This is a genomic window from Prochlorococcus marinus str. MIT 1214, from assembly GCF_027359355.1.
Lineage (GTDB): Bacteria > Cyanobacteriota > Cyanobacteriia > PCC-6307 > Cyanobiaceae > Prochlorococcus_B > Prochlorococcus_B marinus_F.
On record NZ_CP114777.1, the window covers coordinates 1,073,541 to 1,534,913 of the forward strand.

Consider the following 461,373-nt stretch of genomic DNA (forward strand, 5'->3'; position numbering starts at 1 on the left):
ATCATTATGTTTAGATCTAACAAAAGGAGATATGAGCCTTACTACAGCTCCGATTGAACCTAAAAAAATTAATTTATTATTGTTATTCCAATGATCTTTTAAAAACTCAATTGGTGAGGATTCAACTAAACCTTCAATTTTTTTTTCTAAAAAAAGAGTTGAACCATTAGATATAAAGATTTGATCTACATGATTGCTTGCTTGCAATCTCTCAAGCAAAGGCAAAGCGCTTAAAGAAAATCCAAATGCAATCCTTTTGGGAGTTTTTATTAATGTTTTTTCCAGAACGAGAAATAAAATAAATTGTTTATTTATCTACACAAGTTAGCCTCTAAAAGAAAGCTTTAGTAAAAATCAAAAATCAAAAACCGTGAAATAGTCTTTAAATAAATTTCTTGAAATCAATAAAAAGCTGTTATCAAGAAATCCAATAGTATTTTTACCTAGCCATTATAGGCTAATTCAACTTTTCAAAGGCAAGAAAGCATTATCTAAGTGATGTGTTCACGAATTAATGTCTATAAAAAGTAAAGCCTCTAGACCTAAATAACTTTTTTCCCTTTGCTCTACTAAACGCAAAGATTTACTAATTAAGAAAAACCATGGATTCAATGACCACTTAAGAATAAAAGTGTAGAACATTTGTTACATGCTTCCGTAGTAACTGACTGTCTACTTTATGCTTATGACATAACCCTTATATAGGTTTTCAAGTAACTTCAAAGGTAGGTCTTGAATTCCTAAAATCTTTCAACAAGTAATCCCACCTCATAAGTAGAATTACTTATTGAAGATTTCACCCTAGTCTTTCCAGATTAGGCCCCCCAAACCTCGATCACATTCCTGAAGGAATCACTCGATGACCATTAGCCCACCAGAAAGAGAACAAAAAAAAGAACCAGTTCTCGATAAACCTATCGAAACTGATGCAATCCCTGTAGATTTTTCCAAGCTTGATAAGCCTGGTTTTTGGTCAAAATCCCTTGCTAAAGGGCCAAAGACTACTACATGGATATGGAATCTTCATGCTGACGCGCATGATTTTGATACCCATGTTGGAGATCTCCAAGAAACCAGTAGAAAAGTATTTTCTGCTCACTTTGGACATCTAGCAGTCATCTTTATTTGGATGAGTGCAGCTTTTTTCCATGGAGCTCGCTTTTCTAATTATTCTGGCTGGCTCTCTGATCCAACTCATGTCAAGCCAGGAGCACAAGTGGTTTGGCCAATAGTTGGTCAAGAGATGCTTAATGCAGATTTAGGCGGTAATTATCACGGCATTCAGATCACTTCTGGAATTTTTCAGATGTGGAGAGGCTGGGGTATTACTAATGAAACCGAGCTCATGGCTTTAGCTATTGGTGCTCTTCTCATGGCAGCAATAATGCTGCATGGTGGTATTTATCACTATCACAAAGCCGCTCCCAAGCTTGATTGGTTCAGGAATCTTGAGTCAATGCTCAATCACCACATAGCTGGTCTAGTGGGATTGGGTTCTATTGCTTGGGCTGGACATTGCATTCACATAGGCGCACCAACTGCGGCTTTGATGGACGCAATTGATGCTGGAAAGCCTCTAATTATTGATGGCATTCCAATTGCTTCAGTTGCGGACATGCCTCTGCCCCATGAGCTTTGTAATCCTGCTATTGCTAGTCAAATATTCCCTGGCCTCGCTGGAAGAACAGTTGAAAATTTCTTTACGACTAATTGGTGGGCGTTTAGTGATTTCTTAACTTTCAAAGGTGGTCTAAATCCAGTTACTGGTAGCTTATGGATGACAGATATTTCTCATCATCATTTAGCTTTTGGAGTACTAGCTGTATTTGGTGGTCATCTTTATAGAACAATGTTTGGCATTGGCCATAATCTCAAAGAAATACTAGATAATCATGCAGGAGATCCAATTCTTTTCCCTGCTCCCAATGGTCATAAGGGAATTTATGAGTTTTTAGCTAATAGTTGGCATGCTCAGCTTGGTTTAAACCTTGCAATGATTGGCTCCTTGAGCATCATTATTTCCCATCACATGTATGCGATGCCACCATATCCATACTTGTCTATTGATTACCCAACTGTTCTAGGTCTATTTACACATCATATGTGGATAGGTGGATTATTCATTGTTGGTGCAGCAGCTCATGCTGGTATCGCAATGATTAGAGACTATGACCCAGCTGTTCATATTGATAATGTTCTAGACAGAATCTTGAAAGCACGAGATGCATTAATTAGTCATTTAAATTGGGCTTGCATGTTCTTAGGTTTCCATAGTTTTGGTCTTTATATTCATAACGATGTAATGCGTGCGTTAGGAAGACCTGCAGATATGTTCAGTGATACAGGGATCCAACTTCAACCTGTTTTTGCTCAATGGATTCAAAATATTCATCATTCAGCTGCTGGCTCTACAACTCTTGCTGGTGCAAATGTAAACCTTCAAAGTGGCTTAGTTAGCGAAGTCTTTAATGGTTCTGTAAGTCAAGTTGGGGGGAAAATTGGAATCGCGCCTATACCTTTAGGAACTGCTGATTTCATGATTCACCATATCCATGCTTTTACTATCCACGTAACCCTTCTAATCCTCCTAAAGGGAGTTTTATTCGCAAGGAGTTCCAGACTAATTCCTGATAAGGCGAACCTTGGCTTTAGATTCCCTTGTGATGGACCAGGAAGAGGAGGTACATGCCAAGTTTCATCTTGGGATCATGTTTTCCTTGGCTTGTTCTGGATGTATAACGGCTTATCAGTAGTTATCTTCCACTTCTCATGGAAAATGCAAAGTGATGTATGGGGACTTACAGGAGGAAACTTTGCTCAAAGCTCCATAACTATCAATGGATGGCTTAGAGATTTCCTCTGGGCTCAGTCATCGCAAGTCCTTACAAGTTATGGCCAACCCATAAGTATGTACGGTTTGATGTTCTTAGGAGCACATTTCGTTTGGGCATTTAGTCTTATGTTCCTATTCAGTGGCCGTGGTTACTGGCAAGAATTATTTGAGTCAATTATTTGGGCTCACAATAAACTTAAGTTGGCACCAACTATTCAACCAAGAGCTCTATCTATCACTCAAGGTCGTGCAGTAGGAGCAGCTCATTTCCTTCTAGGAGGAATTGCTACCACTTGGGCCTTCTTCCACGCTCGCTTAATCGGTCTCGGCTGACCCTCTCTGATCTTTTATAAAATGGCAACTAAATTTCCATCTTTTAGTCAGGGTCTTGCTCAAGACCCTACAACCAGAAGAATCTGGTACGGCATAGCTACCGCTCATGATTTCGAAAGTCATGACGGTATGACAGAGGAACAGTTATATCAAAAACTCTTCTCTACTCATTTTGGTCACTTAGCCATCATTGGTCTTTGGGTGGCAGGAAATCTTTTCCACATTGCTTGGCAAGGAAACTTTGAGCAATGGGTTCTAGATCCAACTCATACTCGTCCAATTGCTCATGCAATTTGGGATCCTCATTTTGGACAAGGTCTTACTGATGCTCTGACTCAGGCAGGAGCAACTTCTCCAGTCAATATTGCTTACTCAGGCTTATATCACTGGTGGTACACAATTGGCATGAGAACTAATGAGCAGCTTTTCCAGGGTGCAATCTTTATAAACATCCTTGTCTGCTGGTTATTGTTTGCTGGATGGCTTCATCTTCAGCCTAAATACAGACCTTCATTAGCATGGTTTAAAAATGCAGAATCTCAGTTAAACCATCACTTAGCTGTTCTTTTTGGATTCAGCAGTATTGCTTGGACTGGTCACTTAATTCATGTAGCTATCCCTGAATCAAGAGGAATACATGTTGGCTGGGATAACTGGTTAACTGTTATGCCTCATCCAGAAGGTCTAACTCCATTTTTCTCAGGGAATTGGGGAGCTTATGCTCAAAACCCTGATTCACTTGATGCGGTTTTTGGAACTACTCAAGGAGCTGGTACAGCGATATTTACATTCTTAGGTGGACTTCACCCTCAAAGTGAATCACTTTGGCTAACAGATATTGCTCACCATCATTTGGCTATAGGAGTGGTATTTATAATTGCAGGCCATATGTATAGGACTAACTTTGGTATTGGCCATAGCCTTAAAGAAATTGTTGAAGCCCACAATACAAGTCACCCAAAAGATCCACATAAGGGTTATTTCGGTATAAAGCACAATGGACTATTCGAGACAGTCAACAATTCACTCCATTTTCAACTTGGACTTGCACTCGCTTCTTTAGGTGTAGCTTGTAGTTTGGTCGCCCAGCATATGGGTGCTCTTCCTTCATACGCATTTATAGCAAGGGATTACACAACTCAGTCAGCTCTATATACCCATCATCAATACATAGCAATGTTCTTGATGGTTGGTGCGTTCTCTCACGGAGCAATTTTCTTTGTCAGAGATTATGATCCAGAGCTTAATAAAGACAATGTTCTAGCAAGAATCCTTAGTACCAAAGAAGCTTTAATTAGCCACTTAAGTTGGGTAACAATGCTTCTAGGCTTCCATACTCTTGGAATTTATGTTCACAACGATGTAGTTGTAGCCTTTGGTACTCCTGAAAAGCAGATTCTTATAGAACCAGTATTTGCACAGTTCGCACAGGCTGCTAGTGGAAAAATGATGTATGGATTTAATGCTTTGCTAGCAAATGCATCAAGTTCTGCATCTATAGCTGCTAATTCCATGCCAGGTAATCACTACTGGATGGACATGATTAATAGACCAGATGCTCTAACCAATTTCTTACCTATTGGACCTGCAGATTTCTTAGTTCACCATGCGATTGCACTAGGACTACATACAACTGCTTTGATTCTTATAAAGGGTGCTCTTGATGCTAGAGGAACAAAACTAATTCCAGATAAAAAGGATTTAGGATTTGCTTTCCCATGTGATGGACCAGGTCGTGGAGGTACTTGTGATAGTTCTTCTTGGGACGCTACTTATTTAGCGATGTTCTGGGCCTTAAATACTATTGCTTGGATTACCTTCTATTGGCATTGGAAACATCTAGCAATTTGGATGGGTAATACCGCTCAATTCAATGAATCTGGTACCTATTTAATGGGTTGGTTTAGAGATTATCTATGGCTAAATAGTTCTCAGCTAATCAATGGATATAACCCATTTGGTGTAAATGCTTTATCTCCATGGGCTTGGATGTTCTTATTTGGTCATCTCATTTGGGCGACTGGATTTATGTTCCTCATCTCTTGGAGAGGGTATTGGCAAGAACTTATCGAAACTCTTGTTTGGGCTCATCAAAGAACACCAATAGCTAATTTAGTTGGTTGGAGAGATAAGCCTGTTGCATTATCCATTGTCCAAGCACGATTAGTTGGTTTAACCCATTTCACAGTTGGAAACTTTGTAACCTTTGGTGCATTTGTTATCGCATCTACTTCGGGTAAGTTCGGATAAATCTTTAACTAGCTTCCAGTCAAAAGAACACTGTCTTTACAAGCAGTGTTCTTTTTTTATGGGTACTAAGATTTATGAGATTGTGTATTGATATTTATAAGCAAAATAGATCCATTTAATATCAAGAAATTAGGAGTAGAAAGCAAAATAAATGAATCTCAGTTCACGCTTTTGCAAAAGATGAGCCAATTGAAGTAAATATTTTAGAGAATTAAAAAGCCCCTAAGATAAGGGGCTTTTTAAAATAAGTTCTTCTAGAAAAGTTTTAAGCTCCAAGTAAATGATATTCCTTAATCAAAGGTAAAACAGTATCTAGATGCAAAGTACCAATTAACAACCAAGCAAACACAACACCTCCTGTGCCTCCTAACCAAAAACCATTTGTAAAATCACTCCATCCTGCTCTTGTAAATAAATCAGAAGGAGGATTTGCTACTGTTGCATCAGGAGGTTGGACATTAGGCGACTTACCAGCAGCGTTGTAAAGAATAAAAAGAGCAGTCAATATTTGAATAGCTCCCACTCCGCCAAGCAAGCCTGCCGTTAAGGCAAAATCCGTATTCCTAAGAGGCCCTGTCATAGAAAAAGGACCAAACAGTAAATAACCAAAAATTGCTCCTGTTTCTAGACCTCTGAAGTTTGGCGATAAGCCCTCTCTATAGACAGGAAGATTATTTATAACCATCTTGGTAAACCAACCACTATTCACTGGGGTTTGAAGATTGCCAACAGTTGGGTCTGAGACTGTTTTTACAGCCCACCTTTGCATAAGTGTTTCTTGAGATTTAGTCATGAGCTAAAAGAATTGGTAGAAAATTAAATTTTTGAAATTACTCAGTAGCGGTTATGTACCTACCAATTAAAACAATGAAAACGGCTGGACCCATTATTCCAACTAATGGAATCAGAATAGCGGGAAGCAAACTTGAAGCTAGTTCACTAGTCATTACTTATTTCAATAAATCCACCTTTATTTTATAGAATTATGATCTAATCAAACCAAATACAACCCATTGATGACATAAAAGTTCAATCCGTATATCTTCTTTAAAGATGCACTCCTAAACAAATTTTCTCATCATGAATCAAGTTTTTGCTGGTGGTTTAGCTCTAATTATTGCTTTAATCCTTTGGAGTTCAAAAAAACAATCCAAGGCATCAGTTTTTTTCAAATCTCAAAAGGATTCCTTTGCAAAGGCTGAGGTATCATCATCAGAATTGATAATCGATAAGAGTTTACAAAATCAAAAATCCAAAAAACTGAATAACAAAAACTCCAAGTCTTTTTCACAGACAAATTCACTTAATTCAATAGAAACTAAGAAAAGATTAACTAAATTAATCTCTAGCAACCCTACTGATCGTCTATTAGCTATTAAAATCGCCAGTCAATGGGAGAATAATAAAGCAGTACCTTTTTTAAGAAGAGGGTTGAAGGATTCTGACAGTAGAGTTGTTATTGCTTCTGCTGCTGGAATTGCATCTTACAAAGGTAAATTTTTTGATTTACATAAAAAACCTCAAGCTTCTCGTCCCCCTCGAAATGTATCTCTAATGCGATAGATAGGTCTATTTTGACTTTCATGATAAGTGCGGATTTGCAACTCTCCAAGCAATCCAAATCCAAATAGTTGAACTCCCGTCACTGCAAGAAGTAAAGCAAAAATAAGTAAAGGTCTATTACCTATATCTTCTCCTAAAAGTTTGATTGTTAATAGATAAAAGCTTGTTATGAAGCTCCCAATAATTGCGAGAATTCCACCAAAACCAAAAACATACATAGGTCTCGTTAAAAATCTATTCATAAACCAAACAGTCAACAAGTCCATCAAGACTCTAAAAGTTCTATCTATTCCATACTTACTAGATCCAAATTGACGGGCTCTATGATTTACTTTAACTTCAGTAATTCTTGCTCCTTCAATATTTGCAAGAACAGGTAAGAATCTATGCAATTCTCCATATAATCTCATATCTGTCAATACTTCTTTCCTATAAGCCTTTAAAGAACACCCATAATCATTCAGTCGTACACCAGTAACCTTCCCAATTAATCGGTTAGCAATTCTTGATGGAAGCTTTCTACTTATCGCAGCATCTTGCCGTCGATATCTCCACCCACTTACAAGATCAAATCCATCCCTAATCTTATTAACTAATAACGGAATATCTGCAGGATCATTTTGCAAATCACCATCAAGTGTGACAACTATCTCTCCAGAGGAAATATCAAATCCTGCTGCCATTGCAGCGGTCTGTCCATAGTTTTTTCGAAGAAGAACTCCAACTAATTCTGGTATCTCAAAGCTTAGTTTTCTAATTACCTCTGCGCTGTTATCTGATGAACCATCATTAACTAAAACTACTTCAAAAGTTTCCTTCATTGGCTGTAAAACCTCTAATAACTGCTTTACCAAAAAAGGAAGACTTTCTTCTTCGTTATAGATAGGTACAACTATTGATAGTGCAACATTAGAATTCATTCAAAACTCCTAATAAGGGTCAATTAATCTTCTTTAGAGTTTTTCACTCTGATAACAAGAGATCACTCGTCCAGCAGATCTAAATTTAGATCTGTAAAAAGAAGAAATTTTTCCAAGGTTCGGTTGAAATAAACCATCAATCTCTATTCCATTATGCCCATCAGTTACCCCAGAACTATGGATATAAAAACCATTCTCAATATGCAATCCAACGTGGGTACATTTTTCTGACGATCCAAAGAAAAGTAAATCGCCAGGTTTTAATTCTTCGCCTAAGGCTTCTATATCCAATGCAATATTTTTACAGAATCTTTCCTGCTGATAAGCATCTCTTGGTATCCAAATGCCTGAACTTGCAAAAGCAGATTGAACCAAACCAGAGCAATCAAAATTTGGACCTACAGTTCCACCCCACAAATATTCATTACTCATTTTTCTCGCAGCCCTAGTCCAAGATAATATCTCCGGAATCCTAGAAATAATTTTCTCTTCAGTAAAAAATTTAGGTTCCCATGATTCTATTTTTGAAGCTTGATGAATTAATTCAGAAAATCTAAACCAACAAATATAGCCATCTTCCAAAAGACGCACTTTAACTCTATGGATAATTTGCTTGTTTTTTAAATTGGATTTTAAACAATCAATCAATTGAAAAGTCCTACCAATACTTGCTTGCGTAACTAATTCATCACTATTTTCACTTTTAAATCCATCAATATTTGTTCGCAGTTTCCATAAACTTCCCAAAACAAATGAAGTATTATTTAGCAAAACCTCTAAGGTCATATTGAATTCTTCTCGAGCGCTATGGCGTTCTACCGACAAGACCCTGAGATGGCATATTGCCTGAAAGGTCTCCTCGACAGGTTTGAAAAAGAAGGTCGTCCAAACCTTCAACAGAATATTGCAATAACATGCATACGTTATGACAATCAGAGTCCATCGGCATCTAGTGGATATGGAACAGGGTGGAATTCAAACAGAAATTTTTATCCTGCAAGCGTAGTAAAAATAGTTTATGCATTGGCGACTCAGGTATGGCTAAAGCAAGACTTAATTGTTGACTCAAAAGAACTTAGAAGAGCTTTATATGAAATGATCGCAAACTCCAATAATGACGCCACAAGTTATATTTTAGATCTTTTAACAGGCACAACAAGTGGTCCATCTCTTAATGAGTCAAACTATCAAGCATGGAAAACCCAAAGGCAATTAATTAACCACTGGCTAAATGATCTGAAATGGCCTGAAATAAAAAATTGGAACTGCAGTCAAAAGACTTGGAATGAAGGCCCTTTTGGAAGGGAGAAGGATTTTTATGGAAAAAAAAATGAGAATCGAAACAGGATGACAACCGATGGGAGTGCCAGAATCTTTGAATCATTAATGACTCTTGAAATACTCCCAAAAGTCACAAGCGAACGTTTAATAAAAGTTTTTCAACGCTCACTCGATCCAGTTGCTCGCAAGCAAAATATAGAGAATCAAGTAGATGGTTTTTTGGGAGCAGGCCTTCCTTTGGCTTCTAAACTTTGGAGCAAAGCTGGTCTAATGAGTGAAGTTCGCCATGATGTCGCATGGTGGGAATCGCCTAATAAGAATCCTATGCTTGCAGTAGTTTTTACAACTGGCAAAGAATTAGTCAAAGATCAATTTTTACTTCCTGCGATTAGCAGTGAGTTGAACAAATTAGCTATTTAGCAATCAGTAAAATTCCAGCAAATAAAATAGATCCCAAAAGAAATCCAACAGCCAAAAGGACGGCTATTATTGGTGTATTTAAGTAAACAGATATAGTTGCGAGTTGATTACCCTTTGCTTCAGACACCTTTAAAACTCGTAAAAATCACTTTGATTAAAGCATCTAACTACGCCAAAAAACAAAAAAAGTTTCACTGATAAAACAATTTTTAAAAATCCAAAGAATTATTTATTGTTATCAAAAAAATAATTCAAATAAAATTTGATTTTGGTTGCTTATTTCCTAAATTTTTAATATCTTTTTTAGATTGACTTTCTTTTTTTAAACTTTCTTGTTTGTCAATATTTTGATTGATTATTTTCTGATCTGCTTTTATTAAATCATCATCTAATAAATTTGTTTTATCTAAGTCTTTTATCTCAAGATTCTGTTGTATTTTTGAATCCGTAGTACTTAGATCCTGCAATTTGATTATATTTACAGGTTTATTTTCATTAACTTTTACAATATCGTTAATTCCGAAGTTATGAAATAAATTAAAATCAAATCCACCTTTTGAAATAGATAATGAGGTAAATACAAGAATTGAAGATAAAATAATAATAAGAAAAATACTAGATAATAAAGTATTTATTGGAGACCAAAATAATGTTACTTTAGCAGCTTCATTCGTTTGTTTAAATGTATCAGCAGAGGGACTTAAATCTAAGAAAATATCTTGATTAATCCAACCTTTATTAGCTTTCCTATAGGGAGACTCACTTTTAGTGAAGTCAACAACCTCCTTGATTCTTTCTTTAAGCACAGCTTAGATTTATCTAAAACTACAAGAACGGAAACATAGCAGAAAGACAGAATAAAAAAGTTGCTTTCGCATAGATATTCGTGAAATTGAATTACCCAGCAATAAATACCATCGCAGAAACAAGAATAGCCGAAGCCAAAATCCCTATAGAAGCTATTGAAACGATCTTCCCAGTGTTTAAGGAGACTGATACCGTTAACAATTCAGTTTTCGAGTCTCGTTTCTGTTGTGAATCAATTTGAGTTCGAGAATTAACTTTCTTGCTGGCTAGAGCTTTCTTATCCGCTAAAGCTTTCTTCTCTGCTAAAGCTTTCTTATCCGCAGCAGCTTTCTTATCCGCTAAGGCTTTCTTATCCGCAGCAGCTTTCTTATCCGCAGCAGCTTTCTTATCCGCAGCAGCTTTCTTATCCGCAGCAGCTTTCTTATCCGCAGCAGCTTTCTTATCCGCAGCAGCTTTCTTATCCGCAGCAGCTTTCTTATCCGCTAAGGCTTTCTTCTCTGCTAAGGCTTTCTTCTCTGCTAAGGCTTTCTTCTCTGCTAAGGCTTTCTTCTCTGCTAAGGCTTTCTTATCCGCAGCAGCTTTCTTATCCGCTAAGGCTTTCTTATCCGCCAAGGCTTTCTTATCCGCAGCAGCTTTCTTATCCGCTAAGGCTTTCTTCTCTGCTAAGGCTTTCTTATCCGCAGCAGCTTTCTTATCCGCTAAGGCTTTCTTATCCGCCAAGGCTTTCTTATCCGCAGCAGCTTTCTTATCCGCTAAGGCTTTCTTATCCGCCAAGGCTTTCTTATCCGCAGCAGCTTTTTTAGCCGCAGCAGCTTTCTTCTCTGCTAAGGCTTTCTTATCTGCAGCAGCTTTTTTAGCCGCAGCAGCTTTCTTCTCTGCTAAGGCTTTCTTATCTGCAGCAGCTTTTTTAGCCGCAGCAGCTTTCTTCTCTGCTAAGGCTTTCTTATCTGCTTGAGCTGTTTTCGCTTGCACTTGAAATCCAAAAATTTGCCTTATTCAAGCACCCAGATCACGATGATTTTAAAAATCTTGGCTAGTTGAAATGAAGTAATAACATAGATTTTCTTTCCCTTGTAATATAAAGCTCTTGTGAAATTAATGATAAGGTTTTGCGATCCAGATCCATTCCTCCTTAAAAATCCTTAGTCTTGGTTGATATCAAAAAGATAGAGGCAACAAAATTGAATCTCTCAAGCTATTTGCGTTCTAGCAACACTTCCTCTAAGGAGAGCAGGGTTTCAATAATTGATTTCTAAACCTATAAAATAATTATTCTTATGATCCTTTAAAAAAGTAAGCTTATAACTCTTTTCTGAACTTATATAAACTCGCCAAAACCTAATCAAAAGGTAAGATCTTTAATTCATAAAAAAAAGAATGGAGGAGAAGTGATTGTGACGGCTAAAGCAATTAAATCCCCCTCTATAGAAAAATATTAATTAAGTGAAAGTATTATCTAAGGCTCATCAAAGAGAATAAAGACAAAAACTAAATAAAAAAGATAAAAGTTTTGGCAAAACAATTCTTTTTATAAGCAAGACTTGTTAAATCAAATACAAAGCTGATATATTTTAATCAATATATCAGCTTTGTTAATTTGGAAACGAATATAAACACAGCTAGATCCCTTTTTAAAGAAAATAAGTATCAAGAGACAATTAATACTTGTAATCAAATACTAATTACTGATAAGAATTCAATTGAAGCTATCAAATTAATCGCAAAGTCATTTGTATCAATAAAAAGAATAGAAGATGCTCGTTTGTATTTAAATAAAGCCCTAGATATAAAACCTAATGATTATGAAGTAATTAAAGAACTAGGCAATACATATCAAGCTGAAGGCGATATTAATAATGCTAAAAACTATTATAAAAAGGCTATAAGTATTAATAGTTCATATGCTCCAGCATTGACAAATCTTGGAGGCATTGAGCTGAATGCAGGTAATAAAAAAGAAGCATTATCTTTATTAATCAAAGCTACAGAATCAGATCCTAAATTAGCTCCTGCTTGGGTGAACCTTGCTAATGGATATCTTCAACTACAAAGAATGCAAGAGTCAAAAATTGCTTGCTGCAAATCAATAGAGATCAATCCAAATCTCTTCAACTCTCATTTCTTTCTTGCGAACATACTGATTTGGGAGAAAAAACTTTTAGAAGCTGAGTTATCGCTATGCAAAGCCATTGAACTCAAACCCGATTTCTTCGAAGCTCATCTAAACCTTGGTGCAATTTTAAAAGATCTAGGAAAGCTAAAAGAAGCTGAATTATCGACCCGTAAAGCTATTCAATTGAATCCTAATAATGCCCAAGCATATTCCAATCTTGGAGGCATATTAAAAGATCTTGGCAATCTAGATGAAGCTGAATTATCGACCCGTAAAGCTATTCAATTAAGTCCTTGTAATGCCCAGTCATATTCAAATCTAGGAGACATATTAAAAGATCTTGGTAATCTAAATGAAGCCGAATTATCGACCCGTAAAGCTATTCAATTGAATCCTAGTTATACCGAAGCTTATTATAATCTTGGAGGCATATTAGGAGAACTTGGAAAACTAAAAGAGGCTGAATTATTGACTCGCAAAGCTATTGAAATGAATCCTAATTATGCCGAAGCTTATTATAATCTTGGAGGTATATTAGTCGAACTTGGAAATAAAAAAGAGGCATCTATATTATACCGAAAATCAATCGAACTCAAACCTAATTTTGCTGATGCTTATAATAATCTAGCAACCATATTAATAGATATTGGTGATTTAGAGGAAGTTGCTATACTATACCGTAAATCAATTAAACTTAAACCTAATTCCGCTTCATCGCATAGAGGTTTAAGTATCTATTTCTATCTAATCGGAAATCATGATTTAGCTTTAACTAGTATCTTAAAGGCCTATTCAATTGAACCAAAAGATTTAAGCAATAAAGTGTTATTAAATATCTTCAAAGGTCAAAGCATAATCAAAGAAAAAAGCCTAAATCAGAATTATAATGAAAGCGATCTAGAAGAAAAAGATTTAGATTTAAATCCATTAATTCTAAATCGACCAGTAGAAAAAGAACTTATAGATACTTTATACAATATCAAGGCTCAAGATCAGGCACTAAAACAAGCACCAACCTATGGGAATGCTATAGGTTCAAACTATGAATTGTTTGATAGAGATGAATCAATGATAAAAAATATCAAAGACGACTTAACAAGTATTGCAATGAATTCTGTTAGATCTGATATTTTAATAGAGGCTTCTTTCTTTACAATATTTCGTTCAGGAGGTGGATTGATAAGTCATACTCATCTTAACAAACTGGATAGGTTGAATGGTTTAAATCTAGCAAGTAAAAAATTTTCTCTAGTGTATTATTTATCCGTAGGTGATCAAAAATGTGAAGAACCTGGAATTCTAAAACTTGAAGAACCTAATCAAGATATTCTTCCTACTAATGGTTTGATAATTATCTTTCCCGCAGGAAGAAAACACTCTGTTTTTTATAAAGGTAAAAAAGATAGGATCATTATTGGTGTAAATTTTTATAAAATATAAAACATAATGAAAGATAAATCTCAGTTTTATAGATCGCTTTCTCTAACTTAACTTTCAACTAGCGAAACAAGTGTGAGTTAAAATGAAACACATTGAACTACTCAATCATTTATTTGATTAGGTTTTAACAATTTAGAACTTTTTTCTTCTCACTACTAAAATCAATAAATCTATCTATTAGATTAACGTTCCAGAAGATAAACCAAACTTATAGAACTAGGGAAGATTTGAAGAAAAATATCCCATTATCTACAGACAAATATATCAATTATGGTTTTAATAAACTAAATAATGAGCTGATACTAGATTTTTCCGACCCGATTGTTTTATACATACTCAATAGCCAATCCAGCAAGTGAAATTATTTTCCTTACACAGGAGTGAAAGTCAATGGATTGGCAGTAAGGATTGATTCTTTTCTCCAGTGATATAAACTCTCACGACCTGAATAAGAATATAGTGGGATTAATTTAGTGATGCAACAAAAGAAACTGCCGCGGAGGGGGATGAGCTAATTAACCCAAAATCACCTATACCCGCCTCACAAGAAGCCACAACAAGCAGGTACATATTAATCAAGAGAATTGGCTCCCTTCTTTAAAGTAATTGTATATTAGGGACGCAGGTGAATAGATAAGCATCTCAACTCATTAAAACTTTAAAGAGTCGCAATAGAAGTGCTTGAACAAACCTTTGAATATCGCTTAAAAGACATAAGCAAGTTGGATAACGTCAATCAAGTGATTTATTCATTCAGAAATAGTTCTATTTATCAAGCAAGCAATCTTTCATCGAACTCTATAAATTAAATTAAAATAATCTTAGGAAGAGTCATAACAAAGGTATATTGAAAATACTCTTATTCAAGTTATACATTCTTAAAGATAATGGTATCAAATAATAAAGAGCAAGGGAAAAAGAAAATCCCTGAAGCCCAAACATTTCCTGTTCCATATACTTTAGATAAAAAAAAAGAAAATATTGGTATAAATACTAATAATCTTTCTACTCCTTCTAAGCCTTCTAAGCCTTCTAAGCCTTCTAAGCCTTCTAAAGAAGAATTAATTAATCAAGCATTTAAGTTTCATAGTCAAGGAAACTTTTCGGAAGCAGTCAAACTTTATCAATATTTAATCAATCAAGGTATTAATGATCAAAGAGTTTTTTCTAATTATGGAATCATATTAAAAAATCTAGGCAAATTAAAAGAAGCAGAATTATCCTTTCGCCATGCAATTAAAATTAACCCTGATTTTGCAGAGGCTCATTATAATCTCGGAAACATATTGAGAAATTCAGGGAAACTAAAAGAAGCAGCAAAATCCATTCTTACAGCGATTAAAATTAAACCTTCTTCGAATTCATACTTTGCTTATGCAAGTTGTCTTTATGAACTGAAAGAGTTGAATTCTTGCATCGAAAGTCTTTATAAATCTAAAGAATTAGTAAAGCAAAAGTCGGATTCACAAATAATAAAAGCGTCAATTATCGTAGCTGAATCAGCAAAAAGCTTATCATTTAATTCCACTAATAAAATAAAAGAAAAAAAGCTTTTCGACAAAAGATTTGATAGGTTAATAATAAATAGAACAGTAGAAGATGAACTTGTATCTTACCTGTATACAATGAAAACAAAAGGACTTGATGACAGCGGAGATAGTAGATATGGACCAGGTTTATGCACGGATTTTAAATTATTTGAGGACACCTCTCCTGTTATATCAAAGTTATCAAATGATTTGGAAGAGATTTGTAAAAAAGCGCTAGGAGTAAATAACATATTTTCTTGTGATTCATTTTTCAATCTTTTTGTCTCAGGCTCAGGGCAGCCACCACATTGGCACCTGAGTCAAGCAGATGAAAACTTTAATTTAGCTTCTAAAAAATATAGTCTCGTCTATTATCTAGATATCGGTGATCAAGATTGTGAAGAACCAGGCATCTTAAAATTACATGACCCTGACGAAGAAATCTTACCTAAAAAAGGCATGATTATTATAATAGGTGCTCAAAGATATCACTCAGTTTCATATCATGGAAACAAAAAAAGACTAATGGTAGGGGTTAATTTTTATGGCTTATAAAAAAACTTAATTTATGAATATTTAAAGAAAAGCTAAGAACTGTTTACCAGAAGATAAAGAAAAAATAACTACAAAACTGACAAAAATTTTAAGAGCATCATACCAAAACTATCAGAGAGATGTATCAGCTTAGCTTTCTAAAAGCGAATCAATAATTAGCTTAAAGAAGAGAAAAATTAATTGAGATCAAAAGGAATATCCATAAATGTTTCACGCATAAATGCTGACATACCTCAACTAATTGAGGAGTATTCAGAGATGAATTAGCCAAATTGACAACTATAAATCCCCTATGCAGTAAAAGGCTAAGCACCACACAAAAATAAAATATGATTCATCAAGACAAACTTTTTAAAATTTAGAAGTTTTTACCAAAACCCAAAATAGAGAGGAATAACTGAGATCTTGCATCCTCATAGAGATTTTTCTTCCCTCGACTAATACCCTTACATAAGGCACGTTTGCTATGGCATACTTACGGATAAACTTATATAGAAATTTATATCTGATATGGACAATAATTGGGATATTTTACTTTCTGAATTTCGTAGACTTGGTGGAATAGCAGATAATATATGTCAAAAGGAAGGGGAATATGGGAGAGGTATCTTTTCTGTTAATCCAATTCTGAGAGCGAGAATTTTTACTCCATCAAAATTACTGATCAAAAAAGATGATATTTATTTAGAAGATAATAAATTAAGAATTAAAAAAGATAAGGACTATAATCAAGAAATTAGAAATTTTTTTAATTTTTACCAAGATAACTTTTCATGGGGTTCCGGCGGAAAAGAAACAACAGAATTGTTTGAGAAAGGATTAAGTTTATTTAACTCAAATTTAAAAACATTAATTAAAAAATATACTTTAATTAATTTAGAAGAAAGGCACAAAGGCATATGGGATAATGTTATTAAAAATCAATTCTTGAATGCTAGAGCAGTTAATTTTAAAAATAGTTTAGTTATAGCTCCTATCTGGGACCTTGTAAATCATAAAGTAAGATCAATGCCTTTTATTATTACTGAAGAAGGAATAAGTACTCCAAATTATCCTGCAACAAATAGTGAGATAAGATATTCATATAATAATATTAGTCCTATAAAACGTTTTTTTTCTTATGGTTTTTTTTCTGAAGAAAGCATAGTATTTTCAATCCCATTTTCAATTAATATTGAGAATATTGGTATTCATATTTCATGTAAAGGAATGGGTCTTAGTAATGATTCTATGAAAATAGAAAGATCTGGTGATAACATTATTTTAGAGGGTTTACCTATCGCTGATGTTAATCATCCGAGATTGCCATATAATTATTTTGATGAGATTATTAGGAGAATCGATCATATGAATATTCCACAAGATTTTTTATTGAAAATATTCGAATTAAATATTTCAATAAGAAATCAAATTATATATGAATCTCAGTTAATAAACAACGAAGTCTCAAAGGAACTGACTAAAGTTATGAATTATGAAATCAATCTAATCTCATCTCATAATTAAAACTATATGAACCGGAAATTGACCATGACCTTAAAGACATAATTTTTTCTGAACATAATCTTGCTTCTTGTAATTTGCCAAGATCCCTCAATATATTTCCAAGACTGATATGAGTATCTACGTAATCAGGTTTAATTTTAATTGCTTTGCGAGTAGATAGTTCTGCTTCTTGTAAGTTACCAAGAGCTTTCAATATTTTTCCTAGATTATAATATCCCTCTGCGAAATCAGGTTTAAGTTCAATTGCTTTACGGTATAACAATTCTGCTTCTTTTGATTTTCCAATATCATTCAATATGATTCCCAGATTGGAATACGCCTTTGCGTAATTAGGATTGAGTTCAATTGCTTTACGTTGTGATAATTCTGCTTCTTGTAAGTTGCCAAGAGTTTTCAAGATATTTCCCAGATTGTAATGCGCAATCGCGATATCAGGTTTGAGTTCAATTGCTTTGCGAGTAGATAATTCTGCTTCTTTTAATTTGCCAAGATCATTCAAGATGTTCCCCAGATTGCAATGCGCAATCGCGAAATCAGGTTTAAGTTCAATTGCTTTGCGAGTCAACAATTCTGCTTCTTTTAATTTGCCAAAGCTTTTTAATATGCCTCCATAATTAGAAAAAACTCTGTAATCACTAAACCCTTGATCAATAAAATATTGATACTGTTTGGCTGCTTCTGAAATGTTTCCTTGAGAATGAAACCTAAATGCTTGATTAATTATTTGTTCTTTAGAAGGTTTAGAAGGAGTATTTGTAGTAATAGTGATGTTTTCTTTGCTTTCTCCTAAAGAAAATGGAACTGAGAATGTTTTTACTTCAGTCACTTTCTTTTTTCCTTGCTCTTTATCACTAGATCCCATTATCTTCTACGAACTTATGATTTTATTAATTCTACTACTCATTATATTGCCATTTAATATCAGTATCGGCATTTAGAAAACTAGAACTGATTCATTACTTGAATCGTATTTGGATGTTTCTCTTCAGATCTTGCCAAATTTTTTCTATTTGTTTATTATCTTCTGTTAATGAGTTTTTAGAGTGAGGATTAAAAGTAAGTCTGTCTTTAAAATCACTTCAATATAAGGCATAGTAAATTTCATCTAAATTTTTAGCTATTACTTTAGATATTTTAATTATTGAAAAGTTAGGACATTCTCTGTAAGTCCTATTTATTCTCCATGAATATTTGTTTGTTAGGTAACATAACACAAATATGATTACATTTATATGGAACTTTCCCCAACAACATTACCAACAACACACAGTGAATTAGTATGAACCCACCTGATTCCAATTGAACCACTCTATTCAGTCATATCAGTGGTTATGGGGGATTATGAACCTTTCTGAATCCGTCTGAATCCAATGAAAAACGTAGAGGGAGTCCGTTAGTGGCGAACCATAAATAACGGCAGCGGAAGGAAATTAACTAAGCACCTGAGAAATAACTATATTCCCCCGCACGCAGAAAAATATTAATTAGCAATCAAATTTGATAAGTCAGGATAATGCGAACTATCTTTAACTTCAGGTAAATCTATTCTAATGTTCTGATCTTTTCTGATAGCCAGTATATTAACAGAATGTACCTTATCAAATAAATTATTTTCATTTTTAAAGAAGTTATTTTTATTGTAAAGAGGAATAATATGCCAGAATATTCTATAGTCTAAAGACCATATTAATTCAATTAATTCTTTTGATTTCTCAATGTAATTCGCATCATTCTCTACGTACAAAAAGGGTTTTGTTCTCTTTATTAAGTCAAAACCACCTTTAAGAACATTCACTTCCATTCCTTCAGCGTCTGTTTTTAAAAGTTTTAATCTTTGCAAATTTGCAAACCTATTATCTAAAGTATCAACCTTTGCTTGATGAACATTTGAAGACTTTTCTTTAGTAAGACTAATTCCTGCAAAATTAGATTCCTCAGTAAAATCAAAATTAGGATAATAAAAATCCTCGCCCTTTTTATCCGATAAAGCAGAGTTAAAGCAAAAACAATTCGTTATTGAGTTGATAGAGATATTTGCACAAAGATTTTGAAAAACTACATTTTGGGGTTCAAATGCAAATACTACTCCTTCATTAACAGTTTTTGCTAAAGCAAGTGTATGACTTCCAATATTTGATCCAACTTCAATTACGACATCACTAGAGGTCAAAATCTGTTTACATAAATCTATTTCTCCTTGCGACCATTCCCCATATTCTTTGATACTTTTACCGATATACATATCATTTTTGTTATAAACCATCCAACCATATCTCATTTTGATTAGATCGTTGAAACCTCCAAGATTTATAAATTCTTTTTTAGAAATATCCATAAATCCTTAAAAGTATTCCTTAACAACTTCTGAATACTACAAGCAACAACAACTCCTTATTTTAATTTAATATTTTTAGAAATAAATTGCATATAAATCAAAACGATATTACCTAATTCCAGAAAATTTTCCCAACAACACACGAGTGAATTAGTCTCAATCCACCTTAATCCAATTGAACTACTCTATTCATTCATATCCAGTAGTTTTAGAGGATTATGAACTCTTCTGGATCCTTCTGGATCTAATAAAGAACGGAGAGGGAGAAACTTTGAGGGACACCAAGAGAAATGTGGTGAAGTAGCATGACGCAAGTTGTTGAAATTATGGTGCTAATTCACCCAACACAACTAAAATGTTATTTAAGGAGCACAATTACTGTCTAAAATATACTTTCAAAATGAAAAGGGGGACTCAAGTTCGCTGAAGCAGCAGGGTCCCTTTCTTAATGCCGTAAAACAGGTATTTTCTCTCATGTTTCAATAATTTTGTTTGATTAGAACTGGGTTGGAGTTCTAGCACTTGTCTTCCCGTAGGTCAGGGAAGTGGTTAGTTTAAGGGAATCGGATTGTTCACACGGATAAACAAGTGCTGAACTTAAAGGGGACGACCAAAATCTCGTCCCCTTCTTTAATGGAAGAAATTAAGGTTTCCAATACTCATCCCATTCATCCTGAAGTTCTGTCTGCGATAAAGAGTTGTAGAAACCTCTCCACTTCTTTTCTGAATTTGCGTCAGTTGCACTCAATGAAAGCATTAGATCTATTGCTTCCTCTTGCGTGAAGGATTTTCCCTTGTCTGATTTAAATATCACTTACGAAGCAATCTCTTCCCAAGGATCACGTGAAGATAATTCCTTAAATGGTATCAATTTAAAATCACCTCTTCTGATACCACGACAGATTAATCCATTTGGATGTTCCCTCTTAAATATTTCAACTGCATCTTGTTTTCGTTCTGATGGAATAGTGACTTTATAAATCACCTCACCTGAATCACGAATCTTGTAAACAAAGTTCCAATCATATTCTTTGATATCCATTTGCAATTAACTACTTACTCATTATTGTTTTAACTCACTTTGGTCTGATGAACCATTACATAAGTGCTGAACTTAAAGGGGGCGACCAAAATCTCGCCCCCTTGTTTAATGCAAAACAATTATCTTGACCAACTTGCATATATTAGTAGATTTGTACTATTCTAGTCCCTATCACCAAAAGCAAGGGAACCACGAAGTGAGCATCGTGTTTTTTGTCTCTTCTTTTAAATATCACCATCAGACATCAGTTATATGAATCAACCAATCAGAGAAGCATTGCCAACACCAACAGGATGGTTAGTTGCACCAACGAGAGAATTTTGTTTGTTCTTTATTCGTGATCCGAAGTCGGTCATGGTTGCCCCAACTGTTTACACACAACTGTGGTATTGCCTTGAAGATGGCACTCCAACCAAATTGAAAAACACAAGAAGACTTGATTACGAATGTGCTGTAGAAACTTGGCATGAACTCTTATCTCAAGATTGGGAGTTAGTGGAGCATCAGCTCAATGCCTGTGTTGAAGCTGCTTAATCAAGCACTGATATCACCCAACATTTCACAAAAAAATGAACCTTATGCAACAGCATGGGTGCATCTAAATCAATCAATTTCGTTATATCTAGTCCTCTTAAGGGGTTTGGGTATCTATGGAGCATCCTGAACCAAATTAAGAACGGAGAGGGAGGTATTCGTAGTAGGCGAACATGGCAAGCGGTGGCAACCGATGGCAGAACTTTTTTGAAGAAGCCAAATCTCCTCACAACACTCCTCACAACAAACTTTTTAACACCGTGGCAATCGCTGGCAATCAGTGGCAATCAGTGGCAGAACTTTTCTAGTGGTATCAGTAGATCTCAGCGGTTTTGGCAGTTATTGGCAACACCTGAATACAAAAGAAAACGGAGAGGGAGTCCGTTAGTGGCGAACCATAAAGAACGGCAGCGGAAGGGAATGAACTAATAAAGGGAGAAATACCTTTATTTACCCCCACATTTCCCCCCACGCAGGAAAAAGATTAATTAAGAGCCATTAATTGAGTAGTAGAATTACTAAAACCATAAGTTGGTAGAGGATTTTGGTATCAATTGATAAAGATCAAGGAAAAAAGAAATTGACTGAAGTAAAAACATTCTCAGTTCCATTTGCTCTAGAAGAAATCAAAGAAAATATCACTATTAATACTCATGCTACTTCTAAATCTTCTAAAGAAAAAATAATAAATAAAGCAATTCAGTTTCATCTAAAAGGAAATATTAAAGAAGCAACAAAATATTATCAGTATTGTATAAATCAAGGTTTTAATGATCACAGAGTTTTTTCTAATTATGGAAGCATCTTGAAAGATCTTGGACACTTAAAAGAAGCAGAAACATCAACTCGCAAAGCTATTGAACTTAAACCTGATTACGCAGACGCATATTCCAATCTAGGAATCATATTAAAAAATCTTGGCAACTTACAAGAAGCAGAAATATCAACTCGCAAAGCTATTGAACTTAAACCTGATTACGCAGACGCATATTCTAATCTAGGAATCATATTAAAAAATCTTGGCAACTTACAAGAAGCAGAAATATCAACTAGCAAAGCTATTGAACTTAAACCTGACTTCGCAATAGCATATACCAATCTGGGAAACATATTTTTAGATCTTGGACAATTACAAGAATCAGAAAAGTCCTATCGCAAAGCAATTGAACTTAAACCTGATTACGCAGATGCATATTCCAATCTTTCCTATTTAGAGCTTTTAAAAAGTGATTACAAGTTTGGGCTAGAAAATTATGAGTTTAGATTTAAAAAAGAAAAACCTTCGTCACTTCACGGCAATTCAAACCTGAAACGAATTACGAATAAAACATTACAAAAAGGAGAGAAAATCTTAGTCGTTAGTGAACAAGGCTTAGGCGATACTTTTCAATATATGAGATACATTCCATATCTAAGAAATAAAGGTTTTGAGATTTCTTTTTGTACTCTAGAAAAACTACATTCATTAATCCAAGTATCAAATATTGAATCAAATCCATTAAGTCCACAGGAGATTAATAGTGTGACTACAGGTCAATGGATCCCACTTTTATCATTGCCTAGAATTCTAAAAGTAAGTCCAAAGAATCCAATAGTTACTAAACCATATATTCATTCAAAAAAAGAATTAAATAAGAAATGGAAAACAATATTCGCTCAAGAGAAAAGACCAATTATTGGTATTAATTGGCAAGGAGCTCCAGATACAGAAAAGACTTATCAAGGAAGATCAATTCCCTTAGAAACTTTTTCAATAATCTCTGATAAGCATGAGATAAGACTGCTTTCTTTACAAAAAGGGTTCGGTTCAGAACAATTAGATAATTGTTCATTTAAAAATAATTTTGTTAATTGCCAACCACAAATCGATTCCACTTGGGATTTTCTTGAAAATGCTGCCATCATTGAAAATTGTGATTTGATTATTACTTGTGATACTTCAGTTGCTCATTTAGCTGGAGGAATGGGAAAAAAAGTTTGGTTGCTATTAAGAGATATACCCTTTTGGACTTGGGGACTGGAAGGCTCAAGTACATTCTGGTATCCGTCCATGAGGTTATTCCGACAAAAAGAACGACATAATTGGCAAGAGGTTATGGAGAGAGTATCAAGCGCTATTACAGAGGAGTTCAACCCTTCAAAATCTTCCCCCCACGCAGCACCCGAAAAAGAAAGATATACCTGAGATCTCCCTTCCCTTCAGTAATTTCCATTCCCCCCACACAGAACTCGGAATCTGTGGCACACTACGAACAGGTGCGAACTCTTTATTCTTCTAATCCCTTACTGCTACTGAGTTATTTCTGTTTTCTGAACTTATACGAACACGCCCGAATCAATTAAGAACGGAGAGGGAGGTATTCGTAGTAGGCGAACATGGCAAGCGGTGGCAACCGATGGCAGAACTTTTTTGAAGAATCCAAATCTCCTCACAACACTCCTCACAACAAACTTTTCAAAAATTCAAGGCTCAAATGAAATTTTTTAGTACTAGAAGAACTAGATGGTGTAGTCTGAGATTTATTGAAATTGAAAATCTGAAGTGAGCATGATAAGTAGGGAAGTAGGTCTATTAGAAATAATTCGTTTAGTTCAATTAATCAATAATAAAACAACGGCAAAAACAATTTCCGAGGTCACGGGAATCCAAGAAAATATACTAGATAATTATTATCGAGTACTAAAGCAAGACTCCTACAAAACGTTTGAACCGAATAAGTTAGATTTAATTATGGATACTTTGGCTATTTCTAGGAAGTTAAACATTGTACAAATTGGAGCCAATGATGGGAAAAGTGTCGATCCTGTATATAAACAAAATCTAAGACATGGTAAAAAGCTTTTATTAATTGAGCCTCAAAAGCATTACCGAGAAGCATTATTAAAAAACTATTCTACTTTCAAAGGTGAATTACATATCGAGCATGTGGCGATAGGGAACCAGGGTGAAAATCTAGAATTTCATATTTTAAAGCAAGATTATTGGGAAGAGTATGAGAAAAAGGTTGGGAAACCACCGAATGGAGTGTTTTCTTTGATCAAGAGTCAAGTAGCTCAAAGAGTGGCATCTAGATTAGGTATCAATTATTCAGATATCGATAAATATATGACGACACTAAAAGTTGATATCGTACCTCTACAAAAACTCTTAAAAAAATATAATTTTGAAGAAATTGACGTACTTCAAATTGATGCTGAAGGATATGATTTTCAAATCATTAATTCACTTGAAGATATTAAACCTAAAATCATTCACTTTGAATCTTTCAACTTAACTCCAGAGGAGTGGATAGGTTTTACAAGTTTTTGTGAAGAAAAAGGTTATGGCTTTATTCAAGGGATTCAAGATACTCTGGCTATATATGGCTCAAATACAAAACATCAAATATACAAATTAGGCGAGGAAAATAAATTTAGATTTCCAATGAAAATTAAAAAAAATATTTAAAGCATAAAAAACCTTCCTCACAACAAAATCTCTCAGATCTATTTGTACAACTGGAATCTCTCCTCACAACAACTTTTAATCCCCTCACAACACTCCTCACAACAAACTTTTCAAAACTGTGGCAATCGCTGGCAATCAGTGGCAGAACTTTTTCTAGTGTTATCAGTAGATCTCAGCGATTTTGGCAGTTATTGGCAACACCTGAATACAAAAGAAAACGGAGAGGGAGGGATTCGAACCCTCGACAGAAGTTACCTCCTGTAACTCCTTAGCAGGGAGCCGCTTTCAACCACTCAGCCACCTCTCCATTGAAAGTACCTTATCAAGTCAAAGCTCAAAAGCATGGAATTGTGATCCTCTACAAATTTTAAGTGACAACTCTAGGAAGTCGATTTCTGAAACTGCAAAGAACTTCCCATGGAATAGATCCAGAGAACTCACACCAATTCTGAGGTGAAATGCACACTTCACCATCAGTTCCAAGAAGCGTTAACACTTGACCTGTTCTAATATCTGGTTTATCTGTTATGTCAAAAACCATTTGATCCATAGCAATTGCACCTACTTGAGGCACTAAAACACCATCTATTGAGGCTGATATTTTCCCAGAAAGATTTCGACTTACACCGTCTGCATAGCCAATAGCAACTACTGCAAGCTTGCTTTTTCTTTGAGTTTTAAAAAAATGTCCGTACCCAACTCCTGTCCCTTTTGCAACCTCCCTAACCAAAGTAACTCGAGCCTTAACTTTCAAAGCTGGATGAAATTTTAAATCAGAATCAAAATCATTAACAGGAAAATAACCATACAAGCTCAGTCCTACTCGAACCATATCAAAATGAAGACGACTATCTGAAAGTGTTCCCGCAGAATTGGCTAGGTGTCTGCATAAAAGCTTATTTCTTGCCCCCAAATCCTTTAAAACTTTTTCAAATCTTGTTAATTGAATCTGTGTAAAACCAAGTTGAGCATTATTTTCAAGATCTTCATCAGCAATTGCCAAATGACTATATATGCCTTTTAAGGATATATTTTTTAAAAAATCAATTCTAGAAATCAATTCTTTTACCTCATTGCAATTGCAGCCAAGTCTCGTCATACCAGTGTCAACTTTTAAGTGAATAATATATTTTTTATTCTTATTTTCGGCTATGTTATTGCAAATTATCGCCTCACGAATTCCACTAATCGTAGGGATAAGATCCCAGAAGAAGGCAGAGTAAAGCTCTTCTGCATTAATTAGATTCCCAAGAATTAATATCTGACACTTCAAGCCCGAATTTCTTAATTGTATTCCCTCTTCTAAAGTTGCTACTCCAAGGCTATCAGCGCCTCCAATCAAAGCAGCCTTTGCAACAGTCTCTGCACCATGTCCATATCCATCAGCTTTTACAACTGCCATTAGCAAACAATTTTCGCCAATAAAATTTTTCAAGACTCTTGCATTATTTTCAATAGCTTTCGGATCGACCTCAACCCATGCACGACTACGCGGATCGGGGTTCATCACATTTTCGGTTGTCCCAACAAAAGTGAAAGATCTTTCACTTCTCTTAATCTTTGACATACGCTGCTGGCAATGAATGTAATAAGGAAAACTGCATTAAGGCTGTAATAGCACTAGCATGCCGCTTAAATAGCTAACTTGCATGGGTCAAGTTCTTGTTTTGAATGCGTCCTATGAGCCATTGAACATCACTTCATGGCGTCGTGCGACTGTTTTAATGCTCAAAGGCAAGGCTGAAAGTCTTGAAGAGGATCCTGCTCACAATATTAGACAAGATGTCAAAGCTCCTACTGTGATTCGATTAAGACAATTCATTAGAGTTCCATATCGTGATATACCCCTTTCAAGAAAAAACATATTTCAAAGAGATAATAATTGTTGTCAATATTGTGGTCAAAAAAATAAAAAACTTTCAATTGATCATGTTTTACCCAGGAGTAGAGGTGGGGCCGATAATTGGGAGAATGTGATTACTGCATGCCTTCAATGCAACGTAATGAAAGGGAATAGAACTCCCGAAGAAGCAAAGATGCCATTAAAAACAAAGCCTTATAAGCCCTTAAATAACATGAGTTTTGAAACAACAAAACAAATTCATTCTGGTCGTCATAAAGAATGGAGTAAATATGTAATTGGGTGGGTAGCTTAAGTTTCTTTTAATCTTCAGATTGATTACTAATTTCTTCCATTTGTCTTTTTTGTTCTTCGGCAATACATGCACCAATAACATCTTCCAATTGACCTGCCAGAACTTGTTCAAGGGGAAAATTAATTCCTAATCTATGATCAGTGGTTCGATTGTCTTTGTAGTTATAAGTCCGTATCTTTTCACTTCTATCACCTGTACCAACCTGAGATAATCTCGCGGATCTCTCCTTAGCATTAGCTTCTGCTATTTCTAATTCTAATAATTTAGCTCTTAAAATCTCCATTGCTCTTTCTCTATTTTGTAATTGAGAACGTTCCTGCGTACAAAAAACTCTTATACCTGAGGGCTTATGAAATAAATCAATCGCTGTTTCTACTTTGTTTACATTTTGCCCACCAGCACCGCCCGATCTTGCCGTACTAATTTCTAAGTCAGTAGGTTCTATTTTTACTTCAACTGGATCTGCTTCTGGCATTACAGCAACAGTTGCAGTAGAAGTATGCACTCGTCCTTGAGATTCAGTTGAAGGAACTCTTTGAACTCTATGAACACCTGCTTCAAATTTTAATTGGCTATAAACAGAGTCTCCTTTGACTGAGATAATCATTTCACGAAAACCACCCATATCAGCTTCTGTTGAACTTATGGGTTGTACGTTCCAACCTAGTTTTTGCCCATACCTCTCATACATTCTGGCTAAATCACCAGCCCATAAACAAGCTTCATTTCCTCCTGCACCAGCTCTTATTTCAAGCATCACACTTCTTTCATCTCTTGGATCTTTGGGTAAAAGAGCCAAAGTTAGCCTTTGAATTAGTTCATTTTTTGAAATTTCTAGATTTTGAAGTTCTTCTCTAGCCAAAAGTTCCATCTCTTTATCATCTCTACTTTCTTTGACTAAACCTTTAGCTTCTAGACACTCTTTTTCAATTAATTGGAGTTTGCCATAATCATTAACCAATGGCTCTAAACGAGATCTTTCTCGAGCAATTTTCTCTAACTGTTTAGGATCTGAGGCAACATCTGGATCAGCTAGTTGCAACTCTAAGTTTTGAAAACTACTTTTAGCTGTTTCTAATCGTTTTATTAGGGTTGAAGAATCCATTCTTTTTATTCCCTAAAAATCTAGATCAACAGCTATCAACTTTCTTTTTTTTCATTTATTGATTTATCTTTTTCATCGCTTGAGTCAGATGATGCCATCCCATATTTCCTCATAAATCTATCCACTCTTCCTTCGGTATCTAAAATCTTCTGAGTACCTGTAAAGAAAGGATGATTTCCACTCCAAACATCAACCTGAATTTCAGGCTGAGTAGAACCTGTTGTCATTACTACTTCTCCATTGCAAATAACTTTTGCTTCTGGATACCAAGTTGGATGTATATCTGATTTAGGCATGATAAAAAAATGGAAAGATTTGAAGGGAAAAATACAATTATCTCTTTGAGAATTGTGGAGCTTTACGAGCCTTTTTGAGACCATATTTGCGCCTCTCTTTTGCTCTAGGATCGCGACTAAGGTGACCCTCAACTTTTAGAGGCTTACGATTATCAAGAGATAGCTCACATAAAGCTCTAGCAGCTCCTTGCTTTATGGCATCAGACTGCCCTGTCAAACCACCACCATATACATTGACTAGAACATCATATGATTCACTCAATCCTAAAGTTTTTAAAGGAGCTCTAACAGCAGATATATAAGCAGGATTAAAATTCAGATAATGATCACCAGGGCGACCATTAATAATTAATTCTCCTTTACCAGGGGTTAATCTTACTCTTGCTACTGATGTTTTTCGTCTACCAGTTCCCCAGTAAACTACTTTGTTTGTGGAACTAGTCATTGCGAAACAGATGCAGAATTTAAATTTAAAACTCTAGGTTCTTGAGCTGAATGAGGATGCTCAGAACCTTTATAAACTTTGAGTTTAGTAAATAATTGCCTGCCTAACCTTGTGTGAGGCAACATTCCTTTAATTGCCTTTTCAACGATTCTCTCTGGAATTCTAGATTGAAGAGCCTTAAAAGTTTCAACTTTCATTCCGCCAGGACGACCAGAATGTCTACGATACAGTTTTTGATCAGATTTTTTTCCGGTTACTTTGATCTTTTCCGCATTTACGACAATGACAAAATCACCAGTATCTAGGTGAGGAGTGAAATTTGGCTTTGTCTTACCTCTAAGAACACTAGCAACTTCAGTCGCTAATCGACCGAGTGTCTGATTCTCTGCATCCACCAGAAACCACTGGCGATCTATAGAATCCTGAGATGGAACGGCAGTCTTGTTCATTTTTCCTGAACACCCATAACACTGAATAAGCATTATCGTGATAATGCTGTTTAAGGAAGTTATCAAGTCAAAAAATTGATCTGATTCTTCAGAGAAATGATTCTACACTTCGATGGCTGAAAACTGGTCTTTTTGTTCGCATAAAATTTAAATTACTGATTTAACTAAATTCCCAATTTTTGATTTGTTAAAATTTTATATTTTTTGCATCTTTTGAAGACTCAAATATTGGAAGAGAAAAACCAGGAAAAGTGTCAAAACTTTTCTCTTTTGTGAAGATTTTTTCCTCATAACCAACTCTTATCAAACAAAGGCCATGAGGAGGAGCAGCCTCTTTAACCTCAGAGCGCAAACCCTGTCTCCATCTATTTCTAAATTCTTCCAAAGACAGTCGTTTTTCTCCAACAGCAACTAATTGGCCCATCAAAAGCCTCACCATTCCATACAAAAAGCCACTAGCCTGTATTTCAACTTTGACTATATCCCCATGACGACAAATAGAAACATCCTGAACTGTAGTGAATGAATTACTCCTATTACTTCCAGCTTTTTGAAAAGCTGAAAAATCATGCAAGCCTAATAAATCATTCAGAGCATCCCTCATTACATTGACATCTAATCTAAATCTATATTTATGCCAACTTATATTTTGCAGAAAAATATTTGGATAGGAACCATTAAAAATTGAATATCTATATCTTCTATATTTCGCCGAATAGCATGCATGCCAATTGCTGCTAACCTTTACTGCTTCAAGAACTTTAATTGATTCTGGAAGCCTTCCATTCAGCGCTGATGCCCATTTGTGAACAGGAATTGGGGCTGAGCAATCAAAATGTGCAACTTGTCCAGACGCATGAACTCCTGCATCAGTTCTACCTGCCGCTATGACCTTGACTGGTCTAATGGGATCAAGTTCTGCAATTTTTTCTTCTAAAGTGCCTTGAACAGTTTTTGAATCTTTTTGATTTTGCCAACCTCTAAAATCTGAACCGTCGTACTGAATAACAATTGCTGTTCTATTAGTCAAATTTAAAAATAAAATTTTTTATAAAAATAGAAAATATTGATTGTCGTTTGTGCAGCATTGATAGCCTATACAAGCTCAACGATGGCCATTTCTGAATTATCACCACGTCTTGGAGTAGTTCTCACGATCCTTGTATAGCCCCCTTGACGATCTCCATAACGCTCTTGGGCCTTTTCAAAAAGCGCATGAACCAACTGCTTATCGTATACATATCCGATAGCTCTTCTTCTTGAAGAGAGGCTACCATCTTTAGCCAAAGTAATCATTCGCTCCGTCTCATCTCTCACAGCTTTTGCTCTTGCTTTGGTAGTTGTAACTCTACCTTCACGAATTAATTGAGTGGTTAATCCTCTTAAAAGTGCCTTCCTTTGATCAGCAGGGCGACTCAATTGTGGGATTCGACGTTGATGACGCATTGGATTAGCTTTGAAATGTAGTAGTAAGAAAACTGAAAATCATGCAGAAGTTCTACTTTGAGGAATAGAAATTCCAATTCTCTCTAGAGCTTCAATAACTTCATCCGCTGATTTAGAACCGAAGTTCTTAATTTCCAACAAATCCTCATAACTAAAACCCATCAAGTCTGAAACAGAGTTCACTTGGGCACGTTTTAGGCAGTTATAAGCTCTTACGGATAAGTTTAACTCCTCGAGGGGGATTTGAGCCTCTGCTGCAGGCTCTGGCTCTTCAGGGATCTCTTCTACCATTGAAACAGTGGCAAGAGGCTGAAAAAGTTCGATTAATTGATTTGCAGCTTCCGCCAATGCATCGTCTGGAGTAGTGGATCCATCAGTGACCAACTCCATTTTCAATCTTTCTCTGGTAGATCCCCCCTCAGCGACTGCAGTTTCATCAATCGTAAAATTAACTCTGTTTATAGGCATAAACACAGCATCTATTTGCAGCAAATCAATTGCGCTTGTCTCTTCGTTTCGTCTATCGACTGGTCGATAGCCAACACCTCTTTCTACATGTAGCTCTAGTTCTAAGTTGTGACCCTCCTGAACTGTTGCGATTGGCCGATCACCATCAACGACTTGAACTTGAGAAGAGAACTGAATATCCTTCGCTTTTACTTCAGCTGGACCAGTAACAACAATTCTTCCTATCTCAAGATCCTGACTATGACTGTCAACTGAAATCTGTTTGCAATTTAGAAGAATGTCTAAAACGTCCTCTCTTACACCAGGGATTGTTGCATATTCATGATTAACACCTGCGATCCTAACAGCAGTAACTGCGCTGCCCTCGAGCCCGCCCATTAATACTCTGCGTAAAGAATTACCCAAAGTTGTTGCTTGACCTCTTTCAAGAGGTCCAATCAGGAAAACGCCTGTTTGGGAACGATCACTAGCAACTTGATGGTCGATCCTGTCAATCTGGTATTGCAACACGGTCTAATGCGATGTGGAAAAAAGAAAATTTCACTTAAGTGAATAGATTTTAAACGCGTCTGCGTTTAGGCCTCCTACAACCGTTATGAGGGAGAGGAGTTACATCTCTGATCAAAGTAATTTCAAGACCAGCTACTTGCAACGCCCTTATTGCGGTTTCACGACCTGACCCTGGTCCTCTTACAAGAACTTCTATTTGACGCATTCCTTGTTCAAGAGCACGTCGGGCAGCTACTTCAGCAGCGGTTTGAGCCGCGAAAGGAGTACCTTTTCGAGCTCCTTTGAATCCACTTGCTCCTGCAGATGACCAGGAAATAACTTCACCAGAAGTATCAGTGATTGAAACAATGGTGTTATTGAAGGTACTTTGAATATGCACAACTCCATTAGGAACGTTGCGCTTTGACTTCTTAGAACCGGATTTCTTTGAGGTTGTAGCCATTAGGCTGTGCCTTATTTAAAAAAAGATTTAGTAAATTACCAAATGGTAAGAGGAGTCTTAAGAAATTATTTCTTTCTTCCTGCAACGGTTTTTCTCGCTCCTCTTCGAGTACGAGCGTTGGTTCTGGTTCGTTGTCCACGAACAGGAAGACTCATTCTATGCCTTCTTCCACGAACACATCCGATATCCTGAAGACGTTTCAGAGCCATTCCTTCCTGACGTCTCAAGTCTCCTTCAAGAGTGAATTCTTCAGTAACAGCTCTGAGCTTCTGAACATCACTGTCAACTAAATCCTTTACACGAATATCAGGGTTAACGCCCGATTTTTCGAGGATTATCTGGGCTCTGGTTAAGCCAATGCCATAGATGTATGTAAGGGCAACTTCTACCCGCTTTTCGCGAGGTATATCGATGCCTGAGATCCGTGCCACTTAGGGATAAAATCGAAGAGGATAATGAAATCATCATAATTTAATGATGACCTTGTTGTAAGAAGTCAACAAAAGGAAATTAATCCTTCAAGACTTCTTAATAAAGTCGGGGGATTAGCCCTGACGCTGTTTATTTCGAGGCCTTTTCTTGTTGATCACATAGATCCGGCCTCTGCGCCTAACGATCTGATCGTCAGGACTAATTTTTTTGACTGAAGATCTAACCTTCATTTGGCAAGACTCTCCTATTTCCAAACTATAACTTTACTACATCGTCAGCCTAAAGCTTTCTCAATACATGAAAACACAACATCTATGTCAGCGTTACCTTCTATCTCCTCCAGTATTCCTTGCTTCGCATACAAATCAATCAGGGGGGCTGTTTTTTCTCTATAAATTTTGAGTCTATTAATTATTACTTGTTCATTATCATCCTGTCTTCCTCTTTCTAAAAGCCTTTTAATTAAATAATCATCGGCAATTTTTATTAAGATAACCCCTTCTAATGGTTGATTAATTTTTTCTAAAAGACTTTTTAGAGAATTAGCTTGATTAACATTTCTAGGGAACCCATCAAGTAACCACCCTTCATTAATATTTATCAATCTTCCTTCAACAATTGAAAGAACTAATTCATCACTTACTAATTCTCCTTTATTCATTACTTCCGCAGCTTTAAGACCTAGAGAAGATCCAGAAGAGACCTCATCTCTGAGTAAATCCCCAGTCGAAAGATGATCTAATCGGTACTTTCTACAAAAAAGATTTGCTTGCGTCCCTTTACCAGCTCCAGGGGGGCCAAGGAATAGTAATTTCTTTTTCATTTAAATAAAAAACATTCTAAAGATATTATTGACGCACCAATCCTTCATATCTTTGAGAAATGACATAAGTCTGTATCTGCTTAGATGTATCAATTGCGACTCCTACCAAGATTAACAATGAAGTCGCACCAAGACCTTGGAAAGTTTGAACATTAGTTGCTCTCTCTACTGCAGCAGGAACGATGGCAACTGAACCAAGAAATAAACCACCAAGTAAAGTGAGGCGGTTTTGAACTCCTGAAAGGTAATTGGAAGTTGAACCTCCAGGCCTTACGCCAGGAATTGCAACACCACCCTTTTTTAAATTTGAGGCAATATCTATGGGATTAATTGTTAAAGAAGCATAAAAATAAGCAAACCCCAAAATCAATGCAAAAAAGGTAATTGCATATGGCCATGGGTTTGATGAACCTGGATTAAGTGAACTCGCAGCCTTTATGAGTAATGGGTTTTGAGTGAAATTTGCAATTGTTATAGGGAGGAAAATTAATGCAGAAGCAAAGATTATTGGCATAACACCACCAGCATTTAACTTGAGAGGTAAATAACTTTGCCTACTTGGCAAAAGGGCTGTACCGCCCATTTGGCTTTTTGCACTTACTATGGGAATTCTCCTAGCACCTTCTTGAACAAAAATAATACCCACAATAGTAATTAAAAAAACCATCAAAAGAATGATTATTCCCAGGACATCAGCTCTATCTCCTGTTTGGGCTTTTTCAATAGTAGAACTAAGTGCCTTAGGCAAAGTCGCAACAATATTCAAAAAAATAACTAAAGAAGCACCTTGGCCTATCCCTTTTTCAGTAATAATCTCACTAAGCCACATAACTATCATCGATCCAGTAACTAACGCAAGTGATGTTTGAATAACAAATTCAGTTTCGCCAAGACCTTCGACCGCATACTGTCTAAGAATTAAAGCAAAAACTGTGCTTTGAACCAATCCCCATCCCAAAGCTACGTATCTAGTGATTTGAGCAATCTTTCTTCTCCCTGCCTCTCCTTCGTTTTTCTGTAGATCTTCTAATTGCGGTAAAGAGGCAGTAAGCAATTGAATAATGATTGACGCATTAATAAATGGAAGAATACCTAGCGCAAAAACACCTAAAGTTGATATTCCGCCACCTGTAAAAATATCAAGAAATCCAATCAATTGGCCACCTTGATCAATAAAGGTTTTAAAAGCTTCTCTATCTATTCCAGGCATAGGAATATAAATTCCTAATCTCACAATTAGCAATAGGCTTAAGGTCGTAAAGACTCTTCCCCTAAGCTCCTCATTGCTAAACAATTGGGTGATTACTTCACCTGCGCTTGGGTTTCGACCACGACTTATTAACATTTAATAAGGATAATTTATTGGAGGCTAGTGTATAAAATCAAATTTTTGAGATGTGGAAATTAGTTATACATTTCACATGTGCCCCCGGCGGCTTCAATTTTCTTTTTAGCAGATGTTGTGAACGCAGAAGCTTGAACAGTCAATTTTATTTCCAACTTACCATTACCAAGAATTTTTAGAGGATTTTTTGGTTTAGTCAAAATCCCCTCCTTAACCAATAAATCGAGGTTAACAACAGTCCCATCTTTTAATGCATTCAATCTGGAAACATTGAGGACAGTAAAATTTTTCTGATTAACTATTGGGAAATGCTTTAATTTTGGAACTCGCCTGTACAATGGCATCTGACCACCCTCAAAACCTGGGCGAGTAGGTCTACCTGATCGAGATTTTTGCCCCCTCATCCCAAAACCGCAACTAGCTCCTTGGCCAGCAGCAATACCTCGACCTTTACGCATTTTTTTACGTCTAGATCCTTTATTTGATTGAAGAGATTCTAATTTAATAGTCATGATTTTTAAGAATAAATCTGCTCAAGTGAGATACCACGCTCTTTTGCTGTGGCTTTATGAGTTCTTAGCTCACTTAAAGCAACCATTGCAGCACGAGCATTGTTCAAAGGGGTCTTACTACCTAATCGCTTAGCAAGGACATTTTTAATTCCGGCCAATTCTAAAACAGTACGGATTGAACCGCCTGCAATTACGCCTGTTCCAGGTGCTGCCGGACGAATTAAAACACTGGCTGCTCCATCTCTTCCGTTAGAGAGAGTTGGGATCGAACTATTTCGAGTTAAAGGAACACGAACAAGATGTTTTTTGCCATCGGCAACTCCTTTACGAACTGCACCAATTACATCTCCAGCTTTTCCTACACCAACGCCAACTTGACCCTTTTCATTGCCAACTACCACTATTGCCCTAAAGCTCATTTTCTTTCCACCTTTGACTGTTTTGGAAACCCTTCGAATTTGGACAACTCGTTCTTGCCATTCAGAGTCTCTTTCTTGACCTCTTCTTTCTCTTCTCCCTCCACGTTTTTCGCCACGGTTACGACGGTTTTCCTGCCTACCATCTGCAGCAGGAGGTGTGTCTGATGATCCAGAAGTTTTTTTATTGGGAGACTGGTTTTTAGAGTCTGTCATTATTAAAGCAGTGATTAAAAATTCAAGCCTGCCACTCTGGCAGCTTCGGCTAGAGCTTTAACCCTGCCATGATAGATGTTCCCACCTCTGTCAAAGATAACTTGTTTGATGCCTTTTGATAAAGCTTTTTTTGCAACAAGCTCTCCTACTGCTGTTGAAGCATCGCAACTTCCAGCATTAACTTTTAAAGAAGCTTTCAAGTCTTTATCAAGGGTGGATGCAGCACATAAAGTGTTTTGAGCATCATCATCTATAATTTGAGCATAGATGTGGTTATTAGATCGAAAGACAGCTAGTCTTGGTCGAGCTTCTGTTCCGCTTAAGTTTCTCCTCAAGCGTTTATGCCGTTTTTGGGTCTGTTGTTTTCTAGAAAGTTTTGACATGGCTAAAAAATTTTAAAAGACGAATAAGCAAAATTAAGCTTTGCCAGACTTACCAGCTTTTCTAATTATCTGTTCTCCCTCGTACTTGATCCCTTTACCTTTATAAGGTTCTGGGGGCCTTATTGCTCTTATTTTGGCAGCTTCATTGCCAACTAATTCTTTATCAGGTCCAGTTACAATCACATTTGTATTATTTTCAACTTTAAAAGTTATACCTTCTGGAGGAACAACCTCGACTGGATGACTATAACCTGCACTAACAACAAGAGTTTTACCTTTTACTTGGGCTCTTGATCCAACACCAACAATCTCAAGTTTTTTCATAAAACCACTACTTACTCCTTCGACCATATTGGCAACAAGAGATCTACACAGCCCATGCATTTCTCTGGATTGTCGCTTTTCATCGATTGGTTTAACAACAATGGTGTTGTCATTTTTACTTAGGCTTACTCCATCAGGAAGAGTCCGTTGCAGTTCCCCTTTGGGACCTTTTACAGTGATAGAAAGTCCTTCAAGTTTTACATCTACCTTATCGGGAAGGGAGATTGGTTTTTTGCCAGTACGAGACATAATAAATACTTAATCAATCAACAGACGTAGCAGAGGACTTCTCCTCCAACACCTTGTTTGCGGGCATCACGATCACTCATAACTCCCTTAGAGGTGGAAATTATCGCAACCCCAAGGCCTCCTAAAACTTTTGGTAATCCTCGAGTATTTTTATAAATTCTCAATCCTGGTTTACTTACTCGCTGCATTGAACGAATAATGGGTGAGCGATGCTTACCAGTGTATTTCAATCCAAGAATGAGCTGCTTTCGAAAGCCTTCTCCTTCTTCATTGATTTCTGCAATAAATCCCTCACTCTGAAGAACCTTAGCGATACTAAGAGACATTCTTGAAGCAGGGACTTTGGTTTTTTCATGACGTTTTTCACTTGCATTTCTTATGCGAGTGAGCATGTCTGAAATTGGATCGTGGTTGGCCATAGTATTTAGCTAATCAAACTCATTTTTTACGGAAGGGCATTCCCAATTCACTCAGAAGAGCCTTGCCTTGTTCATCAGAGGAAGCACTGGTCACGATTGTGATATCCATGCCTCGAATAGCGTCGACTTTGTCAAAAGTAATCTCAGGGAAGATAAGTTGCTCTTTGACTCCAATGGTGTAATTTCCTCGGCCATCAAAGCTTTTTGGACTGACACCACGAAAATCTCTGATTCTCGGAAGTGCCAAGTTAATGAACCTTTCCAAGAATGCGTACATGCGATCACCTCGAAGTGTGACTACGCAACCTATAGGCATTCCCTGTCTGATCTTAAAAGTAGCGATTGCTTTCTTAGCCCTTGTCACAAGGGCTTTTTGCCCAGAAATTGTTGCCATTTCAGCTAGAGAAGCTTCTAAAGCTTTTGAATTTGATGCAGCTTCACCAAGTCCTCTATTTAAGGTAACTTTCTGCACCTTAGGGACTTGATGAACATTTTTAAGACCAAGATCTTTTAAAAGCTTTGGTCTAATTGTCTCTCGATAGCGGGTTTTAAGTGACATGGCTGAGGGAAAAGTTAATTCTGGTCTTGGTCAGAATTCAATTGGGGAAAGAAAGTCTGCTTTAATTGAGACAAAGGAATAGTGAATTAATCAATTAATTCCCCAGTCTTTTTTAATCGTCGTTTCTTTGATCCGTCTTTATCTACAAAAATTTCAACCTTACTAGCAACTTTCTCTTTAGTTGAGTAGATCATCACATTTGAGGCATGCAAGGAAAATTCTTTGGTCTCTATTCGACCAGTTTCTCCTTCCTGAGAGGGTTTTACATGCTTTGTTCTTTGGTTAATTCCTTGGACTAAAACTCTATTTTCATAAGGAAGAGTTTTAAGGACTTCACCGGTTTTACCCTTGTCCTTTCCAGAAATAATCTGAACTGTGTCTCCTTTACGGATCTTCATTTTGATTCGATCAGCAGGAGCTTTGGATTTGTTAATTGCTGGCATGACTAAATAACCTCCGGAGCTAAAGAAACAATTTTAGTGAAATTGCGCTCTCTTAATTCTCGTGCGACGGGACCAAACACCCTAGTGCCTCTTGGGTTTTGATCATCATTAATAAGAACAGCAGCGTTGTCATCAAAGCGAATTGAATTTCCAGTCTCTCTACGCATTGTTGCTCTAGTTCGAACAACAACCGCTTTAACAACATCTGATTTTTTGACTCCCATATTTGGCATCGCATCTTTAACTGAAGCAACAATCACATCGCCTACATGGGCATACCGACGATTGGAGCCCAAGACCCTAATACATTGCAAACGCTTTGCACCACTGTTATCTGCAACGGTTAAGAATGTTTCTTGCTGAATCATTTTGCAGCCTCCTTAGATTTCATACCCTTAACGAGAACATCTGTAACCGTCCATCGTTTGTGAGCGCTCATTGGAGGAGACTCTTTAATCCGAACTCTGTCTCCCACTTTGCAATGGTTTTCTGCATCATGGGCTTTATATCTAGTCGTACGACTAATAATTTTTTGGTAAATTGGATGTGGAAATCTATTTTCCACAGCCACAACTACTGTTTTTTGCATTTTGTCACTGACAACAGTGCCGACCATTTCCTTAAGTGCCATAACTAAAAAATCAAGATGATGTGTTGGAGCGGCTTCGCTCGTTAGAAACCGTTAAAAGTTGAGCCAATTCGGTTCGTGCTTCTTTGAAACGGTGAGTTTTCGCTAGCTGTCTAGTGGCTTGCTTAAAACGAAGATCAAAAAGCTCTTTACGAAGATTTTCGATCTTTTCTGATATCTCGGAATCAGAGAGACTCCTTACATCGTTCGTAGTTGTTTTGCTCATGATGCTGACTCCGAATCATCTGCTGTAACTGGCGTTTTCGCAGGTTTATAATTTCCCTTATTGAGATCTTCCTCTAGGGAAATAAATTTTGTTTTTACTGGAAGCTTGTATTGAGCAAGACGCATTGCCTCTTTTGCAATTTCCTCTGTAATTTCATCGCCACCCATTTCAAACAAGATTCGACCAGGCTTGACTACTGCAACCCAAAATTCTGGGTTACCTTTACCAGAGCCCATTCTTGTTTCAGCAGGCCTCATCGTTACTGGCTTGTCGGGGAAAATCCGAATCCAAATCTGTCCCCCCCTTTTTACATAACGAGTCATAGCTCTTCGACTTGCCTCAATTTGCCTTGAGGTAACCCATCCACAGTCTTGAGCTTGCAATGCAAACTGACCAAAAGAGATTTTGTTACCTCTAGTAGCAACACCGCGCATACGGCCTCTTTGTTGTTTACGAAATTTGGTTCTTTTTGGACTAAGCATGATTAAAACTCCTTATTTACCTTCATTGGAACGATCCTCGAATTGTTGAGGTCTTCGATTTCCCCTACTGCGTCGAGGTGAAGAACCAACAGGTAAGGGCTGTTCTTCTTTTGGAAGAACTTCGCCCTTGAAAACCCATACTTTGATTCCTAAAACGCCATAGGTTGTACTAGCTACTTTGGTCGCGTAATCAATTTCTGCTCTCAAAGTGTGGAGAGGAACCCTCCCTTCACGTGTCCATTCTGAACGTGCGATTTCAGCGCCATTCAACCTTCCACCAACTTGTATTTTCAGACCTAGAACACCAGCTCTTTGCGCTCTTTGAACAGCCATTCGAATTGTTCGTCTAAACGCAACACGCTTTTCAAGTTGCTGAGCAATATATTCTGCAAGAAGATAGGCATCTGCATCAACTTTTTCTACTTCAACTACATTTATTCGTACTTGTCTATTTCTATCACCGATTGTTTTTTGAATACCAGATCTGAGTTCTTCAATGCCACTTCCTTGCCTACCAACAATTACTCCTGGTCTAGCAGTTTTTAATTCAACCTCAAGCTGATCTGCTTTTCGAGCAATTAATACATCACTTATGCCGGCTGCTCCATATTTTTTCTTGATGAAAGTACGTATCCGATCATCTTCTTGAAGTAATAAAGGATAAGTTTTAGTAGGTGCGTACCATTTAGAACGATGCTCTTGGGTGATACCAAGTCTAATTCCAGTGGGGTGAATTTTATGTCCCATCAGTCTGAGTCCTCTGAATTTGTTTGTTGATTAGCCGAAACAGCAATGCTGATGTGGCATGTCTGCTTTTTAATAGCAAATGCTCTGCCTTGAGCCCTAGGCCTATAGCGTTTCATTGGTGGCCCCATGTCAGCCGTAGCAGCAGTAATAACCAAAGAAGAAGGATCAAGTCCAAGGTTGTTTTCTGCATTAGCAACTGCTGAGCGCAAAACCTTCGTTATTGGCTCAGTTGATCGATAAGGCATAAACTCAAGCATGATTAATGCATCCCTGTAAGTTCTTCCTCTTATTTGATCAAGAACACGTCGTACTTTTGAAGCAGATCCGCGAATGTAGCGCCCATGTGCCTGGGCTACCGATTTAGTTGATGAAGTAGTCATGTGATTAGCGCGCTCCTTTTTTGTCTCTGATATGACCTTTGTAGGTTCGAGTTGGAGCAAACTCACCTAACTTATGTCCAACCATTTGCTCAGTGATGAAGACAGGTATATGGCTCTTTCCATTGTGAACAGCAATTGTATGGCCAATCATCATTGGCAAAATTGTTGAGGCTCTGGACCATGTTTTGATGACAGTTTTATCGTCATTAGAGTTTTGCTTCTCAATTTTGCGAAGCAAACTGTCTGAAATAAATGGCCCTTTTTTTAGTGAACGTCCCATAACGGTTTAAAAGAATTGGTAAAGAAAGATAGAAATCATGAATCGCGACCTCCTCTACTACGTTTAGATACCTTGCGTCGTTTTCGAAGGACATACTTATTACTGGGCTTATTCTTCTTCCTAGTTTTCAAACCAAGAGCAGCTTTACCCCAAGGGGTAACAGGGCCAGCGCGTCCAACTGGGGCCTTCCCCTCTCCTCCTCCATGAGGGTGATCACAGGGATTCATTACACTTCCTCTAACTTGAGGTCTTCTGCCAAGCCATCTTCTTCTTCCAGCTTTTCCAAGACTGGTATTTCTAATTTCAGAATTACCAACCTCTCCAAGTGTGGCGTAGCATTCTTTTCTAACTAATCGAACCTCAGTTGAAGGTAATTTCAATGCAACATAATCTCCTTCTTTAGCCATGACTTGGGCACTAGCTCCAGCCGTACGAACCATCTGTCCGCCTCGTCCTGGATACAATTCAACACAATGAACGCTCGAACCTAAAGGCATTGAAGAAAGTGGTAAAGCATTACCAGTTTCAATGGGTGCATCAGGGCCTGAAATAACTTCTTGCCCAACAGTTATGTCCGCAGGTGCAAGTATGTATCTCTTTTCACCATCCGAATAAAAAAGTAAAGCAAGTCTTGCATTCCGATGTGGGTCGTAATGTATTGCCGCAACTTTGGCGGAAACACCGTGCTTATTTCGACGAAAATCAACAATCCTATATAACCTTTTGTGCCCTCCACCTCTATGACGGCAAGTGATTACTCCTCTGTTATTCCGCCCTTTCTTTCGATGTTTAGATACGACAAGTGAGCGCTCAGGTTTATTGGATGTAACTTCACTAAAATCAGTGACTACTCTTGTACGAGTACCAGGTGTGTAAGGTTTGAAACTTCTTATTGCCATTGTTTTAAGCCTCCTCTGATTCTGGGAACAACTGGATGGAATTGCCTTCAGCTAGTCGAACAACAGCTTTCTTCACTTGAGGTCTCTTTCCAGAAAACCTACCAACTCTCCTGCTTTTTCTTGGAGGATTCATAGTACTAATACCGAGTACCTTGACATCAAACATTTTTTCTACGGCAGCTTTTATGTCAGGCTTAGCTGCTCTTGGATCGACCTCAAAAGTGTACTGATTTAAATCCAAAGCTTTTGTAGCCTTCTCAGTTATCAAAGGACGCTTAATCACATCAGTAAGTCGTTTATCAAAAAATTTAGTCATTACTGTAGACCTCCTTAATGGTTGATAATGCGTCTTCGCCTATTACCAAAGAATTGGCATTGAGAAGATCAAACACATTTAATTGATCAGCAGAGATAAGCTTTGTTTTTTCTAAGTTTCTAATTGAGCGCTTTATAATTTCTGATGGCTTATTGAGAATAATCAGAATTTTCCCATCAGAATCGATTCCCAGTCGCTTGAGTAGAGCAACAATTTCGCTTGTTTTAGGAACTTCTAGCTTTGAACCGAAGTCTTTAATTATTTTTGCATCTGAAATCCTACTCATTAAAGCAGTACGAAGAGCTAGCCTTCGTTCTTTCCTATTCATTTCCAAGCTATATTTGCGAGGTTTGGGGCCAAATATAATTCCACCTCCTGGGCGAAGAGGAGTTCTAATTGAACCTTGCCTTGCTCTACCAGTACCTTTTTGCTTATAGGGTTTCCTCCCGCCTCCTCGAACCTCAGACCTAGTCAGAGTGCTTGCAGTTCCTTGTCGGCTATGAGCCTGTTGGCGCAAAACAGCACGATGTAATAAATCTGCTGCTGTAGATTCCTTGGCAGTTTTCAAATCAATTGATGATTCTCCAGCCTCTTTGCCTTGCCAATCAAGAACAGTACAGTTAGCCATCATTTACCTCCTTGCTGGGTAGAGACGCCAACTCTTTTGGCAGGTCTAATGTTTAAAAGAGATCCGGGCTTCCCTGGAACAGATCCTTTTACTACCAATAAATTGTGATTTGTATCTATCTTTAGAATTTCAAGGCCTCTTGTAGTGACTTTTTTACCGCCCATACGACCAGCCATCCTTTTCCCTGGATAAACACGACCAGGAGTTGTTCCAGCCCCTGTCGAACCAGGCAATCGATGATTCTTTGAACCGTGACTCATAGGTCCTCGGCTAAAGCCATGTCGCTTTTGATAACCTGCGAATCCTCTACCCATAGTGTCGCCACTAACATCAACTTTTTGACCTTTTTCGAAATCATCGACAGTGATTGCCGCTCCAAGTTTAAATTCACCAGAATTTTCTACTCGGTACTCTCGAAGATGACGCAAAAGGTCATTTCCTGATTTAGCAAGATGACCTTTTGAAGGCTTGTTAATAAGTTTTTCACGAATTAATTGAAAGCCTATCTGAACAGAGGCATAACCATCCGTATCAGAGGATTTCAATTGAGTGATTCGACAGGGACCCGCTTCGATCAAAGTGACTGGAACGGCTCTGCCTTGATCATCGAAGAGTTGGGACATCCCCAACTTCTTACCTAAGATTCCTAAAGACATGAGTTAAATAAACGCCAGCTAAAAGGTCAATCTATAAATAGAGAGACTTGGAATCTGAATTAAATCGCCTATCTAGCCAAAAAAGTTGAAGTTAATTGAAGTTCAATTTATTTGGGAAAATGCTAGCGACAATCAGCTGGCTGAGACTTTTTCAAACTTTTCAAAAAGTTCAAACAGTATCTCGACAAAAGAAAATAAATTCTTCTGCACTGGCCAAAAAGACCAAACGCATACGCCTAGTCTGCTCAAGCGTCTAGAGGCCCGGCTAGCGGGCGGGCATAGAAAAGCTTTAGCAACTTAAAAGATTACACTATTAACACCCATTTTGTGTGATGCTTCACTTGAATAAGATAAAGAATTTGATTTAAGGATGCCTTTATTACTCTCTGGTCAGAAATTTCGCACTGATCTTGAATCATTCGGCTGCCTTGCCATCCTTAGTCCATTAGAAGGTGGAGCAGAAACTCGTTTACTTCGAAGACTTAGAGCTAGCGGCTATCAAACACAGATAACTTCCGCTAGAGGATTAGGAGATCCAGTTATCTTTCTTACCCAATTACATGGAATCAGACCACCGCATTTGGGACATCAAAATGTTGGAAGGAATGGGGCCTTAGGTGAAGTTCAACAAGTTATTCCTCAATTAAATGAATTGTTAGTCGAAGATAGAACCTTGGTTTTATGGTTATTAGAGGGGCAAGTCTTGTCCAAGTCAGAGCTGTTAGCAATAAATAATCTCTGTCAAAAGGAACCTCGAATCAAAATTGTTATTGAGATGGGAGGAGCTCGAAGTATTAAATGGCAACCATTAAACGAATTCATAAATAGAAATTAGACAGTCATCAAGGTGATTACTCACAATTCGATTTGCAATTCTGAAGCTCTCAAAAAAGGTAACTGGGTAAAATTAATTTGTGGCGCAAGTAATCAAGACTTATCTTCCATAACTGATCTTTGCTCAATTTATGGAGCTGCAGGGGTTCATTGCATTGACCTTGCTGCCGACGAAGCTGTCATACATGCAGCTCGCAATGCTATTGATTGGGTTTTCCAAACTTATGGAAAAAAACCTTGGCTGATGATCAGCTTAAGTGATGGAAAAGATGCGCATTTTCGCAAAGCTTGGTTTGATCCAGACCTATGTCCTTCGAATTGCTCAAGACCCTGTCAAAGCATTTGTCCAGCTCACGCGATTGAAAACGAAGGTGGTATAAAGGCAAATAAATGCTATGGATGTGGCCGATGTATTGATACATGCCCACTAGGAATCATTCAAGAAAAGGATCGAAGATTAACTCTGAAAGATTTTGCTCCATTGTTAACAAGTATCAGACCAGATGCAGTAGAAATTCATACTGCTCCAGGAAGAGGCCAAGAATTTGAAAAAACAATCAAGGAAATTTTTAAAGTCGATCTACATCTACAACGATTATCTGTAAGCTGCGGTTTACAAGGGCATGGAATAAACCATGAAAAATTAGCAGAAGAACTTTGGCTGCGACATAAATTCCTGAGAATTCATAATCAAAAACCTCTGTGGCAAATTGATGGGCGTCGAATGAGTGGAGATCTCGGAGCAGGTGCGGCCAAAATCGCAGTAAAACTCTGGGAAAGAATACGCCCAATAGCCCCACCAGGTCCCTTACAACTTGCTGGAGGGACTAATGAATCGACCATTAAGTACCTTTCAGAGATCAAAGGGCCTGAAGGAGTTGCTTTTGGAGGGAGAGCAAGGAGAATAATCCAACCATGGCTAGAAGAGGCTCAACGAAAAAGAATTAGTCTTAGAGAGTGGCCTGAAGGCTGGGAGGCAGCTCTTGCAGAGGCAAAACAACTGATAAATCCTTGGCTGGAAAGAAAATCTTTATAATGGGACTTCCCTTACCTAAATCAACCATTCGAACGCCTACGTTGAGCTCTATTAATGAAGAAATCTTCCGATTACCTAAAAAAAACTGGATAAAGACATGACAGGATTGAATCAAATATGCAATTATCTAATAGAAGAATCCAAATCTATGATTCTCAACTGCAAACATAGATCTGGAACAATGGGCCGTCGCCAAGTGGTAAGGCATCGGGTTTTGGTCTCGACATTCCTAGGTTCGAATCCTAGCGGCCCAGTTTTAAACAATTAGTGATAGAGAAGCCTCTACTTGTTTTTGATTTTGATGGTGTCATCGTTGACGGCATTAAGGAGTATTGGTCAAGTTCTTGTCAAACTTGTGTAAATATACTTTCTGCCAAAGAAAAAGAAATTATTTCTTTTCCTACTGAGATTCCCAAAACTTTTAAGGCCATGAGGCCATGGGTTAATCATGGTTGGGAAATGGTTATTTTGGCTGCTGAATGTTCCAATAAAACTAGTCAATTAAACTTAAAAGGTTTACAAAATTTCTCAAAAAATTATCAAATAGAACGCTCTTTAGCTCTTGAAAAATGGGGTTGGACACCTGTTCAATTACAAGAAGCTTTAAATCAAACGAGAAGAGAAGCAATATCAAATCATTTCAGTCAGTGGTTAAATCTTCATCAGCCTTTTTCTTTAGTCACTCAACGCCTCAAGACACTTGAGAAGGAAGGCATTGAATTTGCTGTTTTAACAACAAAAAGTATTGAGTTTACAAAAAAACTTTTGAACTGTTTCGATCTTCAGCCAAAGCTTGTTTTCGGTCACGAATCAGGAAGTAAAGTCGATGTCTTGAGCCAACTCTTACAGACAAGAATAATTCAAGGGTTTATTGAAGATCGAAGAACTACCTTAGAAAAAGTCTTGGAAGATCCAAAGCTGAAATCTATCCCTTGTTACCTAGCAAGCTGGGGATACTTAAAACCTCAGGATAAAAATAATCTTCCTTCCAGTATTAAATTATTAAATTCAGATACTTTACGAGAACCTATTTCAAAGTGGTCTTGACTTAATAGCGTACGTCTGTACTATCGGTTTAATCGCTATTCGTTGAGGAACTGAGTATTTCATCATCAATCTCAACGTCTGTTGTTATCCATCTGAATCAACGTTATTTGTCATGTCAAACGAAGGTAAGTCACTCCAATCAACTGAACCGAAGAGAATAGACGCAAAATCTGGAGAAAAAGAAAAAGCATTGAGCTTAGTGGTTGGGCAAATAGAACGCAATTTCGGAAAGGGTTCGATCATGCGTCTTGGGGACGCGTCAAAGATGCGGGTAGAAACAATATCTACGGGTGCTTTAACTCTTGATTTAGCTCTTGGTGGCGGCTATCCCAAAGGACGTGTAATTGAAGTTTATGGTCCCGAAAGCTCTGGGAAAACAACGCTGACATTACATGCGATAGCTGAGATTCAACGTAACGGCGGAGTTGCTGCATTTGTAGATGCAGAACATGCTCTTGACCCAGTCTATGCAGCTTCTCTTGGTGTTGACGTAGAGAATCTTCTCGTATCTCAACCTGATACAGGCGAGATGGCATTGGAAATCGTGGACCAACTTATTAGATCTGCTGCAGTCGATCTAGTTGTTGTTGATTCAGTCGCTGCACTTACGCCCCGTTCAGAGATAGAAGGAGAAATGGGTGATCATTCAGTAGGCGCTCAAGCTCGTCTAATGAGTCAAGCAATGAGAAAAATTACTGGAAATATTGGCAAGTCTGGTTGCACAGTGATTTTCTTAAATCAATTACGTCTAAAAATTGGTATTACATATGGGAATCCAGAAACAACCACTGGTGGAAATGCTCTTAAATTTTATGCGTCTGTAAGGTTAGATATTCGTCGTATTCAAACGTTAAAGAGAGGAACTGAAGAATATGGAATTCGCGCAAAAGTGAAAGTCGCAAAAAACAAAGTTGCACCTCCATTCCGAATAGCCGAATTTGATATTCTTTTTGGAAAAGGAATTAGTACTCTCGGTTGTCTTCTTGATTTGGCAGATGAGACTAATGTCGTTACTCGTAAAGGAGCTTGGTATAGCTATGAAGGTGACAATATTGGGCAAGGGAGAGACAATACCATTACCTGGCTTGAACAAAATCCTGAATCAAAAGAAATAATTGAAAAGTTAGTTAAAGAAAAATTAACTGAAGGCTCAGAAGTAAGTGCTAATTCAATGAGACCATTAGCGGCAGCCGCTCGACAGGCTTCATCACGACCAAACCTAAGCAAAGTTTCAGCGAACGGTTAAAGAAAAAAACATAATTATCTTTATCTGATATCAGCAGGAATCCACCACCCTGCAGCAGGTCCAACGAAGCGAACAATGATCCAAAGAATAACTAAAGCAGCAATACCTATCCATCCTGCACGTATACTTAATTGTATAAATTGATCTCGTTGCGCTTGTGTAACAGGAAACCAAGAGACAATACGAGGTGACTCATTCCTAGAGTTTTTCTTACCACGAGGTTTTAATCCTTGCTCAGATCTTCGGCGTGCTTCTCCCATTATCAAAAAACAATATTTTTTAATCTAAGAGATTGATTTTAATAAGGCAATAAACGCTCTAAAGCGACCCACGGCTCAAGCGCTTCGAATATTAGTTTTCCCCAACTTCTATAGTGCATACGGCCGTCAAGTATGGCGACTCGAACATCTTTCCCCCTAATGATTGCAATCGATTTAAGAAGGGTAGTAAGGGTTTCTGGGAAAAGGAATTCTCGAAACCAGTCACGACCTTGATGCTTAAGCATTTCAACTTTGGCTGCAATCCAAGGTGATTCTAAAGTAGGCAATGGAATCACTGGGAAAATCAACTGGTCTGGAGTTGGCAAATTGTACTGATTAATAATCCACCAATCACAGCTACAACAAATAATCCCATTCGTCTCAATATTAGTAGTTTCATGAACGACTCTCAATCCAAATTCTCCAGCCAATTCACTAGTTATCTGAAGTCGTAGTTGTAAATCATCTACCAAAATAATAGTTGAATGAGAACGACCAAGAATTAATCTTTGACACTGTCTTATAATATGACGATAAAAATGAGATGTATTTGGCAAAGGTTGTCTTTTAGGAACAAATAACGGAGTAGGTTCTTGATCAAATTTATTTCCTAAATTCACCTTGACATTGAAAGTTAATTTTTTCCTATTTAAATCTAAAAAGAAAGAATCGCTTTGAGCTGAGTTAGCCAGCATCAAAAAAGTATTTTTTGATAGGAGAACTGAGAGAGTTTGCGAAGGAAGCAAAGGTTGAATATGCCAATCCCAACTAAGTTTTCGATTGTCTAGTTTCGCCCATGTTACCCATTCGTTGTTGACGACATTAAGCACTCTTCCCCAAGGCATTGCTGAAGGCAAGTCATCTTTGAGAATTGCTTTTAACGCTAAAAGCTCACTATAATCAACTCTTTTGACAGCATCAGCACTTACTGAATGACTAAAAAGACTCCGACTTAGACGCTCATGAACTGCAATAATTGAAGCTTCAAAACGTGGGTGAGAAGCAATTAAATCCTCCCAATCTTTTGGAGTAACTTGAATAGACATAGATTCTCTAATCTCACTAAGAATAAACTCAGATTCAGGAAAAATTAATTGGCGATTTTTCAATAAATCTTTGTCATGTGCGCAAATAAGATCTTGATATGTTAGAACCCAAATTTTTTTATCTGAAGGAATTAATTCAATTCCTTCTACATAATCAAAACCTAATCGACTAGATCTTAACTTTGGTAATTCCACTTCAAACAAAAGTCGATATTGTCTCTCTGAAAGAATCAGCACAATATTATTGTTATGCAAGCAAAGTGGAATCAAAAGGCCAGGCCACCAAAAATCTTTACTGTCACTTGATAATTGAATATAAGTATTATCTTTACGACTTAAGCTTCTAGAGATCAATCTTGTTAGGGTCAAATTATGAGGCCATAGAGCAAGATTGTTTTGATAGTATTTTTTTAAATGTTTATGTGAATTCACCTCAAGCATAAGTAAGACCTTTTATCTATAAATTCTTTTAATCATGTTGCCCTATCAATAAATATATAGAACAATACTATTTATGGAGCTTAAAACAAAACCCTCTAAAAGTATTGGAATTGTCGGATTAGGTCTAATTGGAGGATCCTTAGGCTTAGATCTCCAAAAGCTTGGATATACAGTTTATGGGATTGCTCATCGAGAAAAAACTGCACAAAAAGCCAAAGAAAGAAAACTAGCCCAAATTGTTAGTACTGATCCAAGTGTATTAAAAAATTGTTCTCTTATTTATATTGCTTTACCACTTCAGCAGCTCCTAAATCCTTCTTCCTCTTTAATAAATGCCATTCCTAGGAATGCTGTTGTTACTGATGTTGGATCTGTAAAAGTCCCCATTTTAAATACTTGGAACAACCTACATCCACGTTTTGTAGCAAGTCATCCAATGACAGGAACAGAAGAATCTGGTGTTAACGCAGGTCAACATGATTTATTTAAAAATAAGCCATGGGTCGTTACGCCAAATAAAGAAACTGATCAAAAAGCTCTCGAAATAGTTCACAAAATTTCTTTGTCACTTGGGAGTAAATGGATAAGCGCTGAAGCTCAAATGCATGATGAAGCTGTTGGATTGATTTCACATTTACCAGTTCTAATTAGCGCGGCATTGCTGAATACTCTCAGAAGAGATGTAAAGCCTTCCTTATATTCATTTGCAAAAAGTATTGCATCCAGTGGGTTCGCTGACACATCCAGGGTCGGAGGTGGCAACCCAGAGCTAGGAGTCTCTATGGCAAAATTTAACAAGAAAAATTTAGCGAGACATATTGCATCTTATAGACATTCTCTAGGTCTATTTGAAAAATATTTACTTGAAGAGAACTGGAGTGAACTCGAAAAAATACTAGTTAATACACAGGAAGAAAGACAGAATTTCGTTTAAAAACCTACTAACAAAAGGTAGGGATATTCAAATGTCTACCTTTAGATTCCATTAGTTGTCTGACAACCATCATGGCTGATTGGCTTACGCCAGCTGTACCTTCGCCTGGATAAATTGAATCTCCACAAAGCCATAAACCTTTGAGAGGGGTTCTACTGGACAAGCCAAAAGGGCCAAATTGATCTGGATGTTGACCAAGCCCTCCTACTATTCCACCAGGACGTCCTGTCCACCTTTCAAAGCTTCTTGGGGTTGAAAGTTCTTGATGATCCCAACTCGTCTCTAGCAAATCAAACTTTTTATTTAAAATAGTTCCAATCTGTTTTTCTATAATATTTTTTTTCCTGGCATAGGATTGACTATCTAGATTAGACCATTGATCAATATCAACAAATACACTTACAATTAAAGTAGCCATTCCAGCTGGTGCACGCTGATCATCTTCCATACTTATAGAAATAAATAAAGATCCAAAATTCTCATCGAACATTTGAATATGTCCTGGACAATTAACTGGCAAGTCAGAACGATGGAGAGCTCCATAAAATACAAGGGCACCACTGGGTTTGGGTAATTTTTTTATACTTTCACGGTATGTTTTGGATAAACCTCCATCAATAGGAATTAAATCTAAAAGAGATTGAGGAGGCAAACTAAAAACAATATCTGATGCTTTCATCTGTATCAAATTCTTTCTTCTATCAATTAGGGTGACATCAAAAATATTTGATTTTTTTTTACTTAAAATTTCTGTCACTCTATGCCCGATCAAAAGGCTTCCACCATCTCTCAAAAAACTCTCTTTCAACAAATCGCTAAGAATTTGCATGGATCCATGAAGATGCCATAAGCCTCTCGGGGATTGGGCCATTTGAAGAACAGTTGCACCGTATAAAGCTGCAGTTCTACTTGCTGGCTCTTGAGAGTAAAGTTTTAATTGAAGGTCTAGAAAACTACGTAGACGTCTATCTTTATAACAACCAGTTATTTGAAGCAAGTCTGAAATAGTCAATTTGCTCAAAAAACCTGTTAAAAGATTTGAAGGACGTATGGCTCTAATTAATTGACTTAAGTCCCAAAAATTTCTTACCGGAAGTATTGGATCTCTTTCGACAAATTCCCAGTTACTTTCGTGAATTTTTGAACATAATGACCAGAAGATCTCACTCCCAGGAAACTGTTCTTGTCTTTCTTTCTTCCATCGCAATGGATCATACCAAAGATTGATTGGCTTACTCCCATCACCCAGATCAACTGAACATCCAGGATCTAAAATTTTTGCATCAGGTAACGGAATATCTAAATAATTAAATAAACGATGATGAATTCCTCCACTCTCAAGGCCTGCAACTTGGGTAGCGCCTACATCAAAGGTATAAGAACCTCTTTTAAAAGTTCCTGCACATCCACCTAGTTGACTATGTGCTTCGACCAAAGTTACCTGATAACCCTCTTTAGCTAGCAGAGCAGCACCTGTTAAGCCAGCTATCCCTCCCCCAACAACAATGATAGATTCTTCAGACATAAAAAATTATCAAGAGAGAATAAAGTGAATGAAGGAATTAATCCAAAAGGCTCTTACAAGTTCAAATAAAGTAAACAACAACTCATTAATAGAAAAAATAATTCCTGTAGGCGGAGGTTGTATCCATAAAGCTTGGTGCATTCATTTCCAAAATGGCAAGAGAGTTTTTGCCAAATCAAATCACATTGACAATATTAATATGTTTAAGTTCGAACGTGAGTGTCTTTCAGTTCTAAAAAGATTTTCCAATAAATCGTATATCTGCGTTCCTAAAACAATTGATCTCATAAGTTATCAAAATATATCTATACTTTTTTTAGAATGGATTGATCTCAAACAAACCCAACAAAATCTCCTTGGGAAGGGCTTAGCACTACTGCATAAATCTTCGAGTGAATGGAGCCAAAAAAATTTCGGATGGGAAGAAGAAGGTTTTATAGGTTCTAGCACCCAAATAAGAGGGTGGGAGGATAACTGGGGCGAATTCTTTGTAAATTATCGTCTTCGACCACAACTTATAAAAGCAAAAGAATGGGGGGTTAAAGTTCATGATTATGAAGATGTTTTAATATATTTACGCTCATATCTAAATGATCATCAGCCAAGAGTCTCAATAGTTCATGGTGATCTATGGTTAGGTAATTGTGGAAGTACTAAGAATGGTTTAGGAAGTCTTTATGACCCTGCTAGTTATTGGGCTGACAGAGAAGTTGATATCTCAATGACTAAACTATTTGGTGGTTTTAATAGAGAATTTTATAAAGGGTACGAAGAGGTTTGGCCACTAGATAAATTTTCACAAGATAGAACTGATATTTATAATCTATACCATTTGCTTAATCACGCAAATATGTTTGGTGGATCCTATAAGGAAAATTCACTGAAAATACTAAAAAACCTGAGATCTCGTATGTAACGAAACCTCAGATTTGATGTTCTCTCTATTATTAATTTATCCTAAGTACTCTTTTTTAAGATTTTGAACTTTGTCAAATACAGCTGTTCTTTTTTCACTTGTTGTTAAGTTCTGCCAGCTCCATTGGCCTAAAACAACAATTCCAAGAAGTTCCAGTAAACCAGGAAGAATTGGGAAAAAATTAACTGTATCAATAACAACCTTGATTAAAACTTGGGCTAAAACAACAACGGCAATGATGCCTGCCGCCTTGCCATACTTACCCATCTGAGTCCAATCAATTTTGCTCAAAGATTCATTAACTTTTCCCATTACATCACTGTAACGTTCTGAAAAATTAACACCTTCTGTTTTCCCTGCCTTTGATTCATCTTTAGAATCAGGATTTACATCAGACATGAACACAAGCTACTAAGCAAATATGGACTGAGCGTATCGAATTAATTTAATAAATGCCATAGTTTGAATAGAGATAAGTCCGAACCAAAATAGAGAGGATGCCGAATCAAATCATTTTTTTTCATGAAAATTCCAAAATTTATTGAATTCCATAACGAAACGAATTGTGTTCTCTCCAGATTTTTAAAGGCTGCAGAGCCAGAGGAAGGCTGCTGTATGTTAATTGGGAAAAAAAATAGCTCATCCAAAGATCACAAAAGAAATATTTGGGAGGTAACTCACATCTGGAATTGTCGAAATATTTGGGGAGAACAAGAATCGAGATTAATTGATCACAATATAAGAGTATTTTCTAATCAAAAAAATATGCAATTGTCCAAAAAAAATCGCTTCGAAATAGATGCTAAAGATCAAATTGCATCTTACAAATGGGCAAGAGAGAATGATCTAGAAGTTTTATGTTGTGCTCATTCTCATCCTTCAGGTGAAAACAAACCCTCAGAAATGGATTTATTTTTACACCAATCTCCTGGTCTTATGGTTATTTCAAATAAGGATGGCGATTTACAAGCATGGTGGATTAAAAATAAATTAAACTTTCATAGAGTGAAAATTGAATTTTTTTCTTTAACGTGAATTAATCATAAAAGGTTTGATTGATGGAGAGAAGCCAGAATAAATCAAGTTTAAATTCCGAGGAAATTACCAGGTATGCAAGACACATAAGTCTTCCTGAAATAGGTATTAAAGGCCAAGAAAAATTGAAGAAAAGTTCTGTTGCGTGCATTGGGACAGGAGGACTTGGATCTCCACTTTTAATTTATCTTGCAGCCGCCGGAATTGGACGTATCGGAATAGTTGATTTTGATGTGGTTGAAGACTCAAATTTACAAAGGCAAATCATTCATACAACAAATTCAATAGGTCTATTAAAAACAGATTCTGCTAAACAACACATACTCAAGATCAATCCTTCTTGTCGAGTTGATTTATTCAATCAAAAGCTAACAAGTAGTAATGCTTTGGAAATACTTAAAGCTTATGATGTGATATGTGATTGTTCAGATAATTTCCCAACGCGCTACCTAATTAATGATGCTTGTATGATACTTAATAAGCCTAATATATATGGTTCAATTGCAAGGTTTGAAGGTCAGGTAAGTGTATTTAACTTGAAGGAAAATAGTCCTAACTATCGAGATCTGCTTCCTACACCCCCTCCACAAGAACTAATTCCATCATGCTCTGAAGCTGGTGTCATGGGAATTCTTCCTGGAATTATAGGTACAATTCAAGCAGCAGAAGCCATAAAAATAATAACAAATATTGGTTTTCCACTAAACGGAAGGCTCCTCATATTTAATGCATTAAATATGAGCTTTAAAGAGCTAACGTTAAAATCAAGACCAGAGAATAGTAATATCAATAAACTAATAGATTATAATAGCTTCTGTTCCGAGGTTAAAGTTAAAAATGAGGTCGATTTAGATATAAAAAGTATTTCAGTTAAGGAATTAAAAGTGCTCCTTAATCAAGCATCAAAAGAAACATTATTGATAGATGTTCGCAACCAGATTGAGCATAATGAATGTTCAATTTCAGGCTCAAAGCTTATTCCCCTTAGTACTATTGAAAGTGGGGAATCCATTCATGAAATTAAAATTCTTGCCGCACACAAAAATCTTTATGTATTTTGTAAAAGTGGAAAAAGATCATTGCGTGCATTAAAGCATTTAAAAAAACGTGGAATTAAAGGTATAAATATTGAAGGAGGTATTGAAGCTTGGAATCAAGAAAATATTAAATAGAGCTAATAATCAACTCCTCTCTTTAAATCAACTCCTTTTTCTGCATAGTGCTTATGACACACCATCTCAGAATGAACACTTGCCAAATCAAAATATATAGGTTGGTTTTTACATCTTCCTGTAATAATCACTTCGGTCTCTGATGGTTTGCGTAGCAAGGTTTGAACAATAGGCTCAACCGGTAGGAGTTCTAAATCAACGGTTGGATTTAACTCATCCAAAATCACAGTCTTATAAAGACCACTTGAAATCGCTGCCCTTGCAATTTCCCATGCTCTTTCAGCTTCTACATAATCAATGGGCTTTTGCTGGCCCCTCCAAACAATCGCATCTCTACCAGATCTAAGATGATCGACTAAATGCGGATAACTTTCTCGAAGAGCCGCAATAGCGGCATCCTCTGTGTAACCACTACCTCCCTTAAGCCATTGTAAAATCAATACACGATGACTTTTATCCTGACTTATTCCTCTACCAATAGCTTGTAAAGCTTTACCCAAAGCACTGGTTGATTTACCTTTCCCTTCACCGGTATATATTTCAATCCCACCAACATTATTCTCAAAAAGAATTTCATCGTTATTAATCTCAGGACGTCTGTGTGCTCTCATCTCAGAATGAAGTTCCGCAACTTTAATCAGAGGATTTGGTGCAGCTCTTCCAGTGACGATAATTTCCATACCGTTAGGTCTTGCAGTAAGAGTTTGAACAACTTCTTCAACAGGCAATAATCCCAAATCCAGAACAGGATTCAATTCGTCCAAAACAACAACTGAATATAAAGCACTAGCAATTGCCCCCTTTGCTATGTCCCAACCTCTTTGAGCTTCCTGATAATCAAATTTAGTAGATTGATCGGAGCTAAAAAATTCACCCCTGCCAGTCCTAACTTGATCAATCAAGTGAGGGAAACCTTGCTGCAACGCATCTATTGCGGCATCTTCGTCATACGAGCGACCAGGTCCTTTCAAGAATCTAAGAAGCAATACTCTTGTTTGTCTTTTCTCACATATACCTAGTCCTATAGTCCTCAGAACCACCCCCAAAGCGGCCTGGCTCTTACCTTTACCCTCTCCGTCATAAACATGTAATTGTCCGTGACTACGTTCCTGGCTTTCCGATGCTGTCGTAATTCCTATACCGTTTGATACCACGATCGAAAATTCTGCCTCTTACGCATCCAACTTAACTTCTTCTACATTAGACGTCATAGAATATGCAAAATACATACACAGATGAAAGAGAGTAGGAGTCTCAATCTAATCAAATTAATGATTTTTTAAAAAAGTGTTTTTTAGTCAACTGGAATCTTTAACTGACTCAGAACTAAAGCAATTAACATTGTTAAGGGAGTTTATTGCAGACATCAATCATGCATGTGTTGCTTTCTCTGGAGGCGTTGATAGTTCTTTAGTAGCAACAATAGCCCAAGAACAACTAGGTTCAAAAGCCTTTGCCGTGACTGGAGTCTCTCCTTCCTTAGCTCCATATTTACTGAAGCAAGCGCGTCTTCAAGCAGATTGGATTGGTATTCATCATGAAGAATGCCATACGAATGAAATCAACGAACCAAATTACTTTAAAAATCCTGAAAATAGATGTTTTGCATGCAAACAAGAATTACATAAACATTTAAATCAAATTTCAAAGAAATTCCATAATGCTCAAGTACTGGATGGAGTGAATTATGATGATCTTCACGACTTTCGACCAGGCATTAAGGCATCTACTCAGGCTGGAGTGGTATCACCTCTTGCTGAACTAGAAATAGGTAAAGAATCAATTCGTTCAATCTCCAAATCATTAGGGTTACCCTGGTGGGATAAACCTGCCCAACCATGTTTAGCATCTCGTATTCCTTTTGGAGAGGAAATAAATTCAACAAGGCTTGAGCAGATTGCATTAGCAGAGGAATGGATAATTAATCATGGTTTTTCAAAAGTACGTGTAAGAAGTCAAGGACTATCTGCCAGAATCGAATTACCCGCAAATGAAATAGATCATTTTCTTAAAAGTGTTGAAAGAAATAAATTAATTAAATATTTTTTATATCTAGGTTTCCATTCTATAAGCCTGGATCTTGAGGGTTTCATTAGTGGAAAACTCACAAGAGACATTAAGACTACTTCAAAAATAAACTCTGATTTCAAAAAGATTTTTGATTAATTTTTCACTTTTCGTGTTGATCTTGGTTCACGCTGCAAAGCTTGGATTTCTGAAGGGATCTCTCTTACGATATTTTTAAAAGAAAAATGCTTAGCCAAAAAATCTTTAAAAAGTAACTTGCAAGCTTTTTCAGGCATCGTATGGTCACCGCAAGTAAAAACATCAATTGCTGCATAGCCAATCTCAGGCCATGTGTGTATTGAGATATGAGATTCAGCCAATAAAGCCAGTCCAGTAACTCCCTGAGGTTTAAAGCTATGTGTTACCAAATTGATGAGTGTTGCACCAGCAATTTTTGCCGATGATGTGATAGTTGTCCTTATAAAAGCTTCATCATTAAGCTTCGCATGATCACATTGATAAAGCTCAAGTATGCAGTGCCTTCCTATATTCTCACTAGAGTTTGTATTTATGGTTTCTATATCTTTTGACTTGCAAGAGTCACCCCATCCAGGATTTGGATGCAATTCGGGGAAAAAAGGTTCCATATTATCCAAAAATCATTTCCACAATAACCGACCAATAGTTTCAACTAAAAGAATCTAACTGCATTAATTGTGAGTTTCGAACCCATTCACCTTCAAAAGATTCCACATGTGTTGCACTAATTAAACACTGATGTTTTTGACCGACAGCCTCTAAAAGCAATAATTGTCGTTTGGGATCTAGCTCAGCCAACACATCATCTAAAAGCAAAATTGGATAATTTCCATACAGCGTTTTAATTAATTCTAATTCGGCTAATTTTAAAGCCAACACAATAGTCCTCTGCTGACCAGCAGAACCAAAACGTCTAGCATCTACCTCATTTACTAAAAACTGTACATCATCACGATGAGGACCTACTCGACAATGACCCGTTATCTCTTCCTCAGACCTCACTTCTAAAAGTTGACTTTCAATACTCTCCCTCCAAATCCTTTCACTCTCTTCACCCTCAAGTTTACTCCCTGGCAAATATGTAATATCCAATTTCTCATGACTATTGCTTAGATATTGTTGCCAATTTGAAGCTATAGGAAGTAGACGATCTAAAACACGCCTACGTCTTCGATGAATTCTTGTACTCACCAAAGCCATTTGCATATCAAACGAATCTAATAGAATATTCTGATTCCTACTCGACTCAATACTTAAATTACGCCAAAGCTGACTTCTTTGCCTAAGCAATCTAGAAAACCTTCCTATCAAATCAGAATAAATAGGCTCAAGTTGCTGGACAATTCTATCCAGCCAATTTCTTCTAAGAGAAGGTTCTCCTCTGATTAATTCTAGATCAAGAGCACTAAAGCCTACGCTTCTCATCGGTCCAATTAAATCAATTTGACGAGTTAAAAGCTTTTCATTTTTGTAGGCTTTTCTACCACCTTTTCTATTTAATTCCAAAGAAAGTTGTTGATCATCTTCAATCATCGCAGATAAACAAGCCTGATCTTGGTCCCAAAAAATCAAATCCTGATTCCGATTCGATCGATGAGAACGTAAAGTAGACAAGAGTTCTACAGATTCAAGAAGATTAGATTTACCAACTCCATTTTGACCTATGACTATCAAACGATTTTCAGTTAACTCAAACTGAAAACTTCGATAATTTCGAAAATTATTAAGTTCTAACTGATGAAGTTGAATGTTTCTTTATGGAATTTGTATGTAAGCTAATTTTAATAAGGTCTCAGATATTTGACCTTTTTTAATAAGACCCCTTCATTGGGCATGTAGCTCAGTTGGATAGAGCATCAGATTCCGGTTCTGAGAGTCGGGGGTTCGAGTCCCTCCATGCTCGTAAATTTGATTTTTCAAAGTCTAAATCCCATTGTTTTGATACCATTTGGATCTAATAAAAATCCATTAGCTTTCAATGGATTCAGTGAAATTAATGGAGCAGCAACAGAAATGCTACAGCCTGGTAACTCCCTTCTAATTATTTCAATTGCCTTAAAAACTACAATAGACATATATTTTTCTTGTTGATAGCCCGGCTCTGCAACTAAATCCCACAAATTGGCATTTAAACCTTTATCACTGGTGACACGAACAAAGCCTACAAGATCTTTAGAGGTCTTTTGAAGGAGAGTCAAATAAAAATCACTATTTTTCAAAGCTAATTCTAATTTTCTGGGTTGATGAGTATCTTGATTACATCTTGACAAAAGCCTATTTATTTTACGTACAGAAATGTCTTCACTCCGAAGAAGAACAAACCCTTCAGGAATCTGAGGACATTTATTTGCTGAATTTAATCCAAGCATGTCATCCTGTGTTTCTCATTCCTGCAGCAATACCATTGATGGTCAACAATGCACCACGCAATAATTCACTACGGCTATATGTACGTGAACTTTGAGTTGAGTCAATATTCATATCTTCACTAATTGGTGGTTGACGATTCTGATCTCTTAATCGTTTAAGAAGAGCAACTTGCAAAAATCCTAAAGGAACAATAGTCCTATTTCGTAGATTGACAGATAATTGCAAAGCAGGGTCTGCACTTAATAGTTTTGACTTGTCAGTGATTTCTAAAATTAATTTTTTAGTCAAGTTATATTCTCTTGAGATAATGTCGAAAATTCCCGCGAAAGCGTCCCGATTATCATTGCCACCTAAACTAACCATATAATGGTGAGCAACATCTAAATCAACTTTTGAAAGTGTCATCTCAACTTTAGAAATCAACATTCTAAAAAATGGCCATCTCTGATTTAACATTCGCAACATCTCCATTTGGTCGGGGTCTGCCTTTAATTCAGTAGCTAAAGCAGTACCAACCCCAAACCAACTGGGCAAGAGGAAACGACTTTGAGTCCAACCAAAGACCCATGGGATAGCACGAAGACTTGATAGGTCTTTTGCACCACTCTTTCTTCGAGCAGGACGACTAGAAATTTGTAACTTACTGATTTCTTCGATTGGAGTAACTACTTGAAAAAATTGAACCAAATCTGGATTGTCATGTACTAAAGCTCGGTAATGCGCCCTTGAACGAGCTGCAAGTCTGGTCATTAATTCATTCCAACTTGGCGTAGCATCCAATTTATTGGTAACTAAACTATTTTGGATAACAGCTGTGGTTACAGTTTCTAGATTATATAGAGCTAATTCTGGAAGACTATATTTTGAAGCAAGGACCTCTCCTTGCTCTGTTATCTTTATACGTCCCTGAAGTGTACCACTGGGTTGAGCCAAAATAGCTTGATAAGCTGGTCCACCGCCTCTCCCTACGGACCCTCCTCTACCATGGAAAATACGTAATGAAATTCCTTGTCTACTAGCCAAGTCTTGGAGTGCTATTTGGGCCTTATGAATTTCCCAATTACTTGAGAGAAAACCCGAATCCTTATTGCTATCAGAATATCCAAGCATTAGTTCCTGAAGAGGTTGTTTTTTCTCTCCTACTCTTGGAAGTAATTCGCGATAAACATCTGTCTGGAGTAATGACTCCATTACAGAAGGAGCATGTTGTAAGTCCTCAACCGTTTCAAATAATGGAACAACGAGAAAATCAGCAGCTCCTAAAGTTGGATCAATTAAACCTGACTCTTTGGCTAAAAGAAGAACTTCTAATAAGTCTGATGCTGTATGACTCATTGAAATTACATACGAGCGACATATCCGAGTACCAAATTCTTTCTGAAGCCTATGAAGCATATGAAAAACTGCGATAGTTTCTTGAGTACTTTTAGACCACTCAAAAGCAGGAGGAATCAGTGGTCTTCGAGTTTTTAATTCTTTCATCAACCATTTAACTCGACTTTCTTCGTTCATCACTCCATATGACTCTGGCAGATCTAGATAGCGAGTGAGCTCATCCAATGCATCACTATGCCGTGTGCTTTCTTGCCTAATGTCCAGACTAGCCAAAGAGAAACCAAAGATATGGACTTGATTTAACAAAGTATCTAGAGGTTCACATGTAAGATCTGTACTAACTAGACTATTTCTAATAAGTTCTAATTCATTCTTTAGTTCATCTACAGATCTATAGTGGAGAAATTCATCAAAACTATTATTAGTAGATATCAAAGATTTTCCTTCAGGCGAAGATTGCCACCCAGCATCTGCCAACTGCTTATTACGTAATTGAGTAAGCCGTAGTCTCTCTAATGTATAGCTAAGTTTTAATCGATAAGGTTCTAATCGATATCTAGCGGCCCTTTCCTCATAGACTTCAGGGAAACGAACTCTGTCCATTTCTAATGACTCTAGCAAAGGAGAACTTACTTGACTCCATTGCATAGATATGCTCAGTTGGTCTCTTAACTCTTGAACCGAGGCAATATACCTATCCAACATTAATTGTCTTTGATAACAAGCAGTTCTCCATGTAATTTCAGGAGTAACAGACGGATTCCCATCCCGATCTGAACCTACCCAAGAACCAAATGTACAAAAAGCTTCATTAGGAACCTCTACGTCTGGATAACTTGAAGCAAGTGCCGTGGTCAGTCTCCTTCTCAATTGAGGCATGGCATCAAACAAAACCTGCTGAAAATAATGAAGCGCATAGTCAACTTCATCCAAAACAGTCGGTTTAAATTGATGAAGCTCATCAGTTCTCCACCAAAGTCTTATCTCCTCCTCTAATTGCAATCTAAATATTTCCTTCTCCGCTTCAGAAATTACGCTATTAGATTGAAGTTGCTGCAAAAGAGTGGCCACCCTGCGTTGCTTGTGGCGCACAGTATGTCTAACGATTTCAGTTGGATGAGCTGTAAAAACAAGACGAATATCCATTTCCCTCATCAAAGCATCAAGCTGAGCTGGAGGGACATTCAAACGACGTAATCGCTCAAACAATTGAGTAAAAGTTGCTGGAGCTGTCTGACTCGCTAAAGCTGGAGCAAATGGGTCTATTTCATAGTTACTATTCTCTAACTTCCCTTTTTCTATACTGTCTAAATAACTATCTTCTTCTATACGTTGCTCAAGAATGTTGACCAACTGAAAGTAAAGAGAGAAAGCCCTAGCAGCAGATATCGCCTCAGCTAGATCCATTTCTGTAATCAATTGGACTATTGCCTGTGAGGAATGATCTTGATTTGACTTGATAGGGTCACTTAATTGTTTTAAAAGCAATAATCTCTGTGTTTGCTCAGGAGGACATTCACTTCTGAGAACTGTTTTCCATAGATCCTCAACCAGTTCAAGCCTTTGTTGCAATAAATATCCAGGATCTTGATCCTCAACACATACTGTCGAGGGATTAGAGATTTTTTCGTTAGAAGGATTTTTCAACATAAACTTATTATGAGGCAGTTCTACCGACTTAGTCACTTATGGGTTGAATTTATTTGAATGAAATTGTTCTCCTCTCGTTCCATTTCAGCAATACCATGCTGCAGTAAAGACTGAATTGATTCTCCCTTGCAATAAGAATTAAGCCATATCATTGATTGATTTCCATTTGTCAAAACAGATTCAATAGGTTTAAGTAACTTACACATATCAAGCTCCTTAGCCAAAGGAGTTACATCTAAAAGAATTTCCTTTATCCAATCCCGACAGTTGATTTGCTTCCCATTTTTCCAATGATATAAATTTGCATCAAGACTAGATTTAGCTGCAATCAAATCATTTTTATCAGCCAAAATAGCCAATTCTTCTTTTGTTTTAGAGCTTGCCTCAATTGGATCAAATTTTTTCATATTATTTTTGAGATTAATAATTCTTAGCTCAACTAACGCAGTAATAGCTAAAAGCAAATCAACGTCAGTAACTAAATCACAGATCCTGAGCTCTAATCGATTTAAAATATGGGGCCTCTCCGGACCATTTGGCCTTACTGATGTCCACAGATGTCTTTCATTTTGCATATTGCCATGACTTAGTTGCTCTTCCACCCATTCCACATAGTGTGAGTGATCTACAAAAATAGGGACATTGGAGGGTGTCTTAGGGAATTGTACCCATCTTTGAGAATGTGCACCCGTTGCATGTCCGTCTAAGAAAGGAGAACTCGCACTTAACGCAAGAAATAATGATGCCTCACATCGAACCAAGCGAAGGGCCGAAAAAAGTAAGGATAAATTTTCAATACCTAAATTGATGTGAATGCTTGCTGTTACAACGTTCGTCCCATAATTTTTTTCGATAAATGAGTGATAAGAATTTGCTGAATCTGACCTTTCAAAAATTTTTGTATTGCCAAGACTAAGTGTGCTTCCTGGCAGAATTGTAAGTTGTTGGGAATCAAGCCATTTCCTAAGTTTTTGTCTTGGTAGTAAGAGTGCATGTTTTAAAACAGCATATCTTTGATCTGGGACAGTTATGTATTCCAGATTTCTTTGATCCGGTTCTTTAACAAAATCTGATAGATCCTCAGTAATAGCAGATGCAACACCTACATTTTTACCAGCATATGTACCAGTAAAAAGTTCCACTTCAAACCCCTTTAACAGCATAAAGTTGGTCATAAATCCTGGGGTTCTAAGCAAGCTAAAGCAGTAAACATTCCTTTCGCTTTATTTAAAGTTTCTTGATATTCATTAGAAGAAATCGAATCTGCAACAACCCCTGCCCCCGCTTGTACTTGAACAGTAAAATCGTTTTTATTTGTCTTGCGAACAACCATTGTTCTTATAGTAATAGCTGTATTCAATGCTCCATTTAAATCCATAGATCCATAAACTCCTGAATAAGGACCTCTACGTTGTTTTTCTAATTGATTGATTAATTGCATTGCTCTTATCTTTGGGGCTCCACTAACTGTCCCAGCAGGGAAAGAAGCAATTAACAAGTCCCAAACATCCTTTCCTTTTTTTAAAATTCCCTCAACCTCACTGACTATGTGCATTACATGCGAATATTTTTCAATAACCATTAATTCTTTTACAAAAACACTCCCTGGGGAACAAACTCGCCCTAAATCATTTCGACCTAGATCTACTAACATGACATGCTCAGCTCTTTCTTTGGGATCTTTTAAAAGATCTGTCTCTAGCGCTACATCTTCCAAATCATTTTTACCTCTAGGACGTGTACCTGCAATTGGCCTCAAACTTGTTTGAATTCCCTTTTCTGTTTGTTGGGCCTTGACCATTACCTCTGGACTAGAACCAATAAGTTGCCAGTCTCCAAAGTCAAAAAATGCCATAAATGGAGAGGGATTTACCATCCTCAGGCTGCGATACAATTCAAAAGGTTTTCGCATTACAGTCGACTCCAATTTTTGACTTAGAACTAGCTGAAAAATATCACCTTGTTTAATAAATTCTTTGGCTACTTCAACACCATTTTCAAATTCACTTTTTGATATATTCATAGTCATATCAAGTGATCTATTCGCTTTCTCATTCCACTTTAAAGACTTTATAGGCTTTAAAGGAGAGTCCATTAAATCTTGAAGTTCATTGATTTGTTCACGCGCAATTTCATAAGCTTTATGAGAAGAAACTCCATCACTTAGATTTCCATATGCAACAGCTGTTATGAGACGTTTGACTTGATCAAAAATAAGAATTTTATCCATAAACATCCAAATACCATCAGGCAAGTCTTGATCAGATAATTCATAGGTAGGTACTGAGGGTTCAATCCATTGAATTAATTCGTATCCCCACATTCCAAAAAGTTGTCCAAGTTGTGGCAAACCAGACAAAGAAACAGATTTATAAGGCTCAAGCATTTGCCTCAGAATTTCAATTGGATTTCCATGAAACTTTTCTTGTTTTCCATTCCTCCAGCATCTTGTCAATTCATCACCCCTTACTATCACCTGCCACAGAGGATCTGATGCAACCACACTCCATCTACCTATAGTTTCCCCACCCTCTACTGATTCAAGCAATACACCAGGAGGACCAATATCACCAACTTTCAGCCAGGTTGTAAGAGGAGTTTCTAAATCTGCCGGCCAACTTTTTGCCAAGGGGATATAGGTGGCCCCCTTGGAGGCTGACAAAAGAAATTCTTCCTTATCTAAGCTAAGCATGACTGCATAATGGCAGCCCAATATATAGATTTAAAGGGGGCAAAAGTTTAAATTGAATAACTTATGCATCGTACGTTTTCTTACCGCTAAATTTCAAACTTGCAGGATTAGGATTTTCTCCAATGCGTCTATTGTTATAGCCTTCTTTTAAGCGGCCCTCATTAGGCTTCTCAGAGAAAACCCCATCTTTAGGGAAAAGTAATTCTCTATCTCCTCCAGGATAAATTCTATAAATTTTACTTGTTTCAATTCTTGGCTTAAATCCTCTCAGTTGAGTATTCAAAGCAAAACACTGTTCTTTCCTAGCAAAGTACATAAGATTATCACCCTCATGCATTACTGCAGCTCCTCCAGTTGGAAGTTCAAAAACCTCTGAAGTTTTGCTTGTCCATGTAATTGCATATTTTTCTTCGGTTTCAGCAGAGTTTAATAATCCTCCAGTGCTACCAATGTGCTTTGGAAGTGTTCCAGGTAATACTTCGGTCATGCTTTTAATTAAAACAACTTATTCTTTATATTTTTAAATTAGCACTTTATTTTGTGCCTTTTGACTCATTTCACGTCAACTTCACACGCGTCAACATTAACCTTAAAGATCAAATTCTTTTTATTCAGAAATAGGAAAAAATATCGTAATTCCACTATCCCGCCTATTAGTAAGACGGCCACCAAGACTTTTTAAAAGCCTTTGAGTAGCAGCCTGACTCAGCTGCAAATTGCCTGTAGATGGATTCCAACTCAGTACTGGTCCAATTTCTTCATTGGAAACACTCTCTGACCCTCCAGAATGAGTAGAAGTAGAAAGCTGAGTTAAGATTTGAAGCTTTAGTCTTTGCCCTGCTGCCCTTAATTTTAAAGTTAACTCCCCACCCGCTTGCAACCCACGACTATTCCTGTCAATAAGACCGGTCAACATTAATTCAAGTCCTTCTGAATCACTCAAAACTTTTGGTAAATCAGGTGTGATATCAAGAATAAGTTTCAACCCTTTTCGCTCTAATTGATTCCGCCACACAGGGGAAAGCATTGTTATCATTTTGCCTAAATCAGTTAAAGCTAAATTTGTTTGCTCAGGCTTACTTCTCTCAAGCTCAACAGCATTAAAAATCAAACCAAAACGATCAATTTGTTCGGTACATTCAATATCTATTTGCTTCAAACGGGTTTCAACCACTTTGGGCAAATCTTTCTTTCTTAGAAGAGATCTTATTAGTGTTCTTATTGTCGCCAATGGGGTTCTAATTTCATGTGTTAAAGCCTCTAGCAAAGAAATTTCAGTATTTTTTGAACTTGAATTGTGATCATTAATTAAACTATCTGGCAAAGTTTGAATATTTAAACTGGGAGCGATATCTGCTAGTCGTTGAGAAAGTAGAGGCCAAAAAACTTTAGATAAATCATCATTTGTTTTCAGCTGTCCCATCTCTTCAAGTGCGTTTCGGAGATTATTTGCTTGTTCAACATTTTCTGTATTCAATCTATTGTCCAGTAATGTCAAAAGATCACTCAAAGTTTCAGGATCACTGCGCATTAATAATTTTCTCTCCTGAGATTTACCATCTAGAGCTAACGCAATTTGAATTTCAGGAGTAATGACTACTAGCAATGGATCATTTCCATCTTCCTCCAAAAGAGTCAGGCGCTCATAGCCTGACGAATCATTGTGTAAATCCTGCGAAACTGATTGGCTAGGAGGCAACATACCCATAGAAGGATTTGTAAGGCTTAACAAATCCTTTGGCGCCCACACCCATCCTTGAAATTGCCTAAGTAATTTAGGTTCGTATAATGCAGGTAAAGGTGAAGACAACCATAAACCTCTTGTAAGGTTCATTGGTAGCAAGATATCTGATTGAAGAGTGTCAAGAGCTGCCCACCACATTCTCCTAACTGCAGACTCACTGCATGTTGCGTTAGGGACACCCTGAGCCATCCTTTCTTGTAAATCTTTAATAGTTACTAGAGGAGTGGTCACAAATTCCTCCAAACCTCATACAAACCTTTAAATCCATTTGAATGATTAGATTTTAAAGGGTGAAAAAGCATAGAAAGTGAAGTTTCAACTAGTGAAGGTGCCTTAGCTGACTATCTTTAAATAGATAGATCGAGAATTTGTCAGTCAATCAATTTAATAGTCAAAAGTCTCTTTGGACAAATTAAGCTTATGGAAGCTATTTCGTCTATGAGTAAGGATTAGTAAGGGGAATCAAAGTCTTATGAATCCTAATTTGTTGATATTAACCAATTGAATTAAACTAATGTTTAATATGAAAGTGAGGATTCCTTCCTTTACATAGATACAAAAACTTCACCTCAAGATGGTAATGAAGAATTAATGATACCTAGTCTCTAAATTTTACTCTGACTCCATTAATGCGTTTACAAATACATATAAGCAAAAGTATCTAATCAAAGATTTTTTCTAATTGACTGGCCTCGTCTAGAGACAGATAAACAAAAGCCGAGACTTATAAAATTAACAAGTAATGCAGTTCTGCCATAGCTCATAAAAGGTAATGGAATCCCAGTTACAGGGCCAAGGCCAATAGTCATAAATATATTCACCATAATTTGAAAGATAAACATTGATGCTATTCCAATAACAATCAAAGATTCAAAATCAGTACGCGCCTCAATAGCTATCTTTATTAATCGAAAAATTAGAATAAAAAATAAAAATAAGACTAACAAAGCTCCTAAAAAACCTACCTCTTCTCCCAGAGCGCTAAAAATAAAATCAGTGTGTTGCTCTGGGATGAATTTTAATTTAGTTAATTGGCCTTGCATCAGACCAGATCCAAACAACCCTCCAGATCCAATTCCTATTTTGCTTTGAAGCATATGATATCCACCACCTAATGGATCTTTACTAGGATTAAGAAAAAGAATTAGTCGATCTTTTTGATAATCTCTTAAAACTGTTTCCCAAAACCAAGGAGCAATCTTTGCTATTAGCAAATGGGAAAAAATAACAAATAATGTTAATATTTTGTTTCGGTTTGGCAGAGACTTATAAGACAAAAAACCAATTATTGGAATCCATATAACAAGTCCTAATTGATATGTATTTGACAATAATCCTGTAACCAAACTAGCCAAAACAATAAATGCCCATTCATATGGCATACCTGACCAATACAGCATTCCAAGAAGTATGGCTCCAAAAACAAGAGATGTTCCAAGGTCAGGTTGTATGAAAACCAAAATCCAAGGGAAAAAAGAAACTAATAAAGGTTTAATTAACTGAGATAAATCAGAAAACCTATTTCGATCTAAAATAGAAGCCAAGACAAGTATTAAGGTTAATTTTGTAAATTCCGATGGCTGAATATTCAATCCAGCAAAGCTCAACCATCTTTGTGCACCAAGAGCAGAAGTGCCACTAAAACTTACATACAAAAGTATTAAAATAGTAAAAAAATAAATTAGTTTAATATATTTCCTTAAATCTTGCAAAGGAAGTTGAGCTAAAAAATAAACAATTAATGTCCCTACATAAGCTACGATTAAATGTTGATACCAATCTGTTATTCCAAGATTTCTTTGAGTACTTGCTATTAAGAAACATGATAAATGTACTAAAATAAGAGGTACAATCCAAATTATAAAATCTATATCTTTCCAAATTTTTTTATTTCTAACTATTTTAAAAGTAGATAGTTGATTGCGGCCAAAACCCATCATTAATTGAAATCACTGTTTAACAGATAATGCATTGCATAAAGTTCCAGCAAGTTCTAAAAATACTTTCGCAGTGATTGAATCTCGAGATGTATGGACCACTGGCAGATCCTTTCCTGTACCCGAATAAGTATCTGACTCTATTGGTATCTGAGAGAGTAAAGGAACATGATTTTCTTTGGCTAATTGATTACCACCACCTGAACCAAAAATCTCATATGATTTTTCTGGCTGGTCTGGAGGGATAAAATATGTCATATTTTCGATTACTCCGAGTACAGGAATATTCATTTGTTTAAACATTGCCAACCCCCTTCTTGAGTCTTGAAGAGATACATTTTGTGGAGTTGTGACTATTATCACACCTGCCATTGGAACTGCCTGGGCTAAAGAGATCTGAGCATCTCCGGTCCCAGGAGGCAGATCTACTATTAAAAAATCACGTTCCCCCCATGAAGCTTGATATAAAAATTGTCTAATGATTCCATTAAGCATTGGTCCACGCCAAATTACTGGCTGGTTTTGATCAATTAATAATCCCATTGAAACCATTCCAATTCCACATGTCTCAATAGGAATAATCTTTTGCTCTGCACCAGAGCCACTTACTTCAGGAGTTATTTCGCTAACACCAAGCATATAAGGGATATTTGGTCCATAGACATCAGCATCAAGCAACCCAACCTTGAAACCCTTTTGACTAAGGGCGCAAGCCAAATTCACAGCGACAGTACTTTTACCTACGCCGCCTTTACCGCTACTTATGGCGATAACATGTTTCACTTTTGGTATTGGAGTTAATCCCTGAGATTGTCCACCATGTCCGGCTTGACCAATAGGAGACTCCTCAGATGGTGAAGCATTACCTATTTCAATTTGTACTTCTTCTATATCTTCCAAGAACTTGATGCTTTCTCTAATATCATTTGCTATTTGACTTCTTTGAGGTATCGCAAAATTAGGGAGAGTTAATCTCACAACAATTTTCGGAGGCTTTACTGAGACTATTTCCAGCCATCCAAGTTCAACAATAGAACGTTCACTCCCGACATCTTTGACTGAATTAAACGCTTGTAAAACCTTCTCGTTGGTTTTCATTCTTAATTTCTATTAGTTCAAATGATAGTAAAAAAATCGACCCATATTCCACCTCATTCTCCAATGATATTGCCTTTAGTAATAAGTAAAAACTATTCGCAATACAAACTTTTCCAATATTGGTGTGAAATTTGCATCATTTGAAAGTATTTTTTTAAGGACAGCAAAATACAATTAATTTTGTCCTCCTCACAAGATCAAGCCAACGTGCCGGCAAAAAACTCAAGAGATCGAGCCAAAAAGCTTGTTTTAGAGCTTCAAGATGAAATTTGTTCTGGACTGGAGACTATCGATGGAGAAGGTAAATTCTTAGAAGAATCTTGGGAGAGACCAGAGGGTGGTGGTGGACGCTCAAGGGTCTTGAAAAATGGAAAAATCTTTGAACAGGGAGGGGTGAATTTTTCTGAAGTACATGGAAATGAACTTCCACCCTCAATCATTAGCCAAAGACCAGAAGCAAAAGGTCACTCTTGGTTTGCGACAGGAACCTCAATGGTTCTACACCCCAAAAGTCCATTTATACCAACTGTTCATCTTAATTACAGATATTTCGAAGCTGGTCCTGTGTGGTGGTTTGGGGGAGGAGCTGATTTAACCCCTTTCTATCCATATTTATCTGACACGCGTCACTTTCACTCATGCCATAAAGCTGCATGTGACACAATTCACAAAGATCTTCATAAAGTTTTCAAACCTTGGTGTGACGAATATTTCTTTCTAAAACATCGCAATGAGACACGAGGAGTTGGAGGTATTTTTTATGACTATCAAGATGGATCCGGATTGCTTTATAAAGGACAAAATGCCAATGGCAAGGCCTCTAAGATCTCAAAAGAGCTTGGGAACTATTCTTTGAATTGGGAAAATCTTTTTTCACTTGCCAAAGCATGCGGGCAGGCATTTCTGCCCTCGTATGAGCCAATAATAAACAAGCGAAAAAATCAAAGCTTCTCAACAAAAGAGAGAGACTTTCAACTTTATAGACGAGGTAGATATGCTGAGTTCAATTTAGTGTGGGACAGAGGCACCATTTTTGGATTGCAAACAAATGGAAGGACGGAGTCAATATTGATGTCATTACCACCCTTAGCAAGATGGGAATATGGATATAAGCCTGAAGAAAATTCACGTGAAGCGCTATTAACAGATTTATTTACTAAGCCGCAAGATTGGTTTACAGATAAATCTCTTGAAGAGAGGTGTTTAACTCATCAAGCACTGGATTAGATACTGCGCTTCTAGATTATTCCATTTAAAAAAGCCTCAACTATTTCATTTGCAAGCAGCTTTATTGTTTTTTGCCTAGTTTTTAAATTTCTAAGATTTTTTTCTAGTAAACCCTCTAATTTACCAATTTCAAGAATCCTTATTTGCCTTCTTGGAGCACCTAAACCTCCTCTAAATAAAACAGGAAACCGTCCAAATGTTCTTGCGATTGACTCGTCTATTTTATTTGGAGTCTCAGAAAAAGGAGGAATCAAGCCTGAGCCAACTCCATACATACCATATGCATCAAAATGAATCTCAAGCGCATACCCACCACGCTTCGCGAATCTCCTCCCTACTGACCAATTCGTTCTTGGATCATTAGCATCATCAATATTTCTTATCCCTGGGTCATAAGATCTAATATTTAAACCTTTTTTTTTGCCAAGTTTAACAATTGTTTCTTGTAATTTTAAATTCCAAAAAAGTTCATCACTAATTTCAGGATGCATTGGATCCAAACCAAACTTATCAACGGCTTCGCCAGGTGTTCCTGCACCGGCCAGTCCCTGAGAATCTGCATGACCAGCTAATATTAAAATAGGGATATTTTTATCTACATCTTTCCTTCCAACCCACGTGGCAGGAAGATTTGATTCTTCTCCAATAATTAGTTCAAAATCTTCAGTAAAATCAAAACTCTTATCATAAAAAAGTTGCGAAAAAGCATAAAAAATAATTACAAAAACTATTAATTTTATACAATTGAATATTTTTATTACCACAAATACTAATTAAATAGGGGAAGAAAGTAGAGAGTTTTCACTACTAAGCTCCAGACTTTCAGATAATTCGAACTGAATTGCTATCAGCTCATCACGATGAGCTTTGATTCGTAAAATAGTAATATCAGATAGATCTGAACTTAATAACTTAACTTCTAATGATTCTTCTCGTTTGGATTTAACACGATAGATAAATCCGGCTAAAGGTGCACCAATTGCAGCCAATAGTAAAGGCCACCAACTCAAAGCGGGATAAAGCTGAATCAGAACAAGACCCAAACAGGCTGCTCCCAATCCTCCAAGACAAGATAAAAAAATCACCAAAAACGTACTAGAAGCAACATTACCAGTAAAGATCAACAACTTCTCTTCAACATTGCCTCCATTTTTTTTCCAACCACGTTCTTCTAACCAAAAACTAAAGCCTTTCAAAACCTCCAAAGGAGGCAAAGGAGACTGAACATCTACAACTGTTGTGCGATCCTTACTTGCAGCGCGCAGAAAAAACCCCAAACCTATCGCTAACAGGATAGTGAGAAATAAAGTTGAGGAGAATGCAGATTGCATCTCAAAAATACGATCCCTTTTATTTTAATTGCTCTGGAAAACATAGCTACAAAAGTGAGTTAAAAAAATTAAAAGATATCAGAAAGATAAAATCGTTGAATTTACTGAATATTTTTCATCATTTGAAGTATTAGAATTCAATCATACAGAAATTACTAATGAATTAAATTTCCATTCAATTGATTATGCCAAAAAAACTTGATGAACCGTCGACTTTCAGAATCTTTGATAAAGACATAGATAAGGAAACTGAAATTGCTTTTAGCTCATCTAGAGCTTTAGCAGTTGATACTGAAGCCATGGGATTAATTCATGGTAGAGATAGGCTATGTTTAATACAAATATGTGATGAAGTTGATAATGTTATTTGTATTCGTATAGAACCAAATCAACATTCAGCACCACGCTTAAAATCTATTCTTGAAAAAGAAACAATTGAAAAAGTCTTTCATTTTGCAAGATTTGATGTCGCAGCCTTAGCAAGTAATTTAAATATTGAAGTTAATCCAATTTTTTGTACAAAGATTGCAAGTAAAATAGGTAGAACTTACAGTCCAAGGCATGGATTGAAAGAAGTAGTGATGGAAACTGTTGGAGTTGAATTAGATAAACAAGCTCAAAGCAGTGACTGGGGAAGAGTTGGTGATTTAACTCAAAAACAACTTATCTATGCCGCAAATGATGTTAGATATTTACTAGCAGCAAAACACAAACTTGAAGAGATGTTGAAACGTGAAGAGAGATGGAAATTAGCTAAAAAATGTTTTCAATGTGTACCAATTTTGTCCGAGCTTGATAGAAGAAGATTTACAAATATTTTTGATCATTAATTTCTTCAACTTAAAGACAAATTAATCCTCAAGCATAAAATTCTCCTCTTCTTTTAGAGCCTTCAATAATTGATCAAAAGAGGCAGAGGCAGATACACCTTGTTTTTTATCCTCATTACAAGTTTGATCTAAGAATTTTTGCGCAATTTTTTTTCTTGTTTGCAAATCTTTTTTTCCTTCTTTAGCTGCTGCCACCTCTACTTTTCTTCGAGCGGCAGCAATACTAATACTTAAAGTAGATGCCAATTGAGCACAAATTTTAAGATAATGATGATCTTCAATTAGTGGCATATGGAGAAGTTTGAATAAAAAATCTTTCTAAAAATCTTTTATTAGATTACACCGAACTAGGAACCTTGGGACAAGTGAGTCGAAATACTGAGAGCTATAGCTTGGCTCCCTCCTGCGGGTCCCATTCGCTTGGCTCCTCTTAAACCAATAGAGTATCTATCTAGATCTGAATTTAATAAAAACTCGGCTTGTTTTGCGAGTACTTGATAACCTTTAGAAATAGCAACTGCACCTCCTAACAAACGACTTTGACGCTTAGCGAAATTGAAATTGAATTGAGGCCCTCTCCCAGGCAAAGATACACATGGGACACCTGAACCAACTAATTGTTCTGTAGCTGTACCAGCATTGGCTACACCTACTTCTGCCCAATTAGCCCAAGAAGAAAATTGATTAAAGCCAATTAATATAATTAATGAGTTTTTTTTCCATATTTGCGAAATCCCTATTTCGTCTATTGACTCATCAGTAGATTTAAAGCCTAAATCAATCAATATCAATTCTATTTGTTTACTCATTGAAGAAGAACTTAAAGGCACAAAGACTGCCATGGAAGATGAAATTTGAATACGCTGAATTGCAATTAAAAGTTTTTTAAAGTTCTGATACGCCTCAGGTACGCGACTTCCACATAACAAAATCAAACGTCGAAATTTTTCAAAATCCTTAGGGCATTCTGTTTTAGACATACCATCCATCATTGGATTTCCAGGTGAGATTGCTTTTACTCCGTGTTTCCTTAAACCTCTTGCGGTAAGTTTGTCCCTTAATGCAACCATTCTGCAACGACTAGATCGCATCAACCAATATTCCCATGGATCCCACTCAGTTCCTTTCAATCGATGGTAACAATCACTCAAAGACGATCTTGGTCCACTCGTCCATGTGTAATCACTTTTAGGCGTGCCAATAAAAAAATAATCTGCACCACTAGCCCATGCAAACAGAAGAGGTAATAAATCTCCAACTGCAACGATAATCCTTCCTTCTTTGGCTGATCTATGAATCAAAGTCCATTGTCTCCAGAGACTTCCTAATAATCCAGCTTTTAAATCTAAAACCAAGCCACTAAAACTTTGATTACTAAATCCACCGCTTGGCAAAAATGTTGAAGGGCCAATCTTGGCAAGCCGGCCGTCTTTTACAAGCGATGAGAATGCTTTCCCATCTCCAACCATCGGTAGAACTTCATTATATATACCTGGATTAATTTCATGGAGAGCTTCGATCACCCTGCACGCAATCGTGTCTTCTCCATGTCCATTACAAAGAAACAAAAGATTTTGTTCGGTTTGACTGATACGATTTGAATTGGAAATGAAAATTTCATTTTCGGCGGCATGGCCAAGTGGTAAGGCAGAGGATTGCAAATCCTTTATCCCCAGTTCGAATCTGGGTGCCGCCTTTATTAGTTTACGCTTAATTTTCTTGAGAACCCTTCCCAGCACTATGCTCCATGTGTAGCGGGTAGCAAGTTTCAATAGGTTCTAGAGGAAGTGGATAGGAAGGGGAATTTAATTATTAATTCGCCCAAACTATTATTATTTCTATCTTCCCAGATTTCACCTTCCCTCGCTATTAATCAAAAAAAATCCTGACTCACTAGGCAAAAGAGTCAGGACAGAAAAGAAGAATTTAGATTTTAATTTCCTCAGAAGTGTTGCCTACTTACTATTTATTTTTTCCATATCTGCAACAATTTCCTTCATTGTTTTTTCTGCCATCCGATCTTCAACATAAGTTAATCCATTCTCTAAACCTTCATTACAATTGCATAGAAGAATTCACATAGAAACATTATTCATAGATTAATATTAACCATATTGACAAATAAGAACAGTGTCTGAACAAATTGAATTCAGTTCTTTTTATAGATTATTAAATTCAATTAAGGAAGGTGAATCTGAACAAATATCTTTACTCGATGAAAAAATTAATGAATTCAAAAATGGTAATAAATCGAAAAGTTTTCTTGATGAATTAGGATCTCTTTATCTCTCTATAGGAATTACAGAATTATATAATTTCACGAATACAAAAGATCTCCAGGCAATTGGAAATATCGATAAAGAAGGATGGGAAACTTTATCTTCTTCAAATCAACAAGAATTACCTGTATACCTAGCAAATAAAATGATTGAGTACATTAAGGAAAATAAAAAAGTAAAGGAAATGTCCAATAAATGGAATATTAAAGAAGGAGAAATCAGAAAACATATAACTAAAATGGCAAGGTATATAACTGAAGGAATTATTGATGTAATTGAATAATCTCAGAAATAGAAAAATCCTTTTTATTAATAATCATTATCTGCGACACAAATACCTAGACATCTTATTCCATTGCTAGAAGTTCTTCCACAATGATTACATAGAATTTTTTCTTGCTGATCTTTAGTTTCATTGTCTTTTTGATTTTCTTCATTATTGTGTTTTTTCTCAAAAGAAGAATCTTGATAACTATTTAATTTATTCATGTAAGATAATGATATAAGTTTTCTTTAGTTGAAATAACATAAATGAAATCATGACTAAGAGGAAAATTGGAATTGGTTTTGGAACTTGGGCCTGGGGAAATAAACTTGTATGGGGCTACAAACCTGAAACAGATGATATTTTACTTAAAAAAACTTTTTTTGATGCAATAGATAGTGGATTAGATCTTGTGGACAGTGCAGATTCATATGGCACTGGTAGCTTATTTGGGCGAAGCGAAAAACTGATTGGCGATTTCCTGGACGAGTTACCCAAGAGAAAGCTAAAAAAAATCACTATTGCTACAAAGCTCGCACCCTTTCCATGGAGAATTGGTCGCAATGGTCTACATAAAGCTTTTCAAGAAAGCAATCAGCGACTAAAAGCAAATATGACAAGAGTACAACTTCATTGGAGTACTTATCGGTATGCACCTTGGCAAGAAGAGCAGTTACTCAATGGCCTAGGAGATTTATACGAAAAAGGTTTAATTAAAGAAATTGGGCTCTCTAATACTGGTCCAAAAAGACTAAGTTTTTTATATAAAAAGATGAAAGAAAGAGGAATTAAAATTAATAGTATACAAATGCAACTTTCGTTATTAACCAAACCATCTTTAGAGGATGAAAATATCAAAAATATATGTGATGAGAATGAAATTGAATATTTAGCTTATAGTCCATTAGGGTTGGGAATCCTCACAATTCCACCAAATACATCTCCCAAGCCTAAAACCTTCTTACGACAAAAGTTATTCCAAAGAATACTTCCAAAAACCATAGAATTGAGAACATTAATATCTAATATTGCTAAAAAGTACTCAGCCTCCCAGGCACAAGTTGCCTTGAATTGGGTAAGGTCTCATGGAGCTAAACCAATAGTCGGAATTCGTAATCCATTTCAAGCTAAAGATGCAAGTTCTGCACTGAAATGGTCTTTAACCAAAAGAGAAAAAGAAAGTCTGGATTTTTACAGGAATAAATGTCTAGCAAATATGCCTCAAAACCCTTTCACAAGTCCCTAATAAAAATTTAAGTATCTGGGCTGACAATAACCTTCATTGAATCTGAGGAAGTAGGAAGACTAATCACTTTTGCTGGTGGAATAGGTTGTGCATTTGCGCTTTTTTCAATAATTTCTTTTTCAGGTTCTTTCTCATCTTTAGAACAAGCTTCTAATGCTTCTCTCAACAAAGAGTCAAAGGTCGCCCCTGGCAATCTATGCCTGGCGACCTCAAGGAATGTGAGTGGTAAAGACTCAGATGCCGCATCTTTTAATGCAGGATTATTTTTTCTATGATCTTGTTCATCCTGAATGGCTCGAATAAATCTAAGAGTGACTTCATGCTTAGTCGATGCTTTAATCAAAGTATCATTATCTCTTTGCCCATTTGTTGCTTCTTGCTCTAGGTCATTAATTCTGCTCTCTAAACTTGTAAGCACTTCATCAGCTTCTTTCCCAATATGGGAAAGTTGTCCATCAGACAAGTTTGGTAAATCAGCTACATAAACCTTGCCATGATCTCTAAGGGTTAAAAAAGTTGGTCTTGGTCCACCATTTTGTCGCATACCCGAATCTGATTGACCACCTAAAGGCCTTTTAGGAGGAGTTGGACCTGCAGAACTTCTCCTGCGCGTTAGACGCTGTTGATTTTCAAAAGGCATAGAGCTAATTAAGATCTAACTTCGCATCACCCGAACTAATATCCGGCTTGCGTTTTTTTACATCTTACTGTTTTTTTTCCATTATAGAAAATCTTTTTTAACCTTAATTTAATTTATTCAAAAAAATGTAAGAAGAATTTTATAAAACTATGCTTATAACCTCACCTAGGTATTCCTAAAATATCGATATGATTTGAATTATTCTGACTTTCAACAACTTGTCCTATATTCCAAGCTTCAAAATCATTTTTAATACATATTTCTAAAGCAGAATTTACTGAATTTTTTGGAACAATTAGACAAAAACCTATCCCCATATTAAAAGTATTCCAAAGATCAATTTCAGGGATATCACCTGCATTTTGTAACCACTTAAAGATTTCAGATATTTCCCAACTAGCCTTATCTATACATGGTAACAATCCAGAGGGGAAAATTCTTGGAAGATTTTCTGGCAAACCTCCACCTGTTATGTGCGTCATTCCATGAATTGGTAAATTTTCTCTCAACAGTTTGTCGACAAGTTGAACATAAATTGCGGTTGGTTCTAGCAAAGAGTTAATCAAATTCCTTTGATTTTTCCCATAAAGAGTATTTTCGTCCACATTCGCCATTGATAGGACTTTACGAATAAGACTAAAACCATTGCTATGAACACCGTTACTTTTGATCCCAATAATCTGATCATCAACATTAATTTGCGTGCCGTCTATCAAGTGATCATTTTCAACGATCCCAACACAAAAACCCGCTAGGTCATATCTTCCATTCGGATAAAAACCTGGCATTTCAGCAGTTTCACCTCCCAAGAGAGAACAATCCGATTGACCACAGCCTGCTGCAATTCCCTCTATCACTTTGGCTAAAGCATCAGGAGTCAAAGTTCCGCTTGCTATGTAATCAAGAAAAAATAAAGGTCTAGCCCCATTAGTTATTACATCATTGACGCACATTGCAACCAGGTCGATTCCCACTCCAAAATGACAAGCATATTGCTGAGCTAATTCTAATTTCGTACCAACACCATCCGTCCCAGATACCAAGACTGGACTTTCATAGCCTTTTGGAATTCTTATACATCCTCCAAAACCTCCTAACCCTCCGATGACCTCACTTTTATGAGTTTTTTCAACACATGATTTAATTCTCTCCACGAAGGCTCTTCCAGCAGTAACATCAACTCCCGCAGTTTTGTAGTCCATCAGTAAAAAGCTTTCTTATTCAAAAGATATGAACCCTAATATGAAATCCATATGGGATCAGTATGCAATCAACTTATTTCATTTCAATCATAAGTTGATCAAATTCATTTATTTACCAACATAGTGGTACAAAAAATCTTCCAAACTAATGCTGAATTAAAAGATTGGCTTAGTGAACAAAATTCAGCAATAATTTTTATCCCTACGATGGGAGGACTCCACCCTGGCCATCAATATTTAATTGAGAAAGCAAAAGAAAGAAAAACCAAAACAAACCAAATTATTATTGTAAGTATTTTTGTAAATCCATTGCAATTTGGAAAGGATGAAGACTTCAAAAAATATCCGAGAAATATAAGCAAAGATGCTGAATTAGCTTTTAATGCTGGTGCAGATGCAATTTGGGCTCCAGATTATTTTGAAGTTTTTCCTGAGGGAGAAAATTCACATTTTAAAATTCAAGTTCCGCAAACATTGCACAATCAATTATGCGGTGCACAGAGACCAGGGCATTTTGATGGAGTAGCAACAGTTATTATTCGTCTCATCAGAATTATCAGGCCAAAGAAATTAATCTTAGGAGAAAAAGATTGGCAACAATTGATTATTATTAGAAACCTGTTTCAAGCACTATCCATACCTGTAAAAATTGAATCCTATTCCACACAAAGAGACAAAAGTGGATTTGCTTATAGTTCAAGGAATTCCTATCTGAGCGATTCTGAAAGATTAAACGCTCAATCATTACCTAGTGCACTTAAAGAAGCAAAAACAGAATTTGATAAAAAGAAAGTAATCAATCTCACAAAAATAGCTTCTATACTTAAAGAAAACAATTTAAAAATTGAATATCTAAAAGTCGTAGATCCATTTTCATTAAAAGAAACAGAAAATATAAATAAACTATGCCTTTTGGCAGCAGCAGTAAAATGTGGTTCTACGAGGCTAATTGATCACACTTTTCTTATGCAACGACAACCAATAATTGCGATTGATGGTCCAGCTGGAGCTGGAAAAAGCACAGTAACCAAAGCATTTGCCAAAAAACTTGGTTTTATTTATTTAGATACCGGTGCAATGTATCGAGCGGTGACTTGGTTAATAATAAGCAATTCGATTGATCCAAGTGATCAATCGGAAATCAAAAATATCTTGAAAGATTCAAAATTAGAATTTAAAAACTCAGGCTTTGTAGAGCAAAAAATATTCATAAATAATATTGACGTAACAGAGAAGATAAGATCACCACAAGTGACATCAATGGTTTCTGAAATTGCAAAACAACAATATGTAAGAGATTTACTCACAAAACAACAACAGTTCATTGGAGATGATGGAGGTTTAGTTGCAGAAGGAAGAGATATTGGCACAGCTGTCTTTCCAGATGCAGATGTAAAAATTTTTCTTACTGCTTCTCCCACAGAAAGAGCAAAAAGAAGAGCTCTTGACTTAAAGAAAAGAGGTTATGAATTCTCCAGCATTAAAGATCTTGAACAAGACATTAAAGAAAGAGATAAAAAAGATAGTGAAAGAAAAATAGCTCCTTTAAAAAAAGCTCAAGATGCTATAGAACTAGTAACAGATGGAATGAATATTGAAGATGTATTAGAAGAACTGATTGATATTTTCAGATCAAAGATTCCAGAAGAAGTCTGGCCAACTCCTAATCCATTAGATAATCTATGAATCCATTCATAGCATCATCAAGTAAATCTATAACCTTATCAAAGCCATTTTGACCACCATAATAAGGATCAGGGACTTCTTCTAATTGAGTATTGTTTGAGTAACTTAGAATAAGTTTGATTTTAGAGTTTACAGGATTCTTATGATCTTTAATTAATGATTTAACAGCATCAAGATTATCATTATCCATAACCAAGATATGATCAAATTCATATAAATCACTTTCTTCGATTTTTCTCGATCTACTGGTCAGTTCTATACCTCTTGATAATGCTGTTTCTCTCATACGTGGATCCGCTAGATTCCCAACATGCCAACCACCAGTTCCTGCAGAATCAACTACAAAAAATTTTTCTAAATCTCTCTCTTTAATTTTTTGCTTAAAGACACCTTCGGCCGCAGGAGAACGGCAAATGTTTCCTAAACAAACAAAAAGAATTTTTTTTACCATAATCTTCAAATCTCAACTTTATTGTAGGTCAAAAAGAATATTATTTATATAACTTTCAGTCCATTCATTCCCAAAGAAGCCTCGTAACATTCCTCTTGCAGGATCTTTTTCAGCTCGATATCTCATATATTTTTTCTGACCATTTAGAACCTTTGAAGATCTTTCTATTGATATCCTTTTTGAATTAACAATTAAATCCAAAAAAAAAGTCAAATAATCATCAAAAGCTGGTTTAATTATCTGACTAATTAATTGATCACCCTCTGTACCTTTAGGAATTCTAGACCAAAGAAAACCTGGAGAAAAATATTGTTTAGCCTCCAATGGGATATTTCCTCCTGAGGGAAGTTTAGATTGCCAATGAGCGTGTATAGATTTTAACTTTCCTAAAAAATATTGAGTATGAACCATATCATCTTTTAATGCAGGTTGAAGATCTAAAGCAATAAGATGTCCATTTGGAAGTGTTACAAAATCAGCTCCAAAAAAAGGTAAATCATAATTATTGAAAGGTGAAATTACCAAATTCATAACCGACGTAATTTCACCGGCTTGCAGGCAAGCGCATCTAGCCTGTCGTATTTTTTCCGTCTTTAGACCCCACGTTTCCAAAATCACTTTTTTAGGATTAGAACTTGAACCAAAGAAAGATTCTTTAAAAAGAAAATTATTCTCTATCGGATACGGTTTAGGTTGAAACATAGAAAACTTCTTTATAGTTTTATCTAAGAAATAAGACCAACGCCAATTACTCATTGAAATAGGGTCAAGACTATTATTTCGATTACTTTGCATTTAAAACTACAATGAAGAATTAATATTTATAAGCTTAAAGGAAATAAAAACTCATTCATATATTTCTCTGACCATTCTTTACCAAAAAAGCCAGAAAATAAACCATGAGCAGGATCTTTTTCAGCGCTATATTTATTATAATCTATATGCAATAAGCTAATTTCTTGAGATTTAATATAATTTCCATTAACTTTAGATAAATCAAGATTTACCCAATAACATTTAAGAAAAGATCTAAAAACTTTTGGTAAAATATTTTCCGCTTCAAAATTACCACCTTTACAAAATAGAGTCCATGGAGAGAAGTACTTGTTTGGATCATATATATTACTTTTCATATCAGAATTAAACTCATGAAAAGATTCTTTTAGGCTTTTTAAGCCATCAAAGTATCTATCAATATATTCTTTATCTTGCACAAGAGGCTGAAAATCAAGAATAGCAACTAACTTTTCTTTTTTCTCAAACCACAAAAGATCAATACCCATAATTGGCATATCGTTGTCGTCATGAGGGTAAGCAACTGAATTTAATACTTGAAGATGTTCTCCTGCGTCCAATCTAGTCACTCTCCATCTTCGAAATCCAGGAACATCCCATAACCAACTATTCAGTTTATAACCGCCTTTTTTAGAAACGCGTTCACAAAATTCATCCCGAACAATCAACTTTTTACCACCATGTTCAAGAATATTTTTTGTTAACTCACTTAAAAGATCTTCAAACATAAACAGTCATCTCCTTAGAAGATTTAATGATTTTGTCTCCATTAAAGTGATTTAATCAGTTAAAAAGAATAAAGAAAAAGCGTTTATACTATTCTAATAGATAATGAATATAAATAAAGGAATAGTCTTGAGAAAATATGATTTTCATTACTCGGTACTACCTTTGCGCTCTTTATTTGCAAAAAATCTAAATAAAACTTTTCCTATAGCAGCGATTAAATTTCCTTCCAATTCATTAAAAATATCCATATTATATTTAAAAGATCTATTTGCTTCTTCAATAATTGAATCTGCCATCTTTTGATCTATAGGAAGATTATCTAAAGTATTTCGATACTTGATTTTAAATTCTTTTTCATCTCTAATTTCCTCAAAAATATAAAAGCTAAGTCCCTCATCACCAGCAAGATTCATAGCTTTTTTAGTGATGGTTTTCAAAAGCTGTCCCCCAGACAAGTCACCTATATATCTGCTGTAATGATGCCCAATTAAAAGTTCAGGATTCTCTTTAGCAATTTCTCTAATTCTTGCTTCATATTCGACAGCTGGCTTAGAGGGCTTTGCTAATTCAGACCACTTACTACCAAAGTAGAAGGACAGATCTTGTTCCAATTTTTCCTTACGAAAAAGCTCTTTAAATCCAATTGGAGAAATTATCGGATGAGAGTTTGCACAAAGTTTTTCTATCTCTTCCTCCATCGCAGAGTAAACAAGATATAAATCAGCTAATAAATTTCTATAGGAGGACTTATCAACTACTCCCTTGAGAAAACAACTTATAAAACCTGTATTTTCAGCCATCGTATGAGACTTTTTGGTCCCTTCACGAAGTTGCCTAGCCAAGGCTACTGCCATGAGTTCAAAATCATTTAATCAAAACCTACCACTTAGACATAAGCTCAACATTAGATCTATTAATCAGTGAATAAAAATTATGGAAAATTTTGAAAAGCTCATTGCTCCATCAGCAGGCCAAAAAATTACTTTTGTTGATGGAAACCCAGTAGTCCCAAACCATCCAATTATTCCATTTATCAGAGGTGATGGAACAGGAATAGATATTTGGCCCGCTACACAATTAGTAATCGATAAAGCTATTGAAAAAGCTTATGGAAACAATCGATCCATTGAATGGTTCAAAATCTATGCAGGTGATGAAGCTTGCGACTTATATGGAACTTATCAATACTTACCAAACGACACTCTTGAGGCGATAAGAACTTACGGGTTAGCTATAAAAGGACCTTTAACCACACCTGTAGGGGGAGGGATTAGATCTTTAAACGTATCTCTAAGACAGATTTTTGATTTATATTCATGCGTTAGACCTTGCAAATATTACGAAGGGACTCCAAGCCCTCATAAAAAGCCGCAAGATTTAGATGTAATTGTTTATCGAGAAAATACCGAAGATATTTATATGGGCATTGAATGGGAATCTGATGATCCCGAATGCATCAAATTGATTGATCAACTCAATAATGAAATAATTCCAGCCAGCCAAAAACTAAAAAACAGGAAAATTCCTAACGGAGCAGGAATAGGAATTAAACCGGTTAGCAAAAGTGGAAGTCAAAGACATATAAGACGTGCTATTCAACATGCACTCAAGCTTAAGGGGAGCAAAAGACATGTGACCTTAGTTCATAAGGGAAACATCATGAAATTTACTGAAGGGGCCTTCAGAGATTGGGGATACGAATTAGCAACCACAGAATTCAGGAATGAATGCATAACAGAGAGAGAAAGCTGGATTTTAGAAAACTTAGAAAAAAATCCTCGCATCTCCTATGAAGAGAATGCTGAATTGATTGATCCAGGTTTTTCATCATTAACAAAAGAGAAAAAGAAAGCTATTTGTGATGAAGTTCGTTCAGTCCTATCAAATATTGGAAGTAGTCATGGCAATGGTAAATGGAAGGATATGGTGATGGTTGATGACCGCATAGCAGATAGTATTTTTCAACAAATTCAAACTCGTCCTCAAGAGTATTCCATACTTGCCACTCTCAATCTAAATGGTGATTACATATCAGATGCGGCAGCAGCGATTGTTGGTGGACTAGGGATGGCACCAGGAGCCAATATTGGAGATACGGCGGCTATTTTCGAAGCCACCCATGGAACAGCTCCAAAACATGCAGGCTTGGACAGAATCAATCCAGGTTCAGTAATACTTAGTGGAGTAATGATGCTGGAATATTTAGGTTGGAATGAGGCAGCAAAATTAATTACAAATGGATTGAGCAAGTCTATTTCAGATAAAAAAGTTACTTATGATCTGGCACGATTAATGGAACCACGCGTGGAGCCTCTTAGTTGTAGTGATTTTGCTAAATCAATTGTTGAAAGATTTTAATTAAAAATTGTTTAGAGTCTTTCGACAATTAAGAATCTAACTCCATTAATCTAAAGGATTCTAGAAGTGTTTTCTCATTGCCTAGATTACCGGGAAAAGTAACTACTGGTAAATCATATTTATCAGAATTACTTTTTACTATTGACAATCCTGGTAATATTTGCCCTTTTAAATCTACTTGATTAAAATTCAACCCTTTTTGAAGCAAGATTTGTGTTGTAATACCTCCTTTACTAATAATGTATCCCAACTTGTTAGTTATTTTTCTTACTAGAATTGCCATAAATTCTGCAAGTTCAAGTCCAAAATTCATTCTTTTATAGTCAGAGGAAAACTTCATTTCTTCTCGAGTAGTATATAAAACAGGTACTTTTTTTATATCCAAAATATCATTTATTTTCGATAATAGAATATCCTCTAACTCTAAGATTGCCTGTTGACAGTCTTCTAAAGCAAAAATATCAACTAATTTGCTGACTGGTATTTCTAAACCTTCACAGGAATTATCTTTCAATAAAACCTCTAATTGATCTGTCGCTAATTTCATATGAGAACCAACAATTATCAAACCTGGCTTATATTCAAACTCATTATTTTTTGATCTTAAAGCTACTAAATCTGCAGTATCTTTAGGGTTAGGTGTTAAACCAGATAAAGAGTTGATAAAGCTTGCTGCTGATCTGAAAAGAAATCTTTTTTCTTTAGAAACTGTTTTAATCGCCCTAGCTAGTATTTCTAAATGATGAGGAAATTTAGAATCCACAACTACTGAAATATTATTTTCTAATTTAGACAAAAAGCTTAAAAGAGATTTAAAACCATCTTCATTATTAAAAGCCATATCTAATAATTTAATATCAACGTGCAAGATATTCTTAACCTTTATCTTTCCAAAACTTTTTTCTTCAATCCATTTAGCTAAATCACTTGTAGAAAATCCAAAAATATTATCACGACCAAAATCAGTAGTATGGACAGGTATCCCATTTAGGTAATGAATACCGTTTTCAGTTGTTCTTCCACCTTCCAAAAAAGCTGGAATGTGAAATGTTGCATGAAATGGTCCTAATTCTTCCGCAAGAATTGCTGGTTCCAAAACACCATGACCACGTAATGTTGAATCACCTCTACTAATAAAAAAATAATCATCTTTGGAATATCCTTTTCTTAAAAAAAAATTCTTAATAGCTGAACATATTTCTCTTGTTTTCTTAACAGCCAAAACAGAAGATAAGGATCTTGTGTTCGCAAGTATAAATATCAAAGGCGAAGATTTTGTAAATGCTTGCTCTAGAGTTTGTTCATCCCAATTTAATAGTAATGGACATCCATAAACAGTTTGAGATCCAGTTGGATCATCATCAAAAATAATTATTTTCATAAAAAATTAATCTGTTGTCTAATCGAATCTCTCCCAACTTTCAGGAACTTGAATGTAAGATTTATTTAAATCGGCAACAGATCCACATCCCAATAGTTTCATAGTTCTCACTATATCTGTTTGAAGAATTTCTATAGCTCTGGCAACGCCTTTCCCTCCTGCAGCAGCAAGTCCATACGCATAGGCCCTACCTATCAAAACTCCTTTCGCGCCAAGACATAATGCTTTAACGACATCACTACCTCTTCGAATACCTCCATCTAGCAAAACATCTATTTTCCCATCAACAGCAGCTAAAATTTCAGGCAAAACTCGTATGGTGGGAGCAACGCTATCAAGTTGCCTAGCTCCATGATTAGAAATAACGATCGCATCAACACCTAGCTCTGCCGCTTTTTTTGCGTCATCACCAATATGTATACCCTTAACAATAATTTTTCCACCCCACGCCTCGCGTATCCATTGAAGATCCTCCCAAGTAACAACTGATTGTTCTAAAGCAGGACCAATTGCCGTGTATCCCATAGGGCCATCATCAAGTTGAACATTTGGAAAACTCATTAAGCCTCCATCACTTAACCATTGAGTCAACCAGCATGGTTTAACTAATATTTGAGGAATATAAGGAAGCATCTCAAAAGGATTCCTCGATAAAAGTTGTTGGGTTCCTGATCGCATATCCCTTTCCCTTAAGCCAGAGACTGGTGTATCAATAGTTACAACTATTGCGGAGAATCCTGCTTCTTTAGCTCTAGCAATCGTTTTCAACGCGACTTCTTTACCACCTAGTAAATAAAGCTGATACCAAGCTGGGCCTTTTGTAGCAGCCTTAACATCTTCTAATAAACAACCTGAAAGAGTCGACAAAGTATATCCAGTTCCAGCTTTTCCTGCTTCTCTAGCTGCAACCACTTCGCCTTGGGGATAGAACATTCTACTACTACCTACTGGTCCCAACAAAAAAGGGAGTTCAAATTTCTGATCTAAAACAGATATTCTAAGATCACACGATGGAACAGAAACTGCACATCTAGGTCTAAATAAAATTTCATTATATGCGTTGCAATTTTGTGAAAGTGTTTGTTCTCTATCCGCACCACTATCTATATAGTTAAAAACCATTGCAGGTAGACGATTTTTAGCTCTAGACCTGAGGTCATCAATATTAAGTACGCCTGGAGAGGAAACATCTGCTCCTAACATTATTCATCAAAAATTTATGAATGTTGAATCTATAATATATTGATCATAGATGCAAAAACCAAAAAAATATTGAAATATTTGTCATACAAAAAATCTATAAATTTGATTTAATTAGTTACAAACTTTACTTCTATAAAACATAAATAACTAAAAAGAATCATACTTAAAAGTGGTAAATAATTCTATATATTCCTCGGATTTAATTTCAAGTTTTCTATCTCCAGTCACCAGTGAATTCCTTGGGCTTGTCCAAGGCTCAAGACAAACCATTCGCCTCGGAGGATCAGTCCATATTACTGTTGTATCCATTGGCTCTTGATGAATTAATTCAATTACGTTCCTAGATAAATAATCAAAAAGTTTAACCGAGCAAGAAGGATAAGAAAGGAAATCAACTCCTTTATCTAAAATTCTAATCTGGTCAGAAGCATGAGTAACTTTCATATTAGTTTGATCAATACATTTTTCAGGTAACCCGTCTATCTTTATTTTTTGTAAATTTGAAATCTGAAAATATGGATGAAGGCCAAAACTAAAAGGCATAGACTCATGCCCCTGATTATAAATTTTAACAGATATTTGAAGACTTTTTTCCTTCAAGCAAACATCCATCAAAAGGGTGAAGAAAAAAGGAAAATAAGAACGTGTTTGATTTGTATCACTAAGTTTTAGCCTTATTCCTAATGTATCTTTTAATAAACTAATTGACCAAGGTAAATCCCTTGCAAAACCATGCTGTTTTAAAAAATACTTCTTACCAGATATCAAATAGCCTTCAGGTAAATCACCGCATATAGGGAAAAGGATCGGTATTCCTCCTCTAACACTTTTATCTTTATCTAGAAAACGCTCTAAATCGAAGTACAAAAGTTCTTTCCCTTCGCTTAGCCATTCAGTGATCAATCCTCCTCTTTCAGGGACAATTCTAATTAATGAATCGAATTCAGGATTTGAATATTCCCAGTGAGGATATGGGTTTGTCTTTTTCTCAAAACTGACAGCCATCGATTAAAGCTGATTAATCCATTCTAAAAGAGCAGAATTAACCTGATCGGGAACTTCATCATGTGGACAATGGCCAGCATCCAAAATAACTTCTTTTGTATTTTCAGGTGTGTGTTTTTTGTAAGTAGCCCTTTTACCAGGTGCATTCATCCAAGGATCTCTATTACCCCAGAGCAATAGCAATGGTGACTTTAACTGAGCGAACAACTCATCGAGTGGTCTTCCCTGAGGTCCTGCAGGATCAAAAACACTTTTGAAGACGTTAAAAGCACCAGAATCCAAAGATGGTTTTCGGATCGCTTCTACTAGTTCATCATCAACATTTGATGAATCAATATAAACTTGGTTTAAAGTACGTTTAATTGTTGAGGGCTGTCTAAGGTTTTCAAAAATTATTCTTTGCAATAAAGCATTTTTGAGAAAGATACCAGCAACAGTCTTTCTAGCTGTAGCCCAAAAGCCTTTCGTTGGTTTCTTATCTTCGCTAAAATAACCAGCAGCATTTAATAAAACCACGCCCGCCGCCTCAGAACCTAAAGCAGCTCCACTAGCAAGCGCGGCATATCCCCCCAGTGAGTTGCCTACAAGTATTGTTGGTCTCCCAATATTTTCTTTAACGTAAGCGACTATTTGATCTTTCCAAAGTGGGCCTCCATAAGCAAGACCACGAGGTTTAGAGCTTTTACCAAATCCAAGAAGATCTAAGGCGTGAACTTCATACTCCTTTCCAAGTACTGGTAAGTTGTGCCTCCAATGCGTAGTAGAGGCACCAAAGCCATGGATTAATAGAATTGCTGGCCCTTTTTCTTCATCGGTCTGGCTGTTATGAGCTTCAGGAATAATGCTCAAACTATGCACAGAATGACCTAAGAATTTCCAATCAGAAAGATTTTTTTCTACAACTGAGGAAACCATTTAAGAATAATCTGACATTTCTAGATCCTAGTAAATCATTGATATAAAGAGATTAGTGATTTTATTTCTTTTTTTCGAAATTTCCTCACCTTTTTGGAAAGAGTTTTCGATAATTTCTAAACTAATCCCACTGGATCAGCTGCGATCTCATCAGGAATAGAATTACCTCCTGAAGGGGGTTTATCTTTCAAAACGACTCTTAGCAAAACAGGCGCTAAAAATGTTGTTCCAATAACCATTAATAATATTGCAGCTTCAAGGGAAGGGGTAAGCAAACCAGCACTTGTTCCCAATCCTAAAAAAATCAATCCGACCTCACCACGAGGCATCATTCCCAAGCCAACTACTAATCGATTTGTTGGTTTATCAATTACAAAGCACCAACCAGCAGCAATTTTCCCAACAATTGCGACAATGAATAAGAAACCAGCAACAATAAGAGCAGAGCGACTTTGTGGATCAAGAGGATTGATTACAGAAAGATCCATACCTGCTCCAACAAGCACAAAGAAAATAGTTGCGAATAGCGATACCAATGGCAAAACAGATTGTTGAATTGCGTGATTATTTTTTGAACTACTTAGTATCAATCCAGCAGCAAACGCACCCAAAGCAGCTTCTAAACCAATAGCAGTAGCGACAAAACAGCTTAAGACTAAAATCACGAAAGAAGCTACAACCACAGCTCCTGGAGCTTTAAGTCTCTCAAGCAACCAATCAAAAGCTGGGGCAGCTGTACGACTCAAAGCAATTGCAGCAAATACAAAAACAGTTGCAGCTAATACTAATTTAACAATGGGAGCAATCTGCAATGATCCTCCAGTAGCAAGAGCTACTACAACTGCAAGAATCACAATTCCGAGTATGTCATCTAATACTGCTGCGCCAATAACAATTTGGCCCTCACGAGTTTTTAAATAACCAAGTTCACCAAAAACACTTGCAGTAATACCGATACTCGTCGCGGTCATTGATGCACCAGCAAATATCGCAGGAATAATATCTACTTGAAAAATAAACATTAATCCAAAAGTTCCAAAAGCAAAAGGCAAAATCACACCTGCCATTGCAACAGTAAAAGCTTGCGCTCCAACTGCTACAAGTTCCTCTAATTCACTTTCCAGACCAGTTAGAAATAACAACGCATATAGCCCTAAAGTTGCTACTGCTTGTAATGATGGAAAAGTTTCAAAATAAATATCCGGGACTGCTTCTTTTGGTACTGAAGCAAGTGTGCTAATAAGAGAAACAAAACCTTGATTTAATTCAGCATGAGCACTTGGGGGCAATAGAAGATGTAAGCCTGAGGCACCAATTAAAACTCCTGCAAGAAGTTCACCTACGATAGTTGGCAAACTTAATCGAACTAAGATTTCTGCTAAAGTCCTAGCCGCAACAAAGATCATTAAAAAATTAATGACCCCTATAAGTGTTTCAGCGACCTCAACATCATGTGTATTTAGGGCTGAGACTAAAGGAGTTAATACCATCAGGTTTTCTAAAAAAGCCTTTTCTTTAAGACATAAATTACCTAATCACAGGGCACATTTGGCATAAGTATCAAAGGTGACTTAATTAATAAGGTGTGGATCTGAAGTTACTAACTGATTCCTAAAGTTTTATTGGCTAGCGTCCAGAAACATTTGATGCCTTTATGAGCAGCTCCCAGTCACTAGACCTGCGTCTGCCTACCCCAGGATGCTATGCAGATCCTGTTCGTGCTGGCATGGATGCTGATGCAGTCTTCGATGGAATGACTGAGCATCTCTTTTTTACACTTGGCAAACTTGCTACATCGGCAAGTTTGAGAGATCTCTATATGGCTTTAAGCTTTGCTGTTAGGGACAGATTAATGAGTAGATATTTAACAAGCCAAGAGACAATCAGAGCAAGACCTCAAAAAACAGTTGCATATCTTTCAGCTGAATTCCTAATAGGGCCTCAACTAAATAATAATTTACTAAATCTAGGCATAAAAAAAGAGGCAGAAAAAGCTCTAAAAAGGTTTGGAATTGAATCTCTTAATGAAATATTGGAAGTAGAGGAAGAGCCTGGGCTTGGGAATGGAGGATTAGGAAGACTTGCAGCTTGCTATATGGAATCACTTGCAAGTCTTCAGGTCCCTGCAGTGGGATACGGAATAAGGTACGAATTTGGTATTTTCAACCAATTAATAAGAGATGGTTGGCAAGTAGAAGTTACTGATAAATGGCTCAAAGGTGGCTGGCCCTGGGAATTACCCCAACCAGATGAAGCATGCTTAGTCGGTTTTGGAGGCCAAACTGAGAGCTATACGGACGACCATGGAAATTATCGCTCTAGATGGATTCCTAGCGAACATGCGATAGGTGTTCCACATGATGTCCCTGTTCTTGGTTATCGAGTAAATAGTTGTGATCGTTTGAGATTATGGAGAGCTGATGCAACCGAAAGTTTTGATTTTTACGCTTTCAATATTGGCGATTACTACGGCGCTGTTGAAGAGAAAGTAGCATCAGAAACTCTTTCAAAAGTTCTATACCCCAATGATGGAACTGATGAGGGAAGAAGATTACGTTTAAAGCAACAACATTTTTTTGTAAGTTGTTCTTTGCAGGACATGCTTCGAAGTTTAGAAAAGCGATCAATAGCTATTGAGGAATTCCCAAATCACTGGACAGTTCAACTGAATGACACGCATCCAGCTATAGCAGTAGCTGAATTAATGAGACTTTTAATTGATCAACATAGGTTGGAGTGGGACAAAGCCTGGGAAATCACAAATAGATCTGTTGCTTACACAAACCATACTTTGCTCCCCGAAGCTCTAGAGAAATGGGACCTAAGCCTTTTTAGAAACTTATTACCCAGGCATTTAGAACTTATATACGAAATAAATAGGCGATTCTTACAACAAGTAAGACTTAAGTATCCAGGAAATGACTCGATTCTAAGGAAACTCTCAATTGTTGATGAAGATGGTGGAAAAGCTATTCGCATGGCACATTTAGCAACAATTGGAGCACATCATGTTAACGGAGTAGCTGCGCTACATTCAGATTTAATTAAGAGACAATTACTACCTGAATTTGCAGAACTTTGGCCTGAAAAATTCACTAACGTCACCAATGGTGTAACTCCACGCAGATGGGTAGCTTTAGCAAACCCAGAACTTTCTAAACTTCTTGACAAAGAGATCGGTCCAAATTGGATTACTAATATGGAGTTATTACTAAAGTTAGAGAAAAAAGAAAATGACTCTAATTTTTTAGATCTTTTTGCTTCAGCAAAGCTATCTGGGAAAAGGAAACTCGCTGGTTATATACATAGACAAACTGGGGTTCTTGTCGATCCCTCAAGTTTATTTGATGTTCAAGTTAAAAGAATTCATCAGTATAAGAGACAGCATTTAAATGCTTTGCAAGTAATTGCGCAATATCTAAGAATTAAAAATGGAATAACCAAAAATATTGCACCTCGTACGATCATTTTTGGAGGTAAAGCGGCTCCTGGTTATTTCATGGCAAAGTTAATGATTAGATTTATCAACGGAATAGCAGATGTAGTTAATGCAGATCCTGATATGGATGGATTACTAAGAGTAGTTTTTCTTCCTGATTACAATGTAAAACTTGGTGAGCAAGTTTATCCAGCTACTGATCTCTCTGAGCAAATTTCAACTGCTGGCAAAGAAGCTTCAGGGACTGGAAACATGAAATTCGCCATGAATGGTGCTTTAACAATTGGTACTCTTGATGGCGCTAATGTAGAAATCAGAGAAAGAGTAGGCGCAGAAAATTTCTTTTTGTTTGGAAAGACAGAGTCAGAAATTATGGAACTAAGAGATGAAGGATATAGTCCAAATAGCTTTATTGCAGAATCAAATGAACTACAAGAAACTCTTAAACTAATAGAAGTTGGGCATTTTAGTAACGGTGATAGTGAGCTATTTAAGCCGATAATAGACATTTTGACAGGGAATGATCCTTTCTTTGTTATGGCAGATTTTGATGATTACCTTCGTGCACAAGATGAAGTTAGTAAAGCCTGGAAAAAGAGTAAAAAATGGAACCGAATGGCCTTGCTAAATACAGCAAGATCAGGTTTTTTCTCATCAGACAGATCAATTAGAGAATATTGTCAATCTATATGGAAAGTGAAACCATTACCTGTAGAAATAAGTTGTGAAAAATAACTATCTACTTATCAGGCAAGTCAGGAGTCTGATGTAATAATCTGTTCAATCTTAATCTATCAACATTTAATGGATCTGGAGCAAGTTCTCCTGCGATCTCTTTAAATTTATCCTCAATTTCATCAGAAACTTTGACATCAAAAATTCTTTCCATCAAAGCCTCCATAGAATATAGATGAGCATTAATATTCTCAAGTTCTGAGATTACTTGCGAAATGGTTTTTTCTTTTTTATCAGCAGTACCAGTTTGACAATTCTTGTCAGCTTGATTTGACGAATTTAAATGCAGCTTTTTTTGAAGATCTTCTAAAACTCTTCCACATAAAGTTCTAAAAGATTGAAGTGCAGCCCAATTTATCTCTTGTTGTTGACGCAAAGTAGGAAACTCTCTAATCAAACGATCATGTTCCCTATAAAATTTCAAACAATCTGGACATTGGCATGGTTCTTCAGGCACCTTCATCAAGGCAGCTTATAAAGCATCATCGCATTTCTTAGGCCGACATAGGAGGCTCATTGTTAAATAATTCATCGCTGCCGTCATTGTTATCTAAATCAGTGCTTTCAGGTAGAGGTATTTCTATGCTGGTAACCACTTGAATGACATCACGTAATCTCATTGAGTCAGCGAACCATCCCATAGCTTGTTCTGTATCACCTTTTCCTTCCGCATCATTAGCTTGATCTTCATGTGCTTCTGCTAAAAGTGTTAACCAACATAAACATCTAGCTTGAACAATTGATAAATCTAAATCACTCGGTTGAGAATTAGATATATGCTCACTCTCTTGTTGAACAAGTAATCGTAAGCGAAGATCGTGAAGCTGGGCCATTTTGACTGATTCACTGTTTCAACGCTAGCGAGAGAGTAAGAATTGTGCACACCCACCACATATAGGACTACATATTTTTATTTTTAATTCGTTTTTCGAACGGGGCTGGCGGGACTCGAACCCACGACCTACGGTTTAGGAAACCGTCGCTCTATCCAACTGAGCTACAGCCCCCTGAAATTAATTATGCCTTGAGGCATGATGGAGTTGAAAGCAGGGGAGGTGATCGCAATTGAACTTCGGCCAAAGCTGAAGAATTCCATTGAGGAAAGTCCGGGCTCCTATTTGGCCAGGCTTGCTGGGTAACTCCCAGTGCGGGTGACCGTGAGGATAGTGCCACAGAAACACACCGCCTAATGCTTAATGGGGAAATCCCCACAAGCACGGCAAGGGTGCAAAGGTGCGGTAAGAGCGCACCAGCAGCATCGAGAGGTGCTGGCTAGGTAAACCCCGGCCAGGAGCAAGGCGAGGGGCGCTGGATGGCCATAGACCTTGCCCCCAAGTAGAGCCGCTTGAGGCTATCGGCAACGTTAGTCCCAGATAGATGATTACCCATTCACTTTCTAAAGAAAGAAGAATGAACAGAACCCGGCTTATGACCTGCTTTCACTTTATTCACTCTAATTCAAGAAATTAAAGTCAAAATCTTACTTTTTTATCAATTCAATCATATGCTTTAAATAATTATGAACATCTCAAATCAAAGAATAGAAGAAATAATTAATTTTATTAGAGGTCTAAATTTAGATCAAAAATATCAAAAAGAATTTACTAGTAAAAAGTTAAAAAATATTTTGTATATTAATGAATCACTAACTCATAGTTCAGCAAATAGTGAAATTAATTATGAAAAACTTGAATTTCTTGGGGATGCAGTTCTAAGATTAATTGCATCAGATTTCATAAAAAAAGTATACCCCTATATGCAAGTTGGAGAAAGATCTGAACTTCGTTCACATCTTGTAAGTGATCAATGGCTAGAAGAAGTTGGCAACAAAATAGAGATAAAAAGTGTATTAGTAATTGGCAAAAAAGCTCTTGGAGATAAATCAGCAAATTCAACTATTTTGGCAGAGGCAACTGAAGCATTAATAGGAGCCTTATATGAGTGTCTCACTACTTTAGAGCCGATAAAAAATTGGCTTAATCCATTCTGGGTTGAAACAAGTCAAGAAGTTCTATCTGATCCTCATAAAAAAAATTATAAATCAGCACTTCAGGAATTAACTCAAAGTGTAGGATTTTCAATTCCCGAATACAAAACAATTGAAATCCACAAAAAGCATAACAATCCATCAAGATTTTTATGTAATGTTTATGTCACAAATCGATCAATAGCTGAAGGTCGAGGGAAATCAATTAAAGAAGCAGAAAAAGATGCAGCAAAAAAGGCATTAAAGTTTTTTGAGAATAATGTTATTAATCTGTAATTAATTTCTTTGGGAAGGTTATTAATTAGCTTTTCACGAGATCTTTTAAAGGCAGTGTTAATAATTTATCCCAATTACCACCCTCAAAAAGAACTGCCGCTTTATCACCACTGATTCTTTGCACAAACCCTTCATAACCATTGAAAATTGACTCTTGGTTATTAACAGTTACTGTAGTCCCAGGGAGAATAGGATCTTTTGAATTACTCATAATTAAACATATTCAAATAAAATGTTAAAAAAATTCTACTCATAAAAATGATCGAAAAAGATAAGTGGATGTTAATTGGGGAAATTGTTGCTCCGCAGGGTTTAAGAGGAGATATTCGAATTAAACCTAGCAGCGACTTTCCTGAAAGGTTTACAAAACCAGGAAAACGATGGATTCAAAAAACTAATGAATTACCCACTGAAATTAAATTAAAAAAAGGAACCCTTGTTCCAGGCAAATCAATCTATGTGCTTTCTATAGAAGGAGTATCGAATAGAAGTTCTGCAGAGGAAATTATTGGATGGAAATTAGTCATCCCTGTTGATAGCAGACCAACTTTGAATAAAGATGAGTATCATTACTTTGATTTAATTGGTTTAGAGGCAAGAAAAGGCCCCCAAATGACTTTAATTGGTTATGTAACTGACTTAATCAAAGGAGGGAACGACCTTCTAGAGATAGAGTTAGTTGAAGGTAAAAAAGTTTTAGTACCTTTTGTTAAAGAAATTGTCCCAGAAATAGAGATCAGAGAAAAATGGCTTCTAATCAACCCCCCCCCTGGCTTATTGGAACTCTAAAAATCATTCAGATTTTTAATCCTAACCTCAAAAATGGCTTACAAAGCTCTTCATGGAAATAACTGACAACCAAATAATTCCTGTAATTCTTAGTGGTGGATCAGGTACCAGACTTTGGCCACTATCTAGAGAAAGTTATCCCAAGCAATTTCTGGCACTAGATTCACGAACAAAGAAAACTCTTTTGCAGAAAACATATGAAAGACTTGTAGGCTTAAAGGGACTTGAAAACCCAATATTGATATGTAATGAAGATCATAGATTTATAGTTGCAGAGCAATTTAGAGAGATAAATACCAAACCTCAAGCAATTATCTTAGAGCCAGTCGGGCGTAACACTGCTCCAGCAGTAGCAGTTGCTGCTCTTCAAGCAATTTCTTTAGGCGAAGATCCTTTGCTATTAATTTTGGCAGCTGATCATTTGATAGAAAATATCGCGGAGTTTCAAAGAGTTATTCACTCTGCAAAAACTTATGCTAGTAATGGAAGACTGGTGACTTTTGGCATTGTTCCGACATCCGCAGAGACTGGTTATGGTTATATCGAAGCAAAAGAATCGCCTACTCAAGAAGATCAAATAACTGGTTTAGAAATAAACAAATTCATAGAAAAGCCTAATAAAGAAATAGCTGAGAAACTAATCAGAGATTCTCGCTACACTTGGAATAGTGGTATGTTCCTTTTTAAAGCGAGTTCAATAATCAATGAATTAGAAAAATTTGCTCCAGAAATAATTAATTATTGCAAAATTGCTATTGAAGAAGATGCAAAAGATTTAGATTTTCTTCGATTAGAAGCAGAGTCTTTCAAGAAATGTCCTAAAATTTCGTTAGATATTGCAGTAATGGAAAAAACAAAACTAGGTACCATCCTACCTTTAAATGCAGGATGGAGTGATGTAGGAAGTTGGAAATCTTTATGGGATATTAGCAAAAAAACCACTGATGGAAATTATATCAACGGGAGAGTAATAGCCGAAAAAAGTAAAAACTGTTATTTTAAAAGTGAACAACGCCTAATAGTAGGGATAGGGATAGAAAATCTAATAATTGTAGATACAAATGATGCTCTATTAGTAGCACATAGAGATCAATCTCAAAGCATCGGAAATATAGTCAAAAGCTTAAGTTCATCAGCCTTCCCAGAAGGTAAAATGCATAGAAAAATATATAGGCCTTGGGGGAATTACACCACGATAGTTGAGGGAAATAGATGGCTAGTGAAGCTCATAGAAGTAAAACCAAATGCCTCTCTTTCTTTACAAATGCATCACCATAGAGCTGAACATTGGGTTGTAGTCAATGGAACAGCATTGATAGAAAAAAATGGAGAAAAACAACTTCTAAGTGAAAATGAAAGTACATTTATTCCTCTTGGTTGCAAACATAGGTTGAGCAATCCCGGCAAAATGAAACTTGAGCTTATTGAAGTGCAAAGCGGAACGTATTTAGATGAAGAAGATATTATTCGTTTTGAAGATTCTTATGGCAGAATAAAAAATCTTAATTAATAAAAGCTATCGTTTATTAATTACAAACACTCGAAATTAATTAAATAAAATCATTGAGAGTATTAAAATTATTCTACAGTTACACTTTTTGCTAAATTACGAGGCTGATCAACATCTAAACCTTTATGAGCTGCTATGTGATAACTAAATAACTGTAAAGGGACAACAGTCAGTAGAGGACTAACCCATTCACTAACTTTTGGAATAGTAAATAATTCATCAAACATTTCCGATTCCGGTCCAGATGTAGATACACCAATCAAACGGGCATCTCTAGCTTTAGCCTCTTGCGAGTTACTAAGAACCTTTTCATAAACGATTCCAGGAACTGCTAGAGATACCACTGGAACATGTTGATCTAACAGTGCTATTGGTCCGTGTTTTAGTTCTCCAGCTGGATAGCCTTGAGCATGGATGTAGCTTATTTCCTTCAGTTTAAGAGCACCTTCAAGAGCAATTGGATAATTTATTCCTCTTCCTAAAAAAATTACGTCCTTTGTTTCAACAAACAAATGTGCTATTTCCTGAGAGAGAGAATCATGTTTTTTTATAAGATCTGTTAATTGCTTAGGAATTAATCTCAAATCACGAGAGAGATCTAAAATTTCTTGCGTGGTTCTTTTTTGTCTCTGAGAAGCAAAAAAAAGTGTCAAACCATAAAAAGACAGCATTTGTCCAAGAAAAGTTTTGGTTGCTGCAACACCTATTTCAATACCTGATCCAATATCAATAACATTTTCTAATTCACGACCTAGTGAACTATCAATTCTATTGGTAATTCCCAATTGATGAAAAGAAAAACTTGCATTATTTGTCGAATCTCTTCTCTCCTTTTCCATCCGTAATGCAGCTAAGGTGTCTGCGGTTTCGCCCGACTGACTTACTCCTATTGTCAAAGTATTAGGAGAGAGTGGAGGAGGCGCATATCGAAATTCACTCGCAAAATATACCTTTGTTGGAACTCCTGCAAACTGTTCCAACAAATAAGCACCAACCATACCGGCATGTCTACTAGTACCGCAGGCAAGTATTTGTATTTGTTCTATCTTCTCCAGGACCGATTTCGAGATCGGCAAAGACAAGGAATTGCCCGAGAGCAAATCCATTGGCAAAAATCTATCTACCCATAATTGTGCTGTCTCTGGCTGCTCATAAATTTCTTTAAGCATAAAATGACGGAAATTTCTTTTATCCACAAAAAGTTCCGTACCTTTTAAAAGCGATGGTGCTCTGTGTTGCCTAATGCCCTCATCATCATAAAGTTCAATCCCTAATGGAGTTAAAAGTGCGATCTCATGATCTCGTAAAGGTAAAAATGTGCGTGTAAATCCCACTAATGCAGGGGTATCACTTGCACAAAAAAACTCACCTTCACCAAAACCAAGAACTAATGGTGCTTGTCCCCTAGCCACTACTAGAGCATTGGGTGCCTTAGACCAAATCACTGCTATGGAATAAGTCCCCTCTAGTAAAGTCAAAACCTTTTGAACCGCTTTTAATAATGTTTGCTCATTTTGGGAAAGTCCATTTTCCAAAGACTGTTTTATCTCTAGACCAATTAAATGTGGAATTACCTCAGTGTCAGTTTCCGAAGTCAATTGAATTCCTTTAAGTTCCAACCTTTTAGAAAGCTCTCTATAGTTTTCGATAATCCCATTTTGCACAACTGCAATTTGCCCTGAAGAATCAAGATGAGGATGGGCATTTCTTTCATTAGGTTTACCATGAGTAGCCCATCTGGTATGAGCAATACCTACATGTCCTTTGGCAGGCTTTTTTCTAATTAAATTTGAGAGATTAATTAGTTTTCCTTCTGATTTCGTGACATTTAATTGTGCCTTTTGATCGTTATTTAAATTGTCAATTGTTGCTATCCCAGCAGAGTCATAGCCGCGATATTCCAGTTTTCTTAATCCATCAACAAGTAAAGAAGAAACTTCTCTTGAACCAATAACAGCAAATATGCCACACATATATTTAAATTAACGTCACAAATTATTTATATAAAATAAACCTTATTTCAGAAAAATACTATTTTCTTAGTAAGCCAAACCCATACTTCTAGTTGTTTCATCACCTAAATACACCCTGATACTTAGGAAATCAGTTGGGCAAGCAGTTTCACACCGCTTACATCCAACACAATCTTCAGTTCTTGGAGATGAAGCTATCTGAGAAGCTTTGCATCCATCCCATGGGACCATTTCAAGAACATCTAGTGGACAAGCCCTTACGCATTGGGTGCAGCCAATACAGGTGTCATAGATTTTGACGGCGTGTGACAAATTACCAACCCATATTTCCTTGATGTATAAAACTATACCTACGTTTCGCTACATAAAAAAAAATAGTTGCAATGCCGTCACTTTTGTTAACTCGACACTCTAACCCGTAGTATTGGAAGTCAGGTCTAAGAAGGTTATGTCCCAGGAAGCAATCCTTGAAAAAGTTCGTTCTATTGTCGCAGAACAACTAAGCGTTGAAGCCGGTGAGGTAAAACCGGATTCAAATTTCCAAAACGATCTCGGAGCTGACTCTCTCGACACTGTCGAATTAGTTATGGCTCTTGAAGAGGCATTTGACATAGAGATCCCTGACGAGGCTGCTGAAGGCATAGCCACTGTCGGGGATGCAGTCAAATACATCGAAGAAAAACAGTCTTGAGGTTCAAATGATGGAGAAACTCCATCGAGTTGTTATTACAGGTCTTGGCGCCATTACTCCTATTGGCAACGACCTCGAAAGTTACCTCCAAGGGCTGCAATCCGGACAAAATGGGGTAGATCAAATAACACTCTTCGATGCCTCATCACATGCATGCAGATTTGCAGCAGAGGTGAAAAGTTTTGATCCGACTGGCAAATTAGAGCCAAAAGAATCCAAAAGATGGGATCGTTTTTCAAAATTTGGAGTCATTGCAGCAAAAGAAGCCTTGAATCATTCAGGGCTAATAATTGACGACTCAAATTCTGGAAGAATTGGTGTAATTATTGGTTCTGGAGTTGGCGGATTGCTGACTATGGAAACCCAAGCTCATGTTTTAGATAACAAGGGAGCTAGTCGAGTTAGTCCGTTTACTGTTCCCATGATGATTCCCAACATGGCTACAGGGCTCGCGGCTATTGCACTTGGCGCTAAAGGTCCAAGTTCAGCAGTTTCAACTGCTTGCGCCGCTGGATCAAATGCTATCGGTGATGCATTCAGACTGCTCCAATTAGGCAAAGCAGACGCAATGGTTTGTGGTGGAGCAGAAGCCAGTATCACTCCCTTAGGGGTAGCAGGATTTGCTAGTGCAAAGGCATTATCTTTCAGAAATGATGATCCATCTACAGCAAGTAGACCTTTTGATTCTCAACGAGATGGATTTGTAATTGGAGAGGGGGCAGGAGTACTCATTTTAGAAACTCTTGATCATGCACTAAAAAGAGACGCAACAATCCATGCAGAGATCATTGGTTATGGAACTACTTGTGATGCGCATCACATTACCTCTCCAACTCCAGGTGGAGTGGGAGGTGCAGAAGCTATGAAACTTGCATTAATTGATGGACAAATTAATCCAGAAGAAGTCGATTACATTAATGCTCACGGAACTAGCACTCCAGCTAATGACAGCAATGAAACATCTGCTATAAAAACTGCTTTAGGACATTATGCATATAAGGTCCCTACAAGCTCAACCAAATCTATGACTGGGCATTTACTAGGAGGTTCCGGTGGAATCGAGGCTGTTGCTTGTGCTCTGGCAATAAAACATGAAATAATTCCGCCAACAATTAATTATTCCAATCCAGACCCAAATTGTGATCTTGATTATGTCCCCAACAAAGCAAGAGAAAAGAAATTAGGTGTCGTATTATCTAACTCATTCGGGTTTGGCGGTCACAATGTCTGTCTGGCTTTTCGACAAATGATCTAAATCAATTTCATTTTCGCTTTCCACTTAAATTTCTTATCCCCCACTCACTAATCCAAAATGGTTGCCTTGACTACTTCCCTAGACACACTTTGCATCAATAGCATCAGGATGCTCGCTGTTGATGCAATTAATAAATCCAAAAGTGGTCACCCAGGTTTGCCTATGGGTTGCGCACCTATGGGTTATGCATTGTGGGACAAACACTTACGACACAATCCCAAAAATCCAAAATGGTTTAATCGAGACAGATTTGTTCTCTCAGCAGGACATGGCTGCATGCTTTTGTATGCTCTTCTGCATTTGACTGGCTATGACTCTGTCACCATTGAAGATATAAAAGAATTTAGGCAGTGGGGGGCTAAAACTCCAGGACATCCAGAAACCTTCGAAACACCTGGAGTTGAAGTAACCGCAGGACCTTTGGGAGCAGGAATTTCAAATGCAGTTGGATTAGCCATTGCGGAAGCTCACCTTGCTGCAAAATTCAACAAGCCTGATTCAACAGTTGTAGACCATTACACCTATGTGATCATGGGGGATGGATGTAATCAAGAGGGTATTTCTTCAGAAGCCTGTTCCCTAGCTGGGCATTTAAAACTCGGAAAATTAATAGCTCTCTATGACGATAATCACATAACTATTGATGGAAGAACAGATGTCTCATTTACTGAGGATGTCTTAAAAAGATATGAAGCATATGGATGGCATGTCCAAGAAATTCCGGAGGGAAATACAGATGTTGAAGGCATATCTCAAGCAATCGAAAAGGCAAAATCCGTCACAGATAAGCCATCCATTATCAAAGTAACAACAACTATCGGTTACGGTTCACCTAATAAAAGTGATACTGCTGGTATTCATGGTGCTCCGTTGGGCGAAGAAGAGGCAGAACTCACTAGAAAACAATTAGGTTGGTCATATAAACCTTTCGAGGTTCCCCAAGATGCTTACGATCAATATCGTCAAGCCATTCAAAAAGGAGGACAACTAGAAGAAGAGTGGAATCAAACTCTAGCCACATACAAAAACAAGTATCCTACAGAAGCTTCTCAATTTGAGCGCATGTTGAGAGGCGAACTCCCCGAAGGCTGGGATAGAGATTTACCTACCTATACACCCGATGATAAAGGGGTCGCTACTAGAAAACATTCTCAAATATGTCTAGGTGCTCTTGGCCCAAACATTCCTGAACTAATAGGAGGTTCTGCCGATTTAACTCATTCAAATTACACAGATATAAAAGGTGAAACTGGTTCTTTTCAATATGACAGTCCTGAAAAACGTTATTTACATTTCGGTGTCAGAGAACATGCTATGGCAGCCATATTGAATGGTATTGCTTATCACGATAGTGGTTTAATTCCTTATGGTGGAACCTTCTTAGTCTTCGCAGACTATATGAGAGGATCGATGCGTCTCTCCGCTCTTAGTGAGCTTGGTGTTATTTATGTTTTAACCCATGATTCCATAGGTGTTGGTGAAGATGGCCCAACACATCAACCCATTGAAACCATTCCATCATTGAGAGCAATGCCAAATATGATGGTTTTCCGTCCAGGTGATGGCAATGAAACCAGTGGTGCTTATAAAGTTGCAATTAAAAATCGTAAGAGACCAAGTTCCTTATGTCTAAGTAGACAGGGTATGGCCAATCAACAAAATTCATCCGTAGACAAAGTTGCTTTAGGTGGATACGTACTGGAAGAGTGCGATGGCACACCAGAGCTAATACTTATTGGAACCGGAACTGAGCTTGATTTATGTGTTCAAGCAGCGAAAAAGCTAACTCAAGAAGGTAGAAAAGTGCGTGTGGTTTCTATGCCATGCGTTGAACTTTTTGAAGAACAAAGCGAGAGTTATAAAGAAGAAATTTTGCCTTCAAATATCAGAAAACGCATAGTAGTTGAAGCGGCAGAGAGCTTCGGATGGCATAAATATATTGGTCTTGATGGTGACAGCGTGACTATGAATAGCTTTGGAGCATCTGCTCCAGGTGGATTATGTATGGAAAAATTTGGATTTACAGTTGAAAACGTACTAGAAAAATCAAGGAATCTTCTCAAAAAATAAACACATTATTTAATCACGAATAGTTAATCCAAAAAAACAGTTAAACAAAGAACTAATTTTCTTTGTTTAACTTTACTGGAGTTAATTCAGATGCACCTTTTAATTTTATTTGATCGTTTAATTTATCAAGATCTTCATCTGTGATTTTTGTATTCATTGGACAATGATTAGGACCACACATAGAACAGAACTCTGCTTTTTTGAAAATTTCTTCAGGTAAAGTTTCGTCATGATATTGCTTAGCTTTCTCTGGATCCAAGGACAATTCAAACTGTTTATTCCAGTCAAATTCTTTCCGAGCCTTGCTTAATTCATCATCACGATCACGAGCTCCTGCTCTATGCCTTGCAACATCTGCAGCATGAGCAGCAATTTTATAAGCAATCAAACCTTCTCTGACATCCTCAGGATTTGGCAACCCAAGATGTTCCTTAGGTGTCACATAACAAAGCATCGCGGTACCATACCAACCTGCCATAGCGGCTCCAATTGCACTTGAAATGTGGTCATAACCAGGAGATATATCTGTTACCAATGGTCCTAAAACATAGAAAGGAGCTTCTGAACACTCCTCCATTTGCTTCCTAACATTAAATTCAATTTGATCCATAGGTACATGACCAGGCCCTTCAACCATGACTTGAACATCATGTTTCCAAGCACGTCTTGTCAATTCTCCCAGAGTTTTTAACTCAGCAAGTTGAGCTTCATCTGATGCATCATGCAGACATCCCGGCCTGAGTGAATCACCCAAAGAAAAAGTGCAGTCATAGCGTTTAAATATTTCGCAAATATCATCAAAACGAGTAAACAAAGGATTTTGCTTGTAGTGATAGAGCATCCATTGAGCAAGAATTCCTCCGCCACGACTAACTATTCCAGTTATACGACCTTTAACCTTGGGTAAATGCTCAATCAATAAGCCTGCATGAATAGTTTGATAATCAACTCCTTGCTGACAATGCTTTTCTATGATGTGTAAAAAATCATCCTCAGTTAGCCTTGAAATAGAACCGTGAACACTTTCTAAAGCTTGATAAACAGGAACTGTACCAATCGGGATAGGTGAGGCATTAATAATTGCAGTTCGCACCTCATCTAAATTAACCCCTCCAGTAGAGAGATCCATAAGAGTATCTGCGCCATATTTTACTGCCAGTTCAAGCTTCTTTAATTCTTCACTAATATCGCTTGCATTAGGCGAAGCGCCAATATTTGCATTGACTTTACATTTTGAGGCAATACCTATTGCCATCGGCTCTAAGTTCGTATGGTTAATATTGGCTGGAATAACCATTCGACCTCGCGCAACCTCTTCCATAACTAGAGACTCAGGAAGATTCTCACGCTTTGCCACAAAACTCATTTCTTCAGTAATTTCGCCTTTGCGAGCAAAATGCATCTGAGAAACATTTGTTTTACTGTTCCTGGAAGCCACCCATGAATTCCGCATGAACTAAAAAGCTATTGAATAAAAAAGGAGCAATATACATAAAGATCACAAGATGTCACTTTCCTTACACTGGTTCAAACCAGATCAAGTTCAGAGGGTGTGATCTCAGCCATAAAGCAAAGCTGTATGGCACCCCTAGTGATAAATACAAATTAGCTCGAAATCAGTAACTAAACACTAAAGTTTTTATGGAAAAAATTTTTGAAATTACAAATTTTGATCATTCATATCTTTTTTTATCTCTAGAAACAACATTCTTCGTCGCCTAAATCTTCTAACCGCTCCAGTCACAACCAATCCACTTCCAACAACTAAAGCAGGTATGGCTTGGATTTTATCTCTGCCCTCTCTATGTAAAAAGCCTGTAATTGCTAATAAAATAAGCAAAGGTGCTGAAAGTGAGATTAATGGATTACCCAATCTTTTCATAAAATTAAGCAGCTAGATGTCTTGAGGAGTTTTCGATGCCATGACTAAAGCGTGAGACAAAATGTTAATTCCTAATTCCAGGCTTCTTTCATCCAAAGAGAAATGACCACTGTGCAATGGAGCACAACCTTGATCTCCAGCGACTCCTAATCGAAACATCGTCCCTGGTACATCTTGCAAGAAGAAAGCAAAATCTTCAGCACCTAATGATGGATTTTCTAAATAGACAATATTTTTTTCATCCATAAAATTCTTCGCACAGGTAGATAACAAACTCGTCAACTCGGGATCGTTATAAACTGGAGGCGCAATCGACTTGAAATTTATATTAACCTTAGCTCCGTAGTTAGAGGCTATATTTTTCACTATTTTCTCAATCCACACAGGTAATTTTTCATAAAGGTTGCTATCAAGACATCTCACTGTGCCTAGAAGCTTCACCCTCTCAGCAATTACATTAAAGGCATTTCCTCCTGAAATTTTCCCAAAACTAATAACTACCGGTTTAAGAGCATCTAATCGTCTACTAATAGCCTCTTGAAGTCCACTAATAACTTTCGCAGAAATCCAAATTGCATCTACGCCTTCATGGGGTCTAGCGCCATGCCCTCCATTACCAATAATATTTATTTCCAATTCAGCAGCGGCGGCCGTAAAAGTACCACTTCTTATTCCAATCTTACCAACTGACAAATCTGGATAAACATGTACACCAAAGAGAGCTTTGACTCCCTCAAGAACGTTCTCAGCTCTCATCCAATTTGCACCTTGAGCAATCTCCTCAGCAGGTTGAAAAATTATTCGGATTCGAGAATTTGTAAATTTGTTTTTTGCTAATACTTTAGCCACCCCCAAACCGATACAAGTATGTAGATCATGACCACAAGCATGCATCAGGCCTTGAATTGAAGAAGAATAATCTAAGCCTGTTCTCTCCTCGATTGGCAAAGCATCCATATCAACTCGTAAGCCAACAACAGGTCCGTTTTTGTTACCCATTTCAGCCACCACTCCCGTTTTTCCAACTGCTTCTATAACTTCCCAACCTGATTTTCTAAGTTCCCCGGCAACAAGAGCAGCTGTTTGATATTCCTGACCGCTTAGCTCTGGGTGAGCATGGAGATGACGTCGTAATTGAATCAACTCAGGCAGTATGTCCTTGGTTAAAACGTCAATTGGTTTTTCTAAATCTTTCATCTATCATCCATCGCAAGAAATGCAACCAAATCATTTGTAGGTCTTGGAGGCCAACGGCGAATATCCAACAACCAATCCTTCTCACGATATCGAATATCTAATCCAGCAACCGCAGCCCAATTACTTTCAGCTTCACCTGATAAACCTCTCTTCCATAGAAGAGCACTTAATACTGCTCTCGCATCTGCAAATAAAGGATATTTACGGATTAATATTCTGATTTTCTTTTCAGCGAGTTCAAGATCACCCAATTGATAAATCGCAAGCGCCTCACTCGAGCTAGCCATAGCTATATAGTTATTTGATGAAGCAGCTTGACTAAACAATTTTTTCGCTTCATTCCAATTATCCATGGAGCCCATAACATTACCCAAGTTATATAAAGCTGAAACATCTTTAGGATTTGTCTTTAAAACATATTTATAATCTTTACTAGCATCCTCCCAACGCTGCAAAGCTTCTTCAGCAATTCCTCTATTCAGATAAGGGTCTAAATCTTCAGGTGAAATTTCAATAGCTTTAGTTTGATCTTTTATGGCTCCTATAGGATCACCAAGTGCGAGACGAATATTACCTCTATTACTTAACGCAGCCGCATCATTTGGGTTCTCATTTAAGTAAGAACTCCAATCTTTTTCAGCTCGAATGAAATCTCCTTCTTTACTTTCTTGAAGAGCTTTCTCGAATAAAACTTTAGGAAGCACCTTGGCTTGGGTCGAAAATGGCACAAAAACAAAAATAATAGAAAGTAAAAGTAGAACTTTTACAACTCTTCCAAAAATCATGTAACTATATTATTTGCGGAAGTTAGCAAATAATGGTTTTTAGCTGCTGCAGTAACAACCCTTCCCCTAGAAGTCCTCTGTAAAAAACCAATTTGCATTAGATAAGGCTCAACTACAGTTTCAATAGTGGTTGAATCCTCTCCAAGTGCAGCAGCCAAAGTATCAAGTCCTACTGGGCCCCCTTGATATTGATTAACTAACAAGTCTAAATAACTTCTATCTGTTGCATCTAACCCTCTTTGATCCACACGATGTAGATCAAGTGCATCGTTAACAACTTCAACATCAATTATTTTTGAAGAAGAATGCACTTCTGCATAATCTCTAACTCTTCGTATGAGCCTATTTGCAATCCGGGGAGTACCTCTACTTCTTTTAGCTAATTGGTGTGATGCTTCCTCTGAAATTAATAAATTAATCAGTTTCGCAGATCTTTTAATTATATTTTCAAGATCCAAATAATTGTAAAAATCTAGTCGCTGAGTGATGCCAAAACGATCTCGCATAGGTGAGCTTAATGCTGCTGGTTTTGTCGTAGCACCTACTAAGGTAAAAGGGGGGATTTCGATTGATCGCATTCTCGAAGAAGTACCCTTACCTACAGTCAAATCCAACCTTCTATCTTCCATCGCTGGATACAAAAGTTCCTGTGATATGCGATTTAGTCTGTGAATCTCATCAACAAAAATCAATTCACGTGGCTGCATGTTGATCAATAATCCAACAATATCTCTTGGTCGTTCAAGAGCAGGAGCGCTTGTAACTCTCGCTTTAACCCCCAATTCCTCAGCAATAACAAGAGCCATAGTAGTTTTTCCCAATCCTGGCGGCCCATAAAGCATTAAATGATCAAGTGCTTCGCCTCTTTTTAATGATGCTTTAACTGAAATCTCAAGAACTTTCTTTAATTCAGATTGACCTACAAAATCATTAAAAGATTTAGGCCTGAGTGAATCTTGTTGAGATAATTTAAGCTCCTCCTTTAAAAGACTAGGACCAACAAATCTTTCCTCTCCTTTATCATTAGGAAGAGAAGAATGATTACTAATTGAAGACACAATTGCCATGACCAAAGGGTAGTGGCATCTCATCAAAAATGGAGGTAAATAGAAGAATGAGCAAAAAAGGAAAGAAAAAATCCAAAAAAAATTCCTCAGTTGATGGAAATCGTCGCTTAGCAGAAAATCGACAAGCAAGATATGAATATGAAATCCTAGAAACTCTTGAAACTGGCTTGGAGCTTCTTGGAACTGAAGTTAAATCAATTAGAGCTGGGAAAGTAAACTTAAAAGATGGATTTTGCCTAATTAAAAAAGATCAGATCCAACTTCATAATGTTCATATATCACCGCATAATCATGCCGGTAAATTTTTCAATCACGAACCTCTGAGAATCAAAAAACTTCTTGCGCATCGAAAAGAAATCGAGAAATTAAAAATAAATTTAGAGAGAAAAGGTTTAGCAATTATACCTTTAAGTCTTTACCTCAAAGGCTCATGGATCAAGTTAAAAATAGGAGTCGGTAAAGGAAGAAAACTTCATGACAAAAGAGATCAAGAGAAGATTAATGACTCCAAAAGAGATGTAGCTAATGCTCTAAAACGTTTTTAAAAAGAAAAAATTTATTACTTTTTACTAGAATTTTTATAAAAAATCAAACTTTAATTATCCTTTCTCATGTGACATCCAAACTGACATTTTCAGGTGGCGGTGTTGGATCAGGATCAGCAATGAGCATATGCTGTAAAACGATTTCAGGACGCTCGCTATCTCTCCATCTAATGCGATAAGCAGGCATTTTTGTGCCCCTGCTTGTCGTTTGCTCAACAGGTTCCATAACCCAACCGCGTCTTGAACGCCCCTGGGGGTTCCTTTTCACAACAGCATCTGCATGCTTGAAACGGAAACCAACTCTCTCGCCACTCATCTGAACAAAATACTTACTCGCCTATTATCCACTCTGATGGGTCACTTTCCAGTTTGTTTTAAATTTGATTCTGGTCGTAAAAGTGGAAAAGCTATGACATCTCTTATTGAAGGACTATCTGTTAAAAGCATTACAAACCTATCAATACCTATTCCTAGGCCTCCTGTTGGAGGCATTCCGACTTCAAGAGCATTGATAAAATCCTCATCCAAACTTTGAGCCTCAAGATCACCTGCTTCTTTTTTCGCTTGCTGTAAAAGTAAACGTTCTCTTTGATCAATAGGGTCAATTAATTCACTAAAAGCATTAGCAGTTTCTCTACCAACAATAAAAAGTTCAAATCTTTCAACTAAACCTTTCTTAGTTCTGTGTTTTCTAGCCAATGGAGAAATCTCAATTGGATAATCCATCACAAATGTAGGTTGAACCAATTTGGGCTCTACTGCTTGTTCAAACGCTTCATTTAATAGTCTTCCAACACTATCAGCCTTATCGGGCACTTGAAGCCCCTCTCGACGCATTTCAGCTCTAGCATCATCAGAATTATCTCCAAACAATTCAAAATCAATTCCGGTGAATTCCTTAACTAATTCATGCATCGTGGCCCTTCTCCAAGGAGGTTGCAAATCTATTTCTTGCTCTTGATAATTAATTTTGGTTGATCCACAAATCTTTTCGCAAACTGAAGAAAGTAATTGTTCTGTTAAATCCATCATGTCGAAATAATCAGCAAAGGCCTCATAAATTTCAACAGAAGTAAATTCAGGATTATGCCTAGTGCTAATCCCTTCATTTCTAAAAATTCTTCCAAGTTCATAGACCCTTTGAAATCCACCCACCACAAGTCTTTTAAGATGCAATTCTGTTGCAATCCTCAAATACAAAGGCAAATCGAGAGTGTTGTGATGAGTTATGAAAGGCCTTGCATCCGCTCCTCCAGCTTCTGATTGTAAAACTGGAGTCTCGATTTCAAGAAAGTCTTTTTCATCTAACCATCGTCGAATTGAACTAACTAATAAAGCCCTAGTTCGAAAAGTTTTTCTTGACTGAGGATTGACAATTAAATCTAAATATCTTTGTCTATAGCGCTTTTCGACATCGGCAAGTCCATGCCATTTATCTGGTAAGGGATGTAAAGATTTTGAGAGCATTGACCATTCAAAAACCCTTATAGAAAGTTCACCTCTATCAGTTCTCCTTAATATTCCACTGACTCCTATCCAATCTCCAGTGTCAACGAGAGAGGTAATGTTCTCAAAATTATTCTTTGAGTTCTCGCTATTTTCATTTTGATTTAAGGTCGCCTTTTCCAAAAAAAGTTGAACTGTGCCAGTTTCATCGGCAAGAGTAAAAAAAGCAAGTTTGCCCATCACTCTTCTAGAAGTTACTCGCCCTGCGATGGATACTTCGTCTTTTTTTTCTTGACCATTCGGTAAGTCTGCATATTTGTTCTGCAAAACATTGGCAGAATCAGTAGGTCGAAAATTCAAAGCATATGGACCTTGTCCAAGGCTTTTTAGTGCTTTTGCCTTCGCGAGGCGAGTATCTCTTAATTCAGACAAAGCATTTCATACATACGACAGGAATAAACGAGATCAAATGAAAAACCTATCAATTTTGTTCTATTAATCTTTAACTGGCAATAGCAGTAGGAAATTCTCCCATTCTCTGAGAGGCGTATCCAATACCTCTTACAGTTAAAATCAACTCCGGATTCCTTGGATCTGGTTCCAGCTTTCCTCGTAAACGAGCTACGTAGACATCCACAACCCTTAAATCAGCTGCTCTTCTAGGAGGATAACCCCAAAGCTGTTCCAAAATTTCTGCTCTAGGAACAACTCGGCCAGGCTCACGAAATAATAATTCCAGCAAACTAAATTCTGTGTATGTAAGGCCTATTCTTTCTCCTCCTCTACTGACTTGCCTTCTATTAGTATCTACGACAAGATCACCAAGCTTCATTACTCCTTGACCTGATGGGACCTCTCTGGGCTCATCCACAGTAGGAGCAGGTCCAACTCTTCTCAAAATCGTCGCAATCCTTGCTTCTAATTCCTTTGGACTGAATGGTTTAGCCAGATAATCATCAGCGCCTAAATCCAAACCTGCAACTCTTTCAGAAATCGCTTCAAGAGCAGTTAAGAATATTATTGGTACACAAGACTCGGCTCTTATTCTTCGACACACTGCAAACCCATCCATCTTAGGGAGCATGACATCCAATACCACTAAATCTGGTGCTTCTTTATGAAAAACCTCGAGTGCTTGTTCTCCGTCCTGAGCAGATAAAACTTGGTATCCAGCAAGATTAAGCCTTGTAACCAAGACTTTTAGTACTGCTGGTTCATCATCTACAACCAAAATGCAGGTCATGAGATTAGCTGTTGCCTTGGTGACAGGACCATCGAAATTTTATGTCGAAAAGGCCTCTTATTATATGAAGATATCATCTTCAAGTCAGTTATTCAAAGCTCTTTGACTAATTTAAAAGACAAAGTACCTACTAATAAAATAAATATTGATTCTATTTCTCAAACTTAAAAAAATTTTTCATTAGTTTTGTTTATAAGTAAGAAGAAGCCATGAGGAGAAAAATGGAGAAACTAATCCAGTAATTATAACCTCAGAAATTAATACATAAATCGACCAAGAATGAAACCAGTTATTTCTTAAAACGCTATATAAGATGATTTTTTGAACCCAAATAGAAAAGCCTATAAAAGCAGTTCCAAAGATAGACATTAAACCAATATTTAAAAATAATTCGATTTTTTTATTATGCAATCCATATTTACTCCAAACTAAAGATAAAATACATAAAGATGGAATATAAGAAACATCACTAATTGTAAAAGAATCGATAAAAATTCCTAATAGAATTGATGCTAAAACAGACTTCCAAGGAGGATTCTTAATTGAAAACGGCAACAGTAAAACAACAGGCCAGCATGGAGTTATTCCATTTATTTTAAGCCAACCAGGCGATATAACTATACAAGCTTGCAAACAGATTATAGTAAAAAATAGTAATATTTTCTTATTATTTTTGGCCATTATTTTTCAAGATTTGAACCCAATCTATGGCCTCAGGTGATGCAGTTAATTGAACGATTGCGTATGGAGCAGGTAAAGCTTTTTCATTAACAAACTGAACAATTCCAATTGTTAAATTTGGAGGTAATAAAGTACTTGCTGGTGACGTAGTAACTGCATCTCCAACTTTAGCCAAACTATTTTTATTTAAAAAAATTAGTTTTGGTCTATTTGTACCCATCCCAGTCAAAATCCCATGCCGCTTAATTCGATCAATCCAAGCTCCAACCTGATGACCAGGGTCAGTCAATAATCTAACTCTTGCAGTAAGCGGAGTTGTGCTGTCAACTAGGCCAATTAAGCCACCTGGTCCAATTACTGTCTGTCCTTGCAAAACGCCATCTTTTGCTCCCTTATTAATTTCTAACTGTTGCCACCAATTTCTTGAAGAACGAGATATGACAGCAGCTGAAATTCTTTGACCAGCATTAAACTCTTTCAAAGATAGAGCTCTTCTCAAACGAGTATTATCGTCCTCAAGTAATTTTAATCTAATATTTCTTTCAATATTTTCTCCTTCCTTAATCCATTCTCGTTGAGCGGGGCCAGGGAGTATGGGTTTTAACAAAATAGAGTAAAAATCTAAATATCCTGCTCCTTTTGTCCAACGTATCCCAAATAATAATGCTCCCAAGAAAAATATTATCCAAAACTTACTTTTCAAAAGCAAATAAAACCCTATTTTCCCTCGGGCTTTAATCATTTTTCAATCTCTAATTACATTTCTAGCAAAATCAGGTGTATCTAGAACTCTGCGCATTGATTTAAAATCATCTAAAACCAAACCACATCCATTTACGACGCAGAGTAATGGATCTTCAGCTACGTGTGTAAAAATTCCTGTTTCATGACTCAACAGATCACTAATTCCTCTAACTAATGCCCCCCCACCTGCGAGCATTATCCCCCTATCAACAATATCTGCAGCTAGTTCGGGTGGAGTTCTCTCTAGAGTTCTTTTTACAGCATCAACTATCTTATTCAGTGGCTCTGACATTGCTTCACGTAAATCGCCAGCTTTCAAATTAATTGAACGAGGCAAACCTGAAAGCAAATGCAATCCTCTTACATCTATTGATTGCAAATCAAATTCATTAGAGGGAAATGCTGATCCAATTTTAATTTTTATCTCCTCAGCCGTTCTTTCCCCAACTACTAAGTTATGTACTTTTTTCAAATAAGTCGCAATGGAATCATTAATTTCATCTCCCGCAACCCTTACAGATTCGCTTAAAACTGTACCGCCAAGGCTTAAAACAGCTACTTCAGTAGTCCCCCCGCCAATATCAACGATCATGGTTCCGATAGGCTCTGTAACCGGCAAAGAAGCTCCAATTGCAGCAGCTACAGGTTCGTCAATCAAATGCACCTCTCTTGCTCCCGCAAGGCCAGCTTCACGAACTGCTCGTCTTTCGACACCAGTCACGCCACTAGGAATACCAACAACTAGTCGAGGTGCAATAATTCCACGGCCCTCATTACATTTTTGAATAAAAGTCTTAAGCATTTGCTCAGCCGCATCAAAATCCGCGATTACACCATCCCTAAGCGGCCTAACGGCACGAATATTTCCTGGTGTTCGACCTAACATTAACTTCGCATCATCGCCTACGGCGAGAGGAACTCCCTCTTCTAAATCCATTGCTACAACTGAAGGTTCTTGCAATACAATTCCCTTACCAGAAACATAAATCAAGGTATTTGCTGTACCTAAATCAATCCCGATATCTCGGGAAAATTTGAAACGGTTAAAAAACACGGATTTCAATCATTTGAGACATCATAAAGAGAGTTGAACTAAGATAAATATATTAGTTAGTAACCATTAAACAGAGGAGTTAATGATGGCAATAAATTCAGTCACTCTTGTTGGCAGAGCAGGCAGAGATCCTGAAGTTAGATATTTTGAATCTGGAACTGTAGTAGCAAATCTAACAATGGCTGTAAATAGAAGGAATCGGAACGACGAGCCAGATTGGTTCAATTTAGAAATTTGGGGCAAACAAGCCCAAGTTGCAGCTGATTATGTAAAAAAAGGCTCTTTGATAGGTATAACTGGTAGCTTCAAAATGGATAGTTGGAAGGATCGTAATACTGGAGAGGATAGGAATAAGCCAGTTGTTAGAGTTGATCGACTTGAATTATTAGGGTCCAAACGAGATTCAGAAAATAGTAATTTTCAAAACAACAATTTCAATCAACAGCCAAGTAATGACGAAATACCATTTTAATAATATCTCTTTTAATTGATAATTAGTTTACGAAGAGTTTTATAAATTAAAATTATTAAAGCACCAGAAAAAATTAAAATAAGTATTGTCTTAAAGATACTAGAGAAAGGATTCATCCATATTTCAATTTTTGCATAATTATCGCCCAAATAAAACCCGGTAATTGTCAAAAACAAGGTCCAAATCAGGCTTCCAGCAGTTGTCCAAATCAGAAAGGGAGTAATGGGCATCAACTCTACACCTGCTGGCACTGAAATCAAAGTGCGAATTCCCGGTACTAATCTCCCCCAAAAGACTAAAGACACCCCGTAAGTGTTGAACCATTTACGACTTCGAGCAAGTTCCTTAGGATTAATTCCAATCCAACGTCCATTCTTCTCAAGCCATTGCTCAAGTCTTTCTTCATTAACTAATCTTCCTATTCCATACCAAGGCAAAGCCCCGACAACAGTTCCTATTAAACCTGCTAAAACAACTGGTAAAAAATCTAATTGACCTTGAGAAACATAAAAGCCACCAAGGGGCATAATCAACTCCGAGGGAATTGGCGGAATTAGATTTTCCAAAAACATTGCCAGCAAGATCGCCCCATAACCAATCCATTGGTTAGTCTCAACTGCATTGCCTATTAATACTGGTAAAGAAGATATAAATTCAGATATTTCCATTTATTTTGAATTATCTAAATAAATTAATAACGATATTGATCAGCCTTATAAGGACCTTCAATTGGAACATTAATATATTCAGCTTGTTCTTCAGTTAACTTAGTTAACTTTGCTCCTATTTTATCTAAATGAAGAATAGCCACCATTTCATCTAAATGTTTTGGCAAAACATAAACTTTATTCAAATATTTAACGCCATATTTGAATAATTCAATTTGAGCTAATACTTGATTGGTAAAAGAATTACTCATAACAAAACTTGGATGACCAGTCGCACATCCAAGATTGACTAATCTTCCTTCTGCTAAAAGAATTATTTTGTTACCGCTTGGCAATGTTATGTGATCAACTTGAGGCTTAATATTTTCCCATTCATAGGCCTTTAAAGAAGAAACCTCTATTTCATTATCAAAATGGCCGATATTACAAACTATCGATTCGTTCTTCATCCTGATCAAATGCTCATGACGAATAACTTGGAAATTTCCAGTTGCTGTAACAAAAATATCTACCTCTTCAACCACTTCATCTAGTCTCACAACTCTAAAACCCTCCATTGCGGCTTGAAGTGCACATATTGGATCTATCTCAGAGATCATGACTGTCGCACCTAACCCCCTTAAAGACTGAGCCGAACCTTTCCCCACATCTCCATACCCCATAACCAGGGCAACCTTACCAGCCACCATTACATCTGTAGCTCTTTTAATTCCATCCACCAAGGATTCACGACAACCATAAAGATTGTCAAACTTACTTTTAGTCACAGAATCATTTACGTTAATAGCTGGAAATACAAGTTCTCCACTTTTTTCCATTTGGTAAAGACGAGCCACACCTGTCGTAGTTTCCTCAGTCACTCCTTTTATAAAAGATTTCGCTTTTGAATAAAAATTTGGATCTTGAGAAAGTTTTTTCTTAATAGAAGCAAATAATGCAATTTCCTCTTCATTTGAAGGGTCATTAAGAACAGAAATATCTTCTTCCGCTTTGCTCCCCAAAATAATCAATCCAGTAGCATCACCACCATCATCAAGAATCATATTTGCAGATTCACCATCGCTCCATTCAAAAATTTTGTGTGTATATTCCCAGTATTCATCTAAAGTTTCACCCTTTTTAGCAAATACTGGGACACCTGAACTTGCGATGGCTGCAGCAGCATGATCTTGTGTGGAAAAAATATTACATGATGCCCATCTAACTTTTGCGCCAAGTTCAACGAGAGTCTCAATTAGAACTCCTGTTTGGATAGTCATATGGAGACTACCTGCGATGAAAGCACCATTTAATGGTTTTTGGGATCCATATTTTTTTCTCAGTGCCATTAAACCGGGCATTTCTGTTTCAGCGATCAAAAGTTCTTTTCTCCCGAATTCAGCTTCGGTTATATCATTAACTACATAATCAGTATTCTTCTCAATACTGTTGAGATTTGACTTGGTTGCTGCGAACATAAATTGAACTCTCGATAGAAGATTGTGAAAAAAGATACTGAAAAACAATTCAAGGTTTTTAATTCATTGGCTCAGCAAACTAATAATTTTTGCTGGACTCTAGACAAACCTGAATCAACGATGTCATTAGGTTCAACATTAACAAAAAAATTCCCTGATCTAAGAATTCTCCTTTTAAATGGACCTCTTGGAGCAGGAAAAACAACATTAGTTAAAGGAATTGCAAAAAGTCTAAAAATTCAAGAGCCCATTACTTCGCCCACTTTCCCTTTATCCCAACATTATCCTTTGGGATACCCGCCATTGATACATCTTGATCTTTATAGAATTGAAGAAAAAAATGCAGCAAACGAATTTTTTTTACAAGAGGAAGAAGAATCCAAAGCCATGAGTGCATTGATGGTCGTTGAATGGCCTGAGAGGTTATCTCTCCCAATGCCTGATGCCTGGAGAGGAAAATTAGAATATTCCTCAGACAATCAATCCCGCTTTTTTCAGCTAATTCCTCCTTTAGATTAAGACAATAAATTATCAATATCTTTCAGATAAGGTTGTGCCTCTATAGCTCCTACTCCTTTGCAAACATGTGAACCACAAGCAATTCCAAATTGAATAATATCTTCAGCAATTTGTTGACTTATTTGATCAAGCTCAAAAGATCTCAGTTTAAAAATTAATCCTGCTGTGAATGCATCGCCAGCTCCAGTCGTATCCACGACAGAGGAGGGAGAAATAGCAAATGATTTGCCAATGTGATTATTTAATCGCCATAAAATGGGATTTGATCCATCAGTAACTACAACTGATGGTCTTTGAGGAAGGGATGCAGAAATTGCTGTTGGATCAAAGGTGTTAAAAAACCATTGGGCCTCTTCTTTTGCGAGTTTTATTAATGAAACGTTTTTTAAAATTGAAAATATTTGATTTTTTTCTTTCAAAGAAGGTTCTAAGACTGTTGAAACCTTTTTTCTCCAAAAAGTTGGCCGCCAATTCAGGTCCATTGCAATCTTTATTCCTTCATGCAAAGCATTTTCGATACACCACAAAAAAGCTTTAGATGATATTACTGAAGCCAAAGGAATTGTTCCCAAAACTAACCATTGCGCATTTTCTACAACCAAAGGCCAGTCTCGAATAATTTGTTCCAGCGATATGGCTTGATCGGCAAATCCCAAGCCTTTATCTCCCTCAAAACCTTCAAAAAATCTTTCTCCATCATTATCTCTACGAACCAATACAACTCTTGTAGGACGAAGAGTATCTTGCTGTAATCCAGAGGTATTAATTCCTCTCTGAATTAAGAGATTCGTAAAATTTTTTCCAAAAGCATCATTCCCTAAAGAACCAATAAAAGAAACATTTGCTCCTAAACGACTTAAGGCACAAGCAACATTAGCTGGCGCGCCACCAAAACAATCAGTTACTGGCAAATCACAAGATGGGTCTCCCCCTGGAGGGCCAAGTCGATCTATCAAAGCTTCTCCAATCGCAATTACACTTCCAGCATGCATGTCTAATAAATGATAAATAAAGTTATTATTATTGATTTACAGATTTTTATTTCCAATACAAAGATGTTTATATAATTCAGAAATAATTTTAGTGTTAGCAGCAGGGAAAGGGAAATCAAAAAGTTTTTTTGGTGAGACCCAAAGTAATTTTTGACTAGTTAAAGGTTTAGGCTCGCCTGAAATCCATTTGCAAATATGAACAGTAAAATAAAGCTTCTTGTGGGTATAAGCGTGTTCAAAAGATACAAGCTTTTCTCCAACTTTGACCACGATTCCAAGCTCCTCTTTTAATTCTCGCTCAATTGTTTTTTCAATAGATTCGTTGGAGTTTTTTTTGCCTCCTGGAAATTCCCACATTCCACCCATACTTGAGCTTTCCAAGCGCTGATCTATAAGCAATTCACCGTTTTTATTAAAAACAAGCCCAATGCCAATTTCTTCAAGAGGCTTTATTTTAATCATTTCTTTTTTAGGAAAATCATCAGGATCGTACTGTGTATAAGCAACACAAAATTTTTGTAGTGGACAAGAGGAACAACTTGGTTTTTTAGGAGTACATATATTTGCCCCTAAGTCCATTAAAGCCTGGTTAAAATCTCTAGGATTTGTCTTGGAAATCAAGAAAGAGCTCAGTTCCCATAATTGTTTTTCATCTTTAATAGATTTTATTTTATTAGCAAGCAACCTAGAAAAAATTCTTTTTACATTTCCATCTAATATTGGTGTAGGCAGGTCAAAGGCAGATGAGATGATACTCCCTGCAGTACTTCTACCGATCCCAGGAAGAGACATCCACTGATCTAGTCCATTTGGCCAAGAATATGGATCTTGATCTTTATATTTGCCAACAAACTCAATTAATATTTTAGAGGATTGATGTATCCGATTCGCGCGTGAATAATACCCAAGACCTTGCCATATCTTTAGAATATTCTCTAAATCAGCCTCTACCAAATAGGTCAAAGTTGGAAAAATCTGCATCCATTTTTCCCAATAAGGAATAACGACCCCCAACTGAGTCTGCTGAAGCATGACCTCTGCAATCCAAATTTCATAAGGAGATATACTTTCGCCTGATTGAGGTATAGAACCATCTTTCTTTAATTTCCAGGGTATCCAATATCTACCATTTGCCCTAAACCATTTCAGAAGTGAATTTTGGATATCTTGAGGAGAATCAATAATACCCATTAAAATAAATCAAAATTTTAACAAATATTTGTTAATACTATCATTATTTTGAAAATTCTATCCACTCAAATTAATACTTTTTGAATAATTAATGCATCGAAAAGTATGAATAAAAAAGTTATCCACTTTACTAAAGATATGCCTTTAAGTAAAAATAATTTATATTCTTCTCTAAATTGATGAGGCAATACTGGAATTGGAAAAATTATCGAATTGCATGGCAAGTATATGAAACAGCTAATAAGTCTGAAATCGCAATTGTCTTAATTCATGGCTTTGGAGCATGTAAAGATCATTGGAGATTCAATCAAAAACATATTAGCTCAATTGCTCCATGCTATGCATTAGACTTAATAGGATTTGGAGAGAGTAGTCAACCCAATTCACAGCTTTTATATGAAAAGAAAACCTCTGAAAATTTCAATTATTGTTTTGATAATTGGAGTCAGCAAGTTTATGACTTCTGTAATGAGATAGTCAAAAAACCTGTCTTATTAATAGGAAATTCGATTGGGGGTGTTATTGCATTAAATACATCAAAAAAATTATCTAAAAAATGTAGAAGTGTAGTTTTGATTGATTGCGCTCAGAGAACAATGGATGATAAGCGCCTAGCTGAGCAATCATTATTAATGCGATTCCTTAGACCAGTAATTAAAACTTTGGTAAGACAACGAATTTTAAGTTCCAACATTTTCAAAAATGCAGCAAATCCTTCTTTTATTGAAAAAATTTTAAAAATAGCTTATCCAAGTGGAAGTAATATTGACGAAGAGTTAATAGCAATGCTTTTTCAACCAACCCAAGGTAAAGGTGCATCAGAAGCTTTTAGAGGATTTATTAATTTATTTGATGATTATCTCGCGCCAGAGTTACTTGAAAAATTGAATAATCCAGTTCATTTAATCTGGGGTGAGAAAGATCCTTGGGAACCTTTAAAAGAAGCTCAAAATTGGTTTGAAACTTTTGAATGTATAAAAAGTTTGGATATTATTCCTGAGGCAGGACATTGTCCCCACGATGAAATGCCTGAAAAAGTTAATCCTATTCTTAAAAGGATAATTCAAGAAGCCATATAAGCTTCAACTGATTCACCAGCTTTTCGTAAACCTCTCAAACCATCTCTTTCTAAATTTCTTACTCTATCCCTACTAATACCCAAAACCCTACCAATACCAGTAAGACTCATAGGATCATCGCCATCCATGCCGTATCTCATTCTTAAAACACGGTTTTGTAATTCAGGTAATTGTTCAAGTAGCGTTTCCAAATCACCTTTCATACAATCACTTTCAATTTGCTCAGAGGGCATATCAATTTCGTTAGACAATAAATCCAATAAAATAGTATCTTCACCATCACCTATTTTGGTTTCTAAGCTAACTGGCTGTCCAGCTCTACTCATCAAATCTTTAACGTCATTTTCAGGTAGTTCAACATATTCAGAAAGTTCCTTAATGGTTGGAGTTCTAGAAAGTTCTTGGCTTAACTCTCGTTGACCTTTTTTGAGCTTATTTAGCATTTCAGTTATATGTATCGGAAGTCTTATCGATCTGCTTTTCTCAGCAATTGCACGTGTAATCCCTTGACGTATCCACCAGTATGCATAAGTTGAAAACTTGTACCCACGAGTCGGATCGAATTTTTCTACCCCCCTTACCAATCCAATAGTTCCCTCTTGAATCAAATCTAAAAGTTCCATATTCCGCTTTGTATATTTCTTAGCAACACTCACTACCAATCTAAGATTTGCTGCAACCATCCTCTCTTTAGCTCTTCTACCACTTTTAAGCTTCTTTTTTAATTGAATATTAGAAATTCCAGCTTTCTCAGCAAATAAATTGATTGATGGCTTTTCACCTAAATCACTCTCAAGTTCTAACTCCAGATTTTCAAGAACCATTAGATCTTGAACCTGTCTGCCTAAAGTTATTTCCTGCTCGTGCGATAGTAAAGGTACTCTTCCAATATCCCTTAAGTAGGAACGAACTAAGTCAATATCCGCTAAAGACTTTGCAGGAGAAGCAGATAGATTTTTAGCCTGGATCGCCTCAGCTGCCGGTGTCATAAGATTTGTTGAGTTTTGTAAAGCTTACTACTAAGAATTGTAAAGATCAATTAAGAAGGGCTCGGCTTACCCTACTTTGAGTAAAAACACTCATTCGGCTTCTACGCCAACCTTCCTAAAAGCCAAGAGGCAGTTTTCAAGTAAATCAAAACCCCTGCTACATCTGTAGCAGTAGTGATAAATGGAGCAGACATTAACGCGGGATCTAAGCCCATACGATCAAAAAGGAGAGGCAAAGATGCACCTGCAGTGGCAGCAAGAGTTGTAATAGCAATCAAACTTATTCCTACAGCTGTTGCGACCAAGGGCCCTTGCCCTTGCCACCAAGCAAAAGGGACAACAAATAGAGACATTAAAACTCCTAGCAAAGCTCCTGCTACAGCTTCTTTTCCGATAGCCTTAACAAAACCAAGTCGTTGAATTCGTTGCGTACTCAAACCTCGAATTACAACAGTTGAGCTTTGAGCACCAACATTGCCTCCCGCCCCAATTAATAGAGGAATGAAAGCAGCCAATAAAACTACTTGCTTTAACACCTCATCATTCATAGCAATAACCTGCGTTGTCAATCCATTAGCTAAAACCAAAACGGCAAGCCAGACGATACGTCGCCTAGCTACAACAAATAAATTGCTCTGGAAATAATCATCTTCATCCCCAGCCTGAACAGCACCAGCCGCATATATATCTCTAGTTGCCTCTTGCTCAATAACATCGATGACATCATCAACGGTGACAATACCAACTAGTCTTTTTTCGAGATCGACAACAGGTAAAGCTAAAAAGTCATATCTTTGAATTGCTCTTGCAACCTCTTCTTGATCAGTATCAGTTCTGACATTCACAACCTCTCTTGTCATAACTTCCCCAATCAGTGACTCAGGGTCAGCAACCACAAGGTCCCTTAAAGATAAAATTCCAGTTAAATGTCTCTCTTTATCAGTTACATATAGGCTGTAAATTGTTTCTGAAAAAGTAGCTCTTTGTCTTACTAGTTTCAACGCTTGTGAGACACTCAGAAATTCTTTGAGATCTATAAATTCAGTGGTCATTAATCTGCCAGCCGTTTCAGATTCATAACCCAAAAGTTGCGCAGTTACTCGTCTTTCTTCAGGACTAAGTTCTGCGAGTAAACGCCTTACAACTTTTGCAGGCAACTCATCAAAAAGACGAACACGATCATCAGGTGACATCTCCTCAACCAAATCCAATACTTCATTAGATCTCAAGCGATCTAAAAGGTTTTGTTGAACTGAAGGATCTAAATATTCATAAACCTCAATAGCTTCGTTTTTATTTAATAGTCTAAAAGCCAATGCTTGCAGAATCATTGGCAATGTCCCAATAGCCTGAGCTATGTCCACAGGCTGAACAGGACTTATAAGTGATTTCACACCATCGTAATTGCCGGCAGAAAGCATTGCCTCTAATTGCATTGCAACTGCTTCAGCGACATAGCTACCGTTCGCCAAAGAATTAGTCTCAGCTGATGCCCCTAATTGTTCATTCATATTTAGAGCAGCAAGCCTCTATTATTTTATGGGTAACTTCCATTATTTTTAACTTCGATATCCATGTCCGTAAATATCAGCAAAGTTGAGGTCTTCTCTTTCGAAAATGAAAAAATAACTTTTGATCATTTCAAAGGGAATGTTTTATTGATTGTTAATGTCGCTAGCAAGTGCGGGTTTACCAAGCAATATAAAGGCCTTCAGAATCTTCAAAACAAGTACGAATCAAAAGGTTTTAAAGTTTTAGGTTTTCCATGTAATGACTTTGGCAACCAAGAACCTGGACAATTAGAAGAAATCAAAAAATTCTGCTCAATCTCTTATGGAGCAAACTTCCAACTTTTCCAAAAAGTTCATGCCAAAGGTAAGACAACTGAACCATTTACAACCTTGAATAAAGTCAGTCCAGCCGGAGACGTTGAGTGGAATTTTGAAAAGTTTCTGATTAATAGAAATGGAGAAGCAATAGCAAGGTTTAAAAGTTCAGTAGAACCAGAAAGCATAGAAATTACAAAAGCAATTGAAAACTTACTTGATTAAGAATTTATCTTCCTAGCTAATAAATCACCTAAACCAACAGCACAGCATCCAATTATTACAATGGATATTGAATGTAAAATAAAAAGTTTATACAAACCTTGCCTTATTAAGTCAAATAAATATAAAGACCATCCACTGAATGTAGTAAGTGATCCGCAAAATCCTACTCCAAAAAGCAATTGATATTTTCTAGAAATAAGCGAACCGTTTATTAAGCCTAATAAAAAACAACCAATAATATTTACGATAAAAATTTCATCAATTTGCCATCTCAAGATAGCCGCAGGTATCGCTCCTATTGAAATGAAAAAAAAACTATTGTTTTTCATCATATTATCCATTATTTATGACCTAAAAAAAAGCCAAGCGCTAAAGCAATTGTTCCTAAAGAAACAGAAATAAAAAATAGTCTAAATGCACTCACAAATTTAAACTTTATCAAAATTTTATATAAATCATAAACAAATGTAGAGAAAGTACTTAAGCTTCCTAATAAACCAATTGAAAAAAATAATAGTAATTGATAAGAAAAATCATAATAGCTAATCCGCGGTAGCACAGAAAGGAAAATACCAAGAAAAAAAGAAGCTAAAGTATTAATTAGTAATATACGAAAATCATTAATTAGATCTATTTTATTTAATTTTTCATAAATTATAAATCTAATATTAGCGCCTAATATTGCCCCACAAGAAATTAAAAAAATATCTTGCAATTGATCAAACATTACTAAGATTTACCCACCCTTTTTTATAAAAGAACTGATAGTGATCCTGTCTAAGAACATTAACTAGTAACCAAATCCCCTTATCATTGCTCTCCCACACTTTAATAACATTTATAGGAGTTCCTGCTTTTACTCTAGCTAAAACAGATGAATGATTAGATGCTGAAGAAAGCAAGTTAAGTTCTTTTAATGCAATTATAGGCGAATTAATATTATTCTCTCTATGCTGAATATTTGATTGTTGCGCACCTCCAGCTGGCAATGTGGTTGGAACTATCAATGCAATGCCTAAAAGCCATGTCCAAACTATAAAAGTGCTAATTAAATTCATCAAATATCTAAAGTAGCTAAATCCAGCTCAACACTATGAGTTTCAATAAATTCTCTTCTTGGTGCAACTTTATCTCCCATTAAAATTGTAAATATCCGATCTGCTTCCAAAGCATCTTCTATCTCAACCCTTTTCATCATTCTTGTTGAAGGGTCCATAGTAGTTTCCCATAGTTGTTTGGGCATCATTTCACCTAATCCTTTAAATCTTTGAATTGTATAATTAGCCTTTTCTCCAAAGTTAGATAGAGTTTTTTGCAAATCTGATTCGTTATAACAATAAGTATGATTCTTTCCTCTTTCTACCTTGTATAAAGGAGGACAAGCAATATAAATATATCCACCTTCGACAAGAGCCTTTTGATATCTGTAAAAGAAAGTCAAAAGCAGAGTTCTAATATGGGCTCCATCAACATCAGCATCAGTCATTATTACTACTCTATGATATCTGAGATTCTTAACTTCAAAATCTTCTCCTTTTATCCCTAAACCTAGAGCAGTGATTAAAGATTGAATCTCTGTATTTTTGTATATCTTAGCATCATCAGTTTTTTCAATATTTAAGATTTTTCCTCTCAAAGGTAAAATTGCTTGAAATTTTCTATCTCTTCCTTGCTTAGCTGAACCGCCTGCAGAATCACCCTCAACAATATAAATTTCTGATTCTGAGGGATCTCTAGAACTGCAATCAGCCAATTTACCTGGCAATGTAGAACTTTCTAATACACTTTTTCTACGAACAAGTTCTCTAGCTCTTCTTGCTGCCTCAGCAGCATTAAAAGCTTGAATTGCTTTCTCTAAGATCAAGTCAATTACACCCGGATTAAATTCTAAATATTGACTAAGAGACTCACCAACCAAGCTATCGACAATTCCACGTACTTCAGTATTACCTAATTTAGTTTTTGTTTGACCTTCAAATTCTGGGTCAGGAACTTTTACAGAAAGAACAGCTGTTAATCCCTCTCGAATATTTTCTCCAGCCAAGTTCGAATCTCCATCTTTTCTTTTGCCTCTTTTCTTTGCAAAAGAATTTAAAGTTCTAGTTAATACTGTTTTTAGTCCTTCAATATGAGTTCCTCCATCAATAGTTCGAATATTATTAGCAAATCCTAGAATGCTATCCGAATAAGCATCAACGCACCACTGCATTGCTGCTTCAACTTGAACCCCATCTTTCTCAGAATTAACATAAATAATTTCTGGGTGTAAGGAATCTTTTTCTTTAGTCATATATTCCACATATTCCTTAATACCTCCCTCATAAAAATAAACTTCTTCATGAGGCTGCTTATTAAAATCTAATGACTTCTTTCTTTCGTCACGAAATACGATACGCACTCCACCATTCAAATAGGCTAATTCTCTAAGTCTCGAAGATAAGATTCCATATTCAAAGGATGTTCCATCAGTAAAAATTTGATCATCAGGTTTAAAACAAACCGTAGTGCCGGTAATGTTTTGATCTGATTTTGGCAGATTCTCAGATTGTAAACTTCCTATTGATGAGCCTCTTTCAAACCTCTGAAAATGCACTTTCTTCTGCCTTCGAACTGTCACTTCCACCCATTCACTTAAAGCATTCACAACGGAAATACCAACGCCATGCAAACCTCCAGAAACCTTATAACCGCCGCTTCCAAACTTTCCACCTGCATGCAAAACAGTTAGAACTGTCTCAAGAGCACTTTTGCCAGTACGAGGATGAATATCAGTTGGAATTCCTCGGCCATTATCTGAGATAGATGCTGATCCATCCTCACAAAGTGAAATTGTGATTTGGTCGCAATGCCCAGCAAGAGCCTCATCTACTGCATTGTCAACGACTTCATATACAAGATGATGAAGTCCTTTAGACCCAGTTGAGCCTATATACATTCCAGGCCGCTTTCTTACAGGTTCAAGACCTTCCAATACTTGGATCTGTTCAGCACCATAAGCCGCTTGGACTTTTGAATCTTTACTCATTCGGATAACAGCAAACAGGCAAGGTTGTCTTTAATACGAGCATTAGCCGAAACCTCAATTTACATTGGTATTAAGGAAAGTTTTAGGAAAAATTTCAAAATCAAATCAAAAAAATCTAATTTCATGCAATTACTGCTACTAAACCCCCTCAAAGAACATCATGCAACCCAATAATAAGCCTCTTGTAATAGCCATTATGGGCCCAACGGCTAGTGGAAAAACTGAGCTTGCAATTGATATTGCAGAAAAAATCAATTCAAATATTCATAATGTTGATTCTCGCCAAATCTACATTGATATGGATATTGGGACTGCAAAGCCAACAGCAGCACAACAAAAACAAGTAAAACATTTTCTCATTGATCTTTGTTTACCATCTGAACCAATCAATCTTCATGATTTTCAATCAATAGCCAGATTGTCTATTGAGAGTGAATTAAAAAAGAGAAAGTTAACTGTACTTGTAGGCGGTAGTGGCTTATATCTTCAAGCGTTGATTGGTGGACTGAATCCTCCTGCAGTACCACCTCAAAAATTCTTAAGAAATCAACTTTACAAAATTGACAAAAACGAAAGACATAATTTACTGAAATGTTGCGATCCTTTATCTGCAGAGAGAATACATCCAGAAGACTCAATCAGAACAATTCGAGCTTTAGAAGTTTTTTATGCCACAGGAAAAATGTTTTCTAAACAAAAAAGCTTGAAAACTAACCCTTGGAAAGTTTTAGAACTTGGATTGAATCCAGACAATTTACTCAACAGAATTCAACGAAGGACTGAAAAAATGTATAAAAATGGACTAATGGAGGAAACTGAGGATTTGATTATTAAATACGGAAATGATTTACAGTTGCTTAAAACCATTGGATATGACGAAGCAAGGTCTATTATTAATGGAAAGATAAACTATGAGGAGGCCCTAGAAATAACAATCAAACGAACATGTCAATTAGCCAAAAGACAAAAAACTTGGTTTAGGAATAAGCATAATTCTAAATGGTTAAATGAAAAGAATGAATTATCCGAAGCTTTAACTTCTATCTATGAGTTTTTCTAGGTTGATAAGTTCATATATGCTTAGAATTAGTCAAAAGGTACTTTCCACCTCAATTTAGTTACTGAATGCCACCACGTCCCCGTTTTGATCGCCGCGCTCCAGAAAGGGAGTTGCCAAACATTAATGAAAGAATCAGCTATTCTGATTTGAGAGTAGTTGACTCGGATGGCACACAACTTGGTGTCATTAGTCGAGAGGAAGCATTAGAAGTAGCGCAAGACAGGGATCTAGATCTTGTATTAGTAAGTGAGAAGGCTACACCTCCAGTATGCCGAATCATGAATTACGGGAAATTTAAGTTTGAGCAAGAAAAAAAAGCAAAAGAAGCGAAGAAAAAATCACATCAGACAGAAGTTAAAGAAGTGAAAATGAGGTACAAAATCGATCAACATGATTACCAAGTTCGTATTAGTCAAGCCACCCGATTCTTAAAAGCTGGAGATAAAGTCAAATGTACAGTTATTTTTAGAGGTCGAGAAATTCAACATACTGCTTTAGCTGAAACTCTTTTAAAACGAATGGCTAAAGATCTTGAAGAGAAAGCAGAAGTTCAACAATCTGCAAAGAGAGAGGGAAGAAATATGATTATGTTTTTAACTCCCCGTAAAACCCCTTTATTAAAAAAAGAAACAGAGACAACTGAACCCCCAAAAGCCTTGAGAACAATAAATTAAATTAAACAAACTTATTGCTGGACAAACAAAAAATTGTCACTAGTCATACTATTTATTAATGTAGCCACATTCATACCTGGCATATAAGCAAGTGAGATTCCATATACAACAGGAAAGTGAAATCCCTGCATCCAGTCAATTGTATAACCAAATTTGTTTTGCTATTGCAGCAAGGCATTACCCTCCAGGGCACAGATTGCCAAGTACTAGACAACTTGCGATGCAAACAGGTTTACACCGAAATACAATAAGCAAAGTATATAGACAACTAGAAACAGATGGAGTCGTTGACGCTATTGCTGGATCAGGTATTTATGTTCGTGACCAACAAAAACAAAAAGAGGTAAGGAGTAGCCCTCATTCTGTTCGTAAGAAAGGAATCAAAGATGTGGACCATGAGGTAAGAAAAAGTATTGATGAACTTTTAAATGCGGGATGTACCTTGCAACAAACGAGAGAACTATTTACTAAAGAAATTGATTGGAGGCTGAGATGTGGCGCCCGCCTACTTGTTAGTACACCTAGGGAAGATATAGGGGCATCACTACTTATCGCGGAAGAACTGGCTCCCCATTTAGATGTGCCAGTTGAGGTTGTCCCAATGGAAGAACTAGAAAATGTTTTAGAAAGTTCAAGCAAAGGAACAGTAGTAACAAGTAGATATTTCTTGCAACCCTTAGAGGAATTAGCCAAACGTCATCAAGTAAGGGCTGTAGCTGTAGATTTGAGCGACTTCCAAAAAGAACTAACCATTTTAAAAAAGCTACGTTCTGGCAGTTGTGTAGGAATAGTGAGCATTAGCCCAGGGATACTCAGAGCGGCAGAGGTTATCTTGCACAGCATGCGCGGCAATGAAATACTTTTGATGACTGCTAATCCTGACGTAGGAAGCAGGCTGATTGCTTTATTGAGAGCTGCTAGTCACGTGATTTGTGACAGTCCAAGCTTACCTGTTATTGAACATGCCCTGAGGCAAAATAGATCTCAATTAATGAGAATGCCACAAATTCATTGTGCACAAAAGTACCTTAGTGACTCTACAATTGAAGAATTAAGCAAAGAGATTGGCCTTCTCGAGTAAACATTGCATCTTGAATCAATGTTTCGATCACTAAGATCTGATTTTGCAATAATCAAAGAAAGAGATCCAGCCGCGAAGGGATTTTGGGAAATACTCTTTTGCTACCCTGGCTTTCAAGCCTTATCAATGCATAGAATTAGCCACAGGCTATGGAACTATAAACTTCCTCTGCTCCCTAGGCTAATTAGTCACATCACTAGATTTTTGACAGGTGTTGAAATACATCCAGGTGCACGGATTGGTAAAGGTGTATTTATAGATCATGGAATGGGTGTAGTCATTGGAGAAACAAGTGAAATAGGAGATAGATGCTTGCTATATCAGGGGGTAACTTTAGGTGGAACTGGAAAAGAAAGCGGAAAAAGACACCCCACTCTTGAAGCAAATGTAGTTGTGGGTGCAGGAGCAAAAGTCCTTGGAGGAATTTACGTAGGAACTAATACAAGGATTGGGGCAGGATCAGTTGTAGTTAAAGATGTAGATGCAAATAGCACGGTAGTAGGAATTCCTGGACGAATAGTCCATCAAAGTGGGGTAAAAATTAATCCTCTAGCTCATTCTGCACTCCCAGATACAGAAGCCAATGTTCTTCGAAATCTTATGGAAAGAATTGATCAATTAGAAAATGATATTTTAGGCTTACAAGACCTCTTAAGTAATATTAAAACTAATAGAAAAACCAAAGATATTGTTATTGGCGAATCACAAAATTTACGAGATAAAGAAATAATAGAGTTTATTGGTGATGACTTAAGTGATTAAATAAGTTAACTTAAATCCTAAAATAAGTATTATTTACAATAGAAAAGGTAATCTCTTACTCTCTATATTAAGCAACCTTATTGTAAGACAAACTCCAATACAATTTAACAACATAATTAAGATTGAATTCTCATAATTTATAGAACCACTTATTAAACTAATTCTTACAGGATCTAAAATCTGATATATAAAATTGATATGTGTAATCCAGCCTAGCGATCCTAAGCTTTCTTTCCGATATAATATTGGAGAAGTCAAAAAAACCAACTGAAGAGCTATTGGGACTAATTGAGCAATATCATTAAAACGAACACTAACTAGGCATATGAGCACAGGAAACCAATATATAAATATAAATAGATTCAAAAATGGTAACCATGAGTAGATTAAGAAATTACTTATTATTGAAAATTTAAAAAAGAGAAAAACAATAAATACTAATACAAATGACTGAATAAAAGTTTGTAATTGAAAAGACCACTCTTCTAAAGTATAAAAAATAGGTTTAAGATTTAAATTCTTGATATTTGAGGAATTATGTGAAAAAAGATAAGGTGAATTAGAAATTGAAGAACTAATTGTATTCCAAATCACCAAACCAAAGCCTAAATATATAAAATATGATTTGAAGTCATCCACTGAAAAAACTGTGCCATAGACAACCCCTAGAGTTCCTATGGACAAAAGATTTGATAACCCCAGCCAAAAACTACCAAGTGTCGTTCTAGCAAATCTTGCTCTTGACCTCGAGGTAGCTGTATACCACCATGCTTTTCTAGTTTTAAAAGCAAATTTAAAATTATCCAATAACATTTTTACGATAATAATCATGGGTATGATAATAATTGAGGGCGGCATCTAAAGGACCATCAAATGCAATTGATCCGTGACTAAAAACAATACCTCTGTTACAAAATTGTTTTAAAAGTTCTTCAGAATGGCTAGCTAAAAACAAAGTCGCAGCTGATTCCATAAATTGCTTCATTCTCTCTTCAGCCCTATCACAAAAGTCTGCATCACCAGTACCAAAGCCTTCATCAATTGCCAAACAATCATGAGGACTTGAAGTAAGAATTGAAAAAATTAATCTTGCCGACATACCCTCACTGTAGGTTTTTATTGGTAGAGAGATATATGAGCCAAGTCCTGAAAAATCTATTATTTCATTTAAAAAACATTCAAAGCCATCGAGGCAATGATTTTGAAGTAAATAATGTGCTTTACAAGCATCGATTCCTGAGAGTTCTGAACTAGTCAAAAAAGTCTTTTGAAGCATAGGATAAACATCTACTAAAATTTTTATATCTCCACTAGTAGGCGTATAAATACCAGAAATCAATCTTAAAAAACTACTTTTACCAGAGCCATTATGACCAATCAGGCCAACACGCTCTCCCTTCATAATAGTTAAACTAATATTTTTTAGAGCAATAACATTAGTTTTATTTTTAGACTGATCCAAAGTCCCACCAGTAATATTAATAACTTGTTTCGCAACTTTCTTTGTTAAAGATCTATTCTCTAAATAATAGATTGGAATAGAAAGAGAAATATCTTGAATTTCTATAGCTGGCTTAGTCAGTATCTTGATACCAGAATCAAATAATGAATTAATAAAGTCATTTATATGCTCATTTGAGACTTTTTTAGTTATATTCGTTAGAAAAATAGTTACTCTATTAAATATTTCTCCTGAGATCCAGGGAGATATTGAATCAGGCTTATAGAGATTAACAAGAGTAATGCTCTTACTAATTTCTTTAGTAAATAGCTCTGAAGCAAAAATTCTATTATTCAAAATACTGATATCTTGTTTTTCTTGCTCAAGATTCACAGAATAAAATTTATCTTTTGAATAAAGTAAATTATGTACAATATCAGATATTTTATAATCTTTACTATTAATCATTTTCTTCCAATAATTTAAACCATCAAAATCAGCTTTTCTACCAAAAAGATTTAAATATAACTTATTAATTTTAAAATCAAAAGTTTTCTCATGAGCTATATATTTTATATATTCATCTTGCTTAGAAAGTTCATTAGATATTTCCCTTAAGCTTATTGATTGATTAGATTGAGAAAGCCAATAATTAATTCCAGATGGATCTCCAGGTCTTCCAAAATATGCTAAATATAATTTTTGCAAATCATTAGAATCAAAATTTATCATATGACTAAATTAGATCTCTTAAATTATGCTTCTACTTTCTTTTGCGCTGGCTGAAACATAAACATAGAGTAAATTACATTTCTTCTCATATTTATCATCATATCTAAAAACATATCATATCCTTCATTTTTATATTCGATTAGAGGATCTTTTTGCCCATAGCCTCTTAATCCCACAGATTCTCGAAGTGAGTCCATTGATTGCAAATGCTCTCTCCAAAGAGTATCAAGTTGCTGAAGGATAAAAAACCTTTCAGCTTGTCGCATAATTCCTGGATGCGTCTGTTCTACTTGAGCTTCTTTCAGATCGTAAGCATTTCTTAACTGCTCTTTTAAAAAATCTTTTAATTCATTTTTATTTAATCCCAATAAATCCTCACTTTTTAAATCAGCTAATAAATATATAAATTCTTTCACTTTAGATACTAAATTCGTCAGGTCCCACTCTTCGGGTGGCAAGTCTTCATTAACATATGCTTCAACAATTTCTTCCATAGTTCTTTGACCATATCCAATAACTTGAAGTTTCAACTCTCTACCGTCTAGAACTCTTCTTCTCTCTGAATAAACAGCTTTTCTTTGATTATTCATTACTTCGTCATATTCAAATATTTGTTTTCTAATATCATAATAATACGTTTCTACTTTTTTTTGAGCTCCTTCTAAAGAACGAGTAAGCATTCCTGACTCAATAGGCATATCTTCTTCAACCCTAAAAGCATTCATAAGACCTGCGACTCTATCCCCTCCAAAAATACGCAGTAAATTATCTTCTAAAGATAAAAAGAAACGAGTACTTCCTAGATCACCTTGTCTACCAGCTCTACCTCTTAACTGATTGTCAACTCTCCTTGATTCATGTCTCTCAGTACCAATAACATGCAAGCCTCCTGCTTCTCGAACAGTTTTTTCTTCTTGACTAATTACTAATTCATATTCATTTTTAATGGTGTTAATTACTGATCTCAAAGATGCAATGTTTTGATCTTCAGTGGGTGCTTTTTCAGCAGCTGTTGAAATCAAATCATCTAATTCAATTGAGCTAATAGCTCGATCTCCGAATTCCTTAACAAGATTTGAAGCCAATAAAGCCAGTTCGCTATCAGCTTCTTCAGTTAAAGAAGCTGGGAAAATATTTCTTAATAGTTGTTTTTGTTTATTATCAATATTCTTAGTCTTCTTCTCTCCAGATTTAAATCCAGATGCATCTGATTGCGCATTTCTTTGTAATGGCAATGGAGGAGAATGGCCATCTTCAGGCTTAACTAATCGAGGATGAAGAATCTCTTTAACTTTTAATCTAGCCATATAATCACTATTACCTCCAAGAATAATATCCGTACCTCTTCCAGCCATATTCGTAGCAATTGTGACTGCTCCCAATCTGCCTGCTTGAGCAACTATTTCTGCTTCTCTTTCAACATTCTCAGGTTTTGCATTTAACAAATTATGAGGTACTTCCTCCTCAGATAATAACGAACTTAATAATTCACTCTTTTCAACACTAGTTGTTCCTACTAAAACTGGCCGACCTTCTCTATGAATTAATGCTGTTTCTTTAGCGACAGCCCTCCATTTTGCTTGCTCTGTTTTAAAGACTTGATCAACCCAATCTTGTCTAGAGATTTTTCTATTTGTTGGGATAGCAGTTGTTTCAAGCTTATATGTTTTTTCAAATTCAACTTCTTCAGTTTTTGCGGTCCCAGTCATTCCAGATAAACGCGGGTATAACAAGAAAAAATTTTGATAAGTTATGGAAGCTAAAGTTTGAGTCTCAGATTGAATATCAAGATCTTCTTTAGCCTCTATTGCTTGATGTTGGCCATCACTCCAGCGTCTACCAGGCATTACTCTGCCTGTAAATTCATCTACAATTACCGCCTCTTTATTACGAATAATATAATTAACATCTTTAATAAAAAGCTCTTTTGCTTTCAGTGCATTAGTAATAAAATGAGCCCATGGATCTTTTGGATCAAATAAATCATTGACATTTAATAGTTTCTCAGTTTTAGCAAATCCTTCGTCAGTCAAGATACAACTTCTTTGTTTTTCATCTACTTCATAATCTCCTTCAGGGTCAATACCATCTTTCCCTGTTTCCGCTGCTCTAATTAAATCTTCTACAACTTTTGCAGCTCGACGATATTTCTCTTGTGGCCTATCAACTTGTCCTGAAATAATCAAAGGTGTTCTTGCTTCATCAATCAAAATTGAATCAACTTCATCAATCACACAAAAATTAAAATTTCTTTGAACGACTTCTGATATATCTGCAGCCATATTATCCCTTAAATAATCAAAACCAAGTTCAGAATTAGTAGCATAGGTAATATCACATGAATAATTTTTTTTCCTTTGAATAGGATTCATATCTTGTTGAATCAATCCAACACTTAATCCAAGGAAACGATGAACCTGCCCCATCCACTCAGCGTCTCTTCGCGCTAAGTAATCATTAACTGTGACGATATGAACCCCTTCAGAAGTCAATGCATTCAAATAACTAGGTAATGTTGAGACAAGAGTTTTACCTTCGCCTGTCTTCATCTCTGCAATCTGACCTTCATGTAAAACCATACCCCCAACTAATTGCACATCAAAATGACGCATATTTAATACTCTTTTTGATGCTTCACGTACAACCGCAAATGCCTCTGGCAATAATTCATCCAACAAATTACGCTGGTCTTTTTTTGATGAAACTTTATCTAGCTTTTCGCGAAATTCATATGTCTTCCTTTTTAGATCGTGGTCAGACAAAGAAATCAAATCTTGCTCTAAAAGATTTATATCAGTTATTAATGGTGTAAATCTTTTAAGCTTCCTAGCATTAGGGTCTCCCAATAGGTTTTTAAGCATTCAAAGTTTTACTAAACTCATCTAATATAGCTTAACAGTTCAATAATCACTGATTTTTGATTTGCAATAAGCATAATCATATAAAAAGTTTATTTTAGAAATCAAAAATCTTTATTTAAAGGATAGAAATAAACAAAATTAAAAAGATTTTAGATAGGATAAAGATCATCAAGTAAACGCATCACCACAGAGGCTTATTATATACAATCATAAATCAAATAAAGTCCAAAAGGTTATTTGATTACATCAATAACTTAGATAGAAGCTGTCAGTGAAGTAAACTTAACGACAAAATACAGCTGACATGAGCAAACAGAAAATCGCTCTGATAACAGGAATTAATGGGCAGGATGGAAGTTATCTCACCGAGTTACTGCTAGATAAAGGATATATTGTTCATGGACTAATTAGAAGATCTAGTGTTGGCAATAGATCGCGAATTAATCATTTGATAGAGAAAGAAGAAAATAAAAATGAACTAATTCTTCATGATGGTGATCTTACTGATAGTAGCAATATAGTAAGAATAATTAAAGAAATATCTCCTGACGAAATATATAATTTAGGTGCGCAAAGTCATGTAGCTGTAAGTTTTAACTCACCAGAATATACTGCACAAACAGATGCACTTGGACCTTTAAGAATCCTAGAAGCTATTAGGATTCTGGGATTACAAAAGAGAACAAAGGTTTATCAAGCCAGTACTTCAGAATTGTATGGATTAGTTCAAGAAATTCCTCAAACCGAGCAAACACCCTTTTATCCAAGAAGTCCTTACGGTGTAGCTAAATTATATGCATATTGGATTACTGTAAATTACAGGGAATCTTATGATATTTTTGCATGTAATGGTATTTTATTTAATCATGAGTCTCCAAGAAGAGGTGAAACCTTTGTCACTAGAAAAATAACAAAAGCGCTAACAAGAATACATTTATCACTTCAAAAATATCTATATATAGGTAATCTTGATTCCAAAAGAGATTGGGGTCATGCCAGGGATTACGTTGAAATGCAATGGTTAATGTTACAACAAGAAAAACCTGATGACTATGTAATAGCTACTGGCCAAGAAGCATCTGTTAGAGACTTTATAGAATTATCAGCAAAACAATTAAATTGGGGTGGAATACAATGGGAAGGAATCGGCTTAGATGAAATTGGAAGAAGAAAAGATAATGGTGAAGTTGTAATAAGAGTGAACCCCAAGTTCTTTAGGCCATCAGAAGTGGATCAACTTCTGGGCGATCCATCCAAAGCATATTCAAAGTTAGGATGGCAACCTAAAGTATCATTAAAGGATTTAATATTGGAAATGATAGAGAGTGATCTAAAAACAGGCCAGATTGAAAAGAAGAACTTAGAACAATCCTTGAAAATTTTATCGTGAGACAAATAAGTAATATGTATTTTGAGGCCATAAAAAAATGGCACTAACATTTAGTGGAATCGTAAATCCTGAACTAATCAGTCATACCCAAAATACCATTGGAAATAATGAGACTCTCACTTTCTATATTGACAAATCACGAGGCTGGTCATCTCTTGACATGTTCAGTCAATCTATTAATGGTTCTATAACTTCTAATAAAGTCAATATTTTTAATATTGGTCATGATCTACCAGAACAGGAGTTTATACAAAATGTCTTCAATAAATTAGACCCAATAATAGATATCGACTTCCAAGAGATGTCACATAACAACGGGTCTATGTTAGATATCTACCATGTTAATTACTCTTCACAGTTTACTCAAAATACTGTTGGTCAAGCAATCTCTCAACAATCAGAAGCAGGATACTGGTGGGAGATCACATGGAGAAAGAATCCAAGCTCCGAAGAAAGAAATAGCAACTCGAAATACAACACAATTATTCACGAAATCGGACACTCTCTTGGATTAGGCCACCCATTCAATGACCCCTTCAACGAATTGTGGAGTTCTGAAGATACTGTAATGTCCTACAACAAAGGTCCCAATGGATGGGATACGTGGTTCTCAAATCATGACTTGAATGCATTAATAAGTATTTGGGGACGAGAAAATGACTTTGGATATATAAACTACGAAAAAAATAGCAATGAATATAAATACAAAAAGACAACGAATAATACTTACTCCATCAAAACAGAAATTGGTCTAGAAAATATAACAAATATTGATACACTAAATTTTAAAGATAAATCTCTCAATGTAAAAAAAGATATAATAGGTGTATTTAATCTAATCAGCGAAAAAGATAATATAACTGGCAAAATATATAGATTATATAATGCAGCTTTTGGGAGATTTCCTGATAAAGAAGGTTTAGAATACTGGATAGAAACAAATTCTAAAAATCAAGATACATTCCGTGATACAGCAAATTCTTTTATCAATTCAATAGAATTCCTCAATTTATATGGGCATCAATCAAGCGATTCTGAATATATTACTAATCTATATAATAATATTTTAAATAGATCACCAGATAATGCTGGCTTTAATTATTGGCAAAGTCAGATAGCTAACGGGTATGAAGATAGAAGTGAATTACTAATGGGATTTTCAGAATCATTAGAAAATAAATCAATATTTTCTAATGAGACAAACATTTTTTAATCTATTCATAAAAATAAAAAAATTTAAAAATACATTGAAAAACCGCTATTCTTTAGTGTATAGTAAATTCCTATTGCAAAAAAAAAATGCCAACTATCACAATTGACGGTAAAGATTACGATCTAGAAGACTTGAGCGATAATGCAAAACAACAAGTAGCAAATTTACAATTTGTAAAAAATGAAATTCAGAGGCTTGAAGCTCAAATAGGTGTTTTCAAAACCGCCTCATCACTTTATTCTAATGCACTTAATAATGAAATGAATCAATAAATAAATATTAATAGGAAAAAATTTGCAACCAAATTCAATTGAGTGCATCATATGGAATCTTTAGATTGTCTAACGCGTGATTGTATAAATTTGCTCAAAAAAAATAAATTACTTAAAACATTAATTAAAATAGAATTAACAAAAAATGTACTTCAGGACGTAGCAATTGAAAAAGAAAAAGAAGATAAAGTCATAAATAATTTCAAGACAAATTACGGTATTGAGAAAGATGAAGGATATCAAGCCTGGCTTAAAGATAATGATTTCAGTGACCAAGAGTTCAGAAATCTCGCCCTATATGAAATGAGACATAAAAAGTACTGTAAAGAAAATTTTGACAACAAAGTTGGTGCGAGATTTCTTGAAAGAAAAAATGACTTAGATATAATAGTTTATAGCCTAATAAGAACAAGAGACTTCAATAAAGCCAAGGAAATCTATTTACGGATCTTAGAAAAGGAAGCAGATCTTGGAGATCTAGCAAGCCAATTCTCAGAGGGTCTTGAAAGTAAAACACGCGGTATAGTAGGGCCTACACAAATAGGAGCATCTCATCCAAAGTTAGCTCAAGTTTTAAGACAAAGTAAGCCTGGAGAAATTCAACCTCCATTTGAGGTTGATGGATCATATCTTCTTGTAAGGGTAGAATCTTTTGAACCCTCGAAGCTTGATGATTTTATGCGTGAAAAAATGCGCGAGGAATTATTTAACGTTTGGATAAATGATAAAGTGAATCACATAAATGAAAAGCTACTTAAAACAAATACCTCAACTAATCTAAACGAAAATTGATATGGAAAACAACATTAAAATCAACTTGAGGTCAATAGAGGCATTTCAAAATTTTGACAATTCAAGCATCAAAGAAATAGAAGAAAAAGGTGAAGTAATTAACTATCCAATTGGTTGTACTATCTGCCCACCCGATATTATTCCAAATACAATATCAATTATACTTAGTGGAGAAGCAAGACTTTTATATAAAGGGAAAACTGCCGAGCATTCTATTTCAAGATTAACCTCTGGCACTTTTATAGGTCTTCCATCTCTATTAATAGTTAAGGGTTGCGATTATGTTGCTGCAAGTTCTTCGGTTCTGGTTCTGACCATTTCTGATAGTTTAATTCTCTCTTTATATAATAAAGAAGAAAGTTTTCGAAATTGGTGCAATGAAAAAATATATATTTGTGAAGCTTATAGAATCGCAAATGATTTATATCAAAGAAATGCAAAAATCGAATTTAGTCTGAAAGATTCAGTTGAATTAATTCGCAAAAATCTAAATTTAAAAATAATTAATGACAATACTGTTTTGAATAAAAAAGAAAACAAAGTGTATATAGTAGGAAGCGCAAATATAATTGATAAGGCAATAGGAGATCTAATTTTAGTTGACGAAGTCATTAAAACTCGAGGGCCACTACCGGCTAGGATTTTTGAATTACCTCTCTCAATTTATAATAAATTCAATCAAAATTTAGAAAATAAAATAGATATTAAAAATAAAGAAAACTCAGATGTTGAGACAACGCTACCTATCAAAAATCCTGAAAATATGATCAGTCAAAGCAATGTAGATTTTGGACAATATACTGCAAATAAAGAATTCAAATTAATCAAAGCTAATGGGTTAGTGGGAGAGGCAATAGCTTGTTTGCAAATGTTAGCAGCTGAGTTAAATCTTCCATATAGATCTGATGCAATCGAAAAAATACTAAGAGATACAATTAAAAGGGGGAAAAAACCAAATATTCAACTACTAGGAAATATTACTGCAACTATGGGATTACATTCTTCTACTGCTAAAGTAAATCCAAAAGTTGCGAATAGAATTCCTAGATTATCATTGATATCATGGAAAGATAGCTTTGCATTAGTTAAAGATAGTAATGCAGAATTTTTGGAAATAGTTTCTCCCAATGAAGGAATAATTAGACTTCATCCTAATAATTTTAATGAGAATTTTGATAAAGGTTTTATAGAATTACTTTTAGTAGAGAAGAATGAGCAAACACCAGAAGAAAAGTTTGGAATAAAATGGCTTCTTCCCGTCATTAATAAGTACAGAGGGATCCTTCTCCAGGTTTTATTAGCTTCTTTTGTTGTTCAACTATTTGGATTGGCTAACCCTCTAATGATTCAGGTAATTATAGATAAAGTTATCAGTCAAAGAAGCTTAGATACCTTACAGATTTTAGGCATTGCATTGGTATTTGTTACTGTATTAGGTGGCGTGATTAGTAGTCTAAGAACATTTCTTTTTGCCGAGACTACCAATCGAATTGATACTAGACTTGGTGCAGAAGTAATTGATCATCTACTGCGTTTACCATTAAATTACTTTGATGCCAGACCAGTAGGTGAATTAGGGAGCAGAGTTGCTGAACTTGAGAAAATCAGAAATTTTCTAACAGGTCAAGCTCTTACAACACTATTAGACGCAGCATTTTCATTGATATACATTATTGTAATGGTAATTTATAGCTGGTTATTAACATTAATTGCTTTAGGTGTTGTCCCAATTCAGATAATACTTACCGCAATAGGCACACCATTAATTCGAAGACAAATCAGACAAGTAGCAGAAGAAAATGCAAAGACACAAAGTCATTTAATAGAAGTTATCACCGGAATTCAAACAGTTAAAGCACAAAATGTAGAAAAAGTTAGCAGGTGGAAATGGCAAGAGAGATATAGTGAATATATATCTAAATCATTTCAAAAAACAATTACGGGAACAGCTCTTGGGGAAACAAGCCAAGTTTTACAACAATTATCTCAACTTCTTGTTCTATGGATAGGTGCATCACTTGTACTAAATGGGCAATTAACTTTAGGACAATTAATAGCATTTAGAATCATATCTGGATATGTTACTCAACCATTATTAAGACTAAGTACTATTTGGCAAAATATACAAGAACTACGAGTTTCTTTTGAGCGTCTTGCTGACATTATCGATACCCCTGAAGAAACAACAGAATCTGATAGAGCAAAAATTCCATTACCTAGTCTCGAAGGATCTATTCAATTTGAGGATATTTCTTTTCGTTTTAAACCAGGTAAACCTAATGTATTAAAAAATATAAATTTAGAAATTAAGCCAGGACAATTTGTTGGAATAGTCGGACAAAGTGGTAGTGGAAAGAGCACATTAATGAAGTTATTACCTAGACTATATAAACCAAATACAGGAAGAATAAAGATAGATAGTTACGATATCGATAAGGTTGAACTCTATTCTTTACGTAGACAAATTGGAATAGTTCCACAAGAACCTTTATTATTTGCTGGAACAGTTAGTGACAACATTGCACTCACAGATCCCGAAGCTGCAAGTGATGAGATAGTTAACGTAGCTAAGATTGCTGATGCTCACGATTTCGTAATGGATCTTTCAGATGGATATAGCACTAATATTGGCGAAAGAGGCGCTGGTTTATCAGGAGGTCAAAAACAAAGAATTGCTATTGCCAGAACTTTATTAAGTAATCCAAAACTTTTAATAATGGATGAAGCAACTAGTGCTCTAGATTATGAAACAGAGAGAAAGGTTTGCGAAGGTTTGAGGAAGTCATGCAAAAACTCAACTGTTTTTTTCATTACTCATAGGTTAAGCACAGTACGTAATGCTGATTTAATTGTTATGCTTCACGAAGGTTCGATTACAGAAATGGGAACTCATAATGAATTGATGGCTCTAAAAGGTAGATACTTTGCTCTTTATCTTCAACAAGAATCTGCCTAAAATCATGAATAAAACTAAACTGAAATTAAAAGATCTCAAAGATAAGTTCCGGGAAAATATTGCTTCTAAAAGACAAGATTTTTCAGATTTATTTGAGAAAGTAAAAATAAGTCTAGAAGAGAAAAAAAATAAATTTAATCTTACAAAAGATATACCTAAACTCTCAGGTTTAAATGAAAGTATTCAAGAGAAACTTTATAATATTTTTGAAAGTCTTCCGAACCAAGTTGTATTAAGACAATCTCGATTTTGGTCAAGAGCTATTACATGGACATTAATAGGAGGAACAGCTTTTTCAATCAGTTGGCTAATGATTGCTAAAACAGACGAAGTTGTAATCGCATTAGGCAAATTAGAGCCAAAAATGGGAGTAGTAGATGTACAAATGCCACTTGAAGGAATAGTAAGTGAGATATTAATTAAAGAAGGTGATAGGGTTAAAAAAGGTCAAGTATTAATTCGTTTAGATACTAAAATAACAAAAGCTAGAAACTATGCTCTTACTAAAAATCTTGAATTAAACGAGCTAGTAATTAAAAAGCTTAGTTATCTAGTTAAAGAGGGTGCTGTGTCTGAATTACAATATTTACAAAAAAAAGCTGAAACTGAGGGGCTTAGAAGCGAACTAAACGCAAACAAAGTAACTCTTTCCTATCAAGAAATAGTTTCACCAATAGATGGAACAGTTTTCGAATTAGAGCCAAAAGGTCCAGGTTTTGTAGTACGAGCTAGCCAGCCAGTAGTAAAAATAGTTCCTGTAGATAATTTAATCGCAAAAATAGAAATTGATAGTAGGACCATTGGTTTTGTAAGACCAGGAAGTCAAGTAGAAGTAAGTATCGACTCTTTTCCAGCAAGTGACTTTGGAGTACTAACTGGTACCTTAACTAGCATAGGATCAGATGCCTTAGAACCATCACCACAGCTAGGTAAAGGCTTTAGATTTCCCGCAAAAATAACCCTTGATAATCAATATTTAGAATTAACATCTGGCAAAAGACTACCTCTTAAAGCTGGAATGAGTCTCAATGCAAATATAAAACTCAGAAAAGTTACTTACATTCAACTTTTACTAAATAATTTCACAGACAAAGCTAAATCATTACAATCTATATAAATTTATCAAAATGAAAAAGATCTTTTCAAGTAAAAGTCCAGGCAAGCTCCTGCATATTATACATTACTTTAATGATATTAATGAAAGGACAAATGTAGCTCCTGAAGATCAATACATTCAACTAGCTACAATGAGGATGGATTCAGGTAAAACTTTCGCACCCCATAAACATATATGGCGAGATCAGTGTAATCAAAAAACTATTGCACAAGAGTCATGGGTGGTCATCCAAGGTTCTGTATGTGTACATTTTTATGACATAGATGATACTCATCTATGCGATGAAATAATAGAAAGAGGAGACTGCTCTATCACTTTTGAAGGTGGCCATAATTATACAATAATTTCTGATAATACGGTCGTATATGAATACAAAACAGGGCCATATTATGGCGAAAAGAAAGATAAAGTCTCAATAAATGATCATAGAAAATAATCTAATTAATCGATTTAATTGCAAATCAAAGTCAATTAAATAGCATGATAAAACTTCATCTAGGTTGTGGAAAAAGATATCTTGAAGGTTATCTGCATGTGGATCAATCCAAGTATAAGCATATTGATTATGTTAAGCCTATTTATCCATTACCTTTTATAGAAAATGAATGTGTTGAAGAAATTTACTGTTCACATGCATTAGAGTATTTTGATTTTAATCAAGCTATTCTAGTTTTAAAAGAATGGAAAAGATGTTTAGCAGATAAAGGAAAACTTAGATTATCAGTTCCTGACTTTGATCAATTACTGAAGGTATATAATTCGAAATCATATGATATAGATGCAATTATTGGTCCCTTATTTGGGCGATGGAAAGGGGATAAGGGAGAATTTATTTATCATAAGACTGTATATACTAGAAAAAAAATTGAAGAAATACTTATTCTTTCTGGTTTTAAATCAATTGAAACTTGGGACCCTTTAGATTTTTTTGGGATTAACAAAGAAAGTTTTGATGATTACTCAAAAGCTTATTACCCACATTTAGATTTTATTAATGGAATTCCTCTCAGTTTAAATATTTTAGCTGCAAAATAAATAATCATTTTTTTTGTACTTATAACTTATATTGCTTCATTATTAACTGATCTATAGTGTTAAAAATCATTTTGAGACTATTTGCTTAGAGTCTGCAAAATCATTAAAATTTATATTTATTAAAACATGCAAGCATATATCTGTTAGATTCTGATTTAAATTATTGATAGATGAATAGCTAATAGTTTTTATGTTTAAAGTAGTTGAAGATTTTGAAAAAGCTATTGCAGATTTTTATAATGCACCTTATGCAATTGCAACAGACTCATGTACTCATAGTATTGAACTATGTCTAAGATTAAAACAAGTAAAGAATATTACTATTCCAAATAGAACATATTTATCAATTGCGTTTCTACCAGCAAAGCTAAATTTAAAATGGTCTTGGGATAATGCTGAGTGGTTGAATTATTATTACCTGGGTAATACAAATATTATAGATGCAGCTGTTTATTGGAAAAAAGGAGGATATATAGAAAACACATTCATGTGTTTAAGTTTTCAGTTCCAAAAACATTTAAGTCTAGGAAGAGGAGGAATGATCTTGTGTGATAACCCAGAAAGCCACAGATCCCTTAAAAAAATGTCATACGACGGTAGGTCGCCAGGGATACCCTGGCGAGAGCAAAAGATAGACACAATTGGATATCATTACTATATGACACCTGAAACTGCTAGTCTTGGTCTTAACAAGTTGAACGAAGCAAAACAAAAACATCCAAGACAATGGGCATGGGAAGAATGGCCAGACCTTTCTAAACTAGAGGTATTTAATTGAAAAAAGCATTAATTACTGGAATAAGTGGACAAGATGGTAGTTATCTATCAGAACATTTATTGGATATTGGCTATGAGGTTTTTGGAATAATTCGTCGACAATCAGTTGCTGAGAATCAAACTTATAGAATAGAAAAAATAAATGAGAAGATCTCTACTGTATATGGAGATATCATGGATGAGCAATCACTATTTAAAATTTTATCCGAAATTAGACCTGATGAGATATATAATTTAGCCGCTATGAGCCATGTAAAAGTTAGTTTTGAAGTACCAAATTACACGATAAAATGTAATGGCTTAGGAGTACTAAATATACTAGAAGCATATAAAGAAATCTGTCCAGAAGCCAAGTTTTACCAGGCAAGCTCATCAGAAATGTTTGGAAATTCTATTGATCCTGATAATTATCAAAGATTAACCACAAGCATGAATCCAACCAGCCCCTATGGATGTGCTAAAGTATTAGCTTATAATTTAGTAAATCATTATAGAAATGCATATAAACTACATGCATGTAATGGAATATTATTTAATCATGAATCACCTAGAAGAGGTATTAATTTTGTAACCAATAAAGTGATAAAAGGAGCCGTTCAAATTAAAAAGGGTCTAAAAAACAAGTTGGTTTTAGGCAACTTAGACTCAAGTAGAGACTGGGGTCATTCTTACGATTATGTACGAGCAATGCATTTAATACTTAATAATGACACCCCAAGAAACTGGATAGTATCAACAGGAGAAAACAGAACCGTAAGAGAATTGTGCGATTATGTTTTTAATTACCTAAATCTAAATTACCAGGATTACATAATTCAGGATAAAAAATATATGAGGCCTGAAGAATTAAAATATTTAAGAGGAGACTCGCATGAAATTCGTCAGAAACTGGGCTGGAAGCCGAAATATTCATTTGAATCAATGATTAATGAAATGATCGAAGCGTGGATAGAGAGATTAGATAATAAATAATTTATATATTTTACCGCATCCTTATAAAAATTACAGTTTAGATAATAATTCAAAATAGACTTGCTCTAAATTTCTAGTTGCTTCATATGAATTGAATAAAACATTATTTTTTCTTTCATGTTGTAATAAATTTTTGATCTCTTCTAGTCTTCTTGGATTCTTAGCCAAATTAATAACTATATCTTCATATTCCTCTACTGACTTTGCAATTAGTTCGGAAAGTCCTAATTCAAATAAAAAGCTAGAGGAAATTCTTGCCAAAAAAGTTTTACCTAATAATGAGACCACAGGTAAACCTGCCCACAATGATTCGAGAGCTGTTGAAGCAGCAGTAAAATTAAATGTATCCAAAAAGATATCCGCACATAAATGCCTAGATAAATGATCAATATCATGTTCAACCCTATTTGCAAAAACTAATTTATCTAAGCCCAAACCTTTTTCTCTAAAAAAGTATTTTATATTTTCGTTAGCAGTAGTGTTACTACTACTAATCCAAAGGATAGCGTGAGGTATTTGTTTTAAAATCCTAGACCATGAGTCAATAACTAAAGGAGTAATTTTAAAGCTATTATGAAAAGCTGCAAGAACGAATGCATCAGAAGTCAAACCAAATTCTTCTCTCTTAAATTTATTTGATGGAACTACTTTTGTATCATCAAAACATATGTATGAATGTTTTTTATATATGACTTTCTCGGAATAATACTGAGCAAAATTATGAGGAAGGGTAAACTTATCAGCTATGATATAGTCCATTTCTGTCGATCCTGTAGAAGCCTCATAGCCAAGGTAACTTACCTGAAGGGGTGCAACACGATATGAAAAAATAGGCATCCTATTATTCTTTGTATAACCCATTAGATCGATAGCTATATCTAACTGATCATTCCTTACTAAATCTACTGCTTCAATATCTGTTAAGTATTTAATATTCCTATAGTAAGAACATGAATTTTTTAATCTTTCGGTATAATTGTCCTCTATATTAGATAGAGAATATACATAAATACAAAACTTAGACTTATCATGTAATTCAAATACACGAGCTAATAACTTCATAACAGGATGATTATGAAAATCGGCTGAAAAATATCCAATATGAATCTTATTTTTTTTAACATATTTCATTTTTTTTGAATAGCGTATAAATTTCTTATCAAACAAATTCAAAACTCTTAAAAGATAACTACTTGGATCATCTTCTAAGTGAGCGATATGAAAAGGATAGATATAATCATTTGTTTTTCCCAAGTTAGGGACGTAGGAAATATACTTTCTTATAGTTTTAAAATCGCAAATATATGACGAAGAATAGATTAAAGATGCTATTGTTTTCTGATTCTCTGGATTGAGTTTTAATGCATTTTTAAAATAATTAGTTGCTAAAAAATAATTACCTTTCTCAAAATAAAGCTCTCCTAAATTATGGTAAGCTAATGCATAATTTGGATTAATCTCTATTGATTTTAAAAATAACTTTTCAGCCGCATCAAACTTAGATGCTTCTCTAAATAAAGAACCTAAATTATTATTAGCTTCGAGATGATTAGGATTTATTTTTATTGCTTTAGCAATAGATAACTCTGCCTCCTTTACTTTCCCTAAATCTCTAAGTATATTTCCTAGATTAAAGTGTGAGTCTGCAATATCAGGATTTAATTCAATCGATTGATAAATTAATAATTCTGCTTCTTCCAGCTTTCCTTGATCTTTTAATATATTAGCTAAATTTGCATAAGCTTCAGGACTATTAGGAAACAAACGAATCGACTGCTCAAAAAGCTCAATTGCTCTATCTGTTTCCCCCTTTTGTCGATAAATCGCACCATAGTTTGAAAGGACTCGTGAATCGAGATAACCCTGATCTAGAAAGTATTGATAATATTTTGCAGCTTCTAAAATATTACCCTTTGCATGAAATTGAAATGCTTTTTTTATGATTTCTAATTGATTAGAACCTTGAGAAAAGTTAGATATTTTTTCTTTTGAATTAAATCTTTGTTGATTTTTCTTTCCTTCATTCTTAAAACCTTTCATTTTTTCGCTTAACAAGCATCTAGCCATTCAAATTATACGCTATCGATAGTTGAATACTTTATTGATATAAATTACTTTGATGTACCTGATTATTTTCAATTTATAATTGAATTTGAAGCAAGAATGAATCTTAAAAAATAAAATGAATTAATACTATCCTAATCTAAGGTTGATATAAGTATTTTTGAAATAGTAATGACAGGCATTCTGGGGACAAGTGCGTATTATCGCACATATAAAGATTATTATTTTGGCCATCATTCCTAGATGTTAATGAATAAACATCCAAGAAATAAGACCCTCTAATTAAAACTTCTTTTTTAAGAAATGAATTATATTTTTTGATTATATCGATTCTTATGATATCTAATTCATCAAGTAGTTCTTTCTTTATTAGTGGTGCAGGAACACCAAAATAATATCTTTTTGAGTAATTTTTAGATAATAATATTTCCATATAATCAAGGTAACCTTTAATCGTTCTCTCACATACTCCCGAAAAATCTTTACCCTTTGTGATTGAGTAATGAAGTATGCCTTCCTCTTTTCTACAATCTATTTCTCCAAAGGAAATAAATATTTGATCACTATAAGTATTTTGATTAATCTGTTGATTTAATGAATCTTTCCATAGATTATTTTTATTATTAGCAAAATGCCATGCTTTTGCACCAGTTATTAATATAGGTTGAATATATTTACTTTCTGATTCCAAATTTAATGATTTATATGCAAAACTTAAGCAATGACTCTCTCCAATGTGGGGTATCTTTTTGTTTGATAAACTTTGACTTGGATTATTCAGTTTAGAGCATAATCTAGAAATAAAATGAGCGAAATTAGAAGTATGATTTCTATTAATCTTATTTTTGATTAAATTGAGACCTCCTTGCTTTATTAGTTGATGACATCTATTAACATGAGTTCTAGATTGGGAAATTTTGCCCTTCAATAAATAAGCAATAGAAATCTGTATTTCAGCAATTGACCTATCTCCTATATTCATTAATTTCATAGCAAGTGTTGATTTAGATAAATGAATCAATTCATCCAGCTTGCCCAAATCAGTTAATATGGTTGCCAAATTCAAATGAGCATCAACAAAGTTGGGATTAATATTAATCGCCTTACGCATTGCTATGTAAGCATCATTTAATTTGCCAAGATCTCGATAAATAGAGCCAAGTCCGGAATATGCTTCAGCAAAATTGGGATTTAGTTCAATCGCTTTATTAGTTAAAATCTCGGCGTCTTCAAATTTAGCGAGATCTCTTAAAATTGTTCCTAAATTAAAATGAGCCATTGCATAATTTGGCTGCAATTCAATTGCTTTTCGAGTTGATAGGACTGCTTCATCCAATTGCCCAAGCTCTTTTAGAATTGATCCCAGATTGGAATGAGCAATTGCATTATTAGGACTTAACGTAATTGATTTGCGCGTCAAACTCTCTGCTTCATCCAATTGCCCAATCTCTCTCAACATATTACCTAAATTCATGTGAGTTATCGCATCGTCTGGTTTCAACTCAATTGCTTTACGCATACAAGTTTCTGCTTCCTGTAAATAACCAAGATCTTTCAAAACATTTCCTAAATTTGAATGAGCTTCATACAAAAATGGATTTAGTTCAATAGCCTGACAATATAGGGTTTTTGCTTCTTCTAATTTCCCATATTCTTTTAGAATGCCTCCCAAATGCACAAAAGCTAGATCATAGTCCGGCTTGATCTGGATTGCATTTCTAATCAACTCTTCAGCTTCTTGTAATTTACCAAGACCCTTTAATATGATTGCATAATTGGAAAAAACCCTATGATCCTTAAACCCGTTATTTATAAAATATTTATAGTATTTAGAAGCTTCTGAAATATTACCTTCAGAATGAAACTTAAACGCTTGATTTAATATTTGATCTTGAGATATCTCAGTATTAGCTTTAATCGAAATATTCTCCTTCGTATTTTCTAAATTAAATGGCACTGAAAATATTTTAACCTCAGCCAATTTCTTATTTTCTATATCATTTTGGTCAGTTTCCTCCAACTTATATCACAAATAAATAATGATATTGTACTACTAATTCTAATGCTTGTTAACAACTTATGAAATCGTTTTTTAAATTTAAAAAGAGATGAAAAATCAGATCTTTAAATTATTTAGGCTGAGAAATAGACTAGTGAAAGAAAAATACTAAAACATATAAAGGTGAGATAAGATTTAAGCAATCTCAAATCCAAAAATAAATCGTGAAAAAAACAAAAAAGTTTATTACACGTTTCCAAGAATAGTTCAGGAAAATTACTTTTAATAGGGGGGGCAGGATCAAATGTATGTCATGGATAGTAACTATTGAGAATGAATAATACTTCTATGCGAAAAGAAATTTACAATAAAGTTAGAGTTCAACAAAACGAATAAATATCAAGTTTCTCAAAATAGGCTTTTATCAAAGAGATGTATCTAAACCAGATAAATAGTCTGCATTATTAAGCGTATTGCATGCATCAAAATACTTCTCTATAGAATTATGTTTAATTCAAAGAAGAGGGTAAAACATATCTAAAATTAAACTTAATTATAATAAGCAAAATATTTTATTACTAGAAAGATTAAAAAATATTTGAACTAATTGAATACCAAATAGATAACTAAAGACTATTTATAAGTGGAAATAGAGTCTTAGCACAGCTGATGAAATATTAGATTTGATATTATATTGATTGAACTTTTCAATAAAAATATACATTATTTGGAAGACTAAAAACATAAAACTTCAGAGAATAGATTTGCCTAGCAAAACCTTAGTCAATAGATCATAAAAAGACTTTTTAAAAAAGTACTCAAAAAAGAAATACGTCAATATTAAAAAACAAAAAAAAGCACCCCATAAATGGGGTGCTTTTCAAAAAGATTAGAATCTGAAAACTATGTCACAACAATAGTGTTAGATCCAGCTGTTGTAGAAACTTTGGAGATACCAGTGAGTCCTTCAAGTGTAATTACATCAGCAGTTATGTCAGCTGTAGTTGCATCAGTACCGTTAGCAGAGTCCATGATGAGGTAAGTGTTACCACCTGCTTCAATAGCTCCTACTTCAGCAGAGTTGTTGGCATCTAAGAGTTCAAAGATGTCAGCAACTTCGGAAACAGCATCGATTTTTGCAATCGCATTACCAGCAAGAGTAATGAAACCATCACTTACACTTGCAGTAAGTGTGTCTGATCCTAGTCCACCGCTAATTGCGCCTGACACATCAACACCAGATGCGGCAGCGATATTAGTCGTAGATGGGATGTCGAATACATCAGCCACGCCAGCAGCACCAGTTTGGTAATCAGTCATCTTCTCTGAAGATTCACCTGAATCAGACAACGTGATGTCGATATGATCAGAACCGGAACCACCAGTAATGATGTCAGCACCAGTACCCGGATCGAGGGTGTCATTACCAGCTCCACCACTAATTGTGTCAACTCCAGTACCACCGCTCAGTACGTCATTACCAGCTCCACCAGTAATTGTGACGTTTCCGTCTCCGGCTGTAGCAGTAATAATTCCTAGGAAGTCAGATCCATCGATCACTGCATTAGTACCTTTAACAGTTCCCAGATTGATGTTGTTATGTAGGGCGGCAGTGCTTGTACGTGGGTCTAATTCACTTGTAAGAACAATCTTTCCGTTAGCTGCAACAGTGATGTCTACTCCAGCAGTACCAGCAGTACCAGTACCAGTAACTGAACCAGCAGAACCTTCAGTGAAGGACACAGTGTCCACAGTTCCTCCAGCAGCAGTAGTTCCAACAACCACTAAGTTAAGAGTATCGATGTTTTCTGCGTTAACAGCATCTCCACCTAATCCAGCAGTCTTTGTAGTTGCAGCATCTTCACCCTGTCCACCGGTGAGGTCTGCATTACCAACAAGTCTGACTGTCGCAATATTATTACCAGTGTCTACAGCTGGATCGATGTCTAACGCATCTCCACCAGAAGTAGCAGTTGAGTTTGAAGTACCTGTTGCACCAGCATTTCCAGCTTCTTCACCAATGATTGCGCCTGTTATTTCCAAGATGTCTTCGTTGTTCATTGTCGCATCTATTGCATCAACACCAGCGTTTTTAGCTGTTCCGAAGTCAGCTACATTGACAGCTGTAGAGTTTAAAGGACTAGAGATAATAACGTGATCAACAGAAGTGAACGTATTGAAATTCACAGTCATATGATCATTTGCCTTACTTAGCTTGAGAATCTCAGCATTCTTGAAATAAGCGAAAGTGGTTTTATCAGTTGCATTAATTGTTACTTCATCTCTTGAATCAACAATGTCAGCTGTACCAGCTCCTAAATCAATGCTGTCAGCAGAAGTGATTTCCGCCCATTGAAGTGCACTAACTGTGTCATTACCAGCACCAGTGTCAATAGTCACAACACCTTGGTCAATGTTGACTACGTCATCACCACCATTGGTAGTCACAGATATAGTTGCTCCTGTAGTAACCGCATCTATATCAATTGTATCTTTTCCTCCAGCACCAGTTGCAGTAAAGGTGTTGTTAGCAGATGTTAGGGCTTTAGCTGTAAATGAAGTTGAACCAGTATTAGTGATATTGACAACTGCATCTGCCTTGAACTCAGGGCCAGCTGTAATTGTCAACGCTTCACCACTACCAGCCAAGTTCAAGGTAGCTACGTCAGTGGCTGTTTGAACAATGTCAGCAATTGTGGTGGTATTAGTTGTTGTTGAGCCAACAGTAATTGTGATGGTCTCTGCGTCTTCTGGAGTAAGTGTTCCTACGAATTTTTCAGCAGTAACAGAAAGTGTTTCAATCCCAGGAACTGTAACGTCTGTAAGATTGTCTTTTAAGGTAATGGATGTGCTGTCTGCAGTACCAGTTACTGAGTCATAAGTAAGAGTGGCTTTAGTAAATGTGTATGTAGACATATTGGTATCCAAAGTAACTGCGTCAGTTGTTTGAATACCTTGAACTACAAGGGTTGTACCGTCTGCTACTACATCAGTACCTGTAAGAGTGAATGAAGTTACAAGCTTGTCACCACTATCAAGATCGATAGTTAAAGTCTTAGCGTTAACACCAAGAACTTCAATTGCTACCTCTTCTGTATTAGTAATTTTAGGTGCAATTGTTGTCGTGCTCGCTGTGATTCTTGCATCAATTTTGTCAGTACCAGCCCCACCATCAATAACGTCTGCTGAAGTCAGCATTCCAGTAGTTAAACCGTAAATAACATCGTTACCAGCACCAGTTGTTAAAGCAGCAGTGGCACTTGTTGTATTAACTACATCAGCACCTGTAGTAAGAGTGATTGACTTTCCAGCAACAGCAGCTGTAGGAACACCATTTGCTGTGATTGTTGCAACGCTTGCAGCAACTCCTGCAGCTGTATGAGCAGTTGTTCCGTCAATACCTGAAAGATAGCTGATTGCTTCAGTAATATTTACACCCTTAACAAAGGTTGTACCTGTTGATTCCGCTTGATAAGCAAGGATCGCAGCTGTTGATTCTTTTACCTTTGCTGTGTAAGCAACAGCGGCATTTGTTCTATTAGTTAAAGCAGTCTTATCGGCAGAACTACCAGAATTGTTTTGAGCAGCCCAGATTAAATGCGTAGCAATTTCAGCTACTTTCAAATTGCCAAGATTGATTTGCTGAGTCCAGTAAGTTAATCCGGTTACATCTGCTTCTCTGTCAAAAAGATTTTTATAAATCTGATTAACTTGTGATTCAGTACTAAGGCTGCCATATGCATCTTTGAATTCTGCTTGTGCATACATATCAGCCGCAAATTTAGACGTGGTGATCCCTTTTTCTGTCCAGTAATCCAGACCTGTGGGATCAGCAGCACGTCCAAAATATGCGACGTATAATTCTTGAAGTTGAGTGCTAGTCGCGTTGGCCATTTTGTTAAGGGTTGCGGAAGAAAATAAGTGTTTAAGTTAGGGATCTCCGCAGCTAAAATGCGGATATCTGTGTTTGGTCCGGCACTATAGCTCAGACGAAACAGAATCAGTAGAAATATAAGGCCAATTCCCCAATGCGTACAGTAACCAGCACCAATAAACCTGAAATCCAAACATTTTATTAACAAGAAAATTGATACTTGAATAAAAAATAATTACATGAAAAACAAATCAATGGATCCCAAGCTCCCAAAAGCCGATTCGGTTCAAAACTACTGCTAGGAAAGGGATGTCAATTAATCTATAGGGTGGGAATTTATCCAATTTTTATCATCCATCAGAAAAATTTCAATGATTTTCACCAATAGGAAAAAAGTTCATCGATGTATCAAAAGATCCAGAATTAAAAGTGCACACCAAATACGAATAACTGCAAATACTTTCAAATAACTACAAAAAAACAGGTCCCAAAAACAAAGAAAAAATGTGATCAGACAAGTTTATTGTGACAAAAGTTACTTTGGTTTTTCATGAACCTGCTAAAAATAAGAGGTATAAATCCATGAAAAAAGGTTGTATATTTAGAGCCAATCAAAGAAAATGATCTAATTGCGAGGAAGTTTCTTGACTTCAAAAACAGCTCTGGTTTTTGGATGGAACGGACAAGATGGTTCTTTGATATCAAAATCGCTTCTAAAGAAAAACTACAAAGTAATCGGCTTCTCAAGAAACAATTTAGATGATACAAATAATTGCGTTTCGAGAGATATTTCAAAAGATATTCAAATAGAAAAAGGAGATTTAAAAAATTACGAAATCATTAGTAAATTAATTGAAAGTAACCAACCGGAAGAAATTTATAATTTAGCCGCGCAATCATCGGTCGGAAAGTCCTTTACAAATCCAATCACTTCAATAGAGGGGATAACAAATGGAACATTAAATATTTTAGAAGTTGCAAGGCAACTTAATTACGATGGTAGAATATTCTTTGCTGGTAGTAGCGAAATATATGGGGAGACTAGAAGAGGGGCGGATATTAATTACAAACAAAACCCATGCAGTCCTTATGGCATAGCAAAACAGACAAGTTTTAATTTAGTAAAATTATACAGAGAGCTATATGACATAAATTGCGTAACAGGTATCTTATTTAACCATGAATCTCCTCTGAGAAATAAAAATTTCGTAACTCATAAAATCATTTCAGAAGCCATTCAATGTTCAAGAAATAAATCTCATAATTTTAAGATAGGAAATCTAAACATATCGAGAGATTGGGGTTGGGCTGAAGAATACGTTGAAGCAATGCAACTGATTAACAGAGCTGAAAAACCTAAAGACCATATAATATGTACTGGAATATTAACTAAACTTGAATTATTTATAGAAACAGTTTTTCTCAAGCTTGATTTAAATTGGAAAGAGCATATCTTATCCGATCCTAGTTTATTTAGGAAAAAAGATATTATCCAAAGCTATGGAAATCCTAGTGATTTAGAAAAAGATCTCAGATGGAAAGCAAAAGTACATATAAATGAAATAATTGAAAAACTAATTGAAGATAAAATTAATAAATTATAGTTTGTCTATATATTTATTTCAAGAGACTTAATCATTGAATATAACCTTCTAGCTAATAAAGAGAATTTTCTATTTGAGATCTTTTTAAGTCTTTCATTTTCCAAGATAGATCTTTTTTTATTGAAAGACTTTTTCTCAATGACATACTTAATAATTCCTTCAGCAATATCTTCAGGATTAAAGCCTTGACAGACATCAACCAAATCTAATACGTCATTGAATATTGAAGATGGAGTTACTAAAACTGGTCGATTAGAGGCAAGACCGTGCCGAACAGAAGCACTAGAAGATTCTTGTGATTCTTGATATGGAAAAACGACCGATTGATATTTTGAAAGAATATTTAAAGTTTCGATATCACTCATGAATTTATTATTTATGAAAATATACTTAGCCAAGTTTAATTCATTTACCAATGAAACCAATTCTTCATAGACATAAAGATAATCCTCACTATAAATAGCTGAATAAATATCAAGATATATATTTATATTTTTTTTTCTCAATATATTAATAGCTAAAATAAGTTGTTTGAAACCTTTATTTGGTAAACAAAAACCATAAGAAGCAATTCTTATTTTGTTTTTCAATCTAAATGATCTTTTCAAAGGACTAGAATTATTTTGATTAGGCGAGAAATCTAAAATTCCATGAGGAAATAAGCTTACATTGTCTATCAAGCCTTGACCTTTTAATCTATTTAAGTCATCAATAGTATGGACTAAAATCCTATCACACTTTTTTAAACTATTAATTAACTTAGATACTTTTTTAGATTCATTATTTACGGGAGCAATCGTAGAATGCATTATTATGATTGTATTAATTCGGGCTTGAGATAATAAATTTATAAGATTATGAAATCTATCAAAATCAAAGAAGCTAAAATTAAATTGAATAATTATCGAAGTAATATTTAATGATTTAATGTTATCTATGAGAAGACTGAAGTCATCAACTTTAGAATCTATATTCCAGCTAGGTATTATCTCATAATCATTCTTTATATTGTTATTTGAGGATTCACTAAGAGGGGTAAAAAGAAAAATTTTACCAGGAAGAAATTCAAGTAAATGTTTCGTATAGGATGCGATACCACATCTGCTATTAAATGTAGAAATAAAACCTAACCTAATTGAAGGATCAATCTTAGTAATGAATTGATCTTCAACAAATTGCTTATTCTTAAGAGCCACATTATTCCAAGTCATTTTTTCAACGGCAGACCTTGCTGCTATTGTTTTTTTTCTAACCTCCTCTTTGGGAAGTATATAGACCTCCTTTATTAACTCGCCTAAATGTAAACAAGAAGGTTCAGCCCAGCAAGAAAAGTCTAATCTGAAATGTGATTTAGATTGTACAAATTGATAATCAACCAACCAACTATTTTTACTATTACAAAAATCCAATTGTCCTCCCCAATTTGTAGTAATTACTGGAACTCCTATTAACATTGCCTCCGCTATTGGCAATCCAAATCCTTCGCCTCTACTTGGAGCAACTAAAAGATCTGATTGTTTGTATAAAGACTTAATTTGACTATCATTCAAATCATCCTTAATTAAAATTACATCGGGGAAATTAGAATAGGTTTGTCTAGCTTGTTCCAATATCGAATCAATCTTATTATGTGGATTATCAAAAGTCTTTACAATCAAAGAAACATCGTCACTATCACTAAATGAATTAGCATAAGCTTTTATTAAAATATCTACACCTTTCCTTGGAAAGCAAGATGAAATATGTAAAATTTTAAATTTCTTAGCTTTAACTTTGAAATCTATTGTTGATTTAATATTCTTAAAATGATCTAATCCCAATCCAGATACTTTAATTGGTAATTGCACGCCATTATCAATAAGTATTTTTTTTACTTGCTCCGACATAACAGTCATACCCTGAAGATTAGCATTGAAATCGTTAACCCATTGAGACGGGAACTCCGACTCTTCCCAACCATAAGAATGCAATAAATTAATTACTCCTTTTGCATCATTAACTCTGGGAGGATATAGATTGCGGCTACAAATAAAAATACTGTTTTTACTTTCTATGGACTTCTGATATAGTTTATTAATCATTTGATTCTTCTCTAAAAAATCTTGATCAGGTTGATAGTCTCCTAGACCTTCCGTACAAAATAGTTCAACATTTTGGCCTAGATTTTCCATAGCTAAAGCAAAATTTTTATTTAGAATTGCTAGACTATATGAAGAATCAAATGGACCTTCTATCTTCCAGGTAAATTGATCAGTAATTTTGGATCTTCTTAGAAGTTCAATTTTCTTTGACTGATTATTAATTATTGAAATAGCTGAAGCTAATGACTTCAAATATCGAATTTGAAGCTTATTCCTATGTTTTACTAGTGGACTTTCTCCCAGATTTTCTAATAATATATGATATTGATTCTTTATTAAATAATTAAAATTAGATTTATTTTTATCTGATAAACTTGATTTACTATCAATTACTTGTTTCAGTGATTTTATTGTCTTTATAGAGGTTTTTTTCCATGAATAGTTTTTCCTTCTTTCTTTAGAATTGGAACAAATAGATTGATAAAATATATTATCTGTGAGGCTTTTTTGAATTAAATATGATATCTCTTTCACATTGTAAGGATCAAAAAGAAATCTCTGATCTCCAAGAAGCTCAGGCAAGCTAGTTAGATTAGAAGCAATAACAGGCGCACCACAATGCATTGCCTCTAATACTGGTAATCCAAACCCCTCATGCAATGAAGGGAAAATCAGCAAATAGCAAGTACGATATAAATTAGCGAGTTCAATGTCAGTTATGAAGCCAAGAAAAACAACATATTCTGGGGGCAAACCAAAATTAATCATCCACTCTTGAATTAAAGATTTTTCCTCATCTGTATAAGGTCCAGTCAATACTAATTTATGTTTAAAGATCAGTTGTACAGGAAGTGAGGCATAAGCTTCAATTAATCGAGATAAGTTCTTTCTGGGATCAGTAGCCCCACAATATAATAAAAATTTTCCTAAATATGCTGTATCAACATTTAAATTAGAAACTACTGGCGTGAATTTATTGTCATTGCAGGCCGCAGAAATATTAAATATCAAATCAGATTTTATGTCCAAATATTGATTAGCTTCTCTTAGAGAAGATTGAGAAATAGCAAGCAAGCCATCTAAGTTTGACAATTCTTCAATTTTTTTCAAATAAAACAGTTTGAATTCCTGATCATTATTTAAATACTGATCACTATGAATTAAAGGTATTAAATCATATATAATTGATACAATGGGTGGTAATTGAAAAGACTTGTCATGACTTACTAAAGTATTATTTCTAAATCCATCGAAAAAACTTGTAATTAAAATAATGTCAGCATTAATTAAAGATAATGCATAACTTCTTAACTGAGTTGATAACCAAAAACTTGAATATTTCCCAGAATAAGATTCGTTAAGGTCTCCAACTGTTGGACATTGAAAGTAAGTTAAATTATAGTTTTTATTATTTAATTCATCAATAAAATCATTTCTCAAATCAAATAAATTAGAATTAGTAAATAAGATATATTCATTCTTAGGATAATATTTGATTAGTGCTTTTGTAATTTCTAAACAATATCTACCTATACCTCTTTTACGATTTCCATCAATTTGTAATCCCTGTAAATCAATGACAATTTTCATAACTTAATATCTTTATTTAAATCCACAAAAATTTTCTTAGCTTCTTCCGAAGTATTAAAATAAGAGTCTAAGTTTCTTTCATGATTTACAACTAAGTCATAATCTTCCTTTAACTTTTTGCTTTTTCTTACAAGTTTATATTGACAAATTCGGTAGCCAAAGTTATCAATCTTTTTCTCCAGATATCTAAGAAGAAAAAAAATAGATTGAATTTTATATAATTTTTTTATGGTAACTATATATAGTTCTGTATTAATAGAAAAATTATATAAACTTTTATAGATTTTTTTTGATCTGACCATCAACCTCCACATTTTTCTTTTTAATTTTATTATTTTCTTAACAAACTTAATTAAAAAGTTCGTATGATATATTCTTCGTAGGAATAGTATTTGCCTTTCTAACTCTATAATCCTTCTTCGCAATGTAAAAATGGCTTCATCATATTGTGCATATCGATTCATGGTTAAATTGTCAAAATCTATTGCTGCTTCGAGTGTTGTTTGAGCTAATCTCATATCTCTTTGTATCAGGTTAACATCATCGAAAATAGAGTTATTTCTCAAATTAGACTTTGTCGCTATTAATACGAGATCTTGAGCAACTCCATTGAGTATCTTGGTCAATTTATCAGAATCAGAATATTGCAATGGTCCGCCATTAATAAAATAATATTTTTGTTGAGTAAAGCCAGCTCTTTTGACCATAAAAGCTAATAAATCAGGATGTATTGGAGTTATATGAGTAGGATCAATATGAAAAGATTTAGTCGAGACTAGAAGGTTATCAATACTAGGAGTCTCTAGAAGAAGCAAACCATCAGGCTTCAAAATTCGTTTAGCTTTAACAAGAATTTCTTTAATTTTTTCATGCTCCATATGCTCAATAACATGAAAAGCGCTAACTATAGAAAAACTTTCTGCAGAAAATTCATCTAATAGCGATAAAGCATCTCCCTCTTTAATAATTAGATTGAAATCCTTGGATTCCTTAACCATCTCACTGTCTAACTCAATACCAATAGACTGAAAACCCCTAGCATTACATTTCTGAATCCATTCACCTCTACCAGAGCCTATATCTAACAGAGAAGGATCATTATCTATATTTAAAACATAATCTATTAAGCCATCATAATTTGAAAGAATTTTAATTATTTGGCTTCTACTCCCACGAAATGTATTCTCAAATTCTTTATAAAAATCTGAATCCATAATACTTAATTAATTCAGTTTTAAAGTTTAAAATTCATAATAGTTGCTACTCTCTACAATAATTTTATACAACTTGATTATTACTCATAGTACTCCTAAAAGGAGAGCAATTAGGGAAATTCCTAATTGAATGAAGAAGACTTTGAACCCATTGTACTATTATTGAAATACAAAAAATGAATCATACTAAAACTAACATTAAAAAAATTTGAATCCTTAAATACTTTTGATGAAAGGACTTTCACTAGTCAAACATGCTCCCACAGCTCCTGGTCTGCGTCTATTAGGAATGGGAGCTAGGTTTCAACCAACAAATGGCCTCGTAAAACTTCAATCGTTTCTCAATGAAAACACTTTTTGGGCTAGGGGAAGAAATAAAAAACAAATTTGCACAATGCTCTATCAAAGCACAGTAGTTGTAAGCCTTTGGAATCAGACTAAATTAATTGGATTTGGACGGGCAACTAGTGATCTTGTTTTTAGAGCTGTACTGTGGGATATAGTTATTGCATCAGATCATCAAGGTCTTGGTATGGGGAAATTAATATTAGAAGCAATTTTAACAAATAAAAAGATTAAATCTGTTGAAAAGATTTACTTGATGACAACTAATAGTGCTGAATTTTACAAGCAATTAGGATTCACTAGCAACCATAATCAATCTTTGCTAATACTAAATCAAAATGAATTATGATCATTAATTAATTTAGTAATCTCTAAAGTAATAAATCTACAATAGTTTTATCGAAACCATCCTTTAAAAATTTAAAACAAGATTGAAACTTGGAAATACGGAACTTAATTTCTTCTTCCATGCACAAATCTAAAGTATTTAATAGATTAAATTCATAAATCCATTTATCAATATTAGAAAGGTCCAGTAGCTGGAAACTCTGATTTGCGTCAACAAGATCTGCGATCTCTTTGTGAGAGGGAATATCACTAGCAATAACTCTCAAACCAAGAGCGGCAGCATCCAAAACTGGAATTCCAAAGCCCTCAACACATGATGGTGAAACAAAAGCGTAAGCATTTAAAAATAACCACGCCTTTTCATTTTCATCTACATAATCTAATAATTTAATACTGGCATCTCCTTCACACATTTTCTTAATATCGTCACCATATTGATCATCATGAAGCTTGCCAGCTATACATAAATCAAAATCCTGACTAGCAAGCTCACTATTTTTAAATATATTTATTAAAAAATGAAGATTCTTCCGTGGAACAACTGAAGAATTGAACAAAATAAATTTATTTTTAAGACCTCTTAAATTCTTAACTTTACTAGCTAAATTTAACTTGTCTATATTTAATGATGGCAGTGGATATATTATATTTTGATAATCAAAAGAATGGGATTTTTCTAGTAGTAAGCATACTTTATCTCTAGAGGTTTTGGAAATAAAGCAACTTTTAGTCCGCATAGCATCTTTCAATCGATTATAAAAGTCGAATGGATGATCAGGATGTTTTGAAAAAGAAAGTGGTATAAAATCCATAATAATCTGTAGGATACTAGAATTTTTTTTTGTATTCCTTATCACATCAATACTTAATGGACAAGATGTAATCAATAAATCTATTTTTGACTTTCTTAAGTCAATACTTGGAGACTTAGGTAAAAGTCTTTTACTTCTTAAAGTGCATAGATGATAAATATCTCTAATAGATAAGAAACCTGATATTTTTGAAAGATAGCTTACTCTTTCTTGTCCAAAATAAGGACTATTCTCATAGTTATATAAGTTTATTAATCGTCCTGAAAATTTACCTCTACAGATATAAAATCTTAATACAGAAAATAACAACTTGATCGTCTGACGAGATCCGCTTTTTAACTTTATACACTTATTTACAAATTTCGTAATTAAATCTTCTTCAAAATCAGATTCTCTCTTTATTTTATTCATTCGATTTTTAGGATCACAAAATTGATCCAGAATATCTGCACAGTCAACTTCTCTTACTGACTGTGCACTCATGGAAGATTTCATTAATGGGTTCAATCGTTGACCATAAAATCCAGTTATTAAATAAACTTCTGCTCCAAGATCAGATAAAGAACTTATTAAAGCTTTGGATAAATATGCAATTCCTCGATGCTCTGCCTGTTCAAGATCAATAGCGGTAAATGCTACTCGCAAATGGGAGAGCGGCTTTTCTTTGGAATTAATCGAATCAGCCAATTCAATACCCATGAACAATTTTTTTGATTATTGTATTTGCTATTAGTAATTTATCATTAATTAATAGGAATTCTAAACTTAAATAGACTGGGAAATATGAAAAATAAACTATATGTAGATACAAAAAATAGAAGAAGCAAATAAACACTATATATTTGCAACATTAAAGGTTAATAAACTTCATCTATTCATAATAAATGATTTAATCACACTTTTCGTCACTAAATAAATTTAATATGATACAAATAAGCATTTCTTACATTTGGCTCTTAATAATCTTTCGTATCAATAAAAATAATTTTGTTATACAAAAAAGCGGATGAAGAGATTCGAACTCTCGACATTCTCCTTGGCAAGGAGATGCTCTACCACTGAGCTACATCCGCAAGGGAGTTATTTTCCTTAACTCTAAGCATGCCTCAACATAGGGGCTATGGTCAATTGATTTTTTTAATTGACAAAATTATTCAACTTATAGCCTTCATCAGAGATCCCATCTCTAACGCTTGAAGAGCGTAACTCCAACCTAAATTATTTTTTATCCCAGCCCTCTCAAGCGCCTGTTGCATAGTATCAGTAGTGAGAACCCCAAAAATGATTGGAACTCCTGTTTCCCTTGAAACATTAGCAATTCCTTTACTAGCTTCTGAAACCACGACATCAAAGTGAGGAGTATCTCCTCTGATAACAGCTCCAAGAGTTATAACCACATCATATTTACCTTTCCGAGCTAAAGCTTGTGAAACCAGCGGCAGTTCGAAAGAACCTGGAACCCAAGCAATATCCAATTGAGGACTTGTCTGTGAAGTATCAATTCCATGTCTTGATAAACAATCCAAACAACCACTTAAAATTTTATTAGTAATCAAATCATTAAACCTTGCTATGACAATAGCAATTCTTAAATTTGATGCACCTGTAAAAGTACCTTCGATGGTGGTCATTTTAAGAGGCTAAATAATACTTATAACACTAACCCCTAACAGGCAATTTAATCCATCAATCACATAGATAATCCCAATTTATTCTATTAAATCAAAGGCTAAATCAATTTATACACTCATTTGATGAGTGATGTATTCACCTACTAATGCTTGAAGTAGAACCAAATGGAACCAAACACCTGCAAGAATCTCAATCTTTTTAATGTTTGGGTTTCTATTGTCTTCTGGATTAGTTTGGGTCATATAAAAGACCGGAACACCAATTACCAAAAGAAGTGAAGAGAATAAAAGTGCGTTCGCGACGATAGAATTAATAGCCAGCATAGTTGAAGCTGCAGAAAAATTTCTGAATATTCAATAATTGTCCCATGTCAGTGTTTTTTTAACGTATTCATCTTCATATTTGTAGCGAGGCTTCACATGCAAAAACAATTTATTCTTCTAATATGCATTGATTAAGGAATGAGCAAGTCAATGGCTGCCAGCCAAAACCCTATACAAGGCAGTCTATTTGGAGAAAAAAAGCTGGTTGAAACCAATGAAGTTCAACAAACCAATACTTCAAACACCTCTAACGAAAATCTTTCAAATCAACAATTGAAAGATGATGCCGCACTGAGACCTCGTATAAAAAAAACTTCTAAAAATGCAAATCCAAATATTGATCAAGAGGAGTTTTCAAGTTCAAAAATTGAAGGACCAAAATGGTCTCATCATAATTTGCCAAATATTGATGATCTCACTCCTGCATTAAGGCACTATGTAGAACTAAAGATAGACAATCCCGACAGAGTTTTACTTTACAGGCTTGGAGATTTCTTCGAATGTTTCTTTGAAGATGCAATCACACTTTCAAAACTTCTAGAAATCACTCTCACGAGTAAAGAGGGTGGGAAAAAAATTGGGAAAGTCCCAATGGCTGGAATCCCTCACCACGCATCTGATCGTTATTGCTCAGAACTCATTAAAAAAGGTTTATCAATTGCTATATGTGATCAACTTGAAGCTGCTCCAGCAAAAGGCAATAAATTAATAAAAAGAGGCATCACTAAATTAATAACCCCTGGAACCATTCTAGAAGAAGGGATGTTAAGAGCCAAACAAAATAATTGGTTAGTTTCTGTTCTAATAGAATCAAAATCTAACCCAGAAATAATCAACTGGGCTTTAGCAAAGATAGATGTTAGTACTGGTGAATTTATTGTACAAGAAGGGAAAGAGATTAACAATTTACGTCAAGAATTAATAAAATTAAAAGCTGCTGAAGTTATCTCAGAAAAAACATCAATTTCGAATAAAAGTTGGCATGAAGGATTAATAGATATAACAGAATTTAATCAAACATTATTTTCCACATTAGAAGCTGAGACAACTATTAAAAATCATTATTGTTTAAATAGTATTCATGGATTAGGTATACATCCAGATTCTCTATCAATTAGAACAGTTGGAGGATTAATTGCATATTTAAATAAAACTCACCCAAATTTAGATAATGACTTAAAAAATGAAATAAAAACAAATGTATGTATTGATTTTCCTCAATTGAAAAATAGTAAAATAGGGCTAATTATAGATAATCAAACACGAAAAAATTTAGAACTTACTACAACACAAAAAAATGGAAAATTTCATGGATCATTACTTTGGGCAATTGATAAAACATTAACTGCTATGGGGGGGCGATGTATTAGAAGTTGGTTAGAAGAACCCTTAACAGATGTTTATGCTATTCAAAATAGACAAAAAATAATTAATTTACTAGTCAAATCATCGACATTAAGAAGAAAAATTAGAGCAGTTCTAAGATCTATGGGTGATTTAGAACGTTTATCAGGCAGAGCAGGCGCTCAACAAGCGGGAGCACGAGATCTAATTGCTATTGCAGAGGGAATTAATCGTTTACCTATCCTGCAAAAATTTCTGCATGATCCAATATTTAAAGAATCAAAGTATTTCGACTCTCTACTAAATTTAGATAAAGAATTAACAGAAATTGCTTCAAAGATTACTAATGAAATTATAGATAATCCACCTCTAAGTCTATCAGAAGGTGGCATAATTTATGATGGTATAAATCCTATACTTGATGGGCTGCGGAATCAACTAGATGATCATAATTCATGGCTAGCCTCTCAAGAGTTACAGGAGAGAAAGAACAGTAATATAAATAATTTAAAACTTCAATATCATCGATCTTTCGGATACTTTTTAGCGGTCAGCAAAGCAAAGTCTATCAATGTTCCAAATCACTGGATAAGAAGACAAACCTTAACTAACGAAGAGCGTTTTGTTACACCTGGGTTAAAAGAAAGAGAAGGAAAAATATTTCAAGTGAGAGCAAGAATATCTCAAGTTGAATATGAAATTTTTTGTAAGCTTCGAACCATGACTGGAAATAGATCAAATATTATTAGAAAAGCAGCAAAGGCAATTTCTTACTTAGATGTTTTATCTGGACTAGCCGAACTAGCAGCAACTAATAACTATATTCAACCAAATATAATTATTAGTGATAATCCAGAAAAATCAAGAAAAATATCTATCATAGGCGGGCGCCATCCTGTGGTTGAGCAAATTCTAAATGATAAAGTTTTCGTTCCAAACGATATTGATCTTGGTTCTAAGACTGATCTCATAATTCTTTCAGGGCCGAATGCAAGTGGAAAAAGTTGTTACTTAAGACAAATAGGTATTTTGCAAATTATGACTCAAATGGGTAGCTGGATCCCTGCCAAAGCAGCAGATATTGGGATCGCTGATCAAATTTTTACTCGTGTTGGAGCAGTAGATGATTTAGCTTCAGGACAATCAACCTTTATGGTTGAAATGATTGAAACAGCTTTCATACTTAATAAAGCGACCGATAAATCATTAGTTTTATTAGATGAGATTGGACGAGGAACATCTACTTTTGATGGTTTATCTATTGCCTGGTCAGTTAGCGAATTTTTAGCAAAAAAAATAAAGAGTCGTTCAATATTTGCAACTCATTATCATGAATTGAATCAGATTTCTGAATATATTGATAATGTAGAAAATTATCAAGTTATTGTCCAATATAAAAATAATTCACTTTCTTTCCTTCACAAAGTTAAAAGAGGAGGGACAAATAAAAGTTATGGAATTGAAGCTGCTCGCCTTGCGGGAGTGCCTAAAGAAGTGGTTAATAATGCAAAGAATATTTTAAATAATCTTGAGAAAAATAGCTCCAATAATATTAAAATTATCCAACCAATGAAAAACTGAAAATAAAATTATTCTTGAACTTTAATTTTCAGCGGCTCTCAATAAGGCATTGGTAGTAGCTGCTGCTAAAGATGCTCCTCCTTTAGAACCCTCCAAGACAATATATGGACAATCACTATTCAATAATCGACTTTTACTCTCAGAAACACCTATAAATCCTACGGGCATTCCAACAATTAAACTTGGTCTTGTATGACCAGATTCAACAAGATCTAATAAAGAAATTAAAGCTGTTGGAGAACTGCCAATAACAACCAACGGAGCATTTAATAAGTTCTCCTTCTGCTCAAAATCCAACCAAATATTTCTCATGCCGATGGCACTTTTAGTAGTCAAAGTTGACTCAAGAGTAATAGGAGCCATGCCTAAAATGCATTGAATATCTGAATTTAAAGTCCTTTTAGCCATGGGAGATATTGCAGCCTCAGCCATATAAGTATCAGTCAAAATCTTTGCGCCATTCTGCAACGCATTAATAGCATCCTCACAAGCACTATGACTAAACCTAAGACATGACTGCAAGCTGAAATCACCACTTGAATGAATAATCCGTTCTAAAATTGATTGCTGAACCTGGTCAAGCCCTGTAAAACCAAGATTAGATCTAATATAATTAACACTTTCTAGAAAAATTGGATGCTCAGGTATTTTCACTGTTAAATTTACTGGTTAATTTAAGATCAGAATCTTTTTCATAACATATCTCTCATCAATGCCAATACATTTAATATGGGGAGATGATTATGAAGCCTGTAACAGGGAAATAGAAGAAATAATTAAAACAGTTATTGATCCATCATGGAAAAGTTTTAATTACAGTCAAATCGATGGAAATGATCCAAAACAAAATCTTAGAGCACTTGAAGAAGTTCAAAGTGCTCCTTTCGGAAGCGGAGGAAGAGTTGTACTAGTTAGAAGAAGCCCGTTTTGTAATGGGTGCTCTATTGAGCTCGCTACTAAACTGGAACAAACAATTAAATTAATTCCTGATAAAACACATCTAATTTTAAATAATTCAAATAAACCAGATAAAAGACTAAAAACTACTAAATTAATTGAAAAAAACATATTATCAAATACCTTTTCAGAGGAAAAAAATTTTAATCTTCCACTGCCTTGGGATATCAATGGACAACGAAAATTAGTTAAAAATATATCACATAGATTAAATCTAAAAATTAACTATGAAACAATTGATTTAATAGTAGAAAGTATAGGAAACGATAGCTCATTAATTAATACTGAACTTCAAAAACTCACATTATTATCAGAGGCAGTTAATAAAAAATCAAATATTAATGAACCACAAGAAATCTCCAAAGAATTAGTCCAAAAATTAATTCAAAATAATTCCACAAATGCACTTGAAATTGCCAGTTTACTGCTTAACGGTGAAAGAATTATAGCTCTAAATAAAATTCAATCCTTACTTAAAAATGGAGAACCAGCTTTAAGGTTAATTACAACATTGACCGGTCAATCAAGAGGATGGATTTGGGTACATCTCTTAGATTCCCATGGAAATCAAGACGTCAAAGAAATGGCCAAACTTGCTGGGATTGCCAATCCAAAACGTATTTTTATAATCCGAAAACAAATTCAAGGTAAATCTTTGCAAACATTACTTGAATTGATGAAAAAGCTTTTACTTATTGAAGCCTCAATAAAATCAGGAACCTATCCAATCGATTCTTTTAAAGATAATCTGCTAACAGAAAGTAAAATTATGACTAATAACTGAAATAATCAATAAGTTAACAAGAATTTAATGGCCCTGCTGGTTCAAAAATTTGGCGGCACCTCTCTAGGAAGCATTGAGCGAATAAAAGCTGTCGCACAAAGGATCCAATCTATTAAAGAGCAAGGAAATGATCTAGTTGTTGTTGTGTCGGCCATGGGACATGCAACTGATCAATTAACACAGCTGGCTTCAGAAATAACTGTTGATCCTCCTCATAGAGAGATGGATATGCTTTTATCAACTGGAGAACAGGTTTCAATATCATTATTAACAATGGCCCTGAAAGAATTGGGGACACAAGCAATCTCATTAACTGGAACCCAAGCTGGAATTATTACAGAATCAGCTCATGGAAGAGCTCGAATACTAGAGATAAGAACAGAAAGAATAAAAAATCTTTTAGATCAAGGCAAAACATTAGTCATTGCTGGATTCCAAGGAACCAGTCTTGGCATAGGAGGTATTGATGAAATCACAACACTAGGAAGAGGAGGATCAGATACTTCTGCAGTAGCTTTAGCAGCATCTCTGGAAGCTGAAAAATGTGAAATTTATACCGATGTTCCTGGCGTATTAACAACTGATCCAAGAATTGTTAAAAATGCACAATTAATGGAAAGTATTAGTTGTGATGAGATGTTAGAACTGGCAAGTCTTGGAGCTGCTGTTTTGCATCCTCGCGCAGTAGAAATAGCAAGGAATTTCGGCGTAACCCTTGTAGTCAAGTCAAGTTGGGACAATCTTGAGGGAACGACTCTAACTAGTAAAAAGAATCATATTTTTTCAAAATGTGGGATAGAACATCGTAGTCCTGTTGACGGATTAGAACTTGTTGAGAATCAAGCAGTGGTAGCTCTATCTAATATTCCAGATCGTCCAGGAATTGCTGCTGATCTTTTTGAATCTTTATCGGAAGGCGGAGTAAATGTTGATCTTATTATTCAAGCGACACACCAATTAGACTCTAATGATATTACTTTTACTATCGCAGAACATGAATTAATTAAGGCACAAGCTCAATGCAAAAAATTCATTACTACTGTTGGCGGTGAAATATCTTCTCAAAAAAATCTGACGAAACTGAGTATTTATGGGGCTGGGATAATGGGGAGACCTGGAATAGCATCATCTCTGTTCCAAACTCTATCTGATGCTGGTATTAATATACGACTTATAGCCACTAGTGAAGTTAAGGTAAGTTGTGTTATTGATGCAGCATTAGGGAAAAAAGCACTTCGTAGCGTCGGAGAGGTTTTCAAACTTGTTGAGAAACAAATGACTCTTAATCCTATGATTGAAAATAACAACGAACCAGAAGTAAGAGGCATAGCTTTAGATAAGGATCAAATCCAAATCAGCGTGAAAAATGTTCCAGACAAGCCAGGGATTGCCTGTACGTTGTGTTCAACATTAGCTGAGAAAAATATCAGCCTAGATACAATAGTTCAATCAGAAAGGAATAATAAGAATCACACTAAAGATATTAGTTTCACATTAAAAAAAAGTGATAAAAAACACGCTAAATATGCTTTAGAGGAATTGCTATCCAATTGGAAGGGCTCAAAACTTGAAGAAGGAGAATCAATAGTTCGAATTAGCGCAGTAGGCTCTGGAATGCCTTTCACAAAAGGAACCGCTGGTAAAATGTTTAGAGCACTGGCAAATCAAAAAATAAATATCGAAATGATAGCTACGAGTGAAATCAGAACGACTTGTATTATCTCAGAGAAATATGGTGAACAAGCATTAAAGGAAATTCATTCTTGCTTTAAATTAGGAAAGAATGAAAGCTAAAAATATATTATTTACCCACTAATCTATGCCGTAATTTCTTTATTCGATCTCTCAAAAGTGCAGCCTTTTCAAAATCTAGATCTTTAGCTGTCATTTTCATTTTAGATTCCAATTTTTCGATTAATTCAGGTAAAGAATCCAAGGATATAGCACTATCAGAATCTTTTGAGCTATGCTCGATAAGTTTATCTGCAATATCGACAAAATCAGCAGGGTTTCCGTCTTGATTTATTCTTCTTGAGAGCTCTAAAAAAGAAAGAATTGAATTGTTCGCTTTCTTCCCTGCAGCTTTAGGAGTTATACCGTTCTCAATATTATAAATATTTTGTATTTCACGGCGTCTTTCTGTCTCACTTATTGCCTTTGCCATAGAGTCGGTCATTTTATCTGCATAAAGCAAAGCTAAACCTTCAACGTGCCTCGCTGCACGACCGATTGTTTGTATTAACGATCTTTGTGCTCTTAAAAATCCTTCTTTATCTGCATCAAGAATTACTACAAGAGAGACCTCAGGTAAATCTAAACCTTCTCTCAGAAGATTAACTCCAACTAATACATCATATTCTCCCAATCGTAAATCTTGAATAATTTCAATTCTCTCGATCGAATGAATCTCTGAATGTAAATAGCGGACTCTTATTTTATTTTCAGATAAATAATCAGTAAGATCTTCAGCCATTCTTTTCGTAAGAGTTGTCACAAGTATTCTTTGACTTTTCGATGCTCTTTTCCTGATTTCAAAAAGTAAATCTTCAACTTGTCCATGTGTTGGACGTACTTCCACTAAAGGATCTAAAATACCAGTAGGCCTAATAACTTGCTCAACTATATTTCCTGTACTTTGAGACAGTTCCCAGTCGCCAGGTGTTGCACTAATAAAAACAGTTTGTTTTGCCTTATTCCAAAATTCTATATCCTTTAAAGGACGATTATCTGCTGCACTAGGTAATCTAAAACCATGATCAATTAACACTTTTTTTCTAGCTTGATCACCATTATACATAGCCCTTAATTGAGGGCAAGTAACATGACTTTCATCAATAAATAATAACCAATCTTTCGGGAAATAATCAATAAGGCATTCTGGCGCAGAGCCAGGTTCTCTTCCAGATAGATGACGAGCATAATTTTCGACTCCATTACAGTATCCAACTTCTTTTAACATTTCTAAATCATAAATTGTTCTTTGTTCTAATCTCTGAGCCTCGAGTAATTTACCCTCTTGATTAAGAAATTCTAATCTATCGTTTAATTCTTTTTTTATTGCCAGAATTGCCAATTCTAGTCGATCTTTTGGCGTTACAAAATGTTTTGCTGGGTAGATATTAATTGAGTCAAGTTTATTTAATATTTCACCTGTAGTAGGATCCACATAAGTAATACTCTCAACTTCATCCCCGAACAATTCTAATCTAACAAGTCTATCATCATATGCTGGTCCGATTTCTAACACATCTCCTCTAACTCTGAACCTACCTCTGCTGATTTCAATATCATTACGTGTGTATTGATTTGACACTAATGATCTAAGGCAGGCTCTTAAATCAATATTCTGACCAACTTGAAACTTAACAGAAGCCTTTAAATATTCACTTGGAATTCCCAAACCATATATACAACTAATTGAAGCAACAACTATGACATCATCTCGTTCAAATAAAGATCTAGTTGCAGAATGACGTAACATATCAATTTCTTCATTAATTGATGATGTCTTTGCTATATAAGTATCACTAATTGGAACATAAGCCTCTGGCTGATAATAATCATAATAAGATATAAAATATTCAACAGCATTCTCAGGGAAAAATTCCCTTAGTTCATTACATAGCTGAGCTGCAAGTGTTTTGTTATGAGCTAAAACTAACGCTGGCCTCCCAGTTTGAGCTATCAAATTAGCTATAGTAAAAGTTTTTCCTGTTCCAGTTGCACCTAATAAAGTTTGAAACTTTTTACCACTATTTACACCTCCAACGAGTCCTTTAATAGCCGCAGGTTGATCACCTTTTGGTAGATAAGGAGCTTGAAGGTTATATTCAGGCATATTGATTAAATGCTCAAGAAAGAGAAATTTATTAATTCCATATTCTGCAAATTGTGATCAATAACTATAAATTAGCCTATTAAATTGATTTATTAACCGTGGAAACAAGTTGAAAGGAATCTAGAGCATGACGAAGACCTTTGACAGTAGCAATCATAGCTAATTCAGTATTCAATTTATTCACAGCCGAGCCAATACCAACACCATTAGCCCCGATTGATATAGCCATTGGGACAGTAACTTCGGAGAGTCCAGAAGCACAAATCACAGGCACATTACAATGATTCTCTTTTAAAGCAGCGGCAATAACAAAAGTTCCAGCCAAAGTAGGTGAAGCTTTTTCTATTAAACCCAAGGTTCCAGGACTAATAGGGGAAGAGCTAGTCCCTCCTTCTGTCTGAATTAAGTCGACCCCTTTATCAATAAGATCTAACGCTAATTGTGCTTGACTATCTAAAGGCAAAGTATGGGGAACGGTTACAGACAAAACAACTTCAGGTAAAAGGCTTCTAGATTCAATAGCTAAAGAGAGCACCTCATCAGCTGAGAAAACGCGACCATCTGGATAAAAAGAATCAAAATTCCCAATCTCAATAATTGATGCTCCTGCTTTAACAGCTTGAGGAAAAAGTTTTGGTTCCACCGAACTTACACAGACAGGAATATTCGAAGCCTCCAAAGCTAGCTCTACTAATTTTGGTTCACAAGCAATGTCCAATAAATCGGCACCCCCCACCCCTGCAGCTTTTGAAATTCGAAATACTGATTCTGGATTAAAATTATTCAAACCAGAAATTACTTTCAGTAACGATTTATTTTGAATACTCTTTTGAAGTGAACCTGGCAATGCTTGCAAACGTGTCATAAAAACATCAACTATTAATCTGATTGTGACACTGACTCAGCAAAAGAACTAAAAAAATGCGAATAGAGCTCTGAAACCAAAGCAAATGTCACAATCTACTAAAAATGACATGTCTTGGAGCAAATGGCATCTGCGTTTGCACAAAAGGCTTAAACAACATAAATCTCTACTTCCCAGTAACTCCACGCTTCTTTTAGCTATATCTGGCGGGCAAGATTCGATGGCTCTTCTAAAATTAATTATCGATTTAAAAAGGCTATATAAATGGCAAGTTGAAATCTGGCATGGAGATCATCAATGGCATACTAAATCTGAGAAAATAGAAAAAGAATTAAAACTTTGGTGTCTTAATAAGCAAATCTCATTTCACTCAAATAAAGCAAATCAAAGAGAAGTTTATAATGAAGAGAAAGCAAGAGACTGGAGATATAAAAACTTAATATTGAGGGCTAATTTACTATCATCAAAAAATATATGTTTTCCATGTACAAGAATATTAACTGGTCATACTGCTACTGATCGCGCAGAAACAATTATTATGAACTTAGCCAGGGGAACTGATCTGATTGGACTTAGTACACTGAAAGAACAAAGACCTTTAAAGAATAATTTAGAATTAGCCAGACCCTTACTAATTTTTAATAGAAGCGAAACTCTCGAAATTTGCAAAGAATTTAATTTGCCAATATGGATTGATCCTTCAAATGAAAATCATAATTTGACAAGAAATAAAATTAGAAAAGAAATTTTACCAATTTTAAATTCAATCTATAAAGGCGCAGACTCAAGAATAGCCTCTTTAGCGAATAGACTTGAAAGTTATAGCGAAGACCAACAATTATTTGCAAAAATAGCAATAGAGTTTTGCCAAGGAAAACAAATCAATTCTCTATCCAGAAAAAAACTAATCGAATTAAAAGACTCTATTAGAAAAACAATACTTTCTAATTGGTTGAAAATGTTAGGAGTAAAAAAAGTTACAACTTTACAAATCGAAGAAATAAATAGAAAAATATCTAAAAAAAATCCACCTGGAACCATCCACCTTCATGGTGACTACCTAATCAGATGGGATAAAGAAACTATTTTTATCTCAAACAAGACTACTTAGAAGAAACTATGCAGTATTTCAACTAATGGCTGATCTGCGTCGTCTTGTTCTTCCGGATGGCATTTCCTCAGAATTAGAACCGCTGTCTGTTTTTTGTTCTAGTTGTGAACTTGGCTCGTTATTTTTTACAGAAGAATTAGATGCCTTAGGCGTTTTATCAGCAGTTTTCTTAACCACTTGTCGAGAGTCTGGCTGTTGATCAAGTTGAGGTTTATAAGCACGAGTCCCACCAGGAGCAGGTTGAACAAGGCAAAGAATTAATGGCTCAGCTTGAACCTCCCTTCTTAATCTACGAGATAATCCTGATTCAACCTCTCTTTGCAAACCAATCCAATCAACTTCAACTGACTTTCCTCCTGTCTTAAGAACAAGCTGTTTCCATCGATTCTCTAAGACCCAATTGATTTCTCTTTCAGTCCAATTAACCATTGTTTTAGCATCAACATTAGTTATGACACCCCGAAGATTCACCCTCGGTGGTGCAACCATTACACCATCAGTGCTAATTGGGGTCAGCACAGTAATAACTCCATCATCAGCAAGTTGCTGACGTTCTTTTAGGACTCGAGTATCCACAACCCCTGTTCTAGAAGAATCCAGTAATTCTACTCCTGATTTAACTGGAGACCCTTGAACAAGAGAATCAGGCCTTAATTCAGCAACATCCCCATTTTCCATCACACATACATTTTCGGGATGCACCCCCATTGATACTGCAGTTTTCCCATGAAGTACTTGCATTCTGTACTCCCCATGGACAGGGATGAAGTATTTAGGTCTAATTAATCCAAGCATCCATTTTTGATCTTCTTGGCATCCATGACCTGAGACATGAATACCCTTGTCTTTGCCATAAATAACTTTCGCACCCAATTTTATTAATTTATCAATCGTATGCATTACTGAGATAGTATTGCCAGGAATAGGACTAGCAGAAAAAATTACAGTATCACTAGTCTTCAACTGAACATGTTGATGCTCACCCCTAGCGATACGACTCAAAGCAGCCATTGACTCTCCTTGGCTGCCTGTCATCAATAAAAAAGTCTCTCTATCAGGCAAATCTCTAATCTGTTTAATGGGGAAAAACAAATCATCAGGAAAACGCATATATCCAAGTTCTCTTGCTTTACCAACGACATTCAGCATCGAACGACCAAGCAAGCCTACTTTTCTACCGTTTTTCATTGCTAACTCTAAAAGCATTGCTACGCGATGAGTTGAACTAGCAAAAGTAGTAACCATAACTCTGCCCTCAGCAGTAGCTATATATCTGTCTAAATTTGGGAAAACAGAATATTCAGAGGGTGTGAACCCTGTAACTTCAGAGTTGGTTGAATCAGATAGAAGACAAAGAACACCTTTATCTCCATAATGTGCCATTCTGGCCAAATCAGCAGGCTGCCCATCAGGAGGAGTATGATCGAATTTAAAATCACCAGTGAAAAACACTACTCCCACTGGTGTAGTAACTGCGAAGGAATAACTATCAGAAATTGAATGTGTATTTCTTACGAATTCAACTGAAAAATGTTGTCCAACTTTAATAACTTCTCGAGGACCACATACTTGTATCGTTGTCCGATCAGCAACCCCTGCTTCCTCCATTTTCCCCCTAAGCATCGACATAGCAAGGGGAGGACCATAAACAATTGGAATATTGAATTTCTTTAAATGATGAGAAATCCCACCAATATGATCTTCATGTCCATGAGTTACTACTAAACCTCTTATTCGACTTTGATTTTCACGCAAATAAGTAGTGTCTGGCATGACAACATTTACACCATGCATCCCATCAGTGGGGAACGCCAAACCAGCATCAAGAATCATTATGTCGTCACCATATTCAAATACACAAGTATTTTTTCCGATTTCTCCGAGGCCGCCTAAGGGAATAATCCTCAAACAGGGGGCTTGAGATTGAATATTTTTTGAAACTTGAGAATTCATTGAACTTGATGTCATGGAAAAATGTATGTAAAAAACTTGGTTGTTACTTAAATGAAAGTTAAATCCACTCGGAAACGAGGGAATGAATCAAATCAATCTCAAAGAAGAGAGTATCTTCAAGAGTTCTTCTTTCATTTTGCTGTTTAAAGAGACTAAAGGACTTCGAGGAGGTCCAACAGACCAACCAATTAATTGAAGTGCCGCTTTAACAGGAATAGGATTTGTGGTTGCAAAAAGTGATTTAAAAAGAGGTTGTAGTTTCTCGTGCAAATAAAGTGCCTCAGCGTATTTACCTTCTAAAAAACTCTCTATAATTTTCTTCATATTTGGGCCAACCAAGTGACTTGCAACACTTACAACACCTACTGCCCCTACTGAAAGCATTGGTAAAACCAAAGCATCATCACCGCTATAAATAGCCAAATCTGATCCACAATAGTTTCTTAATTCAGTCACTTCCTCTGTTGTTCCACTTGCAGCTTTAAAACTGACTACATTGCTGCAATCCATAAGCTTACTTACAATGATAGGTGATATCGAACAGCCTGTCCGCCCTGGGATGTTGTAGAGCATCAAAGGTAACTGTGGAGCCGCATTAGCGATAGCACGAAAATGAACTTCTAATCCTTCTTGCGGTGGTTTGTTGTAATAAGGAACAACCACTAATGCCCCGTCAGCGCCTGCATTAGCTGCTTCCTTTGTCGCTTCAATTGCCTCAGAGGTCGAATTACTCCCTGTTCCAGCCAAAACTTTAGCTCTAGAGCCTAAAGAGTTTCTTACTGTTTCCAGCATCTTTTGCTGTTCTTGCCAAGTTAAAGTCGGAGATTCTCCTGTAGTTCCACATACAACGATTCCATCTGAACCTTGATCTACTAGATAATTTGCCAAATCAGCAGCCAGACCAAAATCTACTTTCCCGTTTTTATCAAAGGGAGTCACCATTGCCGTTAGTAATCTTCCAAAAGGTGCTGGTGATAATAAAGCTGACTTAGTCATGATTGTTTCGGCAAAAGAAGTTCAGCAATTTGCACAGCATTCAGTGCCGCACCTTTGCGAATTTGATCTCCACATAACCATAGTTCCAAAGCATTGGGATTACTAATGTCCTGCCTTATTCGACCTACAGATACGGGGTCTCTACCAGTTACATCTTGTGGCATAGGAAAACGATTGTTTTCCACATCCTCAAGTATCTCCACTCCTGGTGAGGATTCCAAAATTTCATATGCTTCTTTGACTGGGAATGGCTTTGTAAATTCAATATTTACTGCTTCAGAATGGGCCCTAAAAACAGGAACTCTGACACATGTTGCGGTCAAAGAAAGTTCTGGATCTCCTAGAATCTTTCGGGTTTCATTAACCATTTTCATTTCTTCCTCGCAATAATTATTCGATTGCAAAGGTGAATTATGCAAAAAAAGATTAAATGCCAAGGAGTAAGGAAGAACTTTACTGTTTGGAGTTTTTCCCTCTAAAACTTCTTTGCTTAATTTTTCTAATTCTTCCATTGCCATGGCACCTGCACCACTGGCGGATTGATAGGTTGAGACAACTATCCTTTTAATAGGAATATGTCTGGTCAATGGAGATAGAACCAACGCTAATAAAATAGTCGTGCAATTAGGATTAGAAATTAAACCTTTGTGTTTACTTGCATCGGCAGGATTGACTTCAGGAACAACCAAAGGAACATTCTCGTCCATTCGAAATGCACTTGAGTTATCAATCATTAAAGCTCCAGAATTATGAATTGAATCTTTCCACTTCCGAGATATTGAACTACCAGCTGAAGCTAAAATTAAATCTACATTTTTAAAGCTGTCTTTAGTTGTCTCTTCAACTTTCAACTCATTTCCACAAAAAGTCTGAATCTCCCCTGCGGATCGATGAGAGGCTAGTAAAACTAATTTTTTAATAGGAAAAGATCTCTCTTCAAGTAAAGCCAATAATTCCTTACCTACAGCTCCACTCGATCCTAGAATCGCAACTGTAAGAGGTCTATTTGGGAGAAGAGAATGTGGGTTCAAACTTGATGAAGAAAATTAAAAGGTTTAACAAAAAATTTTTTCTTATTGGAAAAATCAACAAATAACAAATTTTTCGATGCTTTTTAGGCCACAATAGCTTTGGAAGTGAATTAACGCTTTCTTACGCTAACCAAATTTGAGAATTCCGTTTCAATGAGTGCTGCCAAATTAAAAGTAAAAACCAGTTCGAAACCTAATAGCAGAATTGCTGTAGAGGTAGAGGTGCCCGCAGATCGATGTAAAAATAGTTATGACGAAGCTTTAAGCAAACTCAGCAGATCTATCTCAATCCCAGGTTTTCGCAAAGGCAAAGTCCCAAAAGCAGTAGTAGTGCAGCAACTTGGAGTCAAAAGGATACAAGCCTCTGCATTAGAATCACTGTTGCAAAAAGTTTGGACACAAACATTAGATCAGGAAGGAATTGAACCCTTGTGTGAGCCAGAACTCGAGGATGGCTTTGAAACTATTTTGGAGAATTTCAACCCTGAAAAATCTCTTAAATTAAAACTTGAAACTGATATTGCCCCAATCCCAACTTTAAAAAAATCTTCAGGTCTAACTGCTGAAGTAGAGAATTTAAGCTTTGACCCCAAGAAAGTAGATGAACTTATTGAGCAATCCCGAACTCAATTAGCAACTAAGGTCCCTGTTACTAATCGTGCCGCAAAAAAAGGAGATATTGCCCTATTAAGCTTTAAAGGAAATTTCTCAGATGATGGAAGCGAAATTGAAGGAGGAAGCGCGGATTCAATAGAAATAGAACTTGAAGAAGGCCGAATGATACCTGGATTCATTGAGGGTGTGATTGGAATGAACATTAGTGATAAAAAAACATTAAATTGTGAATTTCCCAAGGATTATCATCAAGAAGATGCAAAAGGGAGAAAAGCTGAATTCAAAGTCAGTCTTGAAGATTTAAAAATCAAAGAATTACCTGAACTAAATGACGAATTTGCCAAGCAAGCAAGTGATAAAGAAAATATGACTGACTTACGAGCGGATCTGGAGAAGAGGCTTAAAGAAGATACTGATAGAAAACAAGCAAAAAATCGCCAAGACTCCCTTCTTGCCGCTTTGGTCAATGAGCTGGAAGTTGAACTTCCAAAAAGTCTTATTGACCAAGAAGTTCGAATCATTGTTGAACAAACAGCTCAAAATTTTGCTCAGCAAGGCATTGATGTGAAATCAATGTTTACTCCAGAGCTTGTGAAATCGCTAATGGAGTCTTCAAAAGGAGAAGCAGAGAAAAAGCTTCGTCAAAAACTTGCTTTAAATGCTTTGGCCAAGTCGGAAAAAATTGAGGTTTCACAAAAAGAAATTAATTCAAAACTCAAAGAAGTAGAAGCTGATATAAAACTTTCAAACGAAAAAAATATCGATGAAAATCGTCTCAAAGAAGTTATTACTGATGAATTATTGCAAGATAAATTATTTGTTTGGCTGGAAGAAAATAATACGGTTGTAGAAAAAGCCCCGAAAAAAACTAAGGATCAAAGCAAGGAGAAAAGTTCTAAAAAGACAACAACAACAACAAAAACAGAAAAGAAAAGTTCTAAAACACCCAAATCCTAGTTTCTACACATAGATTAGAATTATTAGCTATCTAAAGTTCAAGTTGATTGAAGCAAGACAAAATCACCCCATTAATAGTTTATGGAATAACTCCTATCTATCTTCAGGGCCAGGAGTTTTGCCAACTGTAATCGAACAATCAGGTCAGGGTGATCGGGCATTTGATATTTACTCCCGATTACTTCGTGAAAGAATCATCTTTCTAGGAACCGATGTAAATGATCAAGTTGCTGATGCATTAGTGGCACAAATGCTTTTTTTAGAAGCTGATGATCCAGAAAAAGATATTCAATTGTACATTAACTCTCCTGGAGGATCTGTAACTGCGGGGCTAGCTATCTATGACACCATGCAGCAAGTTAGTCCTGATGTCATAACAATTTGCTTCGGGCTTGCTGCAAGCATGGGAGCTTTTCTTCTGTCTGGGGGAACAAAAGGTAAACGACTTGCATTGCCCAATTCAAGAATTATGATTCATCAACCTCTTGGTGGAGCTCAAGGTCAAGCTGTGGAAATTGAAATTCAAGCAAAAGAAATTCTTTATTTAAAAGAGACTCTTAATTCACTTTTAGCTGAGCATACTGGGCAAGATATTGAAAAGATTTCAGAAGACACTGATCGAGACCACTTTCTTTCTCCCCAAGAAGCGGTTGAATATGGCCTGATCGACAAAGTGGTTTCCAATCTCAACTCCATATGAATCATTAAGGAAAGCTGACAAGGCATCAATCCTCAATGATCCTATTAACTGAGACTGAATAAAATTAATGCTCGGTCTATCTACCCTGTTTTCTATAGAGCTCGATGGCAAAATTTGAGGCCCATCTTAAATGCTCCTTTTGTGGCAAGGCCCAAGATCAGGTGAGGAAACTCATTGCTGGTCCAGGAGTTTACATATGCGATGAATGTATCGACTTATGCAACGAAATTTTAGATGAAGAACTCATTGATAATCCAACTCATCAAAGAAGTGGACAAGAACAAACTCGTAAAGCTAAACCTGCCACAACAACAGCTAAACCTGCCCCCACTTTGGCTTCCATACCAAAGCCCATTGAAATTAAAAAGTTTTTAGATGATCAGGTCGTGGGGCAAGAACCAGCAAAAAAAATCTTGTCTGTAGCTGTCTACAACCACTACAAGAGACTTGCATGGAAAGGGGACGGTGCTGGCGAAACTGATTTAACAGCCACAAAATTACAAAAATCTAATATTTTATTAATTGGCCCTACTGGATGCGGAAAGACATTACTTGCCCAAACATTAGCTGAAATGCTAGACGTTCCATTTGCTGTCGCAGATGCAACAACTCTTACTGAAGCAGGATATGTTGGGGAGGATGTAGAAAACATTCTCTTACGTCTCCTACAAAAAGCAGATATGGATGTGGCTTTAGCACAAAGAGGAATTATTTACATAGATGAAATAGACAAAATTGCTAGAAAAAGTGAAAACCCATCCATTACTAGAGATGTTTCGGGAGAAGGCGTTCAGCAAGCTCTTCTAAAGATGCTCGAGGGTACTGTTGCAAACGTGCCTCCTCAAGGAGGGAGGAAACATCCTTATGGTGATTCTATTCAAATTGATACAAGCCAAATACTCTTTATATGTGGTGGAGCATTCGTTGGCTTAGACGATGTAGTTCAAAGAAGACTTGGTAAAAATTCAATTGGTTTCATACCAAATGAAACTAGGGTAAGAACCAAATCCAATCGAGATCGTGTTGGTGCAGATTTAATTAATGATCTTGAGCCTGACGATTTGGTGAAATACGGGTTAATTCCCGAATTTATTGGAAGAATGCCTGTAAGTGCAATCTTAGAACCATTGAATGCTAAAGCACTTCAATCTATTCTTACAGAACCAAGAGATGCCTTAGTAAAGCAATTTAGAACCTTATTGAGTATGGATAATGTAGAGCTTTCATTTGATGAAGATGCTGTTGAAGCAATTGCGCAAGAAGCTTTTAAAAGAAAAACTGGAGCTAGAGCTTTGCGAGGAATTGTTGAAGAAATCATGCTAGATCTAATGTATAACCTTCCATCTCAAACTAAGATTAAAAATTTCAACGTAACAAAAAAAATGGTTGATGAAATTACTGGTGGCAAAGTGGTTCCACTCTTATCTAATGAAAAAAGGATCGTTAAGGAATCTGCTTAGATAGAATCAACTTTTTGAATACCTTTCTCAAATTTAATTGTAAAATTTTCAAAAATTAAATTAGTCAAATATTTGATGAATGATTTTCAATTTTGAATATGATCAAATAGATCAAGATTAAATTTATAGATATTTTAATTAAAAATGATAAAAACTTATGAGCCATTACATCATAAATATCGTCCAACCAACTTTGACGAGCTTGTTGGACAAGATCCAATTACATCTACATTAAAACAAGCATTAATCAGTGATCGAATTGCACCTGCATATATATTTACTGGGCCTCGAGGAACAGGTAAAACATCAAGTGCAAGAATTTTTGCAAAATCTTTAAATTGCTTAAAAAGTGAAAAATCTACAACCATGCCTTGCAATAAATGTGAATTATGTAAGGGGATTAGCTCTGGTAATGCATTAGATGTAATTGAAATTGATGCCGCTTCTAATACAGGTGTTGAGAATATTCGTGAATTAATTGAAAGGTCTAGATTTGCACCAGCAAAAGCTCGCTGGAAAGTTTATGTCATCGATGAATGCCATATGCTTTCAACTGCAGCCTTTAATGCACTTCTAAAAACCCTAGAAGAACCTCCCGCGCAAGTCGTTTTTATCCTTGCGACAACAGATCCGCAACGCGTTTTGCCTACAATTCTTAGTAGATGTATGCGCTTTGATTTCAGAAGAATCGCTTTAACTGATTTAGAAAAGCATTTAATGAGTATTGCTAAAAAAGAGGAAATTTCAATCAACGAAGAGGCAATATCATTAATTGCAAAGCATTCTCAAGGAGGGTTAAGAGATGCTGAAAGTTTACTTGATCAAGTAAGTTTACTTCCTCCCCCTATAACTCAATTAAATATCATTAATTTGATCGGGGCTGTACCAGAAGAAGAATTGATAATATTAGCTAAATCTTTACTAAATAAAGATCCTAATTCTATTCTAAATATTTGTAATAATCTAATTAATAAGGGAAAAGAGCCAATTGCAATATTACATGGAATAGCATCTATATTAAGAGACTTAGTTGTCACAAAAATTACCGACCAGCCAACAAATTTATGTAATATTTCGCAAGAGAATAGTAAAAGTTTAAAAGACTTAGCAACTTCGATCAATCTTGATCAAATACTCAGTCTACAAGCTCAATTAAAAGGATCAGAAAACCATATAAGACACAGTAATCAACCAAAATTATGGTTAGAAATTAATTTGCTTGGAATGCTTTCAAATAGCAATTCCAAAGAAATTAACAGAATAAATAAGTCCTTTTTAAAAACAAAGATATCAGATGATTCTCAGCCAAAAAATTCAAATAATTTATTAAAAAATATAGATTCTAATACCAACATAAAACAAATCAAAAGAACAATTGCTGAAGAAGAGTCTCAAACAAGTCAAAATTTGAATCTTGATGATATATGGAAACAAGTCATAGCAATGTTAGAGCTTCCTTCAACAAAAATGCTACTTTCACAACAAGCTAAGTTAATAAGTTTGAACTCTGACTCTGCTGAAATAGCAATTTCAGAAAAATGGATAAATATGATTCAAAGTCGAAAAAATCTTATTGAAGATGCTTTTTATAAAGCGAGAAGATCATCAACTAAAGTTATTTTAATACAACACAAAGAAAACTTATCCAATCACAAAAAAGATGAAACTCCCACTCAAAAAATAAAACAAAAACATGAATTTAAAACTGATAATGAGCTAGAAAAAAATCATATCAAAGAAAGGAAAGTAGAACAAATAATCAATAAAGATACAAACTCTATTGATCAAAAAGCTAAGCAATTTGCAGACTTCTTTAATGGAGAAATTGTCGATCTTGAATAAGTAGATTAACTTAATCATGAGCCAACATGATCAGTTTTTTCCCATATTAAAGTCTTACGAAATAATGACATTTTCAAAACTATAAAGGGAATAACAATAAACCAATGAGCAAGATAAATTGTTGCTCCAAATATATTAATAAAATTAGGAGATGGTACTCTTGGACCTTCACTATTTTGAGAACATCCTTTCCAAAAAGCTAAACTAGAAATACCGAATGCAACTATAGATATTGGCCAATATAATGGCATCTCAACTAAAATAAGTGATACAATAAAATCTATAAATGATACAACTGGTAAAACATATTGCAACAAGAAAAAACAAGATAAATCTATTTTCTTAAAGTTTGATAAGCGTTTTGAAATCAATAAGGGCCAGTAATCAAAAAACCTTTGTAAACCACCCTCAGCCCACCTTTTTCTTTGTCGAAATAAAGCTGGTAATGATTCAACTGCTTCCTCTTGAATAGGTGGATCCCACATTATTACTATTGGCGATCGGGTTAATAAAAACCGGAAACTTAAATCTAAATCATCCGTGATAGTTTGTTCATTAAAGCCTCCACAAGATTCAAGAACTTTTCTATTAATTAATTGTCCATTACCTCTTAACTCCGAAACACCACCACAAGCAAGTCTACCCCTTTGAATAACAGCATCCATTGCCATCTCCATTGCTTGAAATGAAGCAATTGGACTCAACTCACAATTCACAACTGATTTTCTTAGCTGCACAGCAGACCATCCCCCATGCAAAGCAAGAGCTATTGCTCTAAGTAATACATTGCTCTGTAGTTGTGCGTCCGCGTCAAGAATAAATAACCATTCTCCATCAGTTTTATTCAATACAGAATTCAGAGCTCCTGATTTACCACCACCACTCATCAATGGTCGACTTAAAATATTGATTCTTGAGAAACTTATACGTAATTTGTGTAATAAATCAGATGTTCGATCTTGACTTCCATCATCAATTATCCATAGAGAAAGTTTCTCCTCTGGATATTCAATTGATAAAAGTCTTGAAACCAGTCTCTCTATTACATTTTCTTCATCACGTGCTGCCACCAAAACATCAATTTTAGGAAGGGTATCAACAAATTTTTCATCCTTGATTAGATACTCTTTTGGTAATTGATAATTCTCCCTACGATCTTGTAAAACAACAATTAAACCATACCCACCCAGTAAGACAGCCAAAGTAATTGAAAGCAATAAATTCTTGCTAGGGTCCATTAAATGAGGAAAAATTCCTGCCAAAGCGCAGAAAATCAAAAACACTATTGATTTAATGCGTCGGTTTTCTCCACTGATTTTGGCTAAAGCCATGGAGTAATCCTTTTATCAACAAGTGACTCTAAGAGGCTTTCATCACTAAGGCAAAAATCCATATTTAGTTTTCGGATAATAATGAGAAAGAATTTGCTTTGTAGTCCATCCATTTTTTGCTAACTCTATAGCCCCAGCCTGAGACATTCCTGCACCATGGCCAAAACCTCCACCAGAAAAAAGCCATTTACCTTCTTTAATTTCTTTAACAACAAATAATGTGCTTGGTAATTGTCTAAGAACACGTCGAATGTCATCAAGTTTAAGCAAAATTCCTGGGCCAGTCTTTCCGTCAATTTGCAATAAAGTGACTCTCCCACTACTTCCTCTACGTACAACCTCAATTTTATTTGGATAAAAAGAACGACTAACCTTTTGAGCTCGATTGAGCTGTTGAAATATCTGAGAGGACTCTATTGTTCTTTCCCATCTAAAGAGAGGATGATCAGAACCAAAAGCATCAGACTTAGAAAATAAAAAAGATTTCAAATATTTTTCATTTGATAGAGGTAATTTAACGCTACTGGTCCAATTTTTTGGGCCATCCAAGCGCATTTGCAAATAAGGAACTTTATTGATTGACCATGCTTCATCAACCGAGGCCATTACTCCACCATTTGTCGCGTGATAAACAGTGTTTATTGGCTTTTTATTCCAAGTAAGAATTTTTCCAGCAGTTTTTTTTATAGCTGTTTTAATTGTTTGATTGGCATTAGAGGGATCCTTGTAAACCTGACATTGGGTATCTCTGCAAAGGTTGTATCCATCAACTTTAAATCTATGGCTATTAGCCAAAGCCCATGTTCTAGCGAGCACCGCCTGGGCTGCAAGTGCTGCTGCAGGTGAATTGGCGCCAATTTCGTAAGGAACTACTCCTGTTAAATACCTTTCAATCGGAACATGCTCAACTAAAGTCCAACTACCATATGCATCTGCCTGGATAGAAAATGGACCCATGTATATTCCCTTCTCCCAGCGCAATCCATCGGGGGCATGCAAAGAAATAGGACCTGTGAGGGCAATCTTTCGATCATTTACATTCAAATAAGGTAAAACAGTCTTTGCAACTTGTATTTTTTGGTAAGTTGACTTGATGGATGGAGGAATGGGGATATCTCCTGCCACCCAAACCTCCCAATCAAACGGATGAGCAATAGTTGATTCAATACCTTTTTCTTTTAAATCATTTGCCAATCTTTCAGCAGACTCGAAACTTGCGAAGGGACCAATTTTATGACGAATAAATACTTTTGGATCTAATAATTGTTGTGCTCGCCAACCAATATTAATTTCTTTAGCCCTTCTAATAACTCCATCAGCATCTTTCAAAATCAAGTTTCTACCATTACTTACAAGCTTTAAAGATGGCGAATTTTGATCATTAATGATTTCCTTACCTAGATATGGCTCTATCCCAACAAGCAGAACATTTTTTTCCGTACTTATTAAAGGCGTTTCAGGAGGAGCTTCATGAGTTTTAAAAAACTTAACTTTGCGAGGATTCGCATTACTTACTTGATTTGAATAATGCACACCAATCAAGAGAAAGAAACCCAAAACAAAAAAACTCTTTTGAGCCTGTAAATAACTTTTAATCACAACAAAAATCTCATTCCAGCAAGAATTTAATAATTTTGGGTTGGCTTAAGTGAGCTCAAGGACGTATTCTTATAGACTAACTATGCTTTTTCAATGCCAAAGCTCAAGACCCGCAAAGCTGCTGCAAAGCGGTTCAAAGCAACAGGCACTGGCAAGTTCATGAGACGTCGTGCATTTCACAATCACTTACTCGACCATAAGAGCCCTAAATTAAAAAGGCACCTTAAAACAAAAGCAGTCGTAGACGAACGTGATGCAGAAAACGTAAGCCTTATGCTTCCCTATGCTTAAGACTGCTTAAGAACGTTTATTAGTTCAATTTCTTGATTTCTGATTATTAATTATGGCACGCGTTAAAAGAGGAAATGTTGCTAGAAAACGTAGAAACAAAATCCTTCGTCTAGCCAGAGGATTTAGAGGAGGGAATGGAACTCTTTTCCGAACTGCAAATCAAAGAGTAATGAAAGCTCTTTGTAACGCCTACAGAGACAGAAGAAGAAGAAAACGTGATTTCAGAAGACTTTGGATTGCAAGAATTAATGCAGCAGCAAGATTAAATGGATTAAGCTATAGCAAGTTTATCGGTGGGTTAAAAAAAGCAGATGTAAGAATCAACAGAAAAATGCTGGCTCAATTAGCAGTTACAGATCCTAAAACATTCACAAATATTGCAGTTAATTCAAAAAATTAAATATGCTTTAATAGTGTTTGTCTTATTGAAAGTTATGAATGAATGATTAATTAAAATAAAAGAATAAAGAAGAAATTCGAAAAATTTAAAATATTCTAATAATAAATAATTACTATATAATCAGGAAATTAGTAATTGAGTTTTAGGCAATGATAGTTAATCTTCCTCAAAGTTATTTAATAGGCCTCTGTTTGCTTTTAGTAATTATTGCTATTTTAGTTGGAAAACAACTATATCAAGTAAGAAAAGATGAAATGAAGCTAATAAAATTAGAGAAAGAAGATACAAATACAAAAGAAGATTCAGCTAAAATGTATGAATTAGCGTCTGTTCAATTAAAGAAAAGATTATATCCTCAAGCTACTTCAACTTTAAAACAAGCGTTAAAGAAACTTGATGGCGAACCAGAAGAAGCTAAAGCACTTATAGAAAATGCACTAGGTTTTGCACTGGCTGCTCAAAATGATTTCAAATCAGCGGTGATTCATTACAAAAAAGCATTAACCGCAAAATCTGAATATCCAGTCGCACTTAATAACCTTGGTTTTGCTTATCAACGTTTGCTCAAAGAAGATGAAGCTTATAAAAATTATCAAGAGGTTTTAAAGCTAGATCCTAATAACAAAACAGCGATCTCTCAAATTAAAAGACTTGACCGTATAATTGGAAAAGACAAAGATCAATTATTTAATAAAAAAGGCTTCTAAATCATTCTTAATTCATCATATTTTGACTTATGCAAAAAACAAATCAATTTCTCAAAATAGGCAATAAAGAGTTCAAAAGTAGGCTTCTTGTTGGAACTGGTAAATACTCATCCCTAGAAGTGATGCAAAAAAGTCTATTAAATACAAAATGTGAAATAGTTACTGTCGCTGTTAGAAGAGTTCAAGGACTAGAACACGGACATAAAGGATTAATGGAATCAATAGACTGGAAAAGTATATGGATGCTCCCAAACACTGCAGGATGCTCAAATGCGGAAGAAGCTATTCGAATAGCAAGACTTGGAAGAGAATTAGCAAAGTTAGCAGGTCAAGAGAATAATAATTTTGTCAAATTAGAGGTTATTCCTGACACAAAATATTTATTGCCCGACCCAATTGGAACTTTAAAAGCAGCCGAGCAATTAGTTAAAGAAGGATTTACTGTTCTTCCATATATAAATTCTGATCCATTAATTGCAAAACAACTTGAAGAAATTGGATGTGCAACTGTTATGCCTCTTGGTTCCCCCATCGGATCTGCTCAAGGAATAAGAAATGCTGCAAACATTGCAATGATTATCGAAGAAGCTCGAATCCCAATAATTATTGATGCAGGTATTGGAGTTCCAAGTGAAGCAGCTCAAGCATTGGAAATGGGTGCTGATGGGGTTTTAATCAATAGTGCAATTGCTTTAGCTAAAAACCCGATTCTTATGGCTCAAGCCTTTTCTAAAGCGACTGAGGCTGGCAGGGATGCTTATCTATCTGGAAGACTCCAAGAGAACCCACTTGCCCATCCGAGCTCTCCAGTAGATGGAGTTATTTCAAACAATTAGAGTAATTCGTTAAAAATTAGTAACGTTATAAGCTAAGAAACAAAAAAACATGGCAGTCACTAGAGAAAGTCAAGGCAGGCTTAACGTTTTTGCAGATGAACCAAAAATTGAAATTCTTACAAAAGAAAGCAGTGGCAACAAAGGTTCTTGGCTTTTTACCCTTGCTGGAGTTATCCTTGTAATTGGGCTTATCGCATATTCTTTAACAATCAAGTGAAACCCTTGTAGTAGCTTGAATAATATGAGCATTTGCTCTGTCTTTTGGAGTTTAGAGTGAAAGTTTTCGTTCTTGGTGGTGACGGCTTCTGCGGATGGCCTTGTGCAGTAAATCTTGCTGACAAGGGTCATGATGTATTCATCGTGGATAATCTTAGTCGTCGAAAAATCGATATAGACCTTGAAGTTGAATCCTTAACGCCAATCACAAGTATTGGTGAAAGGATTCAAGCTTGGTCTGAGATAGGTGGAAAACCTATTCAATTTATTCATTTAGATCTTGCATCTGAATATCAAAAGCTTTTAGATCTTTTGATCGAGGAAAAGCCTGATTCAATAATTCATTTTGCTGAACAGCGTGCTGCTCCATATTCCATGAAAAGCAGCGCAACCAAAAGATATACAGTGGATAACAATGTGAATGGTACCCATAATTTACTCGCTGCAATTGTTGAATCTCAATTAGATATTCACATTGTTCATCTTGGGACAATGGGGGTTTATGGCTATGGTTCCCATAGAGGCGCAACCATTCCTGAGGGTTACTTAAAGGTTGAAGTACCACAACCAGATGGCAGTCGTTTTGAAGAAGAAATCCTTCATCCAGCTAGTCCTGGGAGCGTTTATCACATGACAAAAACGCTCGATCAATTGCTCTTTCTTTACTACAACAAAAATGACCTGATCAGAATCACTGATCTTCATCAAGGAATTGTATGGGGAACAAATACTGATGTCACAAGCCGTGATCCACGACTCACTAATCGATTTGACTATGACGGTGATTACGGAACAGTATTAAATCGATTTTTAATGCAAGCTGCCATTGGATATCCATTAACAGTCCACGGCACTGGTGGACAAACCAGAGCATTTATTCATATACAAGATTCAGTAAAATGTGTTCAGCTGGCACTGGAAAATCCTCCGGAAAAAGGTGAGAGGGTGAAAATTTTCAACCAAATGACGGAAAGTCACCAAGTCGGGGAATTAGCTAAAAAAGTAGCCTCTCTCACTGGAGCAAAAATTAATTATCTTCCAAACCCAAGAAACGAAGCGGTCGAAAACGATTTAATAGTTGATAATCGATGTTTTATTGAGCTTGGATTAGATCCCACAACTCTGGATAATGGACTTTTAGCAGAAGTTGTTGATGTCGCGAAAAAATTCTCCAATCGATGCGATCTAAAACGAATACCTTGTGTATCTGCATGGACATCAACCCAAGCAAAGGCAATAAATAAATCCTAAACCTAACTAGTACAAAATCTTGAAAAGACTCGTTCAGTGAAAATAGCTTTTTTTACAGAAACTTTCCTCCCTAAGGTTGATGGGATAGTCACGCGTTTAACAAAAACAATTCAAAATTTAGTTCAATCAGGTGATGAGGTTACCGTTTTTTGTCCAGAAGGCTGTCCATCAAAATATATGGGTGCAAAAGTTGTAGGGGTCCCCGCGATGCCATTACCCTTATATCCAGAACTGAAATTAGGGCTTCCTGGCCCAGGTGTTTCAGATGAATTAGAAAACTTTAAACCTGACCTCATTCATGTTGTTAACCCTGCTGTACTTGGATTGGGTGGTATTTGGCTAGCTAAAACAAACAATGTTCCACTAGTAGCTAGTTACCATACTCATTTACCTAAGTATTTAGAGCACTATGGCATGGGTATGTTAGAACCGCTTTTATGGGAATTGTTAAAAGCTGCGCATAATCAGGCAACTCTAAATCTATGTACTTCAACTGCGATGGTGAAAGAACTATCGGAAAAAGGAATTCAAAATACTGCGTTATGGCAAAGAGGAGTTGATACAGATATTTTCAGGCCAGAACTAAGAGATGAACAAATGAGAAGACGTCTTTTAGGAAACTTTAGCGATGAAGGATCTCTATTGATATACGTAGGAAGACTCTCAGCTGAAAAACAAATTGAGAGAATTAAACCTGTACTTGAAGCACTACCAAGCACTCGACTAGCCCTTGTTGGAGATGGTCCATATAGACAACAATTAGAAAAAATTTTCCAGGGAACCTCTACTACCTTTGTGGGATATCTAAGTGGGAATGAATTAGCAAGTGCTTATGCCTCTGGTGATGCTTTCTTATTTCCCTCAAGTACAGAAACCCTTGGGTTAGTGCTTTTAGAAGCAATGGCAGCTGGATGCCCAGTCGTAGGAGCAAATAAAGGTGGAATCCCAGATATCATTTCAGATGGAGAAAATGGATGTTTATACAATCCTGATGCAGATGATGATGGGGCTTTAAGTTTGATAGAGGCTACAAAAAAATTATTGGGCAACGAAATAGAACGCACTGAGATGAGACAGGCAGCTCGTTCAGAAGCTGAGAGATGGGGTTGGGCAGGAGCTACTAAACAATTGAGAAGTTATTACAATGACGTTTTAGACAAAAAACAATCAAATATCGCTGCTTAGTTTTTACGCTGCATGAGGTGGTGGCGTTGGGGAATCAAATGATTGCAGAGGTAATACCAAAGTTGCCCATGTAGAAAGTTTTGCAGGCCTTTGTTTCTTAGGCTGTCGAACACCAAATGGAACTCGAACAACATTAGTTCCAGCAACTTGCAAAAGTTCTCCTTTATTTAAAACAGATTCAAAGCAATTAGAAAAAGAAGGCAAGGAAACATCATCCTTTTTTGTCATTTGATCTGGAAAATCAAAAGATGTTTTTTTGGTCATTTGGTCCCCATAAAATTTAAAGCTGCGGCAAAAATTACTAGAAAAAATTGCAAAACAGCCGAAAATAACCAATAAATTGGTTTTCGCTTGAAATTTAACTAATAAAACAACTTTTAACCAGTCTTCAAATAGAATTAGTATCTTCTAAATCTTGAACTGAAGGACAACTACATATCAAATTCCTGTCTCCATAAGCATTATTAATACGTGAAACTGATGGCCAAAATTTATATTTTTCCTGACTGTTCAAAGGGAAAGCGGCTTCTTTACGAGAATAAGGTCTATCCCAATCATCGGATGTAACTGTGTTTAAAGTATGTGGAGATTGTTTTAAAGGATTATTAGTAGGATCACTCTTTCCTAATTTGATTTGTTCAATTTCTTCTCTTATTCCAATCATCGCCTCACAAAAACGATCTAATTCAGACAAACTTTCACTTTCTGTTGGTTCAACCATCAAAGTGCCAGCGACAGGCCAACTGATTGTTGGAGCATGAAAACCATAATCCATCAATCTCTTAGCAACATCCTCAACTTCTATACCTAACTGACTCTTTAAAGGTCTTAAATCTAATATGCATTCATGAGCTACCAAGCCATTGGGATCTTTAAATAAAACTGGATAATAAGGATCAAGTCGTTTTGCTAAATAATTAGCAGAGAGGATAGCAATTGAACTTGCTTTGCGTAATCCATCTTTACCCATCATACGTATGTACATCCAACTAATAGGCAATATTCCAGCGCTGCCAAATGGAGCTGCTGAAACTGCTGAAATAGCCTTTTCTCCTCCACACTTAACAACTGAATGCCCAGGAAGATAAGGAGCTAAATGGCCTGCAACAGCTATGGGACCTACGCCTGGGCCTCCTCCTCCATGAGGGATAGAAAAGGTTTTATGAAGATTTAAATGGCAGACATCTATGCCATAAGATCCTGGCCTGCAAATACCTACTTGAGCATTCAGATTTGCACCATCCAAATAAACCTGACCGCCCTCTTGATGAATGACTTGGCACATTTCACGAATCTTTGGCTCAAATACTCCATGAGTTGAGGGATAGGTAACCATCAATGCAGCCAAATTCTTTGAATAAATCTTTGCTTTATTTCTTAGGTCTTCCAAATCAACATTGCCGTATTCATCACATTTCACCGAGACAACTTTAAAACCAGACATGACCGCGCTAGCTGGATTTGTACCATGGGCGCTTGTTGGAATCAAGCAAATATCTCTATGCTCCTCACCACGAGACTGATGCCATGAACGTATTACAAGCAAACCAGCAAATTCTCCTTGGGAACCTGCATTTGGCTGAAGAGAAACTCCCTGAAAGCCAGTTAAAGTAGACAGCCATCTTTCAAGGTCATTAATTATTTCCTGGAAACCAGCTAATTGAGTGGGAGGAGCAAAAGGATGAATAGAAGAAAACTCGCTCCATTCAATTGGTAAAAGTTCAGCAGCTGCATTCAATTTCATAGTGCAACTCCCCAACGGAATCATTCCTTGCACGAGAGAAAAATCTTTCGATGCTAAAAAGTGAATGTATCTCATTAAATCAGTCTCACTTTGATATTGATTAAATACCAATTGTTCAAGCCAAGGTTTTTCGCGAAGTGGGATATCTTTTAGTGAATCATTTTCATTAATAATCTTAGGAATATCATGTACATTTTTTCCTTTAATTTTTGCAAGTATTGTATACAATTTATAAATTTCTTGATCACAAGTTAATTCATCGAAAGTTACACCAAAACCATTTGCATTCTCAACATCTGATCCAATAGGCAGAACTCTAAGATTATATCCTTCTTCAGAAGCTGACTGAATAACTTTTGATGCTTCTGGACAATATATGTCAATACTATCAAACCCTGAATATTTATCTGAAGGATATTCAAGATTACTTAAAATATATTCAAAATCTGACCTATATTTAAGGATCTTGTTTGCAATTTTCTTAAGACCACTTGGACCATGATGAACTGCATAAAAAGAAGAAAGAATAGCCAATAAAACTTGGGCTGTGCAAATGTTACTTGTTGCTTTATCCCTTCGAATATGTTGCTCTCTTGTTTGCAGGGCAAGTCTCAAAGCTTGATTGCCCTCTACGTCAACTGATTGGCCGACAATCCTACCTGGTATTTGTCTTTTATATATTTCTTTAGTTGCAAAAAAAGCTGCATGTGGTCCACCACATGCAATAGGTACTCCAAATCTTTGCGCACTTCCAACAACAATATCAGCGCCAAATTCACCCATAGGTTTAATCAAAACTTGAGCCAAAGGATCAATTGAGATGGTTACAATTGCATCAAATTTATGAACTTTCTTAATTACTGAGGTTGGGTCCCAAATACGACCATTTTTTCCAGGTAACTGAATAAGTATTCCGAAGACATTATTATCAATTTCAAAATTATTATTATCAAAGAACTCCAGTACAATTCCCAGTGGTTCACATCGAGTTTTTAAGACGTCAAATGTTTGAGGCAAAATCTCTTGATCTACTAAAAATTTATTAGCATTTTTATTTTTTCTAACAGCTAAACTCAAACTTATTGCCTCAGCTGCCGCAGTTGCTTCATCAAGTAAAGATGCATTTGCTATAGGCAAGCCTGTTAATTCACTTATTAAAGTCTGAAAATTAAATAAAGCTTCTAATCTCCCTTGAGATATTTCTGCTTGATAAGGAGTATAAGCTGTGTACCAATTGGGATTTTCTAGAACATTTCTTTGTACAACTGGAGGTATGAGTGTCGAATGATAACCCAGACCAATCAACGATCGATTTTCAATATTTTTCTTGGAAATAATTTTGATTTCTTTCAACGCTTCATTTTGATCACACCCACATGAAAGAGAAACACCATTTATTTCTGAATCAAAGATTTCATCAGGAATTACAGAAGATATGAAATCTTCCATATTTTCAAAACCAAGATTTTGAAGCATAAAAGCTTCGTCTTCGTTGGTTGGACCTAAATGGCGAGACTTAAAAGTGAAATCCTTTAATTCTGCTTTTGACATGAGCTTGTTCTCAAGCACAAGCAAGTAAAGTTATTGGAGGGAAGGCCACTGTAGAGAAAAATTTCCTGATTTGTTGTAAGAAAAAATTATTAAGTAAAATTCTACGGAGCAATTTTCTTTGAATAAGTTTCAGAATCCATAAGCTCTTGTAATTGATCAGGGTGATCAGGACGAATTATTAATAGCCATCCTTCGCCATGAGGATCATTTTGAAGTTCCTCAGGGCTTGCTAACACAGAATTGTTTCTATGGATAATGTCTCCACTAACTGGAGCATACATATCTTCTACAGCCTTTACTGATTCCACTGAGCCAAAGCTCTCTCCTTTAACTATTGAAGTCCCTTCATCTGGTAAATCAACAAAAACGATATCTCCTAACTGATCTACCGCAAATTCACTGATGCCAATTCGAACTAATTCATCATCAGCAAAAGCATATTCATGACTGTCAGCAAAACGAAAATGATCTGGGAAGGAAAAAGCCATTGCGTCAAAACTAAAAACGCTTAATCATTCTGGGGCAATTTGATGAATCCTGCCTGAAATAAATTGGATAATGCATGAATCAAAGCAATTTTGACATGAGAGCGATGGGATCCTCCTTGAATAAATAGATCAAATGGAGGTTTCATAGGCGCATCAGCAGAAAATTCACTCGTACTACCATCTACAAAAGTTCCTCCAGCCATGACTAAGTTATTTTCATAACCTGGCATTGGAGCCGGTATTGGATCAAGAAAAGATCCAATAGGTGATTTTTCCTGAAAAGACCTACAAATAATTTGTAAAATTTCTGGATTGCCTATTCTTACTACTTGGATCAAATCAGTTCTCATAGAACCTGGTGTTGGCAAAACTTGAAAACCCAATTCGCTAAACGTACTTGAAACAATCTCAGCACCTATAAGGGCCTCTGCAACCATTTGAGGCGCAAGAAAAAGTCCTTGTAAAATAGTTCTATTTAAATCAAAATTAATACCACCCTCAGATCCAATACCTGGAGCAGTTAAGCGGCAACATGCTTTATCAACTAAATCAGCTCTCCCCGCAATATATCCACCAGTAGGAACTATAGTTCCCCCTAAATTTTTTATTAAAGAACCTGCAATTAAATCTGCCCCAACTGTCGTCGGTTCCTTAGTTTCGACAAATTCTCCATAGCAATTATCAACAAAACAAATACACTTCGGTTGAATTTTATGACATAAATAACAAATCTCTTTAATAACCTCAATACTCAAAGATGGACGCCATGTATAGCCACAACTTCGTTGTATAAAAATTAATTTTCTAGGAATATGTAAAGCTTTTTCTAAAGCTACAAAATCTATATTTCCATCATTTTTTAAAGATATCTCTTCATAGTTAATTCCAAATTCAATCAAGGATCCTTGACCATTCCCCCTCAATCCAATAACTTCTTCAAGTGATTCGTAGGGCCGTCCAGTAACAGATAACAAATCATCTCCTGGTCTTAAGACACCAAACAAAGATGAGGTAATGGCATGCGTGCCGCTAACAAACTGAAGCCTTACCGCTGCTTTTTCAGCTTCTAAAACATCTGCAAAAATTTTATCAATTATGTCTCTCCCTAAATCTCCATGTCCATATCCTGTTGCCGATGCAAAATGTTGAACGTTTAGATGAGAGTCAGAAAAAGCTTTTAATACTTTTTCTAATTTAAGTGTGATACTGTCAGTCTTTTCTTGTATAGATAAGTATAATTTTTTTTCTATATTATTAACAAAATTTTTAGCGGATTTTTTTAACATATGATTTTCAATTAAGCATCAAGAAGTTTTATACAATTAATCTGAAAAAATAATTTCTAATTTTTCTTGATCTTTAAGTAATAAGCCTCTTTGCCGAAGATTCTCCAAAAAGTCATCTGCACCTTGCAAATTATTGGTATTTAACAATTTATTAGTTGCATGTAAATCTAGCAATTCACCATCAAGTTCCTCCGCTGTGTAATCTTTTAAACCCGCCATAACTGCTTCAAATCTGTCTCTTCGCTGCTTTTTACTTACTGGATAAGCTGCCATTACTTGTTCTCTACACATTCTCCATGACCTTCCTTTACATAAATAGTCAGACAACGCAGCACTTAGTACAGGGGCCTCAGCTTCCTCAATAAACCAATCAAAGGAGGAAGGTAAAGATGCTAAACCAACAAAAATCTCAAAAAAGTCACCTGCAGACAGGGGATTATTGTCATTGCCTTGAACAGCGATAGCTGATTCTTGAAGCGATCTATGCAACTCAGGATGAACACTCAATATTTGACTTTCTATATTTTCTAACCCTCGAGAAAGTACTTGATTTACCTTCCCTAAAGCAAAAAATACTTCAGGGCTTGGCGATACAAGTTTTCCATTTCGTAGATTTGAGATTTGAGAGCTATGTACCCTTCCCAGATCCAAGCATTCGGCCAAAGCAGGAAGAACTTTATGAGACCAGCCATTGCGCTCATGCCATACATGCACTAGATGAGCCATCGCCCTTCTACCTGCAGTCAATTGATCCCGAAAACTAGAGGTCACAAATCACATTCAAGATTGGTAGATAGACCTGATTAGGATCCTTATCATATATTATATACACCAAGTAGACGGATCACTAATGGTTTCAAGTTTAATCGAGGCTTCGGCTCCATTAAAAAAACCAGTTGCTGCCGATAAAGCTATGGCTGCATCGAAGAAACTCCAAGGGCATGTACCAAGACGTATTCATAATCAAAGGGCTAGAAAAAGATGGGGAACAGTCATATTCATGTTCACAATTCATGCTTTAACTATATTTACTTTGCAGGCTAAATTTTGGAGTTGGCTAGCTTTTGCTGGATTTATTTTTTTGTATTGGGTGACTGCTTGTTTGGGAGTAACCACTGGATATCATCGTCTTCTTTCTCATCGTTCTTTTCAAGTTCCAAAATGGCTTGAAAGATTTTTTGCAACTTGTGGAGCTTTGAGTTGCCAACATGGACCAATTGATTGGGTTGGTCTTCATAGACATCACCATACTTTTTCCGATACTGAAGCTGATCATCATGACAGCAACAAGGGATTTTGGTGGAGTCATATGGGATGGATGTTTGAGAATGTACCTGCCATGAAAGCCGTTCCAAGACTTTCTGGAGATTTAATCAAAGATCCTTACTATCGCTTCTTAAATAAAAATTTTTTACTTTTGCAACTGCCATTAGGCGCGACGCTTTATTTAATTGGCCAATCAGCTGGCGTTGGAGGATGGGCAATGGTCCTTTGGGGAATTCCACTAAGACTGGTTTTTGTTTATCACATAACTTGGCTAGTTAATTCAGCAACTCATTGTTGGGGTTCAATTGCATATGAGAGTGGAGATAATTCCAAAAATAATAAATGGGTGGCAGCGCTTACATTTGGAGAAGGTTGGCACAACAATCATCATGCTTTTCCTAATTCAGCTAAGCATGGCCTTCAACGAAATCAAATAGACCTAACTTGGCAACATATACGTTTCTTGAAATCAATTGGTTTAGCCAAAAAAATTAGACTCCCTGTCGCGTCGTAATATTACTAATAACAAATAAATAGCATTAATTCATTTTCAATCCATGGCTAAGAGAGTTCAAGTTGTTCTAAACGAAGACATAAAAAGTCTTGGCAATGATGGTGACCTTGTTGAGGTTGCTCCTGGCTTTGCAAGAAACTTTTTATTACCTAACAAAAAAGCATTACCAGTTACTCCAACTGTTTTAAAGCAAGTTGAGCACAGAAGAGCAAAACAAGCAGAAAAAGAAGCTGCTAAAAAACAAGAAGCTATTGATTTCCAAACAGCTCTTACAACAATTGGAAGATTTACTGTCAAAAAACAAGTAGGAGAAGATGGAGTTTTATTTGGAACAGTGACAAATGGAGATGTAGCAGAAGTTGTAAAAGAAGCCACCAAAAAAGATATAGACCGTAGAGATATATCTGTCCCTGAGATACATGGTGTTGGGAAATATAAAGTGCAAATCAAGCTTCATAACGAAGTAAATGCTGAGATAAACCTTGAAGTTACAAGTTACTAATAGTTGCATCTTTGCCTGAACAAGCCAAAGTAGGTGTCCTTGTCCAAAAAGCAATAAATGATAAGCACCCCCTCTTCAAATAACGGGGATTTTTCAAAACAAGGTATAGATTTCGGAGCTTTTAATAACTCCAGGATTGAAAAGCCTCGTTTTGAAGCTCAACCTGACCAAATACCACCACAAAATTTGGAAGCAGAAGAATCTGTTCTTGGTGGAATTTTATTGGATCCTGATGCGATAGGAAGAATAGCTGATTTGCTACAAGTTGAAGCTTTTTACACATCTGCTCATCGAGAAATATATAGAACAGCATTAATGCTTCATAGCCAAGGCAAGCCTACAGATTTAACAGCAATGAGCGCTTGGCTTGCCGATACAAATTCTTTAGAAAAAGTGGGAGGCAACAACCGATTAGTTGAACTGGTTGAGAGGGTGACATCTACAGCCTCAATCGAACAAGTTGCTAAATTAATCAGCGACAAATTTTTGCGCAGACAATTAATTAAATCTGGAAATGATGTAATCAAATTAGGCTTTGATCAAAGCCTTCCAATGGAAGAAGCCATTGATCAAGCTGAACAAAAGATCTTTGCTATTAGCCAAGAGCAACCATCCAAAGGTTTAACACCTACTGCCGAAATTCTTACAAGTACTTTCAATGAAATAGAAAGTAGATCACTTGGTACATCCGTAGCAGGCATACCTGTTAATTTTTACGATCTGGATGCAATGACACAAGGACTACAGAGGAGCGATCTAATAATTGTCGCAGGAAGACCAGCAATGGGAAAAACTTCAATTGTTCTTAATTTGGCTAAAAACGTAGCTCAACTTCATGACCTACCTGTTTGTGTCTTTAGTCTTGAGATGAGTAAAGAGCAACTAACTTACAGACTGCTATCAAGCGAGGTAGGCATTGAAAGCAGTCGATTAAGAACGGGACGTTTGCAACAAGATGAATGGCCATTACTTGGTCAAGGTATTAATACACTTGGTCAATTACCAATCTTCATTGACGACAAACCAAATTCAAGTGTTCTTGAGATGAGGTCCTTATGTCGTCGCCTAATTGCTGAACAAGGTAAAGAGCTGGGACTAATTGTGATTGATTATCTACAACTAATGGAAGGTACTTCACCCGATAATCGAGTTCAAGAAATCTCAAGGATTACTAGAGGTCTGAAGGGTATGGCAAGAGAACTGAAAGTCCCTGTAATCGCTTTATCTCAATTAAGTAGAGGAGTTGAATCAAGAACCAATAAAAGGCCAATGCTTAGCGATCTGCGTGAATCTGGCTCAATAGAACAGGATGCGGACTTAGTTCTAATGATTTACAGGGATGAGTATTACAATCCAGAAACAACTGATAGAGGAATTACAGAAGTTATCGTGACAAAGCACCGAAACGGACCTGTTGGAACAGTTAAATTACTTTTTGAACCCCAATTCACTAGATTTAGAAATCTTGCTGCTTAATTCTTCGAACATTAAATTCCTAAATGCTTAATTGATGATTACCAAACAATCTTCAAATGAAAGTTTTGACGTAATTGTTGTAGGAGGTGGTCATGCAGGCTGCGAAGCTGCGCTGACTTCTGCAAGATTAGGATTGAATACAGCTTTATTTACGCTCAATTTAGATCGAATCGCATGGCAACCATGTAATCCCGCAGTAGGAGGACCAGCTAAAAGTCAATTAGTTCATGAAGTTGATGCGCTAGGAGGGGTCATTGGAAAATTAGCCGATTTAACAGCTCTTCAAAAAAGAGTCCTTAATGCAAGCAGAGGACCAGCAGTTAGAGCATTAAGGGCACAAACAGATAAGCGGTTATATGCTCATGAAATGCTGAAAATCCTTCAAAATACGCCAAATTTAAAAATTAGAGAGGCAATGGTTACTGGGCTAGAAATTGAACATTATCCCAATCAGATTAAAAAAAACACAAAAGGAATTCAAGAAAAAATCGGAGTTATAAAGGGAATTAAAACCTATTTTGGAAGCGTTTTTCATGCGAAAGCAGTTGTAATAACAACAGGAACCTTTTTAGGAGGCAGAATTTGGATTGGCAATCAATCCATGAGTGCAGGTAGAGCAGGAGAGCAAGCATCTGAAGGGTTAACTGAAGAATTACAAAAGTTAGGTTTTACTACTGATCGTTTAAAAACAGGAACCCCTGCTCGCGTAGATAGACGAACTATTGATCTTGACTCACTAGACGAGCAATTAAGCGATGCCTCAGATAAATTCTTTTCTTTTGATCCTCTTTCGTGGAAAAGTGGAGAACAAATGAGTTGTCATATCACGCGAACAACAAAAGAAACTCACCAACTTATTAAAAACAATCTTCATTTAACTCCTATTTATGGAGGTTTTATTGATAGTAAAGGTCCAAGATATTGCCCATCAATTGAAGATAAAATTGTACGTTTTGCTGACAAAGATTCACACCAGATTTTCTTGGAGCCCGAAGGTAGAGATACTCCAGAAATGTATGTACAAGGTTTTTCAACTGGACTTCCCGAAAACTTACAATTAGAACTTTTAAGGACTCTTCCAGGCTTGCAAAAATGCGTAATGCTTCGACCTGCTTATGCAGTTGAATATGACTACATACCAGCCACACAATTAGAAGCAACACTAGAAACAAAAAGAATAAGTGGTTTATTTAGTGCAGGTCAACTCAATGGAACAACAGGATATGAAGAAGCAGCTGCACAAGGTTTAGTAGCAGGTTTAAATGCTGCAAGATTAGTAAATAATAAAGAAGGAATTATTTTTGAGAGAGAGAGTAGTTATATAGGAACTATGATTGATGATTTAGTTACAAAAGATTTAAAAGAGCCATATAGAGTATTAACTAGTAGAAGTGAATATCGATTAATTTTAAGGGGTGATAATGCAGATAGGCGTTTAACTCCAATCGGTTACAAATTAGGATTAATTGATGAAAGAAGGTGGAAAATTTATAATACTAAGCAACAATTAATTGATCAAGAAAAAAAAAGATTAGAAAAAATGCGTATTAAAGAAACTGATATATGTGCAAAAGAAATATATTCCTCAACTGGAACATCTATTAAAGGTTCAATAACACTAGCAAATTTCCTTAGAAGAACAAATATTCACTATAAAGACCTAATAAATTATAAATTAGCAAATAACAGTATTCCTTTAGATGTGGCAGAAGGAGTTGAAATAGATATTAAATATACCGGTTATTTAGAAAGACAAAAAGCTCAAATAAATCAATTAAAGCAGCAAAGTAAAAAGTTATTACCAAAAAATTTAAATTACAATGATATAGAAACACTATCTAAAGAAGCGAGAGAAAAATTAACAATTTCTCAGCCAAAAAGTCTTGGACATGCTGCTCAACTTCCCGGTGTAAGCAAAGCAGACCTCACTGCACTTCTTGTTTGGTTAAAAATAGAGAAAATGAAAAAAGCTGAAAGAAAAGATCCACTACAAATAACAAGCTGATAACAGTGAATTCACATCAATCTCAATTACCTTCACCTGAAGTGATTTGGAAAGCCTCGAAAGAAAATGTTCTCTCAGGGAAAGGAAATCATAAACTCTCTGGAGCATGGCAATTAATGCTATTGGGTGATGGCAGCCCAACAAGACATCTCAAGCTTTTAACAGGGCATGAGGTTGCCATAAAAGTCATATCCATGGACATGGAAAATAATAATCAAAATGGAGTTCCAGAGGAAGTCAATGAACTAGAGCCACCTTTGCTACGAAGACAAGTTTGGCTTACATGTGGAAACTTAACCCTGGCATGGGCAGAAAGCTGGTGGAATTATCAAGAATCAGAAAAACATCTGCAAAATAAGGATCAACCAATCTGGAAAAGCTTGACCCAAGGACGCTCCGAGCTTTTTAGAGAAGTTGATGGCTTGGGATTAGTTAATGCCAAGTGGCTGAAAGAAGAATTTCAAGAAGATGGACCTTTTTGGAGTAGGCATTATCGATTTTTTCGCCAACAAAAAGAATTAACTGTAATCAGAGAAGTTTTCAGCCCAAAGTTAGAAAAATGGTTAGGACCAATACCAAGAAAGGCTTTTTAACAAGAACTAGTATTTTCTTCGACTAGATCTTGGTATGTTTTTTCGTCTTTGAGGAGTTCGCTCATTTTGAAAAGAATCGTTTAACTCGGGTTCATTTTGCTTAGGTTCACTATCTTTTCTTTCCCACTTATTTAATTTAAAAGATTGATCATCTGGCCATTCATCCAGTTCGCCTGAATTGCTTCTCCTTCCTTGAATCTGAGGTGGTAAGGCTTTAGGAGCCCTCAAGGAAATAGCAGTTAAGGGTCTTTTTGTATTGCTTATGCTTTCTCGAAGCGGTTCATCTCCTAAATCTTCATTATCCAACCAATCATCATCTTCTTCAAAAAACCAATCAATTTTCTCTTCCATCCAACGACCAACTTTTTCGAAACTTGCTGAAGTCTCTTTATCTTGCCACCCTCCCCTTCTTTGGCCAGGGCGATTACCTGCAACGCCATCTACAACCTGTTTTCCAGTTTGTATCCATTTATCCATTCTGCGATCAAGGGGTACTCGGGATCGCTGACGAATTTGATTGCGATTGTTATATGAGCTCATCTTTTAAATTTAACGCTTTCAAACCAACAAGTGAAATACCTTAAAGATGAAATTATTCAAAAATTCAAATAACAGTCAATTAAAGAAAAAAATTATTTATGTACTGCTAGAAAAAGGTTGAAATACAAGTACACATTTTTGATCCCAACGACCTCCAAAATAATTATTACAACAACTACGACAAGCGGCGCCTTTCACAATACGTCGATAACTAAAACTTCTTTTACATGAAGGGCAAGTTGCCACCCATTTTGGGATTCTTTTTGATGTGGGGAACGAATGACGAACTGTTACTTGGAAATCTATTTGAGCGGAATTTATCTCTGCCATACGTTTATGAAAATTAGGCCCATGTGCCTCTTCAACTTTTAGGACAAGATCAATCCAGGCATGAATCATTTCATGGCACAAGGTACTCTTCAATGCTTTTTGGGGAAGATACTCTAATACTGGTCTAGACAAAATTATTTCACTAGCTTTAACTCCGAAAAAATTCGTTTTACTTCTATATAACCCAGCCGTAGTGCGCATGCGACCATCACTCCAACGAACAGAGACTTTGGGAACTCCTTTCTCGAGAAGAGAATTCTGAAAATATTGTCTGTTTAATTCAAGGAATAATGGTAAAACAGGTATTAAAGACATTGATGCAGAGAACTCATTAGCTTTATTATTCCGATAACATTCTGTCTGACTATCAATAACAAACAAGCTAATCTCATAGCTAATAAGTCAGACTCTCTAATCAAAAGGAATTACAAACATGGATAGCGCTTTAATCAAAGCAATTGGTTTAAAAGCTCTCTTAGTAGGAGTTGGCGCACTTCTACTTTTTTGGACTTTTAATGCAATCAAACTTGTAATTAGCGCAAGAGGTATTAATCCTCTTGTGAAAAAGTTTTTTGATCAAATAGCTGCCGGACGAATTGATGGTGCCTATAGACTGACTACAAAAGCATATAAACAACATGTAAACAGGCAAGACTTCATCAAATTTTTGGGCGCTTTACAATTGAATCGATATAGAAACTTGAAGTCAGGTCGTCCAAGAATAGAAGACAATCAAATAATGCTCACACTAAGCTTGAAATCAGAAGATAAAAAAAATGAAATGCCACTGGACTTCACTTTCATTAAAATCAACGAAAATTGGCAAATAGATCGTATTGCGAAAGCAAATACATAATGAAACCAAATGTGAGAAGTGATTTCAAACTTGAATCAACATTTTGAACGTGCAAAAGAGCTTAGAGCTTTACTCAACAAAGCAAATTACTCCTACTATGTATTAGATGCACCAGAGATAGATGATTCTGTTTATGATCAATTATATAGAGAATTAATTGAAATTGAAAATAGCTACCCATCTTTAATTACTAATGATAGTCCTTCCCAACGATTAGGAGGCATCCCTTCTAAAGGATTCAAAAATGTTGATCATAATATTCCTCTTCTAAGCCTAGATAATGCTTTTAATGTAAATGAATTAAAAGCATGGTACGCAAAGATCAGAAAATTAATAAGTTCAGACAATAAAAATATCAAGGAAATTGATAATCCAGAACTAATATGTGAATTAAAAATTGATGGAAATGCTATTTCGCTAAGATATGAAAATGGGATTTTAACTAGAGCCGCTACTCGTGGGGATGGAAAAACTGGAGAAGATATAACTAATAACATCAGAACAATTTCTACAATTCCTTTACGTTTATTATTAAAAAATCCACCCTCTTGGATTGAAATCAGAGGAGAAGCTTTCATGCCCAATAATATATTTAACAAACTCAATATTGAGAGAAAAAATACTGATCAACCACTCTTTGCAAATCCTAGAAACTCATGTGCAGGAACATTAAGACAATTAGATTCCAAAATAGTTGCATCTAGAAAACTTGATTTCTTCGCATATAGTATTTTTTTACCAGAAGATTGGGAGCCAGATGATAGCAATTTGAAAAAGCCAAATTCTCAATCTGAATCACTTGAGTTTTTAAAAAGTATTGGCTTTAAAGTTAATACTACATATGAAACAAAAAAAAACTTAAATGAAGCAAATGACTATTACAAGTATTGGGAAATTGGAAAAGATTCCTTAGCCTATGCAACGGATGGAATAGTAGTAAAAATAGATAAATTTGATATACAAAACATCTTAGGGTCTACAAATAAAGCTCCAAGATGGGCCATAGCTGTCAAATATCCAGCAGAAGAGAAAGCTACTAAGTTAAGAAAAATAATTTTCCAAGTAGGTCGCTCGGGTGCTGTAACACCTGTAGCAGAGTTTGAATCGATAGAGCTTGCAGGAACATCTGTGAATCGTGCAACTCTTCATAATGCAAAAAGACTTGCCTCTTTAGATCTTCATTATGAAGACACCATAATTGTTCGAAAAGCTGGGGAAATTATTCCTGAAGTTATTAGAGTTATAAAAGAATTTAGGATAGTTGATTCAAAATTAGTAAAATTTCCTCAAAACTGCCCAGCATGTGATTCAAAGTTAATTCAAGAAGAAAACGAGGCAATAACGAAATGTATTAATTCTGGATGCCCAGCAAAATTAAAAGGTCTTTTACGTCATTGGGTCAGTAAAGGATCAATGAACATAGAAGGATTGGGTGGAAAGATTATTAATCAATTAGTAAATGAAGGATATGTAAAGTCAATCGCAGATTTATACAAACTTGAAATTGATTCTCTTTTAGAACTTGAAAGATTTGGTGAAAAATCTGCAAACAATTTGCTAATAGAGATTAATGAGTCTAAAAACAAAAATTGGCACAAACAGCTCTACGGTTTAGGGATACCTCACATCGGAGAAGCGAATGCTAAATCTCTTACAAAAAACTTTCATAGTATCGAAGAACTTAATACTATTGCGAAGGAGGCACCTGAAAATATATCTAATATTTATGGATTCGGAAATGAGATAAAAGATGCAATAATTACATGGTTTGATGATTCTAATAATCAAACCTTAATTAAAGAATTAAAAGCAATTGGATTTTCGCTAAAAGAGAGCTTAGATTCAAACTACAATTCAAACCAATCAAATGTTTTTCATGGGAAGGTTTTTGTCTTAACAGGAACTTTAGATTCGCTTACAAGAGATGAAGCAAAAGAATTGATAGAAAGTGCTGGAGGAAAAGTCAGCTCTTCAATTAGTAAAAAAACTGATTTCTTATTATCAGGAGAAAAAGCGGGGAGTAAATTAAAAAAGGCACAAGAGCTGGGAGTAAAAATAATTAACGAAAATGAATTTAGGCTATTATTGTAAAAATAAATAGAATTTAAAAATGAATAAGAATCCAATCTTTTCTTTAATCAAAACAGAGTGCGGACGCGCAAAATATGAAGTGCTTGCTTCCAAAAAAGGTATATTTGATCGCATTAGACTTTATTGGTTTATCTTATTTGCAGCGATTGAAGATTGGAATTTAAAAGCTGATGATTAATCTAGTGATTGAGAATCCTTATTTAGTTTTCTTGTTGAACGTAAAACTAAAATAATAACTAAAATAGTCGACAAAATACTAATTAAGCTCCAAATAAGTGAACTAGTATCAGATCTTCCTGATAGTACTTCAGCAAAATTTGAAACTTTGAGTGCTAAAGAACCTAAGCTGCAATATAAAATTGTGCCAGGCAATATACCAATCATGCCAAGAGTAAAATCACGAACTTTTACCTCACTCAAGCCATATGTAAAATTAAGTAAGCCAAATGGAAAAAGAGGAGAAAGTCTTGTAAGCAAAATGACTTTTAGACCCTCGCGTTGAACAGCTTTCTCCATTATTTGAACTTTTGGAAAATTTGAGACCTTTTTTTGAGCCCATTCTTTTAAAAAAGTTCGCCCTAAATAAAAAGTTAAATGAGCTCCAATAAAAGCACCTACAAAAACAACCGAACTTCCAAGCCAGGTGCCATAAAGAAAGCCAGACAACATGGAAAGCCATGAGCCTGGCAACAAAAAAGACACCCAAAAAACATACACCAAAGCAAAAACCAAAATTCCAAAAGGGCTACTTAAAAAAGGAATGAAATTATTAACCAGAGTTTCTAAGTTATAAGACATAGATAGTTTAGTGAGTTCAATCCAATCCCATTAGACGCTCTTTGACTAGGCGGACTTGGGCCTCTGACTCCATTAAGTTTGCTCTGCATTCCTCGACAACCTCTTTGGGAGCTTTATCAACAAAATTCTTATTTGCCAGACGTCCAGAGAGACTTTCTATTTCCTTTTCTGCTTTATTTAAATCTTTTTCAAGCCTTGATCGTAAAGAAGCTATATCTATCAATCCTTCAATAGGAAGAACCACCTCGAGCTCTCCACTTACGCCTGCTAAAGCTTTCATAGAAGGTAATGATTTTGCTTGCTCTGGAGATAATATTTGGACTTCCTTAGCTTTAGTCAAAACAGCAATATCATTAATTGATGTTTTGAGAGTGTTTTGCAAAACTTCCTTACCAGAGACCAACATGACAGGAACTTTTTGAGAGGGTTTCAACCCAGCAACTGCTCGTAAATTGCGAATTAATCTGATAGAGGCAAATAAATCAGAGAAAGAACTCTCTAAATCAATATTCAAGTCTTGTTCATTGAATTTTGGCCAAGGCTGCAAAGCTAGAAATTGATCTTCAGTTAAACCTGTTAATCCATGCCAAAGCTCCTCTGTCAAATGAGGCATTAGAGGATGAAGCATAATCAAAAGATCACTTAAAACTTTGTATAAGATGCTTTTCGCTATTTTTTGATCTAATAATTCATCGGGAGAAAGATTGGCTGCACTATTCAATCGTCGTTTAATTAGTTCTAAATACCAATCACAAAAATCATTCCAAGCAAATTCATATAATCCCTTAGCTGCCTCTCCTAAAGCATAATTTTCATATCTATTAGCGGTCTCACTATTGACTCGAGCAAGTCTTGATAAAATCCACTTATCTGATAATTGCAACTTCGATAAATCATATTTGTCCAAACTTTCATAATCTTGATCCTCAAGATTGATAAGAGCAAATCTAGTTGCGTTCCAAAGCTTGTTAGCAAAATTTCTTGAGGCCTCAACAGTTGCTGATGTTTGGGTTTTACGATCAAAGTCAAGACGTATATCTTGGCCCGCACCGGCAACTTCACGAACCAGAGCAAACCTCAAAGCATCAGTTCCATATCTTTCTATTAGTAATAAAGGATCAATACCATTTCCTGCACTTTTACTCATCTTTCTATTTTGCTCATCTCTAACAAGCCCATGAATATAGACGTCAGAAAATGGCATCTTCTCCGTAAATACTCCAGCCATCATTGTCATTCTTGCTACCCAAAAGAAAATAATGTCAAAGCCAGTTACGAGGGTATTTGTGGGATACCAACGTTGAAAATCAGGATGAGTTTCATCAGGCCAACCTAAAGTGGAAAAAGGCCATAATCCGCTAGAGAACCATGTATCTAGAACATCTTCATCTTGCTCAATTTTGACTGAATCTCCATATTGTTCTCGTGCTAATTTCTTAGCTTCAACTTCTGTTCTAGCGACAATATACGGTGTTTCATTAACAACCCTATTATCTGTTTGACTAATCACAAACCAAGCCGGAATGCGATGTCCCCACCATAATTGTCTACTAATACACCAATCTCTAATATCAGTTAACCAATCTCGATAAACTTTTGACCATCTATTAGGAATAAATTTAGGTTGTCCTTTCTCAAAAAATTCAGAACAACTATTTGCTAAAGGATCCATTTTGACAAACCACTGAGTTGACAGCAATGGCTCGACTGGTACTTTACCTCTGTCAGAGAAAGGCACACTATGTTTATAAGCTTCTATTTTAGTTAACAGACCAATCTCCTTTAAAGAATCAATAACAGCTTCACGAGCTTCAAAACGATCCAAGCCTTCAAATTGACCTGCATTGTGATTCATTGTTCCTTTTTTAGTCATGACTGTTATTTGAGGTAAGTCATGTCTCTGACCTATCTCAAAATCATTTGGATCATGAGCTGGAGTAACTTTGACACATCCAGTTCCAAAATCTTTATCTACATGAGGGTCTCCAATAATTGGAATAGTTCTGCCAACTAGAGGCAAAGTAAGTTTCTCCCCTATGAGATCTTTATACCTTTCATCTGATGGGTTCACAGCAACTGCTACATCGCCAAGCATCGTCTCAGGACGTGTAGTCGCTACTTCTAAGTAACTAATTTGTTTGACGCTTGATCCAGATGATGAGACTAACGGATATCGAAAATGCCATAAATGTCCATCTACTTCTTTCATTTCAACTTCTAAATCACTCACAGCCGAACCAGAGGCAGGGCACCAATTCACTAAATATTCTCCTCGATATATCAATCCCTTTTCATATAAACGAACAAAAGCCTCGGAAACAGCTTTACTCAGCCCCTCATCCAATGTAAATCTCTCTCTACTCCAGTCTACGGAATATCCCAAACGTTTTAATTGATCAACAATTCTTCCACCACTTTTTTCTTTCCATTCCCAAGCTTTTTCCAAAAAAGAAGCTCTACCAAGATCACGACGATTTTTGCCTTCTTCCTTGAGTTGTCGCTCGAGAATAGTTTGAACCGCAATTGAAGCATGGTCTGTCCCTGGAAGACAAAGAACATTATTTCCTTTTAATCTCTTATACCTGACAACTGTATCTATTAAGGCAGTATTAAAAGCATGCCCCATATGCAGACTACCTGTGACATTTGGAGGAGGAATAACTACGGAGAATGGGTCTCCAGGGGCTGCTGGATCAGGTTTAAAAACTCCTTTTTCTTCCCAAGCTTTCTGCCAGCGATTTTCAGTCCCAACTGGATCATATGTTTTAGGAAGCCCTGAGGCTTCAGATAATTTTGTAGTTTTTGCCCGCTCTATCACAGAAAAAAAATGTGTTTAATTTAATTTACTCATTCCAGAGAAAAGTTTTACATCATTCTTGCTTTTCCTAAATTCAAATGTCACTTTTCACGTTCCAAGGAATCGAAACTATTGAGTCATGCCTTTCCCATGCAGCCGAAGATAAAGAAACCTTGTTACTTAAACCGATCGTTTGTAAGGCTTGAACTACATCGTTATCAAGAATTCTCTGATTTCCATCCATTGGCATTATCAAAACTTGCGCTTCTGCAGGATCAGCCATCACATGTAATGACAAATCTTCTAAAGCTCTTTCAAAAAATATTTTTCTCATTCGACTTGTTAAAGGAGAACCCATGGCTTTCGCAAACAATTCCAGGCTTTCTTTATCTCCAGAGAGCCCACAATTTAAACTTAACCAGATTAAAAATTTAACCCAGCTATCAACGCTCCACAGTGGCTGAAAGCTATCTCGCTTACTATAAATTAATTCCATCAATGCGAATTCAAATGCTTTTGCTTGAATAGAAGAGCGAGATATTTGTTCCATAGAAGACATTTTCTCCAACTACAGCCAAACTAGTGTTTATTGTTCATTATCTGTTTATTTGTCATGGATCTGAACGACCCTGAACTTGAGTTCTCCGATCTTGTCTACGCATATCAAAGCTGGATAATTGCTGTAATCAACGATGAAAAATTAAATAGTAAGGAAAAGTTGCTTACAGAAGAAATATCGGATGATGCCTTAAATGCTATGAGATTCTTACCGGGTGAAGTAACTAGCGCAATTGAGACAAGTTTAGCTCGCGTCTATGAAGTTGATTCTGATGAACTCTCTTCGATCTTGTTTCCAGAAGAATAGTATCAATGCTCTAATTGTTTTAAGAAATTATTGTGCTTTTGAAAGTTTTCTAAAGCCTGATCCACATGGAGAAGCTTCTGCCCCTTTTGGCGTGCTAATCAAAAATCCACCTCCACTTAGATCACCAAAATAATTCAGCTTTAGACCTTGAAAAAATAGGACTTGATCTTGGCGAGCATACAAAGTAATCCCATCAGCTCTAGCGAGGGGAACACCATCATTTTTCCCTGGCCTAATTCTTATAAATTTCCATCCTTCTCCACACTTATCATCCATTAGATCAATATGCATAACTCCTGGTGTTCCAGTAAAAGCAGCTTGCCTATTTAACTCTGCTACTGCTGTTGCTGAAATTTTTAATCCAGGACCATTTTGCATAAATAAAGAATAATCTAGATGGGCGATCCAGGGTTCGAACCAGGGACATCCTGCTTGTAAGGCAGGCGCTCTACCGCTGAGCTAATCGCCCATACAATTTTTAGTCCTTTGACTAATTCATTTACTTTATACCTCAAGCTGCTCTGTTGTTGAGAATTAATCATAATTAGATCAACGATTCATAAAAAATCGTTTCTGAGCTTAGTCACAGTCCTCTCAAGACAATTAGCAATGACAAAAACAAACCAAATAAATACAGAAGATAAAATGAATAAACTCCTTGAAGTAGTTTCAGACCTCAGAGATCCAATCAATGGCTGTCCTTGGGATCTAAATCAAACACATCTATCCTTGGTCCCATATGTTTTAGAGGAAGCCTATGAAGTTACTCACGCAATACGAGAAGACAATCCTGATGAATTAAAAGAAGAGCTTGGAGATCTCTTACTACAAATAATTTTGCATGCTCAAATAGCAAAAGAAAAAAACTTATTTGATATGGCAGACATCATTGACATAATCACTAAAAAAATGATTCGAAGGCATCCGCATGTATTTCAAAATAAAGCAAAAGTTAGTATCAAAGAAGTAGAAAAATCATGGGAACAAATAAAGACTAATGAAAAACCATTAAATAATTCAAAAACCCCAATCAGTGACCGATTGAAATTGAAAATAAGACCACAACCTTCTACTAAAGCAGCACTGATTATCTCCAAAAGAGCCTCAAAAAGCGGATTCGAATGGGAAACAATTGATCAAATCTGGGATAAATTATATGAAGAATTAGAAGAATTAAAAGATGCATTAAAAAAAGAAGATACTTCCGAAGCTGAAGCTGAAATAGGAGACGTATTATTCACATTGATAAATATTGCAAGATGGAATAAAATATGTATAGAAGAGGGATTAGCAAAAACTAATAAAAAATTCTTAGAGCGATTAAGGTACATAGAAGAAAATATAGAGGGCGAATTACATTCGAAATCAAAAAAGAAATTAGAGAAATACTGGAAATTAGCAAAGATTAATCTCAATAATTAATATTATAATTATGAAAAATAAACTAAAAACAACCTTAGAATGGCTTGACGAATATCATCAAGGAGTTAGGTATGGATTAAAGGGAAAATTAATACTAGAAGAGTCTAGTCCTTTCCAGAAAATTACCATCTATGAAAGCAAAAGATATGGCAAGGCACTATTACTTGATGATTGCTGGATGACAGCAGAAAAGTCTGAAAAGTGGTATCATGAATGTCTTATTCATCCTGCATTATGTTCTTCTAATCAAATAGATAATATTTTAATTATTGGAGGAGGCGATGGGGGAAGTGCAAAAGAATGTTTAAAATATAAAGCGGTTAAGTATATCGATTTAGTTGAAATCGATATAAGAGTTATTGAATTAAGTCAAAAGTATTTACCTACTATTGGAGGAAATGCATGGTCTGATTCAAGATTAAATTTACAAATCAAGAATGGAATTGATTGGGTAAAACATATAAAAGAGAATTCATATGATGTAATTATTATTGATGGCGCAGATCCTGTTGGACCGGCCACAGGGTTATTCAGCAATTCGTTTCTCAAAGATTGCCAACGAATACTTAAACCAGGAGGGGTTTTAGCAACACAAAGTGAATCGCCAGAATCTTTTCAGGAAATTCATATAAATATTGTCAAAGTTCTTCGTGAAATTTTTGACTACGCAGATCCAATGTATGGATCTGTATCCATATACCCAAGCGGTTTATGGAGCTGGACATTTGCATCTATGGAAAAGCCAAAATATATGTATCCAAAAAAAAGTCGCGTAGAAGAGATCTCCAAAAATTGTCAGATTTGGAGCGAACGATGGCAACAAGGTGCATTTAACACTATTCCTGCATTCATCGAAAGGGAGCTCGCAAAAAAATGACCAAATCCAACCTCAAAGATCTATCACTATTTAATAACGATGGTGCAATATTTATGGGTGCGAAAAGAGGCATCGATCAATGCAGAGTTTCGCTATTAGGTGTTCCTTATGATGGAACTTGTTGCTTTAGACCTGGTGCAAGATTTGGTCCTTCTGCTGTTAGGGAAGATAGTTATGGAATTGAAACATATTGTCCACAATTAAATTTAGATTTAGAAGATATAAACTTTGCTGATGTTGGTTCATTAGATGTTCCCCTTGGAGATGCAAAGTTAACACTCTCTTGTATAAAAGATGCTACAGATATTTTACTTAAAAATAATTTAAAACCTCTTATTATTGGTGGAGAGCATTCAATAACAAGTGGGGTGATTCAATCAATAATTACTAATTATCCTGAATTAATTATGCTTCAATTAGATGCTCATGCAGACCTTAGAGATGAATGGTTAGGTAGTAAATTTAGTCATGCATGTACTATGAGCAGATGTTTAGAAATACTACCGAGCAAAAAAATTTTTCAAATAGGAATAAGAAGTGGAACAAAATCAGAATTTCTTGAAATGAATAAAACTAAAAGATTAATTCATCATACTTTGGGAGAGAATGCAAAATCTTTAGAAGAGGCTCTAAAAAGTTTTAAAGGAACACCAATCTATTTAACTTTTGATTTAGATTGGTTTGATCCATCTATAATGCCTGGAACAGGCACTCCCGAGCCAGGAGGCTATTTCTGGGGAGATTTTGCAGCAATAATAGATGTGATTAAATCTCATAACTTAATTGGTGCTGATGTAGTCGAATTATCTCCCAAATTAGATAACACTGGTATCAGTAGCATCCTTGCTGCAAAAGTTATTCGTTCATTAATTATGTTATTGGACAAATCATCCTAAAAAAGTTTGCATTTCAATTCTCATTCAACTAATACCTTTCCAAAATCGAGTTGTTGATGAACAAATTTTTCAGAAATCTTTGGGAAATTAGGTTCTTTTTTTATCCAATGACCACAAGAAACAAATGAAGATATCTCAGAATGTATTTTTATCTTTCTAAGTTTGCACCATGAAAATGAATCACAATGACTTAAAACACACTGATTACAGCTCCTACAAGATCTTTTTGCAGTCATTAAGTCTTAACCCAAGACTCATAGAGTAGTAAAACTTTCCGGATCGAGCCACAAAGCATTAAATTTAGTTTTAGAAATTCTTATAGGTTCACGGTATCACTTGTGAATTTCTTTTACCGTTCAAGAAAAAATGAAATTACTGCAAACTCCTCTTTATCAAGAATGCAAAAGATTAGGCGGTAAAATGGTCCCTTTTGCAAATTGGGAAATGCCTGTTAGTTTTTCTGGGTTAATAGAAGAACACAATGCAGTAAGAAAAAATGTCGGGATGTTCGACATATCCCACATGGGTGTAGTCCAATTAAAAGGTAAAAATATAAAAAGCGCATTACAAAATTTAGTTCCCTCAGACGTGTTTCGAATAGGACCTGGTGAAGCGTGTTATACAGTTTTTTTAAAAGAAAATGGAGGAATTCAAGACGATCTAATCATTTATGATCAAGGATTTTTAGATACAAAAGAAGAAAGTATAGTTCTAGTCATTAATGCCGCAAGAAAAAAGTCTGACATTGAATGGTTGAGTTCAAATCTTTCTAAAAAGGAAATTACGATATCCGAATTCATGCCAGAGGGTGCATTAATTGCCATCCAAGGTCCAAAATCAATCCATACGTTTGAGAAAATTCTTCAAGAGCCTTTATCTGATTTACCACGTTTTGGTCACAGAACTATTACTTCAAATCCCAATCTAATCAACTCACAAGAATCAATTTTCATAGCACGAACTGGTTATACAGGAGAGGAAGGTTTCGAATTTTTATCATCTCCAGAAACTGCGAAGTCCATCTGGAAGAATCTTATTGCGTCGGGAGTTACCCCATGCGGGCTTGGAGCTAGAGATACTCTGCGATTAGAGGCTTCTATGCATTTATATGGCAACGATATCAACCTAGATACAACTCCCTTTGAAGCTGGCTTGGGTTGGTTAGTTCATTTAGAAATGCCTAATGATTTTATAGGTAGGAAAGCTCTCGAGAAACAAGCCGAAGTTGGAACGCGAAAAAAACTTGTTGGTATTCAAGTCCAGGATAAAGGAATTGCAAGACAAGGATATCCAGTTCTATACAACAGCGAAACTGTTGGAATGGTCACTAGCGGAACTTGGTCTCCAACATTGAAAAAACCTATAGCTCTTGCTTATGTGCCAAGCGAAATTGCAACAGTAAATACTCAATTAGCAGTAGAAATTAGAGGGAAAAAACATCCTGCAATCATCGTAAAAAGACCTTTCTATCGAAAAGGTTTTTGAGCAAGTAGAAACTGTGTTGTGCATAAAAGCCGGTCTTTGTGGGAAACTCATTATTCATGATGATTGAGAGTTTCATGCGCAATAAAACTTGTGGAGAATTACGAGCTTCCGCAATTAGCGCAAACGTTCAACTATGTGGTTGGGTTGATCGCAGAAGGGATCATGGCGGGGTGATTTTTATTGATCTAAGAGACCGTTCTGGAACAATTCAAATCACAGTTGATCCAGATCAAGGTCAGGACCTTTTTAGAATCGCTGAAAGTCTAAGAAATGAGACTGTTCTTCAGATCAATGGATTAGTAAGAGCGAGACCTGACGAAGCTATTAATACAAAAATCCCAACGGGTGAAGTAGAAGTCTTAGCTAAAAATATAAAAATTCTCAATTCTGTCACGAGTACACTTCCTTTCTCAGTGTCAATTCATGATGAGGAGAGTGTTAAAGAAGAAATCAGGCTAAGGCATAGATATTTAGATCTTAGAAGAGAGAGAATGAATAATAATCTTCGATTGAGACATAGCACTGTCAAAGCAGCTAGAAGTTTTCTTGAAAACGAAGGATTTATAGAAGTTGAAACACCAATTTTGACTCGCTCAACTCCTGAAGGAGCCAGAGATTACTTAGTCCCCTCACGTGTATGTGGTGGTGAGTTTTTTGCTTTACCGCAATCCCCACAATTATTCAAACAATTGTTGATGGTTGGTGGAGTTGAACGTTATTACCAAGTCGCTCGTTGCTTTCGTGATGAAGATTTACGCGCAGACAGGCAACCAGAATTTACTCAATTAGATATTGAAATGAGTTTTATGGAGGAAAAAGAGATCATTGAATTAAATGAAAGATTAATTGTAAATATTTGGAAAAAAATTAAAGGGATTGATCTCCAAACTCCTTTTCCAAGAATGACTTGGCAAGAAGCTATGGATCGTTTTGGAACTGACAGACCTGATACTCGATATGGAATGGAACTTGTCAACACAAGTGATTTATTTTCCAAAAGTGGATTTAAAGTTTTTTCAAATGCTATTTCTTCTGGTGGATGCGTTAAATGCATCACCATTGAGGATGGAAATAATTTAATTAGTAATGTAAGAATAAAACCCGGTGGAGATATTTTTAGCGAAGCCCAAAAGGCTGGCGCTGGTGGACTAGCATTTATAAGAGTTAGAGATGATAAAGAAGTCGATACAATTGGAGCCATAAAAGATAATTTAACTACCTCGCAAATAAAAGAACTACTTTTAAAAACCCAAGCTAAACCTGGTGATTTAATCCTTTTTGGTGCAGGGCCCACAAACATTGTTAATAGAACCTTAGATAGAGTTCGTCAATTTATTGCGAAAGATCTAAAGATAATCTCAGACAAAGAATTAAAAACTCAATGGAATTTTCTTTGGGTCACGGATTTTCCTATGTTTGAATTCAATTCTGATGAAAATCGTCTTGAAGCAATTCATCATCCTTTCTGCGCTCCTAAGCCTGAAGATATTGGTGAATCAGAAAGCTTATGGAAAGACAAATTACCCAATTCAAATGCTCAAGCGTATGATCTAGTTCTTAATGGATTAGAAATTGGTGGAGGATCTTTAAGAATTCACAACTCAGAACTTCAAAAAACCGTACTAGAAGTAATTGGTCTATCTAAAAATGAAGCAGAAGAGCAATTTGGTTTTTTAATTGATGCGCTCTCAATGGGTGCTCCTCCACATGGTGGGATTGCATTTGGACTGGACAGAATAGTTATGCTCTTATCCAATGAAGATTCAATTAGAGATACTATTGCTTTTCCAAAAACACAACAAGCTCGTTGTTCCATGGCTAAAGCCCCTGCAAACGTGGAAAACAAGCAATTAGAAGACCTCCATATAGCTTCTACTTGGATAGATCCTGAGAGTATTGATAGAAATTAACTGTAAAAACATTATCCTAAAGAGAAAATATGTAAATTTCTTGGTGTTTACCTAGATCAAGGTAGCTTAAAGAATGATTGAAAAGTAAATGGCAAAATTTGTTTTCGTCACTGGTGGTGTAGTTTCAAGCATTGGCAAAGGAATTGTTGCCGCGAGTCTTGGCAGACTACTTAAATCAAAAGGGTACAGTGTTTCGATTTTAAAGCTTGACCCATATCTAAATGTTGATCCTGGGACGATGAGCCCTTTTCAACATGGAGAGGTTTTTGTAACTGAAGACGGGGCTGAAACTGATTTAGACCTTGGGCATTATGAGCGCTTTACAGATACTGCAATGTCACGACTTAACAGTGTCACGACAGGTTCCATTTATCAAGCTGTTATTAATAAAGAAAGAAGAGGTGACTATGACGGAAGAACAGTTCAAGTTATCCCCCACATCACCCGTGAAATTCGCGAAAGAATTAAACGTGTTGCAGACAATAGTGGTGCAGATGTAGTGATATCAGAAATTGGAGGGACAGTTGGAGATATTGAATCTCTACCTTTTCTTGAAGCAATAAGAGAATTTAAAGGTGATGTAAAGAGAAACGATGTTGTTTATGTTCACGTCACATTATTGCCTTACATCGGTACATCTGGTGAAATTAAAACCAAGCCAACACAGCACTCAGTAAAAGAATTACGTTCTATCGGGATTCAGCCAGATATTTTAGTTTGTCGCAGTGATAGGCCAATTAATGATGATTTAAAAAATAAAATAGGGGGTTTTTGTGGAGTTAACTCTGATGCGGTCATAGCATCCCTTGATGCTGACAGTATTTACTCAGTACCTTTAGCACTCAAAGATGAAGGACTTTGCAAGGAGGTATTAGATTGCTTGGATCTAAATGATCATGAAAGTGATTTAAAAGATTGGGAAAGATTAGTCCATAAATTGCGCAATCCAGGCCCTTCTGTAAAAGTTGCATTAGTTGGCAAATATGTACAATTAAATGATGCCTACTTATCAGTAGTCGAAGCATTACGTCATGCGTGCATTTCCCAAGATGCATCGTTAGATCTTCATTGGATAAATGCGGAGAACATAGAATCAGAGGGAGCAGAAAAACTACTTCAAGGAATGGATGCAATTGTCGTTCCAGGAGGTTTTGGTAATCGTGGCGTAAATGGGAAAATAGCAGCTATCAGATGGGCAAGGGAGCAAAGGGTTCCTTTCCTTGGACTTTGCTTAGGTATGCAATGTGCTGTCATTGAATGGGCTCGCAATTTAGCTGGTTTAGTAGATGCATCTAGTGCCGAACTAGATCCAAATTCAAAACACCCTGTAATTCACTTGCTGCCAGAACAACAAGACGTAGTTGATCTAGGAGGAACCATGAGATTAGGAGTATATCCTTGTAGACTTCAAACCAACACAACCGGGCAAAGTTTATACAACGAAGAAGTTGTTTACGAAAGGCATAGACATCGTTATGAGTTCAATAATTCATATAGGACTCTCCTAATGGAATCTGGTTATGTAATTAGTGGTACTTCACCTGATGGTCGATTGGTAGAGCTAATAGAATTAAAAAATCATCCATTTTTTATTGCATGTCAATATCATCCAGAATTTCTCTCTAGGCCAGGGAAACCACACCCTTTATTTAGTGGCTTGATTCAAGCTGCACAATCACGCGTCCCATCCTCACCAAGTGAAGCATTGAATCCACAATCAAACATTATAGAAAAAAAATCTCTAGAACAGCAATAAATGGAAGCATCTCTACCAGTAGTGGAATGTTTTCATTCTCTACAAGGAGAAGGAGAACATGCTGGCAGAAGCGCTTACTTCATCAGATTAGCTAGTTGTAAAGTTGGATGTCCTTGGTGTGATACGAAAAAATCATGGAATTCCGAACTTCATCCACAACAAACTTTGATAGATTTATCAATTAGCACAGCCAAAGCGCAAAAAGAAGGTGCAGCTTTTGTTGTAATCACTGGAGGTGAGCCATTGCATCATAATTTAAATCATCTATGCAGAGAAATTAGAAAATCTACACTCAATCTAGAGAAAAAATCTATTCCAATTCATCTCGAAACGAGTGGCGTAGATGCACTAAGTGGCAACCCAGATTGGATAACATTATCTCCTAAACGGCATTCTCCTCCACGCCTTGATAATCTGTTATCTTGCCAAGAATTAAAAGTTGTCATACAGAACGCTGAAGATTTACTTTTTGCTAAAAAAATGGCTGATTTAATAAAAAACAATGGAAAGATTAAACCTCAATTATTTTTGCAAGCAGGATGGGAAAATGAAGAAGGGCAAACACTCGCAATCAAGTATGTAAAAAACAATCCTGAGTGGAGATTAAGTATGCAAACTCACAAATGGCTAGGTGTACTCTAACCATCTAGATAAATGAGATTTTGCTTCATTAGATTTAAAAAAAATAATGATTGAACAGACAACAATTGCATTACTTTCCGGAGGAATTGATTCGGCTACAGCTGCTTGTATAGCTATGGAAGCTGGGCAAAAAGTGATTGGATTATCCTTTGATTATGGCCAACGACATCTCAAGGAGTTACAAGCAGCCGCAGATTTAGCAAAAGATTTAAATCTTGATGATCACATAACAATCAAGATTGATTTATCTTCTTGGGGTGGGTCCTCCTTGACCGACACGTCACAAATAATTCCCACTAAAGGTATACAAAAAAATACTATTCCTAACACTTACGTTCCAGGTAGAAATACTATCTTTGTTGCTATTGGGTTAAGTCTTGCAGAAGCTCGTGGAGCCAATCGAATAGCATTAGGCATCAATGCAATGGATTATTCTGGATATCCAGACTGTAGACCGGATTATTTAGAGGCATATCAAGAATTAGCCAACTTATCCAGCAGAGTAGGACGCGAGGGGAAAGGTATAAAACTCTGGGCTCCACTACTAGATTGGGAAAAAACAAAAATCTTTAAAGAGGCATTACGCTTAAAAATTCCTATAGAAAAAACATGGAGTTGCTATCAAGGTGAAAGTAAACCGTGTGGTAGATGTGATAGTTGTCGTATTAGAGATAAAGCATTAAAAGAAATAGGTCGAGAAGATCTATGTAGCCAAAATATCTAGTGAATAACATTACGCGACTACTATGTCAGTGGAAATCACCTGAGCTAGTAGCTTATAAATTGATTGAAGAATGGGGAGAGGCAGGATTTATATGGCTTGATGGCGATGGGAGTGATTTAGGGCGATGGGTCACCTTAGGAATTAATCCTCTGGAACAGTTTTGTTCTAGAGAATTAGAAATTTCAAAAAAGGACTCTAATCCTTTTAAAATTTTACGCGAATTACCGCCAGGGCACTGGACTGGTTGGTTGAGTTATGAAGCTGCATCTTGGACAGAGCCACAAAATCCATGGCAAACAAGTTCTATGGCAACTTTATGGATAGCCTCTCATGACCCTATATTAAAATTTGATCTTCAAAATAAAGAGCTATGGCTAGAAGGCAAAGATGAAAAGCGAATCTCAATTATGGAAAATTTTCTAAAAAATACTTTTCATCAAAAACTTTCCAAACCAGACAATGAAGCAGCAAAACAAGCAGAACGCAAACATAGTATTCCCCTAGAATCTTGGGACTGGAGGTTAACAAGTCAAGAATATTCTGAAAGAGTTGATGAAATCAAAGAATGGATTGCGAACGGTGATATTTTTCAGGCTAATCTAACTACCTCATGCCAAGCCCCATTGCCAGAATCCATGCGACCAATAGATGTATATTCAAAACTTAAAAAATGCTCCCCTGCTCCATTTGCTGGAGTAATTATCGGCGATCAGATGGCAAACGGAGAAGCTATTATATCAACTTCACCAGAAAGATTTTTAAAAGCTTTCCCCACTGGAGAGGTCGAAACAAGACCAATCAAGGGAACTAGACCCAGAGATAGAGATCCAGAAAAAGATGCTGATTGGGCAGCAGAGCTTATTTGTAGTCCAAAAGATCATGCTGAGAATGTAATGATTGTAGATCTACTAAGAAATGATCTTGGAAGAGTATGCCAGCCTGGTTCAATCAAAGTCCCTCATCTACTAGTTTTAGAAAGCTATTCACAAGTTCATCATCTCACTTCAGTAGTTAAAGGTAGACTCAATACAAATAAAACTTGGGTTGACTTGCTTGAAGCATGCTGGCCAGGAGGTTCAGTAACAGGAGCACCGAAGCTTAGAGCATGTAAAAGATTGTATGAACTTGAACCAACAGCGAGAGGTCCATATTGTGGATCAATATTAAATATAAATTGGGATGGGGTCCTTGATAGCAATATTTTAATCCGATCTTTAATGATTAAAGAATCCTCTATCAGTGCTCATGCTGGATGTGGAATTGTTGCAGATTCAGATAGTCAAAAGGAAGCTGAGGAAATGAATTGGAAATTGATGCCACTTTTAAACGCATTAACATGACTGAAAATAAGAACGAAAAATTAGGCTGGATTAATGGTCACTGGGGAGTCTTCAAAGATTTAAAAGTGCCAATTAATGATCGAGGTCTCAACTTTGCAGATGGAATCTTTGAAACGATTTTCATTTTGAATGGCGTTCCGCAGCTTCTTAATGAGCATTTAAATAGATGGGAAGAAAGTGCAAGTATTTTAGAAATGAATCCCCCGCCATCAAAAGAATGGTTGATTGCACTCATTGAAGATGGTATTAACCGATCGCAATTAAATAATGTCAATGGAGTAATGCGTATTAATTGGACTAGAGGAGCATCAAAACAACGTGGAATTGATATCAGCAAGACAAGCCATCATAGTTTTTGGTTGGAGATAGATTCTTATCAACCAAATTTTGAATCTATATCTACAATAATTAGTCAAACTGAAAGAAGAAATTCTTTTAGCCGATTGAGTTTTTGTAAAACATTTTCCTATAACCAAGGGATTCAAGCGCGCATAGAAGCAAAGAATGCAGGCTGTAATGATGCAATATTATTAAATAGTCAAGGTGAAATATGCTGCGCCACTACAGCAAATATATTAGTAAAAAGAGAAAATAATTGGTTGACTCCACCATCTAATAGTGGTTGTCTACCTGGCATAATGCGTCAACGAGGAATTGATTTGAATATAATACAAGAAGCTCTCATTGAAGCGACACCAAAAGATAATGATGAATGGTTTTTAATTAATAGTTTAAGTTGTCGTCCAATTCAAAAAATAAACAAAAAAGAATTAAAAATATCAACTAACCCCAAAGAATTTTGGCTGAGTTTATTAAAAATCTAAAAATAATATCTGACAGACTATCTATATAGGAATTGGAAATGTCACTTCAGCTGGCTTTGGAGAGCAAGCTTCTACTTGAAAATCCACAACTGAACCTATTACAACAATCGCAGGAGACCTTAAATTTTCTTCTTGAACTCGGTCGAAAAGCTGTACCAAAGGGCTCTTAATATAACGTTGACCAATTACAGTCCCCTGCTCAATAACTGCCGCAGAAGTCTCAGGATGCATACCACCAGCAATCAACTCTGCTGAGATAAATTTTAAATTATGAACACCCATATATATAACGATTCCATCACTGGATTTCGCTAAAGACCGCCAATTTACAGCTGGGCGTTTTTTATCAATCTCCTCATGTCCAGTCACAAAAGTGACTGACGATCCAGCAAGTCTATGAGTAATAGGTATCCCAACATAAGCAGGAGCAGCTATACCTGATGTAACCCCAGGTACTACTTGTACTGGAACCCCTTTTTTATGCAGATAAGAAGCTTCTTCCGCACCTCTACCAAACAAAAATGGATCACCACCTTTTAATCTAACAATACAAGAATAACTCTTTGCTAAATCAAACAAAATATCATTCGTTTTCCTCTGAGGAACCGAATGATGACCACGCCTCTTACCTACTGAATGAAGTTGACAATTTGAAGAAACTAATTCAAGTAGCTCTACAGGAACTAAAGAGTCGTATACCAGCGCATCACATTTACTAATTAGTTTTTGCGCTTTAACTGTTAATAAATCGGGATCTCCAGGACCTGCTCCGACAAGATAAACAGTGCCAAACTGATGTGTATTCATGGCAAGTTACCCAAAATATTAACAAGACCACGATGAATAATATCAATCTCAAGCAAAGATTTAAGCTGCTCTCCTTGACTATCAATTTCTACATTTTTGTTGGGAGTCAAAAGATAGGGAATAGGGAGATAATTCTTCTTCTTTTTAAAAGTATCTTGATTCCATCTAGACCATGAATAAAGAGGAATATTTAGGAATTTTTCTAAGGACTTAAGAAAAACACTTGAAGTAACTGAAGAGACAGGGTGATGAATCAATGCAGGTTTAACAAAAGGACTCTGACTAGTTATCAGATCATCTATTAATGATAGCCATGGTATAAAAGAACCTAGGAAAGGAAACAATTTTATATTTTGTCCATCTTCTTGCAAACGTTTAAATATTGTTGGTACATCAATACAAACATGACTTCCAGGTAACAAAAAAAGAGGAACTAAAAACACTGACCTATTACCGATGTCAATTTGTTCTGGATTGTCATCAGTTAAAGCCTCTATTGAAACAGAGCGATTTTTCAGCCTTTTTAATTGGTCAACCAAAAAAAGAAGAGATGGATGTATCTCACCACCTCGAGAACCATGAACTAATAAATGTAAATGGTGAGGAGGCTCACAATTAATTCTATTTGGTAACAAAGACAACTTTTGATGAGCATCTGAAGATGTATTAGTACTTTCAACTAATTTATTAAAATTGAGATGATGAGAAATTCTAGATACTCGGGAACAAATAATTTCAGACGAGGAGAGGGGGTTAATCGAAGGAAGACTCAATACAGAGGAAGAAAAAGATTCAAAAGTACTTTTCATAGAGATCTCTTTGCTATGAAAGAAGTTTGGGAAATGCTCAAAAGTGGAGCGATTAGAAGCCTCGGAGAAATTGGACGCCAATACTAAATGAGAAATTTTGAAACTAATTAATCAATTTAATGGGTAGATTTGGTGTATTGAATGATACCAAAATAAATAAAAAATTTGGTAAAAACGGATACATCTGGAATTCAGATTTTAAAGGTTAATTATAAATGTAAACTCTCAATACAAATGGTTCAATACTATCTCGAAGGCAAAAAACTAAATAAAGTTGAAAAAAATAAAGCTGCTAAGGATGGACTAGAAATAGGAAAGGATATAGACAAATTTGCTGAAATGGGATGGGAGCAAATGGATAAAACTGATTTAGAATTAAGATTGAAATGGTATGGGATGTTTTGGAGACCAAAAACACCTGGAAAGTTTATGTTAAGGCTAAGAATACCTAATGGAATAATTAATACAGAACAATTAAAGGTAATTGCATCAATTGTTGCGAGATATGGAGAGAATGGAAGTTGTGATATAACAACTAGGCAAAATATACAACTTAGAGGTGTTTTGATTAGTGATTTGCCTGAGATATTAAATAGGTTAAAAAAAGTAAACATATCGACAACTCAATCTGGATTTGATAATCCAAGAAATGTTACTGGAAATCCCATCGCTGGAGTTGATCCAAAAGAAATTATAGACACAAGAAAATATACATCACAAATGCAAGATTATTTAACTAATGAAGGTAAAGGAAACTCAGAATTTTCAAATCTTCCAAGGAAATGGAACACAGCTATAGCAGGTTCTAAAGATAATTTTCTTTTACATAATGATTTGATTTTTCATCCAGTTAAAATTAATGGAGTTTTAGGTTTCAGTGTATGGATTGGAGGTGTACTTTCATCAGTAATGAATGAATATGCAGTTCCGTTGAATGCATGGGTTGAAGAAGAAAAAATTTATGAATTAACATCAATTATTTTATCCCTCTGGAGAGATAATGGGGAACGTAATATAAGACCTAAAGGTAGGTTTAGATTTTATTTAGATAAAATTGGTGTTGAAAAATTTAGAGATCTTATCGAAAAACAATATGGAGCATTAAAAGAAGATCCAGGTTCAATATTTTCAGAAAAACCAAGGTCATTTTTTGGAATTCATTCTCAAAAACAAGAAGGTAAATATTTTGCAGGAATTCATGTGCCAGTAGGCCGTCTTTTGGCTGAAGATTTACAAGATATAGCAAATATATGTGAGAATTTTGGTGATAAAGAAATAAGACTTACCGAAGACCAAAATATTATTATTACTGGTATAGATACAAATCTAATTGAAGAATTTAAGAAGCAATCTATCTTACAAAAATTTCCATTAAAACCAGAAAATATTGCCGCAGGTACTGTTTCTTGTACTGGAAATACCTATTGTGGTTTCGCTCTGACAAATACAAAAGATCAAGCTTTAAAAATCTCGCATGAATTAGACAAAGAATTAGATTTGAAAGACGAATTAAAGATTCATTGGACCGGGTGTCCTAATAGTTGTGGTCAAGCCTACATGGGAGGCATTGGTTTAACGGGTAAAAAAGCTAAAGACAAAGAAGGAAAAACTGTTGAAGCTTATGATATAAGCATTGGTGGATCACAAGGTCCTAATTATAAATTAGGAGAATTAATAAAAAAATCTGTCCCTCAAGATGAATTAAAAGATGTACTAAAAGATTTACTTATTTCAAATTTTGAGGCAAAAGAAAAAAAATTTTTAAGTAAAAAATCTGGTTCATTCTCTCGATTTATGAATTGGTTGAGTCCTCTTGGCAAAGATAAACCGCTGATTAATCGAGCCAATGGCAGCCCCGACATCTTTTCCAAATTTATGAATCGAATTAGTAATTAATTCGATTTTATAAAAAATTATTTTTCTTACTTTTTAAATTTATGACTCAAAGTACTTCTCAAATGAGCTACGTCTTGCCTAAAGATTCTATTTCTCGCTTCATGAATTGGTTTAACAACCTTGGTAAAGATAAACCGCTGATTAATCGAGCCAATGGCAGCCCCGACATCTTTTCCAAATTTATGAATCGAATTAGTAATTAATTCGATTTTATAAAAAATTATTTTTCTTACTTTTTAAATTTATGACTCAAAGTACTTCTCAAATGAGCTACGTCTTGCCTAAAGATTCTATTTCTCGCTTCATGAATTGGTTTAACAACCTTGGTAAAGATAAACCGCTGATTAATCGAGCCAATGGTAGCTCCGACATCTTTTCCAAATTTATGAATCGAATTAGTAATTAATTCGATTTTATAAAAAATTATTTTTCTTACTTTTTAAATTTATGACTTCAAGTGCTTCTCAAATGGACTACGTCCTACCAAATGAATTGGTAGATGGAATGATTGCTGCAGGTGGCAAGAAATCATCTGTAAGCGTAAAAAACTTGCTAATAAGAGGCTTCTATTCAGGAGCAATTTTAGGTTTAGCGACATGTCTTGCAATTACTATAGGTATTCAATCTGGGATGCCTTGGTTAGGTTCTTTTATATTTCCTTTTGGTTTTGCAAGTATCGTTCTTTTCGGTATGGAGCTTGTTACTGGTAATTTTGCGTTACTACCAATGGCCGTATGGGCTGGAAAGAGTTCTTGGTCTGCAACTGTAAGGAATTGGCTATGGGTTTGGATCGGTAATTTTCTAGGTACAGCATTTGTTGCTGTTCTACTATCCATCAGCTTGTCCAGTGCTGGAAATGTTGATCCTTTAGCTGCTGCTGAAGGTGGAAAAGGATGGGCAGTTGTAGCAGCAAAAATCATAGCTATACATAAAGCAAACACAGTTGTGAAATATGAGGCACTTGGAAGTACTGGTTTTTTCCTCGCATTTTTACGTGGGGTAATTGCAAACTGGCTAGTTTGTTTAGGTGTAACAATGGCACTTGTAAGTAAAAGTGTTCCAGGAAAGATACTTGCTTGCTGGCTCCCTATAACTGCATTCCAAACAATGGGAATGGAGCACATAGTAGTTAATATGTTTTTGCATACAACTGGCCCTCTACTAGGATCAGGTATTCCTTTTACAAAAGTAATTTTTTGGAATTTCTTACCAGTGACGATTGGAAATATTGTTGGAGGAATGGTATTTATTGGAATGCTTTTCTATAGCACCCACAAAACTCCTATCTCTAATGTTTTACCAGACGTAAAAGATGAAAAATTAGAACGAGAGCTCGAAGCACAACTTGGTGCAAGATAAAAAAATTAAATTTTAAACTAAATTAAGAAAGCCTAGAAAGTTGTATTCTAGGCTTTTTTAAAATGTCTACTATTTAATAGTTATTAATAGGGTTTTAAAAGATTTTCAATTGATCTCAAAACAAATCAAATAGTTGACTTGATTGATAAACAAATAGTAATTTATAAAATTAATCTGATTAATTATTTTCTAATCCACTAAATTTAAATTCTATGATTATTGAAGAAAGCAATATATGGGATACGCTTAATAACGCAAAAAAAACTAAGCCAAGCGCTGAGTGGCTTCGGAATGCATACAATCCGAATATCAACTACGAGCTTAGGCAAGAAATCGCAAATCGCCTAGGACAATTTTCAAAAGTAGGATGGATAAAAATAAAAGATCTAATTAATACATATGGCAATAAAGATGAACTAATTCTTGCCGCAGGACTTACCTATCAAGAGGATGCCAAAGAATGGCTCTTAAAACATCTTTATGATGATGACACTATGAACATCAAAATCGTAGAAGCTTTAGCTTGCTGGGGAGGAACATTACCGATTGAGCTTATCAAAACAATATTAGAAGATAAACGTGAACACATGAAAATAGCTGGTCTAGAATTACTAAAGTTTAAAGCTCATTTACTTTCTGATTCTCATTTACTTGATATAGCAAAGTCACCTTTAAATGATTTCAGAGAAAAGATAGTGATCAAAACACTGACCATCATTCAAAGACGTGAAAGCCTAGATATCTGTATAGCTATCAGCGATGTAATACAAAAAGGATCGGATAAGTCTGCATACTACGGCTTAATGGCTCTTGGTTCAATCGGAACTGAAATTAGTAAAAATATCTTATTAGATTTGGTCAAAAATTTAAAGAATGCTCAACGCAAAGAACTTGCAAAAAAACAACTTAACTTTGAAATATAAGCTCTCATGATAAACAAATACGAAGAATTTAAAACCTATTTAAAAAAAATAGGTAGTGGTGAGTTCACAGGAAAAAGTCTTACTCGCGAAGAAACTAAATCAGCTATTAAGCTGATGCTTAAAGAAGAAGCAAGCGCAGCACAAATTGGTGGCTTCATGATTGCGCATAGAATTAGACGTCCTATCCCTGAAGAATTAGCCGGGATGATTGATGCATATATAGAACTTGGACCAAAGATTCAATCACCCAGTAATCAACATCAACCTATGTTTTTTGGGATGCCTTTTGATGGTCGAAAAAAAACAGCACCAATTTACCCTCTAACAACTTTACTATTACTAACTCAGAAACAGCCTGTTATTTTGCATGGTGGTTCTCGTATGCCCGTGAAATATGGCGTTACCCATAACGAACTCTTTCAAGCCTTAGGAATAAATTTAACTGGTCTATCCATAGAAGAACTACAAAGTTTTTTCAACCACAACGACCTAGCTTTAATACATCAGCCAGATCATTTTCCGCTAGCTGAAAATTTAATTCCTTATAGAGATCAAATAGGTAAGCGACCACCTCTAGCAAGTATGGAATTAATCTGGACTTGCCATCAAGGAAATCATCTACATATCAGTGGCTATGTTCATTCTCCTACTGAAGAGAGACATTGGAAGACCTTAGAGCTTATGGGAGAACAAAATGTGATTACTGTCAAAGGACTTGAAGGTGGAATAGATCTTTCAATAAGTCGTTCATCAACAATTGGACAGTACAAAAATCAGCATGGAACAAGAAAAGTGTTTCATCCCAAAGACTATGCATGTTCAGGAAAAGATATTGAATGGAACGACATCGAAGAATGGCAGAGATTTGCTTTACAAGCTCTTCATGGCGAGGGTCCTTTGACTAAAGCACTAGAGTGGAATGCTGGTATTTACTTTTTTTATGCAGGTATAAGCTCTGATATTAAAGAAGGAATTAATAAAGCTAAAGAAATAATCAATTCAGGGTTTGCTTTCAAGCAATTAGAAAAATTAATTCATTGGAGTAATGAAAATATTGATTAATAAAAGCTTTTTAAAAATAAATTTAATACAAAGTTTTTTCCATTAAATAACGAGAAAAATGCACACCACCTATTTGGATATCTTCAGGAGCAATAATTGTCCATCCATGCCGTAAAAGCAATTGATAACTACATAAACTTGCCTCTGTCTTTAAAATAATAGGTTTATCTTTGAGAGTATCTTCCTCAATTTGCTCTAATAGAGCCGTAGCATGCCCCTGTCGTGATGAACGCCCTCGGCAATAAAGCAATGCCAAGCGATTATGGGGATATTTCAACGCAAATGCTTCAATCGTTTTATTCACACAACTCACCCAGCCCACGCCTTGCTTCAGAGGTTTATCTAAAATCCCAGGAAGATAAGCCAAAGCTGACCACGCTTCGATCTGTTCTTGGCTATATAAGGATTTATCGCAAGTTCGAATAGCATCTTCATAGACTTCTCTGAGAGCCATTTCATCAGAACTCTCACAAGGTCGCAAATATCGATTTAGACTATTTTTACTAAATGAAGCCAAGTTCTCTGACAGTATGAGAAGGTGAATAAATTATGAGCTATTTGCATTGAGAAGGCTAAAAATTCCCACCCTTTTAGGAGCTTTCATAACACTTCTAGATGATCGATTAGGCGAAACCATTGTTTTGCCTTTATTACCTTTTTTATTAGAACAATTCACGACAAGCGCGACGACTCTTGGTTTTTTAACTGGAACATATGCAATATCTCAGTTTGCTGCAGCCCCACTAATAGGAGCTATGAGCGATCGTTTTGGTCGTAAGCCAATCATGATCACATGTGTATCAGGTTCAGTAATAGGAATATGTCTATTTGCATTAACTGTAAGTCTGAATTGGGAAAATTATTTACCTTTATGGGCCTCAACTTTACCTTTATTTTTACTATTCTTAGCTAGAATAATTGATGGTATAAGTGGTGGTACCGCAGCTACTGCTACTACTATACTTGCAGATATATCAACTCCCGAAAATCGCGCAAAAACCTTTGGATTAATTGGAGTAGCATTTGGTTTAGGATTTATTCTTGGGCCAGGATTAGGAACAGCTCTTGCTAAATTTAGTGTTACTTTACCGGTATGGGTTGCAAGCGGATTTGCCATATTTAATCTTATTTTTGTAATTTGGTTTCTACCGGAAACACTGCCCAAAAACAAAAGAAATTTACTACCAAGAAAAAGAGATTTGAATCCAATTAGTCAGCTACTAATTGTATTTAAAAACTCCTTAGCTAGAAGACTTTGCTTATCATTTTTTGTTTTCTTTATGGCATTTAATGGCTTTACAGCTGTTTTAGTCCTTTATTTAAAAGAAAAATTTGGATGGAGTCCTGAATTATGTAGTGCTGCTTTTATTGTCGTTGGAGTTATTGCGATGATTGTTCAAGGAGGCCTAATTGGTCCTCTTGTAAAAAGATTTGGGGAGTCGAGATTAACTTTTGCTGGTATTGGCTTTGTCATGACAGGATGCATTCTTTTAACGCTCGCAAATATAGACACGTCAATTCCACTTGTATTTTCTGGCGTCGCAATACTTGCAATGGGAACTGGACTAGTAACTCCTAGCTTAAGAGCACTAATTTCAAGAAGATTAAGTTCTATAGGTCAAGGAGCAGTATTAGGAAATCTGCAGGGTTTACAAAGTCTGGGAACTTTTCTTGGAGCAATAGCAGCGGGACGCTCATATGATCTTTTTGGTCCAAGAAGTCCATTCTTAGGCACAATATTGCTTCTACTATTTGTTATGTTTTTAATTTCAGGGAAAAGTCTCACCAAACAAAAAGTAATCTCCTAGACTGATAGATGATAAAGATATTAAACTAACAATTAGAAATTGAATAAATTGATTATAGATATGACAAGTCCAAAAATCAATAATGAAACTTATATTAATCGTGAACTCAGTTGGATAGATTTTAACAAACGTGTTTTAGAACTTGCTATAGAAGAAGAAACGCCATTACTAGAAAAAATTAAATTCAGTTCAATCTTTAGCAATAATTTAGACGAATTTTTTATGGTTAGAGTTGCTTCTTTAAAATCACAAGTAGAAGGTGGAATCTTAAAAAGAAGCCAAGATGGCAAATCACCTGAAGAACAACTTATTGAAATTCGAAATTATTTAGATCCTATTTTAAAGACACAGCAATATAAAACATTACAATATATAGAAGAAGACTTTAAAAAAGAGAATATATTTATTCTTAAATATAAAGAATTAAATGAAAGACAAAAGGTTTGGATAGATAATTATTTTACAACTGCAATTTTCCCGATACTAACCCCCTTAGCAGTTGACCCTTCTCATCCATTCCCGTTTATAAGTAATCTTAGTTTAAATTTAGCTGCAATTATCGTCGATCGTGAATCAGATAAAGAACAATTTACGCGCATAAAAATTCCTGGGGAGAGTATTTCCAGATTTATAAGTATTCCAGTTGAACTACATGGTAATGAATCAGCAAAATACACGGGAATTGCGATTGAGCAAATCATTGCAAATAATCTATCCATGCTTTTCCCTGGAATGAGTGTTCAAGAATATTCGTTCTTTCGCGTTACAAGAGATGCTGATCTAGAGCTTCGAGACATTGAGGCTGATGATTTAATGAGCGCACTAGAAGAAGGTTTACGTAAGCGGCGCAAAGGAGGTGAGGTAGTTAGGCTTGAAGTCTCTACAAATACGCCAAAAGTAATTCTTGATCTGTTACAAGAAGGGATGAATATTGATAGAGAAAACTTATATCAAATTGATGGTTTACTAGCATTAGATGAATTAATAGAATTAACAACTTTCAATCTTCCGAAATTAAAGTTTAAAGAGCATCAAGGCATTACTCATAATTCACTCAAAAATAGTCAATTGCGAGAACAAGAAGATTTAGATACTAGAAATAAAAGCAATTTTAAAAGTATATTCTCCATTATTCGCCGTCATGATTTACTAGTCCATCACCCATACAATCTTTTCTCGACCTCAGTCGAAGAGTTTATTAATCAAGCTGCGGAAGATAAGCAAGTCATGGGCATCAAAATGACCTTGTATAGAATTTCCAGGGACTCTTTAATTATTGATGCATTAATAAGAGCTGCTGAGAAAGGAAAACAAGTAATGGCTCTCGTTGAACTAAAAGCAAGATTTGATGAAGATAATAATATCCAATGGGCAAAACAATTAGAGCAAGCTGGGGTTCATGTTGTTTATGGAGTAATTGGACTAAAAACTCATACAAAAATTGCTTTGATCATAAGAAAAGAAAAAAATAGATTAAGAACATACTTTCATATTGGGACTGGTAATTATAATTCAAAAACATCTAAAACATATACTGATTTTGGCTTGTTATCTTGTCAGCCTGAGCTTGGTCAAGATCTTATTGAACTATTTAATTATCTAACTGGATTTGCCAAACAACAATCCTACAGAAAATTATTAGTTGCACCGGTTACTCTTAGAAGTGGAATAGAAAAGCTAATCAAAAGAGAAATCCATTATGCAAAAAATGGCTTGCCGGCCAGAATAATAGCCAAAATGAATTCGCTAGTAGATCCAGAAATTATCAAACTGCTTTATATAGCATCACAGGAGGGAGTAAAAATTGAACTTATAATTAGAGGAATGTGCTGCCTATATCCTCAGAAAAAAGACTTAAGCGAAAATATAAAAGTAACAAGCATTATTGGTAGGTTTTTAGAACATTCAAGAATCTTTTGGTTTAATAACAATGGTGATGCAGAAGTATTTATTGGTAGTGCAGATTGGATGAGGCGTAATTTAGATCGAAGAGTGGAAGCAGTTGCACCCATTGAAGACAATAAAATTAAAAAAGAAATTAAACATTTATTAGATTCTTATTTAGAAGCAAATAAAGACTCTTGGAACATGCAAAGTGATGGTAGCTACATCAAAAATCCAATTTTGAATGATAAGAAAAAATATATTCAAGAAAAAATTATTAAGCTATATAAAAAAGAAGAGAATTAAAAGTTTTCAAAGCTTTTTTCAAAACATTTAATCTGTTTTTTTGATGCGCTTTATACCTAATTAGGCAAAAATCTATAAATTTTTCGTTTCAATTAGTCAACTTCTCCTGATAAGTGCTAACTTCTTAATAAATCTAATTTCAAGAGGCCAGGGTGATGGGGATCCCGCTGGAATCTGCCAAGGAAATTTCTGATGTTTCATCAGAGAAGTCTAATTTGGCAAGCACAAGTCAAAAACTATCTGCATCAACTGTAAGTAGTCAAAAATCTCGAAGTTCAAAAAGACAAAGTAATCGTCTCGCTACTGATGCGATAGGTTTCTATCTCACAAGTATTGGAAGAGTGCCACTTCTGACTCCTGCAGAAGAAATTGAACTTGCTCATCATGTTCAACAAATGAAAGATTTGTTGAACCTTCCCCTTGAAGAGCGCTCTACCCGTCAGAAACACAAAATAAAAATGGGTAAGCGAGCAAGAGATCGCATGATGGCTGCAAATCTGAGGCTTGTTGTAAGTGTTGCAAAAAAATATCAAAACCAAGGTCTCGAATTACTCGATTTAGTTCAAGAGGGTGCAATTGGATTAGAAAGAGCTGTTGATAAATTTGATCCTGCAATGGGTTATAAATTTTCAACCTATGCCTACTGGTGGATAAGACAAGGGATGACTCGTGCCATTGATAACAGTGCTAGAACTATTCGACTGCCAATACATATCAGCGAAAAACTTTCAAAAATGCGCCGCATATCGCGTGAATTATCTCATCGATTTGGTAGGCAACCAAATCGACTAGAATTAGCAAATGCAATGGGAATTGAACCTCAAGATCTAGAAGATTTAGTGTCGCAAAGCGCTCCCTGTGCGTCTCTTGATGCTCATGCAAGAGGCGAAGAAGATCGTAGTACTCTTGGAGAACTAATTCCAGACCCAAATTCTGATGAACCCATGGAAGGGATGGATAGAAGTATTCAAAAAGAACACCTTGGCGGATGGTTATCTCAATTAAATGAGAGAGAGCAAAAAATCATGAGACTTCGCTTTGGCCTCGATGGAGAAGAACCACTTACTCTTGCTGAAATTGGAAGACAAATAAATGTTTCGAGAGAGCGTGTAAGACAACTTGAGGCAAAAGCAATTTTAAAATTGAGAGTAATGACTACTCATCAAAATGCTGCTTAAACATTGCCTATTCAAATAGCTATTTTTGTTATTGCGTTATGGATAACTATAATTTTATTAATTGCATTTTTATGTAAAAGATATTTTCCTAAAAAAGAAGAGTTAAGTCGAAAAATTATTCATATTGGAACAGGGCCTGTCATTCTTTTAGCATGGTTATTTGATATACCAAAAAATATAGCTTTCTTAACTGCATTATTGATAACCCTAGCCTTAGGTGTTAATTATCAATATCGCTTATTACCTGCTATTGAGGATATCGAGAGAAAAAGTTTTGGAACAATTGCATATGGTATCAGCATCACACTTTTACTTTTATTTTTCTGGCCTCGCTATGCATCATCTATTTCCATAGGAGTACTATCAATGGCTTTTGGTGATGGATTGGCAGGTTTAATTGGAAGGTCTATTACCTCTCCTAAATGGTCAATACTGGGTCAAACAAAATCGATTATTGGAACATTAACAATGGGTTCAGTAGTAGCTATAACGACTTCAATTATCTCTTCAACTAATCATTTAGGAATACAACCTCTAGAAATTATAGTCATCTCGCTAATAGCAACTTTTTTAGAACAAATAAGTCCTTGGGGTATTGATAATTTAACTGTTCCTATTGGAGTAACTTGTATAGGGATATGGTTAGTAGGAATATAACAAACGAACTCAATCTATTGGACTGATTCAGCAAGTTCTTCTAATAAAACTTCAGTTGTAGAGAAGTTTATACATGCATCCGTAACACTTTGCCCATAGGTCAGTTTTGACAAGTCTGCATTTAATTTCTGATTACCCTCAACAAGATGACTTTCAATCATTACGCCCATTATGTTCTTTGATCCACCTTTTAACTGTGATGCAACATCCCGTAAAACTTCTGATTGTCTACGAAAATCCTTATTTGAATTGCCATGACTACAATCAACCATGACTTTTCCAGGCATCTTAGATTGTGCCAATTCATCTGCAATTAAATTAATTGCATCAAAATGATAATTAGTTCCATTCTTACCACCTCTTAAAACAAGATGACCATCTGGATTGCCTGTAGTACTAACTATCGAAGCGTGACCATCGTTATTAATTCCTAAAAAATGATGAGGTTTTGAAGCCGCTTGCATTGCATTAATCGCTATCGTTGCAGTCCCATCCGTACCATTCTTATAACCAACCGGCATTGATAATCCAGAAGCCATTTCACGATGAGTCTGACTCTCTGTCGTTCTTGCTCCAATAGCAGTCCAACTAATTAAATCAGCAATATATTGAGGAACAACTGGATCAAGTAATTCAGTTGCAGCAGGCATTCCTTTTTTAGCTAAATCAAGTAATAGACCTCTTGCCTTTCTTAAGCCTGTATTAATATCGTAAGAATTATCAAGATGAGGGTCATTAATAAGTCCTTTCCAACCAACAGTTGTGCGAGGTTTCTCAAAATAAACACGCATAACAATTTCTAAATTCTGACTATATTTCTCCCTCAATGGGGCTAAGCGATTTGCATATTCAATAGCAGCATCAACATCATGAACCGAGCATGGTCCAACAATCACCAACATTCTTGGATCAATACCATGAAGAATTGATTGAATCTTTTTGCGAGTATTAGAGACCACTCCAGAGGCTGCCTTATCTAAAGGCAAATCTCTATGAAGTAATGCTGGTGACATTAATGGACGAGTCTCGACAACATGAAGGTCTGAGGTGCTATCCACCATTGAAAAATATGATGAGGTGGACATTTAAAGCGTGATCATAGATATAAGATTAGAGAAGTATCAGTCATAGGGGGGTAATAAGTTGCATTATCTGAATGTTTATTCAAAAAACATGCGGTTGTAAACAATGAAAACAAAAGACTCTCACTCAAATACATTCTCTATTGAGATTTAACAATGCTAAAAAATTACTTATCACATGTTGCAGATCGAGAAGCGCTTGGGATCCCTCCGCTTCCTTTAGATGCAAAACAAACTAAAGATTTAACTGAATTTTTAGAAAAACCAGATAAAGAATTCGATCAAAACTTCTTAGTTGATCTTCTTGTGAATCGAATTCCTCCTGGGGTTGATCAAGCCTCCTATGTCAAAGCAACTTGGCTGAGCTCAATTGCTCAAGAAGAATCAAAAAGTCCATTAGTAAGCCCTTTAAAAGCAACTGAGCTTTTGGGTACAATGATTGGCGGATATAATGTAGCAGCATTAATTGAAATACTAAAATCTAATAATAAGGAATTAGCAGCTTCAGCCTGCGATGGATTAAGTAATACTCTTTTAGTTTATGATGCGCTAAATGATATTTTAGAATTAGCAAAAACTAATATTTATGCAGAAAAAGTTATAAATAGCTGGTCCAATGGAGAATGGTTCACCAATAAACGACCTTTAGCTGAGGAAATAACAGTAACAGTATTTAAAGTTGAAGGAGAAACAAATACAGACGATCTCTCTCCAGCAACTCATGCCACAACAAGACCAGATATTCCTTTACATGCTCTAGCAATGCTAGAGACACGAGATCAAAATGGTTTAAGAACTATTGAAAAATTAAAAGAGAAAGGACATGCGATTGCATATGTTGGCGATGTAGTTGGAACAGGAAGCTCTCGAAAATCAGCAATAAACTCTGTCCTTTGGCATACAGGACAAGACATACCATACATACCAAATAAACGAGGAGGTGGCGTTATAATAGGAGGCAAAATTGCTCCTATTTTCTTTAATACTGCAGAAGATTCAGGTGCACTTCCAATTGAATGCGATGTAAGCAATCTCAAAACAGGAGATGTTATCACTATTTTCCCTTACAAAGGAGAAGTTAGAAGAAGTACACATGAAACAAACAATGGAGAACTTCTATCAAAATTTGACTTAAAACCACAAACTATTACTGATGAAGTAAGAGCAGGTGGGCGAATTCCTTTAATGATTGGAAGAGCTTTGACAGACAAAGTTAGAACAAAATTAAAACTTCCTCCCTCTACTCTTTTTATTCGTCCTGGTCAGCCACCTGCATCAAAATATGGGTTTACACAAGCTCAAAAAATTGTTGGAAAAGCTTGCGGTTTAGAAGGCGTGCTCCCTGGCGCAAGTTGTGAGCCAATAATGACAACGGTTGGTAGTCAAGATACTACTGGTCCAATGACTAGAGATGAAATGAAAGAATTAGCCTGTTTAGGATTTTCTGCTGATTTAGTTATGCAGAGTTTCTGTCACACGGCAGCATATCCCAAGCCCGTTGATATCAAAACTCAAAAAGAACTCCCTGATTTTTTTGCTGAAAGAGGAGGAGTAGCATTAAAACCTGGTGATGGCATTATTCACAGTTGGCTAAATAGGATGCTTTTACCAGACACTGTCGGGACAGGTGGTGATAGTCATACTCGCTTCCCATTGGGCATCTCATTTCCTGGAGGTTCGGGAGTTGTGGCATTTGCTGCAGCCATTGGTTCCATGCCTTTAGATATGCCGGAGTCAGTTCTCGTAAGGTTTAAAGGGTCTTTACAAGCTGGTGTAACCTTAAGAGATGTAGTTAATGCCATTCCGTGGATGGCCATACAACAAGGTCTGCTGACTGTCGCGAAAGAGAACAAAGTTAATGTGTTTAATGGAAAAATACTAGAAATTGAAGGTCTACCAGACCTAAAATTAGAGCAAGCCTTTGAGTTGACTGATGCAAGCGCAGAAAGATCTTGTGCAGGATGTACTATTCAACTCTCTAAATCAACAATCAGTGAGTATTTAAAAAGCAATATTGTTTTACTTAAAAATATGATTGCTAGGGGATATAAAGACGCAAGAACAATAAGTAGAAGAATTAAAGAAATGGAAGATTGGCTAAAAAAACCAGATTTACTATCAGCCGACTCCAATTCTCAATACTCAGAAATCATCGAAATAGACTTGAATGAACTCAAAGAACCTGTTTTAGCTTGCCCTAATGATCCTGATAACGTCAAACTATTAAACGAAATCGCAGGCACTCCGATTCAAGAAGTTTTTATAGGTTCATGTATGACTAATATTGGTCATTATCGAGCCGCCGCAAAAATTCTTGAAGGAGAAGGGAAGATAGCAGCAAGATTATGGGTATGTCCGCCAACACGAATGGACGAGGAAATTTTGAAAAAAGAAGGGTACTACGAGATCTTTGAAAAAGCTGGTAGCCGCATGGAAATGCCTGGTTGTTCTCTGTGCATGGGCAATCAAGCTCGTGTAGAAGATAACTCAACTGTTTTCTCAACCAGTACAAGAAATTTCAACAACAGATTAGGGAAAGGTGCTCAGGTGTTCTTAGGAAGTGCAGAACTGGCTGCTGTTTGCGCTTTGTTGGGTCATATACCTACAACTGATGAATATCTTAGAATCGCTTCGAAAAAAGTTTCCCCTTTAACTGACGAAATATACAGATACTTAAACTTTGATGAAATACCAAACTTTATTGAAGATGGACGTGTAATAACAAAAGAAGAAGAGGCCTCTATTTTACAAATCTAAATTAAGTTAAATGATCAACAGTCAAAGTCGAAATCCCATTAAAAAAAAATCAAGTCAAAGCATAAAAAAACTTCTTCAAAGGAAATGGCTCAATGTAATTCTTGCTCTCATACTTACAGGTCTAGGAGCAGCATTAACGGGAATATTATTTAAAACTGGAATTCATGCATTAGAAGATTATCGATCAAATCTTCTTGCATATATGCCTAGATGGATAGTTTTACCCATTTTAGGAGCATTAGGAGGATTGATTTCTGGATTGCTCATTCAAAACTTTGCTCCCGCAGCAAAAGGAGCAGGCGTCAGTCACATCATTGCATTTCTTCGCCATAAGCCAGTCCCTATGGGATTAAGAGTTGGAATCGTCAAACTATTTGCTGGAATAATTGCTATTGGAAGTGGATTTCCACTAGGTCCCGAAGGCCCAGCAGTACAAATGGGAGGATCTGTTGCCTGGAAAATGGCAAAATGGCTAAAAGCCCCTATTTCATTTCGCAGAGTTATTGTTGCAGCAGGAGGAGGTGCGGGAATTGCAGCAATTTTCAGTGCACCTATTGGAGGCTTTATATATGCAATTGAAGAACTTCTAAATTCAGCCAGACCAGTAGTCCTCTTACTAGTAGTAGTAACAACATTCTGGGCAGATAGTTGCGCTGATATTTTGCAAGCGATTGGACTTGATCAAAAAGCTGGTGGATTTATTAATAATTTAGGCTTTCAATTAGAAAGAGCATATACACCAGTAATCGAATTCTTTCCGATAGATTTTTTATACTTAATCGTTTTAGGAATCTTACTTGGATTCTTAGCAGAAATGTATTGCAAATATGTTTTAAAGATGCAAGTCCTAGGAAATAAATGGTTTAAAAATAAAACTATTCAGAGAATGAGTTTGTCAGGATTATTACTCGGCTCAATGTATTCAATAATCCCCGAAAGTTTCCATAATATCGAGGGATTACAAAAGATTATTGTTAATGAAAATAGTAGTTTTACGCTCGCAATAAGTATATTTTTAATTTTATTTTTTGCTTCTGGTTTAGCAGCCGCATCGGGAGCTCCAGGTGGCTTATTTTATCCAATGCTCACCCTTGGAGGAGCGATAGGATTAGCCAGCGGTATAGGAGTAGAAACATTGACGGGCCATGTTCCCACAACTTATATTTTTGCAGGAATGGGTGGATTTGTTGCTGGATGCTCAAGAACCCCATTAACAGCAATGTTTTTAGCATTCGCATTAACTAAAAATCTGTTAATACTTAAGCCACTCTTGATTACATGTATAGCTAGCTTTTTAACTGCCAGAATATTTAATGAACATTCAATTTATGAAAGACAAATTACGATTGAAGAAGGAGAATTAATATAAAACTTTTTCAAATTTTCAATGAACTATCATAGCTTTTAGCATTATAGATCATGCATCTAAGACCTATCAATAATATCCAACCTAAGATATTTATTCTGCTGTCAAATAGTGGAATATCTGTCGCATAAAAACAAATAAGAATTAAAGTAGAAGTCCACCAAGCTCGATCAACCACTATATTTTTTTGAAGATTTAAATTATTAAATATTCTATAAAAAGAAGACATAAATAATAAGCTAAATACAAATATATTTATCAACAAAGAAACTATCAGGCCATGACTAATTGCTAATTCCAAAGGCAAATTATGAGAGTGGCCATGTGATAAGCCTGTCCTTAAAGGATAAAGAATTGAAAAAGCTGCTGCTCCCCAACCCAACCATGGTTTTTCAAAAATTAAATTAAGTCCTATTTTCCATTGACCAATACGTGTTGCTTCAAAAGGTCTAGTATCAACGAATTGCATATCATTAAGTCTCATCCAAATAGATTCAGGAACAAAACTCCTTGCAAATTGTTGAATTCCAAAATCAAAAACTGGTAAAACAGCAATAATCACCGGAAACAGACAAATAAGCATTAAAGGTATTAACCAACTCCATGATGCTGAACCAAAAACTAATGGTAAACCTAAAAAAATTGCACCCCATGCGTTTCGAGAGTCAGTCAAAATCATTGCTGAAACAAAAGCAATTAAAAGAGCAAAGGGAAGAAGTCGGTTTCTTCCAAGAATAAAAGGATGCAGAACTGAAGCCAAACAGAATGGCCATACGCCGGATAACCACGCTGCAGCGATATTCGCGTAATCGAACAAACCAGACAATCTACCTAAAGGCTCTCCTCCTGGAGAAATAAACCAAATTATCAAACCATCAAAAATCTGCCAAGGCCCCTCCCATCCAAGCCATAACTGACCGAAGCCTGTTATTAGAACAGGGAAACTTCCTAACACAAGCCAAGAAGCACATTTTTTTCTTCTTTCAGGAGTTAACAAATATGGTTGCAAGCCCCAAAAACACCAGAAGAATGGCAACCAATTAAAAAGACCAAGCCAAGCTAACCAACCAATATGAGAACGAATACAACCAATTATCATCAAACAAGTTATAAACACTAGCGGATAATTCCAATATTCCCTCAAGTAGAGTTCCCTTCTTTTAAAGCTTCCGTCGATAAGAGCTACAAGCAACAATAAATAAGAAATTAACGCACTGGACGGCAAACAAAATACGCCTAATTGAAAACACCTCCAGCCAATATTGTCTGAAAAATTATTTTTTAAATTTAGTAAATAAGCATTATGAATCATGTAAATACTGCTGTTCTTCCCCTATACACAATAACTTGTCTTCTTAAATGCAATCTTAAAGCTCTTGCTAAAGCGACTCTCTCCAAATCTCTTCCCTTTCTTATTAAATCTGATACTTCATCACGATGACTCACATTAGATATAGTCTGTTCAATTATGGGTCCAGCATCAAGATCCTTAGTTACATAATGCGCTGTTGCTCCAATTAATTTTACACCTCTTTCCCAAGCCTGATGATATGGTTGAGCACCTTTAAAAGCAGGAAGAAAAGAATGATGAATATTTATAAAATGAGGAAAATTCTCTAAAAATGAACTACTTAAAATTTGCATATATTTAGCCAACACTCCTAAATCAATTTTATACTCATTTAACAAATCTAAAATTTTACTTTCGGAATCTGCTTTATGATTTTTATCTACTTCAATAAGCTTAAAAGGAATAGAAAAACTTGAACAAATAGCCTCTAAATCTGAATGATTAGAGATAACTAAAGGGACATTCATACATAATTCACCTGCCTTAACTCTCCATAAAAGATCAACTAAACAATGACTCTGCTTGCTAACAAAGATGGCAACATTAGGAAAATCATCAGAAAAGCTCAAGACGGCTTTTCCATTCAATCTCTGCTCAAGTAAAATTACTTCAGATTTTATTTCATGTTTGTCGAGCAGAAATCCATCTAAATCCCACTCAATTCGGCTGAGAAACAATTTTGCATCTGCATCTGTATGGTGATCAGCATGTCTAATATTGCCATTTTTACTTGCTATCCAACTTGCCAAATCACTTACAAGTCCTGGCTTATCCGGACAAATGAACTGCAAGATTACTGTTTTGAGGCTCACTAGAGCTATATGTTTAAACTATTCTCTTTTTTAGACCACTCATTGAAAATTAACAAGCAAATTTCATAACATCTGTGGAAATGAATAATCAAAAAGCAGAAAAAAAGCAAACCGAAATCTCAATTGTTGGTAGTGGTATAGCAGGAATTGCAACTGCCTTTCACCTAGGGAAAAAAGGTTATAAAGTAAATTTAATTGACCCAACAGTAAACTCAGAAATAAATAATTTAAATCCAAACAATGGAACACAAGCTAGTTTGGGTGTTCTAATGGGAAATGTCTACAAAAGATCAAAAGGTAGAGCTTTTTTGCTAAGAAATAGAAGTATGAAATTATGGAAGGAATGGCTTACTCAAATAAACTATTATGAGTCAGATTTTAGATTTGAAAAACCATTAATTAAATTAGCAAGTTCTGAAAAAGAATATCAATATATGATTGAATTAATTAGTAATAAAAAAAGATATGGAATTGAGATTTTAGCAAAAAATTCTTTAAATTTTTGGAATTCTATATTTGAAACAAAATTAATAGGAGGATTAATATCGTATGAAGATGGGCGATTCAATCCAATACAATTAATAAAAGCATTAATGCAAAGTCTTGATCAAATAAAGATCAATAAAATCGAAAGTAATGTTTTTAAAATAAGCAAAAATAGTAATATATACAGCAAAAAGTGGCATATCGATTTAGAAAATAACCTATCTATTAATCAAGACTATATTGTGATTTGTTCTGCTTTAAATACTCAAAAATTAATAGAACCATTAGGCCATGAATTACTTTTAGAGCCAATATTAGGACAAGTTGTTGAATTAGAATTAGAGAATAAAACTACGAATTGGAAAGAATGGCCTGGAATATTAAATTATCAATCTATAAACTTTATACACCATCGTCCTAATCACATGCTCATAGGGGCAACTATCGAAAGAGGTACTAAACCAAGTCTCTTAGATAAACAAAAAATGTTAAATATGAACAACAATGTTCCAAAGTGGATAAAAAATGCAAAAATCTGCCATGAATGGAATGGAATAAGAGCTAAGCCTCAAAACGAACCTGCTCCGTTATTAAAAGAATTAGAACCTGGTTTATTAATTAATACAGGTCACTACAGAAATGGTATTATGCTAGCTCCTGCGTGCGCTGAGTGGATTGGAATGAAAATAGAGGAACAATATAAATATTGATTATTAAAATCTATTTACTTGGTTTCAGTAAAATCAGCATCAATTACATCATCTCCATCAACTTTACTACTATCAGCACTGGAGTCCTCAGCAGCTTGAGAAGCAGCATTTGCTTGTTGATATACAGAAGCTCCCAAAGAATACAATTCTTGTTGAAGCTCCTCAACTAAAGTCTTCATGCTTTCATAATCATCTTTTTCGGTAGCCTCTTTCAACTTTACACGTTTCTCTTCTACTTTCTCTTTGGCTGCTTCATCAACTTTATCTCCAAGCTCACCTATTTGTTTTTCAGCCTGATAAACAAGTGTTTCAGCTTGATTCTTAATATCAATTTTTTCACGCTTTTCTTTATCAGCAGAAGCATTCATTTCTGCGTCTTTAACCATTTTATCAACTTCGTTATCCGACAAGGTGGATGCTCCAGTAATAGAGATACTTTGCTCTTTACCACTACCTTTGTCTTTCGCATTAACACTGAGAATTCCATTAGCGTCAATATCAAAAGTTACTTCAATTTGAGGCACACCCCGAGGAGCAGGAGGAATTCCATCTAAACGAAAGGTTCCAAGACTTTTGTTATCAGAAGCCATTTCACGTTCACCTTGTAAGACGTGAATTTCTACATTCGTTTGACCATCAACTGCGGTTGAATAAGTTTCAGCTTTTTTAGTGGGAACAGTAGTATTTCTTGAAATCATTTTGGTCATAACCCCACCCAAAGTCTCCACTCCAAGAGATAATGGAGTGACATCAAGTAGCAAAATATCTTTAACTTCTCCAGCAAGAACTCCACCTTGAATAGCGGCTCCAACCGCTACTACTTCATCTGGATTAACTGTTTGATTTGGATCTTTAGTAGTTACTCTTTTTACTAACTCTTTAACCGCTGGCATTCGGGTAGAGCCTCCAACCATAACAATTTCATCTATTTCTCCAGTAGATAATTTTGCATCTTTCAAAGCTTGCTCTACAGGGACCCTGCAGCGATCGATAAGATTTGAAGCTAGTTCCTCGAACTTACCTCTTGTGAGGGTCAAATCAAGATGCTTAGGACCTTCGGGAGTGGCGGTGATAAATGGAAGATTGATTTCACTTTGAGTAGCATTTGATAATTCAATCTTGGCTTTTTCAGCTGCTTCAGTTAAACGTTGCAATGCTTGTTTGTCTTGGCGTAGATCAATACCTTCATTACTCTTGAATGTTGAAGCCAAATGGTCAACTATAACTCTGTCAAAATCGTCTCCACCTAAATGAGTATCGCCAGATGTAGAGAGTACTTCGAATACTCCATCGCCTACTTCTAATACAGATACGTCGAAAGTACCTCCACCCAAATCAAAGACTAATATTCTTTCATTGCTTTTTTTATCCAATCCATAGGCTAAAGCAGCAGCAGTAGGCTCATTGATAATCCTGAGAACTTCCAAACCTGCAATCTTTCCTGCATCTTTTGTTGCTTGTCTCTGAGAATCATTGAAGTAAGCAGGAACTGTAATTACTGCTTGAGTAACTGTTTCACCTAAATATTTACCTGCATCATCAGAAAGTTTTCTTAAAACTTGAGCACTTACTTCTTCAGGAGAAAACTGCTTATCAAGTATTGGGCATTTTAGTTTGACATTGGAGCCCGCTTTTTCAATTCCGTAGCTAACTTCTTTTGATTCATCATTTACTTCATCAACTCTACGTCCAACAAATCTTTTAGAAGAATAAAAAGTATTTTCTGGATTCATCACAGCTTGACGCTTAGCAATTTGTCCAACCAATTGATCTTGGTTCTTTGTATAAGCAACAACAGATGGAGTTGTTCTAAATCCTTCAGCATTTGCTATTACTGTAGGCTTACCGCCTTCCATAACAGCAACACAACTATTTGTAGTTCCTAGATCGATTCCAACAACCTTCCCCATGGGTGAGTAGCTCCTTTAATTTCTTTCTTTAAGTATCATCCTCGTCAGTGAAACCTATTTGAGGCGAGGCGTGGTTCCCGAACAGCCTCTAAGCAATTTTGAATCAACATCATCAAAAATGAGTACTATCACTGGAAAAACTAGTCTGGTAGGACTACTTGGACAACCAGTAAATCATTCCCTTTCCCCAATTATGCACAATGCCGCATATGAAGAAATGGGACTTGACTGGTGTTATGTCGCAATGCCTTGCGAAAGTAAAAATCTAGAGAAAGTCACAAAAGCATTAAGATATTTAGATTGCAAAGGATTGAATATAACTATTCCTCATAAGCAAGAAGTGTTAAAATCTTGTCATAAATTAACTGAAATTGCGAATAATATCCAAGCCGTTAATACACTTATTCCTGAAAAAAATCATCAATGGATAGGAGCAAATACTGATTTAGAGGGATTCTTAACGCCATTAAAAAGACATAATTTAAAAGATAAAAATGTGATTGTTTTAGGTTGTGGAGGCAGCGCTAGAGCAGTAGTAATGGGATTAAATAGTTTAAATGTTAAAAAAGTAATAATCATTGGCAGGAATGAAAATTCTTTAGGTATTTTTGTAAAAAATATGAGTAATTTATTCTCAAAGAGCAACATATCCATTGAAGGGATCAATATTAAAGAATTAAATATTTCACCATATATTGAAGCAGCCGATTTGATTATCAATACGACTCCAATAGGAATGAATAACAAAAACACAAAAGAGGGAAATATTCCCCTTGGACGTGAAATATGGGACTGTCTCTCTAGCAAAACTATTTTATATGATTTAATTTACACTCCAAGACCAACAAACTGGTTAAAACTTGGACAACAAAAGAATTGTTTTATAATTGATGGTTTAGATATGCTTGTCGAACAAGGCGCCTTTTCAATTAGACTTTGGAGTGGATTTAACGAAGTGCCTGTTAAGATAATGAAATCATCTGCAGAAAAACATTTAATGGTTTAATCTAAGAAAAATAGAATCGATTATGCCTTCAATAGGAGCGAAAATATTGGCAGTTTTACTATATATGATTCCATGGTCTGACTCTCTAATCTTTGCTAATCATTTATTTATACAATATCCATTTCTACAAATCATTCAATTACCTGCGATTCCTATAATCTTAATTGAAAGATCAATACCTTTTGGAAGTTTATTATTATTTTTAGCGATCTTTATTGGATTAGTAAGAAATAATAAAGTATCTTACTTTTTGCGTTTTAATGCACTTCAATCATTGTTAATCAATATTGGAATAATAATAATAAGTTTTATTTTTCAAATTATATTTGGTTCTTTTACAAACACATTAATTATAAGAACTTTCTCTAGTACTTTATCAATAAGTCTGTTTTCGGTACTCTTTTATTGTGTTTGGTCTTGCACACAAGGAAATGAACCTGATTTGCCCGGAATAAGCCAAGCAACAAAAATGCAATTGTGAAAGTTACCACTTCAGTATAAGATTGTAATTCCGTCGCTCTTAATGAGCCATAAAGTCCTAGTCGGAAATCTCATCCATGTCTGAAAAACCTTATTACGAAACCATGTACATTCTTCGTCCGGACATACCGGAAGAAGAAGTTGACAGCCATCTAAAAAAATATAGTGAAATTCTTGAAAAATCAGGAACTGAAGTATTAGATAGTCAAATGAGAGGTAAGAGAAGACTTGCCTATCCAATTGCAAAGCATAAAGAGGGAATATATGTGCAATTAAGTCACAAAGGCAATGGACAGCAAGTTGCAACCCTAGAGAGAGCAATGAGGTTAAGTGAGGACGTTATTCGTTACCTCACTGTTAAACAAGATGGTCCTTTACCAACTCCAAAATCCACTTCTAAAGATGATGAACCTGAGAAATCTGAAACAGAAAAAGACGAAATAAAACCTACTGAGGAGAAAACTGAATCACCCGCAAAAGACGAAAATACAAAAGACACAGAAGGATAAAATAAAAGCTAAATAAAATTCAAAAAATTATTAATTTTACTTGTTTACCCAAGACCAGATTCTACTGGGCAATCCCCATACATAAATAAATCCTTCGGCTGATTTGTGGTTAAACTTATCTTCACTTCCATAAGTAGACATATCTGAAATGTACAAACTATTTTCATTTGACTGACGACCAATAACATCCGCATTACCCTTAAAAAGCCTAATCTTTACTGTTCCATTTACCTGCTTCTGAGAAAAATTAATAAATCCATCCAAAGCTTCTTTCAAAGGGCTAAACCAGAAACCTTTATAAACTAAGTCAGCCCATTGTCGTTCCAATCTAGATTTAGTATCTAATAAATCAGCTGGCAAAGTTAAACTCTCCATTTCTTGATGAGCTTTAATTAATAAAAGCAATCCTGGTGTTTCATAAATTTCTCGACTTTTAATTCCTACTACTCTGTCTTCAATAATATCCAACCGTCCAAAACCATGCTTTCCTGCAAGGCTATTAGCCTTTTTCATAAGTGAGACTGGATCCAATACTTCTCCATCAATTGCAACTGGATACCCATTTTCAAAAACAATATCCAAAATTTCAGGCTCATTGGGTGATTCAGCAATAGAAGAAGTGATACCAAAAACCTCTTCTGAAGGCATCTCAAATGGATCTTCAAGAGGACCGGCTTCAATACTTCTCCCTAAAAGATTCAAATCAATCGAATAAGGATTTTTTTTACTTACAGGAGGAACAATTCCATATTTTTCTCCATAGGCAATCGTTTCTTCACGACTCATACCCCATTCCCGTGCCGGAGTAAGCAATTGCAAATCAGGAGCTAAAGCTCCAATTGTTACATCAAAACGAACTTGATCATTACCTTTACCTGTACACCCGTGAGCAACTCCATCAGCATTTAATTCCCTAGCAATTTCAACAAGTTTTTTTGCTATTAATGGTCTAGCTAATGCCGTTGAAAGTGGATATCTACCTTGATACAAAGCATTAGCCCTAATTGCTGGAAAAGCAAAATCTTCAATAAAAGGCTTAACTAAATTGCCAATTAGTGATTGTGAGGCTCCTGCCGATATAGCCTTTTTTTTGATTTCATCAAGCTCATCACCTTGACCAAGATCTGCTGCAAAAGCAATTACATGATCTACCCCATACTCCTTCTTCAAGTAAGGAATACAAACACTAGTATCTACCCCTCCTGAATAAGCCAAAACAACTTTTTTAGCCTTTCCCATATGGTTATCTCCTTTAAGGAAATTTAATTCTCTATATTAAATATAGAGAACTATTGGCAATATTTCTTACTGAGATAATCAATGCTGATTCAAATATTTTCAAAGTCTAAAAACTGAAGAGCTGATTAGAAATCATTCCCATGGCTGCTTAATAGATTGTCCTGATTTGCTTTCAACCAAGAATCCAGTGAACCATACCAAAACAAAAGCCAACGAAGTTAGCCCAAAGAAAATAAGTACATAAATTAACCAAGTATTAATATTATGACCAAAAATCAATAAATTTTGAACATCATTATTAGTAGTGAAAAGAAAATAAAGATGTAAAAAATTAAAAGTCACTTTTAAATCAAAAGTTAAATTGAAGGATTAACGAAAAAAGACCTCTTAATCAAAAAATAAATTAAAAGGAAAAGAGAAGGGCCAAAAACCAAAGACCAAACTAAAAGATGGTTAATATAAAAGGATTGAGGGTGAGCAATACCGGCTATACGAAAAAAAATGCTGAACAAGAAAGCAATGCCCCAAGTACAAGTAATCAATATCAGCTTTGAAGTCAGCATAAAGATTAGAAAATTAATCCATAATGCATTATGTTAATTCATGGATCATAATCTTGATATGGGAGAACTAGAAAAAATCAATTTATCTAATTTAGACGGTATCAATCCCGCACTTACTCGCTATAGCAGACAAGAACCTGCTCCTGTCCTCCCACTTAGAGAAGAGCCTGATTTACTATCTTGGTTAGAAACGAGCGGAAGATTAGTTGCTGATCAAGATTCAAATGATCAAGAAATAAGTACCGTTGAAGAGGAGGAACTCTCAGCTTTAATGGGAGAAAAAGAAGACTATAAAGCGGAAGAAGAAGAAACAACAGATGATGAATGGGAAGAGTAACTTAAAAGCTTAAGTTTTGAAAAAATTTAAAAATCTTTTAGATATAAATAAAATATCATTTTACAAAAGTGTTAATAATCAAATATTTATTTTATTTGGATTAATAACTTTTGCATGTGTCTTTGCTGATTTTTCTTTTAAAAATAGCAATTTAACCATTCCTTTTATTATTACAACTCTTATATCTTCGACTATTACTTTTAAAGGTATCTCTAAATTAAAAAAGATAGAAATTAAACAAATAATTAGAAGAGAAGGACCAAAAAATCATTTTCTTAAGCAAGGAACTCCAACTATGGGTGGTATTTTCTTTATTCCTATTGGAATAATAATAAGCAATATAATTTATTTTAATAAAGCCAATTATCACATAGTTTTAACTTTAAGTTTTCTTAGTATATTTTTTATGTTTATTGGCTTTATAGATGATTATCTAAGTTTAAAAAAACAATTAAATACTGGTTTAAAATCTAATCAAAAAATAATTTTACAATTTTTTATTAGTCTTATTTTCATTATTATTTGTGCATCAAATAATTTAATACCAAACAATATTCTAATAGCAAATAAAATTGTTTATATTGGAAATCTAATTTATCCTTTGGGCATATTTGTACTATTAGCTGAAAGTAATTCAACTAACTTAACAGATGGTTTAGATGGTTTATTAAGTGGTTGTAGTGTACTAATTTTTACAGGTCTCGCTATTACTATTTTAATAGAAAATCCAAGTAATAATTTGACACTAGCTCCTCTCTGTATAGTAATGGCTGGAGCTTGTATGGGATTCCTTTTTCTAAATAAATATCCTGCAAAATTATTTATGGGGGATTCAGGTTCTCTAGCTATGGGAGCCTCCTTGGGTGGAATCGCTTTACTATCAAATAATCTTTGGTCTCTTTTAATTATGGGAGGAGTACTAGTTGCAGAGTCTATCTCAGTCATCATTCAAGTAAGTATTTTTAAAATTTCTAAGCGACTACAAGGGAAAGGTCATAAATTATTTTTAATGAGTCCATTGCATCACCATTTTGAACTTAAAGGTAACAATGAAGTTCTCATTGTCAGTAGCTTTTGGTTGGTTACATTATTGTTAGTCATAATAAATCTAATATTTTTCATTCAAAATTAGATCTTCAAGTTCAACTAATGACTTATTTTACTTGGAAAGAAGAAGGATTAACTAACGATTGTGAAACTCTAGATTCTATGGCTGCTCGATTTGAAGAATCTGCAAGACTCATGAGAAAAATGTCAGCTGAAGGTTTTAAAGTAGAAAAAAGAAATAAACGTCAAATAATCACTCATATAGATTCAAAGATTTTTAATGATTGGGGCTTTGTTAGCGAAGAATCACCATATCAACAACTTACATTGATACTTGAAGAAGAATCACAATAAAATTGCAAATTAATGACTTTTGAAAAATCGAAAATGTTTTAAACCATCTATTACACCATCTTTAGAATCAGAAAAGAAGACTCTTTGTTGAGAGCTCAATCCATCTAACGATGAATCATGCTCAAAAGGAACAATATTAGTCGTTAATCCTCTTATTAACTCAGCATCACCTTGTTGACTTGCCACGACAATAACTTGATCTAAAGATAAACCCCAACGTAAAGTCAAAAATCTAATCGCTTCTGCTCTTGATGCTCGCAAAGGAACAACATCTAAGTACCAATGACATTTCAGATGTGGAGAAGCAACCAGTCCTGACTGCCTAAGTCTTTTTCGTACTAAAGGTAAAATTGCTTCACTAGGTTCTTTTAATAAATAACTAACCTTAAAAGGAGCTTGATTTTCAGTTGATTGAAGCTCTAAATAATCTTTTAAATCAAACAAAACCTTCTCTACGCCTTTCCGATCCCAATCAACAGTTATTGAATCTTGCCAAAAAATATCTGATTTGTTTTCATCAGCATAATAAATTTCAGTACCTGCTTGACATATCCAAACTGCGGGTTTGGGTAATTGTGTTTCTGTATATCGATAGCGAGCAGCATTAATTGATCTTCCAGTTAAAATTCCCAATTTAATGTTGTTTTTCAATGAATAATCTTTTAAATCCCATTTCAATTTTTTTAAGACTTTATCTTGCTCAAGATAATTATCTAAATCAAGAAATAAAAGTTTTTGACCGCTAGGACTTGTTTGATTAATATTTCCCAATGACCAATGTCGAGGTGCAAGAAATTTCAAACGCTTCTGCATCAATGCAATGTAATTACAAACATGTGCATCCCAACTGAAATGCCTGCTTACTGCTTCCACTCCGTTATTACTCCAAGTTTTCCATAAAGAAGTGTTGGAACCAGCAGTCTCTAAACCATCTCGAAAAGCCTCTAAGTCAGTTACATCTACGAGAAGACCATTTTCACATCGAGACAAAATATCCCTTGGGCCACCGTCGTCTGTAGTCACCATTGGCAACCCACACGCGGCAGCTTCCAACAGTGTCAGGCCAAAAGGCTCAGTTAAGGCAGGGTTAACAAATAATCCGTTTTTATTCGCAGCCCAACGATAAATTGAAGGAATTTGCTCTCTTCTATGTTGTTTTGGATAAGCAACTTTTCCATATAAATTATATTTATCAACTAATTCAAAAACTTGCTGAAATACTTCTCTTTGCTGTTTCTCAAGCTGACGTGAATCCTCTCGACATCCCAAGATTAAAATAAGATTATGTCTTTGCTGCAAAATTGAAGAACGTCCATAAGTCTCAATCAACGCAGGAATATTTTTTCTCCTGACTGCTCTAGATATAGCCAGCAGAGGAGGAAGATTTAAGTCTCTCAAAAAAGGTTTAAACAGTTTATTTAATTCTTTTTCTTCATCAATTGAATCAGAATCTATTGGATGAAAACGATTTAAATCAACGCCTGGGGGAATTATTTCTACATTTTCTAAGCTATATCGCCCATAACGCGCGTACTGTTCAACAGATTCCTGCTTAGTACTTGTTATGAGTAAATTTGAATGTGCTAAAGCCAATTCTTCTGCATCAATTCTTTTACTAATCGAATATGTCTGCTCTATTTGATCATGATCTATGCCAGCAGCCAACAATCTTCTAAGTTTTTCCCGACCCAATGAATGGCCCGTAAAAACCAATGGCAAACCTAATCTTCTGCTTACCAATGCTCCAACATAACCAGCATCGGCATAATGAGCATGAATCCAATCTGGCAAACTATTTTTTTTCTGTAATCTGTCAACTATTTGATCCGCTAAGTCATCTAGATACGGCCACAACAATTCCTTCCTGATATAACGCTTAGGTCCAAAAGGTAATCGAATAATTTCAGCACAATTTGATATCTTTTCTACAGGGATTGAATAATCAGTCGATACCCTCCTATCAATAATTAATCTGGTAATAAGTTCAACTTTTTCAACTTCTGGTCTTGACGCAAGTCCTTTAACTAGTTCTAAAACGTATAAAGTTTGTCCACCTGTATCTGAATCTCTACCCAATTCAAGATCATGTGAGCGGATTAAACCATGCAAATTTAAATGTAGAAGTTTTAATCCCAAGTGGAATACTTATTCAAGATGTTGGATAAATAATTGATTTTATGAGTACTAAATCTAAAGAAAGAATAATATTTTTTTTAGGGGAGGAATGAATTTTTAATCTTAAGTCTATAACTAGGTTTTTTGGTCATTTTTAAATCAAAATCCAGATAAATAAATCATCAAGGTTAAGTAATATGTACAAAAATTCAAAAATATTCAAACTTTTTTGGGAGGATGATTTTCCAAAACTTTTTTTAAATAATTTCCCGTATGACTCTTGGAGTCTCGCGCAACTTCTTCAGGAGTTCCCATAGCAATAATCTCTCCTCCTCGGTTCCCGCCTTCAGGCCCCATATCAATAATCCAATCTGAACATCTAATAACATCCAAATTATGCTCAATAACAATAATTGAGTTTCCCTTATCTACCAATCTCTGGATTACATCCATTAATTTATGAACATCATAAAAACTTAAACCAGTGGTAGGTTCATCAATTAAATAAAGAGTTTTACCAGTAGCTCTTCTAGATAACTCAGTAGCGAGTTTGACTCTTTGAGCTTCTCCTCCAGATAAAGTTGGAGCCGGCTGGCCAAGCTTAATATATCCAAGACCAACATCTAAAAGTGTTCTTAATCGATCTGCAGCTTGAGGTATTGCAGAAAAAACATCAACTGCTTGTTCAACAGTCATTTCTAATACATCAGAAATCGAATAATTCTTATATTTGACTTGTAATGTTTCTCGGTTAAAGCGAGCTCCTTTACATACATCACATTGAACATAAACATCAGGAAGAAAATTCATTTCAATTACATTTACACCTTGACCACGACAAGCTTCACATCTTCCACCTTTAACATTAAAACTAAATTGACCTGCTTGATATCCTCTCGCTTTTGCTTCGACAGAAGTTGCAAAAAGTTGGCGTATAGGATCAAATGCACCGGTATAAGTAGCCGTATTAGATCTTGGTGTTCTACCAATTGGAGATTGATCTATAACAATAACCTTATCAATAGATTTAATACCTTTCAGTTCTTTTAAACCTTTTGGAAAAGGAACTTTTAAACCTAAAGAGTGGTTTAAAGCAGGATGGAGTAATTCATTAATTAAAGTACTTTTACCACTACCACTTACTCCAGTAACAGCAACCAACCTACCTAATGGAAAATCTACAGAAACATTTTTTAGATTATTTTTATTACAATCAATCAAACGTAATTTTCTTTGTACCGAATCTCTTCTGGTAGCAGGCGTAGGAATAGATGAACGCCCACTAAGATAAGCACCAGTCAATGATTCTTTTGCATTCAGCAAACTATCTAAAGATCCTTCAGCAATAATTTCGCCGCCATGAACACCAGCACCAGGTCCAATATCAACCAAATGATCAGCTGCTCTTATTGTATCTTCGTCATGTTCAACAACAACCAACGTATTACCTAGATCACGTAATTTTTTTAAAGTAGATAATAATCGATCATTATCTCTTTGATGTAGTCCAATACTAGGCTCATCTAACACATAAAGAACTCCTGTTAAACCTGCACCTATTTGGGTAGCAAGTCGTATTCGTTGCGCTTCCCCACCAGACAACGTCATTGCTGGCCTATCTAAAGTTAAGTAATCAAGTCCAACATCTAAGAGAAATTGAAGACGTAGTCGAATTTCTTTTAAAACTAATTCCCCAATTTTGGTTTGTTTGTTAGAAAGTAATTGCTTTGAGTTTTTAGTTGTCTCTAGACCCATTAAGGCCTCAACATTCTCAAGTGTGGTAGACACACTAGATGAAGTAAGATCAGTTATTGCAAAAGGCCCAAGTTTTACAGCAAGCGCTTCAGGACGTAATCTCTTGCCATGACAGGTTGCACAAGGAACTAATTCAAGATATTTTTCTAGCTTTTGACGAACAGCTTCACCATTCGCATCCTGCAACTGTCTTTCTAAAATAGGTAAAATACCTTCAAAAGGTCTTTTAAAGCCAGAATCTTGTTTATATCTACTATCTACTTTTATTAAAATAGGTTCTTTACTGCCATTTAACAAAATATTTTTTTGTGCTTCTTTTAAATCTTTCCAAGGAGTTTTTATCTCAAAGCCAAATGCCTCACCAACTGAAAATAATAATGAAAAATAATATGAATTATCCTTATCACTCCATGGTGCAACAGCAGCATAAACTGGTAGTGATGGATCAGGTATAACTCTCTCACAGGTGAATTTTTTCAAATGACCAAGGCCATGACAATCAGGACATGCTCCATATGGACTATTAAATGAAAACAACCTTGGTGATAATTCCTCAATCACTGCCCCATGAACAGGACAAGCAAAGTTCTCAGAAAATAATCTTTCCCTATCAATACCTTTCGGAAGTTCTTCATTTTTTTTAGGTACTACTTCAACAATTGCTAAGCCATCTCCCCTTTTTAAAGTAGTACTTAATGAATCAGTTAATCTTTCTTCAATACCCTCTCTCGCAATCAATCTATCAACCACTACCTCAATAGAATGAACTTGATTTTTATCTAATTCAATATTATCTGCCAATTCTCTAACGTCTTTGTTAATTCTGACTCGAGCAAATCCTTCTGCAGCCAATCCAGAAAGTAATTTTGAATGTGTTCCTTTTTTACCTCTAACAACAGGTGCAAGTAGTTGATATCGTGTCCCTTCTGGAAGAGTTTTTATTTGATCAACCATCTCATCAATACTTTGAGGCTTAATGGGCCTCGCACACTCTGGACAATGAGGTTCTCCCGCTCTTCCAAAAAGCAAACGAAAATAATCTTGTATTTCGGTGACGGTTCCAACTGTTGAACGAGGATTATGACTTGTTGATTTTTGATCAATAGAAATTGCTGGAGATAAACCCTCAATTGAATCAACATCAGGTTTATCAACTTGACCTAAAAATTGTCTTGCGTATGCGGACAAACTCTCAACATATCGCCTTTGACCTTCAGCAAAAATAGTATCAAACGCTAAAGAACTTTTACCACTGCCACTGACACCTGTAAAAACCACCAATTTATTTCTTGGAATAGATAAATCAACATTTTTTAAATTATGTTGCCTTGCACCACGAATAGTTATGAGTTCTTCACTGGAAGAACCAAGATTTAATGTCTTTTTTTTAGGATTAGATTTTTGAATTCCCATTAGGGGAAAAACATTAATAGCTAATTGTATAAAAAAATATGCTCATCATGCAGCTTTGTGTTCCAGCAAGCTCGCCGCATAGGCATTGGCATCTACAATTTGACCCCCAGCCAATAGAGCCAATTCTCTTTGCCTATCTGCGGTTTCCTTTAAATTAGTGACAGAGGACTTGGTACAACCTTCGAAAATAGTCTTTTTTAAAGCAAAATGATTATCAGCAAATGCTGCAATTAAAGGTTGATGAGTTACACAAAAAACTTGTCGATGCTTTGACAATTCACTAAGCAACTTAGCCACATAACTACTAACTGATCCACTAACACCTGAATCAATTTCATCAAAAATTAATAAATTAGTTTGATCAAATGAAGCAAAGATTGACTTTATTGCAAGAAGAACCCTAGATTTCTCACCTCCTGAAGCTGATTCTCCAAGAGGGGCTAAGGGAAGACCTGGATTTGCTGAAAACATAAAGGTAACTTTATCAATCCCGTTACTTGTTGGTTCACATTCTTCAAAAACAACTTTAAAGCGAATATTAGGAATACCTAATTTTTTCAAACTATTGATCAATTCATGTTCAAATTTTAATGCAATAGTTTTTCTTATCACTGATAAATTTATATTAGACTTGTCTCTAATCATTCTTTTTTTATATTCGAATGAAGAAAGTTGATTGATATTATTAGAATCATCTTGAGAAGATAAACAATTAATTAATTCATTTTTATAGATAATCAGATCTGCTATATTTCTTCGATATTTTGTTTGATAAAATTTGAGAGTAGATAATCTAACTTGTAAATCATTTAAAAAAGATGGATCAATATCTAATGTTTTTTCATAATCATTTATCTGATAAATTAAATCATTGAGATTGTTAGTTATTCTATAAAAGTTATCAAAAATCGGTTCTAGAGTAGAATCAATTTGAGACAATGTTTTTAATTCATTAATGCAAAAATTAGTATGATCTATAATTGATGGATATTCATCTAAGCTTTCATTTAAACGAATTAATAAAGATTTAACTCCTTCTTTTAATCTTAAAATATTTGATAAACGATTCTGATCAGTTTCTAGCTTAGCTTCCTCCTCTGGATCTTCTAAATCTAATTTATCTAAATCATTGTATATATACTGCATTTCCTCAAACTCTTTTTTTGAATCAGAGATTTTATCTCTTACCTGCTCAAGCCTTAGATTAGAATCATGCCAGATTTTCCAATCTTGCTTTACTTGAGTAATAGATTCTTCAATTTTTTTTAAACCTAAAGAATCTAATAAACTTAATTGATAACATGAGTTGTTCAAAATGTAAGTATCACCTTGTAAAGTAAAATCAAACAAAAGTGATCTTAATTCTGATATTTGATTTTTATTAACTAATACACCATTAATTCTAAATCTAGATTTATATTTATGATCTTTCAGCCGCCATTCCCTGGTCACAATTAATTCTTCATCAACATCAAATTCTTGATTGATTAACCAATCTTTTGTCTTCTGCAATACAGAAAAAACACCTTCAATTGATGAAAAAACAGATCCTTTAGGTACCAATCGATTATCTAGAGAAGTTTTTTTATTCGCCAATAGAGCATTCAATGTATCAATAAATATTGATTTACCTGAACCAGTTTGCCCTGTAAAAACGGTAAAACCCTTATCAAAGTCTATCTCTAAGTTCCCAAATAAAGCTATATTTTGAAAACGAAGGCTAGTTAGCATAACTCTAAGGAATCAAAAAGACGCAAATTAGGCGTAAAATGAACTAGAAGGGATGTAAGAACATCGCCATACCAAAATGGCCGAAGAACTCAGCGATTTTATTGAAGCCTCAGGTCTACTTGAGTATGACCCGGTGGCTATTGACTCAATCTACAAAAAAAATCCAATTCGTCTACTTCGCAGGCTTTGGCAGACACTATTACCCATTGGATTGTTTTTACTTGGCGTTGGATGGGAAAAGTTAATTGGTTCCTTAGAAAAAAACGAGAGAAAAACTTTTAGAGCCAAAGAATTTACCCAACTGCTTGTTGATTTAGGACCAGCATTTATAAAAGCAGGACAAGCACTATCTACCAGACCAGATATTGTTCCTCCAACAGTTTTAGAAGAACTAGCACAGCTTCAAGATCAACTACCAGGTTTTGAAAGTAAACTGGCTATGGCATGCATTGAACAAGATTTAGAAGACAAAATAGAAAACATTTTTCAAGAAATAGATAGGGAACCAATTTCGGCAGCATCTTTAGGACAAGTACATAAAGCAACACTCAAAAATGGAGAAAAAGTTGCTGTTAAGATTCAAAGACCAGGCTTAAGAGAACAAATAACTTTAGATCTATACATAGTGAGAAATATAGCTATATGGTTTAAGAATAATATTGGGATTATTAGAAGTGATTTAGTGGCTTTAATAGATGAACTGGGCAAAAGAATATTTGAGGAAATGGATTACATTAATGAAGCTAAAAATGCAGAAAAATTTAAGAAGCTTCATAGCGCCAATAAAAAAATTGCAGTCCCAAAAATTTATAGAGAGGCTACAAGTAGAAGAGTGCTAACAATGGAATGGATAGATGGCACAAAATTAACAAACATAGACGCTGTCAAAAATTTAGGAATTAATCCAAATGAGATGGTAAAAATAGGTGTAAGTTGCAGTCTTCAGCAATTAATTGAACATGGTTTTTTTCACGCTGATCCGCATCCAGGAAACATCTTAGCTATGGATGATGGTCGTTTATGTTATTTAGACTTTGGTATGATGAGTGATATTACACAACAATCTAGAATTGGATTAATTAGAGCTGTTGTTCACCTTGTAAATAAAAGATTTGATAAGCTTTCGTATGATTTTGTTCAACTAGGCTTTCTCTCTGAAGAAGTTGATTTAACACCCATTGCGCCAGCTTTTGAAAGCGTTTTTAGTACTGCTTTAGAGATAGGAGTCAATAAAATGGATTTCAAGGCTGTAACAGATGATATGTCTAGTATAATGTATAAATTTCCTTTTAAATTACCACCTTATTATGCACTAATAATTAGATCTTTGATTACTTTAGAAGGAATAGCACTTAGTGTTGATCCAGATTTCAAAATATTAGGAGCAGCATATCCTTATTTTGCAAGAAGACTCATGGAAGATGAAAACCCAGAACTGAGAAATAGTTTAAAAGAGATGCTTTTTGATGAAAACAATCTAAAGTTAGAAAGATTAGATGATCTTTTAAAAAGTGCTACTAAAGAAAAACAATTAGATAGTGAAAAAATTGTAGACCAAACGATTAATTTTTTGTTTTCTAAAAAAGGTCTTATTCTTAGAAACGAATTAGTAAATATTTTAGCTTCAAAAATTGATTCTATTGGATGGAAAACAGTAATAAAATTGAATGATAAACTTCCATCAAAAATACGTTCAAAGACAATAGAAAAATCTTCAAAGATTAATACAAAAAAAGTTATTAATCTATCTTCAATTAGTAAATTATTTAACAAATCAAAAATAAAGCCTGGATTCAAAAGAAAAATAATATTAAAAAAATTACCAAAAATTTTAATAACCAAAGATACTTACAAAATGGGTTATGGGTTAATGAAAAAAACTTCTGAAAAAGGATTAATCAGATTAGTTAAAGTTGCAGCCGGTGTAGAACAATAAATGAATTTAAATTACTCAAATATAATATTGTTACTAGTTTTATTTTTTTATCCAAGTGCAAAAAGTGCGGAAAAGCTTTTTCTATACAAAGGAACTTTTAGTAGGTCAATAAATATAGAGGAGTTGAGTAAATTTAATACAACAAAAGAAATCAGTCAAAAGTTAGAAAATTTAATGAAAATTACAAACCTAAATGATAAAGATCTTCATAATTTTTTATCTTATAAAATAAAAATTCCATTAAAAACAAGTAGTAAATTAATGAATAGTAAAATAGGTGAAGTATTTTTAAGCAGATTATCTAAAATTATTTATACGAACAAAATATCAAATAAAAAAACAAGTACAAAAGCTATAAGATCTGCAATTATATTAAGCTCTTATAAAAATAATGAGAGAATGAATCTTATAGATTTTTTCAAAGAATATCCAAATAAAAATATTGCTATAGATCTAAACGCATTGAACAAAGCACTTGAAAAAGTAGAATCATTAAAAGAGTTAATCGATTTCTACTCCAATTCTCCTTTTCAAAAGCTAAAAGATGGAAGCTCTAGCACTTAGATTGTTAAAGATTATTTATTGAATAAGTGGCAATTACTAAAAAGCTAAAGCAACTATTCTCTTCTAGCCCAAAAAAAAATAATTGGGATGGGCTTATAGAAGCTTACAAACCATGGCTACCAGTATCAAATAAAACTCCCATCATCACTTTAAAAGAAGGTGCAACTCCTCTAATAGAAGTCAAGTCAATAGCTAATCGCATAGGAAAAGGAGTAAAAGTATATGTGAAATATGACGGTCTTAATCCAACAGGGTCATTTAAAGATAGAGGAATGACAATGGCGATCAGTAAAGCAAAAGAAGAAGGTTGCGAAGCTGTAATTTGCGCAAGTACAGGTAATACATCAGCATCTGCAGCTGCTTACGCCAGTAAAGGAGGAATGAAGTCTTTCGTTATCATTCCAGACGGATACGTAGCTCAAGGAAAATTAGCTCAAGCGTTAGTTTATGGAGCAGAAGTATTAGCTATTAAAGGAAATTTTGATAAAGCATTAGATATTGTTAGAGAGTTATCGGAAAAATATCCAATAACACTAGTTAATTCTTTAAATCCTTATAGATTACAAGGTCAAAAAACAGCAGCTTTTGAAATAATAGAAAATCTTGGAAATGCTCCTGATTGGCTATGTATTCCAATGGGCAATGCAGGTAATATAAGTGCCTACTGGATGGGATTTCAAGAATATTTTCATGCAAATAAATCGAAAAAACTTCCTCGAATGATGGGGTTTCAAGCAAGGGGTTCTGCTCCCTTAGTTGAAGGTCAGCGAATAAAGAATCCAGAAACTATTGCCACTGCGATTAGAATTGGAAATCCTGTTAATAAAGAAAAAGCGCTCATAGCAAGAGAATCTAGCAATGGTAAATTCTCATCAGTTACAGACTCAGAAATAATAGATGCATATAAAATTCTTGGAAAAGAAGAAGGAATCTTTTGCGAACCTGCTAGCGCAGCTTCCGTAGCAGGTTTATTAAAGATTAAAACTGATGTTCCAAAAAATTCAATTATTGTTTGTGTTTTAACTGGGAACGGCCTAAAAGACCCTGATTGCGCAATTAATAACAATGATTCAATTTTTCATACAGGTGTAGAAGCGGAAATCAATTCAATAGCAAAAAAGATGGGGTTTTGAAAACATTTAAATATCCAACTAAAAAACTGTCTGTTAATTTCGATGATATCTAATTAGTTATATTGTGGAAAAAGCATGAAAAACCATTAGTTTCTATTTTTTATTTTTCCACAGATAGCCTAAAGAGTGGATAAGTATCTTTTTATCCACCAAAAAAAGCTTTTATCCACAGTTAAATAATCGAAGATCACTGTTGGTGTCAAAGATTTTTTAAAAAACCACAAAAACCACAAAGCCTACTACTGCTATTTATTTTCATATAAAGAAAGTAAAAGAATAATAGGAATGATAAATTTTGTTTTTTTTAACGGTATTGCTTTTTTGAAATAGCTATGAAATTCTTATATCAGTAGATATTTTTTGAAATAACGGAATGAAGTTAAATTGCTCACAAACTGAATTGAATACTGCTCTTCAGTTAGTAAGTAGAGCCGTTTCCAATCGACCGACACACCCTGTCCTAGCAAATGTATTATTGGCAGCTGATGAAGTTACAGGAAAGCTTCGCTTAACTGGCTTTGATTTAAGTTTAGGAATACAAACTTCAATATCAGCTTTCATAGAAAAAAGTGGGGCTATTACTTTACCTGCTAAGTTATTTGGTGAAATTATTTCTAAATTATCTAATGATTCTCCATTAGTTTTAACATCTGATGAAAATAGTCAACAAGTCGAATTAACAAGTAAAAGTGGTACATATCAGGTAAGAGGTATGCTTGCAGATGATTTTCCTGATTTACCTTTGGTGGAAAATGGAACATCACTTAAACTAAATCCTTTATTATTATCTAATGCAATTAAATCTACTTTATTTGCAAGTAGTACTGATGATGCTAAGCAATTACTTACAGGTATTAATCTTACTTTTGATGGGTATGGTATTGAATCAGCAGCTACAGATGGTCATCGATTAGCAGTTTTAAACTTAAATAATATTGTATATGAATCAAAAGATATAAATAATACTTTAGATGTTGATAAATTTTCTATTACATTACCTTCTAAATCTTTAAGAGAGGTTGAAAAGTTTTTAAGTACTTGTGATATTAGTCAACCAATTAATTTTTTTATTGACAAAGGGCAAGTAGTTTTTATATCTGTTGATGAAATTATAACTATTCGGACTTTAGAGGGTTCTTATCCAAATTATTCTCAATTATTACCAGAAACTTTTTCTAATGTATTAGAGTTTGATAGAAAAGAATTTATTGCCTCCTTAGAAAGAGTTGCTGTTTTAGCTGATCAACACAATAATGTTATCAAATTAACTACTGACAGCGATGCTAAATTAATTAAAATAAGTACTGATGCTCAAGATATAGGAACTTGTTTTGAGTCTTTACCTGTGTCTTTTAAAGGTGAATCATTTCAAATAGCATTTAATGTTAGATATTTATTAGATGGACTTAAAGTTATAGATTCAAATCTTATTAAGTTAAGTTGTAATGCACCCACAACACCTGCTGTTTTTTCACCTGTTAATAGTGATGTTAATTTTATTTACTTAGTAATGCCTATACAAATTAGAAATTAATTTTGGCTATTCCTACTAAGTTACTATTAAGTGATTTATTAAAACATAATGTTCGGTGTGATAAAGGAATCGATCATGGTCCAGTAGTTAACCCATGGATGCATCCTCCTGTACATCGCATATTGGGATTAATAAGCCGTCCCTCTAATATGAGATTAGAAAGACATGTTTGGAGGTTAGATCAAGTAAAAGGATTAAATCAGCAAGAAGTATTTTTAAAAGGAGCTTATTCAATTTCTGATGATCAAACTTTAGAACGTTTTCCTACTTTAATAAATGCTAATGTTTTTAATAGAAGTGGTCAAAAATTAGGATTAATAGCTGATTGTTTTTTTGAACTTAAAAATGGAAAAATACAATATTATTTAGTTAGTCGAACAAATCCTCTGATACCAGGAACAAGTAGATGGCGTTTATCTATATCTCAAATTATCGATAAACAACCTGGTTCTATCTCATGCGATATTGATACATTTGAAGATTTACCAATACAGAAAGCAAGTATAAAAGAAGAATTTCTTAGTAAGAGTAGAAAATGGAAAACTCAATTTCAAGATTTGACTTATAACGCTTCTGATAGACTGGAGGGATGGATTGATGATCAAATTAGTGAGAATACTAAAGAATCTATTAAAGATTCTTATAAAACTCAGAATGATCAGGATTCATATGACGACTGGATAGATAATTTAGATATAGATAGTTTAGAAGAATTTAATACAATGAATAAACGACAAAGAAATAAAGATTTACCTAATGAGAGAGATCTTGATCCTTGGATTTAATTAATGACATTTTTAGAGAAAAATGATTTTCAAGAATTAATCAATTCATCAAATTTTTTTGTTGAATACGATGTCTTTTCGTCTCTAATTCAAGAGGGGTTAAAAGAATCTGATTATGTGGAAATCTGTAGAAGACTTAAGCGACCACCTAACAGAAACGAATTAGGCATGTTTGGTGTTATGTGGTCTGAACATTGTTGTTATCGGAATTCCCGTCCTTTATTAAAAAACTTTCCTACAACTGGTCCTCGAATCCTTGTAGGTCCTGGAGAAAATGCAGGAGTTGTAGATATTGGTTGTGGCCAAAAATTAGTTTTTAAAATTGAGAGTCATAATCATCCATCTGCTGTAGAGCCCTTCCAAGGTGCAGCAACAGGTGTAGGTGGAATTTTGAGGGATATTTTTACTATGGGAGCAAGACCAATAGCATTATTAAATGCTTTAAGATTTGGCCTTTTAGAAGATGAAAAAAATATTAGTTTACTAGAAGGTGTAGTAGCAGGAATTGCTCATTATGGGAATTGTGTAGGTGTTCCAACTATTGGAGGAGAAGTAGGATTTGATAGTAGTTATTCAGGTAATCCTTTAGTTAATGCAATGGCATTGGGATTGATGGAAACAGATGAAATAGTTTGTTCAGGGGCTAGTGGTATAGATTTTCCAGTTCTTTATGTAGGAAATACAACTGGTAGAGATGGAATGGGTGGAGCAAGTTTTGCTAGTTCCGAACTTTCGAAAACTTCTATAGATGATCGACCTGCTGTCCAAGTTGGTGATCCTTTTCTTGAAAAGGGATTAATAGAAGCTTGTTTAGAGGCATTTAAAACAGGATATGTAATTGCTGCTCAGGATATGGGAGCTGCAGGACTTACTTGTAGTTGTTCTGAAATGGCTTCAAAAGGTGATGTAGGAATTGAATTGAACCTAGATCTTGTTCCAGCACGAGAAAAGGGAATGACTGCCTATGAATTCTTGTTATCTGAATCTCAAGAACGAATGTTATTTGTTGTTAAACCTGGCTCGGAAGAAGAACTGAGAAAATTATTTATGAGATGGGGATTATATGTTGAAGTCGTCGGAAAAGTTTTAAAAGAAAAGGTTGTAAAAGTCTTACATAAAGGACAAATTGTAGCAAATTTACCAGCATCTGCACTTGCTGATGATACACCTGTAGAGGAACATTTATTAATCAATTCAACTCCTGAATATTTAAAAGATCATTGGAAATGGACTGAAGATGTATTACCTAAAAATTTAAAAGATGGAATTATTAAAATAAATAATAATTTATTTATTAGTTGGAATAATATTCTTATAAACTTATTAAGTACTCCATCAATAGCATCAAAAAATTGGATATATAAACAATACGATTATCAAGTTCAATCTAATACAGTTGTTGCTCCTGGAGAAGCTGATGCAGCCGTTATAAGAATTAGACCTCAAAATGATTTTAAAACTAAATCAAATCAAAATAGAGGAATAGCATCCGTTGTAGATTGTAATGATAGGTGGGTGTATTTAGATCCTAAACGTGGAAGTATTGCTGCTGTTGCAGAAGCAGCTAGAAATTTAAGTTGTGTAGGAGCTGAACCTATCGCGATTACTAATAATTTAAATTTTTCTTCCCCTGAAAAACCTGTGGGATTTTGGCAATTATCAATGTCTTGCGAAGGCATAACTAATGCATGTAAAGAATTAAACACACCTGTTACTGGAGGCAATGTCTCTTTATATAATGATACAAAACAATCAAATAATACTGTTATTCCAATACATCCAACGCCTGTAATTGGTATGGTTGGATTGATAGAAGATATTAATAAAGTTTGTAAAAAATCTTGGATTAAAGAAGGTGATCAAATATTGATGTTAGGATTACCTTTAGAAATTAATAACAATCAAGATAATAGAATTTCATTATCTGCTTCATCTTTTTTAGAGTATATACATGGTTTGAAAACAGGAAGGCCGCCAGAAATAGATTTAAATTTAGAGAAACAAGTTCATTTATTCTTAAGAAATATAATTAAAAAATGTATGATTAATTCAGCTCATGATTTAGGTGATGGAGGATTAGCAGTAGCTTTAGCTGAATGTTGTATTTCTTCTGGGCTAGGAGCAAATATTGTTATCCCTTCAAGCGAAGCAAGGTTAGATCGTCTCCTTTTTGCTGAAGGAGGAGGAAGAGTTTTAATTAGTTGTTCAGTTGATCAAAGCTTAGAATTAAAAAAATATTATGAAAAGATTTCATTAGAACAAACTAATAGTTTTTCAATATGTAATTTAGGGACTGTAAATAATCAAAACAAATTATTAGTTTATCAAGATAATAATTTGATTATAGATGTTGATATTCCTAGCTTGGAAGATGCATATAAAAATACTATATCTAAAAAAATAACTAAATAATATCTTTATGAATTATAATTTTCAAATTAAGCGTATTTTACTTAACCAAGGAATATAATTATGTGTGGAATTGTAGGTGTTGTTTCAACAGATCAATGTAATCAACAAATATACGATAGTTTATTGCTGCTACAGCATAGAGGTCAAGACTCTACTGGAATAGCAACAATGGATCGAAGTGTTTTTCATATCAATAAATCTAAAGGTCAAGTAAGAGAAGCTTATAGAACTAGAGATATGAGAGGTTTGATTGGAAAGGTTGGATTAGGACATGTTCGATATGCTACTAAAGGGGCTGCTCATCGAGAAGAGGAGGCGCAACCCTTTTATGTAAACGCACCTTATGGGATAATTCTTGTTCATAATGGCAATCTAACTAATACAAGAGAGTTAGAAAAAGAACTTTTTAAAGTAGATAGAAGGCATACAAATACGTCCAGCGATACTGAAATGCTATTAAATGTTTTAGCAACAGAGCTAAACAGTGCAATAAAAGATAAAGATATAGATCCAGATGATCTTTTTACAGCTGTACATAGGCTTCATGCAAGAGTAGAGGGTTCATATGCTTCTATTGCTCTAATTGCAGGTCATGGTCTTTTAGCTTTTAGAGATCCTTTTGGGATACGACCTTTAGTAATTGGTAAAAGACTAAAACAAAATAACAAACCAGAATGGGTGATCGCTAGTGAATCATTAGTAATTGAAAATAATGATTATCAAATTGTCAGAGATGTTAAACCAGGAGAGGCGATTTTTATTACCTCTGAGGGCGAGTTTTTTTCTAAACAATGTTCAAACCATCCTCAATTATTTCCTTGTTCATTTGAATATGTTTATCTAGCGAGACCTGACTCAATAATGAATGGTATTTCTGTTTATGAGTCAAGATTAAGAATGGGAGATTTGTTAGCAGAAACTATCAAAAAACAAATTTCACTTGGTGATGTTGATGTAGTAATGCCAATACCTGACTCCTCTAGACCTGCTGCAATGCAAGTAGCAAGACAGCTAGGAATTGAATATAGGGAGGGCTTTTTTAAGAATCGTTATGTTGGTAGAACATTTATAATGCCTGGTCAATCCTTAAGAAAACGATCTGTTCGGCAGAAGTTAAATGCAATGAGTACTGAATTTAAAAATAAAAATGTTTTGATAGTTGATGACTCTGTTGTTAGAGGAACAACATCTCAACAAATAGTTCAAATGGCAAGAAGTGCAGGTGCTAATAAAGTTACTTTTACATCTGCTGCCCCACCAATTAGATATCCACATGTTTATGGAATTAATATGCCAAGTAGAAATGAATTGATTGCTTATAACAGAGATATCAATCAAATAGAAGATAATTTATTGATTGATAAAATGATTTATCAAGAAGTAGACGATCTTACTAAAGCTATCATTAATGATTCTCATATTAAAGAATTAGATTTATCTTGTTTTACAGGAAAATATGTTACGGGAACTGTTACTGATGAATATTTAAATTGGGTTGAAAAAACCTCTTTATCTTAAGCTCTCTCTGGTATTATCATCGAAAAAGTAGATTTTATAAATTCATTATCATCTAAATCTAAATTTAATTTTTTTTCTTTTTTGTATAAACTATTATCAATTTGATTTTTATCTAATTTTTCATATCTATCTTTATTAGTTTTAATATAAACGTATTTATTATTTATAAAACAAGCAATTACTCTATCATTAATTTTTTTATTATCTTTAAAATTGATTCCCATTGTTCCCAACGCTCCTTTCTGAGATGTTTTTATATCTTTGGAATTATGTTTTATGAAAGATCCTTTATTAGTTATTAAAATCAGGTCTTTAATTTGTTGTTCTTGAATATTTATAGCTTCAATTATATTTTCGCCTGGGAATAGTTTAATTATATTTGTTCCTTGAGCTAATTTGCCCATACATGGGAAAAATTTTTCAGTTATTTTTGTTTTGATAATTCTGCCAATATCACTTATTAAATATATATAGCTATTTTCTTTACAAAGAAGACAAGATTTAAGTTTAATATTATCTTTTAATTTTAAAACTGTTGTTGATCTATTAGAAATATCGGTAATTTCACTAAATGAAACTCTTTTAAATTTTCCATCACTACTAATTAATCCTAAACTTATATATTTTTTTTCTGGTAATGGAATAAGATTGATTATTTCATCATTTTCTAAACCTGCTGGTAAAAACTGTTCTAAAGGACCAGGTTTTTGTCCGGCGAATTCCCATTTAAGTAATCCTATTTTACCTAATTGACTTACAGCTAAGATCTTTGGTTCATTTTTAATAGGCCATATTAGCTTTGAAGGTAAAATATCCTTTCTTTCATGATTACTTTCTTTTAATTTTAATTTTTTTATTGTTATTGATGGTATTATTTTTATTTCATTATTTGATTGAACAATAATTTCAGAGTCTTTTGGTAACTCTTTTATAGCATTTATTCTTTGAAGTTCTTTATTTGGTCTTTGATTTGCAAGTCGTTCTGCAATAAGTGCATCTCCACCTTCTATTAACTTTGTTTTTCGAGTACCTCCAAATCTTTTTTTAAGTTCTTTTAATTCCTTAATCATGACTTTTAATAATTTTTCTCTATCGTTAATAATTGATTCAAGATCATCTCTTTTATTTTTTAAATCTTGTATTTCTCTTTTTAATGAATTTTTTTCAAGACTTGTAATTTTTTTTAAAGGCATTCCTAAGATTCCATCAGCTTGTCTTTCATTTATATTTAATTTATTAATTAAATTATTTTTAGCTTCAGCTGTATCTTTTGATTGTTCAATTAAATCTATTATTTCTCTAAGATTATTTATAGCTTGGATTAGAGCTTCAACTATTTCTTGTCTATTTTTAATATTTTTCAATAGATAATTACTTCTTAGTAAAATAGTATTTTCTCGAAATTCAATGAAATTTTCTAATAATTTTCGCAATGTAAGTTGTACGGGTTGACCATCAACTAATGCAAGTAAAATAGCACCGAAATTATTTTGCAGAGACGTTTTTTGATATAAAAAATCTAGAATTTTTTTTGGATCTGAATCTCTTTTTATTTCTACAAGAATTCTCATTCCATCCCTATCACTTTCATCTCTAATATCAGCTATTCCATTAATTTTTCCATTATTTACTAAGTCAGCTAATTTTTCTATCCAATTAGCTTTGTTTAGTTGATATGGCAATTCGGTAATAATAATTCCACTTCTTTTATGCTTACCTTTGCCTGGGTTAATTTCCTCAATATGAGCTATTCCTCTCATCGTGATACTTCCTCTTCCTTTTGTGTAAGTTTCTTTTATTCCATTACTTATTAGTATTTCTCCGCCTGTTGGAAAGTCGGGTCCAGGGATGAGTTCTAATAATTTTTCTTCGCTTAAGGAGGGTTTTTTTATAATTGATATTAGAGCTTCCACTACTTCGTTCAAATTATGAGGAGGAATACTAGTTGCCATTCCAACAGCTATTCCAGCACTTCCATTTAAAAGAAGGAAAGGTAGTTGAGCTGGCAAAACATCTGGCTCTTGCTGAGAGCCGTCAAAATTTGGGGAAAAATCAACAGTTTCTTGATCTATTTCACTTAAAATTGCATCGTTAGATATTGGTGCTAATCGAGTTTCTGTATATCTCATTGCAGCTGGTGGATCGTCATCAATTGATCCAAAGTTTCCATGGCCATCAAGAATTGGATATCTTGAACTAAAAATTTGTACTTGTCTTACAAGCGCATCGTAAACAGCTTGATCTCCATGTGGATGATATTTACCAAGAACATCTCCCACAACACGAGCACATTTTCTGTAAGGTCTATCTGGCGTGAGCCCTAATTCGTGCATTGCAAAAAGAATTCTTCTTTGAACTGGCTTCAATCCATCTCTAGCGTCTGGCAATGCTCTTCCAACGATTACGCTCATTGCGTATTCGAGATAAGAACGCTGCATTTCTTGGTGCAACGATATAGGTTTCAGGCGTTCCTTGGCCATCTCTGAGTTTGTAAGAGGCCTAAATTTCTTTATTTAGGCTACTAACTAATCTGTTAAAAACCAGTTTTTTGTTAAACATTAATTTATTGACTTTTTTCTTTGGCTGTTTTAACTACTTTTTTCATTTCTTGCATTTGAAACAAAAGTTGTGCAGATTTTTGTAATTTCTTACCCCATAATTGCTGAGTTTGATATTCTTGTGAAACATATTTAGGATTAAATTCTAAAGCTTTTTTTGCTAAGATAAATGATTCATAAGATTTATTATCTGAGGCAAATAATGCTACTGCTAAAGCTAACATTGGCTCAGCATCATTGCTAATCTTTAATGCTGACTTAAATTTTAATATAGCTTCTTTTAAATCATTCAATTCATATAAAACAAGACCTTCATTATTAATTGATTGCCAAAAATTGGAATTAATTCTTGAGGATCTTTTAAACGCAATTAGGGCTGATTTATAATTATTTAACATTATTTCAGTATTACCTAATTGAAAATAACCTCTTTCATTTTTTTCATTAATTAATAAGCCTTTTTTTATAGCAAATTTAGCTTTTTGTGGTTCATTCAAGTCCATATATATAGAACCTTTTCTAAAATATATACTCTGTTCTTTTGGGTTTATTTGTATAGCTTTACTTAATGATGATATCGCTTGATACTTTTTATTTACTCTAAATTGAGCTTCTGCAAGACTTGTCCAAAGGTCATTTTCCTTAGGATTTAATTTAACTGCTAGTTTTAATAGTTTAATTGCTTCATGGTTTTGTCCAAATTGGATTAGTTGTATAGCTGTTTTCCCAATTTTTATGGATGTAGATTCTAATTCTTGTGTATTCGGCTCGTTAATTTTGGGAAAAAACGCATTTGAAGAACTAGTCGAAACACAAATTTCAAATAGAACTAAACACATTAGAAATTGATTAATTTTTGGAAAGTATTGTTTTTTCATTTTTATTGATTATCTGATATTGAATTTATATTTCTGCGCCACATCCATGGTTTAATTCGTTTTAATGCTGATTTGTTTAAATTCTCTTTCCATTTTGAATCACTCCAAGATAATGCATCTTTTTTATTTATGTTTAATATCCATTCAGATGGTTGAAGATCCGGTTCAGATGTGTTTGGGATGTTTTTTTGATTCCATGGACATACTTCTTGACATATATCACAACCAGCAATCCAGTTACCCATTTTATTGATTATATTTTCTGGTAATTCTCTGTCTCTGTTTTCTAACGTGTGATACGCCAAACATTTATTTGCGTTCACAACAAATGGTTCTTCTATTGCTTGCGTTGGGCATGCAACTATACATTGTTCACATTCACCACATATTGGTTTTGAGGGTTCGTCAGCCTCCAATTTCTCAGTAGATAAAAGATGACCTATAAACATCCATGACCCAATTTTAGAGTTAATTATATTGCTATGTTTTCCTATCCATCCAATTCCAGCTTCTTCGGCCCAAGCTTTATCTAAAAATGGGCTTGTATCGATACATATTTTCCATTTAGAGGTAGGTCTTTCCCTTTCTAAAAATAGTGCAATTCTTTTTAATTTTTTTGCGATTATCTTATGATAATCCTTTCCCCAACCATATCGTGCAATTGATATGTCTTTAGGAGCTCTGTCGGTATCTACGTAGTAATTAAGTCCAACAGCAAGAATACTTTGTACACCTTCGAGCATGTTTTCAATATTTTTTCTTTTTGGGTTTTTCATCCATTCCATTTTTCCTTGATGTCCAGCTTGAAGCCATCTTTCTAAAGCAGCGGTTCGAAGACTGATTCTTGAAGATCCTGGAACTTTTGCAATCCCTACTGCGTCAAAGCCTTCTTTAAAAGCTTCTTCTTTAATTTTTTTTGTGAGAGTAATCGATTCCTTTAAGTTCACAAGCAGCTTTTCATGAAAAATTTTTTCCTTTACTTAAAAGGTTCAATAGTCAATTCCATCTTTATTTGGCCCTTCAAAGTCTTTCTATTAATGTTTTATTACTATTAATAGCTTAAATTATTTAAATAAAGCACTGATTTTGGTTAGATTGTATATATATACATTTTTCGGACTCTCTTTATTTGGTGCAGTCCTCTCCAAAGGAAGACCTGACTCTTGGCTCAAGGCTTCAGCAGGATCTTAAAAATGACCTTATAGCTGGTCTGTTGGTGGTTATTCCACTAGCTACCACTATTTGGTTGTCTACAATTGTCAGCCGCTTTGTTCTGGCAATATTAACTTCGATACCAAAACAATTAAATCCTTTTATTACTCTTAATCCACTATTGCAAGATCTTATTAATCTTGCGCTTGGTTTAACCGTTCCACTCCTAGGTATTTTATTGATAGGTCTTATGGCCAGAAACTTTGTAGGGAGATGGTTGCTTGAGTTTGGGGAAGGAACACTTTCTCGTATACCGCTTGCGGGATCTGTTTATAAAACTCTTAAACAACTTTTAGAAACTTTCCTCAGAGATAACTCAACAAGATTTCGTAGAGTTGTGCTAGTTGAATATCCTCGTGAAGGTTTATTCAGTGTAGGTTTTGTTACTGGTATTGTTGGACCATCTCTGCAAACTGAACCAGATAAACCTCTATTAAGTGTTTTTATACCTACAGCACCAAATCCTACAACAGGTTGGTATACCTTAGTACCAGAGGGCTCTGTTAAGGATTTAGATATATCTGTTGAAGATGCATTTAGAACAATTATTTCTGCTGGAATCGTAAATCCTGATGATAGAAATAATTCTACAAATACTTCTTTTTCTAGTTTATTTTCTCAGTTAAGAGCTTCATCCTCGTAGAGTATTTTTGTGTCATAGTTATGCAATTAAAATCAGTTTCCAGAGAATTAGCTCTTTTACTTTTAGGACAAATTAATAAAAAAGATATTAATAAAATTAATTTCGAAAGTTTACTCAGTAAAGCGATTGAATCTTTAACCCAACATTGGAGAGAACAATTAGATTGTTGCGCTTCAAAATTAGAAAAAGCAAATCAGGAATTATTGGATAGCGAATTGCAAGAAGATGCTGGATATTTGAAAAAATCACGCAATTACTTAAGAACTTGTTTGATTGATTCAGAAAATATTCTTAACAGTTTATCTGAAAGTATTGAATTGCCAAGATTATTAGCATTAGTTGACCAAAAGCAAATACGTGATTTAGCTCTGCAACGTGTTAATTTAGTCATTGAAAAGCAAGATGAGATCGATAATAAATTGGATAACGTTATGGAGGGTTGGCGATTAAATAGATTACCTAGAATTGATAGAGATATTTTGAGATTGGCATTGGTTGATTTACTCGACTTTAATACTCCTACTGCTGTTACTTGTAATGAAGCAGTAAATTTGGCTAATCGTTATAGCGATGAGCAAGGACGCAGAATGATTAATGGAGTTTTACGAAAACTTCAAAACTCTACCTTAAAATTCAATTAGAAATGAAAGACGATTTTTCTCAGGATCAAAATAATTCTGCTTATACGAATCAAAGTGATACTTATTTATCTGATGATGATTCTTTAGATTGGGCGAAACAAGCTTATTTGCAACTTAAGCAAAAGCAAAAAGATGAGAAAGATTTACGTAAAAAAGAAATTAAAGAAAACGAAATATTGAATGATAAAAATGAAGATTCTATATTAAGCATTTCAGTTGACAATAAATTACAAACTATTCATGAATCAAACGAAGACGATGAACCTCAACTTGGTAATTTTGATGATACTTTTACATGGTCAGCTGAGATTTTAGCTGCACAAGGTAAAAAAATTGATCAATTTTCATTAGACGAAATTGACTGGCTCAGTAGGTTAAAACAAGGATTAGAAAAAACTCGTAAAGGTTTTGTTACTGATTTATTAGATAAATTAGGTGATGATCCACTTACGCCTGATGTTCTTGATGACTTAGAAACACTATTGCTGAGAGCAGATGCAGGAGTTTCTGCTACTGATCAAATTTTAAATTCATTAAGAACAAAGTTAAATGAGGAAGTTGTCGATGCTTCTGAGGGTCTGCGTTTTTTAAAAGAACAATTAGTCAACATTCTTGAAAAGCCAATAAAAGATAGTGGTGTTAAGCTACTTTCCCCAAAAAAAGGCTCTTTAAATATTTGGATGCTAGTAGGTGTTAATGGAGTTGGTAAGACAACGACTCTTGGGAAATTGGCTAGTGTTGCAAAAAGAAGTGGTTTTTCTGCAATCATTGCCGCTGCAGATACTTTTAGAGCTGCAGCTGTTCAACAAGTGAAGGTTTGGGGCAAGAGAACAGGGGTTGAAGTTATTGCTAACGAATCTAAGAATGCCGATCCAGCATCAGTAGTGTTTGATGCTATCGGTGCAAGTAAATCAAAAAATATAGATTTGTTGTTGGTTGATACTGCAGGAAGATTACAAACGAAAAATAATTTAATGGAAGAACTAAAAAAAATTAGAAAAATAATTGATAAACTTGCTCCTTCAGCAAACGTTGAATCGTTATTAGTTCTTGATTCTAGTCAAGGACAAAATGGTCTTAGGCAGGCTCTGGCTTTTGCTGATTCAGCTGAATTAACAGGAGTAATACTTACAAAACTTGATGGGTCTTCTAGAGGAGGTGTTGCTATGGCTGTTGCATCAGAAGCAAAACTTCCTGTTAGATTTATTGGGGCTGGGGAGCAAATTAGAGATTTAAGACCTTTTAACAGTTTTGAATTTATTGAGGCCCTATTAACTACTCGATGATTTTTTAGAAATTTTTTGTATATTTTGCTAAATTTTAATTGCTTGAATTGTGGAGATTAGTGAAAGAAAATTCTCCAATTTCCGAAGAGCAATATTTACATCCAAATAACTCTTTATCAAGTGCCGCTTCTAAGTCTCTAACAGATTTGATAAATAGTCTTTCTCAAGAGCAAATAGTTAATCAAGATTTATTGCTTTCATTAAGTTTTGCTTTGCGAAGTTTTACTAATGTACAGCGTTTCCTGGAACTTATTCCGCTTCTTGTCACTCAATTAGTTGGTGTGAAAGGATCATTGTTAATTCCTTTTCAAGATAATGGAAGTCTTTGGTGTGAACAATTGCAAATTCTTCCTGTTAATGAAGATCAGGAATTATTTAGAAAATTATTTCTTTTAGAGGAGGGTAAGAAAACGGGTTTTGGGATGCAGGAAAGGAATATTGCGATGTTAGATCGTATCGTTCAACGACATTTTGACTCAGCCAATGTAATTGCTACATCAATAGTTTCTCGAGGAAGACAGCGAGGTCGTTTGTATGCATTTGACAAAAAGGAAATTGTTTTTGGAAGTAATGTTCATCGAAAACATATTCAGATAGTTGCTGATCTCACTGGAATAGCTATAGAAAATGATGCCATGTTTCAAGTTATTCGGAATCATGAAAAAGTTGATAGGCAAATTAGTATTGGCGCTGAAATTCAATCACAATTATTACCTGATGAATGCCCAATAATTGAAGGAGTTGAATTAGCGGCTCGCTGTAGGCCCGCTTTTCAAGTAGGCGGTGATTATTACGATTTTATGCCGACTCGTCCAGACTTGACAGAAACCGCAAAAGCCAGTGGTCGTTGGGCCTTTGTTATTGGTGATGTTATGGGTAAAGGTGTTCCTGCTGGGTTGTTGATGACTATGTTGCGCGGAATGCTTAGAGCGGAGGTTCTAACTGGATTAGCTCCTGATTCTATTTTGCATGATTTGAATCAATTAGCTCTTGAAGATTTGACTCAATCACACCGCTTTGTAACTTTGTTTTATTCAGACTATGATGCGAGATCAAGAAAATTACGTTTTGCTAATGCAGCACATAATCCTCCTTTGCTTTGGCGCGCTCAGTCAAAATCAATCAATAGATTAGACTCACCTGGTTTATTGATAGGGCTTCAACCAGAAGCAGTGTATGGATGTGGAGAGATAGTTCTTGAACCTGGCGATGTTCTTCTTTACTACACCGACGGAGTTACTGAGGCACCTGGTATTTCAGGAGAACGTTTTGACGAAAATCGTTTAATAACTTTCTTGGATAAATTTTCTAAGGAAGGTTTAGGAGCTCAACAAATATTAAATAAACTTTTTGAGAGACTAGATGGTTTCGTTTCTGTCAATGAGCATCATCTTGAAGATGATGCTTCAATGGTAGTTTTAAAAGTGAGTGAAGAATCAACACTTCCTGAATTAACTTAGTAAAACTCCTGACAATTCATAAGACTCCTGCTTTATTTGTATTAGTAATGTGGAAAAAGCATTGAGCAAAACTTGGAGCGATAGGTTTGATAAAGGACTTAATCCTTTTATAGAAAAATTTAATGCTTCAATTGAGTTTGATATTTGTTTGTTAGAGGAAGATTTGGATGGATCAATTGCCCATGCACGTATGTTAGGAATTCAAGGGATTATTACTAAGGAAGAGGCTATTAAATTAGAAAATGGTCTCGAACAGATTAGGAAAGAGTCCTCTGATGGGTTGTTTAAGCCTTCTATTTCGGACGAAGACGTGCATTTTGCAGTAGAAAAAAAATTAATAGATTTAATAGGTCCCCTAGGTAAAAAACTTCATACCGGTCGAAGTCGTAATGATCAAGTTGGTACAGATCTGAGATTATGGCTAAGAAAGCGTATTGATGAAATTGATTTGGATTTGGAACGTTTACAGCGATCTCTTTTTTTATTGGCAGAGCAAAATCTTCATACGCTTATTCCTGGTTATACTCATTTACAAAGAGCACAACCTTTATCTTTAGCGCATCATTTATTGGCATATGTTGAGATGGCGCAAAGAGATAGAAATAGATTAAAAGATGTGAGAAAACGAGTTAATATTTCTCCTTTAGGAGCAGCTGCTTTAGCTGGAACTTCTATTGCGATAAATAGAAAGATTACTTCTTCAGAATTAGGCTTTCAAGATTTTTACTCTAATAGTTTAGATGCTGTAAGTGATAGGGATTTTGTCGTAGAATTTTTAGGAGCCTCAGCCCTAATTATGGCTCATTTAAGTAGATTATCCGAGGAAGTAATTTTATGGGCGTCTGAAGAATTTGCATTTATTCAGTTAACAGATCGATGTGCTACTGGAAGTAGCCTTATGCCTCAAAAAAAGAATCCTGATGTTCCAGAACTAGTTCGAGGTAAATCAGGGAGAGTATATGGACATTTACAAGCTATGTTAACGATGATCAAAGGGTTACCTTTGGCTTACAATAAGGATTTTCAAGAAGATAAAGAAGCAATCTTTGATAGTGTTAAAACAGTTAAGAATTCGTTAATTGCGACATCAATATTGTTTGAAGAAGGTTTGATTTTTAGAAAAGAAAAACTCAACCAAGCTGTTTCTTCTGATTTTTCAAATGCGACTGATGTTGCAGATTATTTAGTAGCCAAGGAGATACCATTTCGAGAGGCTTATCAATTAGTTGGGCTCATAGTTAAGACTTCTTTGCAAGAAGGGATTTTACTAAAAGATATTCCTTTGAAGAGATGGAAAACATTTCATGAATTTTTTGAAAAAGATATTTTTGAAAAGCTTTTGCCTTCAAGTGTTGTTGGGTCCCGCTTGAGTGCCGGTGGTACTGGATTTGCGAGAATTGAAGAACAGCTTATTTTGTGGCGAGAAAAATTATTTAAGTAAAAAAATTGTTTTCAATCGATTTGAGGGCTTTCGGTATTAAAGTAGTCAAAGATAACTCTTTTTAGAGTTATTAATTTTGGCTTTTCATAGCCTATTAGTTACATTTTATTTTCAGTCCAATTTTCAAGTGAGTATTTTTGTCGGCAACTTACCCTTCCGCGCTGAGCAGGAAGATGTCATTGAATTGTTTTCTCCCTTTGGGGAGGTGGCAAATTGTTCTTTACCTTTAGAACGAGATACAGGACGCAAAAGAGGTTTTGCTTTTGTTGAGATGGCTGATGAAGCAGTTGAAGCTTCTGCAATTGAATCTCTACAAGGTGCTGAGCTTATGGGTCGTCCTTTAAGAATCAACAAAGCTGAACCTAGAGGGAGTGCTCCCAGGAGGGGCGGCGGCGGCGGTTATGGCGGCGGCGGTCAAGGCGGCGGCTATGGCGGTGGCGGCTATGGCGGTGGCGGTTATGGCGGCGGCGGTCAAGGCGGTGGTTATGGCGGCGGCGGTTATGGCGGCGGCGGTCAAGGCGGTGGCTATGGCGGCGGCGGTCAAGGCGGTGGCTATGGCGGCGGCGGTCAAGGCGGTGGCTATGGCGGCGGCGGTCAAGGCGGCGGCTATGGCGGCGGCGGTTATGGCGGTGGCGGTCAAGGCGGTGGCTATGGCGGTGGCTATGGCGGCGGCGGTTATGGCGGTGGCGGTCAAGCTGATCAATCAGCTCAAGATAGACCTTCTGGAGCTAAAGGCTGGGAAGATCGTAGTCATGGCAACGCTTCTCAAGATGAAAATGGCTTTGACCAAGGTCGTAGTAGAAGAAGAAGAGGTGCTTCGCCTGAAGGGGGAGACGATTCTACTGCAGATTATGGTGGCGCAGAATCTTAAAGATTCTGTAGCTTGTTCTTAGTGCCCAGCATCTTCAAGTTGTTGGGCAATTTTTTTTAAAATTGAAATATCAGCGTCCTTCGTTTGAGATTTTTTACTTAACTCTTGCCTTAGAATTTTTGCATTAGGTATATTTTCAATCATATTTATGATGTGTTTGGAAATTTGCCAAAGACGTCCTTCATTTTTTAAATGTTTTTCAGCAAAAGGAATAACTTTTCTAATAATTTCTGATCTAGATAAATTTTCTTGTTGTTGTCCGTAAATCATTGAGTCTATTTGTCTCCAAGCGAATGGATGTGAGTATGCAGCTCTACCAACCATTGCTCCATCAAATACTTTCAGAGCGTTAATACAATCATCGATTGTATTAATTCCGCCGTTAAGTTCAATTATTAATTCAGGTCTATTATTTTTTAATTTTTCTACTCTTTCATATTGAAGAGGTGGAATTGTTCTATTTTCTTTTGGATTTAATCCATTTAGCCAAGCTTTTCTTGCATGAATTATGAATCTGTCTGCTCCTGCAATTGAACAACTATCAACAAATTGCATGAGGTAATTATCACTGTCGAGATAATCAATACCAAGTCTGTGTTTGACGGTTATTGGGATATTGCATGATTTTTTCATTTTCTCTAAGCAGTTGGCCACTGTCTTTGGTTCTCCCATAAGACAAGCTCCAAAATTGCCAGATTTTACTTTTGGACTTGGGCATCCAATATTTAAATTAATTTCGTCATATCCCCAATCTTCAGCCATTTGAGCCGCTTCACCTAAAAGATTTGGATTATCCCCTCCAAGTTGTATTGAAATTGGATGTTCAATCTCATCAAAATCTAATAATTTATTCCTGTTTTTGCTGTAATGAAGTGCTTGGGCCACAATCATTTCTGTATATAGAAGTGATTTTTTTGTGATGTGCCGCATGAGTACACGAAAATGCCTATCTGTGCAATCCATCATTGGAGCAATACTTAACCTGTAGTTAGCTATTTCATTTGTTTTTAAAGAATTGGAAATCATTTTTTATGAATTAATTTTTTTCAACTTTTTGGGAGGAAATTTTATTAAGATTTATCGAATCGAGAAATTTCTTTGAAACGTAGATTTTTTATGATTGGACTTTTGAATACACTTTTTGGTTTTACTATCAAACCAAAAAGCGCTTTTGCTGCATCTAAACCTATGGAAAACTATAAAACTTTAACCGATAAAGAATGGGAAAATCGTTTACCCAAAGACGCTTTTTACGTTTTACGTAAGGAGGGAACAGAGAGACCGTTTTCTAGTCCTTTAAATGATGAAAAAAGGAAAGGAGTTTTTTGTTGTGCAGGATGCGGGCTTGCTTTGTTTTCCTCAAAAACAAAGTTTGATAGTGGAACCGGCTGGCCAAGTTTTTTTGATCATTTACCGGATGCAATAGAGACAAAAACAGACTTCAAATTAATTGTCCCTAGAACTGAATATCATTGTCGAAGATGTGGTGGGCATCAAGGGCATGTTTTTAATGATGGTCCAAGGCCAACTGGTAAACGATATTGCAATAATGGTGTCGCTCTTGCGTTTGAAGTTGATTCGTAAATGATTTTCTTTTCTATTTAATAGGTGTGGGCTTCCGTAGCTTGTATAAAAAACCCTTTGCAATCAACATGGTCAAATAGCTGATCGAATTATATGAATTCAGACGTTTCCTCCTCCGAACATGAATTATCTCAAGATGGTGCATCACCAGATGATCCCAATGAAAATTCTGTAAGTTCGAATACAAGTAATGAATCACTTAATCAAGTTGAACTTTCTAATAATCCCGACGAAGAGTCTGAATTGAACAATGATTTAGTAGATACTGCAAACGAACAACCTTCAACTAGCTCTGATTCAAATATTAAAGGTCCAGATACTGAAGCAAGACTACAGCAATTAGAAAAAGAGCATGAAACTTTAAATAGTCAATATATGAGAATAGCTGCTGACTTTGACAACTTCCGAAAGCGTCAGACGCGTGATCAAGATGATTTAAAAATACAACTTACATGCACTACGCTTAGTGAAATACTTCCTGTTGTCGATAATTTTGAAAGAGCAAGACAGCAATTAAACCCTGAGGGCGAAGAAGCTCAAGCATTACATCGAAGTTACCAAGGACTTTACAAGCAATTAGTTGAAGTTCTTAAGCACCTAGGTGTTGCTCCAATGCGTGTCGTTGATCAGGCTTTTGATCCTTCTTTGCATGAAGCTGTTATGAGAGAGCCCAGTGATGACAAGCCTGAGGACATTGTGATTGAAGAATTACAAAGGGGCTATCACTTGAATGGTCGTGTTTTACGGCATGCTTTAGTCAAAGTTTCTATGGGACCAGGACCGAAAGCAGCTAATGAAGAAATTCCTGATCAGAGTGCTGCTAATCAAGAACAAAGTCCATCTTCAGAAGTCTTAACTAAAGATGAGAATTAACTACATGATGATCGAAACGGAATTGAATTTGTTTAAATGAACTAATGGCTGATTTTTACGATCTATTGGGTGTCAGCAGAGATGCTGATGCTGACACTTTAAAAAGAGCTTATAGACAGCAAGCTCGGAAATATCACCCTGACGTGAATAAGGAAGCAGGTGCAGAGGATAAGTTCAAAGAAATAGGTAAAGCATATGAAGTTTTAAGCGATTCTCAAAAGCGAGCACGTTACGACCAATTTGGAGAAGCTGGAATAGGTGGGGCTGCTGGTATGCCGGATATGGGAGATATGGGCGGTTTTGCAGATTTGTTTGAGACCTTTTTTAATGGCTTTGGTGGTGCTAGTTCACCTGGAGGTTCTCGTCCTCAAAGACGTGGACCGCAACAGGGAGACGATTTACGTTACGACCTAACGATTGATTTTGATAAAGCTATTTTTGGAGAAGAAAAAGAGATCACGGTTCCTCATTTAGAAACTTGTGATGTTTGCAGAGGGACTGGGGCTAAGAAAGGCACTGGTCCTGTTACTTGTCAAACATGTAGTGGTGCCGGTCAAGTAAGAAGAGCTACTCGTACACCTTTTGGAAGTTTTACCCAAGTGGCTGAATGTCCAACTTGTGGTGGTACTGGACAAGTGATTAAAGATCCTTGTAATACTTGTGGAGGGAAAGGGGTTAAACAAGTAAGAAAAAAATTAAAAATTAATATTCCTGCTGGAGTTGATAGTGGAACACGATTAAGAGTTTCAGGAGAGGGTAATGCTGGATTAAAGGGCGGTCCATCTGGAGATTTATATGTCTTCCTAAAAGTAAAAAATCATCCTACTTTAAAGAGAGATGGATTGAAAATTTTATCTGAGGTTAATATTAGTTACCTTCAGGCAATTTTAGGAGATACTATTGAAATAGATACTGTAGATGGCATTACTAAGTTACAAATTCCAGCAGGAACGCAACCTAACTCTATTTTGAATTTAGAAAGTAAAGGAGTGCCAAAACTAGGCAATCCTGTAGCTAGAGGTAACCATCAAGTTTCAGTAAAGATTAAATTACCTACAAAATTATCAGATTCTGAAAGAAATTTATTGGAAAAGTTAGCTGGACATTACTCTGCACGTGGACCTCAATATCATTACCATAAAAGTGGCTTATTTAGTAAGCTATTTGGCAAATAATAGTGGAGAAAAATATCTTTATTGATCATTATTTAGATTTGTGTGGCCTTGATTGTCCAGTCAATTTTGTTAAATGCTGCTTAGCTTTGGAAAATTTATCTACAAAAGATACTTTAAAAGTAGATATAGATATAGGCGAAGCTGAAACTAGTGTTATTGATGGTTTACAAGAGAAGGGATATAAAGTAAAAATATTGAATAAAGACTCTAACAAAGTAACTTTGATAATATCGAGTGAATAAAAATAAACCTAATAAATTAAAAGGTATTGTTGTTGCACTGAAAGCAAATTTTTTAGTCGTAGAGATTAACTATAAAGATTTTAAATATGATTCATTGGATCAATTATATGAAAAAATTAGACTTTTATGCACACGAAGAAGTAAGTTAGACTATCGAGGTTTATTTATAGATGTAGGAGATATTGTTTGCGTTGAGTCTATAGATTATAAAAATAAACGTGCCGTGATTTGTGAGGTGGAGCAGCGAACAAGTTTTTTAAAACGCCCAGCGGTGGCTAACGTTACATTAGTTTCTATTTGCATCTCAGTTGATGAGCCTTTATTTGATATGGAGCAAACAAGCCGTTTTTTATTAACAGCTGAATGTGCAAATATAAAGCCTTTGATAATTTTAACCAAAATAGATTTAATTACAAAGAATGATTTGATTTTATATATAAATAAATTTAAATCTTGGGGATATGATTGTATACCAGTATCTATACATAATTCTCAGGGTATTGATTTATTAATAGAACGATTTCGAAAAACCAAATTAACTGTACTTGCTGGTCCTTCTGGAGTAGGAAAGACAAGTTTAATTAATTATTTAATACCAACCGTTTCACTACCTACTTCATCTGTTTCCAAAAAATTAAAGAGAGGTACACACACGACCAGGCATGTGGAACTTTTTGCTATTGGACATGGATCACTTCTTGCTGATACACCAGGGTTTAATCGTCCAGAAATAATATGCGAGCCATCTGACTTCGCTTCTTTGTTCCCAGAGTTTCGAATTCAATTAACTAAGTCAAAATGCAAGTTTCGTAATTGTTTACATAGAGATGAGCCTGGTTGTGTAATTGATAAAGATCTTGAAAGATATTCTTTTTATCGTGAGAACCTTGAGGAAATGATTAATTCTCCTCTCCCATACCAGGCAGATTAAGCTTGAATCCACCGGTTAAATCCTCCATGCGTTCTTTCATCGTCGAAGCTGAAATTTCGTGAGCAGATTTCATCGCATCAAGTATGGCTTCTTCGATTAATACTTTTTCTTCAGAGAGAAGAGATGGGTCAATTTCTACTCGTAAAGGCTTTTGATTTCCGGACATCCATATTTTTGCCCGATTATCATTATTTGCCCCCTCTATTTCCATAACCTCGAGCTCTTCTTGTAGTTTTTGAGCATTCTGTTGAATTTGTTGTGCTTTTTTAAAAGCTTCAGTTAGTTGCCCAAAGTTTGGTAGTCCGAATCCAGCCATGAGAATTTCCTATTGTTATTGATCTTAGGGTGTAATTTTAGAAGCCACATTGCTTGACTTCTGTTTCTAACAAGATTCCATAAGAATTAAAAACTTTTTTTTGGATAAATTTAATTAACTCTTTTACGTCATAAGATGAGGCTTTGTTTGAGTTAATTATAAAATTAGAATGTATTTTTGATATTTCAGCTCCACCAATACGAAATCCTTTTAAACCAAGTTCTTCAATTAATTGTGCAGCTTTCAAAGGTTCAGGATTACGAAAAACACTACCGCAGGTTTGGGCTTCATAGGGTTGAGTTTTTAATCTATGGTTTAGGTTTGCATTGGTGACCTGTCGGATTTTTTCTGCATGACCTGATACCAACTTTAGTCGAGCAGATACGACAATTAAATTTTGATTTTGAAGAAGACTGTATCGGTATCCAAAATTGAGATCTTTTCTCTTGATAATTTTGTATTCACCTTTTAATGATAGCGTTGTAATACTTTCGAGATAGTCAGATATGCAATGTTCTTGTGCTCCCGCATTCATAACTACTGCGCCACCAATGGTTCCTGGGATTCCTACAGCCCATTCGAGCCCGTGAAGTCCATTTGCTGCTGCTTTTCTGGCTAACGTTGGAAGCATCTCACCGCTAAGTACCTCAATAATTCCAAGACTTTTATCAATTTCAATTCCTTTCAAATTACGCATACATAGGCTTAAACCTTTAATTCCTTTGTCATTGATTAAAAGATTTGATCCAGCACCAATAATATTGCAGGGAATTTTTTTCTTATTTGTCCAATTAATTAAAGATTTAATTTCTTCAATATTTTTCGGTTGAGCAATCCATTCTGCAGGACCACCTATTCTCCAAGTAGTAAAATTTGATAATGAAATATTTTTTTCTAATTGAATTGAATTCATTGATTAAGCGGCTAAATTATTTCTGATCGATTTATTATTGATTAATTCTAAAAATAGACTTGCACATATTATATTAATATCTCCTGCGCCCATAACTATAATCAAATCTTTTTCAATTGTATGTTCTTTTATTAGCTTTATTAAATTTTGATTATTATTTGGAGTATATATTTCTAGATTAGGTTTTAATTTTTTTAACTCATTTCCAATAGTCTTATTATTTATTCCTTTAATTTTATTTTCTCCAGCAGAGTAAATTGGAGTTATGAATACTAAATCAGATTTACTTAGACTTTGTGCAAATTCTTTTTTAAATTTTTTAGTTCTACTATACCGATGTGGTTGAAATATCGTAACTAATCTTTTAGGTGTTATGAATGAAAGATTATGTTTTGTCTGAATCATAGAAGAGGCAATGGAAATTGTAGCATCAATTTCACTAGGATGATGAGCATAATCTTCAATTATTAATCTGCTTTTCCATAAGCCTTTATATTCAAATCTTCTTGAAGGAAGCTGTAAATTGTTAATTCCTTTTTTTATATCTTTAAACAGAATTCCTGCTACTCTACATGCAGCTATAGCAGCTACTGTATTACTTAAATTGTGTATTCCAGGAACAGGTATTTTTATTATGTCAATAAATTTTTCTTGCTCATAATATTCTGCGATGATTTCACATCCATTAGATTCCTTTGGAATCAGTGCAAAATCTATATTATTAATTGTATAAATCGAAAACCACTTAGAATTTTGTATATTATGTTTAAGATTGATACAGTCAAAATTGGTAATCAAGTATTCACAATTTTTCGCAAATTGTTTCATGGTTGTAATTAAATTTTCTAGATTTAGATAATGATCAACATGTTCAAGTTCTAAATTAGTTATTACTCCAATATTAGGATTAAATTTTACTAGTGATCCATCTGATTCGTCTGCTTCAGCGATTAAAAAATTACTATCACTAACATTATAGTTTCTTTGGTAGAGAGGAACAATTCCTCCAATGATAGCAGTTGGATTTATATTTGCATGCGAAAATAATGTTGTAATGTAAGTACTTGTTGTTGTTTTACCATGAGATCCTGAGATTATTATTGACCTCTTTTGATTAATTAAAAAGGCCAATATTTCAGAACGATGATTAATTGTTAAATTGTATTTTTTCGCTTTACATAATTCTAAATTATCTTCGCCTATTGCTGAACTTATAACAACTAATATATTTTTTCCATGAACTTTAAAAATTTCGGTAATGTTCGATTCTTCTTGAGCTTGAAAGATATGGATTTTATTTGCGGCTAATTCTTTTAAAGTCAAGCTTTTTTTTTGGTCAGAGCCAGATATGGAATATCCATTTTTAGCGAGAATCATTGCGAGAGCAGACATACCAATACCTCCGATTCCAATAAAGTGAATATGAGGTGGTAACTCTTGTGTCTTCTTCAATTTCTCTTCAGTGTCGAGTGAAAGATAACTCTTCATCTATCTAAAGGCACATTTTTTAAAGAATTAGAGAGTTTTTATACTTTTTATGTCCTTAACGCTTCAATTATTTTTCAAAATGCACAGAAAATGATCATCGTTCTGTATGATCAGCGGCCAGTAGCTTGTGCGGTTTTACCGTTTTTGAAATGACTTTGCGTGTAGCGATTAATGGATTCGGAAGAATTGGACGCAATTTTATGCGTTGTTGGCTCAGTAGGGGTGCAAATACAAATATTGAGGTGGTCGGTATTAACGTCACCTCTGACCCAAAAACTTGTGCCCATTTGCTCAAATATGACTCTATTCTAGGAGCTATAAACGATGCTGAAATTTCACATACTGACGATACATTTGAGATTAATGGCAAAACCATAAAATGTTATTCAGATAGAAACCCATTAAATCTTCCTTGGAAAGAGTGGGGAATTGATTTAGTAATTGAATCAACAGGTGTCTTTAATACAGATGTTGGTGCTAGTAAGCATTTACAAGTTGGAGCTAAGAAGGTCATCCTTACTGCACCTGGTAAGGGAGATGGGGTAGGTACTTATGTCGTTGGTGTTAATGCTGATACTTACTCTCATGAAGATTTTGATATTCTCAGTAATGCAAGTTGTACCACCAATTGTTTAGCTCCGATAGTAAAAGTTTTAGATCAAAAGTTAGGGATTAATAAAGGTCTAATGACCACTATTCATAGTTATACGGGAGATCAAAGAATCCTAGATAATGCTCATCGTGATTTAAGACGTGCAAGAGCAGCCGCAATGAATTTGGTCCCTACTTCAACTGGAGCGGCAAAAGCTGTTGCTCTTGTTTATCCAGAAATGAAAGGGAAACTCACTGGTATTGCGATGCGAGTCCCTACTCCAAATGTTTCTGCAGTTGATTTAGTCTTTGAATCCAGCCGGAACACTAGTGCTGAAGAAGTAAATTCATTATTGAAAACTGCTTCACAGGGAGAAATGAAAGGAATCATCAAATATGGTGACTTGCCTCTCGTTTCTACTGATTATGCAGGCACTAATGAATCAACCATTGTTGATGAAGCTTTAACAATGTGTATAGATAACAATATGGTGAAAGTTTTAGCTTGGTATGACAATGAGTGGGGTTATAGCCAAAGGGTAGTTGACTTGGCTGAAATTGTTGCCCAAAAATGGAAATAAGACTGAAACTCTACAATTTAAAAATGTTGAAATAGATGTGATTTCCCAATATTAATTGGTTCTAAGTTCTCCCAGAAAATATTGGGTTTACCTTCTTGTATAAACCCAATAATTTGGGCAGATTTCAATTTTTTTGCTAAAGCTTCTGCCCATTCTCTTGGAAGACTAAGTATTAACTCATAGTCCTCTCCTCCATTTAAGATCCATTCATCCCAAATCGAATCTTCTGGCCAGTCTGGGTCTTTTAGAATTGAAGTTTTGGATAAAACCGCTTGGCAATTACTGCTTTGGCAAATTCCTCTAATTGATTCAATAAGCCCATCGCTGCTATCAGTTCCTGCGGCTCTCCAAGTCGTTGAAGTGGGCTTACACTCTATTAATGCTTTGAGAGCCTTAATAGCTGGATATGGACGTTTATGTGCGCTGATAGCTTTATTAGCAAGCTCTTGACTTATTAGGACTTCACTTGGTAGTTGCTCGGAGGTTAAAAGCGCTAAACCTAATCTACTTAAGCCATGGAATCCGGAGCTAACAATATAATCTCCTGGCAAAGCATTTCCTCTATGTAGTCTAGGCGGTTTCTTTTCTCCAATTGCAGTAATTGAAATCATTTTTGTTTCTCCACACGAGCAATCACCGCCAATTATTTCTCCTCCAAATTCTTGCATTGCTTCCCACATTCCTTCATATAGGTTTTCTACCCATTCCAAATATGTGTTTGGTGGTAAAACCAATCCAACAGTAAAAGAAATTATATTTTCTGAGCCGCTGCAAATCAGATCAGAAATATTTGTGGTAATACATTTCCATCCAATATCTTTAGCATTAGATATTTTCTCAGAAAAATGAATGTTTTCTACAAGTAAATCAGTATTAATCAATAAGTTTTTATTACTAGCATTTATTTCTGCCAGATCATCATCTATTTGTCCACATCGCATAAATCTTTTTAAACGATTCAGTAACTCTATTTCACCTAAATCTTTAATTGTAGTTTTCACTTTATTTGAAAATTAAGCTTTGACTTTAAGATTTTCTGAACCATTTAATACTTTAATTGAGATAATTTTATCATCTACTCCAAGTTTATTTAATATTTCAGAGCCTTCAATTACATAGCCAAAAGCTGCATTTCTTCCATCAATAAGATTACGTCCAGCTGGATTTAATTCAGCTTCATATAAGAAGAAGAAAAACTGAGATGAACCATCATTTAAATCTGTATCAGAGTGAGCCCAGCCAAGTGTGCCTAAAGTAGCAAATGGAAGGACAGGGGTTTCAGTGTAAAGACCAACTTCCTCAAAAGTTTCGCCATAAAGTGTATCTTCGAAATTAGGGGTCCTTATTTCTAATGGAACTTTTCGCAACTCATTTTTGTCAGGATCTATATAGCCAATCGCTTCTCCTTTAGGATCTCCAGTTTGAAGAATAAAAAATTCTTCAGCTCTATTAATTGGTAAACCATCGTAAAAACCTTTTAATGAAAGATCTATAAATGCACCAGCTGTTAAAGGAGCATTATAACCATCGATAATTGCGCTCATATTTCCTTTTGATGTTTTTATTTCTACATTTGCTCTCCCTAAGAGTCTAGGTAAATTGTCATATTCACTAGGGATTGCATATGGAAAATCATTAGTGATTAAAAGAGATTCTAGATCATCAATTGTTTTTAAACTTTGACGTCTGACATCAAGAAATGAGACTTTATTTTTTTCGTTTGCTATTTGCCTTAATTCATCAAGCTCTTCATTTAAATTTGAGAGCAAATTAACTGCTTTTTCTTTATTTTCATCTGGCATTGAATCAAGAATTTGATTTTTTCTATTACTTACTAAAAATTGACTTCTTGAGGTGGCTTTGCTGATAGCTGACCATCTACTTCCTCGAAGATCATCGCTCGTATCTTCAAGTTTGTTTTGTAATTCACGTAATTCTTTTTGGTCAATCGGTAAAGAATTTCTTAATATTGCATAAGGATCTTTTAGTCGATTACCATTTGGAAGGCTTGCAGCAGCAGGGTCAATCCATGGAGAACTCAAAGAAAATAGGATTGTTATCAGGGCAAGAATGCAAATCTTTTTTGCCATGTTAATTCTATGTTTTGCATGACTTTGGCACAGACTTATGATCGATTGGTATCTTTTGTGTGAATGATTTCAAGTAACGACTTTCGCACTGGCACTACTATCGAGTTAGACGGTGCAGTTTGGCGTGTTATTGAATTTCTACATGTCAAGCCTGGTAAGGGTTCTGCGTTTGTCAGGACTAAATTAAAAGCTGTTGTGAGCGGTAGTGTTGTCGAAAAGACTTTTAGAGCTGGGGAAATGGTTCCTCAAGCTCTTTTGGAGAAATCAAAGTTGCAACATACTTACATGGACGGAGATGATTTTGTATTTATGGATATGACTTCTTATGAAGAAACACGCCTAACTGCTGAACAAATTGGAGAAAGTCGGAAATATCTAAAAGAAGGGATGGAGGTTAATGTAGTGTCCTGGAATGAAAAACCACTTGAAGTTGAATTGCCCAATTCAGTTGTTTTAGAAATAAAAGAAACTGATCCTGGGGTTAAAGGTGACACTGCTTCAGGAGGTACAAAGCCAGCAATCTTGGAAACAGGAGCTCAAGTTATGGTTCCATTATTTATTTCAATTGGTGAGAAAATTCGGGTAGATACTCGAAATGACACTTATCTAGGACGAGAAACACAATGACAATGAATCTTGATCACGAAGAGCTTCATCGCTTGTTGGCAAGTCTATCTGAGAGCGATATTCAAGAGTTTCGACTTGAGGGAGAAGACTTTTATTTGGAAGTTAAACGTAATCTTGGGACTTCTTCAGATTCAATAACTTCTCAAAAGAAATCGACATCCGAAGAGATTGATCCACCACATCAACGCAAAATTGAGGCTTCACCAGTTCCAAGCACACCTCCTCCTTCAGTTCCAGGATCACGCTCTGATTTGGTTGAAGTTACTGCTCCCATGGTTGGGACCTTTTATCGGGCACCAGGGCCAGAAGAGCCTCCTTTCGTGGACATCGGATCGAGGATCAGTGTTGGGCAAGCAGTTTGTATTCTTGAGGCAATGAAATTAATGAATGAATTGGAGTCAGAGGTGAGTGGAGAAGTAATTGAAATTCTTGTTGAAAATGGAACTCCAGTTGAGTTTGGTCAAGTATTAATGAGATTAAAACCTTTATAGATTTTTAATTTATCGAGAAAGAAGCCAGGCATTATTAATTGCAGCAATCATGCTTTTTTCTCTGGCCTTGAACTTACCTGCAATATCTAGAGCAGTACCATGATCAGGAGATGTTCTTACAAATGGTAGTCCAAGAGTTGTATTTATAGCTTCGTCAAAGGCTATTAATTTGACTGGTATTAGACCTTGATCATGATATAAAGCAAGAATTCCGTCAGGCGCATTATTGGAAGTTGAGAGAGCATTCCATGCATTTGCTGATGAAATCCAGCAAGTGTCTGGAGGTATAGGTCCGCTTATTTTTACTTCTGGATTATCTAATTTCCATTCATTTAAAATGGGAATCATTAAGTTTTGTTCTTCTATGCCAATCTTTCCTTCTTCTCCCGCATGTGGATTTAAGCCTGCTATGTGAATTAATGGTTTTTCTTTGAACTGACGACAAAAATTCAATAAAGTATCTAATTTAAATCTAATTAATTCTTTTGTTAAATTATTTTTGATTTCATTAAGAGGTATATGCGTTGTCGCTAGTAAAGTATTAAATCTCCATCCATTATTTGGTGATATTGCTGTAAAAAGCATTGATGTTTTTTTATTAGTTAACTTTCCTAATAATTCAGTTTGACCTGCAAATTCATGCCCAGCTTTATGCCATGCTATTTTTGAAATAGGTGCTGTGACTAAAGCTTTTGCTTTTCCTTGTAAAAGTATATTTGTAGCATTTAAAAGCCATTTAAAGCTTGCTGCGCCAGTATACTTATCAACTTTTCCTGGTATTATTTCTTTTTCTAGAGGTATATCAATAATATCAAGCTTGTTTGGGTTAGGGATATTATATATTCCATGTTTAATTAGCTTTAAATAAGTTGTATAAATATTATTTTTGCATCCTACAAGTAAAGGCTTTATTTTCTCATTTAAGCATTTAGAGGCAAGAGCTTTTAATATTATTTCGGTCCCTATCCCTGCAGGGTCTCCCAATGCAATAATAAGAGTATTTTCGTTGTCTTTCGATGTAGGAAATGTTTTCATGTTGTAATTTTGATCTGTTTTAGCGTGAGTAATGCTTCGTTGTTTTGAATTGGAATAAGTTTTTGATTATATTGGATTTTATTTGGTTATATTTTAGTTATGTATTAAATTTGGATGAGTTTTTAAAAGAACATTGATTAAAGATTATTCATTTATTTTTAATTTTGAGAAACAATTTTTTAAGCCAGATTTAAAATCTGGGTAAATTAGAGAATAACCGAGTTTTTTACATAATAAATTGTTATCAACTTTTCGATTTTCTTGCCAAAAAGATAGTGCCATTGGACTCATTGTTTTTTTTGCAATTTCAAAAGGTACTTTTGATGGTAGAGATATTTTGGCTAATTTAGCTGCGTAATCAATCACTTCAAGATTATTGCTTGGTAAGTTATCAGCTACATTGACTACAGATGGATTGTTTCCTTGAGAATAGAGATTAATCAAAAATAAAACAGCTCCAGCAATATCATCCACATGAATTCTTGAAAATACTTGACCAGGCTTGTCGATCATTTTCGCTGTTCCTTTCAACAGGCTTTCATATGCAGATCTTCCAGGTCCATAGATACCTGGAATTCTAAGTATTTGAATAGGAAGCTGTGTTGCTAGCCATTGTTTTTCACAGGAAAATCTACGGATACTTCTTTCTTGTTGAGGATTAGGAGAAGTATTTTCATTTACCCATTCTCCTTGAGTGTCTCCATACACTCCAGTAGTAGATAAGTAACCCACCCACTTTAAATTTTTTGAATTTAGTAATTGACTCTTAAGTCTAAGTAGTACAGGATCTTCTCCACTTAATAATGGAGGTATACAACTTAGGACATGCGTTGCCCCCTCGAGAATTTCATCAGACAGCTCTTGATCAACATTAAATGTGAAATCAGCCCCCTTACTTTTTTCTTTTCTTCTACTGCACAAAACGTTTGCACCTAAATATCTTCCTGCACTTGCGACTCTTTGACCGCTATATCCACCTCCAAATATGATTAATTTCGATTTAGGCTCTAAAGGATCCAATTGCTTGACAATATCTTCAATCATTAGTACAAATGTATTATGTTGATTATTTAGGAATGATTGCTTCTTGTTTAAAGCCTAGTCTGAATTCCAGCATAGGTGTTGTCAGAATAAGGAACGATAAAAGATTACCTTCTCAAAAGAAAAATCAAAATTTGATCAAGCCTTTGATTGCTGCAATTTGTTTTCTCTTTTGTATTGTAGTTGTTCCTGAGAAGCCCATGAATCTAGCTTCCATATGTGAAAAATATAATTCTTCAGATGCCTGTCAAGTCTGGTAGAAATCTAAGCTGCTTGCCAAGAATAATCTTCATTCAATTGATCTTTTGATTTTTCATGTTGCTTAGGTTGAGCCCATTTTAGAAGTCTCAAAGCTAAGCGTATATCTCCTTCCGTCCAAGCTCTTATTGCCATAGAACGTCTTGGGTCATAAAAACGTTGTTTTCTGTACCATTCAAATGCATTGCTATCTGTTTTCTTTCCATTGCATGAAAGACAGGCAGGTACACAATTTTCAGTAATGCTTAAACCACCTTGACTTCGTGGCAAAACATGATCAATTGATTCTGAAAGCTTCCCACAATATATACATTTTTTTCCTGTGAAATCATGTAATGATTTTCGCCATCTTCGATTGCGCAGCTTTGGGCAGAGATCTTCTAAGAAAACCGCATCCCTATTGTGCATAAGTAAAAATTATCTAGTAGAATTTTCCCTCGACAAAGAAATAAGTCAATGTATCGAAAATATCATTTTTCTATTTTGTAAGATATTTTTTATTTTTGATTGATTAAATTTATTTATATCTTTTTATATCAACATAAGCTTTATCAATAGTTATAAGGATCTAAATATTTTCCTTTTGGACTTTTTTCTGGGTTCTGGATAGATGATTTTGTTTCATCTTTTAATTGCTGATCATCATCTATTTCTATTGAGATTGAGCCACCGGAATACATATCGCCTAAATAGCTAATGCAATCTTCATATTTTATTGGATCTAGAACTACTTCTTCAACAATTAGTGAGGCGGCTTGCTTAGGTGAAGTTTTGAATAGTCCTTGTTTTTTATTTTTTATAAATTGATACGCTGCTTGCCAGCTTGGCTCATGAGTATTACCTCCATTCCTCATAAAGCAATATATGTCTGCCCCGTTAGTGACTGCTGCATTAGTTTTGACGCCTAAAGTAGTACTGCATACTAAACAAATTATTGAAATAGGTAAGAAGTTTCGACTTATCCCAATTGGCATAATTTTTAAGAGAATTATCGATTTTAAAATATCTATTATTTTTTACTCTGTCTAGTTTTAGTTCGAATTAGTAATTCTTTGTTTTTATCTATTTTAATTATTTATGATTTAACCAAATATCGTATTTGAAAATCGATGAATTAAAATTTTACTGACGATTTCCCTTAGCCTTTATTCTACGAATTAACTAACTATCTTTTGATATAATGAATTGATAAAATCGTTTGTACTATTTAATTCTAATAATGAATACGATACAAGTTAAGAAACAGGCATTTTTAAAAGAAGCTGGCTATTTTTTTAAGAATGCATCAGTATATGCTGATGAAGGCGATTTACAATCTTGCGCTGGTTTAATTTTGAAAGCACTTGACAAAGAAAGAATGGCAAGTGTAGTTGGGCCTCAAGTGCTTCATTTGATTAAAACTAGATGATTATTCATAAATTTATTTAAGTTTATAAATATTAGTTTGTTTTTACAGACTTTTACATATAAGAATCGTAAAAGATGAATAATTAAAATAATTATTTTAATTGATTTAAGACTGAAATAGTTTTTGAAACCCCTGTTCCAGCTGGAGCTTGTAGTTTTCCCATTTTATCTAGAGTGCTTTCTAAAGCTGAAATTACACTCAGAATATCCCTATCGTTCACAAAGCCTAAATGCCCAATTCTAAAGATTTTTCCTTTTAAGTGATCTTGTCCTCCCGCTAGGAGTATATCGAAATCATTCTTTATGGATGTTCTGATGTTTTCTGCATCTATATTTTCAGGTTTAACAGCTGTTATTGCGGGGCTTCCAAAACCTTCTTTTGTGAATAAGGTTAAACCCATAGCTTTTATTCCTTCTTGCGTTGCTTTTTGATGACGAGCGTGACGCTTAAAAATATTATTTAGTCCTTCATTTTGCATCATTGTGAGTGATGCTTCCAAAGCAAAATATAAATTTATTGCAGGAGTGAATGGATTACTATTTTTATTTACTGTCTTCAAATATTGTCTTAAATCTAAATAGAATTTAGGTAAATCTGATAGAGAATTTGCTTCCCATGCTCTTTTGCTCATGGCTACAAAACTGAGACCGGGTGGGATCATATAACCTTTTTGAGAACCAGAGGCAATTACATCAATTCCCCATTCATCCATTGGAATATTATATGCACCAAGACTTGTTACACAATCAGCGATAGTTATAGCTTTGCCATGATTTTTTACTTCATCATTTATTGCTTTTAGATTATTAATCACTCCGGTCGAAGTTTCTGAGTGAGTTAAAATTACCGCCTTGATTTTTTTTTCCGTGTCGTTTTCGAGAATTTCCTTGAATTGATTTGGATCGAGAGGTTGGCCCCAATCAGCTTTTACCACTTTTACATCTAGTCCATATGCTTTTGCAACTTTTACCCATCTTTCTCCAAACTTTCCATTATCACCACAGATGACTTGATCACCTTTGCTTAAAGTATTTATAATTCCCGCCTCCATAGCAGCTGTCCCACTTCCTGTAATTGTTAGTACATCCGCAGTTGTCTGGTGAAGCCATTTGAGTTGCTCAGTCGTCTTTTGAACAATGTCTTGAAAATCTCCACTCCTATGACCGATGGGGTGTTTACTCATGCAACTCAGAACATTTTCTGGAACCGGCGTTGGTCCAGGAATCATTAGATTGAGTTTGTCTTTCATTTACTTATTTAAATCTAGATTATTATTATTTTAAAAAATTATTTAGGGAATTTCTTCTATCGTCAGCTCTTCGAATGATTTGAATGAATATACTCTTCCAGTTTGGGTGGTTGCGGCTGCAAAGTCTGCAACAAATATTTTAGTTGGCAATAAATTTAAAAACAGAGAGAGAATTGCGCTACTAAATCAAGATGAGTCAATTACGGTACCGGTTTTTTCTGCAGCGCTACTTGATAGTGGTAACAGATCGTTATCAGTTAGTCATTGTCAGTCTGGATTGAGCCTTGACTTAACAAGAGGATTGGAAATTTGGGCTTATGTTCAATTAATTAAAGTCAGTTCTAACTTTGAATCGAGAGTTCAAAATGACTTTCCTGATTGGCTTGATTTCCATGGTGGTTACGGAGTAGGTAAATATGAATCAACTGGTCAGCCATGTATATCTAAGTTTACGCGTGATTTACTTTGTAAAAATCTTTATCCCTTATTACCCAAAGGTTTTTCAATCAAAGTAGAGATTGTTTTACCTGAGGGGAAAGACCTAGCCTTAAAGACGAGTAATCAAGCATTTGGTGTTGTAGATGGCTTATCACTGATTGGGACTCAGGCAGAAGTTCAAATCAGTGCTTCTCCTGAGCAATTGAAAACATGCAAAGATATTCTGCAAGGTAAATGCTCTGAATCAACATTTGATGGATGTTTGACTTTTGTTATTGGAGAAAATGGAAGGGATTTAGCACTGAAATTTGGACTGCCTAAGCAGCAAATTATCAAAACAGGTAATTGGTTAGGGCCTCTTCTTGTTGCTGCTGCGGAAAATGGCGTGAAGAAACTTTTAATATTTGGTTATCATGGGAAATTGGTAAAACTTTCTGGCGGCGTTTTTCATACCCATCATCATCTTGCAGATGGAAGAATTGAAATACTAACTTCCCTTGCAGTTAAAGAAGATGTCTCCTTTGATTTGATTAAATTAATAAGTCAATCAACTTCGGTGGAAAATGCGTTACTAGCCCTTGAGTTAGATAACCCAGAAGATGTTGCGTTGATTTGGAGCAGGATGGCTAAAGAAATTGAACTTAAAAGCCAAAGTTATGTGAATCGATATTTGTCTTCATCGATGGAAATAGGATCTGTTTTATTTGATCGTAAAAGACAAATTCGTTGGGCTGGTTCTCAGGGTTTAAAACAAATAAATTCTTTAGGCTTAATTCTTAATTCATAAGCATATTCCTATTCTCTTAATTAGTCTATTTGATAAGAGTGTTTTACAAGGATTCATCAAGTTGGTATGGCTTCTATGATTTCAGATGAAAAACGTAATCCATCAATCGTCATTCTTGATTTTGGGTCTCAATATTCAGAATTAATTGCTCGAAGGATTAGAGAGACAGAGGTTTACTCATTAGTTATGAGTTACACAATAACTGCTGAGCAATTACGGGCTCTTAATCCCAAAGGCATAATTTTAAGCGGAGGGCCAGGATCTGTTTATGAAGAGGGTGCTCCATATTGTGATCCAGAGATTTTTAATTTAGGTATTCCTGTCCTTGGCGTTTGTTATGGAATGCAATTAATGGTTCATCAGTTAGGAGGCCTTGTTACTCCTGCTATTGGCAAAGCGGAATATGGAAAGGCTCCTTTAGAAGTTGATGATCCAACAGCTTTATTAACTAATGTTGTTAGTGGATCCACTATGTGGATGAGTCATGGAGATTCAGTTACAAAATTGCCAAATGGATTTATCACATTAGCTCATACGTCTAATACTTCAGCCGCCGCTATTGCTTTGCATCATAAGAGCTTTTATGGAGTGCAATTTCATCCTGAAGTTGTTCATTCAACTCATGGAATGATTATAATAAGAAATTTTGTTTATCATATTTGTTCGTGTGAACCAGATTGGACAACAAATTTATTCATAGATGAAGCTATTGCTCAAGTACAACAACAGGTAGGAGATAAAAAAGTTTTATTAGCTCTATCGGGTGGTGTTGATTCATCAACTCTTGCATTTTTATTAAACAAAGCAATTGGATCTCAATTGACATGCATGTTCATTGATCAAGGTTTTATGAGGAAAGGCGAGCCAGAATTTCTTATGTCTTTTTTTGATGAAAAGTTTAATATTAACGTTCAATATATTAATGCCAGAGAAAGGTTTATTTCAAAATTAAAAGGTGTAACTGATCCTGAACTCAAGCGTAAAATTATAGGTAGAGAATTTATTAGGGTTTTTGAAGAAGAGAGTCTTCGTCTTGGCCCTTTTGATTACTTAGCACAAGGTACACTTTACCCAGATGTGATTGAAAGTGCTGGAACAAATATTGATCCCAAAACTGGTGAGAGAATAGCAGTAAAAATTAAAAGTCATCATAATGTTGGCGGTTTACCAAAAGATTTACAATTTAAATTAGTAGAGCCCTTGAGACGTTTATTTAAAGATGAAGTCAGAAAAGTTGGCAAATCACTTGGATTACCTGATGAGATTATTGGGAGACATCCATTTCCAGGCCCTGGCTTAGCTATAAGGATATTAGGGGAAGTTAATCATGAAAAACTCTCTTGTTTAAGAGATGCCGATTTGATTGTGAGAGAAGAGGTTAATCATGCCGGCTTGTATAATCAAATCTGGCAAGCTTTTGCGGTTTTGCTGCCAGTATATTCAGTCGGCGTAATGGGAGATCAAAGAACTTATGCATGGCCCATTGTTCTTCGTTGCGTTTCAAGTGAAGATGGAATGACAGCTGATTGGTCTCGCTTACCGTATGACGTTTTAGAGAAAATTTCTAATCGAATAGTTAATGAAGTAGAGGGAGTCAACAGAGTTGTGTTAGACATTACAAGTAAACCTCCAGGTACTATTGAGTGGGAGTAGCGGGAACGTCTACTTTCCAGTGATAACTTGATTTTTATGGTTTCACGTAGGTTTCACGTGAGAAGATTACTACCGATATAACTAGGGTTTTGATGGGTCGCTTTCACGTAGGTTTCACGTAGCACACTTTTACCGTCTCCATGGAGAAATCGTAGAAAGATAATTTTCTCTACACTTTGTAGTCTTTTTTGATTTCTAAGAAATTGTTGTTTATGTATGATTTCTCTACAGATAATAAAAATTTGTAGATCAACCAAACCCAGTCATTTCAGTAAAGAGTGCTTTGTTTTCTGTGGATTCTGCAAACCCTAAAAGCAACTCATATCTCGTTTCTAAACCACTATTTAAATTACCTAACCAATAGTTATAACCAGATTGGTCATAATCCCTACCTAAGACATTGACGTACAAAGTCTCAACATACTTAGCGTTAGAGACATCATCTCCATATCTCTCTTTAAATTCATCAGAGACTAAAAATGAGGAAGCAACAGTCCTTGAATCATTTTCTCCTGAACTATATTTCCCAATCCAATAACGAAGTCCATCTCCGTCGGGAAACCTTGCAAATGCTGCGTTATACAACCTGAACATCTTTCCAGAGTCAGTATTTAATCCCGTAACTTGATCAAAAACTCCTTTAATATCTGCTTCTATTGTCATAAATTTATCTACAAATTGAATCGAAGATAAACCTGTTAAAGGATCTATCGTGCCACCTGCATCTGGTCTGATTCCATACTCATTATTGCCTAAGTCAAAAAATTGATAATCAAAACTATTTGTAGATAGAAATTTTCTATCACCCGAAGCAGGATTAATGACTGGACTATATTCTCGTAAGAAGTCGATATAAGACCCTCCATCCCAGGAAAATGGGTAAAGATTTAGATCTAAATCAATTGCATTCCAGCGAGTTTTGGAATTTACTGGTTGTAAAACTTGGTCAAGATGTTGAGGATATTTCTCATTAGTCAAATTATAACTTTGGAATTCTCCATTCGGTTTCTGAACAAATCTTTTAAGCAATGCTCCTTGATTATCCGTCAAAGAGAACTCATAAACATCATAATGAATAATCTTATCAGTGTTATTTTTATAATCTTTATTCGCTAATATAAATATCCCAGTATTATTAATCACTTCCGCATAATAAATATTCTTTGGATTATTATCATCTGGGTGACCAAAATAAACCTTATTTATAGTTTCCCAACCAACAGGAATTGAATAGTTTCCTTCTGGTATAACGTACCAAAAGAGGTCAAATTCCTTATTATCATAATGTATAGTAACTCGATTTGTTGATCTATTAGCACTTAACTTTGTATTTCCTTGGTTATCAACCCAAGTCATAATACAAAAATCAAACTAGTAATGAGTTTATCATATCTTTGATCCGTATTTTTATATAGAGTCGTATTACTATGCTTTTCAATTGTTGATCTTTTTTGATAGTTAATATATTACATTTTGATCCAAATTCATTTAAGAGGATTATCTTATCTCATAGTAAAAAATCCATTCTCAAACAAGAAAGAATTACACTAACTTATAATTACTTCTCTACAAAAGCATCATTGAGTATATTTTTACTTGTAATCTATTGGCACGACAGGGTTTCACGTGCTATATGTAAAGATGAAATCCGTTTCTATGACTTGGGTTTGTGGGTGCTCTTTTGCGATTGACTATTGAGTGGGAATAGTTTAAGGCAGTATAACCCAGTCCACCACTCAAAGTGCTTGTTCCACGTGAGTTCCACGTAGAAATTTAAGTGACAGAGTGACAGGGATTTGAACAGTAAGTTCCACGCAAGTTCTACGTGTCACCTTGTCACCTTCTCTGTAAAGACATCGTAGATAGTTCATTTTCTCTACACTTGTTGTTTTAATGTCTAAGATTTAGTTGCTAAGAATTTATTAACGACTTCTCTACAAATTCATCTGTCCTGAGGATTTAAAAACGCACAAAAAAATTGCCCTATTAGAAATTCCTGAATCTAATTTTCTAATCACTAACCATAATCTATAGATGTTGAATTTCATTTATGCACTTGTTATCCCAGTACTGATCTTGGGATTGCTTTATCTATTCATCATTGAAAATAATGGTCTTCCAGATTGGATGGAACGTGTCTCAAGAAATAGTGGTTCCGTTTGGACTTATGGAATTATTGCCATCGCCCTAGTTGGAATTCTTAGATATCTGATTCGATGACTAAGCAGCAGAATCACTTATCTGATGTTCCATCAGTTCCCAATCTTGAGTTAAGAGTTCATGCCAAGTTTCCATAGCAGATTCGAGATCAATTCTTCTTGTATTTTTTAATTTGGTTGGAGTGCCATCCTCAAGGCAATACCAGAGTTGTGTATACACTCTCGGAAATGCCATTTCGGATTTGGGATCACGAATAAAGAACATACAAAATTCTCTAGTGGGTGACACTAACCATCCTGTTGGAGTTGGCAATGCTTCTCTAATTGCTTGATTCATAATTCTCTCTTTAATTCGAGGCATCAAAAAAGCACCTTGCTCACTGGTATTACGCAGGTGCTTTATGAGTTAGGACTGTTTGTGTGAGGAATGCCCTAGTACAGATATACTATTAAATCTTTTATAGGTCGTCAAGTATCCATAGGCAACTTCATCAAGATTTGCCTAACTTGTAAGCAATTCTATTTAAGTTAATAGGCAAAGATGAATGAATTACGATTAAGAATCTATGAGCAGGTGATCAATAACACGCCAGGTGGAAGAACTTCTCTATTTAACAAAATCTGTGGAGTTACAATTTTTATCTCGATTTTCTTTGCAGTTATCGTTACTGAAAATTCAATTGATTATCAGTTTGGTGATCAGATAGACCTGTTGGATTGGATTATTGGTGCTTTGTTTTGTGTTGAATATTGTTGTCGTTTATGGGTTGCACCTTTAGATAAAAAGTATGGAAAAGGTTGGAAGGGATTCTTACGTTATATGGTCTCACCAATGGCAATTATTGATTTCATTGCAATCATTCCATCTTTTATAGGTGTTCGAGCAGAATTAAAAATTCTCAGGGTTATTCGTCTCTTAAGAATATTGAAGATTGGAAGAAGTGAAAAATTTAAGCAAAGTATCTATCACTTTAATTTCGCACTTCGATCAAAGAGTCAAGAATTACAAATATCGACTTTTTATACAGTCTTACTTTTGTTGATCAGTAGCACTTGTATGTATCTTGCTGAATCTTCCATTCAACCAGAATTGTTAGGGTCAATTCCAAGATGTCTGTGGTGGTCAATTACAACTGTAAGTGCTGTTGGTTATGGAGATTCAATACCTGTTACAGCAGTTGGAAAAACAATTGCATCGATAACTTCTCTTATGGGTATTGCTGCCATAGCAATACCTACTGGAATACTTGCCTCAGGATTTAGCGAATCGATTGGTGTGAAAAACAAAAATGAATTCAATGAATAGGAACTTCCTGGGAATACTGTATAAAAATGATATTCAAATCAGACAAAGGAAAATCCTTCACTAAAGAGGAAGCAATTTTACCGTCTCCCTGGAGAAAGCGTAGAAAGATGGTTGTCTCTACAAAATCAAATATTTTTATCCTCTGGATGTAGTTAGATTTTCGCTTTACAACCCCAGAACTGATACATCCCTCTGAAGGTATTAGGATGCTTCTCTTCAAAACTTCTCCAATTCTGTAAGTTTCATGAAATCAAGTCTCGGTATCTATCAGTTTGAGTAAGGATTTTTATGGCAGGTCTCAGCATATTTTTGTAGTTCTTCCATCCACCAATTGATTTTGAATTGATTTGAAAACGCACTTGAACATTACTTGCTGTTGAAACTGAGCGTGGATTTAGATGAGGTGATAGATATGAATCGTTCCATTCCCAACCTAACCAAGAGACCAAAGATTTAATTTCTTTACTAGGATTGCTCACTAATAAATCATAATTTAAGTCGTATATTTTTGATCTAAACCTATTCTTATAATTAGTCATTAATTCTTCTTGATCTAAATAAACTCTTGCGCAATCAATTAGGGATGAGGAATATTCATTCCCTTCAGAAAAATGTGTTCGATAAATTGAAAGAATATTATCTAAAGGATTTCTATAGCAGTGAATAATTTTGGCGTTCGGGATTTGACAGGAGATAATACCTGCATATTGATAGTTATATAACCATTTATTTGTTGTGATCTTTAATTCACTTTTAAGACTATTTACTTTGTTCCAATATAAAACGGCGAGAGGTGATTCTTGCTCATTCCTTTTTCGCTTTAGAAATGATTGCTCAAGTATGTTAATCTCCCCCAAATCATTAATATTAGGATTTATACTAAGAATAGATTCTACTAATGTGCTTCCACTTCTGGGCATCCCCACAATAAAAATATTCTCAGGCAAGTTTGTCTGTTCGATTTTCGTGATTTCATTTTTATTTGATTCAATAAGTAATGCATTTGATTTATTGATTAAAGTATCAGAGTTAGATGGATTAATATTAAGTTTAAGGTTATTTGCTAATTGAAGATATTTAGAACTGTCTTCATATTTTTTTTCATTATGAAGAAAATTTGCTCTTGCAAAATAAATATTAACTTTGTCTGCCTCTGTTTTATTATTTAAGATGGTTTTAGAAAAAATTTGTTTTTTATATTCCTTTGTATTCTTAGATTTTTTGAATTTTGATAAAGTATAATAGACTATTGTTAAATTAGAGTTGATTTCTATTGCTTTATTTAGAGATAGTTCTGCTTCTTTTAATTTACCAAGATTAATCAATATGACTCCCCGATTGGAATGTGCCTCTGCGAAATCAGGTTTCAGTTCAATTGCTTTGCGAGTGGATATTTCTGCTTCTTGTAATTTGTCAATATCTTTCAATATGAGTCCTAGATTATAATGCGCCATTGCAAAATCAGGATTAATTTCAATTGCTTTGCGATATGAAAACTCTGCTTCTTGTAATTTGCCAAGATTTTTTAATGTGTTTCCTAGATTTAAATGCGCATTTGCGTAATCAGGATTAATTTCAATTGCTTTGCGATATGAAAACTCTGCTTCTTCTAACTTGCCAAGATCGTTCAATATATTTCCCAGATTGTAATTCGCCATTGAGTAATCAGGTTTAATTTCAATTGCCTTGCGGTAAGACATCTCTGCTTCTTGTAATTTGCCTATATCTTTCAATATGTTTCCCAGATTGGAATACGCCTCTGCGTAATCAGGTTTAATTTCAATTGCTTTGCGAGTGGATATTTCTGCTTCTTGTAATTTGTCAATATCTTTCAATATGAGTCCTAGATTGTAATGTGCCATTGAGTAATCAGGTTTAAGTTCAATTGCTTTGCGAGTGGATATTTCTGCTTCTTGTAATTTGCCAATATCTTTCAATATGAGTCCTAGATTGGAATGCGCCATTGCGAAGTCAGGATTAAGTTCAATTGCTTTGCGAGTGGATATTTCTGCTTCTTGTAATTTGCCAATATCTTTCAATATGAGTCCTAGATTGTAATTCGCCATTGAGTAATCAGGTTTGATTTCAATTGCTTTACGGTATGATATTTCTGCTTCTTGTAATTTACCAAGATCTCTCAATATTGTTCCATAATTAGAAAAAACTCTGTGATCATTAAAACCTTGATTTATACAATATTGATAAAGTTTTGCTGCTTCTGAAATGTTTCCTTGTGAATGTAAGTTAAATGCTTGATTAATTATTTGGTCTTTAGAAGGTGTAGAAGAAGTATTCGTATTAACAGTAATATTTTCTTTGATTTCTTCTAAGTCATATGGAACTGGGTATGTTTTTACTTCCGTGACTTTTTTCTTTCCTTTTTCTTCTTGATTAGAACTATTCATCTTTTCTTATCTTTTCTATCTTTTGCTTTTTCCGATTTTACTACTAAAGAAAAGCGAATACTTGAAATTAATTAGTTTCCTAAAGTTACTTCAAGATCTAATCTTCCCAGTTCAAATCTAGGTCCTAGCAAAACTATTAAGCACCTTACAGGTGCTTTTTTAATACCAAAACGAAATATAGTTGGGTTTTCAGATTTTTTAGTGCATAAAGATACAAATTGAGTATCCATAACAGCGGTTTGGAAATGTCATGGAATATTGATCTATCAGATTCATGAATTATTACTGCCAAGATGTTCTCTGAATATTCGTAATATTCAGCTATTCATATTAGAAATCCAGAATTGATAAATACCTATGAACGTCGTGGGATATTGCTTTTCAAATTTTGTTCGTTTTTGTAAGTTTGTTTGCTTTTATCTTCTGGGAAATGCTTCCTATAAAGAGGGATTAAATTTTTGTATTCGAGGTTCGTTAGGAATGAAATTCTCTGTTCAAATTCTGGAAAAATTTTGGTCCTTTTATTTGCTCATTAGTTATTTTAATGACACTTTCATCTCTTATTTTTTGCGCATATGCGACCCAGTTTCTCATTATTAGAAAGTTATTTAAATTAAACCCTTCTATACTTTTGCTGCTTTTACCCCAATTTTTACTACCTTGATCTATTTCTTTTTCGATAGTTCTCCAGTTTTCATTGTAATTCATTGGTTGATCACCAGACGTACTTATCTCTTTATATTGCGGGAATACAAGTGGATATTCAGAACATCCTCTTTTGACCTTAGAAATTAAATCAATTCTAATATTATTTTGAATATTAATATTTAACTTTTTAGATATTTTTAATGCTTCAGTTAGACTTAAACAATATATAAGTCCTTTATAAAATCCTGAGATATTAGGTCGGAGTTCGATAATAGATTTTCTAGTATTATTATTTTTAAGTTTTAACTGATTAAAAACTAAAAATAGTTTCATCAATTCAATTATTGAAACTACTTCAACTTGAACCTTATAACATCCAAAGCAGAATTCAGGAATTACTTTATGTTGATTGAATATTAGTTTATGCCTCTTACAATTTAAATTTACTTCATTCCTCCTATATATTTGTGATAAATTTGTTTCTAAGTTTAAATTATATTTTTTGTAAATTTTAAGTCCATCTTTATAAATTCTTATCGCTTCATTGTCAGTTATTAGAATATTCTCTTTATGAAAAAGATTTACTTCTTTGAATTCCTCATTTATCATGTATAATAAGTTTGATTCAATCTTTTTTGGTTTGTATATAGTTAGTAAATTTATTAAATGATTCTTAATAGATTCATTTTGAGGATTTAAGTCCAATGCTTTATTTAGAGATTTTTCTGCTTCTTCTAATTTTTTATATTCAACTAATATACCTCCCAGATTGGAATGCGCCATTGCAAAATCAGGATTAATTTCAATTGCTTTGCGATATGAAAACTCTGCTTCTTGTAATTTGCCAAGATTTTTTAATGTGTTTCCTAGATTTAAATGCGCATTTGCGTAATCAGGATTAATTTCAATTGCTTTGCGATATGAAAACTCTGCTTCTTCTAACTTGCCAAGATCGTTCAATATATTTCCCAGATTGTAATTCGCCATTGAGTAATCAGGTTTAATTTCAATTGCCTTGCGGTAAGACATCTCTGCTTCTTGTAATTTGCCTATATCTTTCAATATGTTTCCCAGATTGGAATACGCCTCTGCGTAATCAGGTTTAATTTCAATTGCTTTGCGAGTGGATATTTCTGCTTCTTGTAATTTGTCAATATCTTTCAATATGAGTCCTAGATTGTAATGTGCCATTGAGTAATCAGGTTTAAGTTCAATTGCTTTGCGAGTGGATATTTCTGCTTCTTGTAATTTGCCAATATCTTTCAATATGAGTCCTAGATTGGAATGCGCCATTGCGAAGTCAGGATTAAGTTCAATTGCTTTGCGAGTGGATATTTCTGCTTCTTGTAATTTGCCAATATCTTTCAATATGAGTCCTAGATTGTAATTCGCCATTGAGTAATCAGGTTTGATTTCAATTGCTTTACGGTATGATATTTCTGCTTCTTGTAATTTACCAAGATCTCTCAATATTGTTCCATAATTAGAAAAAACTCTGTGATCATTAAAACCTTGATTTATACAATATTGATAAAGTTTTGCTGCTTCTGAAATGTTTCCTTGTGAATGTAAGTTAAATGCTTGATTAATTATTTGGTCTTTAGAAGGTGTAGAAGAAGTATTCGTATTAACAGTAATATTTTCTTTGATTTCTTCTAAGTCATATGGAACTGGGTATGTTTTTACTTCCGTGACTTTTTTCTTTCCTTTTTCTTCTTGATTAGAACTATTCATCTTTTCTTATCTTTTCTATCTTTTGCTTTTTCCGATTTTACTACTAATTTCAATCTATATGAATTCTCTTTGAAATTATTTGGGAACTGATAGAGCGAGAATAAAAAAATAGTTCTGTATATTATTTCTCTACTTAGAAGAGCAGGTGACAAGGTCAATGAAGCATTGCTGGTGACTAAAATTGAGTGTATTACTCTACAACTTTTCTGCAAAAGTATCATTCAGTGTGTTTTTCTTCGTGATCAATTGGTATGAGTAGGTTTTACGTGGGTTTTACGCGCTATGTGTAAAGATGAAATCCGTTGCTATAACAGGGGTTTAGGGGTGTTCTTTTGTGGTGGACTATTGAGTGGGAATAGTTTAGGGCAGTAAAACCAGTCCACCACTCAAAAACTCACTTCCACGTGTCACCTTGTCACCTTCTCTGTAAAGACATCGTAGATAGTTCATTTTCTCTACACTCGTTGTTTCAATGTCTCTGATTTAGTTGTTAAGAATCTATGAACGACTTCTCTACGCAATGAGAAATTCTTAGTATTAAAAAAGTTCATTTTTTTCTATTACTAAATCGACTAATTGTTTTTTATTGAGTTTGGAAATTTTGTCTATGCCAACCAGCATTGCCCTCAATTCGCTATTGGTCTTTTGCATCAGTAGTGATTTCTGATCAACAAATATTCCTTTCTTTAGGATCGAAAGAAGAGTTGAGAAGGCATCAAAAATTGCCATTGAAGCGATGATGCAAAACATCATCACAGAATCAGCAGTGGTAGTTAAATTCATTGGTTTTGAGGAAATAATTTTTGGTTTGTTATGCAACTTCTGGACACCATCCAATTTGTAATACCCTCTTCTTTTGCCAATTCAGGCAACGCTTTGTGAGATGTTCACCTTGAGGGATAAGACGTTGGTGAAGTGGACAAGTCAAAAGAGTGAAGCATGATTTATCGCACGTATAAGTGAAGTGTTCACATGTAAGACAAACGGAACTTCCTCTGGACTTCACCAGTTCCAGATTAGTGAAATAACTCCACTCTTCTGGATGCTCAAGTGCTTCAACTGGAGCAACAACTTTTGGTGTTTTAATTCGATCCATCTTGGTTCTCCTTGTGAGAAGAGGCAAAAAAAGCACGATGCTAACTTCGTGCTTCCTTTGTCGGTTTAGTGATGGGGATAACACTAATACAAACGTACTATATTTGTCTATTAGGTCAAGTCACCTATTTTTTCCATTAAAGAAGGGAGCGAGATTTTGGTCGCTCCCTTTGAGTCAAGCACTCAACTGACTGAACTAAATTTCCATCATTTATTTAACTTTGACCCACAGAAGGTGCTGTGACTCCTAATTCATTAATAACAAATCCAGATCAGGTGAACATGAGAAAAAACTCCTGTTTAACCAACCACCCAATAATCTTTGTGTTTTCTGAGAATGAGTTTGAGAAGATCGAGAATCATCATTTTTACCTCAATATTTCAACTGAAAGTAATAAGGAACAAGGTGTGGAAGTGTTCCAAGTGAGATTAAAAGGACAGAAAACCAAAGAAAGATCGATGAAAGAGTATTCGACCCATTGGATCTGAAACTACGTGTTGCTTGCATAATTAGATCTCCTGTTAGTTCAATGTTTTTTAGTAGTCCATTGAGCAGTTGCCAAACTGCAAACATTCATTCTCGTAATCGACCTCATCAAAATCAGTTTCATAATTCGAAACCAGATCGCACCAATCGTTCCCTTGCATAGGAACTCCACAAGATTTTGAGAATGTTTCCTTTACGTCTTCGATTGCATGTTTAAAAGGATTACCGCATGACATGGTTTGACCTCCTAATAGTGCCTTGATTTATATCTACTCCTCCTAATTCAAAAAATCTATAGGACAAAAACCCTAAAGTATTAACTCTGATTACCGCACAAAGAAAGACCCCTGAAACTAATCAGGGGTTTGGGTTGTTCCGACCGTTGCAGAGACCGCACGAAAGGTGACTCTGTTCACATCAGGAGGTGTGAGATTCCTCCTTAGAGTCAATGCACATTTCCCCTTTTTAATATCTTCGAGCGTGCGATGACTCTTGATTTATGTCTACTCCCCTTATTAGAAAATATCTATACAGAGAACCCAAATGTAGAAATACTTTGGTGTTCTTACCCATAGCAATTTCCATTCAGTAGTAGTAAAACATTCTCAGGAGTCAACGCACTTCCTTAGGTCTGGAGTGATGGACTCTACGGGGGCAAACACATTGCCCTTACTTCATTGGAGGTATCTTTATGACTAGAAAAAGAGACAAGATTTGGACAGCAATGATTGCAACTAAACAATGGTTCACCAAACTTTTTACTAGTGAGGCAGATGCTTTAGTTGATAACTTCGGAAATAATCCACCACCAGAGATAGGACCTCAATCTTATTCGGGAGATATTCACGATAAAGGAGACTGATTTAACTCATTAAATTGCATTAAGAAAGGGACCCTGCTGCTTCAGCGACCTTGAGTCCCTCTCTTCAGTTACAGAACGAATTTTGGTAAGGAGTTGTTCTGCTTTTCCTTTTCTAATCAATTTCACAAAGGTTCTGCATCCGAAAAAATTCCTAATTAGATATCGTCCTCACTGTTTCCGAATGGGTTGTATCTGATATCAAAAATCAAAACCACTGCTGTGCTTAAAAGCAGTAATCCAAAAACAACTTGGGGAGATGGAAATATCATTCGACCACTCTAGAAAAGGCACAAAAAAACCGCCCAGTTCTGTTTGGACGGTTTCTTTGTGAGATCAGGCGCAAGTGTTTCCTTGTTTCCACTGCGGAGGATCTCAACTCCTCACAAAAATCAACTTAATCAATGTCACGCAAAGAGAAATGCTGAGTATTTGAGTTCTTCAACTGTCACATGTGCCAATTCTATAAAATCAACCATTAAAAAAGCACCCTACTTACTCGAAGTCGAGTGCCTTTTTACAACAGAACTATTGTGTGAGGAGTTGTTCTGTTATTTCATTTCTACTCCTGTCTGCACCTTTTGTCACTAGGGAAACACAAACTGATGAGACCCTGCAAAAAAGGAACAAGAACACATGAATAGATCTACAGTTCACAAGATTGTTGAAAGAGAAGGAGTGGCAGCATGACTAAAAAAAATAATTATGCAGGTGGATTATTTAATTACATTGTTTTGAAGGAAGAGAAGGAAGTTATTTTTTATTTGCATAACCCTTATCTAGATTGCTTGGAAATTCCAGCAATCATGAAGGCACGCTTCCCTGAGGATTACAAGAGCATAGTTGTCAGTTCATTGGATGAGTTTAAAAAATATGGAGGGAAAGCATGAGCACCAAATGGGATGACACCTCATGGCAAGAAGAGTTCTTAGAAATGAAGACACATAAACCTGAAGTAGTGAGACTGCTAATGGAAGGTTCAAGAGGATTCCGAGACGCATAGCAACTGGGTGCACTTCATGAGGAATACAAAAGATTGAAGAAGATATATGAGCAACTAAAACCGCAAAAAGAACAAAAGGAAGAACAGCAATGAGAGAACAAATAGATTGGAAGCAAGAACTACTTGATTCAGCAAACTTCAATGGCAAACAAGAAAAGATATTGAAGCATGGTCACAAGTCTTTAACTGATAGTTGGTTATTAGGTGCGTTGTATACCTGTTGGAAAAAGATGGAAGGATATCGAGAACCTACAACTTCTAATTGTCAGAGTTCATTTCTTGAATGGGAAAAGCGACTTGCAAAAAAAGAGTTTTATGTCCTTATTGAGGACGATGTTCTCTATCCAGATTGGTAATGAGATTTCAAGTCACGATGATTGACAAGGAGAAGAAGACTTTTGAAGAAACAATCGTTGCAGGAAATATGGACGAAGCAAAAAAGATTGCAAAAGAAAGTAACCCAGAAGCAAAAATAGTTTCTGCTAACTGGGTTTATAAGTGATTTATTTTTACGTTTTATGAGTCCCCACTTTTCCTTGGATAAACGTTCCACGTGAGTTCCACGTGGTATAATGTGTTTAAGAAACCCTGTCTATAACTGCGTTTTGGCGCCCCATATATAGTGGGAACTTTTGAGTGGGAATAACTTGTCTACTAAAAGATAGATATAGTCTAAAAAATAGGGTTTGTCACAAGTTCACCTTCTGATATTAGTTGACGAAATAACAGGGATTTGAACCCCCGTGTTTGTCACGGGTTTGTTTTTTGACCTTGTCAGCATATTCATGAAAAAATCGTAGAAAGATGGTTTTCTCTACAAAAATAAGTATTTTATGGCGCGGAAGTTGTCAATTCTTCTTTTTAGAGCACTAGAACTGATACATACCTGCGAAGGTGTTGGGATGTTTGTTGTTCTTCATACTTTGTCCAGTTTTATAAGTTTTTTAGGAGGCGATGTCTTCGTACTTATCAGTTTGAGTCAGGATTTCGATAGAAGGTTCAAGCATCTCTCTGTAGTTCTTCCATCCGCCAATTGATTTTGAATTGATGGGAGAACGAACTTGAATATTGCTTGCTGTTGAAACTGAGCGTGGATTGAGATGAGGTGACAGATATGTATCGTTCCACTTCCACCCTAACCAAGAGATCAAAGATTTAATTTCTTTATGAGGATTACTGACTAATGACTCATAATTTAAGTCATATATTTTTGATCTAAATCTATTCTTATATTCTGTCATTGTTTCTTCTTGATCTAGATAAACTCTTGCGCAATCAACTAAGGAAGAGGAATATCCATTTCCTCTTGCAGCAAAATGTGCTCTGTACATTGAAAGAATATTATCTAATGGATTTCTATAAGAGTGAATAATTTTTGCATTCGTTATGTACTTCGCAATGATCCCTGTGTATTGATAGTTATATAACCATTTGTTAGTTATAATTTTTAGTTTATCATTTTTATTATTTATTTTCTTCCAATATAATTGAGAGAGGTTGGATACTTCATCTGCTTTTTGCCACTCTAAAAATGATTCCTCGAGGATATTAATTTCTCCTAAGTCATTAACATTAGGATTCATACTAAGTATAGATTCAACCAGTGTGGAACCACTTCTCGGCATCCCTACAATAAAAATACTCTGAGGATAATTTGCTTGTTCTTTTTCATTAATTTCTTTTTTATCAGATTCAATAAGTAATATTTTGGACTTATTGATTAAAGTATTAGGTTTAGATGGGTTAAGATCAAGTTTAAGGTTATTTGCTAATTGAAGGAATTTAGAACTTTCTTCGTACTTTTTTTCCTTATGTAGAATATTTGCTCTTGCGAAGTAAACATCAACCTTATCTATTGGCAATTTGTTATTTAAGATGTTCTTAGAGAAGAGTTGATCCTTCCATATTTTACTTGTATTGGAGTATTGAAGAGTCGATAGCGAAAAATATGCTTTTGCGAAATCAGGATTAATTTTAATTGCTTTGCGGTATGAGATTTCTGCTTCTTTTAATTTGCCTAAATCACTCAATATGCCTCCCAGGTTTGAATGCGCTTTTGCGTAATCAGGTTTAATTTCAATTGCTTTGCGGTATGACAATTCTGCTTGTTCACTTTTACCAAGATCATTCAATATATTTCCCAGGTTGTAATGCGCGTCTGCATAATCAGGTTTAATTTCAATTGCTTTGCGGTATGAGAATTCTGCTTGTTCACTTTTACCAAGATCATTCAATATATTTCCCAGGTTGTAATGCGCGTCTGCATAATCAGGTTTAATTTCAATTGCTTTGCGGTATGACAATTCTGCTTGTTCACTTTTACCAAGATCATTCAATATATTTCCCAGGTTGTAATGCGCGTCTGCATAATCAGGTTTAATTTCAATTGCTTTGCGGTATGACAATTCTGCTTGGTCACTTTTACCAAGATCATTCAATATATTTCCAAGATTGTAATGCGCGTTTGCATAATCAGGTTTAATTTCAATTGCTTTGCGGTATGAGAATTCTGCTTGGTCACTTTTACCAAGATCATTCAATATATTTCCCAGGTTGTAATGCGCTTCTGCCAAATCAGGATTTATTTCAATTGCTTTGCGAGTAGATAATTCTGCAGCTTGTAAATTGCCAAGATCTTTCAATATGTTTCCCAGATTGGAATGCGCGTTTGCATAATCAGGTTTAATTTCAATTGCTTTGCGGTATGACAATTCTGCTTGGTCACTTTTACCAAGATCATTCAATATATTTCCAAGATTGGAATGAGCATCAGCGAAATCAGGTTTAATTTCAATTGCTTTCAGAGTAGATAATTTTGCTTCTTCTAATTTGCCAAGACCTTGTAAAATCTCTCCATAATTTGAAAAAACCCTGTGATCTTTAAAACCTTGATTTATAAAACCTTGATAATATTTTGCTGCCTCTTGAATATTTCCTTTTAGATGAAACTGAATTGCTTGATTGATTAATTGTTCTTTAGAAGTTTTAGAAGGAGGATTTGTATTAATAGTAAGATTTCGTTTAATTTCGCCTAAAGCAAATGGAACAGGGAATGTTTTTACTTCAGTAATTTTCTTCTTTTCTTCTCCTTCTTGACTAGAGCTATCCATCTTCTCTTATCTTTTCTCTCTTTTAGTTTTTCAGATCTTACTGCTAATCTGTTCCCTTATTAATTCTTGCTAAAATCATTTACTACTTATAGAGAAAGATTAATAAATATTTTCAATGAACTTTCTACGATTATTGAGAGCATCAACTCACAGACTAGAACTAATTCTGTACATTTCTTAACTTTATCAGTTAGTCATGGGTTTGTCACGATCAAATAATCCTTGAGAATCCAGTTATATCTTTATTTTTTTTCGGTAGTGACTATTGAGTGGGAGTAGTGCTAACGTCTACTTTCTGGTGATAATTTGATTTATATGGTTTCATGAGAGAAGAATAATGCCGATATAACTAGGGTTTTGATGGGTTACTTTTACATAGGTTTCACGTGGCGTCTTGTATGTGTCTCTGTGGAGAAATCGTAGAAAGTTGATTTCCTCTACACCTATATAAAATTAAAAGCAAGAATATATTTTTATGATTTCTCTATAAAATCAAATATTTTTTCTTTGGAAGTAGTTAACTGCCCTTGTTGAAAACCCAGAACTGATACATACCTGCGAAGATCGTAGGATGTTGTATTCAAACTTTGCCCAGTTTTGTAAGTTTTTTGTTATTGCCTTTTAGTTAAATACCTAACAATTTCAACGCAACTTGTCTTGTGTTGTAAGAAATAGCAAGCACTTCATAACTTAAATTATTTTCAGAGCAAAATTCATGGAGTGCTTTATATTCGTGCCTTTCCCAATTTTGATACATAATAAATTCATCAAATATTAAAATTGTATGCTCATCAATAATAGGCTTTGAATTAGTTAAAGCACAGATAGTTGAAGAATATAGGTCGGCATCAAAATTTATAATTGATGCTTTTGGTTGAGGTTTGGTAAAGAATTTTGGCAATGTTTCTTCGAAATTACCTGATATAAATGTTCCACCATTAATTTGCGGAATGATTCCTTCTGTCGAAAATGTGCCTTTTTTCGCGGTGTTCCATTCTTCAGGTAAGCCTTCGAAAGTATCAAATCCATAACCTTTTTTGAAAGTATTAATTAGATATTGAAATGACGCTCCACGCCAAACACCAAATTCATAGAAAGGGCGTTCCTTTTTGCTTTCCTTAACCATATTGTCAAATAAAGTCCATTTATTAAAAAATAATTTCGGCAAATTTGGTAAAGTAGAAACCCATTTTAAGGAAGATATAGAGGGATCATTTTTATAAGTAGATTTTATTAACTTGTGAAAAAACTTTTGATCACCTTGATGGAATTGCAGTGCGCTGAAAGTGAATTTTGCTTTGAAGTTATTTTGATCAATTTCCAGGCATCGGAGTATCTGTCTTTCTGCTTCTTGAATATCATTTGAAAAGCTATGCAAATTCCAAGCAGCCTCAAAAAAATCTGGTTTTAGCTCAATAGCTTTTCTTAGTGATGATTCTGCCTCTTGAAGATTTCCAAAATTACTTAATACACTTGCCAAATTGAAGTTGGCCTCATAGGAATGAGGATTCAGTTCAATAACTTTTCTAAGGGGCTCAACTGCTTCTTGATATTTCCCAAGTTTATTTAATATGCTGCCGAGATTTTTATATGCTTCTGCGAAGTCAGGTTTAAGTTCAATTGCTTTGAGTATTGATATTTTTGCTTCTTTTAATTTGTTAAGTTGACTTAAAGTGATTCCAAGATTGTAATGAGCATTTGCGAAGTCAGGTTTGATTTCAATTGCTTTGCGGTGTGATGACTCTGCTTCTTCTAACTTGCCAAGATCGTTCAATATATTTCCAAGATTGTAATGAGCATTTGCGAAGTCAGGTTTGATTTCAATTGCTTTGCGGTGTGATGACTCTGCTTCTTCTAACTTGCCAAGATCGTTCAATATATTTCCAAGATTGGAATGCGCTATTACATAATCAGGTTTAATTTGAATTGCTTTGCGCTGTAATAATTCTGCTTCTTCTAAATTGCCAATCTTTTTTAAGATTATCCCATAATTAGCAAACACTATTGGATCCTCAAACCCTTGATCCATAAAATATTGATAATGTTTTGTCGCTTCTTCGATATTACCTTCTGAATGAAATTTAAATGCTTTGTGAATTAATTGTTCTTTAGAAGGTTTGGAAAAAGTATTAGTAGAAATAGAAACACTCTCTTTAATTTTTCCTAAAACCAATGGATCTGAAAATGTTTGTTCTTCTTCTTTGCTATACCCCTCCATTATTGTCTTTTCAATTATACAATTATTATATCGTATATTTTGTATATATATGATATATATAAAAGATTAGCTTTTCATATGTTTTTTAATTTATTAGAAAAAGTAATTCTTTTGTGATTTCTCTATATAGAGAACATAGGACAAGGGGACAAAATGATAATTCATATGCGTTGTATGAAGAGTTAGCAGGGCGTTTGCGTGTTGATCCTTTGCTGAACCTCCATACACCTACAAACGCATAGATCACGATAAAAAAACCTATTGAAGATCGTATTTGGCAAATAAGAGTTTCAATTCCTAAGTCAAAAGGTATTAGAAAATCCCTAAAAACTTCTGATAAAGAACTTGCTCTTGAACGCGCAGAAGAATTGATTCTTGAAGTCAAAGTAACGATGAAGCAAGGTGGTAGTGCTCTACTATTTCCAGTTGAAAAACTTGTCCGACTATTTTTAGAAAATAAATCAGGCAAGGTAAGAGGATCTTGGGAAGGAAAGGTTGATGCTGGTAAGAAAAGTCTTACTCAAGAACGATTTGGACTGATTGAAGGCAAGTTGAGGAATTATGTGATTCCTTTTTTAGGAGCGAAAACTGATGTTAGAAACATTCCATTTTCTAAGTGGGAGACTTGTGCAAGTTGGAGGAAGGCGAATAACACAAGATCTGAAATGGGAACCCCTAAAGCGATTTTTCGTAGAGAAGTTGTAGAAACCTATTTTGCTTTGAATAATTAAAGATTTATTCTGGGGAAGTTGTCAATTTTCCTTTTTAGAAACCCAGAACTGATACATACCTGCGAAGGTCGTCGGATGTTTTTCATCAAACTTTTCCCAGTTTTGTAAGTTCGTTTGTGTCTTGTCTTTTTAGTTAAACTCCTATTAATTTCACAGCAACTTGCTTTGTGAAATATGAAATTGCCAAAACTTCATAAGTTAAATTATTATTAGAGCAAAATTCATTGAGTGCTTTATATTCATCCTTCTCCCAATTTTTATTCATAATAAATTCATCAAATATTAAAATTGTATGCTCATCAATGATAGGTTTTGAATAATTTAAAGCACAGATAGTAGAGGAATATAGATCAGCATCAAAATTGATAATTGATGCCATAGGTCTAGGTTTGGAATAAAAAGTTGGAAGGGTATCTTCAAATTTACCTGCTATAAATGTTCCGCCATCAATTTCAGGAATGATCCCGTCTGCTGAATATTTACCTTGCTTCTCGTGATGCCAATCTTCTGGTAATCCTTCAAAAGTATCAAATCCATAACCTTTTTTGAAAGTATTAATTAGATACTTAAAGGATTCACCTCGCCAAACACCAAACTCATAGAAAGGGCGATCTTTTTTGCTTTTATTAATCATACTGTCAAATAATGCCCATCTATGGAAAAATAATTCAGGTAAATTCGGCAAAGTAGAAACCCATTTAATAGAACGTGTTTCAGGAAGATCTTTATGAGTTGATTTTATGAGATTATCAAATAATGATTGATCACCTTGATGTAATTTCAGAGCACTTTTAGTCAAGATTGCATTTAAGAAATTTTTGTCTATTTTCAAGCATTGGTTAATCCTTTCTTCTGCTTCCTTAATAGTATTTGCTAATCCAGATAAATTCCAATAAGCAAGAGTGAAATTAGGATTGAGTTCAATTGCTTTGCGGTATGACAATTCTGCTTCTTTTAATTGACCAGGACCTCTCAATACATTTCCTAGATTGGAATGTGCTTCTGCGTAATCAGGTTTAATTTCAATTGCTTTGCGGTATGACAATTCTGCTTCTTTTAATTGACCAAGATCTCTCAATATGATTCCCAGATTGGAATGTGCTTCTGCGTAATCAGGTTTAATTTCAATTGCTTTGCGGTATGACAATTCTGCTTCTTTTAATTGACCAAGACCTCTCAATACATTTCCTAGATTGGAATGTGCTTCTGCGTAATCAGGTTTAATTTCAATTGCTTTGCGGTATGACAATTCTGCTTCTTTTAATTGACCAAGATCTCTCAATATGATTCCCAGATTGGAATGTGCTTTTGCGTAATCAGGTTTAATTTCAATTGCTTTGCGAAACCACTTTTCTGCTTCTTTTAATTTACCAAGACCTTGTGAAATTGCTCCAAAATTAGAAAAAATTCTGTGATCTTTAAAACCTTGATTAATGAAATATTGATAAAGTTTGGCTGCTTCTGAAATGTTCCCTTGTGAATGAAATTTGAATGCTTGATTAATTATTTCTTCTTTAGAAGGTTTAGAAGGAGTGTCCGTAGTAATGGTGATGTTTTCTTTGATTTCTCCTAAAGCAAATGGAACGGAGAATGTTTTTACTTCAGTGACTTTCTTCTTTCCTTCACCTTTTTGACTAGAACTATACATTTTTTCTTATCTTTTATTCTTTTGGTTCTCGCTATTTTACTACTAATTGGAATCCTTATTAATTCTTTCTCAAATCATTGTTGTTTCATTTTGGGTGGCATAAAGTAGTATTTTCTTAGAATAATTCCCTACTATATCTCTAAGTTAAAGTCGTCTGTGAGGAGTTTTTAGTTCATTATCGTCTCTTATTAGTTTCACCAAAGTTTCACTTAGAAGTTATTTATTATCAAATACTGTGACTTCTTCTGTTATAATTGATTATCCTGAACTTAGTGTTTGTAGAGTTGCTATTGAGTCGGAATAAACGTCTACAAAAAAGTAGCTATAGACTGAATACTTGAGTTTCACATGAGTATCACATGGAATATTGCTTATGTACCATCAAGGGTTTTGAGGTCAGTAGTTTCACAAGTCCCCTTTTTACCTTTTCCATGGAGAAATCGTAGAAAGATGGCTTTCTCTACAAAATTAAATCTTTTTATGTTCTTTAATTAGTTAGTTACTCATTTCTAAGGAGAAAGAGATTAGCTAACTATCACTTCTTTTCCCAAATAAGATCGTGACATTAATTCGACGATTTTCATATCCTTCTTTGAATTCATAATTATCAGTTTCATGAAATAAATTTGAATTGAATACAACAGCACGGTTCTCCTTATAAGGAATAACTTTTGTATTCCCTTTGCTTTTTTTTAGTTCTTCTTTAATTCTCTTTTCATCATTATTATAAGTTTGAAAATCCCATTCTTTTGGAGCTTCTACGTCGTAGACGATTAACCCACCAGAATCAGAATTCAAATTGGCCTCTTTAGGCGTGATCCAAAAATTGACATTTATTGCCGCGAAATCTGCATGAACATTGATCCCTTTGAGAGATGAATTTTTATTTTTAGCACGGCTATCGTACTTGTATGCCCATATTTGCCTGATTGGATGATTTCTAAAAATTTTGGGGAACTTTTTTCTTAATTCATTTGCTATTTGAATAATTAAGGGATTAGCTAAACCTTCTTTCAAATAAGCTCCAAGATAACCACCTTTTTTAACATCAAACCAAATTGTACTTCCGAGTAAAAAATTACGAAGTGATTCCAGGGCTGTAGGACTTAATAAATCATCAATGTAAGTTAATCCGAACTCATGATCGAAATAATCATTTGTAATTTTCGCGACATCTAATGAATTACTTATTGCTTCCTTTTTTAATTTAGGTGCTTCAATTTGATGTATTAATCGATTATAGCTACCTTTGATAAGACTTTGATGATGATTGTCTAAAAAAATTGATTGAGTTTCAGACGGCCAATCAATTTCAGCGGCAACTTTTTTGTAAACCATAGCAAGAGCTGTAAATTTTTCACTCTCGTAACCTTTCGATACTAAATATTCATATTGTTCAATATCATGATCTATTTTGGCCTTACTAATTTGTGAGAGTCTTGAGTTAATAGATTCTTGCTTTTTTTGTCCTCTTAGTAACTCAGCACTTTCTAAAAAATATTTTAAGGATGCGTCATAGTCACCTTTTTCGAGAAGTATCAAACCTAAAATTTCATACGCTTTGGCTAAATCAGGATTAAGTTCAATAGCTTTGCGAGTTGAAAATTCTGCGTCTTGTAATTTCCCAAGATCTTTCAATATCATTCCTAGATTGGAATGCGCCGAAGCGAATTCAGGATTAAGTTCAATAGCTTTGCGAGTCGAAAATTCTGCGTCTTGTAATTTCCCAAGATCTTTTAAAATTGCTCCAAGATTGAAATGAGCCTGAAATAAATCAGGTTTGAGTTCAATTGTTGTGCGTAAAGGTTGTTCTGATTCTTGAAGTTTCTTTTGTCCGATGAGAATGTTGGCAAGAAGGAAATGAGAGTTGAAGAGACTAGGATTAAGTTCAATTGCTTTGCGTATAGATACTTCGGCTTCTTTTACCTTTCGAAATTGAATATAACCATTAGCAAGGTTTATCCAGGCAGGGGCTAAGTGTGGATCAGATTTAGTTGCTTTGCTTAATAAAGATAATGCTTGTATTTTATTGTTTGTATTGAGTTCAATACTCCCAAGATTTGTCAATGCTGGAGCATAAGAACTATTAATCTTAAGTGCTTTTTGATAATACTTTTTAGCATTATTAATATCCCCAATCATTTGATAGGTATTACCTAGGTCTTTAATTGATTCATAATCATCTGGTTTAATATTGAGAGCTTTATTAAAATTTAACCGAGCATCATCTATCTTTCTAGTGGCTAAAAAAGATTTGGCTAATAATTTTAAAGCTTCTATTGAGTTTCTATCAGTAGATAATATTTGATTACAAGTATCAATAGTTTCTTGATATTTGTTTTGCTTAAAGAGAGATTGAGCGATTTCTAGATATGCTTCCAAGTCTAAAAAAATAAGTATGAGAATATAACTCTAGTTTAAGCTATCTAAGCTAATTTAATTATGTTAAATAGTTCTTAATATGAAATTTGTATTGCTTTTACTGTTTGTCTAACTAGAGAAGTCGGTTAAGGAGGATAGAAGCACCAGATGTAAATAGGATGTAATAAGATTTACGCAACCTCTAAATCAATATCTAAAACTACAAGATATTGTTTCTGATATGTCTCCTACATGTTTCCCACGAGAATTGAGGAAACATTACTTGAGGGAGGGACTGATTTAACTCATTAAATTGCATTAAGAAAGGGACCCTGCTGCTTCAGCGACCTTGAGTCCCTCTCTTCAGTTACAGAACGAATTTTGGTAAGGAGTTGTTCTGCTTTTCCTTTTCTAATCAATTTCACAAAGGTTCTGCATCCGAAAAAATTCCTAATTAGATATCGTCCTCACTGTTTCCGAATGGGTTGTATCTGATATCAAAAATCAAAACCACTGCTGTGCTTAAAAGCAGTAATCCAAAAACAACTTGGGGAGATGGAAATATCATTCGACCACTCTAGAAAAGGCACAAAAAAACCGCCCAGTTCTGTTTGGACGGTTTCTTTGTGAGATCAGGCGCAAGTGTTTCCTTGTTTCCACTGCGGAGGATCTCAACTCCTCACAAAATCAACTTATTAGACGCAACTAGGGGTCTCAAGTGTTAGCAGATGAGTTTCTCAACTGTCACATGTGCCAATTCTATAAAATCAACCATTAAAAAAACACCCTACTTACTCGAAGTCGAGTGCCTTTTTACAACAGAACTATTGTGTGAGGAGTTGTTCTGTTATTTCATTTCTACTCCTGTCTGCACCTTTTGTCACTAGGGAAACACAAACTGATGAGAACCTGCAACGTAGGCATTAAAACAAAGGATCTAAGAATAAAAAGTGAGGACTTTTGACGAGTTCTATCAATCATTAGATCCTGAATCAAATAAACTCTCTTAGTAGATTGAAGAAAAATAGAAGATTTTGGATGAAACTTGGTTAAAAGAACTCAATCAAAGAAATCTTGAGTTGGAAGGAGAAAATAGTTCGAAATGGGATTGTGTAACCGTTTCTGTTTCGTCCTCAGTTTTAAACAAATTAAGTCAGGCAGAACAAGGGAAATTTGAAATTACTGAATTCAAAAGAGCAACGAATGAAATTGAGCATTGGGCAAAAGTAGAAGAAATATGCGATTTCTTTGGAGTTGAAGATCCCGGTCTAGCAGGAGATGTCTATGTTAGAAAGTTCAAAAACTTGACTGTAGATGAGGAGAATAGATGGATGGATTTAAAAGATATCAATGACGAGATACCTGAGGGTTTTGGCGTGAAAATCGATCGTAGTTAAGGAAAGGTAAATAATTGTTTGCTCCCTTGCTAATGCAACGGTTCCACGGGAGTTCCAAGTGGTAAAAAGGGAGCAAATCATTGTCCAACACTCAATAATTTGATCAAGTGCTATTGAGTGGGAGCCGTGAAAACGCCTACTTTTTAGTGATAATTTATTCTTCGTATTTCACACGGATTTTATTTGCCAATCAATATTAGTGTTGACAAGCCTTTGAAGGAGTAGGTTTCATGTACATTTCACAAAAACTCTTTTTCATATCTCTAAAAAAAATTGTAGAAAAAGGCTATCTCCATAACACAAAATATTTTTATGCTTTTCAATGAGTCAGAATATCGTTTTACATATCCAGAACTAATACATTCCTTTGAAGGTATTTGGATGCTTCTCGCAAACCTTGCCAACTTTTGTACGTTTATTTGTTGTTGTCTTTTAGTTAAATAGCTATAAGCTTCACGGCTGTTTGATAGGTAGCATAAGAAACTGCTAAAACCTCGTAAGTGAAATTATTTTTTGAGCAAAATTCATTGAATGCTTTATATTCGTGTTGCTCCCAATTGTCGTGGACAATAAACTCATCAAAAATTAAAATTGTATCTTTATCGATTATTGGTTTTGAATAATTTAACGCACAGACAGTAGAAGAATATAGATCGGCGTCAAAATTTATAACTGACGCTATTGGTCTTGGCTGAGAAAAGAACGTAGGTAATGTGTCTTCAAACATTCCTGCTATAAATGTTCCTCCAATAATTTTTGGAATGGTTCCTTGTGTAGAAAATGCTCCTTTTTTAAAACGATCCCAATTTTCAGGCAAGCCTTCAAACGTATCAAATCCGTAACCTTCTTTAAATGTTTTAATTAAATACTTAAATGACGAACCTTTATAGACACCAAATTCGTAAAAAGGGCGATTTTGAATGCTTTGTTTAATTACGGCATCATAAAAATCCGATCGCTGAAAAAATACTTCTGGTAGTTTGGCTAAACTTGACACCCATTTTAAAGAATTTAAAAAAGAATTATTTGATTGATTTGATTGATTTGATTGTATTACGTTATTTAATAATGAATTATCACCTTGGTGTAACTTTATAGCGCTGAGTGTTAGCTTTCCTTTTAAATGATTTTCATTCACTGTTAAGCATTGAACGATACTTTTTTCTCCTTCTTTTAATTTGCCTAGACTATTTAATATATTACCAAGATTGTAATGAGCCTCTGCGAAATTAGGATTCAGTTCAATTGCTTTGCGAGTGGATAATTCTGCGTCTTTTAATTTGCCTAGACTATTTAATATATTACCAAGATTGGAATGAGCCTCTGTGAAATTAGGATTCAGTTCAATTGCTTTGCGATACATATTTTCTGCCTCTTCTAATTTGCCTAGACCTTCTAAAATTGCTCCATAGTTAGAAAAAACTCGGTGATCTTTAAATTCTTCGTTGATGAAATATTGATAATATTTTGTTGCTTCTGAAATGTTTCCTTGTTGATGAAACTTAAACGCTTGCTTAATTATTTGTTCTTTAGAAGGCTTAGAAAGAGTGTTAGTGGAAATAGAAATATTTTCTTTTATTTCGCCTAAAGCAAATGGAACTGAGAATGTTTTCACTTTAGTAACTTTCTGTTTTTCTTGCTTTTGTTCATCCGACTCCATCAATTGTTGTTTCCCTTTAGAATTTCAACTATTTTACTCCTAACTCTAACGCTTGTTCACATTGTTTGAAGCCATGTCTAAACTTGTAAATAGAGACTAAAAAGTAGATCTTTATATTATTTCTCCACGAAGAGAACATAGGACAAGGGGACAAAATTACCGATTATGAAGAGTTAGAAAGCATATGCGTGTTGATTCTCAATATACCTTTAGTTAATTGTCCTTATATAAGAGAACTTTGCTTATTTTATGCGGTGTTTATTTCTAACTATCTAATTTTTGATGATGATTCAAGAAAGTAAGTCTCGATATCTATTAGTTTTAGTCAGGATTTCAATAGCAGGTTTAAGCATTTCTTTGTAGTTCTTCCATCCACCAATTGATTTTGAATTGATTGGGGAACGAACTTGAACATTGCTTGCAGTTGAAACTGAGCGTGGATTTAGATGTGGCGATAGATATGTATCGTTCCATTTCCAATCTAACCAAGAGATCAACGATTTAATTTCTTTATAAGGATTCCTCACTAATAAATCGTAATCTAAATCGTATATTTTTGATCTGAATCTATTTTTATACTTTTTCATTATTTTCTCTTGATCTAAATAAACTTTTGTGCAATCAATCAGGGAAGTTGAATATGTATTTCCTGTAGTAGAAAAATGTGCTCGATAAATTGATAGTATATTATCTAAAGGATTTCGATAACAGTGAATAATTCGAGAGCTTGATATATGATTGGCAATGATACCAGCGTATTGATAGTTATATAACCATTTATTTGTTGTGATATTTAATTGAGTCTTATTATTTACTTTTTCTCGATATAATACACTAAGATTTTTCTCTCCTTTATACTTTTTATATTCTCGGAATGATTCCTCTAGAATGTTAATTTCACCTAGATCATATACATCATTGTTCATACTAATAATTGACTCTAGTAAAGTAGAACCACTTCTAGGCATGCCTACAATGAAAATACTCTCTGGTGATTCTTTATAATTTTTTTTATTAATCTCTCTTTTATCAGATTCAATAAGTAATGTTCTAGATTTATTGATAAAAATATCAGAGTTCGATGGATTAAGATCAAGTTTAATCTGATTCGCTAATTGAAGATATTTAGAGCTTTCTTCGTAATTTTTCTCTTTATGAAGAACATTCGCTCTTGCAAAGTAAATATCAATCTTATCTTTTTGGGATTTGTTCTGTACAATATTTTGAGAAAAGAGTTGACCCCTCCATCTCATATTTTCATCTGAATATTTAAGTAAAGATAGTGAAAGGTATGCCTCTGTGCAATTAGGATTTAGCTCAATTGCTTTTCGAATAGATAATTCTGCGTTTTGTAAGTTGCCAAGACTTTTTAATATTATTCCTAGATTTAAATGTGCCTTTATGTATTCAGGCTTCAGTTCAATTGCTTTTCGAATAGATAATTCTGCTTCTTTTAAGCTGCCAAGATCTATCAATATGCTTCCCAGATTGGAATGTGCCTCTGCGAAATTAGGATTAAGTTCAATTGCTTTGCGGAAAGATAATTCTGCTTCTTTTAAATTGTCAATTTCTCTCAATATGTTTCCCAGATTGGAATGTGCTTCTGCGAAATTAGGATTAAGTTCAATTGCTTTGCGGAAAGATAATTCTGCTTCTTTTAAATTGTCAATTTCTCTCAATATGTTTCCCAGATTGGAATGTGCCTCTACGAAATTAGGATTAAGTTCAATTGCTTTGCGGAAAGACAATTCTGCTTCTTTTAAATTACCAATATCTCTCAATATGTTTCCCAGATTGAAATGCGCTTCTGTGAGATTAGGATTTAATTCACTAGCTTTGCGGAAAGATAATTCTGCTTCTTTTAAATTACCAATATCTCTCAATATGTTTCCCAGATTGAAATGCGCTTCTGCGAGATCAGGATTCAATTCAATAGCTTTGCGAGTCGATAATTCTGCTTCTTGTAATTTACCAAGATTTTTTAATATGATGCCATAATTAGCAAAAACCGTGTGATCTTTGAATCCTTGATTTATGAAATCTTTATAATATTGTGCTGCTTTTACAATATTTCCTTGTGCATGATAGTTAATTGCTTGATTAATTAATTGTTCTTTAGAAGGTTTGGAAGAAATATTAGTAGAAATAGAAATATTCTCTTTAATTTCTTCTAAAGTAAATGGAACTGGAAATGTATGTACTTTATAGATTTCCCTCTTTCTTTGATTTTTACCGCTAGATTTTTTCATTTATACTTTCGATACACATTACCACTCATTATTTATCCTATTTCCAAATAACATGGTGATATTAATTCTACGATTCTCATACCCTTCTTTGAATTCATAATTATCAGTTTCATGAAATAAATTTGAATTGAAGATAACAGCACGATTTTCATTATGTGGAATCACTTTAGTATTCCCTTTACTATTTTTTAGTTCTTCTCGGATTTTGCTCACATTACGATTATAAGTTTTAAAATCCCAATCTTTTGGTGCTTCTACGTCATAGACAACTAAACCACCAGAGTCTGGATTTAAGTTGGCTTCTTGAGGAGTTATCCAGAAATTCACATTGACTGCTGCGAAATCTGCGTGAACATTGATACCTGTGATGGATGAATCTTCATGTTTCGCACGACTATCGTACTTGTAAGCCCATATTTGATTGATAGTATGATCTTTGAATATTTGAGGGAACTTCTTTTTTAGCTCATCTGCTATTTGAATAATTAATGGATTAGCCAAACCCTCCGTTAAATATGCTCCAAGGTAGCCACCCCCTTTGATATCAAACCAAATTGTGCTTCCAAGTAGAAATTGTCGAAGAGACTCTATTGCTTTAGCACTTAAGAAATCATCAATGTAAGTTAATCCGAACTCATGATCGAAATAATCATTTGTAATTTGCGCAACATTTAAGGAATTATTGATTGCTTCGTTTTTAACTGTAGGTACCTTTATTTGATGTATGAGACGATTGTAACTACCATGAAGAAGACTTTGATGATGATTGCTTAGAGAAATCAATTGAGTTTCAGATGGCCAATTAATTTCAGCGGCAATTTTTTTATACAGAATGATAAGAGCTATAAATTTTTTTCTCTCGTAACCTTGCGATGCTAAATATTCAAATTGTTCAATATCATGATCTATTTTGGCTTTACTTATTTGAGTGAATTTTGAGTTATTAGATTCTTGGTTTTTTTGTCCTCTTAGTAACTCAGCACTTTCTGAAAAATATTTTAAGGCTGAGTCATATTCACCTTTTTCAAGGAGTATGTATCCCAGACTCTTATGAGCTTCAATTAAATCAGGATTGAGTTCAATAGCTTTGCGAGTCGATAATTCAGCTTCTTGTAATTGACCAAGATCTCTCAATATATTTCCTAGATTAGAAAAAGCCTCTGCGAAATCAGGATTGAGTTCAATAGCTTTGCGAGTCGATAATTCAGCTTCTTGTAATTGACCAAGATCTTTCAATATATTTCCCAGATTAGAAAATGCTTCTGTAAAATCAGGAATGAGTTCAATAGCTTTGCGAGTCGATAACTCAGCTTCTTGTAATTGACCAAGATCTTTCAATATGCCTCCCAAACTTGAATGTGCTATACCAAAATTAGGAATGAGTTCAATGGCCTTGCGAGTAGACAATTCAGCTTCTTGTAATTGACCAAGATCTTTCAATATGCCTCCCAGATTGTAATATGCTTCTGCGAAATCAGGATTGAGTTCAATAGCTTTGCGAGTCGATAATTCAGCTTCTTGTAATTGACCAAGATCTTTCAATATGCCTCCCAGATTGTAATGTGCTTCTGCGAAATTAGGATTGAGTTCAATAGCATTACGGTATGAGATTTCAGCGTCTTTTAATCTGCCAAGATCTTTTAATATGACTCCATAATTACTAAAAACCCTGTGATCGTTGAATCCCTTATTTATAAAATATTGATAATATTTTGCCGCCTCTTGAATATTTCCTTGTGAATGAAATTTAAATGCTTGATGAATTATTTTTTCTTGAGAAAGCGTAGTATTATTTTTTCTTGCTTGTTTTTTTTGAGATGTCTGCTTTTCTCCAAATCCTTTCATTTGGACCTTTACGTCTTTTCTGTTTCTTAGATTATACTATTAGCTTAGAGAACTTAAAAAAGATGGATAAAATTATTTCTTTTCTGTTTTCTAATTTATTCAAATGTTACTAATAACTACTAAAAATTGCTGAGGTTTACTTGTTTCAATGTACAAATCTGTACCATCGCCTACATTTGATTGATAGGGGGGTTAAAGTGGTTGTTATGAGGGGGAGATTCCACTCTCATCAATAGATCTGTAAGATTTTGTTGTGAGGGATATTTCTGATTTAAGTGCTCTTGAAACTCTTTCCATCACTTCTTGCCAATTATGTCGTTCGTGTTGTCGGAATAATCTCATAGACGGATACCAAAATGTAGTTTCTCGTTCTAATCCCCAAGTCCAAAAAGGGATATATCTTAAGAGTAACCAAACTTTTTTTCCCATCCCTCCCGCCAAATGAGCAATAGAAGTATCGCAAGTAATAATTAAATCACAGTTCTCAATGATGGCAGCATTTTCAAGGAAATCCCAGGTGGAATCTATTTGAGGTTGGCATTCAACAAAATTCTTTTTAAATGAGCAACTATCTAATTGCTCTGAACCAAATCCTTTTTGGAGCGAAAGCATTTTGATGTTTTGTAGATCAGAGAGTATTGAAAAAGTTTCTAAAGGAATTGATCGTCCTTGATAACCCTTTTCGGTTTCTAGACCTCCTTGCCAATTAATAGCAATTATTGGTTTTTTTTCTTTAGATAGTATTCTTTGCCATTTATTTTTTAGTGCCTCTGTTGTCTTGATATATGGACCAGAGACAATTGAATTCGCTGGGGTTACTTTTAGATATTTAGGCAAAGATAATAGTGGAATCCATTGACGTGCTGAAACTTTTTCTACTTGTTCTGGAGTTAATGGATTTTGATCAATGGCTGAAGATTGGATCAATGAATGTAGTTTTGTTTGAGCAGAAAAAGAGACATCAAGACCTTTCTTTCTTAAATAAGGTATGTACCTCATATATTGAAGTGTGTCTCCTAAACCTTGCTCACTAATAACTAAAAGTTTTTCTCCTTTTTGAAATTCTTTATTATCTTTTCTTTTGATTTTTGGCTTGCCGTGAATACGAGCAGGTCTCTTTTTTTTAAATCTAAACTCATAGTTCTCTAGACCATCTTTATAATTTCCTTTTATGAGTTGTATGAGAGATAGATTAAAAAAAGCTTCTGCGAGATTAGGATTTTGTTCACTAGCTTTGCGAGTAGATACTTCTGCTTCTTGTAAATTACCAAGATCACTCAATATGCTCCCCAGATTGAAATGAGCATCAGCGAATTGAGGATTGAGTTCAATTGCTTTGCGAATGGATATTTCAGCTTCATGTAAGTTTCCAAGTTCTCGCAAAACGGTTCCAAGGTTGGAATGTGCTTCTGCTAAATCAGGATTCAGGTCAATCGCTTTGCGAATTGATAATTCTGCTTCTTGAAAGTTTTCAAGATTTTTTAAAATGATTCCAAGATTGGAATGAGCCATTGCCAAATTAGGATTCAGTTCAATTGCTTTGCGAGTTGATAATTCTGCTTCTTGTGATTTTTCTAGGTCAGTTAAAACTACCCCAAGGTTTAGATGTGCCTCTGCGATATTAGGATTGAGTGCAATGGCTTTGCGACTAGATATTTCTGCTTCTTTAAGCCTCTTTTGCTCAATAAGTATATTGGCAAGAAGGAAATGAGAGTTAAAAAGATTGGGTTTAAGTTCTATTGCTTTACGAGCCGATAATTCTGCTTCTTGAAAGTTTTCAAGATCTTTTAATGTGTTTCCTAAATTTAAATGAGCCTCTGCGAAATCAGGATTGAGTTCAATAGCTTTGCGAGTAGACACCTCTGCGTCTTGTAATTGATCAAGATCTTTCAATATGATTCCCAGATTGTAATGAGCATCAGGGAATTGAGGATTGAGTTCAATAGCTTTGCGAGTAGACACCTCTGCGTCTTGTAATTTGCCAAGATCTTTCAATATGATTCCCAGATTGTAATGAGCATCAGGGAATTGAGGATTGAGTTCAATGGCTTTGCGTGTAGATACTTCTGCGTCTTGTAATTTGCCAAGATCTTTTAAAATAATTCCATAATTAGAAAAAACCCTGTGATCTTTGAATCCTTGATCAATAAAGGATTGATAATATTTGGCTGCTTCTTTTATGTTCCCTTGTGAATGAAAATTAAATGCTTGATTAATTATTTGCTCTTTAGAATGTTTAGATGCAGTGCTGGTAGTGATCGTAATATTTTCGTTGATTTTTTCTAAAGTAAATGGAACTGAGAATGTTTTAATTTCAGAGACTTTGCGCTTACCTGGTTCTTGCTTCTCAGGCCTCTCCATTGTTTATTTTCTTTTGAATTTTAAACATCTTACTCTTAAATCTAGTCAGTTTATGCCTTCCCCATAAGTTTTGCATGAGAATTGTTGGGGAAATTGGTTGTATTAGTGAAAGGGATTACAAGGAATATTTGGGCTGGTAACTATTGAGTGGGAGTGATAATGACTACTAAGAGGTAGTTATAGATTGAAAGTTGTAGTTCCACGTGCCCTCTTCTCTATTGAGAAATCATAGAAAGTGTTTTTCCTACAATTGTAGTTAAATTTCTAAGATTTAGTCACTAAGAATTGATTGACGAATGCCCTACAAATTATTTTTTCCTGAGGATATAAAAGATACCAAAAAGGCGGCCCGCTCTAAAGCAGGTCTTTTTGATGATTAGTTGCAAATGTGTCTTTGTCTCTACTGTGGAGGATCTCACCTCCTCTTAAACCAAACCTACTCAACATGAGAATAAACTCCTTCTTAACCAACAACGCAAAAATTTTTGTTGATGATTTATGAAATCAAGTTTCGATATCTATCCGTTTGAGCAAGGATTTCTATAGAGGTTTTAAGCATTTCTTTGTAGTTCTTCCATCCACCAACTGATTTTGAATTGATTTGGGAGCGGACTTGAACATTACTTGCTGTTGAAACTGATCTTGTATTGAGATGTGGTGATAGATATGAATCATCCCATTCCCAATCTAGCCAAGAGACTAAAGATTTAATTTCTTTATTAGGATTGGTCACTAATAAGTCATAATTTAAGTCGTATATTTTGGATCTAAAACTCTTTTTATACTCTGTCATTATGTTTTCTTGATCTAAATAAACTCTTGCGCAATCAACCAAGGAAGAGGAATAATCATTTCCCTTAAGAAAATGAGCTCGGTATATTGAAAGAATATTATCTAAAGGATTTCTATAACAGTGAATAATTTTTGCGGTTGGTATTTTCTTGGCAATGATACCTGTGTATAGGTAATTATATAAGTTTTTATTAGTTGTTTTATTCGCTTTTTGATTAAGATCTTTGATTTTTTTCCAATATAATTCAGCAAGTGTTAATTGTTGATCAACTTGCTTACTTTCTAGAAATGATTCTTCGAGGATCTGACTCTCTCCCAAATCCTTAATATTAGTATTCATAGTAATAATTGATTCTAATAATGTAGAACCACTTCTTGGCATACCTACAATGAAAATACTCTCTTGTGATTCTGTATATTCTTTTTGATTATTTTCTTTTTTTTCTGATTCAATAAGTAATTCTTTAGATTTATTGATTAAATTATCTGCGTTTGAGGGGTTAAGTATAAGTTTTAATTGATTTGCAAATTTGAAATGTTTAGCACTTTCCTTATAATTCTTTTCCTTATGAAGAATATTTGCTTTTGCGAAGTAAATATCAACTTTCTCTCTTTGTGATTTGTTTTTTAAGATACCTTCAGAAAAGAGTTGATCCCTCCATATCATATCTTTATTGGAGTATTTAAGTAACGATAGTGAATAGTATGCTTTTGCGTAATGAGGATTGAGTGCAATTGCTTTGCGAGTAGATAATTCTGCTTCTTTTAATTTGCCCAGATCTATCAATATGTTTCCCAGATTGAAATGCGCCTTTGCGTAATGAGGATTGAGTGCAATAGCTTTGCGAGTAGATAATTCTGCTTCTTTTAATCTGCCCAGATCTATCAATATGCCTCCAAGATTGAAATGCGCCTTTGCGTAATCAGGATTGAGTGCAATTGCTTTGCGAGTAGATAATTCTGCTTCTTTTAATTTGCCAATATTTTTTAAGATGACTCCATAATTTGAAAAGACTCTGTGGTCATTACAACCTTGCTTAATTAACTGTTTATAATATTTCCCTGCTTCTGCAATATTACCCTCTGTATGAAACTTTATTGCCTGATTAATTATTTGTTCTTTAGAGGCTTGAGAAAGAGTCTTTGTATTAAGAGTAAGATTTTCTTTGATTTCTCCTAATTTAAATGGAACTGGGAATGTTTTTATATCATAGATATTCTTGCTCCCATGATCTTTGTTACCAGATTGTTCCATCTTCATATCCTTTGATGCCAAGCATTGTAATACTAATGCTGAAATTATTTAATTTTTATATTTAGCTAAATAAAGTAGTAGTTGACTTGAATGATTGCCTATGACATCTCTAAGTTAATTTCCTTTTGAGAAGTTTAACTTTCTCGTATTGATTTCATATGAGATGCCAACATTACCAAATTCTATGATTTATATAGATATAATTAGAGATCTTGATCTTAGTATATTTGGGGTTTCATTGAGTGGGAATAGTAAAGACTACTACTTTGTAGTTATAAAGTTAAAACCTTACTTACATATTTCTTTTTTAAGTGCGATTGATACTCTTTCCATCACTTCTTGCCAATTATGTCGCTCGTGTTGTCTGAATAATCTCATCGATGGATACCAAAATGTTGTTTCTTCTTTTAGTCCCCATGTCCAAAAGGGTATATCTCTTAAAAGTAACCAAACTTTTTTTCCCATTCCTCCAGCTAAATGAGCAATTGATGTATCACAAGTAATAATCAAATCGCAGTTCTGGATGATGGCAGCATTTTCAAGAAAATCCCAAGTGGAATTAATTTGTGGTTGGCATTCAACAAACTTATTTTTAAATGAGCATTGTTCTAATTGTTCTGAACCAAACCCTTTTTGTAGAGAAAGTATTGATAGTTCATTCTGCTTAAAAAGAAGCGAGAAAGTTTCTAAAGGAATTGATCGTCCTTGATAAGTTTTTTCAAGTCTTGTACTTCCTTGCCAATTAATCCCAATGATTGGTCTTTTTTCTTTAGAAAAAATATTTTTCCATTTTTGAGTGAATTGATCTGTTGAAAATATGTATGGTTGAGAAATGATTGGATTTTTTGGACTGATTTTGAGATATCTAGCTAAAGATAATAGTGGAATCCATTGACGTGCTGAAACTTTTTCTACTTGTTCTGGAGTTAATGGATTTTGATCAATGGCTGAAGATTGGATCAATGAATGTAGTTTGGTTTGAGCAGAAAAAGAGACATCAAGACCTTTCTTTCTTAAATAAGGTATGTACCTCATATATTGAAGTGTGTCTCCTAAACCTTGCTCACTAACGACTAAAATCTTGCTTTCTTGGTTTGATAGTTGATTGTCGATTCGTTTAAGTTTTGTCTTGCCGTGAATAAGAGCAGGTCTCTTTTTTTTTAATCTAAACTCATAGTTCTCTAGACCATCTTTATAATTTCCTTTTAGGAGTTGTATGAGAGATAGATTAAAAAAAGCTTCTGCGAGATTAGGATTGAGTGCAATGGCTTTTCGCGTAGACACTTCTGCTTCTTGTAAGTTACCAAGATCTCTCAATATATTTCCTAGATTTGAATGAGCCTCGGCGAAATTAGGTTGAAGATCAATAGCTTTGCGTTGTGATAATTCTGCGTCATGTAATTTGCCAAGATCTTTCAATATGTTTCCCAGATTTAAATAAGCATTTGCGAAATTAGGTTGAAGTGCAATGGCTTTGCGAGTTGATAATTCTGCTTCTTTTAAGTTACCAAGATCTCTCAAAATATTTCCTAGATTTGAATGAGCTATTGCGTAATCAGGTTTAAGTTCAATGGCTTTTCGAGTCGATAATTCAGCTTCTTCTAATTTTCCAAGATCTTTTAAAATATCTCCCAGATTAGAATGAGCTTTAGTGAAATTGGGATTGAGTTCAATGGCTTTTCGAGTCGATAATTCAGCTTCTTTTAATTTTCCAAGATCTCTCAAAATCACTCCAAAATTTAAAAATATTCTGTGGTCATTAAAACTTTTATTTATACAGTATTGATAATATTTTACTGCTTCTGAGGTGTTTCCTTCTGCATGAAACTTAAATGCTTGATCAATTATTTCTTCTTTAGAAGATTTAAAATCACTATTCTTAGCTGATTCTAAAATATTATCATTTGAATGTGCTTGAAATGCTTTCGCGATTATTTCGTCTTTAAAATTATTAGTTAAAATATTTATATTTTCATGGATTTCACTCAATGAAAATGGAACGGAATAAATATCTAAGTCATTATTTTTCTCAATATTCCCATCATCTGGATCGAAGTCAATACTCATACCCAGTACAACAAAAAATGTCGTATATGTTTCATTAATGACAATATTTTATTACATCAGATGGTAATAATTGCTTTTAATGCAAATAGCTTTAATTTCTATTAAGAAACAAAATCTTAGAAGCAGATCTCAACGATTTCAAAAGTAGGGTTTAGAGCAGTCTGAATGCTTGAAAAGCGAGTCAGACCTTAGATTAAAAGGTAGTAAGAGAACTATTTTCTTTAGTTTCATTTAGTGCAAATGCAATTGTCTATGTTTTTATTTCAGCGACTGTTTTTTTCCTTTTTTCTCTTGCACAGATTTCTTGGTCCTTGCCTGTGTTGGGCTTAGATGTGAATATCCGACTATTTTATTTATTTTTACTAGTTTAAGTCGCGCCTCTTGCTTCTATCCGAACTAGATTTTCTGCCTTTCAAGTTTAGCTTCGTATAATTTTTCTACCCAGAGATAGGACAAGAGGACAAAATTTCAATACTAAACTAGGATTTATAATCCTTTACGCTATTTTTAAAGTAATGTCCTAATAAGAAAGTCATAAGGTTAAAAACGTCTTCTAAACGTTTACGCTCGAGAATTAAGGAGAAACTGTTTCCGAGATGGACTTGGATTATAAGGCATATTTGGGGTAGGAACTATTTAGTGGGAATAGTATCGACAACTGAACTGTAGTTATAGAATCAAAATATTACTTTCAAATGATGAAGTCACCTTTTATTACTCAAAAAAATCCCTTCTGAATCAATTCGATTTGATATCTTGTTATCTGGTTTATAGAGCAAATTTAGAGAATTGACTTCTCTTCCTTTTTAAATATTTAGCTCTTTGAATTTTGAGAGAAATAAAATATATAAGGTAGATATATTTTCAGCAATTTATTGGATAAAACTTTAAGGTTCGTATAGGTGATTCGTAAACAAAATAGAGAGACATTTTGGAGATAGGTGCGTGTGATCACACATATGAATATTATTATTTTCTCCATTTTTATCGGATGTTAAATCATAAACGTCTAAGAAATATGCTCCTCTAGATAAGACATTTTTTTTAAAAATTGAATTGTATATTTTGATCATTTCTACCCTTTTTATATCTAATTCATCAATTAATTCTTTTTGTTTTGTTGGCGCTGGAATACCAAAGTAATATCTTTTGGCGTAATGTGGAGCAAGAATAAACTCCATATAATTTAAATAATTATTGATAGTTTTTTCACAAGTTCCTACAATGTCTTTATTATTTTTGATCGAGTAAGGCAAAATACCTTCCTCTTTTCGGCAATCTATCTCTCCAAAAGAGATAAATATTTTATCACTATAATTATGTTTTTTTATCTGTTGATTTAATGAACTTTTCCATTGATTATTTTGATCACTAGCAAAATGCCATGCTTTAGCACCTGTAATTAAAACGGGTTGAATTTGTTGTGATTTTGAGTGAATTGATAGCATTTGGTGGGCGAACGAAAGACAATGACTTTCACCTATATGAGGTATGGTGTCTGAATCATGTATGTCATTTTCTTTGTCGAGCAGAGGATAAAGTAAAGTAATAAATCTAGAAAAAGATAATGTATAGTTTCTATTTTTTATATCTTCAATAGTATTAGCTACTCCTTTATCGATTAATTTATTGACTTTTTTGATGTTCAAAGACGTTCCTCTAAAATCTTTTTCTATTAAATTAGCGATTGTAATTCGTAATAGAGCGAGTAACTTATAACTTTCATTGATTGATTTTGACTCAAGTGTTGATTTTGATAAAAGAATTAATTCCTTCAAATTGCCAAGATCTCTCAAAATATTGCCTAGATTGGAATGTGACATTCCGAGATCAGGATTGAGTTCAATTGCTTGACGAGTAGATACTTCTGCTTCTTTTAGTTTGCCAAGATCCCTCAAAATACTTCCCAGATTTGAATGTGCCATTGCGAAATCAGGCTTGAGTTCAATCGCTTTGCGAGTCGATAACTCTGCTTCTTGTAATTTCCCAAGATCTCTCAATATGTTTCCTAGATTGGAATGAGCCATTGCGAAATCAGGATTGAGTTCAATCGCTTTGCGAGTCGACAATTCAGCTTCTTGTAAGTTTCCATGATTTCTCAATATTATGCCAAGGTTTGAATGAGCCATTGCGAAATCAGGATTGAGTTCAATCGCTTTGCGAGTTGATAATTCAGCTTCTTGTAATTGACCAAGATCTTTCAATATATTTCCCAGATTAGAAAATGCTTCTGCATAGTCAGGCTTGAGTTCAATCGCTTTGCGAGTCGATAATTCAGCTTCTTGTAATTGACCAAGATCTTTCAATATGTTTCCCAGGTTTGAATGTGCCATGGCGAAATTAGGCTTGAGTCCAATAGCTTTGCGAGTCGATAATTCAGCTTCTTGTAATTGACCAAGATCTTTCAATATGCCTCCCAGATTGTAATGTGCTTCTGCGAAATCAGGCTTGAGTTCAATAGCTTTGCGAGTCGATAATTCAGCTTCTTGTAATTGACCAAAATCTTTTAAAATTGCTCCTAAGTTATAATGAGCTTGTAGGTAATTAGGCTGAAGTTCAATAGCATTACGGTATGAGATTTCAGCGTCTTTTAATCTGCCAAGATTTTTTAATATGACTCCATAATTACTAAAAACCCTGTGATCGTTGAATCCCTTATTTATCAAATATTGATAATATTTTGCCGCTTCTTGAATATTTCCCTGTGAATGAAATTTTAATGCTTGATGAATTATTTTTTCTTGAGAAAGCGTAGTATTATTTTTTCTTGCTTGTTTTTTTTGAGATGTCTGCTTTTCTCCAAATTCTTTCATTTGGACCTTTAAATTCTTTCTGTTTTTAGATTATACTATTAGCTTAGAGATCTTAAAAAAAGATTGATAAAAGTATTTTTTACTATAGTTAACCGCATGTTTTAATAGGAAAAAGAAGTGGTTACAATTTTTCCCTCCTATGAGACAAGCAGAAGGGCCAAATTTTCATATAGATAAAGGAGAAAGAATTTCTATGTAATCTATATATCAATTTCTAAAAGGGAAATATCAACGGGAGAATATGTCTTTTATGTCATTCCTACATTTTGCCCTCGTGAATTAATGAAAAACTTTTTCAGTGAGGGAATCTGATTACAAGGAATTTATGGTGTATTAACTATTGAGAGGGAGTCATGGAAACATCTAATTTCTTTCGATAATTTGCTTTATATGGCTTGATAAAGGTTTTACATATTATGTGTAAAGATAAAATCGTTTACTATGTTTTGGCTTAAAGGGTCTTTTTATGAAAGTTTTATTGAGTGGGAATAATACGACTAAATAATAAACTATAAGTTTATTATTTTAACTGCTACTTGGTTTGTCATATAGGAAATGGCAAGTACTTCGTAGGTGAAGTTGTGATTAGAGCAAAATTCATTCAGTGCTTTATATTCGTCTTGCTCCCAGTTTTGATTAATAATAAATTCATCAAATATTAAAATTGTATCTTCATCTATTATATTCTTTGAATAATTTAAAGCGCAGAGCGTAGAAGAATAAAGATCGGCATCAAAATTTATAATTGATGCTCTAGGTTTAGGCTTTGCAAAAAAATTTGGAAGTGTATCCTCAAATTTACCTTCTATAAATGTACCGCCATCAATTTTAGGAATTACGCCTTCTGCTGAATAGCTTCCTTTTTTCTGTCCATACCAATCTTCAGGTAAGCCTTCAAAAGTATCAAACCCATAACCATTTTTGAAAGTATCAATTAAATACTTAAATGAGGCACCACGCCAAACACCAAACTCATAAAAGGGGCGGTTCTTTTTACTTTTTTTAATCATACTGTCAAATAAAGCCCATCTATGAAAAAATAATTCTGGTAAATAGGGTAAAGATGAAACCCATTTGATGGAACTCATATAAGGATGATCTTTGAGAGAAGTTTCTATTAACTTATTAAATAATGATTTATCTCCTTGATGTAACTTTAAAGCACTAAGAGTCAGTTTTGCTTTTAAAAAATTTTTATCAATTCGAAGACATTGATTTATTCTTTCTTCTGCTTCTTTAATATTATTAGATATGGCATATAAATTCCAAAAAGCTTCAACTAAAGTAGGATTAATTTCAATTGCTTTGCGTAGTGATAATTCTGCTTCTTTTAATCTTCCAAGATCACTCAATATATTCCCCAGATTGGAATAAGCATTTGCGAAAGCAGGATTAATTTCAATTGCTTTGCGTTGTGATAATTCCGCGTCTTTTAATTTGCCAAGATTTTTTAATATTATTCCAAGATTAAAGTGACCATCAGCGAATTTAGGATTAATTTCAATGGCTTTCCGAGTTGATAATTCTGCGTCTTTTAATTTTCCTAACCCTTGAAGAATTGCTCCATAATTAGAAAAAACCCTGTGGTCATTACATTCTTGATTGATTAAAAATTGATAATATTTTGCGGCTTCTAAAGTGTTTCCTTCTGAATGCAAACTAAACGCTTTATCAATTAATTGTTTTTTAGAAGATTTAGAAGGAGAATTTGTATTAATAGTAAGATTTTCGTTTACCTTTCCTAAATCAAATGGAACAGAGAATATTGTGACTTCAGAAAAATTCATCTTTCTTGTTTTATTTTGATTAGATTCCTTCATATTTTTTCTCCTTTGATGATTAGCACTTTATTCATAATTATAAGTCTTGTTGATTGCTTCTCTAATGACAAATGAAATCATCGATGGAACAATAATCATATTTTGCATATTATTTCTCTACTTAGAGATTTAAGACAGGAGGACAATCTTACTAAACCTAAACAGGGTGTCATATGATTGACGTGATCTCTAAGATGGGTATATAAAAGGGTAAAAATTTTTCTTACACATATCTCACGAGAAGTGAGTGGAAATTCTTTGTTTGATGGACTCGGATTGTAAGAATATTTAGGGTATGAACGATTCATTGGGAATGCCATCGACTACGAAAAGCTAGTTATAAAATTAAAAAAACACTTCGACTTGTAACCATTACTCTATAAAAGTTTCAGCAAGATGGTTGTCTCTGCAAAATCACATATTTTCAAGATTTTGAAATACTTAGATCCTTGTCTTACAAACCCAGAACTGATACATTCCTCCGAAGGTATTGGGAAATTTTTCTTCAAATCTTGCCCAGTTTTGTAAGTTTATTTGCTTTGTATCCTGTGGGAAATTTTTTGTATAGAGAGATTTAATTGGTTGTTGGATTAAGAAACCAAGAAATTCTAATCCATTAGATTTAAAAGTTTTTTGCAGGCGGTTAATTGTGAATCTATGTTCTTTTGTATGAAAGCAAAGATCACGGCATTCAGACATCGTAAAAAAATCACCGCTATTTCTAAGATTACTTATTTGTTTAATCTTGTCAGAAAATATATTCTCTCTAAAAGCTCGAATGTCTTGATCATTGGATTGAAGATTGTTAGTGCTGATATACTCTCTTGCTTGAACAATATTTTTTCTTGCTAGTTCACTATATAAGCCTAATTTCAGAAAACCATTATTCTTTAAAACATCTAATAAAGCTCTCAAGCCTCTTGAAGGATCATTCATATGGTGTAACACGCCGCTACATTCAATAATGTCAAACTTTTCCTTTAGTAAACTAATTTCTAAGATATCCATCTGAATTAATTCCACATTATTAATTCCAAGTTCATTTATTTTCCGTTGGGCGTAGGAAAGACTAGATAAGCTTATATCTATACCAATTATTTGAGCATTCGTATACTTCTGTGATTGCAAGATTTGATTACCTGTTCCACATCCAGCAATAAGAATTTTGATTTCTTTATTATAGAAATTCAGTCCTATTGAATTGGGTTTAATCTCATTGTTAATTACTTGTATACTTGAGAACTTCTTTTCATTAAATATATTTCCATACCGCCATCTAGGATATGGACTTTGCTCATATTGAGATTTTACCTGCTTAGAAATATCATCAGTTATAATGCCTAACTTTTTTATGCTTTTAGATAAATTAATTTCTTTTAGAGGTTCTGATACTTGTAATATTATTAGTTCATTAAAACTTGGATTAGAAGAATTAAAATTTTTTAAGGATGGCAGTTGATCAAGAATTTTATATAGTGGATAATAACAAGCTATTATTGCAATATTTTGTTCATTTATTTCTCCATTTATACATAGTTGGATAATTTTATTAATAGATAACTCTTCTTCTTTTGAAAATGAATAAATATATTCATTAAGGAAGCATTGCTCGGCTAGAGCAAAAATAAATTCCAATTCATAGTCATTTAATTCAACTTTATTTTTCTCAATCTGATCGCATGTATTTTTCCTAATACTTGTTAGTAACATCTCTAATCTATAATCTTTAAATATAATTTTTTTAAGAGCATTTATGAAGACTCTTTCACTTGAAAACAATCCATTTTTGCTATATTCTAAATTTAATTTTCCTTGATTATTTTCTATTTTATTTATATAAGAAAATTTAAAAGCATTAAATAATTCTTTATGTGGAATATCATTCCTTTTCAGTAGATCATTTAAAATAATTTTTAACTTTGTTTGATTTAATAAAGATGGATTTGATTCGTTTAAAAATCTTGTGATGAATGGGTAAAAATTAGGATAATTTGGATCAATTTCAATTGTTTTAAGGTAACAATCAAATGCTTCTTTTAAGTTACCAAGATCTCTCAATATATTTCCAAGATTGAAATGTCCTACTGCGTAATCATGGTCCAGTGTGATTGCTCTTCTAAAAGATAGTTCTGCTTCTTTTAAGTTACCGAGATCTCTCAAGATATTTCCTAGATTGGAGTGAGATATTGCTAAATTAGGATTGAGTTCAATTGCTCTTCGAATAGATAGTTCTGCTTCTTTTAAGTTACCAAGATCTTTCAATATATTTCCTAAATTGGCATGAGCATTTGAATAATTAGGATCGATGGCAATGGATTTTCGGTAATAGCTTTCTGCTTCTTTTAAATTGCCACGATTTTTTAAAATGATTCCAAGATTAGAATAAACTCTATGATCCTCGAATCCTTGATTGATGAAATCTTGGTAATATTTTGCTGCTTCTAAAATGTTACCTTGTGAATGAAATTTAAATGCTTGATTAATTAGCTCTTCTTTAGAGATTTGACCTGCTGTATTACTATCAATATTTGCTTTTATTTTTCTTAAAGCAGATGGCACTTGTAATCTGCTCACTTCAACCGTTTTATTTTTTTTGTGCTCTCGTTTCTCAGACCCCTCCATTTCTTATCTCTAGCTTTTATATCTGCTACCTTACTACTAATGTCAATCTTTTTTCCATATTAGATTTCAAGAATTTTACTATTAGCTCTAATCTGTATTCACCTTGTCTGAACTGATTCAGGATGGCTTTAATTCCCACTGTTGGGAAGCCTTCGAATAGTGTTTTTCGTGTAATCAGGGGCGTGATTGTGATCGATCCTTTGAGTTCAGACCTTGTTTGTCTCACTTAACATTTCACATCTTCAACTAAAAACCATGCTCTTTATTATATCTACTAAGAAATTGCAAAGCAATTATTCGATAAGGTATTAGTGTTTCAGTAATCAGTTTGTTGCGATTTCTTTTTTAAGTGCGATTGATACTCTTTCCATCACTTCTTGCCAATTATGTCGCTCGTGTTGTCTGAATAATCTCATCGATGGATACCAAAATGTTGTTTCTTCTTTTAGTCCCCATGTCCAAAAGGGTATATCTCTTAAAAGTAACCAAACTTTTTTTCCCATTCCTCCAGCTAAATGAGCAATTGATGTATCACAAGTAATAATCAAATCGCAGTTCTGGATGATGGCAGCATTTTCAAGAAAATCCCAAGTGGAATTAATTTGTGGTTGGCATTCAACAAACTTATTTTTAAATGAGCATTGTTCTAATTGTTCTGAACCAAACCCTTTTTGTAGAGAAAGTATTGATAGTTCATTCTGCTTAAAAAGAAGCGAGAAAGTTTCTAAAGGAATTGATCGCCCTTGATAACGCTTTTCTGCCTCTCGATCCCCTTGCCAATTAATCCCAATGATTGGTCTTTTTTCTTTAGAAAAAATATTTTTCCATTTTTGAGTGAATTGATCTGTTGAAAATATGTATGGTTGAGAAATGATTGGATTTTTTGGACTGATTTTGAGATATCTAGCTAAAGATAATAGTGGAATCCATTGACGTGCTGAAACTTTTTCTACTTGTTCTGGAGTTAATGGATTTTGATCAATGGCTGAAGATTGGATCAATGAATGTAGTTTGGTTTGAGCAGAAAAAGAGACATCAAGACCTTTCTTTCTTAAATAAGGTATGTATCTCATATATTGAAGTGTGTCTCCTAAACCTTGCTCACTAATAACTAAAAGTTTTTCTCCTTTTTGAAATTCTTTATTATCTTTTCTTTTGATTTTTGGCTTGCCGTGAATACGAGCAGGTCTCTTTTTTTTAAATCTAAACTCATAGTTCTCTAGACCAGAATGGTAATTTCCATGTAACAGCTCTAAGTATGAAAGGTTGGAATACGCCTCAGCTAAATCAGGATTCAATTCAATAGCTTTGCGAGTGGATAATTCTGCGTCATGTAATTTGCCAAGATCTTTCAATACGGTTCCGAGATTTAAATGAGCCTCGGCGAAATTAGGTTGAAGATCAATAGCTTTGCGTTGTGATAATTCTGCGTCATGTAATTTGCCAAGATCTTTCAATATATTCCCCAGATTTGAATGAGCTATTGCGTAATCAGGTTTAAGATCAATGGCTATGCGTTGTGATAATTCTGCGTCATGTAATTTGCCAAGATCTTTCAATATATTCCCCAGATTTGAATGAGCTATTGCGTAATCAGGTTTAAGATCAATAGCTTTGCGTGCATATAATTCTGCGTCATGTAATTTGCCAAGATCTTTTAATACGGTTCCGAGGGTTAAATGAGCCTCAGCGAAATTAGGTTGAAGATCAATGGCTTTGCGTTGTGATAATTCTGCGTCATGTAACTTGCCAAGGTCTCTTAATATATTTCCCAGATTGTAATGCGCCATTGCGAAGTTAGGTTGAAGATCAATGGCTTTGCGTTGTGATAATTCTGCGTCATGTAACTTGCCAAGGTCTCTTAATATATTTCCCAGATTGGAATGATTTTCAGCAATATGAGGTTTAAGATCAATGGCTTTGCGTGCATATAATTCTGCGTCATGTAACTTACCAAGATTTTGTAAGATTACCCCATAATTCGAGAAAACCCTTTCATCCTTGAAGTCTTGATTTATCAAATATTGATAGTATTTTACTGCTTCTTTTATGTTCCCTTGTGAATGAAAATTAAATGCTTGATTAATTATTTGTTCTTTAGAATGTTTAGATGCGGTGTTGGTAGTAATTGTAATATTTTCTTTGATTTTTTCTAAAGTAAATGGAACTGAGAATGTTTTAATTTCAGAGACTTTACGCTTACCTGGTTCTTGCTTCTCAGGCCTCTCCATTGTTTATTTTCTTTTGAATTTTAAACATCTTACTCTTAATTCTAGTCAATCTATGCTTTGTTGACTCTTTCTGAAATCATGTTTGAACTCATAGAGGGATCTAAACAGTTGATCTTTATATGACTTCTCAATCTTTAAATCAATGTCTAAAATGGAAATTTAAAAGGGAGAAAATCTCTTCTATGCCTTCCCCATATGTTTTGCACGAGAATTGAGGGGAAATTGGTTGCATACGGGAAAGAGATTATAAGGAATATTTGGGGTTTCATTGAGTGGGAATAGTAAAGACTACTACTTTGTAGTTATAAAGTTAAAACCTTACTTACATATTTCTTTTTTAAGTGCGATTGATACTCTTTCCATCACTTCTTGCCAATTATGTCGCTCGTGTTGTCTGAATAATCTCATCGATGGATACCAAAATGTTGTTTCTTCTTTTAGTCCCCATGTCCAAAAGGGTATATCTCTTAAAAGTAACCAAACTTTTTTTCCCATTCCTCCAGCTAAATGAGCAATTGATGTATCACAAGTAATAATCAAATCGCAGTTCTGGATGATGGCAGCATTTTCAAGAAAATCCCAAGTGGAATTAATTTGTGGTTGGCATTCAACAAACTTATTTTTAAATGAGCATTGTTCTAATTGTTCTGAACCAAACCCTTTTTGTAGAGAAAGTATTGATAGTTCATTCTGCTTAAAAAGAAGCGAGAAAGTTTCTAAAGGAATTGATCGTCCGTGGTAAGAACGCTTTTCCATCTCCGGGTTTCCTTGCCAATTAATCCCAATGATTGGTCTTTTTTCTTTAGAAAAAATATTTTTCCATTTTTGAGTGAATTGATCTGTTGAAAATATGTATGGTTGAGAAATGATTGGATTTTTTGGACTGATTTTGAGATATCTAGCTAAAGATAATAGTGGAATCCATTGACGTGCTGAAACTTTTTCTACTTGTTCTGGAGTTAATGGATTTTGATCAATGGCTGAAGATTGGATCAATGAATGTAGTTTGGTTTGAGCAGAAAAAGAGACATCAAGACCTTTCTTTCTTAAATAAGGTATGTATCTCATATATTGAAGTGTGTCTCCTAAACCTTGCTCACTAACGACTAAAATCTTGCTTTCTTGGTTTGATAGTTGATTGTCGATTCGTTTAAGTTTTGTCTTGCCGTGAATAAGAGCAGGTCTCTTTTTTTTTAATCTAAACTCATAGTTCTCTAGACCATCTTTATAATTTCCTTTTAGGAGTTGTATGAGAGATAGATTAAAAAAAGCTTCTGCGAGATTAGGATTTTGTTCAATAGTTTGGCGAGTAGATACTTCTGCTTCTTGTAAGTTACCAAGATCACTCAATATGCTTCCCAGATTGCAATGAGCTTGTGCATGGTCAGGTTTGAGTTCAAGTTCAATAGCTTTGCGAGTAGATACTTCTGCTTCTTGTAAATTACCAAGATCACTCAATATGCTCCCCAGATTGGAATGAGCTATTGCGTAATCAGGTTTAAGTTCAATGGCTTTTCGAGTCGATACTTCAGCTTCTTCTAAGTTACCAAGATCACTTAATATACTTCCCAGATTTGAATGCGCTTCTGCATAGTCAGGCTTGAGTCTAATCGCTTTTCGAGTCGATAATTCAGCTTCTTGTAAGTTACCAAGATTACTGAATATACTTCCCAGATTTGAATGCGCTTCTGCATAGTCAGGCTGGAGTCCAATCGCTGTTCGAGTCGATACTTCAGCTTCTTGTAAATTACCAAGATCTTTTAATATGCTTCCCAGATTGGAATGAGCCATTGCAAAATCAGGTTTAAGTCCAATCGCTGTTCGAGTCGATACTTCAGCTTCTTCTAAGTTACCAAGATCTTTTAATATGTTTCCCAGATTTGAATGCGCTTCTGCATAGTCAGGCTTGAGTCTAATCGCTGTTCGAGTCGATACTTCAGCTTCTTCTAAGTTATCAAGATCTTTTAATATGTTTCCCAGATTTGAATGCGCTTCTGCATAGTCAGGCTTGAGTTCAATCGCTGTTCGAATCGATAATTCTGCTTCTTTTAATTTTCCAAGATTCTTTAAAATGATTCCATAATTAGAAAAAACTCTGTGGTCTTTGAATCCCTCATTTATAAAATGTTGATAATATCTTAATGCTTCTAATATATTTCCTTGTGAGTGAAATTTGAATGCTTGATTAATTATTTGTTCTTTAGAATATTTAGAAGGGAGTTGAGTAGAAATAGTAAGATTTTCTTCAATTTTATCTAAAGCAAAAGCAAGTGGAAATGCTTTAACCGCTTTAAATTTATTGTTTTCCTGCTCTTTTTTATCAGAACTTTCCATTTATTTTATCATGACTGTCTATTGAAATATATTTTACTACTAATGTACAGATTACTTGGCTTTATATTTCTTCAGCGAGATAAAGCAGTAGCCTTGTGATTGCTTCGCCAAGAGATCTTTATTTTATGTGACATTTGAGAGTTGCTCTTGCATTGACTTCTCTAAAAAGTTATTGAGAACTATTTATACAGTCTTTCGTGTATATGATTTCATACCAGTATCTAGTTATTGGTGAGTTCAAATGAATTATCTTTGAAATGTCTTGTAGAGAAGCTAATGATTGGGGAGGAAGATCTAAACTGAAGAAATTCCCATAGATGAGTTTCAGCAAGTCTTTTACTAGGTCTAAAATAAATAATTAATTTGATGAATTTACTTAAGTATTTGATTGAGGAAATAGTTCGTTTAAAAAATAATTAATTATTACATTTAATCTTATGGAGTGAAAATATTTGTTTATAAAAAGTAGATGAATAATCAAATTTGTCACTTTTTTATTCTTTGGATCTTTCTTTGCATTTCAAACAAGCAAATTAATTGTGGCCAGAGTTCGAAAAAGGCGTGATCATTTAATAACAGAGAGTTTTAGCATCTAATGTCATTCGAAGTTACTTACAACGGGGATATTCAATACATTAAGGTTTTCTACTCAACTGATAAAACCAGAGATGGAAAATATTATGGCCATTTCTACAAAAAAATGGATGCACTTGCGAGTGACTTAAAACGCTTAAAACAGGAACTTGATGAAGATAGTAAAAAGGCAGCGATGATTGCTAAAGATGCTGCTAATAAAGCACTTTCTGAGAGATTTGGATCACTCAGATACATTATTGATGAGCGTCATTGGGACGAAGATATGGTTATCAGTAAGATTCTTGATGATAGAAAAGAGGAAATGTTGGCACTAGCACAGAAGACCTTTAATAACGAGGTTCTTCTGGAAGAGGACGGAGCAGAAGAATATCAAATCCACTTGGATGAAGGAGTAATAGAAGTTGATGGCGAGGGTGTAGAGACATCGATAATGGATTTTTTTGATTCTGACGATTATCACGCATTGAATGAAGCAAAATTAGAAAAATTGGAACAACTTGATTGGTTTATTATTTGGTCGAGAACAGAGGCAGGTGAGTTTAAGACAGAGGGTGGACAGCACCAGGGTAATTATTCATCGAAGGAATTAAACATGAAAAATTGCTTACTTACTTATAGAAATTTACCTCTTGTTATTCCCTCTAACGGCACGGATATCTTTAGTAATGAACTTGAAATCCATTTTGCAGATGAAACCAGAACTAGCATTGAAATTCGTGATGCTTAAGCTTTATCAGCATTGAGCGCAACCAAAATCAATTTAGAGAGAAAATGGAAAGGTTACCTTAATCAAATAAAATCATCTGTGTTTACTTCGAATACAAATTAAGAGCATGGTGAACGCAATGAACACTGGAAAATTTCAAGAAATAAAAAATGGGGTGAGAGTTCTTGCACCCTATTTATAATCTTGATTATTAGTGAAATTTAGTGAATTAATCTTTTTCCTTATTGACTTATATTTACTTACCACCATTGCAGAAGCGAACTGAATTGGAAGTACTCTTTCCAGTCGCTTGAACCTCTGCAACACATTCGTTGAATACTTTAGACTCTTGTTTGACAGAACAAAAACCAACGGCTATTACAGCAAGAGCAACAGCAGAAACGACACTAGAACCTAGTTGAATTATGCCATAGGCAAACATCGCTTTGCCTTTTCCACCGCAATTTTTTTTGTTTATTTTATTTTCTTCAGTCATTTGATTGTAGTTAATAATTTATTTTAATTTAATCGTAGCTTCATTCATGTAAAAACTTGTAGAGAATACCGTTCACATTTAATTTTTTGAGATCAGGTGGAAATGTTTCCTTGTTTGCACCGTGGAATATGTCAATTTCTCACAAAGACATCTTTACTCATCTGATGGAAAACTCAAATATGAGCAGGTGTGTTTATTGACAATCATGTTAGATAATTCAAAAATTATTTATTAAAAAAACACTCTTCTTACAAGAAGTTAGGTGCTTTTTTTAACAGAACGATTGTGTGAGGAGTTGGCCTGTCACTTTATTTCTACTCCTCTGAGGACTTTTTATCACTATTACAAATCAAAATGACTTAGAGCATGAGGCTAAATTGTTTTATGGCCTGCAGATTCTTAGTCTTCCGCATTTTCAAATTGTTTTGCTAATCTAAAACCTTTTCTAAGAATTAAATATATTCCATATAAACCTGCTAACAGCGGAAGAACTATTAGAGGGTTTGGACTGTAGTTGGAAGAGTTTTTTACACCATCGACGTATTCTATACCTGAGCATTTGAAATATAGAAAACTTGTGAATACAATTCCCCATCCAACGATTGATAGAATGCCTCCTTTTTTGTCACCTTCATAAAATCTATCTAAACCCCATCCCCAACCGATAGCAAGGATTACTCCTCTTGTGACAGCATTTTTTTCTTGCTTACGTAGCATTGCCTTGTGTGAGTATGTTCGCAATGAACATAACTGAAAAATTGTTGTTTTGCATGAATAGATTAAAGAAGATACTTGTTCCTGTAAAAATTTGGATTTCGCTTGTTGAGAAAATTCGTACGAAATCAAGTCTGAAAGCATCCTTACTCAAATTTATTATTTGAGAGTTAAATAGACATTGATCAAAATAATTCTATCTGCACTTTTTGAAGTTAGACCAATTTGAATATTCTTAAGTTGAGCAATCATATGTCAGGGGGTGGTCTCTTTCAACAAAAAAAGATAACTTAGTTCAATGGCTGATTACTTTTGACAGTTGCACAACAGACTGATTCTCATTTAAGCCGAAGGCTTCAGAATGATAGTATTACTATTTCTGGAAAGGTTATTTATATTAATCCTTTTCTATATTGGCGACGATTCGACAACAATACTGATAGATGGTTGAGAGAGCCTGGCCAGTTAGGGGAGGAGCAAATCAATCTTAATAGAACTCGCTTTTATCCTGAAGTTGATTGGACTTTTCTTACAGACGAAGAGCGTGTTATTAAAGATGCTGCAGTTGAAATGTTTTTAAAAACACTTGAATTAATAGGAACTTTTCACCCTCATCTTACTGCTGGACAATTGTTAGAAGTAGAGAGAAAAATGGCAGTAACTAAAAAAAAGTCTTTTGAGCGTTGGGTAGAAAAGTCTTTTAGAAAAAAAATTAATCAAGCTTCAAAAGAGCGTAATAGGTTTGCTAGAGAACGTTTTATAAGAGGTTGGAGAGAATGGTTAACTCTAGAAACCACCCATCAAGCTTTTCTTCCATTCGCAGCAGCCATTGTAATGTCAATCTTTGCGGGTTGGTCCATAGGTATTTCTAATAATAGTTGTACCCCTTACTTCTCAACATCAGAAACAGGTATTCTGAAGTAGCGTTTATAAAGCCATTATGGCTCAAGATCAATTAAAGGATTTTCATTTATTTGCAATAGAGTCTGCTTTACCTTTTGGTATGGGTATTATTCAAAATGCTAAAACCGGTGGACTTCAAAAAATAATGGATGTAATCAAATCAAAAGATCCATTTACAGAGTTCCAAGTTGATGGTGAGCCCTCTGCAAAGAGAGTGAGGGAAAAGATTGATCAATTGATTCCCGGCTTAGGTTATCCAGTCGTTTCAGTTGATGTAACAGTTGAAGAGAATTATCCTGATTATGAAATCAATGATCACGATTCTTTAGTCTCAACTTTAAATAGAATTGACACTAAATTAGATGAATTGAGACGTTGTTTGAACAATGACTCATTAAAAATAGATAATTAATAAATATTCTTACTTTTCTTAATGAAGAAAAAAGAAAAATTATATTTAAGTTCTAAGAAGCATGTAGGTGCTTTTAATCAACCCCTGATTTTCTTTTTGTTTATTTGTTTAATTTTTTCAGTTACAGGTGTGCGTCTTTTTTGGATACAAATAATGAATGGATCATATTATAAAAAACTATCAGAAGAAAATAGAATCAAGCTAATTGCTAATCCACCAATAAGAGGAAGATTATTAGATCGTAATGGTGTAGTTCTTGCTGATAATAAACTCTTTTATTCATTATCTATTCAACCTAGACTTTTAACTAATAGTGCATGGATTGATCTGAGAAAATCTTTATCTGATTTGTTAAATGTTTCTACTGATGAATTAGAGTTTGCATTTAATAGAAGTCATTCTGACACTCCTTATAAAAAGGTACTATTAACTGATTTATCAGAGGAGCAAGTTATAAGGTTTAAAGAACAAGAGAATAACTTGTATGGTGCTCAAATTGATATTGGTTTAGTTAGAAACTATCCTTATAAGTCTTTAGCTGCTCATGCTTTGGGTTATACACAGTTAGTAACGCAAAATGAGTTCTCTAAGCTTTCAGAAAGAGGTTATAAATTATCTGATCGAATTGGACGTAAAGGTATAGAAGCAGCTTTTGAATCTGAATTGCGAGGTGAATGGGGAGGTGAAATGCTTGAGATTGATTCAATAGGTGCGGTTCAACGGAGCCTGGGGTTAAAGTTGCCTAAAGCTGGTAAGGATATCAAATTAACTCTTGATCTGGGCTTACAACTCACTGCAGAAAAAGTTTTGTCCGATAAAATTGCTGGAGCAATTGTAGCGATGGATCCACGTACAGGTGCAATTAGAGCAATTGCTAGTAAACCTACTTTCGATCTTAATTTTTTTTCTCAACCTTTTACAAATAAACAATATGACAATCTTTTTGTGTCAACTAATCTTCCTCTTTTGAGTAGAGCATTTAATGCGTATGATCCAGGAAGTACATGGAAACCTGTTACTGCTATAGCTGGTATGGAAAGTGGGAAATTTCCTGCTAATCAAAAATTAAAGACGGTTCCTTGTATTACATATGGGAGTCATTGTTTTCCAGAACATAATAAAAGAGGTTTTGGGTGGATAGGCTATGAAGATGCATTCAGAGTCTCAAGTAATACTTTCTTTTACCAAGTTGGAGTTGGTTCTGGTTCGAAGGCTTTATATGATGCCGCAATCAAACTTGGCTTCGATAATTATAGTGGGATAGAAACTTATCTTGATGAAAATAAAGGCTTAGTAGGGAATAAGAAATGGGCTGATGAGGGTCGTGGCTTGGGTAAGCCTGGAGAAACCCCTTGGATCGTAGAGGACATGGCTAGTGCATCTATTGGTCAATCTGTTGTTCTAGTTACTCCATTGCAATTAGCAAGAGCATATGCAGTTTTTGCAAATGGTGGTTATTTGATTACTCCTCATTTAGTTGATGCCAATATAAATTGGAGATCAGAGAAATATTTAGAAAAAGTAGATATTCATGATACGACACTCGATACAATTCGTCGCGGTCTTCGAAAAGTAGTAACTAGTGGTACAGGCATGGGAATAAATAAAGATACCTTTACTCTCCCTCCAGTCGCTGGTAAAACTGGAACGGCTGAAGATAGTAGTGGAGGTGCTGATCATGCATGGTTTGCTGGTTTTGCACCTTATGAATCTGGAGAAATAGTTATTGTTGCATTTGCGCAGAATACTCCTGGTGGTGGTTCAGTGCATGCTCTACCTATGGCAAAAAAAGTGTTGCAGACATGGTATGAGTTGCAGTCTAATAACCAATCAAGTAGTGGTAAAGATGAGGAATAGATTTAATTTGTATGATTTAGTTGTAGTAGTTGATTTAGAATGGCGTTGATTGATTGATCCTCAGCAATTTTTGATTTATTCGTAGCTAATTGACGACCTAATACTAATGCACCAAGGTGGGTTAATTGAATTCGCATCGAAAGTAATAACTCCATACATCCTCCTCCTGAAAAACTTGCAATTGCAATGGGACGTTCGTTGAATAAACTTCGAAAATCTGTTCCTTGCACAGACAGCCAAGCTATTGCATTTGTAAGAATTGGAGGAATTGAGCCGTTATATTCAGGCGCACAAATGACCCAGTGTGAGTGCCTCTCCATTTGCGAATTGATCGACTTAAGATTTTCTGGTGCTTTATCTTTTGAATTTTGACGTGGATTAAATATAGGTAAATCATTTTTTGATTCGGTCAAATCAAGTAATTCGCATGAGTAATTTAGTTCCTTGCCTGAGATTAGAAATCTTTTGGCTAGTTTGAGATTTTCACCATTACTAGCAGCTATAACAAGAAGCTTTTTATTAGACATTGTTAATCAAAAGGGAAGTGTAAATGGATGTCGTCGTTTATGTAATGGATCTAGTAGTTCGCTCCGGTTTTTCGATGATGAACTGCTGTGACTCCATCTTTTTTAATGACTTTTCCATGTTTAATCTCAGCATATATCAGCCAATGATCCCCACACTCCATTCGTTGACTAACTGTACCCTCTAGCCAAGCTAAAGCTTCGTTGAGTAATGGCTGATTGCTTGGACTTAATTTGATCTCAAGATCGGTAAATCTATTATCTCCAGGTTTGAATGATTGAAGAAATTGCTTAAGGAGGCTTTGGTGATTGTTTTGCTCTAAAATGTTCAAAGCAAAGTTATCTCCTGTATGAAGTAAGTTTTCTACAGCTCTTTCTTTAGCGACTGCAATCGTAATACCAGGAGGAGAAAAGCTTGCTTGACTAACCCAACTTGCAACCATAGCTCCGCTGATCAGATTATCTTCATCTCCTTTTTGAGCAGTCAATATACATAGTGATCCGACGACCCTTCCTAGTGCATTAATTGTTGGATCACTTTTACTTGTATTTAAACCAACATTAGCCTTTCTTTGTTGACGTAATTTTGCATTAATTAATTGCTTACCAAATTGGATACCTGTTTCTTCAAGTTTTTTAATCATTAAAGGATCAGGACTGAATTTGATTTTTATAGGTTTGAATCCAAATTTAAAGCCTCCATCTTTTAATTTTTTTTCAAGTAAATCAAGAGCTTCCCCACTCCACCCATAACTTCCAAATACTCCAGCCGGCTTTCCTCTGTCTCCCTCAGCCAAAAGCGAGCCAAGTGCTGAAACAATCGGGGTGGGTGCATGTCCTCCTAATGTTGGCGATCCGATTAAATATCCATCTGCTTTACGAATTTCAGTGACTAAACTATCTGATGGGGTGAATTCACAATTAATAATCTTAACTTTGACCCCTGTTTTACTAATGCCTCTAGCAATGGCATCAGCAATAGCAGCAGTATTTCCATATGCACTAGCAAATAATAGAGCAACTCTTAAGTTGCTGTATTTTTGGCTTTCTCCCCAGCTTTGGTAGTTGTTTAATAAACTCCTCCAACTACCGCTGATAGCAGGTCCATGTCCGGGCACTATCGTATCAATCTCAAAGTCTTCAAATTTTTCGATAATACTATTCACTTGCGTGGACATTGGTGCCATTAGACAATCGAAGTAATGTCTTCTCTCTTCTTCTGTGCTACTACTGTTTAATTCAGCCCATTTTTCTTCATAAATATGCGCACCAAACAATTTATCACTCATCAAAAAACCAGTTTGCTTTTCAAAAACAATTAGTCCACCAGGCCAGCGAGCTGTTGGGGCAGGAATGAATGTAATCTCAAAATTACTGTCTAGTGACAGAGTTTCTAATTGTTTAATGATTTGTATATTTGGAAGAACTTCAACTGTCTCCAATGCTTCTTTAGGATTTGTATTTTGGGATGGTTTGCGTAAATTCCAAATCTCCTTGAATAATTTTGCACCTGGATTAGAGCAAATAACCGTTAAATTTTTATATTTCACATTCATTTTTTTTACAAAAGCTACTTTATTGGGATTGATATGACCCATGACTAACTTGATTGCAGCTGAATCACTCCTAATTAATGTCTCAAGCTCTTCTAAAAATTCTTTTTCAAATGTTAAACCAGGAGGATGAATTAAAATATAATCATGTGATTTAGAATATTCTTTTTGAGAGGACTGAAATAAAAAAGAATTAGTGCAACTACCTTTTTCAAGTGAATATTCAACTTCAAATCTTGTTCTTTTTGGGTTTAGGCTTCTTAAGCAAATGAAGTTTTTCTCAATGGGAATTTGAATAGTTTTTTTTATGAAAGTATCTAAACTTGGTGAAGAAATATTCTCTAATGTCATTGTTAATAGTTGCTACCAACTCTTCTGTGATGAACTGCTGTTTTACTTTGAGTATTAGATAAATTACCTTTTTCGACTGATGAATAAATGATCCAATGATCTGTTGTCTCCATTCTTTGAATAACTTTACATGAAAGGAACGCTAATGCATCAGATAGAACTGGTCCCCCAGCTGCAAGATCGTTCATTAATTCAACTCCTTCAAAGCGATTAGCACCTGGTGGAAAACGTTTTAAAAAGTGTCTGAAGAGGTGCAAATAGTTATTTTCTTGAAGGATATTGAGAACAAAACGATCATTGACTTGTAATAGTGATTCAATGGCTCTGTCTTTAGCTACAGCTACGGTTATTCCAGGGGGTTCAAAACTTGCTTGACTAACCCAACTTGCAACCATCGCACCGTTACGACTGTCGGCACCTTCACTGTCTTTTGCTGTGACAATGTAGAGTCCACCGCTTAAGCAACCAAGTGCTTTATTTAAGTCTCCATCAAGGCTTTTAGTAGCAGCTAAATTTTTCTTTCTAGTAAGAATTTGACCTAAATCTGTACCAGCTTCTTCAAATTGTTGATAAACACTTTTGTTTGGTTCGTCACGAACTCTAAGGGGTTTAAAAGCTTCTTTTTGTCCGAGCTTTCTTAATTGGTTGGTAATAAAGTCAATAGGCTCTTCATTTCCGCCATAGGAGTCATAAGTCGCTACCCACTGCTTTTGTTTTAAGGATGCAAGTAGGGTTCCAATATTGCTTTGCAATTCTGAATCAGATTCGATAGGCCAAGTTGGTACAACAACTGCACTTGCGTCGCTAATTAGAGCACTTAATTCTTGAGTGTCTGAAGCAATAAGATCAACTAATTGGACTTGAGCATTTGCCTTGCCTATGCCATGAGCAATTGCTTGACTAAGCCGATCACAAAAACCATATTGACTGAGATAGCAAACCACAGCGTAATTTTCGCCTGTACTTCTTTGCTTACTCCATTCTCTATAATTATTCAGCCATAACTGCGTATTAAAATTAAGGATTGGTCCATGTCCAACACCAATAGTATTGATAGTTGGCAATGTATCAATTTTTTTTAATGCCTGAACTACGCTGCGGGCATTAGGACCCATGAGGCAGTCGTAATAAAATCGAAAATCTTCATTTAATAAGCTTGGATTTTCGTCATACAATTTTTCTGAGCAATAATGCAAACCAAACGCATCACACGTATATAAAACTTGTGTACCATGATCAAAAGAAAAAATAGTATCTGGCCAGTGTAGATTTGGTGCACTAATAAATTCAATTTTATGCTCGATTCCGCTAATTGAATTAATTTCTAAATTGAGTTCCTCTCCACTTTTGACTGCTCTTGACCTAAAAGGTTGATGAATTTGATCTTCTAGGAATTTTATAGCTACTTTAGATGCGACGATTTCAATATTTGGGTTTAATGCAATTAAGTATTTAATGAGTCCTGAATGATCTGGCTCTGTGTGGCTGACTATTAAATAATCAATTTCTGTTGGATTGATTTCTAGTCTTAGTTTTTCAAACCAAATATCTTTAAACTTTAAATGGCTTGTATCGATAAGTGCAGTTTTTTTGCCTCTTATTAAAAAGCTATTGTACGTTGTCCCATTTCGAAGGCCAAATTCAATATCAAATCTGCTTCGATCCCAATCCAAGGACCTTAAAGTGTTTGTATCAGCAGCAATTTGTTCATATTGCAGTGAAAGCTTAGGAATATCACTTTTCTGATTTTCTAAAGCTGTCGATTCAGTAAAAATCATGTTCCTAAAGCCATTAATTTGAGGAAACCTGAAGGCTGAAAGAAATCAGGTCGCTAAGTGAAAATACCTAGTTACTTTAACCATAATAGGATATTGAGGTTTGTAAGTGGGATACTGCTTCCCGTAAATAGTATTTGTTTGCAATAAGCAAGCTTCTAGAATGATTTTTTTGAATATTTTGTCTTTCGAAGTCTCACGGGTTTCCATTTTGTTATTGTTTAGGGTGAGTTGAGCACATTTGACGTTTTTGTGATTGTTTTCAAAAACCTTTTTAGAGATAATTTTTAGGTATGCAAAAAAATTCTTCCTCTGCAATGAATCCACCATTCCTTTCGGGAGATGAGATAAGAGAAGCATTTATAAATTTTTTTACCCAACATAATCATAAGAAACTTGCAAGTTCATCTTTGATTCCAGATGATCCAACAGTTTTATTGACAATTGCGGGGATGTTACCTTTTAAGCCTATCTTCTTAGGATTAAAAGAGTCTTCTACTCCGAGAGCAACATCCAGTCAAAAATGTATAAGAACAAATGATATTGAAAATGTAGGGAGAACTGCGAGGCATCATACTTTTTTTGAGATGCTAGGTAATTTTTCTTTTGGTGACTATTTTAAAAAAGAGGCAATTCAATGGGCCTGGGAATTAACTACTGAGGTTTTTAGACTAAATCCACAGAATATAGTTATTAGCGTTTTTGAAGAAGACTTAGAAGCAGAAAAAATATGGAAAGAGGTGATTGGGGTTGATGAAAAAAGAATCATCAGAATGGGTGCTTCTGATAATTTCTGGTCATCTGGTGTTACAGGACCTTGTGGCCCATGTTCGGAACTTTATTTTGATTTTAAACCGGAATTAGGAAGTGATGGAATAGACCTTGAAGATGATAGTCGATTTATAGAATTTTATAATTTGGTTTTTATGCAATACAACCGTGATTTAAAGGGCAATCTTCAACCATTGGCAAATTGTCATATTGATACAGGAATGGGCTTAGAAAGAATGGCTCAAATTTTGCAAAAAAAATCTAATAATTACGAAACGGATCTTATATTTCCTCTCATTGAGTCAGCGGCTTTATTAGCTCAAATCAATTATGAAACTACAAATATAAAAAATAAAACATCGTTAAAAATTATTGGAGATCATTGCAGAGCTGTCACTCATTTAATTTGTGATGGTGTAACTGCTAGTAATCTAGGGCGAGGCTATATTCTTCGTCGTCTAATAAGACGTATGATTCGACATGGTCGATTGGTAGGTATTAATCAGCCATTTTTACCTCAGCTGGCTGAAGATGCTATTGAGTTGATGAACAATGCTTATCCTCAATTAATTGAGAAAAAGAAAATTATTCTTAATGAGTTAAAAATAGAAGAATCTCGTTTCCTTGAAACTCTTGAACGTGGAGAGAAACTTTTAGCAGAGATAACAGCTCATGAATGTGATGTTATCTCTGGTGCACAGGCATTTGAGCTTTATGATACGTATGGTTTTCCTTTAGAATTAACAGAAGAGATCGCGAATGAAAAAGGTATTTCGGTTGATATTACTGGTTTTGAAAACGAGATGGCAAAGCAACGTCAACGTGCAAAAGATGCCTCTGTGAGCATTGATTTAACTGAAGAAGGTTCTATTGAAAGAGAAATTTCTTTATTTGATGCAACAATATTTGATGGTTATGAGGTATTACAAAGTACTTCAAAAGTGATAGGCATTTTTAAAAATAATGAATTAGTGAAACAAGCTGTTGAGGGTGATTTAGTCAAGATTATTGTTAATAGAACGCCTTTTTATGCTGAGTCGGGTGGTCAAATTGGAGATAAAGGTTTATTAACGTCTCATAATCTTGAGGTATTTGTGGAAAACGTTAGAAAAAAGAAGAATATTTTTATTCATACTGGAATTGTTAACTCTGGAGTTCTAACAGTTGACTCATCGGTTCAGATGAATGTTACTCCATCTTTTCGTCAAAGAACTACATCAAATCATACCGCTACACATCTATTGCAATCAGCCTTAAAGTTATTGATTGACTCAAGTGTAAGTCAAAGAGGTTCGTTAGTTTCAAATGATCGATTGAGATTTGATTTTAATGCTCCAAAACCTTTGACAATACAAGAACTTCAAGATATGGAAGTAAGAATAAATCAATGGATTAATGAAGATCATCCAATTCAAATTAAAACAATGCCAATTAAGGAAGCTATGGCGGCTGGCGCTTTAGCAATGTTTGGTGAAAAATATGGTGATGTGGTACGTGTTGTGAATGTTCCAGGCGTTTCTATGGAGTTATGTGGAGGAACCCATGTAACTCGCACGTCACAACTCGGTACGTTTAAGATTATTAATGAGACAGGTATTGCTTCAGGGATCAGACGAATAGAGGCTATAGCTGGTCCATCAGTTTTAGATTATTTTAATGAACGTGATTCGGTAGTTCAGGAGTTAAGTAAATCATTCAAGGTTCAATCATATGAAATTGTTGAGAGAGTTTCATCTCTTCAACTGGAATTGAAAGATAAAACAAAAGAACTTATCAAAGTAAAAAATGAACTCGCTTTAGCGAAGGCATTGGGTTTGGCGAGCTATGCAAAATCTGTTGGTAAGAGTAAATTATTAATTAGACGTTTAGATGGAGTTGACGGATCTGGCTTGCAATCTGCGGCTTCAAGTTTGATAGATCATTTAGGCAAGTACTCTGCTGTTGTTTTTGGAGGGATTCCAAATCAGGAGATCGGTAATAAATTAGTTTTTGTTGCTGCATTTTCTCCTGATTTAGTCTCAGATGGTTTACATGCAGGCAAATTTATAAGTGGGGTTGCAAAAATGTGTGGTGGTGGTGGTGGTGGTCGTCCAAATCTCGCCCAAGCTGGTGGTAGTCAACCTCAATCGTTGGATCTAGCTTTAGAAAAAGCTAATGAGGATTTGATTCAACAATTGTCTTGATTTAGCTCTGTAGGTAAGTACTTTGACGGAGGCTTGCTTCTACATGCTCTATTAGTTTTTGTGCATCATGGATTTTTAGATGCCCGCATTGAATAGCTAATTCGCTTGATTTTCTTAATCGCTCTAATAATATTTCTGGATCATGTTCTAAATATTCAAGAACATTTGATTTTGTATTCCCACGAATGACATGTTCAACTTTATATTTCCCTTTTTCTGTAAATCTTATATGGACTGCATTAGTACTCCCAAATAAATTATGTAGATTTCCCATTACTTCTTGATAGGCGCCACCTAAGAAAAGACCAATTAGATATTTTTCGTCTTGATTAAATTCATGAAGAGGTAGCAAATTTTTAATTTTTCCATTATCAATAAATTGGTCAAGCTTTCCATCTGAATCGCATGTTAAATCTGCAAAGTGACCAAGTTTGTCCGGTTCTTTGCTAAGCCGATGGATTGGCATAATTGGAAAAACTTGATCAATGGCCCAAGTGTCTGGAGCCGATCTAAATACGGAGAGATTTGCGTAATACGTTACGGCTAAGCTTTCACTTAGTTTCTTTAGTTCTTTAGGTAGAAGTATGTTTTTTGGTAACTGATTAACTATTGTTTTTGCACAGGCCCATGTCAACTGCTCAGCTTTTGCACGTTCAACTAAATCTATATAACCGAGTCGAAAAGCCGCTAGCGCATCTGCTTTAAATTTAAGAGAATCATTCCATGCTTCTTGTAGTTTGGCTAAATCTTCTTCTTGTTTAAGTTCTAGAGAATTTATATGGACTAATGTTTCACGTAAATTTCTGACAGAGAGACATTCTTTTTCGTCTTCTTTAGGAATGTCAGAAGGTAACGAATTTTTGCCTAAAATATTGAAGATTAAGATTGAAAAGTGACTAGCAATAGCTCTTCCACTCTCTGTAATTAAAGTGGGTAGTGGTATCTTTTTTGACTCACAACATTCTTTAATTGTTGCTACTACATCATTTGCATAATTTTGAAGTGAATAGTTAGTAGATGCTATTGAGGCAGTTTGACTGCCATCGTAATCAATTCCTAAACCACCTCCAACATCTAAGTATCCCATAGGTGACCCAAGATTAATTAATTCGGCATAAATTTGTCCTGCTTCTTGTAAGGCATCTTTTAAAACACCTATATCATTAATTTGACTCCCTAGATGAAAATGTAAAAGTTTTAATTCATTGAGAAGATTTGCTTCTTTTAACCTTTTGATTGCTTTCAATATTTCTGGAATTGAAAGTCCAAATTTCGACTTGTCACCAATTGAGCTACTCCATCTTCCACTGCTTTGACTTGATAGTTTGGCTCGTATTCCTATGAGTGGAGATGCTCCCAGTAAATTACTAGATTTGATTATAAGATCAATATCACTTGCTTGTTCTATCACTACTATAGGTTGACGTCCAAGCTGACGTGCTAAAATAGCTGTTTCAATATAACGTTGATCTTTATAGCCATTACATATGAGTAAAGCCTGAGGATCTTCTAGGATTGATAAAGCAATTAGTAACTCTGGTTTGCTTCCAGCTTCTAAGCCAAAATTCCATTTGGAACCACAGGTGATTAATTCTTCAATTACGTGACGCTGTTGATTACATTTGATTGGAAATACACCTTGGTATTTTCCTTGATATTGATAGTCATTAATAGCTTTTTCAAACGCTTTATGTAAGTTTTTTAAGCAGTCTTCGAGAATATCGTCAAATCTTATTAACAGAGGAAATTTTAGTTTTCGACTTTCGAGTTCATCTAAGAGTTCCATTAAATCATGAGATTTTTGGTTGGAACCGTTAGGACAAATACTAATATTGCCTTTTTCATTGATTGTGAAATAACCCTTTCCCCATCGATCAATCCCATAGAGTTCTGAGCTGTTTTGAATAGTCCAAGAGAGAGATTGATTAGGATTTTTCACAGCCATTTATGCGATAACAAAGTTGCCAAGTTTTGATCATGCACCATTAATACAATTCAATCTAAGAACAGTTTTATTAAGTGTCATGTTTTACTTGCCAAGAGGGTAGTTTTAGGAAGACTATGGCTTCATATTATTGAATATCGCAATGACTTTGGAAAGAACTTTTGTTGCTATCAAGCCAGATGGTGTGCAAAGAGGTTTAATCGCGGAGATTATTGGTCGTTTTGAAACCAAAGGATTCAAATTAGTAGGCCTAAAGCAACTAACACCAAGCAAAGAACTTGCGGAAAAACACTACGGTGTTCACAAAGATCGTCCTTTCTTTTCAGGTTTGGTTGATTTCATAACAAGTGGACCAGTTGTAGCGATGGTTTGGGAGGGTGAAGGTGTGATTGCAAGTGCGAGAAAATTGATTGGAGCAACAAAGCCTCTTGAGGCAGAACCTGGAACTATTAGAGGTGATTTAGCTGTGAACATTGGTCGTAATGTCATTCATGGTTCTGATGGTACTGATACAGCAGTATTTGAAATTGATCTATGGTTCCAGAAAAATGAACTTGTTGATTGGACTCCATCAGATCAATCATGGAGAGTTGAATAAATTATTTTGAACTTCACAATCATTTTTTCGTGGTTTTTAAAATCTGTCCCATCTGAATTGGGACAAAAAACTACTTTCTTCATTACTCAACTGGATAGAGCAAATTGATTTTCCAATTAATTCTGCAGTTATCGCCGCCAACAGAACTCCATTGCGATGATGCCCAGTAGCAAGCCACAGTCCATGAATGGATGACATTCCAAGTAAAGGTCCTTCGTCCGGTGTGCATGGACGAAAACCCCACCATCTCTCCATATGAGGTAATTGATTAAGTTCAGGAATAAGAGATTGTATTCCTTTTTGTAGCTCGCATTGTCCTTTTGGAGTAAGACCTTTTTGGAAGCCTGCCTCACGCTCACTAGTTGCCCCTACGATTATTAGACCGTCATCTCTTGGCACTAAGTAAATGCCAGGTCCAAAAATAATTCTTTTTAGAATCTGTTTAGGTCCCTGAATAGATAACATCTGGCCTTTAACAGGAAAAATAGGGAGTGTTTTAAATATTTCTTTGCTCCAGGCTCCACAGCAGAGAACTGCCTCTTCGCTCTTTAAATGATTGATATTTCCATTAATGTCTTTAATTTTGACCCCATGAAATTTATTTGAATCTTTCATTATTTCAATCACTTCAACTCCTTCTTGAAAATGAACACCTAATTCAACACAAGCTTTTTCAAGTGCTCTCATTAATAGTCTTCGATTATCGATTTGACCGTCCTGTCTAAAAAGTAAACCTAATTTCCATTTTTCTGAGAGTCCTGGAACTTCTTTAAGGAGCTCATCTCTGTTTAGCTTTTCACCAAATTTATATGTTGGGTAGGATTCACAGTCTTTTAGGTTTGCAAATGGGACAACAATCCCACAAGTTTTCAGACCACATGACATTTTGCTATTTGACTCAATGCTTTCTATCCATCTCGGGTGTCTTTGAAGACTACTTTGACCAAGATTTAAAAGCTCATCTTTAAGTCCCTCAGCGTGAGGGGCTAGCATTCCAGCTGCAACAAACCCTGCTGCTTCACTTCTGCTTCTACTTAAAATTTCTACGCGTTTGCCTTTTTGAGCAAGTTCATGGGCTATTGCAAGACCCATTAATCCTCCTCCGAGGATTAACAATGGTTTTTCATTTAAGATACCCATTGCTTGGATTTGGAAAATGTTATTTTCAATGTTTTAGATTACGTTAGCTTCCATGACTGAGCTTTTCTTGCATAAGATTCATATATCTAGGTCAAATTAATGTCAGAATCAAATGTTTCTTGGGAAGTTGTAATCGGATTAGAGACGCATGTGCAGTTGGGGACTAAGAGCAAAATATTTACTAGTGCATCAACCAACTTTGGTGACGATCCAAATACTCATATCGACCCAGTGGTATGTGGCTTACCAGGCACTTTGCCAGTGCTGAATAAAAAGGTTTTGGAATATGCAGTAAAAGCAGCGATGGCTTTAAATTTAAACATTGCCTCTCACAGTAAATTTGATAGAAAGCAATATTTTTATCCAGACTTACCAAAAAATTATCAAATATCTCAATTTGATGAACCTATTGCAGAAGATGGTTGGATAGAGGTAGAAGTAGCCGAAAAAGGCAAAGAAACTTATGTCAAAAAAATAGGTATTGAAAGATTACATATGGAAGAGGATGCTGGAAAACTTGTTCATGCAGGTAGTGATCAATTGTCAGGTTCCACCCATTCTTTGGTGGATTACAACAGAGCAGGCGTAGCACTAGCTGAAATAGTTAGTAAACCCGATCTCAGAACAGGAAGAGAGGCTGCGGAGTATGCAGCTGAAATTAGAAGAATTATGCGTTATTTGGGAGTATCTGATGGAAATATGCAGGAGGGGTCTTTGCGCTGTGATGTGAATATTTCAGTTAGACCAACTGTTAATGATCCATTTGGTACAAAAGTAGAAATAAAAAATATGAATTCATTTTCAGCTATTCAGAAAGCTTGTGAATATGAAATTAAGCGGCAAATTAAAGCTTATGAATCTGGAGAAGAAGTAAAACAAGAAACGAGGTTATGGGACGAAGGTAAGCAACTGACTAAAAGTATGAGATCAAAAGAAGGTAGTAGCGATTATCGTTATTTTCCTGATCCTGATTTAGGTCCGATTGAAGTAAGTCATGCTTTAAAAGAAAAATGGCGCTCAGAATTACCAGAATTGCCAGCTGCAAAAAGAAATAGATACGCAGCAGAACTTGGCCTCTCTATTTATGATGCACGAGTTTTGACTGATGAATCTTCAATGGCTAAATATTTTGAAAAAGTTGTTAATGAAGGTGGAACAGCAAAATCTTCTGCAAATTGGATAACTGGAGATATAGCAGCATTTATTAAATCTAATAGATTATCATTTGATCAATTATCTTTTCAGCCAAATGAATTAGCAGAAATGTTGAAAATGATTGATGCAGGAGAAATAAGTGGAAAAATTGCTAAAGAAATTTTGCCTGAACTTTTAAGTAAAGGTGGTTCTCCAAAGCAATTAGTCAAAGAACGTGGTTTAGGTATGATTGGTGATCCAAAAGTTATTGAGGCAATTATTGATCAATTGATCCTTAGTCACCCTAATGAGGTTGAATCTTTTAGAGCTGGGAAGAAGAAATTGTTAGGTTTTTTTGTGGGTCAATTAATGAAGGAAACAAAAGGGAAAGCGGATCCAAAACTCGCTAATCAAATGCTAAATAAAAAGTTACAAGGTTAGAAATTATATAATTTTTTTAACTGCATTTTCCATGTCTCATCATTATTAGAATTATTAATTATATGATCTGCAAATTGTTTTTTTAAAGCGTTGTCCCATTGCGCATCAATTCTTTGATTAGCTTCTTCAAGACTTAATTGATCTCTCGACTGAAGTCGTTTTAATTGCATGCTTCTAGAGCAATCTATGTAACAAATTTCACTACATAAACCAGTATAATTTTTTTCAAATAGGAGTGGAATAATCAAAATTACTATAGAATTTGATTTCAATTTTTCTAATTCTTTTTTAATTCTTTTGGTTACGTATGGATGAATTATTCCCTCTAGCCAATTTTTTTCAATATCATTTTGAAAAACTATTTTGGCTAATGCTTTGCGATTAATAACTTGATCATTTTTACTTGAATTTTTAATGATTTTAGTTCCATATCTTAATAAGACTTTTTTCGCTATTTGACTTTCAGCTTTTAATGCTTCATGAGCATATAAGTCAGCGTCTACAATAGGCCATTGCTTGGCTTGAAATAGAAAATCTCCAATGATTGTTTTACCACTGGCAATACCTCCAGTGATACCTATTCTTCTTTGCTTCCCTTTCCATCGAAGACAAAGTTTGTTGGTTTGTTTTTGGTCAATCATTAATATTGATAGTAAGTGAAAAATGCTCTTCTGAATTTGAGTCTGTTGACATCTTCTGTATGGTCTCCAATATCTGGTGGTATTACTACCCCTGATGGTTTTTTAGCAGCTGGCATTTCCGCAGGATTGAAGCCTTCTGGGAAGAAAGATCTTGCTTTGCTATATGCACCTAATGGTGCTTGTTGCAGTGGGACATTTACTCAATCTGTCACTCGTGCTTATTGCGTGGATCTATGTATTAATCGAATCAAGGCATCTGAGGGAAAAATACGTGCTGTAGTTATCAACTCTGGACAGGCAAATGCTTGTACAGGTAGTCAAGGTAAAATTGATAGTGAAATTATTACACATGAGCTTGCTCAACGCTTGGGATTATCTAATGAAGAAGTTTTGATATGTTCCACGGGTGTGATTGGTGAGCCAATACCTGTTGAAAAGGTTAATAGTCATTTAGATCATCTTATAAACAGTTTAGATAAGGAGGCCTACTTGGATGCAGCAAAAGCAATCTTGACAACCGATCTTCAGGTCAAGCAAATTGCATATCAAGCAGTTTTAGGAGGAAGACGAATATCTATTGGAGGAATGGCTAAAGGCTCAGGCATGATTCATCCTTCAATGGCAACAATGTTGAGTTATATTACGTGCGATGCAGGGATAGATCATATTTTATGGTCGGATATGATTAAGCGAGTTGCAGAATCATCTTTCAATGCCATTACAGTTGATGGAGATACGAGTACAAATGACACTTTTTTGGCTTTTTCTTCTGGACCAAAATTAGACCCAAGGTATTTACCAACTCTTGAAGAGGGACTGCATTTAACAGCCCAATACTTGGCTAAAGCAATTGCAAGGGATGGAGAAGGGGCGAATTGTTTGCTTGAGGTAAAGGTTGAGGGTGCTCCTAGTGATTTAGATGCTCATGCAATAGCTCGTACAATTGCTTCATCCTCTTTGGTGAAAACGGCAGTTCATGGCTCTGATCCTAATTGGGGAAGAATTATTGCTGCACTTGGTCGAGCAGGCATTGCTTTTAATCTCAAGGATGTCCAATTATGGATTGGACCTTATGAAATATTTTCTAATGGAACACCTCATGACTTTGATAGACAAATAGTAAGTAACTTTATGCAATCAAGATTAAAAGGTGAATATTTGATCGATGATATTATCAGGATCAGCTTAAGGATAGGAATAGGAAAAGGTTCGGCTACTGCTTGGGGATGTGATTTATCTGATAAATATGTTCGTATCAATAGCGATTACACTACCTAGAAACTGTGACAACGCAAATCCATTGCAAAAACTAGAAAATAAGACGATTTCGTAATCATAATTTACGATTGTGACCAGACTGTGATTATTTTTAGAAAGAGTGTGATTAGTTTGCTCCCATTACTTTAATTTGATTACCAGCATCACTGAATTTCATCAACTCCTTTTTATCCTCATCAGTAAACGTTTTTACTCTTCTTGCATAAATAGCATCTGCATTTAAGTCTTCGATCATTTCATAACCGAAGAACTCCAATAATTCCTCTTGATTCTTGAAGCATCGATCACTCCATTCGTAATTCTTGTTCCCCTTCGCATTTTCATACTCATAGCACTCATAAAAATAATCAGTTCTATATCGCTCTACTAATACAAACTCTTTTTGCTCTTCCTCTGGGAGTTTGTCATAAATACTCCACCCAATTATCAAGACTGGCATAAGTCTGCATCTTCAATTTTTTTATTCCACTCCTGAAAACTTGAACTGCAATCGGGTGAAGGTTGTTCTCGAATGCCTTTTAATTTTTTCCATCTGATGTAGAGAGCGCCAAGCAACCAATTATCAGTTAATGACTTTGAACCATTCTTTAATAGGTTCTCTTGTTTTTTATTGAACTTTGCTGAATCAAGAAGTTCTTGTTTCCAATCTATTTTTTCAGTCATTGACTTTTGCCCTCAACTTGTAGAAGGTTTCTTCACAGCGACAAGAAACACCCTTGTAGTGATCTGGGAAAGATTTCATCCAAGTCGGAATTGCCATCGTCACGGGATGACCACCTTTGATGTGAAAGACAACCTCTTTGTTTTTTTTATCTATGAAATACGGAGGAAGACTCATGTCGCTACCTATTCATTTCATCAATACCTTTCTATTAACCACTCTGCAAAAGGGATTTCTTGATTTTGCGACCTTATCAGCATCTTCAAATTTATCTACATGAACTATTTCTTTGATGACCATCCCTCCAACGAAACAAGAAACTTCAACTTTCATTGTTGACCTCCTCCCAGTCGGGAATGAAGAGTTCATCTTTAATTGATAGGTCTATGAAACCCCACTCTCCTACGTTAAGCAATAGAGTATCAATTCAATGATCATGCTGTATTGATACTTTTGTTATGTTTGCAAAGTTAATTACGTATCTTTTCCAAAGTGTGATCTAATTGTGATCTCTTGTTGTATGTGAATCTTTTCCAATACGTCTACCTGAACTGCAATAACTAGAATCTAGTTTTCAATTTTGGAAAATTTGAAGGGACTGTGACTAAAATGAAACAGGACTGTGACTACGCTGTGACTAAAACTGCTTCTCTAATCTATTGGTATAATTGAGTATATAAAAAGATTCATAATCAAAAGTGCATATATGCGTATCAATGCCGATTACACGACTTAGCTCGTAAATGTAGTCATATCAATTGATTATAATTGTAAATATTTTTTTGGTCACACTTTGGTCACAGTTGATTTAAACGTATCTTTTCAGAAATGATTTAAGTATTCTCAAGATTTATTGTAAGACTCTTAGAGAACTTGCTTAGACAGTAAACAACAAGGAGCAATAAAAAACGAATTTGACAGCTCAGATATAAGGAAGTTTAGAAACTTTTAAAATGATTTTAATAGCTCTAAATAATGCATAGAATCTTTAATTAACTGAAAATAAAAATGATTATCATTTACATAATTAATAACTAAGTACTTTAATTATGAAATTTAAAAATGATTATCATTTTAATTATCTATGGGCATAGAATTTTATATCCCTTGATATAATAGACTTTTAGCTCTTCTTATATTATAGTTAGAGATGTAAATAAAAGTTACTATGATTAAAAATTTCTTTAAGTATAGAGTTTTAAGCTATGCAATTATTTCCAATGGAAATGAAGAAGAAGTATGTCCAGGATGTGGCTGTGTTTGTCCCTGTGAATGTTCAGAATGCGACGTTTGTTCACCTTGCAAAGATCATTAATATTAATGCGATTACACAACGTAAATCCTGATCTATGTTATGCCAATTGATTGTAGGGATTAATTTTTTGGTCATACTTTATTCACCTTTGATTTAAATCTATCTTTTTAGACTCTCTGCTCAAAGAACAATTAGTGCAGTTATTACTGAGGTTCCAAGGGGAAACAGCCATTGGAGGTAACGGGGAAAAGCGGTGAAAATCCGCTACTGTCCCGCAGCTGTGAAGTATCGATATTCATCGATATCAGTCAGAACGCCCGCCTTATTTCACAATTCGACGAGGATCGATCTATGACGTTTTCCTATTTTGGGCGTAAGCAATTTCTTGCAGCTTTTCTTCCACTCTTGTTTTTGTTGACTTTTTTAGTTGGTCCAGTGTTCGCTCATCATCCTTTTGGTATGGGAGATAGTGCTGGGCTGTCAGCTTGGCAAGCTCTGCTTAGTGGTTTCGGGCATCCATTACTTGGACCTGATCATTTGCTTTTTATGTTAGGCATCGCCCTTGTTGGGATCAAAAAAACGAAGCAATGGGTGTTCCCTCTTTTAGTGGTTGGCTTGTTAGGCAGTGCATTAGTGCAGTTGCAGCCATTGCCTGATGTAATGTCTGCCTGGGCAGAAGCAGTTGTGTCTTTATCTTTAGCCATAGAGGGGTTAATTGTTCTAAATCTTTTGAGCTCAAAATGGCTATTGCCAATGTTTGCTTTACATGGCTATTTACTTGGAAGCACAATTGTTGGTGCTGAACCGACTCCTCTCATAGGTTATTTTTTCGGTCTTCTTCTTGCACAAGGATCATTACTTTTAGTTGTAACAGCAACATCTCAAAAAGTGATCAAAAAGTTTGATATTAATAGCCGTAATTTGGTGGCTGGTATTTGGATAGGTATAGGACTTGCCTTCTCTTGGGTTGCTATTATTCCATAGCATCTATTAGATAAGAGATGATAGTAGAAATTAAATAATAGTCATTATAAAAAATCTATTTATTGGGCACACTTTGGTCACAGTTAGAGGTATGACAATAAGGTGAATACTGAGGTTTGAGAGACTGGGCACACTTTGGTCACGGTAATTTGATCACTCTAAACCCCTGCTATCACTGAAGTATTGAGATACGTTTGTATCAATGCCGACTATACTACTTGACTGAGATCCATTTGTATAACGCTGCATTCAAACGCCTACCCGATGCAGATGGATTGAAGTATTGGATCGACAAATATAGTTCTGGTGAGAATGATGAAAGAGCAGTTGCTTCCTCTTTCTTAGTTTCTGCAGAGTTCAAGGAGCGCTACGGAGAGAACGTTTCTGATTCAACCTATGTCAATACTCTCTATCCGAACGTTCTAGGTAGAGACGCTGATACAGGTGGTTTGAACTATTGGTTAGGTCAACTTAATACGGGTGCAGAAACTCGATATGAAGTTCTCTTAGGTTTTTCGGAATCGGCAGAAAATAAAATTCTTTTTACTGAGATGACAGGATTTGGTTGATGGAATTAGTTATCTTTAATGACCTCAAGAGTCATATCATATTGTTCAATTAAATTATTATATATCGAAGACTCCTGTTGAAGTAACTTAAGATCGACATTTTGTTCAGGATGTAATCTAAACCAGTCTTGACTAGGTTTAACTAGTGTTTTCTTTAATTCAAAATCTATATTTAGATATAATCCAAGAGTACTATTGGATTTTCCTTCCTTAACCCATTTTTGATTTAGTTTCTTGGAGAATAATTTTAAAGATAAAGGGGTAACGACTCGTACATGAGTAGGATCATCGTAGAAAAATTGATGCCTAAAATGAGGAACTATTATTTGAATTTTAGATCCATGTTTACATACCCGATACATCTCTTTGAAGATACCAAAGTATACTTCTGTTTCTTTTCCCAGATGTTCAAGTACATGTATTAGTGCAATTTCTGATACAGAATTAGCTTCCCATGGCCATGGAAAGGATTCTAGATCATGCTTAAGGTCCGGGGTCCCAAATTTATCTACATTTAAATAGCCTGGAAATCTCTTTTCGCCACATCCTAAATTGAGTTTGATATCGTTCATCAAAATATTTATTTTTTCTATCATACATTTAATTCAAATATAGACTTTTAAACAATGTAATATTATTAACCTGTATAAGAAGTTTAACGAGAGTGTGATGACTTGCTTTATTCGAATCCAAGAAAACTAGTAGACATCTAATTTATAGTGTCTTCTTTTTTTAGTGTGATTAAAATCTAGGGCAAGTGTGATGTGAGTGTGATTTATTTCTATAGATCTGAATCTAGTGATAGCAAATAATCTGAAGAATGCTTATTGCTAACCTGCTCAATTGTTAGTATCAATGCCGACTATACAACTTAAAGTCTGATATTAGAGATGCGTTTCATATCATACGATTTGTAGTGTGTTTAAAGGCTATTGAGGTCTTAGAAGAGTTCTTTGAGTCGATTTCTAACGCCTTAGAATTTGATTGTCAACTTAGATAGATTCGACCCATTAGAAAGAAAAAAAATCGTCTACTTGTTTTTCTTTAACCCGTAAAAAATTATTATTTTTCGAACTTTTATTCGATGATAATAAAGGATCAATATAATTAATCTTTTTGATTTTAGTTAGAGATTGATTTGATGATTTTATCTTAGCTATTGATAATAAAGATTTCGCCGATTGATTTTCTGTTTTGATATTGACCTGACTAGTTTTCATTCCTTGATATGAACTTTGGATAGATGGGATCCTTAAAAGACTTGATCCTCCTATAGCTACAACCGCAAAACTACCAATCCCAAAAAATTTCGAAGGCGATAAGAAATTTAGTTTTTTAATACTTGGCTTTTCTATTTTCTCGTGATTTACTTTTGCTGTCTCTAGAGTTAATTGATCTTCTAGCTTTTCTTTGACTAATGCATGATTTGAATTATCGTCTACTTTTTCAACAAATTGATATGTTTGATTGTCTAGGGTATGGTGAAACAAATAACCTAGTAAAGTAAAAAGAATTAATAGAAAAAGTATCAATATCGCATCTGTAGGAATTAAAATTGTACTAGAGTCAGTCAACTGAAGCTCAGTGATTCCAGGGGACATTTAAAATCTATAACTCCCTATATTTAAACTACCTCTATAAAATATGGCCAGACTTCTTTACTTATCTATTTAATTTCAATGCGTATTAATACTGCCTGCAAAATATGAAAGGTGATGATTCTGAGAAAAGTGTGATATTGTCTACTCTTCAAAAAGTTAAGACATTGCAGTGAAAATTATTGATGTAGACTGCTAACATACTCAAAGCTTAGTATAAATGCTAATTACACAATATAGAAAGTGTGATCGAATAAAATTCAGGAGTGCGAATGTATTTTGAAGGTGTTATTTACGCAACTTTGAAGAGTGTGATCTTATTGCAAACCTTGGGTTGTTTTTCTAGAGGTGAATCGTGGTTAATGTCTATAATAGAAAAATAATTTGACCACTATTTTTAGTTGTTTATAAATTAAATTTTTAATGATTTTAAGATCTTTATTATAACCTTGATCCTACTATTCAATAATCCAGATTAAAATTTATTATTTTTCTATAATACATGGAATTCAATTATAAACATTTAAAGAATTTAATATTATTAACCTGTTTAAGAAGTACAGGGATATTGTGATGACTTACTTTATTTCAATTCAAGAAAATAAGTAGACATCTACCTTGAATGTCTCGTGTACACCTACTCTTTATCTAGTTCTGGAAAAAGCATGTTGATATAAGCCATTATTATGACAACTAAGGGAGGCATATTGGTTTTGTCTTCTTGTGTAAGTCGCTTAATTTCTGATAAGAAACCCTTGGCTTCTCGCTCGCTAATTTTGTATTCTGGGTTCTTTTCTACTTGGTCAACCAGAGATTGGATTTGATTGGCAGAATCCATTAACTAATGTATTGTTCTATGCCAATAAAACGAATGGGATATTTGACTACAAGCATAGATTAAGAAAACTTATCATTTAGTAAGTCAGGGCTGAAGTTTAGACTCTTTCGTATTAATGCTCCGTGGGCTACAAATCATATTGCTTCATTAATTTGTGAGGATAAGCATCATAAAAAGCATGGAAGACAGAGGTAAAAACCTTCGAAATCTTTAGCTGGTAAATTGTAAGGGTGTTCATATCAACTTTTGATGAATTGAACTTTAAAACTCAGGTTAAAGTATCCTGAACTTTCAAGTCAGGACGCGTGAGTGATAGCCAGGATATTGAAGAATTGATCGCTGATTCTATGACCGGTCTTATGATCCGAGCTGAAAGACTTGATGAATTCGATCAATTAGCTATTAGTGAAGAATTCAGAGAGTGGTTAAATGAAGGTGTAAGGCTTGAGGATGTTTTGAAATTAGTGACTATCAAAAAAATTAATGAATAGGAGGAAAAGTTTATGCTGCAATTTTATCAATATCTAATAATTTAGCGATATCACTATCTACAGCATCTCCTTTTGCTTTACGTTTTACGAATTTATCAAAGTCAATTACATTATCATTTTCTCTCTTTAGCTCAGTGTTTTTATTTAAGTAATCAAGCGAGACTAGTAATACAGGAATAATGCAGAATGGAATAACTAAGACGTAGAACTCAAGAGACATTTGAATTTATATTGATAAATAAAGCTTTACTTATGTAGTTAATGATCGCAATAGATGCGCTGGTAATTTGCTGCTTTCCTTATAAGTATTAGGTTGAAGAAATTTAATGATTTATTTGGCCACTCATTTGCAGCTGAGTTTCTTGAAATAGAAATCATGCGTAGTGCTTAGTTGGCTGCTGAGTTTGTTATGCGGCTTGTTTTTCCAATCGACCATATCGATATCTTATTAGATTCATTACTTGATCCTTTGTTCTCCAGTTTTTAATTCGATCCTGAATGCTAATGAGTTGTGATTCAGTCAGTTCAAGACGTGCTTTTTCTAGATTTGTCATTTAGTTAAATATTCGTGGCGCTGATGATGATGATTTGCAAGAAGAGCAAACAGCAAAGAGTAACCATGAAGCCTCACACATTATGGTTGAATGAATTGATTTTTACATGTCTATATAGCTTGTCAATTCCTTAATGAACTAAGCAAGAAATACTTTTGGAGCTTCATTAAGCAGCGATTTTCTAAAAGAATTAGTTCTTGTTTCTCACCTTTTAGAGGCAATCTGATAAGTTGTTTCAACTTGTTTTTCTAATGAAATATAAATTATGCAACTTTTGAATCTTCTTTTTCACGGCATACTTTCTTGACCTTGGAATACTTTCTGCCAATTGGGTATTTCCTATGGAATAGATTCAACTGATTACTGTCATCATTCGTAGCTTTAGTTTCTATCTCTGCTATTGGTTTAGTCATTTGACTCCATACAAAAAGCATCGCAAGTGCAGATACAAGTAATGGAAGATACGCTTTTATTAAGCTAACGACTACTAGAGTAGTTATAAAACACAGAGAAAAGAGAGTCCATTTAGGAATTATACTATCTGCTAGCTTTTTCTTTTTTGATTTTGCAGAAGGAATGATTGGCAGATCGGGAGACATTCGTATTTATTCGTAGGTGTAAGGGATTAGATGATGTAATAAATTTTTTTATCAGTTACGATAATATATGTTCTTCAAACCAGCTTTATTTAATAGCTATTCTCCTACTCGATTGAGATAGCTTAAAATCTTTAGTCCATCGTGATATCGAAGATAAAGCGTTTGATAATGACACAGAGATTCTATTTTAACTAGATAATTTTTAACAAATCCAGCCAAGATTGTAAATGTTTATGGATGAATCGCTCATAGAATTAAGTAGCTTTTTTGTTTTGTTGACACTTGGATTTGTGATTTGGCGCCATTATGTATTTGGAGAAAAAAAGGAGATATACATAAATCAATTGGATTATTTAATTTCACATTGCAGTTCTGCTAGCGCTTCATTCGGAAGGCCAAGAAAGGTATCTAAGATTTTGTTACCAGTTATAGGAATTATGGAAATACCTACCAGCTTTGTTTTCCCATTAGTTTGTAAAACAAGACCTTCTCCTATATGTAACTTACCTTTTACTTTTCCAGTTTTGAGTATGGTTTTAACTATTAAGTAAGGAAATTTATATATAGTTCCAACGCTAAATAGAAATTTTGATTCAAATTTTAATAAAATTTCACCAGTTTTTTTATCAATAGTTCCTTCTAGCTTATCCATAGACATTTCGATCTTAAGCCCTGGTGGTAATGGAAGAGATAAAAATTTTGTTGTTCTAGAAGTGAGAGGAGGAATTGAAAACGTTTTAGATGAAAAGCTTACATATAGGAGATTATTTTGCTGACCTGGAAGTAATTCTGCTTTGCCTCCTCCCCCGCATGCATTGTAGATAAATGGTGGATATGAACCAATTTTTAATCGACATCCCTCTAAGCTCTTTAGTTCCATTGGAAAATCAAAAACTTTTTCTCTAATACCGTAATGGAAATAAGTTATTTCAACAAAGTTAACGATAGCGATACTTACTCATTAAAAGTTTTTTAGTGCTGAAAAGATTAGTTGGCAATTAGTTTTTTGAACAATTTGTCTAGAACATTAATTTGAACTGAGAGTTGGTCATCAACTATTTTTTATGATGATCTGAAGCATATTTTTTAGATTCAACGTGAATGTCATATAACATCTTTATGTTCATTTGGTCATGCCACTTATCATTCCTCACTTCTTAAATTATAATGGTAAATTAAATAATGTTATTGATGACTGAAAACTTAACTCCAGATTGGTCTTCAGAATTTGAACACTATAAAAAATTATCTAGAGAAGTAGTTACTAAGGAGGATATAATCAATTTCTTCAATCATCATCAGAAAGCTTTTTATCTTGATACCTTTTCCTCAAGCTGGGCCAAGATGATGGATGCATATGAAGTTAAAGAGAATTTAAGTTCAGATCAGTTAAACAACCTTGAAGAAATGCAATGGCAGGATATGCCAGAATCATTAAAATTATTTGCCTATGATTTTTGCATTAAGAATGGATTTTGCTTTACTGGAACTTCTAACTAAAAATCATAATTAATTGTAAATAGTTAGAATATTTGGTGATTTTTTGACTTCAATATTTTTAAGAATAAAATAATAATAAACTAAAATTTTAATACGTTAAAGTTAATGATAGTAATTAATTATGTTCCGATAAAAATACCTTGAATATAAAGTCAATAGGCTATAAGATTTGAATTCGCTGTGTATCTAAAGTAGTCTTCAGGCTTTCTAAAATTAAGAAATTACTAAAGATTAGGGATTACTATCCTCTGTCCTCTTATGTTTTAATCGCTCTCGATTAGAAAGCCAGGATTTGAAGTTTTCATCCTCTACTTTTTCTCTCCATTCTTTAGATGATATTGGTAGTTTAGTTTTTTTCTTTTGTCTTCTTATTTTATTAAATGTTAGATATAGATTTAGATAAGCAGCTATGACTAATAGAAAAAGAAAAGTGCTATTGAGATTCATTGTTCTAGAGGCTTTTGATTATTTATGCAAAGCATAATCAAGTTGATGCAATAAGCGTAAACTTTAAAATTGTCATATGATTTTCAAGTGATAAATGAAGTATGAATTATTTATACTAAACCAGTCATTTCGGAGAATAGTCCTTTGTTTTCTGCTGATTCTGAGAAGCCCAATAGTAATTCATATCTGGTTTCAATACCATTATTCAAATTACCTAACCAATAATTATAACCAGCCTGATCATAATCTCTACCTAGCACGTTGACATAGAGCGTATTTACATAGCTTGCATTTGAGACATTTTCTCCATAACGCTCTTTGAATTCTGCGGAGGCTAAAAACGAGGATGCCACGGCTCTTTCATCATCTTTCCCAGAGCTAAAATTCTCAATCCAATAACGTAGGCCATCTGGATCAGGTAGACGTTTAAAAGAAGCGTTATAGAGCCTAAACATTTTTCCAGAATCTGTATCTAAACCTGTGACCTGATCAAATGTCGCTTTGATATCAGTTTTTAGATTCATATTCTTATCATCAAATCTGAGTATTGATTCACCGGTTAACTCGTCAATTCCATTAGCAGTACCGACGCCATAGTTATCATTACCTAAATCATAAAATTTATAATTATCACTTTTACCTGAATACACTTTTTCTGATTGAAATCCTAAGGAATGAATTGCTTTAATTTCTTTACTGGTAACCAAAGCATTTTGATTAGAAAAAACGAGTTTCTCAATATTGGATAACGTATCTATTCCATCATTTGTCGATGAACGATTATCGGTAACAGTGACTATTTTGTTAGCTATTGCGAATGTATAGTCCGAAAAATTACCTGAGTAAGTGGCTATGTCATAGTCAGCCCCACCATCAATCGTATCGTTTCCACTATTGCCTTGAAAAACATCATTTCCCAATCCTCCTTTGAGATTATCTTGTCCATCTATGCCATTAAGGACTTCTCCTTTGATATCATTCACATTAACGATTACATATTGATTGGATTTATTTCCATTTAAATCATTAGCGGTAACGATTACATTAAATACATTTTCAATTTCACTAGGTCGTTGAGTAATTGTAGAAATTGTTCGAATAGCAAAATAATTCGCATTGTTTATAATATTTCCCTCAAGATTATTTAAAGGTAACTCTGGTATCGTGAGCCCAGCATCGGAATAATGAACATTATATATTGTTTGATTATTTAATAAAAGAGGATTTTTTATACTATCTCCTAATAGATGACCAAAAACACTAAATCCTTCATTTTGAGAATTAAGGTGTGTATTATCAGACAAATTTAAAAACCACTCAGAAGTCGCACTATTTGGCTGTCCAGAAACTTTTGCCATTGCTATAGTACCCATCAAATTTGAATTGATAGGTTCATTAATGATTTCACCTTTAGATTTGACTCCTATTGGATACCCACCACTTTCATTAGATGAAAAAGATGGCCAAGTATATCCACCCCCCTGAATAACAAAATTAGAAACTAACCTATGAATTAGAGTTTGATTATATGAACCGTCACTTACATATTCAATAAAGTTATTGGCAGTAATAGGTGTCGTTTTATTCGTTTGGTTTTGATCATTGTAAATTTCTACAAAAAATTTGGAACCTACAATTGTTGTTGAATAGTTAGTATGAAATTCTAAAGTAGTTCCATTTAATTGTTTGATTGTTTCATAATCAGGCGCATCTTTAAAACTTAATTTGCCAGTATTTTCATCGATCGTAAAAAGATTTTGCTCTCCCCCACTTATAGACCAAGAAACTGGCTCGTTCGCAGTAAAAGTATATATTTCCTTATTATTTTCATTGGTAGAAGCATAAGTTAAGTTTTCTCCCTCTATCCCAGAGGCACCTTGTATTAATGGCGCGGTCATCTTTTTAACCTTTAATGTTTGAGAAATAATGAGATCAAGTCATACTATAGCCATAAGGAAAAAAGCAAGTCATGTCGCAAAAAAACGTTTTAGGTACTGAACTTAAATCTTGTAGTTGCAGTCCTATGACTGGATGGTATCGAGATGGTTCATGTAGAACAGATATATCTGATCAAGGGATGCACACTGTTTGTGCTGTTGTAACTGATCAGTTTCTTTCTTACAGTAAAGCTCAAGGGAATGATCTATCTACGCCTCAAATAGGATTTCCTGGCTTAAAAAAAGGCGACCACTGGTGTCTTTGTGCCCCTAGATGGAAAGAAGCATTTGAAGATGGAATGGCTCCGTTAATTGATCTTGAGGCAACAGAAGAGAGTACTTTGAAAATTATTGATCTAGAGATTTTAAAAAATTTTTCACATATTAAATAATCAATCGATAAGAGATAACTTAATCAAATTTTTTTCTGAGAATTGTGATAACCCTAAAACAGTTGCTTAATATATCTCGAACATAAAATGCATAGATATAGTAAGAAGTAGAGGCTAACTAAAGCTGAATAGGATTCATACTTTTGAAAAGTATTACTAGAAAATTAAAATTCATCCTAAAGATGAATCATCAGAACTTGCACGTCATTAATTCCCAGCTAGAAAGAAAAGAATAGATAATTCATCATGCTAACTACATCAACTCGTCTCAGAATACAAGAAATATTAATTAGACTGTCATTAGGAAAAGAAGTAACCCTTGAAGAAAGAATTTATATCAATAAATATGCGATGAAGAATCAAAACGTATCTAGTTGGCTGAGAAAAGCCTCACTTATCCAACGCAAGCGACCTGTTTCGAATCAACTAGATGAATTACTTGATGGACTGGATTTATGTTCAGAAGAGCCTCATTCAACATACAATCAAGATCGAGATGATATAGGAGAATGGTTCTCTGGTGCACCTTCATGGGTTAGAAGAAGCTAGAAATTAAAAAAAATAAAAGTCAATCTCACCAGTAGAAATCTAAATATTTAGGTCGAAAAATCAAGCCGCTTCCTCTTCCTCTTTCTTTTCTAGCTTTAAGAGGTCAATAACGTTCGAACTGATTGGCTGAAAGTCCTCCTTCTTAGCAGAAGCAATAGAATCTTTCATCAATAATTTCACAAGAGCACTAATTGAAGAAGCTAGTAACTTTAAACTCTCAAAAATATTTCCTAGCTCCTTAGTAATCTCATCTTGATGCTTTCCTTTACTCATTAATGTTGAGAAAGTCCAACCAGCAAGACCTACAGCAAGCAGAAAAATAACCGTAATCATAGTAAAAATAAATACAAATCATGTATATCTACTACTCATAAATAAAGCAAGGCAAAAAACATATATTCTTTGAAATTTTGATAAATCTAAAATATTTTATTGATCGTTCTATAATGTTTTGTCAATTAGAGTATCATTGTCAAAAAATTTTATAAATCTAGTTCCTGTTTAAAAATTTGACGAATCTGATTTAACTATTCATGGCTGACTCTACGGCTCCACAACTATTAGTATCAAAACAATCTCCACAAAAACCAATCTTGCTCATTGAAGACCATTTTGATTCTTTGGGTAATAAGTGACGAAGAGGTTGAGAAGTTCTCCAAAACATTTGATCAATAAGTCTTGCCTGTAAAATAAATCCAAGAATATAATTCATTAATCTGGCAAATATAAATCACGATTACTTGCAATTTTAGCTTCTTCTTGAAAGAAATCTCTTAAATTAGTTTCATCATTGATAGAAAAATAACTACCACAATCTTTTCGAATTTTGACAATTGTAAATTCCCAAAGATCTTCTATAAATCTTTCATCGTCTGGAAAGGCGACAAATTTAAGATAAGTATTATTTAATGCAAACTCACTTGAAGATTCTGAGGAAACCCCCTTTTCCTTTGCTTCGCAAAACTTGCTTGCAAATCTTTTACCTACTGCACTTTGAGCTGCCGTTAAATCTAGCTCTATCGCATTTGAAATGGGTACTAATAAAAAAGTAAAAATAGATAGAACTACAATAATTATTATAAGAGGTTCTTTTTTAATTATATTCATTGGAAAAATTAAATTTGTTTTTTAGAATCAAAGCATAGCCTTTAAAAAATTATTTATTAATAATTAGTCGCTACTTAATAACGATTCTTTTTCATATATTATAGATAAAAAATCAAACAAGTGTTTGTTAATGATTGAAACAATTAAATCATGAGTGTGTCATCACAAGCATATAAATAATTCTACTTGAATTCCGTTGAGCTTTGCTGATAGTAATGCGTTTCTAACTCTGAATTTTTTACCCTCCTAGATTATTCAATACGCTACAAATCGATTTCTTATATAGCTTCTCAAAAAGTAGATCTTAGACCAGCATTTGATGAGATCGCACAGTCTCAGATATTATTCGAGAAGAGCTTAAAAGCTTGAAGAGAAAGTCGGACCATATGACTTTCTTTATAGTCATAATATGCGCATGAGAAGGATCAATGGATTATGCAGTAGATGTTATCCCAAATGAAATTCTTCTACTGGAGATATTATTTTTCTACACCGTTTTCAAGTTGATAATTTTCTAGAAGTTCAATAGAGATATGAGTGCTACTTTATGAGCGATGAAGTATTTAGATGATTTTATTTTGCTCAACTGTGATTTGTTGAACTCACAGATAAATCCACAATTTAATTTTCAAAACATTTTCTGATTGCCTATTTAAACCCCAACAAGACTTGCGCATCGGCATGCATATAGTACACTAGTATTATCCAATGATTGTTTCAAGTGGAAATCCTTTCTGTTCTTTTCGTTCTACAAAGTATTCTTTTGCTTACTTCAAGTGTTTCTTCTTCGCGGGTTTCCAATTCAGTTCTTGATTAATCTTTTAGCTTTTGACGCACAGCTTGTTCTGTATCCCGAGCTCGCTAAGCCTATTAGATTAATTAATGTAGATCAATCATCATATAAATTCTTGAGCTGAACATTTAACGACCTTATGGCGAGTTAGACATCGGTGCGGGCATCGGAGCATATGCTCTTACGGCAAATATCTCTTGGTATTGTTCAACTTCATCATTATATCTACAAATGATTAGTTAATAGATTTGCTATATCTGATACCTATTAACTAATAGCGTTATTTTTAATGAGACAGCGATATCGGAGTAAAAACTAGCAATCTCGAGTTTTTTCTTTTAACTATTCAAAACAGACTCATCCTCCGTCATGATCATGGCCCAACCATGAGCACTATTATTGGTAAATCTTAGAATGACAGCAATTCGTAGAATAGGCATTTTGCTTCAGGGTTTGATAGTAAATCGCTATAAATTAGGTGACTCATATGAGTAATACTTTGCTTATCCTTTTGCGTAAAAATCCTGTAAACCCTATAAAAGATGCTAATTTCTACTTGATTGCTTCTTCAGTTCAGTTCAGTTCAGTTTCACTCAATTGTTCAAATTTCCTTGAAGTGCCTCACGTATCGGATAAGTTATTGTGAGTTTCTTTTTTGAAAAAAGAATCCCTTTTTCTCTTAGACTTTTTCTAATCTTTATTTTTTTCTTTATTTGTAACCAAATTTACCGACATTGATTATTTATTAGCTATTATTTGTATATGTTTATTTAAGGGGGTGATCCATTGTCGTATCAACCAATCGGTCAAGAGTCAATGGGAATGAAAAATCTTTTTTGTTCTTTTACTCCTGCCTTGAAGGGTTTTATTATTAATAGATTTATATAGTTTCTTTTATCTATTAATTATGAAGCCAGCTACTTTGTAGCTGGCTTTTTTTTGCTCAATCCTTTTCCCAAATTCTATTTTTTATGCTAATTAAGCAGTAAGGATGTTTTTTAATTATCACTTGATATCTTTTTTATAAAGGTTAGGCTGAAATCATAGACGTTTCTTTCTTATGTCGATGTCTAATGAAGAAAAAATTGAAGTTGCTGAACAAAGGATTATTGAGTTGAAAACTTTAATTAATCACTGGAAGACAAGTAATATTTCATCAAGAAGATCTACTTCAGATTTTGTCGAAGCAATTCTGGCCGACAGGCAAGGGACTCAAGCAGCTTGAGTGCTAAAAATCTATGATCTATCATTTTAAACAATTTACGGTCAAAAATTAAAAATAAATTATACTGTTAAATATTTTTGATTGATATCAAAATGAAGATTGCTCGTCATTTAATGTTGAAAGAATATTTTTGGAATACTTTAAATAAATTAACTAATAGATTTAGCAATTTAACAGTTAATAATCTTGGAAATGGAGAAATAAAATGTTTTTGGGAAATTAGTCCAATTGACAATATGAGAATTGATTTTAGTAAAAGCTGTTTTTTTGCTATTCGATTATTTGATATAAGTAATAATAGACATAAAAATAATTCAACTTGTATTATGAAAGAGATTCAGGTAAATAAATTACAATCTTCTATTATATTTCCTATCCCTATAAATAAAGGTGTTTATTATTTAGAGCTTGGTTATCGTAAGAAAAATGGTGAGTGGAGAAAACTTGCATATCAAAATTTAAACTTGGGCTATAGGATAATGAAAGTATTACAAGGTTTTGATAATGATAATTGGTTTAATCCTAAAATAAAAAATAATGATCTTAGTCATCATGAAACAGCCTATCAGCTTTCACTAAATACTCAGATTGGAGGCTCTGAGAATATTTCTTATGCAAAAGAAAATGTTTAAATGCTTATTTTCGTAGATGAGCTTTAAATTTTTTAATTAAATTTTAGAATAATTTACTTTTACATATTTTTATATTTATAAGATATAGAGGTCTTCAATGGGAAGTAAGAAGAAGGAATTATCAGTTTTCAATCTTTAAAAAATGAAGCTTTCAGTAAAATTTATAAGATTTTTAATTATTTTTAAACTTTAGATAATGATCTAAATATAACTCTATATATCGGTTTAATTATTTCAAAAAATCAAAGGTTAGCAAGATATTTTTTTGTGCGAAAAATTGATAATTGAAATTAACTTTTCCGTTGAGAATTTCCATATGAACGGGATTCTTTATCAATGTATTTATGTATGGAGTGAGTGTTGATTTTGACTTGTTATTCAAAAAGGCTTTTTTTGTATTAGTTAATCTGGAGAGAGAAATAATAATGTAAGATTTATTTTTTGATTGTTCCAAATATTCTTTTATGACCTTCTGCCGATTTATTTTATTCTATTTATTAAGATGTAAATTATTGCCGATACTTTTTCTACCTAATAGTAATTTTCAGTTTACACTCATATTGTGTATCAATTTGACTAATTTTAAACTTTTCTTTTAGGCTAAATTTAGCTTAGCTTTGATTTTGTCTACTTATTTAATTACAGGTGCCAATAGAGGCATTGGTTTAGAACTTGTCCGTCAATTGAAAGCTAGAGGAGAGGATGTCATTGCTACTTGTAGATCTTCTTCTTCAGAATTGAATTCCTTGGCGGTAAGAGTTGAGACAAACATTGATATCACTTCAGGTGACTCAGTAGTCAAGCTTAGAGAGAATTTAAATGATACGAGAATCGATGTTTTGATTCAAAATGCTGGAATCGCAGAATTTAACTCTCTTTCTAATTTAGATCCGCAAAGTATTGTTCATCAATTTGAGGTCAATGCTTTAAGTCCTCTATGTTGTGTGCAAACTCTGCTGAGCCGGCTCAGTAAATCTGCGAAAATAGTTTTAATTACCAGTCGTATGGGTTCCATAGAGGATAATAGCTCTGGCGGTTCTTATGGATACAGGATGTCAAAAGTTGCTTTATCTATGGCTGGTAAATCTTTATCGGTCGATTTAAAGCCTAGAGGTATTGCGGTAGCAATTTTACATCCAGGTTTAGTAAGTACTCGAATGACAGGATTTACTTCAAATGGAATACAACCTAAAGAATCAGTCAAAGGTATGCTGCAAAGAATTGATGAACTTACACTTGAGAATACTGGAACTTTTTGGCATTCAAATGGCGAGATCTTACCCTGGTAATACATTTTTGATATTCATTTTTTGTGAGAAATCATAATCTGCCTAATGTTTTTCTTAACTTCTTAACAAAGCTAATACCCACTCCGGGTATAGTTAAAAGTTCTTCATCAGTAGCAGAAATAATTGATTCTGGTGTCATATATCCAGCTTCATAGAAATTATTGCAGTTTTTTGTTCCAATACCTGGAATAGATGTAAGGTTTTCGCATCTATATGAGTGTTCTCTTGTTTCTTTACTGAAAATATTTAAAAGATTTCTTTTTGTATTTAATAAAATTTTTTTAAAGAACATTTCTGTTTCAAAAGCATATTAATAATATGCATTAGAAAAAACTTGTTGCAAGTATAAATATTTCCTTTTGATGAATAAGTTACCAATTATGGTATGAAAATGTATTGAAGATTACATAAGAAAAACATACATATATGTTTTTCTTATGTAATTAATTGTTTTTATTAGTATTTGATGATTGATCTTCTAACTTCTACTTGACTTTCCAATAAGATCCTGCAGATTGTTTATAGATATAATTCCTTTCCTTGTTCATAACTGTATGTGGTCAGAAAGGAGGAGTTGCTAAAACTTGTACCTCAATTCATCTAGCAAGTGTTTGGTCTTCTCAGGGAAAAAATGTTTGTTTAGTTGACGCTGATAGAAATAGATCTGCTCTAGCTTATGGATCAAGAGGTAATCTTAAATTTAATATTGTCCCTGTAGAGGCAGCCGCTAAAGCAACTAGATTCTCAGAAATTGTGATTACTGATGGTCAAGCAAGTACTGATGAAGAAGAGTTGAAACATTTAGCTGCTGGCTCTGACCTTGTGCTTTTGCCCACAGCTCCAAAAGCTAGATCAGTTGAATTATCCGTCGAATTAGCATCTTTACTCAAACATTTAAATATTCCTCACGCAGTTTTATTAGTTAAGGTTGACTTCCGCCAAAAGCGAATTGCAAATGAGGCAAGAGAAGCTTTAGGAAAATTTGATTTAACGGTTTTAGAAGGCGATATTCCTTTGTTATCAGCTTTTGATAAAGCAGAAAACCTTGGAGTAGCAGTAATTGATGCTGTAGATGATAAAGGTCGGTCCGATCCTAGACGAATGTCAGGTTGGTCGGCCTATTGTTCCATTGCTAATCAAATTCAATGCCAGATTTCGAAGCACTTGTTAGACATCAACAAACCAGTAGAAGACCTGCTAGTGAGCGCTTAAAAATAGTTGATAAACTGCCAATTTCAACTCAAGTACCTACCAATGATGGGAGAAATTTGAGTACATTATTTTTTGGTTTTATAGGAGGATTATCTGGATCGATTGTTGGAACAGGTCTGTTATTTTATCTTGCAGTTAAAGAAATTATAGATTTTAAAATTCTTTTCTAAAGTGTAATTTTGAATTAATACTATTTTATATTTTGCTATATACTTAGATTTGTATATTTGATCTGTCTGTTCTTTTTGCTATTTCTACCATATCAAAAAAAGTTTTTGATTCTTTCAGTAGTTTTTGATAATTACCAAAAGCAATTATATTCCCATCTTTAAATTCATATATGCAATCTGATCTTTCAATAGTAGATAATCTGTGAGCAATAGTTACAATTGTGCAACGTCTACCTATGAGTTCTATTGCATCCATTACGTCTGCTTCCGTTCTATTATCTAAAGCACTAGTTGCCTCATCTAAAATTAATAATTTTGATTGCCTATAAAAAGCTCTTGCTATGGCTAATCTCTGTCGTTGTCCACCAGACAATCTGATGCCATTATCACCAACAGGCGTATAGAGACCTCTTGGCATTTCTGATACCAATTCTGCTAATTGAGCTGCCTTAAGTGAATCCCATACTCTTTGATTATCTATTAATTCTTCCTCTAATCCATATGCAATATTTTCAATAATATTGCTGTTTAATAAAGTAATCGCTTGAGGAACGTAAGAGCAACAATCCTGCCATGCAGGTACTTCTGTATCAGTGACTTCAACTCCATCCAATAATAGTTTTCCTTTCGTTGGCCTAAGAAGACATAATAATTGATTAGCAGTGGTAGTTTTTCCACTTCCCGTCTCTCCAACAAAAGCTACCCTCGAACCAATAGGGATAGTTAGATTTATACTGTTTAATGTGTATTCGTCACTGTTGGGAAACTTATAACTTAGTTTTTCAAGTTTGATATTGTTTCTGGGCTCAATTCCTTTTTTAGTTGGAACGCCTATAGATCTTTTAGTGAGTCTACTAGAAGGCAATTCTATTAACTTAAGTGTTTCTTCTAAATCAGGTATTGATGCTCGCATGGAAGTTAATGCTCTAAATGAATCTTGTAATGGAGGAGTAAGTTTTAATGCAGCCACTGCAATTGTTGCTAAGAATGGAACTATTTCAATAAGTATGGAATCATCTTGCCCAGTTACATATGGGAAAAGCCCAATCGCAAAAATCAATGTAATACCAAAAGGCTCTATTAATGATCTAGGGAATTCGGGCAAGACTTCAGCTTTCCAAATAAAAGGGAAAGAGCTTTTAGCAGCTAACTTATATCTTTTTTCAAAATAAGATTCCGAACTAGTAAGGTGTACATCTATAATTGTCCTCATTGACTCAGTTAATATATTATTTGTTTCTTTTTCTAATTTTATTCTTTGACGAGAGGAATACCTAATAAAAGGTGTTACAAATAATGATATAAATATATAAAAAATTAATAGACTGATAATTAAATAAAGAGCTATCGATTTTGCTATAAAAAGAACAGCAATACATATAAAGGTAATCACACATAACCCACTAGAAATTTGAAGTATTGGTCTTACTAGAAATTCTGAAACTCTTGAAATATTGATCAAAACTTTTGATGACAAATCAGATTTCTTCTTGTTCAAGAAAAATTCATATGGTTGAGACAGTAATTTTTGTTGTGCTAGCTCTGATAAATCTCGCCAAATTGCTACTCGAAGTCTTTCTTGAGCTGCTTTAAGAAATAATTTAGAAAATGATGCTAACCAATTCATTGCTATGTATATTATTACCAGGCTGATAACTTTTGTTTTTGGGTCTTCAGGTATAAAATTTTGTATTGGTAAGCTAGGTTGATTAGGTTGGCCAATAAAAACAGTAAATAATCTAGAAACAATTCCAACTACAATTACGTCTACCAAACCAGTCAAAGCTGCTACTGGAATTAATTTTAATAGAGATCTTCTTCTTCTTAATGGCAGAGCCTTAAGTAGGCGCTTTAGTAGATAATATGTTTTGCTGGTGCCTATCATTCCATAAAATTACATACATTTGAGAAATAATTTCTGCTCATTCGGACAGTTCGTTGGGTGTTCGTATATCAGATCATTATGCTAATACTATTACAGGTATAAAGAAAGTTATAAAAAAGTATTGTTTATAGATGATTCAAATTATTTGGATTGTAATATTATTTAAGCTTGATTTCTATCCGGAATCGTATTAATATTTTTTAGTAAATATTAAATATCCTAAGAATATTAATATAATGAATGGCGTTAAATAAATAATAAACATGAAACCAGACACTACGATAAATAAACTTACAAAGATAAGAAATCCTATGAATATTATTCTAAGAAATCTTTTGATTTGATTTAGCCAAAATGTTCCTTTGATTTTCTCTAGATTAATTTCTAATTCTCTTCGCCTCAGATATAGTTCTTTTAGTTGTGTTTGATGCCAATTAATTGACTCATCGATTTTTTTTTTGTAAATATTCTTTCCAAGTTTGTCTATGAAATTATTCGATTGTGAAAAATTTGATCTTAATTTTACAACTTGTGCTTCAACTAAAGATGTACTATTGTCTGATATTTTTTGGTTTATTTCTGTGATTTGAATATTTATTTGGTCTTGTAATGAGAATTTTTCATTTGAATGGTATTGTATTATTTCATGACTATTATTTTTTTTGTTTTGAAAAAATTTTAAAAAAAAGTTTTTTCTCAACATTTGCTTGAGTATTATCTAAGATAGATTCATTATGAGAGTATTATAACCATGACTTCTATAATTTTTAACGGGAGCTATATAACAAAAAAAAATACTGGCATTGGAGTCGTTTCTAAGGGTTTACTAAATTCTTTATCAGCTAATAAAATAACTACACTCATTCCAAAGGATATAGGCATACGAGGTGATATTTATATACCTAACAACTTGTCTCCAGGTTCAGGCTTGAGAAGCCATTTGAGACGATTGTATTGGCTTCAAAAAGATGTTCCAAAATTAATGAATAATTTAAATGCGGAATATTTTTTATCACCATTACTAGAAGCGCCATTATTTACTAATATAAAATCTATTGTTTTAGCTCATGACTTAATACCAATAAGGTATCCTTCGATCTCATTTTTAACTCTATATCATTTAACTTATATCCCTTTAATTTTAAAACAATCAAAGCTAATTCTATGTAACTCTATCTCTACGGCTAATGATTTGAATAGCTTTTATAAAGTGCCTAGGCATAAATTATTTCCAATTCAATTAGGGTTTAATAATAAAAAGTATTATCCAATCAAAAAAATTAGAAAAAAATTTTTTCTAATTATCGGTAGACATAACCCGCATAAAAATTTGGAAAGGGTTATCAAAGCATTCGCATACGCCAAGATTAACGATTATAAGCTTGTCTTTGTAGGATCTTTTGATAAACGGTATACACCAAGTCTTATAAAAGTAATTGATGAATTGAACCTTGGACATTTGTGTGTGTGGAAAGGTTGGATTGAGGACGAAGAGAAATTATTATTATTAAACGAATGTCGAGCACTTATTATTGCAAGTCTTTGGGAAGGATTTGGTCTCCCAGCTCTTGAGGCAATGGCTTGTGGGACTCCAGTTATCGCTTCTGAACGAGGGGCACTTCCCGAAATTATTGGTAATTATGGTTATCTGGTTAATCCATTCAATATTCAATCAATAGCTTTTGCAATGAATGCAGTTATCAATGATAAAGAATGCTTTAATAAAACTCTTAATGAAGGCCCATCAAGAGCTCAGTCTTTTAATTGGTTTGATACTGCTAGATCAATAGAAAAAATCATTGAGAAAATTGAGTAACTTTTCTTTTTCAATTAACAATTTAAGAACAAAATTGATGCCAAATAAAATATTCTGATCTTGAAATATATTCTTTTATGATCATTAAGATTCAGAAAATTGATTGCTTAATAAATTAGATTTATTTTTTCTAATATGTCTTAATTCTTACTTTATAAATGCTATTATAGGTTTTCAAGTCTACTTCTGGTATGCCTAGACAAAAATCAAAAAAAAAATTAACTTCTAAAATTGTTGATACAAGCGAAGAGAAGAAAATAACTCCTAGAAATGCAAAATTAGTTCTTTTTGTCTTCGGTATAGGTCCTTTAATTCTTATGTGTTTATTTTTATTCTCCAATGGATTTTTCAACGCACCATGATAATTTGAAAAATCTTTAGATGACGAAGCATCATTATTTACTGATCTAAAAATTAGTTCCCTAAAGTTCTTTTCCTTTTGTCTTCTTTTAATAACATCATTTGTTTATTGATCGATATATCAACAATTTATTGTTCGTTTCTAGCTAAAATTAGTTTTTAACGTACTACTAATGCAACTCTATTTGGTTGATTGCCAGTTTACTGATACTGATAATCAAATTGCTGCTTATAAGCAGTTTGTAGAATTTTGGGAAAATGGAGAAATGTCTAAGCAAGACAAATTTGATGGATTTGAAATGCTTTTTCGTGTTCATGCTCCTGGAGAAGGCCGTGTTGTAATTCTCTGCAATGCAAATGGTGATAAGGAGCTCTTTCAACATTTTGCACCATGGAGAGTACAATTTGGTATAGATATGGAAATAACTCCGGTTATAAGCTGTCAAAATGTTGTCGACTATCACAAGGATTTATTTAATAAAATGTCTTAAATTTATTAAATAAATCTATTAGATATTTATACTAGTTGTTTCTTTTAAATTGAAGTAAAGTTTAAAATCATTATTTATCTCTTTGAGAGAGCGTTTCCACTTGTCCATATATTTTTAAAGCCGACTTTATCCTTTAGTAGTTGAATAGGAAGGCTAGCTAGAATTCCTAATGAGATTAAAGCAAAAGAATCTGTAGTAAATCTAGCAACTCCCCATTCTGGTGAAGCTAAAGCAAAAATAGATAAATGCATGAAATTACTAATTTATAAATAAATATTATCAGATTATACATTTTTAATTTAATTACTTATTAAAAATTATTGTATTTCAGAAATACATCATAAACTTGTCAATATGAATTTAGTTAATAGCTTTTAAAAGCTAAGCTTCTCAACTTTTTATAGCCTTTAAAAATTCATTGAAATTTCTTTATTTGTTAATAGATAATTCTTCTTATTATTGGTCTAATGAATTGTTTTTTGTTGAAATCCTGGAGCAACGAAGTTTTGGAAAATTGATTTTCTGGTTTTTGCAGAAGCAATTAAAAAGGAGGCCTTACAGCCTCCACGGATCAATTGGGTAATACGTCTGAGATTGAGAAGGAAATCTCTTTTATCAATATGCGATGAAATAGATATAAAAATCTTATAGACTAATTATATATTAGCCTATAAGATTTTCTTTTTAAAGTAATAATAAATTGAATTTTTAAAAAACTATTGTCTATATTTCACTCCCCTCCAAATCATTGGCATCATTGATGAATCAAAGGTTTTGAATTTTGAAGTTACAATCTTTGTTGAGGTGTATTCATTTCCTCTATAGGTCAAAGTTCGCATTAATGGAAGTCGAAGTCGAATGTAAATTAGCTTTTTATGTGATGAGATACTTTCTTGAATTTACATACATATTTTTTGGTGATGTAACACTATGTACATTTTTTTTCTTGCAATTTAATTTACGCAGTTAATAAGTTCCACTCGATACATAAAACATCTAATTCTTTAATTTTATCTTTATAAACCTGATTGATAATTTTGTAATAAAAAATCTTTTTCTTGATGGGTTTTTTTATTTTTCAGAAGCTTGAGAATTTCTTTGTAGAAGAATTATTGGATTTTGCCCTTAACTTTGCCCTTAAATTTTGGTTGCATTTTGATTTCAGGGTTTTGCCCTTAATTTTGCCCTTAAGTCTTTTTTGACTATTCTTTGAGATTATAAGACTTGTTCTGCTGGAAAGAGAGTGAGGCCCTCGCAGGCCTCGTGGATCAATTGGGTAATAAGTGACCTCTATCTTTTATGTCTAATTTCACTAGATCAGCTAGAAAGGGTTTAGCAAAAATAAATTAATGCGTCGTTTAGTAATCCTTGCAACGATTGCTCTTGCTACTTCAAGTTGCGCTAGAAATCCAGCGCAGGGTTCTGTTGACTCAAAGACTCACAAGATGTGTCTTCAAGCAAAGGATTATTTAGGTTGCGTGCAAGCTCAAAATGCTATTAATACAAAATCCAATAAAGAGAAGATTAATGAAAGTAAATACACCTCTGAAAAGATTCATATAGCCAGATGCGGGTTTGATCTGGAAGATTGTGAAATTGTTTTTAAAGACGGGGAAATGATTATCAATGAAGTTTTTAGAATTTCCAGAAGACAATTTGAAGGTGTTGTTAAATCTACTGAATGCAGACAAAGATCAATTGCTCTTCCAATTTTAAAAAGTTGTTTTCATAGTCAATATGATCGAGATTTCACGATTGCATACAAAGATCTAAATGGACTATCAAATTCAACAAGAGTTTCATTTAGGCCTGGTTACTCAGCTGATCAAAGTGGGTGGAGAAACTTTCAATTCGACTTGCAAAGTTGGGCTGGAATGGCAGTAACTCCATTAAGTATCGACAGACAAAGCAAAAAGATCCCAATGGCTTGTAAAAATGGTGTTTGGGATGCAAATCATCCGAAGTGCAGAGATCAAGGCATTACTTCTCCAATGGATGTGGATTAAATAAATCGTTTCTTACCACTAGGCCTGATTAAATAAAGCAGGTTGACAGCCGATTGCTATCGGAACCAGAAGGGCTGACTTAGGTAAGTCCTTTTTTGTGTTTTTGAGACCATTGAGAATTGCTTTTTAGGAGAATTATTGGATTTTGCCCCCAGTTTTGCCCCCGAAATTCTCTACAGATCTTTAGTGAATGTTTTGCCCCCGATTTTGCCCCCAAAGCTTATTTTGACTTTTTTTGAGATTATGAGACTTCTTCTACTGGAAAGAGAGTGAGGCCCTTGCAGGCCTCGTGGATCAATTGGGTAATAAGGCTGACCTAACCCCATCTCCTAAAAGATCAAGCAGCAACAGGGGCTGTTTGACGGGAGAAACTAACGATGTTGTTAGCAGTTATGGTTTTGCTCTGACCGAGCAGGCTTCAGTCACTCGCCTGATACCCCGTCGAAGCCATTGCAGCCCCATTTATGGAGCTGAGCGGAATCGAACCGCTGTCCGAGATACTGGTGTGAATCACCTAGTCCATTAGAAAATAGACATTTACATTCTGACAGATCTTTTGGAATTAATGGATTAGTGTTTAAAGAACTTTTTTATCCTTTTTTAATAACTGAAAAATAATGAAACTTGTTGCATCTATTTCACAAGGTCTTGAAAAAGAGGGTGCAAAAGAGTTGATAGAACTTGGAGCTAAATCAGTTAAAGCTTCAAGGAGACATATATTATTTGAAGCTGATATGGCTTGTTTATATAGAATACATTTACGGGCTCGTTTGTCTTTTAGATTTTTAAGAGAGCTTTTCAGATTTCCTTGCCATGGTCCTCATGAACTTTATAGCGGTATTCAAACCTCAATTGATTGGGAAAATTGGCTTCAGCCTCAACAAAGTTTTCGTGTAGATGTCACTGGATTTGGAGAAGGATTATCACATACTCATTTCACTGCTTTGCAGGTGAAAAATGCAATTATTGATTTACAAAGAGAACGTTGGGGTTTGCGTTCAAGCATTGATTTGAACAATCCTGATATTTGTTTTCATTTGCACTTGTCCAATTTTCAAGCTGTTTTGAGCGTTGATGGTAGTAACTCGAGTCTTCACAAAAGAGGATACAGGCCAGCTGTTGGAATAGCTCCAATTAAGGAAACATTAGCGGCAGGTTTAATGCGAATGACTGAGTGGGATGGAACAAAACATTTGGTAGATCCATTATGCGGTTCTGGAACTTTTTTGATTGAAGCCGTAAGTATTTTGCTTGGAATTAAACCTGGTATTGATAGAAAATTTCTGTTTATGAATTGGCCGGATTTCAATACTGCTCTTTGGGAAAAAGAATTAAAAATTGCACAGAAGATAAAACCTTTAAATAAAAAGCTACCTAAAATAATTGGATGTGAAGTTGATGAAACTATTTCTCAATTCGCTAATGATAATGTTAGAAAAGCGGGATTAGAAAATTATATAGAAATAATTAACTGCCCTTTTCAAGAATTTCCATTACCGCCTGGATTAGGACTTTTAGTTTGTAATCCTCCTTATGGGAAAAGAATAGGAGATGAAAATGAACTTCCTATTCTCTATAAACAATTAGGGGAATATTGCAAAACAAAAGCCTCTGGTTGGGATCTTTGGTTGCTTAATGGGAATCCAAATTTAAGTAAATATTTAGGTATGAAAGCGAGTCGTCGTTTTCAAGTAAATAATGGTTCAATCGATTGTCGATGGTTGAATTATAAGATTAAATAATTTAATTTTTTCCTAAAACAGCTCTTGTAGTTTTGGTAATTCCCTCCAAGGTTTCTGGAAGGTAAGGACCTTTTGCCAGATAGCCTCCAATCCTTAGACTCATCCCCGCCAATGCAAGATTTATAAATACTAAAATTAAAATTGTTGATTTGTTATCTATTTCAAGCAAGTCTCTCAGCCAATATCCAAGAATTAATTCAGAACCAAGTAAGGCAAATAACATCAATACCCCACCAGTAGCTAAGAAAATTGCACCACTTATAAGGCGGCGCTTTTCTCTGTCCATTTCTTGCAGCGCAATGCGGACATGAAGATCCATTACCGAACTTGCTAATGCAGTAACTCTTGCAGCAGCTCCTATGCCTTTTTTGCGTTCTGAGTTGGTCATTAATTCCTTCTGCCTCCACCAAGCAGTATGCCAAATAAAACCCCAATTCCTGCAGCAATGCCAATAGCCAAGAGGGGCCTTTTTCGTACTGGCTTCTCAATTCGAGGTCTTAGAGTGCTGTTTAATTCATCTAGAAGGTCTTCAAGCTGTTTCTCGAGAGGTTCTAAAGACTCTGCTAGACCTCTAGTTGTGTCAGTTGCAGAATGAAAAATTTCTTCTAGTTGTTCTTGCACTCCAAAACTGTTTTTTCCTGAATGCACTGATATGACATTAATTAAATCTTCGAGACTTCCTTTAGTAGCTTCTAATGTTTGTTTAGCTAAATCTGGCCAACGCTCTTGAATTTTTGGTAATAAATTATCAAACTGCTCATTGAACCACTGCTCAGGAGTATTTTCAGCAATAGCTTTTTCAGCTTCGACTGAATTTGATGATGAAGAGGGTGAGGAATTCACTGATTCCATAAACCTAAAGGTTTCTTAAAGAATAGAGAGATATTGCTCTAATCGAAACCCCTTAATCGAATTCAATTTTGAAAGTTACCTCAGAAGAATTCTTTTTTGGCGTTTTAAATGTTTGAAGTCCAAAATTTCATGAGTATATTTCGTCGTCTTTGCTTACAAATATTGCTATTCGAATACTTATAGTGCTAAACGTCATTGGTATCTCCTTATAAACCCATGGGCGTCGGAATTTCATCAATGGTTTTTGCTTCTAATACAATCCCTACAGATTTTGGCCTAGTGTTAGCTGCAATAGCAGGTGCTGGAAGCCTTCTATTAATTGCTTTAAGGTTTGTACCTGAGGCTAAAAGCTAAAAAACTTATCGTTAAGCAATTCATATTTAGGAGATTTATCTCCTAAACAATTTTCTATGGAAATTTACTGTTTAGTTTTTTAATATTCTTCAATTGAGTAATCTTGGTGAAAAAAAAGTTTATAGGTGGGTTTTGTTAGAACACATTGGATCACCAGATGACATAAAGGGTATCCATTTTGATTTGCTGTTAGAAGATAGAGAATTTTGCAGAACTTGGCGCTTGAGTGATATTCCCTTATTGGATGGACCTTATGTGGATAGCTTTTATAGCTCACCACATGATCTTTACTGGCTTGACATAGAAGAAAAGGTTGTTTCAGGTAATAGAGGAGTGGCAACACGAATCAAACAAGGTATTTTTTTACAATCTTCTACACCAGAACAAGGTAGTTCTATAAATTTATCGCTGATATGGGACAAGCTTGAAGTGGATTTGGTAATAGATCAAAATGGTTGCAGAATTTTAAGCAAAAAAAGTAATTATTTCGTCTGAGCTAGAAGGACTTGAGTTTCTCTGATATTTCGCTAACGTCATTCATATTGTGGATGCATTCTGTTGGTCCATATCAATCACGTAGATTTGTCTCATTTCAAGTCCTTCGGTGGATCGATGTCGATTCCATTGGAAGAAGGATTTACAGTTGTTACAGGTCCAAATGGTTCAGGTAAAAGCAATATTCTTGATGGGGTTTTGTTTTGTTTAGGTCTTGCAAATAGTCGAGGTATGAGAGCAGATAGATTACCTGACTTAGTAAATAGTGGTGTATTAAAAGCTGGTAAGTCTTCGGAAACGAAAGTAACGGTAAAATTTGATCTTACTGATTGGGTACCTGATGAAGCTGAAGAAGGAATAGAACCTACTGAGGAGGGACCTTGGATTAAGCCTGGTCAAAAAGAATGGACAGTCTCTAGAAGATTAAAAGTGATGCCAGGGGGGTCATATTCTTCCAGTTACTGCGCAGATGGAGAGACTTGTAATTTGCAGCAATTACAAACACAATTAAGGCGTCTCAGGATTGATCCTGAAGGCAGCAATGTTGTTATGCAGGGGGATGTTACTCGAATTGTCTCTATGAGTAATAAAGATCGTAGAGGGTTAATTGATGAACTGGCCGGTGTTGCTTTATTTGATACTCGTATTGATCAAACTCGTTCAAAATTGGATGATGTTTACGAAAGGCAAGAACGTTGTCGGATTGTTGAACAAGAATTGACTCTTGGGAAACAGCGTTTGCAAAAAGATTGTGAGAAAGCAAGTTTATATAAAGATCTGAAAAATCAATTATTGATTGGTAGACAGCAAGAATTAGTTTTATCTTATGAAGATGCAAAAAGAAGTCTAGCAAAATTAGATATAGATTATGAAGAATTAATGAAAAAAGAAGAAATAGATTCAGAAAATTTAATTAAGAATGAAAATGATTTGAAAAAATCTTTAGAAAAATTAGATATTTTACAGAAAAATGTAAAGGACCTTGGTGAAGATCAATTGCTTGCAATTCAAGCTAAACTAGCAGGAATTGAGTCTCAGAATAGAGAGTTAGAAAGACAGGGAATTAATCATAAAAACGAAGGTGAAAAATTACAGGAATATAGGAATAATCTGCTACAGAAAAAGAAAGATTATCAAGCTGAATTACAAGATAGATTGAATGATATTGATCCTAAGGATTTAGAAGAAGCTGACTTAAGGTGTCAAGAAGCTGAGGCTTGGGTTGAATCTTCGAGAAGGAAGCTGTCTGATGTGGCTGGTCGTTCAGGGGCATGGATGGAGAAACATCAAAAAGCAAGAAGTGATATAAACACAATTCGATTGAAATTAGATCCTGAAAAACTTCAAAAGCAAAATATCGAAGAAGACTTATTACAATTGAATGTTATTTTAAAAGAATTAAAGGGTGATCAAGAAGCGGATCAATCGGCGAATAAAAAAGTCCATGTAGAAATTAATAATTTGAATAAAGAATGGGATAATATTTTAGATACAATATCAATTAAAAAAGAAGAATTTCAAGAATTAGTTTCTGAGAAAGGTATACAAGAGCGTACTAAATATAGATTAGAGAAAGAACAGGCAACGCTTCAAAATGATATAGCGCGATTAGAAAGTAGGAAAGAAATGATTTATGAAAGTCGAGGTACTAATGCTTTAACTCTTTTATTAGAATCTGGATTAGACGGAATTCACGGCACTGTTTCAAATTTAGGCGAGGTTGAAGATCGTTATAGAATTGCTCTTGAAGTTGCAGCTGGTGCGAGGCTGGGTCAAGTTGTTGTTGATAATGATAGAATTGCTGCACAGTCAATTGATCTTTTAAAACGTAAAAGAGCTGGAAGATTGACTTTTTTACCTCTTAATAAGATTTTAAAAAATGTTCAAAATAAATCTGATGTGTTGCAGAGACCCGTTTCTACTATTCTCAATACAAATAGTGGATTAATAGGAAAGGCTATTGACTTAATTAAATTTGATTCATTATATAAATATGTTTTCTTGCATGTATTTGGGGAGACAGTTGTTTTTAATAACTTGTCATCAGCTCGTGATCAACTTGGCATTAAAAGAGCTGTTACTTTAGACGGTGAATTGTTAGAGAAAAGTGGAGCTATGACTGGTGGAAGTTTAAGTAATAGATCTCTTGGATTGAGCTTTGGAAGAGTAAAAGATAATGATGATTGTGATCAATTAAAGAATAGATTATTAGAGGTTGGCGAGACTTTATTCAATTGTAAAAAGAAAGAAAAAGAACTAATAATTCATTTAGACAAAATTAGAACTCAGTTAAGTTCATTAGAACAAAAAAAAGCAGCCCTTGATGCCGAAAGATTAACCTCTAAAAGATCAAATTCACCTTTATTAGAACGCCAAAGTCTTCGCGCCAAAAGAATTGAAGATCTTCAAAAGTCTAAAAAGGAAAAAGTTGTTCAATTAGAATCTATTAATCTGAATATTAAACCGTTGGAAGTTCGGTTATTGGAAATTGAGAAAGAAGAAAAAACATTAGATAACTCAAGTGACTCATCTGTTTGGATGACATTACAAAATGAACTAGAAAATGCTGATCAAAATCTTCTTGCCCTTAGGAAAAAGAGAGATGATATTTCTAACAAGCAATCGCAAAATAAACTTGCGATTGATCGATTAAATGATCAAGAAAATTCATTAATAAGCGAAGAAAAACGTTTAAAGGATTCCATAAAATCTCTTGCTTCTGCTCATATTGCTTGGCGTGAGCAAAGCCAGTTACTTAATACTAATCGACAAGATTTGATCAATGAACAAAAAGATCTTGAAACTCGCTTTGGGGAAAAACGACGAGAAAGAGATTTTGTTGAAGCTGATGTATCTAAAAAACGTTTACATCTTCAAGAACTTAAATGGAGTCTCCAACGATTAAGAGAAGATCAAAAAAGCATGAAGGAAGAAATGCGCATGGAAAGTATTCGTTTTACTGAATTAGAGAAGAAGCTTCCGAATCCTATGCCTTTGATCTCAGATGAAATAAGAGATAATGGTCTGGAGGCTTTACTTTCTAGCTTGGAAGGTTTGCAGGAGAGAATGGAAGAATTGGAACCTGTCAATATGCTTGCATTGGAGGAATTGGCTAAATTAGATGAGAGGCTAAATGAACTTGAAAATAGACTTCAAGTTCTTACTGATGAAAGATCGGAGCTATTGCTTCGAATTGAGACTGTTTCAACTTTACGTCAAGAGGCCTTTATGGAGGCTTTTCAGGCGGTTGATGTACATTTTCGCGAAATTTTTGCGAGTCTCTCTGAGGGAGATGGACATTTGCAACTAGAAAACTCTGACCAACCTTTGGAAGGTGGGTTAACTTTGGTTGCTCATCCAAAAGGAAAGCCTGTAAGACGGCTTGCAGCTATGTCAGGTGGAGAAAAATCTTTAACTGCTTTAAGTTTTCTTTTTGCTTTACAACGTTTTAGACCTTCCCCATTTTACGCCCTTGATGAAGTTGATAGTTTCTTGGATGGAGTAAATGTTGAAAGGTTAGCTGCGTTAATTGCTCAACAAGCTCAGCATGCCCAATTTCTTGTCGTAAGTCATAGAAGACCTATGATTGGAGCCTCAATGAGGACTATCGGAGTTACTCAAGCACGGGGAAATCATACTCAAGTTGTTGGGTTGCCAATCGCAGCTTGATTGAATTTACTAAGATGGTCCAATATGGTTCTACCAATCTCATTTCTGCATATTTGAGTTGACCAACACTCAAGCTCCACAAGAATCAACATCTGCTGTACCTAGTGACAGATTATGGCTTCGTTCTGAGTTGATGGGCACTCAGGTTATAACTCGTGATACTGGACGCAGGTTGGGTCTTGTAGGAGAAGTTGTTGTTGATATTGATCGCAGAGAAGTTGTTGCTTTAGGACTACGAGATAATCCTCTAACACGTTTTTTACCTGGATTGCCACGATGGCTTCCTCTTGATCAGATTCGACAAGTAGGTGATGTGATTTTGGTAGATACATTAGATTCATTGAGTGAAAACTTTGTTCCTGAGAGATTCAATAAAGTTATTAATTGCCAAGTGATTACTGAATCAGGTGATCAGTTGGGAAGAGTACTTGGATTTTCTTTTGACATTGAAACTGGAGAACTACTTACTTTAGTTATGGGAGCATTAGGCGTTCCATTATTAGGCGAAGGGGTTTTAAGTACTTGGGAGATGCCTGTTGATGAAATTGTTAGTAGTGGTCCTGATCGAATAATTGTTTATGAAGGTGCTGAAGAGAAATTAAAACAATTAAATAGTGGTTTTCTTGAAAAGCTTGGTGTAGGTAATTCGGGATGGGAAGATAGCGAAAGAGAAAGGTATAGAGTTAATCTCGTCCCAGTTGAAAATCAATTGACCTCTGGAGAAAGTGCAAATGATGATCAAAGACTTCTAGAACAATCTCAAGAGGAGATTTTTGAAGAAGAAGAGATGGAATATGTAGAATTACAAGATTCAGAACAAGAACAATATAATCAAGAATTAAGATACCTAGATGAATCTAATCAGTCTTCAATTTATTCAGAAACTGATGAAGATGACGTAAGTTATACTGAATCAAAATTCAATACTAGTTCTGATACTTTTCAAGCAAAAATATCCTCTCGTAATACTAAAAATAGGTCACTAATAAATAGAGATGAAGAGCCTATGGATGTTGAGCCTTTGGAAAAACCATCTATCAAAAAATCTCAGGTTCCTCTATCTAATGATAAAAAAAATTCAGATATTGAAGATCCATGGTGATTAACTTAAAAGTTTTTTCTCTTTTAGAAGATTAATAATTTCTTGACAAAATTTCTTTGTTGCTCCTTTAAGACCTCTAAGTGCTTGAAGATCTTCTTTTTGGCCAGAAAGCCTTTCAGGTGAATTTAACCAATCAACTGTTTCTTCAGCTATTTGGGTTGTGCTTATGTGTCCGATTCTTTCAGGTACAATCATTCTTTTTGCCGATATATTTGGCCAAGCCAGAAATCCTCTTTTTCTCAGTTTTACAAAGCTAATGAATAAACCTAGGCATCGTTTTAAAATTGGTAATCTAGCTATTAAACCTACAATCCCATCCCATGCTTCCATAACTAGAATGTGTTGTGTAGGTACGACAACTATCATCGGAATATTTAATGAGCCCAGCTCAGCAGTATTGGCCCCTACTGTTGTTAAAGCTATATCACACTGACTGAGATCACTATATGCTGGATGCTTTTCTTGCACTAAAATCACTGTCGAATTATTGGTGATTAATATTCCTCTTGCTTCTTTATTTTTGGCTTTAGAAATTGATTTTATTCCAGATTTATATTGTTTGGTAATTATATTTTTTTTGCTACCATAATATTTGATTTCATCGATATTTGTGGTGGGAGCAATAGGTATTAGAAACTTACAATCTGGCATAGATTTTGATATTTTATCAGCTACATCAAGAAAAAAAGGTATTCCAATTTTTAGTTTGGCGCTTTTTGAACCTGGCATAAGAGCAATCCACTTTCCAGGAGGCAGTGGATCATCAATTTTTGCAGTTTCTGTTAAGTCAGCTGTCAGGTCTCCTATTACTGAGCAACGATTTTGAATTCGTCTTGGCAGTTTCTCAACGATACTTTCCGACATTGTGACAATACGATTATTCCAAAACGGCCATCTTGCGATCCATTCTGCATATGTCATATTTAAATATCCCAATCTTGCTGAAAGCAGAACGCTCCAAAATTGATCTCCTCCTAAAAAAATTACTAATCCTTTGGATGGCCATGAACCAAATTTTTTAGGCTTTATAAGAAGTTTCCAGAAATTTTTTGCTTTTATTATATTTTCAAATTGCAACCATTTTTTGGCAACGAGATTTTCATTGCCAGTTGCGTTCGGGCATGGAACCAAAACAAGATTTAAGGATATTGAAGATGCCTTTGCTTTAGGTCTTAGCGCAATTTGTTTATGCAGCTCTTGAGCCAGTGGCTTAACCCAAGTAGCTAGTTCACCTGGTCCATTTGAGACAAAGATAATTGCTACAGGATCATTACTCATTTATTGATGAGCATTAGTTTTGAAAAATGCGGATGGCGAGACTTGAACTCGCAAGGCCGAAGCCACATGTTCCTTAGACATGCGCGTATACCAATTCCGCCACATCCGCAAGGTAACTCAGTTAAACACCAAGTAACCATGATCATAATGCTAAACCTATTAAGCTTCTACTTAATGCGTTTCTGTGTTGGGCACTAATACTGATACGATCCGCCAGAGGACTAAATAAATTTGAATGCCCATAGGCAAATTGCTGATAGCTAATCGTGGCGAAATAGCTTTAAGAATTCTCCGGAGCTGTCGTGAGATGGGGATTGCAACTGTTGCTGTTTACAGCACTGTGGATAAAAATGCGTTACATGTTCAATTAGCTGATGAGGCTGTTTGTGTAGGAGATTCTCCTAGTAGTAAAAGTTATCTTAATATTCCAAACATATTAGCTGCAGCAACATCACGAGGTGTTGATGCTATTCATCCTGGTTATGGCTTTTTAGCTGAGAATGATCGCTTTGCAGAGATTTGCGGAGACCATGGGCTGATTTTTGTAGGTCCATCTCCTCATGCAATACGTTCGATGGGTGATAAGTCGACAGCTAAATCGACTATGCAGAAGGTTGGAGTACCAACTGTTCCTGGAAGTGAGGGTTTGTTAGAGAGCGTTTCAGATGCATCCCAGCTGGCTTCTGAAATGGGCTATCCAGTAATGATTAAGGCAACAGCAGGAGGCGGTGGAAGAGGCATGCGTTTGGTGGGACATGCTGATGAATTGGATAATCTTTTTAAAGCTGCACAAGGGGAAGCAGAAGCTGCATTTGGTAATCCAGGTTTATATATGGAGAAATTTATTGATCGTCCAAGGCATGTAGAGGTTCAGATTCTTGCTGATCGTTTTGGAAATGTTGTGCATCTTGGAGAGAGAGATTGCTCGATTCAAAGACGACATCAGAAATTGTTGGAGGAATCACCCAGTCCAGCTTTAGATGATCAGTTGAGATTACAGATGGGAGAAGCAGCAGTTGCAGCAGCAAAAAGTATCAATTACGAAGGTGCAGGGACAGTGGAGTTCTTACTGGATCGTCATGGAAACTTCTATTTTATGGAAATGAATACTCGAATACAAGTTGAGCATCCAGTAACGGAATTAGTTACAGGTATGGATCTCATTTCAGAACAATTACGAATTGCAGGAGGAGAAAAATTAAAATTTAGTCAATCAGAGATCAAGCTTGAGGGACATGCAATCGAATGCAGAATTAATGCTGAAGATCCAAGTCACAATTTCAGACCCTCTCCAGGTAAAATTACAGGCTGGTTGCCTCCTGGTGGGCCTGGTGTCAGGGTAGATAGCCATGTGTATACCGGTTATGACATACCTCCTTTTTATGATTCTTTAATAGGAAAATTAATTGTTTGGGGAAGAGATAGAGAAGCTGCACTTAAACGTATGGAAAGGGCTTTAAACGAGTGTGCAGTTACAGGAATTACAACAACTATTGATTTTCATTTGAAATTACTCAAGAGAAAAGAATTTACAAAAGGGGATGTCCATACAAAGTTTGTCGAACAAGAAATGTTGTAAATAGTTCTAAAGATCAAAATATAATTTGAGTTAGTAAACCTTGTTGACCAAGAAACAATTCGCGAAAAAGGCTTAAGAGACCTACCCAAATAATTGGAGTAACATCTACTCCTCCTATAGGTGCCACAATTTTTCGAGTAGCTGCAAGTATAGGTTCAGTTGGTAAAAAGATAATTGGCCATAAACCAGTTCTTAAATCTATTTTTGGATACCAAGTCAAAATAATTCTGAGAAGGAATGCAAGGGTTAGCGAACCTATTAAAAAACCCATTAAAAAATGCAGGGTTGGAAGACTTTTAATTAACAGAGGCATCACAAAGCTCAAAGCATTATTGAATAGATGGCATAAATCATCTTTTATTGCGTAAGATTACTCGGTCTTGCATAAGAATTAGCTGAAATGACTTTTCATTTTTTAAATTTGTTCCTTAGTGCTGGAGCTTCTGGTCAAGCTGCTACTAGTTCTGCTGTTGGGATGATAGGGAGTTTTCTTGCCGCTGGAGCTTTGGTAGTTGCACCTGCTGCTGCTGCGTTGATTTGGGTAAGCCAAAAAGATGCATTGAGTAGATAGCCCTAGCAAACACCTATTTATGCCATAGACTGATAAATATAAGGTTGGTTTCAACCTGAAAATGTTTATTTAAGAGGGCAAACTTGGTCAATGCCAGTCTAAATTGGGCCAGCATTGTTGGCATCGTTCTAGCTGTATGCGGAGCTGGCTTATATTTTCTTAGATCTTTTAAGCCAGCATTGGCAAGAGATTACGATGTATTTTTTGCAGCTATTGGTTTGCTGTGTGGAGGGATACTTTTTTTTCAAGGTTGGCGTTTAGATCCCATCCTTCAGTTTGGACAGTTTTTACTTGCAGGAACAACTGTTTTCTTTGCGTATGAAAGTGTTCGCCTGAGAGGTATTGCAACAGATCAAGCACGAAGATCTTCATATTTTGATGATGAACCTGAGTTGCCAAGATCTTCTAGAGGAAGTTTGTCTGATGCAGGACCTGATAGAAATTATGATCGATTTGAGGAAACTCAACCTATTAATAGAAGATTTTCTGGTAGAGAAGATTATCAAGAAGAATATCCAGATGATGAAAAATATGGAAGACGTCCATCTAGGGCGGCAATCCCTGAGCAGGCTGTAAGTAGAAGGCCCAGAAATATTAGTTCTCCAGAAATTAATTCTCGAGGAGCCGAGAGAGATAGGAGAATGGAACGATTTAATAATCCAGAATCTTCTTCAGATAGAGCCTCAAGCTTTGGCGATAGGAGAATTAGCCGACAAGAAAGTAGGAGGGGGACTCGTCCTTCAGCAAGTGTTCAAACTTCAAGTCGTAGAAGAAATGGAGCCCCTAATCCCTCTCAAGTATCATCTTCAAGATTAAATTCTGATAATGCAAATATACCTTCAATGGGATCTAGGAGGCCTTCTAAAACTAACAATAATATTGAAGATGCTGCCTTTTCTAGTTCTGAAAAAGGAGTAAGTAGAACTAGTAGAAGACCTGCAAAGAATTCCTCTGAAAACCCTGTCAATCGAAGATCATCTTCTACAAGCTCTTATTCATCGTCCACAAGAAAGTCGAGACCAAGAGATAACAGCTCAAGATTTGATGATTAATCAAATAATCATTATTTATTAATTATTCCAGCCCATTCCAAAAACGATATCTTGCTAATTGCTTCAACAAGTAGAACGGCCATAAGACCAAGCATTGCAAATCTTCCATTTATTCTCTCTGCATAGCCACTCCACCCAAATTCAGGAATATCATTTGTGGTTGCGCTAGGTGAAAGATTTTTAATTTCTGAATCAGTTTGTTCTTGTTTTATTGACTGATTATCTTGGTTTGTTTCAGTATTGGAGTTCATAGAAATACATTAGTTCTCAGTGAATTGGTAACTTGCAGCGGGCAATAATCGCCAACCTTTGTTCTCCGTGATTTCAAGCACAGTTTCATGATAGTTCTTTAGGGTTGGCCTGTGGCCAACGCTAATACATGCCATATCACGTTGGTTAAGAAGTTCATAAAGATGTTTTTCTGTATTTACGTCTAGTGCACTTGTTGCTTCATCTAAAACAACATATTTAGGCGAATTGAGTAAAAGTCTTGCGAAAGCTAACCTTTGTTGCTCTCCAAGAGATAACAGCCTTTGCCAATCTTGTTTGATATCTAGGTCCGGATACCTTTGGATTATTTGAGGTAACTTGACTTCCTCTAAAACGGCTTTTAGGTGATCATCACTGAATCTATTTTTATCTAATGGATAACAAAGCTGTTCTCTTAAAGAGCCAAGAGTCATATATGGTTTTTGAGGGATAAAGAGTAAATCACCATTTGAGGGTGTTTCTATTTCACCAGATTGGATTGCCCAGAGACCGCTGATAGCTCGCAGTAAAGAAGTCTTACCACAACCAGAAGGTCCTACTACAAGTACACTTTGACCAGAGTCAATACTAAGATTTAAGTTATTAATGAGATAATTATCTTTACCTGGAGTCTTAATACTTACATTTTTCAGAATAATAGAATTGTTCGTTTTAATTTCAACTTTAAAGTCATCAAATTGGTCATTCCTGACTTCATTCATGTTTGATTGAAATCCTTCAAGCCTGCCTATGGAAGCTGAAAATCTAGCTAAAGCTTCTATCTTATAAATAATAAAAAATAATGATCCCTCAAGAAGGTTATAGTTCAAATTAGCTTGTTGAAAACTTCCATAGTCCATTTCGCCGCTAAGAATTGGTCCTGCGAGAATAATGAAAGGAATAAAAACACTTCCATAAATTCCAGAACGCTGGAGCACTCTTAACAATGCTTCCCATATGATTAAAAGATTAAAGTTGTCAACTACAGACTTTAGTCTTCTACTAACTTCTTTTTCTTCTTGATTTTCACCAGAATAGAAAGCAATTGATTCTGCGTTATTTCTTACATGAACAAGACCATAACGAAAATCAGCTTCAAATCTTAATTGATCATAATTTAATTTAAATAATTTTCTACTAGCAAAAAGTAGCAAAGATGAAACTAATGTCGCGTAAACTATCAGAGCAAGTGTTAGCTCTTTGCTTATACTTAGTAAAATAAAAATGTTTAATGAAAATACTAATAATGAATCAAAAATATTTAGAGAGAGATCTATTGTTTGCGCAGTAAAGTCTCTGGCATCTTCTGTAATTCTTTGATCTGGATTGTCGACATTTGTTTCAGATTCATCGTTGGGGTTTAATATATAATATGTCCTTTCATCTAAATAGTCGGTTATTAGGCTTTTAGATAACCACTCTCTCCATAAAAGCTGAAGCTTTGCTGAAAAATAAAACTGGAAGCTTCTTATAGGAAGAGCTGCGATAAAACAAATTCCAAGAATCCACAAATTTTTATAACTTTCATTTTCATCTTTTTGTATTAATGCATTAGTTATATCTCTGACTAGAAAAGTAATTCCTGCGTTAATTCCATTGACAGACAATAACATCAAAATAATTACTCCTAACAAAAGCCAAGGCAGCCATCTTCTTTGCCTTAACAGACCACGAATCGAGATAAATGAAAAAATTCCTAAGGCAAACAAACTTGAAATTATTAATCCTGAAGGACCATCCCATATGACCTGTAAGGAGTTTTGAACACCTCCTAAAAATTGGTTTGTTATCTCTGGAGCTACGTTGGCTAACAGGCTCATTAAACCTGTTAGTAAAAATAGAACTATTCCCCCTACACAAAATAGTAAAGCTAGCAATAAATATACAAATAGCCAGCCATTATTTTTTGTATAAGGTAGAAAATATGGCTGAGTAAGCTTTCTTAATTTAATAAGTTGGCTTACTAGTCCTTTTTGAGCTTTCGAAATTGATGAGGTCATATTAATTTGATTATTTCAAAGTCACTAAGTACTTGATTAGCAATAAGGTTAACTTATTCTTTTTAAGTTAATTTGAGGCTTATTTCAGAGCATAAACTCATCAAAGTCATTAATTTTTATATGTTAGCTAAAACCCAAATATGTTTTTATTATCATTGGTATTGGTAGCGAAGAAATAAGCTGCATATCAAAAGAGTGAACTGCAGGTATGGTCTGATCTAATACCCAAACAACCAAAAAAGGGGCATTCAGAATTATCTGCCATTGCCATTTGTAAGTTAATATTGACCATATTTTTTTTAAAATCGATTGCTGGCCCTCACTAAGACTTAACCAAAAATCTTGTGAATTTGTTTTTACTTTATTAATAATGCTGTTTTTATCTGTAGCAGTTGGGGAATTCATCGAAAGCTATTAATTCAATACTTTATAGCGCATTGATGGGTGAAACTGAGTCAGTAACTAAGCCAGTAAGGCAATCGTGTGTACTGATAAAAAATCATGGAAATTCAAAATTTACCCTGGTGGCCAACTTAATTTTCTGCCGCCAATGATATGAATATGTAAGTGAAATACTGTTTGACCTGCTTCTTCTCCCGTATTAATTATGGTTCTCCAACTTTCTAAGCCAGCAGCATTGGCAATTTCGGTCCCTTTTAGCAGTAAGTGACCCAGTAATTCTTGATCTTCTTTTTTTATTTCTTGCAGACTTGGAATAGGTTTTCTAGGAATTATTAAAATGTGAGTAGGTGCTTGAGGGGTAATGTCTTTGAAAGCTAGGCATTTGTTATCACTAAAAACCTCATCACAAGGAATTTCACCGCTAAGAATTTTATCAAAAATTGTTGTCATTGAATTTGAGGAAAGACCAATAATAAGAACCTAATGAGATTCTTTATAGTTTGAATTGACATTAATCTTTCAAGTTGTTTCTTTTATTACATCACTTTGATTGAAGTTATTCTCATTTAATTGTTTTTTCAGTTCTTCTTCATCAGTTACTTTGTCAACAAAACAGATACCATTTAGGTGGTCTATTTCGTGCTGAATGCATCTTGCCATTAGACCATCTGCATTCATTTTCTTTGGTCTACCCATTTCATCTCGATAACTTAATTTGATTGAGGAGGGTCGTAAAACATTAAGGTAAACGCCAGGGATACTTAGACAACCTTCTTCATATGTATCTAAGCTTGCACTAGATGAAGTTATCTCAGGATTTATAAATACCATGGGTGGGGCATTTGGATCTTCAAAATTTAAATCAATAACTAATAATCTCTTTTGTATTCCTACTTGAGGTGCTGCTAAACCAATACCTTTTGAAGAATACATAGTTATGAGCATATCTTTCACTAACTTTCGTATTGAATCATCAACTTTGACTATACGATTAGCTGGAGTTCTTAAAGCCTCATGTCCCAGTTGATACACCTTCAAAGGGGGATTCTTGACAGGTTCTTTCGAAACTGAAATTGAGGGCTTCTTTTTTTCTGCATTTTTTGCAAGTTGAGCAAAACTGCCAGCCAAAGGAGTCTTAAGACAACAACTTTTACACTTTACTTTGTTTTAAGTTCTATTAGTGAATTAATCATTGACTCTCAACATCAATGAAGAACAAAACAATGAGAATCTTGCATGCTGAAAAAGTTTATGGAGAAGCCCCCATATTTAAAGAGCCTCGGATCATAGGTGATTGGGTTTTATGGTTAGAACAAAGACCAAACGAAAAGGGAAGAACTACAGCTTTAATTAGACCTTGGGGACAAAAAGACGTTTTACCTCAGGAGTTAACACCTTATCCAAGTGATTTAAGGACAAAAATCCATGGATATGGTGGTGCTCCTTTAACAGCTAATCTCGATGGATCAGATCTGATATTGACTTGGGTCGACAAAAAAGACAACTGCTTATGGATGAGAACTTGGTCTTATGAGGAAAAAAATAAAAACTCTTCTTCTTTTAAATTCATACCTAAAATAGAATCAATTTGTCTGACAAAAAAAGATAATTTTTTTCTCGCAGGTGGTGTAATTGACCTTGAAAAAAATATTTGGATTGGATTGATGGAAAATGAAGAAGGAGATCATATAGTTTCTTTTTCTCTAAAAAAAAATGATCAATATCCAAAATTTATTTATTCATCTCAGGGATTACTAGGTTATCTTGCTCTGAATGCTAAAGATAGAAAGTTGGCATGGGTTGAATGGTCAAATACTTCAATGCCTTGGGATTTAAATGAATTAAAATTAGCCAAATTGGATGAGAATGTAAATATCATAAATATTGTAAATTTTAATAATGAATATTTAAAATGCACAGAAAAAATATCATTTTTTAACCCCATTTGGTCCGATTCAGGTCATCTTTTTGTCGCTGAAGATAGTAGTGGTTGGTGGAATATAACGCAGATTAAAACTGATATTACTAATAATTCAATTACTATTTTCCAGAATAAATGGACTATTAAGGCTGAAATTGCTTTCCCTCAATGGGTCCTAGGGATGTCGAGTTTTTCATGTGTGGGGGATGATGTTGTTGGAGCTTTTGCTCAGGAAGGAATTTGGACTTTAGCTTTATTTCAAGAAAATGGATTTATCAAGACTTTTGATCTGCCTTTTATTGAGTTCTCAGGTCTTCATTCGAATCAAAATCGACTTGTGGCAATTGCCAGTGGTTCAGAAATTTCTGACGGGATTTTTGAACTAGATTTATTAGCTAAAAGTTGGGAACATACTCTTGCCTCTTCATTTTGCTTGGATCCAACGGAAATAAGTATTGGCGAATCTTTTTGGTTTATCGGATCGAATCAAGAGAATGTTCACGCTTGGTATTATCCACCTATTAATAGACAAATATCGTTACCTCCTTTGTTGGTGAAAAGTCATAGCGGGCCTACTGGTATGGCTCGTTGTGGATTGGATCTAGAGGTGCAATTTTGGACATCAAGAGGTTGGGCGGTTGTCGATGTTAATTATGGAGGCTCTTCTGGTTTTGGGCGGGAATATAGAGATCGATTGAGAGGCAATTGGGGAGTAATTGATGTTTTGGATTGCACTAAGGCAGCTCAATCATTGATTGCAATTGGTAAGGCTGATAAAGACCGTATAGCAATTTTAGGGAGTAGCGCATCGGGTTTTACAGCTTTAGGTTGTTTGATATCTACTGACATTTTTAATATAGGAGCATGTAAATATGCTGTAACTGATTTGATAGGCATGGCTAATTCAACTCATAGATTTGAAGAATTTTATTTAGATTATTTAATAGGTAATATAGAAACTGATTATGAAAAATATCTTAAAAGATCTCCAATTGAAAATGTTAATGCTATTAATATGCCATTAATTTTATTTCATGGATTGAAAGATGAAGTTATACCCTCGGATCAATCTGTTGTAATCAAAGATGCATTATTAAAACGTGGAATTCCAGTGCAAATAAATTTGTTTGAGAACGAAGGTCATGGATTTAAAGATGGCAGAATAAAAGTTGATGTATTAAAAAAAACAGAAGCTTTTTTTAGACAATATCTAAATATTTAAGAATTTTTCTTTAAAAAAGAAATTACTGATTTTAGTTCTTCAGCAAGAGAATCAATTTCTGATGGAGTAGATGTAAAGCTCAAGCTTGCTCTAGCTGTGCTTTTTATCCCATAGAATCGATGAAGTGGTTGGCAGCAATGATGACCACTCCTAATGCAAATATTGCTGTTATCGAGTAACTCAGCAACATCATTAGAGTGAATACCTTTTATATAAAAGGTTGCCAAAGGTCCTCTATCAGGTTGTATTTCAGGGCTAGGACCAAGAATCTTTAAATCATCTATCTCCTCTAATTTTTCAAAAAGATATTGTGTTAATTCTTTCTCGTAATTATGGATTTCGTTTAATCCAATTGATTGTAAATAATTAAGCGCGGTTCCCATACCGATTGCTTCCCCAATAGCTGGGGTGCCTGCTTCGAATTTATGAGGTAAGTCTGCCCAAGTGCTGTTATCTTTAAAAACCTCATTAATCATCTCTCCTCCCCCAAGGAAAGGAGGAATTATTTTTAAAATTTCTTCTCTACCCCATAAAAAACCTATTCCAGTAGGCCCGCAAAGTTTATGAGAAGAACCTGCTAGAAAATCAATACCAAGTTTTTTAATATCTACTGGCTTATGAGCAAGACTTTGGCAAGCATCCAAAAGAACTAAGCTACCGTTTTGATGTGCAAGGTCTGAAATTTCCTCGATAGGATTACAACAGCCTAGTGTATTACTTACATGAACAAGACTGACTATTTTAGTTTTATCATTCAATTTTTTTCTAAAATCATCAAGATCTAATTTTCCATTTTTATCAATATTGATAAAAATGAGCTTGCACTTTTTTGCGGTAGCTATTAATTGCCAAGGGACTATATTACTATGATGCTCCATTAAACTTATTAAGATTTCGTCGTTTTCCTGAAGTGCATAATTTCCCCATGCATAAGCTACTAGGTTAATAGCTTCCGTAGCATTTCTAGTGAAAATAATCTCTTTTTCATTATTACTATTAATAAAGTTGGCTGTTAACTTTCTTGAATTTTCAAATTTTTCTGTTGCGATTGCACTCAGCTGATGAGCACCTCTATGAACGTTAGCGTTTTGAAAGCTATAGTATTTTTTTAAAGAATCTATAACTTTTTGTGGCTTTTGACTAGTCGCTGCATGATCTAAATAGATTAAATTATTATGATTTCCATTAAATATTGGAAAGTCATTTCTACATTTTTGAGCAATCTTTTTTATTAAATGTTTCACTTTTCTATATCTTGTATTAACTTTTCAATAAAATTCCATTTCCCAGCACTTTTAGGTAAGTGTGAAATCACTTCATCAAAATATCCTTTTAATAACAAAGAATTTGCATGTTTAGTATCAATACCTCTACTAAGTAAATAAAATAATTCCTCATCTTGGAGTTGGCTTACAGTTGCTCCATGAGTACACCTAACATCATCAGCAACTATTTCAAGCTCTGGTTTCGTATCTATTCTGGCGCGCTTGGAAAGTAATAAATTTCTACTTAGCTGAGAAGCCTCTGTTTTTTGTGCTTTTTGAGGAACTTCAATCGAACCATTAAAAATACAATGGGAATATTCAGAAGCTACAGCTTTTTGTAATTGATCAAGCTTTCCATTTGGTCCTTCGAATCTAATTAAAGAGTGTGTGGCTATTTGCTCTTTTGATTTAGTAACTTGAAGCCCTTTGATAATTGTTGAAGCTTCTCCTTCACTTTGAATTATTCTTGGTTCAAACCGGGCATAATCCCACCCATGATGAATTGAATGAAGAGAGTATTTACTCTTCTCTAATTGTTCTACTGCTAAAGTGCATATTGAGGAGGATTCTTTCTTTTCACTAAAAGAAATTAAACCGTGATTGAACTCTACTTTAGACTCTAGTTTTACTTCGATTAAATGGTTTTGTGCTGAATTATTATTACCAGTGATAATTTGTAAAAGATCTAATTTTGCTCCCTCTTCTATTAAGAGAAAGATTCTAGTTGAGAATGACTTTCCCTCTATTGATGGAATTACTATCTCTAATGATTGATTCAAATTACGTTTAACTTTTAAAGCTAGAAGCTCTGAGCTTGAGGCCTGATTAAGATATACTGAAATGTCATTTTTTATATTAGTTGAATTAACTACTTTGCCAAGATTATCTTCAATTTCTTTGTTGTTCAGCTTCTCAATTCCATTAGGCAGATGAATATCAAAAATTGGATTTTTATTAGGGTTAATGATAATTCTTTCTCTGTTTTTGTCCTTTTCAGGAAATATAGATTTAATAGCTTCGCTATCGATAATTGTTGGTAACGATAAAAAACTGTTTAACTTATTGAGGTTGGATAATCGCCATGCTTCATCTTCCTTAGAGGGCATCCCTTTCTCCAATAGAAATTCTCGTCCTATTGATTGTTCGTTTTTTAAATCACCTTCAGTTGGCGGCAGAGAGTCAAGCCATTGTTGGCAAATAGTTGATGATTTCATTTTGCCATTTCCTGCTCTTTGGTATTTTTGTCAATAAAGTCATATCCAGATTTCTCAAGGTCAAGGGCTAGTTCTTTGTTGCCAGTTTTTATTATTTTTCCATCAGCCATTATGTGTACAAAGTCAGGAGTAATTTCATTGAGCAGTCTTTGATAATGGGTGATTAAAATTGTTGCAGAATTTGGGCGCGCGAGTCTATTGATCCCAGATGCAACAATTCTCAGAGCATCAATATCAAGTCCTGAGTCAGTTTCATCGAGTATTGATATGACCGGCTCAAGAAGAGCCATTTGAAGAATCTCGTTGCGTTTTTTCTCTCCGCCAGAAAAACCTTCATTTACGCTTCTTTCTAGAAAGACTGCATCCATTTCAACTATTTTCAATCTTTCTTTTACTAGATCTTCGAATTCAAAAGTATCTAATTCACTTTTAAGTAATTCTTTTCTTCTTGAATTGGTTGCAACTCTTAAGAACTCGAGATTACTAACACCTGGAATTTCTACTGGGTATTGGAAACCAAGAAAAATACCAATTCTTGCTCTTTCCTCAGGTTCTAGCTCAAGAATATCCTTACCTTTAAATTGTATAGATCCCGATAAAACTTTGTAAGATGGATGACCAGCTATTACTTTTGAAAGTGTACTTTTTCCGCTTCCATTGCGACCCATAATCGCATGGATTTCTCCTTCTTTTACTACCAGATTGACTCCATGAAGTATCTCTTGATCCTCAACACTGGCATGAAGATCTTCAATAGATAATATTGTTTCCGAAGTTGATGAAATCACTAAATTAAGGAGAAAGTTTTAGAGAACAAAAGTATAGTTTTAATTTATTTTTATCCAACAGAACCCTCCAATTTTAAAGCTAAAAGTTTATCTGCCTCAGATGCAAACTCCATAGGCAATTCATTGAAAACATCACTACAAAATCCACTGACTAACATTGAAACTGATTCCTCGAAATCAATTCCTCTACTTTGTAAGTAAAAAAGTTGATCCTCTGAAATCCTACAAGTACTTGCTTCATGTTCAATATTTGACTGAGGTTGTTTGGATTGGATATATGGGTAAGTATTTGCACTGGCTTTGTCACCGATCAACATAGAGTCACATTGACTGTAATTTCGAGAGCCCTCAGCATTTGGGCTTATAGATACAAGACCTCGATAGCTATTCTTAGATTGTCCAGCACTGATACCTTTACTTACGATTTTTGATTTTGTATTTTTTCCTATGTGAATCATTTTTGTTCCAGTATCCGCTTTCTGACAATTATTAGTTAGTGCAATTGAATAAAACTCACCAATGGAATTATCTCCTTGTAATACGCAACTTGGATATTTCCATGTAATTGCAGATCCTGTTTCAACTTGAGACCAGCTTATTTTGCTTTTCTTCCCTCTACATTCTCCTCTTTTGGTGACAAAGTTATATATTCCTCCAACCCCCTCCTCATTACCTGCATACCAATTTTGCACGGTTGAATATTTAATAGATGCATTATCGAGTGCAACAAGCTCAACAACAGCAGCATGAAGTGTATTGGTATCAAACATAGGCGCTGTACAGCCCTCTAAGTAACTAACAGAGGAAGACTCTTCTGCGATAATTAAAGTTCGTTCGAATTGACCAGTGTCGCCAGAATTTATTCTAAAATAAGATGATAATTCCATTGGACATTCGACATCTTTGGGTATGTAAACAAACGATCCGTCACTGAAAACTGCAGAATTTAGGGCTGCAAAAAAGTTATCATTTATAGGAACAACTGTACCTAGATATTTCTCAATTAAATCTGGATATTCGCTAATAGCTTCACTAATTGAGCAGAATATTACTCCATGTTCAGCTAGTTTTTCTTTGTATGTAGTTGCTATCGAAACACTGTCAAAGACAGCATCTACAGCTACATTAGATAATCTTTTTTGTTCACTAAGTGGTATTCCAAGCTTTTCAAAAGTTTCAAGTAATTTAGGATCAACTTCATCTAAACTCTTCTTCTTTATGTCTTGTTTTGGGGCTGCATAATAAATTAGATCCTGATAGTCTACTTTTGAATAAGTTAATCCAGACCAATCAGGTTCTTTCATCCTCAACCATTGTTCATAAGCTCTTAAACGAAATTTTAATAAAAAATCTGGTTCATTTTTTTTGGCGGAAATTAACCTAATAACATCTTCATTCAACCCTTTTGGGATCTTTTCAGTTTCAATTTCAGTTATAAAACCGTATTTATAAGGTTTGGATACAATTTCTTCGACAGTATTAGATTGGGTCATTTTATTTTGATTAAATCAAGTCGTAGTAGTTTTTATTTATGAAAAGTTTGGCTTTTATGATCCAAGATAATCTTCAATTATGACATCTTGGGTTCATCATTTGATCAGAGTGTTTTGATAGTTGGATCTCAAATAGCATTCTAAGTCAAATCAAGGGGGAAAACCTAGTGTTACGAAAGTAGTTTTCTTCTCCTATTACCATAAGCCAAAATGCTTCCAATCGTTTCCAGTTCTAATTGTGCTGGAATAAACTCTTAATTTTTTTTCATTTCGTAAAAGATTTTTTAATGTATACAAATAGCTATCTCAATCCCTATTAATACAGTAGATTGCATTTATCAATTCCTGTTTTGGACTTTTAATAGTTAATGAATGAATATCTTTCCCTTCTTTATCAGTGGAAACAAATAAGATCAAACCTCTTTAAATATAAATTTTCTTTTAAACTTTACACATAAGAGATGCGCTTGCTGCCAGATGATGGAATCTACTTTTGACGATAGTTCTAAAAATAGTCCTTTAAGTCAAGCAGATATCAATTTGATCGCATTAACTAACCTTTCAGCTAGTGAAAAGCATCATTTAAGGATGCTTGCACATTGCTTGCAATGTTTTAAATCAATGAGTAATGAAAATCCAAGAGGTTTGATTCCTGTGAAGGAAGAATGGCTTGAATGGTGCTTGAAGAATCCAATTATGATGAAAGATGACGAGTTTGTGCAGGTTATGTTCGAGCAATTTTCTGGAGCAGCTACTCAGCTTGAAAGATTGGCAAATGATTTAAAAGTTGCTCCATTGGATTTGACATTGAGAAATTTAATCGACGTATATGAGGTTTGAAATCTTTCTATTCCCTAGATGCTAAAAAATTTATTTGAAGTGGGTGATCCCAAAGAAAAAAGTCTTCGAATTTTGAAAAAACCGAAGACTTTTTTTTGATTGCCTTTGAAATTATTTTTTTTGTTGGAAATTCGTGGATTGGTAATGAACTCCTGGTTTTTAGTCATGGCAACGCTTTTTGTCTTTAGATACCACTTTTTGATCTCTTCTTGGAGTCAGTAGATGCTGACCACATCAACGAGAAGAGCACATTTCATCACATACTTATCCCACTGATCCCAAACAAAAAATGGAGGTTTATGGGCGTGACTTTTGATCAAGAATCCCTGTCACGTTTAACACTTCGTCAGCTTCGTATTAAAGCTAGTGAATTAGGTATTCCACTTTATAGTAGAAAATCAAAGGCTGATTTAGTTAAGGGAGTTTTTCTCTACCAAGAAAAAAAGGAATTAGAAAAAGAGTTGCTCAACAATAAAGTCCAACAATCTAGCGAAACTGGATACTCAAGTTCTTTAGAGACCAAAGTTGTTTTTCTTCCTCGTGATCCCGAGTGGGCATATGTATTTTGGGAGATATCAGATGCTGATCGTTCTAATGCTCAAAAGGAAGGAGCTATTAGACTTTGTTTGCGCTTAGCTGATGTCACTAATAAAAATAATGGAGAAGCTAATCCTGGAACTCTTCAAGAAGTTGTTGTTGATAGTCACAGTACCGAGTGGTACTTACCTATTCCTTTAGGTGGAAGAGATTATAAGGTTGAACTCGGTTATAGAATTGGTCATAAATGGATGTCACTTGCTCATTCATCTTCAGCCAAAGTACCTTCACTGCATCCAAGTGAACAAGTTCTTGATCAATTTGTTCCTTTTAGCTTGGAAGCCCCAGTTAGGTCCTCTGATTCTAGTATAGAAAGTTTTGATTCAGAACAACCAGATAGTGGTTTGCATGAGCGCTTATATCAATCAGCGACAACAAAATTTAGAACTCGAAGAGTTGGTTCAGAAGAATTCCAAGAGGGTGTTCCAGGAGATCTAAATGTAAACAATGAATCTGGTAGTGGGCTTTGGGCTAGTGGCTTGAATGAATCTGGTATTGGAGGAGTTCCTCAAGCACGTTCTTTTTGGTTAGTTGCTGATGCTGAATTAATTGTTTATGGAGCTACTGATCCCTCAGCTCAATTGTTTATCGAAGATGAAGAGGTTCCATTAGCAAATGATGGCACTTTTAGATTGCAAGTTCCATTCAGAGACGGTGTTCAGAACTATTCAATCAAAGCGATAGATAAAGATGGGGTTGATTCAAGGAACATAACAATGAAATTCGAAAGAGTTACCCCAGTTGATAATACTAATCCAAATGCAAAAGCTGAATCAGAATGGTTTTAAATTTACTTCCACTTAATCAATGGTTCGCTTAATTGTTGCTTTTACTCCATTAGTAGGTGCTATTGCTTTTCCTTTATTAATTCCTACTACGATTGAGCGTTTAGGACTTGGTCCGGGTGTATTAAGTGCGTTGATATTAAGTACTCTTTGGTTCATTGCAATGCTTCGTACTTCTGAAATGCCTCACTGAATTCAAAGTGATGTCATTTTGATTTTCGATTCATTTTTTATATCATTCACTAATTTATTTTCAAAGTGTTTTCTTCAGAATTTAGCCAACTTACAGTTAAGTTAAACTCACCTTTTACTGATCAGAAACCAGGTACTTCTGGATTAAGAAAAAGTACTTTGCAGTTCGAAGAACTTCATTACCTTGAGAGTTTTATAGAGTCAATCCTGAGTTCGCTCCCTGGGGTGGAAGGAGGTGTTTTGGTTGTGGGAGGTGATGGTAGATATGGCAATAAAAGAGCGATTGATATCATTATTCGGATGGCGGCCGCACATGGAATTCAAAGAGTAATTACAACTGTAGACGGGATTCTGTCAACTCCTGCGGCTTCTAATTTGATTAGAGTTAATAAAGCAATAGGTGGAATTATTTTATCTGCTAGTCATAATCCAGGTGGTCCTCAAGGAGATTTTGGAGTCAAGCTCAATGGCTCAAATGGAGGCCCTGCATCCGAATCTTTAACTCAAGAAATTTATAATTACTCAAAGAATCTTAAAGAATATAAGATCATAGAATGTCAATCAAATAAGTCTTATTCACCTGGAAAATATCAATTAGCTTCCATGGTTGTTGAGATAATTGATGGAATAGAAGATTACTTAGATTTAATGAAACAAATATTTGATTTTGATTTGATTAGTTCATATATCAACAAAGATTTTCCGATCGTTTTTGATGCATTAAATGCTGTTACAGGGCCATATGCAAAGCGTCTTTTTGTTGATTATTTAGGAGCTGATGCAGAAACAGTAAGGAATGGAATACCTTTGGAAGATTTTGGAGGTCTTCATCCTGATCCAAATTTGACTTATGCAAAAGATCTTGCCGATTTGCTTTTGAAAGGCAATTTATTTTCCTTCGGAGCAGCATGTGATGGCGATGGCGATAGAAATATGATTTTAGGACGTGGTTGCTTTGTAAATCCTAGTGATAGCCTTGCTATTTTAGCCGCGAATTATGATTGTGTGCCAGGGTATGCCAAAGGTTTATCTGGTGTTGCTCGTTCTATGCCCACGAGTTCAGCGGTAGATGTTGTAGCAAAACATTTAGGCATAAATTGCTTTGAAACCCCTACTGGATGGAAATTCTTCGGCAATCTTTTGGACGCGAATCAAATTACTCTGTGTGGAGAAGAGAGCTTTGGGACTGGAAGTGATCATGTAAGAGAGAAAGATGGATTGTGGGCTGTTCTCTTTTGGTTGCAGATACTTGCGACCAAGAAAAAGTCTGTCTCTGAGATAATGAGAAATCATTGGCTATTTTTTGGTCGTCATTATTATTCTCGTCACGATTATGAATCTATTCCATCTGAAGTTGCAAATTCTTTGTATTCCAGATTGAGCAATATGCTTCCCACTTTAAAAGATCAATCTTTTGCTGAAAGGATAGTGAAAAATGCTGATGATTTTAGCTATACAGATCCAGTTGATGGTTCAATTACTCTTAATCAGGGCTTGAGAATTTTATTAGATGATGGTAGTCGAGTGTTAGTGCGACTTTCTGGTACCGGTACCCAAGGAGCTACTTTGAGAGTTTACTTTGAAAGCTTTGTTCCAAGTGATGGTGATATCACTCAAGATCCTCAGTTAGCCTTGGATCCTTTAATTAAAAGTATTGATTCTCTAGCTGAGATTTCAAAACGAACAGGCATGTCCGCTCCGACAGTTATTACCTAGATCAAAAATCTTCTAATTTGAAATCATCAAAACAACTTTATAAGTATTTTTTTGCTTTTAGAGTAAAAATATGTTTGTTTACCAGTTTTGGCTAAAGATCTGTTTGCTTTTAATGGTGAACAGCTAATTCAGAATAATGCTCCTTTAGCTGATCGCCTACGGCCTAAAACACTTGACGAATTTGTGGGTCAAGATCACATTCTTGCTCAAGGACGTTTATTAAGACGCTCAATTGTTGCTGATAAAGTAGGCAATTTATTGCTTTATGGACCACCAGGAGTTGGTAAGACTACTTTGGCTAGGATTATCGCCTCAAATACCTTATCTCATTTTAGTGTTGTAAATGCTGCCTTGGCTGGCATCAAGGATTTGAGATCTGAGATTGAGTCTGCATTAGATAGATTAAATAAATATGGTAAACGCACGATTTTATTTGTTGATGAGGTTCATAGATTTAATACGGCTCAACAAGATGCCTTATTACCTTGGGTGGAAAATGGAACTTTGACTCTTATTGGGGCAACTACGGAAAATCCATATTTTGAAGTTAATAAAGCTTTGGTCAGCAGATCTAGACTATTTCGTTTAAATAGTTTGAATTCAAAAGCGTTACATCAATTGCTGCAAAGAGCTTTGAGCGATACGGAAAGGGGGTATGGGTTGAAATTAATCAATTTATCTAGTGAAGCTGCGGATCATTTGGTTGATGTGTCTAATGGTGATGCACGGGTTCTGCTTAATGCGCTTGAACTTGCTGTAGAAAGCACTATTGCAAATCAAGATAGTTCGATATGTATTGATCTCAATATTGCTGAGGATTCAATTCAAGAACGAGCGGTTTTATATGACAAACAAGGTGATGCTCATTTTGATACGATCAGCGCTTTTATAAAGTCATTACGAGGCTCGGATCCAGATGCGGCATTGTTTTGGCTGGCTCGAATGTTGGAGGCTGGAGAAAATCCACGCTTCATTTTTAGACGTATGCTCATCGCTGCAGGAGAGGATATTGGTCTCGCTGATCCCAATGCAATTGTCATAGTTGAGTCATGCGCAGCGGCTTTTGATCGAATAGGTTTGCCAGAGGGGATTTACCCACTAGCTCAGGCAACCTTGTACTTAGCTGCCACTGAGAAAAGCAATAGTGTGAAGGGTATTTTTAAGGCAGTTCAGAAAGTTAAAGATTCCCAAAAGCAAAATGTTCCGTCTCATCTTAAAGATGCAAACCGAGATCAAGAAGCATTTGGAGATGGCCTGGGTTACAGCTATCCTCACTCATTTTCAAAAAATTGGGTACCTCAGCAATATTTACCAGATAGTTTGCTACAAGAGAATTTTTGGGAGCCAACTGAACATGGATGGGAAGGTCAAAGACGATCTCTTTTGAATGAGAGACGATCTGAACAGATAGCTTCACTAATTGAAGTTGAGAAACAAAATCCTTTAACTATTACATCTGGAAAAGTTGATAGTGACTTGGAGAAATGGTTATCTCGCCAAGTTTGGCAAGAGGGGGAACGATTAAAAAACTTGATGACTAAATTATGGTCGGGTATTACTTGGAGAAAAAATCATAGAGTTTTAGTCTTAACACCTAGTTCTTTGCTTTGGTCTTTAAAGCCTTTAAGAGAGGCATCTGAAGGGGGAGTTGTTTTGGCTGTTTCAGAAGATAATCATCCAAGGTTATTAGCTGAATTAGAAGTTTTAGCTCCTATGGTGCGACCTATTTTAATTGATTCAACTTTTGACTCAATTAAAAAATTAGAACACAATCTCAAATTTGAGGTGATTGGAGGAAGGATTCCATGGAAAGTATTTTCTGAAATAAATTTTTCGGAATTGTGGCCGATTCTTACTGAAAAATGTACAGAGAATGCAGAATTAAGTTTAATTCTAAGTAATCCATCCTCTGGTCCTGCACTTTCTCTAAAGGAAAGCTTAGAAACTTATAGCAATAATAAAAATAACGATTTTTTATTATTAGATAATTTAATTTGCAAAGAATTGGAGTGGTTGCACAAACAAGATTATAAAAAGAAATTTATTCTACAATTAGAAAAATTAGGCTGGAATATTTCTTTTGAAGAATGGACTGAGTTTGTATATCAAAAAGTTGATAGTTCTACAATTAAAAGATGGCTTAATGAAGGAAGTGAATATCGAGAAATCATTCTAAAAAATTGTAAGGAAGAAACATTAGATCGATTGCAGAAATTATTTAAAAGATTGGAAGGCCAGACTATAAAACAAAAACTTCTACATACTAAATATCTTGCTAAAAGAATAATTAATTAAGGCAAATTATTGGTTCTATTGTTACGGAGTCTTCATCTAATGCAATCGCATAAGTCCACTGATCATGAATTCGTTCGTAAATTTTTACTCTGTGTCCAAGTCTTTTATGATATGCAAATAATGATTTATTTTCCCAAATCCATTGATTGATATTAGTTGCTATTTTTCCACTTTGCCATTTAATTGCGGCTTCTTTTACAACCCATCTTTTTAGTACTAGTTCTTTAGCTTGACTTGGCGTTAAATATTCTATTTCGCTATTTTCATCTTGAGTGAAAAAGCGTTTGGACAATTTATGAGCTTGAAACTGTCTATCCTTTCTTTCAATATCTACACCAATTTTTGTTGAAGACCATCCTATTAATAACGCATCAGAACAATGGCTCATACTGATATGACCCAATCCATCTGCTAATAAAGGTGGTTTCCCAGGATCGGCTTTAAGAGGGATCTCCAGAGGTTTTAAGCCAGTCATGTTCGACATGACATGTCTTAGGCAGCCTCTAGAAAAGTGGTAATTCAATGCTCTCCTTGGGGTTAAATTGTTAACCCATTTTTTCTCTTCGCTGCTTATGGGTAAAAGTTTTGATGGCATCAAAAAAAGCCAAAGACCTAGTACGCTTTTATTGTTTATTTGAGTAGTAATCATGACTCTCTGTATAGGCGATTCTGCACCAGATTTCACTCTCCCTAATCAAGATGGTGTTGATACCAGTCTCTCATCATTCAAAGGGTCAAGAGTTGTAATTTATTTTTATCCAAAAGATGATACTCCTGGCTGCACTAAGGAAGCTTGCAGCTTTAGAGATAGTTGGGACCTTTTTGAATCAAACAATATTAAAGTTTTAGGTATTAGTAAGGATGCCTCTAAATCGCATATAAAATTCATTGATAAACATAAACTGCCATTTATACTTTTAACTGATAATGAGCCTTGTCCTGTTGCGGCATCATACGAAAGTTATGGCTTGAAGAAATTTATGGGTAGAGAGTATTATGGAATGATGAGACATACTTTCGTTATAGATAAAGATGGGGAAATAGAATTAATCTATTTAAAAGTAAAATCAGCAAATATGGCTAATCAAATTTTAAATGATCTTAAATTGAATTAATTTTTTGGTCTATATCAATCATTCCTTCTAGAACTAGATTCGGAGAATAATTTATATCAATATTTGTATTTTTAAGTTCATTTAATATCAGTGGAGCATCCCCTCCGCACATCCATATTGGTAATTTTGTCTCCTCAAATATTTTTAAGATTAATCCTAATAGGCCATTTACTGCACCTCTGACCATTGCATTTTTAGTTTCATGTTGAAATGTCTCTATTGGGATTGTATTGATGATTGGATTTTCTAAATTTAAGGCACCATTTGCCATAGAAGACAATTGAAGTTGTAATCCAGAAATTAATTGACCTCCAGCGAATACACCTTTTTTTGTTATTTTTGTGACGCTCATGATTGTGCCTGCATCAATAACAATTAAGTCTTGCTTTTTGCTTTTGAAAGATGATTGCTTTTTATAAGCACTCCATGAAGCTAGAGCTCTATCAATCCCTAAATTAGATGGAAGATTGATGAGCGGAACATCATCTAAATTTATTTTTTTTGAAGGGCATAATTTAATGTTCCTAGGGACGGAACCAACGGAGGCCCAAGTGAATTGAGAATAATCCTTATCTTTAAATTCGATGGGATTTGGCGAGGTATGAAAATATTTCCAAACTTTTTTTCTCTTGCTTGCCCAATGCCATCTTGTATTCCCAATCATTAAGTAATTTTGTTCTGAAAACACCAGCTATATTCCTTCTCCTAAAAAATTATTTTCATCAACATGAATTCCACATTCTTCACTAACCCCTCCAAATCTTGTTGATCTTCCTTTGGAATTATTATTTTCAGCTACGCTTGAATGCCAATCTCCGACCGTAGAATAGCCTTTTTCAAATAAAGGGTGTTGAGGTAAATCATTATTTTCCATGTAATAGAAAATATCTTTCTTAGTCCAGTTTAAGAGTGGTCGTAGAGTTAAACGTTCTCTGATGTAATCAATATGCGACATTGATTCTCTGTTTTTGGTTTGACCTTTACGTACTCCGCTAGCCCAACAAATAGCGTCGAGTTCTGATAAGACATTTTCTAAAGGTTCAATTTTTCGTATTTGGTGATATTTGTTTAGATCTCTTAGTTCGCCAGTTTCCCAAAGTTTTCCATGTATTGCTTCCATCCTGGCTGGCGAGATAGAGCTTTGGGCTACGATTAAATCTAATTCGAATAGTTTTGTTAGTTCTTCTGCATAGTGATAAGTTTCTTTAGGCAGATAACCAGTATCTATCCAAATTACCTTTGGTTTTTTTCTAGATTTTAAAGCCACTGTCATATGCAGTAAAACAGCAGATTGGATTCCAAAACTGGTTGTTAAAACAAATTTCTCATCAAATTTCTCATGGGCCCATTGAAGTTGGTCCTGAGCAGCAAGTTTTTCAAGATATTTACTTGTTTCATCAATTGATTCCACCAGAAAAGGTTGAGCAAAGTTAATTGATTCTCTCAAATCACCGGTGTAATTGTCTTGGGATTCTTTCTTCATATTTGAGAGTTGAATGCCGAATCGGTCAAAGTTTGTTTAGGGTCTTTAAAAATCATCTTAAATCTAGTCCCCATGGACTTGAACAATTTGAAATCTGACCCAATAGTTGTTGTAGGTGGTGGCTTCGGGGGACTGGCTACAGTTCAATCTTTGTTAGCCAAATCAGATGGAACTTCAGTGGTTTTGATTGATGAAGGCAATAGATTTCTTTTTAAGCCATTGCTTTATGAGTTATTAAGCGGTGAGCTTCAATTATGGGAGGTGGCACCTCAGTATTCTGATTTAGCTTCAGAATTAGGATTTATTTTTTTACAAGAATGTGTAGTTGAGATTGATGAAATAGCACAAAAGTTAATTACCTCATCTGAGATTGAAATAACTTATTCTCAACTTGTCATTAGCACAGGAGTGACAACTAATTATTCCTTGCTAGAAAATTTACAAGACTATGCTTGTGGCTTTTCTAATTTAAATGACTTCCGAATAATTAAAAAGTTAATAACTAAAATAAATAATTCTTCTGAATATACTAATCCTATAGTGATTGCTGGAGCTGGTCCAACTGGTGTTGAGCTTGCATGTAAAATTTCTGATTTAATCAAAGATCGGGTTGAAATATATTTAGTTGATAAAGGAGATAAAATTCTACCTATGTGTAAATCATTTAATAGAGAAAAAGCAATTGAAGCAATAGGTAAGAGAAATATTAGAGTTTATTTAGATTATTTTATAAAATCTGTTGATAAAACTTTTATAGAACTTTTAAGTACTGATAATCAAATAAATGATTATATTAAAATTGATTATTCTACTTTATTATGGACTGCAGGATTAAAACCTTCAAAATCAAAATTGCTAAATCATTTTTTGAATGAAAATCAGAAGATTAAAGTAAATAAATTTATGCAAATGGATGAATATAAAAATATTTTTTTCGTTGGAGATATCACATTTTGTGAAAATGCCCCCTTCCCTTCTTCCGCTCAAGTTGCAATGCAGCAAGGTTCTTTAGTGGCTCAAAATATTATTTCTCTAAGGAAGGGAAATGAACTTAAATCATTCGAATTTGAAGATCTTGGAGAAATGTTGAGTCTTGGTATTGGTAATGCATCTATAACTGGCTATGGAATTACCTTGGCAGGACCCCTTGCATTTGAAATTAGGCGTTTTGCATATTTAATGAGAATGCCAGGGTTTCTTCTATCGTTTAAATCCTTTGGTTCATGGCTATTTAGTAAAAAAATAATTAATCGTTTATTTTCCCAATCTCCTTAGCTCCTTTACGCAGTAGTCTTAAAATTAATACTTGGACAGATTCAGTTGAAAAGGTTATTAATTAAATAATATGAATGAGATATTAACTGTTTTTGAAAATCCAAAAGCTGTCATAACTTTGGCAGTGTTAATTAGTGCAGTTTGTTTATTTGTAAGTAGTGCTCTGGCGCCTGAACTGACTGGACTTTTGAGTGTTGCATTATTAATGGCAACAGGAGTTCTTTCTCCTCAAAAAGCATTGGCTGGTTTTGGAAGCCCTGCTTTGATTACATTGATGGGTTTATTTGCTGTTTCTGCTGCACTTTTTAAAAGTGGAGCTCTTGATCGTTTAAGAGAGTTAATAGCTTCTGAAAGTATTCGAACTCCGCGTAGGTTAATAGCTTTGCTTGGATTGGTTGTTGCTCCTGTGTCAGGCGTTGTTCCTAATACTCCAGTGGTAGCTTCGCTTTTACCAGTTATTGAGGCTTGGTGTGTAAAGCGAAAATTATCTCCTTCTCGTGTTTTGCTGCCACTATCTTTCGCTACGGTTTTAGGTGGCACATTAACTCTTTTGGGGAGTTCAGTAAATTTGTTAGTGAGCGATATTAGCGATCAACTTGGCTACGGTCCTTTTGATCTTTTTACTTTTACTGCAATAGGTATACCAATATGGTTGTTTGGGACAGCATATATGTTGTTAGCTCCTCAATCTTTACTACCGGATAGAGGAAGAATTAGCTCAGAGTATGGAGGTAGTTCGGATCAAACTGGTTATTTTACGGAGGTCACAATTCCTTCTGGTTCTGAATTGGTTGGGAATTCCTTGAGGAATAGTCGCTTACAAAGAAGATTTGATGTCGATGTTTTAGAAATACAGCGAGAGAATGAGAGTCTTTTACCACCTTTGGCTGATCGAATAATTCAATCTGGAGATCGCTTGTTGATAAGAATTACACGCTCAGATCTTTTACGATTAAAACAAGAACATACAGTTCAATTAACTAAAGATTTAAATACTGAAAAGAATTTTTTTCTATCAAATACTGACGAGGGCCAACAAACTGTGGAGGTCCTTTTGCCAGCTGGCTCAACCTTGGCTGGCGCGAGTTTGCGAGAATTACGATTTAGGCAAAGGCATAATGCAACTGTTTTAGCTTTAAGACGAGGGCAGCAAACTGTTCAAGAAAGATTGGGCCAAGCAATTTTACGAGAGGGGGATGTACTACTTCTTCAAGCACCTAGAGATTCAATTAGAGGATTGCAAGATAGTAATGATCTACTCGTTTTAGATCAATTTGATAATGATCTACCAACTGTCACAAGAAAACCCATAGCAATTGGTATCGCCATTGCTATGTTGATTCTTCCTTCACTTACCGATTTACCTCTTGTTGCTTCGGTTTTATTGGCAGTAATTGGAATGGTTTGGGGTGGATGCTTAAGGCCCGCAGAGGTTCAAAGATCAATTCGACTTGATGTAATTCTTTTGCTTGGATCTCTCTCTAGTTTTAGTGTCGCAATGGAAAACACAGGCCTTGCAGATGCTTTTGCGAATATTTTAATTTTTATATTGAAAGACCTATCTACTTATTCCGCTTTACTAGTAATTTTTCTCTCGACTACAATATTCACTCAATTTGTCAGTAATGCCGCTTCAGTAGCTCTTTTGGCCCCAATTGCTGTTCAACTGTCGCCAAGTATGGGTCTACCTCCTTTGGCTTTATTGATAACAGTTCTTTTTGGCGCTAGTCAATCTTTTCTTACTCCTATGGGGTACCAGACAAACCTTATGGTGTTTGGACCAGGGCGTTATCAGTTCTTAGATGTCACTAGATATGGAGCTGGCTTGACCATCTTGATGACGTTTCTTGTTCCTGGGTTGATTTTGCTAAACTATGGCATTTCTTAAATATGATAGATATGATTAATAATTTAGCAAAAAATCCAAAGTTTCCATTTAATTTTGATTATTTAATCTTTTCAGAATTAGTCTCCATTTATTGTCGAAAAAAGTGAGTATTAGGCAAGAAACTTATAGAAGGCTGACGGTTCCACAGTTTACAGTGGTAACTGGTTTACTTGTGATTACTTTTGGAACATTATTATTAGCTACACCTTTATGTTCTCATGCAAATGTAGGCTTGTGGGAGGCATTCTTTACGGCAACTTCTGCTGTCACAGTTACTGGATTATCTATTATTGATATAGGACTAGATTTGACATTTTTTGGGCAAATAATTTTAGCGATTATGTTATTAACTGGAGGCCTTGGTTTAATGGCTATTACTACATTTCTACAGGGCTTTATTGTTAGTGGAACAGAATTAAAAACACGTCTTGATAGAGGAAAAACTCTTGATGAATTTGGAGTCGGTGGTGTGGGAAGAACTTTTAAAGGGATTGCGATTACAGCATCTATTCTTATTTTTCTTGGTGCTATTACTTTGTATTTTTTTGGCTTTAATAATATAACTAGCTCAAGTGAGAGGATCTGGGCATCGATTTTTCATAGTATATCTGCTTATAACAATGCTGGATTTAGTTTATGGTCAAACAGTTTACAAGATTATAGAAGTAATTTGGTAGTGAATTTTGTTTTAATTACTTTAATTATATTAGGTGGTTTTGGCTGGAGGGTAACTAATGATATTTGGATAAATCGTAGATCTTTAAAATTAAGAAATTTAAGTCTTCATACACGTTTAGTAATTAGATCATCTTTTATATTAATTTCTCTGGGATTCTTCGGATTGCTTTTTACTGAATCTTTAGCTAGGGGTAGTTTCTTTTCGTTAATTAATTTCGATGATCGTATTTTAACCTCTCTATTTACTTCTGTAAGTGCGCGAACTGCAGGCTTTACGAATTTACCGATATCAATTGAGAGTGTCTCTGACTCTGGTCTTCTATTGTTAATGTTTCTTATGTTTATTGGGGCTAGTCCAGGTGGTACTGGAGGCGGAATTAAGACAACAACTATTGCGGCATTAATGGCGGCTACAAGAGCAACTTTACGTGGTCAAAATGAAATTATTATTCGGAATCGGCAGATATCTGACAAAGTAATTCTGAAAGCTGTAGGTATTACTGTTGGTTCATTTTTATTTGTATTAATTATGGCTTTATTATTGAGTTTGAGTAATGGTTTCAATAGCGGAGAGAATTTTTCATTTTTAGAAATGCTTTTCACTTGTATTTCTGCTTTTGCAACTGTAGGTTTCGATCTTGGCGTTATCTCTAAGCTCGGACATGTAGGTCAATTAATTCTAATTATTGGAATGTTTGTTGGAAGACTGGGAATCCTTTTATTCTTGAGCGCTGTATGGCAAGCTCTTAATAAAAGCAAGCTTCAAAATCGCAATCGAATTGGCTATCCGAGGGAGGATCTTTATGTTTGAGGAGGACAAATCATGAGTGATTGGTGGCAATGGTCTCCCATAAAAGCAAACCAGAAACTTGGGTTTGCTGTAGTTGGAATTGGTCGTTTTGGAAGTGCGGTATGTAGAGAACTATTGAGAAATGGTGCTGATGTTTTGGCTGTTGATTTCTCAGAGAAGGCCATAGAGGAATTACGTCAACTTGAACCAACAATTGAAGCTAGGGTGGTTGACTCTACGGATGAAGAGTCTATGAAAGAGGCAGGTGTTCTTGAAATGGGGACTGTAGTGGTAGGCATTAGTGAGCCAATTGAGGCAAGTATTACGACAACTCTTATTGCTAAAGACACAGAGGGAAGTTTAGTGAAGCAGGTTATTGCTAGAGCAACAAGTGATCTGCATGAAAAAATGCTGAAAAGGGTTGGTGCTGATCGGGTGGTATTCCCTTCGAGAATGCAAGGAGAAAGATTGGGTTTGGAATTAGTTAGACCTAATTTGATTGAAAGATTAGAACTCGATGATAAAACCGGAATTGATGAGATTAAAGTTCCTGAGGTATTTGTAGGCCGTTCTTTAAGAGATTTGAATCTTAGAAAAAATTATTTTGTTAACGTTTTAGCTGCTGGTCCTGCTCAACTACTGACGGTCAATCCTCCAGCTAAATATATTTTAGAAAAAGATCATGTACTTGTAGTTATGGGCTCAATGGAAGATCTTCAAAAGTTGCCACAAAATTAATCCATGCGTGTCTTGGGTTTGATGAGTGGTACTAGTGCTGATGGAATAGATGCAGTTTTGGTTGATTTTAAAGGTGATCCTTCAAAGCCAAAATGGAAAATTTTAAATACATGTTCATGTCAATATCCTTCCTCAACAAGAAAAAAAATAATACAAGTTGGACAAGGATTAAAAATTAGCAGCAAAAATTGGCTTGAGTTGGCTGAGGAAATTACGGAACTAAATGCTTTTGCTGCAAGGAAGTGTGATCCTGAATCATCTGCAGAAGTTGTTGGATGTCACGGCCAAACTTTATTTCATAGAAGTGTAGAACGATCTAAAAGAGGAGGAAGTCTTCAAATCCTTTTAGGACCTTTACTTGCAAATATTTTAGATCAAATCGTCATTTATGATTTTAGATCAAAGGATATTGCTGCAGGTGGTCATGGTGCCCCTTTAGTAGCGTTAGTCGATGAAGCCTTGGTTGGAAGGCTTCATGGATGGAGAGGAGTCCTCAACCTTGGTGGAATTGCGAATCTTACAATTATCCCACCTAAAACTGGAATTGATAAAACCTCTGAATGCTTAGGCTGGGATTGCGGACCGGCTAACTCTTTAATTGATCTAGCTATTACAGAAAGTACTCAGTCATCTTTAACTTTTGATCAGGATGGATCAGTAGCATCTCTAGGGGAACCCAACTTAGGCATCATCGAAAAGTGGTTGAAGGAACCTTTTTTTCATCTAGAACCTCCACGATCTACAGGTAGAGAGCAATTCGGTTTCCAAGATTTACAAAAAAGGAAACAGGAATTAGGTGATATATCAAAAGAAGATTTAATTTCAACATTAACTACATTTACTGCATCAATAATCTCTCAAGATTTAGATAATATTTTTAGGCTTAAAAGTATACGTTTAATTGAGCTTTTGGTTGCTGGAGGTGGAACGAAAAATTTATTTTTAATGAGGCAACTACAGAAAGAATGTTGTGGTGTTCATATCCGTGAAATAAATGAAATTGGTATTCCATCAAAATATAGAGAGGCACTCGTTTTTGCAACTTTATCTTGGTGGAACTTTATAGGTAAAAAAGTTAATCCGAAGTACATTACAGGAGCAAATAAATCTATTTTATATGGAGTAAGAGTTGATCCTTGATTTTAATTGATTTAATAGTTAATTTCTTTTGAATTTTAATCTTTTTGGAATACCTTTTAATCTTTGTGTTTTTTGTTTTTCTAATGCCTTTATAAAATTTTGTGTCTTAGCTTTTTTTGTTTCTATTTCTTTAGATGCTGAACCTTCTCTCAATTCGTGATTCTTGATTCCTTCTTGAATTAAAACTTTGGCCATATTGCTAACTGTTCGAGATTCTGTTTCTGCTAGTTCTGACAATCTTTCACATAAATCCTCTGGTAGGACAACTTGTATGCGAGGCGATTTTTGTTTCCCGTTAGACGAGTTTTGACGAGTAGCCATGCCTACAAAGAACTACCAAGTAGTAAATAGTGTACACTTATACGCAAGGGTAGTATCCTTGTGTATGATGCTTACTAATCTGGCCAGTTTGCCTTATCAACCTTTATTTAAATTTTTTATTTAAAAGGAGTATTTCATGTCTAAGCCATCTCTTCCTCAAACATCTCAACCTCTTTCTGCAAATGTTGTTGCCGACAAAACAACTGTAAAACGACAAAGAAGAAAAAGTCGTGGTAATGGTAAGAATGGAGATGTTCTAATTTCTGCTGTTGTCAGCTCTTATTTATTGACTCATTTACACCATGTTTTGCAAAGAGCAGAATATGGGGCTAGTCAAGAAGGAAGATCTTCTCATGCTGCAAACTTTGCCCAACTCCGTAAAGTCCTTTGCATGGATGCTAGAAGCATGAAGGATGCTTCTGCTTTAGGTTTGAAAGAAAGCGATTTAGATATGTGCAATGAATCTGCCTGTTTCGAGACAAAAGCTGCATAATTGAATATTCTTTAATTAGTCAATACTTTTCTCATGAGCGGCAATGCTGCAGAGCTTTATAAGCTTATAAATGCAGATCCTAGTAAAAAACAAGATCTTTTTCGTCAAGCTCTTCAAAACCCAAAAGGTGCGATGCAATCTATCTGTGCATTTGGAATTGAAATGAATTTGCCAGTTACTTCAGAAGAGGTAAAAGAATATTTGACTACCATTGATGATTTAGATACTAAACAATGGCTAATAAAGGCTCGAGGTGGGTTGTGATTAATTTTTGAATGAAGAGTTGATTTCTAAAGCGTCTTTACTATTTTCTCTAATTCCTCTTCTTTCATAGCCTCCTCCGCTTGCCATCGTCCAAAAAAACCAATAACTTGGGATCGCAAGAGCTGCGGCGAGAACTAAAGCTGTAATTTGTTCGAGTCTTAACATGACTTAATTAGATAAAGTAATTTAAATCAGTTGGCATCTTTTAAAGCTAAATGATTGAAGGTAATTCACTTGAGGTTTTGTTATAGTGTTGCGACTTGAGAAGATTAGGAAGATTTATCCCACTGGCGAAGTTTTGAAAGATGTCAGTTGGGAAATAAGAAATGGAGAGAGAATTGGTTTAGTTGGAGTTAATGGCGCAGGGAAATCAACACAATTAAAAATTATTGCTGGATTGGAAGAGGCAACTGATGGATCTTTGATTACTGAAGGGGATCCAACTATTGCATATTTAAAACAGGAATTTGATGTTGATCTTTCAAGAACTGTTAGAGAAGAACTATTTGAGGCATTTCAAGAAGCATCTGATTTACTTCATAATCAAAAATTAATTCAAAAAAATATGGAGACTGAATTAGCCTCGAAAGATTTAGATTATCTGGATTCATTAATTAAAGAATTAAGCGTTATTCAAAGCAAATTTGAATCAATAAATGGCTACGATTTGGAATCTAAAGTTGAAAAGTTATTACCAACTATTGGTTTTAATCAAAATGAAGGAGACAGATTGGTTGGAGATTTCTCGGGTGGTTGGCAGATGAGAATAGCTTTAGGAAAGATTCTCTTACAAAGTCCTGATTTATTGTTATTAGATGAACCAACTAATCATTTAGATTTAGAAACTATTGAATGGCTTGAGAACTATTTACTGAATCAGAAAGTTGCAATGGTAATTGTTAGCCATGATAGATCTTTTTTAGACAAAATTTGTACAAGAATTGTTAATACAGAGCGAGGTCAATCTAAAAGTTATCTGGGAAATTATACATCTTATCTCGAACAGAGAGATTTTGAATTGGAATCAAAAAGAGCTGCATATGAGAAACAGCAGAAGGATATGCAAGTTCAAAAGGCATATATAGAGAGATTCCGAGCAAGTGCCACAAGAAGTACGCAAGCAAAAAGCAGAGAAAAGTTATTAGATAAAGTTGAAAGAATAGAAGCTCCTGAGAATAATTTAAAAGGACCTAATTTTCAATTTATGGATGCACCTCGTGCTGGTAAGGATATATTAAGTATTAAGGATTTAACACATAGCTATGAAGATAATATATTATTTTTGGGAGCATTTTTGGAACTTGAACCTGGGGAAAGAATAGCATTTTTAGGTCAAAATGGTTCTGGAAAATCTACTTTACTTCGATTAATTATGGGTTTAGAGAAACCTGATGAAGGATCTATTACGCTAGGAAAATATAATATTATGCCTAGTTATTTTGAACAAAATCAAGCAGAAGCCTTAGAATTAGAAAAAACAGTAATCGAGACAATTTCACAATCTGTAACTAATTGGACTCAAACAGAAATTCGTTCTTTACTAGGCAGCTTTGGTTTAACTAATGATTCGGTTTTTAAGGATGTCAGTCAGCTAAGTGGAGGAGAGAAAGCGAGACTTGCTTTAGCTTTAATGATTATTAAGCCATCAAATTTGCTTATTCTTGATGAACCTACAAATCATTTAGATATACCTTCAAAGCAAATGCTAGAGCAGGCATTGACTAATTATAATGGCAATGCATTAATCGTTTCTCATGATCGATATTTTATTTCAAAAGTGGCAAACAAAATTGTAGAAATAAGAGATGGTCAATTAATCAAGTATCAAGGCGATTATAAATACTATAAAGAGAAGAAAATTGAAGAAGCAAAAGAAAAAGAAAAAGAATTTCAATTAGCTGAACGTGAAAGAAAAAGATTGGCTAATAGAGAAAAACAGCGAAAGAAAAAGAAAAAAACTAAATAAAAATGCTGATTATAGACAATTTTTTCAACTTATGGTTGAAGATCATAAATATCAACTGGGTTGATAATTTTTATAGACTCTATATCTTCTCTAAGTATTTTAATTTTTAATTTCGATTGTAAATTATTCCGATTAATTTTTTGAACCACATCGGCTGGAGTTGAAATTTTTTCATTATTGATTGAAATTATTAGATCATTTACCTTTAAGCCACCCTTTTCGGCAGGACCATTTGGCATCAAATATTTAATAATGGCTCCATCTTCTGTTTGGGAAAGAAAATTACTTTTTTGTTTGATATTGCTTGAAAGTGTTACTCCTATCATGGGATGTTTGGCCCTCCCAGTGCTAATTAAATCTTTGGCGATCTTTCTGGCTCTATTTATTGGTATTGCGAAACCTAATCCTGCTCCTGGTCCTGAGCGAACAAGTGTATTAATACCAATCACTTCTCCAACAGAATTTAATAATGGTCCTCCAGAATTACCTGGATTAATAGCTGCATCAGTTTGAATGAGGTCTATTCTTTTGTCGGATATACCTAATTGAGCTACATCTCTATTTAGATTACTAATTATTCCAAGAGTAACAGTATTTTCAAGTCCAAAAGGATTTCCAACTGCAATTGCCCAATCACCAACTTTTAAATTATCAGAGTCTCCTAATTTGGCAGTGGGCCAAGGACCTTTCGCTTTGAGTTTAATAACTGCAAGATCGGTTAAAGAATCTTCTCCAACAACATTTCCAAGCACTCTTCTTCCATCTGATAAACCTACTATTAGTTGGTCAGTTTTTTCTATTACATGAGCATTGGTCAAGACTAGACCCTCTGGAGAAAAAATCACTCCACTACCTTGCCCTTTTTCAATTCGAGATCTTGGAACTTGTAGGCCTCTTAGACCAAAGAATCGTTCAAAATATTGATCATTCAAGATCCCAGGCGGAAATACACCTTCACTTGAAGATATAACCTTACGCTGTGTTTCAATTGTGACCACTGCATCTCCACTTATATTTAATGCGTTTGATACGAAAGATTGTTTATTCTGATTTAGTTGAGATGACAGTAAAGCTTCGCTTGAATGAAGAGGAGTTTCGTATCGGAAGTTAAAAAAAATAAGAACACAAAAAACAAAAACTTTAAAATATTTTTTTTGGCATAGTTTTAGGGATCCTATTAATAGTCGGTTTGCATCTAATCCATGCATGATCTTCTGAAAGGGATTAGTTTTTATTATCTAAACTAATGATAGCTAATTTAAAAATTGAAAGGCCCCCTAATTTAATTACCGTAGATTTTTACTAAAGAACTATTTTTTGAACTTTCTTTCCTCTAGAATATGACTCTGATTTATTCTGAGATTAACAATGAAACTAGAGCGACTTCAAAACTTAATCTGAATTAATGCATTCAGTTTTTTGATTTATCATTTTTGCAAATGTTGAGCAATTTTTTACCTTTTGTTTATGGCCTTTCAGTTTTTATTTTGTTGATTTTGGCTGCCCGAATAATGCTAAATGGTTTTTTTTTCAGTTAACGCAAAATTTAAGTCTCAAAATTCATTTTCAAAGACAAAAAGGAATGATCGAACAGGTTTGGTTACTGTTCATCCTGAGCTTTTAGACGAAGATGGCTGCATTACTGATGAAGATTTGCTCACAGTTCGTTTTTCTAAGGACACTGATCATCCAAAATCATCTGAAAAGCCTTCTGAATAATTTTCATTAGATTTTTTGGGTTTGACATTACATAGTTATCAAAGAGGTTTTAATTTTGGAACAAAGAACGCGCATAGTCGCTGCAGTTATGAAAAACATGAAGTTACCGCCAAGGTTTCGTCTCAGATTGGTAAAGGAAGATCCAGTAAGGCTTGAATTAAGCCTTACCCCAGCTTATGGAAAAGATCCTATTCAAGTTGGGCTAGTTGAGTCACTTGATTTGGTCGCCAGAAGAGACCGAGAGGGAAGAATGCCTAGAGATTTACAAGGAACATGGGATTGGACTGTTCGACATGGAGAAGTTAGTACTGGTGGATGGAATCCTTATTTAAAAGAAGCTCTTCAAACTATGTTCGAAACTGGATTGCCAGCAATTCTTTACGAGGAACTTACTGGGGAGGACTATCATCCAGTGGATGGTTCAAGACATGTTAGATAGACTTTGAAAACTTAAAAATAAATGTATTTATATGTTTTCTCATTGTGAGCATTTCTTTAGTATTATCAAACTAATATCAATTTACAAATGAAAGATAACTTTGAACCTCGTTATGGATTTGTTAATTTTGCTGAAATATGGAATGGCCGTTTAGCTATGATGGGTATCTTAATAGGTTTAACAACCGAGCTTTTAACAGGTCAAGGTATTTTAACTCAGATGGGAATCGGTTGAGAAACTAATTTTAAGATTTTTATTTCTAATAGTTTGACTGATCTTAAAAACGCTAAACAATCTCTAACTACATATACTGTTAAAGAATTAAATGAATCTATCGGTTTATTACTATCAAGAGGCTTTACACCAAAATTTATACTTAAAGCCACTGTCTCTAAATCGCAAATAAAAAAAGGTCATTTATGGTTAACCTTAACCGACGGAAAAGCAAGTGTTGATGGGGTTGCATGGTCATCAACAATCAAGTCTTTAAAATTTTTACCAAAGCAAGATGATGGCGTTGTTATTATTGGTAAATTAAATTTTTGGGAATCCCAAGCAAGACTATCGGTACAAGTTTTTGATATTCGACCAAGTATTTCTACTGTTCTTAAGAAGTTCGAAATAGTAAAATCAAAACTTTTTAAAGAAGGATTGATAGATGATTCGTTACGAAAAAAATTACCAAAGTATCCTCATTCCATTGCTATTCTTACAAGTATTCCAAGCTCTGCTTTGGCTGACATGCTGAGAACATCTAAAGAGAGATGGCCATTAACAAAATTGCAAATAATTCCTATTCCTGTTCAAGGTAATAATGAAAATGAATTGAAATCTATTTTAAGTAAATTAAAAATAAATAAGTTAAAATTAGATGCTGTAATTATAGCTCGAGGTGGCGGAAGCAGAGAGGATTTAATGTTGTTCGATAGTGAAATCATAGCCAGAGAAATCGCAACATTTCCAATACCAGTAATTACAGGAATAGGTCACGAAGATGATCTAACAGTTTCTGATCTTGTTTCAGATCATAGATCTGCTACTCCAACTGCTGCGATTGTTGATCTACTACCCTCAAGAGAAATTGAAAAAAATAAGTTTTTGCAAAATAAAAAAATACTTAAAGATTATTTGAAATTATTTTTTCAGAACACAAAGAAGTCTTTAATGACAAAAAAATCTTTTTTTCAATCTCGTTCACCCCGACAATTAATACAAAATAAAAGAACAAGAATAAATTATATGTATGAGCTTTTGACGGCACTTTCTCCAGAAAAATTGTTAAAAAGAGGTTTTGCACTCATTTCTGATGAGTCAGGCAATTCGATTTATAGTGTAAAAAATGTTAGGGAAAAAGATAAGTTAATAGTTCAATTTTGTGATGGAAAAATTACCGCAGAGGTTAATAGTCTTAATTATGATAAAATATAAATTTATTTAATAAAAATTTTATATTTATGTCATTTTCAGATGAAGGCATTAAAAATCATTTCTCAATGTCTAACAAAGTTACTAATAAAAACAATATAGAAATTTTTAAAAAAGATATTAATAAATTAACTTATGAAGAATCTATATCTGAATTGGAAAAAATCTTAAGTAATGTACAAGATGAAAATATTTCACTGGATCAAATTCAGATTAACTATATTAAAGGTCATCTACTTCTTAAGCATTGTGATGAGCTTTTGCAATTTTGTGAACAAGAAATTAATGAAATTAATCCTGAATTTTTGGAATTAGATTAATTTTATAAATCTATATCTTCGGATTTTATATCAATTGTTGCAGCACTTGCTGGAATATTTTCTAGAAAATCAGTGGTTCTTTTTATGGTTGTTCCACATATTGGACAAATCATTTGACTATTTAAAAATGTTGAGCCACAAGCTTCACAGGTTTGTACTTTTGATTGGATTCTTTTCCAAGTGAACCATCCAATTCCTCCTAAGATTAAAGGTATTATTGTAATGATAAGGAATATTCCACTTGCGAAATCAATAATAAATTTCCCAGCTGGTGTAGGTAAAATAATAAGTACAATAAATACCATCCAAAGCAATGCAGATGGCTTATTCATGAGTACTGAAGAGATTGATTAAAATATTATAATTTAAATTTAGTTGCTTGTTTCCTTAATGTTTAAACGTATCGATTTCGACGCATGCTTGCAATGACAACGCTCCAACATTGACCAAAATAAATAATCACTCCTACCATCCAAACCCAAAGAGTCAATACTAGGACTCCACCAATGAATCCATAAGCTTGAAATCTTGATCCCAAGGAAAGAATACTTCTACTAACTGCCAAATTTAAAATAGTTAGCAAAGTTCCAATCATCAAAGCCCCAGGTATTAGTGGTTTTAAGGGTACTCTTCTACTTGGGAGTAAACCTTGTAAAAGGAGAGCCATAGTTGAAAAACCTATTAAAGGAAGTACAAATTGACCTACTTGAAGTACAGGTATTTTTGTGATTGCATTTTCAATCCAAGGGGTTGTTTTGGCTAAGTCTTCCAAAACCGCCTCGGGAATCATACGAATATTTGCACTGATTTGATCGATAACCATCAAAATCCCAACTAAAAGAACTACAAAAAAAGCTTCAATACGATTTCTGATAAATCGAAACGCTTGGATTTTTAGTGGATCAGGCTTTGATTTAACTGGTAATACGTCTTCCCATAATCGATCTGCTCCTCTTTGTAATGTTAGATAGGCATTGCCAGCAGTGATCATTAAAAACATTGCCCCAAGAATCCCTGCCCCAAATCCCTGATTAATTAATTGTTCTAAAGTTGACGCGACTAATGCTATTACTTCAGAAGGTAAAACTTCAGCAGTTAATTCAATTATTCTTTGCTCTATTCCTTGCTGTTTTCCTAAAAACCATGATGCAACTGATAGAGAGATTAATAATATTGGGAAAAATGACTGAAGGGTGTAGTAAGCAAATGCTGCGCTTAAATCGACGCAATCACACTTAGACCATCTTTCATAAGCTCTCCAGAGACTGCTAAAAAACCATCTTGCTTTTTTATTCCAATTCAAGCTCACGTTGGTTTTAAAGTATTTACTATTACGCTAACTCCTAGGGAGAAGATTTTTATTAGTTGAATCAGTATATTTAAAATCATAAATTTTTTTAATTAAGCTAATTTTATTTAATGAGAAATTAAAAGCAAATAGTGAATTAACTATCTTGAATTAAGGCGTTCGCCCATGGCAGCATGTTGTTCAATTCATTTTCAGAGGATGCTGCTAGTAATGGAAAATTCACAGAAGTAAGATCTGTGCCAGAGAGAATATCTTTTGGATTCGTCTCCAACCAGTTGATCAGACAATTAAGTTCCTCAAGTATTAACCATGCAGCTGAAATATCCCAAATTTTTGGTGTTGCCTCTAAAGCAGCAATCGTTTGACCTATGGCAACACTAGTCATATTTAAACTAGAGACACCAAGTAGTCTTATTTTCCCTGGGAAAGACTGCTCTGGTTTCATTTGTAAAACTTTAATTGAGCGGCTACAAAGAGAAATGCAGTCGCTATTTTTTTTGAAACGAGATTGAGGCTTAAGTGGCTTGTCGTTTAGCCAAACTCCTTTTCCTCTTATGGCAAAAATTCTTTTTCTCAGTGCTGGTATGTCAAGGAAGGCTGTTTCAGGTTCTCCATTAGTGAAACGTGCTATTGATATTGCCCAGTATGGAATTCCTGCTGCAAAGTTAGTTGTCCCATCGAGTGGGTCAACCACCCAATATTCACTAGAGCTAGGAATTGACTTCTTACCCTCTTCACTAAGGACCCCTTCTCCGGGAGCAATTTTTGCTAAACCCTGAACAATCGTTTTATCACTCCACCTATCACATTCAGTAATAAGTGTGCCATCAGGTTTTATATCAGAATTGATTTGACCAAAATCTTGAAGTTGGCGTCCTCCCACCTTATCAACTAGATGATGAATTGAAATTAGTTGAGCTTTGCTCAGACTTTTAGATATTGGGTTTTGGTTCATTGTTATTCAGTTGCAAGCTATGGCTGACATAATGGAATTAAATTCGATTCATAGAGATTTGATTTGTTGCCTATGTCGCTTTGATTTTTTTGATTGACTTTGATATCACAAGGTTTGATATTGTCTAAACCTGTTTGCCTACTTAAATCAGCTAATAAAGTGTTATAGCTCGTGACCGAAATAATATAACGAACCTCGGAATCAGTTAAATCTCTTTGGTTGTTTACAACTTCTCGTTGTGTAGTAATTCCTGATTTATATCTAAGCTTGGCAAGCCTTAGAGACTCTCTTGCAGATAAAACTTCCGTATATGAAGCAGAAATATTTAGTTTGGCCGATTCTAGTTTAAAGAATACTTCTTCAACTTCTCTTCTGATTTGAGCTCTTCTTGTGGCAAAAATAAGTTTTGCTTCTTCTGCTTTGCTTTTGTTGTAATTATATAAAGATCTTGCATTGCCTCCATCAAAAACAAACCATGTTGCATTGAGCCCAATGGTGTTAGAAAAACTTGACGATTGATTGCTAGTGTTTGGAGAGATTTGATTTATTTCACCCTTTGCAAATGTAGAGGTTGATGTATTTACTATGCTTAATTTTGGTTGGCTAGCAGCTAGTGCAGCATTGGCATTACTATTATTAATTGATATATCTAGTAGAATGCTTTCAAGCTCTTCTCTTGAATTATAAGCAGCAATAATACTATCTTCTAATGATAAATCCCATAGGCCTATTACTTGAGTTTTTGAGCCAATTAAAGGTGTTACATCTTCTGGAAAATTAAGTATTTCAGCAAGAGATCTTTGACCAATTTTTTGATCTCCTAATTTGATATTTAATAACTGTTGATCTCTAGCTAGTTGTGTTTTTGCTTCTAGAACCTCTAATTTTGTACCAATGCCTGATTCAAATCTGATTTCTGCGTCTTTTAATCCAAGGTTAGAGGATTCTATTGATTTTTTTGCTACTTCTATTTCCTCATTTGCTTTTTGCAAATTGAAGTAACGTTTTTTTGCCTCTAATTTTAAATCTCTTAGTATTTTTGAATAAGAATACTTTGATTTTTCAAAACTATCTCTAGCTGAAGCTATCTCTGGGACTCTCGCAGGATTAATTACATCCCATTTAATTTGAGCAGATATTGAGGAGCTCCATTGTTTACTTGAAGTGTCTTGTATTAAACTTGATTCGTTATAATTATTAGATTTAAGATATTGAGGAATTCCGTTGGCTGTTAGGTTTAATGTTGGGTACCAGGAGGATAATGAACTTTTTAAAATTGATTTAGCTTGATCTATTCTTTCTAAATAGATTTTGATAGTTCGATTGTTATTTATAAGTATGTTTTCTAACTGATCTAGATTAACCTTTTGATAAGTTTTTACTAAAACTTCTCGCGATCTGGAGGGTAATAAAAGATCCTCAGGTGAATTTAATTCATATAAGACTCCTTGTTGTTTTTGAGTTTCGCTTTTATTTGAATCTCCTTTTAACTTTATATTGGAAGTTATTTTTTGCGAACTGGTAGCCCATAAAGGATTTAGCCCAGAAATAAATAAACCTGCAACAATTAGGAACTTTCTTTTAACTCTCCTCATAGTTATAAGAAAAACTGCGATGGATTTGGTAAAGCAATTATGCTTTACCAAGTGCTTTGTTCACGATGTCTTGTGCATCATAGACAATTCTTACAGACACATTAAGTGACGAAGAGAGCTCTTCAAGAGTCATGTCATCAAGAAAGATTTTTTCACCTTGCCTAAGCATGACGGATGGTAGAAGCAACTCATCCCCTAATTCTTTTCCTTGCAATCCTTTTAATAGGTCTTGGCCTGTGAGTAGGCCTGTCACTATTTGCTCTTGACCCCAATAAGGACTTGGAAGCCCATATAGATGCAGTATGAAATTATTTATTTTATTTAGTCGGTTGCAAGGCTTCTGTAATTCATTTTCAACAAGTTTGCCAACAACCCAGCTGCAGGTTTTGTTTTGATCAATTTTGATAGGCAGATTTCTGGTAGCTTCATCCATTGCTCTAAGAAAACTGCGAATACTTCCTACCCCATTTTCTTTTTGAGGTAAATCTTCATAAGAATTTAGTGAGGGTAAAGGTTTCTGAGCTATTAAATACCATTCGTCAGATAACCAGGCAAAACGGGAACCCATTGATTTATAAAACATTTTCTGCATTGACTCAACTTGATTGATGATTTGTGTCGCACAAAAAGAATCCACGGGTATTAGCCCATCATTGCTTGGACGAAACCTTGTTAATCCAACTGGAACTATTGCTACTGAAAGGACCACAGGAAAATTTCCTTGTGCAAATCTATATAGATCGTGAATGGTTTTGTCTAAAGCTTTTCCATCATTTATTTGAGGGCAAACAACAATTTGTGCATGAATTTGTATTCTTTTTTCTGAGAACCAAGCTAATTGATTTAAAAGGTCAATAGCTTTAGGATTCCTTAGCAATTTGGACCTTAAAGAGGGTTCTGTTGCATGCACTGATACAAATAAAGGACTGAGTCTTTGTTGATCGATTCTCAGCCAGTCTTGTTCGGAAAGATTAGTAAGTGTTAAGTAAGAACCATATAAAAAACTTAGCCTATAGTCGTCATCTTTGAGATATAAGCTTTTTCTTTTTCCTGAAGGCTGTTGGTCAATAAAACAAAATGGACATTGATTATTGCATTGTTTTAATTCATCAAATAAAGCTTCAGTAAAAGCAAGTCCTAACTCATCATCACAATCTTTTTCGATGTCAACTGTGTGTTTTTTACCTTTTTCATCTAAAATAATTAGTTGAATATTTTCTTCAGCAATAAGAAATTTGTAATCAATAAGATCTCTTGGTTTTACACCATTAATGCTAAGTAATTGATCTCCAACTTCAAATCCAAGCTCCTCGCCTATAGAACCTTTTTCGATTGAAGCAACAACCGCAGGTTTGATTTTGTTTTTAGTTATTTTTAATGTGCTCATTTATGCTCCTAAACAAGAAAATAAATTTTTATACTTTTCGGATGGTTTGAAAAAAATTCAATTGATCTTGCGGAATCATGTATTTTTCAATAATAAGTAAATTTTCAACAAAAAGTACTTAAGAAGATTTTTTGAATCATCTCTTTTTCTGAAGATTTTAAAAACTGGACCTTAAAAAGTATTTTAATCATTTTAATTAAGAAGTTTTGAAGAGTTTTTTAAACTTTGTTATTTGTATTCCAAAGACTGTTTGGTTTGGGTATCGACTTGAATGTAAATTCATAGAAGGTTGAACTGAAAACCAACTCAGTTTTATTCATTCTGATTTACTCAAACAATCCCACCAAGCCCACTAATCAAGATTCGTCCTACCTTTCAAAGCCAAGGACTTTGCAATTTTGGGCTAGCACAATGGTTGTCCTGCCGGTTTTTGTTCAGGCTCCATGGGTTCATGTGTTCCCTTTTTCAGCTTTTTTATTTGGATTCATCATATTTTTTCTTGGATTTTATTTACTAAAATTTTGTGGTGATAGATGGTCCTCTATTGGTTCGTTATTGGTTGGTGTGAGTTGGAGCTGGTTAGGAGGATGTCTTTTTTGGGGATGGTTAAGAGCTCATCCTGTGTGGCATTTGCCTGTTGAGTCAATAGCTTTGCCAATAGCAGTAAGCCTTTTAAATTCTCGATGGAAAATTGGAGCCAGTTTCTATTTGGCATCTCTTTTAGGAACTGCTTTTACTGACGTAATGATTGTCTTGACAGGTGTCATGAAAGCGTGGCCCCAAGTTGTAGATGCGCCTTTTTCAGAAGCCTCAAAAATGTTGAGTTTAACTGCGGAACAATTATTGGAACCTTTTTCATTATTTGCCATTTTCATCGCGGCACTTTTAATCCTTTTGATAGCAAATTGGATGAATCAAAAATCAAAAAGTGAATCTTTATCTTCTGATGCTTGGCTTGTATCCAGTTCAGCTTTGACAACAACCTTATGGGTTGATGGTTTATTTTTTGCGACTACATTGATTCAGCCTCAACTCAGTGGATTAATCTGAAAATTGATATTTTATGGATTTAAATACTGGATTTAATAAAAATGACATTTACTCAACTAATTGGGATGTAATTGTTATTGGAGCAGGAGCTGCGGGCTTAATGTCCTCTCTTGAATTGCCAGCAAATCTTAAAACTTTACTGTTAAATCGTAATACTAGTAAGCGTTCCTCAAGTAGATGGGCACAAGGAGGAATGGCTGCTGTGACGAGAATCGAAGATAGCGAGGATATTCATGCTCTGGATACCATTAAGGCTGGGGCCGGACTTTGTGATTCTGAAGCGGTACATATGTTTGTTCAAAGTGCGCCGAGATTAGTAGATAGACTTTTGAAACTAGGCATGGAATTTGATAGAAAGTCTGGAAAGTTATCTACAACTCTTGAGGCTGCTCACACTCATAGACGAGTACTTCATGTAAAAGATAGAACTGGAAAGGCATTGGTAGATGTTCTTAATGAGCAAGTTGATCAAAGAGATAATGTTCTGCATCAAAGAGGAATAAGAGTGACTCAAATTTGGGTCGAAAGAGGAAGATGTTTAGGGGTACAAGTTTTAGATGGACCAGCTTTGCGCTGGATAAAAGCAAAGGCAGTAGTTTTAGCTACCGGAGGCGGTGGAGATTTGTTTGCTAATACCACAAATCCAACTCAAGCTGCTGGGGAGGGAATTGCCTTGGCGTGGAGAGCTGGGGCTTTCATAGAAGATCTCGAATTCTTTCAGTTTCACCCAACTGCTCTGAAATTGGATGATGCGCCTTCGTTTTTGATTTCTGAAGCTTTGAGAGGGGAGGGCGCACTTTTAGTGGATTCTTTAGGAAAGAGCCCCGTAGATCAACTGGAAGGGAAAGATCTTGCATCAAGAGATCAGGTCAGTAGGGCATTGTTTAAAGCAATGCAAAAGCAAAAAGTTGATCACATTGGTCTGGATGTTAAATCCATTGCTGTTGAGGATGTAGAGGCTCGATTTCCCTCGATTTTTCAAAGGTGCAGAGAGCTTGGCTTAGAACCTTTAAAAGAAGTAATCCCCGTAGCCCCATCTGCCCATTATTGGATGGGCGGTGTCGCTACCAACTTGAAGGCACAGACAAATATCAAAGGACTTTTTGCAATAGGTGAGGTTGCATGTACTGGTCTGCATGGTGCAAATAGGCTTGCAAGCAATTCATTAATGGAATGTTTGGTTTTTGCAAATCAAATGCAAAATATTGAATTAAATGATTTCAAAACTTGTGATATATCAGGAAACAATTTCAGTTTTCACAAATCTAATCTTCGCTTTTCTAAGGATCAAGGAACTAAGTATTTATCAAAAGAAATTGAAAAACTTAGACAATTATGCTGGCGCGAGGCTGGAGTTGATCGATCACGAAAAGGAATGAGTGCTGCTCTTGCAAAAGTTAAACGAGATTATCAAAATCTTTTAGACGAGCCCTTATTGAATTTGGTTTTTTCTCAGTCAAAATATGCAATTAACGAATTTGATGAAATTGCCAGGAGAGACCTAAATTTGCTGCTTGATTTAAGTAATCGACAAATGTCAAGTTTACTTATGTTGGAGGCTTGTTTGTTTCGTGAAGAGAGTAGAGGTGGGCACTTTAGAGATGACTTTCCTACTTCCGTTCCTTTTTGGCGATGTCATACTCGTCAAAAAAAAGGAATGAATATTCATACAAGACCCATTATGGATAAAGCTGAGTTTCCTAAAAATCTTTAGAGTATTTGTAATTGGTAAGTTCAGCTAATTCTTCAAGACTTTTCACTCCTGAATCAATTGAACCATTAATTTCCCAAGAAGGGAAACCTGTTATACCTTTAGCTTCGCAAAGTTCTCTTTTGTTGTTAAATCCATCTTTTGCACATTCAACTAAATTTAATTTTTCTGCAGCTTCTTTCCCGAACATTTCTTTTTGATCATGACAATGTGGGCACCAATAGGCGTTATACATAACGGCTCCTTCTTTTGTTAAATGTTCAGCGAGTTTTATTTTTTCAGGAGAACTTATCGCTATTACCGCAGGTGGCATGCCTGGAATATTATTTGAAACTTCCTTAATAGCAGGATCGACTGATGATGACCATAATAGTCCTGCTAGAAGAACTGCTACTGACATAAGAAAACCTCTAAAAAATAATTTACCATAATCTTCCCAACCGCCTCCAAATATATTTAATAATAGAACTGAAAGTGATATCAGAAAAGAAAGAAGACAGAAAAAACAGAAAGCTTTAATTTTAAATATCATTACTGATAGTAAAATTAAGCTGAAAATAAAAGTAGATGTAGATATATAAAAAGATCCCCACCATGCAACTTTTGAGATATTATTTTTTTGGTTTTTGAGAATGGGTATTAATGGGAATATTGCCATTAATAATATTAATAAATAACTAATTAAACCTATTAATGATAATGGAATAGAGAAATTATTTGTTTGAAAGAAAGTCCCCCAAGGGCTATTTAAAACTTTATCGCAGCCTCCTAATCCACCTGGACAGTTTAAATTTCCTATGAAACCCCATTTATTTAGTGTTATGGATCCTGTATCAATAACGCCAACTGTTGATAATACAGCTATTACAACCCTCGCCCATTTGGAACCTAGATCTTGTCGACGTCGACTCTTTAGTCTTGAAGATCCCATGCAGTTGAATTTTAAATTATTGAATTTTTTTATTCTAATGAAGAATTAGTTTTAAGTCTGAATAATTTAAATTAATTCTAATGTTCTTTATATTTTAAGAACTATAAATATCTTGCTGAGTATTAAATATAAACCTCTTTAACTAATCCAGAACTAATAAGAGTGATTTCTTTATTCAGATTAATTTAATAGCTTTCAGGGCTTTTTGAATCACGAATGCTGCAGAAAGACCTGCTCCAACAAAAACTAAGTAAAAAAGAATTCCCATTTGATTTAAATTTCTCCACTAATAATAGAACATCAGTGCTTTATCGTTTGAATTTATTAATTTTAATCTTGAATATATTGTTTACCAGTGATCAGGCATTGCTCCGCTCTCTGTAATTCACGACCAATGTAAATCGCATGATCTAAATGACTTATGGGGAATGGACCATGACCCTCGGAGATTTGAATACCTACTTGCTTGGCACTCTTCCCTCTATAAATATTGTTTGGTTGATTTGTACTTTTTGTTTTACAACCAATTGGTTCTCCGGACTCTGGATCAATAGCTCGACCTTTTTGATCAATATCATTTAAATAATGTTCAAGTATTAACTCATTCGTTTTGGGTTCAATTTTTATTAAGAAATAACCTTTTGGGTCAAGTTCTATTTGCCGCTTGGATAATTTAGCGTCTAAAAGCGTTATTGAGTTAATTAAGTCTTCTTGAAGATCTAGATTGTTCATTTCTTTAATTTACAAATTAAAAAGAAGATACACAAGTGACTTATTATGTAGCTATTAGATTTTCCTGTAAAAAATTATCCTGAAATAAAGCTTTTTAAGATTAAAAATATAAGCAGATTTACAAAAATAAAAGATAAATAAACAATACCTGGATTTTTTAGGCCTGCTGGTGCTGTTAGTTCATAGCCAAAAAGAGTAATAACACCTTGAGTCCCTTTATCTTTATAACTAAAAATTCCTTGAGCAAAAAAAGGTTTTTCTTCATTAGAATCAGTTTTATCTTGCTCGGTGGAAAGCGATTTATCCGTCTCTGGAGAATCTAGTAAATTCTTGTCTGTCATTTAGATTAAGTCTTTAATTTGTATGAAGTTACTATGTATTTGATAGTTTTGGCTCTTCAAACTTAAAAGGTACTTCATTATTTGTAGCGTTTATTTGGTCAAGCATTAACTTATTTGCTCTTGGTAGCCATTCTCTTATTAATGAGTCCATAGGTCGGTTGTACCATCTATGAAGACTTGCGTTGGGTTTAGCAATAAAACCTCTTCGTTTTTTGTGACTCCCGCCCGCTCCAGGATCAAAATATTTTATTTTATTTTCTATTGCCCACTCGATTGGGGAGTAATAACAAGCTTCAAAATGTAAATTATTGATATTTTTTACTGCACCCCAATATCGTCCCCAAAGCATATTTTCGTTTTTTACGCATAATGACATTCCAATTGTTTTATCAATTGCTTCTTCTTTTGCATCAAATAAAATAATATTTTCTTTAAGTTCTGTTGATGTAAGTTCAGTAAAAAATGATTCAGTGAGGTATTTACTTCCCCATACTCCCCATCTTGAACAATGAAGCTCATAAAAATAATGCATTTTTTTTAAATTCATTACATTTATTTGAGACCCACTAAGAGGTTCAACTTTTACTCCACATTTTTTTATGCTTTCTCTTTCTCTCTTAATATTTCTACGTTGATTTGAATTAAATTTTTTTAAAAAATCAGAAAAACTGTTTTCTTCATTCAATTTCAATAAACTTTGTTGGTTGATCCACTTAGCACAATTTAGAGATTCTGCTATTTTCATCCATTTAGGATCTACATATAAAAAATTACAACTGAGAATTCCATTTTGTTTGGCAAAACTATCAATTTCAGAGATTAATATTTTTGTTAGATCTAGATTATTAACTCCTTCTGCAAAAAGAAAGCGATAACCTTCTGTTGGACTTAACGGACTCATTCCTATTAGCTTTGGATAATATTGCAGTCCCATGTCTTGAGCTAGTTGAACAAAGGGATTATCAAAGATAAATTCTCCATAACTATGAGATTTAAGATAAAGAGGTGCACATGCAATTAAATCATTTTCACTCCACGCAGAGAGAAATAATGGTTGCCATCCATATTTAGTGCTAACACTTTTTGATCTTTCTAATGCATTTAACCAATCCCATTTATAAAAAGGCGTTGAATTTTCTTTTAAAAAATTATTCCAAATAATTTTAGGAATTTCTTCGATTGTTGGATGCCATTTGATTTTTATATTGTTCATTTCTTTTATACTAAATATATATTTAGGATAAATTATTTCTAAAATATCTGATAAGTAATTCATTATTACCGAGTTTTTTACTTTCTTTTAGAATCCAGTTATTTTTTTTATTCATGATTGTATTTAAGCTGCTTAATTTAGATGAAACCCAGCAGTAATCTCCTCCTATAAGATGAGGTGTAATGGTGATTTGTAATTCATCTATTAGATCCTCTAAAAGAAAAGCTGAAATAAGATTTGCGCCTCCAAGTAATACAATTTTCGCAATTCCTTTTTGATACAAATCATCAAGAGAATCACGCCAAGTGAGTTTGAAATTTATTTTTTTATCGAATCCGTCAGGAAGCATTATCTCATTTTTCTTATCTTGTGCTTGTATCAACCATTTTTGAAGAGGTTGTTTAAAAAAAAGCCAATTTTCTGGAAAAATTATTTGATTGCTCGCTATTAGAGCAATTGGTTGCTCGTTCTTTCCTTCTGAAATTCTTTGCTTTAATAAGCTTTTATTTTTTATGACACAAATTGATTGGTGGTCTCTTAGCGTTTGCCCTCCCATTAAAATCCCATCAGACCAAGCAAGTGATTCTTCTAAAACTAAACGATCACCAGACTGACCTAATTGAGTTTCCCCTCCTTCTGGGTATGCGATACGTCCATCAATACTAGAAGCTAAAACTAATTTAACCCATTTTGTTTTCAATTATCTCAGCAAACCCACCTGATTCTTTGAGTCTTTATTATCAATTTTTGATTCAGGTACATTTGCATAAACTTCAGCTGCATTATTAGGACTCTCCTGTAGTTTTATCTTATATAAATTTGCCCCAATCGCATTAATCGGATTAGTTAATTTATCTGAAATGTGTAATGCAATATTTTCAGCTGTAGGTACACAATTTGCAAAATAAGGAATATCTTTATTTAAAAAGGTATGATCAAAGGGCTCTACAACTAGATCATTTATTAAACTATTTAATGCAGATAAATCACATATCATTCCAGTTCTAGGATTAATCTTTCCTTTGACAGTTATATCTACTATGTAATTGTGACCATGTCCATTAGGTCGAGCACATTTTCCGAATATTTTTTCGTTTTCGTTTTGAGGTAGGTCTTCTCTAGCTAATCGATGAGCAGCTGAAAAGTGTGTTTGAACTGTTAAATAAGCATCCATAGCATTTCCTTGATATTCAGCCCAGAGTTTGGGGTTTTCGTAAAGACGAAGAGATTTTAGTGGTAAGTGAGATTTAAGGCGCTCCCATATAATACGAACTAAACTTTCAGTTGTGGGAAGGCAACCTTCGGGTTTAGAGAGGTCAAACTCTGGCCATGTGTCATTTAAAAAACGAAAGTCAAGTTGACTTGTCACTTCATTTTTTATGGCATGTTTTACATCTGAAAGGTTTAAGACCATGCCATATTTATTAAGATCTCCTTCCATGGTTACGATTAACTCGTAATTATGTCCGTGGCCAGGAGCTATTGAGCATGGGCCAAACAAAGCTGAATTATCATCATCTGATAATTCAGGAAGCCTATAAAGGTGGCTTGCGCTAAAGCAGGCTCGCCTTGTGATTACGCAGCTTCTACCCTCTCCATGAGGGTAATTAGATGTGATTGCTTCCATAAATTTTTCACATCAACATACATCTTAATAACTTTCAGTTACTTCTGTCTTTATGGCCGTCCAACCAACCCCTCAAACTCTTAAAGAAAAGTTAGGTGGTCGAAATATATTTTTGATCGGAATGATGGGTTCTGGCAAAAGTCAAACGGGACCGGTTCTAGCAAAAATGATCAATTATGCTTTTGTTGATACTGATGATGTTATAGAAAAAGCTTCTAAACAATCTATTACATCTATTTTTGAAAAAGATGGAGAAAAAGTGTTTAGGGATGTTGAAAAAAAAGTTTTAAAAGAAATTAGTCAACATCATTCTCTTGTAATTGCTACAGGAGGTGGATTAGTGACCTTGCCTGAAAACTGGGGCATTCTTCATCAAGGAATAGTTATTTGGTTAGATCTTGATTTAAAACGTTCAATTCAACGATTAGAAAGTGATAAAAAGCAACGCCCTTTACTAATTGGGGATGATTTAGGTGAGACTTTTAGTCAAATTTATGAAAGTAGAAAACCAATGTATTTAGAGTCAGATTTGAGAATAGAAGTTGAGGATCAATCTCCATATGAAGTTGCAACTATGATTGCTGAACATTTGCCAAGCATCCTTATTGACCCGGAGACTCAAGCCGAACGGCATACCACTGAATTGTAAAACCTGTTTTGATTTCTAGGTCGCAGGCTGTATCAAGCAAATGTTGCGCAGCTTCTGCTATTGAGGACTTACATGCAAGATCTAATGGTAATGAATCGAATTTATTTAACCAAGATTCAAGCCATACAAGAGTTTGTTCTTTATCCAAGAATTGTTCACTTTCGCCAGGAACCAATACAACATAATTATCCATTTCTCTAATTAGCGGATCAGACATGAGACAGAAATTTTTCTTCTTTTTGATTTCTATTTTAATTATTTTTACTTATACCGGTCCTGTACTTTCTGAGCCTGTTCTTGAAATTAAAAATTTTCAACCCTCTGAGCTTTCTGAACGCAAATTAATCTGGCCTGATTGGCGCTTACCTTCTTCAATTAAGCGCCCAAGATTGCAAGATGATTTAATTTACCCTGATTGGTTTGAAGGGGTATGGGATGTTATTAGTGAGATAGAAGGTGATAAAAATCAAGAACCTATTATTCATTCAGCTAAATTTAATTACAATACCTCTGGTAATTTAATTGCTGATCGTGAATACAATACTAAGTCTTATGCGTTGAGCACAAGGACTGGTGATTTCTTATCAGTAAAGAATGATCCTAAATCTCCTAATCGACAGTTTGCTAAATTAACTAACGATAGGTATTTAGAGACTAAAATTATAGGGAGACTTCAAGAGAAAATAGACAATAATATTTTTATCACTGATGAATTAATTTTACAAATTTTACATACTCCAGAATTTAGCCGTGTTAGCCAGGTCGAAACATTAACTGAGTTTAAAAAATGTAGATCTAATCAAAATAATGAAATAAATCTGAGTGACTTTAATATTTGCGGAGAACAGTTTCAAGCAATTTACAATCAACCTGGCCAAAATTTGATTTCCTTGCCGATTAAAACAGAGAAATCTAGATTAATACTTAGAAAGACTAATGATTAGTTATTTCTAATTGATCTTCAATTAAGTCTCTCCAGTTAAAAATATTTTGAAGACTTGGATCGTTTATGTATAAAGAACAACCTTTGCCTGTAAGATTTTCTCCAGATGAGTTTGGAAATTTGAGTAGCGATAAGTGTGATGCTACAGCAATATCAGCAATAGAAAGCTTTTCTCCAATAAGAAAGTTTTCTTGATCAATTAAATTTGATAGATACTCTAGATTTGATTTTAGAGATTCCTTCTCTTTCTGGTTTATTAATCCAGATATCTGACTAGTAATCTTTGTAGGAAGATTAAAAAGAAGTTTTTTCATAGAATCCGAAATTTCGTTGGCAAATAAAGAGGAAATCAATTTTGGATTCTTCGTCAGTTCTTCTAAAAAGACAATTTTTATTGATTTTGCCAAAGTTGTATCTGCCCAATTCTCAAGGATTTGGGCCTGAGAAGCTTCCTTTACATCCTCTGGAATTAATTTTGGTTCTATTTCAATTTTCTCTAAGTGTCGTATTATTGAACTTGAGTCATGGATTGTTGTTTCCTTATCAAAAAGCACGGGTAATTTTCTTTGCCCTGTTTTTTGAAAGATATCTATTTGCCCTATGGCTGGTGTTATCTCAACGGTTCGATATTCAAGCTTTTTTGCAGCCAAAGCCATTCTTACTTTTAAACAATAAGGTGAGTGCCTAAATTGATGAAGCTCCAACATTTTATGTTCTTTCAAATGGTTAGCAGAGTAGCTATTAATTCAGTCTTTTGGTGGTGAAAAATGGGTGAGTTTTTTTCTAATGTTTCTAGATATCCCAAATATCTCATCACCATAGTTTTGGGGGTTTTCACTGCTGCACTTTCTCCATTAATTAAAAGAGGTAGTAATCCGATCACAGCGATTGCTCTCGTTGGGGCGTTGTTAAGTGGACTTCTGACAATAATTTTCTTATTAAAGGCTATGGCTTTTCCCCTACCAATTACTTAGTTATGGCTAATTCAAGAAGGGTAGAAAAATTAGCAGCTTTACTAAAAAGAGAAGTTAGTGAACTTTTAGTCAATGGTGTTAGAGATGAAAGAATTCATCAAGCTATGATTACGATTACATCTGTTGAAGTCTCAGGTGACTTGCAGCATGCAAAAATTTTTATAAGTCTTTTTGGTGAAGACAAAAAAAAAGCTGAAGTACTATGTGGTTTAGAGGAAGCGAAGGGATTTGTTCGTGCCGAGCTTGCTCGAAGGCTTCAAATGAGAAGATCTCCTGAGCTTGTTTTTAAGATTGATAAAGGAATGACAAAAGGTCCAGCAGTTTTAGATCTTCTCAATTCATTGGAGCTTGAACGAAACAGAAAAGACAAAAGTAAAGACTCATAGATTAATCAAAATTTTTGATGAATAGATCTGATCTTAGAAGGGAAGTTGCTGAATTATTTATAGTTCGAGCAAGTGGATTTAATCTTGATTCACAACGTTTATATCCTAACTTAGAGGAATCTAATACAAGTCTAAAGAGACTTTTAGAAGAAGGTGTTGGAGGAGTTATTTTTCTAGGAGGAACAGTAAAAGAATTAGAAATTCGTTGCAATATCTTAAAAAAATGGTCTGGTAAACGCCTTCTCTTGTGTGCTGACATTGAGGAAGGCGTTGGTCAAAGATTTCATGGAGGAACAAAGTTCATTCCTCCAATGGGTATCGCTCAGATTTATAAAAAAGATCATCATTTAGGAATATCTATTGCTGAGAAAATAGGGTATTTTACAGCTAAAGAAGCAAAAAATATTGGTTTAAATTGGCTATTAGCACCAGTCTGTGATATCAATAACAATTCAAATAACCCGGTTATAAATCTAAGAGCTTGGGGAGAAGAGGCTGAAACAGTAAAAAGTTTAACTTGTGCTTTTCAGCGAGGTGTTTCTAGATCAAAAATACTGACTTGTGCGAAACATTTTCCTGGGCATGGAAATTCCGAAGTTGACTCTCACTTGGATTTGCCAGAAATACATAATGACTTATCTGAATTAGAGAAATTTGAATTGATTCCATTTGAATCTTTAATCAACCAAGGAGTCAATAGTGTGATGATTGGGCATTTACTTTTTCCAAAGATTGATCCTATTTATCCTGCAACACTTTCAAAAAGACTGGTTACTGAATTATTACGTATTAAATTCAATTATGATGGTTTAATCGTCAGCGATGCTTTAGTTATGAATGCAATATCTAATAAATATAGTAGTGGTAAAGCTGCAGTAATGGCATTCGATGCAGGAATTGATTTGATTATGATGCCAAAAAATATTGACGAGGCAATTGATTCTCTTACTGATGCTTTTTATTCAGGAAAAATTTCTTTAGAAAGGTTGCGTATGTCTAGAGAAAGAAGAAAAAAACAACTTGATTTAATTAGTAATGAAAATGATTTAGAAGAAAAATTTAGACATGAAGATGTTAAGAATAAATTTTTAGTTGATGCTTATAGATTTAGTAATTCTATAATAAAAAATTCAATTTGTGTCAGAGGAGAAATTACTATAAAGGCTAAGGTTAATGATATTAATCTCATACAGATTGATAATTTTGATCAAGTGTCTAATAAATTATTCCCTGCATTAAATTTACCTGAGGCAGTAGGCTTTAGAAATTTAATTATACATCCACTAGGCATTAGTCCATGGCAAAATAGTAATAAAAGGTTTTTAGAATTGGCGCGAATTGGTAATGGTAAAATTCTTGTTCAGCTTTTTGTAAGAGGTAAACCATTTATAGGATCAGAATATCATAATGATCATTGGATAGACGTTATAAAAAATTTAGAAATTGAGGAAAGATTATTAGGAATTATAATATATGGATGTCCATATTTATATGATAAAATAAAGAAAACTATTCATGAAGCTATCCCTTTAGCTTATAGTCCTAGTCAAATAGAGCAAGCACAAACTCAAATTTTAAATCGTATTTTGCCATCAAAAATAGTTCAAAAGAAAGTTGATGAAAAATCAAGTAAAGAATTTACTGATTGAAAATTGTTTAATTGAGAATCTAGTACTCAAGAAAAACCTTATCATTGTTTAAATAATTTCATAGTGATTCTTTAGACTTCCTAGAAAGAAGCATATAGAAATGGCTTTAACCGACAAGAAGATAATTATTACTCGTGCCCAAGAACAGACTTCAGAGGCTCGTAAGATCTTTCGAGAAAATGGAGCTGAGGTATTCGATCTTCCTTCATTAGTGATTGGACCTCCAGATGACTGGGCTCCTTTAGATGATGCCTTAAAGGAAATTGCTACCTTTGACTGGATCATTTTTTCTAGCGCAAATGGTGTTAGAAATGTTGAAGATAGACTGAAAGAAATAGGATTATCTTTATCGAAAATTTCCAAGACTATTCAAATTGCTGCTGTCGGTAGAAAAACAGCTTCTTTGTTATCAGATATTGATGCAAAGATTAGTTTTGTTCCTCCTAGTTTTGTTGCAGATAGCTTGGTTGAATATTTCCCTCAGAATCAAAAAGGTTTAAAACTATTCATTCCGAGAGTACAAACCGGAGGTAGATCAATATTATCTGACTCTTTTAAATTAAAAGGAGCAGAGGTTACTGAAGTAGCTGCTTATGAATCTTCTTGTCCTAAAGATATGCCTCAAAAGACTGTAGAGGCTTTGAATAGTAGGGAAATAGATATTATTGCTTTTACTAGTGGTAAAACAGTAAAAAATACTGTCACCTTATTAAAAAAATACTTTGGTGAAAATTGGTTGATATTAATCGAAAGGATTAAACTTGTTTCGATTGGACCCCAAACAACTATTAGCTGTAAAAACCTTATTAGAAAACCTGATAAAGAGGCTTCACCACATGATCTAGATGGATTATTAAAAGCTTGTTTAGAATTACAATTTAATTAAATTTATGCAGATTTTTCGACAAGATCTTTAAAACCATCAAGATTTTTTTGTAATTCTTTCGTGACCATTCCTCCAAGAATATTTGCTTTCATCAAATGAGCTAAAACTTGAGGTAATTCATAAGAAATTTTTAATTTAACCACAGTTTTTTCTCTCTCTTCAGTATAAAACCGTACTGAACCCTTAGTAGGTAAACCACCAACTGATTTCCATTCCAATTTCTCTGCTTCTACTCTTTCAGTGATTTGAGCTTTCCATTTAAAACGAAAGCCATTAGCTGCAAGTGTCCACTCCGTTAAATCAGGAAGTGTCGAGGTTTTTTGATCGACTGTTTTAACCGACTCAATCCAAGTCATCCATAAAGGCATCGAATCTAAATCACTCCAAAACTTCCAGACAAGTTCAACTGGAGCATGAATTTCACTTATCACTGTGTGATTAAGCCACTTTCCCATTTCTTAAGCAACCGAAGAATTTTTTGCTAGTGAAACAGACTTTGAGAGCATTGCTGAAGCAGCAAGATGCCCGCTCATTGTTGCCCCTTCCATAGAGTCAATGTAATCCTGCTTTGTGTAACTGCCTGCTAAGAAGAAATTACTAAAAGAGGTTTTTTGATCTGGTCTATATGGCTCCATTCCAGGCGCCTCCCTGTAGAGCGAATGAGAAACTTTGACCACATTGCTCCATAAAAGCTTCAAGCCTTTTGAAGAAGGGAAAAGGGTCCTGACCTGTAGATCAGTATGTTTTACAATTTCATCTGAGGACTTGGTAATCCAAGGATCTCCAGGGGTTAACACACATTGAAGTAGTGAACCCTGATCGTCTTTCTTATAGTCTTCTGGGCTTGATAAAGCTAAATCTGCAAAACAACTAAAATCAGCATCGGCTGTGTATAACAAATTATCTAAACCAGATGGACTTTTTAGGTTCATTTGAGCTTGTTCATTGTTGATCTCGGTTACCCAGCCATCGTATCTAAGTTGTACTGTCGCTACTGGTACAGCATCAAGCTTGAAAAGTGAGTCAAACTCTTTAAAACGTCTCCATGCTCTAGGAATTATTCTTTTAATACCAGATACATCACAAGCAGCTAAATATTTGTCTGCTTGAATTTTTTTTTCTCCGTCTGGTGTTTGAAGAGTTAATCCAGTCACAGATGGTTGGTTGGAGTCCTCTGAATGAATTTCTTTAACAATATTTTCTAAGTGAAGTCTTCCGCCTCTTTGTTCAATGTAATCGAGTATTGGCTTGGTGAGCCATTTGTGGGGTGAGCCCTTTAATAAGTTGAGCTTGGAGGCCTCTGTTTTTGAAGCGAACATCATAAAGATGGTAAGCATGCATCTTGCTGAAATGGCTTCACAATCAATGAATCCCAATGCATATGCAATAGGATTCCACATCCTTTCGATACTATTTAGGCTTCCTCCATGGTTAAGAAACCATTTTTGAAAGCTTATAGAATCTAGTGATCGTATTGTTTTCATCGCACCCTCATAGTCAATGAGCCCTCTTACAATTGGACTTGTTCCAAGAGCAAGAGCATTCCTTAGTTTGTCAATCCAATTTAATTGAGGCGTAGTAAAGAAGGCTTTTAAGCCGTTAAAAGGAGCGCCTGCAAAAAATCGAAAATCAAGTGATTTAATATCACCGCCCTTGTTAACAAAAAGGTGAGTGTGGTCTTTTGGTAAAAGATTCTCAAAGGCCCCTACTTTTTTCATTAAGGCAAACAGATTTGCATAGTTGAAAAAGAACACATGCAAGCCCATCTCTATGTGATTGCCATCGGAATCTTCCCAGCTTCCAACTTTGCCTCCCATAAATGGTTTTGCCTCATATAGGTCGACCTCATGTCCTTCATCAACAAGGTCAACTGCGGCAGTCAATCCTGCTAAACCTGCACCTATTATTGCGATTTTCACTCGTTTAATTAGATGGATATACTAACTCTATGAATAAAAACTCTTTTTTGGCACTTTTAAAATCGAATATAATTAATAGAGTGTTATTAAAGTTTAGAAAAAACAATGAGTGAATCAAACGCACCGCCTAAAACTCATAAAGCTCAAGATGGTAAGGGAGTAATTATTACCACTCCTGCATTGGATCAGTTATCTAGACTTTGCAAAGAACAAGGCTCAGGGAAATTATTGAGAGTAGGAGTACGTTCGGGAGGATGCAGTGGCATGAGTTACACAATGGACTTTGTGTCTGCTGATGAGATTCAAAAAGATGATGAAGTGTATGAATATTCTGTAGGTAGCAGTTCGTTTAAAGTAATTTGTGATCCGAAAAGTCTTTTATATATATATGGTATGCAGTTAGATTTCAGTACAGATTTAATTGGTGGAGGCTTTAACTTTACTAATCCCAATGCATCACAAACTTGTGGCTGTGGAAGTTCCTTTGCAGTTTAACTTTAACTAAAAGAATTTTAAAATTAACAATGGATCAATCAGAGGAAAGTCTTTTTGAAGAAGCCCTAAATCGCTATAAAGCTGGTTCGCCAGCAGATGAATTGATTGAAGATTTTCAGAAAATAACTTCTACTACTCCAAATAATGCTGCTGCATGGACATGCTTGTCTTGGCTACAATTGTTATGTGATTCGCCTCAGGAAGCCTTGCGCTCTGCCCGATATGCGGTGAAACTTAACGGTCAAGATCCACAGTCAAGGATAAACTTGAGTCTTGCATTGTTAGAGACTAATTCTAAAGGAGTTAGAGATCACATTGATTATGTGAAAAGAGCTATGTTCGTTCTTCCTGAATTAGAAAAAGAATTAAAAGAATCATTTGAAGATGGTCTTTCACGGAAACCTAATTGGAAAACATTACTTAAAATAAAAAATTGGTTAGACCTTTGATTTCTATTAATTTTCCATTAAAAAAATTTAAGTTAATATTGCTTTTAAAGCTTCATTAATTGTGGGAAAACTGAATTTAAATTTTAGTTTATTTAATCTTTGAGGTTGTACATTTTGTCCCTCTAAAACTACTCGAGCGCCATCTCCTAAAATTAACGTCAATATTGGCCCAGGAACTGCGAGAAGACTTGGTCTACCAAGTTCTTGACCAAGTGAATTAGAGAACTCATTCATTCGTATAGGATTTGGTGCAACCCCATTGACGACACCTGACCAAGCAGAATTTTTCAGACTTTCGTTAATAAGGTTACAAAGATCAGTTCTGTGTATCCAGCTCATCCATTGTTTTCCATCTCCTATTGGACCTCCAAGACCAGCTCTAAAAATGGGAAGCATTTTTCCAAGTGCTCCGCCATCTTTAGCTAATACGATGCCAATTCTTACAATTAAAAGGCGAGTCGCTCTTGGTTTGTTTTTTGCACTAGATTCCCATTCTTTACAGAGATTTGCTAGGAAATCATCACCCTGAATATTCTCTTCATTGAATTTAATTTGAGGATGTGAGCCATAAAAACCAATTGCAGATGCATTAATTAGAACTTTGGGGGGTTTTCTTAGATTCCGTAGGTTGTTAATCAGATTCTTTGTTGTCTCTATGCGACTATTAGTAATTTTTTTACAGTGATCGGTAGTCCATCTTTTTTCAGCAATAGGTTCGCCAGCGAGATTGATAACCCCTTCGCAGCTTTTAAGAGAGTGTTGAATTTCTTCTTTATCCCAAGACGAAGACTCAGCCGGATCCATTTGTATGAAATTTATGCTTTGCTCATTATCTATGGCTTTTAGTTTTCTTTTGGATTGCCTAGATATGACTGTGAGGCTGTGTCCTTCTTTGATTAGCAAAGGAATTAATTCTCTTCCGATAAAACCAGTGCATCCAGTAAGTAGTAATTTCATGATTTCTCTAATTAGATTTGATTAGCTTAGAAGGATTTTGATTAAGTTAAGGTGTTGATAGATCAAGAATATTTGTGTTATCGAATTTGAAATTAATTAATGACAGGATTTTTACCATTTTGTTTTAACTGCTATTCTTCATTTGAGTATTTGAATTAAGTCATTAATCTATTTAAAATGCCTGAACAAACTGGAAAAGTAGATGATTCACAATCACCTGCAAAAATACAAAAGAAATTCAGAAAAGGAGATCTTGTAAAAGTTGATCGTGAAAAATATTCTAATAGCTTAGAATCTAAAGCAAGCGATGATAATTTACCTGAATATATTTTTCAAGGACCTGGAGAAATATTATTACTTAAAGGTGATTATTGTCAAGTTAGGTGGAGAAGACCAGTCCCTGATGTGTGGATAAATTCTGATCATATAGTCTTATATTCATAAGTAAATAAAGATTGAAACTATAAGATAAGCCATTCTTTTTTATTGCTTTGTAAAAATTTTCTTTTTTTCTTAGCAATAGAAATCATTGCCTTTCCATCATGGAGGTAATTATCTACATAGCCCATTGTGTAGCGTTCTAATTCATTAATACCATCCTCAACATTGGATAAGCAATGATAGAGATCTAAGCTGAAATCTCTTATAATTGACGGACTTACAAAAGATGTATAAATTTTTTTAACTTTAGTTATTTTGTTTTTACTTTCCTCCAGATACAGACAGAAAGAATCCATTAAAATTTGATCATAAGGATCAGCTGATAAATCTCTTATTTTTGAACCTA

General features: G+C 34.8%; 443 protein-coding genes, 8 tRNA genes, 1 other RNA gene and 2 riboswitches (2 of these 454 running past the window's edge). Of the genes, 203 read left to right on the forward strand and 249 right to left on the reverse strand.

The features are described 5' to 3' along the window. Positions 1-225, reverse strand: the 5' portion of a protein-coding gene (cobJ, locus tag O5639_RS06200; RefSeq protein ID WP_269623702.1) for a precorrin-3B C(17)-methyltransferase. The gene continues 1,557 nt to the left of window position 1, outside the view; only the first 225 of its 1,782 coding nucleotides appear in the window; the start codon lies at positions 223-225; its stop codon lies beyond the left edge, outside the window. A gap of 634 nt (positions 226-859) precedes the next feature. On the opposite strand from cobJ, the gene psaA reads away from it, so the two are divergent. Both psaA and psaB read left to right on the forward strand, forming a co-directional pair. Next, a complete protein-coding gene (gene psaA / locus O5639_RS06205; protein ID WP_269623703.1) occupies positions 860-3,166 on the forward strand; it encodes a photosystem I core protein PsaA in 2,307 nt (768 codons plus the stop codon). Positions 3,167-3,187: 21 nt separating this feature from the next. Beyond that, complete coding sequence (psaB, locus tag O5639_RS06210; protein ID WP_269603461.1) at positions 3,188-5,416, forward strand: photosystem I core protein PsaB; 2,229 nt, start codon at positions 3,188-3,190, stop codon at positions 5,414-5,416. A 265-nt stretch (positions 5,417-5,681) separates the two neighbouring features. Here psaB and O5639_RS06215 read toward each other — a convergent pair whose 3' ends face one another. Together O5639_RS06215 and O5639_RS06220 are read right to left on the reverse strand one after the other, a co-directional pair. Continuing rightward, positions 5,682-6,209 carry a photosystem I reaction center protein subunit XI gene (locus O5639_RS06215; protein WP_269623704.1) on the reverse strand — a complete coding sequence of 176 codons (528 nt, stop codon included), beginning with the start codon at positions 6,207-6,209 and terminating at the stop codon, positions 5,682-5,684. Positions 6,210-6,246: 37 nt separating this feature from the next. Then, positions 6,247-6,363, reverse strand: a complete 117-nt coding sequence (locus O5639_RS06220; RefSeq protein ID WP_011295429.1) for a photosystem I reaction center subunit VIII — start codon at positions 6,361-6,363, stop codon at positions 6,247-6,249. 133 nt (positions 6,364-6,496) lie between these two features. Here O5639_RS06220 and O5639_RS06225 point away from each other — a divergent pair, with 133 nt between their 5' ends. Next, on the forward strand, positions 6,497-6,979 hold the full coding sequence (locus O5639_RS06225; protein WP_269623705.1) for a HEAT repeat domain-containing protein: 483 nt from the start codon (positions 6,497-6,499) through the stop codon (positions 6,977-6,979). Here O5639_RS06225 and O5639_RS06230 read toward each other — a convergent pair. Further along, entirely contained in the window at positions 6,937-7,899 is a 963-nt protein-coding gene (locus O5639_RS06230; protein WP_269623706.1) for a glycosyltransferase family 2 protein, read from the reverse strand. The two genes, O5639_RS06225 and O5639_RS06230, sit on opposite strands and share 43 nt — an antisense overlap. Before the next feature lie 33 nt (positions 7,900-7,932). Next, positions 7,933-8,685 carry a C40 family peptidase gene (locus tag O5639_RS06235; RefSeq protein WP_269623707.1) on the reverse strand — a complete coding sequence of 251 codons (753 nt, stop codon included), beginning with the start codon at positions 8,683-8,685 and terminating at the stop codon, positions 7,933-7,935. 21 nt (positions 8,686-8,706) lie between these two features. On the opposite strand from O5639_RS06235, the gene O5639_RS06240 reads away from it, so the two are divergent. Continuing rightward, positions 8,707-9,600, forward strand: a complete 894-nt coding sequence (locus tag O5639_RS06240; RefSeq protein ID WP_269623708.1) for a serine hydrolase — start codon at positions 8,707-8,709, stop codon at positions 9,598-9,600. Here O5639_RS06240 and O5639_RS06245 read toward each other — a convergent pair. The 3 genes from O5639_RS06245 to O5639_RS06255 all read right to left on the reverse strand — a co-directional run bounded on the left by O5639_RS06245 (position 9,593) and on the right by O5639_RS06255 (position 11,379). Beyond that, the gene (locus O5639_RS06245) at positions 9,593-9,727 is read right to left on the reverse strand and encodes a hypothetical protein (protein ID WP_011295180.1); all 135 of its coding nucleotides are present in this window, start codon (positions 9,725-9,727) and stop codon (positions 9,593-9,595) included. The genes O5639_RS06240 and O5639_RS06245 overlap by 8 nt on opposite strands. A 124-nt stretch (positions 9,728-9,851) precedes the next feature. After that, positions 9,852-10,406 carry a hypothetical protein gene (locus tag O5639_RS06250; RefSeq protein WP_269623709.1) on the reverse strand — a complete coding sequence of 185 codons (555 nt, stop codon included), beginning with the start codon at positions 10,404-10,406 and terminating at the stop codon, positions 9,852-9,854. A gap of 91 nt (positions 10,407-10,497) precedes the next feature. Next, on the reverse strand, positions 10,498-11,379 hold the full coding sequence (locus tag O5639_RS06255) for a hypothetical protein (protein WP_269623710.1): 882 nt from the start codon (positions 11,377-11,379) through the stop codon (positions 10,498-10,500). A 625-nt stretch (positions 11,380-12,004) separates the two neighbouring features. Here O5639_RS06255 and O5639_RS06260 point away from each other — a divergent pair. The 3 genes from O5639_RS06260 to O5639_RS06270 all read left to right on the forward strand — a co-directional run bounded on the left by O5639_RS06260 (position 12,005) and on the right by O5639_RS06270 (position 17,550). Then, complete coding sequence (locus tag O5639_RS06260; RefSeq protein ID WP_269623711.1) at positions 12,005-13,960, forward strand: tetratricopeptide repeat protein; 1,956 nt, start codon at positions 12,005-12,007, stop codon at positions 13,958-13,960. 887 nt (positions 13,961-14,847) lie between these two features. Continuing rightward, positions 14,848-16,044, forward strand: a complete 1,197-nt coding sequence (locus O5639_RS06265) for a tetratricopeptide repeat protein (RefSeq protein WP_269623712.1) — start codon at positions 14,848-14,850, stop codon at positions 16,042-16,044. A gap of 510 nt (positions 16,045-16,554) precedes the next feature. Next, positions 16,555-17,550 (forward strand): hypothetical protein, encoded by a 996-nt coding sequence (locus tag O5639_RS06270; RefSeq protein WP_269623713.1) that lies wholly within the window; start codon positions 16,555-16,557, stop codon positions 17,548-17,550. Here the strand turns inward: O5639_RS06270 and O5639_RS06275 are convergent. From O5639_RS06275 to O5639_RS06290, 4 genes are all read right to left on the reverse strand, one after another. After that, positions 17,525-18,412, reverse strand: coding sequence for a tetratricopeptide repeat protein (locus tag O5639_RS06275; protein ID WP_332299733.1), 888 nt, complete (start codon positions 18,410-18,412; stop codon positions 17,525-17,527). The two genes, O5639_RS06270 and O5639_RS06275, sit on opposite strands and share 26 nt — an antisense overlap. 618 nt (positions 18,413-19,030) lie before the next feature. Next, entirely contained in the window at positions 19,031-19,885 is an 855-nt protein-coding gene (locus O5639_RS06280) for an FkbM family methyltransferase (RefSeq protein ID WP_269623714.1), read from the reverse strand. A gap of 643 nt (positions 19,886-20,528) precedes the next feature. Then, complete coding sequence (locus O5639_RS06285; RefSeq protein ID WP_269623715.1) at positions 20,529-20,699, reverse strand: hypothetical protein; 171 nt, start codon at positions 20,697-20,699, stop codon at positions 20,529-20,531. Then, positions 20,700-20,927 (reverse strand): hypothetical protein, encoded by a 228-nt coding sequence (locus tag O5639_RS06290; RefSeq protein WP_269623716.1) that lies wholly within the window; start codon positions 20,925-20,927, stop codon positions 20,700-20,702. It lies immediately after the preceding gene. Positions 20,928-21,179: 252 nt separating this feature from the next. On the opposite strand from O5639_RS06290, the gene O5639_RS06295 reads away from it, so the two are divergent. The 3 genes from O5639_RS06295 (at position 21,180) to O5639_RS06305 (ending at position 24,909) form a co-directional block, all read left to right on the forward strand. After that, complete coding sequence (locus O5639_RS06295) at positions 21,180-21,461, forward strand: DUF1651 domain-containing protein (protein WP_269623717.1); 282 nt, start codon at positions 21,180-21,182, stop codon at positions 21,459-21,461. Positions 21,462-22,005: 544 nt separating this feature from the next. Next, positions 22,006-23,646, forward strand: coding sequence for a tetratricopeptide repeat-containing glycosyltransferase family protein (locus O5639_RS06300; RefSeq protein WP_269623718.1), 1,641 nt, complete (start codon positions 22,006-22,008; stop codon positions 23,644-23,646). Positions 23,647-24,009: 363 nt separating this feature from the next. After that, the gene (locus O5639_RS06305; protein ID WP_269623719.1) at positions 24,010-24,909 is read left to right on the forward strand and encodes an FkbM family methyltransferase; all 900 of its coding nucleotides are present in this window, start codon (positions 24,010-24,012) and stop codon (positions 24,907-24,909) included. 218 nt (positions 24,910-25,127) lie between these two features. On the opposite strand, the gene O5639_RS06310 is transcribed toward O5639_RS06305, so the two are convergent. Both O5639_RS06310 and alr read right to left on the reverse strand, forming a co-directional pair. Then, positions 25,128-25,216, reverse strand: a tRNA-Ser gene (locus O5639_RS06310). A gap of 60 nt (positions 25,217-25,276) precedes the next feature. Then, positions 25,277-26,476, reverse strand: coding sequence for an alanine racemase (gene alr, locus O5639_RS06315; RefSeq protein WP_269623720.1), 1,200 nt, complete (start codon positions 26,474-26,476; stop codon positions 25,277-25,279). Between the two features lie 82 nt (positions 26,477-26,558). Here alr and O5639_RS06320 point away from each other — a divergent pair, with 82 nt between their 5' ends. Continuing rightward, the gene (locus O5639_RS06320) at positions 26,559-27,065 is read left to right on the forward strand and encodes an HNH endonuclease (protein ID WP_269623721.1); all 507 of its coding nucleotides are present in this window, start codon (positions 26,559-26,561) and stop codon (positions 27,063-27,065) included. A gap of 7 nt (positions 27,066-27,072) precedes the next feature. On the opposite strand, the gene prfA is transcribed toward O5639_RS06320, so the two are convergent. The 30 genes from prfA to rplC form a co-directional block, all read right to left on the reverse strand. After that, on the reverse strand, positions 27,073-28,170 hold the full coding sequence (prfA, locus tag O5639_RS06325; RefSeq protein WP_269623723.1) for a peptide chain release factor 1: 1,098 nt from the start codon (positions 28,168-28,170) through the stop codon (positions 27,073-27,075). A gap of 35 nt (positions 28,171-28,205) precedes the next feature. After that, positions 28,206-28,466, reverse strand: a complete 261-nt coding sequence (rpmE, locus tag O5639_RS06330) for a 50S ribosomal protein L31 (RefSeq protein ID WP_269623724.1) — start codon at positions 28,464-28,466, stop codon at positions 28,206-28,208. A 37-nt stretch (positions 28,467-28,503) separates the two neighbouring features. Further along, a complete protein-coding gene (gene rpsI, locus O5639_RS06335; RefSeq protein WP_269623725.1) occupies positions 28,504-28,911 on the reverse strand; it encodes a 30S ribosomal protein S9 in 408 nt (135 codons plus the stop codon). Next, positions 28,908-29,360 carry a 50S ribosomal protein L13 gene (rplM, locus tag O5639_RS06340; RefSeq protein WP_269623726.1) on the reverse strand — a complete coding sequence of 151 codons (453 nt, stop codon included), beginning with the start codon at positions 29,358-29,360 and terminating at the stop codon, positions 28,908-28,910. Before rplM ends, rpsI begins: the two co-directional genes overlap by 4 nt. A 187-nt stretch (positions 29,361-29,547) precedes the next feature. Then, positions 29,548-30,390 carry a tRNA pseudouridine(38-40) synthase TruA gene (gene truA / locus O5639_RS06345; protein ID WP_269623727.1) on the reverse strand — a complete coding sequence of 281 codons (843 nt, stop codon included), beginning with the start codon at positions 30,388-30,390 and terminating at the stop codon, positions 29,548-29,550. A gap of 65 nt (positions 30,391-30,455) precedes the next feature. Continuing rightward, the gene (rplQ, locus tag O5639_RS06350; protein ID WP_269611553.1) at positions 30,456-30,806 is read right to left on the reverse strand and encodes a 50S ribosomal protein L17; all 351 of its coding nucleotides are present in this window, start codon (positions 30,804-30,806) and stop codon (positions 30,456-30,458) included. 39 nt (positions 30,807-30,845) lie between these two features. Then, positions 30,846-31,784, reverse strand: coding sequence for a DNA-directed RNA polymerase subunit alpha (locus O5639_RS06355; protein ID WP_269623728.1), 939 nt, complete (start codon positions 31,782-31,784; stop codon positions 30,846-30,848). 49 nt (positions 31,785-31,833) lie between these two features. Next, complete coding sequence (gene rpsK / locus O5639_RS06360; RefSeq protein WP_269611556.1) at positions 31,834-32,226, reverse strand: 30S ribosomal protein S11; 393 nt, start codon at positions 32,224-32,226, stop codon at positions 31,834-31,836. A 65-nt stretch (positions 32,227-32,291) separates the two neighbouring features. Beyond that, entirely contained in the window at positions 32,292-32,657 is a 366-nt protein-coding gene (gene rpsM / locus O5639_RS06365) for a 30S ribosomal protein S13 (protein ID WP_269623729.1), read from the reverse strand. A 114-nt stretch (positions 32,658-32,771) separates the two neighbouring features. Then, positions 32,772-32,888, reverse strand: coding sequence for a 50S ribosomal protein L36 (gene rpmJ, locus O5639_RS06370; RefSeq protein ID WP_011295453.1), 117 nt, complete (start codon positions 32,886-32,888; stop codon positions 32,772-32,774). A gap of 44 nt (positions 32,889-32,932) precedes the next feature. Continuing rightward, positions 32,933-33,481, reverse strand: a complete 549-nt coding sequence (locus O5639_RS06375) for an adenylate kinase (protein WP_269623730.1) — start codon at positions 33,479-33,481, stop codon at positions 32,933-32,935. 25 nt (positions 33,482-33,506) lie between these two features. Beyond that, positions 33,507-34,826 carry a preprotein translocase subunit SecY gene (gene secY / locus O5639_RS06380; protein ID WP_269623731.1) on the reverse strand — a complete coding sequence of 440 codons (1,320 nt, stop codon included), beginning with the start codon at positions 34,824-34,826 and terminating at the stop codon, positions 33,507-33,509. A 59-nt stretch (positions 34,827-34,885) separates the two neighbouring features. Next, complete coding sequence (gene rplO / locus O5639_RS06385) at positions 34,886-35,338, reverse strand: 50S ribosomal protein L15 (RefSeq protein WP_269623732.1); 453 nt, start codon at positions 35,336-35,338, stop codon at positions 34,886-34,888. 5 nt (positions 35,339-35,343) lie between these two features. Next, the gene (gene rpsE / locus O5639_RS06390; RefSeq protein ID WP_269623733.1) at positions 35,344-35,970 is read right to left on the reverse strand and encodes a 30S ribosomal protein S5; all 627 of its coding nucleotides are present in this window, start codon (positions 35,968-35,970) and stop codon (positions 35,344-35,346) included. Between the two features lie 14 nt (positions 35,971-35,984). After that, positions 35,985-36,353: a 50S ribosomal protein L18 gene (gene rplR, locus O5639_RS06395; protein WP_269623734.1), complete on the reverse strand. Its 369-nt coding sequence runs from the start codon at positions 36,351-36,353 to the stop codon at positions 35,985-35,987. A 33-nt stretch (positions 36,354-36,386) separates the two neighbouring features. Continuing rightward, a complete protein-coding gene (rplF, locus tag O5639_RS06400; protein WP_269623735.1) occupies positions 36,387-36,926 on the reverse strand; it encodes a 50S ribosomal protein L6 in 540 nt (179 codons plus the stop codon). 17 nt (positions 36,927-36,943) lie between these two features. After that, positions 36,944-37,345, reverse strand: a complete 402-nt coding sequence (gene rpsH, locus O5639_RS06405; RefSeq protein ID WP_269623736.1) for a 30S ribosomal protein S8 — start codon at positions 37,343-37,345, stop codon at positions 36,944-36,946. Positions 37,346-37,364: 19 nt separating this feature from the next. After that, positions 37,365-37,904 carry a 50S ribosomal protein L5 gene (gene rplE, locus O5639_RS06410; protein WP_269623737.1) on the reverse strand — a complete coding sequence of 180 codons (540 nt, stop codon included), beginning with the start codon at positions 37,902-37,904 and terminating at the stop codon, positions 37,365-37,367. Between the two features lie 86 nt (positions 37,905-37,990). Further along, on the reverse strand, positions 37,991-38,302 hold the full coding sequence (gene rplX, locus O5639_RS06415) for a 50S ribosomal protein L24 (RefSeq protein ID WP_269625525.1): 312 nt from the start codon (positions 38,300-38,302) through the stop codon (positions 37,991-37,993). 47 nt (positions 38,303-38,349) lie between these two features. Further along, entirely contained in the window at positions 38,350-38,715 is a 366-nt protein-coding gene (rplN, locus tag O5639_RS06420) for a 50S ribosomal protein L14 (protein WP_011295463.1), read from the reverse strand. Continuing rightward, positions 38,712-38,978: a 30S ribosomal protein S17 gene (rpsQ, locus tag O5639_RS06425; RefSeq protein WP_269608970.1), complete on the reverse strand. Its 267-nt coding sequence runs from the start codon at positions 38,976-38,978 to the stop codon at positions 38,712-38,714. Before rpsQ ends, rplN begins: the two co-directional genes overlap by 4 nt. A gap of 10 nt (positions 38,979-38,988) precedes the next feature. Next, on the reverse strand, positions 38,989-39,201 hold the full coding sequence (gene rpmC, locus O5639_RS06430) for a 50S ribosomal protein L29 (protein WP_269623738.1): 213 nt from the start codon (positions 39,199-39,201) through the stop codon (positions 38,989-38,991). After that, entirely contained in the window at positions 39,198-39,683 is a 486-nt protein-coding gene (gene rplP, locus O5639_RS06435) for a 50S ribosomal protein L16 (protein ID WP_269623739.1), read from the reverse strand. Before rplP ends, rpmC begins: the two co-directional genes overlap by 4 nt. A gap of 12 nt (positions 39,684-39,695) precedes the next feature. Further along, entirely contained in the window at positions 39,696-40,430 is a 735-nt protein-coding gene (gene rpsC, locus O5639_RS06440; protein WP_269623740.1) for a 30S ribosomal protein S3, read from the reverse strand. After that, entirely contained in the window at positions 40,430-40,810 is a 381-nt protein-coding gene (rplV, locus tag O5639_RS06445) for a 50S ribosomal protein L22 (protein ID WP_269623741.1), read from the reverse strand. Before rplV ends, rpsC begins: the two co-directional genes overlap by 1 nt. Before the next feature lie 4 nt (positions 40,811-40,814). Next, complete coding sequence (rpsS, locus tag O5639_RS06450) at positions 40,815-41,090, reverse strand: 30S ribosomal protein S19 (protein ID WP_269623742.1); 276 nt, start codon at positions 41,088-41,090, stop codon at positions 40,815-40,817. 35 nt (positions 41,091-41,125) lie between these two features. Next, entirely contained in the window at positions 41,126-41,989 is an 864-nt protein-coding gene (gene rplB, locus O5639_RS06455; RefSeq protein ID WP_269623743.1) for a 50S ribosomal protein L2, read from the reverse strand. A gap of 4 nt (positions 41,990-41,993) precedes the next feature. Continuing rightward, positions 41,994-42,305 (reverse strand): 50S ribosomal protein L23, encoded by a 312-nt coding sequence (locus O5639_RS06460; RefSeq protein WP_038654359.1) that lies wholly within the window; start codon positions 42,303-42,305, stop codon positions 41,994-41,996. Next, positions 42,298-42,933: a 50S ribosomal protein L4 gene (gene rplD / locus O5639_RS06465; RefSeq protein WP_269625526.1), complete on the reverse strand. Its 636-nt coding sequence runs from the start codon at positions 42,931-42,933 to the stop codon at positions 42,298-42,300. The genes O5639_RS06460 and rplD overlap by 8 nt, the downstream gene beginning before the upstream one ends. Further along, the gene (rplC, locus tag O5639_RS06470; protein WP_269623744.1) at positions 42,933-43,589 is read right to left on the reverse strand and encodes a 50S ribosomal protein L3; all 657 of its coding nucleotides are present in this window, start codon (positions 43,587-43,589) and stop codon (positions 42,933-42,935) included. Before rplC ends, rplD begins: the two co-directional genes overlap by 1 nt. Before the next feature lie 370 nt (positions 43,590-43,959). Between rplC and O5639_RS06475 the strand changes: the two genes are divergently transcribed. From O5639_RS06475 to recA, 5 genes are all read left to right on the forward strand, one after another. Then, positions 43,960-44,424 (forward strand): NAD(P)H-quinone oxidoreductase subunit N, encoded by a 465-nt coding sequence (locus O5639_RS06475; RefSeq protein WP_269623745.1) that lies wholly within the window; start codon positions 43,960-43,962, stop codon positions 44,422-44,424. A 12-nt stretch (positions 44,425-44,436) separates the two neighbouring features. Then, complete coding sequence (locus O5639_RS06480) at positions 44,437-45,459, forward strand: LdpA C-terminal domain-containing domain (protein ID WP_269623746.1); 1,023 nt, start codon at positions 44,437-44,439, stop codon at positions 45,457-45,459. A gap of 182 nt (positions 45,460-45,641) precedes the next feature. Next, a tRNA-Gln gene (locus O5639_RS06485) sits at positions 45,642-45,713 on the forward strand. A gap of 13 nt (positions 45,714-45,726) precedes the next feature. Continuing rightward, a complete protein-coding gene (locus O5639_RS06490; RefSeq protein ID WP_269623747.1) occupies positions 45,727-46,506 on the forward strand; it encodes an HAD family hydrolase in 780 nt (259 codons plus the stop codon). Positions 46,507-46,618: 112 nt separating this feature from the next. After that, positions 46,619-47,752 (forward strand): recombinase RecA, encoded by a 1,134-nt coding sequence (gene recA, locus O5639_RS06495; RefSeq protein WP_269623748.1) that lies wholly within the window; start codon positions 46,619-46,621, stop codon positions 47,750-47,752. A gap of 20 nt (positions 47,753-47,772) precedes the next feature. On the opposite strand, the gene O5639_RS06500 is transcribed toward recA, so the two are convergent. Together O5639_RS06500 and O5639_RS06505 are read right to left on the reverse strand one after the other, a co-directional pair. After that, positions 47,773-48,012, reverse strand: coding sequence for a DUF2839 domain-containing protein (locus O5639_RS06500; RefSeq protein ID WP_269623749.1), 240 nt, complete (start codon positions 48,010-48,012; stop codon positions 47,773-47,775). Between the two features lie 38 nt (positions 48,013-48,050). After that, positions 48,051-49,499, reverse strand: a complete 1,449-nt coding sequence (locus O5639_RS06505) for a helicase (protein WP_269623750.1) — start codon at positions 49,497-49,499, stop codon at positions 48,051-48,053. A gap of 73 nt (positions 49,500-49,572) precedes the next feature. On the opposite strand from O5639_RS06505, the gene O5639_RS06510 reads away from it, so the two are divergent. After that, positions 49,573-50,433: a prephenate/arogenate dehydrogenase gene (locus tag O5639_RS06510; protein ID WP_269623751.1), complete on the forward strand. Its 861-nt coding sequence runs from the start codon at positions 49,573-49,575 to the stop codon at positions 50,431-50,433. A 7-nt stretch (positions 50,434-50,440) separates the two neighbouring features. Here the strand turns inward: O5639_RS06510 and crtD are convergent, their stop codons facing one another. Then, complete coding sequence (crtD, locus tag O5639_RS06515; protein ID WP_269623752.1) at positions 50,441-51,958, reverse strand: C-3',4' desaturase CrtD; 1,518 nt, start codon at positions 51,956-51,958, stop codon at positions 50,441-50,443. 28 nt (positions 51,959-51,986) lie between these two features. Between crtD and O5639_RS06520 the strand changes: the two genes are divergently transcribed. Continuing rightward, on the forward strand, positions 51,987-52,874 hold the full coding sequence (locus tag O5639_RS06520; protein ID WP_269623753.1) for a fructosamine kinase family protein: 888 nt from the start codon (positions 51,987-51,989) through the stop codon (positions 52,872-52,874). Positions 52,875-52,910: 36 nt separating this feature from the next. Here O5639_RS06520 and O5639_RS06525 read toward each other — a convergent pair whose 3' ends face one another. Next, complete coding sequence (locus O5639_RS06525; protein WP_011295483.1) at positions 52,911-53,273, reverse strand: CAAD domain-containing protein; 363 nt, start codon at positions 53,271-53,273, stop codon at positions 52,911-52,913. A gap of 123 nt (positions 53,274-53,396) precedes the next feature. Here O5639_RS06525 and O5639_RS06530 point away from each other — a divergent pair, with 123 nt between their 5' ends. Then, a complete protein-coding gene (locus O5639_RS06530) occupies positions 53,397-53,909 on the forward strand; it encodes a M67 family metallopeptidase (protein ID WP_269623754.1) in 513 nt (170 codons plus the stop codon). A 23-nt stretch (positions 53,910-53,932) separates the two neighbouring features. Then, a complete protein-coding gene (moeB, locus tag O5639_RS06535) occupies positions 53,933-55,081 on the forward strand; it encodes a molybdopterin-synthase adenylyltransferase MoeB (protein ID WP_269623755.1) in 1,149 nt (382 codons plus the stop codon). A gap of 2 nt (positions 55,082-55,083) precedes the next feature. On the opposite strand, the gene O5639_RS06540 is transcribed toward moeB, so the two are convergent. Then, the gene (locus tag O5639_RS06540) at positions 55,084-56,235 is read right to left on the reverse strand and encodes a cob(I)yrinic acid a,c-diamide adenosyltransferase (RefSeq protein ID WP_269623756.1); all 1,152 of its coding nucleotides are present in this window, start codon (positions 56,233-56,235) and stop codon (positions 55,084-55,086) included. Between the two features lie 133 nt (positions 56,236-56,368). Here O5639_RS06540 and larE point away from each other — a divergent pair, with 133 nt between their 5' ends. Beyond that, positions 56,369-57,247: an ATP-dependent sacrificial sulfur transferase LarE gene (larE, locus tag O5639_RS06545; RefSeq protein WP_269623757.1), complete on the forward strand. Its 879-nt coding sequence runs from the start codon at positions 56,369-56,371 to the stop codon at positions 57,245-57,247. On the opposite strand, the gene speD is transcribed toward larE, so the two are convergent. Together speD and recF are read right to left on the reverse strand one after the other, a co-directional pair. Next, a complete protein-coding gene (speD, locus tag O5639_RS06550; RefSeq protein ID WP_269623758.1) occupies positions 57,244-57,735 on the reverse strand; it encodes an adenosylmethionine decarboxylase in 492 nt (163 codons plus the stop codon). The two genes, larE and speD, sit on opposite strands and share 4 nt — an antisense overlap. A gap of 40 nt (positions 57,736-57,775) precedes the next feature. Continuing rightward, the gene (gene recF, locus O5639_RS06555; RefSeq protein WP_269625527.1) at positions 57,776-58,876 is read right to left on the reverse strand and encodes a DNA replication/repair protein RecF; all 1,101 of its coding nucleotides are present in this window, start codon (positions 58,874-58,876) and stop codon (positions 57,776-57,778) included. Positions 58,877-58,956: 80 nt separating this feature from the next. Between recF and O5639_RS06560 the strand changes: the two genes are divergently transcribed. Next, positions 58,957-59,030: transfer RNA gene (locus O5639_RS06560), tRNA-Arg, on the forward strand. 13 nt (positions 59,031-59,043) lie between these two features. Here the strand turns inward: O5639_RS06560 and O5639_RS06565 are convergent. From O5639_RS06565 to O5639_RS06600, 8 genes are all read right to left on the reverse strand, one after another. Further along, positions 59,044-59,496, reverse strand: coding sequence for a GNAT family N-acetyltransferase (locus O5639_RS06565; RefSeq protein ID WP_269623759.1), 453 nt, complete (start codon positions 59,494-59,496; stop codon positions 59,044-59,046). 1 nt (position 59,497) lies between these two features. Then, positions 59,498-62,482 carry a phosphoenolpyruvate carboxylase gene (ppc, locus tag O5639_RS06570; protein WP_269623760.1) on the reverse strand — a complete coding sequence of 995 codons (2,985 nt, stop codon included), beginning with the start codon at positions 62,480-62,482 and terminating at the stop codon, positions 59,498-59,500. Between the two features lie 32 nt (positions 62,483-62,514). Then, positions 62,515-63,657 carry a glutamate--cysteine ligase gene (gshA, locus tag O5639_RS06575; RefSeq protein WP_269623761.1) on the reverse strand — a complete coding sequence of 381 codons (1,143 nt, stop codon included), beginning with the start codon at positions 63,655-63,657 and terminating at the stop codon, positions 62,515-62,517. Beyond that, positions 63,654-65,174: an anthranilate synthase component I family protein gene (locus O5639_RS06580; RefSeq protein WP_269623762.1), complete on the reverse strand. Its 1,521-nt coding sequence runs from the start codon at positions 65,172-65,174 to the stop codon at positions 63,654-63,656. The genes gshA and O5639_RS06580 overlap by 4 nt, the downstream gene beginning before the upstream one ends. Before the next feature lie 61 nt (positions 65,175-65,235). Then, positions 65,236-65,661: a photosystem I reaction center subunit II gene (gene psaD, locus O5639_RS06585; protein ID WP_269611601.1), complete on the reverse strand. Its 426-nt coding sequence runs from the start codon at positions 65,659-65,661 to the stop codon at positions 65,236-65,238. 120 nt (positions 65,662-65,781) lie between these two features. Continuing rightward, positions 65,782-67,149 (reverse strand): sensor histidine kinase, encoded by a 1,368-nt coding sequence (locus tag O5639_RS06590; RefSeq protein WP_269623763.1) that lies wholly within the window; start codon positions 67,147-67,149, stop codon positions 65,782-65,784. A gap of 434 nt (positions 67,150-67,583) precedes the next feature. Beyond that, on the reverse strand, positions 67,584-68,858 hold the full coding sequence (gene rodA / locus O5639_RS06595; protein ID WP_269623764.1) for a rod shape-determining protein RodA: 1,275 nt from the start codon (positions 68,856-68,858) through the stop codon (positions 67,584-67,586). Between the two features lie 9 nt (positions 68,859-68,867). Then, a complete protein-coding gene (locus O5639_RS06600) occupies positions 68,868-69,953 on the reverse strand; it encodes an Mrp/NBP35 family ATP-binding protein (RefSeq protein WP_269623765.1) in 1,086 nt (361 codons plus the stop codon). Positions 69,954-70,133: 180 nt separating this feature from the next. On the opposite strand from O5639_RS06600, the gene hemF reads away from it, so the two are divergent. After that, on the forward strand, positions 70,134-71,180 hold the full coding sequence (gene hemF / locus O5639_RS06605) for an oxygen-dependent coproporphyrinogen oxidase (RefSeq protein ID WP_269623766.1): 1,047 nt from the start codon (positions 70,134-70,136) through the stop codon (positions 71,178-71,180). Between the two features lie 11 nt (positions 71,181-71,191). Here hemF and O5639_RS06610 read toward each other — a convergent pair whose 3' ends face one another. Together O5639_RS06610 and O5639_RS06615 are read right to left on the reverse strand one after the other, a co-directional pair. Continuing rightward, positions 71,192-71,944 carry an N-acetylmuramoyl-L-alanine amidase gene (locus O5639_RS06610; protein WP_269623767.1) on the reverse strand — a complete coding sequence of 251 codons (753 nt, stop codon included), beginning with the start codon at positions 71,942-71,944 and terminating at the stop codon, positions 71,192-71,194. Between the two features lie 9 nt (positions 71,945-71,953). Beyond that, entirely contained in the window at positions 71,954-72,511 is a 558-nt protein-coding gene (locus O5639_RS06615) for a cofactor assembly of complex C subunit B (RefSeq protein WP_269623768.1), read from the reverse strand. 185 nt (positions 72,512-72,696) lie between these two features. Between O5639_RS06615 and O5639_RS06620 the strand changes: the two genes are divergently transcribed. Beyond that, complete coding sequence (locus O5639_RS06620) at positions 72,697-73,341, forward strand: ribonuclease D (protein WP_269623769.1); 645 nt, start codon at positions 72,697-72,699, stop codon at positions 73,339-73,341. Positions 73,342-73,362: 21 nt separating this feature from the next. Here O5639_RS06620 and O5639_RS06625 read toward each other — a convergent pair whose 3' ends face one another. Both O5639_RS06625 and O5639_RS06630 read right to left on the reverse strand, forming a co-directional pair. Then, positions 73,363-73,632 (reverse strand): hypothetical protein, encoded by a 270-nt coding sequence (locus O5639_RS06625; RefSeq protein ID WP_269623770.1) that lies wholly within the window; start codon positions 73,630-73,632, stop codon positions 73,363-73,365. A gap of 56 nt (positions 73,633-73,688) precedes the next feature. After that, entirely contained in the window at positions 73,689-74,909 is a 1,221-nt protein-coding gene (locus O5639_RS06630; RefSeq protein WP_269623771.1) for a lipid-A-disaccharide synthase-related protein, read from the reverse strand. 57 nt (positions 74,910-74,966) lie between these two features. On the opposite strand from O5639_RS06630, the gene O5639_RS06635 reads away from it, so the two are divergent. Continuing rightward, positions 74,967-75,037, forward strand: a tRNA-Cys gene (locus O5639_RS06635). Positions 75,038-75,471: 434 nt separating this feature from the next. After that, positions 75,472-75,903: a hypothetical protein gene (locus tag O5639_RS06640; protein ID WP_269623772.1), complete on the forward strand. Its 432-nt coding sequence runs from the start codon at positions 75,472-75,474 to the stop codon at positions 75,901-75,903. Positions 75,904-75,929: 26 nt separating this feature from the next. Here the strand turns inward: O5639_RS06640 and O5639_RS06645 are convergent, their stop codons facing one another. Further along, the gene (locus tag O5639_RS06645) at positions 75,930-76,109 is read right to left on the reverse strand and encodes a hypothetical protein (protein WP_269623773.1); all 180 of its coding nucleotides are present in this window, start codon (positions 76,107-76,109) and stop codon (positions 75,930-75,932) included. Positions 76,110-76,159: 50 nt separating this feature from the next. Between O5639_RS06645 and O5639_RS06650 the strand changes: the two genes are divergently transcribed. Continuing rightward, the gene (locus O5639_RS06650; protein WP_269623774.1) at positions 76,160-77,131 is read left to right on the forward strand and encodes an aldo/keto reductase; all 972 of its coding nucleotides are present in this window, start codon (positions 76,160-76,162) and stop codon (positions 77,129-77,131) included. A gap of 7 nt (positions 77,132-77,138) precedes the next feature. Here O5639_RS06650 and O5639_RS06655 read toward each other — a convergent pair whose 3' ends face one another. Further along, positions 77,139-77,771: a histidine phosphotransferase gene (locus tag O5639_RS06655; RefSeq protein ID WP_269623775.1), complete on the reverse strand. Its 633-nt coding sequence runs from the start codon at positions 77,769-77,771 to the stop codon at positions 77,139-77,141. Between the two features lie 161 nt (positions 77,772-77,932). After that, on the reverse strand, positions 77,933-78,973 hold the full coding sequence (gene purM, locus O5639_RS06660) for a phosphoribosylformylglycinamidine cyclo-ligase (protein WP_269623776.1): 1,041 nt from the start codon (positions 78,971-78,973) through the stop codon (positions 77,933-77,935). A 123-nt stretch (positions 78,974-79,096) separates the two neighbouring features. Between purM and O5639_RS06665 the strand changes: the two genes are divergently transcribed. Continuing rightward, positions 79,097-80,659 carry a bifunctional pantoate--beta-alanine ligase/(d)CMP kinase gene (locus O5639_RS06665; RefSeq protein WP_269623777.1) on the forward strand — a complete coding sequence of 521 codons (1,563 nt, stop codon included), beginning with the start codon at positions 79,097-79,099 and terminating at the stop codon, positions 80,657-80,659. Here the strand turns inward: O5639_RS06665 and O5639_RS06670 are convergent. The 4 genes from O5639_RS06670 to O5639_RS06685 form a co-directional block, all read right to left on the reverse strand. Further along, positions 80,637-81,110, reverse strand: coding sequence for a low molecular weight protein-tyrosine-phosphatase (locus tag O5639_RS06670; RefSeq protein WP_269623778.1), 474 nt, complete (start codon positions 81,108-81,110; stop codon positions 80,637-80,639). The genes O5639_RS06665 and O5639_RS06670 overlap by 23 nt on opposite strands. A gap of 18 nt (positions 81,111-81,128) precedes the next feature. After that, positions 81,129-81,905: a phycoerythrobilin:ferredoxin oxidoreductase gene (locus O5639_RS06675; protein ID WP_269623779.1), complete on the reverse strand. Its 777-nt coding sequence runs from the start codon at positions 81,903-81,905 to the stop codon at positions 81,129-81,131. A gap of 26 nt (positions 81,906-81,931) precedes the next feature. Continuing rightward, positions 81,932-82,633 carry a 15,16-dihydrobiliverdin:ferredoxin oxidoreductase gene (locus tag O5639_RS06680; RefSeq protein WP_269623780.1) on the reverse strand — a complete coding sequence of 234 codons (702 nt, stop codon included), beginning with the start codon at positions 82,631-82,633 and terminating at the stop codon, positions 81,932-81,934. Positions 82,634-82,780: 147 nt separating this feature from the next. Continuing rightward, positions 82,781-83,488, reverse strand: a complete 708-nt coding sequence (locus O5639_RS06685) for a heme oxygenase (biliverdin-producing) (protein ID WP_269623781.1) — start codon at positions 83,486-83,488, stop codon at positions 82,781-82,783. 79 nt (positions 83,489-83,567) lie between these two features. Between O5639_RS06685 and O5639_RS06690 the strand changes: the two genes are divergently transcribed. After that, on the forward strand, positions 83,568-84,992 hold the full coding sequence (locus O5639_RS06690) for an NADP-dependent isocitrate dehydrogenase (protein WP_269623782.1): 1,425 nt from the start codon (positions 83,568-83,570) through the stop codon (positions 84,990-84,992). A gap of 28 nt (positions 84,993-85,020) precedes the next feature. Here O5639_RS06690 and O5639_RS06695 read toward each other — a convergent pair whose 3' ends face one another. The 5 genes from O5639_RS06695 to O5639_RS06715 form a co-directional block, all read right to left on the reverse strand. Then, positions 85,021-86,373, reverse strand: a complete 1,353-nt coding sequence (locus O5639_RS06695) for a four-carbon acid sugar kinase family protein (protein WP_269623783.1) — start codon at positions 86,371-86,373, stop codon at positions 85,021-85,023. A gap of 18 nt (positions 86,374-86,391) precedes the next feature. Next, positions 86,392-87,576, reverse strand: a complete 1,185-nt coding sequence (locus tag O5639_RS06700) for an alpha-hydroxy acid oxidase (protein ID WP_269623784.1) — start codon at positions 87,574-87,576, stop codon at positions 86,392-86,394. Between the two features lie 147 nt (positions 87,577-87,723). Next, a complete protein-coding gene (locus O5639_RS06705; RefSeq protein WP_269623785.1) occupies positions 87,724-88,581 on the reverse strand; it encodes a galactose mutarotase in 858 nt (285 codons plus the stop codon). A 3-nt stretch (positions 88,582-88,584) separates the two neighbouring features. Next, positions 88,585-89,496: an alpha/beta fold hydrolase gene (locus tag O5639_RS06710; protein WP_269623786.1), complete on the reverse strand. Its 912-nt coding sequence runs from the start codon at positions 89,494-89,496 to the stop codon at positions 88,585-88,587. A gap of 116 nt (positions 89,497-89,612) precedes the next feature. Beyond that, the gene (locus tag O5639_RS06715) at positions 89,613-90,986 is read right to left on the reverse strand and encodes a cation:proton antiporter (protein ID WP_269623787.1); all 1,374 of its coding nucleotides are present in this window, start codon (positions 90,984-90,986) and stop codon (positions 89,613-89,615) included. A 164-nt stretch (positions 90,987-91,150) separates the two neighbouring features. Here O5639_RS06715 and O5639_RS06720 point away from each other — a divergent pair, with 164 nt between their 5' ends. Beyond that, positions 91,151-93,670 carry a glycogen/starch/alpha-glucan phosphorylase gene (locus O5639_RS06720; RefSeq protein WP_269623788.1) on the forward strand — a complete coding sequence of 840 codons (2,520 nt, stop codon included), beginning with the start codon at positions 91,151-91,153 and terminating at the stop codon, positions 93,668-93,670. Positions 93,671-93,674: 4 nt separating this feature from the next. On the opposite strand, the gene O5639_RS06725 is transcribed toward O5639_RS06720, so the two are convergent. The 3 genes from O5639_RS06725 to O5639_RS06735 all read right to left on the reverse strand — a co-directional run bounded on the left by O5639_RS06725 (position 93,675) and on the right by O5639_RS06735 (position 94,677). Continuing rightward, a complete protein-coding gene (locus O5639_RS06725) occupies positions 93,675-94,127 on the reverse strand; it encodes a hypothetical protein (RefSeq protein ID WP_269623789.1) in 453 nt (150 codons plus the stop codon). A gap of 37 nt (positions 94,128-94,164) precedes the next feature. Further along, positions 94,165-94,503: a hypothetical protein gene (locus tag O5639_RS06730; RefSeq protein ID WP_269623790.1), complete on the reverse strand. Its 339-nt coding sequence runs from the start codon at positions 94,501-94,503 to the stop codon at positions 94,165-94,167. Between the two features lie 100 nt (positions 94,504-94,603). Beyond that, a tRNA-Arg gene (locus tag O5639_RS06735) sits at positions 94,604-94,677 on the reverse strand. 35 nt (positions 94,678-94,712) lie between these two features. Between O5639_RS06735 and rnpB the strand changes: the two genes are divergently transcribed. Beyond that, positions 94,713-95,115: RNase P RNA component class A (rnpB, locus tag O5639_RS06740), an RNA gene on the forward strand. A gap of 74 nt (positions 95,116-95,189) precedes the next feature. Continuing rightward, entirely contained in the window at positions 95,190-95,933 is a 744-nt protein-coding gene (gene rnc, locus O5639_RS06745; RefSeq protein WP_269623791.1) for a ribonuclease III, read from the forward strand. A gap of 25 nt (positions 95,934-95,958) precedes the next feature. On the opposite strand, the gene O5639_RS06750 is transcribed toward rnc, so the two are convergent. Further along, on the reverse strand, positions 95,959-96,144 hold the full coding sequence (locus tag O5639_RS06750; RefSeq protein WP_269623792.1) for an NAD(P)H dehydrogenase subunit NdhS: 186 nt from the start codon (positions 96,142-96,144) through the stop codon (positions 95,959-95,961). A 47-nt stretch (positions 96,145-96,191) separates the two neighbouring features. On the opposite strand from O5639_RS06750, the gene rimM reads away from it, so the two are divergent. Both rimM and O5639_RS06760 read left to right on the forward strand, forming a co-directional pair. Then, entirely contained in the window at positions 96,192-96,722 is a 531-nt protein-coding gene (rimM, locus tag O5639_RS06755; protein WP_269623793.1) for a ribosome maturation factor RimM, read from the forward strand. A 52-nt stretch (positions 96,723-96,774) separates the two neighbouring features. Further along, positions 96,775-98,232, forward strand: a complete 1,458-nt coding sequence (locus O5639_RS06760; RefSeq protein ID WP_269623794.1) for a mannose-1-phosphate guanylyltransferase/mannose-6-phosphate isomerase — start codon at positions 96,775-96,777, stop codon at positions 98,230-98,232. A 68-nt stretch (positions 98,233-98,300) separates the two neighbouring features. Here O5639_RS06760 and glmS read toward each other — a convergent pair whose 3' ends face one another. Continuing rightward, complete coding sequence (gene glmS / locus O5639_RS06765; protein WP_269623795.1) at positions 98,301-100,205, reverse strand: glutamine--fructose-6-phosphate transaminase (isomerizing); 1,905 nt, start codon at positions 100,203-100,205, stop codon at positions 98,301-98,303. 66 nt (positions 100,206-100,271) lie between these two features. Then, entirely contained in the window at positions 100,272-100,517 is a 246-nt protein-coding gene (gene psaC / locus O5639_RS06770; RefSeq protein ID WP_011295528.1) for a photosystem I iron-sulfur center protein PsaC, read from the reverse strand. A gap of 136 nt (positions 100,518-100,653) precedes the next feature. On the opposite strand from psaC, the gene acpP reads away from it, so the two are divergent. The 3 genes from acpP to tkt are packed head-to-tail and all read left to right on the forward strand — an operon-like array spanning position 100,654 to position 104,221. Further along, positions 100,654-100,896 (forward strand): acyl carrier protein, encoded by a 243-nt coding sequence (gene acpP / locus O5639_RS06775; protein WP_011295529.1) that lies wholly within the window; start codon positions 100,654-100,656, stop codon positions 100,894-100,896. A 7-nt stretch (positions 100,897-100,903) separates the two neighbouring features. Next, entirely contained in the window at positions 100,904-102,151 is a 1,248-nt protein-coding gene (gene fabF, locus O5639_RS06780; RefSeq protein ID WP_269623796.1) for a beta-ketoacyl-ACP synthase II, read from the forward strand. Positions 102,152-102,208: 57 nt separating this feature from the next. After that, the gene (gene tkt / locus O5639_RS06785) at positions 102,209-104,221 is read left to right on the forward strand and encodes a transketolase (RefSeq protein ID WP_269623797.1); all 2,013 of its coding nucleotides are present in this window, start codon (positions 102,209-102,211) and stop codon (positions 104,219-104,221) included. Positions 104,222-104,273: 52 nt separating this feature from the next. Here tkt and thiC read toward each other — a convergent pair whose 3' ends face one another. The 5 genes from thiC to ruvB form a co-directional block, all read right to left on the reverse strand. After that, a complete protein-coding gene (gene thiC, locus O5639_RS06790; RefSeq protein WP_269623798.1) occupies positions 104,274-105,674 on the reverse strand; it encodes a phosphomethylpyrimidine synthase ThiC in 1,401 nt (466 codons plus the stop codon). Between the two features lie 43 nt (positions 105,675-105,717). Continuing rightward, a riboswitch (TPP riboswitch) is annotated at positions 105,718-105,821 on the reverse strand. Between the two features lie 60 nt (positions 105,822-105,881). Then, complete coding sequence (locus O5639_RS06795) at positions 105,882-106,103, reverse strand: DUF3188 domain-containing protein (protein ID WP_269623799.1); 222 nt, start codon at positions 106,101-106,103, stop codon at positions 105,882-105,884. Between the two features lie 12 nt (positions 106,104-106,115). Beyond that, the gene (locus O5639_RS06800) at positions 106,116-107,300 is read right to left on the reverse strand and encodes an amidohydrolase (protein WP_269623800.1); all 1,185 of its coding nucleotides are present in this window, start codon (positions 107,298-107,300) and stop codon (positions 106,116-106,118) included. After that, positions 107,297-108,085, reverse strand: a complete 789-nt coding sequence (locus tag O5639_RS06805) for a tetratricopeptide repeat protein (protein ID WP_269623801.1) — start codon at positions 108,083-108,085, stop codon at positions 107,297-107,299. The genes O5639_RS06800 and O5639_RS06805 overlap by 4 nt, the downstream gene beginning before the upstream one ends. Continuing rightward, positions 108,082-109,152, reverse strand: a complete 1,071-nt coding sequence (gene ruvB / locus O5639_RS06810; RefSeq protein ID WP_269623802.1) for a Holliday junction branch migration DNA helicase RuvB — start codon at positions 109,150-109,152, stop codon at positions 108,082-108,084. Before ruvB ends, O5639_RS06805 begins: the two co-directional genes overlap by 4 nt. A 47-nt stretch (positions 109,153-109,199) precedes the next feature. Between ruvB and smpB the strand changes: the two genes are divergently transcribed. After that, positions 109,200-109,697, forward strand: a complete 498-nt coding sequence (gene smpB / locus O5639_RS06815) for an SsrA-binding protein SmpB (RefSeq protein ID WP_269623803.1) — start codon at positions 109,200-109,202, stop codon at positions 109,695-109,697. A gap of 64 nt (positions 109,698-109,761) precedes the next feature. On the opposite strand, the gene O5639_RS06820 is transcribed toward smpB, so the two are convergent. From O5639_RS06820 to O5639_RS06845, 6 genes are all read right to left on the reverse strand, one after another. After that, positions 109,762-110,013, reverse strand: a complete 252-nt coding sequence (locus O5639_RS06820; RefSeq protein ID WP_011295538.1) for a hypothetical protein — start codon at positions 110,011-110,013, stop codon at positions 109,762-109,764. A gap of 41 nt (positions 110,014-110,054) precedes the next feature. Further along, positions 110,055-111,575 (reverse strand): lysine--tRNA ligase, encoded by a 1,521-nt coding sequence (lysS, locus tag O5639_RS06825; protein ID WP_269623804.1) that lies wholly within the window; start codon positions 111,573-111,575, stop codon positions 110,055-110,057. Between the two features lie 70 nt (positions 111,576-111,645). Continuing rightward, positions 111,646-112,386: a response regulator transcription factor RpaB gene (gene rpaB, locus O5639_RS06830; RefSeq protein WP_269623805.1), complete on the reverse strand. Its 741-nt coding sequence runs from the start codon at positions 112,384-112,386 to the stop codon at positions 111,646-111,648. 180 nt (positions 112,387-112,566) lie between these two features. After that, positions 112,567-113,067, reverse strand: a complete 501-nt coding sequence (locus O5639_RS06835) for a hypothetical protein (protein WP_269623806.1) — start codon at positions 113,065-113,067, stop codon at positions 112,567-112,569. Next, positions 113,054-113,809 (reverse strand): rod shape-determining protein MreC, encoded by a 756-nt coding sequence (gene mreC, locus O5639_RS06840; RefSeq protein ID WP_269623807.1) that lies wholly within the window; start codon positions 113,807-113,809, stop codon positions 113,054-113,056. The genes O5639_RS06835 and mreC overlap by 14 nt, the downstream gene beginning before the upstream one ends. Before the next feature lie 3 nt (positions 113,810-113,812). Further along, positions 113,813-114,865 carry a rod shape-determining protein gene (locus tag O5639_RS06845; protein ID WP_269603652.1) on the reverse strand — a complete coding sequence of 351 codons (1,053 nt, stop codon included), beginning with the start codon at positions 114,863-114,865 and terminating at the stop codon, positions 113,813-113,815. An 85-nt stretch (positions 114,866-114,950) separates the two neighbouring features. On the opposite strand from O5639_RS06845, the gene O5639_RS06850 reads away from it, so the two are divergent. Next, positions 114,951-115,337, forward strand: coding sequence for a single-stranded DNA-binding protein (locus O5639_RS06850; protein WP_269625528.1), 387 nt, complete (start codon positions 114,951-114,953; stop codon positions 115,335-115,337). An 11-nt stretch (positions 115,338-115,348) separates the two neighbouring features. Here O5639_RS06850 and O5639_RS06855 read toward each other — a convergent pair whose 3' ends face one another. Together O5639_RS06855 and ahcY are read right to left on the reverse strand one after the other, a co-directional pair. Next, positions 115,349-116,005 carry a DedA family protein gene (locus tag O5639_RS06855; RefSeq protein ID WP_269623808.1) on the reverse strand — a complete coding sequence of 219 codons (657 nt, stop codon included), beginning with the start codon at positions 116,003-116,005 and terminating at the stop codon, positions 115,349-115,351. A 23-nt stretch (positions 116,006-116,028) separates the two neighbouring features. Continuing rightward, positions 116,029-117,462 carry an adenosylhomocysteinase gene (ahcY, locus tag O5639_RS06860; protein ID WP_269623809.1) on the reverse strand — a complete coding sequence of 478 codons (1,434 nt, stop codon included), beginning with the start codon at positions 117,460-117,462 and terminating at the stop codon, positions 116,029-116,031. A 24-nt stretch (positions 117,463-117,486) separates the two neighbouring features. Here ahcY and tsaE point away from each other — a divergent pair, with 24 nt between their 5' ends. Further along, positions 117,487-117,981 carry a tRNA (adenosine(37)-N6)-threonylcarbamoyltransferase complex ATPase subunit type 1 TsaE gene (tsaE, locus tag O5639_RS06865; protein WP_269623810.1) on the forward strand — a complete coding sequence of 165 codons (495 nt, stop codon included), beginning with the start codon at positions 117,487-117,489 and terminating at the stop codon, positions 117,979-117,981. On the opposite strand, the gene O5639_RS06870 is transcribed toward tsaE, so the two are convergent. Next, positions 117,978-118,973 (reverse strand): carbohydrate kinase family protein, encoded by a 996-nt coding sequence (locus tag O5639_RS06870; protein ID WP_269623811.1) that lies wholly within the window; start codon positions 118,971-118,973, stop codon positions 117,978-117,980. The genes tsaE and O5639_RS06870 overlap by 4 nt on opposite strands. 36 nt (positions 118,974-119,009) lie before the next feature. Beyond that, the gene (mutT, locus tag O5639_RS06875; protein WP_269623812.1) at positions 119,010-120,164 is read right to left on the reverse strand and encodes an 8-oxo-dGTP diphosphatase MutT; all 1,155 of its coding nucleotides are present in this window, start codon (positions 120,162-120,164) and stop codon (positions 119,010-119,012) included. Positions 120,165-120,343: 179 nt separating this feature from the next. On the opposite strand from mutT, the gene O5639_RS06880 reads away from it, so the two are divergent. Beyond that, positions 120,344-121,243: an alpha/beta fold hydrolase gene (locus tag O5639_RS06880; RefSeq protein WP_269623813.1), complete on the forward strand. Its 900-nt coding sequence runs from the start codon at positions 120,344-120,346 to the stop codon at positions 121,241-121,243. Here O5639_RS06880 and O5639_RS06885 read toward each other — a convergent pair. After that, positions 121,228-122,232 carry an RpoD/SigA family RNA polymerase sigma factor gene (locus tag O5639_RS06885; protein WP_269623814.1) on the reverse strand — a complete coding sequence of 335 codons (1,005 nt, stop codon included), beginning with the start codon at positions 122,230-122,232 and terminating at the stop codon, positions 121,228-121,230. The genes O5639_RS06880 and O5639_RS06885 overlap by 16 nt on opposite strands. A 101-nt stretch (positions 122,233-122,333) precedes the next feature. Next, positions 122,334-123,743 (reverse strand): magnesium transporter, encoded by a 1,410-nt coding sequence (gene mgtE / locus O5639_RS06890; RefSeq protein ID WP_269623815.1) that lies wholly within the window; start codon positions 123,741-123,743, stop codon positions 122,334-122,336. A 63-nt stretch (positions 123,744-123,806) separates the two neighbouring features. Between mgtE and O5639_RS06895 the strand changes: the two genes are divergently transcribed. Beyond that, positions 123,807-124,283, forward strand: coding sequence for a glutathione peroxidase (locus O5639_RS06895; RefSeq protein WP_269623816.1), 477 nt, complete (start codon positions 123,807-123,809; stop codon positions 124,281-124,283). Here the strand turns inward: O5639_RS06895 and O5639_RS06900 are convergent. From O5639_RS06900 to gyrB, 4 genes are read right to left on the reverse strand one after another with little or no spacing between them, the layout of a single operon-like run. Further along, positions 124,280-124,615 carry a fluoride efflux transporter FluC gene (locus O5639_RS06900; RefSeq protein ID WP_269623817.1) on the reverse strand — a complete coding sequence of 112 codons (336 nt, stop codon included), beginning with the start codon at positions 124,613-124,615 and terminating at the stop codon, positions 124,280-124,282. The genes O5639_RS06895 and O5639_RS06900 overlap by 4 nt on opposite strands. An 8-nt stretch (positions 124,616-124,623) precedes the next feature. Then, positions 124,624-125,010 carry a fluoride efflux transporter FluC gene (locus O5639_RS06905; RefSeq protein ID WP_269623818.1) on the reverse strand — a complete coding sequence of 129 codons (387 nt, stop codon included), beginning with the start codon at positions 125,008-125,010 and terminating at the stop codon, positions 124,624-124,626. Next, positions 125,003-125,341, reverse strand: a complete 339-nt coding sequence (locus tag O5639_RS06910; protein WP_269623819.1) for a hypothetical protein — start codon at positions 125,339-125,341, stop codon at positions 125,003-125,005. Before O5639_RS06910 ends, O5639_RS06905 begins: the two co-directional genes overlap by 8 nt. Next, on the reverse strand, positions 125,341-127,308 hold the full coding sequence (gene gyrB, locus O5639_RS06915) for a DNA topoisomerase (ATP-hydrolyzing) subunit B (protein ID WP_269623820.1): 1,968 nt from the start codon (positions 127,306-127,308) through the stop codon (positions 125,341-125,343). Before gyrB ends, O5639_RS06910 begins: the two co-directional genes overlap by 1 nt. Before the next feature lie 160 nt (positions 127,309-127,468). On the opposite strand from gyrB, the gene miaA reads away from it, so the two are divergent. The 4 genes from miaA to cysE all read left to right on the forward strand — a co-directional run bounded on the left by miaA (position 127,469) and on the right by cysE (position 130,885). Further along, positions 127,469-128,368 (forward strand): tRNA (adenosine(37)-N6)-dimethylallyltransferase MiaA, encoded by a 900-nt coding sequence (gene miaA / locus O5639_RS06920; protein WP_269623821.1) that lies wholly within the window; start codon positions 127,469-127,471, stop codon positions 128,366-128,368. Positions 128,369-128,433: 65 nt separating this feature from the next. Beyond that, on the forward strand, positions 128,434-129,042 hold the full coding sequence (infC, locus tag O5639_RS06925; protein ID WP_269623822.1) for a translation initiation factor IF-3: 609 nt from the start codon (positions 128,434-128,436) through the stop codon (positions 129,040-129,042). A gap of 91 nt (positions 129,043-129,133) precedes the next feature. Next, the gene (locus tag O5639_RS06930; RefSeq protein WP_269623823.1) at positions 129,134-130,123 is read left to right on the forward strand and encodes a GntR family transcriptional regulator; all 990 of its coding nucleotides are present in this window, start codon (positions 129,134-129,136) and stop codon (positions 130,121-130,123) included. 18 nt (positions 130,124-130,141) lie between these two features. Beyond that, on the forward strand, positions 130,142-130,885 hold the full coding sequence (gene cysE / locus O5639_RS06935) for a serine O-acetyltransferase (protein ID WP_269623824.1): 744 nt from the start codon (positions 130,142-130,144) through the stop codon (positions 130,883-130,885). Between the two features lie 33 nt (positions 130,886-130,918). Here the strand turns inward: cysE and O5639_RS06940 are convergent, their stop codons facing one another. From O5639_RS06940 to secA, 3 genes are read right to left on the reverse strand one after another with little or no spacing between them, the layout of a single operon-like run. After that, on the reverse strand, positions 130,919-131,698 hold the full coding sequence (locus O5639_RS06940; RefSeq protein ID WP_269625529.1) for an ABC transporter permease: 780 nt from the start codon (positions 131,696-131,698) through the stop codon (positions 130,919-130,921). Further along, complete coding sequence (locus tag O5639_RS06945) at positions 131,685-133,058, reverse strand: ATP-binding cassette domain-containing protein (RefSeq protein ID WP_269623825.1); 1,374 nt, start codon at positions 133,056-133,058, stop codon at positions 131,685-131,687. The genes O5639_RS06940 and O5639_RS06945 overlap by 14 nt, the downstream gene beginning before the upstream one ends. 23 nt (positions 133,059-133,081) lie before the next feature. Beyond that, the gene (secA, locus tag O5639_RS06950; protein ID WP_269623826.1) at positions 133,082-135,919 is read right to left on the reverse strand and encodes a preprotein translocase subunit SecA; all 2,838 of its coding nucleotides are present in this window, start codon (positions 135,917-135,919) and stop codon (positions 133,082-133,084) included. 304 nt (positions 135,920-136,223) lie between these two features. On the opposite strand from secA, the gene gmd reads away from it, so the two are divergent. The 10 genes from gmd to O5639_RS07000 all read left to right on the forward strand — a co-directional run bounded on the left by gmd (position 136,224) and on the right by O5639_RS07000 (position 146,443). After that, a complete protein-coding gene (gmd, locus tag O5639_RS06955) occupies positions 136,224-137,309 on the forward strand; it encodes a GDP-mannose 4,6-dehydratase (RefSeq protein WP_269623827.1) in 1,086 nt (361 codons plus the stop codon). 37 nt (positions 137,310-137,346) lie between these two features. Beyond that, positions 137,347-138,522: a DUF4214 domain-containing protein gene (locus O5639_RS06960; protein WP_269623828.1), complete on the forward strand. Its 1,176-nt coding sequence runs from the start codon at positions 137,347-137,349 to the stop codon at positions 138,520-138,522. 59 nt (positions 138,523-138,581) lie between these two features. Further along, entirely contained in the window at positions 138,582-138,794 is a 213-nt protein-coding gene (locus O5639_RS06965; RefSeq protein ID WP_420063675.1) for a DUF6447 family protein, read from the forward strand. A 51-nt stretch (positions 138,795-138,845) separates the two neighbouring features. Then, positions 138,846-139,586, forward strand: a complete 741-nt coding sequence (locus O5639_RS06970; protein WP_269623830.1) for a peptidylprolyl isomerase — start codon at positions 138,846-138,848, stop codon at positions 139,584-139,586. Position 139,587: 1 nt separating this feature from the next. Further along, a complete protein-coding gene (locus O5639_RS06975; RefSeq protein WP_269623831.1) occupies positions 139,588-142,542 on the forward strand; it encodes an ABC transporter transmembrane domain-containing protein in 2,955 nt (984 codons plus the stop codon). A 4-nt stretch (positions 142,543-142,546) separates the two neighbouring features. Further along, complete coding sequence (locus O5639_RS06980) at positions 142,547-143,659, forward strand: HlyD family secretion protein (RefSeq protein ID WP_269623832.1); 1,113 nt, start codon at positions 142,547-142,549, stop codon at positions 143,657-143,659. 10 nt (positions 143,660-143,669) lie between these two features. Further along, the gene (locus O5639_RS06985) at positions 143,670-144,095 is read left to right on the forward strand and encodes a hypothetical protein (RefSeq protein ID WP_269623833.1); all 426 of its coding nucleotides are present in this window, start codon (positions 143,670-143,672) and stop codon (positions 144,093-144,095) included. A gap of 44 nt (positions 144,096-144,139) precedes the next feature. Further along, positions 144,140-144,694, forward strand: coding sequence for a class I SAM-dependent methyltransferase (locus O5639_RS06990; RefSeq protein ID WP_269623834.1), 555 nt, complete (start codon positions 144,140-144,142; stop codon positions 144,692-144,694). 190 nt (positions 144,695-144,884) lie between these two features. Then, entirely contained in the window at positions 144,885-145,472 is a 588-nt protein-coding gene (locus O5639_RS06995) for a DegT/DnrJ/EryC1/StrS family aminotransferase (protein ID WP_269623835.1), read from the forward strand. Next, on the forward strand, positions 145,469-146,443 hold the full coding sequence (locus O5639_RS07000; protein ID WP_269623836.1) for a GDP-mannose 4,6-dehydratase: 975 nt from the start codon (positions 145,469-145,471) through the stop codon (positions 146,441-146,443). The genes O5639_RS06995 and O5639_RS07000 overlap by 4 nt, the downstream gene beginning before the upstream one ends. A 30-nt stretch (positions 146,444-146,473) precedes the next feature. Here O5639_RS07000 and O5639_RS07005 read toward each other — a convergent pair whose 3' ends face one another. The 3 genes from O5639_RS07005 to O5639_RS07015 form a co-directional block, all read right to left on the reverse strand. Beyond that, a complete protein-coding gene (locus O5639_RS07005) occupies positions 146,474-148,483 on the reverse strand; it encodes a tetratricopeptide repeat protein (protein ID WP_269623837.1) in 2,010 nt (669 codons plus the stop codon). Between the two features lie 163 nt (positions 148,484-148,646). Further along, positions 148,647-150,488 (reverse strand): tetratricopeptide repeat protein, encoded by a 1,842-nt coding sequence (locus O5639_RS07010; RefSeq protein WP_269623838.1) that lies wholly within the window; start codon positions 150,486-150,488, stop codon positions 148,647-148,649. A 921-nt stretch (positions 150,489-151,409) separates the two neighbouring features. Then, positions 151,410-154,400 carry a DUF4214 domain-containing protein gene (locus tag O5639_RS07015; protein WP_269623839.1) on the reverse strand — a complete coding sequence of 997 codons (2,991 nt, stop codon included), beginning with the start codon at positions 154,398-154,400 and terminating at the stop codon, positions 151,410-151,412. Between the two features lie 624 nt (positions 154,401-155,024). On the opposite strand from O5639_RS07015, the gene O5639_RS07020 reads away from it, so the two are divergent. Continuing rightward, positions 155,025-155,984, forward strand: a complete 960-nt coding sequence (locus O5639_RS07020) for a GDP-mannose 4,6-dehydratase (protein WP_269623840.1) — start codon at positions 155,025-155,027, stop codon at positions 155,982-155,984. A 5-nt stretch (positions 155,985-155,989) separates the two neighbouring features. Here the strand turns inward: O5639_RS07020 and O5639_RS07025 are convergent, their stop codons facing one another. After that, on the reverse strand, positions 155,990-159,655 hold the full coding sequence (locus O5639_RS07025; RefSeq protein ID WP_269623841.1) for a glycosyltransferase: 3,666 nt from the start codon (positions 159,653-159,655) through the stop codon (positions 155,990-155,992). After that, on the reverse strand, positions 159,652-160,869 hold the full coding sequence (locus O5639_RS07030; RefSeq protein WP_269623842.1) for a class I SAM-dependent methyltransferase: 1,218 nt from the start codon (positions 160,867-160,869) through the stop codon (positions 159,652-159,654). The genes O5639_RS07025 and O5639_RS07030 overlap by 4 nt, the downstream gene beginning before the upstream one ends. Positions 160,870-161,098: 229 nt before the next feature. On the opposite strand from O5639_RS07030, the gene O5639_RS07035 reads away from it, so the two are divergent. After that, the gene (locus O5639_RS07035) at positions 161,099-161,563 is read left to right on the forward strand and encodes a GNAT family N-acetyltransferase (RefSeq protein WP_269623843.1); all 465 of its coding nucleotides are present in this window, start codon (positions 161,099-161,101) and stop codon (positions 161,561-161,563) included. Between the two features lie 22 nt (positions 161,564-161,585). On the opposite strand, the gene O5639_RS07040 is transcribed toward O5639_RS07035, so the two are convergent. From O5639_RS07040 to psbZ, 4 genes are all read right to left on the reverse strand, one after another. Continuing rightward, complete coding sequence (locus O5639_RS07040; protein ID WP_269623844.1) at positions 161,586-163,073, reverse strand: glycosyltransferase; 1,488 nt, start codon at positions 163,071-163,073, stop codon at positions 161,586-161,588. A 302-nt stretch (positions 163,074-163,375) separates the two neighbouring features. Continuing rightward, positions 163,376-163,447, reverse strand: a tRNA-Gly gene (locus O5639_RS07045). A gap of 81 nt (positions 163,448-163,528) precedes the next feature. Then, positions 163,529-164,005 carry a 6,7-dimethyl-8-ribityllumazine synthase gene (gene ribH, locus O5639_RS07050; protein WP_269623845.1) on the reverse strand — a complete coding sequence of 159 codons (477 nt, stop codon included), beginning with the start codon at positions 164,003-164,005 and terminating at the stop codon, positions 163,529-163,531. Between the two features lie 108 nt (positions 164,006-164,113). Continuing rightward, complete coding sequence (psbZ, locus tag O5639_RS07055) at positions 164,114-164,329, reverse strand: photosystem II reaction center protein PsbZ (protein WP_036905834.1); 216 nt, start codon at positions 164,327-164,329, stop codon at positions 164,114-164,116. Positions 164,330-164,479: 150 nt separating this feature from the next. On the opposite strand from psbZ, the gene mutS reads away from it, so the two are divergent. Beyond that, positions 164,480-167,254: a DNA mismatch repair protein MutS gene (gene mutS / locus O5639_RS07060; protein WP_269623846.1), complete on the forward strand. Its 2,775-nt coding sequence runs from the start codon at positions 164,480-164,482 to the stop codon at positions 167,252-167,254. A gap of 21 nt (positions 167,255-167,275) precedes the next feature. On the opposite strand, the gene O5639_RS07065 is transcribed toward mutS, so the two are convergent. Next, on the reverse strand, positions 167,276-167,908 hold the full coding sequence (locus O5639_RS07065; RefSeq protein ID WP_269623847.1) for a precorrin-8X methylmutase: 633 nt from the start codon (positions 167,906-167,908) through the stop codon (positions 167,276-167,278). A 58-nt stretch (positions 167,909-167,966) separates the two neighbouring features. Here O5639_RS07065 and holA point away from each other — a divergent pair, with 58 nt between their 5' ends. Together holA and O5639_RS07075 are read left to right on the forward strand one after the other, a co-directional pair. Next, positions 167,967-168,995, forward strand: coding sequence for a DNA polymerase III subunit delta (gene holA / locus O5639_RS07070; protein ID WP_269623848.1), 1,029 nt, complete (start codon positions 167,967-167,969; stop codon positions 168,993-168,995). Between the two features lie 27 nt (positions 168,996-169,022). After that, positions 169,023-170,789, forward strand: coding sequence for an aspartate kinase (locus O5639_RS07075; RefSeq protein ID WP_269623849.1), 1,767 nt, complete (start codon positions 169,023-169,025; stop codon positions 170,787-170,789). A 7-nt stretch (positions 170,790-170,796) separates the two neighbouring features. On the opposite strand, the gene uvrB is transcribed toward O5639_RS07075, so the two are convergent. Then, on the reverse strand, positions 170,797-172,833 hold the full coding sequence (gene uvrB / locus O5639_RS07080; RefSeq protein WP_269623850.1) for an excinuclease ABC subunit UvrB: 2,037 nt from the start codon (positions 172,831-172,833) through the stop codon (positions 170,797-170,799). A 79-nt stretch (positions 172,834-172,912) separates the two neighbouring features. Beyond that, positions 172,913-173,698, reverse strand: coding sequence for a DUF561 domain-containing protein (locus O5639_RS07085; RefSeq protein WP_269623851.1), 786 nt, complete (start codon positions 173,696-173,698; stop codon positions 172,913-172,915). A 130-nt stretch (positions 173,699-173,828) separates the two neighbouring features. Here O5639_RS07085 and tilS point away from each other — a divergent pair, with 130 nt between their 5' ends. Next, complete coding sequence (gene tilS, locus O5639_RS07090; RefSeq protein ID WP_269625530.1) at positions 173,829-174,809, forward strand: tRNA lysidine(34) synthetase TilS; 981 nt, start codon at positions 173,829-173,831, stop codon at positions 174,807-174,809. A gap of 18 nt (positions 174,810-174,827) precedes the next feature. On the opposite strand, the gene O5639_RS07095 is transcribed toward tilS, so the two are convergent. The 3 genes from O5639_RS07095 to O5639_RS07105 form a co-directional block, all read right to left on the reverse strand. Continuing rightward, on the reverse strand, positions 174,828-176,777 hold the full coding sequence (locus O5639_RS07095) for a ribonuclease J (protein WP_269623852.1): 1,950 nt from the start codon (positions 176,775-176,777) through the stop codon (positions 174,828-174,830). Between the two features lie 72 nt (positions 176,778-176,849). Further along, positions 176,850-177,758: a 4-hydroxy-tetrahydrodipicolinate synthase gene (dapA, locus tag O5639_RS07100; protein ID WP_269623853.1), complete on the reverse strand. Its 909-nt coding sequence runs from the start codon at positions 177,756-177,758 to the stop codon at positions 176,850-176,852. After that, the gene (locus O5639_RS07105) at positions 177,755-178,789 is read right to left on the reverse strand and encodes an aspartate-semialdehyde dehydrogenase (RefSeq protein WP_269623854.1); all 1,035 of its coding nucleotides are present in this window, start codon (positions 178,787-178,789) and stop codon (positions 177,755-177,757) included. The genes dapA and O5639_RS07105 overlap by 4 nt, the downstream gene beginning before the upstream one ends. A gap of 153 nt (positions 178,790-178,942) precedes the next feature. Here O5639_RS07105 and tig point away from each other — a divergent pair, with 153 nt between their 5' ends. The 4 genes from tig (at position 178,943) to O5639_RS07125 (ending at position 184,363) form a co-directional block, all read left to right on the forward strand. Further along, positions 178,943-180,361, forward strand: coding sequence for a trigger factor (tig, locus tag O5639_RS07110; protein WP_269623855.1), 1,419 nt, complete (start codon positions 178,943-178,945; stop codon positions 180,359-180,361). Positions 180,362-180,404: 43 nt separating this feature from the next. Next, positions 180,405-181,061: an ATP-dependent Clp endopeptidase proteolytic subunit ClpP gene (clpP, locus tag O5639_RS07115; RefSeq protein ID WP_269623856.1), complete on the forward strand. Its 657-nt coding sequence runs from the start codon at positions 180,405-180,407 to the stop codon at positions 181,059-181,061. Positions 181,062-181,165: 104 nt separating this feature from the next. Continuing rightward, complete coding sequence (clpX, locus tag O5639_RS07120; protein ID WP_269623857.1) at positions 181,166-182,521, forward strand: ATP-dependent protease ATP-binding subunit ClpX; 1,356 nt, start codon at positions 181,166-181,168, stop codon at positions 182,519-182,521. A 144-nt stretch (positions 182,522-182,665) separates the two neighbouring features. After that, positions 182,666-184,363 (forward strand): DNA polymerase III subunit gamma/tau, encoded by a 1,698-nt coding sequence (locus O5639_RS07125; RefSeq protein WP_269623858.1) that lies wholly within the window; start codon positions 182,666-182,668, stop codon positions 184,361-184,363. A 14-nt stretch (positions 184,364-184,377) separates the two neighbouring features. On the opposite strand, the gene O5639_RS07130 is transcribed toward O5639_RS07125, so the two are convergent. Then, entirely contained in the window at positions 184,378-185,694 is a 1,317-nt protein-coding gene (locus O5639_RS07130) for a glycosyltransferase (RefSeq protein WP_269623859.1), read from the reverse strand. A gap of 45 nt (positions 185,695-185,739) precedes the next feature. Then, on the reverse strand, positions 185,740-187,293 hold the full coding sequence (locus O5639_RS07135) for a SpoIID/LytB domain-containing protein (RefSeq protein WP_269623860.1): 1,554 nt from the start codon (positions 187,291-187,293) through the stop codon (positions 185,740-185,742). 93 nt (positions 187,294-187,386) lie between these two features. Here O5639_RS07135 and rpmI point away from each other — a divergent pair, with 93 nt between their 5' ends. The 7 genes from rpmI to O5639_RS07170 all read left to right on the forward strand — a co-directional run bounded on the left by rpmI (position 187,387) and on the right by O5639_RS07170 (position 192,179). After that, a complete protein-coding gene (rpmI, locus tag O5639_RS07140; RefSeq protein WP_038654742.1) occupies positions 187,387-187,584 on the forward strand; it encodes a 50S ribosomal protein L35 in 198 nt (65 codons plus the stop codon). 52 nt (positions 187,585-187,636) lie between these two features. After that, positions 187,637-187,984, forward strand: coding sequence for a 50S ribosomal protein L20 (rplT, locus tag O5639_RS07145; RefSeq protein ID WP_269623861.1), 348 nt, complete (start codon positions 187,637-187,639; stop codon positions 187,982-187,984). A 149-nt stretch (positions 187,985-188,133) separates the two neighbouring features. Beyond that, positions 188,134-188,691, forward strand: a complete 558-nt coding sequence (locus tag O5639_RS07150; RefSeq protein ID WP_269623862.1) for a tetratricopeptide repeat protein — start codon at positions 188,134-188,136, stop codon at positions 188,689-188,691. Positions 188,692-188,720: 29 nt separating this feature from the next. Further along, a complete protein-coding gene (locus O5639_RS07155) occupies positions 188,721-189,527 on the forward strand; it encodes a thiazole synthase (RefSeq protein ID WP_269623863.1) in 807 nt (268 codons plus the stop codon). A 49-nt stretch (positions 189,528-189,576) separates the two neighbouring features. Next, a complete protein-coding gene (locus O5639_RS07160) occupies positions 189,577-189,744 on the forward strand; it encodes a high light inducible protein (protein WP_269623864.1) in 168 nt (55 codons plus the stop codon). Positions 189,745-189,800: 56 nt separating this feature from the next. Next, the gene (locus tag O5639_RS07165) at positions 189,801-190,994 is read left to right on the forward strand and encodes an NAD-dependent epimerase/dehydratase family protein (RefSeq protein WP_269623865.1); all 1,194 of its coding nucleotides are present in this window, start codon (positions 189,801-189,803) and stop codon (positions 190,992-190,994) included. Positions 190,995-191,030: 36 nt separating this feature from the next. Beyond that, entirely contained in the window at positions 191,031-192,179 is a 1,149-nt protein-coding gene (locus O5639_RS07170) for a glycosyltransferase family 4 protein (RefSeq protein ID WP_269623866.1), read from the forward strand. Between the two features lie 3 nt (positions 192,180-192,182). Here the strand turns inward: O5639_RS07170 and O5639_RS07175 are convergent, their stop codons facing one another. From O5639_RS07175 to O5639_RS07195, 5 genes are all read right to left on the reverse strand, one after another. After that, positions 192,183-192,443: a hypothetical protein gene (locus tag O5639_RS07175; RefSeq protein ID WP_269623867.1), complete on the reverse strand. Its 261-nt coding sequence runs from the start codon at positions 192,441-192,443 to the stop codon at positions 192,183-192,185. A gap of 124 nt (positions 192,444-192,567) precedes the next feature. Further along, positions 192,568-195,474, reverse strand: coding sequence for an aminomethyl-transferring glycine dehydrogenase (gene gcvP / locus O5639_RS07180; protein ID WP_269623868.1), 2,907 nt, complete (start codon positions 195,472-195,474; stop codon positions 192,568-192,570). Positions 195,475-195,575: 101 nt separating this feature from the next. Next, positions 195,576-195,962 (reverse strand): glycine cleavage system protein GcvH, encoded by a 387-nt coding sequence (gcvH, locus tag O5639_RS07185; protein WP_269623869.1) that lies wholly within the window; start codon positions 195,960-195,962, stop codon positions 195,576-195,578. A 20-nt stretch (positions 195,963-195,982) separates the two neighbouring features. Further along, positions 195,983-197,248, reverse strand: coding sequence for an aminotransferase class I/II-fold pyridoxal phosphate-dependent enzyme (locus O5639_RS07190; protein WP_269623870.1), 1,266 nt, complete (start codon positions 197,246-197,248; stop codon positions 195,983-195,985). A gap of 36 nt (positions 197,249-197,284) precedes the next feature. Next, positions 197,285-198,019, reverse strand: a complete 735-nt coding sequence (locus tag O5639_RS07195; RefSeq protein WP_269623871.1) for a hypothetical protein — start codon at positions 198,017-198,019, stop codon at positions 197,285-197,287. A gap of 79 nt (positions 198,020-198,098) precedes the next feature. Between O5639_RS07195 and O5639_RS07200 the strand changes: the two genes are divergently transcribed. Genes O5639_RS07200 through O5639_RS07220 form a run of 5 tightly spaced genes read left to right on the forward strand, consistent with a single transcriptional unit; the run spans position 198,099 to position 203,604 of the window. Then, positions 198,099-199,028, forward strand: a complete 930-nt coding sequence (locus O5639_RS07200; protein ID WP_269623872.1) for an acyl-CoA desaturase — start codon at positions 198,099-198,101, stop codon at positions 199,026-199,028. Positions 199,029-199,071: 43 nt separating this feature from the next. After that, positions 199,072-199,530 carry a 50S ribosomal protein L9 gene (gene rplI, locus O5639_RS07205; RefSeq protein ID WP_011824637.1) on the forward strand — a complete coding sequence of 153 codons (459 nt, stop codon included), beginning with the start codon at positions 199,072-199,074 and terminating at the stop codon, positions 199,528-199,530. A 57-nt stretch (positions 199,531-199,587) separates the two neighbouring features. Further along, positions 199,588-201,006 (forward strand): replicative DNA helicase, encoded by a 1,419-nt coding sequence (gene dnaB, locus O5639_RS07210; RefSeq protein WP_269623873.1) that lies wholly within the window; start codon positions 199,588-199,590, stop codon positions 201,004-201,006. Positions 201,007-201,040: 34 nt separating this feature from the next. Then, positions 201,041-203,011 carry a tRNA uridine-5-carboxymethylaminomethyl(34) synthesis enzyme MnmG gene (gene mnmG, locus O5639_RS07215; protein ID WP_269623874.1) on the forward strand — a complete coding sequence of 657 codons (1,971 nt, stop codon included), beginning with the start codon at positions 201,041-201,043 and terminating at the stop codon, positions 203,009-203,011. A 5-nt stretch (positions 203,012-203,016) separates the two neighbouring features. Next, positions 203,017-203,604: a chorismate lyase gene (locus O5639_RS07220; protein WP_269623875.1), complete on the forward strand. Its 588-nt coding sequence runs from the start codon at positions 203,017-203,019 to the stop codon at positions 203,602-203,604. A 6-nt stretch (positions 203,605-203,610) separates the two neighbouring features. Here O5639_RS07220 and O5639_RS07225 read toward each other — a convergent pair whose 3' ends face one another. Continuing rightward, complete coding sequence (locus O5639_RS07225; protein WP_269623876.1) at positions 203,611-204,144, reverse strand: RNA helicase; 534 nt, start codon at positions 204,142-204,144, stop codon at positions 203,611-203,613. Positions 204,145-204,240: 96 nt separating this feature from the next. Then, the gene (locus O5639_RS07230; protein WP_269623877.1) at positions 204,241-204,855 is read right to left on the reverse strand and encodes a SprT family zinc-dependent metalloprotease; all 615 of its coding nucleotides are present in this window, start codon (positions 204,853-204,855) and stop codon (positions 204,241-204,243) included. 52 nt (positions 204,856-204,907) lie between these two features. Between O5639_RS07230 and O5639_RS07235 the strand changes: the two genes are divergently transcribed. Genes O5639_RS07235 through O5639_RS07245 form a run of 3 tightly spaced genes read left to right on the forward strand, consistent with a single transcriptional unit; the run spans position 204,908 to position 207,599 of the window. Next, a complete protein-coding gene (locus O5639_RS07235; RefSeq protein WP_269623878.1) occupies positions 204,908-205,330 on the forward strand; it encodes a hypothetical protein in 423 nt (140 codons plus the stop codon). Between the two features lie 18 nt (positions 205,331-205,348). Next, entirely contained in the window at positions 205,349-207,421 is a 2,073-nt protein-coding gene (ligA, locus tag O5639_RS07240) for an NAD-dependent DNA ligase LigA (protein WP_269623879.1), read from the forward strand. A 19-nt stretch (positions 207,422-207,440) separates the two neighbouring features. Further along, positions 207,441-207,599 carry a hypothetical protein gene (locus O5639_RS07245; RefSeq protein ID WP_269623880.1) on the forward strand — a complete coding sequence of 53 codons (159 nt, stop codon included), beginning with the start codon at positions 207,441-207,443 and terminating at the stop codon, positions 207,597-207,599. On the opposite strand, the gene O5639_RS07250 is transcribed toward O5639_RS07245, so the two are convergent. From O5639_RS07250 to O5639_RS07260, 3 genes are all read right to left on the reverse strand, one after another. Beyond that, positions 207,596-208,219, reverse strand: a complete 624-nt coding sequence (locus O5639_RS07250) for a TVP38/TMEM64 family protein (protein WP_269623881.1) — start codon at positions 208,217-208,219, stop codon at positions 207,596-207,598. The genes O5639_RS07245 and O5639_RS07250 overlap by 4 nt on opposite strands. 16 nt (positions 208,220-208,235) lie before the next feature. Further along, on the reverse strand, positions 208,236-211,037 hold the full coding sequence (locus tag O5639_RS07255) for a valine--tRNA ligase (protein WP_269623882.1): 2,802 nt from the start codon (positions 211,035-211,037) through the stop codon (positions 208,236-208,238). Between the two features lie 73 nt (positions 211,038-211,110). Then, positions 211,111-211,566: a protein phosphatase gene (locus O5639_RS07260; protein ID WP_269623883.1), complete on the reverse strand. Its 456-nt coding sequence runs from the start codon at positions 211,564-211,566 to the stop codon at positions 211,111-211,113. Between the two features lie 63 nt (positions 211,567-211,629). Here O5639_RS07260 and O5639_RS07265 point away from each other — a divergent pair, with 63 nt between their 5' ends. Next, the gene (locus tag O5639_RS07265; protein WP_269623884.1) at positions 211,630-211,881 is read left to right on the forward strand and encodes a hypothetical protein; all 252 of its coding nucleotides are present in this window, start codon (positions 211,630-211,632) and stop codon (positions 211,879-211,881) included. Positions 211,882-211,908: 27 nt separating this feature from the next. On the opposite strand, the gene O5639_RS07270 is transcribed toward O5639_RS07265, so the two are convergent. Together O5639_RS07270 and O5639_RS07275 are read right to left on the reverse strand one after the other, a co-directional pair. Next, positions 211,909-212,259 carry an AIR synthase gene (locus tag O5639_RS07270; RefSeq protein ID WP_269623885.1) on the reverse strand — a complete coding sequence of 117 codons (351 nt, stop codon included), beginning with the start codon at positions 212,257-212,259 and terminating at the stop codon, positions 211,909-211,911. Positions 212,260-212,278: 19 nt separating this feature from the next. Continuing rightward, positions 212,279-212,350: transfer RNA gene (locus tag O5639_RS07275), tRNA-Val, on the reverse strand. Between the two features lie 140 nt (positions 212,351-212,490). On the opposite strand from O5639_RS07275, the gene mazG reads away from it, so the two are divergent. From mazG to O5639_RS07325, 10 genes are all read left to right on the forward strand, one after another. After that, positions 212,491-213,303, forward strand: a complete 813-nt coding sequence (gene mazG / locus O5639_RS07280) for a nucleoside triphosphate pyrophosphohydrolase (protein ID WP_269623886.1) — start codon at positions 212,491-212,493, stop codon at positions 213,301-213,303. A 10-nt stretch (positions 213,304-213,313) separates the two neighbouring features. Beyond that, on the forward strand, positions 213,314-214,180 hold the full coding sequence (gene speE / locus O5639_RS07285; RefSeq protein ID WP_269623887.1) for a polyamine aminopropyltransferase: 867 nt from the start codon (positions 213,314-213,316) through the stop codon (positions 214,178-214,180). Continuing rightward, positions 214,177-215,076, forward strand: coding sequence for an agmatinase (gene speB, locus O5639_RS07290; protein ID WP_269623888.1), 900 nt, complete (start codon positions 214,177-214,179; stop codon positions 215,074-215,076). The genes speE and speB overlap by 4 nt, the downstream gene beginning before the upstream one ends. 366 nt (positions 215,077-215,442) lie before the next feature. Beyond that, positions 215,443-216,561, forward strand: a complete 1,119-nt coding sequence (gene gcvT, locus O5639_RS07295; RefSeq protein ID WP_269623889.1) for a glycine cleavage system aminomethyltransferase GcvT — start codon at positions 215,443-215,445, stop codon at positions 216,559-216,561. Between the two features lie 74 nt (positions 216,562-216,635). Next, a complete protein-coding gene (gene aspS, locus O5639_RS07300; protein WP_269625531.1) occupies positions 216,636-218,471 on the forward strand; it encodes an aspartate--tRNA ligase in 1,836 nt (611 codons plus the stop codon). An 88-nt stretch (positions 218,472-218,559) separates the two neighbouring features. Continuing rightward, positions 218,560-220,227, forward strand: a complete 1,668-nt coding sequence (locus O5639_RS07305; RefSeq protein WP_269623890.1) for a CTP synthase — start codon at positions 218,560-218,562, stop codon at positions 220,225-220,227. After that, entirely contained in the window at positions 220,228-220,869 is a 642-nt protein-coding gene (locus O5639_RS07310; protein WP_269623891.1) for a 7-carboxy-7-deazaguanine synthase QueE, read from the forward strand. It begins immediately after the preceding gene. Between the two features lie 46 nt (positions 220,870-220,915). Beyond that, the gene (gene queC, locus O5639_RS07315; RefSeq protein ID WP_269623892.1) at positions 220,916-221,593 is read left to right on the forward strand and encodes a 7-cyano-7-deazaguanine synthase QueC; all 678 of its coding nucleotides are present in this window, start codon (positions 220,916-220,918) and stop codon (positions 221,591-221,593) included. Continuing rightward, the gene (locus tag O5639_RS07320) at positions 221,593-222,933 is read left to right on the forward strand and encodes an anthranilate synthase component I family protein (protein WP_269623893.1); all 1,341 of its coding nucleotides are present in this window, start codon (positions 221,593-221,595) and stop codon (positions 222,931-222,933) included. The genes queC and O5639_RS07320 overlap by 1 nt, the downstream gene beginning before the upstream one ends. Then, positions 222,930-223,757 (forward strand): aminotransferase class IV, encoded by an 828-nt coding sequence (locus O5639_RS07325; protein ID WP_269623894.1) that lies wholly within the window; start codon positions 222,930-222,932, stop codon positions 223,755-223,757. The genes O5639_RS07320 and O5639_RS07325 overlap by 4 nt, the downstream gene beginning before the upstream one ends. Positions 223,758-223,778: 21 nt before the next feature. On the opposite strand, the gene cobA is transcribed toward O5639_RS07325, so the two are convergent. Continuing rightward, a complete protein-coding gene (gene cobA, locus O5639_RS07330; protein ID WP_269623895.1) occupies positions 223,779-224,564 on the reverse strand; it encodes a uroporphyrinogen-III C-methyltransferase in 786 nt (261 codons plus the stop codon). Then, the gene (locus tag O5639_RS07335; RefSeq protein ID WP_269623896.1) at positions 224,561-225,373 is read right to left on the reverse strand and encodes a CbiX/SirB N-terminal domain-containing protein; all 813 of its coding nucleotides are present in this window, start codon (positions 225,371-225,373) and stop codon (positions 224,561-224,563) included. Before O5639_RS07335 ends, cobA begins: the two co-directional genes overlap by 4 nt. Before the next feature lie 234 nt (positions 225,374-225,607). Here O5639_RS07335 and O5639_RS07340 point away from each other — a divergent pair, with 234 nt between their 5' ends. The 4 genes from O5639_RS07340 to O5639_RS07355 all read left to right on the forward strand — a co-directional run bounded on the left by O5639_RS07340 (position 225,608) and on the right by O5639_RS07355 (position 230,613). Continuing rightward, entirely contained in the window at positions 225,608-227,269 is a 1,662-nt protein-coding gene (locus O5639_RS07340) for a ferredoxin--nitrite reductase (RefSeq protein ID WP_269623897.1), read from the forward strand. A 468-nt stretch (positions 227,270-227,737) separates the two neighbouring features. Beyond that, positions 227,738-228,628: a formate/nitrite transporter family protein gene (locus O5639_RS07345; protein WP_269625532.1), complete on the forward strand. Its 891-nt coding sequence runs from the start codon at positions 227,738-227,740 to the stop codon at positions 228,626-228,628. A gap of 212 nt (positions 228,629-228,840) precedes the next feature. After that, complete coding sequence (locus tag O5639_RS07350) at positions 228,841-229,551, forward strand: capsid protein (protein WP_269623898.1); 711 nt, start codon at positions 228,841-228,843, stop codon at positions 229,549-229,551. Between the two features lie 6 nt (positions 229,552-229,557). Beyond that, positions 229,558-230,613, forward strand: coding sequence for an anthranilate phosphoribosyltransferase family protein (locus O5639_RS07355; RefSeq protein ID WP_269623899.1), 1,056 nt, complete (start codon positions 229,558-229,560; stop codon positions 230,611-230,613). 22 nt (positions 230,614-230,635) lie between these two features. On the opposite strand, the gene O5639_RS07360 is transcribed toward O5639_RS07355, so the two are convergent. Further along, a complete protein-coding gene (locus O5639_RS07360; RefSeq protein WP_420063655.1) occupies positions 230,636-231,130 on the reverse strand; it encodes a GNAT family N-acetyltransferase in 495 nt (164 codons plus the stop codon). A 46-nt stretch (positions 231,131-231,176) separates the two neighbouring features. Between O5639_RS07360 and O5639_RS07365 the strand changes: the two genes are divergently transcribed. From O5639_RS07365 to O5639_RS07380, 4 genes are all read left to right on the forward strand, one after another. Further along, positions 231,177-232,421, forward strand: a complete 1,245-nt coding sequence (locus tag O5639_RS07365; RefSeq protein ID WP_269623900.1) for an MFS transporter — start codon at positions 231,177-231,179, stop codon at positions 232,419-232,421. Positions 232,422-232,481: 60 nt separating this feature from the next. Then, a complete protein-coding gene (gene ppk1, locus O5639_RS07370; RefSeq protein WP_269623901.1) occupies positions 232,482-234,611 on the forward strand; it encodes a polyphosphate kinase 1 in 2,130 nt (709 codons plus the stop codon). Between the two features lie 155 nt (positions 234,612-234,766). Then, positions 234,767-235,789, forward strand: coding sequence for an RpoD/SigA family RNA polymerase sigma factor (locus O5639_RS07375; RefSeq protein WP_269623902.1), 1,023 nt, complete (start codon positions 234,767-234,769; stop codon positions 235,787-235,789). A gap of 3 nt (positions 235,790-235,792) precedes the next feature. After that, positions 235,793-236,446: a diacylglycerol/polyprenol kinase family protein gene (locus tag O5639_RS07380; protein ID WP_269623903.1), complete on the forward strand. Its 654-nt coding sequence runs from the start codon at positions 235,793-235,795 to the stop codon at positions 236,444-236,446. Positions 236,447-236,460: 14 nt separating this feature from the next. Here the strand turns inward: O5639_RS07380 and O5639_RS07385 are convergent, their stop codons facing one another. Then, positions 236,461-237,531: a 3-deoxy-7-phosphoheptulonate synthase gene (locus O5639_RS07385; RefSeq protein WP_269623904.1), complete on the reverse strand. Its 1,071-nt coding sequence runs from the start codon at positions 237,529-237,531 to the stop codon at positions 236,461-236,463. 153 nt (positions 237,532-237,684) lie between these two features. On the opposite strand from O5639_RS07385, the gene acnB reads away from it, so the two are divergent. Together acnB and O5639_RS07395 are read left to right on the forward strand one after the other, a co-directional pair. Further along, positions 237,685-240,285, forward strand: coding sequence for a bifunctional aconitate hydratase 2/2-methylisocitrate dehydratase (gene acnB / locus O5639_RS07390; RefSeq protein ID WP_269623905.1), 2,601 nt, complete (start codon positions 237,685-237,687; stop codon positions 240,283-240,285). Between the two features lie 10 nt (positions 240,286-240,295). Next, complete coding sequence (locus O5639_RS07395; protein ID WP_269623906.1) at positions 240,296-241,654, forward strand: ClC family H(+)/Cl(-) exchange transporter; 1,359 nt, start codon at positions 240,296-240,298, stop codon at positions 241,652-241,654. Positions 241,655-241,661: 7 nt separating this feature from the next. On the opposite strand, the gene O5639_RS07400 is transcribed toward O5639_RS07395, so the two are convergent. Both O5639_RS07400 and purU read right to left on the reverse strand, forming a co-directional pair. Beyond that, complete coding sequence (locus O5639_RS07400; RefSeq protein WP_269623907.1) at positions 241,662-242,963, reverse strand: O-antigen ligase family protein; 1,302 nt, start codon at positions 242,961-242,963, stop codon at positions 241,662-241,664. Then, a complete protein-coding gene (purU, locus tag O5639_RS07405; RefSeq protein WP_269623908.1) occupies positions 242,960-243,814 on the reverse strand; it encodes a formyltetrahydrofolate deformylase in 855 nt (284 codons plus the stop codon). Before purU ends, O5639_RS07400 begins: the two co-directional genes overlap by 4 nt. Before the next feature lie 80 nt (positions 243,815-243,894). On the opposite strand from purU, the gene O5639_RS07410 reads away from it, so the two are divergent. Continuing rightward, complete coding sequence (locus O5639_RS07410) at positions 243,895-245,010, forward strand: FAD-dependent oxidoreductase (protein ID WP_269623909.1); 1,116 nt, start codon at positions 243,895-243,897, stop codon at positions 245,008-245,010. Positions 245,011-245,024: 14 nt separating this feature from the next. Here the strand turns inward: O5639_RS07410 and dnaK are convergent, their stop codons facing one another. Further along, positions 245,025-246,920, reverse strand: a complete 1,896-nt coding sequence (gene dnaK, locus O5639_RS07415) for a molecular chaperone DnaK (protein WP_269623910.1) — start codon at positions 246,918-246,920, stop codon at positions 245,025-245,027. 70 nt (positions 246,921-246,990) lie between these two features. Between dnaK and O5639_RS07420 the strand changes: the two genes are divergently transcribed. The 3 genes from O5639_RS07420 (at position 246,991) to rpsF (ending at position 248,915) form a co-directional block, all read left to right on the forward strand. Then, entirely contained in the window at positions 246,991-247,926 is a 936-nt protein-coding gene (locus tag O5639_RS07420; protein WP_269623911.1) for a shikimate dehydrogenase, read from the forward strand. A 22-nt stretch (positions 247,927-247,948) separates the two neighbouring features. After that, positions 247,949-248,407, forward strand: coding sequence for a Tic20 family protein (locus O5639_RS07425; RefSeq protein ID WP_269623912.1), 459 nt, complete (start codon positions 247,949-247,951; stop codon positions 248,405-248,407). A gap of 76 nt (positions 248,408-248,483) precedes the next feature. After that, positions 248,484-248,915 (forward strand): 30S ribosomal protein S6, encoded by a 432-nt coding sequence (gene rpsF, locus O5639_RS07430; protein WP_269623913.1) that lies wholly within the window; start codon positions 248,484-248,486, stop codon positions 248,913-248,915. A 36-nt stretch (positions 248,916-248,951) separates the two neighbouring features. On the opposite strand, the gene O5639_RS07435 is transcribed toward rpsF, so the two are convergent. After that, entirely contained in the window at positions 248,952-250,154 is a 1,203-nt protein-coding gene (locus O5639_RS07435; protein WP_269623914.1) for an argininosuccinate synthase, read from the reverse strand. Positions 250,155-250,286: 132 nt separating this feature from the next. Continuing rightward, positions 250,287-250,496 (reverse strand): cytochrome B6, encoded by a 210-nt coding sequence (locus tag O5639_RS07440; protein WP_269623915.1) that lies wholly within the window; start codon positions 250,494-250,496, stop codon positions 250,287-250,289. 279 nt (positions 250,497-250,775) lie between these two features. Here O5639_RS07440 and O5639_RS07445 point away from each other — a divergent pair, with 279 nt between their 5' ends. From O5639_RS07445 to O5639_RS07455, 3 genes are read left to right on the forward strand one after another with little or no spacing between them, the layout of a single operon-like run. Beyond that, positions 250,776-251,054, forward strand: coding sequence for a DUF3134 domain-containing protein (locus O5639_RS07445; protein WP_269625534.1), 279 nt, complete (start codon positions 250,776-250,778; stop codon positions 251,052-251,054). Positions 251,055-251,070: 16 nt separating this feature from the next. Next, the gene (mraY, locus tag O5639_RS07450; RefSeq protein ID WP_269623916.1) at positions 251,071-252,186 is read left to right on the forward strand and encodes a phospho-N-acetylmuramoyl-pentapeptide-transferase; all 1,116 of its coding nucleotides are present in this window, start codon (positions 251,071-251,073) and stop codon (positions 252,184-252,186) included. A 17-nt stretch (positions 252,187-252,203) separates the two neighbouring features. After that, complete coding sequence (locus O5639_RS07455) at positions 252,204-252,455, forward strand: hypothetical protein (RefSeq protein WP_269623917.1); 252 nt, start codon at positions 252,204-252,206, stop codon at positions 252,453-252,455. A 9-nt stretch (positions 252,456-252,464) separates the two neighbouring features. Here the strand turns inward: O5639_RS07455 and O5639_RS07460 are convergent, their stop codons facing one another. The 3 genes from O5639_RS07460 to O5639_RS07470 form a co-directional block, all read right to left on the reverse strand. Beyond that, positions 252,465-254,591 carry an HAD family hydrolase gene (locus O5639_RS07460; protein ID WP_269623918.1) on the reverse strand — a complete coding sequence of 709 codons (2,127 nt, stop codon included), beginning with the start codon at positions 254,589-254,591 and terminating at the stop codon, positions 252,465-252,467. Positions 254,592-254,789: 198 nt separating this feature from the next. Then, on the reverse strand, positions 254,790-257,738 hold the full coding sequence (gene uvrA, locus O5639_RS07465) for an excinuclease ABC subunit UvrA (RefSeq protein ID WP_269623919.1): 2,949 nt from the start codon (positions 257,736-257,738) through the stop codon (positions 254,790-254,792). A gap of 45 nt (positions 257,739-257,783) precedes the next feature. Continuing rightward, positions 257,784-259,469, reverse strand: a complete 1,686-nt coding sequence (locus tag O5639_RS07470) for a DNA repair protein RecN (RefSeq protein WP_269623920.1) — start codon at positions 259,467-259,469, stop codon at positions 257,784-257,786. A gap of 76 nt (positions 259,470-259,545) precedes the next feature. Between O5639_RS07470 and O5639_RS07475 the strand changes: the two genes are divergently transcribed. The 7 genes from O5639_RS07475 to purF all read left to right on the forward strand — a co-directional run bounded on the left by O5639_RS07475 (position 259,546) and on the right by purF (position 269,351). Continuing rightward, positions 259,546-261,405, forward strand: a complete 1,860-nt coding sequence (locus O5639_RS07475) for an ABC1 kinase family protein (protein WP_269623921.1) — start codon at positions 259,546-259,548, stop codon at positions 261,403-261,405. Further along, entirely contained in the window at positions 261,406-261,969 is a 564-nt protein-coding gene (locus tag O5639_RS07480; RefSeq protein ID WP_269623922.1) for an alpha/beta hydrolase, read from the forward strand. It abuts the gene before it with no gap. Between the two features lie 26 nt (positions 261,970-261,995). Next, on the forward strand, positions 261,996-263,102 hold the full coding sequence (thrC, locus tag O5639_RS07485) for a threonine synthase (RefSeq protein WP_269623923.1): 1,107 nt from the start codon (positions 261,996-261,998) through the stop codon (positions 263,100-263,102). Between the two features lie 373 nt (positions 263,103-263,475). After that, positions 263,476-264,636: a DNA polymerase III subunit beta gene (gene dnaN / locus O5639_RS07490; protein WP_269623924.1), complete on the forward strand. Its 1,161-nt coding sequence runs from the start codon at positions 263,476-263,478 to the stop codon at positions 264,634-264,636. Positions 264,637-264,638: 2 nt separating this feature from the next. Then, positions 264,639-265,421: a PRC-barrel domain-containing protein gene (locus O5639_RS07495; protein WP_269623925.1), complete on the forward strand. Its 783-nt coding sequence runs from the start codon at positions 264,639-264,641 to the stop codon at positions 265,419-265,421. A gap of 3 nt (positions 265,422-265,424) precedes the next feature. Beyond that, positions 265,425-267,833 (forward strand): phosphoribosylformylglycinamidine synthase subunit PurL, encoded by a 2,409-nt coding sequence (gene purL, locus O5639_RS07500; RefSeq protein ID WP_269623926.1) that lies wholly within the window; start codon positions 265,425-265,427, stop codon positions 267,831-267,833. A gap of 60 nt (positions 267,834-267,893) precedes the next feature. Continuing rightward, on the forward strand, positions 267,894-269,351 hold the full coding sequence (purF, locus tag O5639_RS07505; RefSeq protein WP_269623927.1) for an amidophosphoribosyltransferase: 1,458 nt from the start codon (positions 267,894-267,896) through the stop codon (positions 269,349-269,351). On the opposite strand, the gene O5639_RS07510 is transcribed toward purF, so the two are convergent. From O5639_RS07510 to queG, 3 genes are all read right to left on the reverse strand, one after another. Continuing rightward, positions 269,348-271,831: a DNA gyrase/topoisomerase IV subunit A gene (locus tag O5639_RS07510; protein WP_269623928.1), complete on the reverse strand. Its 2,484-nt coding sequence runs from the start codon at positions 271,829-271,831 to the stop codon at positions 269,348-269,350. The genes purF and O5639_RS07510 overlap by 4 nt on opposite strands. Before the next feature lie 83 nt (positions 271,832-271,914). Beyond that, a complete protein-coding gene (locus tag O5639_RS07515) occupies positions 271,915-272,787 on the reverse strand; it encodes a tetratricopeptide repeat protein (RefSeq protein WP_269623929.1) in 873 nt (290 codons plus the stop codon). Positions 272,788-272,789: 2 nt separating this feature from the next. Next, entirely contained in the window at positions 272,790-273,734 is a 945-nt protein-coding gene (queG, locus tag O5639_RS07520) for a tRNA epoxyqueuosine(34) reductase QueG (protein WP_269623930.1), read from the reverse strand. Positions 273,735-273,916: 182 nt separating this feature from the next. On the opposite strand from queG, the gene O5639_RS07525 reads away from it, so the two are divergent. The 6 genes from O5639_RS07525 to O5639_RS07550 all read left to right on the forward strand — a co-directional run bounded on the left by O5639_RS07525 (position 273,917) and on the right by O5639_RS07550 (position 280,341). Further along, a complete protein-coding gene (locus O5639_RS07525) occupies positions 273,917-274,642 on the forward strand; it encodes a DUF502 domain-containing protein (RefSeq protein WP_269623931.1) in 726 nt (241 codons plus the stop codon). Positions 274,643-274,662: 20 nt separating this feature from the next. Next, complete coding sequence (nusB, locus tag O5639_RS07530; RefSeq protein WP_269623932.1) at positions 274,663-275,283, forward strand: transcription antitermination factor NusB; 621 nt, start codon at positions 274,663-274,665, stop codon at positions 275,281-275,283. Positions 275,284-275,285: 2 nt separating this feature from the next. Beyond that, the gene (gene ftsY, locus O5639_RS07535; protein ID WP_269623933.1) at positions 275,286-276,569 is read left to right on the forward strand and encodes a signal recognition particle-docking protein FtsY; all 1,284 of its coding nucleotides are present in this window, start codon (positions 275,286-275,288) and stop codon (positions 276,567-276,569) included. Between the two features lie 59 nt (positions 276,570-276,628). Continuing rightward, a complete protein-coding gene (locus tag O5639_RS07540; protein WP_269623934.1) occupies positions 276,629-278,029 on the forward strand; it encodes a PP2C family protein-serine/threonine phosphatase in 1,401 nt (466 codons plus the stop codon). A 49-nt stretch (positions 278,030-278,078) separates the two neighbouring features. Beyond that, positions 278,079-279,470: an argininosuccinate lyase gene (gene argH / locus O5639_RS07545; protein WP_269623935.1), complete on the forward strand. Its 1,392-nt coding sequence runs from the start codon at positions 278,079-278,081 to the stop codon at positions 279,468-279,470. A 127-nt stretch (positions 279,471-279,597) separates the two neighbouring features. Then, on the forward strand, positions 279,598-280,341 hold the full coding sequence (locus O5639_RS07550) for an RNA recognition motif domain-containing protein (RefSeq protein WP_269625535.1): 744 nt from the start codon (positions 279,598-279,600) through the stop codon (positions 280,339-280,341). Positions 280,342-280,359: 18 nt separating this feature from the next. Here the strand turns inward: O5639_RS07550 and dusA are convergent, their stop codons facing one another. Next, on the reverse strand, positions 280,360-281,367 hold the full coding sequence (gene dusA / locus O5639_RS07555; protein ID WP_269623936.1) for a tRNA dihydrouridine(20/20a) synthase DusA: 1,008 nt from the start codon (positions 281,365-281,367) through the stop codon (positions 280,360-280,362). A 90-nt stretch (positions 281,368-281,457) separates the two neighbouring features. On the opposite strand from dusA, the gene msrB reads away from it, so the two are divergent. From msrB to rsgA, 5 genes are all read left to right on the forward strand, one after another. After that, positions 281,458-281,925 carry a peptide-methionine (R)-S-oxide reductase MsrB gene (gene msrB / locus O5639_RS07560; RefSeq protein ID WP_269623937.1) on the forward strand — a complete coding sequence of 156 codons (468 nt, stop codon included), beginning with the start codon at positions 281,458-281,460 and terminating at the stop codon, positions 281,923-281,925. Between the two features lie 93 nt (positions 281,926-282,018). Further along, positions 282,019-282,798 (forward strand): nucleotide exchange factor GrpE, encoded by a 780-nt coding sequence (grpE, locus tag O5639_RS07565; RefSeq protein ID WP_269623938.1) that lies wholly within the window; start codon positions 282,019-282,021, stop codon positions 282,796-282,798. Between the two features lie 44 nt (positions 282,799-282,842). Then, a complete protein-coding gene (gene dnaJ / locus O5639_RS07570; RefSeq protein ID WP_269623939.1) occupies positions 282,843-283,973 on the forward strand; it encodes a molecular chaperone DnaJ in 1,131 nt (376 codons plus the stop codon). A 2-nt stretch (positions 283,974-283,975) separates the two neighbouring features. Beyond that, positions 283,976-284,215, forward strand: a complete 240-nt coding sequence (locus tag O5639_RS07575; RefSeq protein ID WP_269623940.1) for a sulfurtransferase TusA family protein — start codon at positions 283,976-283,978, stop codon at positions 284,213-284,215. Then, on the forward strand, positions 284,208-285,146 hold the full coding sequence (gene rsgA, locus O5639_RS07580; protein WP_269623941.1) for a ribosome small subunit-dependent GTPase A: 939 nt from the start codon (positions 284,208-284,210) through the stop codon (positions 285,144-285,146). The genes O5639_RS07575 and rsgA overlap by 8 nt, the downstream gene beginning before the upstream one ends. Here rsgA and O5639_RS07585 read toward each other — a convergent pair. Genes O5639_RS07585 through murC form a run of 3 tightly spaced genes read right to left on the reverse strand, consistent with a single transcriptional unit; the run spans position 285,115 to position 287,863 of the window. Then, entirely contained in the window at positions 285,115-285,462 is a 348-nt protein-coding gene (locus tag O5639_RS07585) for a YbaB/EbfC family nucleoid-associated protein (protein ID WP_269623942.1), read from the reverse strand. The genes rsgA and O5639_RS07585 overlap by 32 nt on opposite strands. Positions 285,463-285,499: 37 nt before the next feature. Beyond that, positions 285,500-286,375, reverse strand: a complete 876-nt coding sequence (gene murB, locus O5639_RS07590; protein WP_269623943.1) for a UDP-N-acetylmuramate dehydrogenase — start codon at positions 286,373-286,375, stop codon at positions 285,500-285,502. Between the two features lie 3 nt (positions 286,376-286,378). Continuing rightward, on the reverse strand, positions 286,379-287,863 hold the full coding sequence (gene murC / locus O5639_RS07595) for a UDP-N-acetylmuramate--L-alanine ligase (RefSeq protein ID WP_269623944.1): 1,485 nt from the start codon (positions 287,861-287,863) through the stop codon (positions 286,379-286,381). Positions 287,864-288,012: 149 nt separating this feature from the next. On the opposite strand from murC, the gene gap reads away from it, so the two are divergent. Further along, positions 288,013-289,035 (forward strand): type I glyceraldehyde-3-phosphate dehydrogenase, encoded by a 1,023-nt coding sequence (gene gap / locus O5639_RS07600; RefSeq protein ID WP_269623945.1) that lies wholly within the window; start codon positions 288,013-288,015, stop codon positions 289,033-289,035. A 17-nt stretch (positions 289,036-289,052) separates the two neighbouring features. Here the strand turns inward: gap and thiL are convergent, their stop codons facing one another. Both thiL and O5639_RS07610 read right to left on the reverse strand, forming a co-directional pair. After that, positions 289,053-290,036, reverse strand: a complete 984-nt coding sequence (gene thiL, locus O5639_RS07605) for a thiamine-phosphate kinase (RefSeq protein ID WP_269623946.1) — start codon at positions 290,034-290,036, stop codon at positions 289,053-289,055. 12 nt (positions 290,037-290,048) lie between these two features. Beyond that, the gene (locus tag O5639_RS07610; RefSeq protein WP_269623947.1) at positions 290,049-291,125 is read right to left on the reverse strand and encodes a peptidylprolyl isomerase; all 1,077 of its coding nucleotides are present in this window, start codon (positions 291,123-291,125) and stop codon (positions 290,049-290,051) included. Between the two features lie 63 nt (positions 291,126-291,188). On the opposite strand from O5639_RS07610, the gene efp reads away from it, so the two are divergent. Next, entirely contained in the window at positions 291,189-291,752 is a 564-nt protein-coding gene (efp, locus tag O5639_RS07615; RefSeq protein WP_269623948.1) for an elongation factor P, read from the forward strand. Then, positions 291,749-292,243: an acetyl-CoA carboxylase biotin carboxyl carrier protein gene (gene accB, locus O5639_RS07620; RefSeq protein WP_269623949.1), complete on the forward strand. Its 495-nt coding sequence runs from the start codon at positions 291,749-291,751 to the stop codon at positions 292,241-292,243. The genes efp and accB overlap by 4 nt, the downstream gene beginning before the upstream one ends. 9 nt (positions 292,244-292,252) lie before the next feature. On the opposite strand, the gene pdxA is transcribed toward accB, so the two are convergent. Further along, the gene (pdxA, locus tag O5639_RS07625) at positions 292,253-293,278 is read right to left on the reverse strand and encodes a 4-hydroxythreonine-4-phosphate dehydrogenase PdxA (protein WP_269623950.1); all 1,026 of its coding nucleotides are present in this window, start codon (positions 293,276-293,278) and stop codon (positions 292,253-292,255) included. Between the two features lie 144 nt (positions 293,279-293,422). Further along, positions 293,423-294,322 (reverse strand): SDR family oxidoreductase, encoded by a 900-nt coding sequence (locus tag O5639_RS07630; RefSeq protein ID WP_269623951.1) that lies wholly within the window; start codon positions 294,320-294,322, stop codon positions 293,423-293,425. A 32-nt stretch (positions 294,323-294,354) separates the two neighbouring features. On the opposite strand from O5639_RS07630, the gene O5639_RS07635 reads away from it, so the two are divergent. Continuing rightward, on the forward strand, positions 294,355-294,579 hold the full coding sequence (locus tag O5639_RS07635; RefSeq protein WP_269623952.1) for a hypothetical protein: 225 nt from the start codon (positions 294,355-294,357) through the stop codon (positions 294,577-294,579). Between the two features lie 4 nt (positions 294,580-294,583). On the opposite strand, the gene O5639_RS07640 is transcribed toward O5639_RS07635, so the two are convergent. Together O5639_RS07640 and O5639_RS07645 are read right to left on the reverse strand one after the other, a co-directional pair. After that, positions 294,584-294,985: an HNH endonuclease gene (locus tag O5639_RS07640; protein WP_269623953.1), complete on the reverse strand. Its 402-nt coding sequence runs from the start codon at positions 294,983-294,985 to the stop codon at positions 294,584-294,586. A 143-nt stretch (positions 294,986-295,128) separates the two neighbouring features. Beyond that, positions 295,129-295,551, reverse strand: coding sequence for a DUF6554 family protein (locus O5639_RS07645; RefSeq protein ID WP_269623954.1), 423 nt, complete (start codon positions 295,549-295,551; stop codon positions 295,129-295,131). Between the two features lie 245 nt (positions 295,552-295,796). Between O5639_RS07645 and O5639_RS07650 the strand changes: the two genes are divergently transcribed. Further along, positions 295,797-295,985, forward strand: coding sequence for a hypothetical protein (locus O5639_RS07650; RefSeq protein WP_269623955.1), 189 nt, complete (start codon positions 295,797-295,799; stop codon positions 295,983-295,985). 91 nt (positions 295,986-296,076) lie between these two features. Here the strand turns inward: O5639_RS07650 and O5639_RS07655 are convergent, their stop codons facing one another. Further along, positions 296,077-297,234, reverse strand: a complete 1,158-nt coding sequence (locus O5639_RS07655) for a pyridoxal-phosphate-dependent aminotransferase family protein (RefSeq protein WP_269623956.1) — start codon at positions 297,232-297,234, stop codon at positions 296,077-296,079. 79 nt (positions 297,235-297,313) lie between these two features. On the opposite strand from O5639_RS07655, the gene cbiD reads away from it, so the two are divergent. Both cbiD and guaA read left to right on the forward strand, forming a co-directional pair. After that, positions 297,314-298,459 carry a cobalt-precorrin-5B (C(1))-methyltransferase CbiD gene (cbiD, locus tag O5639_RS07660; RefSeq protein ID WP_269623957.1) on the forward strand — a complete coding sequence of 382 codons (1,146 nt, stop codon included), beginning with the start codon at positions 297,314-297,316 and terminating at the stop codon, positions 298,457-298,459. A 66-nt stretch (positions 298,460-298,525) separates the two neighbouring features. Beyond that, the gene (gene guaA, locus O5639_RS07665) at positions 298,526-300,112 is read left to right on the forward strand and encodes a glutamine-hydrolyzing GMP synthase (protein WP_269623958.1); all 1,587 of its coding nucleotides are present in this window, start codon (positions 298,526-298,528) and stop codon (positions 300,110-300,112) included. Positions 300,113-300,361: 249 nt separating this feature from the next. Here guaA and O5639_RS07670 read toward each other — a convergent pair whose 3' ends face one another. Further along, the gene (locus O5639_RS07670) at positions 300,362-301,468 is read right to left on the reverse strand and encodes a DUF4214 domain-containing protein (RefSeq protein ID WP_269623959.1); all 1,107 of its coding nucleotides are present in this window, start codon (positions 301,466-301,468) and stop codon (positions 300,362-300,364) included. Positions 301,469-302,146: 678 nt separating this feature from the next. Between O5639_RS07670 and O5639_RS07675 the strand changes: the two genes are divergently transcribed. Then, positions 302,147-302,332 carry a hypothetical protein gene (locus O5639_RS07675; protein ID WP_269609670.1) on the forward strand — a complete coding sequence of 62 codons (186 nt, stop codon included), beginning with the start codon at positions 302,147-302,149 and terminating at the stop codon, positions 302,330-302,332. On the opposite strand, the gene O5639_RS07680 is transcribed toward O5639_RS07675, so the two are convergent. Then, on the reverse strand, positions 302,333-302,632 hold the full coding sequence (locus tag O5639_RS07680; protein ID WP_269623960.1) for a DUF1651 domain-containing protein: 300 nt from the start codon (positions 302,630-302,632) through the stop codon (positions 302,333-302,335). A gap of 180 nt (positions 302,633-302,812) precedes the next feature. On the opposite strand from O5639_RS07680, the gene O5639_RS07685 reads away from it, so the two are divergent. Continuing rightward, a complete protein-coding gene (locus O5639_RS07685) occupies positions 302,813-303,577 on the forward strand; it encodes an ion transporter (RefSeq protein WP_269623961.1) in 765 nt (254 codons plus the stop codon). A gap of 242 nt (positions 303,578-303,819) precedes the next feature. Here the strand turns inward: O5639_RS07685 and O5639_RS07690 are convergent, their stop codons facing one another. From O5639_RS07690 to O5639_RS07715, 6 genes are all read right to left on the reverse strand, one after another. Further along, positions 303,820-305,982 carry a tetratricopeptide repeat protein gene (locus O5639_RS07690; protein ID WP_269623962.1) on the reverse strand — a complete coding sequence of 721 codons (2,163 nt, stop codon included), beginning with the start codon at positions 305,980-305,982 and terminating at the stop codon, positions 303,820-303,822. A 71-nt stretch (positions 305,983-306,053) separates the two neighbouring features. Further along, on the reverse strand, positions 306,054-306,212 hold the full coding sequence (locus O5639_RS07695) for a hypothetical protein (RefSeq protein ID WP_269623963.1): 159 nt from the start codon (positions 306,210-306,212) through the stop codon (positions 306,054-306,056). 244 nt (positions 306,213-306,456) lie between these two features. Next, the gene (locus tag O5639_RS07700; protein ID WP_269623964.1) at positions 306,457-308,364 is read right to left on the reverse strand and encodes a tetratricopeptide repeat protein; all 1,908 of its coding nucleotides are present in this window, start codon (positions 308,362-308,364) and stop codon (positions 306,457-306,459) included. Positions 308,365-308,901: 537 nt separating this feature from the next. After that, positions 308,902-309,147 carry a hypothetical protein gene (locus O5639_RS07705; RefSeq protein WP_269623965.1) on the reverse strand — a complete coding sequence of 82 codons (246 nt, stop codon included), beginning with the start codon at positions 309,145-309,147 and terminating at the stop codon, positions 308,902-308,904. A gap of 28 nt (positions 309,148-309,175) precedes the next feature. Continuing rightward, positions 309,176-309,460, reverse strand: coding sequence for a galactose oxidase (locus tag O5639_RS07710; RefSeq protein ID WP_269623966.1), 285 nt, complete (start codon positions 309,458-309,460; stop codon positions 309,176-309,178). Positions 309,461-309,996: 536 nt separating this feature from the next. Further along, complete coding sequence (locus tag O5639_RS07715) at positions 309,997-310,182, reverse strand: hypothetical protein (protein ID WP_269612303.1); 186 nt, start codon at positions 310,180-310,182, stop codon at positions 309,997-309,999. 455 nt (positions 310,183-310,637) lie between these two features. Here O5639_RS07715 and O5639_RS07720 point away from each other — a divergent pair, with 455 nt between their 5' ends. The 4 genes from O5639_RS07720 to O5639_RS07735 all read left to right on the forward strand — a co-directional run bounded on the left by O5639_RS07720 (position 310,638) and on the right by O5639_RS07735 (position 312,310). After that, on the forward strand, positions 310,638-310,808 hold the full coding sequence (locus tag O5639_RS07720; RefSeq protein ID WP_269623967.1) for a hypothetical protein: 171 nt from the start codon (positions 310,638-310,640) through the stop codon (positions 310,806-310,808). Positions 310,809-311,491: 683 nt separating this feature from the next. After that, entirely contained in the window at positions 311,492-311,695 is a 204-nt protein-coding gene (locus O5639_RS07725; protein ID WP_269623968.1) for a hypothetical protein, read from the forward strand. Between the two features lie 202 nt (positions 311,696-311,897). Further along, complete coding sequence (locus O5639_RS07730; protein WP_269623969.1) at positions 311,898-312,164, forward strand: hypothetical protein; 267 nt, start codon at positions 311,898-311,900, stop codon at positions 312,162-312,164. A 17-nt stretch (positions 312,165-312,181) separates the two neighbouring features. Then, positions 312,182-312,310: a hypothetical protein gene (locus O5639_RS07735; RefSeq protein WP_269623970.1), complete on the forward strand. Its 129-nt coding sequence runs from the start codon at positions 312,182-312,184 to the stop codon at positions 312,308-312,310. A gap of 442 nt (positions 312,311-312,752) precedes the next feature. Here O5639_RS07735 and O5639_RS07740 read toward each other — a convergent pair whose 3' ends face one another. Both O5639_RS07740 and O5639_RS07745 read right to left on the reverse strand, forming a co-directional pair. Next, positions 312,753-314,918: a tetratricopeptide repeat-containing sulfotransferase family protein gene (locus tag O5639_RS07740; RefSeq protein WP_269623971.1), complete on the reverse strand. Its 2,166-nt coding sequence runs from the start codon at positions 314,916-314,918 to the stop codon at positions 312,753-312,755. Between the two features lie 625 nt (positions 314,919-315,543). After that, complete coding sequence (locus tag O5639_RS07745) at positions 315,544-317,136, reverse strand: tetratricopeptide repeat protein (RefSeq protein ID WP_269623972.1); 1,593 nt, start codon at positions 317,134-317,136, stop codon at positions 315,544-315,546. Between the two features lie 368 nt (positions 317,137-317,504). Here O5639_RS07745 and O5639_RS07750 point away from each other — a divergent pair, with 368 nt between their 5' ends. Further along, positions 317,505-317,867, forward strand: a complete 363-nt coding sequence (locus tag O5639_RS07750; RefSeq protein ID WP_269623973.1) for a hypothetical protein — start codon at positions 317,505-317,507, stop codon at positions 317,865-317,867. 133 nt (positions 317,868-318,000) lie between these two features. On the opposite strand, the gene O5639_RS07755 is transcribed toward O5639_RS07750, so the two are convergent. Next, positions 318,001-319,515 (reverse strand): tetratricopeptide repeat protein, encoded by a 1,515-nt coding sequence (locus O5639_RS07755; RefSeq protein ID WP_269623974.1) that lies wholly within the window; start codon positions 319,513-319,515, stop codon positions 318,001-318,003. A gap of 348 nt (positions 319,516-319,863) precedes the next feature. On the opposite strand from O5639_RS07755, the gene O5639_RS07760 reads away from it, so the two are divergent. Further along, positions 319,864-320,010 (forward strand): hypothetical protein, encoded by a 147-nt coding sequence (locus O5639_RS07760; protein WP_269623975.1) that lies wholly within the window; start codon positions 319,864-319,866, stop codon positions 320,008-320,010. 33 nt (positions 320,011-320,043) lie between these two features. On the opposite strand, the gene O5639_RS07765 is transcribed toward O5639_RS07760, so the two are convergent. Continuing rightward, positions 320,044-321,897, reverse strand: a complete 1,854-nt coding sequence (locus O5639_RS07765) for a tetratricopeptide repeat protein (RefSeq protein WP_269623976.1) — start codon at positions 321,895-321,897, stop codon at positions 320,044-320,046. A 1,013-nt stretch (positions 321,898-322,910) separates the two neighbouring features. Here O5639_RS07765 and O5639_RS07770 point away from each other — a divergent pair. Beyond that, positions 322,911-323,273, forward strand: coding sequence for a hypothetical protein (locus tag O5639_RS07770; RefSeq protein WP_269623977.1), 363 nt, complete (start codon positions 322,911-322,913; stop codon positions 323,271-323,273). A 436-nt stretch (positions 323,274-323,709) separates the two neighbouring features. Here the strand turns inward: O5639_RS07770 and O5639_RS07775 are convergent, their stop codons facing one another. The 11 genes from O5639_RS07775 to O5639_RS07825 all read right to left on the reverse strand — a co-directional run bounded on the left by O5639_RS07775 (position 323,710) and on the right by O5639_RS07825 (position 347,322). Beyond that, positions 323,710-324,933: a protein arginine N-methyltransferase gene (locus tag O5639_RS07775; protein WP_269623978.1), complete on the reverse strand. Its 1,224-nt coding sequence runs from the start codon at positions 324,931-324,933 to the stop codon at positions 323,710-323,712. 290 nt (positions 324,934-325,223) lie between these two features. Continuing rightward, positions 325,224-327,182: a tetratricopeptide repeat-containing sulfotransferase family protein gene (locus O5639_RS07780; RefSeq protein ID WP_269623979.1), complete on the reverse strand. Its 1,959-nt coding sequence runs from the start codon at positions 327,180-327,182 to the stop codon at positions 325,224-325,226. A gap of 18 nt (positions 327,183-327,200) precedes the next feature. Further along, complete coding sequence (locus O5639_RS07785) at positions 327,201-329,027, reverse strand: tetratricopeptide repeat protein (protein ID WP_269623980.1); 1,827 nt, start codon at positions 329,025-329,027, stop codon at positions 327,201-327,203. Positions 329,028-329,231: 204 nt separating this feature from the next. After that, positions 329,232-331,388, reverse strand: coding sequence for a tetratricopeptide repeat protein (locus tag O5639_RS07790; protein ID WP_269623981.1), 2,157 nt, complete (start codon positions 331,386-331,388; stop codon positions 329,232-329,234). Positions 331,389-331,884: 496 nt separating this feature from the next. Continuing rightward, entirely contained in the window at positions 331,885-333,435 is a 1,551-nt protein-coding gene (locus O5639_RS07795; RefSeq protein ID WP_269623982.1) for a tetratricopeptide repeat-containing sulfotransferase family protein, read from the reverse strand. A gap of 288 nt (positions 333,436-333,723) precedes the next feature. Then, positions 333,724-335,502: a tetratricopeptide repeat protein gene (locus tag O5639_RS07800; protein ID WP_269623983.1), complete on the reverse strand. Its 1,779-nt coding sequence runs from the start codon at positions 335,500-335,502 to the stop codon at positions 333,724-333,726. Positions 335,503-336,389: 887 nt separating this feature from the next. Further along, complete coding sequence (locus tag O5639_RS07805; RefSeq protein WP_269623984.1) at positions 336,390-338,315, reverse strand: tetratricopeptide repeat protein; 1,926 nt, start codon at positions 338,313-338,315, stop codon at positions 336,390-336,392. A gap of 509 nt (positions 338,316-338,824) precedes the next feature. Continuing rightward, positions 338,825-340,135 carry a protein arginine N-methyltransferase gene (locus O5639_RS07810; RefSeq protein ID WP_269623985.1) on the reverse strand — a complete coding sequence of 437 codons (1,311 nt, stop codon included), beginning with the start codon at positions 340,133-340,135 and terminating at the stop codon, positions 338,825-338,827. Between the two features lie 441 nt (positions 340,136-340,576). Then, positions 340,577-342,757: a tetratricopeptide repeat protein gene (locus O5639_RS07815; RefSeq protein ID WP_269623986.1), complete on the reverse strand. Its 2,181-nt coding sequence runs from the start codon at positions 342,755-342,757 to the stop codon at positions 340,577-340,579. 323 nt (positions 342,758-343,080) lie between these two features. Then, positions 343,081-344,988, reverse strand: coding sequence for a tetratricopeptide repeat protein (locus O5639_RS07820; protein WP_269623987.1), 1,908 nt, complete (start codon positions 344,986-344,988; stop codon positions 343,081-343,083). Positions 344,989-345,306: 318 nt separating this feature from the next. After that, entirely contained in the window at positions 345,307-347,322 is a 2,016-nt protein-coding gene (locus O5639_RS07825; protein ID WP_269623988.1) for a tetratricopeptide repeat protein, read from the reverse strand. Between the two features lie 595 nt (positions 347,323-347,917). Between O5639_RS07825 and O5639_RS07830 the strand changes: the two genes are divergently transcribed. Continuing rightward, on the forward strand, positions 347,918-348,646 hold the full coding sequence (locus O5639_RS07830) for a hypothetical protein (RefSeq protein WP_269623989.1): 729 nt from the start codon (positions 347,918-347,920) through the stop codon (positions 348,644-348,646). Positions 348,647-348,881: 235 nt separating this feature from the next. On the opposite strand, the gene O5639_RS07835 is transcribed toward O5639_RS07830, so the two are convergent. After that, positions 348,882-349,121 (reverse strand): hypothetical protein, encoded by a 240-nt coding sequence (locus tag O5639_RS07835; protein ID WP_269623990.1) that lies wholly within the window; start codon positions 349,119-349,121, stop codon positions 348,882-348,884. A 399-nt stretch (positions 349,122-349,520) separates the two neighbouring features. Further along, positions 349,521-349,838 carry a hypothetical protein gene (locus O5639_RS07840; RefSeq protein ID WP_269623991.1) on the reverse strand — a complete coding sequence of 106 codons (318 nt, stop codon included), beginning with the start codon at positions 349,836-349,838 and terminating at the stop codon, positions 349,521-349,523. Positions 349,839-350,147: 309 nt separating this feature from the next. Between O5639_RS07840 and O5639_RS07845 the strand changes: the two genes are divergently transcribed. Genes O5639_RS07845 through mrdA form a run of 3 tightly spaced genes read left to right on the forward strand, consistent with a single transcriptional unit; the run spans position 350,148 to position 353,007 of the window. Then, positions 350,148-350,759 (forward strand): hypothetical protein, encoded by a 612-nt coding sequence (locus tag O5639_RS07845; RefSeq protein ID WP_269623992.1) that lies wholly within the window; start codon positions 350,148-350,150, stop codon positions 350,757-350,759. 16 nt (positions 350,760-350,775) lie between these two features. Next, positions 350,776-351,150, forward strand: coding sequence for a hypothetical protein (locus O5639_RS07850; RefSeq protein WP_269623993.1), 375 nt, complete (start codon positions 350,776-350,778; stop codon positions 351,148-351,150). A gap of 21 nt (positions 351,151-351,171) precedes the next feature. Continuing rightward, a complete protein-coding gene (gene mrdA, locus O5639_RS07855) occupies positions 351,172-353,007 on the forward strand; it encodes a penicillin-binding protein 2 (RefSeq protein WP_269623994.1) in 1,836 nt (611 codons plus the stop codon). A gap of 2 nt (positions 353,008-353,009) precedes the next feature. Here the strand turns inward: mrdA and O5639_RS07860 are convergent, their stop codons facing one another. From O5639_RS07860 to O5639_RS07870, 3 genes are read right to left on the reverse strand one after another with little or no spacing between them, the layout of a single operon-like run. After that, entirely contained in the window at positions 353,010-353,534 is a 525-nt protein-coding gene (locus O5639_RS07860; protein WP_269623995.1) for an NADPH-dependent FMN reductase, read from the reverse strand. A 50-nt stretch (positions 353,535-353,584) separates the two neighbouring features. Further along, complete coding sequence (locus O5639_RS07865) at positions 353,585-355,435, reverse strand: diflavin flavoprotein (protein ID WP_269623996.1); 1,851 nt, start codon at positions 355,433-355,435, stop codon at positions 353,585-353,587. Positions 355,436-355,437: 2 nt separating this feature from the next. Continuing rightward, on the reverse strand, positions 355,438-357,213 hold the full coding sequence (locus O5639_RS07870; protein ID WP_269623997.1) for a diflavin flavoprotein: 1,776 nt from the start codon (positions 357,211-357,213) through the stop codon (positions 355,438-355,440). A 290-nt stretch (positions 357,214-357,503) separates the two neighbouring features. Between O5639_RS07870 and alaS the strand changes: the two genes are divergently transcribed. Further along, the gene (gene alaS / locus O5639_RS07875) at positions 357,504-360,164 is read left to right on the forward strand and encodes an alanine--tRNA ligase (protein WP_269623998.1); all 2,661 of its coding nucleotides are present in this window, start codon (positions 357,504-357,506) and stop codon (positions 360,162-360,164) included. A 1-nt stretch (position 360,165) separates the two neighbouring features. On the opposite strand, the gene speA is transcribed toward alaS, so the two are convergent. After that, positions 360,166-362,109 carry a biosynthetic arginine decarboxylase gene (gene speA, locus O5639_RS07880; RefSeq protein WP_269623999.1) on the reverse strand — a complete coding sequence of 648 codons (1,944 nt, stop codon included), beginning with the start codon at positions 362,107-362,109 and terminating at the stop codon, positions 360,166-360,168. Between the two features lie 142 nt (positions 362,110-362,251). Between speA and ndk the strand changes: the two genes are divergently transcribed. Beyond that, positions 362,252-362,707 (forward strand): nucleoside-diphosphate kinase, encoded by a 456-nt coding sequence (ndk, locus tag O5639_RS07885; RefSeq protein WP_269624000.1) that lies wholly within the window; start codon positions 362,252-362,254, stop codon positions 362,705-362,707. Positions 362,708-362,743: 36 nt separating this feature from the next. Here ndk and thiO read toward each other — a convergent pair whose 3' ends face one another. Beyond that, a complete protein-coding gene (thiO, locus tag O5639_RS07890; protein ID WP_269624001.1) occupies positions 362,744-363,847 on the reverse strand; it encodes a glycine oxidase ThiO in 1,104 nt (367 codons plus the stop codon). Between the two features lie 99 nt (positions 363,848-363,946). On the opposite strand from thiO, the gene gatB reads away from it, so the two are divergent. Next, on the forward strand, positions 363,947-365,422 hold the full coding sequence (gene gatB / locus O5639_RS07895; RefSeq protein ID WP_269624002.1) for an Asp-tRNA(Asn)/Glu-tRNA(Gln) amidotransferase subunit GatB: 1,476 nt from the start codon (positions 363,947-363,949) through the stop codon (positions 365,420-365,422). On the opposite strand, the gene coaE is transcribed toward gatB, so the two are convergent. Then, positions 365,419-366,063: a dephospho-CoA kinase gene (coaE, locus tag O5639_RS07900; RefSeq protein ID WP_269624003.1), complete on the reverse strand. Its 645-nt coding sequence runs from the start codon at positions 366,061-366,063 to the stop codon at positions 365,419-365,421. The genes gatB and coaE overlap by 4 nt on opposite strands. A gap of 15 nt (positions 366,064-366,078) precedes the next feature. Between coaE and argJ the strand changes: the two genes are divergently transcribed. After that, positions 366,079-367,341, forward strand: coding sequence for a bifunctional glutamate N-acetyltransferase/amino-acid acetyltransferase ArgJ (gene argJ, locus O5639_RS07905; RefSeq protein WP_269624004.1), 1,263 nt, complete (start codon positions 366,079-366,081; stop codon positions 367,339-367,341). A 106-nt stretch (positions 367,342-367,447) separates the two neighbouring features. Here the strand turns inward: argJ and O5639_RS07910 are convergent, their stop codons facing one another. From O5639_RS07910 to O5639_RS07925, 4 genes are read right to left on the reverse strand one after another with little or no spacing between them, the layout of a single operon-like run. After that, positions 367,448-367,780 carry a hypothetical protein gene (locus O5639_RS07910; protein ID WP_269624005.1) on the reverse strand — a complete coding sequence of 111 codons (333 nt, stop codon included), beginning with the start codon at positions 367,778-367,780 and terminating at the stop codon, positions 367,448-367,450. Further along, positions 367,768-368,004, reverse strand: coding sequence for a hypothetical protein (locus tag O5639_RS07915; RefSeq protein WP_269624006.1), 237 nt, complete (start codon positions 368,002-368,004; stop codon positions 367,768-367,770). The genes O5639_RS07910 and O5639_RS07915 overlap by 13 nt, the downstream gene beginning before the upstream one ends. Further along, a complete protein-coding gene (locus tag O5639_RS07920; RefSeq protein WP_269624007.1) occupies positions 367,997-368,179 on the reverse strand; it encodes a hypothetical protein in 183 nt (60 codons plus the stop codon). Before O5639_RS07920 ends, O5639_RS07915 begins: the two co-directional genes overlap by 8 nt. Positions 368,180-368,191: 12 nt before the next feature. Then, a complete protein-coding gene (locus tag O5639_RS07925) occupies positions 368,192-368,371 on the reverse strand; it encodes a hypothetical protein (protein WP_269624008.1) in 180 nt (59 codons plus the stop codon). Between the two features lie 1,078 nt (positions 368,372-369,449). After that, positions 369,450-369,597: riboswitch (cobalamin riboswitch) on the forward strand. Positions 369,598-369,608: 11 nt separating this feature from the next. On the opposite strand from O5639_RS07925, the gene O5639_RS07930 reads away from it, so the two are divergent. After that, entirely contained in the window at positions 369,609-370,241 is a 633-nt protein-coding gene (locus O5639_RS07930; protein WP_269624009.1) for a HupE/UreJ family protein, read from the forward strand. A gap of 218 nt (positions 370,242-370,459) precedes the next feature. Continuing rightward, positions 370,460-370,810, forward strand: coding sequence for a DUF4214 domain-containing protein (locus O5639_RS07935; RefSeq protein WP_269624010.1), 351 nt, complete (start codon positions 370,460-370,462; stop codon positions 370,808-370,810). A 5-nt stretch (positions 370,811-370,815) separates the two neighbouring features. Here O5639_RS07935 and O5639_RS07940 read toward each other — a convergent pair whose 3' ends face one another. The 3 genes from O5639_RS07940 to O5639_RS07950 all read right to left on the reverse strand — a co-directional run bounded on the left by O5639_RS07940 (position 370,816) and on the right by O5639_RS07950 (position 373,246). Beyond that, positions 370,816-371,382: a class I SAM-dependent methyltransferase gene (locus O5639_RS07940; RefSeq protein WP_269624011.1), complete on the reverse strand. Its 567-nt coding sequence runs from the start codon at positions 371,380-371,382 to the stop codon at positions 370,816-370,818. Positions 371,383-371,820: 438 nt separating this feature from the next. Further along, entirely contained in the window at positions 371,821-372,411 is a 591-nt protein-coding gene (locus O5639_RS07945) for a hypothetical protein (RefSeq protein ID WP_269624012.1), read from the reverse strand. Positions 372,412-373,045: 634 nt separating this feature from the next. Beyond that, entirely contained in the window at positions 373,046-373,246 is a 201-nt protein-coding gene (locus tag O5639_RS07950) for a hypothetical protein (protein WP_269624013.1), read from the reverse strand. 305 nt (positions 373,247-373,551) lie between these two features. On the opposite strand from O5639_RS07950, the gene O5639_RS07955 reads away from it, so the two are divergent. Continuing rightward, positions 373,552-373,737, forward strand: a complete 186-nt coding sequence (locus O5639_RS07955; RefSeq protein ID WP_269624014.1) for a hypothetical protein — start codon at positions 373,552-373,554, stop codon at positions 373,735-373,737. 10 nt (positions 373,738-373,747) lie between these two features. On the opposite strand, the gene O5639_RS07960 is transcribed toward O5639_RS07955, so the two are convergent. The 4 genes from O5639_RS07960 to O5639_RS07975 form a co-directional block, all read right to left on the reverse strand. Then, entirely contained in the window at positions 373,748-373,957 is a 210-nt protein-coding gene (locus tag O5639_RS07960; RefSeq protein ID WP_269624015.1) for a hypothetical protein, read from the reverse strand. Between the two features lie 187 nt (positions 373,958-374,144). Continuing rightward, positions 374,145-374,291 (reverse strand): hypothetical protein, encoded by a 147-nt coding sequence (locus tag O5639_RS07965; RefSeq protein ID WP_269624016.1) that lies wholly within the window; start codon positions 374,289-374,291, stop codon positions 374,145-374,147. Positions 374,292-374,554: 263 nt separating this feature from the next. After that, entirely contained in the window at positions 374,555-374,890 is a 336-nt protein-coding gene (locus tag O5639_RS07970; protein WP_269624017.1) for a hypothetical protein, read from the reverse strand. 349 nt (positions 374,891-375,239) lie between these two features. After that, a complete protein-coding gene (locus tag O5639_RS07975) occupies positions 375,240-375,770 on the reverse strand; it encodes a hypothetical protein (protein WP_269624018.1) in 531 nt (176 codons plus the stop codon). Between the two features lie 311 nt (positions 375,771-376,081). On the opposite strand from O5639_RS07975, the gene O5639_RS07980 reads away from it, so the two are divergent. Continuing rightward, the gene (locus tag O5639_RS07980) at positions 376,082-376,390 is read left to right on the forward strand and encodes a hypothetical protein (RefSeq protein WP_269624019.1); all 309 of its coding nucleotides are present in this window, start codon (positions 376,082-376,084) and stop codon (positions 376,388-376,390) included. 231 nt (positions 376,391-376,621) lie between these two features. Here O5639_RS07980 and O5639_RS07985 read toward each other — a convergent pair whose 3' ends face one another. Together O5639_RS07985 and O5639_RS07990 are read right to left on the reverse strand one after the other, a co-directional pair. Continuing rightward, entirely contained in the window at positions 376,622-376,837 is a 216-nt protein-coding gene (locus tag O5639_RS07985) for a hypothetical protein (protein WP_269624020.1), read from the reverse strand. A gap of 110 nt (positions 376,838-376,947) precedes the next feature. Next, entirely contained in the window at positions 376,948-378,735 is a 1,788-nt protein-coding gene (locus tag O5639_RS07990; RefSeq protein WP_269624021.1) for a DUF4214 domain-containing protein, read from the reverse strand. 71 nt (positions 378,736-378,806) lie between these two features. Between O5639_RS07990 and O5639_RS07995 the strand changes: the two genes are divergently transcribed. Together O5639_RS07995 and O5639_RS08000 are read left to right on the forward strand one after the other, a co-directional pair. After that, positions 378,807-379,166, forward strand: a complete 360-nt coding sequence (locus O5639_RS07995) for a DUF2237 family protein (RefSeq protein WP_269624022.1) — start codon at positions 378,807-378,809, stop codon at positions 379,164-379,166. Between the two features lie 246 nt (positions 379,167-379,412). Continuing rightward, the gene (locus O5639_RS08000; protein WP_269624023.1) at positions 379,413-379,715 is read left to right on the forward strand and encodes a hypothetical protein; all 303 of its coding nucleotides are present in this window, start codon (positions 379,413-379,415) and stop codon (positions 379,713-379,715) included. Between the two features lie 60 nt (positions 379,716-379,775). On the opposite strand, the gene O5639_RS08005 is transcribed toward O5639_RS08000, so the two are convergent. From O5639_RS08005 to O5639_RS08015, 3 genes are all read right to left on the reverse strand, one after another. Continuing rightward, the gene (locus tag O5639_RS08005; protein WP_269624024.1) at positions 379,776-380,048 is read right to left on the reverse strand and encodes a hypothetical protein; all 273 of its coding nucleotides are present in this window, start codon (positions 380,046-380,048) and stop codon (positions 379,776-379,778) included. Positions 380,049-380,238: 190 nt separating this feature from the next. Further along, positions 380,239-380,427 (reverse strand): hypothetical protein, encoded by a 189-nt coding sequence (locus O5639_RS08010; RefSeq protein WP_269624025.1) that lies wholly within the window; start codon positions 380,425-380,427, stop codon positions 380,239-380,241. Beyond that, positions 380,427-380,822, reverse strand: coding sequence for a hypothetical protein (locus O5639_RS08015; RefSeq protein WP_269624026.1), 396 nt, complete (start codon positions 380,820-380,822; stop codon positions 380,427-380,429). Before O5639_RS08015 ends, O5639_RS08010 begins: the two co-directional genes overlap by 1 nt. A gap of 1,859 nt (positions 380,823-382,681) precedes the next feature. Between O5639_RS08015 and O5639_RS08020 the strand changes: the two genes are divergently transcribed. From O5639_RS08020 to O5639_RS08030, 3 genes are all read left to right on the forward strand, one after another. After that, positions 382,682-382,840: a hypothetical protein gene (locus O5639_RS08020; RefSeq protein WP_269624027.1), complete on the forward strand. Its 159-nt coding sequence runs from the start codon at positions 382,682-382,684 to the stop codon at positions 382,838-382,840. Between the two features lie 113 nt (positions 382,841-382,953). Beyond that, positions 382,954-383,472: a DUF4912 domain-containing protein gene (locus O5639_RS08025; RefSeq protein ID WP_269624028.1), complete on the forward strand. Its 519-nt coding sequence runs from the start codon at positions 382,954-382,956 to the stop codon at positions 383,470-383,472. 623 nt (positions 383,473-384,095) lie between these two features. Then, a complete protein-coding gene (locus O5639_RS08030) occupies positions 384,096-384,761 on the forward strand; it encodes an SDR family oxidoreductase (RefSeq protein WP_269624029.1) in 666 nt (221 codons plus the stop codon). Positions 384,762-384,792: 31 nt separating this feature from the next. On the opposite strand, the gene O5639_RS08035 is transcribed toward O5639_RS08030, so the two are convergent. Further along, a complete protein-coding gene (locus O5639_RS08035) occupies positions 384,793-385,053 on the reverse strand; it encodes a helix-hairpin-helix domain-containing protein (protein WP_269624030.1) in 261 nt (86 codons plus the stop codon). Between the two features lie 248 nt (positions 385,054-385,301). Between O5639_RS08035 and O5639_RS08040 the strand changes: the two genes are divergently transcribed. Continuing rightward, on the forward strand, positions 385,302-385,973 hold the full coding sequence (locus O5639_RS08040; protein WP_269624031.1) for an AAA family ATPase: 672 nt from the start codon (positions 385,302-385,304) through the stop codon (positions 385,971-385,973). A gap of 213 nt (positions 385,974-386,186) precedes the next feature. Here O5639_RS08040 and O5639_RS08045 read toward each other — a convergent pair whose 3' ends face one another. Continuing rightward, positions 386,187-388,028, reverse strand: a complete 1,842-nt coding sequence (locus O5639_RS08045; protein ID WP_269624032.1) for an ABC transporter ATP-binding protein — start codon at positions 388,026-388,028, stop codon at positions 386,187-386,189. 190 nt (positions 388,029-388,218) lie between these two features. Continuing rightward, a complete protein-coding gene (locus tag O5639_RS08050) occupies positions 388,219-388,731 on the reverse strand; it encodes a hypothetical protein (protein ID WP_269624033.1) in 513 nt (170 codons plus the stop codon). A gap of 48 nt (positions 388,732-388,779) precedes the next feature. Between O5639_RS08050 and O5639_RS08055 the strand changes: the two genes are divergently transcribed. Further along, a complete protein-coding gene (locus O5639_RS08055; RefSeq protein WP_269624034.1) occupies positions 388,780-389,844 on the forward strand; it encodes a glycosyltransferase family 4 protein in 1,065 nt (354 codons plus the stop codon). 533 nt (positions 389,845-390,377) lie between these two features. Then, a complete protein-coding gene (locus tag O5639_RS08060; RefSeq protein ID WP_269624035.1) occupies positions 390,378-390,695 on the forward strand; it encodes a DUF3303 domain-containing protein in 318 nt (105 codons plus the stop codon). A 74-nt stretch (positions 390,696-390,769) separates the two neighbouring features. Here O5639_RS08060 and O5639_RS08065 read toward each other — a convergent pair whose 3' ends face one another. Beyond that, the gene (locus O5639_RS08065) at positions 390,770-390,946 is read right to left on the reverse strand and encodes a hypothetical protein (protein WP_269624036.1); all 177 of its coding nucleotides are present in this window, start codon (positions 390,944-390,946) and stop codon (positions 390,770-390,772) included. A 1,098-nt stretch (positions 390,947-392,044) separates the two neighbouring features. Here O5639_RS08065 and O5639_RS08070 point away from each other — a divergent pair. Together O5639_RS08070 and O5639_RS08080 are read left to right on the forward strand one after the other, a co-directional pair. Continuing rightward, positions 392,045-392,701: a hypothetical protein gene (locus tag O5639_RS08070; protein WP_269624037.1), complete on the forward strand. Its 657-nt coding sequence runs from the start codon at positions 392,045-392,047 to the stop codon at positions 392,699-392,701. Between the two features lie 617 nt (positions 392,702-393,318). After that, positions 393,319-394,443: a THUMP domain-containing class I SAM-dependent RNA methyltransferase gene (locus O5639_RS08080; protein WP_269624038.1), complete on the forward strand. Its 1,125-nt coding sequence runs from the start codon at positions 393,319-393,321 to the stop codon at positions 394,441-394,443. Between the two features lies 1 nt (position 394,444). Here the strand turns inward: O5639_RS08080 and O5639_RS08085 are convergent, their stop codons facing one another. Both O5639_RS08085 and O5639_RS08090 read right to left on the reverse strand, forming a co-directional pair. After that, complete coding sequence (locus O5639_RS08085) at positions 394,445-394,831, reverse strand: phage holin family protein (protein ID WP_269624039.1); 387 nt, start codon at positions 394,829-394,831, stop codon at positions 394,445-394,447. Further along, positions 394,831-395,286, reverse strand: coding sequence for a DUF883 family protein (locus tag O5639_RS08090; RefSeq protein ID WP_269624040.1), 456 nt, complete (start codon positions 395,284-395,286; stop codon positions 394,831-394,833). The genes O5639_RS08085 and O5639_RS08090 overlap by 1 nt, the downstream gene beginning before the upstream one ends. Positions 395,287-395,511: 225 nt before the next feature. Here O5639_RS08090 and O5639_RS08095 point away from each other — a divergent pair, with 225 nt between their 5' ends. From O5639_RS08095 to O5639_RS08110, 4 genes are all read left to right on the forward strand, one after another. After that, the gene (locus O5639_RS08095; protein ID WP_011294050.1) at positions 395,512-395,649 is read left to right on the forward strand and encodes a hypothetical protein; all 138 of its coding nucleotides are present in this window, start codon (positions 395,512-395,514) and stop codon (positions 395,647-395,649) included. A 93-nt stretch (positions 395,650-395,742) separates the two neighbouring features. Beyond that, positions 395,743-396,144 (forward strand): hypothetical protein, encoded by a 402-nt coding sequence (locus O5639_RS08100; protein WP_269624041.1) that lies wholly within the window; start codon positions 395,743-395,745, stop codon positions 396,142-396,144. A gap of 63 nt (positions 396,145-396,207) precedes the next feature. Continuing rightward, positions 396,208-399,813 carry a chromosome segregation protein SMC gene (smc, locus tag O5639_RS08105; protein ID WP_269624042.1) on the forward strand — a complete coding sequence of 1,202 codons (3,606 nt, stop codon included), beginning with the start codon at positions 396,208-396,210 and terminating at the stop codon, positions 399,811-399,813. A gap of 58 nt (positions 399,814-399,871) precedes the next feature. Further along, the gene (locus O5639_RS08110) at positions 399,872-400,915 is read left to right on the forward strand and encodes a PRC-barrel domain-containing protein (RefSeq protein WP_269624043.1); all 1,044 of its coding nucleotides are present in this window, start codon (positions 399,872-399,874) and stop codon (positions 400,913-400,915) included. Here the strand turns inward: O5639_RS08110 and O5639_RS08115 are convergent, their stop codons facing one another. Together O5639_RS08115 and O5639_RS08120 are read right to left on the reverse strand one after the other, a co-directional pair. Next, on the reverse strand, positions 400,916-402,193 hold the full coding sequence (locus O5639_RS08115; protein WP_269624044.1) for a glycosyl transferase: 1,278 nt from the start codon (positions 402,191-402,193) through the stop codon (positions 400,916-400,918). It abuts the gene before it with no gap. A gap of 27 nt (positions 402,194-402,220) precedes the next feature. After that, positions 402,221-402,302, reverse strand: a tRNA-Leu gene (locus O5639_RS08120). Between the two features lie 126 nt (positions 402,303-402,428). On the opposite strand from O5639_RS08120, the gene accC reads away from it, so the two are divergent. Continuing rightward, on the forward strand, positions 402,429-403,772 hold the full coding sequence (gene accC, locus O5639_RS08125; protein ID WP_269624045.1) for an acetyl-CoA carboxylase biotin carboxylase subunit: 1,344 nt from the start codon (positions 402,429-402,431) through the stop codon (positions 403,770-403,772). Positions 403,773-403,785: 13 nt separating this feature from the next. On the opposite strand, the gene O5639_RS08130 is transcribed toward accC, so the two are convergent. Continuing rightward, positions 403,786-404,085, reverse strand: a complete 300-nt coding sequence (locus O5639_RS08130; RefSeq protein WP_269624046.1) for a YggT family protein — start codon at positions 404,083-404,085, stop codon at positions 403,786-403,788. An 87-nt stretch (positions 404,086-404,172) separates the two neighbouring features. Between O5639_RS08130 and psbX the strand changes: the two genes are divergently transcribed. After that, positions 404,173-404,343, forward strand: a complete 171-nt coding sequence (psbX, locus tag O5639_RS08135; protein WP_269624047.1) for a photosystem II reaction center protein PsbX — start codon at positions 404,173-404,175, stop codon at positions 404,341-404,343. An 83-nt stretch (positions 404,344-404,426) separates the two neighbouring features. After that, entirely contained in the window at positions 404,427-405,395 is a 969-nt protein-coding gene (locus tag O5639_RS08140; RefSeq protein ID WP_269624048.1) for a Ycf66 family protein, read from the forward strand. Positions 405,396-405,406: 11 nt separating this feature from the next. On the opposite strand, the gene O5639_RS08145 is transcribed toward O5639_RS08140, so the two are convergent. From O5639_RS08145 to def, 5 genes are all read right to left on the reverse strand, one after another. Further along, positions 405,407-405,646, reverse strand: a complete 240-nt coding sequence (locus tag O5639_RS08145) for a chlorophyll a/b-binding protein (RefSeq protein ID WP_269624049.1) — start codon at positions 405,644-405,646, stop codon at positions 405,407-405,409. 9 nt (positions 405,647-405,655) lie between these two features. Beyond that, the gene (locus O5639_RS08150) at positions 405,656-407,644 is read right to left on the reverse strand and encodes an ABC transporter ATP-binding protein/permease (protein WP_269624050.1); all 1,989 of its coding nucleotides are present in this window, start codon (positions 407,642-407,644) and stop codon (positions 405,656-405,658) included. A 123-nt stretch (positions 407,645-407,767) separates the two neighbouring features. Beyond that, the gene (locus tag O5639_RS08155; RefSeq protein ID WP_269624051.1) at positions 407,768-408,049 is read right to left on the reverse strand and encodes a hypothetical protein; all 282 of its coding nucleotides are present in this window, start codon (positions 408,047-408,049) and stop codon (positions 407,768-407,770) included. A gap of 111 nt (positions 408,050-408,160) precedes the next feature. Continuing rightward, positions 408,161-408,496: a histidine triad nucleotide-binding protein gene (locus O5639_RS08160; RefSeq protein ID WP_269624052.1), complete on the reverse strand. Its 336-nt coding sequence runs from the start codon at positions 408,494-408,496 to the stop codon at positions 408,161-408,163. 69 nt (positions 408,497-408,565) lie between these two features. Then, a complete protein-coding gene (def, locus tag O5639_RS08165) occupies positions 408,566-409,174 on the reverse strand; it encodes a peptide deformylase (RefSeq protein WP_269624053.1) in 609 nt (202 codons plus the stop codon). Between the two features lie 80 nt (positions 409,175-409,254). Here def and O5639_RS08170 point away from each other — a divergent pair, with 80 nt between their 5' ends. After that, positions 409,255-411,189, forward strand: a complete 1,935-nt coding sequence (locus O5639_RS08170) for an alpha/beta hydrolase family protein (protein WP_269624054.1) — start codon at positions 409,255-409,257, stop codon at positions 411,187-411,189. On the opposite strand, the gene O5639_RS08175 is transcribed toward O5639_RS08170, so the two are convergent. The 4 genes from O5639_RS08175 to sufB are packed head-to-tail and all read right to left on the reverse strand — an operon-like array spanning position 411,186 to position 415,949. Continuing rightward, positions 411,186-412,433 carry an aminotransferase class V-fold PLP-dependent enzyme gene (locus tag O5639_RS08175; RefSeq protein WP_269624055.1) on the reverse strand — a complete coding sequence of 416 codons (1,248 nt, stop codon included), beginning with the start codon at positions 412,431-412,433 and terminating at the stop codon, positions 411,186-411,188. The genes O5639_RS08170 and O5639_RS08175 overlap by 4 nt on opposite strands. After that, complete coding sequence (gene sufD, locus O5639_RS08180; protein ID WP_269624056.1) at positions 412,430-413,668, reverse strand: Fe-S cluster assembly protein SufD; 1,239 nt, start codon at positions 413,666-413,668, stop codon at positions 412,430-412,432. Before sufD ends, O5639_RS08175 begins: the two co-directional genes overlap by 4 nt. Further along, the gene (sufC, locus tag O5639_RS08185; RefSeq protein ID WP_269624057.1) at positions 413,665-414,456 is read right to left on the reverse strand and encodes a Fe-S cluster assembly ATPase SufC; all 792 of its coding nucleotides are present in this window, start codon (positions 414,454-414,456) and stop codon (positions 413,665-413,667) included. Before sufC ends, sufD begins: the two co-directional genes overlap by 4 nt. 50 nt (positions 414,457-414,506) lie before the next feature. Beyond that, entirely contained in the window at positions 414,507-415,949 is a 1,443-nt protein-coding gene (gene sufB, locus O5639_RS08190) for a Fe-S cluster assembly protein SufB (RefSeq protein WP_269624058.1), read from the reverse strand. Between the two features lie 477 nt (positions 415,950-416,426). Here sufB and O5639_RS08195 point away from each other — a divergent pair, with 477 nt between their 5' ends. The 5 genes from O5639_RS08195 (at position 416,427) to O5639_RS08215 (ending at position 422,374) form a co-directional block, all read left to right on the forward strand. After that, positions 416,427-416,789, forward strand: coding sequence for a hypothetical protein (locus O5639_RS08195; RefSeq protein ID WP_269624059.1), 363 nt, complete (start codon positions 416,427-416,429; stop codon positions 416,787-416,789). A 305-nt stretch (positions 416,790-417,094) separates the two neighbouring features. Further along, a complete protein-coding gene (locus tag O5639_RS08200) occupies positions 417,095-418,174 on the forward strand; it encodes a DUF4912 domain-containing protein (RefSeq protein ID WP_269625536.1) in 1,080 nt (359 codons plus the stop codon). A gap of 19 nt (positions 418,175-418,193) precedes the next feature. Beyond that, positions 418,194-418,364 (forward strand): hypothetical protein, encoded by a 171-nt coding sequence (locus O5639_RS08205; RefSeq protein ID WP_011294071.1) that lies wholly within the window; start codon positions 418,194-418,196, stop codon positions 418,362-418,364. Positions 418,365-418,429: 65 nt separating this feature from the next. Then, the gene (locus O5639_RS08210; protein ID WP_269624060.1) at positions 418,430-420,079 is read left to right on the forward strand and encodes an alpha-D-glucose phosphate-specific phosphoglucomutase; all 1,650 of its coding nucleotides are present in this window, start codon (positions 418,430-418,432) and stop codon (positions 420,077-420,079) included. 87 nt (positions 420,080-420,166) lie between these two features. Continuing rightward, positions 420,167-422,374: an AAA family ATPase gene (locus O5639_RS08215; RefSeq protein ID WP_269624061.1), complete on the forward strand. Its 2,208-nt coding sequence runs from the start codon at positions 420,167-420,169 to the stop codon at positions 422,372-422,374. Here O5639_RS08215 and O5639_RS08220 read toward each other — a convergent pair. Then, positions 422,367-422,969 (reverse strand): 4'-phosphopantetheinyl transferase family protein, encoded by a 603-nt coding sequence (locus tag O5639_RS08220; protein ID WP_269624062.1) that lies wholly within the window; start codon positions 422,967-422,969, stop codon positions 422,367-422,369. The genes O5639_RS08215 and O5639_RS08220 overlap by 8 nt on opposite strands. A gap of 52 nt (positions 422,970-423,021) precedes the next feature. On the opposite strand from O5639_RS08220, the gene bcp reads away from it, so the two are divergent. After that, a complete protein-coding gene (bcp, locus tag O5639_RS08225; protein ID WP_269624063.1) occupies positions 423,022-423,489 on the forward strand; it encodes a thioredoxin-dependent thiol peroxidase in 468 nt (155 codons plus the stop codon). Here bcp and O5639_RS08230 read toward each other — a convergent pair. Both O5639_RS08230 and O5639_RS08235 read right to left on the reverse strand, forming a co-directional pair. After that, entirely contained in the window at positions 423,476-424,177 is a 702-nt protein-coding gene (locus O5639_RS08230) for a type III pantothenate kinase (RefSeq protein WP_269624064.1), read from the reverse strand. The two genes, bcp and O5639_RS08230, sit on opposite strands and share 14 nt — an antisense overlap. Before the next feature lie 3 nt (positions 424,178-424,180). After that, positions 424,181-424,972, reverse strand: coding sequence for a phosphoadenylyl-sulfate reductase (locus O5639_RS08235; protein ID WP_269624065.1), 792 nt, complete (start codon positions 424,970-424,972; stop codon positions 424,181-424,183). 72 nt (positions 424,973-425,044) lie between these two features. Here O5639_RS08235 and O5639_RS08240 point away from each other — a divergent pair, with 72 nt between their 5' ends. The 5 genes from O5639_RS08240 to O5639_RS08260 all read left to right on the forward strand — a co-directional run bounded on the left by O5639_RS08240 (position 425,045) and on the right by O5639_RS08260 (position 431,481). Further along, positions 425,045-426,247 (forward strand): NAD(P)/FAD-dependent oxidoreductase, encoded by a 1,203-nt coding sequence (locus tag O5639_RS08240; RefSeq protein ID WP_269624066.1) that lies wholly within the window; start codon positions 425,045-425,047, stop codon positions 426,245-426,247. A gap of 70 nt (positions 426,248-426,317) precedes the next feature. After that, positions 426,318-428,135, forward strand: a complete 1,818-nt coding sequence (locus tag O5639_RS08245) for an SLC13 family permease (protein ID WP_269624067.1) — start codon at positions 426,318-426,320, stop codon at positions 428,133-428,135. Positions 428,136-428,238: 103 nt separating this feature from the next. Continuing rightward, positions 428,239-429,624, forward strand: coding sequence for a TrkH family potassium uptake protein (locus O5639_RS08250; RefSeq protein ID WP_269624068.1), 1,386 nt, complete (start codon positions 428,239-428,241; stop codon positions 429,622-429,624). Positions 429,625-429,636: 12 nt separating this feature from the next. Continuing rightward, complete coding sequence (locus O5639_RS08255) at positions 429,637-430,341, forward strand: potassium channel family protein (RefSeq protein ID WP_269624069.1); 705 nt, start codon at positions 429,637-429,639, stop codon at positions 430,339-430,341. Positions 430,342-430,344: 3 nt separating this feature from the next. Next, positions 430,345-431,481: an anhydro-N-acetylmuramic acid kinase gene (locus O5639_RS08260; RefSeq protein ID WP_269624070.1), complete on the forward strand. Its 1,137-nt coding sequence runs from the start codon at positions 430,345-430,347 to the stop codon at positions 431,479-431,481. A gap of 18 nt (positions 431,482-431,499) precedes the next feature. On the opposite strand, the gene O5639_RS08265 is transcribed toward O5639_RS08260, so the two are convergent. Then, positions 431,500-431,802 carry a ribbon-helix-helix domain-containing protein gene (locus tag O5639_RS08265; protein ID WP_269624071.1) on the reverse strand — a complete coding sequence of 101 codons (303 nt, stop codon included), beginning with the start codon at positions 431,800-431,802 and terminating at the stop codon, positions 431,500-431,502. Positions 431,803-431,938: 136 nt separating this feature from the next. On the opposite strand from O5639_RS08265, the gene O5639_RS08270 reads away from it, so the two are divergent. Continuing rightward, entirely contained in the window at positions 431,939-432,295 is a 357-nt protein-coding gene (locus O5639_RS08270; RefSeq protein WP_269624072.1) for a hypothetical protein, read from the forward strand. Between the two features lie 33 nt (positions 432,296-432,328). Next, the gene (locus tag O5639_RS08275) at positions 432,329-432,559 is read left to right on the forward strand and encodes a hypothetical protein (protein ID WP_269624073.1); all 231 of its coding nucleotides are present in this window, start codon (positions 432,329-432,331) and stop codon (positions 432,557-432,559) included. Here O5639_RS08275 and O5639_RS08280 read toward each other — a convergent pair whose 3' ends face one another. Further along, positions 432,560-432,724: a hypothetical protein gene (locus O5639_RS08280; protein ID WP_269624074.1), complete on the reverse strand. Its 165-nt coding sequence runs from the start codon at positions 432,722-432,724 to the stop codon at positions 432,560-432,562. A gap of 85 nt (positions 432,725-432,809) precedes the next feature. On the opposite strand from O5639_RS08280, the gene O5639_RS08285 reads away from it, so the two are divergent. Further along, entirely contained in the window at positions 432,810-434,525 is a 1,716-nt protein-coding gene (locus O5639_RS08285; RefSeq protein WP_269624075.1) for an ABC-F family ATP-binding cassette domain-containing protein, read from the forward strand. A 29-nt stretch (positions 434,526-434,554) separates the two neighbouring features. On the opposite strand, the gene O5639_RS08290 is transcribed toward O5639_RS08285, so the two are convergent. Next, complete coding sequence (locus tag O5639_RS08290) at positions 434,555-435,733, reverse strand: trypsin-like peptidase domain-containing protein (RefSeq protein WP_269624076.1); 1,179 nt, start codon at positions 435,731-435,733, stop codon at positions 434,555-434,557. Between the two features lie 310 nt (positions 435,734-436,043). Between O5639_RS08290 and O5639_RS08295 the strand changes: the two genes are divergently transcribed. The 5 genes from O5639_RS08295 (at position 436,044) to xseB (ending at position 438,428) form a co-directional block, all read left to right on the forward strand. Beyond that, entirely contained in the window at positions 436,044-436,244 is a 201-nt protein-coding gene (locus tag O5639_RS08295) for a DUF2973 domain-containing protein (protein ID WP_420063656.1), read from the forward strand. A gap of 55 nt (positions 436,245-436,299) precedes the next feature. Beyond that, positions 436,300-436,683: a hypothetical protein gene (locus tag O5639_RS08300; RefSeq protein ID WP_269624077.1), complete on the forward strand. Its 384-nt coding sequence runs from the start codon at positions 436,300-436,302 to the stop codon at positions 436,681-436,683. 87 nt (positions 436,684-436,770) lie between these two features. Then, entirely contained in the window at positions 436,771-436,917 is a 147-nt protein-coding gene (locus O5639_RS08305; RefSeq protein WP_011294091.1) for a chlorophyll a/b-binding protein, read from the forward strand. Between the two features lie 33 nt (positions 436,918-436,950). Further along, the gene (xseA, locus tag O5639_RS08310) at positions 436,951-438,111 is read left to right on the forward strand and encodes an exodeoxyribonuclease VII large subunit (protein ID WP_269624078.1); all 1,161 of its coding nucleotides are present in this window, start codon (positions 436,951-436,953) and stop codon (positions 438,109-438,111) included. Between the two features lie 26 nt (positions 438,112-438,137). Beyond that, positions 438,138-438,428 carry an exodeoxyribonuclease VII small subunit gene (gene xseB / locus O5639_RS08315; protein WP_269624079.1) on the forward strand — a complete coding sequence of 97 codons (291 nt, stop codon included), beginning with the start codon at positions 438,138-438,140 and terminating at the stop codon, positions 438,426-438,428. 2 nt (positions 438,429-438,430) lie between these two features. Here xseB and O5639_RS08320 read toward each other — a convergent pair whose 3' ends face one another. From O5639_RS08320 to O5639_RS08340, 5 genes are all read right to left on the reverse strand, one after another. Then, positions 438,431-438,760 carry a hypothetical protein gene (locus tag O5639_RS08320; RefSeq protein ID WP_269624080.1) on the reverse strand — a complete coding sequence of 110 codons (330 nt, stop codon included), beginning with the start codon at positions 438,758-438,760 and terminating at the stop codon, positions 438,431-438,433. Positions 438,761-438,822: 62 nt separating this feature from the next. After that, complete coding sequence (locus tag O5639_RS08325) at positions 438,823-439,737, reverse strand: YihY/virulence factor BrkB family protein (RefSeq protein ID WP_269624081.1); 915 nt, start codon at positions 439,735-439,737, stop codon at positions 438,823-438,825. Positions 439,738-439,873: 136 nt separating this feature from the next. Continuing rightward, the gene (locus tag O5639_RS08330) at positions 439,874-440,692 is read right to left on the reverse strand and encodes an inositol monophosphatase family protein (protein WP_269624082.1); all 819 of its coding nucleotides are present in this window, start codon (positions 440,690-440,692) and stop codon (positions 439,874-439,876) included. Positions 440,693-440,709: 17 nt separating this feature from the next. Then, positions 440,710-442,287: a TolC family protein gene (locus O5639_RS08335; protein WP_269624083.1), complete on the reverse strand. Its 1,578-nt coding sequence runs from the start codon at positions 442,285-442,287 to the stop codon at positions 440,710-440,712. A gap of 37 nt (positions 442,288-442,324) precedes the next feature. Then, complete coding sequence (locus O5639_RS08340) at positions 442,325-443,674, reverse strand: TIGR03279 family radical SAM protein (protein WP_269624084.1); 1,350 nt, start codon at positions 443,672-443,674, stop codon at positions 442,325-442,327. 411 nt (positions 443,675-444,085) lie between these two features. Between O5639_RS08340 and O5639_RS08345 the strand changes: the two genes are divergently transcribed. Together O5639_RS08345 and nadB are read left to right on the forward strand one after the other, a co-directional pair. After that, positions 444,086-444,724, forward strand: a complete 639-nt coding sequence (locus tag O5639_RS08345) for a DUF3120 domain-containing protein (protein WP_269624085.1) — start codon at positions 444,086-444,088, stop codon at positions 444,722-444,724. A gap of 13 nt (positions 444,725-444,737) precedes the next feature. Continuing rightward, positions 444,738-446,438, forward strand: coding sequence for an L-aspartate oxidase (gene nadB, locus O5639_RS08350; RefSeq protein WP_269624086.1), 1,701 nt, complete (start codon positions 444,738-444,740; stop codon positions 446,436-446,438). On the opposite strand, the gene O5639_RS08355 is transcribed toward nadB, so the two are convergent. The 7 genes from O5639_RS08355 to O5639_RS08385 form a co-directional block, all read right to left on the reverse strand. After that, the gene (locus O5639_RS08355) at positions 446,425-447,366 is read right to left on the reverse strand and encodes a vitamin K epoxide reductase family protein (protein WP_269624087.1); all 942 of its coding nucleotides are present in this window, start codon (positions 447,364-447,366) and stop codon (positions 446,425-446,427) included. The two genes, nadB and O5639_RS08355, sit on opposite strands and share 14 nt — an antisense overlap. 175 nt (positions 447,367-447,541) lie before the next feature. Continuing rightward, entirely contained in the window at positions 447,542-447,634 is a 93-nt protein-coding gene (petL, locus tag O5639_RS08360) for a cytochrome b6-f complex subunit PetL (protein ID WP_269624088.1), read from the reverse strand. A gap of 62 nt (positions 447,635-447,696) precedes the next feature. Continuing rightward, complete coding sequence (locus O5639_RS08365) at positions 447,697-448,098, reverse strand: DUF4346 domain-containing protein (RefSeq protein ID WP_269624089.1); 402 nt, start codon at positions 448,096-448,098, stop codon at positions 447,697-447,699. 74 nt (positions 448,099-448,172) lie between these two features. Continuing rightward, positions 448,173-448,439, reverse strand: a complete 267-nt coding sequence (locus O5639_RS08370; protein WP_269624090.1) for a hypothetical protein — start codon at positions 448,437-448,439, stop codon at positions 448,173-448,175. A gap of 31 nt (positions 448,440-448,470) precedes the next feature. Continuing rightward, positions 448,471-449,652, reverse strand: coding sequence for a GNAT family N-acetyltransferase (locus O5639_RS08375; protein WP_269624091.1), 1,182 nt, complete (start codon positions 449,650-449,652; stop codon positions 448,471-448,473). 22 nt (positions 449,653-449,674) lie between these two features. Beyond that, positions 449,675-450,352 (reverse strand): RibD family protein, encoded by a 678-nt coding sequence (locus O5639_RS08380; protein WP_269624092.1) that lies wholly within the window; start codon positions 450,350-450,352, stop codon positions 449,675-449,677. Then, entirely contained in the window at positions 450,353-451,279 is a 927-nt protein-coding gene (locus O5639_RS08385; protein WP_269624093.1) for a 6-pyruvoyl trahydropterin synthase family protein, read from the reverse strand. Positions 451,280-451,331: 52 nt separating this feature from the next. Between O5639_RS08385 and O5639_RS08390 the strand changes: the two genes are divergently transcribed. Further along, positions 451,332-451,928 (forward strand): shikimate kinase, encoded by a 597-nt coding sequence (locus O5639_RS08390; protein WP_269624094.1) that lies wholly within the window; start codon positions 451,332-451,334, stop codon positions 451,926-451,928. On the opposite strand, the gene O5639_RS08395 is transcribed toward O5639_RS08390, so the two are convergent. Beyond that, complete coding sequence (locus tag O5639_RS08395; RefSeq protein WP_269624095.1) at positions 451,882-452,145, reverse strand: chlororespiratory reduction protein 7; 264 nt, start codon at positions 452,143-452,145, stop codon at positions 451,882-451,884. The genes O5639_RS08390 and O5639_RS08395 overlap by 47 nt on opposite strands. On the opposite strand from O5639_RS08395, the gene O5639_RS08400 reads away from it, so the two are divergent. Beyond that, positions 452,144-452,872, forward strand: a complete 729-nt coding sequence (locus tag O5639_RS08400) for a DUF6816 family protein (protein WP_269624096.1) — start codon at positions 452,144-452,146, stop codon at positions 452,870-452,872. The two genes, O5639_RS08395 and O5639_RS08400, sit on opposite strands and share 2 nt — an antisense overlap. On the opposite strand, the gene O5639_RS08405 is transcribed toward O5639_RS08400, so the two are convergent. Then, a complete protein-coding gene (locus O5639_RS08405) occupies positions 452,862-453,578 on the reverse strand; it encodes a glutathione S-transferase family protein (protein WP_269624097.1) in 717 nt (238 codons plus the stop codon). The two genes, O5639_RS08400 and O5639_RS08405, sit on opposite strands and share 11 nt — an antisense overlap. Positions 453,579-453,638: 60 nt before the next feature. On the opposite strand from O5639_RS08405, the gene O5639_RS08410 reads away from it, so the two are divergent. The 4 genes from O5639_RS08410 to O5639_RS08425 all read left to right on the forward strand — a co-directional run bounded on the left by O5639_RS08410 (position 453,639) and on the right by O5639_RS08425 (position 456,766). After that, positions 453,639-453,845, forward strand: a complete 207-nt coding sequence (locus O5639_RS08410; RefSeq protein ID WP_269624098.1) for a DUF751 family protein — start codon at positions 453,639-453,641, stop codon at positions 453,843-453,845. Positions 453,846-453,847: 2 nt separating this feature from the next. Further along, the gene (gene rbfA / locus O5639_RS08415; RefSeq protein WP_269624099.1) at positions 453,848-454,231 is read left to right on the forward strand and encodes a 30S ribosome-binding factor RbfA; all 384 of its coding nucleotides are present in this window, start codon (positions 453,848-453,850) and stop codon (positions 454,229-454,231) included. A 17-nt stretch (positions 454,232-454,248) separates the two neighbouring features. Beyond that, the gene (locus O5639_RS08420; protein WP_269624100.1) at positions 454,249-455,880 is read left to right on the forward strand and encodes a glycoside hydrolase family 3 N-terminal domain-containing protein; all 1,632 of its coding nucleotides are present in this window, start codon (positions 454,249-454,251) and stop codon (positions 455,878-455,880) included. A gap of 100 nt (positions 455,881-455,980) precedes the next feature. After that, complete coding sequence (locus tag O5639_RS08425) at positions 455,981-456,766, forward strand: uroporphyrinogen-III synthase (protein ID WP_269624101.1); 786 nt, start codon at positions 455,981-455,983, stop codon at positions 456,764-456,766. A 2-nt stretch (positions 456,767-456,768) separates the two neighbouring features. On the opposite strand, the gene O5639_RS08430 is transcribed toward O5639_RS08425, so the two are convergent. Together O5639_RS08430 and zds are read right to left on the reverse strand one after the other, a co-directional pair. Next, a complete protein-coding gene (locus O5639_RS08430; RefSeq protein WP_269624102.1) occupies positions 456,769-457,221 on the reverse strand; it encodes an SRPBCC family protein in 453 nt (150 codons plus the stop codon). A gap of 3 nt (positions 457,222-457,224) precedes the next feature. Continuing rightward, complete coding sequence (gene zds / locus O5639_RS08435) at positions 457,225-458,685, reverse strand: 9,9'-di-cis-zeta-carotene desaturase (RefSeq protein ID WP_269624103.1); 1,461 nt, start codon at positions 458,683-458,685, stop codon at positions 457,225-457,227. Positions 458,686-458,790: 105 nt separating this feature from the next. On the opposite strand from zds, the gene O5639_RS08440 reads away from it, so the two are divergent. Both O5639_RS08440 and O5639_RS08445 read left to right on the forward strand, forming a co-directional pair. Further along, positions 458,791-459,180 (forward strand): HesB/IscA family protein, encoded by a 390-nt coding sequence (locus O5639_RS08440; RefSeq protein ID WP_269624104.1) that lies wholly within the window; start codon positions 458,791-458,793, stop codon positions 459,178-459,180. 29 nt (positions 459,181-459,209) lie between these two features. Continuing rightward, positions 459,210-459,629, forward strand: coding sequence for a tetratricopeptide repeat protein (locus tag O5639_RS08445; protein ID WP_269624105.1), 420 nt, complete (start codon positions 459,210-459,212; stop codon positions 459,627-459,629). 27 nt (positions 459,630-459,656) lie between these two features. Here the strand turns inward: O5639_RS08445 and O5639_RS08450 are convergent, their stop codons facing one another. Then, the gene (locus O5639_RS08450) at positions 459,657-460,586 is read right to left on the reverse strand and encodes a TIGR01777 family oxidoreductase (protein ID WP_269624106.1); all 930 of its coding nucleotides are present in this window, start codon (positions 460,584-460,586) and stop codon (positions 459,657-459,659) included. Between the two features lie 177 nt (positions 460,587-460,763). On the opposite strand from O5639_RS08450, the gene O5639_RS08455 reads away from it, so the two are divergent. Further along, positions 460,764-461,030, forward strand: a complete 267-nt coding sequence (locus O5639_RS08455) for an NAD(P)H-quinone oxidoreductase subunit O (RefSeq protein WP_269624107.1) — start codon at positions 460,764-460,766, stop codon at positions 461,028-461,030. A 17-nt stretch (positions 461,031-461,047) separates the two neighbouring features. Here O5639_RS08455 and O5639_RS08460 read toward each other — a convergent pair whose 3' ends face one another. After that, on the reverse strand, positions 461,048-461,373 hold the 3' end of the coding sequence (locus tag O5639_RS08460; protein WP_269624108.1) for a DnaJ domain-containing protein. It continues 328 nt past the right edge of the window; the window shows 326 of its 654 coding nt (coding positions 329-654); the start codon falls outside the window, past its right edge — the gene reads right to left on this strand; it ends in the stop codon at positions 461,048-461,050.

Bases quoted from the DNA above. Each gene is read 5' to 3' on its own strand.
- psaA (WP_269623703.1), top strand. From the start codon at position 860: ATGACCATTAGCCCACCAGAAAGAGAACAAAAAAAAGAACCAGTTCTC.
- psaB (WP_269603461.1), top strand. From the start codon at position 3,188: ATGGCAACTAAATTTCCATCTTTTAGTCAGGGTCTTGCTCAAGACCCT.
- O5639_RS06215 (WP_269623704.1), bottom strand. From the start codon at position 6,209: ATGACTAAATCTCAAGAAACACTTATGCAAAGGTGGGCTGTAAAAACA.
- O5639_RS06220 (WP_011295429.1), bottom strand. From the start codon at position 6,363: ATGACTAGTGAACTAGCTTCAAGTTTGCTTCCCGCTATTCTGATTCCA.
- O5639_RS06225 (WP_269623705.1), top strand. From the start codon at position 6,497: ATGAATCAAGTTTTTGCTGGTGGTTTAGCTCTAATTATTGCTTTAATC.
- O5639_RS06230 (WP_269623706.1), bottom strand. From the start codon at position 7,899: ATGAATTCTAATGTTGCACTATCAATAGTTGTACCTATCTATAACGAA.
- O5639_RS06235 (WP_269623707.1), bottom strand. From the start codon at position 8,685: ATGACCTTAGAGGTTTTGCTAAATAATACTTCATTTGTTTTGGGAAGT.
- O5639_RS06240 (WP_269623708.1), top strand. From the start codon at position 8,707: ATGGCGTTCTACCGACAAGACCCTGAGATGGCATATTGCCTGAAAGGT.
- O5639_RS06265 (WP_269623712.1), top strand. From the start codon at position 14,848: ATGGTATCAAATAATAAAGAGCAAGGGAAAAAGAAAATCCCTGAAGCC.
- O5639_RS06270 (WP_269623713.1), top strand. From the start codon at position 16,555: ATGGACAATAATTGGGATATTTTACTTTCTGAATTTCGTAGACTTGGT.
- O5639_RS06275 (WP_332299733.1), bottom strand. From the start codon at position 18,412: ATGGGATCTAGTGATAAAGAGCAAGGAAAAAAGAAAGTGACTGAAGTA.
- O5639_RS06280 (WP_269623714.1), bottom strand. From the start codon at position 19,885: ATGGATATTTCTAAAAAAGAATTTATAAATCTTGGAGGTTTCAACGAT.
- O5639_RS06290 (WP_269623716.1), bottom strand. From the start codon at position 20,927: ATGGATATCAAAGAATATGATTGGAACTTTGTTTACAAGATTCGTGAT.
- O5639_RS06295 (WP_269623717.1), top strand. From the start codon at position 21,180: ATGAATCAACCAATCAGAGAAGCATTGCCAACACCAACAGGATGGTTA.
- O5639_RS06305 (WP_269623719.1), top strand. From the start codon at position 24,010: ATGATAAGTAGGGAAGTAGGTCTATTAGAAATAATTCGTTTAGTTCAA.
- alr (WP_269623720.1), bottom strand. From the start codon at position 26,476: ATGTCAAAGATTAAGAGAAGTGAAAGATCTTTCACTTTTGTTGGGACA.
- O5639_RS06320 (WP_269623721.1), top strand. From the start codon at position 26,559: ATGGGTCAAGTTCTTGTTTTGAATGCGTCCTATGAGCCATTGAACATC.
- prfA (WP_269623723.1), bottom strand. From the start codon at position 28,170: ATGGATTCTTCAACCCTAATAAAACGATTAGAAACAGCTAAAAGTAGT.
- rpmE (WP_269623724.1), bottom strand. From the start codon at position 28,466: ATGCCTAAATCAGATATACATCCAACTTGGTATCCAGAAGCAAAAGTT.
- rpsI (WP_269623725.1), bottom strand. From the start codon at position 28,911: ATGACTAGTTCCACAAACAAAGTAGTTTACTGGGGAACTGGTAGACGA.
- rplM (WP_269623726.1), bottom strand. From the start codon at position 29,360: ATGAACAAGACTGCCGTTCCATCTCAGGATTCTATAGATCGCCAGTGG.
- rplQ (WP_269611553.1), bottom strand. From the start codon at position 30,806: ATGCGTCATCAACGTCGAATCCCACAATTGAGTCGCCCTGCTGATCAA.
- rpsK (WP_269611556.1), bottom strand. From the start codon at position 32,226: ATGGCTACAACCTCAAAGAAATCCGGTTCTAAGAAGTCAAAGCGCAAC.
- rpmJ (WP_011295453.1), bottom strand. From the start codon at position 32,888: ATGAAGGTTAGATCTTCAGTCAAAAAAATTAGTCCTGACGATCAGATC.
- O5639_RS06375 (WP_269623730.1), bottom strand. From the start codon at position 33,481: ATGAAAAAGAAATTACTATTCCTTGGCCCCCCTGGAGCTGGTAAAGGG.
- secY (WP_269623731.1), bottom strand. From the start codon at position 34,826: ATGTTAATAAGTCGTGGTCGAAACCCAAGCGCAGGTGAAGTAATCACC.
- rplO (WP_269623732.1), bottom strand. From the start codon at position 35,338: ATGACTATTAAATTAGAATCTCTTCAATCAAATAAAGGATCTAGACGT.
- rpsE (WP_269623733.1), bottom strand. From the start codon at position 35,970: ATGACAGACTCTAAAAACCAGTCTCCCAATAAAAAAACTTCTGGATCA.
- rplR (WP_269623734.1), bottom strand. From the start codon at position 36,353: ATGTCAAAACTTTCTAGAAAACAACAGACCCAAAAACGGCATAAACGC.
- rplF (WP_269623735.1), bottom strand. From the start codon at position 36,926: ATGTCTCGTACTGGCAAAAAACCAATCTCCCTTCCCGATAAGGTAGAT.
- rpsH (WP_269623736.1), bottom strand. From the start codon at position 37,345: ATGGCCAACCACGATCCAATTTCAGACATGCTCACTCGCATAAGAAAT.
- rplE (WP_269623737.1), bottom strand. From the start codon at position 37,904: ATGTCACTTAAAACCCGCTATCGAGAGACAATTAGACCAAAGCTTTTA.
- rplX (WP_269625525.1), bottom strand. From the start codon at position 38,302: ATGAAGATCCGTAAAGGAGACACAGTTCAGATTATTTCTGGAAAGGAC.
- rplN (WP_011295463.1), bottom strand. From the start codon at position 38,715: ATGATTCAGCAAGAAACATTCTTAACCGTTGCAGATAACAGTGGTGCA.
- rpsQ (WP_269608970.1), bottom strand. From the start codon at position 38,978: ATGGCACTTAAGGAAATGGTCGGCACTGTTGTCAGTGACAAAATGCAA.
- rpmC (WP_269623738.1), bottom strand. From the start codon at position 39,201: ATGAGCAAAACAACTACGAACGATGTAAGGAGTCTCTCTGATTCCGAG.
- rplP (WP_269623739.1), bottom strand. From the start codon at position 39,683: ATGCTTAGTCCAAAAAGAACCAAATTTCGTAAACAACAAAGAGGCCGT.
- rpsC (WP_269623740.1), bottom strand. From the start codon at position 40,430: ATGGGACATAAAATTCACCCCACTGGAATTAGACTTGGTATCACCCAA.
- rplV (WP_269623741.1), bottom strand. From the start codon at position 40,810: ATGACTACTTCATCAACTAAATCGGTAGCCCAGGCACATGGGCGCTAC.
- rpsS (WP_269623742.1), bottom strand. From the start codon at position 41,090: ATGGGACGTTCACTAAAAAAAGGGCCATTTATTTCAGACAGTTTGCTT.
- rplB (WP_269623743.1), bottom strand. From the start codon at position 41,989: ATGGCAATAAGAAGTTTCAAACCTTACACACCTGGTACTCGTACAAGA.
- O5639_RS06460 (WP_038654359.1), bottom strand. From the start codon at position 42,305: ATGACTAAATTTTTTGATAAACGACTTACTGATGTGATTAAGCGTCCT.
- rplD (WP_269625526.1), bottom strand. From the start codon at position 42,933: ATGGCTAACTGTACTGTTCTTGATTGGCAAGGCAAAGAGGCTGGAGAA.
- rplC (WP_269623744.1), bottom strand. From the start codon at position 43,589: ATGTCTTTAGGAATCTTAGGTAAGAAGTTGGGGATGTCCCAACTCTTC.
- O5639_RS06475 (WP_269623745.1), top strand. From the start codon at position 43,960: ATGCCTTTATTACTCTCTGGTCAGAAATTTCGCACTGATCTTGAATCA.
- recA (WP_269623748.1), top strand. From the start codon at position 46,619: ATGTCAAACGAAGGTAAGTCACTCCAATCAACTGAACCGAAGAGAATA.
- O5639_RS06500 (WP_269623749.1), bottom strand. From the start codon at position 48,012: ATGGGAGAAGCACGCCGAAGATCTGAGCAAGGATTAAAACCTCGTGGT.
- O5639_RS06505 (WP_269623750.1), bottom strand. From the start codon at position 49,499: ATGCTTGAGGTGAATTCACATAAACATTTAAAAAAATACTATCAAAAC.
- O5639_RS06510 (WP_269623751.1), top strand. From the start codon at position 49,573: ATGGAGCTTAAAACAAAACCCTCTAAAAGTATTGGAATTGTCGGATTA.
- crtD (WP_269623752.1), bottom strand. From the start codon at position 51,958: ATGTCTGAAGAATCTATCATTGTTGTTGGGGGAGGGATAGCTGGCTTA.
- O5639_RS06520 (WP_269623753.1), top strand. From the start codon at position 51,987: ATGAAGGAATTAATCCAAAAGGCTCTTACAAGTTCAAATAAAGTAAAC.
- O5639_RS06525 (WP_011295483.1), bottom strand. From the start codon at position 53,273: ATGTCTGATGTAAATCCTGATTCTAAAGATGAATCAAAGGCAGGGAAA.
- O5639_RS06530 (WP_269623754.1), top strand. From the start codon at position 53,397: ATGAAAATTCCAAAATTTATTGAATTCCATAACGAAACGAATTGTGTT.
- moeB (WP_269623755.1), top strand. From the start codon at position 53,933: ATGGAGAGAAGCCAGAATAAATCAAGTTTAAATTCCGAGGAAATTACC.
- speD (WP_269623758.1), bottom strand. From the start codon at position 57,735: ATGGAACCTTTTTTCCCCGAATTGCATCCAAATCCTGGATGGGGTGAC.
- O5639_RS06565 (WP_269623759.1), bottom strand. From the start codon at position 59,496: ATGCTTGGATTAAATTCAGCAAATAAATGTCCTCAGATTCCTGAAGGG.
- ppc (WP_269623760.1), bottom strand. From the start codon at position 62,482: ATGTTGAAAAATCCTTCTAACGAAAAAATCTCTAATCCCTCGACAGTA.
- gshA (WP_269623761.1), bottom strand. From the start codon at position 63,657: ATGACCAACTTTATGCTGTTAAAGGGGTTTGAAGTGGAACTTTTTACT.
- O5639_RS06580 (WP_269623762.1), bottom strand. From the start codon at position 65,174: ATGCTTAGCTTAGATAAGGAAGAATTTCTTTTGTCAGCCTCCAAGGGG.
- psaD (WP_269611601.1), bottom strand. From the start codon at position 65,661: ATGACCGAAGTATTACCTGGAACACTTCCAAAGCACATTGGTAGCACT.
- rodA (WP_269623764.1), bottom strand. From the start codon at position 68,858: ATGATGGGTTTTGGCCGCAATCAACTATCTACTTTTAAAATAGTTAGA.
- O5639_RS06600 (WP_269623765.1), bottom strand. From the start codon at position 69,953: ATGAAAACCAACGAGAAGGTTTTACAAGCGTTTAATTCAGTCAAAGAT.
- O5639_RS06615 (WP_269623768.1), bottom strand. From the start codon at position 72,511: ATGCAATCTGCATTCTCCTCAACTTTATTTCTCACTATCCTGTTAGCG.
- O5639_RS06620 (WP_269623769.1), top strand. From the start codon at position 72,697: ATGCCAAAAAAACTTGATGAACCGTCGACTTTCAGAATCTTTGATAAA.
- O5639_RS06625 (WP_269623770.1), bottom strand. From the start codon at position 73,632: ATGCCACTAATTGAAGATCATCATTATCTTAAAATTTGTGCTCAATTG.
- O5639_RS06645 (WP_269623773.1), bottom strand. From the start codon at position 76,109: ATGAATAAATTAAATAGTTATCAAGATTCTTCTTTTGAGAAAAAACAC.
- O5639_RS06650 (WP_269623774.1), top strand. From the start codon at position 76,160: ATGACTAAGAGGAAAATTGGAATTGGTTTTGGAACTTGGGCCTGGGGA.
- O5639_RS06655 (WP_269623775.1), bottom strand. From the start codon at position 77,771: ATGCCTTTTGAAAATCAACAGCGTCTAACGCGCAGGAGAAGTTCTGCA.
- purM (WP_269623776.1), bottom strand. From the start codon at position 78,973: ATGGACTACAAAACTGCGGGAGTTGATGTTACTGCTGGAAGAGCCTTC.
- O5639_RS06670 (WP_269623778.1), bottom strand. From the start codon at position 81,110: ATGGTAAAAAAAATTCTTTTTGTTTGTTTAGGAAACATTTGCCGTTCT.
- O5639_RS06675 (WP_269623779.1), bottom strand. From the start codon at position 81,905: ATGCAAAGTAATCGAAATAATAGTCTTGACCCTATTTCAATGAGTAAT.
- O5639_RS06680 (WP_269623780.1), bottom strand. From the start codon at position 82,633: ATGTTTGAAGATCTTTTAAGTGAGTTAACAAAAAATATTCTTGAACAT.
- O5639_RS06685 (WP_269623781.1), bottom strand. From the start codon at position 83,488: ATGGCAGTAGCCTTGGCTAGGCAACTTCGTGAAGGGACCAAAAAGTCT.
- O5639_RS06690 (WP_269623782.1), top strand. From the start codon at position 83,568: ATGGAAAATTTTGAAAAGCTCATTGCTCCATCAGCAGGCCAAAAAATT.
- O5639_RS06695 (WP_269623783.1), bottom strand. From the start codon at position 86,373: ATGAAAATAATTATTTTTGATGATGATCCAACTGGATCTCAAACTGTT.
- O5639_RS06700 (WP_269623784.1), bottom strand. From the start codon at position 87,576: ATGTTAGGAGCAGATGTTTCCTCTCCAGGCGTACTTAATATTGATGAC.
- O5639_RS06705 (WP_269623785.1), bottom strand. From the start codon at position 88,581: ATGGCTGTCAGTTTTGAGAAAAAGACAAACCCATATCCTCACTGGGAA.
- O5639_RS06710 (WP_269623786.1), bottom strand. From the start codon at position 89,496: ATGGTTTCCTCAGTTGTAGAAAAAAATCTTTCTGATTGGAAATTCTTA.
- O5639_RS06715 (WP_269623787.1), bottom strand. From the start codon at position 90,986: ATGGTATTAACTCCTTTAGTCTCAGCCCTAAATACACATGATGTTGAG.
- O5639_RS06720 (WP_269623788.1), top strand. From the start codon at position 91,151: ATGAGCAGCTCCCAGTCACTAGACCTGCGTCTGCCTACCCCAGGATGC.
- O5639_RS06730 (WP_269623790.1), bottom strand. From the start codon at position 94,503: ATGGCCCAGCTTCACGATCTTCGCTTACGATTACTTGTTCAACAAGAG.
- rnc (WP_269623791.1), top strand. From the start codon at position 95,190: ATGAACATCTCAAATCAAAGAATAGAAGAAATAATTAATTTTATTAGA.
- O5639_RS06750 (WP_269623792.1), bottom strand. From the start codon at position 96,144: ATGAGTAATTCAAAAGATCCTATTCTCCCTGGGACTACAGTAACTGTT.
- rimM (WP_269623793.1), top strand. From the start codon at position 96,192: ATGATCGAAAAAGATAAGTGGATGTTAATTGGGGAAATTGTTGCTCCG.
- O5639_RS06760 (WP_269623794.1), top strand. From the start codon at position 96,775: ATGGAAATAACTGACAACCAAATAATTCCTGTAATTCTTAGTGGTGGA.
- glmS (WP_269623795.1), bottom strand. From the start codon at position 100,205: ATGTGTGGCATATTTGCTGTTATTGGTTCAAGAGAAGTTTCTTCTTTA.
- acpP (WP_011295529.1), top strand. From the start codon at position 100,654: ATGTCCCAGGAAGCAATCCTTGAAAAAGTTCGTTCTATTGTCGCAGAA.
- fabF (WP_269623796.1), top strand. From the start codon at position 100,904: ATGATGGAGAAACTCCATCGAGTTGTTATTACAGGTCTTGGCGCCATT.
- tkt (WP_269623797.1), top strand. From the start codon at position 102,209: ATGGTTGCCTTGACTACTTCCCTAGACACACTTTGCATCAATAGCATC.
- thiC (WP_269623798.1), bottom strand. From the start codon at position 105,674: ATGCGGAATTCATGGGTGGCTTCCAGGAACAGTAAAACAAATGTTTCT.
- O5639_RS06795 (WP_269623799.1), bottom strand. From the start codon at position 106,103: ATGAAAAGATTGGGTAATCCATTAATCTCACTTTCAGCACCTTTGCTT.
- O5639_RS06800 (WP_269623800.1), bottom strand. From the start codon at position 107,300: ATGAAAGATTTAGAAAAACCAATTGACGTTTTAACCAAGGACATACTG.
- O5639_RS06805 (WP_269623801.1), bottom strand. From the start codon at position 108,085: ATGATTTTTGGAAGAGTTGTAAAAGTTCTACTTTTACTTTCTATTATT.
- ruvB (WP_269623802.1), bottom strand. From the start codon at position 109,152: ATGGCAATTGTGTCTTCAATTAGTAATCATTCTTCTCTTCCTAATGAT.
- smpB (WP_269623803.1), top strand. From the start codon at position 109,200: ATGAGCAAAAAAGGAAAGAAAAAATCCAAAAAAAATTCCTCAGTTGAT.
- O5639_RS06820 (WP_011295538.1), bottom strand. From the start codon at position 110,013: ATGAGTGGCGAGAGAGTTGGTTTCCGTTTCAAGCATGCAGATGCTGTT.
- rpaB (WP_269623805.1), bottom strand. From the start codon at position 112,386: ATGACCTGCATTTTGGTTGTAGATGATGAACCAGCAGTACTAAAAGTC.
- O5639_RS06835 (WP_269623806.1), bottom strand. From the start codon at position 113,067: ATGGCCAAAAATAATAAGAAAATATTACTATTTTTTACTATAATCTGT.
- mreC (WP_269623807.1), bottom strand. From the start codon at position 113,809: ATGATTAAAGCCCGAGGGAAAATAGGGTTTTATTTGCTTTTGAAAAGT.
- O5639_RS06850 (WP_269625528.1), top strand. From the start codon at position 114,951: ATGGCAATAAATTCAGTCACTCTTGTTGGCAGAGCAGGCAGAGATCCT.
- O5639_RS06855 (WP_269623808.1), bottom strand. From the start codon at position 116,005: ATGGAAATATCTGAATTTATATCTTCTTTACCAGTATTAATAGGCAAT.
- ahcY (WP_269623809.1), bottom strand. From the start codon at position 117,462: ATGTTCGCAGCAACCAAGTCAAATCTCAACAGTATTGAGAAGAATACT.
- O5639_RS06870 (WP_269623811.1), bottom strand. From the start codon at position 118,973: ATGCATGCTGGAAGTGTAATTGCGATTGGAGAAGCTTTGATAGATCGA.
- mutT (WP_269623812.1), bottom strand. From the start codon at position 120,164: ATGGGTATTATTGATTCTCCTCAAGATATCCAAAATTCACTTCTGAAA.
- O5639_RS06880 (WP_269623813.1), top strand. From the start codon at position 120,344: ATGAGGCAATACTGGAATTGGAAAAATTATCGAATTGCATGGCAAGTA.
- O5639_RS06885 (WP_269623814.1), bottom strand. From the start codon at position 122,232: ATGACACCGGCAGCTGAGGCGATCCAGGCTAAAAATCTATCTGCTTCT.
- mgtE (WP_269623815.1), bottom strand. From the start codon at position 123,743: ATGAATGAACAATTAGGGGCATCAGCTGAGACTAATTCTTTGGCGAAC.
- O5639_RS06895 (WP_269623816.1), top strand. From the start codon at position 123,807: ATGTCCGTAAATATCAGCAAAGTTGAGGTCTTCTCTTTCGAAAATGAA.
- O5639_RS06900 (WP_269623817.1), bottom strand. From the start codon at position 124,615: ATGATGAAAAACAATAGTTTTTTTTTCATTTCAATAGGAGCGATACCT.
- O5639_RS06905 (WP_269623818.1), bottom strand. From the start codon at position 125,010: ATGTTTGATCAATTGCAAGATATTTTTTTAATTTCTTGTGGGGCAATA.
- O5639_RS06910 (WP_269623819.1), bottom strand. From the start codon at position 125,341: ATGAATTTAATTAGCACTTTTATAGTTTGGACATGGCTTTTAGGCATT.
- gyrB (WP_269623820.1), bottom strand. From the start codon at position 127,308: ATGAGTAAAGATTCAAAAGTCCAAGCGGCTTATGGTGCTGAACAGATC.
- miaA (WP_269623821.1), top strand. From the start codon at position 127,469: ATGCAACCCAATAATAAGCCTCTTGTAATAGCCATTATGGGCCCAACG.
- infC (WP_269623822.1), top strand. From the start codon at position 128,434: ATGCCACCACGTCCCCGTTTTGATCGCCGCGCTCCAGAAAGGGAGTTG.
- cysE (WP_269623824.1), top strand. From the start codon at position 130,142: ATGTTTCGATCACTAAGATCTGATTTTGCAATAATCAAAGAAAGAGAT.
- O5639_RS06940 (WP_269625529.1), bottom strand. From the start codon at position 131,698: ATGTTATTGGATAATTTTAAATTTGCTTTTAAAACTAGAAAAGCATGG.
- O5639_RS06945 (WP_269623825.1), bottom strand. From the start codon at position 133,058: ATGATAAATTTTGATTCTAATGATTTGCAAAAATTATATTTAGCATAT.
- secA (WP_269623826.1), bottom strand. From the start codon at position 135,919: ATGCTTAAAAACCTATTGGGAGACCCTAATGCTAGGAAGCTTAAAAGA.
- gmd (WP_269623827.1), top strand. From the start codon at position 136,224: ATGAGCAAACAGAAAATCGCTCTGATAACAGGAATTAATGGGCAGGAT.
- O5639_RS06960 (WP_269623828.1), top strand. From the start codon at position 137,347: ATGGCACTAACATTTAGTGGAATCGTAAATCCTGAACTAATCAGTCAT.
- O5639_RS06970 (WP_269623830.1), top strand. From the start codon at position 138,846: ATGGAATCTTTAGATTGTCTAACGCGTGATTGTATAAATTTGCTCAAA.
- O5639_RS06975 (WP_269623831.1), top strand. From the start codon at position 139,588: ATGGAAAACAACATTAAAATCAACTTGAGGTCAATAGAGGCATTTCAA.
- O5639_RS06980 (WP_269623832.1), top strand. From the start codon at position 142,547: ATGAATAAAACTAAACTGAAATTAAAAGATCTCAAAGATAAGTTCCGG.
- O5639_RS06985 (WP_269623833.1), top strand. From the start codon at position 143,670: ATGAAAAAGATCTTTTCAAGTAAAAGTCCAGGCAAGCTCCTGCATATT.
- O5639_RS06990 (WP_269623834.1), top strand. From the start codon at position 144,140: ATGATAAAACTTCATCTAGGTTGTGGAAAAAGATATCTTGAAGGTTAT.
- O5639_RS06995 (WP_269623835.1), top strand. From the start codon at position 144,885: ATGTTTAAAGTAGTTGAAGATTTTGAAAAAGCTATTGCAGATTTTTAT.
- O5639_RS07005 (WP_269623837.1), bottom strand. From the start codon at position 148,483: ATGAAAGGTTTTAAGAATGAAGGAAAGAAAAATCAACAAAGATTTAAT.
- O5639_RS07015 (WP_269623839.1), bottom strand. From the start codon at position 154,400: ATGGCCAACGCGACTAGCACTCAACTTCAAGAATTATACGTCGCATAT.
- O5639_RS07025 (WP_269623841.1), bottom strand. From the start codon at position 159,655: ATGAAAATTGTCATTGATTTACAGGGATTACAAATTGATGGAAATCGT.
- O5639_RS07030 (WP_269623842.1), bottom strand. From the start codon at position 160,869: ATGGATTCAGATTTTTATAAAGAATTTGAGAATACATTTCGTGGGAGT.
- O5639_RS07035 (WP_269623843.1), top strand. From the start codon at position 161,099: ATGAAAGGACTTTCACTAGTCAAACATGCTCCCACAGCTCCTGGTCTG.
- O5639_RS07040 (WP_269623844.1), bottom strand. From the start codon at position 163,073: ATGGGTATTGAATTGGCTGATTCGATTAATTCCAAAGAAAAGCCGCTC.
- ribH (WP_269623845.1), bottom strand. From the start codon at position 164,005: ATGACCACCATCGAAGGTACTTTTACAGGTGCATCAAATTTAAGAATT.
- psbZ (WP_036905834.1), bottom strand. From the start codon at position 164,329: ATGCTGGCTATTAATTCTATCGTCGCGAACGCACTTTTATTCTCTTCA.
- mutS (WP_269623846.1), top strand. From the start codon at position 164,480: ATGGCTGCCAGCCAAAACCCTATACAAGGCAGTCTATTTGGAGAAAAA.
- holA (WP_269623848.1), top strand. From the start codon at position 167,967: ATGCCAATACATTTAATATGGGGAGATGATTATGAAGCCTGTAACAGG.
- O5639_RS07075 (WP_269623849.1), top strand. From the start codon at position 169,023: ATGGCCCTGCTGGTTCAAAAATTTGGCGGCACCTCTCTAGGAAGCATT.
- uvrB (WP_269623850.1), bottom strand. From the start codon at position 172,833: ATGCCTGAATATAACCTTCAAGCTCCTTATCTACCAAAAGGTGATCAA.
- O5639_RS07085 (WP_269623851.1), bottom strand. From the start codon at position 173,698: ATGACACGTTTGCAAGCATTGCCAGGTTCACTTCAAAAGAGTATTCAA.
- O5639_RS07095 (WP_269623852.1), bottom strand. From the start codon at position 176,777: ATGACATCAAGTTCAATGAATTCTCAAGTTTCAAAAAATATTCAATCT.
- dapA (WP_269623853.1), bottom strand. From the start codon at position 177,758: ATGACTAAGTCAGCTTTATTATCACCAGCACCTTTTGGAAGATTACTA.
- tig (WP_269623855.1), top strand. From the start codon at position 178,943: ATGAGTGCTGCCAAATTAAAAGTAAAAACCAGTTCGAAACCTAATAGC.
- clpX (WP_269623857.1), top strand. From the start codon at position 181,166: ATGGCAAAATTTGAGGCCCATCTTAAATGCTCCTTTTGTGGCAAGGCC.
- O5639_RS07125 (WP_269623858.1), top strand. From the start codon at position 182,666: ATGATAAAAACTTATGAGCCATTACATCATAAATATCGTCCAACCAAC.
- O5639_RS07130 (WP_269623859.1), bottom strand. From the start codon at position 185,694: ATGGCTTTAGCCAAAATCAGTGGAGAAAACCGACGCATTAAATCAATA.
- rpmI (WP_038654742.1), top strand. From the start codon at position 187,387: ATGCCAAAGCTCAAGACCCGCAAAGCTGCTGCAAAGCGGTTCAAAGCA.
- rplT (WP_269623861.1), top strand. From the start codon at position 187,637: ATGGCACGCGTTAAAAGAGGAAATGTTGCTAGAAAACGTAGAAACAAA.
- O5639_RS07150 (WP_269623862.1), top strand. From the start codon at position 188,134: ATGATAGTTAATCTTCCTCAAAGTTATTTAATAGGCCTCTGTTTGCTT.
- O5639_RS07155 (WP_269623863.1), top strand. From the start codon at position 188,721: ATGCAAAAAACAAATCAATTTCTCAAAATAGGCAATAAAGAGTTCAAA.
- O5639_RS07160 (WP_269623864.1), top strand. From the start codon at position 189,577: ATGGCAGTCACTAGAGAAAGTCAAGGCAGGCTTAACGTTTTTGCAGAT.
- O5639_RS07175 (WP_269623867.1), bottom strand. From the start codon at position 192,443: ATGACCAAAAAAACATCTTTTGATTTTCCAGATCAAATGACAAAAAAG.
- gcvP (WP_269623868.1), bottom strand. From the start codon at position 195,474: ATGTCAAAAGCAGAATTAAAGGATTTCACTTTTAAGTCTCGCCATTTA.
- gcvH (WP_269623869.1), bottom strand. From the start codon at position 195,962: ATGGCTTTTTCCTTCCCAGATCATTTTCGTTTTGCTGACAGTCATGAA.
- O5639_RS07190 (WP_269623870.1), bottom strand. From the start codon at position 197,248: ATGTTAAAAAAATCCGCTAAAAATTTTGTTAATAATATAGAAAAAAAA.
- O5639_RS07200 (WP_269623872.1), top strand. From the start codon at position 198,099: ATGGTTTCAAGTTTAATCGAGGCTTCGGCTCCATTAAAAAAACCAGTT.
- rplI (WP_011824637.1), top strand. From the start codon at position 199,072: ATGGCTAAGAGAGTTCAAGTTGTTCTAAACGAAGACATAAAAAGTCTT.
- dnaB (WP_269623873.1), top strand. From the start codon at position 199,588: ATGATAAGCACCCCCTCTTCAAATAACGGGGATTTTTCAAAACAAGGT.
- mnmG (WP_269623874.1), top strand. From the start codon at position 201,041: ATGATTACCAAACAATCTTCAAATGAAAGTTTTGACGTAATTGTTGTA.
- O5639_RS07225 (WP_269623876.1), bottom strand. From the start codon at position 204,144: ATGAGCTCATATAACAATCGCAATCAAATTCGTCAGCGATCCCGAGTA.
- O5639_RS07235 (WP_269623878.1), top strand. From the start codon at position 204,908: ATGGATAGCGCTTTAATCAAAGCAATTGGTTTAAAAGCTCTCTTAGTA.
- O5639_RS07245 (WP_269623880.1), top strand. From the start codon at position 207,441: ATGAATAAGAATCCAATCTTTTCTTTAATCAAAACAGAGTGCGGACGC.
- O5639_RS07250 (WP_269623881.1), bottom strand. From the start codon at position 208,219: ATGTCTTATAACTTAGAAACTCTGGTTAATAATTTCATTCCTTTTTTA.
- O5639_RS07260 (WP_269623883.1), bottom strand. From the start codon at position 211,566: ATGGAACAAATATCTCGCTCTTCTATTCAAGCAAAAGCATTTGAATTC.
- O5639_RS07265 (WP_269623884.1), top strand. From the start codon at position 211,630: ATGGATCTGAACGACCCTGAACTTGAGTTCTCCGATCTTGTCTACGCA.
- O5639_RS07270 (WP_269623885.1), bottom strand. From the start codon at position 212,259: ATGCAAAATGGTCCTGGATTAAAAATTTCAGCAACAGCAGTAGCAGAG.
- mazG (WP_269623886.1), top strand. From the start codon at position 212,491: ATGACAAAAACAAACCAAATAAATACAGAAGATAAAATGAATAAACTC.
- speE (WP_269623887.1), top strand. From the start codon at position 213,314: ATGAAAAATAAACTAAAAACAACCTTAGAATGGCTTGACGAATATCAT.
- speB (WP_269623888.1), top strand. From the start codon at position 214,177: ATGACCAAATCCAACCTCAAAGATCTATCACTATTTAATAACGATGGT.
- gcvT (WP_269623889.1), top strand. From the start codon at position 215,443: ATGAAATTACTGCAAACTCCTCTTTATCAAGAATGCAAAAGATTAGGC.
- aspS (WP_269625531.1), top strand. From the start codon at position 216,636: ATGCGCAATAAAACTTGTGGAGAATTACGAGCTTCCGCAATTAGCGCA.
- O5639_RS07305 (WP_269623890.1), top strand. From the start codon at position 218,560: ATGGCAAAATTTGTTTTCGTCACTGGTGGTGTAGTTTCAAGCATTGGC.
- O5639_RS07310 (WP_269623891.1), top strand. From the start codon at position 220,228: ATGGAAGCATCTCTACCAGTAGTGGAATGTTTTCATTCTCTACAAGGA.
- queC (WP_269623892.1), top strand. From the start codon at position 220,916: ATGATTGAACAGACAACAATTGCATTACTTTCCGGAGGAATTGATTCG.
- O5639_RS07325 (WP_269623894.1), top strand. From the start codon at position 222,930: ATGACTGAAAATAAGAACGAAAAATTAGGCTGGATTAATGGTCACTGG.
- cobA (WP_269623895.1), bottom strand. From the start codon at position 224,564: ATGAATACACATCAGTTTGGCACTGTTTATCTTGTCGGAGCAGGTCCT.
- O5639_RS07335 (WP_269623896.1), bottom strand. From the start codon at position 225,373: ATGAAAAGTACTTTTGAATCTTTTTCTTCCTCTGTATTGAGTCTTCCT.
- O5639_RS07340 (WP_269623897.1), top strand. From the start codon at position 225,608: ATGGTTCAATACTATCTCGAAGGCAAAAAACTAAATAAAGTTGAAAAA.
- O5639_RS07345 (WP_269625532.1), top strand. From the start codon at position 227,738: ATGGACTACGTCCTACCAAATGAATTGGTAGATGGAATGATTGCTGCA.
- O5639_RS07350 (WP_269623898.1), top strand. From the start codon at position 228,841: ATGATTATTGAAGAAAGCAATATATGGGATACGCTTAATAACGCAAAA.
- O5639_RS07355 (WP_269623899.1), top strand. From the start codon at position 229,558: ATGATAAACAAATACGAAGAATTTAAAACCTATTTAAAAAAAATAGGT.
- ppk1 (WP_269623901.1), top strand. From the start codon at position 232,482: ATGACAAGTCCAAAAATCAATAATGAAACTTATATTAATCGTGAACTC.
- O5639_RS07375 (WP_269623902.1), top strand. From the start codon at position 234,767: ATGGGGATCCCGCTGGAATCTGCCAAGGAAATTTCTGATGTTTCATCA.
- O5639_RS07385 (WP_269623904.1), bottom strand. From the start codon at position 237,531: ATGTCCACCTCATCATATTTTTCAATGGTGGATAGCACCTCAGACCTT.
- acnB (WP_269623905.1), top strand. From the start codon at position 237,685: ATGCTAAAAAATTACTTATCACATGTTGCAGATCGAGAAGCGCTTGGG.
- O5639_RS07395 (WP_269623906.1), top strand. From the start codon at position 240,296: ATGATCAACAGTCAAAGTCGAAATCCCATTAAAAAAAAATCAAGTCAA.
- O5639_RS07400 (WP_269623907.1), bottom strand. From the start codon at position 242,963: ATGATTCATAATGCTTATTTACTAAATTTAAAAAATAATTTTTCAGAC.
- O5639_RS07410 (WP_269623909.1), top strand. From the start codon at position 243,895: ATGAATAATCAAAAAGCAGAAAAAAAGCAAACCGAAATCTCAATTGTT.
- dnaK (WP_269623910.1), bottom strand. From the start codon at position 246,920: ATGGGGAAGGTTGTTGGAATCGATCTAGGAACTACAAATAGTTGTGTT.
- O5639_RS07425 (WP_269623912.1), top strand. From the start codon at position 247,949: ATGCCTTCAATAGGAGCGAAAATATTGGCAGTTTTACTATATATGATT.
- rpsF (WP_269623913.1), top strand. From the start codon at position 248,484: ATGTCTGAAAAACCTTATTACGAAACCATGTACATTCTTCGTCCGGAC.
- O5639_RS07435 (WP_269623914.1), bottom strand. From the start codon at position 250,154: ATGGGAAAGGCTAAAAAAGTTGTTTTGGCTTATTCAGGAGGGGTAGAT.
- O5639_RS07445 (WP_269625534.1), top strand. From the start codon at position 250,776: ATGGGAGAACTAGAAAAAATCAATTTATCTAATTTAGACGGTATCAAT.
- O5639_RS07455 (WP_269623917.1), top strand. From the start codon at position 252,204: ATGACTTATTTTACTTGGAAAGAAGAAGGATTAACTAACGATTGTGAA.
- uvrA (WP_269623919.1), bottom strand. From the start codon at position 257,738: ATGGGAATTCAAAAATCTAATCCTAAAAAAAAGACATTAAATCTTGGT.
- O5639_RS07470 (WP_269623920.1), bottom strand. From the start codon at position 259,469: ATGCTAACTAGCCTTCGTTTTCAAAATATAGCTTTATTTGGGAACTTA.
- O5639_RS07475 (WP_269623921.1), top strand. From the start codon at position 259,546: ATGGCCGAAGAACTCAGCGATTTTATTGAAGCCTCAGGTCTACTTGAG.
- O5639_RS07480 (WP_269623922.1), top strand. From the start codon at position 261,406: ATGAATTTAAATTACTCAAATATAATATTGTTACTAGTTTTATTTTTT.
- dnaN (WP_269623924.1), top strand. From the start codon at position 263,476: ATGAAGTTAAATTGCTCACAAACTGAATTGAATACTGCTCTTCAGTTA.
- purL (WP_269623926.1), top strand. From the start codon at position 265,425: ATGACATTTTTAGAGAAAAATGATTTTCAAGAATTAATCAATTCATCA.
- purF (WP_269623927.1), top strand. From the start codon at position 267,894: ATGTGTGGAATTGTAGGTGTTGTTTCAACAGATCAATGTAATCAACAA.
- O5639_RS07510 (WP_269623928.1), bottom strand. From the start codon at position 271,831: ATGGCCAAGGAACGCCTGAAACCTATATCGTTGCACCAAGAAATGCAG.
- O5639_RS07515 (WP_269623929.1), bottom strand. From the start codon at position 272,787: ATGAAAAAACAATACTTTCCAAAAATTAATCAATTTCTAATGTGTTTA.
- nusB (WP_269623932.1), top strand. From the start codon at position 274,663: ATGCAATTAAAATCAGTTTCCAGAGAATTAGCTCTTTTACTTTTAGGA.
- ftsY (WP_269623933.1), top strand. From the start codon at position 275,286: ATGAAAGACGATTTTTCTCAGGATCAAAATAATTCTGCTTATACGAAT.
- dusA (WP_269623936.1), bottom strand. From the start codon at position 281,367: ATGATTTCCAATTCTTTAAAAACAAATGAAATAGCTAACTACAGGTTA.
- msrB (WP_269623937.1), top strand. From the start codon at position 281,458: ATGATTGGACTTTTGAATACACTTTTTGGTTTTACTATCAAACCAAAA.
- grpE (WP_269623938.1), top strand. From the start codon at position 282,019: ATGAATTCAGACGTTTCCTCCTCCGAACATGAATTATCTCAAGATGGT.
- dnaJ (WP_269623939.1), top strand. From the start codon at position 282,843: ATGGCTGATTTTTACGATCTATTGGGTGTCAGCAGAGATGCTGATGCT.
- O5639_RS07585 (WP_269623942.1), bottom strand. From the start codon at position 285,462: ATGGCTGGATTCGGACTACCAAACTTTGGGCAACTAACTGAAGCTTTT.
- murB (WP_269623943.1), bottom strand. From the start codon at position 286,375: ATGAATTCAATTCAATTAGAAAAAAATATTTCATTATCAAATTTTACT.
- murC (WP_269623944.1), bottom strand. From the start codon at position 287,863: ATGAAGAGTTATCTTTCACTCGACACTGAAGAGAAATTGAAGAAGACA.
- gap (WP_269623945.1), top strand. From the start codon at position 288,013: ATGACTTTGCGTGTAGCGATTAATGGATTCGGAAGAATTGGACGCAAT.
- O5639_RS07610 (WP_269623947.1), bottom strand. From the start codon at position 291,125: ATGGCAAAAAAGATTTGCATTCTTGCCCTGATAACAATCCTATTTTCT.
- efp (WP_269623948.1), top strand. From the start codon at position 291,189: ATGATTTCAAGTAACGACTTTCGCACTGGCACTACTATCGAGTTAGAC.
- accB (WP_269623949.1), top strand. From the start codon at position 291,749: ATGACAATGAATCTTGATCACGAAGAGCTTCATCGCTTGTTGGCAAGT.
- pdxA (WP_269623950.1), bottom strand. From the start codon at position 293,278: ATGAAAACATTTCCTACATCGAAAGACAACGAAAATACTCTTATTATT.
- O5639_RS07630 (WP_269623951.1), bottom strand. From the start codon at position 294,322: ATGATTGAAGATATTGTCAAGCAATTGGATCCTTTAGAGCCTAAATCG.
- O5639_RS07635 (WP_269623952.1), top strand. From the start codon at position 294,355: ATGATTGCTTCTTGTTTAAAGCCTAGTCTGAATTCCAGCATAGGTGTT.
- O5639_RS07640 (WP_269623953.1), bottom strand. From the start codon at position 294,985: ATGCACAATAGGGATGCGGTTTTCTTAGAAGATCTCTGCCCAAAGCTG.
- O5639_RS07645 (WP_269623954.1), bottom strand. From the start codon at position 295,551: ATGCCAATTGGGATAAGTCGAAACTTCTTACCTATTTCAATAATTTGT.
- O5639_RS07650 (WP_269623955.1), top strand. From the start codon at position 295,797: ATGAATACGATACAAGTTAAGAAACAGGCATTTTTAAAAGAAGCTGGC.
- O5639_RS07655 (WP_269623956.1), bottom strand. From the start codon at position 297,234: ATGAAAGACAAACTCAATCTAATGATTCCTGGACCAACGCCGGTTCCA.
- guaA (WP_269623958.1), top strand. From the start codon at position 298,526: ATGGCTTCTATGATTTCAGATGAAAAACGTAATCCATCAATCGTCATT.
- O5639_RS07670 (WP_269623959.1), bottom strand. From the start codon at position 301,468: ATGACTTGGGTTGATAACCAAGGAAATACAAAGTTAAGTGCTAATAGA.
- O5639_RS07675 (WP_269609670.1), top strand. From the start codon at position 302,147: ATGTTGAATTTCATTTATGCACTTGTTATCCCAGTACTGATCTTGGGA.
- O5639_RS07680 (WP_269623960.1), bottom strand. From the start codon at position 302,632: ATGCCTCGAATTAAAGAGAGAATTATGAATCAAGCAATTAGAGAAGCA.
- O5639_RS07685 (WP_269623961.1), top strand. From the start codon at position 302,813: ATGAATGAATTACGATTAAGAATCTATGAGCAGGTGATCAATAACACG.
- O5639_RS07690 (WP_269623962.1), bottom strand. From the start codon at position 305,982: ATGAATAGTTCTAATCAAGAAGAAAAAGGAAAGAAAAAAGTCACGGAA.
- O5639_RS07695 (WP_269623963.1), bottom strand. From the start codon at position 306,212: ATGGATACTCAATTTGTATCTTTATGCACTAAAAAATCTGAAAACCCA.
- O5639_RS07700 (WP_269623964.1), bottom strand. From the start codon at position 308,364: ATGAATAGTTCTAATCAAGAAGAAAAAGGAAAGAAAAAAGTCACGGAA.
- O5639_RS07705 (WP_269623965.1), bottom strand. From the start codon at position 309,147: ATGAATTTAACTACCACTGCTGATTCTGTGATGATGTTTTGCATCATC.
- O5639_RS07710 (WP_269623966.1), bottom strand. From the start codon at position 309,460: ATGGATCGAATTAAAACACCAAAAGTTGTTGCTCCAGTTGAAGCACTT.
- O5639_RS07715 (WP_269612303.1), bottom strand. From the start codon at position 310,182: ATGTCATGCGGTAATCCTTTTAAACATGCAATCGAAGACGTAAAGGAA.
- O5639_RS07720 (WP_269623967.1), top strand. From the start codon at position 310,638: ATGACTAGAAAAAGAGACAAGATTTGGACAGCAATGATTGCAACTAAA.
- O5639_RS07725 (WP_269623968.1), top strand. From the start codon at position 311,492: ATGACTAAAAAAAATAATTATGCAGGTGGATTATTTAATTACATTGTT.
- O5639_RS07730 (WP_269623969.1), top strand. From the start codon at position 311,898: ATGAGAGAACAAATAGATTGGAAGCAAGAACTACTTGATTCAGCAAAC.
- O5639_RS07735 (WP_269623970.1), top strand. From the start codon at position 312,182: ATGATTGACAAGGAGAAGAAGACTTTTGAAGAAACAATCGTTGCAGGA.
- O5639_RS07740 (WP_269623971.1), bottom strand. From the start codon at position 314,918: ATGGATAGCTCTAGTCAAGAAGGAGAAGAAAAGAAGAAAATTACTGAA.
- O5639_RS07745 (WP_269623972.1), bottom strand. From the start codon at position 317,136: ATGGAGGGGTATAGCAAAGAAGAAGAACAAACATTTTCAGATCCATTG.
- O5639_RS07755 (WP_269623974.1), bottom strand. From the start codon at position 319,515: ATGTATAGTTCTAGTCAAAAAGGTGAAGGAAAGAAGAAAGTCACTGAA.
- O5639_RS07760 (WP_269623975.1), top strand. From the start codon at position 319,864: ATGAGTATCACATGGAATATTGCTTATGTACCATCAAGGGTTTTGAGG.
- O5639_RS07775 (WP_269623978.1), bottom strand. From the start codon at position 324,933: ATGGAGTCGGATGAACAAAAGCAAGAAAAACAGAAAGTTACTAAAGTG.
- O5639_RS07780 (WP_269623979.1), bottom strand. From the start codon at position 327,182: ATGAAAAAATCTAGCGGTAAAAATCAAAGAAAGAGGGAAATCTATAAA.
- O5639_RS07785 (WP_269623980.1), bottom strand. From the start codon at position 329,027: ATGAAAGGATTTGGAGAAAAGCAGACATCTCAAAAAAAACAAGCAAGA.
- O5639_RS07790 (WP_269623981.1), bottom strand. From the start codon at position 331,388: ATGGAGAGGCCTGAGAAGCAAGAACCAGGTAAGCGCAAAGTCTCTGAA.
- O5639_RS07795 (WP_269623982.1), bottom strand. From the start codon at position 333,435: ATGGAACAATCTGGTAACAAAGATCATGGGAGCAAGAATATCTATGAT.
- O5639_RS07800 (WP_269623983.1), bottom strand. From the start codon at position 335,502: ATGAGTATTGACTTCGATCCAGATGATGGGAATATTGAGAAAAATAAT.
- O5639_RS07805 (WP_269623984.1), bottom strand. From the start codon at position 338,315: ATGAAAGAATTTGGAGAAAAGCAGACATCTCAAAAAAAACAAGCAAGA.
- O5639_RS07810 (WP_269623985.1), bottom strand. From the start codon at position 340,135: ATGAAGGAATCTAATCAAAATAAAACAAGAAAGATGAATTTTTCTGAA.
- O5639_RS07815 (WP_269623986.1), bottom strand. From the start codon at position 342,757: ATGGAGGGGTCTGAGAAACGAGAGCACAAAAAAAATAAAACGGTTGAA.
- O5639_RS07820 (WP_269623987.1), bottom strand. From the start codon at position 344,988: ATGGAGAGGCCTGAGAAGCAAGAACCAGGTAAGCGTAAAGTCTCTGAA.
- O5639_RS07825 (WP_269623988.1), bottom strand. From the start codon at position 347,322: ATGGAAAGTTCTGATAAAAAAGAGCAGGAAAACAATAAATTTAAAGCG.
- O5639_RS07830 (WP_269623989.1), top strand. From the start codon at position 347,918: ATGTCATTCGAAGTTACTTACAACGGGGATATTCAATACATTAAGGTT.
- O5639_RS07835 (WP_269623990.1), bottom strand. From the start codon at position 349,121: ATGACTGAAGAAAATAAAATAAACAAAAAAAATTGCGGTGGAAAAGGC.
- O5639_RS07840 (WP_269623991.1), bottom strand. From the start codon at position 349,838: ATGCTACGTAAGCAAGAAAAAAATGCTGTCACAAGAGGAGTAATCCTT.
- O5639_RS07850 (WP_269623993.1), top strand. From the start codon at position 350,776: ATGGCTCAAGATCAATTAAAGGATTTTCATTTATTTGCAATAGAGTCT.
- mrdA (WP_269623994.1), top strand. From the start codon at position 351,172: ATGAAGAAAAAAGAAAAATTATATTTAAGTTCTAAGAAGCATGTAGGT.
- O5639_RS07860 (WP_269623995.1), bottom strand. From the start codon at position 353,534: ATGTCTAATAAAAAGCTTCTTGTTATAGCTGCTAGTAATGGTGAAAAT.
- O5639_RS07865 (WP_269623996.1), bottom strand. From the start codon at position 355,435: ATGACATTAGAGAATATTTCTTCACCAAGTTTAGATACTTTCATAAAA.
- O5639_RS07870 (WP_269623997.1), bottom strand. From the start codon at position 357,213: ATGATTTTTACTGAATCGACAGCTTTAGAAAATCAGAAAAGTGATATT.
- alaS (WP_269623998.1), top strand. From the start codon at position 357,504: ATGCAAAAAAATTCTTCCTCTGCAATGAATCCACCATTCCTTTCGGGA.
- speA (WP_269623999.1), bottom strand. From the start codon at position 362,109: ATGGCTGTGAAAAATCCTAATCAATCTCTCTCTTGGACTATTCAAAAC.
- ndk (WP_269624000.1), top strand. From the start codon at position 362,252: ATGACTTTGGAAAGAACTTTTGTTGCTATCAAGCCAGATGGTGTGCAA.
- thiO (WP_269624001.1), bottom strand. From the start codon at position 363,847: ATGGGTATCTTAAATGAAAAACCATTGTTAATCCTCGGAGGAGGATTA.
- gatB (WP_269624002.1), top strand. From the start codon at position 363,947: ATGTCAGAATCAAATGTTTCTTGGGAAGTTGTAATCGGATTAGAGACG.
- coaE (WP_269624003.1), bottom strand. From the start codon at position 366,063: ATGATTGACCAAAAACAAACCAACAAACTTTGTCTTCGATGGAAAGGG.
- O5639_RS07910 (WP_269624005.1), bottom strand. From the start codon at position 367,780: ATGCCAGTCTTGATAATTGGGTGGAGTATTTATGACAAACTCCCAGAG.
- O5639_RS07915 (WP_269624006.1), bottom strand. From the start codon at position 368,004: ATGACTGAAAAAATAGATTGGAAACAAGAACTTCTTGATTCAGCAAAG.
- O5639_RS07920 (WP_269624007.1), bottom strand. From the start codon at position 368,179: ATGAGTCTTCCTCCGTATTTCATAGATAAAAAAAACAAAGAGGTTGTC.
- O5639_RS07925 (WP_269624008.1), bottom strand. From the start codon at position 368,371: ATGAACTCTTCATTCCCGACTGGGAGGAGGTCAACAATGAAAGTTGAA.
- O5639_RS07930 (WP_269624009.1), top strand. From the start codon at position 369,609: ATGACGTTTTCCTATTTTGGGCGTAAGCAATTTCTTGCAGCTTTTCTT.
- O5639_RS07940 (WP_269624011.1), bottom strand. From the start codon at position 371,382: ATGAACGATATCAAACTCAATTTAGGATGTGGCGAAAAGAGATTTCCA.
- O5639_RS07945 (WP_269624012.1), bottom strand. From the start codon at position 372,411: ATGTCCCCTGGAATCACTGAGCTTCAGTTGACTGACTCTAGTACAATT.
- O5639_RS07950 (WP_269624013.1), bottom strand. From the start codon at position 373,246: ATGGATTCTGCCAATCAAATCCAATCTCTGGTTGACCAAGTAGAAAAG.
- O5639_RS07960 (WP_269624015.1), bottom strand. From the start codon at position 373,957: ATGTCTCTTGAGTTCTACGTCTTAGTTATTCCATTCTGCATTATTCCT.
- O5639_RS07965 (WP_269624016.1), bottom strand. From the start codon at position 374,291: ATGACAAATCTAGAAAAAGCACGTCTTGAACTGACTGAATCACAACTC.
- O5639_RS07970 (WP_269624017.1), bottom strand. From the start codon at position 374,890: ATGTCTCCCGATCTGCCAATCATTCCTTCTGCAAAATCAAAAAAGAAA.
- O5639_RS07975 (WP_269624018.1), bottom strand. From the start codon at position 375,770: ATGGAACTAAAGAGCTTAGAGGGATGTCGATTAAAAATTGGTTCATAT.
- O5639_RS07980 (WP_269624019.1), top strand. From the start codon at position 376,082: ATGACTGAAAACTTAACTCCAGATTGGTCTTCAGAATTTGAACACTAT.
- O5639_RS07985 (WP_269624020.1), bottom strand. From the start codon at position 376,837: ATGAATCTCAATAGCACTTTTCTTTTTCTATTAGTCATAGCTGCTTAT.
- O5639_RS07990 (WP_269624021.1), bottom strand. From the start codon at position 378,735: ATGACCGCGCCATTAATACAAGGTGCCTCTGGGATAGAGGGAGAAAAC.
- O5639_RS07995 (WP_269624022.1), top strand. From the start codon at position 378,807: ATGTCGCAAAAAAACGTTTTAGGTACTGAACTTAAATCTTGTAGTTGC.
- O5639_RS08000 (WP_269624023.1), top strand. From the start codon at position 379,413: ATGCTAACTACATCAACTCGTCTCAGAATACAAGAAATATTAATTAGA.
- O5639_RS08005 (WP_269624024.1), bottom strand. From the start codon at position 380,048: ATGATTACGGTTATTTTTCTGCTTGCTGTAGGTCTTGCTGGTTGGACT.
- O5639_RS08010 (WP_269624025.1), bottom strand. From the start codon at position 380,427: ATGAATTATATTCTTGGATTTATTTTACAGGCAAGACTTATTGATCAA.
- O5639_RS08015 (WP_269624026.1), bottom strand. From the start codon at position 380,822: ATGAATATAATTAAAAAAGAACCTCTTATAATAATTATTGTAGTTCTA.
- O5639_RS08020 (WP_269624027.1), top strand. From the start codon at position 382,682: ATGTCTAATGAAGAAAAAATTGAAGTTGCTGAACAAAGGATTATTGAG.
- O5639_RS08025 (WP_269624028.1), top strand. From the start codon at position 382,954: ATGTTGAAAGAATATTTTTGGAATACTTTAAATAAATTAACTAATAGA.
- O5639_RS08035 (WP_269624030.1), bottom strand. From the start codon at position 385,053: ATGTTCTTTAAAAAAATTTTATTAAATACAAAAAGAAATCTTTTAAAT.
- O5639_RS08045 (WP_269624032.1), bottom strand. From the start codon at position 388,028: ATGATAGGCACCAGCAAAACATATTATCTACTAAAGCGCCTACTTAAG.
- O5639_RS08050 (WP_269624033.1), bottom strand. From the start codon at position 388,731: ATGTTGAGAAAAAACTTTTTTTTAAAATTTTTTCAAAACAAAAAAAAT.
- O5639_RS08055 (WP_269624034.1), top strand. From the start codon at position 388,780: ATGACTTCTATAATTTTTAACGGGAGCTATATAACAAAAAAAAATACT.
- O5639_RS08060 (WP_269624035.1), top strand. From the start codon at position 390,378: ATGCAACTCTATTTGGTTGATTGCCAGTTTACTGATACTGATAATCAA.
- O5639_RS08065 (WP_269624036.1), bottom strand. From the start codon at position 390,946: ATGCATTTATCTATTTTTGCTTTAGCTTCACCAGAATGGGGAGTTGCT.
- O5639_RS08070 (WP_269624037.1), top strand. From the start codon at position 392,045: ATGCGTCGTTTAGTAATCCTTGCAACGATTGCTCTTGCTACTTCAAGT.
- O5639_RS08080 (WP_269624038.1), top strand. From the start codon at position 393,319: ATGAAACTTGTTGCATCTATTTCACAAGGTCTTGAAAAAGAGGGTGCA.
- O5639_RS08085 (WP_269624039.1), bottom strand. From the start codon at position 394,831: ATGACCAACTCAGAACGCAAAAAAGGCATAGGAGCTGCTGCAAGAGTT.
- O5639_RS08095 (WP_011294050.1), top strand. From the start codon at position 395,512: ATGGGCGTCGGAATTTCATCAATGGTTTTTGCTTCTAATACAATCCCT.
- O5639_RS08115 (WP_269624044.1), bottom strand. From the start codon at position 402,193: ATGAGTAATGATCCTGTAGCAATTATCTTTGTCTCAAATGGACCAGGT.
- accC (WP_269624045.1), top strand. From the start codon at position 402,429: ATGCCCATAGGCAAATTGCTGATAGCTAATCGTGGCGAAATAGCTTTA.
- O5639_RS08130 (WP_269624046.1), bottom strand. From the start codon at position 404,085: ATGCCTCTGTTAATTAAAAGTCTTCCAACCCTGCATTTTTTAATGGGT.
- psbX (WP_269624047.1), top strand. From the start codon at position 404,173: ATGACTTTTCATTTTTTAAATTTGTTCCTTAGTGCTGGAGCTTCTGGT.
- O5639_RS08145 (WP_269624049.1), bottom strand. From the start codon at position 405,646: ATGAACTCCAATACTGAAACAAACCAAGATAATCAGTCAATAAAACAA.
- O5639_RS08150 (WP_269624050.1), bottom strand. From the start codon at position 407,644: ATGACCTCATCAATTTCGAAAGCTCAAAAAGGACTAGTAAGCCAACTT.
- O5639_RS08155 (WP_269624051.1), bottom strand. From the start codon at position 408,049: ATGAATTCCCCAACTGCTACAGATAAAAACAGCATTATTAATAAAGTA.
- O5639_RS08160 (WP_269624052.1), bottom strand. From the start codon at position 408,496: ATGACAACAATTTTTGATAAAATTCTTAGCGGTGAAATTCCTTGTGAT.
- O5639_RS08170 (WP_269624054.1), top strand. From the start codon at position 409,255: ATGAAGAACAAAACAATGAGAATCTTGCATGCTGAAAAAGTTTATGGA.
- sufD (WP_269624056.1), bottom strand. From the start codon at position 413,668: ATGAAATCATCAACTATTTGCCAACAATGGCTTGACTCTCTGCCGCCA.
- sufB (WP_269624058.1), bottom strand. From the start codon at position 415,949: ATGACCCAATCTAATACTGTCGAAGAAATTGTATCCAAACCTTATAAA.
- O5639_RS08195 (WP_269624059.1), top strand. From the start codon at position 416,427: ATGATGGAATCTACTTTTGACGATAGTTCTAAAAATAGTCCTTTAAGT.
- O5639_RS08205 (WP_011294071.1), top strand. From the start codon at position 418,194: ATGGTTCGCTTAATTGTTGCTTTTACTCCATTAGTAGGTGCTATTGCT.
- O5639_RS08220 (WP_269624062.1), bottom strand. From the start codon at position 422,969: ATGCCATCAAAACTTTTACCCATAAGCAGCGAAGAGAAAAAATGGGTT.
- bcp (WP_269624063.1), top strand. From the start codon at position 423,022: ATGACTCTCTGTATAGGCGATTCTGCACCAGATTTCACTCTCCCTAAT.
- O5639_RS08235 (WP_269624065.1), bottom strand. From the start codon at position 424,972: ATGAAGAAAGAATCCCAAGACAATTACACCGGTGATTTGAGAGAATCA.
- O5639_RS08240 (WP_269624066.1), top strand. From the start codon at position 425,045: ATGGACTTGAACAATTTGAAATCTGACCCAATAGTTGTTGTAGGTGGT.
- O5639_RS08245 (WP_269624067.1), top strand. From the start codon at position 426,318: ATGAATGAGATATTAACTGTTTTTGAAAATCCAAAAGCTGTCATAACT.
- O5639_RS08255 (WP_269624069.1), top strand. From the start codon at position 429,637: ATGAGTGATTGGTGGCAATGGTCTCCCATAAAAGCAAACCAGAAACTT.
- O5639_RS08260 (WP_269624070.1), top strand. From the start codon at position 430,345: ATGCGTGTCTTGGGTTTGATGAGTGGTACTAGTGCTGATGGAATAGAT.
- O5639_RS08265 (WP_269624071.1), bottom strand. From the start codon at position 431,802: ATGGCTACTCGTCAAAACTCGTCTAACGGGAAACAAAAATCGCCTCGC.
- O5639_RS08270 (WP_269624072.1), top strand. From the start codon at position 431,939: ATGTCTAAGCCATCTCTTCCTCAAACATCTCAACCTCTTTCTGCAAAT.
- O5639_RS08275 (WP_269624073.1), top strand. From the start codon at position 432,329: ATGAGCGGCAATGCTGCAGAGCTTTATAAGCTTATAAATGCAGATCCT.
- O5639_RS08280 (WP_269624074.1), bottom strand. From the start codon at position 432,724: ATGTTAAGACTCGAACAAATTACAGCTTTAGTTCTCGCCGCAGCTCTT.
- O5639_RS08290 (WP_269624076.1), bottom strand. From the start codon at position 435,733: ATGCATGGATTAGATGCAAACCGACTATTAATAGGATCCCTAAAACTA.
- O5639_RS08295 (WP_420063656.1), top strand. From the start codon at position 436,044: ATGGTTTTTTTTTCAGTTAACGCAAAATTTAAGTCTCAAAATTCATTT.
- O5639_RS08305 (WP_011294091.1), top strand. From the start codon at position 436,771: ATGAAAGATAACTTTGAACCTCGTTATGGATTTGTTAATTTTGCTGAA.
- xseB (WP_269624079.1), top strand. From the start codon at position 438,138: ATGTCATTTTCAGATGAAGGCATTAAAAATCATTTCTCAATGTCTAAC.
- O5639_RS08320 (WP_269624080.1), bottom strand. From the start codon at position 438,760: ATGAATAAGCCATCTGCATTGCTTTGGATGGTATTTATTGTACTTATT.
- O5639_RS08330 (WP_269624082.1), bottom strand. From the start codon at position 440,692: ATGAACCAAAACCCAATATCTAAAAGTCTGAGCAAAGCTCAACTAATT.
- O5639_RS08335 (WP_269624083.1), bottom strand. From the start codon at position 442,287: ATGAGGAGAGTTAAAAGAAAGTTCCTAATTGTTGCAGGTTTATTTATT.
- O5639_RS08340 (WP_269624084.1), bottom strand. From the start codon at position 443,674: ATGAGCACATTAAAAATAACTAAAAACAAAATCAAACCTGCGGTTGTT.
- O5639_RS08345 (WP_269624085.1), top strand. From the start codon at position 444,086: ATGGTTGTCCTGCCGGTTTTTGTTCAGGCTCCATGGGTTCATGTGTTC.
- nadB (WP_269624086.1), top strand. From the start codon at position 444,738: ATGGATTTAAATACTGGATTTAATAAAAATGACATTTACTCAACTAAT.
- O5639_RS08355 (WP_269624087.1), bottom strand. From the start codon at position 447,366: ATGGGATCTTCAAGACTAAAGAGTCGACGTCGACAAGATCTAGGTTCC.
- petL (WP_269624088.1), bottom strand. From the start codon at position 447,634: ATGGGAATTCTTTTTTACTTAGTTTTTGTTGGAGCAGGTCTTTCTGCA.
- O5639_RS08365 (WP_269624089.1), bottom strand. From the start codon at position 448,098: ATGAACAATCTAGATCTTCAAGAAGACTTAATTAACTCAATAACGCTT.
- O5639_RS08370 (WP_269624090.1), bottom strand. From the start codon at position 448,439: ATGACAGACAAGAATTTACTAGATTCTCCAGAGACGGATAAATCGCTT.
- O5639_RS08375 (WP_269624091.1), bottom strand. From the start codon at position 449,652: ATGAACAATATAAAAATCAAATGGCATCCAACAATCGAAGAAATTCCT.
- O5639_RS08385 (WP_269624093.1), bottom strand. From the start codon at position 451,279: ATGGAAGCAATCACATCTAATTACCCTCATGGAGAGGGTAGAAGCTGC.
- O5639_RS08390 (WP_269624094.1), top strand. From the start codon at position 451,332: ATGGCCGTCCAACCAACCCCTCAAACTCTTAAAGAAAAGTTAGGTGGT.
- O5639_RS08400 (WP_269624096.1), top strand. From the start codon at position 452,144: ATGAGACAGAAATTTTTCTTCTTTTTGATTTCTATTTTAATTATTTTT.
- O5639_RS08395 (WP_269624095.1), bottom strand. From the start codon at position 452,145: ATGTCTGATCCGCTAATTAGAGAAATGGATAATTATGTTGTATTGGTT.
- O5639_RS08405 (WP_269624097.1), bottom strand. From the start codon at position 453,578: ATGTTGGAGCTTCATCAATTTAGGCACTCACCTTATTGTTTAAAAGTA.
- O5639_RS08410 (WP_269624098.1), top strand. From the start codon at position 453,639: ATGGGTGAGTTTTTTTCTAATGTTTCTAGATATCCCAAATATCTCATC.
- rbfA (WP_269624099.1), top strand. From the start codon at position 453,848: ATGGCTAATTCAAGAAGGGTAGAAAAATTAGCAGCTTTACTAAAAAGA.
- O5639_RS08420 (WP_269624100.1), top strand. From the start codon at position 454,249: ATGAATAGATCTGATCTTAGAAGGGAAGTTGCTGAATTATTTATAGTT.
- O5639_RS08425 (WP_269624101.1), top strand. From the start codon at position 455,981: ATGGCTTTAACCGACAAGAAGATAATTATTACTCGTGCCCAAGAACAG.
- O5639_RS08430 (WP_269624102.1), bottom strand. From the start codon at position 457,221: ATGGGAAAGTGGCTTAATCACACAGTGATAAGTGAAATTCATGCTCCA.
- O5639_RS08440 (WP_269624104.1), top strand. From the start codon at position 458,791: ATGAGTGAATCAAACGCACCGCCTAAAACTCATAAAGCTCAAGATGGT.
- O5639_RS08445 (WP_269624105.1), top strand. From the start codon at position 459,210: ATGGATCAATCAGAGGAAAGTCTTTTTGAAGAAGCCCTAAATCGCTAT.
- O5639_RS08450 (WP_269624106.1), bottom strand. From the start codon at position 460,586: ATGAAATTACTACTTACTGGATGCACTGGTTTTATCGGAAGAGAATTA.
- O5639_RS08455 (WP_269624107.1), top strand. From the start codon at position 460,764: ATGCCTGAACAAACTGGAAAAGTAGATGATTCACAATCACCTGCAAAA.